The sequence below is a fragment of the Bradyrhizobium sp. USDA 4510 genome, from assembly GCF_054059095.1.
In genome coordinates, this window is record NZ_JBSSBT010000001.1 from 8,717,439 (window position 1) to 9,162,760 (window position 445,322).

Here is a 445,322-nt window from a genome sequence, read left to right on the forward strand (position 1 = left end):
TATGGGTCCCTGCTTTCGCAGGGACGACAAGGATTTGCTTCTGCCCGAAAAAAATTCCCTTTCCCATGTCGATTCACCCCCTCCCGGATCGTCGTTCCCCATAGCGAGCCGGTCTTGCGGCGATCATCGCCGCGTCTCGCCCAACAGGAGTTTTCCGATGCGCTTCATGTATATCGTCACCTCGCCCCAGCCCCCGGGCCCGCCGACGCCGGCTCTGATGGAGGCGATGGGCAGGCTTGCCGAGCGGGAAATCAAGGCGGGCCGCATGATCGACACCGGCGGGCTGTTGCCGGTCGCGATGGGCGCCCAGGTCCGCATCACCGACGGCAAGCTCAACGTCGTCGACGGGCCCTTCGTCGAGACCAAGGAGATGATCGGCGGCTATGCGATCTTCGAGCTCCGCAACAAGGAAGAGGCGGTCGCCGCCGCCGTGGAGTTCATGCAGCTGCACAAGGAGCATATGCCGGGTTGGGAGGGAACCTGTGAGGTTCGCCCATTCGCCACCCCGGGCGCCGACGGCGGTTGTCAGGTCGATGTGTCCGCCTGCGCCTGATGCGCCGCGCGAACAGGGCGTTCGCAAGCGAAGTGGACGCCGGTTCGCGTGAAGAAAACGCGTCAGGACGAGAATCCAGGTCGGCGGCGATGACGGCCGCCGACATCCAGGCCACGATTCTTGCGGTGTGGCGCATCGAGCAGCCGCGGCTGATCACCAGCCTGTCGCGGATGCTGCGTGACGTGCCGCTCGCCGAGGACCTGACCCAGGAAGCGCTGGTCGCCGCGCTTGAGCATTGGCCGGCCGATGGCGTGCCGGAAAAGCCCGGTGCCTGGCTGATGGCGACGGCCAAGCGCCGCGCGCTCGATCATCTGCGCCGCAACCGCATGCTGGCCGAAAAGCACGGCGTGATCGCGCACGACCTGGCGCGGGAGCAGGAGACCATGCCCGACTTCGATGCCGCGCTCGACGACGATATCGGCGACGAATTGCTCCGGCTGATCTTCACCGCCTGCCATCCGCGCCTGTCGCGGGAGGCGCGCGCCGCGCTGGCGCTCAGGATGATCTGCGGCCTCACCACCGAGGAGATCGCGCGCGCCTTCCTGCAGACGGAGGCGACCATCGCCCAGCGCATCGTGCGCGCCAAGCGCACGTTGTCGGAGTCAGGCCTTGCCTACGAGACGCCGCGTGGCGAGGAGCTGTCCGAGCGGCTCGCCTCCGTGCTCGAGGTCGTCTACCTCATCTTCAACGAGGGCTATACCGCGGCAAGCGGCGACGAATGGCTGCGGCCGCAGCTCTGCAACGAGGCGCTGCGCATGGGCCGCGTGCTGACCTCGATCGCACCATCGGAGCCGGAGGCGCACGGCCTGCTGGCGCTGATGGAGTTCAACGCCTCGCGGATGGCGGCGCGCACCGATGCGTCCGGTGAGCCGATCCTGCTGATGGACCAGAACCGTGCGCGGTGGGATCGCCTGCAGATCCGCCGCGGGCAGCTCGCGCTGGCGCGTGCCCGCGAGCTCGGCGGCGCCGGCGGCTTCTATGTGCTGCAGGCCGCGATCGCCGCCTGCCACGCCGAAGCCGGAACACCGGACGCGACCGACTGGCGCCGCATCGCCGCGCTGTACGGCGATCTCGCCGCGCTCTTGGATTCACCCGTGATCGAGCTCAACCGCGCAGTTGCGATCGGCATGGCCGAGGGGCCGCTTGCCGCGCTCGCGATCGTCGACGGCCTCACCGATGAGCCGGCGCTGAAATCCTATCATCTGCTGCCGAGCGTGCGCGGCGATCTGCTGAATAAGCTGAGCCGTTTCGCGGAGGCGCATGCCGCGTTCGAGGCCGCCGCCGCATTAGCCGGCAATTCGCGCGAGCGCGAGTTCCTCAAGCGGCGCGCCGCAATCGCTGCGCGTGCCGCGCAGGATCATGGCTGCCGCTGACGGCTCCGCGATTCCGGCGGAGCGAAACCATGTAGCCCGCATGAGCGAAGCGACATGCGGGTCTTTGCCACGAGCGACCCCGGGTGTCGCTTCGCTCACCCGGGCTTCACAAGGTTGCTGCGGGTCGTCGTGTCCGCGATTTCGACTCAAACCTGCGGCATGCTCGGACGAAATTCTCTCGGACCGGGAACTGCCACCATGACGAAGCCATCCGTGCTGGCGATCGGCCTCGACCCGACCTTCGTCGATCTGTCCGTCATGCCGCAGTTCACGCCCGAGCTGGTGCGCAGCTATCTCGACGCGCAGATCGACGGCCTGCGGACGCTCGGCTACGACGTCGAGAGCTGCCTGATCGACCTCGGCGATACGGCGGAAGCCGTGACGGCGGCGGCCCTCAACGCGCGCCGCTACGACTGCGTCGTGATCGGTGCCGGGCTGCGCGAGCCGCCGGAGCGGCTCTTGCTGTTCGAGACGATCCTGAATCTGGTGCACCGGCTCGCCCCCGATGCCGCCATCTGCTTCAACACCAGGCCGGCCGACACCGCCGCGGCCGTGCAACGCTGGGTCAGGCCGTAGGACGCCAGATGGGCGTCGCCTTGCGCCGGCGATCGGGCTCGGCGCGCTGCCCGCCGCCCAAGGCGGACACTCGGGCCGGCCCGATGCCGGCATTGGCCCGAGGCTCGCCGCGAAGGCCCGGCGGTTGTTGCCGGCGGCAACCTATGACACCATCCAGAGTCCGATTTGCTTTAGACTTTGGAAGCCTATGCCGCGCCGCAAATTTGCCTGGGAAAAGCTGACGGACGAGCAGTTGCTCGCGCAACCGCTCAATCGTCTGAGGGTTGCCGTCGAGGGCACCTGGCTCGCCGATTGTGTGAATACTCTCTATGAGGAGCTCGAGGAGCGCGGCATCCGGTTGCGGCCGCACACGTGGATCTCGAGCGAATGGTTCAGCCCGGCAGATGTGCCCGGCATCGCGATCCCGTTCTACCTCGCCCATCCCCGCCTGATGAAGCTCGAGAAGAAGATGATGCTCGACGTCGAGGGCGCCTCGTGGTCCGAATGCATGGCCATTCTCCGCCACGAGGCGGGGCACGCCGTGCAGCACGGCTACCAGCTGCAGCGCCGCCGGCGCTGGCAGCAGCTGTTCGGCCCGTCGTCGCAGCACTATCCGCGCTACTACCGGCCCAATCCGGCCAGCCGCAATTATGTCCAGCATCTTCGGCTCTGGTACGCGCAGAGCCATCCGGATGAGGACTTCGCCGAGACCTTCGCGGTGTGGCTGCGGCCGCGCTCGAACTGGCGGACGCGCTATGCCGGCTGGCCCGCGCTGAAGAAGCTCGAATATGTCGACGAGCTGATGGGCGAGATCGCCGGCAAGCGGCCGCTGCTCCCGACGCGCGAGCGGGTCGATCCGCTGCATACGCTCAAGCAAACGCTCGCCGAGCACTACAGGAAGAAGCAGGCATTCTACGCCTTCACGCCGCCGAAGACCTACGACCGCGATCTCTCCAAGCTGTTCTCCGCCGATCCGCGGCATTATCGGCGTCCGCCGGCCGCGGCCTTCATCAGGCGGCACCGCGCCCAGATCAGGCAGCTGGTGGCGCGGTGGACCGGCGAGAACCAGTTGACGCTCGATGCCGTGCTCGATGATATGATCTCGCGCTGCCGCGAGCTCAATCTGCGTGCCGTCGGCCCCGAGCAGAAGCTCGTGACAAACTTCACCATTCTGCTGACCGCCAAGACCATGCACGCGCTGTTCGGCCCGTCGCGCCGGAAATGGATCGCGCTATGAAACAGCTTCGCATTCTGGTGCTGATGCACCCGGATTGTGTGCCGCCCGACTCCAGCGATGGATACAGCGCGCGGGAGATCAACGAGTGGAAGACGGAATACGACGTCGTCAGCACCCTGCGCGCGGCCGGCCATGAGGTACGTCCGCTCGGCGTGCAGGAGGAAATCAAGCCGGTGCGCGACGAGATCGAGGGCTTCAAGCCGCACGTCGTGTTCACGCTGCTGGAGGAGTTTCACTACGACGTCGTGTACGACCAGCACATCGCGAGCTATCTCGAGCTGATGAAGATCGCCTATACCGGGTGCAACCCGCGCGGCCTGATCCTGGCGCGCGGCAAGGATCTGTCCAAGACGCTGGTGCACCATCGCCGGATCCCGGTGCCGGCCTTCGCCGTGTTTCCGATGCGCCGCAAGGTCAAGCGGCCGCCGCGTCTCGAGCTGCCGCTGATCGTCAAGAGCCTGAGCAGCGATGGATCGCTGGGTATCTCGCAGGCGTCGATCGTCGATACCGACGAGAAGCTCGCCGAGCGCGTCGCCTTCATCCATGAGCGGATCGGAACGGCCGCGATCGCCGAGCAGTTCATCGAGGGACGCGAGCTCTATGTCGGCGTGCTCGGCAACAACCGGCTGCGGGTGCTGCCGGTGTGGGAACTGAAATTCGGCAGCATGGGCGGCCCTGCCGCGCGCCAGATCGCCACCGAAAAGGTCAAGCACGATACCAGCTATCAGGAGCGCGTCGGGATTGTCGACGGCCCGGCCGAGGATCTCACGCCGGAACTATCCGCCCATATCCAACGGCTGGCGAAGCGCATCTACCGGACCCTGGGGCTCGATGGCTATGCGCGCATCGACTTCCGCCTGTCCACCAATGGCGTTCCGTATTTCATCGAAGCCAATCCCAACCCCGAAATCGCCAAGAGCCAGGAGTTCGCGACGGCCGCCGGGCATGACGGGCTGGACTATCCGGATCTCCTGCAGCGCATCGTGACGCTCGGAATAAGCCGCGCCAAGGCCGGCGCGTCGCTGGGCTGACTCGAGGCCGCTAGATCATGATGCGTTTCCACAGAATCGCATCATGATCTCATCTCCTTGTTTGAGCATGATCTTTTCGGAAAACCGGTTTCCACTTTTCCGGATCATGCTCTAAAGGCTGCGCTGCATCGGATGGCGTCGCGCATCCTTGGGGATGAACATCGCAAACGTTTCCCTAACGCGCGCGGCCGGCGTCACGGTGCCGGCGGTCGCGGAAACAGGGGCTGCCGTCAGATGAAACGCGTCCGGTTCCGGCCAGCGCCGTGCAAGGATTTCGTTTACCGAAACCGGCATGGCGAGCCCATCGCTGCGGCTGCTGTCGTAGACGTACAAACCGGCAAGAAAAATCGATACGACAACAAGGATCGTCCTGAAAATCGGCATTGTGCTTGCGCCTTCTTGATTGAGGCGAACAATGCCCGGTGACGGTGAACCGCGCGTTTAGCGCTGCGGCCGATCAGCCGATACGGTTCCCAACTCATGAATGGGCTTGCGTAAACGGCCCGCTTACCAATGCCTTCAAGGTTGCGGCAACCAGCTTTCCTCACCGGCGGGAAAGAAGTCTCTGGCATTGAAAGACCAACAACAAGACTGAGGAGGCACCATGTTCGTCGCCATTCGAGTCATGATCCTGATCGCCAGTGCATACGCCGGCTCGGCCGTTGCGGAGATGCAGTTTGCGCCGCTGCCGAGCCTTGCGGCGTCGTCCGCGCCGTAGCGCCGGCAAGCGAGGCGGCGCACCTTACGCCGGACTGGGCGCCACCTCGCCGACCCCGATCGCGCGAGCCGCGTTTTCCGTCATCCTCGTCGCCGTCAGGCGCAGGAAATACAGCGACAGTCCCGGGTTGCGCTCGCACAGCTTCCTCAGTGCGCTGTCGCTGATCCAGAGCAGATCTACATCGGTCGCGGCTTGAGCGGTTTGCGTGCGGCGGCGCTCGAGCGAAAACAGCCCGATCTCGCCGAACAGTTCACCCGCCGATACCCCGCGATCGATCTCGGGAAACCTGACCTCGCCGGACACGACCATGTACAGCAGGTCGGCGTCGTCGCCCTTCCGGAAGATCGTTTCTCCCGCCTTGAGATGCTTCGGCTGCATGAACGGCTGCAGCCAGTTCGGAGAAAGGTCCGTCGCTGCAGCACGCTTCGCTTTCCGAAGCAGCCGAACCATCTGGAACAGCAACACCACGTTCAGGGGCAGCAGAATGATATGCAGGATGAGCACCGGGTAGATCCGGTCGCCCAATCCATAGCTGATGAATGCCAGATTGCTGAATATCGCGACAGCGCGCAGGCTCAACATCGTACTCATGCAGAACGTCAGCAACACAAGCGCCGACGCCAGATAACCCAAACCATCGATCAACGTCATGACAACGCCCACTGGGAAACGAAAATTGCAAGCAAACCGATCTGAAAACGACCGGCAACATACACCAGTGCGCTCAGTTTCCTGAGCGGAAATATCGCCGGCCCACGCTTGCGGCGGTGCACGCGTCGTGACGCTGCCTCAGCTCGACGAACGCGCGCGCGAGGCGACGTGAATGGCGCGGGTCTTGCCGGATTTCGTTTTGGCGGCGACGACGGTCGGGCGCGCCTTGCCGAGCCGGGCCGCGCCCGGCGAGCTCCTTCTGAGCAGCAGCGCGAGCCGCTTGCGTGTGCGGCCGGCGACCGACCTTGCCGTCTCTCGCGCGGCCTCGGCCTTGCGGATGATCGTCGTCACCGCGGACGTCGGCGACGCCGCGACGAAGGCGACATCCTTCGCCTTCGAGAGGCCGCCTATGCCTTCGCACGGCGCTTCGCCCGGCAAGTCGATGCGGATGGCGAGCGTCTCGGCACGCTCGATCCAGTCCTCCGCCTTGGTGCCGGTGATGATCCGGACATAGTCGCGGGTCTCGCGCGGCAGCTCGCTCTGCCGGGCGAGCCATTTCTGGACGCGGCCGCTGCCGGCATTGTAGGCGGCCGCCGCCAGGCCGAGATTGCCGAAATCGTCGCGCAGCTTGCGCAGCAGTCTTGCGGATGCCGGCAAGGCCTGCAGCGGATCGAAGGGATCGTCGAGCCCGACTTCGGCCGCCGTCTCCGGCATGAACTGCGCAACGCCCTGCGCACCGGCATGGCTGATTTCGTTCGAGCGAAAGCGGCTCTCCTGCCAGATCAGCCGCGCAAAGAACGCAACGGGGATTTCGCTCGCCTGCGCCGCGTCCTTCAGGCTGTGGCAGAATTTGTCGATCGCGGACAGCTGCGGCTCGGCCGCGGCATCGCTCGGCTGCGCCGCAGGCGCGGGCGTCTTGTCCGCGTCCGTCGCAGCGGGCGCCTCACTGGCATCAGCGCTTTCGATAAAGCGCGCGGCAAACGGAACGGCGTCGGATGTCGCGTCGCGCGAGAATGTCGGGGCTTGGGTTGAGGCGTTGATCGAGCCGGGCGAACGATCGAAATCGAGCATCAAGACAAGAAACGCGGCAAGCGCCGCGATGACAAATCGCATTTGCTTCCAGAGACCTGAATTGTGATGTGAGTTGCGCGCAAATGCACTTCGGATCACGACTTTTTAGCGGGTCGATTGCGGCGAAGCCGCGAAATCAGCTGTTCCGCCGTGGAACTTCGCCGCTGTTCGCATTGGAACTTCGACGCTTTCCGTAGCTTTACGGAAGATGATCACGTTGGGATGCACGATGTTCCGACCGTTTTCCGTTGCACGTTTTGCGATTGCACTTTTGCTTGTGTCGGCCGCGCCGGCGGTGGCCGCGGGTCTTGATGCGGCCGCGATCAACGACGTGGCGGCGCCGCCGGCAAAATTGCCGGACCGTGGTCAGCTCAACGCCTTCGTTGCCAGGCTCGAGATCCTGCTCGACCGCGCGCATTTTTCTCCCGGCGAGATCGACGGCAAGCTGGGCGACAACGCGCAGAAGGCGCTCCGGGCGTTTGCCGACGCGAATGGATTGTCCTTCGACAAGGCGGTGACGCCGGAGCTCTGGAGCGGGCTCACAACCGCCAGCGAGGGGCCTGCGATCGTCAGCTACACGATCGTCGACGCCGACGTGAAGGGGCCGTTCGCGAAGAGGATTCCCGCGAGGATGGAGAGCATGAAGAGCCTGCCGGCGCTGGGCTATACCAGTCCGCGCGAAGCGCTCGCCGAAAAATTCCACATGAGCGAGGCACTGCTTCAGGCGCTCAATCCGGGACAGAAGTTCGACAAGGCCGGCGAGACCATTGCGGTTGCCAACGTCGTCGACGCCGGAAAACCGCCGCAGGTCGCGCGCGTCGAGGTCGACAAGACGCGGCAGGCGCTCAGCACGTTCGATGCAGCAGGTAAGCTGCTCGGCTTCTATCCTGCGACCGTCGGCAGCGCGGAGAAGCCGACGCCGAGCGGAACGCTCAAGGTGACGGCGATCAACAAGAACCCGACCTATCGCTACAATCCGAAATACGCGTTCAAGGGCGTCAGATCGAAGACGCCGTTCACGATCAGGCCCGGTCCGAACAACCCGGTCGGTGTGGTCTGGATCAACCTCTCGGGCGAAGGCTATGGCATTCACGGCACGCCCGATCCCGGCAAGGTCTCCAAGGCGGAGTCCCACGGCTGCGTCCGGCTCACCAACTGGGACGCGCAGCGCGTCGCGGCCGGTGTCGCGAAGGGCACCCCGGTTGCGTTCATCGATAGCGCGACAAGCTCAGCAACGGCGACGCGCTGACCTTGACGCAACATCGTTCACAGATCAGCAACCGACAGAAATGTTGGCGCGCTCGGCCGCGGGCCAGACGCCCGCGCGCTCGGGAGATGATGCGCAGCCGGCGAGCGAAGCGGCTCCGCTTTCCAAGCCTAGCGCAGGATTCGCTGGTATGCCAATGTCGCGTCGTGCCAAACCCGCAGGAGGTCAGCATGCGAACGATCATAACGAACATAGTGGGAGCACTCTGCGCCATCGCGATGGTCGCGAGCGCACACGCAGCGGTCAAGGAAGAGCCGGTCACCTATACCGACGGCGAGACCACGATGAAGGGCTTCGTCGTCTATGACGACGCGACCCAGGCCAAGCGGCCCGGCATCGTCATGGTGCACGAATGGTGGGGCATCACCCCGCATATCCATAACGAGGCGCGGAAGTTCGCGGAGCAGGGCTACGTGGCCTTCATCGCGGATATGTACGGCGACGCCAAGACTGCCGACAACCCGAAGGATGCCGGCGCGCTCTCGGGCTCGGTGATGAAGAACCCGAAGGTGATGGAGCAGCGCTTCAATGCCGCGCGCGAGCAACTCGCCAAGCAGGCCTCGGTCAATCCGCAGCGGATCGGCGCCGTCGGTTACTGCTTCGGCGGCGCGGTGGTGCTGAACATGGCGCGCACTGGCGCCGATCTTGCCGCCGTCGCGGGCTTCCACGCCTCGCTCGGTCTCAATACCCCCGCACCGGCGCCGGGCACCATCAAGGCGAAAATCCTGATCCTGAACGGCGCGGACGACCCGTTCGTGAAGCGCGAGCAGTATGATGCGCTGAAGAAGGATTTCGACGCCGCGAAGGCCGATTACCGCATCGTCGAGTATCCCGGCGCGGTTCACGCGTTCACCAACCCCGAAGCCACCGAGCTCGGCAAGAAGTTCAATTTGCCGCTCAGATACGACGCCAAGGCCGATCAGGAATCCAAGGCCGAAGCCGCAAAGCTGTTTGCCGCCAACCTCAAGAAATAAGCAAAAGGGCCACCTAAACGGTGGCCCTTTTCTTTGGCTGGTTCGGCCGCGGAAGTGGCAGGGCCGTGGTCTCGCTGGCGCGGCTGCGCCTTGAAGCCATGCGGAAGACGCAGCCGGGCGCGCGGATGCTGGCCGTCTCGCACGGTTGCCACGGGGCGCTCCCCGGCCGATGATGCGCAAAACGGATCAGAACAATCGAGAGGGAGCGAATGCGCGGGCGCCGTGTGCTGATGGAATCGTTCGTGTCGCACGGCGTGCGTCATATCTTCGGCAATCCTGGCACGACCGAAACGCCACTGCTCGACAGCCTGCCCGCATTTCCGCAACTCGAATACATCATGGCGCTGCATGAAGGTGTCGCGGTCAGCGCCGCCAGCTTCTACGCGCAGGCGTCGGGGCGTGTCACGGTCGCCAACCTGCACGCCCGGCCTCGGCAACGGCATCGGCTCGCTGTACGGCGCGCTGAAGGCGGGTTCGCCCGTGGTCGTGACGGCCGGCCAGCAGGATACGCGAATGCGGCTGAAGAATCCGCTGCTCGGCCATGACCTCGTCGCGATGGCGGCGCCGGTGACCAAGTGGAGCGTGCAGATCGAGCGCGCCGACGAGATCGCGCCGATCATGCGCCGCGCGTTCAAGGTGGCGACCGATGCGCCGCAGGGGCCGGTGTTCGTGTCGCTGCCGATCGACGTCATGGAACAGGAGACCGCGGTCGATGCTCTGGCGCCGGACAATTTGTGGCGCTCGCCGCGCCCCGATCCGGCCGGCATCGAAGCGTTTGTCGCGCTGCTTCTGAAGTCGAAAAAGCCGGCCATCATCGCTGGCGACGACGTGGCACGATCGGGCGGCGAGCAGGCGCTGGTGGTGCTCACGGAAGCGATCGGCGCCACCGTGTGGTTCGAGGGGCTCCGCCATCACGCGCCGTTCCCGACCAGCCATCCGAGCTATCGTCAGTCGCTTCCGGGCGACGCAAGGCAGGTGCGCAAGGCGCTCGGCGATGCCGATCTCGTGCTGCTGGTCGGCGGCCCGTTCTTTGAGGACATCTGGTTTGCGCCTGGCGGCCACATCCCTGACGGCGCGTCCGTGCTGCAGATCGAAGCCTCGGCCGAGCGTCTCGCGCTCAACAACCGGCTCGATGCCGGCATCGTCGGCGACATCGCCGTCAGCGTCGGTGCCTTGACGGAGGCGGTGCGTGCAAAGGCCAGCGCGGACTTCAGGCAGGCCGCGCAGAACCGCAATGCCGCGCTGGCCGAATTGCAGGCGAAGGAGAAGGAGGCTTATCGCGCGCGGGTCGAGAAAAGCCGGGACCGGCAGCCGACCGCGATGCCGCGTGTCACCGCGGAGCTTCGTCGCGGCCTGCCCGATGATGTCGTCATCGTTGATGAAAGCATCACGGCGAGCCTCGATCTCGCGCGCGCCTTCGACTATCGCGGCTTCGGCGATTATTTCGGCGGCCGCGGCGGCGGCATCGGCCAGGGCCTCGCCGGGGCGATCGGCGTCAAGGTCGCGATGCCGGATCGTCCGGTGGTCGCGATCTCCGGCGACGGCTCGGCGATGTACGCGATCCAGGCGCTGTGGACCGCCGCGCACCACAGGCTTGCGATCGTGTTCGTGGTGCTGGCCAACCGCGAGTACCGCATCCTCAAGCACAATGTGGACGTCTGGCGCCAGAACTTTGAGGCCGGTACCCAGCATCCCTATCAGAACATGGACATCACCGGCCCCGCGCTCGACTTCGTGCATCTCGCGGCCGGCATGGGCGTCGAGGCGGTCAGGGTCGAGAAGGCCGACGACATTGCCGGTGCCGTCGCAAAGGCTGTCGCGGCGCAGCGGCCGTACCTCGTCGAGATCGCAATCGAAGGCAAGCGCTAGAGCATGATCCGGAAAAGTGCGAAGCGGTTTTCCGACAAGAACATGCTCAAACAAAGAGCTCATGCGCATTAATGATTCAGCCCAATTTCATCGTACTCTCATCGCGCTCGAGGAGTTTCTCATGGCAGGCATTCTGGACGGCAAGGCCGCATTGGTGACGGGCGGCGGCTCCGGCATCGGCCGGGCGACGGCAATTGCCATGGCGCGTGAAGGCGCGCGCGTGGCGGTGTCGGACCTCTCGAAGGACGGCATCGAGGAGACGGTCGCGCTGATCAATGCCGCCGGCGGCCAGTCGATCGCGATCCAGGGCGACGTCACCGACGAGGCCGACGTCGCGAACATGGTGGCCCGCACGGTTTCGGCGTTCGGGCGCATCGATTGTGCGTTCAACAATGCCGGCGTTGCCGGGCGCTCCGTCGGCCCGCCCGGCCAGCGCATTCATGAACTCACGCAAGCCTCGGTGGCCAAGATGTTTTCGGTGAACCTGATGGGCGTGTTCCTGTGCCTGAAATACGAGGTCGCGCAAATGCTCAAACAGGGCGGTGGCGGCGCCATCGTCAATACGGCCTCGATCGCAGGCCTGGTCGGCCTCGCGACGTCCGGCCACTATGTCGCGACCAAGCACGGTGTCGTCGGGCTGACCAAGTCCGCCGCGATCGAATATGCCCAGGACGGCATCCGCGTGAATTGCGTCAATCCCGGATACATCAAGACGCCGATGACAAAGGAGACGATGGATGAACGCTACGACGAGATCATCGCCAAGGTGCCGGTCCGTCGCCTGGGCGTGCCCGAGGAAATCGCCGAAGCCGTGGTCTGGATGTGCTCGGACAAGGCGTCGTTCATGACCGGCGCATCGCACGTGGTCGACGGCGGCTACAGCGCCGCCTGATCTTCCGAAGGGCCTTTGTTTACGTTGGTGGCCCGGTTGTACAAGCATTCGATCATCGCGGCATGATGGCGGCGTTGATCTTCGTGGCCTCGGTGCTCTTGCTGCGAGTGATGCATCTCGGGCAATATGGCGCTTGGCAACGAAGAGCTTCGAGATTTGGTGTTCAAACTCAATCGCATTGTCGGTTTCATCATTTTAGCAGCGCTCGTCTACGGCGTGCTCCAGGCTTGCGAGTTACTTCCTGAGGGGGCACCTCGGCTGTTTCCTCAACGCAGCGGCTCGCCCGCGGCTTAAGACTGATGCTCCACATCCGAACGTCCGCTGCTGGACCCATAGCGGGTATCGTTTGACGCCGGTTTTGGTCGCCTCCTTCGGCAAACGGAACCGAAGCCGGTGCAGCCTGTTTGGTACGATTAGCCAAGGGAGGTCGGAATGAGGATCATTCTGATGACGACGATTGGCTGGGCGTTGTCGTGTGGATTCGCGCTAGCCCAGGCCGATCCCAACAAGGACGTGAACACGGCAACGGGGCGCTCGGCACCGGAAGAAAAAGGTCAATTGCAGCCACAAGGTTGGACCGGGCCACTTGAAACAAAATCAGGTGGTGCGCCGCCGGAAAGCCCGCAAGGTCAAAGCCCGCCGGGAATGCAGGGAGCGCCGGACGGATCGACAAAAACCGTGGTTGAACCGCGGAAGTAAGTCCCACGTCTTGTCTGTGAAAGGCCAGCTTCCCTTAGGGTGAACCGGCCCTCGAGCTCGCCCTTTGCAGCAAGCGGACATCGCGGCAGCGCGGAATGACGTCAGAGCTTGATCCAAGCGGACCCTGGCAGGCTTGCGCCAACCAGCCGTGCGTATCGATGGGTTGATCCGCTTCCGGCACTAACGTAGTCGTTCGCGATGAACGAACGTTCGGCCATCGCCAAGGCTGCAGCTCTTCCGGATACGAAAGCCATCCTGCTCGGGGTCGCATGCGGCCTCGGTGCGGCGCTGTGCTGGGCGCTCGGCTTCGTGGCGACCCGACACGGCCTGAAGGTCGGTTTCACACCGGTCGACCTGCTGATGCATCGCTTCCTGTGGTCGGGCATCGTCTTCCTGCCGCTCGTTGTGCGCGCCGGCCTCCGCGATCTCTGCGGCATCGGCTGGGGCCGCGGCATGGCGCTGATGCTGCTGGGCGGGCCGGTGATGTCGCTGATCAGCTATGCCGGCTTCATGTTCGTGCCGCTGGGGCATGGCAGCGTGATCCAGCCGTCCTGCGCGACGCTGGGTGGATTGTTTCTCGCGGTCGTCTTGCTGAAGGAAGCGGTCTCGCTCTCGCGGGCAGCCGGCGCTGTCGTCATCGTCGTCGGCCTTGCCGTGATCGGCAGCGAGTCGATCGGCCATATGGGGCCGAGCGCCGTGATCGGCGATTTGATCTTCGTTGCGACCGGCTTGATGTTCGCGGGCTTCGCCACGCTGGTGCGCTATTGGCGTGTCTCGGCGTTCTCCGTGGCCAGCGTCATCAGCGTGCTGTCGCTCTCGCTGTTTCCACTCTATGCCGTCTCGGGTGGGCTCGCTCGCGATGCGGCCATCGGCCTGCATGAAAACACGCTGCAGGCCATCGCCCAGGGCATCCTGGCCGGGCCCGCGGCGATGTATTTGTTCGCGGTGTCGATCCAGCGCCTGGGCGTTGCCCGCGCAGCCGTATTTCCTGCGACAGTGCCGGTGCTGACCCTGCTGTTGGGATGGCTCCTGATCGGCGAGCCACCAACCACGCTGCAGGCGGCCGGATTGGCCGCCGTGTTGGCCGGATTCTATCTCGCGCAGCGGCAGCGCTAGACGTCTTGCCCGTCCTGATTGGCGCGCGGTCGCGGCGGCGATTGACAAGCAAGCGAGGGATCGCGGATGGTGCGGCTCTCCGCCGTGTCGCAATGAGACGCCGATGCAAGTTCAACGTTTGGCGCTGCCGATGCTTGCAGGGCTCGTGCTTGCAGCTTCGGCTTTGTCGGGCGCAGCCCGGGCGCAAGGCGCCGCCGAGCCGATGCCGCAGACCTCGCAGTGGCAGACCTGGCAGTGGCAGACCTCGACGCCGGAAGAGCAGGGGATGGATTCCGCCGCGCTGGCGCGGCTCGTCAATTTTGGCGCGGACCACAGTCTCGATAACCTTCTGATCGCGCGGCACGGCCGGATCGTGCTCGACGCCTATTATGCGCCCTACACGCCGGAGATCCCGCATCTGTTCAATTCCGTCACCAAGGCGGTGACCGGCACGCTGGTCGCGATGCTGCTCAGGGATGGCGTGCTCGACAGCCTCGACCATCGTATGGTGGATTTCTTCGGCGATCGCAGCATCGCCAATCTCGACGACCGCAAGCGGGCGATCACGGTCCAGACCATGCTGGACATGACCTCGGGAATGGCCTGGACCGAAGGCGTTGAGGGTGGCCGACCGGACTCGCTGATCGAGTGGGGGCGCAGCCCTGATGCGATCCAGTTCATCCTCGACCGCCCGATGGCGAAGGCGCCGGGCGAGGCGTTTGATTATAACACCGGCAATGCGCAGCTGTTGGCTGCGATCATCAACAAGCTCACCGGCATGAGCGCGCGGGACTACGCGGTGACCAAACTGTTTCGCCCGCTCGGGATAGCCGCGCCGTACTGGCACAGCATCGGTCCCGGACTGACGCAGGGCGGCGGCGGGCTTCAGCTCGCGCCGCGCGACGCGGCCAGGATCGGTCTGCTCTATCTGCATGACGGTGAATGGGACGGGCAGCGCTTGCTGCCGACCGGCTGGGTCGACCGCATCAGGCATGCGACGACGGAGATGCACGCCTCGTTCGACTCATCGTTGCGCTACGCCAATTTCTTCTGGGTCATGTCGCAGCGGCAGGTTGTCATGGCGGTCGGCGACCGCTGCCAGCTCCTCATGCTGTTTCCCGCGCTCGACATCGTCACGGTCGTGACCGCGCGCGACTATTGCTCGTTCGGCAGAATGGCCGACGAGATTTCGGGCGCGGTCAAATCCGACACGGCGCTGCCGGTGAACTCCGTCGGCGGCAATCAGCTCGCGGGCGCGTTGCGCGATATCGCAACCGAAAAGCCGTCGACGGTTGGTGCCGTGCCCGAGACGGCCGCCGCCATCTCCGGCAAGACCTGGCGCTTCCCGGCCAATGGCTTCAATTTGCGGGCACTAACGCTGCATCTGACGGATCAGCCCGCGCACTACGAACTCGAAACGTCGACGCCGGATCCGGCGAGGCCGGTGACGACCCTGGCAGGACCGATCGGGCTCGACGGTGCCTACCGTCTCGGTCAGCCAACGGCGCTCGGCGTGATGGCGCTGAAGGGGACGTGGCAGGACAACGAGACATTCGCGATCGACCTGCGTCTGGTCGGCGGCGATACCGACCGCCGATGGCTGCTGTCATTCGATGGCGGCAAGGCCCGGCTCAGCGGCAAGGATCGCTTCGGCCGCGACGTTAAGGCCGACGCTGAAGCGCCGGGCGCGCAATAGCTCGAGCGCGGGCCGCGTCCCTGTCCATTTCGGGCACGTGAAGCTCGGCTTCCTTCGCGTCGTCCCGGCGAAGGCCGGGACCCATACGCCGCGGCGGACGTTGTAGCTGGGACTGGTCGTTGCAATAGTGCAGAAGGCGTCGTGCCCGCGCAGCGACCTTGGCGGCATGATCGCAGGAAATCACGACCGGCGCACGCCAACACGCACACCGCCATGGCAGACGGCCGCGCGAATCGACAATGCTAAGGAAACTATGCGCCCGAGGCTCTCAGCGCGGCGGCGACCTTATTGGTCCACCTTCGGCGTCTTGCCCGCAATGTCGAGGCCGAACCGGAGCGCGCGCTCCTGGCGCTCTTCCGTCAGCAGCTTCAATTCCCGTTCCAGCGACCGCGCCACCTCGTCCTGGGTTTCCTTGGAGCGGCGACGGGAGTCGCCTTGCGGTTTGGCCGGTTCGGCAGTCACGGGAGAAACCCTTGTCATCACAGTGTCACAGGCCCTGATGGCACGGCGGGAGTCGGGGCGACAATCAAAAAGAATTCAGTGGGTGCATCTTTGGAAGGTTTGCTGTGCGTCTGATTCAAATTTGGGCAGAAAATTCTCTTAAGTGTTGTCTCGAATGGAGCCGGACCCCTTCGGCCCGCCGTCTCATCAATTCGGATAAGAGAGCCCGGTTCCGACGAAATCATTTCCGGATTCGCACGAAGGCGTCCTGAAACCGACAAGGTCTAACCTTAGTAGCGTTGTGAAGGACGGCTGCCTGGTGAGACGCTGAGGACTGCGGTGGTGAGATTCACGACCTGGGTCGAGAGGTTGGTCGGTCCTGCTGAGACGTTGGGGATGATCCCGGAAATGAAGAAGTTGAATGCTGTGCCTTATGTCTGGGCGGCCGCGCTGATTGCGGTCGCGATCTGGGGCGTGAGCGGCACCCCGCAGACGGCACACACCTCCGCCAGCACCCATCTGGCCCGGGTGCGCTAGAGCTTCGGCCGCAGCGAGCGCTGCATATCCATCGTGTAGGTGTAGCGCCCCTCGGGGTGCGTGGTGATGGTGACCTCGAACAGTTCCTCGCGCTGGCCGTAGTAGCGACGTACCACGGTGAGCGCCGGCGAGCCGGTCTTGACGCCGAGCGCCCTGGCGATCGGCGCCGGCATGCCCCGCACGAAGATTTCCATCTGCGCGCGCTCGGTGACCTGGCCGTACATCCTGGCAATCTGCTCATGCACCGGGGTGCGGCCGTGGTCGGGCCGGGTCACGACATCGGCGAACCTGCGCAGCACGTAGATCTCGGCCCAGCCGAGCGGGGCTGCGAACTGGTCGGAGCGGCGCACCGCCTCGATCAGGAACCAGCTCTTGCCGGGCTCGCATTTCAAGAGCCCGGCCAGCTTGCGGTCGGCGACGATGTCGCTGCTCGCAACGACCTCGCGGTAGGTTTCGTTGGAATAACGCAGCCACTCGCCGAGCGACTTGACGCTGTGGGTGAACAGCACCGGCGGCTCGGATGCGATCACCACCGAGCCGAGGCCGGCGCGGCGCACGATCAGGCCCTGGTCGATCAGGATGCGCAGCGCCTCGCGCACGGTCTGCCGGCTGGCCTGATAGCTCGCCATCAGCTCGGTCTCGGTCGGCAGCAGATTGCCGACCGCATAGGTGCCGAGCCGGATGTCCTTCTGCAGTCCGGTGGCGATGTCGCGGTAACGGGACGATCGCGCTCGGTCCGGTTGTTCAGACATGGCGGATCACTGGTATGCCGTATGGCAGACGACCGGATGTCCCGATTGCATCGACTGCAGCGCAGCCTCGAACGCGGCGAGCGTCGCCAGCACGTCTGCCTCGAGCACCGGGAACGGCTGCTTGCCTTCGACGGCGTCGGCAAAGGCCGATAGTTCCGCGGTGAGGGTGTCGATTGCCGGATAGCGCGTCGTCGCAGGCGCCTCGCCGGATTTCCGCAGTACCATCGTCTGTTCGTCGAGCACCTCGGCGGATCCCTTCGTTCCGAACACATGCACGCGCCAATAGAACGGTGTTGCGCGAATTGTCGCAAGGGTTGCGCTCACGCCATTCACAAATTCAATCGCCAAGGTTGCAGTGTCGAGCGGCGGCGGTCCGGCCTCGCGCGCACTCAACCGGGCATAGACCTGGCGCGCGGGACCAAGCAGGTTGACGAAGCCGTGGAGCACATGCAGCCCCGCGCCGGTCAGGCCGCCGCCCGGCGATTCCTCGGGCGACAGCCGCCAGCCTTGCGTGATGCTCCGCGAGTTCTCGTTGCTATTGTGACCCTCGACATGCAGGATGGTGCCGAGCTCGCCACTGGCTGTGATCGCGCGCAGCGCCTGCATCGACGGCCAGAACCGGCGGTTATGCCCGACCGCGAGCACCACGCCGGCGCTGCGGCACGCCGCGAACATCTCTGCGGCATCGGCGCGCCGAAGCGCCAGCGGCTTCTCGCAAAACACCTGCTTACCGGCGCCGGCTGCCGCGATCACCTGGCCCTTGTGCAGCGAATGCGGCGTCGCCAGCAGCACGGCATCGATGCGAGGGTCGGCGAGGACATCGTCCAGGCTCGCCGCGATGGAGAGGCCGTGCGCCTCGCAAAAGCCGGCGGCGCCGTTGGCGTCGGGTTCCACCGCTCGGACGATCCTGAGCCGCGGCTCGTTGCGCGCGGCCCGGACCAGTGCGCGGCCCCATCGACCGAGGCCTGCGATCGCACAGTTGATCATGATTGTCCCTCACCGTGGCCGCGGCCGGCCCGGATCGCCTCGATGACCGCGGCGCTGTCGTTGTCAGGGCCTTGAAGTGCGATCGCCGCGCGCAGCAGTTCGGCCTGCACCGAGGTTAGCGGTAAGGGCAGGCCGTGCCGACCGGCCTCCTGCAGGATCAGTTCGGCATCCTTCAAGGTCTGCGCGATATGCGATTGCGGCGAGAAATCCCGCGCCAGCATCTTCGGCCCCTTGCTGTCCATCGCCTTGGAATATGCCGCCGATTGCCGCGCGGTCGCGAGGAACGCCGCGCCGTCGAGGCCGAGGCTTTCGGCAAAGGCGATGCCCTCGGCCAGCGCGGCGCGGTTGTTCTGCAGGATCAGATTGATGGCGAGCTTGGTGCGGCTGGCATTGCCGATCGCGCCGACATTGACCCGCTGCGGGCAGAGAATATCGAGCGTCGTCGCGGCGGCGTCGATGATGTCGGCATCGCCGGCGACCAGCGCGGTGGCCGCGCCCGCCCGGACCTCGGCACTGGTGCCCGAGATCGGCGCTTCGATGAAGGCGAGGCGCGAGCGGGAGGCGAATTCGGCGATTGCCACGATCTCACCCGGCGCGCAGGTGGTGGTGCAGATGACGCGCGGCGGCGGCGTCGCGTTGGCGAGGTCCGGCAGCAGCGTCCTGACCTGGGCCGCGTCATACACCGCGATGACGATGGTCCGGCAGCGCGCCGCGACGTCGGCGGCGAACGCTGCGAACTCGGCGCCGCTGGCTCTCAGGCCATCTGTCTTCGCCGCGTCGATGTCGAAGCCGATCACCCCGATGCCGGCGTCGATCAGCCGCGCGGAAAGCGCCGATCCCATCAGCCCCAGGCCAATCATGCCAACGGGTGTCTCGCAAGCCATGATGCGACGCCGCCTCGCTTTATTGCGGCTGGATGCCGGCCGCCTTGACCTCCGCCGACCAGCGCACGACCTCGCTCCTGACGAAGGCGCCGAACTCGGCCGGCGCGAGCGGCGCCACCATCACGCCGACATCGGCGAGCTTCTTCCGCGTCTCCGGCATCGCGAGGTACTTCGCACACTCGGCGTAGAGCTTGCTGACCACGGGTTCCGGCGTGCCCGCGGGCGCGAACAGGCCGTACCAGATCGTGGCCTCGAAGCCCGGCATCGCTTCGGCGAGCGCGGGCAGGCCGGGCGTCAGCTCGTTGCGGGTCGCCGACGTCACGGCGATGCCGCGCAAGGTGCCGCCCTGCATCTGCGGGATCGCGACCGAGAAGTCGCCGAAGGTGAGATCGATCACCCCCGCCATCACGTCGGTCATCGCCTGCGGGACGCCGCGATACGACGCCGCGACCAGCGACAGGCCGCCGCGCGATTGCAGCTGGGCGATCGAGATCTGCGATGCGCCGGAACCGTAGCCCGCGGTCAGGTTGGGATTGGCCTTGGCGTAGCTGAGGAACTGCGGCAGGTCCCTGGCCGCGAGCTTGGGATTGACCAGCAGCACCATCGCCGTGGTGGTGGTGCGGATGACAGGTGCGAAATCCTTCACCGGGTCGTAGGGCAGGCTCTTCAGCGTCGCGAAGTTGCTGGCATGGGTGGTGTTGGTGCCCATCAACAGCGTGTAGCCGTCGGGCGCGCTGCGGGCGACCTCCTGGGCGCCGATGCTGCCGAGCGCGCCGGCGCGGTTCTCGATCAGCACGGTCTGGCCCAACGCGTCCTGCAGATGCTGGCCGACCAGCCGCGCAACGTTGTCGGGGCCGGCGCCGGCCGGGAACGGCACGATGATCTTGAGCGGCCGTTGCGGGAAATCGTCCGCGGCGAAAGCCGGCAGGATGGAAAGCGTCGCAAGCAGGACTGCGAGCAGCCCCAGCCGTAACTTCATCTCGGTCTCCTCCCGTGTCTGCTTTTGCAGATTTATACGGACAAATACATCAGAAAGGCAAGCGTTATGCCCGCTGGAATGTTGAGGTGTGTCATATTTATCCGTATAAATAGCCCATTCAGGGAGCCCGACGACGATGGTGGACATCAGCGATCTCCATGCGCGCGGACTGCGCCGGCGCCAGAAGATGTTCGGCGAGGTCGATGTCGCCAAGCGGATGGCGGCTGCGGGTGACTTCGGCACGCCGCTGCAGAACATCATCAATGCCTATGTCTACGGCGACGTCTGGGAGCGTAGCGGGCTGTCCGACCAGATCCGCAGCCTCGTGATGCTCGGCATCACCGCGGCGAGCAGCAAGCCCGCCGAGTTCCGCGTCCATGCCAAGGGCGCGCTGGCCAATGGCTGCACCGCCGCGCAGGTGCAGGACGTGCTGCTGCTGGTGGCGATGTATTGCGGCATTCCGGCCGCGATCGAGACCAGCAAGATCGCAGCCGAGGTGTTCGGCGAGGCGCCGCCGGAGGGGTAGGGCACCGGCCTCTGCCGTGATAGGGACGTTGCCGACCGCGACCGGCAACAGGATCTGCCCATGTCCGCCTTCCCGACCTCGACCACCGTGCTTGATTCCGTATTGTTTCGCGATGCCTTCGGCACGCGCGAGATGCGCGAGGTGTTTTCCGACCTGCGGCTGATCGAGCGCTATGCCGAGGTCGAAGTAGCGCTGGCCAAGGCCGAAGCGCGCTGCGGCGTGATTCCCGCTGAAGCCGCCGCGGAGATCGCAAAACGTACCGATGTTGCCGCGCTCGATTTCGATCTGCTGCGGCAGGAGACCGACGTCGTCGGCTACCCGATCCTGCCGCTGGTGCATCAGATGGCCAAGCAGTGCGGCGAGGCCGGCCGCTACGTTCATTGGGGCGCGACCACGCAGGACGTCATGGACACCGCCGTCGTGCTGCAACTGCGCGATGGATTGAAGATCATCGAGGACGACATCGGTGCGCTGCGCGGCATCCTCGCCGATCTCTCGAAAAAATACCGCGACACGCCGATGGCCGGCCGCACCCATCTGCAGCAGGCGCTGCCGGTGACGTTCGGCTACAAGACCGCGATCTGGCTAGCCGCGTTCGATCGCCACGCCGCGCGGCTTGTGGAGCTGAAGCCGCGCGTGCTGGTCGGCCAGTTCGCCGGCGCCGCCGGCACGCTGGCCTCGCTCGGCGACAAGGGATTCGAGGTTCAGCGGGCGCTGTGCGAGGAACTCGGGCTCGGCGTGCCCGTCGCGACCTGGCATGTCGCGCGCGACGGTCTGGCCGAAGCGGTGAATTTCCTCGCGCTGGTCACGGGAACGCTCGGCAAGATCGCGCTCGACATCATGATCATGGCGTCGACCGAGTTCGCCGAGGTCTACGAGCCGTTCGTGAAGGGGCGCGGCGCGTCCTCGACCATGCCGCAGAAGCGCAACCCGATCTCGTCGGAGCTGATGCTCGCCGCCGCCAAGGCGGTGCGCCAGCATGCCGGCCTGATGCTGGATGCGATGGTGCAGGATTTCGAGCGCGCCACCGGTCCGTGGCACGCCGAATGGATGGCGATCCCGGAGAGCTTCGTGCTGACCGCGGGCGCGCTGCACCAGGCGAGGTTCGCGCTTGGCGGTCTGATCGTCGACGAGCAGCGGATGGCCGACAATCTCGACATCAGCCGCGGGCTGATCGTGGCCGAAGCCGTGATGATGGGCCTCGCGCCCGCGATCGGCCGGCAGGAGGCGCATGACGTGGTTTATGACGCCTGCCGCCGCGCCAACGACGAGGGCCTGACGCTGGCCGAGGCGCTGGCGGCGGATGATCGCGTTGCCAGCCGGATCGATCGGGCGACGATCGACCGCCTCACCGCGCCGAAAAACTATCTCGGCCTGGCGCCGCAGATGGTCGACCGGGTGCTGGCCTCGGTGAAGCGGTAAAATTCGAGGCAATTGCTCGCCGTCGCGTGATCGGGCGCGGCGGGCAGGAACCTTGCGGATGCGGATCGAATTGGACTACGAATCCCGAGGGTTCCTCAAACGACACGGCGCTTCATGACCGCACATCAACGCAACCTTTCCGCATCGATCGATCCCGTGAAGCTCGACCGGCTCGCCGAAGTCGCGATCAAGGTCGGCCTGCAGCTGCAGCCGGGGCAGGATCTCCTGCTCACGGCGCCCGCCGGAGCGATGCCGCTGGTGCGGCGGGTGGTGGAGCATGCCTACAAGGCCGGTGCGGGTCTCGTGACGCCATTCTTCTCGGACGAGGAGCTCACGCTGGCGCGCTACCGCTACGCCAACGATGCGAGTTTCGATCGCGCCGCAAGCTGGCTCTATGAGGGCATGGCGAAGGCGTTCGGCGCCAACACCGCGCGGCTTGCGATCGTCGGCGACAATCCGATGCTGCTGTCGGGCGAAGACCCGGTCAAGGTGGCGCGCGCCAGCAAGGCCAATTCGATCGCCTACCAGCCGGCACTGGAGAAGATCGTCAATTTCGACACCAACTGGAACATCATCGCCTATCCGAGCACGTCCTGGGCCAAGCAGGTGTTCCCCGACGATGCCGAGGACGTCGCGGTGGCCAAGCTTGCCGATGCGATCTTCTCCGCCTCCCGCGTCGATCAGGATGGCGCCGTCGCCGCCTGGGCACAGCACAATGCGAAGCTCCGCGAGCGCACCGAATGGCTGAACGGCCAGCGCTTCCACGCGCTGAAATATTCCGGACCCGGCATGGACCTCACGATCGGCCTCGCCGACGGTCATGAATGGGAGGGCGGTGCGTCGACTGCCAAGAACGGCATCGTCTGCAATGCCAACATCCCGACCGAGGAAGTCTTCACCACCCCGCACTGCCGCCGCGTCAGCGGCCACGTCGTCAGCTCCAAGCCGCTGTCCTATCAGGGCACGCTGATCGACAATATCTCGGTCAAGTTCGAGGAAGGCCGCATCGTCGAGGCCAAGGCCTCGCGCGGCGAGGAAGTGCTGAAGAAGGTGCTCGACACCGACGAGGGCGCGCGCCGCCTCGGCGAGGTCGCGCTGGTGCCGCATTCCTCACCGATCTCGAAGAGCGGGCTGCTGTTCTTCAACACGCTGTTCGACGAGAACGCCGCCTCGCACATCGCGCTCGGCCAGTGCTACTCGAAATGCTTCGTTAATGGCGACAAGCTGACGCCGCAGCAGATCGCCGAGCTGGGCGGCAACAAGAGCCTGATCCATATCGACTGGATGATCGGCTCCGCCCACACCGATATCGACGGCATCCATGCCGACGGTCGCAGCGTGCCGGTGTTCCGCAAGGGCGAGTGGGCGTAAGGGGGCCGACGCTCTTCACCTCGCCCCGCGTGCGGGGAGAGGTCGGATCGCATCTTCAGATGCGATCCGGGTGAGGGGGCGCCTCCGCGAATGCAGCTGTCACCGAATATGTGGAGAGGCCCCTCACCCCAACCCTCTCCCCGTAAGAACGGGGCGAGGGAGCGCAATCCCGTCGCCGTCGCTACCGACCCAATCTCATCGCGCTCTACTGAAACCTCCGCCCCCGCGCGGCGAGCAGGTCGCCGCGTGGCGCGCTGAAGCGGCAGGTCTCGTGCTGCGGCCGGAAGCCGAGCCGGCGATAGATCTTCAGCGCGGGAGCGTTGCGGCTCGAGACGTTGAGCCAGCACGGGTGCTCGACCGATACGTCGTGTGCGGCCAGCACGCGATAAACCAGCAGCTGGCCGAGCCCGCGTCCCTGCCGCACCGGGTCGACGGCGACCGACTCGATCCACATCGAGTTCCGCTCCAGTTCAGTCAGGCAGAAGCCCGACATCTGTCCATCCTCCGACGCGATCCAGACTTCGCTCTCGGTCAGGACCTGCGCCATCTCTTCCCGCGAGTACAGGCGGAAGGCGGCGTCCGACGCATAGGCGGCGTTATGGATGCGCGCGACCTCGCCCGCGCAGGCGGTGACGTCGCTGACCTGCTCGATGGTGGCGCGCGCGGCCGCGAGCGTGCGCGCCGGCTGCAACGGCTCGACGCACTTCATCCCGATCTCGGACTCGACATGAACAAAGCCGAAGGCGGCCACGAAGGCCATTCCGGCCGGCCAGTCGCTGCTCACCAGCGTCTGAACGGTGAGATCGGCGTCGGCGTCGATCGCAAGCACCTCGTCGAACAGCGCGAGGCCAATCCGGCGGCGGCGCATCTCGGGCGCCACGACGATCTTGAGGAATCGGGTGTGATGCGCGCCCTGGTCGCGCAACGACGACTCGGCGAGGCCGACGAGCACGCCATCGCGCTCGGCTACGCGAAAGTCGCGCCCGCCGCGGTTCTGCGGCAGCTTCAGGAACTGGTCCCATTGCGGCAGCGTGACAGGGCCTAGCCGCGGTTCCACCGCGGCTGCCTTTGCGTAAAGTTCGACCACCGCTTCCGCATCAGCCTCTCGAAGCGGCCGGATGGTGATGCCGTCATCCATGAGTCGAGAGCTTACCCGATATCGAGCCGATAGACATCCTTTGCCGTCTTCAAGAACAACGCCGTCTTTTCGGCTTCGCTATATTGTGATGCAAGCCGTTTAAAGGTGTTGAAGATGACCTGGTAGCTGCATTGCCCCTTATCAGGTGGGAAGTTGCTCTCGAACATGCAACGGTCCGGACCGAACGCCTCGATGCAGGTCTCGACATAAGGCCGCCAGGCGGCAGCAAGTTCCTCCGACGAGGGCGGCCTGGGGCGGAGGTGGAAGTCGTAGCCGAGCAGGCACATCGCCAGCCCGCCGAGCTTGACCACGACGTTCGGGCATTTGGCGATCTCCTGGATCGACGCCTGCCAGACCGGAAAGGTCTCCGTGCGCTTGCCGGCGAAACGGCCGGTGCCGACCGGCCCGCCGCAATGATCGAGCACGATCCGAGTGTCGGGGAAGGTGCGGGCGAGGTCGGTCAGCTCGCCGATCTGCGGGTGGAACAACCAGGCATCGAAGCTGAGGCCGAGCGGTGCCAGGCAGGCGAACCCCCTACGAAAGGTGGAGTCCAGCAGAATGCCCTTCGGACGGTTCGCGTACATATGCGCGACGTTGGGGTCTTCATCCCAGGCCGAGGAGTGGCGGATGCCGCGGAACCGGCCGTTGCCGGCGGCAATCTCCGCCTCCAGCACCGCCTTGGCCTGATCGCCGATCAGAAGGTTAACGTGGCTGACGATGCCGGCGCAGATCGCCGCCTTGCCGTAGCCGCCGCTCGCCGCCATCGCCGCGACGCCGTTGGCGAACTCGACCTCGCCGACCGGACGGAACGCCTCCGGACCGTCGGCGCGGTACATCGACCGGCAATCGACATAGACGGTGGCCACGATGTTGTGGCCGGACGCGATGTCGTCGCGCATCTCCTCGATCAGATAGCGCAAGCCCCCGCGGTCCCAGAGATGGTGATGCGGATCGACGATCGGACGGGCCGGATCGATGATCTCCTCGGTGTATTGGGCGAGCCAGTCTTCGCGCGGATTGGCATAGAGCCCGCTGGCGGAGGCGGGCAGAGTGCTGGCCATGGATGATGCTCCCTGTTCTTGCTCTTGTCGGCCGCCGATACGATGTCGGCTTTGGGGAGGATAACGAGCCGCGCAGGAGCGCGTCAAACCGGGCCTCTGCCTGAGGAGGCATGCGTACGTCTGCGCGTGCCGGTCACCCCGACCGTATTGCCGGTCGCGACCATGTCATCGACTGAGCTTGCCTCGCCGACGCCGGCGATGCCTGCTCGGTGCGCCAGGTGATGATGACCGAGGCGATGACAAGAAGCGCTCCAAACAACATCGTGACGGAAAACGGCTCGCCCAGAATCAGCGTGCCGAGCAGCACGGCGATGATCGGGTTGACGAAGATGTAGGTCGAGACCATGAACGTCGACACATTGTCGAGCAGCCAGCGAAATGCCGTGAAGCCGATGACGCTGCCGGCGATGGCGAGATAGATCACGGCCGCGAGCGAGGGCGCCGAAACGTCGCGCGGCGAGAAGCCTTCCAGTTCACCCGACGCAAGACTGATTGCAAACAGGACCGCGCCGCCGATCGACAGTTGCATGCCTGACGACAATGTTGGCGAACCATGATCCGAAGTCCGACGCGACAGCACCGTGCCCACCGCCCAGGAGAACGCCGCAGCGAGCAGCAGCAGAATGGGAAGGATACTGAAATGGCCCTGTTCGGCCGATTGCCAGCCCACGATTGCCACACCAGCAAGGCCGGGCAGCAATGCGGCCAGCGTCATGGTCGCGGGACGCCGGGTTTGCGGATACAGGAAATCGATGAGCAACACCCAGAACGGGATCGTAGCCAGCATGATCGCGGCGATGCCGGACGGAACCGATTGCTGGGCATAAGCGAGAACACCATGGCAGCCGACGAAGAACAGCACGCCGCAGAGTGCTGCGGTCAGCCAGTTCCACCGCGAAACGCGCGTGACGTCAGCCCCGTTCAGCGCGATCAGGATCAGGCCGCCGCCAAGCGAGCGAAGGCCCATCAGCAGGAACGGCGGGATCGACTTCAAGCCGAGCGCGATCGCGAAGTAGGTGGAACCCCAAAGCAGATAGATGGCGGCGAACGCGCCGACAATCAAAAGGCGCTTGGGCATACGGGGCTCCCGAGCTAGATTCTAACCCCTTAATGGGTTATCAAATCCAACCCATTAAGGGGTTATGCGTTCCGGAGGAGTTGCTGGACCATGCCGCGCGTTCCTTCGCCTGAGGCGTCGTCCCGGGAAGAGCTCAGCATCAAGTTCGTCAATACGGTCGCATGGCGTCTCCGCGACCTGGTTGAGGATCGGATCGCGACCTCGGATTCCATTCTGAAATGGCTGGTCGATGCCGAACTGGCGGATAGCCGGATCGCCGCGCAGCTCAGGGCGCGATGGAAAGCCTCACCGCACGAGGCCGATGCCTTTCTGAATGCGGCGCATGGTCTGCGCGAGGCGCTCTACAGGATCTTTATCGCCCGCATCGGAGGCGGCCGGATCGATCCGACGGCGCTGGCCGATATCAACCGATACCTTGAAGCCGCGTTGGGCGGTGTTGCGCTCGCACCTGTCGGCGACACCCTGCGGTGGCTGCCGACAGCCGGGAAAGTTGCGCCCGAGACGCTGCTCAAGCCGATCGCATGGTCGGCGGTGAGCCTTCTGACCGGGCCCCGTGCGCTGAGGGTGAAGCAGTGCCAGGATGAGCGGGGTTGCGGTTGGTTGTTCGTTGACGAGAGCCGTACTCAGAACCGGCGGTGGTGCTCGATGGGCGATTGCGGCAATCTTGCCAAATCGCGGCGGCACTACCGGCGCAGCCAGGCGGCGGAGGAATGAGTGCGTTGAGCCTCACACCCCATCGAGGATGATCACCGTCGGCGTCGCCGGCAGGGTGTCGCGCGAAATCCGCAAAGTGCGCTCGCCGCCGCGGCGATCGATCTCGAACTGCTGGCCGATCAGGCGCATGAACTCGTCGAGCGGGGTGGCGAAGCGGTGCATCGGCAGCACGACGGCGGCGCGCAATCGCCTGGTGATCTCGGAGATGCCGTCGAGCGACATCGTATAGGTGCCGTCGATCGGCACCATCACGATGTCGAGCCGGCCGATCGCGGCGAAATGGCTGTCGTCGAGTTTGACGTGGAGGTGGCCGAGATGGCCGATGCAGAGGCCGGCGACCTCGAAGATGAAGATCGAATTGCCGTCCTTGATCATCTCGCCGCCGGGGTCTTCGCCCCAGTAGCGGCGAATGTCGGTGGTGACGTTGCGGATATAGACGTCGCCGATGCGCATCGCGTAATGCGCGGCCTGGCCGTTCTCGCCCCAGCCATGCAGCACGTGGGGAATCTTGGGGTCGGGAAACAGCGTGTAATGGGTCGCGTGGGCCCGGTTCATGGTCGCGACGTCGGGCAGCCGCCCGGTCCGATAGACGCCGTTGTAGTCGGTCGCGATCCGGATGCCGCCGGGCGTGTCGATATAGTAGGTCGAATGGCCGGCATAGGTGATCGCGACTTCGTCGGACTTGGTCGCGTTCTTGTCCGCGACGCGGCGGTAGCTCACGGGAACGGCGCGCGGCGGCGCATTTGCCATCGCCAGGCATTCGCTGCGCCGGGCGTCCTGCGCGAAGGCGTGACCGGTCAATGATCCCAGCAAGACGAGCGCGGCGAGCAATCTCAGCATGACCTGTTCCGTCTGCGGCGGCATCCGCGGACGGAAGAGTAGCGCGCAATTGGCGCGCCGTCATGATGAGGCCCGTGCATCGCTCCATGGCGCGGGCTGCAACACGAGCCGGGCGATTATTGCGTCGGGACACGCTAGGATGCCGCGCAAACGATCGAGATCAGGGAGTTCTGCGTGACTGATACCGTCTCTTCGCAGCGCGCGCCTTCGACCAAACGGCTCGAGCCATTGCGCCATGTCGACGCCGGTGTGCTCAACATCGCCTATTACGAAGCGGGCCCCTCCATTGGGCCGGCCGTGCTGCTGATGCATGGCTTCCCCTACGACATCCATTCCTATGTGGACGTCGCGCCCATGCTGGCGGCGCAAGGCTGTCGGGTCATCGTGCCCTATCTGCGCGGCTACGGACCGACGGCGTTCCGCGACAAGGCGACGCCGCGCTCGGGCGAGCAGGCGGCGGTCGGCGCCGACTTGATCGCGCTGATGGACGCGCTCGGCATCGCGCGCGCGGTGTTCGCCGGCTATGACTGGGGCGGCCGCGCCGCATCGATCGGTGCGGCGCTGTGGCCGGAACGATGCATCGGACTCGTCTGCACCAACGGCTACATGATCCAGGACATCGCGCATGCGATGGTGCCGGCGCCGCCTGATCGCGAGGTGCCGCTTTGGTATCAGTACTACTTCCAGCTCGAGCGGGGGCGGGCGGGGCTCGCCGCCAACCGGCGCGGCATCGCCAAAATCCTGTGGTCGCAATGGTCGCCGAGCTGGGCGTTCGACGACGCCTGCTTCGAGCGGACCGCGGTTGCGTTCGACAATCCTGATTATGTCGACGTCGTGATCCACAGTTATCGGCACCGTTACGGCGTTGTCGACGGGGATCCGCAATATGCGGATTTGCAGCGGCGGCTCGACACATTGCCTGTCATCAGGGTCCCCGCCATCTCGCTCGACGGCGCCGACGACGGCGTGACGTTCGCGACCGACGGCAGTCGCACCGCGGCAAAGTACACCGGCCGCCTTGCCCATCGCCTGATTCCGCATGCCGGCCACAATCTGCCGCAGGAAGCGCCCGAGGCGTTTGCCTCGGCGGTGATCGAGGTGATGAAGGCTAGCGCCGCGGGCTGATCTTCCAGGCGATGGCAAGCGTCAGCAGCGTCAGAATGCCGCTGACCAGCGCGGCCGTCGGGATTGTCAGGGCCAACGCCGCGGTTGCGGCCCAGCCGATCGAGGAAAAGGCTTCCGCGAAGGTGGCGATGCGGGAGGAGGTTTGGCGCCGGCGGAATTGGCTGCGCTTGGCCTGTGCGCGGAACCAGAGCTGGACCGCGGCGGCGGATGCGGTCGCGATGAGGATTGCGATCGCCGTGACCGCGGCCTGCCCTGGCGAGGCAAACGCCAGCGCGGCCACCAGCGGGGCGAAGATTGCGGCGATCGCGATCAGGACCACCTCGACCTTGGCGCGGGTCACGCGTGACGGCGGCAGCGGCGCGGTCGCCACCAGATCGGGCGCGTCCTCGCCGGAGATGGTCAGCCAGGCGAGCCCGCCGGCGAGCTGGCCTGCGGCCATCACGATGACGGGCGTAATCAGCACGATCGCGGTCGACGTACCGGAGAAGCTGCGCCACAGCATCAGCGCCGGCGGCAGCAGATAGAGCATCTGCATCAGGGTCTGCGACAGCAGCCACGGATCGCGGCGCAGCAGCAAGAATTCCTTGCGCCGCAGCGCCTGCTGCCGCGAGCCGGCCCGGAAGGCGCGGGCGCGTCCCCGCGTCACCGCAGCCGGATTGGCCGCGACGCTGGCGACCGTATCGGCAAACCGCGGTGCGAATAGCGCCATCACGCCGCCGAGCATCACCAGCGCCGCGGCGAGCAGCAGCAGCATGATTTCGAGGTCGCCGAGCGATGCCCGCGCCGGCCACCACAGCAGGCTGTCGGGGGCGGGGGCAATTCGCGCCGCGGTTTCCGAGGTCAGAAAGGCAAAGCGCGACAGCGTGCCGTAGGACAGCACGGCCACGACCTGCAGCGCGATGACGAAGCCGGCGCCGATCACGGCGGAGACGACCTGCGCTACCAGCCGCGTCCGGCTCGGCCCGATCAGGCGGAACAGGAACGCGGTGACGGCGATCGCGGCGGCTGCCGCCGACAGCCCGATCGCAAGGACGACGCCGAAGCCGGCGAGCCAGCGCGGGCCGCCGAGATAGATCAGCACGTCGATGAACGGCGTCGACAGCAACAGCGCCATGCTGCTCACCGTCAGCGCGATCGCGGCGATCCGGATCGAGAAGATGTTGGTGAGTTTTGCCGGCGACGACATGATCAGATCGAGATCGGCGCGGGCGTAGAACACGCGCGTCACCGACTCGATCGCCTGCGAGAGCATCAGCGCCCAGGCCAGGAAGATCGTCGCGGTCAGCACGATCAGCGACGACGGGTCGAGCGGAAACCGCAGGTCGGCATAGCGGTTGACCACGGCATAAGCCGGCAGATGCAGGATCGCCGCGAAGATCAGAAGGCCGATCACGGCGCGATTGCGCCGGCGACGGCCGCCGGTCATCATCGCCAGCCATTCGCGCCACGCCAGGCGGAATTCGTGCCGCGCGAACCAGGTGAGGTGGGCGACCGAGCTCACGCGGCCGCCGCTTCGGTATCGACCAGCGCGATGAACATGTCCTCGAGGGTGGTGTCGTTGCGGCCGTTCTGCGCGCGCAGCTCGGCCAGCGTGCCCTCGGCGATCAGCCTGCCGGCCGCGATCACGCCGATCCGGTCGGCCATCCGCTCGGCGACTTCGAGAATGTGGGTCGTCATGATCACGGTGCAGCCGGCGCGGACGCGCTTCTGCAGCAGTCCCTTGACGTGACGCGCCGACAGCGCGTCGAGGCCGGTCAGCGGTTCGTCGAGAATGATCAGGCGGGGATCGTGCACCAGCGCGCCGGCCAGCGCCACCTTCTGGCGCATGCCCTTGGAGAAGCCTTCGCAGCGCTCGTTGAGATGCGGCTCGAGCCCGAGCGACATCAGGAGATCGCGCGCCGAGCTCTCCGACGTGCGCGGATCGATGCCCCACAGGCCGGCGACGAATTCGAGATATTCCAGCGGCGTCAGCTTGTCGTAGATCATCGGCTCGTCGGACACCCAGGCCATGATCTGCTTGGCGGCGACCGGATCGGCCAGCGCGTCGATGCCGAGGATCGACACCGAGCCGGCATCGGGCCGCAATAGCCCCGCCACCATGCGCAGCGTCGTGGTCTTGCCGGCGCCGTTCGGTCCGAGCAGCGCATAGAACTCACCGACACGGATCGTGAGATCGAGCGCGTCGACCGCCGGGCGGTCAAAACGCTTGGTTAACCCTCGCACGGCGAGTGCGGACAGTTCAGGTGTCATGGCGGGGTGGCGATCCGGAATTTCGCTCGTCGGTTGCGCAAAGCTTGGACAAAAACCGTTTCGGTGCAGTGAATCGCACGGGGCAAATCAAAGGTGATATCCGTATTAGTCCGTGCTGCGGCAAATCTCCGCAAATGTGATGATACAGCGACAACAGCGGTTTGTTGACAGGGATCGGGCCTTTTGGCTCAATCGGGGCGGACATAGGCGGCTTTCGGCGCTCCAGACACAAGGGCGTGAAGGCGGGATGCAACGAGCGATCGGATAAGAATCGCCGGGCATCGGGGAGGGAACGATGCTGGACTTTGTTCAGCAGCTCGTCAGCGGCATCGCGCTCGGCTGCGTTTACGGCCTGATCGCGCTCGGCTTCGTGCTGGTCTACAAGGCAACCGAGGTCGTCAATTTCGCGCAAGGCGATTTGATGATGCTGGGCGGTTTTTTCGCCTTCACCTTCATCGGCATGCTCGGGCTGAATTACTGGGTCGGGTTCGCCGGCGCGGTGATCTGCATGGCGCTGTTCGGCATGCTGGCCGAGCGGCTCGTGGTGCGGCCGATCCTCGGTTACCCGCAATTCTCCATCATCATGGCGACGATCGGGCTCGGCTATTTCCTGCGCTCGGTCTCCGGCATGATCTGGGGCACCGACGACTTCAAGATCGAGACGCCGTTCAGCCAGGGCGTGCTTCGGATCGGCAGCCTGGTGCTTGCCTACGACAAGCTGTCGGTGATCGCGGCGACCATCATCCTGTGCGCGCTGCTCTATCTGTTCTTCAACCGGACCACGCTCGGCACCGCGATGCGCGCCAGCTCCGAGAACATGCTGGCTGCCTATTACATGGGCATTCCGGTCAAGCGGGTGGTCTCGATCGTCTGGGCGATCTCGGCCGCGGTCGCGACCTGCGCCGGCGTGCTGCTGGCGCCGATCACCTTCATTCATTCCAATGTCGGCCTGGTTCTGGGGCTGAAGGCGTTTCCGGCTGCGGTGCTCGGCGGCTTCGGCTCGATCCCGGGCGCCGTGGTCGGCGGCGTCCTGATCGGCGTGATCGAGAGCATGGCCGGCTTCTATCTGCCGCAGGGATGGAAGGACGTCGCGCCCTACATCGTGCTGCTCGCGGTGCTGCTGCTCAAGCCCGAGGGCCTGTTCGGCCTTCACGTCCGGAAGAAAGTCTGAGGAGCAACGGATGCGGTTTCTCTTCAAGACCGATTACGAAGACGACATCAAGCTGTTCCCGCATTCGGGCTACATCTATTCCTACGGCCTGTTGCTGGCGGTGCTGCTGATCGCGCCTTACGTGCTCTCAAGCTATCTGATGAGCCAGCTGGTCTTCGTCTGCATCTACGCGACCGTCGGCGTCGGGCTCTTGATCCTGACCGGCTTCACCGGACAGGCCTCGCTCGGCCATGCCGCGTTTCTTGCGATCGGCGCCTACACCGCGGCCTATCTGCAGCAGTTCAATGTGCCGTTTCTGGTCTACTTCCTCGCCGCGGGGTTGTTGACCGGCGTGGTCGGCGCGCTGGTCGGGTTTCCGGCGCTGCGGCTGCAGGGCATCTATCTGGTGATCGCGACGATCTCCTTTGCGTTCATCGTCGAGGAGATCCTGGCGCGCTGGGAAAGCGTCACCAACGGCAATGAGGGCATGCGGGTCAAGACCATGCAGCTGCTCGGCACGACGGTGTCGCGCGACGGCCCGACCTTCTATTACCTCTGCCTTGCGGTGCTGGTGCTGACCATCGTCGGCACGCTCAATCTGCTGCGCTCGCCGACCGGGCGCGCCTTCGTCGCGATCCGCGACAGCGAAACCGCGGCGCGCAGCATGGGCATCAATGTCGCACTCTACAAGGTGAAGTCGTTCGCGATCTCGGCGGCGATCACCGGCTTTGCCGGCGTGCTGTTCGCGCACAAGCTCTCCTTCATCTCGCCCGAGATGTTCACGCTGCAGCTTTCGATCGAGTTCATCATCGTGATCCTGATCGGCGGCACGTTCAGCCTGCACGGCGCGGTACTGGGCGCGATCTTCCTGGTCATGATCGATCCGTTCCTGACCTATCTGAAGGACGATATGCCGGGCGTGATCGGCGGCATTGCTGCGACCCTCGGCGCCGGCACCGAGCGCGCGGGCCATATCCAGGACGCGGTCGCAGCCTTCGCCTCCGCCAACGGACTGAAAGGCGCGATCTACGGCATCATCATCGTGCTGTTCGTGCTGTTTGAACCGCTCGGACTCTACGGCCGCTGGCTCAAGATCAAGCTCTTCTTCCAGCTGTTCCCGCTCTACAAACGCGCAACCTTCAAGCGGCAGAAGATCTACGTGAAATCGGAGCGGAACAGATGAGCTATTTCCGCGCCGAGAACCTGTCGCTGCACTTCGGTGGCCTCAAGGCGGTCGATGCGGTCAGCTTCGCGGTCGAGAAGGGCGAGATCCTCTCGATCATCGGGCCCAACGGCGCCGGCAAGAGCTCGATCTTCAACCTGATCTCGCGGATCTATCCGCCGACCTCCGGCAAGATCTTCTTCGAGGATCAGGACATCACCCAGGAGCCGGCCTACGACATCGCGAAACTCGGCATCGCCCGCACCTTCCAGAACATCGAGCTGTTCGAGAACGCGACCGTGCTGAGCAATCTGCTGGTTGGCCGCCATCGCCATTCCACCACGCGGCTGTGGCGGGAGCTATTGTTCCTGCCGAGCGTTCGCGCCGGCGAGAAGGCGCATCGCCGCCGCGTCGAGCAGGTGATCGAGTTCCTCGATCTCGAGCCCTACCGCGACAAGCTGATCTCGGGACTGCCTTACGGCGTGCGCAAGGTGATCGAGCTGGCGCGGGCGCTGTGCTCGGAGCCGAAGCTGATCCTGCTCGACGAACCGTCCTCCGGCCTCAATGTCGAGGAGACCGACGACATGTCGTTCTGGATCCGCGACATGAAGAGCGAGCTCGGCATCACCGTGCTGATGGTCGAGCACGACATGACGCTGGTCAACCGCGTCTCCGACCGCGTCATCGCGCTGAACTACGGCCGCGTGCTGGCGATGGGCTCGCCGTCCGAGGTGCAGCACCATCCCGACGTCGTCGCAGCGTATCTCGGCGCATGAGGATGATGCCATGAGCACAGCGGACATCATCCTGAAACTCTCCAACATCGAAAGCTATTACGGGCCGATCATGGCGATCCGCGGCATCAGCCTCGAGGTGCCGCGCGGCCGGATCGTGACGCTGCTCGGCGCCAACGGCGCCGGCAAGACCACGGTCCTGAAGACGATCTCCGGCATCCTCGACCCGCAGAAGGGCTCGATCGAATTCCTCGGCAAGCCGATCCAGCGCATGGAGGCCGACCGGATCGTGAGGCTCGGGCTGAGCCACGTGCCGGAGGGGCGCGAGGTGTTTCCGTTCCTGTCGGTGCGCGAAAACCTGATGATGGGCGCCTATCTGCGCAAGGACCGCGACGGTGTGGCGCAGGACCTCGAGCGCGTCTACGGCTATTTTCCGCGGTTAAGGGAGCGGCTCGGCCAGCCGGCCGGGCAGCTTTCGGGCGGCGAGCAGCAGATGCTGGCGATCGGGCGGGCGCTGATGAACCGGCCGACGCTGCTGTTGCTCGATGAGCCGTCGCTCGGGCTGTCGCCGATCCTGGTGAAGGAGATCTTCACCATCATCCGCCGCGTCAATGAGGAGCAGGGCATGTCGATCCTGCTGGTCGAGCAGAATGCCAAGATCGCGCTGGAGACGGCGCATTACGGCTATGTGCTGGAGATCGGCCGCGTCGTCATGAACGACAGCTGCGAGCGGCTGATGAATTCACCCGATATCCAGGAGTTCTACCTCGGCGCCAAGGAAGCCGGTGCGCGCGGCGAGCGGCGCTGGAAAAAGAAGAAGACGTGGCGTTGAGAATGACTGGGCGCTGGCAATGGCGCCGAGGAAGGTTTGGCACTGAACGAGAGTTGGAGCTAGATTTCAGGCCCGCTTCGCCAACAAGACCGGCAACACAAGCCGGCGCGTGAGACGGGCGGCAGAGGAGGGAGCGCGCATGGCCGGACCAGCGGTGCTGACGGTTGCCGACACGATCGCGAGGAGCTTTCTGCTCGCGGTTCAAACGCGTGGCGACAGGCCCGCGATCCGCGAGAAGAAGTTCGGCATCTGGCAACCGACCAGCTGGCGCGAATGGCTGCAGATCTCCAAGGACATCTCCTACGGCCTGCATGCCACAGGCTTCCGTCCCGGCGACGTTGGCTCGATCATCGCCAACGCGGTGCCGGAATGGGTCTACGCCGACATGGGCATCCTGTGCGCCGGCGGCGTCTCGTCCGGCATCTATCCGACCGATTCGGCCGCGCAGGTCGAATACCTCATCAATGATTCCCGCACGCGGGTGATCTTCGTCGAGGATGAGGAGCAGCTCGACAAGGTGCTGACCTGCCGGTCGCGCTGTCCGACGCTGGAGAGGATCGTCGTGTTCGACATGGAGGGCCTCTCCGGCTTCTCCGATCCGATGGTGCTGTCGCTCGCGGAATTCACGTCGCTCGGCCGCAATCATGCCTGGGGCAATCCGGCGCTGTGGGACGAGATGACCGGCAGCCGCACCGCCTCCGATCTCGCGATCCTGGTTTACACCTCCGGCACCACGGGCCCGCCCAAGGGCGCGATGCACTCCAACCGCAGCGTGACGCACCAGATGCGCCACGCCAACGATCTCTACCCCTCGACCGACAGCGAGGAGCGGCTGGTGTTTCTGCCGCTCTGCCACGTCGCCGAGCGGGTCGGCGGCTACTACCTCTCGCTCGCGCTGGGATCGGTGATGAATTTCGCCGAGAGCCCGGAGACGGTACCGGACAATCTTCGCGAGGTGCAGCCGACCGCATTCCTCGCGGTGCCCCGGATCTGGGAGAAGTTCTATTCCGGCATCACCATCGCGCTGAAGGATGCGACCCCGTTCCAGAACTGGATGTATGCCCGCGCGCTCGCGATCGGCAACCGGATGACCGAGTGTCGGCTGCAGGGCGAGACGCCGCCTTTGTCGCTGCGGCTCGCCAACCGCGCGGCCTATTGGCTGGTGTTCCGCAACATCCGCCGCATGCTCGGGCTCGACCGCTGCCGGATTGCGCTGACCGGCGCCGCGCCGATCTCGCCGGATCTGATCCGCTGGTATCTCGCGCTCGGCATCGACATGCGCGAGGTCTACGGCCAGACCGAGAATTGCGGCGTCGCGACCATGATGCCGGCGGATCGCATCAAGCTCGGCTCGGTCGGCAAGGCCGCGCCCTGGGGCGAGGTGATGATCTGCCCGAAGGGTGAGATCCTGATCAAGGGCGATTTCCTGTTCATGGGCTATCTCAACCAGCCGGAGAGGACCGCCGAGACGATCGACGCCAAAGGCTGGCTGCACACCGGCGACGTGGGGACGATCGACAATGAAGGCTATGTCAAGATCACCGACCGGATGAAGGACATCATCATCACCTCCGGCGGCAAGAACATCACGCCGTCCGAGATCGAGAACCAGCTCAAGTTCTCACCCTATGTCTCGGATGCGGTCGTGATCGGTGACAAGCGGCCGTATCTCACCTGCCTGATCATGATCGACCAGGAGAATGTCGAGAAATACGCCCAGGACCACGACATCCCCTTCACCAATTACGCGAGCCTGTGCCGCGCACGCGAAATCCAGGATCTGATCCAGCGCGAGGTCGAGGCGGTCAACGTCAAGTTCGCGCGCGTCGAGACCGTCAAGAAATTCTATCTGATCGAGCGCCAGCTCACGCCCGAGGACGAGGAGCTGACGCCGACCATGAAGCTGAAGCGCAGCTTCGTGAACAAGCGCTACGCGGCCGAGATCGCCGCCATGTATGGCGAACGCGCGGTGGCATAGCCGAGGAGAAAGAAATTGGCGAAGGAGCGAGCAGGCCCGACCCTTCGCTTAACATGGGCCATGTAAGGAGGAGACTGCAATGTCGAAATCGCTGAAGGCGCTGGGCCTTGCGGTGAGTGCGCTGGCGCTGACCTGTCTGCCGGCCGCAGCCCAGACCAAGGTCACCAATGAAGGCATCTCGCCGACCGAGATCGTGATCGGAACGCATCAGGACTTGTCCGGCCCGATCAAGGTCTGGGGCGTTCCGGTGTCCAACGGCATGAAGATGGCGGTTGAGGAGATCAACGCCGGCGGCGGCATCAACGGCCGCAAGATCAAGATGATCCTGGAGGACAACGGCTACGATCCGAAGAAGGCGGTGCTGGCCTCGCAGAAGATGGTCGAGCGCGACAAGGTGTTCGCGATGATCGGCCCGATGGGCTCGCCGACCGTGCTCGCCGCGCAGGACATCCTGTTCGATGCGGGCGTGTTGCAGCTGTTCCCGCTGACGGCCGCCGAATTCACCTTCAAGTTCGATCCCGCCAAGCCGCAGGAGCGGCTGAAGTTCAACAACCTCCTGCCCTATGTCGAGAGCACGCGCGCCGCGCTCAAATACATGATGGAGTGGAAGAACTTCAAGAAGCCCTGCATCATGCATCAGGATGACGAGTACGGCAAAAACGTGCTCGACGGCTTTACCCAGCAGCTTGGCGCGATGAAGGTGCAGCCGGCATCGGTCACGAGCTACAAGCGCGGCGCCTCCGACTTCTCAGCGCAGGTCGCCAAGATGAAGGCCGACGGCTGCGACCTCGTGGTGCTCGGCACCGTGATCCGCGAGACCATCGGCGCGATGAACGAGGCCAAGAAGCTCGGCTGGGACGTGACCTTCCTCGGCGCCACCCCGACCAACGTGCTCGAAGTGCCGGCGCTCGGCAAGGAAGCCGTCGAAGGGCTCTATGCGGCCTCGGGCTTCGAGATTCCCTACGAGGACACGGCCAAGGGCAAGGTGAAGGACTGGCTGGTGAACTACAAGAAGATGTTCAACACCGACGCCAATACCCAGGCGATCATCGGCTACAACGCGGTGATGACCTTTGCCTTCTACGCCCAGAAGGCGGGCAAGGATCTCTCCGGCCAGAAGATGCTGGACTCGCTGGAGTCAGGCGACAAATTCCTCGACATCTTCAGCTCGCCGCCGACCAAGTTCTCCAAGACGGATCATCTCGCCAACACCATCACCCAGGTGCAGCAGGTCAAGGGCGGCCGCTGGGTGCTGGTGAAGGATAATCTGATGTTCTGACGGGCAGTCGCTCATCTGGATTCACTCGTCATTGCGAGGAGCGAGCGACGAAGCAATCCATCTTTCCGCGGAGGGATGGATTGCTTCGCTTCGCTCGCAATCACGGAAAGTATTTCTGGCCGGCTCTTAGTTCGTACGCGCCGCCGGCCGCCAAGCGGCCTCGGCGACGAGCGGGGCATCGACATAGCGGCTGACGCCGTGCTGGTCGATCACGAAGGTCGGCCGAAAACTCCTGATGTCGCTGTCCTCGATCATCGCCATGCGGCGGTTGTCGAGCGTCAGCCAGCGGCCGTCGAGCCGCGCGGCGAGCACCGCATGGTCTTCGCCGCCGACGAGGTCATGCAGGACGACGATCCGCAGATCTTCCGGCGCCACGCCGGCCTTGCGCAGCGCCACGAGTTTCGCGATCGCATAGTCCTCGCAGTCGCCGCTGCCGCGGGCGAAGGTGGCGAGCGGCGTCGCCCAGACGTCGGGCTCGCCATAGGCCGCAAGATCGCTGCCCGGACGGATCGCAAGGTTGATCGCGCGGTTGATCTCGCCGAGCCGGGCGCGACCCTGACGCGCCCGTCCGGCTTCGACGATCGCCAGGAATCGCAGCGCCGCCGGCGACGCGCAGCCGGCGCGGTCGCTCTCGCAGGCTGCCAGTTGCTCCAATTCATCGGCGAGCTGGCGCTGCACGCCGAGCCATTTGTCGTGCAGGCCGCCGTCGGCAAGCAGGCTGGTCGTCAGGCCGAACGGCTCGGTCGATTTTCTGATCAGCGTCGCCGGACCGGGCGAAAGCAGCGAAGCGGCATTGAGCTCGGCAACCGGCGCGGCCAGGGCCAGGCCGAAGCCCAGCATGGCGGCGCGCAGCGCAAGCGGGCGAAGCGAGAATCTCATCCGACACCCCCTGTCCGCTCTTCGGCGGGTGGAAATTGCACCGCGCACGCGATCGGATCGTTTCATGCCGGGCAGCATGGCGAACGATCCCTTCGAATCGACTTAAGATGTGGGGAATCAGGGGAAGAGGCTAAAGGGCGCCTGCTTGGGGTCCCGAAAACTTTACCGGTTTGTGAAAGGAAGCGGCGAACCTTTTTCCACTGCTTTGCAACTCATCCTTGCCCTCTGGTTAACCCGGCCGGTCCGCGCACGGGACTGCTGTGATTTGTAAGCTAAGTCACAGCTTTGGCCGGGAAATTGGGGTCAAATGCCCGCTCTGGGCTAAGGGGAAATAGAGGCAAGTACAGAAATGCCAATCAATACCACGAATACGTGGCTCAGTACGTATCTTGGCTTGAATCCCACCTTATGGTACCGTCAAACGAATCCGAACTACACGGCTCTTCACAGCGTGAGCCAAGTCACATCCAGTCAAACCGCACAACAGGGCCACCTTGCGCAAGCACAGAGTGGTTTCGCCAAGCTTTATCCGATGATATGCAGGCATAATCATTCGGATATTCTAACAATATTAACTCTCGTGCGGTGATCCGCAGTGAACTTTGTCGAGAAATTCGACGGCCTGTTGCCGAACACGGACGCTTATGCCCGTGGATACGTGCACGTCGACAGCGTTTCCACGCATGCTCCGCCCGGCGCGATCATCGTCGACGACGGGCAATTGCTGTTCACCGGCGACCTCAAGCGGGCCGGGCTCGACCTCGTCATCGCGAAGGACGATCGGGAACTCGTCCTGCACGACTATTTCAAGGGCGAGAAGCGCGCGCCGCTGGCGTCGCCTGACGGCGCGCATCTCACCGGCGATCTCGTCAGCGCACTCACCGGCTATACTCAATATGCCCAGGCCGGCGGCGCGGCGGAGCCGGCCAAGGTCATCGGCCATGTCACCAAGCTGACCGGGAACGCGACGGCCATCCGCAACGGCGTCGCGATCGTCCTGAACCAGGGCGATAACGTCAACAAGGGTGACGTGGTGCAATCCGGCGGCGACTCGACGCTCGGCATCACCTTCATCGACGGCACCGTGTTCGGTCTCGGCCCGAACGCCAAGATGGTGCTGAACGAAATGATCTACGACCCGAACGGGTCGAGCAATACGTCGCTGATGAGTCTGGTCTCGGGCACGATCTCCTTCGTGGCCGGCGCGACCGCCAAGCACGGCGACATGAAGGTCGATACGCCGGTCGCGACCATGGGCATCCGCGGCACCGCGGTGCTGGTCGAGATCGATTTCGACGTGCAGGGCACCGGCGGCGTGCCGCCGGCCAAATTCCAGGTGCTGGTCGAGCCCGATGGCAGCACCGGCTCCTACATCCTGTTCGACAAGACGACGCTCAATCCGATCGCGACCGTCGATCAGGCCGGCACCCAGACCATTGTCAACGGCCAGGGCAGCGTCAGCTTCGTCTCGTCGGCGCAACTGTCGACCGATGCGCAGAAGCTGATCTCCGACGTCTTTGCGCTGAAGTTCACGGACAACAACAATCCCAACACCAAGCTCACCACCAACTTCACGGACAGCGTCGTCCCGGTCTCGAGCAGCTTCAAGCTCACCAGCAGCGACAGTGGCGCGCCGATCATCATTCTGCTGACCTTCGTCAACACGACCGGCCCTCAGGCCGGCGGCGTTCCCAACAGCAGGATCGAGCACATCCCGGGGCCGCCGCAGGTCGTGACCCAGGACGCGGCGTTTACCGAGCGGCCGGGGCTGACCCAAAGCGGGCTGTTCGACACCGCGACGGGCCAGATCAAATGGCTGGACCTCAATGTCGGTGACATACCGAGTGCGAAGGTCGACTATTCCGCGTTCAGCTACCGGGACGCCGACGGCAGCGACGTGACCTCATCGCTGACGGCAGCGCAGCTTGCGGCCATCAAGACCGTCGAGATCCCGTTGCTGCTCGAGCCCGATCCGAACAACAAGAATGCCGGTTCGGCGACCTGGACCTACAACCTTGCCGACAGCGCGTTCGACTTCCTGGCTGCCGGAGAAACGCTGACGCTGGCCTATGTCGCGCGCGTCGATAACAATTTCGCACCGAACAACGAGACCACGTTCAAGACCTTCACGATCACGATCACCGGCACCAACGACTCCCCGGTGGTGACGTCCTCGGCGCAGGCCGGTTCGATCACCGAACTCCCAGCAACGACGAATTCCGCCCAGCCTGATACGGCGCACGGCACGCTGACATTTACCGATGCGGATCTGACCGACACGCATACGGTCACCATCACCGGCGTCACCGAGGCCGGCGTCACCACCGGACTTGCCAGCCATGCCACCGTGCTGAGCTGGCTGTCGTTGGGCGCGCTGACGGATTCGACCGATGGCGTGACGGGATTGCGCTCCTGGACGTTCTCGGCCGCCGACAGGAGCTTCGACTATCTCGCCACCGGCGAGACGCTGACGCTGACCTACACGGTCGAGATCGACGACCATCAGGGCGGCGTCGTCACGCTGCCGGTCACCATCACGATCGTCGGCACCGACGACAGGCCGGTGATCACCTCGCCGACCCAGGCGGCCGCCATCACTGAAGCCGAGGAGACGACCGGCTCGGTCGTGCCGGATACCGCATCCGGTACCGTGACCTTCGTCGATGTCGATCTCAGCGACACCCACAGCGTCACCGTTGCCGGCGTCACCGAAACGGGCGTGACCACGGGGCTTCCCGATCAGGCGACGATACTGGGCTGGATGTCGCTCGGCACGCTGACGGATTCGACCGGCGGCGTAACCGGATCGCGCGCCTGGACTTTCTCGGCCGCCGACAGGAATTTCGACTATCTCGCTGTCGGCGAGACGTTGACGCTGACTTACCTGATCCAGGTCGACGACCACCACGGCGGTGTCGTCACCCAGCCCGTCACCATCACCATCACGGGCACCAACGACGTGCCGACGTTCACGTCGGAGCCGCCGACCGCCACGGTCCCCGAGATGATCGGCGAGACCGGATCGATCAAGCTCGACGTGGCCCAGGGCGCGGTGACATTTGCCGACGTCGATCTCGGCGACACCCACATCGTGTCCATCACCGGCGTCGCGGAATCCGGAACGACCACAGGCCTGCCTGAGGACGAGTCCACGATTCTGAACTGGCTCTCGCTGGGGACGCTGACCGATTCGACCGGCGGGGTCGCCGGATCCCAGGCCTGGACCTTCTCGGCCGCCGACCGCAATTTCGATTATCTTGCCGACGGTGAGACACTGACGCTGACCTATACGGTCGAGGTCAATGACCATCATGGCGGCGTGATCAGCCAACCGGTGACGATCACGATTACCGGCAGCAATGACGCGCCGATCGTCACGTCGGCGCCTCAGGCGGCCATCATCCCCGAACAACCCGATACGACCGGTTCATCGACGCTGGACAGCGCATCCGGCACCGTGACCTTCACCGATGTGGATCTCAGCGACACCCACACCATGACCATCACCGGCGTCGCCGAATCCGGGGCGACCACGGGCCTGCCCGACGAGGCCACGATCCTGAACTGGCTGTCGCTGGGGACGTTGACGGACGCGACCGGCGGTTCAACCGGATCGTCGACCTGGACGTTCTCGGCCGCGGACCAGAATTTCGACTATCTCGCCCTCGGCGAGACGCTGACGCTGACCTACACGATCCAGATCGACGACCACCATGGCGGCGTCGTCAACGAGCCCGTGACGATCACGATCAACGGCGCCAACGACGCGCCGACACTCGCCGACGTCAATGCCGGCACGCTCACCGATACCGCCGATAACGACACGTTCGGCACGCTGACCGGCACGCTCCATGGCAACGACGTCGACCATGGCGAAACCGCGACGCTGACTTATGCCGCGCTCAATTCGGACCACACTGCGGTCACGCAGATCGCGGGCCTCTACGGCTCGCTGACCGTCAACCCGGACGGCACCTACAGCTATGTTCCCGATGCTGCCGCGATCAACGCGTTGGGCAGGGGCACCTATGCCGACACGTTCGATGTGGAGACGATCGACGCGCATGGCGCCGTCGGGACCGCGAAGCTGACGATCGACGTGATCGGCGCCAACGACGCGCCCGTGATCCACACCGACAACGTCAGTATCACCGAACATCCCAACGGGACCGAGACGATCTCCGGCCTGACCGTGACGGACGCCGATGCGACGGCCGACGAGACCTTCAACATGGCCGCGGCGACGACGCCCGGTGCGGGCAGCAGCGTTGCGCCTTCGTCGCAGGAGGGGCTTCTCTCCGGCATCAACACCGCGCTTGGATCGTCGGGTCTCGTTTACAACCCCGGCCAGACGGCTCCGGCGACCGACACGATCGCGCTTTCCGTGACCGATGGCCATGGCGCAACCGATACGGTCAACCTGATCTTCAACGTCCAACAGGATCGGCCCGAGCCCGTGATTCTGACCGGGACCAGCGACAAGGACGTGTTTTTCGGGTCGGGTTACCAGGACAAGTTCGTGTTTGCGCCGAACTTCAACCACGACACGATCCTGAACTTCACGCCAGGCGAGGACCAGATCGATCTGTCCACGGTCGTCTCGATAAGCACCTTCAGCACCTGGTTCGATCAGCATGTTGCGATATCGCCGACCAATTCGGCGGATACGCTGATCACGATCGACAGCGCAGACACGATCACATTGCACAATGTCGCGAAGGCGAGCCTGTCCCAGAACGACTTCATTATTCATTTTGCGTGACGGGCGCGCGGCCGCGCCGCCGGGGGGCTGGCCCGGCTGATTGTGCACTGCGCATGCTTGCTCGATTGGAACAATTCTGCGCGCGTGATATCCAGATGGCATGAAACGGCTGAAGGCGATACGCAGGTGGTTCGCACGGCGCTTCGGCTATGCGCGGCTGGTCTGCGTGGCGCTGTTGATCGGCATTGCTGCGCTGCGGATCGTGGATCCGGCTCCGGTCCAGGAGCTTCGCGTCAGGACGTTTGACACATTCCAGGCGCTGCAACCGCGCCAGAAGACCGCGCGGCCGGTCACCATTGTCGACATCGACGAAAAGAGCCTCGCCGATCCCCGGCTCGGACAGTGGCCGTGGCCGCGGACCCGGCTCGCCGACATCGTCACCAATCTCACCCGGCTCGGCGCCGTGGTGATCGCGTTCGACGCGGTGTTCTCCGAGCCGGATCGTCTCAACCCCGATATCGCCGCCGATACGTTCAGCAGCCTCGATGAGGAGATGCGCGCGAGGCTGCGGCAGCTGCCGAGCAACGACAGCATCATGGCCGAGGCCATCAAGAACTCGCGCGTGGTGCTCGGCGAATCCGGCGGGCCCAACGTGCGCGCCGACCTCAACGAAAAGCTTCCGGTCACCGGACTTGCGATGCTCGGTGAGGAGCCGCAGCCTTTCATGTACATGTTCCCGGGGTTGCTGCGCAACGTGCCGGTGCTCGAGGAGGCGGCTGCCGGGCGCGGCCTGTTCACGATCAGGCCGGAGCGCGACGGCATCGTCAGGCGCGTGCCGATGATCATGGTGGCGCAGGGCATCACCATGCCGTCGCTGAGCTTCGAGATGCTGCGGGTGGCGAGCGGCTCCGGCACGATCCTGATCAAGGCCGACAAGGCCGGTATCAAGAGCCTGGGTCTCAAGGGCTTTGCGATCCCGACCGATCTCCACGGCCAACTCTGGATCCACTACGCCCGCCGCGATCCCTCGATCTATGTCTCGGCGGTCGATGTGCTGGACGGGCGCGTCTCACCGGACCGAATTGCCGGCAAGCTGATCGTGATCGGCACCTCAGCAACCGGGCTGAACGACATCAAGACGACGCCGGTGACGCCGGCGATGCCTGGTGTCGAGGTTCACGCCCAGGTGCTGGAGAGCGCGCTGACCGGCGATGTCGTTTCGCAGCCGAACTACGGCATCGGCATCGAGTTCTTCGCCGCGCTGATCATGGGGCTCCTTGTCATCGCCTTCGCGCCGAAGTTCGGTCCGATCACGTTGGTCGCCGTCGGCGGAATGTTTGCCTCGGTGCTGATCGGCACCTCCTGGTATTTCTATTCCCAGCACCGGCTGCTGATCGACTTCACCTATCCGCTGATGTCGACCACGGCGATCTATCTCACGCTGATCTTCTCCGCCTTCGTGCGCGAGCAGCAGCAGCGTCGACAGATCAGGTCGCAATTCGTGCAGTACATGTCGCCCGCGCTGGTCGAGCAGCTGGCACAGTCGCCGGAGCGGCTGGTGCTCGGCGGCGAGGAACGCGAGATGACCATCATGTTCTCGGACATGCGCGGCTTCACCTCGATCTCGGAAACCTACAAGAGCAATCCGCAGGGCCTTACGGCGCTGATGAACCGCTTCCTTACTCCGCTTTCCAACGCGATTCTCGCCCGCAAGGGAACCATCGACAAATATATGGGCGACGCCATCATGGCGTTCTGGAACGCGCCGCTCGATGACAAGCAGCACCAGCTCAACGCCTGCGATGCGGCGCTCGACATGCTGGAGCGCGTCGACGACCTCAACCGTGAGCGCGAGCAGGAGGCGAAGGACGGCGGCCACGTCTATGTGCCGCTCAACATCGGTGTCGGTCTCAACACCGGCTCCTGCGTGGTCGGCAATATGGGCTCCGATGTGCGCTTCGACTATTCGGTGTTCGGCGACAGCGTCAATCTGGCCTCGCGACTTGAGGGACAGTCCAAAGAGTACGGCTTCCCGATCATCGTGGGATCGAAGACTGCGCTTGCGGTGAAGGAGAAGTTTGCGATCCTCGAGCTCGATTTCATCATGGTCAAGGGCAAGAAGGAGCCCGAGGTGATCTATGCGATTGCCGGCCGCGAGGATGTCGCGAGCTCCGGCCGTTTCCAGCGGCTGCGCAACCTGACCATCGAGATGCTCGCCTGCTACCGCGGCCGCGATTGGGACGGCGCGCTCGGCGCGATCGAACGCGGCCGCAAGACCGACGAGGCGCAGACGCTGCAACATCTCTACCGCCTCTACGAGGCGCGCATCCACGCCTTCCAGAAGGAGCCGCCGCCCGACGACTGGAACGGCGCATTCGCGTTGACGACGAAATAGCCGACGCAAGCCCGCTGTCGTCCCGGCGAAGGCCGGGACCCAACCACGAATGGTCGTTGACGGAAGATCGTCTCGCCGCGTGCCCATTGCGGCGGCCGCGGCGTATGGGTGCGCAATTGCGCACCAGGCCGGGACGACGATGGAATGTCTATTCCAGCCCGATTTGGGTCAGATCCTGGAACCAGTGCTGCGCCTGCACGAAGGTCTTCACCTTCGGCGACAGCGCGTGCGGATTGGTGTCGTGCACCACCCACACCAGCGCGGCATCGTCGACGATCAGCGCGTGCGCCTGCGCCAGCAGCGCATCCTGTTTGGCGGAATCGAAGGTCTGCTTGGCCTCGTCGATCAGCGCATCGACCTTCGGGTTCTTGTAGCCGCCCCAGTTGACGCCGACCGGCGCCACCTGGCCGGAGTGGAAGAACCGCACGATGGCGTAGAGCGGATCCGACGTGACATAGGCGATGTTGTTGGCGGTGATGCCGGCATTCATCTCGTCCGCCGCGCCCTTGCGCCAGTGCGTATATAATGTCTCGAGCTCGACCACCTTGAAGTCGATGTCGATGCCGATCTCCTTGAAGCTCTGCTGCAGGAACTCGTTCATCGGCAGCGACAGCATCTGCCCGGTGCCGCCCTGGGCAATGATGAACGTCGTCTTCAGCGGCTTATCCTTCGAATAGCCGGCTTCCTCCACCAGCTTCTTCGCGGCCGCGAGGTCGTATTTCAGTTCGAACGTCGGCTTGCCGAACCACGGGCTCGACGGATCGACCTGGCCCTTGGCGGGCTTGGCGAGGCCGTTCATCAGTCCAACCACCGCGTCGCGGTCGATCGCGAGGTTGAGCGCCTTGCGCAGGCGGATGTCGGTCCATGGGGAGCCCGGCAGCACGCTCAAGTGATAGTTCCAGACATGCGGCGTCACGTTGTCGACGATCCGCATGCCGGCGGCCTTGAGCTGCGGCACGGCGTCGGGCGCCGGCGTTTCGATCAGGTCGACCTGGCCGGCCAGCAGCGCGTTGGTCCGGGTCAGCGCCTCCGGCATCGGAATCAGGATCATCTTGTCGACCTTCGCAAGCCGCTTCTTGTCCCAATAGTCCGGGTTCTTCGTCAGTTCGGCGAGCTCGCGCGGCACCAGCTTGGTCAACTTGAACGGACCGGTGCCGGAGGGCTGACTGGCGAACTTGTCCCAGTCCTTGCCGAGCTTTTCATATTGCGCGGGGCTGGAGACCAGGAACCAGAGCATCTGATAGGGGAAGAAGGAGTCGACCGTCTTGGTGGTGATCTCGATGGTGAAATCGTCGACCTTGGCGTAGCTCGCAACCGAAGGCAGGCGGGTCTTGACCTGCGCGCTCTGCCGCTTGTCGAATTGCGGTGCCTTGTCGTTCAGCACCTTGTCGAGATTCCAGATCACCGCGTCGGCATTGAAGTCGCTGCCGTCGTGGAATTTGACGCCCTTGCGCAGCGTGAAGCGCCATTTGGTCTTGTCGTTGTCGTCGACCTTCCATTCGGTCGCAAGCCCGGGCACCAGCTTGCCCGGCCGGTCGGCAACATCCATCTCCCAGGCAACCAGCGGATCGTAGATCGTGTAGGCGGTGAACTGATAGGCGCCCGCGCCGCGATCGGGCTGGCCGGTGGTCAGCGGAATGTCGGCCATCGAAATGCCGTAGCGCACAATGGACTCGGCTTGCGCCGACATGGCCGGCCAGCCCGCGGTCAAGGCAAGCGCCATTGCCGCCATCAGGATCGAATTGCGCGCACGCATATGAAGGCTCCGTTGGAAAGACGTTGGAGCCAAATCCTGCAAGCATGATGCCAGAATAGGCATCTTCGCTCCGTTCAGGCCCGAGGTGGGAAGAAATGACGCGCCCGGCGGTTATTTGCTGATGAACTATTCCCCTTGGCACAGGCATTGCATACGCTTGCCCAAGAAATAATCACCAAAACGTCACCAGACTCGAAGGGGCTGCTCAGATGCGTAACAGGAAAACCAATGCGACGGCGATCATGCTGGCGCTTGCGATAGCCACAGGCGTGCCGGCGATCGCCAGCGCCGAGACTGTGCTGCGCATTGGCATGACCGCTGCCGATATTCCGCGCACGCTCGGTCAGCCCGACCAGGGCTTTGAGGGCAATCGCTTCACTGGGCTTACGATGTATGACGCGCTGACGATGTGGGACCTGTCGTCGTCGGACAAGGCGAGCGCGATGATCCCCGGCCTTGCGACAGAGTGGAAGGTCGACGATGCCGACAAGACCAAGTGGATTTTCAAGCTGCGCTCCGGCGTCACCTTTCATGACGGCTCGCCGTTCAATGCCGACGCCGTGGTCTGGAACGTCGACAAGGTCTTGAAGCAGGACGCGCCGCAATACGATGCGAGCCAGGTCGGCGTCACCGCCTCGCGCATGCCGACGCTGGTCTCGGCGCGCAAGATCGACGACATGACGGTGGAGCTGACCACCAAGGAGCCGGACAGCTTCCTGCCGATCAACCTCACCAATTTGTTCATGGCGAGCCCGGCCAAGTGGCAGAAATTCTACGACAAGGCCGAAGGCGCCGACGCCAAGGCGAAGTCGCAGGCCGCGTGGGCCGCGTTCGCCAAGGACGCGTCGGGCACCGGCCCCTGGAAGATGTCGAGCTTCACCCCGCGCGAGCGGCTCGAGTTGGTGAAGAACGAGAATTACTGGGACAAGGCACGGGTGCCGAAGGCTGACAAGATGGTGCTGTTGCCGATGCCGGAGGCCAATGCCCGGACGGCGGCGCTGCTGTCGGGACAGGTCAACTGGATCGAGGCGCCGGCCCCGGACGCGCTGCCCGAGATCAAGCAGCGTGGTTTCAACCTCTATTCCAACGAGGAGCCACATGTCTGGCCGTGGCAGTTCTCGCGCGTCGAGGGCTCGCCGTGGAATGACATCCGCGTCCGCAAGGCGGCCAATCTCTGCATCGATCGCGAAGGGCTGCGTGACGGCCTGCTTGCCGGCCTGATGGTGCCGGCGACCGGCACGTTCGAGCCCGGCCATCCCTGGCGCGGCAACCCGACCTTCCAGATCAAGTACGACAAGCCGGCCGCGCAGAAGCTGATGCAGGAGGCGGGCTTCGGTCCGAACAAGAAGCTGACGGTCAAGATCCAGACCTCGGCATCGGGCTCGGGCCAGATGCTGCCGCTGCCGATGAACGAGTATCTGCAACAGGCGTTGGCCGAATGCTACTTCGATGTGCAGCTCGACGTCATCGAGTGGAACACGCTGTTCACCAATTGGCGGCGCGGCACCAAGGATCCGACCGCCAACGGCTCGAACGCCATCAACGTCACTTATGCGGCGATGGATCCGTTCTTCGCGCTGGTGCGCTTCCTGCAGTCGGGCATGGCGCCGCCGGTATCGAACAATTGGGGCTTCAACAACAACCCGAAGTTCGACGAGCTGGTCAAGAAGGCCCGCCAGACCTTCGAGCCGGCGGCGCGCGACGCCGCGCTGGCCGAGCTGCATGCGGCCTCGGTCGACGACGCGGCCTTCCTCTATGTCGCCCACGACGTCGCACCGCGCGCGATGAGCCCGAAGATCAAGGGATTTGTGCAGCCGAAGAGCTGGTTCGTCGACTTCTCGCCGGTCACGGTCGCGCCGTGAGGCGCTAGCCGCGCAATAGGTACACCCTCTCCCCTTGTGGGAGAGGGTGGCTTCGCAAAGCGAAGCCGGGTGAGGGGTTGTCTCCGCGGACGCTCCTTTCTCGATCGGAAATGACTGTATCCGCGGATAGAAACCCCTCATCCGGCGCGCTCGGCGCGCCACCTTCTCCCACAAAGTGAGAAGGAAGAAAGAACGCAACGTGTTCGCCTATACGTCCAGACGGATCGTCTACGTCATTCCGATCGTGCTCAGCGTGGCGCTGGTGTGCTTCCTCTTGGTGCACATCACGCCCGGCGACCCCTTGGTCGCGGTGCTGCCCGCCGATGCCTCGCAGGAGCTCGCCGCGCAATTGCGCACGGCCTACGGCTTCGATCGCCCATTGCCGGTGCAATTCGGCCTGTGGCTGTGGCGCGCGATCCATGGCGATCTCGGCAATTCGATCGCGACCGGGCGGCCCGTCCTGACCGAGGTGATGCGCGCCGTCGGCAACACCGTGATGCTGGCGATCGCGGCCGCGATGATCGGCTTTACGCTCGGCCTGCTGTTCGGCCTGATCGCCGGCTATTTCCGCGACACCTGGGTCGACAAGGTCGCGACCTCGGTTGCGATAGCCGGCGTGTCGCTGCCGCATTACTGGCTCGGCATGGTGCTGGTCATCATCTTCTCGGTGCAGCTCAACTGGCTGCCCGCGGTCGGCGCCGGGCCGGGCGGCTCCGGCGCCTGGGCGTGGGACTGGGAGCATCTGCGTTATCTGGTGCTGCCGGCGATCACCACCTCGGTGATCCCGATGGGCATCGTCACCCGCACGGTGCGCGCGCTGACCGGCGACATCCTGAGCCAGGATTTCGTCGAGGCGCTGCGCGCAAAAGGCCTGCGCGAGACCGAGGTGTTTCGCCACGTCATCAAGAATGCGGCGCCGACCGCGCTCGCGGTGATGGGCCTGCAGCTCGGCTACATGCTGGGCGGCTCGATCCTGATCGAGACCGTGTTCTCCTGGCCGGGTTCGGGCCTGCTGTTGAACTCGGCGATCTTCCAGCGCGATCTGCCGCTGCTGCAGGGCACGATCCTGGTGCTGGCGCTGTTCTTCGTGCTGCTCAACCTCCTGGTCGACATCGCGCAGGCCGCGATCGATCCGCGCATCAAGCGGAGCTAGCCATGAGTGCGATGTTGGATACCGCATTGCAGGCCGTCCCCGCGACCAAGGCGCGTGGCTATTGGGCGACGGTTGGCCGCCGCATCAGGCGCGACAAGGTCAGCATGGCTTGCGCCATCATCCTGGTGCTGATCTTTGCCTCGGCGCTGCTGGCACCATGGCTGCATCTTGCCGATCCCTATCAGGGCTCGATGATCCGCCGTCTCCGCCATATCGGCGCGCCGGGCTATCCGCTCGGCACCGACGAGCTCGGCCGCGACATGCTGGCGCGGCTGATCTATGGCGGACGGCTGTCGCTGGTCATCGGCATTCTGCCGGTGATCTTCGCCTTCGTGATCGGCACCTCGCTCGGCCTCGTCGCCGGCTATGTCGGCGGCAAGCTCAACACCGCGATCATGCGCACGGTCGACGTGTTCTACGCCTTCCCGTCGGTGCTGCTGGCGATCGCGATCTCGGGAGCGCTCGGCGCCGGCATCACCAATTCGATCGTGTCGCTGACCATCGTGTTCGTGCCGCAGATCACGCGCGTCGCCGAAAGCGTCACCACCGGCGTGCGCAACATGGATTTCGTCGAGGCGGCGCGCGCGTCCGGCGCCGGGCCCTTCACCATCATGCGCGTCCACATGCTCGGCAATGTGCTCGGCCCGATCTTCGTCTACGCCACTGGCCTGATCTCGGTGTCGATGATCCTCGCCGCCGGTCTGTCGTTCCTCGGGCTCGGCACCAAGCCGCCGGAGCCGGAGTGGGGCTTGATGCTGAATACGCTGCGCACCGCGATCTACGTCAATCCGTGGGTCGCGGCGCTGCCGGGCGCGATGATCTTCGCGGTCTCGATCTGCTTCAATCTGCTGAGCGACGGCATGCGCAGCGCCATGGACATCAGGAATTAGAGCATGAGCGACGCCAATCTCTCCGTCGATATGCTGGAGCCGGTCGCCGACATCGGCGGCGCCGCGCAGCCGCTGCTGCAGGTCAAGGGACTGACCAAGCACTTCCCGGTGCGCGGCGGCCTGTTCAGTCCGCGCAAGACCGTGCGCGCCGTCGACGACGTCACCTTCGCGGTCATGAAGGGCGAGACCGTCGGCATTGTCGGCGAATCCGGCTGCGGCAAATCGACCACCGCGCGGCTGTTGATGCACCTGATGGCACGCGATGCCGGCGATATCATCTATGACGGAAGGCAGGTCGGCCCGTCGCTCTCGCTGCGCGATTTGCGGCGCGGCGTGCAGATGGTGTTCCAGGACAGCTACGCCTCGCTCAATCCGCGCCTCACCATCGAGGAATCGATCGCCTTCGGGCCAAAGGTCCACGGCATGGCCGACGACACGGCGCGGACGCTGGCGCGCGAATTGCTCGGTAAGGTCGGCTTGCGGCCGGAGATTTTCGCCAACCGCTATCCGCACGAGGTGTCCGGCGGCCAGCGTCAGCGCGTCAATATCGCGCGTGCGCTCGCGCTGTCGCCGCGGCTCGTGATCCTCGATGAAGCGGTGTCCGCACTCGACAAATCGGTCGAGGCGCAGGTGCTCAATCTGCTCGCCGACCTGAAGCGGGAATTCGGCCTGACCTACCTGTTCATCAGCCACGACCTCAACGTCGTCCGCTACATCTCCGACCGCGTGCTGGTGATGTATCTCGGCGAGGTCGTCGAACTCGGCCCGGTCGATGCGGTCTGGGATGCGCCGGCGCATCCCTATACCCGCGCGCTGCTGGCGGCGATGCCGTCATCCGATCCCGACAAGCGCACCGAGGTGCCGCCGATCTCGGGCGATCCGCCCAATCCGATCGATCCGCCATCGGGCTGCCGGTTTCACACCCGTTGTCCGTTTGCGGAGCCGCTCTGCGCAAACGACACGCCAAAACTCAGCGATCTCGATACAATGGGCCATCAAGCGGCGTGCTACATGGCCATTCCTGGCTCGGGGCACAGCCGCGCGCCGGCAAAAGCAAAAGGAGAAAACGCGGCATGACTAGACCCACACCCAAGGATGTCAAGGTGATCGCGCACGTCGCCGACGTGCCCGCCGACGACGAAGTCGCCACCCGGATCGCCAATTCGATCGGGCCGGCATTCGACGGCTTTGCACCGATCTCCGGTACGCTGCCCTTCGATCTCGAACCCGCGAGCTTCCTGCTGGCGCAGATCGCGCAGAAGATCGAGAAGGTGTCTAAATGAGCTCTGATCCGGCCCTGATGACGCTGACCGCGGTCGCCAAGGCGATTGCCGACAAGAAAGTTTCCTCGCATGAGGTGACGCGCGCCGTGCTGCATCGCGTTGCGGAATGGCAGCCGCGCCTCAACGCCTATATGGCGGTCGAATCCGAGCAGGCGCTGGCCGCCGCCACCGAGGCCGATACCGCGCTTGCCAGGGGCAATAGTCGCGGTGCGCTGCACGGCGTGCCGCTGGCGCACAAGGACATGTATTATGATGCCGGCAAGGTCGTGACCTGCGGCTCGCTGATTCGCCGCGACTTCGCGCCGAAGACGACCGCGACCGCCCTGCAGCGGCTGAAGGATGCCGGACAGGTCCGCCTCGGCTCGTTGCAAATGGTCGAGTTCGCCTATGGGCCGACCGGCCACAACGTGCATTACGGCGCGGTGCGCAATCCCTGGAACACCGAGCACATCACCGGCGGCTCGTCGTCGGGCTCGGGCTCGGCGGTCGCCGCGCGGCTCACCTTCGCGGCGCTCGGCTCCGACACCGGCGGCTCGGTGCGCATGCCGGCGCATTTCTGTGGCGTCACCGGCCTGAAGACGACGGTCGGCCGCGTCAGCCGCGCCGGTGCGATGCCGCTGTCGCAGTCGCTCGATACCGTCGGTCCGCTGGCGCAGACCGCGGAGGACTGCGCGCTGCTGCTCGGCCTGATGGCCGGGGCGGACCCGGAGGACCTGACAGCGTCGACACAGCCGGTGCCGGACTATATGGCCGCGACCAAGCAGTCGCTGGAGGGTCTGAAGATCGGCGTCCCGACGGCGTTCTATGTCGACGACCTCGACCCTGAGGTGGCGCGTATCCTCGACGAGACTATCGCCACCTTGAAGAAAGAGGGCGCCGAGATCGTCAAGGTCGAGCTGCCCGATCAGCGCCAGCTCTCTTCGGCATCGCAACTGGTGCTCGCGGTCGAGGCTGCCGCCTTCCACAAGCGCTGGATGATCGAGCGGCCGCAGGATTACGGTGCGCAGGTCCTGATGCGGCTGCAGAACGGCCTGACCATTCCGGCGGTCACCTATCTCGAGGCGATGCGCTGGCGCGGACCCGCGCTCGCCGCGCACAACGCGGCGGTCAACGGGGTCGATGCGGTGATCGCGCCGTCGTCGCCGGTGCCGGCGCCGACGATCGCGGAGAGCGATGTCGGCAATGGTCCGGGCGCCGACGCGGTGCTGCAGCGGCTGACGCGGTTCACCCGCCCGGTCAACTATCTCGGCCTGCCGTCGCTCTCGATTCCCTCCGGCTTCACCAAGACGGGTCTGCCGGTCGGCATGCAACTGATTGGTCGCTCCTTCGAGGAAGCGGTTCTGCTCCGGATCGGCGCCGCGTTCCAGCGCGCCACTGATTTCCACGCCAGGGTGCCCAAGCTCGCATGACCAACCTCGTCGAGATCAACAACCTCAATATCCGCTTCACCGGCGATCGCACGGTCCATGCCGTGAACGATCTCAGCCTGCAGCTCGGCGAGGGCGAGGTGTTGGGGCTGCTCGGCGAGTCCGGCTCGGGCAAGAGCGTGACGCTGCGCGCGTTGATGCGGCTGTTGCCGAAGAAACGCACGCAGATCTCCGGCAGCGTCAAGGTGCTGGGACAAGAGGTGCTGGCGATGGACGATGAGGCGCTGTCCGGATTTCGCGGCCAGACCGTCTCGATGATCTTCCAGGAGCCGGCGCTGGCGCTCGATCCGGTCTACACCATCGGCCGCCAGATCGCGGAGACGGTGATGCGCCACGAGGGTAAGAGCGAGCGCGAGGCCACGGCCCGCGCGCTCGAAATGCTCGAGGTGGTGCGGATCCCCTCCGCGAAGCGGCGGCTGGACTCCTATCCGCACGAAATGTCGGGCGGGATGCGCCAGCGTGCGATGATCGCGCTGGCGCTGGCTTGCAAGCCGAAGATCCTGCTCGCCGACGAGCCGACCACGGCGCTCGATGCCACCGTGCAGATCCAGATCCTGCTGCTGCTGCGCGAATTGCAGCGCGAGTTCGGCATGTCGGTGATCTTCGTCACTCACGACATCGGTGTCGCGATCGAGATCTGCGACCGCGTTGCGGTGATGTATGCCGGCCAGATCGTGGAGCAGGGCGCCTTGCGCGATATCGTGCGCTCACCGGTGCATCCCTATGCCAAGGGCCTGCTGGCCTCGACCATTCACGGCGCGATGCGCGGCCAGCGGCTGGAAACCATTCCGGGCACCCCGCCCTCGCTCGATCATGCGCCGGCCAGTTGCTCCTTTGCACCGCGTTGCAAGTTCGCCGAGCCGCGCTGCAGCGAGCGCTTGCCGCCGGTCGTGCAGGTCGCTCCCGGCCGTTTGGCACGGTGCATCCTGGCCGAGCCGGCGCCCGCCACGGCCTAGCTCGCCCGCGCGACGGCGTCCGTGATCCAGCGCCGCACCGCCGCGATGCGGCGGTCCCGCGCCTGCTCGGTGCGGGAGACCAGGTAAATCGTCTCACTGTGCGCCGCCTCGAACGCAAACGGCGCCACCAGCCGCTTGCCGAAGCCCGGCCGCGCCTTGATCAGCGGCGCGATCGCAATCGCGACGCCGAGCCCGTGTTCGGCGGCCTCCAGCATCGCCGGCACGCTGTCGAGCCACAGATGTCCGCGCGGAGCGAGATTCGGCAGCCCGGCCTCCCTCAGCCAGGCCGGCCACGCCCGCGGCTGCGTCGTGACATGGATCAGCACCTCGCGCGACAGGTCCGCAGGGGTCCGAAGACCAGCCTTGACCAGCGCCGGCGTGCAGACTGGCAATCCTTTGACCTGTACCAGCGGCTCGACCTTCAGCCCGGTGGCATGTTCCCGCCCGTAGCGGATCGCGACATCGACGCGCGATCCGTTGAAGTCGGCATATTGGTGGGTGGCCTCGATCCGCAGCGTCAGTTGCGGATGGCGCCGCTTGAACTCCGGCAGCGCCGGCAGCAGCACGGCACTGGTGAAGAACGGCAATGAGCTGATCCAGAGCTCGCCGCTGGCCTCGCCGCGTCGCCGCAGCATGTCACGGCTCGCCTCCTGCAGCGTCGCCAGCGCGGCCGACACTTTTGCAAGGTAGCGCTCGCCGTCGTCGGTCAACCGCACCTGGCGCGCGCCGCGGACGAACAGTTTGGTGCCGAACTGCTCTTCCAGCCCGCGGATCTGGTGGCTGATCGCCGACGGGCTCAGCGACAGGTCTCGCGCGGCACGCCGGAAGCTGAGTTGAGTGGCCGCGCGCTCGAAGGCGAGCAGCGCCGGCAGCGGCGGGATCACCCGCGGATCGGGGGCATCCAATGGATGAATCTTGCTCACCTGAAGTGATGAATGGCCTTTTGTCATGGCCGCTATTCTTGGATCAGATTGGCCAAACGCTCAATCCTGCTCATCTCAGGGGATCATTCGCCTTGGCCATCTTCGAACCGCTCGCCACGTCCCATCACTGGAAGCCGGCGGCGCTGGCGGCCGGGCCGTTCACAGGCCTTCAGGGCGGCGCGGTCGCAAGCCTGCTGACCGGCGAGGTCGAGGCCATGGCCGGCGCGCGCAATTGGGGCACCGCGATCTCGGCGGCGGCCTGGTTCCTGCGGCCGACGCCAATGGCGGAACTGCGCACGCACGTCACCGTGGTGACCGAAGGCGGCCGGGTCAGTGTCGTCGACAACACGCTCTGGCCGGCCGGCGAGGAGCAACCCTGCGCGACGGTACGCGTGACGCTGTCGCGCGAGCGTGCCGTCGAGGTCCCGGGATTTTACGGGAGCGCAGCCGATCCGGTGGATCCCACGGTGTTTCCGTTGCGCAGCCCACACGCGGTCCATGGCCGCAGCTGGTTCATGGATGCGATGGAAGCCCGTGCCGGCGGCGATACCGCCTGGTTTCGCTTGCATCACGCCGTCATCGCGGACGCCGGCCCGTTGGCGCGGGTGCTCGGCCCGGCTGACTGGACCCACGGCATCGCGCGGCCGGTCCAGAACGTGGTGGCAGACCCCAATCCGAACCTTGCGGTGCAGCTGTTCCGGTCGCCGCGGGGCGCCTGGATCGGCGTTCGCGCCGATGCGCGCTGGCGCCCGGAGGCGGGGCTCGGCGTCGGCAGCGGGGTGTTGCTCGATGTGGATGGCGAGATCGGCCGGGTCTCGATGTCGGTCATTCTCGTGCCGCTTCCGGGAAGCGCGCCCGCGCGAGGCCAGGGTTCCGCCGCCGGTTAACCCTAATTTATTCCGTCAACTGTCGGTGCGATCACAAAATGAGGCCGCGAACCATGCTTTGGTTCACGCGACTTAAAATGGACGGTGGTCGCAAACGTCTATACAACGTGGCGATCACGTAACTCTTTTGTTTTGCAGAGATCAGTTTTTATGGCAGCCGCGCCCGCTGTCCGGCGTTCCGAACTGGCTGAGGCGCTGCGCGCTTGCCGCAGCGCCTTTATCGGCGTCGGCCTCATCAGTTGCATGATCAACCTGCTCTACCTGACAGGTTCGATGTTCATGCTGCAAGTCTACGACCGGGTGCTGCCGAGCCGCAGCGTTCCGACCCTGGTCGGCCTCGTGGTCATCGCCGCGGTCCTCTACATGGCTCAGGGCGTGCTCGACCTGCTGCGCGGACGGATCCTCGGCCGCGTCGGCACCTCGCTCGACGAAGCGCTCAATGCGCGGGTGTTCGACACTGTCGTGCGGCTGCCGCTGATGGCCGGCAATCGCAGCGAAGGCCTGCAGCCGCTGCGCGACCTCGACAATGTGCGCTCTTTCCTCGGCAGCATGGGTCCCGGCGCGTTCTTCGATCTGCCATGGCTGCCGTTCTACATGGTGATCTGCTTTGCCTTCCATTGGCTGCTTGGCGTCACGGCGCTGGTCGGCGCGATCATCCTGGTGACGCTGACGCTGATCACCGAATACTTGTCGCGCACGCCGGCCAAGGAAGCGATGACGCTCGCGGCGCGGCGCAACGATCTTGCCGCCTCCAGCCGCCGCAACGCCGAGGTGCTGGTGGCGATGGGCATGGCCGGCCGCATGAACAGGCGCTGGAACGAGGCCAACGAGGAATATCTGTCCGGCAACCAGCGTGCGAGCGACGTCACCGGCGGGCTCGGCGCGGTCGCCAAGGTGCTGCGCATGATGCTGCAGTCCGCCGTGCTCGCGGTCGGCGCCTATCTCGTGATCCATCAGGAGGCCACCGGCGGCATCATCATCGCCGGCTCGATCCTGAGCGCGCGGGCACTGGCGCCGGTCGATCTCGCGATCGCGCATTGGAAGGGCTTCGTCGCCGCGCGGCAGAGCTGGCAGCGGCTCAACCGCCTGCTGCAGCAAATTCCGGCGCGGCCCGAGCAGACGCTGTTGCAGGCGCCGGAGAAGAAGCTTTCGGTCGAGGCCGTGACCATGGTCGCGCCGGGCGACCAGCGCGCCATCGTGCAGGACATCACCTTCGCCGTCGAAGCCGGCAGCGGCGTCGGCGTGATCGGCCCGAGCGGCTCCGGCAAGTCGTCGCTGATCCGGGCGCTGGTCGGCGTCTGGATGCCGGCGCGGGGCAAGGTACGGCTCGACGGCGCCGCGCTCGACCAATGGTCGTCCGACCAACTGGGGCGCCACGTCGGCTATTTGCCGCAGGACGTCGAACTGTTTGCCGGTACGGTCGCCCAGAACATCTGCCGGTTCGATCCCGACGCCAAGTCCGACGGCATCATCGCGGCGGCCAAGGAGGCCGGCGTGCATGAGATGATCATCAAGATGCGCGAGGGCTACGACACCCAGGTCGGCGAGCAGGGCACCGCGCTCTCCGCGGGCCAGGCGCAGCGCGTGGCGCTGGCGCGGGCGCTGTACGGCAACCCGTTCCTGATCGTGCTGGATGAGCCGAACTCCAATCTCGACAGCGAAGGCGACGAGGCGCTGACCCGCGCGGTGCGCGGCGCCCGCGAGCGCGGCGCGGTCGTCATCGTGGTTGCGCACCGGCCGATCGGCATCGAGGGCGTCGACCATCTGCTGGTGCTGAAGGACGGCCGCATGCAGACCTTCGGGCCGAAGGAGGCTGTGCTCGCGCAGGTGCTGCAGCGTGCCGCGCCGCCGGTGCCGACGCCGATCAAGATCGTCGCGGATGCGGGAGCCGCAAAGTCATGACCGATCAACCGCGCAACGCACATCGCTCGATCCGCAAGCATCTGATCGTCGGCCTCGCCGTGGTTCTGGTTCTCGGCGGGGGCGTCGGCGGCTGGGCCGCAACGGTGCCGATCTCGGGTGCGCTGATCGCGCCGGGCTCGGTGGTGGTCGAATCCAACGTCAAGAAGGTGCAGCATCCGACCGGCGGCGTGGTCGGCGAGGTGCGGGTGCGCGACGGCGACGTGGTCAAGGCGGGCGACATCGTCGTGCGCCTCGACGAGACCGTCGTGAAGGCCAGCCTTGCGATCGTGGTCAAGACGCTGAACGGTCTTTATGCGCGCGCGGCCCGGCTCGAGGCCGAGCAGCAGGGCCGCGACAAGATCACCTTCCCGCCGCAGCTGCTCGAGCAGGCCAAGGATCCGGACGTTCGCGACATCATGGCGAGCGAAACCAAGCTGTTCGAGGTTCGCGTCAACGGCCGCACCGGCCAGAAGGCGCAGCTGCGCGAGCGCGTCACCCAGCTCAACGAGGAGATCTCCGGCCTGCAGGCGCAGGAGAGCGCCAAGGACAAGGAGATCGCGCTGGTGCAGCAGGAGCTGGTCGGCGTCCGCCAGCTCTATGAGCAGCATCTGGTGCAGCTGACGCGCCTGACCACGCTCGAGCGCGACGCGGCGCGGCTCTCCGGCGAGCGCGCGCAGTACATCGCCTCGCGCGCGCAGGCCAAGGGCAAGATCACCGAGACCGAGCTGCAGATCATCCAGGTCGACAAGGACATGCTGGCGGAGGTCTCGAAGGACCTGCGCGAGACCAACGACAAGATCGGCGAGTTCGTCGAGCGCAAGGTCACCGCAGAGGACCAGCTCCGCCGCATCGACATCCGCGCGCCGCAGGACGGCGTCGTGCTGCAATCGACCGTGCACACCGTCGGCGGCGTCATTACCGCGGGCGATGCCATCATGATGATCGTGCCGAAGGCCGACGATCTGTCGGTCGAGGCCAAGGTCAATCCGCAGGACATCGACAAGCTGCAGGTCGGACAGAAGACAGTGCTGCGGCTCTCCGCCTTCAACCAGCGCACCACGCCGGAGCTGAACGGCGTCGTCACCCGCGTCTCCGCCGACGTCACCACCGACCAGCGCACCGGGCAGAGCTATTACACCATCCGCGTCTCGATGCCGCCGGAAGAAGTGGCGCGCCTCGGCAGCGAGGTGAAGATCATCCCGGGCATGCCGGTGGAAGCCTTCGTCCAGACCGGCGACCGCACCATGCTGTCCTATCTGATGAAGCCGATGAGCGACCAGTTCATGCGCTCGTTCCGCGAGAAGTGAGCCGCGCGCTGCTCTTGTAGCCCGGATGAAGCGCAGCGAAATCCGGGAACAGTCGCTCAGCGGATGAAGTCGTCCCGGATTGCGCTTCGCTTCATCCGGTCTACGCAGTCCTCGTTAGATTGCAGGCTCTTTCCCCAAGTCGTCCCTGCGAAACCAGGGACCCATAACCACAGGATCGAGTTGTTGAAGCAGGCTGTGGCTCCAGCGGACCATCGTCAATTGCCATCGGTGATTATGGGTCCCGGGTCGCGCTTCCGCCTCCGCTCTTCGAGCCTCGGTGAGACAAGTAGCTTGCCCGGGACGACAGGGAAAAATTACCGTTCCAGATTCTTCAACAACAGCTCCAGCGCCGCCTTCGCAAATGCCTGCATGTTCGCCTGCCGGTCGCCGCTCGCGGTCTCCAGCGTGATCACCTGCTGGTGGGGGCCTGCGACAGCCATGCAGCTGTGGCCGGCGGCATCGCCGTAGCGGTTGCCGGTCGGGCCGGCGGCACCGGTCTCCGACAATCCCCAGTCGGTCGCGAGGCGCTCGCGGATCTGCCGCGCCAGCAATTGCGCGTAAGGTTCCGACGCCGAGCGGATGCCGCGCATGGCGTCGTCGGGAATGTCCATCAGCGCGCGCCGCGCGTCGCGGGTGTAGATCACGCCGCCGCCGAGGAAATAGGCCGACGCGCCGGGAACCGCGAGCAGCGATGCGGAGATCAGTCCGCCGGTTGAGGATTCCGCGACCGCAATCGTCTGCTTGTTCGCGATCAGTTTTGCGGCGACCTGTTCGGCGATGGATGTGAGCGCGTTCATCGGCCTTCTTTCTCGTTGCTTGCCATGAAAATCCCGTGGGGCGTCCTGCCCTCCTAGCACACCACGCAGCCCTTTGCCGAGTTGCAGGCCGCGGCATGGCCTGATTGAATGCAAGACAAGAACCAGGCGCCGCCCGACAAGCTTGTCGTGAGAGCGTGCGCGGAGGAAACATCATGACGTCGCCGATCGCGGGCGGCGTGGATTGCGATCTGCATCCCGCCGTGCCTCACCTCACCAGCCTGCTGCCGTACATGAACGACTACTGGCGCGACCAGGTGACGACGCGCGGCATGACCGACCTGATCTCGCAATCCTATCCGACCAATTCGCCGATCTCGTCGCGGCCGGACTGGCGTCCAGCGCAAGGCAAGCCGGGCTCGAGCCTTGCGGACATGCAGCGGCAGGCGCTCGACCAGTTCGGCACGGCCTACGGCATCTGCAATCCGCTCTACGGCGTGCAGATGGTGTTCTCCGAGGACATGGCCGATGCGTTCTGCCGCGCGCTGAACGACTGGCTGGTCAAGGAATGGCTCGACAAGGACGATCGCCTGCGCGGCTCGATCGTGATCCCGGTGCAGAGCATCGAGAAGGCGGTCGCCGAGATCGAGCGCTGTGCGCAGGACAAGCGCTTCGTGCAGGTGTTGATGCTGGTGATGGGCGACATGCCGCTTGGCAAGCGGCACTACTGGCCGATCTACGCCGCGGCGGAACGGCTCGGCCTGCCGGTCGGCATCCATGCCGGCAGCGCCTATCACAATCCGCCGACCTCGGTCGGCTGGGGCTCCTATCACATCGAGGATTATGTTGCGCAGGCGCAGGCGTTCCAGACCCAGCTCACCAGCCTGATCGTCGAGGGCGTGTTCGCGCGCCATCCGAACCTGAAAATGGTGATGCTGGAGTCCGGCTTCACCTGGCTGCCGCCATTCCTGTGGCGGCTGCACAAGTTCTGGCGCGGCGTGCGCATGGAGACCCCGTGGGTCGACCGCGCGCCGCTGGAGATTGTGCGCAGCAACATCCGCTTCTCGCTGCAGCCGGTCGATGCGCCGCCGGACGGAGACACGCTGAACCGCCTGTTCGACCATATGCAGTCGGACGAATTGATCCTATTCTCGTCAGATTATCCGCATTGGCAGTTCGACGGTGACGAGGTGCTGCCGCACGGGTTGTCGCAGGATCTGGTACGCAAGATCATGATCGATAATCCGCATGCGACCTATGGCCGGCTCAAGGTGAAGGAGAAGACGCCATGAACATCCAGCTCCGCGAGCGTCCCAAAACCGCATCGCCGACCAGCATCAAGACCGCGATCGCCGACTGCGACATCCATCCGGCCCGCGCCACCAAGGATGAATTGTATCCTTATCTCGAAAAGCGCTGGCATGCGCATCTCGAGACCTTCGGCGTCCATGCCTATCAGGGCATGATGGGAGGCCCGCCCTATCCGAAGGCGCAGCCGAATGCGTCGCGCCGCGATGCCTATCCGCCGGAAGGCGGCCCGCAGGGCTCGTCGCTGTCCTTCATGCAGAGGCAGCATCTCGATCCCAACAATGTCGCGCTCGGCGTGCTCAACCCGCTCAACACCGGGCAAGGTACCCGCAATCAGGATCTCGCCGGCGCGATCTGTTCGGCAATCAACGACTGGCAAATCGAGAAATGGACCAGCAAGGATACCCGGCTGAAAGGCTCGGTCGTCGTCGCCAATGAGGATGGCATGTCGGCCGCCGCCGAAATCCGCAAGCGCGCAGGCGACACAAATTTCGTCCAGGTGCTGCTGCTGAGCCGCAATGTCGAGCCGCTCGGCCAGCGCCGCTACTGGCCGATCTATGAGGCGGCACAGGAAGCCGGCCTTCCGATCGGGGTGCACGCATTCGGCTTCGGCGGCAACCCGATCACCGCGTCGGGCTGGCCGAGCTACTATATCGAGGAGATGGTCGGGCATTCGCAGTGCCAGCAGACCGCGCTGGCGAGCCTCGTGCTCGAGGGCGTGTTCGAGCGCTTCCCGAAACTGAAGATGGTGATGGTCGAGGCCGGCTTCGGTTGGGCGCCGTCGCTGGCCTGGCGGCTCGACAAGGTGTTTTCGCGGCTGCATGCCGAGGTGCCGCATCTGAAGCGCAAGCCGTCGGAATATATCCGCGACCACATCTGGTGGACGACGCAGCCGATGGAGGATCCGGAGAGCCGCGACCATCTGTTCCAGACCATCGAGTGGATCGGCTGGGACAGGCTGCTGTTCGCGACCGATTACCCGCATTGGGATTACGACGAGCCGTCGCGCGTGCTGCCGGCCGGCGTCAGCGATGCCAATCGCCAGGCGTTCTATCTCGACAACGCCAAGCAGTTGTACGGTATCGCATGATCCGAAAAAGTGGGAACCGGTTTTTCGAATCAGATCATGCGTGAGAACGATTGATGACGCGGCATGTGATAGCCCCGGTGGACGAGCTGCCGCCGGGTTCGCGAAAATTTCTCGAGATCGACGGACGGCCGATCGCGGTCTTCAACGTCAAGGGCGAGTTCTTCGGCCTGCTGAACCGCTGCCCGCATCAGGGCGCGGCGCTGTGTGAGGGGCCGCTGATCGGGCTCGCGTCGTCGTCGGACCCCGGCGAAATCGAATACACCAAGCTCGGCGAGATCCTGCGCTGCCCCTGGCACGGCTGGGAGTTCGACATCCGCACCGGCCAGTCCTATTGCGACCCGCGCCGCTTCCGCGTGCGCGCCTATCCGGTCAGCGTCGAGCCGGGCACCAATGTGGTGAAGGGACCGTATGTCGCCGAGACCATCAAGGTCGCGGTGGAGAGTGACTACGTGGTGGTGGATTTGTAGCCGCGACCGTCCCGAAATCCTGTTCACCGGAGATGGCAGTCGGTGAGCGTCATGCAAAGCATCCTCTTGCGTGCGTTTGGCCGTCCTCGGGGCCTCCTGGGGAGGCTCGGCGGCATGATCATGTCGCGCACCAATGCAGATTGCGGCGCGTGGGTCGCAGATCGCCTCGAGATCGGACCTGACGACAGCGTGCTCGAAGTTGGGTTTGGTCCGGGCGCCGTCATTCATCGTCTGTCGACATTGGTATCGGCCGGACGCGTCGCGGGCATTGATCCGTCGCAGGAGATGGTCGGGCAAGCTCGCGCCCGGAACGCGGCCGCGATCGAGGATGGTCGTGTCGAGCTTCGGCTTGGCTCCGTGAGCGCATGCCATTCGATGCGGACAGCTTCGATGCGGCGCTGGCGATCAACTCGATGCAGGTCTGGCCGGATGCCGTCGCCGGGCTACGTGAGGTCCGTCGCGTGATGAAGCCGAGCGGCAGGATCGCACTCGGCTTTACGCGCTACTCCGGACAGCCCAAGGAAGGGGTGACGGAAAAGCTGGCAGCGGCCGGCTTCACGCAGGCTCAGCTGGTCGAGACAAATGAGTGGTTCTGTGCGCTGGCGACAAAGCCCGATGCAAGATGAGTTCGTAAGCCGGGCTACGCTGCGCTAACCCACCACCATTCATTCCGCCATCATCTGCCGTTCGCGCGCATAGCGCACCAGCGCGACAAAGCGGTAGATACCGTGCACGAATTTGCCGTAGGGCATGGTGATGAACAGCGCGAACACCACGCCGAGATGCAGCGCCAGCAGCGGGCCCATCGCGGCGGTCTCGCGCCACAGCAGCAAGGCGAGGCCGGTGATGCTGGTCAGGAACAGCATCAGGATGAACGCGGTGTCCATGCCCATGCGCTGCTCGTCGACCAGCACGCGGTCGCGCTTCCATTTCTCGCCGAGCAGGCCGAGCGGGCCGACCACGAGCCCGATGCCGCCGAGCGTGCCGAGCACGACGGGCAGGTCCCACCACGCATAGGGTGCCTCGCGCGCCAGGAGGTAGTGATACAGCGTGCCGACGCAGGTCGCGGCGAAGCACAGCGCGAAGCCATAGAAGGTGAAGTGGTGATACAGCTTGCGGCGGTCGGTCGGCTGGTCGTCCTCGTTGAAGCAGCCGACACCGCCGCCGTCGAGGTAGCGCAGCTCGCCGGCGTCGCGGACCGCCTGCAACAGCGCCTTCGCATCCGTCGTCATGCCGACCGGCTCGCCGATGTCGCGCCAGAAGGCGCGCACGCCCATTACCAGCGCCAGGATCGCGTAGAGCAGGGCTAAGCCGAACAGCAGCGCCATCGCATTGTGCGGCATCAGTTTGTAGAACGCGCCGGGACCGGTGTGGATGCCGGTGAGCACGCCGCGATCACTGACCGCGGCGAAGCCGAAGATAAAGGCGGCGACGCTGAGCGCTGCGATCAGGCTGATGACGAGGCCGTTGTGCGCGAACGCGCCGGCAAAGGCGCGCGGCCAAGCATAGGCGGCATAGGATTCGGCGCGCGCGACCGCGAGCGTCTTCGGTACATTGACGTTGAATTCGTGCGGCGGCGAGAACTGGCAGTCGGTGTAGCAGGCGCCGCAGCTATGGCAGAGGTTGGCGAGGTAGTTGAGATCGCCGTCGGAGAAGGCGCGGCGCATCTCCATCGCGGGAAACACCGCGCACAGGCCCTCGCAATAGCGGCAGGAATTGCACACCGTCATCAGACGGTCGGCTTCCTGCAAGATACTCGTCCCGTGCATCGCGTCAGTCCCGCCTTCAGTTCCGCGCATTCTTGGCTGCTTCCCGGCCGGCGACGCGGCCGAACACGCTGCCGATGGTCATGCCGATGCCGGCGGCATAGCCCTTGCCGAGCACGTTGCCGGCCATGATCTCGCCGGCGGCGAACATGTTGGCGGACGGCTTGCCGTCCTTCATCAGTATCCGCGCCTCCCTGTTCACGCGGGTGCCGAGATAGGTGAAGGTGATGCCGGGCCGCACCGGATAGGCGAGATAGGGCGGCGTCTCGATCCGGCGCGCCCAATGCGTCTTCGGCGGCGTGATGCCTTGGGTAGCGCAGTCGTCGAGGATGGTGTGGTCGAAGGTGCCGGGCTGCACCGCGGCGTTGAACTCGGTGATGGTCTTTTCCAGCGCGGCCGCGTCGAGCTCGAGCTTGCCGGCGAGCTCGGCAATCGTCGCACCCGCGATCGGCGGAAACAGCGTCGGCATGAAGCTCGTCACCACGGTCGAGTCGAAGATGATGTAGGCGATCTGGTCCGGCTGCGCGGCGACCAGCCGGCCCCAGATCGCATAGCGCTTGGGCCAGATGTCCTCGCCCTCGTCGTAGAAGCGCTCGGCATGCTTGTTGACGACGATGCCGAACACGACCGAATCGTGACGCGTGATGATGCCGCCGTCGAATTTCGGCGCGCGGGCGTCGATCGCCACGGCATGGCATTGCGTCGGATCGCCGATCTCCTGCACGCCCTTGGCGAGCAGCATCTTGAGGATCGCGCCGCGATTATAGGGCGTGCCGCGGATCAGGAAATTGTCGGCCGCATCGCCCCAGGATTCCTTCAGCCATTCGATGTTGGCCTCGAAGCCGCCGGCGGCCGCAACCAGGGTCGAGGCGCGGACCTCGGTCTTGCCGCCGACCGGCTGCTTCAGCTGCGCCGAAAGGAACATGCCGTCCTCGACCGTGAGATCGATGACCTCGGCATCGTAGAGGATGTCGACGCCGAGCTCCTCGGCGGTGCGATAGAGCGCGTTCAGCATCGCGCGGCCGCCGCCGAGGAAGAACGAGTTGGTGCGGCCAAGGCTCAGCGTGCCGCCGAGCGACGGCTGCCAGCGCACGCCCTGCTCGACGATCCAGTTCAGGATGTCCTTGGACTCGTGGATCATGAAGCGGGCCAGTTCCTCGTCGGTCTGGCCGCCGGTCACCAGCAGCAAATCCTTCCAGAACTCCTCCTCGGTGTAGGGACCGGTGAGGATCTCGGTCGCCGCGTCATGGGCGCAGCGCATGTTGCGGGTGTGGCGGGTGTTGCCGCCGCGATAGAATTTCGGGGCGCCTTCCAGCACCAGGACGGAAGCGCCGGCGCGCCGTGCGCTGATCGCAGCGCACAGCGCGGCGTTGCCGCCGCCGATCACCAGCACGTCGAACCTGCGCGTCAGATCAACCATGCGCTCTTGTTATCGTTGTTGGCATGGAAAGCAACACGGCCGGGCGCATGAGCATGATCCGGAAAAGCGTGTCGCGATTTTCCGGAGAAGTCATGCCCAGCGAGCCCACCCGGCCGCGAAGTGGAATATCAGGCCGCAACCGTCTCGCGCTGCTCGATGGTCTGGCCGCCACGATAGACGATCAGCGCGGCGACGATGCCGAGAGCTGCGGCGCACATCAGCCAGTAGCCGGGCGAAGCCTTGTCGCCAGTTTGCTGGATCAGCCAGGTCGAGGCGAACGGCGTGAAGGTGCCGAACAGCCCGGCCGCCAATGCAAAGGCCAGCGAGAAGCAGGTGGTGCGGACATGCGCCGGCACGATCTCGACCAAGCAGCCCAGCATGGTGCCGCTGTAGACGCCGAAATAGAACGAGAACATCATCTCGACCGCCAGCATCTTGCCGAACGAGGGATTGGTCACCAGCCAGTGCAACGCCGGATAGGCCGTGATGAGGGACAGGCCGGCGATCGCCAGCAGCACCGGCTTGCGGCCGATCCGGTCGGACACCGCGCCGCCGACCGGATTCCAGATGAAATTGGTCACCGCAACCAGCAGCGTCACCAGCAGCGCATCCTGGGTCGAGAGCTTCAGCACGGTCTTGCCGAAGGTCGGCGTATAGACGGTGACGAAGTAAAAGGTGGTGGTGGTCAGCACCGCGATCATCATGCCGAGCACGACGATGCGCCAGTTCGCGATCGCCGAGGCGAACACCTCGCTTGCGGTCGGATGCTTCTTCATCGCGAGGAACGCCGGGGTCTCCTCCAGCGTCCGGCGCAGGAAGAAGATCACCGGGATGATCAGGCAGCCGACGAAGAACGGGATGCGCCAGCCCCAGGAGGCCACGGTCGCGGCCGGCATGCTCTCGCTGAGGACGAAGCCGAGGATCGAGGCGACGAAGATCGCGACCTGCTGGCTCGCCGACTGGAACGAGGTGTAGAAGCCGCGATTGCCGGGCGTGGCGATCTCCGCGAGATAGACCGAGACGCCGCCGAGCTCGACGCCGGCGGAGAAGCCCTGCAGCAGGCGCGCGATCAGCACGATGATCGGCGCCGCAATGCCGATGGTCGAATAGCTCGGGCAGAGCGCGATCACCACGGTGCCGATAGCCATGATCGACAGCGTCACGATCAGGCCCTTGCGGCGGCCGATGCGGTCGATATACGCGCCGAGCACGACGGCGCCGACCGGGCGCATCAGGGCGCCGAGCCAGAAAACGCCGAACGCGTTGAGCAGCGCCGCGGTCTCGTTCTCGGAGGGGAAGAAGGCCTTCGCAATCGCCTGGGCGTAGAAGCCGAACAGGAAGAAGTCGAACTGCTCGAGGAAATTGCCGCTGGTCGCGCGAAGGATGGCGCCAAGACGCGATTTGATCTGCGGGACTTGCGATGAACTCGACTGCGACATAACGCCCTTTCCTCCCCGTGACAAAAACGGCCGGCGCAAATTGTCTCGCCGGCCAAAGCAGTTAACTGCCATGTGCGGCAATTTGGCACGGCTGTCCGGCGCGACCAACCCGGAATCACGCGGGGGGCTATGGGAAAAAAGCCGTAGGTGGAAATCGCAGGGAGCCTTTCGAGCGAAGGGGATATTGGTTCGCGCGAAGAAACCTCGTCAAAACAACGATCTGGCGCTTCGGCCCAGGTCCAATCAGAACCGAAGCTCCGGCCGGCGCGTGCGGCGCATCAAGGCGCCGCGTGCGCCGTTGTGCCGAGCCAGCTCCGGAACGCGGAGAGCTTTGGCGTATCGGCGCGTCCCTGCGGCGAAACCAGGTAGAAGCCGGCGTCGGCCGGTAGCGCGATCTTGAAGGGAACCACGAGGCGACCCTTGGCGATGTCGTCCTGCACATAGGAGGTGCGGCCCATCGCGATGCCGATGCCGTCGATCGCGGCCTGGATCGTCACGAACAGCAGGTCGAAGGTGACGCCGGGCTGCTTGGAAATATCGGTCGGCAGCCCCGCCGCGGTCAGCCACAGCCGCCAGTCGTCGCTGTTGGCGTTGCTGGTGTGCAGGAGCGTGTGATCCCTGAGGTCTTCAGGGCATTTCAGCGGCCTGGTTCCCTGCAGCAGCGACGGGCTGCACACCGGAAACAGCTCATCCGCCATCAACCAATCGGCACGCAGGCCCGCCCATTGGCCGCGGCCATAGCGGATCGCCGCGTCGACCTTGTCGCGCTGGAAGTCGACCAGGCTGGTCGAGGTGGTGATGCGAACGTCGATGCCGGAATGCGCCTCTTGGAAGGCCGACAGCCGCGGCAGTAGCCATTTGGCGGCAAGCGATGCCAGCGTCGAGACCGTCAGCACGTGATCGTCGTCCCGGCGCAACAGGCGATCGGTGGCGAGCCTGAGGTCGTTGAAGGCGGCCCGGACGCCGGGAAGGTATTCGGCAGCCTCCGGCGTCAGGCTCAGCGAGCGGTTTTGGCGGACGAACAGGCGGGCGCCGAGCTCCTCCTCAAGCCGCCGGATCTGATGGCTGATCGCGGTCTGCGTCACGTTCAGTTCGGACGCCGCCAGCGTGAAGCTCATATGCCGCGCGGCGGCCTCGAACGCCCTCAGGCCATTCAGCGAAGGCAGGCGGCTGGTCATCTCTGGGGCGTCTCCAAATACATGACTTTGATTCATGCGAAACGGTACAAAGTGTCGTTTGTGAGCGGGCCGAATAGCCCCGATATTACCGCCAACAGGTTACCGACAGGAGCCGCAGATGTCCATTTTCACCCATGAACCGATGACAAATCATCATACCCCCGGATTGCTGAACCAGGTCGGCGAGACGCTGCATGTCTGGTGGGAGCGCTACGAGCGCCGCCGCGAGCTGTCGCAGTGGACCGAGCGCGACCTGCACGACATCGGCATGTCCCGCAGCGACATCGTGTTCGAGACCGAGAAGCCGTTCTGGCGGGCCTGAGAAGGACGCCACCGCTGGCGTCGCCTCGATCGAGGGACGCCGGCTAATTTCTTCACCCGAGGAGCGTGTCATGGTTGCGCTGCATCTCGACGATCTCAAGCAATACTCTGACGTGCTGCGCGCCAAGAACGGCAGCGAGGTCAAGGTGCGCTTCGTCGAGCCGCGCGACCGCGAAGAGCTGCAGAGCTACATCCGCTCGCTCTCCGCGGGGTCCCGTTACAACCGCTTCCTGGGCGCGTTGAGCGAGCTGCCGAAGACGGAGCTCGAACGTTTCATCCATGTCGGCGAGGCTGACCGGTTCACGGTGGTCGCGACGATGCTGGTCGATGGCTTTGAGACCATCGTCGGCGAAGCCCGCTACGCCTTCCATGCCGATACGTCGAGCGTCGAGTTCGGCCTGTCGATCGATGACCGGTGGCAGGGCCACGGCATTGGCAAGGCGCTGCTCAGGAATCTCGAATGCCGTGCGGCGTCCTTCGGAGCCGAACGCATCTTCGGCGACACGCTGCGTTCCAATGCGACGATGATCGGCCTCGCCCGCAAGTCGGGCTACGCCTTCACCCAGAGCCCCGGCGACTGGAAGCTGGTGCGCTTCGTGAAAGAGATCCACGTCGAACCGCAAGACATTCCCTGTGCCAGCTGGCGGCTTGCCGCCACTTCCCGCTTGGCCGCGATGTCCTCGCTTGCGGTTTGACTGACTAGGCCCGGTTCTGGCCCCTCCAGAACCGGGCCCTTTTCTTTTCCCAACCGGTGCCGCGACTGCTACTCGTCATGCGCGGGCTTGACCCGCGCATCCATTGAGCGAAAGCGTTTCTTTCGATGCATTGCCGGGTCAAGCCCGGCAATGACGGACATCGAACTAGGATCAACTCCCCCGAAACACCGGCTTGCGCTTCTCGATGAAGGCCTGCACCGCCTCCTTGTGATCGGCCGTCGTGGTGAGCCGGATCAGCCGCTCGGCCTCGTGGTCGCGCGCGGTGGCGAAGTCGAACTGCAGCGCCTCGTCGAGATTGTCCTTCATGTAGCGCAGCGCGAGGGTCGGGCCTTCGGCCATCGACTTCGCCAGCGCAAAGGCCTCGTCCTGCAGCGTTTCGTCCGGCACCACGCGATTGACGAGACCGATCTGCTCGCATCTCGCGGCGTCGACCTTCTCCGAGGTGAACATCAGCTCGCGGGCGCGCGAGGTGCCGACCAGCCGCGTCAACAGCCATGCCATGCCGTAATCGCCGCTCAGCGCCACGCGCAAGTAACCGGTCGAGATGAAGGCGGATTGCGCCGCGATCCGGATGTCGCAGGCCATCGCGATCGCAAGGCCGGCGCCGACCGCGGGACCGGGAAGGGCAGCAATGGTCGGCTTGCGCACCGAGGCCAGCGAGCCGGTGAGCAGGCGCTGGCGCTCCTGCAAATCCGCGACCTTGTCCTCATAGGACATTTCGAGCTTCTTCTTGTCGCGATGCGCGCCCATGCCCTTGACGTTGCCGCCGGCGCAGAACGCCTTGCCGGCGCCGGTGACGAGCAGCACGCCGACCTCGGGGTTCTCGCCGCAGGTCCTGATCATCGTGCGCAGCGCCGGCGTCAGCGTGTCCGACAGCGAGTTGCGGGCATCCGGGCGGTTCAGCGTGATGACGGCGACGCGATCGCGGATTACGCAGAGCAGTTCGTCGGTGCCGGTCTCGATCTTGATTTCAGCGGTCATGTCGTCGCTCCCCATGTCTGTTTGTTTCGTCATTCCGGGGCGATGCGAAGCATCGAGCCCGGAATCTCGAGATTCCGGGTCTGGTGCTAGCGCACCATCCCGGAATGACGGTGAAAGTTACTTCACGCGGTAAGCAAAAGGCGCCAAGCCTCGTGCGCACCGCCTCACAGCTTGCTCGCGATCTTGATCACGTTGGCGTTTGCGTTCAGCCTACGCCGCTTGCATGATCTCCGTCATCTCAAAACTTCTCAACCCAGGGCCGCAATTCCAGCTCCCAGGTCCAGGCGCTGCGCGGCTGCTGCAGCACGTTCCAGTAGCTCAATGCAATCGCGTCGGGATCGAGCATCGAGTCCGGCCGGTCGGCGGGCTCGGCGCGGGCAGCGCTGCGGATGCCACCGTCGATCACGAAATGCGCGACGTGAATACCCTGCGGCGACAGTTCGCGCGCCATGCTCTGCGCGAGGCCGCGCAAGGCGAACTTGCCCATCGCGAACGGCGCCGATTGCGCATAGCCCTTCACGCTGGCGGAGGCGCCGGTGAACAGGATTGCGCCCTTCTTGTTGGGCAGCATGCGCTTCGCCGCCTCCTGCGCCACCAGGAATCCGCCGAACGCCGAGACCGCGATCGCCTGTTCGACCTCTGAAGGGACCAGTTCGACGAAGGGCCCGCGCGAGCGGCCGGAGGCGTTGTAGACCACGAGATCAGGCGTTCCGATCTCGCGCTCGACCAGACCAAAAAGACGTTCGACATCCTCGGCCTTGGTGGCGTCGCAGGCATAGGCCCGCGCGCCTGTTTCGGTGCAGAGCGCGCCGAGCTTCTCGATGCTGCGGGCGCCGAGTGCCACACGAATTCCCTCCCGCGAAAATAGCCGCGTCAGCGAGGCGCTGAGGCCCTCGCCGGCGCCGACGATCAGGGCGATCTTGTATTTTGGAATATCCATTGGGCTTTCCTTTGCTCGGCCGGAGGAGGATAGTCGTGCCCAAACAAATGAGCACCGAAGCCGGGAATTCAATGCAGCCGCACAAGCAGGATCCGAAAACGTCAGCCGCCAGCCAGCCGGGCCTGCTGGCGCCCGACACGACGGGAATGAATTTCTACCGGGCCGATCCGGCGCTGACCGACCTTCTGAAGCTGCATTTGCCCGATGCATTGTTCCGCCATATCGAGTCGCATCTCGACCGCCTCGGTGGATTGGCCGGAGGCTATCTCGACGAATGCGCGCGGCTTGCCGACCGGCATACGCCGGTGTTGCACCAGCGCGACAAGTTCGGCCGCGACGTGCAGCACATCGAATATCATCCGGCCTATCGCGAGATCGAGAAGGCCGCGTTCGGCGAGTTCGGCATTCACGCGCTGTCGCTCCGCAAGGGCATCATGGGCTGGCCCGACAAGTATCCTGTCGTCGCCAAGCACGCCTTCACCTTCCTGTTCAACCAGACCGAATTCGGCATGGGCTGCCCGATCAACGTCACCGACGGGTGCGCCAAGCTGCTGGCAAATTTCGGCAGCGAGGCATTGAAGGCGAAATATCTCGACGGCCTGACCCAGACCGACATGAGCAAGCTGACGCAGGGCGGCCAGTTCATGACCGAGAAGGAGGGCGGCTCCGATGTCGGCACGCTGACCACGCGCGCCGTGCAGGAGGGCGACCACTGGCGGCTCTATGGCGAGAAGTGGTTCTGCTCCAACGCCGATGCCAAGGTGGTGATGCTGCTGGCGCGGCCGGAAGGCGCCGGGCCGGGCACCCGCGGCGTCGGCCTGTTCCTGATGCCGCGTTTCCTCGACGACGGTTCGCAGAACCATTACCGGATCGTGCGGTTGAAGGACAAGCTCGGCACCCGCTCGATGGCCTCGGGCGAGATCAAGTTCGACGGCGCGATCGCCTACGCCGTCGGCAAGCTCGACCGCGGCTTCGTGCAGATGGCCGAGATGGTGAACTCGTCGCGGCTCTCCAACGGCGTGAAGTCGACCGCGCTGATGCGCCGCGCCTGGCACGACGCGATCACCGTGGCGAAGGGCCGCGTGGTGTTCGGCCAGCGCATCATCGACCTGCCGCTGGCGCGGCGGCAGCTGATGAAGATCATGCTGCCGACCGAGCAGGCGCTGTCGATGAGCTTTTTGACCGCTGACGCGCTCGACCGCGCCGAGGCAGGCAGTCAGGACGCCGCGGCGCTGCTTCGCATCCTGACGCCGACGCTGAAATTCCGCGCCACTCGCGACGCCCGAAAGGTCTGCGGCGATGCGATGGAGATGCGCGGCGGCATCGGCTACATCGAGGAATTCGTCACGCCGCGGCTGCTGCGCGACGCGCATCTCGGCTCGATCTGGGAGGGCACCGGCAATATCGTCGCGATCGATGCGCTGAAGCGTGCGGTCGGCCGCCATGGCGCCGACAATGCGCTCGCCGCCGATCTGCATGCGCGGCTCGATGATAGCGCGAATGTTCCGCAAGCCTGGCGCAACCGGCTGCGCGATCTTAGCGACCGTGCGGTCGCGTTTGCGCGCGAGGTGGCGAGCCGCATCGACAATGAGGGCGATGCGCGCCGCGCCACCAGCCTGCTCTATCATGTCGCAAGCGCGGTCGCGCTGGCGTGGGAGGGCGGGCGCATCCACCAGATGCGCGGCGATGCGCGTCGGCTGTTGCTGTCGCGGATGGTGATCGACCACCGCGTGCTGCCGGGCGATCCGTTCCGGCTAACGGAAAATACCGTTCAGCGCAGGATGACCGAGCACCTGCTCGGCGATCGCGCGGTCGGCATGGCCGAGGTTGGCGAATTGCTTGACGCAGCGTAGGCTGCTGCGCGAGCGAACTTTTCAAACAATCAAAAACGTCAAGGGAGACCCCGATGAAGGCCGCCGTCCTGCATGAAGTCAATCAGCCGCTGGTGATCGAGGACGTCAGCGTGCCCAATCCGGGGCCGCGCGAGGTCCTGATCCGCACCGCGGTCGCGGGCCTCTGCCATTCCGATCTGCACTTCATGGAAGGCCTCTATCCGCATCCGCTGCCGGCGGTGCTCGGCCATGAATCGGCCGGCGTGGTCGAGAAGGTCGGCTCCGACGTCAATTACGTGAAGCCCGGCGATCACGTCGTCACCTGCCTGTCGGTGTTCTGCGGCACCTGCGACAACTGCACCACCGGCCGCACCGTGCTGTGCACCGACACCACGGTGAAGATGCTGCCCGGCGCCTCCAACCGCCTGTCATGGGGCAGGAAGGAGAAGCTCAACCAGTTCCTCAATCTGTCGTCGTTCGCCGAGCAGATGCTGGTGCACGAGAACGCCATCGTGAAGATCAAGAAGGAGATGCCGCTCGATCTCGCCGCGCTGATCGGCTGCGGCGTCATCACCGGTTATGGCGCGGTGGTGAACACCGCGAAGGTGACCGCCGGCGAGACGGTGGCTGTGATCGGTTGCGGCGGCGTCGGCATGGCCGCGATCAACGGTGCGCAGATCGCCGGCGCCGGCCGCATCATCGCGATCGATACCAATCCGGCCAAGTTGCAGCTTGCGACCAAGCTCGGCGCCACCGATATCGTCGATCCGGCCCGCGGCGACGTGGTCCAGCAGGTGCGCGAGCTCACCGGCGGCGGCGTGCAGCACTCCTTCGAGGTGCTCGGCCGCAAGGACACCGCCGAGCAGGCCTTCGCCATGCTGGCGGCGGGCGGCACCGCGACCATCGTCGGCATGATCCCGTTCGGCCAGAAGATCGAGCTGCACGGCTTCGACTTCCTGCGCGAGCGCCGCATCCAGGGCTCGTCGATGGGCTCCAACCACTTCCGCGTCGACATGCCGCGCCTCGTCGACTTCTACATGCGCGGCAAGCTGCATCTGGAAGACTGGATCTCGGCCAAGCTGAAGCTCTCCGAGATCAACGAGGGCTTTGCCAACATGAAAGCCGGCAAGACGCTGCGCAGCGTGATCATGTTTGATAGCTGAGCGTGTGTCGTCCCGGCGTAGGCCAGGGACCCATACGCCGCGGCCTCGCTTTGGGCACGTGGGTGGACGACTTTCTTTACTCACCACAAGCTGCGGTGGTTATGGGTCCCGGCCTGCGCCGGGACGACACCTGAATCGCTCACCGCGCGACATGCGCGGATACCGCGCGCCATTTTCCGTTCTGCCGCGCCCAGCAATCGGTATAGCGGCCGTGCGCCGGCTCACCGTCCGCGTTGGTGTAGCTGGTCTGGGCGTGGATGATGGCGAAATCGCCGAGGATGCGGATTTTGACGTCCTCGGCCTTCAGGCCCTTGATCTTCACCGGGATCGCGGTCTGCTTCAGGAAGGCAGCGCGGTCGACCAGGCTCTTGTCGGGATTGGTGCAGTAGAAGTCCTGCGCCAGAATTTCGTCGAAGCGCTTGACGTCGCAGTTCTGAACGGAGTCAACGTAGTCCTTGTTGAGCTTTGTCAGCTCCTCGAGATCGTTGCTCATTGGCCTTCTCCCTGGTTTTGTTGTCCGTCATTGCGAGCGCAGCGAAGCAATCCATCTCGCCGCTCGTTGAGATATGGATTGCTTCGTCGCTTCGCTCCTCGCAATGACGGTTTTTTCCAGCACCTAATCATCGAACATCTTCGGCGGCACGAAGCCGCCGAATTCGTGCTCGATCAGCTCGGCGAGCTTGAGCGGCGTGCGGTCCTCGAGCCATGGGCCGACGATCTGCACGCCGACCGGCAATCCGTCGGGCGCAAAGCCGGTCGGGATCGCAGTCGAAGGCAGGCCGGGCAGGGTCGCGATGCCGGGCCAGGCGAGCTGGTCGGTGTAGATGTAGGGCTCGCCGTCGATCAATATCCGCCGCTGCTCCTGGTCGGGCTCATGATCGTGCGGATAGGCCGGCGTCGGCATGATCGGGCAGATCACCGCGTCGAACGATTTGAACAGCTCGCGCCATTGCGCGCGCAGCCGCGAGCGGGCGACTGTCGCCTGTACCCAGTCGCGGTGGCTGAGCGCGATGCCGCGCAGCCGTTCGGCCTGCAGGCTGTTGTCGCCGGCGGGCAGCGCGGCCGCTGCCGCGCAGGCGCCGGCATAGACCTCCGGCGGGAAGGTCGCGGCGAGGAACGACAGCAACATCCGCATATAGAGCCGCGAGGACGCCGCGAAATCCGGCAGCAGCGGGCTCGACCGCGATATCTTGGCGCCGGCCTTGTCGAGGTGGCTCGCGAGCTTGTCGATGCTGCCGCGAACCGCCTTGTCGGTCGGCAACACCGAATCGGTGTCGATCACGAGGATCCGGAAATCCTTCAGGCTGGCGTGGCGCGCCGCCGGCAGGTCGAGGCGATAGGCCTTGCCGGCATCGAGCGGATCGGGAGCGGCCATCACGTCGAGCAGCAGCGACAGGTCGGCCGCGCCGCGCGCCATCGGGCCGGTTACCGCAAGGTCGCGCTCATAGATGATGGGCGGTGCCGGCGGCGCGGTGTGGCCGCGCGACGGCAGCAGCGCGAAGGTCGGCTTGTGCGCATAGACGCCGCAATGAAACGCCGGCACGCGCAGCGAGCCGCCGATGTCCGAGCCGAGCGACAGCGCGCCATAGCCCGCGGCGAGCGCCGCCGACGATCCGCCGGAGGAGCCGCCCGGCGTGCGGCCGAGGTCGTAGGGATTGTTGGTGGTGCCGTAGATCTCGTTGTAGCTCTGCCAGTCGGCGAGCCCGACCGGCACGTTGGTCTTGCCGAGGATGACGCCGCCGGCGTCCTTCACGCGCTGAATCGACAGCGCGTCCTCGGTCGGGACAAAATCCTTTTGCGGCAGGAAGCCCCAGGTCGTCGGCAAGCCGGCGACGTTGAAGGATTCCTTCACCGTCATGGGGATGCCGAGCAGCGGCCTGTGCTCGCCGCGCGCGATCGCGGCATCCGCAGCGCGCGCAGCGGCGAGGCCGCGCTCGAAGTCGCGCACGCAGACCGCGTTGACCTTGCCGTCGTGGCGCTCGATGCGGCCGATCGCGTCCTGTGCGAGCTCAACTGCCGAGACCTGCTTGTTGCGCAGCGCCTTCGACAATTCGACGGCGGTCTTGAAGCTGTATTGCGATTTGGCCACGGCGTGCTCCCGGTTTGTTGTTGGCGCGATGATGGGCAGTTTGGCTGCCGCCCGCAAGCGCTGTAGCCGTGACGTTGTCGCCGTGTTTGATCGGAATTGCTCTGCTCTACCTCGCCCCGCTTGCGGGGAGAGGTCGCCGCGCGCTTGCGCGGCGGGTGAGGGGGTACAGGTACGTCGACTTGCGTCACGTGTGGATATGGCCCCTCACCCCAACCCTCCCCGTAAGAACGGGGAGAGGGAGAATCGAACCGTTGCTACGCCGCGCCGATCAGGATGCCGACCGCGAGCACGATCGCGCCGCCGAGCACGATCTGGAATACCGCCTGCAGGAACGGCGTGTCCATGTAGCGCGCGCGGATGAAGGCGATCGCCCACAATTCGAAGAACACCACGATCCCGGCGATCGCGGTCGCGATCCAGAATGCGTTCGGCCAGGCATCGGGCACCAGATAGGGAATGGTGTGGCCGAGCCCGCCGAGCGTCGTCATCAAGCCGCAGGTCAGGCCGCGCAGCCAGGGCGAGCCGCGGCCGGTCAGCGAGCCGTCGTCGGACAGCGCCTCGGCAAAGCCCATGCTGATGCCGGCGCCGATCGAGGCGGCAAGCCCGACCAGGAAGGTTTGCCAGTTGTGATGCGTTGCGAAGGCGGCGGCGAACAGCGGCGCCAGGGTCGAGACCGAGCCGTCCATCAATCCGGCGAGACCCGGCTGCACATATTGCAGCACGAACATCCGCCGCCGCGTGCGGTCTTCCTCGGCGCGCACGTCCGGCTTGAGGATCTCGCCGGTCAGCTTCACCGCGAGCTTCTCGTGGCCCTTCTCCTCCTCGGCGAGATCGCCGAGCAGCCGCCGCACGCCGACATCCTCGGCCTTCTCGGCGGCTTTGGCATAGAAGCGCTCGGCTTCCAACTCCATGGTCTCGACTTCCTTGCGGATGGTGTCGAGCGGCAGGTTCTTGGTGAGCCAGATCGGGCGGCGGCGCAGGAAGCCTTTGACGTCCTCGCGCCGGATCGGCGGCAGATGCGCCCCGAAGCGCTGCTCGTAGGTTTCCAGCAGTCGGTGGCGATGGCCGCGCTCCTCCTCGGCCATCTCCTCGAAAATCTTGGCGGTATCGGGATAGCGCCCGGCGAGATCCTCCGCGAACGTCATGTAGATGCGGCTGTCCTCCTCCTCGGAGGCGATCGCGACCGCCAGCACCTCGCGCTCGGTCAGATCGGCAAAGTTCTTCACGGCAACGCCTTGTTCACAGAGTTTAAAATTAGAATAGTTCTAAACTATAGGGTTGCACCGGTGCCGGGTCAAATCCGGATCGGCCCGGATTCGCTGTTGCAGCACCGGCAAGCCGCGCGGGTTGAGCGAAGAAAACGCCTGAGATCAACGGGATGCGACGCGACGGCCGAACGGGAATCTAGCGCTGTGCGCCGGCGTCTCGCAGGAATGTGAGCAGCAGCCGGCTCACCTCATCGGGCTGCTCCTGCTGCACCCAGTGGCCGGCACCGTCGACCAGATGACAGCCGATCATGTTGGTGCAGGCTTTCGTCTGCATCGCCTCGAACACGCCAGGCCGCTGATAGGTGCCCCAATCCTGTTTGCCCGAAATGAAGGCCGACGGCTGGTCGATCGTGCGGCCGCTCCAGGTCTGTAGCTCCGGGACGAACGCCCCCGAGGTGCCGCAGCGATACCATTGCAGCCCGCCCTGGAATCCGGTCCGCTGATATTCGGCGCTGTAATATGCGAGCTCGCTATCCGGCAGCCACGTGTTGGCGGCGATCGCCTCGCGCGACGGCATCTCCTCGGCGACGGTGGCGGCCATGTCCTTGGCGAAATCCATCACGTAATAGGTCGGCAGTTTTGCCAGTTCGCCTGCCGACCAGGATTGCAGCGGATACGGCTTGTTGTCTTTCCAGTCCGCGCTTTTGTGGTGGTAATAGGCACGCAGGAAGTCGTGCACGCCCTGCGGCGCGCGATGCATGTCGTCACTGGCCGGGCGCGTCGAATAGTACCATTGGTAGTGCTTGCGCGGCCGCGGCAGCGCGGCGAGCTCGCGATGCACGGGGTCGTCGGTCGCTGGCTTTGTCGGCGCGCTCGCGGTGTTGAACGGCAGCGACGGCGGCCCCGAAAACGGCGCGCTCATCATCACCACCGCGCGGAACACGTCGGGCCGGATCAGTGCGCACCACGCCGCAACCGACGAGCCGAAATCGTGCCCGATCACCGCATCGACGTGCTTGTAGCCGAACGCAGCGACCAGCCCGAGCGCATCGCGCACCAGATTGGGCAGGCGGAATGACGCAAGATCGCCGTCATACTCCGCACTCCACCCTGATGTGCGGCCATAGCCGCGCTGGTCCGGCGCGATCACATGATAGCCGGCGGCGGCGAGCTTCGGCATCACCTTGCGCCAGGAGAACGCCAGCTCCGGAAAGCCGTGCAGCAGCAACAGGCAGGGCCGGCCGGATGTTTCGAAGCCCGCTTCCAGCACATGCATGCGCAGGCCGTTGATCCCGTCGACATAACGCGAGCGGATGGTGGAGGGCAGCGGGATGTCGGGGAGGGCTGGCATCGGAGATCACCTGTTTGGCATCGCCGCACAACCAGCGCATTTCGCTGTATGCTGGCGGCCATTGTTTCACGATAGCAACTTTGCCCAGGGGATGCATACCGCATGCGCCACGCCGGGATTGCAGAGCTGACCGGCTCGATGTCGCGCCTCGGTCTGACGGTCGTGGCCGCAAGCTTGATGCTGGCATCGGCCGTGCGTGCCGCCGACATCAAGCAACTGACCGAAAGACTGCCGCACGCCTATATCGGCGAATTCCTGTGGGACGGTGACACGACGGTGCAGCACCTCGTCATCACCTTCGACAAGGTGCAAGCGCTGAACGAGCAGAACGCGGAAGCGCGCGGCTGCGGGTCATACGAGGTCGGCGGTCACGTAACCAAGATCGGCGTGCAGATGTTCATCCGGCTGTCCGATCTCGAGGTCGAGCTGTTTGAGCGGTCGCCCGACGACAGTGGATCGTTCGAGACCGAGGGCAGCCACCGCGGCAAGCTGTCGGAGGATTTTCAGCAGATCGATGCGCAGTGGACCACCACGGCAAATGGCAAGCACGGCCAACTGCATCTGCGCGCCGCGGCGTCTGCCGCGTGCGAACCGGCGGCGGAGTTGTAGGTCGGCGGGGTGCGCGCAAGCGGCGTCCCGCGTGCGCTCTTCATCCTCCCCCGGACCGTTTGCACTATTTCGGAATATTGGAAATCTATCTCTGAGTTGCCCGACGTGTCAAGCTGCCTTGTCGAACGCGGGCAGCCGCCAGCTCCTTTGCATGGGGTTGTTTTCGATATTTTGGCCGCGGCGCGACGACGGCCCCTCCGGGGAGCGGCGAACCGCGGTCACGGCCTGGCAGGCACCTTCGGCCAATAGCGGTCGCGCAGATGGCGCTTCACCAGTTTGCCGGTCGGCGTGCGCGGCAGCTCTTGCTCGAAGTCGATGCTCTTGGGGCATTTGATCGGCGACAAGTGCTGCCGGCAGAACGCGATCAGCTCGGCCTCGAGCTCCTTGCCGGCCCTGGTGATGTCGTGCGGCTGCACCACGGCCTTGACCTCTTCGCCCATCTCCTCGTTCGGCACGCCGAACACCGCGACGTCGGACACCGCCGGATGCGTGATCAGGACGTCCTCGGTCTCCTGCGGATAGATGTTCACGCCGCCGGAGATGATCATGTAGCTCTTGCGGTCGGTCAGATAGAGGAAGCCCTCTTCGTCGAGGTAGCCGACATCGCCGAGCGTCGACCAGCCCTTGGTGTTGTAGGCCTTCTTCGTCTTCTCCGGATCGTTGTGATAGGAGAACGCCGGCGCGTCGGCGAAAAAGACCTGACCGATCTGGCCGGTCGGCGCTTCCTCGTCGTTCTCGTCGAGGATCTTGACCTTGCCGACCACCGCGCGGCCGACCGTGCCGCGGTGGGTCAGCCATTGCTGCGAGGTCGAGACCGTGACGCCATTGCCTTCGGAGCCGGCGTAATACTCGATCAGGATCGGTCCCCACCATTCGATCATCTTGGCCTTGACGTCGACCGGGCAGGGCGCCGCGGCATGGATCGCGCCTTTCAGCGACGAGACCTTGTAGCGTGTGCGCACTTCGTCGGGCAGCTTCAGCATGCGCACGAACATGGTCGGCACCAGCTGCGACTGCGTCACCTTGTGCTTCTCGACCTGCTTCAGAAATTCCTCGGCGTCGAAATGCTCCATGATGACGGAGGTGCCTCCGAGCACGGTGGCCATCATGTTGAAGCGCAGCGGGGCCGCGTGATAGAGCGGCGCCGGCGACAGATAGATGCTGTCGGCATTCATGCCGCACATGTCGGCGGTGAGAATGCGCAGGAACGGGTTCGGCACGTCGATCCGGTTGCCCTCGAACTGCTTCTTGATGCCCTTGGGTCGGCCGGTGGTGCCGGAGGAATACAGCATGTCGTAGCCGGCGACCTCGTCGGCAACCGGCGTGGTCGGCTGCGCGCCGGCTTCCTTGTCGTAGGAGCGGAAGCCCGGCGAGGGCTCGTCCATCATGTAGAACAGCGGCTCGCCCGCTTCGCCCTTGATCAGGCCCTTCACCTTGTCGGCGCACTGCGGGGTGGTGATGAACACCTTCGCGCCGCAGTCCTTGATGATGTAGGCGATCTCTTCTTCCGTCAGATAGCGGCTGATCGCCGTGTAATAGAGACCCGAGCGCTGCGCTGCCCAGCAGATCTCCATGAATGCGAGCCGGTTTTCCATCAGCAGCGCGATGTGGTCACCGGCCTTCAGGCCGAGCGAGCGGAACAGATGCGCGCCCTGGTTCGAAAGCTCGTCGAGCTCGCGATAGGTGATGGCCTTGCCGGACGCCGCCATCTGATAGGCGATCTTGTTCGGATGGGTGCGCGCGTGGATCGACGGATGGGTCATTGTGTTTCCTCGGAGCATCAATAGTGGTCGTCCCCGCGAACGCGGGGACCCATAACCACCAATTTTTCTTGTTGGACTGAGTTGTGGCCCCAGCCGCGCCTAACCACAAACGGCTGTGGTTATGGGTCCCGGCCTACGCCGGGACGACATCATTGTTGTGGCCGCTGATGCGGACTTTTCTTACAGCCGCTCGACAATCGTCACATTGGCCATGCCGCCGCCTTCGCACATGGTCTGCAGGCCGTAGCGCTTGTTGCGCTGCTTGAGGGCATGCAGCAGCGTCGTCATCAGCTTGGTGCCGCTGCCGCCGAGCGGATGGCCGAGCGCGATCGCGCCGCCGTTGACGTTGAGCCGGGCCGGATCGGCGCCGGTGGTCTTCAGCCAAGCGGTCGGCACCGAGGCGAAGGCCTCGTTGACCTCGAAGAGATCAATGTCGTCAATCTTCATGCCGGCCTTCTGCAGCGCGCGCTGGGTTGCCGGCAGCGGCGCTTCCAGCATGATCACGGGGTCGCCGCCCATCATGGTGAGGTGATGGATGCGCGCCATCGGCTTGACGCCGAGCGCCTTCAGGCCCTTCTCGTTGACGACCATGACGCCGGAGGCGCCGTCGCAGATCTGGCTGGCGCTCGCCGCGGTGAGCTTGCCGTTCTCGGCGATCAGCTTGACGCCCTTGATGCCGTCGAGGCTGGCGTCGAAGCGGATGCCTTCGTCGATGTGATGGGTGTCGGTCGAGCCGTCGGCGCGGGTGATCTTGACCGGCACGATCTCGTCCTTGAAGTGGCCGGCTTGCGTGGCCGCGATCGCGCGCTGATGGCTGTTATAGGAGTATTCGTCGAGCTCGTCCTTCGACAGGCCGTACTTCTCGGCCATCATCTCCGCGCCGGTGAACTGGCTGAACACGATGTTGGGATACTTCGCCTCGATGCCCGGGCTCTTGTAGTGGCCGAAGCCGTTCTTGGCGGGCAGCGAGGAGGCGAGGCCCATCGGCACGCGGGTCATCGATTCCACGCCGGCGGCGATCACGCAGTCCATCGTGCCAGACATCACCGCCTGCGCCGCGAAGTGCAGCGCCTGCTGCGAGGAACCGCACTGGCGGTCGATCGAGGTCGCCGGCACGCTCTCCGGCAGCTTCGAGGCCATGACAGCGTTGCGCGCGATGTTGGTGGACTGCTCGCCGGTCTGCATCACGCAGCCCATGATCACGTCCTCGACCTGCGCGGGGTCGGCGCCGGTGCGCTCGACCAGCGCATCGAGCACGGTCGCGGCCAGATCGGCCGGATGCCAGCCGGCGAGGCGTCCTCCCTTGCGGCCGCCCGCGGTGCGAGCGGCGGCGACGATATATGCCTCGGCCATGTCTGATCTCCCTGATGTTTCCGGATTGGGCGGTCTGAAAGTTGGGCCGGATTTAAGGGGTGGCTCAGCATTTAGTCAATCAATCAATTAACTCTTGAGTGCGGCCCCGCCATGGGCTTATGTGCGGCCTCGATTTACCGTCGACCCCTGACACAGAGCGGGACCAGAGCGCAGTTGAATACCAGCGTACCGACGAAACTTCCGGCCGGCAAAAATGCCACCGCCGACAAGCTTTTGGTTGCGGCCAGTGAGCTGATGATCGAGCGCGCCTCGATCGAGGTGTCGTTGTCCGACATCGCGCAGAAGTCGGGCGTCAACGCCGCGCTGGTGAAATATCATTTCGGCAACAAGGACGGGTTGTTGCTGGCGCTGCTGGCGCGCGACGCCGCCACCGAGATATCGCAACTCGAATATCTCATCAGCCAACCGATCACGCCGCCCGCAAAATTGCGGCTGCATATCGGCGGCATCATCCGCGCCTATCACCAGTTCCCCTATATGAACCGGCTGATCCATTATCTCCTGCACGAGAGCTCGCCTGCCGCTGCGAACGAGGTGTCGAAATTCTTCGTCGCGCCGCTTTTGGATTTTCACCGCCGGCTGCTCGCAGAAGGCATCAAGGCCGGTGAATTCCGCAAGATCGATCCGGTGCTGTTCTACACCAGCCTGATCGGCGCCTGCGATCATCTGTTCTTCGGCCGCCACGCGATGTCGCGCGCGGTCGGCGTCGGTCCGGTCACCGACGAGGTCTGCCGCGATTACATCAAGCACATGGAAGCCTTGATCTTCGGCGGCGTGCTCAATCCCGATAAGGAAACGGCAGCAGTCGCCGCCGGATAACAAGGTTCGAGTCTAGAGAAGAAACGCCCAAGGAAAGGTTGTATCCATGCAGTTGAAAGACGTTGCCGTTCTCATCACCGGCGGTGGCTCCGGCCTTGGTGCCGCAACCGCGCGCGCCATGGCCGCCAAGGGCGCCAAGATCGGCGTGATCGACCAGAACAAGGAAAACGCTGAGAAAGTCGCCGCCGAGGTGAAGGGCGTCGCGCTGCATGCCGACGTCACCGACGAGGACGCGATCAAGGCTGCGATCGCCAAGGCCGAGGCCGCGCACGGCATCGCGCGCGTGCTGATGAACTGCGCCGGCATCGGCGGCTCGCAGCGCATCGTCGGCAAGGACGGCGTCTATCCGCTGGCGAAGTTCGTCCGCATCATCAACGTCAATTTGATCGGCACCTTCAACGTGCTGCGCCTGTTCGCCGAGCGGCTGGCGACCGAAGCCCCGATCGGCGAGGAGCGCGGCGTCGCGATCAACACCGCATCGGTCGCGGCCTATGAAGGCCAGATCGGCCAGATCGCCTATTCCGCCTCGAAGGGCGGCGTCGTCGGCCTCACGCTGCCGGCCGCGCGCGACCTCGCCAGCCTGAAGATCCGCGTCAACACCATCGCGCCCGGCCTGTTCCTGACGCCGCTGCTGATGGGTCTCAATGAGGAAGCGCGCAAGAGCCTCGGCGCCCAGGTGCCGCATCCGGCCCGCCTCGGCGATGCCTCGGAATACGGCAATCTCGCGGTCCACATCGTCGAGAACCCGATGCTCAACGGCGAAACCATCCGCCTCGACGGCGCCATCCGCATGGCGCCGCGCTAACGGCGAATTCCGCTGTCGTCCCGGCCTTGCGCGCAATTGCGCGCTGGAGCCGGGACCCATACTCCGCGGCGTCTGTAACAGGCAAGCTGGCAGACACCGCGCAAAACAACAAAAGCCTGTGGTTATGGGTCCCGGCTCGCGCTTCGCTTGGCCGGGACGACGGTCGGGAGGACCATGCGCGTGTCTCAGCCGCTGCTGATCGAACATCACGACGGGGTCGATTGGGTCACGCTCAATCGTCCCGAGAGCCTCAACGCACTCGACCCTTCGCTGATCGACGCGCTCAACGTCTATTTCCAGGGCCTGCAGCGCAATCGCGACACCCGCGTCGTGGTGCTGAAGGGCGCCGGTGCGAATTTCTGCGCCGGGCTCGATCTCAAGCACGCGATGGCGCGCCGTGGTGGACAGACCGAGCCGCCCGGCGTCACGGAGTCGCTGGACTCGCAGCGGCGCATCGCCGACATCGTGATGCTGATGCGGCGCGCTCCGCAGCCGATCATCGCGCTGGTGCAGGGCGCGGCCGCCGGCGGCGGCTTCGCGCTGGCGCTTGCCGCCGACATCCGCATCGCGGCGAAGAACGCGCGGATGAATTGCGCCTTCATCAAGCTCGGTCTCGGCGGCTGCGATATCGGCACCAGCTATTTCCTGCCGCGCCTCGTCGGCGTGTCGGTTGCTTCCGAATTGATCCTCACCGGGCGCTTCATCCATGCCGACCGCGCGCTTGCGGTCGGCCTGGTGTCCGAGGTGGTCGAGGCCACCGATCTTGATGCGGCGGCCAATCCTTATGTCGAGGCAATGATGACGGCCTCGCCGGTCGGTCTCCGCCTCTCGAAGGAATGCATCAACATGAGCGTCGATGCCGGCTCGATCGAGGCCGTGATCGCGATGGAAGATCGCAACCAGGTGCTGTGCAGCCGCTCGGAAGATTTCCAGGAAGGCATCAGGGCCTTTCTCGAGAAACGAAAGCCTGTCTATATCAGGCGCTGAGAACAGATCCTCAAAAGGACAAGAATTCCGGGAGACGCAAAATGGATGGAGACGCGGCGATGCTGACGAAACCTGCCTTTCGCAAGGTGGATTGGCTCGCACGTGACATCGCGGTCGAGCGGCGCGGTGACGGCACCGTCGTCCTGAAGTCGCGGATTCCGCTCCAGGCCTACGAGACGCATATTCCGGCCTATCTCGCCAAATGGGCGGCGCAGGCGCCGGAGCGGATCTGGCTCGCGCAACGCGGTGGTCCCGACCGCCAATGGCGCAAGGTCTCCTATGGCGAAGCCAAGCGCACCGTCGATGCGCTGACGCAAGGCCTGCTCGATCTCGGCGTCGGCGACGGCCGGCCCGTCGCGATCCTGTCAGGCAATTCGATCGAGCACGCGCTGATGACGCAGGCCGCGATGCAGGCGCGGCTGCCGGCCGCGCCGGTGTCGCCGGCCTATTCGCTGATGAGCCAGGATCATCTCAAGCTTAAATACCTGTTCAACCTGATCAAGCCGGCCGTCGTGATGGTGCAGGACGGCCCGACCTTCGAGAAGGCGCTGAAGGCGATCGATCTCACCGGCATCACGGTCGTCCACGTCCTGCGTCCCTGCGAGGGCATCAGGAGCGCGGCCTTTGCCGACCTCGCGGCAACGCCGGTGACGGCTGCGGTCGGCGAGTCCATCGCGAAGATCACGCCCAGGACCGTCGGCAAGCTGCTGTTCACCTCGGGCTCGACCGGCATGCCCAAGGCCGTCATCAACACCCAGGAGATGATGTGTGCCAACGCGGCGATGATGATGCAGGTGCGCCCGCGTGAAACGGAGGGACCGATCGCGACGGTGCTCGACTGGATGCCGTGGAATCACACCATGGGCGGCAACGCCGCGTTCAATCCGGTGCTGGTCGATGGCGGCACGCTCTATATCGACGACGGCCGGCCGATGCCGGGCCAGCTCGAGGAGACCATCAGGAACCTGCGCGAGGTGTCGCCGACCTATTACGCCAACGTGCCGGCCGGCTATGCGGCGCTCGCCGCCGCGATGGAGAAGGACGAGGCGCTGTGCGCGAGCTTCTTCAAGAACCTCTCGATCATGGCCTATGGCGGCGCCCGGCTGCCCGACGATCTCTATGACCGCATGCAGGCGCTGGCGGTGAAGACCACGGGCGAGCGCATCGTGTTCTACACCGGTTGGGGCTCGACCGAGACCGCGCCGACCTCGACCGGCACCTATTGGGACACCGAGCGCGTCGGCCTGATCGGCCTGCCGTTCCCTGGCGTCGAGCTGAAGATGGTGCCGTGCGGCTCGAAATATGAATTGCGGCTGCGCGGCGTCAACGTCACGCCAGGCTATTTCGGCCAGCCGGACCTCACGGCCAAGATGTTCGACGAGGAGGGCTTCTACTGCATCGGCGACGCCGGCGTGTTCGTGAACCCCGAAGACCCGCTGCAGGGCATCATCTTTGCCGGCCGGGTGGTCGAGGATTTCAAGCTGACCACCGGCACGTTCGTGCATGTCGGCTCGTTGCGCACCGATGCGATATCAGCCGCGACGCCGGTCGTGCATGACGCGCTGGTTGCGGGGCAGGACCGTGAGTTCATCGGCCTGCTGTGCTGGCCGAACCTGCACGCCTGCCGCCAGCTCGTCGGCAATGCCGATGCCAGCTACGAGGACGTGATCCGGCATCCCGAAGTGCTTGCCTGCCTGAAGAAGGGTTTGCAGGCGCACAATGCGTCCACCACCGGCAGCAGCATGCGTATCGCGCGTGCGATGCTGATGGTCGAGCCGCCGTCGATCGACGGCAACGAGCTCACCGACAAGGGCTACATCAACCAGCGCGCCGGCCTCGAACGCCGCGCCGCACTGGTCGAGAAGCTGTATGCCGGCAATCCCGGCGACGACGTGATCATCTTGAACTGATCCTACGAAAGCAAACGCGTCATTTCGGGGCGCGCGAAGCGTGAACCCGGAATCCAGAGGTTCCTTACGTCGAGATTCCGGGTTCGATGCTGCGCATCGCCCCGGAATGACAGCAAGAAAAGGTAAGCGCCATGAATTTCGATTTCTCCGACGAACAGAAGCAGATGCGCGACGAGGCGCGGAAATTCCTCAGCGAACAGTGCCCGCCGAAAGCCGTGCGCGAGGTGCTCGACGGCAAGGCGCCTTACGACAAGGCGCTGTGGAAGGGCCTCGCCGAGATGGGCTTCCTTGGCGTTGCGATCCCGGAACAGTTCGGCGGTGCGGGCGCCGGCCATCTCGAGCTCTGCGTGATCGCGGAGGAAATGGGCCGCGCGCTGGCGCCGGTGCCGTTTTCCTCCACCGTCTATCTCGCCGCCGAAGCGATCCTGATCGCAGGCAGCGACGCGCAGAAGCAGAAGTGGCTGCCGAAGATCGCCGCGGGCGAAGCCATCGGCACGCTGGCGCTGTTCGAAGGCAAGGGCAACCCGTCGCCGAAAGCGATCAAGCTCACGGCCAATGGCGGCGTGCTCAACGGCGTCAAGAAGCCGGTGCCGGATGGCGCGATCGCCGATTTCGCCGTTGTCGCCGCGCGCACCGGCTCGAGCGGACGCGAGTCCGATATTTCCCTGTTCATCGTCGATCTCAAGGCCGGCGGCGTCGAGGTCAAGTCGCTCACCAACATCGACCTGACCCGCGGCCAGGCCGAATTCACCTTCAAGGATGCGAAGGCCGAGCCGCTCGGCGCTACCGGCGAGGGCTGGAGCGTCATCTCCCAGGTGCTGGATCGCGCGGCCGTGTTGACGGCATTCGAGCAGGTCGGCGGCGCCGACCGCGCGCTGGAGATGGGCCGCGACTATGCGCTTGATCGTATTGCCTTTGGCCGTCCGATCGGCTCGTTCCAGGCGGTCAAGCACATGCTGGCCGACATGTATGTGTCGGCGACGCTGGCGCGCTCAAATTGCTACTACGGCGCTTGGGCGCTCTCGACCAATGCCGGCGAATTGCCGGAAGCCGCCGCCGCCGCGCGCATCAGCGCGACGCAGGCGTTCCAGCACTGCGCCAAAAACAACATCCAGGTTCATGGCGGCATGGGCTTCACCTGGGAGTTCGACTGCCACATGTACTACCGCCGCGCCAATGCGGTGGCGCTCGGTCTCGGCAGCCTGTCCTATTGGGAAGACGCGCTGATCGACCGCATGCGCAAGAAGAACGCGGCGTAACGATACGATTCGTCATTCCGGGGCGCGCGTAGCGCGAACCCGGAATCCAGAGGTTGGGAATCGAGATTCCGGGTTCGATGCTGCGCATCGCCCCGGAATGACGGAAAGAAAGCCACCATGAATTTCGATGACACCCCGCAGGAGGCCGCATTCCGCGCCGAGGCGAAAGCCTGGATCGCGGCCAATGCACCGAAGCAACATGAGGACGAGCTGCGCAAGGCCTCGCTCGGCCGTGTTGCGCTCAAGGGCGCCAACATTCTCGAGGTCGCGAAGGCCTGGCAGAAGAAGAAGGCCGATGCCGGCTGGGCCTGCCTGCACTGGCCGAAGGAGTATGGCGGCCGCGGCTCGTCGCCGATCGAGCGCGTGATCTGGCAGCAGGAGGAGGGCCCGTTCGGCCGCCTTAGCTCGATGTTCATCATCGGCCACGGCATGTGCGGCCCGACCATGATGGCGTTCGCCGGCGAGGAGCAGAAGCGCAAATATCTGCCGCCGCTTGCCTCCGGCGAGAAGATCTGGTGCCAACTGTTCTCCGAGCCGGCCGGCGGCTCCGACGTCGCCGGCCTGCGCACCCGCGCCGAGAAGCATGGCGACGAGTGGGTGATCAACGGCCAGAAGATCTGGACCTCGGGCGCGCATTATTCCGACTACGGCATCTTGCTCACCCGCACCGACCCGACCGTGCCCAAGCACAAGGGCCTCACCATGTTCTTCCTGGACATGAAGAGCCCGGGCGTCGAGGTCAGGCCGATCAAGCAGGCGAGCGGCGCCTCCGACTTCAACGAGGTCTATTTCACCGACGTGCGCATTCCGGACTCGCAGCGGCTCGGCAATGTCAATGACGGCTGGAACGTGTCGCTGACCACGCTGATGAACGAGCGGATGTCGATCGGCGCCGGTGTCGCCACCGGCTTTCCCGAGCTGTTCGACTTCTGCAACAGCCTGATGCTGGAGGACGGCCCCGCGATCGAGAACCGCGCGGTGCGCTCCAAGCTCGCCAACTGGGCCGTGAAGGCGAGCGGGCTGAAATACACCAGCATGCGCGCGATCTCGGCGCTGTCGAAGGGCGAGCGTCCGGGACCGGAGAATTCGATCGGCAAGCTGGTCGCCGGCTCGATGATTCAGGACGTCGCGACCTATGCGCTCGATCTGCAGGGCGCGGCCGGCGCGCTGAACGGGATTGAGGATGCCGAGGTCGCCGGCAAATTCCAGGCGATGCTGCTGCGCGCGCCGGGCACCCGCGTCGAGGGTGGCACCGACGAGATCATGCGCAACATCATCGCCGAACGCGTGCTGGGCCTGCCCGGCGACATCAGGGTCGACAAGGACGTCCCCTTCAACAAGATCCCGACCAAGGGAAGAGCTTAACCGTCGTTCCGGGGCGGCGCGAAGCGGCGAACCCGGAACTCGAGCGACATAACTTCTAGATTCCCCGATGCGCAACCGCGCATCTGAGGTTCGCGCTGCGCGCGCCCCGGAATGACAAAGAAAAGGAGCCGCCATGAATTTCGATGACACGCCGCAGGAAGCCGAGTTCCGCGCCATCGCCCGCAACTGGATCGCGGCCAATGCGCCGAAGGAGTTCGAAGAGGAGCTCTCGAAGTCGTCGCTCGGCCGTATCAGGCTCGCCAGGCACGACATGGTCGAGGTCGGCAAGGCTTGGCAGAAGAAGAAGGCCGAGGGCGGCTGGGCCTGCTTGCACTGGCCGAAGGAATATGGCGGCCGCGGCGCCACCCCGATCGAGCGCGTGATCTGGCAGCAGGAAGAGGGCGTCTACGGCAAATTGACCCAGCCGTTCCAGATCGGCGAGGGCATGTGCGGCCCGACCGTGATGGCCTGGGGCAGCGAGGATGCCAAGCGCCGCTATCTGCCGAAGCTGGCCTCCGGCGAGGAGATCTGGTGCCAGCTGTTCTCCGAGCCGTCGGCCGGCTCCGACGTCGCGGGGCTGCGCACCCGCGCCGAGAAGAAAGGCGACAATTGGGTCGTCAACGGCCAGAAGATCTGGACGTCAGGCGCGCATTACTCCGACTACGGCCTCCTGATCGCGCGCACCGATCCGAATGTCCCGAAGCACAAGGGCCTCACGATGTTCTTCCTCGACATGAAGAGCCCCGGCGTCGAGGTGCGGCCGATCAAGCAGGCCAACGGCATGCAGGAGTTCAACGAGGTCTATTTCACCGACGTCGTAATCCCGGACAGCCAGCGGTTAGGGGCGGTCGGCGAGGGCTGGAGCGTGTCGCTGACCACGCTGATGAACGAGCGCATGTCGATCGGCGCGCGGCTCGCCACCGGCGTGCCCGAGATGTTCGAGTTCTGCTCCAATTTGATGCTGGAGGACGGTCTTGCGATCGACGATCCGGCGGTGCGCTCCAGACTTGCGAGCTGGGCGGTGAAGGCGAGCGGGCTGAAATACACCAGCTACCGCGCCATCTCGGCGCTGTCGAAGGGCGAGCGACCGGGCCCGGAAAACTCCATCGGCAAGCTCGTCTCCGGCCTGATGCTGCAGGATATCGCGACCTATGCGATGGACCTTGAAGGCGCGGCGGGCAGCCTCACAGGCACCGATGAGGAGCAGGCCAACGGCCAGTTCCAGCAGATGCTGCTGTCGTCGCCCTCGATGCGCATCGCCGGCGGCACCGACGAGATCCTGCGCAACATCATCGCCGAGCGCGTGCTGGGCCTGCCCGGCGACATTCGCGTCGACAAGGATGTGCCCTACAACAAGATCCCGACCAAGGGGCGGGGTGGTTAGTCGTCATTCCGGGGCGATGCGAAGCATCGAACCCGGAATCTCGAGATTCCGGGTTCACGCTTCGCATGCCCCGGAATGACGAAAAAAGAGGATATATATCATGGACGCGAAGACACCGAACCCGCGCTACGCGACCGAGGACCGTATCGGCGCGCTCGAGGAATTGCTCAACGAGCGCTACTCGGTGCGCGCGTTCCAGCCGCGCGAGGTGCCGCGCGAGGTCATCGAGCACATTGTGTCGACCGCGCAGCGCACCGCATCCTGGTGCAACAGCCAGCCTTGGCAGGTGCTGATCGTCTCCGGCGAGGCCAAGGAGCGGTTTCGCAAGGCGATCTATGCCGAGGCGTCGCGCGGCCTCGGCGAGGATTACGACTTCACGCCGCCGCGCGAATATGTCGGGGTCTATTTGGAGCGCCGCCGCGAAAGCGGTTTCCAGCTCTACAACACGCTCGGCATCGCGCGCGGCGACAAGCCGGCCTATGCAAAACAGGCGCTGGAGAACTACAATTTCTTCGGCGCGCCGCACATTGCCGTGATCCACACCAATGAGCCGCTCGGCATCTATGGTGCGATCGACTGCGGCGGCTATGTCTCGAACTTCATGCTAGCGGCGCAGGCGCTCGGGCTCGGCTCCATCCCGCAGGCGGCGATCGCGCGCCATTCCGGGCTGATCCGTCGTCATTTCAACCTGGCCGACGATCGCCGGGTTGTCTGCGGTATCTCGTTCGGCTATGCGGATCACGCGCAAAAGGTGAACAGCTACCGCACGTCGCGCGCGACCGTGGAAGACACCGTCACATTCGTCGATGTATAATTTCCTCAAGGCGGGAAGGTCGGTTCACTCCCCGCCGAGGACAAGAAAAGCTACAAAGAAACGACAAGAACAAAAATGGCGAATAACGCCTCCCTGACGCCGGCTGAGATCAGCTGGCAGCTGCACCGTCTGCCTGCACTCGATCGCGACGCGTTCATCGCCGCGCATTACCTGGGACAGGGCGTTGCCTGGAAGACCCGCTTCTTCGACGCGATCGACTGGGGCGCGGGCTCGGTGCTGCAATTCAGCTTCCTGCAACGCGGCTGGCATCGCCATTCGCGGCTCGACAATCCGATCTATGCCTATATCGACATCGAGCAACATCCGGAAACCCGCGGCCTGCGTCGCGGCCGGCGGATCGATCTTGAGGGCACGATCAAGGGCGTCGACTTCGTGACCGGGATTACGCTGACGCTGGAGCGGTTCGAGATCCTGCCGGTCAATTTTTTCGACCGCTTCGTGATCAGCTCCGACAGCCGCTACTAGCAAGCAGCGAACCGCAGACTCTGCTCCACCTCGCCCCGCGCGCGGGGAGAGGTCGGAACGCATCGTTAGATGCGTTCCGGGTGAGGGGGCTCAGCAAGCGCAGCTATCACCGTATGCGCGGAGACAGCCCCTCACCCCAACCCTCTCCCCGTAAGAACGGGGCGAGGGAGCGCACTGCTCCTGCGGCTCCATTCAACCCAATCTCATTACGCTTCAGCGTCCCGCCACCGCGCGGCGGGCTGGCGCGTCGGCATAGCGCGCGGCCATCGCGTCCGTCAGCTCGGCCATCTTCTCGCGCAACTCTAACGGCGCGACCACTTCGGCCTCGGCGCCGAGCCGCAGCAGCTCGGTCGCCGCATGCCACACCGTCTTGCCGACCGGCATGGTGGCGAGCCGCCAGCCGTCGGCGTCGGTGCCATCAGTGAGCCGCATCCGCGCCTTCACGTAAGGATGCGCAAGCGCATCGAACAGTTTCAGCCCGAGCGGCGACAGCCGCACCGTGGCCTCGTTCGGATGCAGCTCGGCCTCCAGCCGCTCGATCGAGGCGCCCCAATAGGCGGCGAGGTCGAACTCCGCCGGCCGCGCGAACGGCGTCTCCAGCACGGTGCAATCCAGCACGCGCGCGACGCGGTAGGTGCGCACATTGCCGTCGACGAGGCCGGCGAGATACCAGCTGCCGCCCTTTAGCACGAGGCCGAGCGGCGCCACGCGCCGCCGCTTCTCGGCTTTCCAGCTCTGGTAGCGGATCTCGAGCATGGTCTCGCGCAGCACGGCGCCGGCGATGGCGCGCAGATGCTCCGGCTCCTCGGTCTCGCCGAACCAGCCGGGCGCGTCGAGATGGAAGCGCTGCTGCATCCCTCGCGCGTTGGGCCGCAGGTTCTCCGGCAGCGCCGCCATCAGCTTGGTCTGCGCCGCCACCATCGCGGCATCGAGGCCGAGCGCGGCGGCGGGCCCCGGGAGACCGGCCATGAACAGCGCCTCGGCCTCGCCCTGCGACAGGCCGTTGAGCCGGACGCGATAGCCGTCGAGCAGGCGATAGCCGCCCTCGGCACCGCGGTCGGCATAGACGGGAACGCCGGCGGCGGCGAGCGCGTCGATGTCGCGGTAGATCGTGCGCACCGAAACCTCGCAGGCCTCCGCAAGCTCAGGCGCGGTGACCTGCCCCCGCGCCTGCAGGGTGGTGAGGATGGAAAACAGCCGGCTCGCGCGCATGGCTGGATCATACCTGACACAAGATGTCAGGTATAGGCGGACATAAGGAGGCCATGCCCCCGACGGCGCAAGGAGACCCGCCATGACCACCACTACCGACCGCGTCACGCTGTATTATTCGCCGCAAAGCCGCGCCACCGGCACCCGCGTGCTGCTGGAGGAACTCGGCGCGCCGTATAACCTGCACGTCCTGAACATGAAGGCCGGCGAGCAGCGCAAGGACGCCTATCTCGCCATCAATCCGCTCGGCAAGGTGCCGGCGATCCGCCATGGTGACGCGCTGGTCACCGAGCAGGTCGCGATCTTCATCTATCTCGCCGATCTGTTTCCGCAGGCCGGCCTGACGCCGGCGCTGAACGATCCGCGCCGCGGCCCGTATCTGCGCTGGATCGCCTATTACGGCGCATCGTTCGAGCCGGCCGTGATCGACCATTTCATGAAGCGCGAGCCCGCGCCGATCACGCAGTCGCCCTATGCCGATTACGACACCATGCTGGGCGCGCTGGAATCGCAGCTGGCAAAGGGGCCCTATCTGCTCGGCGAAGAGATCACGGCGGCCGACATCCTCTGGGGCATCGCGCTCTCTTGGACCATGATGTTCGGCATCGTGCCGAAAAGGGACGTGTTCGTCCGCCATGCCGAGCGCATCGCCGCGCGCCCGGCCTTCCAGCGGATATCGAAGGCCGACGACAAGATGGCGGCGCAGCATGCCGCGGCCGCCGGGGTGTGATACGGATCGGGCCGATGGCGAAAGTCCTGCACAGCACCAACTGTTTCAACACCCTGATCCGCGTCGCGGAGGACTGCCCGGCGCAGCGCGGCGAGGAGCCGCAGTTGCGCGGCGGCCAGCCGACGGTTGCCGTGCTGCAATACCGGATGATCGCGGGCGCGCCCTACAAGTACACCTCCGACGATGTGGTGTTCGCGACGTCGGCGGCCGGCCGCGTGCTCGATGCGAAAGCAGCGAAGAAGGCGCGCAGCCTCGCCCGCGAGACGTTCTTCTCGCGCGGCCAGGCCTGCATGCGCGCCTCGCCGCTCGGCAAGCGTTTCGGCTGGGGTGTCCATGCCGACGCCGAGGGCCGCATCGCGCTCTACGCCGTCGACAGCAAGCGCTACCAGGCACTCGCCGCGGATCCTGACATCGCGCAGGTCCGCGCGATGCGGTCGAAGCGGGCGTGAAGAGGCACTGCTCTCATCCTCCCCTGGAGGGGGAGCATCGGTTCGCATGCAATGCGAACCGAGGTGGGGTGATCTCTCCACTCGGGCACCGTTCGTGCTGAGAGATCACCCCACCCCGTCTCACATTCCGCTGCGCTCCATGTGACCCGACCCTCCCCCTCCAGGGGAGGGTGAAGGGAGTGTGCCGTGCGACCAATCGCTAAAACCGCGGCGCCCGCTTCTCGGCGAAGGCCTTGATGCCTTCCTTGATCTCGTCGCCGCGCATGCTGTCGCGGTGGCGGGCGTCGGCGGCGGCTTCATCCAGTGCGCCGCGGGCGAATTCGTTGATTGCGCGCTTCATGCCGGCCATCGCCTTGGGCGCGTTGCCCGCCAAAATCGTCGCGAGCTTGTCGACTTCCTCGTCGAGCAGATCGAGCGATACCATCGCGGTGAGATAGCCGATCCGCAGCATCTCCGGCGCCGATATTTTCTGCGCGGTCAGGAACAGCATCCTGGCGTTGTCGACGCCGAGCCGCGTGACGTAGCGCTGGATGCCGCTCTTGTAATAGTGCAGCCCGAGCCGCGCCGCCGGCATGAACATCTCGGCGGTATCGACGCCGATGCGGAAGTCGCAGGCGAGCGCGAGGTCGGTCGAGCCGCCATAGACCCCGCCATTGAGCCGGCAGATCGTCGGCACGCTGAGATCCTCGAGGCGGTTGACCACGACCTCGAACGCCGAACCCGCGCTCTGTTGTTCGCTGGCGCTCACCGCGCGCTCGGCGACGGAGTTGAGGTCGTAGCCGGCGGAGAATGCGCGGCCGGTTCCGGTCAGCACCAGCACGCGGATCGCGGGATCGGCCTCGATCCGGTCGAACAATGTCAGCAGCTCGCCGAGGTCCTCGGCCTGCAGGCGGTTGAGATGCTTCGGCCGGTTGAGGCGGATCGTTGCGCGTGCGCCCGCGATTTCGAGCACGGGTCCGCTGGCGGTGTCGGCCGCGTCAGCCATCTTGGTCTCCATCATTATTGATTCTCACGTTCGCGCCGCTTGGCCTCGGCGTCGATGGTCTCGGCGAGATCGGGATGCCTTGCCATCAACAGGCGGAAATCGACCAGGTCAAGCACCAACAGCCTGGTCACCTTGCTGGTCGAGACGCTGGCGCCGCGCTTGGTGTTGCCTAGCAACGCCATCTCGCCGAAGAACTCGCCTTCGCCAAGCTTCACCTTGCGCCCGGGCAGGTCGACCTCGACCTCGCCGGCGGCGACGAAATACATGCAGTCGCCATTGGTGTCCTTGCGGATGATCATGGTGCGCGGCGGCAGGTCCATGGTCCGCAGCATTTGGGTGACGTCGGCGATCGCGGCCGGGCCGAGATGCGCGAAGAACGGCACCTTGCTGACGGTCTCCCAGGTTCTCAAGAAATTGTCGCGGCGGGTTTCGGCGGCAAAACCGGTCGCCAGGATACCGGTCCACAGCCCGAACACGCCGAGGCCCGAGATCATCACCATGGCGGCGACCACGCGGCCGAGCGGGGTGATCGGCACCACGTCGCCGTAGCCGGTCGTGGTCAGCGTCACCACCGCCCACCACAGCGCCGCCGGCACGCTGCCGAAGGTTTGCGGCTGGACGTCCCGCTCCAGGAAATATTCCGCAACGGAGGCCAGGAACACCACCATCAGGAAGATCACGAGCACGCTGAGCAGCGGCCCGGATTCCACCACCAGCACGCGCCGGAGCTGGCGCAGGCCGGGAATGCCCGGCACCACCTTGAGCACCCAGAGCACGCCGAGCAGCCAGGCGGTTTTCGGCTCGACTCCGGACAGCAAGGCCACCGGCACGGCCAGCGCGCCGATCGCGTCGACCACGCCGGCGCTGGACAGCGCGTAGAACCAGAATTTGCCCTGCCGGCCCATGTGGCGCAGCCGCACCAGCCATTCGAATACGAAATAGGCAAGGCAGGCCCACAGCAGCGCATCCACCCAGCGCGGCGCCGCGTCATGGGCCGGCGCGACCGTCAGCAGCGTCATCATGGCGACACCGGCCGCGACGGCGACATAGGCCGCCGTGGTCATGTTGCGGCCGGCGGTGGCGGAAACGAAGCGCGTCAAGGCCGGAAGGACGAGCCGCTTGGACATCGGAACGGAGCTTGCCTGTCGATGAATTGCTGGAATTGAGGCCCTGCGAACGGCAGAGCCGATGTCACAACGTGCCTCTCCCGGTTGAGGCCGTCAACGCGCAGGCCATGGCGGGATGCTCGCGGCGGAAGACCCATCAGTTGGACGAAAGGCCTAACCATGTTGGCCCGATTTTGCGCCCGCGAATGTGAGAAATCGGACAAAACGTCGCTTTTTCCCCGTATATCAGGGATGCTGGTCGCCGATGCGACCTTGGCCGGAATGAAGCGACTAATAAGGCGATCTTATTCACTTCTTGAGAAATTGGTTGGTTTCCGATGGATACCTCACATCTCGCGGAGCACGCCGGCGCCGCCGGCAGTTTCTTCGCATCGATCTTCGTGGTTGCCACGCTGTCGATGCGGACCATGATCCCGTTGCGCGTCTTCGCCATCCTGACCAACATCATCCTGATCGCGACCGCCGTCCCGACCCACAATTACGCGACGCTGATCCTGCATGCCGTGCTGCTGCCGGTGAACACCTATCGGCTGCACCAGATGCTGCAACTGGTCCGCAACGTGAAGAAATCGGTCAACAGCGATCTGTCGATGGAATGGCTGAAGCCGTTCACGACGGAACGCAAATGCACCGCGGGCGAAGTCCTGTTCTACAAGGACGAGAAGGCCGACAGCATGTTCTACATTGTCAGTGGCCGCTTCCGCCTGGTCGAATCCGGCATCGAGCTGCCGGTCGGCGCCCTCGTCGGCGAGTTCGGCATGCTGTCGCCGTCGAACACGCGAACCCAGACGCTGGAGTGCGTCGAGACCGGCATGGTGCTGTCGGTGACCTATGACCAGGTCGAGCAGCTCTACGTCCAGAACCCGGCGTTCGGCTTCTACTTCCTGCGCCTCGCCAGCGCCCGCCTGTTCCAGAATATCTCGACGCTCGAGCAGCAGCTCGCGCAGCACGCCACCCCACAGGTCGCGGAGCCCAAACCTGCATGAGCCCCGTGACGAGTTCTGGAGGCGCCGCAGTGGCGGATGACGACGGTCTCCTGGCTTCGCTCCGTTACCTCTTTGCCGATATCATCGGCGATGAGGACGAGGGGCCGCCGGTGCTGCCCGACGCCTGCCCGGACCATCTCGGGCCGGCCGTCACCAAGGCCATCGATCTGTTGATCGCCTATCAGAGCACGAGCTACGCCCAGCTCTATATCGACCGGCTCAAGCGCTTCGTCGGCCGCCGCGGCGTTGACGACGCCCTGCTTGCCGAGATCGCCCGCCTGATGGCGGAGCGCATGGCCTATGAGGACGCGATCCGCATCGCGCAGCTCAAGCTTGGCGAAGTCAGTGCGGTGGGCGGCCTTGCGGCGCGCTCGGCCGACGACGTCAAGAAGTTTCGCCTTGACGAGTTGATCGACGCCCTGCCGGCGGTGGTCGCCGATCCGGTGCTCGGCGTGCTGGATCAGTTCGGCTGGCGGCGTCGCCGGGTCTCGATCCGCTTCAGCGCGAACAACCGCTTCAGCGTTCGCCGGCTCAGGATCGAAGCGGGCCTGAAGCGCTGGCGGCTGTTCTCGGGACGCTATGCCAGGGAGCGCGTCTGGGTCGAGCGCTGGCTGCACATGATCGACCGCAGCCTGACCAAGCAGCCGAGCGCCGCCCCGGCGGTCGTGCAGACCGCGACCATGATCCAGGGTTACGGCGATCCCTACCGCCAGGGCATCGCGGACTGGCACGTGATCATCGACGGGCTCGCCAAGCCGACCTTCGACGGCGTGCTCGTGCTCCCCGACCTTGCCGGCGCCATTGCGGAAGCGCGCGCTGCCACCATGCCCGATCCGCGGCAGGCAGCGCTGAAGCGCAAGATCGCGGAGATCCGCGCTCGGGCGCCGGCGGTGTCGTAAGAACCTTCGCCGTCATTGCGAGGAGCGAAGCGACGAAGCAATCCAGTTCCCCGCTTGCGGCGCTGTGGATTGCTTCGCTTCGCTCGCAATGCAGCGGGAATCTGCCGAAGCCATCTACTGCTTGATGTGCGGCGGCTCGTCGTAGCCGCGACGGCTGGAATAAAACAACAGGCCCATCAGGCCGATGCAGACCGCGGCCAGAAGCGCAATGCCGATCGTAAACACCACGATGCCGTAGGTCGGCACCGGAGCATCCACGGTCAGGCCTTCATAGGCGTAGGCGCCGACGGCGGCCAAAAAGGCCAGCAGGCCGATACTGATTGCAATGCGCATGCGTAGCTGCCTCTGCTGAGGGCCGAGGGCAACAGGCACTTACGCCGGTTTTCACGCCGCGGCGGTGGCCTTGGCCAACGCCTGCCGTCCGGCTTCGGTCAGCTCGGAAAGCGTCGTCCTGCCGCTCTTGGCGCATTTGATGATGTATCGGGCAACGCGGCGGCGGGTGTCATGTTCCTCGCCGTGAGGTGCGTCTGCGCAAACGCGATCGAGCGCAACGTTCATGGCGAAGAGCGTGCGTGAGTCAAACCGTTCCTCGATCATCGCAGCTCTCCTTTGAGACTCGCGGCTACTTGCGGAACGTCAGCCATTCGCTGACTTCCATCACAGTCTCGGTCTGTCTGGCCTTCTTCATCAGCATTTCGCGTTCCCGTCCCGGCGGCAGCTTGCGTGCCGCAATGCGCGAATCTTCGGCGAATTTTTGCAAGCGGTTTTCGAACGATCCGGGAGGCCGCGACCTGTTGCGCTTCTTCTTGATCATGCCGTCTCCGAGCTGGAACCAGCAATACTAGGCTTGTTCCCCGGATGCCGTCGTTAACCCATGACATCGGTCGAATTGAAAAAACGCGCGCCGGAAATTGCGACCCAAAATCGGGACCTGAGATCGCGACCCGGGATCGCGAAGATCGCAGGAACGATCTTCGGCGCTCTGCGTAACACCCGTGCGTTCGCTGCTTTGCTCCCCGAAAGGCGGTGGACCACTCCGGTGACGGGCCTCGGCGAATTTGATCGCCGGGGCCCGCATGTCTTCAAGCAAGGCAGCCAAGGCAACAAGAAGGACATAAGCAGTGGCACATTCCAATCAGGGTATCGTCAAAGACGACAAGGGGCAGGAGCAGCCGGCCGACAAGCAGCGCGCGCAGGCCGCGCACAAGACCGACCCGCGAAAGTCGAATGCGCGCGAAGCGACGCGTGATCCGAAATTGAACGATGCCGACAAGACACCGGGATCCGGCATGACATCAGACGACCGCGGCGATCCTCCAACGGGCTGAACGGCGTTCCGCTTTTGCAGCAATCGCGGCAATGCGGCAGGAACGATGACCCGGGTTGACCGTTGGCGTCGAGGGATCAATGGAGAATCGACATGGCGATGGACGAGAAGGAGGTCGGAAACCTGATCGGCAGCGACAAGGTCGAGGGCACCGCGGTCTATGGCTCCGACGAGCGCAAGATCGGCTCGATCGAACGGGTGATGATCGACAAGAAGAGCGGGCGGGTGTCTTACGCCGTGCTCGGTTTCGGCGGCATTCTCGGTCTCGGCAACGACCATTATCCGCTGCCCTGGCAGTCGCTCAAATACGACACGAGGCTGGGCGGCTATATCACCGGCGTCACCGAGAGCCAGCTGCGCGGCGCGCCGAAATACGGCAGCGAGCGCGAGTGGAATTGGTCCGATATCGGCACCACGCGCGCGGTGAACGACTACTACGGCGTGCCGTTCGTCTGAACGTCCCTTAGACGTCCCCCTGAGCCGGGGGACCCGTATTTCACCGGTGGTACCACCGGGCGTCGAGGTGTGCGTGATGCTCGGGGATGTAACCGTCGCATCCTTGGGACGTCTGTACACTAGTGAACATACCTCAATAACTGTGCAAGGTAACATACGTAATTGAAGTCGGTCCTGCAGTTGCCCGATTAAACATGCGGGAGACCAATCGTTGGCGTCGCTAGTCCGGAAATTGGAGCAGTTTGCACGGCTTTCGCCGGTAGACCAGGTTCTTCTCAATCGCGCGTCTACCGAGCGCGTCCGCCATTTTGGTCCGCGGGTCGACATCGTCCGCGAGGGCGAGAAGCCGAAGGACGTCCATCTGATCCTGTCCGGCTGGGCCTATCGCTACAAGCAGCTCGAGGACGGCCGGCGTCAGATCGTGGCCTTCTTCTTGCCCGGCGACATTTGCGATGTGAACGTCTTCATCCTGCGCGAGATGGATCATTCGATCGGTACCGTCACCGCAGTGTCGATCGCCGACCTCTCCCGCGAATTCTTCGACAAGGTCGCAGCCGGACATCCGCGCATCGTGACCGCGTTCTGGTGGGAAACCCTGGTCAACGCGGCGATCCAGCGCGAATGGACCATGAGCCTCGGCCAGCGAACGGCGCTGGAGCGGATGGCCCATCTGCTGTGCGAGATCTGGCTCCGGCTGCGGGCCGCAGGCCTGACCCAGGGCGACAGCTGCGATTTCCCGCTGACCCAGGGCGATCTCGCCGATGCCACCGGGCTCTCCAAGGTTCACGTCAACCGAACGCTGCAGGAATTGCGCGCCGGCGGCCTGATCGTACTCAAGGGAAAGACCCTGGTCGTCCCCAATCTCGAGCGGCTGATGCACGCCGGCCTGTTCAACCCGAACTACCTGCATATGGATCACGAGGGACGGCAGCTCGACGCCGCTGCGACGCCGACGGACGCGGCGGTCGGGTAGTAAGCGCTGCGCTCCGGTGCATGTCGAGAGCGTGCCGATGTATGGTTCACCGGCCGTTCAACATACGCGGTGTCGTCCTGGGGAAAGCCAGGACCCATTACCCCAAGTCTCAATTGTTGCGCGATGCTGGGGCCGCGATCCCGTTCATCAGCGAAAGCGGTGGTAATGGGTCCTGGCTTTCGCCAGGACGACAGTGGTGCATGCGGCGCGATCGCAGGGACGACAGTTGTATCTGTGGCGTGACCAACGGCTTGGTTCACCCATTGGCCGCCTTCACCACCACGAGGTTCTCGTCCGGCGTCGCCGGGTGGCGCTTGAGGTGATCGCGGCGCAGTGCGATCTCGTCGCGGACCAATTCGTAGCCGAGCTTGAACGTGTCCATTCCGTCGCCGGAAACGGTGCCGTCGCGCAGGCCGGTCACCGCGCCGCGCAGGATCGCCTCGAGCTCATCCTGCAATTCGTCGAGATGCTCGGCGCAAGTGGCGTGCTCGACGCGCTCGCCGATGTCGAGGATCCTGCCCGCCAGCTCGCTGGCCTTCTCCGGTGCGACGCGGGTGATCTTGGTGTAGATCGCGGCGAAGATCGAGCCGATGATGCTGAGGGCGGCGGCGCCGAGATACATCACGTCGCTGTAGCGATCCATGAACGACTTGGTATCGTCGTTGATGTATTCGGCGGCGCCCTGATGGGCGACGATGAAGGCGTCCTTGTCGGTCGCCGCCGGCTCGATCTTGGAGGCAAAGCCGTCGTCGAGCGCGAGCTCCGACTTGTTCTCATAGATGATGCGCGCGAGCTCGGCGGCTGTCGTCGTGGACATCGAGGATTGCGCGACCAGCAGCCATTCCAGCCCGATGGTGTCGACCTCGTCATCGGGGATCGCCGGCGAGGACGACAGCATGCCGGTCGAGACCGTCTCCTCCGAAATCGCCGGGTATTTGCGCGCCAGCGCCTTGGCCGCGTCGATCGCATTCAGCGTGAAGCCGCCGGGGCGCTTGGCATATTGCTCGTAGGTCTTGTCCTTCACGATCTTCGAAGCATGCTCGATCGCGATCACGGCGGCAAAGCCGGAGGCGAACAGCTTGTCGAAAGGTGTGTTCGGCGGCGCCTGCTGTACCCGCTGCGCCGCGTCGGGGCTGTCCGCAATCTCAAGCGCGCTGCGGACGAAATTGACGCTGTTCTCGCCGTCGCCGACGACCGCGATCCGCTTCTTCTTGAGCTCGCTCAGCGATTTGATCTTCTTGCCGCCGGGGCTGAGCACCAGCACCACGTCATGCTCGAGGATCGCGATGGCGCGGGCACGCGGCGGCACCCTTGCGTCGGTACGCAGGATGGCAAGCGAGGCGTCGCGGCGATCGAATTGCGCCAGCGCCCTGGCGTTGTCGGGGTTCGGCGCGATCTTCAGCCGCAGCCGCGACGAATTGTTCTTCAGCACGGTGGCGAGCTTGGCGGCGAATTTCGCCTCCGGGCCCTTGGCATCGCCGACCGCGAACACCAGCAATTCGGAATTGCGCAGCCAGAGCCGGCCGCCGATCACGGTGACCGCGCTCAGGAGCAGCGTCAGCAGGGTGAAGACGATGATCTGCGCGCGGTTGGTCTTGACGACCGGTTTGGCGACCGGAGGGCTCGGCGGCGGCAGCGGCGCAGGCGAGGGGGCTTCGGCACTCATGGCTGATTACCTGGCTCATCACCCGTCCGGGACGGCCCGTTGCCGCGACCCGATCGGCGCGGCGCTGCCCGGTGAATCCGTAAATGGCTATAAAAGAAAGAAAATTTCCTATGTTGCCGACGATATACCTCCCCGGGGGGAATGCAAACCGGCCGCCGGCCGTAACCTTAATCTCGGCCGGCCTGCGCCGCGATGCCACATGACCATTGCCACTATCGACGGTCGGAGCGAGATGTGATTTTCGAGGAGGCGCAGGTGCATTCCGGCGCCGGAGATGTCATAAATGAGACACGCTTCGGTTTGCGGAATTGTGCTGACGGCCTGACCCGGATTTCTTGCAATCACATTCATCGAAGTAAAAGGGCGTCAGCTTGTTGTTTCCCTCCATGTCATCGTCGGTGTCGGTTGGTGCCCTGGTGGGATGGATGTCGCTTCTCACCGCAAAGCACATCATCGCCGACTTCATGCTGCAGAACGCCTGGATGGCGATCGGAAAGGACCAGAAGACCGGCTGGGCGCTGCCGCTGCTGGCGCACTGCCTGGTCCATCTCGCGGTCGCGCTGGCGCTGATCCTGGTGGTGGCGCCGCGGTTCTGGTATGTCGCCTTCATCGACTTCGTGATCCACATCATCGTCGATCGGGCCAAGGGCATCTGCGCCTCGCATTTCGGCGTGACGCTGGAATCCGGCCACCCCTGGTTCTGGACCCTGATCGGGGTCGACCAGGCGCTGCACCACCTCACCGGCTTCGCGCTGTCGATCTACATGGCCGCGAACTGAGCGGCTCGCGCGCACCTTTCCTCCCGTCCTGAACCACGAATCCAGCCGGGTTGCGGCGGGCGGATGTGATTCGCGCGCAACGGGCAAGACCCTCCGGAAGCGACCGGAGGCCGTGGTTAACCTTTCGTTAGAGGATTACGCGGCATCTTCCCGATCGAGGGGGATTTGCAAATGTTTTCAAGCCGCGACGCCTTCGAGAACGATGCCTGCCCGGTGGCCGACGATCTGCTCGGCCAGATGTATCGCGCCAATCCGAACGGGCTCTCGTTGCTGGTTGCCAATGTCGCGCCCGATGTCAGGGCGAGGCTCGCGCTGTTCTGCTATCGCCGCAGCCATCTGCACGCGCTCGCGGTCGCGATCGCGTCGAGCTGCAGCGAGTGGGAGCTGGCGAATTCAGGCGGCCGTGTCGGCTCGACGCTCTACGCGCTGTCGCGCGAGCCGGCCCGCGCCGCCACCGTTTCGCATGGTGGCCGCAAGCCGATCACGCTGTCGACCAAGCCGCTGACGACCTTCGCGCCGATCGTCGATGACGAACTCGACGACGAGGACGTCAGCGACAGGGTCACGGCGTAACGTCTGGCTAGATCGGCTGCGCGCTCGCGATGAGCGGCAGCCCGTGCCGGCGCCGCGCCATCGCGCATTCCGCGTCGCCCGGCTGGCAGGTCCGGCATACTTCCGGCCGCACCGGATAGACCTCGCAGCGCGTTGCTTCTCCGACCCGGCCCGCTAGCGCCGAGCAGCGATCGCCCTCGCAGCGCATGCCTGATTGTCGCGCATTGACGAATTGCGGTGGGATCAGATCGAGCTGCGCGTCGTCCTCGATGGTGAAGCGCGGCCAGTTCTCCGAATAGCTGCAGCAGGCGCCGCAGGACTGGCAGGGGCTTGTGTCGGTCGCGTTGTCGGCCATCAGGTGTCCCTCGGCGCTTCCCAGACCAGGCTGCGCCGCCAGCGCGCCCTGAGCAGGTCGCGCCGCTCCGGATACTTCTCGTCGTGATAGACCGCCGTGACCACGCGGTCGGTGCGGAAGCTGCGGAAATCCTTGCGCAGCTCGCACCAGGCGGCGAGCAGCCGCACCGCCTCGTGATAGCCGACCGCGATCGGCCAGATCGTGCGCTCGCTATCGCGGCCATGCTCGTCGCGATAGTTCAGCGTGATCTTCTTGCCCTCATGGATCTGGCTGCGGGTCCTGACCATGTCGATGCGGTCGGGCTCCCGGTTCCAGGCCGAGCGGGCCCGGCTCGCCGGCTCCAGCACGAACGGCCGCAGCCGGTCGGGCACGGTCTCGGCGATCTTGGCCATCAGGTCCTCGGCCGCGCGCGCCAGCGCGGGATCGGCGTGGCCGACCACCCATTGCGCGCCGAGCACGCAGGCCTCGATCTCGTCGGGTGTCAGCATCAAGGGCGGCAGGTCGAATCCCTTCTCCAGGATGTAGCCCATGCCGGCCTCGCCGCGGATCGGCACCCGCTGCTCGATCAGGCTGGCGATGTCGCGATAGATCGTCCGCTTCGATGTCTCGAGCTCGGCGGCGATTGCATCGGCAGTCAAAGGCTTACGGGTGCGTCGGAGCACCTGGATGATCTGAAACAGCCGGTCGGCGCGTCTCATGGCAACTCTCTCGATCGCTCTCTTGGCACGTGTCTTGTCGAGTGTCTCGGTAGCGGTTTTGGCAGCCGTCTTGACGAGTGTCTTGACGGGTCTCGTCGTCTCTCGGTGCGCAGGCTTTTCTGGGTCCCGTCCGGCTGCTGCTGACAGCATGTTGGCAGCAGGTGGGGGCTATATCAGGACAACACCTCAAGTGAAGGGAATTTGTCCATGACGAATCTTGACGAACTCGGTTTCCGGCAGGCGCAAGGCTTTGCGCTGGAACAGCTGGTCACGGTCTACTCCACCTCCGGCGACCTGCGCTGGGCCCTGGTCGCGCTGATCGCACAGTCGATCAGCACGGTCTGGTCCTACGGGCGGGCACGGCTGGTCAAGCGCGTTCGCGGGGCGGTTCGCCGCCTCGCACCCGCCGGCCCGTTCGACAGTGAATGCCACTACTGCTGACACCATGCTGGCAGCAGGGGACGGCTAGCTTCAATTCACGACCACAGGCGATCGGGAGCTTCACATGATTACGCTTTTTGGCTTTGGCACGGGCTTCGGCTTGCCGGAAATCAGCCCCTTCGTGACCAAAACCGAGGTCCAGCTCAAGATGGCCGGGCTCGACTATCGCAAGGAGAAGGCGATGCCGCCGGCCTCTCCCAAGGGCCAGCTGCCGTTCATCGTCGACGACGGCGAGACGATCGCCGATTCGACCTTCATCCGCGCCCATATCGAGGGCAAATACGGCTTCGATTTCGACGCGCCGCTCAGCCTGCAGGCGCGCGCCCAGGCCTGGGCCTTCGAGCGCATGATCGAGCATCACGTCTACTGGGCGCTGGTCGGCGCGCGCTGGGTCGACGACACCAATTTCGCCAAGGGGCCCGCGCATTTCTTCGACGGCGCGCCCGACCATATGCGCGACAAGATGCGCGAGGACGCCCAGTTCCGCGTTGCCGAGAACTATCTGCTGAGCGGGCTTGGCCGTCACGGACCGGACGAAGACGTCGATCTCGCGATCCGCTCGCTGTTCGCGCTGTCTGTGCAACTCGGCGACAAGCCGTATCTGATGGGCGATGCGCCGTGCGGCACCGATGCCACCGCGTTCGGCGCGCTGGCGGGAATCCTCACCCCGTTCTTCGATTCGCCGCTGCGCGAGCGCACCGAGAAGTTCGACAATCTCACCGCCTATGTCGGCCGGATGATGCGGCAATACTATCCGGAATTCGCCTGGGCGCCGCTGCAGCAGCAGGCGGCCTAAAGCGCGATCGCGCTTTAGGTTTAGTTCGGGGCATGATCCTTTCGGAAAACCGCTTCGCACTTTTCCGGATCATGCCTAAGCCGGCGCGGCAGGAGCGGGCTGGCCCTTCAATGCGGCCAGCTCCGCCTCGAGCTCGGCGATGCGCTGGTCGCGCGAGGCCAGCGCTGCCGCCACATCGGCCGCGTCGAACTTTTGCGGAATGTGCTGCGGGCAGTTGGTGTCCCACGCCGTGACCTTGAACAGGATCACCTGCTCGGGCCGCGCCCGGTAGCCCTGCGGCATCAGCGTGCGGGTCAGCGCCGGATCGTCCTCCACCACCTTCGCCTCGCCCCACAGCTTGACGCGGCGGCGGTGCGCGTAATCCATGACGAAGATATAGGCCTTGGCATTCTCCGAGAGATTGCCCTGGGTGATGAACTGGCGATTGCCGCTGTAGTCGGCGAACGCGATGGTGTGCTTGTCGAGCACCTTGATAAAACCCTTCGGTCCGCCGCGATGCTGGATGTAGGGCTGGCCGTCGGCCGAGGCGGTCGCGAGATAGAAGCTGTTCACCTCGCCGAGGAAGCCGGCGAGGTTCTCGTCGATCTCGCTGCGCCAGCCGCCATGTGCCTCGACTTCGGCGTAGGTGGCGCGTGAGCCCTTGCGGGTCTGGATCGCCTTCACCGCCGGACTGAATGCGACGTCGCTCGCATAGCTGTGACCATCTGACATCGGAGCCTCCCGTGACGGGCGCCTGAGTGGTTGTCCTCGCCGCTTAAAGATGGACATTCCAAGATCGTAAGCAATCTTGTGCATTGACACTTCACTGTTGCCGATTATGCAATAGTGCCATGGACCGGATCGACGCCATGCAGGCCTTCGTCGCGGTGGCGGACCTCGAGGGGTTCGCCCCCGCCGCCCGCAAGCTCGGCCTGTCGCCGTCCGCCATCACGCGGCTGATCGCGGCGCTGGAGGAGCGGCTCGGCGCGCGGCTGCTGCAGCGGACCACGCGGCAGGTGACGCTGACGGACGCCGGCTCGCGCTATCTGGAGCGGGCGCGCCGGATCCTCGCCGATGTCGAGGAGGCCGAGGACGCGGTGGAGAACGAGCGCACCCGCCCCGGGGGGCGGCTGGTGATCTCGGCACCGTTCGGCTTCGGGCGGCTCCATGTCAGCCCGGTGGTGAGCACCTATCTGAAGCGCTATCCCGGCGTCGGCGTTGACCTGCGGCTGTCGGACCGCAGGATCAATCTGGTCGAGGACGGCGTCGACCTCGCGGTCAGGCTCGGGCACCTGCCGGATTCGACGCTGGTGGCGCGGCATGTCGGCCGGATGCGCCGCATCGTGGTGGCGTCGGCCGGCTATCTCAAGCTTCGCGGCAGGCCGAACCGGCCGGCGGACCTCACCGCCCACGACACGATCCAGTTCGGCGCCATGACCGCGACGCCGGATTGGCGCTTCATGGAGGATGGCCGCGAAGTCCGCATCACCCCTACGCCGCGCTTCACCAGCAACAGCTCGGACGCCGCCATCCAGTACGCCGAGCAGGACGGCGGACTGACCCGGGTGATGGCCTACCAGGCGGCCGAATCGCTGAAGGCGCGGCGGCTCCAGATCGTGCTCGCCGAGTTCGAGCAGCCGGCTGTGCCGATCCACGTCGTCTATCCGACGACGCGGCTGTTGTCGGCCAAGGTGCGGACCTTCATCGATCTCGTGACCGAGGTCACCGACTGGTATTTCGACTAGCTCACCGGCGGCTTCTTCGGCACCACGCGGAAGGTGCCGTTGGCGCGCGCGATGGTCACCCCGTCGGCCTTGATCAGGCTCTGCGCGAAGCAGATCGTGCTGCCGGTCTTGATCACGTCGCTCTCGATCGCGAGCCATTGCCCGACATTGGCGGAGCCTACGAAATCGACCGCGAGCGAGATCGTCACGAACGAGGTGGTCCAGCCGGTCGCCTGGCCGCAGCTATAGCCCATCGCGTTGTCGGCAAGGGCTGCGATCAGGCCGCCATGGATCAGGCCGCGGCCGTTGGTATGCGGCCTCGCCAGCCGCAGGCCGATGATGACGGCACGCTCGGTCTTCTTCTGGTAAAGCGGCTCCCAGGGCTCGGTGAGCGGGCTCTTGCGGAACAGCGGCTCGAAGCCTTGAGGGACGTCTTGGGGATTGTCGGGCACGACTTGCGTATCGGTGGTCATCTGAAGCTCGCATATGACGTTGGGTTGACGCCATTGAACGCGATGTCGATGACGGTTTCACCGCCTACAAAGTTTTAAACGGGATTTGCACGGCTGTTTGAAGCGGCCCGGCTCGTCATCACCCGCGAAAGCGGGTGATCCAGTATTCCAGAGACCGCACCGCATGAATCGAGAAGCCGCGGCGTACTGGATACCCCGCATGCGCGGGGTATGACGACGGAGATTGCGAAGAGGATGCTGCTCGACAAAAGCATCCGCGACTTATCTAGAACGGCAGCCCCACATAATTCTCCGCCAGCGAGGTCGAGGCCGCCTTCGAGCTGACGAGGTAGTCGAGCTCGGCGATCTGGATGCGCGCGGCGAATTCGCCCTCGTCGGGGAATTTGTGCAGCATCGAGGTCATCCACCAGGAGAAGCGCACCGCCTTCCAGACCCGCGCCAGCGCGCGTCCCGAATAGGCATCGATGCCGGCGGAGGATTTCTCGTCGTAGTATTCGCGCAGCGCCTGCGACAGATAATGCACGTCGCTGGCGGCAAGGTTGAGGCCCTTGGCACCGGTCGGCGGCACGATGTGCGAGGCGTCGCCCGCCAGAAACATGCGGCCGAACCGCATCGGCTCGGCGACGAAGCTGCGCAGCGGCGCGATGCTCTTTTCGATCGAGGGGCCGGTGACGATCTCGTCGGCGGCCTTCTGGTCGAGGCGCCGCTTCAATTCATCCCAGAACCGCTCGTCCGACCATTGGTCGACATGATCGTCGAGCGGGCACTGCACGTAATAGCGGCTGCGGTGGGACGAGCGCATCGTGCACAGCGCAAAGCCGCGCTCGTGGTTGTTGTAGATCAGCTCCGGCGAGACCGGCGGCGTCTCCGAGAGGATGCCGAGCCAGCCGAACGGATACACCCGTTCGTAGCTGGTGATCGCCGACGCCGGCATGCTGGCGCGGCTGATGCCGTGGAAGCCGTCGCAGCCGGCGATGAAGTCGCAGGCGATCTCGTGGGTGACGCCGTCCTTGACGTAGCTGACGCGCGGATGATCGGTATCGAAATCAAGCGGCTTGACGTCGGCCGCCGAGTAGATCGAGGTCAGGCCGGCCGCCTTGCGGGCATTCATCAGGTCGAGCGTGACCTCGGTCTGGCCGTAGATGGTCACGGTCTTGCCGGTCGAACCATGCAGGTCGATGCGGTGCCGTGCGCCGCCGAACGCCAGTTCGAGACCGTGATGGACGAGGCCCTCCTGGTGCAGCCGGGCAGCGGCGCCGACGCTCTCGAGCAGCGACACGGTGCCTTCCTCGAGCAGCCCGGCGCGAATCCGCCCCAGCACATAGTCCGGGGTCTGCCGCTCAAGAATGATGTTGTCTACGCCGAAAGTATGAAGTAGTTGCCCAAGCAACAGTCCGGCCGGACCTGCACCAATGATTGCTACTTTTGTCCGCAATACCTTGTCCTCCCGATCGGATAGGCTTTTAGCCGGTGCCCGCGCCGGCAACTTGCCAAGGCAACTATATCATATAACGATTTTGGCAAGGCGGATTTGCGCGGGACCCGCGCGTTCGCCGCAGCGCAAGATGCGGTGGCGCGGGACCGGGCGGAGGGTGCGACGAGGCGTCCGCCCGCCGGATTTCATCTTGAATATCCGCGCGAATTAGATAACATGTTAAGTAATGAGCCGGGCACGAAGCCCGTCCTGGAGAGGAGGAGACGTGATGAGGAAGACAATGTTGGCGGTGTTGATGGCCGCCGCCATCGTGCCGGCCGCGGGACCTGCCGTCGCGCAGGACAAGACCGTCAATCTCAAGGTGTCGCTATGGGTGCCGCCGGCGCATCCGCTGGTGCCCGCGACCCAGGCCTGGGCCGCCGACATCGAGAAGGCATCGGGCGGCACCATCAAGGTCACCGTGTTTCCGTCCGAGCAACTCGGCAAGGCGTTCGACCATTACGACATGGCGCGCGACGGCATCGCCGACGTCACCTATGTCAATCCTGGCTATCAGCCCGGCCGTTTCCCGATCGCGGCCGCAGGCCAGCTTCCGTTCACCTTCTCCGACGGCAAGAAGGGCACGCTGGCGCTGAACGAGTGGTATCACAAATATGCGCCGACCGAGATGAAGGACACCAAGCTGTGCTTCGCCTTCATCCACGATCCGGGCGCGCTGCACGGCAAGAAGAAGATCGTGCTGCCGAGCGACCTCTCCGGCGTCAAGGTGCGTCCCGCGCAGAGCACCATCGGCGAGATGGTGAAGATGTTCGGCGGCACCAATGTGCAGGCCTCCGCGCCGGAATCGCGCGACGCGATCGAGCGCGGCGTGGCCGACGAGATCACCTTCCCCTGGGGCTCGATCTTCCTGTTCGGCATCGACAAGGTGGTGAAGTACCACATGGACGTGCCGCTCTATTCGACGGTGTTCACCTACAACATGAACCTCGCCAAATATAATTCGATGTCGGCTGCCCAGAAGAAGGTGATCGACGATCACTGCACGCCGGAATGGGCCTCCAAGGTCACCGACCCCTGGACCGATTTCGAAGCCAATGGTCGCACCAAGATGAAGGCGCTGGAAGGCCACGAGGTCTATCCGCTGACTTCGGATCAGCTCGCCGAGTGGAAGAAGGCAGTCAAGCCGCTGCGCGACAGCTGGGCCGAGGCGGTGAAAAAGGCCGGCGGCGATGCGGCAAAGATCGATGCCGATCTGCAGGCCACGCTGAAGAAGTTCGAGGCGGGGATCTGATCCCGCTCCCCTTCACCTCTCCCCGATTGCGGGGAGAGGTCGGATCGCATCGCCAGATGCGATCCGGGTGAGGGGGTACAGGTCTCACCGCATTCACGACTCGTGGAAGCAGCCCCTCACCCCAACCCTCTCCCCGCAAGAGCGGGGGAGAGGGAGCTCATCGAAGCAACGCATGACGCAATCTGCCGAAGTTTCCCAAGACGGCGCGATCACCGGCCCACCCGAGCCGGCGCGCAAGAATTTCATGGATCGCTTCATCGATTCGATCGAATGGGTCGCGGCCTTCTTCGTTGGCGTCGTCGCGCTCAACACCTTCACCGCGGTGTTCATGCGCAAATTCTTCGCGGTGACGATCCCCGACTACTACAATTTCGGCCAGTTCCTGCTCGGCATCCTGATCTTCTGGGGAATTGCGGCGACGAGCTATCGCGGTACCCACATTACCGTGGATCTGGTCTGGGCCAATGCCTCGCCGCGCTACCAGCGCTGGATCGACATCTTCGCGACGCTGGTGCTGCTGTTCGTGGTGAGCGTGCAGACCTACACGCTGGTCGACAAGGTGATCGACACCAGGAACAGCCATATCGTCACCATGGATCTCGGCGTGCCGGTCTGGCCGTTCTTCCTGGTGTCGTGGATCGGCGACGTCTCCGCGGTGCTGCTGATCGCGATCCGCACCTACCGCCTGATCTTCCATCCGGAAGATATCCATGATGCCAAGATCAAGACCGCGGAGTAGACGGCCATGAGTCTCGACCTCAGTCCCGAGACCGTCGCCGTCATCGGCTTTGTCAGCCTGTTCGTGCTGATGCTGCTCCGTGTCCCCGTCGGCATGGCGATGGGCCTCGTCGGCATCACCGGCTTTGGCTATCTCACCGGCTTCGCGCCGGCGCTCAAGCTGGTCGGCCAGACCACGATGCGTACGGTGACGGATTATTCCTTCGGCGTGATCCCGATGTTCCTGTTGATGGGCGCCTTCGTGTCCGTCTCGGGCATCAGCCGCGAGCTGTTCCGCGCCGCCAACACCTTCGTCGGCCATTGGAAGGGCGGGCTCGGCATTGCGACGATCGCCGCCTGCGGCGGCTTTGCCGCGATCTCCGGCTCGTCGGTCGCGACCGCCGCGACCTTCTCGGCCGTCGCCTATCCCGAGATGCGTCGCTTCGGCTATCCGCAATCCTTCGCCGCCGGCGTGATCGCGGTCGGCGGCACGCTCGGAGCGATGCTGCCGCCGTCCACCGTGCTCGCGGTCTACGGCATCATCACCCAGCAGGACATCGGCAAGCTGTTCATCGCGGGCGTGGTGCCGGGCCTGCTCGCGATCCTGATGCATATGATCACGATCGGCATCATCGGCGTGACGCGGCCCGCTTTCCTGCCGGCGGGAAAGAAGGCGTCGTGGCACGAGCGCTTCGTTGCGCTGCGCGACGTCTGGTCGCCGCTGCTGCTGTTCCTGTTCGTGATCGGCGGGCTCTATGGCGGCTTCTTTGTCCCGACCGAAGCCGGCGCGGTCGGCGCGGTGGGCGCCTTCATCATCGGTATCCTCCGCGGCAAGCTGACCAGGGACGGCATCCTGCAATCGCTGCTGCAGGCGACGCGCACCGCGGCCGCCGTGTTCACGGTGCTGATCGGCGCGCTCTGCTTCGGCTATTTCCTCACCATCACCCAGACGCCGCAGCACGTCACCGAATTCCTCACCGGGCTTGGCATCGGCCCCTATGGCGTGCTGGCGCTGATCCTCCTGATGTATCTGGTGCTCGGCTGCCTGATGGACGCGATGGCGATGGTGATCCTCACCGTCCCGATCGTGTTTCCGGTGGTGACCGCGCTCGGCTTCGATCCGATCTGGTTCGGCATCATCATCGTCATGACGGTCGAGCTCGGCCTGATCCATCCGCCGGTCGGTATGAACGTGTTCGTGATCAAGAGCGTCATCAAGGACGTCAACATGTCGACGATCTTTGTCGGGGTGCTGCCGTTCGTCATCACCGACCTGATCCGGCTGGTGATCCTGATCCTGTTCCCGCTGCTTGCGACCTGGCTGCCGCAGCGCATGATTGGTTAGGCCTATGAATCCCGAGCTTGAGACCAGATACGTCTTCACCATCACCGCCCGGATCGCGGAGGTGACGTCCGCCGGCGACATCGGCACCGGCGTCCGCCGCATCATTCCGATCATCGGCGGCGAGGTGAAGGGCGAGAAGGTCAACGGCAAGGTGCTGGCGTTCGGTGCGGACTTCCAGATCATCCGGCCCAATGAGCTGATCGAGCTGGAGGCGAAATATGCGTTCGAGACCGACGACGGCGCCGTCGTCTATGTCGAGAACAAGGGCATCCGCTTCGGGCCGGTCGAGCTGTTGCAGAAGCTGAAGCGCGGCGAGCCGGTCGACCCGAAGCTGATCTATTTCCGCACCGTGCCGAAATTCGAAACCGGCGCCGAAAACTACCGCTGGCTGATGCAGCACATCTTCGTCGGCTCCGCCGCCCGCCACGCCGACCGCGTCGTGATCGACGTGCATCAGGTGCTGTAGCTTCGCACACTTGCCGTCTCACCCGCCGGGATCCGCCACACATTCGGTGTCGTCCCTGCGAAGCAGGACCCATACTCCGCGGTCTGTGCCGTGAACGGGACTCGTCGTTCCGCCGTCGCGCAGCAATAACCGTTTGTGGTTATGGGTCCCCGCTTTTCGCAGGGACGACGGGTGGAGGGAGCCGCGCGTATCAACTCCATCACCGTCACCCTGAGGAGGCCGCGCAGCGGCCGTCTCGAAGGGGCGATGGCCACCAGCCGTCCGCGCCCATATTGACTCTCCCGCTAATTGTTATAAAGCATAACTATTCTGAACGGGAAACAATAACGCCATGGGAAACGCTGCCGGCGAGGGAGACGCTTCGCTGCTCAGGATCGAGACGCGAGGGACGGTGCTGACGGTCGGGCTGAACCGTCCCGCCAAGCGCAATGCGCTGAACGACGGCATCATCCTGGCGCTGCGGGATTGCTTCTCCGCGATACCGGATGCGGTCGGCGCCGTCGTCATCCATGGCATCGGCGATCACTTCTCGTCCGGCCTCGACCTCTCCGAACTGACCGAGCGCGACGCCACCGAGGGCCTGGTGCATTCCCAGATGTGGCACCGCGTGTTCGACCGCATCCAGTATTGCCGCGTGCCTGTCATCGCCGCACTGAAGGGCGCGGTGATCGGCGGCGGACTGGAGCTGGCTTGCGCCGCGCATATCCGCGTCGCCGAGCCGTCGGCCTATTTCGCGCTGCCCGAGGGCCAGCGCGGCATCTTCGTCGGCGGCGGCGGATCGGTGCGGCTGCCGCGCCTGATCGGCGTGCCCAGGATGGCGGACATGATGCTGACCGGGCGGGTCTATTCGGCGACCGAGGGCGCCGCCTACGGCTTCTCGCAATACCTCACCGAGGCCGACGGCGCGCTGCCGAAAGCGCTGGAGCTTGCCGAGCGCGTCGCCGCCAATGCGCCGCTGACCAACTTCGCCGTGTTGCAGGCGCTGCCGATGATCGCCGAGGCCAATCCGCAGACCGGCCTGTTGATGGAATCGCTGATGGCGACGGTGGCGCAGAGCGACAAGGAAGCCAAGAAGCGCATCCGCGCGTTTCTTGATCGCAAGACCGCCAAGGTAAAGCCGACATGAGCGCCGCGCCGTCTGCGAACACTGCGAGCGCGCATCCGCTGCGCCCGATCTCGTTCGGTAATCCCGACGTTACCGTCGAGCGCCGCGACGACGGCACCATCTATCTCCGACCGAAGCTTAGCCTCGCCGATTTTCCGGTTCGCCTCACCGATCGCCTGCACCACTGGGTAAAGGCCGGGCCGAACCGCGTGTTCATGGCCGAGCGCGCCGCCGGTGGCGGCTGGCGGCAAATCACCTACGCGCAACTGCTCGAGGCTATCAGGCGCATCGCCTCCGCATTGATCGCGCGCGGATTGTCGGCCGAGCGGCCGATCGTGATCCTGTCGGGCAATTCGATCGATCATGCCCTGATGGGGCTCGGCGCGCTCTATGCCGGCGTTCCGTTCTGCCCGGTGTCGCCGGCCTATTCGCTGGTGTCGCGCGACTATGGCAAGCTCAGCTTCGTCATCAAGCTCCTGACGCCGGGCCTCATCTTTGTCGACGATGCCGACAAGTTCGCCGACGCACTGCGTGCCAATATCGGACCCGATGTCGAGATCGCCGCGAGCCGCGGCACCGTGCCCGGCCGTGAGGTGACGCGCCTTGCCGGTCTCCTGGCGACGCCGGAAGACCCGCGCCTCGATGCGACCCATGCGGCAATCGGTCCGAACACGATCGCGAAATTTCTGCTGACGTCGGGGTCGACCGGCAATCCCAAGGCCGTCATCAATACCCAGCGCATGATCTGTGCCAACCAGGTGATGCTGCGCGAGACGCTGGCGTTCCTCAAGGATGAGCCGCCTGTGATCGTCGACTGGTTGCCGTGGAATCACACCTTTGGCGGCAACCACAATGTCGGGCTGACGCTCTATAACGGCGGCTCGATGTATCTCGATGAGGGCAAGCCGATGCCCGGCGGCATCGAGGAGACGGTGCGAAACCTGCGCGAGATCTCGCCGACGGTCTATTTCAACGTGCCCAAGGGCTATGAATCGCTGCTGCCCTATCTGCGCGATGACGCCGGTCTGCGGGCAAAATTCTTCGCCCGACTGCATGCGATGTTCTTCTCGGGCGCCGCGCTGTCGCCGTTCATCTGGAACAGCCTCGATGCGCTCGCCGTGCAGGAGAAGGGCTATCGCGTGCCCATGCTGACCGGCCTCGGCGCCACCGAGACTTCGCCGTTCTTCATGTCGGTGCGCCCGGATACCAGCCGCTCCGGCCATGTCGGGCTTCCGGTGTCGGGCAATGACGCGAAGCTCGTTCCGAACAACGGCAAGCTCGAGGTCCGCGCCAAGGGCCCGAACGTGACCCCGGGCTATTGGCGGCAGCCCGAGCTGACCGCCAAGGCGTTCGACGAGGAAGGCTTTTACAAATTTGGCGACGCGCTGAAGCCCGCCGACGCTGGTGATCTCGATGCCGGGTTCGATTTCGACGGCCGCATCGCAGAGGATTTCAAGCTGGCGAGCGGCACCTGGGTCAGCGTCGGCCCGTTGCGGGCGCGCTTCGTCGGCAACTGCGCGCCGCTGGTGCGCGACGTCGTGATCGCGGGGCTCAACCGCGACGAGCTCGCCGCGATCGTGATCCTCGATCTCGATGGCTGCCGCCTGATCAATCCGCAGCTCGCCTCTGGCGATATCGCGGCCGCGGCCAATGATCCGCTGGTGCGGGCGGCCTTCAGCGAGCGCTTCGCGCGCGTGCTGGCCGGCGCCACCGGCTCGTCGAACCGGATCGCGCGCGCGATCCTGCTCGATACGCCGCTGTCGATCGATCGCGGCGAGGTCACCGACAAGGGCTCGATCAACCAGCGCGCGGTGCTGGAGCATCGCACGGACATCATCGAAGCGCTCTATGCGCCGGTGCCGCCGGCATCGGTGATCACGTCAGTCTAGTTCTCGAACAGGAGAAAGCCATGCAGTTGAAGGACCAGGCCGCCATCGTCACCGGCGGCGCATCGGGATTGGGCGCTGCGACCGCGCGCGGTCTCGCCGCGCAGGGCGCCAAGGTCGCGGTCTGCGACCTCAACGCCAAGCTCGCCGAGAGCGTCGCGGCGGAGATCGGCGGCATTCCCGTCGTCTGCGACGTCGCCGATGCTGCGGCGGCCGAGGCCGCGGTGGCCGCCGCCGCCAAGGCGCACGGCCCCGCGCGCGTGCTGGTGAACTGTGCCGGCATTGGGGTGGCAAAACGCGTGATCGGTCGCGAGGGGCCGATGGCGCTCGGCGACTTCGACAAGGTGATCAAGGTCAATCTGATCGGCTCGTTCAACATGCTGCGGCTTGCGACCGCTGACATGGCCAAGCTCGAGCCGCTCGCAACCGGCGAGCGCGGCGTCGTGATCTCAACGGCCTCGGTCGCGGCCTATGACGGCCAGATCGGGCAGGCGGCCTATTCGGCATCGAAGGGCGGCATCGTCGCGATGACGCTGCCGATCGCGCGCGAGCTCGCGCAATTCGGCATCCGCGTTCTGACCATCGCGCCCGGCCTGTTCATGACGCCCCTGCTGGCCGGCCTGCCGCAGGAAGCGCAGGATTCGCTCGCCGCCGCGATCCCGTTCCCGCGCCGGCTCGGCCAGGCCGACGAGTTCGCCTCGCTGGCGCTGCACATGATCGACAACCCCTATCTGAACGGCGAAGTGGTGCGGCTCGATGCCGCGCTCCGGATGGCGCCGCGCTGAAGCATGATCCGGAAGAGCACGAACGCCCTTCCGGATCGCTCATGCTCGATCGAGGATAAACCATGTTCGTCAATCGGCGCGACGTGCAGATCCAGTGGGGCGATTGCGACCCCGCCAACATCGTCTATTACCCGCGCTACTTCGCGATGTTCGACGACTCGACCTCGATCATGTTCGAGGCCGCCGGTTGCTCGAAGCAGGACCTCGTCCACAAATACGGCCTGGTCGGCATTCCCATGGTCGACACGCGGGCGAAATTTCACATCCCGTCGACCCATGGCGACTGGATTACCATCGAGAGCCGGATCGAGAGCATCAAGCGCTCGAGCTTCGAGGTGGTGCACCGCGTGTTCAAGGACGAGGCGTTGGCGATCGAGGCGTTCGAGACCAGGGTGCTGGTCGGCCGCCACCCGGACGATCCCGCCAAGCTGAAATCGGCGCCGTTTCCGCAGGAGATCATTGACCGCTTCATGAAGTGCTGACTCGCACCCCCTCATGACTCGACTTTCGGAGCATGATCCTCTCGGAAAACCGGTTTCCACTTTTCCGGATCATGCTCTAAAGAAGGGGCTGAATTGGCCCGCAAAACCGGTTTAAACCCAAAAAACTTAACTGCAGGGAGGAATGAATGAGGAAGGCCACTCTCGCCGCGGCGCTCGCAGCAGCCATCGCGCTGCCGGGCGCGCCCGCACTGGCGCAGACCAATGAAATCACCATCGGCATCTCGATCTCGACCACGGGGCCCGCCGCGGCGCTCGGCATTCCCGAGCGCAATGCGCTCGATTTCGTGCCGAAGGAGATCGGCGGCGTACCGCTGAAGCTGATCGTGCTCGACGACGGTGGCGATCCGACGGCCGCGACCACCAACGCGCGGCGCTTCGTCACCGAGTCCAAGGCCGACATCATCATGGGCTCCTGCACCACGCCGCCGTCGATCGCGGTGTCGACGGTCGCCAACGAGGCCGGCATCCCGCATTTCGGCCTCGCGCCGTTCCCGATCAACGAGGCGCGCATGAAGTGGTCGGTCGACCTGCCGCAGTCGATTCCGATCATGGGCAAGGTGCTCTACGAGCACATGAAGGCGCACAACATCAAGACCGTCGGCTATATCGGCTATTCGGATTCCTACGGCGATCTCTGGGTCAACGACTTCAAGGCGCAGGCCGTGCCGATGGGCCTGACCATGACCGACGAGGAGCGCTTCGCGCGTCCGGATACCTCGGTCGCCGGCCAGGTGCTGAAGCTCGTCGCCGCCAATCCCGACGCCATCTTGGTCGGTGCTTCCGGCACCGCTGCGGCGCTGCCGCAGACCGCGCTGCGCGAGCGCGGCTACAAGGGTCTGATCTACCAGACCCACGGCGCCGCCAGCATGGACTTCATCCGCATCGCCGGTGCGGCCGCGGAAGGCGTCATCATGTCGGCCGGCCCGATCATGTCGCCGGAAACCCAGCCCGACAGCGCGCTGACCAAGAAGCCCGGCCTCGCGCTGAACACGGCCTATGAAGCCAAGTACGGCGCCAACAGCCGCAGCCAGTTCGCCGGCCACTCGTACGATGCCTTCGAGGTGATGAAGCGCATCATCCCGGTGGCGCTGAAGACCGCCAAGCCCGGCACGCCGGAATTCCGCGAGGCGATCCGCAAGGCCTTCATCTCCGAGAAGGAGATCGTCGCGACCCAGGGCGTCTACAACTGGACCGAAAAGGATCGCTACGGCCTCGACGACCGTTCGCGCATCCTGCTGACGGTCAAGGACGGCAAATACGTCCCGGCGATGTGAGCTGGACGCAATCTCTGAAACGAAGAAGCCGGTCCCGATGGGGCCGGCTTTTTCTTACCCTCCCCTGGAGGGGGAGGGTCGCTTCGCATCGCAAGTAGCGATGTGAAGCGGGGTGGGGTGGTGGTCTATCGCCGTCGGTAGTGCTTCAGCGGCACAGCTTCCGCTTCGCGAGCGCCATAGAGCTCGACATAGATCCGTTCGAGCACGGCATTCAAATCCTCACTGACCTCCGAATTCCAGAACCTGACGACGCGATATCCTTCCCGCTCCAGCCACTCTTGTCGCGCACGATCGCGCTTCGCCACTTCATCGTCGTTGTGGTGTCCACCGTCCGACTCGACGATGAGTCGCTTGGCCGGGCAGAAGAAATCGACGACGTAAGGGCCAATCGGTGCCTGCCTTCGAAAATGCGTTCCGTCCGTTGGCAGCTCTCTCAGCGCGCGCCACAGGATTCGTTCATGCGGCGTCGTGTTGGCGCGCAGCTCTGCGGATTGATGTTGAGACCATTTGTGTGGCTTCACCCCACCCCGATCGCACCCGCGATGCTGCGCTTCGCGCGCGCAATCGACCCTCCCCCTCCAGGGGAGGGTGAAGTGGAGCGCAATCCTTGCGCGAATGCAAGCGCGGTCAGAAATCATTTCCCGGAAGGCGCACCTGCCTTCATCCTTCCCTGGAGGGGGAGGATCGCCGCGCATGTAATGCGCGGCGAGGTGGGGTGACGGTCTCTCCGCGATGGAGTTGCGCGTCCTAAATCGCACTCTCGCCTTCGTGCTGGAAGCCGAGATAGCTCGCGGCGACGCCCTTGTTGGCGGCGATTTCCGTCGCGGGGCCTGACAGCACGAATTCGCCGAGCTCCATGACATAGGCGCGGTCGGCGATCTGCAATGCGGCCTGGGCATTCTGCTCGACCAGGAGCACCGAGACGCCGGCTGCGCGGAGCTCGCCGACGATGCGGAAGATGTCGGCGACGATGATCGGAGCGAGGCCGAGGCTCGGCTCGTCCAGCATCAAGAGCTTCGGCGCGCCCATCAGCGCGCGGCCCATCGCCAGCATCTGCTGCTCGCCGCCGGACAGCGTGCCGGCAAGCTGCTTGCGCCGCTCCTTGAGCCGCGGAAACAGCGTGTAGACCCGCTCCAGCGAGGCGGCCGCGACGGCCTTCGCAATCCGGAAGGCGCCGAGCTCGAGATTGTCCTCGACATTCATGGTGCCGAACAATTCGCGATGCTCGGGCACCAGGCTGAGGCCGGTGGCGACGCGGTCCTCGATATCGAGCGGCGCCATGTCGACGCCGGCGAAGCTGGTGCGCCCCTTCAGCGGCAGCACGCCCATGATGGCGTTGAGCAAGGTGGTCTTGCCGGCGCCGTTGGCACCGATGATGGTGACGATCTCGTTCTGGGCGACGTCGAGCGAAACGCCGCGCACCGCCTCGACCTTGCCGTAGGAGATGTGAACGTCGGTCACCGATAGCAGCGCACTCATGCGGCGGCTCCGAGATAGGCCTTGATCACGGCGGGATTGCGCTTGATCGCGGCCGGCGTGCCCTCGGCGATCTTGGTGCCGAAATCCAGCACCACGATGCGGTCGGCGAGATCCATCACGAACCCCATGTCGTGCTCGACCAGCAGCACCGACATGCCGCCGTCGCGCAATTGCCGGAGCAGCGCGGCCAGCCGCTGCTTCTCCATGTGGCGCAGGCCGGCGGCCGGCTCATCGAGCAGCAGCAGCATCGGATCGACGCACAGCGCGCGGGCGATCTCGACAATGCGCTGCTGTCCGAGCGACAGCGAGCCCGCGAGCTGGTCGATCTGGTCCGACAGGCCGACGCGCGCGATCTGCCGCGCGGCTTCCGCCAGCAGCCTCGCCTCATCAGCGCGGTCGAGCCGCAGCATGCTGGAGATCGCGCCGGAATTGCCGCGCAGATGCGCGCCGATCGCGACATTCTCCAGCACGGTCATGTCGGGCACCAGCTTGACGTGCTGAAAAGTCCTGGAAACGCCGAGCTTGACCACCTCCTGCGGCGGAGCATTCGCGACCTCGTTGCCGAGCACTGAGATCTTGCCGCTGGTTGCGGTCAGGACGCCGGTGATCAAATTGAAGGTCGTGCTCTTGCCGGCGCCGTTCGGGCCGATCAGCGCGACGATCTCGCGGGCGTTGACGTCGAACGAGACGTCGTTGACCGCGAGCACGCCGCCGAACTGCTTGCGCGCCTTGTCGATGTGCAGAAGGATCGGAGACGTTCCTGGCGCTCGTTCGCGGTGCTCCAGTTTCACGGACGTGTCCGGGGTCTTGCGGGCGGGCTTGAACGGCAGCCGCGACATCAGCCAGGGCCAGACGCCCTGAGGCGCGAGCTGCAGCAGCAGCACCAGCATGATGCCGAACACGATGGTCTCGAGCTGGCTCTGGCCGCCGAAGATGTAGGGCAGGTAGCTCTGCAGCACCTCCTTGAGGATCACGACGATGCCGGCGCCGAGCACGCCGCCCCAGACGTAGCCCGCGCCGCCGACCACGGCGATGAACAGATACTCGATGCCGGCCTGCGCGCCGAACGGCGTTGGGTTGGCGGCGCGCTGGAAATGCGCATACAGCCAGCCGGACAGGCCGGCCAGCACCGCGGCATAGATGAACACCAACAGCTTGGCGCGGGGCGTCTGCACGCCGAACGCTTCCGCCGCAACATGGCCGCGCCGCAAGGCGCGGATCGCGCGCCCGGTGCGGGAGTCCAAGAGGTTCATGGTCAGCAGCGCGGACAGCAGCACCGCGACCCAGATCGCGTAGTAGATCGCATCCGGGCTCAGCATCTTGAACGAGCCGATCGACAGCGGCGGAATGCCGGAGATGCCGTCGTTGCGGCCGAGGAATTCGAGCTTGCTGAACAGATAGAACAGCCCGATGCCCCAGGCGATGGTGCCGAGCGGCAGATAATGGCCGGATAGCCGCACCGTGACGATGCCGAGCAGCACGGCGGCGATGCCGCTGACCAAGAGCGAAGCCGGCAGCGTCAGCCAGGGCGAGACGCCGTAGGCAGTGGTCAGCACCGCCGTGGTGTAGGCGCCGAAGCCGCAGAACGCGGCCTGGCCGAACGAGGTCAGGCCGCCGACGCCGGTGAGCAGCACGAGGCCCATCGCGACCAGCGCGGCGAGGCCGATATTGTCGAGCAGCACGATCCAGAACGGCGGGATGCCCGGTGACAAGCGGAATCACCGCCATCACGAGCGCGAAGATGATGAGGGGAAGGCGCTGCGTCATCGCGCTCAATCCTTCTCTTCTTCGACCTCGGGCGCCGCGAGCGAGCGCAACACGAGCACGGGGAGGATCAGCGTGAACACGATGACTTCCTTGAAATTGCTGGCGTAGAACGACGAGAAGGCTTCGACGATGCCGACCACGATGGCGGCGACCGCGGTCAGGGGATAGCTGACCAGGCCGCCGATGATGGCGGCGATGAAGCCCTTCAGGCCGATCAGGAAACCGGTGTCGTAATAGAGCGTCGTGATCGGCACGATCAGGATGCCGGAGATCGCGCCGATGACGGAGGCGAGCAGGAACGCGATCTGGCCGGACAGCGTGGTGCGGATGCCGACCAGGCGGGCGCCGAGGCGGTTGACCGCGGTGGCGCGCAGCGCCTTGCCGGTCTTGGTGTAGCCGAAGAACAGCCACAGGGCGACGATGAAGCCGATCGTCAGGCCGTAGACCGCAAGACTCTGCCCGGTGAAGCGCAGCGGGCCGGCGGTCACTGCGGCATTCGACAGCGCAGGCGCGCGCAGGCCTTCGGCGCCGAAGAACACCAGGCCGAGGCCCTGTAGCGCCAGATGGCAGCCGACCGAGGCGATCAGCAGCACCAGCACAGAAGTGTGCGCGATCGGCTGGAACGCGATGCGGTAGAGGAACAAACCGATCGCCGCCACGATCAGGAGCGCGAGCGCGATGTTGACGGCGATCGGCGTGCCGGGACCGACCAGCGCGTAAATCAGACCGAGCAGCGCGACGGGAAAGGCGATGTTGAGCGCGACCGAGCGGATCACCAGCCGCGCATGCAGCGCGTTACGGGCGAAGAACAGGTCGAGGGCGAAGGCGACGAGGCCCATCGCGACCGCAAGCCGCGCTGTGCCGGGCACCTGGCCGGTCGCCAGCATGGCGTAGCTCAGCGCGCCGTAGGTGACGAATTCGCCCTGCGGGATCAGGATCACCCGCGTGACCGCGAACACCAGCACCAGGGCCAGCCCCAGCAGTGCGTAGATCGCGCCATTGGTGATGCCGTCCTGCAGCAGGAACAGCATGATCGTTGTGTTCAAGGCCGAGCGCTCCCCCTCAAGCGTCGGACCGCCTCAACCGGTCGTGCCGGTCAGGTCGGCCGATATCGGCTGTTGAAAGCTGCCGACATTTGATATAGTCCATAACAATTATTAGATATAATCTCAAGGTCCCCGAGTGTCGTGCGGGATTCTTGTAGCGGGATTGCGAGCCTGGAGCGATGACTGTTTCCAAGACCGCCACCGATGCCCTCCGTTCGTCGCGGGCCCTGCGCAGGGAACCGGCCGATTCTGCCGGGGACGACAGCATGCTGCAACTGGGCGAACTGTCCGGATTGCTCGGCTATTCGTTGAAGCGCGCGCAGCTCAGGGTATTCGAGGACTTCCTGCGCTGCGTCGCGCCGCTGCAGCTGACGCCGGCGCAGTTCTCGGTGCTGCTTCTGCTCGACAAGAATCCGGGCCGCAACCAGACCGAGATCGCCAACACGCTCGGGATCCTCAGGCCGAATTTCGTCGCGATGCTCGACGCGCTGGAGAGCCGCGACCTTTGCGCGCGGATGCGCTCCACCAACGACCGCCGTTCCCACATCCTCGTCCTGACCGACAAGGGCCGCGCCGTGCTGGCGCGCGCCAAGAAGCTGGTCGCCAACAAACACGAGGCGCGGCTGATCGAGGTGCTCGGTCCGGCCAACCACGCCGCGCTGCTGGAGATGCTGGCGAAGCTCGCGCAGGAGTTTTGAGAGAGCGCGACGGCCCGTCCGCTCGCAATGACGCGTTGGGTTGATACATATCCAGCATGCGGGCGCCGCCAGGCGGCGAACCATCGCGGTCTAAAGCTTGTAGCCGATGTTCCGCAGCAAATCCTTCCGCCACGCAATGTCGGCGTCGGTTTCGACACCCAGCGGCGAGGCGCCATCCACCACGCCGAGCACGCCGCGCCCGAGCTCCGTCTGCGCGACGATCACCTGTGTTGGATTGGCCGTCGAGCAATAGATGCGGCAGACCTCCGGCACTGCGCGCACCGCCGGGAGCACATTGACGGGAAAGAACCCGTCGCCGAGGAAAATCAGGAAGGTGTGACCGGCGCCGATCGCCAATGCGTTGTCGCGTGCCAGGGCGAGCGAGGCGTCGTCGTTACCGGAGCAGCGCACCAACCGCTTGCCGGAGGCCTCGCAGAAAGCCAACCCGAAGCGGATGCGCGGAACCGTGCCCACCAGCGCTTCGTGAAGGTCTTCCACGGTCTTGATGAAATGCGACTGGCCGAAGATGAAGTTGGTCTCATCCGGCTTGACGATGGGCACCACGGTGAGTTCCATGGCTTCGCTCCTGCACGCGAACTCCCCAATCCATGGTAGGCCGTCGGAGGGCGTTTGCAAGCGGCCACAGGCGCTCAAATGTGCCGGCTGTTGCTTCGGCTCACGCCGACCAGCGTCCGTACTCACGACGGCTCTCAAGGGGGACCGGAAATCGCCGGGAGGTTGCGCGCCGAAGGGCGGCAATTGTGGTATCCTCCGTCAAGCGCGATGGCCCGTATGTTGCCCGGCCCCTCGCAAATGGCCGCGAAGCGTACCGAGCGTTGCTAACGGATCTGAAGGGAGCGCTTCCGGGGGCTCGAGGAGGATCAACGCCGTGAAGCGGGACTTCGACCTCATCGTCTATGGCGCGACGGGTTACACCGGGGGTCTCATCGCCGAATATCTGGCGACATCCTATCGCGGCGACGATGCTCCGTCCTGGGCAATTGCGGGACGCTCAACCGACAAACTCCAGAAAGTGCGTGCCGACATCGGCGCACCGGACGATTTGCCGTTGGTGAAGGCGGATGCCGCCGAGCCGGCCAGCCTGCGTTCGATGTGCGAGCGCGCGACCGTGGTCGTCACCACGGTCGGGCCCTATCAGCTTCACGGTCCCGAGCTAGTGGCGGCATGCGCGGCCACCGGCACGGCCTATGTTGATCTTTGCGGCGAACCGGGCTGGATGCGGGCTATGATCGACGCCTATCACGAAGAGGCAAAACGGACCGGCGCGCGCATCGTCTTCTCCTGTGGCTTCGATTCCATCCCGTTCGATCTCGGTGTGCTCACGTTGCAGGAGAAGGCGCGCGAGAAATTCGGACGCCCGGCGCGGCGGGTGAAGGCCCGTCTGCGCAAGGTGAGGGGTGGCATGTCTGGCGGCACCGCGGCGAGCGCTCAGGCGACGCTGGCCGCCGCGGCGCGCGACCCGGCCCTGATCCGGCTGCTGACCGATCCCTTCGCGTTGACGCCGGGCTTCACTGGGCCGTCTCAGCCGTCGGGCCTCGTCCCCGAATATGACACAAGCATGCACGCGTGGCTCGTGCCGTTCCCGATGGCGCCGATCAACACCAAGAACGTGCACCGCACGAACTTCCTGTTGGGCCATCCCTACGGCAGGGACTTCGTTTATGACGAGATGATGGTGGCGCCGGGACTTGGGGACATCGCGAGCGTGACGACGGAGACGTTCGCCACGGTGGCGTCCTTGTTCGGGACCGGCGGTCTCAAACGCGGCGCAGGCCCGACCCGGGAAGCGCGCGAGAGGGGCTTCTACGACATCTTCTTTCTGGGCGAGGTGCCGGATGGCGGACGGGTCGAAGCCGTTGTCACCGGCGACCGCGATCCGGGCTATGGCTCGACAAGCAAGATGATCACCGAAAGCGCTCTCTGCGTCGTGCGTGACGTGCAGGGTGAGGGCGGCATCTGGACGCCGGGCGCGCTGATGGGGCCGGCCTTGCGCAAGCGTCTAAAGGAGCGCGCCGGCCTCACTTTCAGTGCGCGTTGAGGTCACGCACGTAGTCGGCAGGTATAGCGGCCCGTTCGGCTAAAAAAGCGACTAGAGGGCGATCATACGATCGTCCGCTACGATACTTGAACTTGGCTCCGACTCTTCTGCTTGCAAGGAAGGCAACCCTAATCCAGGGCCAAGCAATTGACGGCAGCGAAGCAGTGCCGCAAATCCGGACAGTGCGTCGAGACTGGTCCGAAGCAGCATCGGTAACTCGCTCGGCTGTTTCATTGTCGCACGGACCAGCGCGGCGAGATCGATCGTCCCGTTTGCACGCACTGCGGACAGGGCGGCGGCAGGAAGCTGCCGACCGGCCGGATCCATGATCACGCGGACGGCAGTCATAGGGAGGCCGCGCGCTGCAGCGACACTCGCCGCCACATGGGATTCGTTATCGACCGCCAGCGCGCCTGTACTCATATGCAGCGAGCGCTTCGCTTCTGGATGCATGGCGACCGTGGTCACACCAGCAATAGGGCCATAAATCGAACCGGGGATGAGTCGAAGCAAGGCTTGCGACCAGTCCCGATCAGTGAAGAGCTGAATCGTTTCCGAAACGATCGTCGATGCTACGACGCATGCGCCTGCCGGGAGGTCGGCCGAAAGGCCGCCCGCGACGCCAAAGCTGATAAGACCGTAGCAATCCTCAGCAATTGCCGACGCGAGAGACTCCGCGAGCGTGCTGCCATCGCCACTGCAGATCGCCTGCGTATGCAGGTCTGCAGCGATCCGCGCCTCAAATGCAAGTCCCGTGACTCCAATCACCGCTGCCATGAGTCCGCTCCCCGGATGCCGCGCTGGACGGCGAGTGTCCGCGCATGCGGGTCGTATCAGGAGTGTTCTGCTCCAACGCCAAATCGCAAATGACTAACGAGTTAGTTTCTGACGGATATGTTAGCTGCTTTGTTTTGGCGCCGTGATAAATGCTGCCTAGGGCCGGGATCCGTGGCGAGCGTGAGATCGTGCCGGAAGCTGCAACAGCGCACTTGACGAGCCAAATCGGCGACCTCACGAGACGCGTGCCGATGCAATGTCCGCCGCGTCTCCAAGTCATCGTGCGGAACGATTTGGAGCGTTGTCCGCGCTGGCAGTTCGCCTTCGCGAGCGAGCGCAAGGGTCATCGATACTATGAGTTGGTCGAGGATACCCTTCATCCCGAGTTCGATTACCGGTATTTCCTCATCAAGATGCGGTTGATCAGGTTTGTGCTGTACAGCCATTCTTCCTAATGGACCTGGATTTGCTGGCCGGTGCGAGGCCGCGGTTTGGCGTACTCATCGACGCCATTCGCCGGATGTGGCCAGGTTTGATGCGCGCCCGTGCGCTCATGGTCGGGTGCGTCGCAGGGGAAGGTCATCTTGACGGGGACGAGGCCTGCCATCGAGGCTGCGCGGAACTGCTGGCCTCTACGATTGCAATACATGCTCGCAGGCTCGGGGCGCGGCTGATCGTGCTCAAGGAGTTTCCGGCGCGATACCGACCAATCCTCGACTGCTTGATCGCTCACGGCTTCACCCGCATCCCTAGCCTGCCCATGACCAGGCTTTGCATCGATTACGCCAATTTCGATGACTATATGAATCATGCGCTCAACAGCGCAACCCGCAAGAAACTTCGCAAGAAGTTTGAGGCGACAGCGCGGGCCTCTCCATCCGTCGAGATGAACGTCGTCAACGACGCGACGCCGGTGATCGCGCAGATCTATCCATTGTATTTCCAAGTCTATCAGCGTTCGAAACTGCACTTCGAGAAGCTGACGGAACAATACTTCTGCGACTTGGGGCGGCGGATGGGGGACAAGGTCCGCTTCTTCCTCTGGCGTCAGAACGAGCGGATCGTCGCGTTTGCCGCATGCATGGTACATGGTGACGCGATCTATGCGGAGTACATAGATCTTGACTACGATGTCGCCTTAGACCTGCACCTCTATCATTATGTGTTTCGCGACATGGTGAGCTGGGCAATCGCCAACGGGTACAAATGGTTTCGCAGCAGCGGGCTGAACTATGATCCAAAGCTGCACCTGAGGCACTTGCTTGATCCGATCGACTTATACGTTCGGCACACCTCCGCGCCGATCAACTCAGTGTTGAAGCGCATTTTGCCGGTGCTCGAGCCGATGCGATATGACGAGACGCTTGCGAAGTTTCGTAACTATCAGGAGCTTTGGGCGCAGCCCGAGACTGGCCTTGGGTCCGTCGAGGATACGGCCTAATCCACCAAAATCACCCGCACGTCATTGACGTTGGTCAGCGTCGGGCCGGTCAGGAGCAAATCCCCGGTCTGGGCGAAGAACCCCGTCGCATCGTTGTTCTCGAGATAGGCCTTCGGATCGAGGCCGATCGATTTCATCTTCGCGAATGTCGCCTGGTCGATCACGGCGCCGGCCGGGTCGGTCGCGCTGCCAGCGCCGCCGTCGGCGCCGTCGGTATCGGCGGCCAGTGCCGAGACGTCGGGTGTATCCTTCAGCAGGCCGGCCAGCGCCAGCGCGTATTCCTGGTTGGGGCCGCCGCGGCCATCGCCGCGCACCGTCACCGTCAGCTCGCCGCCGGAGATGATCGCAACGCGCTTGCCTTCGCTGCGCGCCTTCAGCGCCAGCCGCGCATGCTCGGCCGCGATCTCGCGGGCCTCGCCTTCGAGATCGGCGCCGAGCGCGATGGTCTCGTAGCCGGCGTCCCGCGCGACCTTCACCGCGGCGTCGATCGAGGCCTTCGGCTTTGCCAGCAGTTCGAATGTCGCCCGCGCGAAGGCGGCATCGCCGGGCTTGCAGCTTTCGTTCGCGGGATCGTCGAGCGCGCGGCGGACCGCGTCGTCGATGGAGAGATTGTATTTGGCGACCAGTGCGCGGGCGTCCGCCAGCGTGGTCGGATCCGGCACCGTCGGCCCGGAGGCGATCGCGGAGGGATCGTCATGCGGCACGTCCGATATCGCCAGCGTGACGATCTCGGCCGCGTGCTGGCCGGCGCGCGCCAGCCGTCCGCCCTTGATGCGCGAGAGATGCTTGCGCACGGTGTTCATCTCGCCGATCGGCGCGCCGGAGCGCAGCAGTGCGCGGTTGACCTGCTGCTTCTGGGTAAAGCTCACGCCGTCGACCGGCGCGATCCAGTTCGCCGAACCGCCGCCGGTCAGCAGCACCAGCAGGAGATCGTCCGGGGTCGCGGTCGCGGCGAGCCGCAGCGTGTCGTCCGCCGCCTTGAGCCCGGCCTCGTCGGGCACCGGGTGGCCGGCCTCGACCACCTTGATGCGGCGGGTCGGCACGCCATGGCCGTGGCGGGTGGTGGCGATGCCGACCAGCCGCGACGGATCGAGCTCGAGCGCGTCGAGATAATGCCGCTCGGCCGCCGCGGCCATCGCCGCGGCGCCCTTGCCTGCGCAGAGACAGATCACCCGTCCCTTCGGCACCGGCCGCAGCCGCGACGCCAGCACGACGTCGGGATGCGCAGCCGCCACAGCGGCATCGAAGATCGAACGCAGGAAAGGACGACGGTCGGTCATGGTTGTGCCTTATGTAACGCGGTCAGTGTCCGCCGACTTCGCCGCTGATGACGTCGCCGAACAATTGCCAGCGCTCGCCCTTGAACTGCATCAGCTGGAGCTGTTCGATCGGCTGGAAGTCGGCAGGCCCGGTCGACAGCGTCACGCCGGGCAGCAGGCCGCCCTGCGCGAATTGCTTCAGGCTCGCCGCCTGCTTCATCACATTGGCGCGGGTGAGGTCGTCACCGCAGCGGCGCAGCACCTCGACCATCGTGGTCGCCATGTTGTAGCCGGTCATCGCCGAGGCATCGACGCGGTTGGTGTCGGGCATGTATTTGGCGAGCAGTTCGTCGAACGCCTTCATGCCGGCGTCGTCCTTCCATTGCGGATCGCTGGCGTCCTTGGCGTAGGCGGCCGAGATCACGCCCTGCGCATTGTCGAGGCCGGCCGGACGCATCACGGTCGCGGTGGAGGCCGAGACGTTGGAGACGATGGTCACCGGCTTCCAGTTCATCTCGCCGAGCTTCTTGATCGCCTGGGCGCCGAATTTCGGCGTGGTGAAGAAGACGATGACGTCGGGATTGGAGGATTTCAGCCGCACCACATGGGAATCGATCGTCGGCTCGGCGACTTCATAGCTCTCCTTGGCGACGACGCGCGCGGGATCGCTGGCGAAGCCGTCTTCCAGGCCCTTGAGGTAGTCCTTGCCCATGTCGTCGTTCTGGTAGAGCACCGCGACCTTGGTGGCGGGCTTTTCCTTGAGCAGATATTTCGCGTAGATCCGCGACTCGCTCTGGTAGCTGGGCAGCCAGCCCATGGTCCAAGGGAAGGCCTTCGGATCGTTCCACTTGGTCGCGCCGGTGGCGACGAACAGCTGCGGTACCTTCTTGGCGTTGAGATATTTCTGGATCGCGGTGTTGGAGGCGGTGCCGAGCGTGCCGAACAGGAACAGCACCTCGTCGCTCTCGACCAGCTTGCGGGCCTGCTCGACGGCCTTCGGCGGCGAGTAGGCGTCGTCATAGGAGACGAAAGTGATCTTGCGCCCGTTGATGCCGCCGTCGTCGTTGACCTTCTTGAACACCGCGGCCATCGCCTTGCCGACCACGCCATAGGCCGACGCCGGGCCGCTATAGGGCACGATGTTGCCGATCTTGATCTCGGTGTCGCTCGCACCGGTGTCGTATTTCTTCTGCGCCCATGCGGCATTGCCGGTCGCGGCGGCGACGGCGAGGCCGAGCAGGGCGGTTGCGACACGGTGTCGGATCGGCATCGGCATTTCCCGAGATCTCCTTGTTGTTGCCGCCGCGCAAGGGCGCCGGTTTCTTGTCGGGGGTCTTGCCGGTTTACCTAGCGTATTGCCGGGTAAAGTGTAAGCAGGCATTGCCCGGGCCGGCCTGCGAGCAGGGCCATGGCCTTAAATTCCGGTTTCCGACGCGTTCTCTTCGCGCGAACCGGTACCCGCTTCGTTCGAAAACGCGCCAACAAAAAGCCCCCTGCGACGGTATCGCAGGGGGCCATTCCCGGTCGGGAGGCGGCGGGAAATCAGCCGCCGACGTCGGCGCTGATGACCTCGCCGAACAGTTCCCATTTCTCGCCCTTGAACTTCATCAGCTGCAGCTGGCTGATCGGCGCGAAATCGTTCGCCGCGGTGTTGATCTTGACGCCAGGCAGCAGCACCTCGGTGCGGAAGTCCTTCAGGCTTGCGGCCTGCTTCATGATGTTCTCGCGGGTGAGGTTGTCGCCGCACTGCTTCAGCACCTGGACCAGCGTCTGCGCCACGCCGAAGCCGACCACGGTGCCGCCGTCGAGCTTGTCGCCTTCGGGGAAGTCCTTGGCCATGAAGGCGTAGAACTCCTTCATGCCCGGGTCATTGTCCCATTGCTTGTCGGAAGCGTCCTTCAGGTAGGCGGCGGAGATGATATCCTGTGCGTTCTCGAAGCCGGCCGGTTTGATCACGCTGCCGACCGATGCCGACACGTTGTTGAGGAAGTGGGTCGGCTTCCAGCCGATCTCGGCGACCTTCTTGATCGCCTGGGCCGCGAATTTCGGCGTCGCGATGTCGATGAAGACGTCGGCGTTGCTCGCCTTCAGCTTGACGATGTTGCTGTCGATGGTCGGCTGGGAGGTCTCGAAGCTTTCTTCCGCGACGATCATGCTGGCGGCCTTCTGGCCGAGCCCGTCCTTCAGGCCCTTCAGATAATCCTTGCCGTAATCGTCATTCTGGTAGAGCACCGCGATCTTGGCGTTCGGCATGTTCTTCAGGATGTATTTTGCGTAGATCTGGGTCTCGCTCTGGTAGTTGGGCTGCCAGCCCATCGTCCAGGGAAAGTCCTTCGGGTCGTTCCACTTGGTGGCGCCGGTGGCGACGAACAGCTGCGGCACCTTCTTGGAGTTCATGTATTTCTGGATCGCCGAGTTCGACGGCGTGCCGAGCGAGTTGAAGATCAGCAGCACCTCGTCGCTCTCGACCAGCTTGCGGGCCTGTTCCACGGCCTTCGGCGGCGAGTAGGCGTCATCGTAGGAGATGAAGTTGATCTTGCGGCCATTGATGCCGCCGGCGTCGTTGACCTTCTTGAAATAGGCGGCCTCGGTGCGGCCGATGACGCCATAGGCGGACGCCGGGCCGCTGTAGGGCATGATGTTGCCGATCTTGATCTCGGTATCGCTGGCGCCGGTGTCGTATTTCTTCTGGGCAAGCGCAGCGCTGCCGGATGTCGCGAGGAGCGCGAGCGCGGCCCCGAGGACCGCAAGTTTTTTGGTAGCGGACATCTATGTCTCTCTCCCTGTTTGTCATGTGTCTCGGCCCTCTTGCTTGGAGAGCTCTTTGTTTGGCTGCAGTGATTATCATTTTAGGCGGTTCGTCTCAATGAGAAGCCCCTGCGGCAAACGCCGCAGGGGCGGTATCTTTGGTCGACCTTCCCGGCCTAACCGCCGACGTCGGCGCTCAAGACTTCGCCAAAGCGCTCCCAGGTCTCGCCCTTGAAGCGGATCAATTGCAGTTGCGAAAGCGGCGCGAAATCGGTCGCCGAGGTGTTGACCTTGACGCCGGGCAGCAGGCCGCCGGGCTCGTAATCGCGAATGCTGGCCGCCTGCTTCATGATGTTCTCGCGGGTCAGATTGTCACCGCAGGCCTTGAGCACGTGGACCAGGCCCTGCGAGACGATATAGGCGTACATCACGGAGGCATCGGCCCGGTTCGCTTCCGGATAGTACTTATCGAGGAATTCGTTCCAGGCAATCATCGCCTTGTCGGTCTTCCACTGCGCGTCGGTCGGATCCTTGAAATATTGCGACGAGACGATGTCCTGGGCGTTCTCGAAGCCCGCGGGCTTGATCACGCTGCCGATCGATCCGGAGACGTTGTTGAGGAAGTGCAGCGGCTTCCAGCCGAGCTCGGCATTCTTCTTGATCGCCTGCGCGGCGAACTTCGGCGTCGTGATGTTGAAGAATACGTCGGCGCCGGAGGCCTTGAGCCTGACGATGTGGGAGTCGATGGTCGGCTCCGTCACCTCATAGCTGTCCTCGGCGACGATCATCGACGCGGCCTTGGCGCCGAGCCCGTCCTTGAATCCCTTCAGATAGTCCTTGCCGTAGTCGTCGTTCTGGTAGAGCACCGCGATTTTGGCGTCCGGCTTGTTCTTCAGGATGTACTTCGCATAGATGATGGACTCGCTCTGGTAGTTGGGCTGCCAGCCCATCGTCCAGGGGAAATTCTGCGGGTCGTTCCACTTGGTGGCGCCGGTGGCGACGAACAGTTGCGGCACCTTCTTCTGGTTCATGTATTTTTGGATCGCCGAGTTCGGTGGCGTGCCGAGCGAATTGAAGATCAGCAGTACCTCGTCGCTCTCGACCAGCTTGCGCGCCTGCTCGACCGTCTTCGGCGGAGTGTAAGCGTCGTCGTAGCTGATGAAGGTGATCTTGCGGCCGTTGATGCCGCCCTCGGCGTTGATCTTGCGGAAATAGGCCTCCTCGGTCTTGCCGATCACGCCATAGGCTGAGGCCGCTCCGCTATAGGGCATGATGTTGCCGATCTTGATCTCGGTGTCGGAGGCGCCGGTGTCGTATTTCTTCTGGGCAAGCGCAGCGCTGCCGGATGCGGCGACGAGCGCAAGCGCAGCAGCAAATGCCGTCAATTGTCGTATTGCAGACATGCCGTTTCTCTCCCTGATTGCCGATGATGTGCCGCGGCCCCCTGTTTCGAGGGCTCATTATTGGTCGTAAAAACCTATCATCTTACCTGGGGTGTCTCAATGAAAAGCCCCTGCGGCGTTGCCGCAGGGGCTGCGTCTTTGGTCGACCACCCTCAAGGCGGGCCGCTGCTCAAAAATCCGCCAACGCGTTCGCGTGTGCGTGGAGTCAACCGCAGAGATTGCGGACGAGTAAAGCCACGCCGTTGAGTTGAGCGAGCGGATCGAACAGACCGACGTGACGATCAGTTGCTCAGATTGCTCGAAATGATGTCCCCGAACAGCTCCCACCTTTCGCCCTTGAACCGCATCAAGCGCAGTTGCTTGATCGGTGCGAAATCGGTGGCCGAGGTGTTGATGCTGATGCCCGGCAGCAGCGTGCCGGGGACGAAATCCTTCAGGCTTGCGGCCTGCTTCATGACATTGGCGCGGGTGAGGTCGTCACCGCACATCTCCAGCACCTTCACCATGGTCTGTGCGGCGGCGTAGCCGAACGAGGTGGCGCCGTCGAGCTTGTTGGCGTCGGGATAATTCTTCTTGAGGAAGGCGAGGAATTTCTCCATGCCGGGATCCTTGTCCCACTGCGGATCGGCGCCGTCCTTGAGATAGGATGCCGATAGGATACCCTGCGAATTCTCGAAGCCCGCCGGCTGCATCACGCCGCCGACCGACGCCGAGACATTGGCGACGATCTGCAACGGCGTCCACGCGATCTCGGCAGCCTTCTTGATCGCCTGTGCCGCGAATTTCGGCGTCGTGATGCTGACGAAGGTGTCGGCACCGGTGGCCTTCAGCTTGACGATGTGGCTGTCGATCGTGGGCTCGGATGTCTCGTAGGCCTCCTCGGCGACGATCATCGATGCCTTGTCGCCGAAGGCGTCCTTCAAGCCCTTGAGGTAGTCCTTGCCGAAATCGTCGTTCTGGTAGAGCACGGCGACCTTGGCGTCGGGCTTGTGCTTCATGATGTATTTTGCGTAGACCCGCGCCTCGTCCTGGTAGGACGGCTGCCAGCCCATGGTCCACGGATAATCTTTCGGGTCGTTCCACTTCGAGGCGCCGGAGGCGATGAACAGCTGCGGCACCTGCTTCTCGTTCATGTATTTCCGGATCGCCGCATTGGTCGCGGTCCCGACCGAGCCGAACAGCAGCAGCACTTCGTCGTTCTCGACCAGCTTGCGCGCCTGCTCCACCGTCTTGGGCGGCGAGTAGCCGTCATCGTAGGAGATGAACTTGATCTTGCGGCCGTGGATGCCGCCGGCATCGTTGATCATCCTGAAGTAGGCGGCCTCGGTCTTGCCGATCGTGCCATAGGCCGAGGCGGGGCCGCTGTAGGGCATGGTGTTGCCGATCTTGATCTCGGTGTCGCTGGCCCCGGTGTCGTATTTCTTCTGCGCCAGCGCGACATTGCAGCTCGTCAGGATCAGAGCGAATGCGGACAACAGCGCCGTCAGGGACGGACGTGCGGCAGTCATGGTTTCCCCACCTCGGGTTCTTTGTTTGGAGTATTCAATACCATCGGCGCGGGGCGTCAACAAAAAGCCCCCGCGACGGATATCGCGGAGGCTGTTGTTTTATTCCCGCAGTGCAACGTCACTCGGAGGGGACGTCGCCGGAAATGATGTCACCGAACAGCTCCCACTTCTGCCCCTTGAAACGCTGCATCTGCAGCTGGGCGATCGGGGCGAAGTCGGTGGCCGAGGTGTTGATCTTGACGCCGGGCAGCAGGGTGTCGGGCGTAAAGTCCTTCAGGCTCGCCGCCTGCTTCATGACGTTGGCGCGGGTGAGATCGTCGCCGCACATTTCGAGCACCTTGGCGAGCGTCTGTGCGGCGCCATAGCCGTACACATAGCCGCCGTCGGTCTTGTCGGCGCCCGGCATGTACTTGTCGAGAAACTCGGCCCACTTCTTCATGCCGGGGTCGTTGTTCCACTGTGTGTCGGCGCCGTCCTTGGCGTAGGCCGCCGACAGCACGCCCTGCGCGTTGTCGAAGCCCGCCGGCTGCATCACGCTGCCGACCGAGGCCGACACGTTGGTGATGATCTGCAGCGGCTTCCAGCCGAGCTCGGCGGTCTTCTTGATGGTCTGCGCGCCGAACTTCGGCGTGGTGTAGATCAGCAGCACGTCGGGATTGGCGGCCTTGATCTTGACGATGTGGCCGTCGATCGACGGCTCCGAAATCTCATAGCTCTCCTCCATGATGATGCTGGAGGCCGCCTTGGCGCCAAAGCCGTCCTTGGTGCCCTTGAGGTAGTCTTTGCCGAAATCGTCGTTCTGATAGAGGATCGCGATCTTGGCGTCGGGCTTCTCCTTCATCAGCCACTTGGCGTAGATCTGCGCTTCGCTCTGGTAGCTCGGCTGCCAGCCCATGGTCCACGGGAAGTTCTTCGGGTCGTTCCACTTGGTGGCGCCTGTCGCGACGAACAGCTGCGGGATCTTCTTGGAATTCAGGTATTTCTGGATCGCGGTGTTGGACGGGGTGCCGAGCGGGTTGAAGACGAGCAATACCTCGTCGCTCTCGACCAGCTTGCGCACCTGCTCGACCGCCTTCGGCGGCGAGTAGGCGTCGTCATAGCTGACGAAATTGACCTTGCGGCCGTTGATGCCGCCGCGATCGTTGATCATCTTGAAGTAGGCTTCTTCGGTCTTGCCGATCACGCCGTAGGCGGAGGCTGGTCCCGAATAGGGGATGATGTTGCCGACCTTGATCTCGGTATCGCTTGCGCCGGTGTCGTATTTCTTTTGGGCGAATGCGGCAGTGGACGTCGCGGCAACAGCGACGATCGCCGCGGAAATCGCGGCGATCCGAACGGTAGAAAGCATAATATCTCCTGGTTTGCTTCTATAGGCTGTCAGTTTTTCTTGAACTTTGCGGCCAGTTGCTGGGCAACGATCGCAACCTGCCTGGCGCCGTGCGGCACGAGGAAGATGACGAGGAACAGCAGCACGCCGAACACCGCGCCCGAAAGGCCCTTCGAAATACCTTCGGCGATGTTGGGCACGAAGATGATGAAGGCGGAGCCGACGATCGAGCCGGGCAACCAGCCGACGCCGCCGACCACCATGCCGAGGAACAGCGAGATCGCGAGCTGGATGGTGTAGCCGTCGGGCGCCACGAACTGCACCGCGATGGCGCCGAGACCGCCGGCAACGCCGGTGATGCCGGCCGAGACGCCGAACGCCAGCGTCTTGTACAGCGCGACGTCGACGCCCATCGCGGAAGCCGCGATCTCGTTGTCGCGGATCGCCATGAAGGCGCGGCCGGAGCGCGAGCGCAGCAGGTTCACCGAAGCGATATAGATCGCGATCGTGACCACCAGCGTGAAGTAATACAGCCACATGTCCTGCCCCATCGGCAGGCCGAACGGCGCATCCGGCTTGGTGACCACGAGACCCTGCACGCCGCCGGTCCAGTGCTCGAAATAGCCCAGCTTCAGAAGCTGAGGCATCGCGGTGGCTAGCGCAAAGGTCGCGAGCGCCAGATAGACGCCGGATAGCCGCAGCGCCGGCTGGCCGAACAGGAAGCCGAAGGCGAAGCAGACGATGCCGGCGATCGGCAGCGTGAGGGCATAGTTCATGCCCACATGCTCCATCAGGATCGCCGAGGTATAGGCGCCGACGGCATAGAACGCGCTCTGGCCGAGCGAGAACTGGCCGCTTCCGCCGGTCAGGATGTTGAGCGCCAGCACCGCGAGGCCGTAGATCAGAAGCATCGTCATCTGGAAGATGATGAAGTTCTTGACGAACAGCGGGATCAGGATCAGCGCGGCGAGCACGACGAGCGAGGTGCCGTAGCCCAGCGTCATGGCGCGCTTGGGAACGGCCTCGACGGCCTGGCCTTCGGTGACGACTTCGACTTCTTCAGCGGCGCTCATGATCAAACTCGCTTCACGATGGCGCGGCCGAACAGGCCTGCCGGTTTCACGACCAGGACGACGATGATCAGCGCAAGCGCGATCGGAAGTTTCAGTTCATTGCCGACGCCGGGGATGTAGGTGCCGACGAGGTTCTCGAAGACGCCGACCAGGAAGCCGCCCATGACGGCGCCGAACGGGCTCGACAGGCCGCCGAGCACGGCTGCGGCAAATCCATAGATCAGCACGCCGAGCATCATGTTCGGCTCGAGGAACACCACAGGTGCGATCATCATGCCGGCGATCGAGCCGATCGAGGCGGCCATGCCCCAGCCCAGCGCGATCATCCACGAGGTGTTGATGCCGACCAGCCGGGCCGATTCTGGCAGCGATGCGGCGGCGCGCATCGCAAGACCGACCCGGGTGAAGCGGAAGAAGAAGAACAGCAGGAGCAGCATCAACAGCGTGATGCCGATCATGCCGGCCTGGTGGGTCGAGATCAGCTGGCTGCCGAGGAACGGTGAGGAACCGAACGGCGTCGGATACTGCTTGATGGTGAAGTCCCAGATCAGGCCGGCGACCGAGTTGATGATCGCGTAGAGCGCGATGAAGCCGGCGACGTTGGTCAGGATCGGCGCCTTCGCCAGCGGCTTGAACAGCAACCGCTCGATGACGATGCCGGCGGCGAACGAAAAGGCGACGGTGAGCACGAAGGCGCCCCAATATGGCACGCCCCATTGCATCAGCTGCCAGGACACGAAGGTCGAGAACATCGCCATTTCGCCCTGGGCGAAATTCAGATGGTCGATGGCCTGGTAGATCATGACCACCGCGAGCGCCATGCAGGCATAGATCGCGCCGGTGGCGATGCCGGCCAGGACCTGGTTGGCAAAAAGCTCCATTGTGCCAGCTCCCTCAGTAGCCGAGATAGGATTTGCGGACGTCTTCGTTGTTCGCGATGTCCTTGGCATTGCCCGACATCACGATCCGTCCGGTTTCGATCACGTAGGCCTGGTCGGCGAGCTCGAGCGCGAGCTGCGCATTCTGCTCGACCACCAGGATGGTCACCTTTTCCTCGCGATTGATCTTTCCGAGGATGCGGAACAGGTCGCGCACGATCAGCGGCGCGAGGCCGAACGACGGCTCGTCGAGCAGCATCAGGCGCGGCCGCAGCATCAGCGCGCGCGCCACCGCGAGCATCTGCTGCTCGCCGCCGGACAGCGTGCCGGCCTGCTGGGTGTAGCGCTGCTTCAGCACCGGGAAATGCTCGTACATCCGTTCGATGTCGGCGCCGATCGCCTTCTTGTCCGGGCGGCTGATGGCGCCGAGCTGCAGGTTTTCCTCCACCGTCATGTTGGTGAAGGTGCCGCGGCCCTGCGGCACGTGGGCGATGCCGAGGCGGACCACGTTTTCGGTCGAGCGCGTGCCGATCGGCTTGCCCTCGAACTCGATCGCGCCGGTGGAGCGCACCATGTTGCAGATCGCCCGCAGTGTGGTGGTCTTGCCGGCGCCGTTGGCGCCGAGCAGCGTGGTCAGCGAACCCTCGTTGAGCGAAAAGGAGAGGCCGTGCAGGGCCTGGACCTGGCCGTAATAGGCGCGCAGGTCCTTGACGTTGAGCATCGTGGTCATTGGTCCTTGCTCCCCAGATAGGCCTTGATGACATCAGGGTCGGCCTGGACCTGGGCCGGCGTGCCTTCGGCAAGCTTGCGGCCGAAATTGAGCGCGACGACGTGGTCGGCGATCGACATCACGAGACCCATGTGATGCTCGACCAGCAGCACGGTGATCTTGCGGTCGTCGCGGATTTTGCGGATCAGGTCGCCGAGCACATAGACTTCTTCGTGATTGAGGCCGCCGGCCGGCTCGTCGAGCAGCAGGATCTTCGGATCCGCGGCCAGGGCGCGCGCCAGTTCGACGCGCTTCTGGGTGCCGAACGGAAGTCCCGAGACCACGGTGTGGGCGACGTCCTCGAGATCGAGATAGCCTAGGATGTCGTGCACCTTCTTGTTCATGTCGGTCTCGCCGCGGCGGACCCAGGCGAGGCGCAGCGAGTCGCTGACGATGTCGCTCGAGGTGCGCGCATGCGCGCCGACGCGCACATTGTCGATCACGGACAGGTTGGGGAACAGCGCGACGTTCTGGAAGGTGCGGCCGATGCCGATCTCGGCGATCCGGTGCGGCGGGCGCGACAGGATGCTCTTGCCTTCCATCAGGATGTCGCCCGACGACGGCTGATAGAGCCGCGACAGGCAATTGAACAGCGTCGTCTTGCCGGCGCCGTTCGGCCCGATCAGCCCGAGGATCTGTCCATGGCGCATGTCGAACGACACGCCGTTCAGTGCGATGATGCCGCCGAACACGACGCTGACGTCGCGAACCGCGAGCAGGGGATCATTCCCCTGCGCGAGCTGTGCCTGCGTCATCTCGTCTCGCCCGCCGTCTTCGAGCGGTGCGAGCGGCCCTGCGATGCGTTTCGCTGGACGTGATGGAGGCTATCTGATCCCCTCGGCCAAACGTGCAACTTTCCCTCCTACTCTGGTCTTTTTGCGTTCTTCTTTTTTGGATTGCGGCGCCATTCCACCGAGCGCCTGCTCGATGTTCCTTACCATCGCGACAAGACGAGGTCCAATGTCGTTGAGCAATCTGTCTTCCGTGAAGCGGAATGCCGGCGCGCCGCAATTGAAGGCGTAAGGACCGGTTCCGTCGTTCAATCTCAATGCAACGCCGACTGCGGCGACGTCGTTCTGCCAGTCGCCTGCGGACATCGTGAAGCCGTGCTTCGCGACCGTCTCGCCGGAGCGCTCGATGCCGTCGCGCATCTTGGCCCAGCGGCTGCCGTAGTGATCCCGCAGCTCACGCAGTAAAGCCGCGCGCTCGTCGGGCGGCAATGCCCAAATATAAGCACGCCCCATCGCGGTGGTTGCGATCGGCACCCGCGAGCCGACGTCGAGTTGTACGCCGAGCGCCAGGCCGTTCCGGCTCTGGCCGAAATAAATCATGCTGTGGCGGTCGCGGCCGCCGACGGCGACCGCTCCGCCGGTCGCGCGCATCACTTCTTCTCGATAGGGCTCGGACAAATGCCGAACGCCGAGATTGGCGAGCGCGGCGTAGCCGAGTGCCATCGCCGACGGCGCGAGTTGGTACTTCTCGAACTTCGGTACAGGTGTAAGGTATCCCAGCTTAGTCAGCGTGTAGGTCAGCCGGGAAATGGTTGGCTTCGGTAACTTGGTGCGGGCCGCAATCTCCTGATTGCCGAGCAGCCCGTCATTGGGTTGGAATGCGCGCAGGACGTCCAGTCCGCGGGAAAGGGCGACGACGAAATTGCGATCGGTCGCGGCTTTCTTGCTAGCGCGCTTCATCCCTATCCTTGCCCTGCCCTTGTCATGCTCGTTGACAAGGCACGTGCTTCAAAATAACCCTCCATGTCAAGATGTGGAATTAAATTTCGCAGTGCGAAATTGGTCTAATCGTAGCGGCTCAACGCAAGTCGTGCAGCTACTCAACACAAGTCCAAGAACAAGCATCCAGGGAGAGTCCCGGTGAGTGAAGTCGTCAAGCTCGAACGTCATGACAATATTGCCGTCGTCACGGTTAACAGTCCGCCTGTGAATGCGCTGAGCGCCGCGGTGCGCGGCGGCATCTTCGAGTGCATCAAGAGCGCGATCGATGATGCGCAGGTCCAGGGCATCGTGCTGACCTGCGCCGGCCGCACCTTCATCGCCGGCGCCGACATCACCGAATTCGGCAAGCCGCCGAAGCCGCCCGGGCTCGCCGAAGTGCTGAGCCTGATGGAGAGTTCGCCGAAGCCGATCGTTGCCGCCATCCACGGCACCGCGCTCGGCGGCGGCCTCGAGGTCGCGCTGGCCTGCCACTACCGTGTCGCCACCAAGGACGCCAAGCTCGGTCTGCCCGAGGTGAAGCTCGGCCTGCTGCCCGGCGCCGGCGGCACCCAGCGCCTGCCGCGCGCGGTCGGTCCCGAGCTCGCGGTCAAGATGATCGTCGGCGGCGATCCGATCGGCGCGGACGCGGCGCTGAAGGCCGGCCTGATCGAGGAGATCGTCGAGGGACCGGCTTCGGGCGGTGAGGCATTTGCGCGCAAGGTGGTCGCCGAGAAGCGTCCGCTGCGCAAGCTGCGCGACGACGACAGCAAGCTCGCCGCGGCCAAGGCCGATCGTTCGATCTTCACCAATGCGGTCGCTGCGCTGACCAAGAAGTCGCGCGGCCTCGAGGCGCCGTTCGCCGCTGCCGACGCCGTCGGCGCCGCGATCGACCTGCCGTTCGACGAGGGCCTGAAGAAGGAGCGCGAGGGCTTCCTCAAGCTGATGAACGGCGACCAGTCCAAGGCACAGCGCTACGCCTTCTTCGCCGAGCGCGAGGCCGCCAAGATCTCCGGTGTCCCCGACGGCACCAAGGGCCGCAACGTGGCGCGCGTCGCCATCCTCGGCGCCGGCACCATGGGCGGCGGCATCGCGATGTCGTTCGCCAATGCCGGCATCCCGGTCACCCTGATCGAGACCGGCGAGGAGCAGCTCAAGCGCGGCATGGGCATCATGCAGAAGAACTACGAGGCAACCGCCGCCCGCGGCGGCATCCCGGCGGACGCGCCCGCCAAGCGGATGGCGCTGATCAACGGCGTCGTCGGCATCGAGAACGTCGGCGACGCCGATCTCGTGATCGAGGCGGTGTTCGAGACCATGGCGGTCAAGAAGGAAGTGTTCGGCAAGCTCGACCAGTACGCCAAGCCGGGCGCGGTGCTGGCCTCCAACACCTCCTATCTCAACATCGACGAGATCGCGAAGTCGACCAAGCGTCCGCAGGACGTGCTCGGCATGCACTTCTTCTCGCCGGCCAACGTCATGAAGCTGTGCGAGATCGTGCGCGCCGACAAGACCGCGCCGGACGCGCTGGTCACGGCCGTCTCGATCGCCCGCAAGATCGCCAAGGTGCCGGCAGTGGTCGGCGTCTGCGACGGCTTCGTCGGCAACCGCATGCTGGCGCAGCGCGGCAAGCAGTCCGAGAAGCTGTTGTTCGAAGGCGCCCTGCCGCAGCAGGTCGACGCCGTGGTGACCAAGTTCGGCATGCCGATGGGCCCGTTCGCGATGGGCGATCTCGCCGGTCTCGATATCGGCTGGCGCTCGCGCAAGGACCGCGGCATCAAGTCGGAGATCGCCGACGCGCTGTGCGAAGCCGGCCGCTTCGGCCAGAAGACCGGCAAGGGCTACTACAAGTACGAGCAGGGCTCGCGCGCGGCGCTGCCCGATCCGGAGGTCGAGAAGCTGATCGACGAGACGCTGGCGCGCCTCGGCCGCAAGAAGCGCGTCGTCAGTGACGACGAGATCCTCGAGCGCATGATGTACCCGATGATCAACGAAGGCGCGAAGATCCTCGCCGAGGGCATCGCGGCGCGTCCGTCGGATATCGACGTGGTCTGGCTCTATGGCTATGGCTGGCCGATCTATCGCGGCGGTCCGATGTTCTGGGCCGACACCGTCGGCCTCAAGCACATCGCCGATCGCCTGGCCTTCTACGCCAAGGAGACCAACGATCCCTCGCTCGAGCCGGCGCCGCTGCTCAAGAAGCTCGCCGACGAGGGCAAGACCTTCGCCTCGCTCGCCGCGCCGTCGAAGGCGGCGTGATTGGCCGACTGTAACCACGTGTCATTCCGGGATGCGCCGTAAGGCGCAGACCCGGAATCTCGAGATTCCCCGATGCGCAAATTGCGCATCTTAGGTTCACGCTGCGCGTGCCACGGAATGACAGTTTCCAGAGTCTGGTTTTCATGACCTATCCCGGCGAACAATATTATCCCAAGGGCGTGCAGTGGAGCGACGAGATCACGCGCGGCACGCTGCCGGACCTGCTGTCGAGCGCCGCCGCCGAGTTCGGCGCGCGCCCGGTGCTCGAATTCCGCGACCGGCCGATCAGCTACGCCGAGCTGGAGGCCCTGGTCGAGACCGCCGCCGCTTCCTTCATGCGGGCCGGCTACGGCAAGGGAACGTCGGTCGCGCTGTTCCTCGGCAATTCGCCTGACCATCCGATCAATTTCTTCGGTGCGCTGAAGGCCGGCGCCCGCGTCGTGCATCTGTCGCCGCTCGACGGCGAGATCGCGCTGTCGCACAAGCTGTCCGATTCAGGCGCGCGGGTGCTGGTCACCAGCAATTTGTCGGCGCTGTTACCGACCGCGCTGAAATTCCTCGCCAAGGGTCTGCTCGACCGTCTGATCGTCTGCGAGGACGACAATTGGGGCAAGGTCGGCACGCCGCAAACCGCGCTGCCCGACAATCCCGCGATCATCACCCACCGCGAGTTCATCGACGGCGCGACCAGGCCGTCGCAATGGCCGGCGGTCGACGTCGAGGACGTCGCGCTGCTGCAATACACCGGCGGCACCACGGGCCTGCCCAAGGGCGCAATGCTCAGCCACGGCAATCTCACCGCGGCGGTGTCGATCTACGACGTCTGGGGCAAGCCCGGGCGGCTCGAACGCAATGCGATCGAGCGCGTGATCTGCGTGCTGCCGCTGTTTCACATCTACGCACTGACCGTCGTGCTGCTGTCGGCGATCCGGCGCGGCCATTTGATCTCGCTGCACCAGCGCTTCGACGTCGAGGCCGTGATGCGCGACATCGAGGTCAAGCGCGCAACGGTGTTTCCCGGCGTGCCGACGATGTGGATCGCGATCGCCTCGCTGCCCGATCTCGACAAGCGCGATCTCTCTTCGCTGGTGGTCGCCGGCTCCGGCGGCGCGCCGCTGCCGGTGGAGGTCGCCAAGATCTTCGAGCGCCGCGTCGGCATGAAGCTGAAGAGCGGCTGGGGCATGACCGAGACCTGCTCGCCCGGCACCGGCCATCCCAAGGAGGGACCGGAGAAACCAGGCTCGATCGGGCTGATGCTGCCCGGCATCGAGATGGACGTCGTGTCGCTGGAGGATTCCACCAGGGTGATGCCGGTCGGCGAGGTCGGCGAGATCCGCATCCGCGGCCCGAACGTCACCAAGGGCTACTGGAACAGGCCGGCGGAGACCGCGGAGGCTTTCGTCGGCGACCGCTTCCTCACCGGCGACATCGGCTACATGGACGCCGACGGCTATTTCTATCTGGTCGACCGCAAGAAGGACATGATCATCTCCGGCGGCTTCAACGTCTATCCGCAGATGATCGAGCAGGCGATCTACACCCATCCTGCCGTGCAGGAGGTGATCGTGATCGGCATTCCCGACGATTACCGCGGTGAGGCGGCAAAGGCCTTCATCAAGCTGCGCGACGGCGAGAAGACCTTCTCGATCGACGAGCTGCGTGCATTCCTCACCGGCAAGGTCGGTAAGCACGAACTGCCGGCGGCCGTCGAGTTCGTCGACGAATTGCCGCGCACCCCGGTCGGCAAGCTGTCGCGTCACGAATTGCGCCAGCAGCAGCCCAAGACTGCTCAAACCGAGACATCTCAATCCACGCAACAACAGACTGCATCAGGATCTCGCTCATGACCGACGCCGTTATCGTCTCCACCGCCCGCACGCCGATCGGCAAGGCCTATCGCGGCGCGCTCAACGTCACCGAGGGCGCGACCTTGCTCGGGCACGCGATCGGCGAAGCGGTGGCGCGCGCCAAGGTCGATCCGAAGGAGATCGAGGACGTGGTGATGGGCGCGGCGATGCAGCAGGGCGCGACCGGCGGCAACATCGCGCGCAAGGCACTGCTCCGCGCCGGGTTGCCGGTGACCGTTGCCGGCACCACGATCGACCGCCAATGCGCCTCCGGCCTGCAGGCGATTGCGCTCGCCGCACGCTCGGTGATCTTCGACGGCGTCGAGATCGCGGTCGGCGGCGGCGGCGAGTCGATCTCGCTGGTGCAGAACGACAAGATGAATTCCTTCCATGCCCAGGATCCGGCGCTGCTCAAGATCAAGGGCGAGGTCTACATGCCCATGATCGACACCGCCGAGATCGTCGCCAAGCGCTACAACATCTCGCGCGAGAAGCAGGACGAGTATGGGCTCGAAAGCCAGCGCCGCACCGCGGCCGCGCAGCAGGGCGGCAAGTTCAAGGAAGAGCTCGCGCCGATCACCACCATGATGGCGGTCACCGACAAGGCGACCGGTGCCGTCACGATGAAAGAGGTGACGCTGTCGCAGGACGAAGGTCCGCGGCCGGAGACCACGGCCGAAGGGCTTGCCAGCCTCAAGCCGGTGCGCGGCGACGGTTTCACCATCACCGCCGGCAATGCCAGCCAGCTCTCGGACGGCGCCAGCGCCTCCGTGATCATGAGCGACAAGGAAGCCGCCAAGCGCGGGCTGAAGCCGCTCGGGATCTTCCGCGGCTTCGTCTCCGCCGGCTGCGAGCCGGACGAGATGGGCATCGGCCCGGTGTTCGCGGTGCCGCGGCTGCTGAAGCGCCACGGCCTCAAGGTCGACGACATCGATCTCTGGGAGCTCAACGAGGCCTTCGCGGTGCAGGTGCTCTATTGCCGCGACAAGCTCGGCATCGATCCGGAGAAGATCAACGTCAATGGCGGCGCGATTTCGGTCGGCCATCCCTACGGCATGTCGGGTGCGCGGCTCACCGGCCACGCGCTGATCGAGGGCCGCCGCCGCAAGGCCAAGTACGCCGTCGTCACCATGTGCGTCGGTGGCGGCATGGGCGCGGCCGGCCTGTTCGAGGTGCTGCAGTAGGATTGTCGTCCCGGCGAAGGCCGGGACCCATACGCCGCGGCTTCTCTTTGGGCACATGCGGCAGCCGGCGTTGTCAAACACGAAAGCCGGTGGTTATGGGTCCCGGCCTTCGCCGGGACGACCAGGAAAGAAGCAGTTGAATTTCAAAAGGAGGATCTGATGGATCTCGCTTTCACCAAGGAAGAGATAGCGTTTCGCGAGGAGGTGCGGGAGTTCTTCAAGAACAACGTGCCGCCGGAGACCCGGCGCAAGCTGCAGGAAGGCCGCCATCTGTCGAAGGACGAGATGGTCACCTGGTGGCGCATCCTCAACAAGAAGGGCTGGGGCGTCACCCACTGGCCGAAGGAATATGGCGGCACCGGCTGGAGCACCGTGCAGCACTACATCTTCAACGAGGAGCTGCAGTCCTATCCGGCGCCGCAGCCGCTCGCCTTCGGCGTCAGCATGGTCGGCCCGGTGATCTACACCTTCGGCAACGAGAAGCAGAAGAAGGAATATCTGCCGCGCATCGCCAATGTCGACGACTGGTGGTGCCAGGGCTTCTCGGAGCCGGGCTCGGGTTCGGACCTCGCGTCGCTGAAGACCAAGGCCGAGCGCCGTGGCGACAAGTGGATCATCAACGGCCAGAAGACCTGGACCACGCTCGCCCAGCACGCCGACATGATCTTCTGCCTCTGCCGCACCGATCCGGCCGCGAAGAAGCAGATGGGCATCTCCTTCATCGTGTTCAGCATGAAGTCGAAGGGCGTCACCGTGCGTCCGATCCAGACCATCGACGGCGGACACGAGGTCAACGAGGTGTTCTTCGACGACGTCGAGGTGCCCTACGAGAACCTGATCGGCGAGGAGAACAAGGGCTGGGATTACGCAAAATTCCTGCTCGGCAATGAGCGCACCGGCATCGCCCGGGTCGGCGTGTCGAAGGAGCGGCTGCGCCGCATCCGCGCGCTGGCCTCCAAGGTCGAGTCCGGCGGCCGTCCGGTGATCGAGGATCCGGCGTTCCGCGAGAAGCTCACGGCCTGCGAGATCGAGCTGAAGGCGCTCGAACTCACCCAGCTCCGCGTCGTCGCCGACGAGGGCAAGCACGGCAAGGGCAAACCCAATCCGGCCTCCTCGGTGCTCAAGATCAAGGGCTCGGAGATCCAGCAGACCACCACCGAGCTGCTGATGGAGATCATCGGTCCGTTCGCCGCGCCCTATGACGAGCACGGCGATGCCGGCTCGAACGAGAGCATGGATTGGACCGCGCAGATCGCGCCGAGCTACTTCAACAACCGCAAGGTTTCGATCTACGGCGGCTCCAACGAGATCCAGCGCAACATCATCAGCAAGGCGGTGCTGGGGCTTTGATCCTCTCCCTCTCCCCGCTCTTCGCGGGGAGAGGGTTGGGGTGAGGGGCATCTCTCCGAGCAACGACTGCCGAGAGACCTGTACCCCCTCACCCGGATCGCTTCGCGATCCGACCTCTCCCCGCAAGCGGGGCGAGGTGAAGAGGCCCCGGCTTGAACAACGATCAGTTAGTTAAGGGAACGAACATGGATTTTGATCTGTCCGAGGAGCAGCGGCTTCTCAAGGAAAGCGTCGACGGGTTGCTGGCGGATGCCTACGACTTCGATGCGCGCAAGAAGTACATGAAGGAGAAGGGCGGCTGGAGCAAAGCGCTCTGGGGCAAGCTCGCCGAGCAGGGCCTGCTCGGTCTGCCCTTTGCGGAGACCGATGGCGGCTTCGGCGCCGGCGCGGTCGAGACCATGATCGTGATGGAAGCGCTCGGCAAGGCGCTGGTGGTCGAGCCTTATCTCGCCACCGTCGTGGTCGCCGGCGGCTTCCTGCGCCATGGCGGCTCGGCCGAGCAGAAGGCCAAGCACATTCCCGGCATCATCGACGGCAGCAAGACCTTCGGCTTTGCCCAGCTCGAGAAGAACTCGCGCTACGACCTGTTTGATGTCGTGACCACGGCGAAGAAGAAAGGCGACGGCTGGGTGATCGACGGCGAGAAGTTCGTCGTGCTCAACGGCGAGAACGCCCAGACCTTGATCGTGACCGCGCGCACCAAGGGCGGCCAGCGCGACAAGACCGGCATCGGCGTGTTCCTGGTTCCGGCGGATGCCAAGGGCGTCACCAGGAAGGGCTATCCGACCCAGGACGGCCTGCACGCCGCCGACATCACCTTCACCAATGTCGAGGTCGGTGCTGACGCTGCGATCGGCGATCCCGAGAACGGCCTGCCCCTGATCGAGCGCGTCGCCGACGAAGCCCGCATTGCGCTGTGCGCGGAAGCGGTCGGCGCGATGGACGAGTCGCTGAAGGAGACGGTCGAGTACATCAAGACCCGCAAGCAGTTCGGCGTTGCGATCGGCTCGTTCCAGAGCCTGCAGCACCGTGCCGCCGATATGTTCGTGGCGCTGGAGCAGGCCCGCAGCATGTCGATGTTCGCCACCATGGCGTCGGACTTCGACGATGCCAAGGAGCGTGCGTCGGCGGTTGCCGCCGCCAAGGTGCAGGTCGGCAAGTCCCTGAAGTTCGTCGGCCAGCAGTCGATCCAGCTTCACGGCGGCATCGGCATGACCATGGAAGCCAAGATCGGTCACTACTTCAAGCGGCTGACCATGATCGAAAACACGCTCGGCGACACCGACTATCACCTCCGTCGCGTCAGCGAGGGCGGCGGGCTGCTGGCGTAACCACACAGGCGTCATTCCGGGGCTCGCGAAGCGAGAACCCGGAATCTCGCGCCGTAACCTCTGGATTCCGGGTTCGCGACTGCGTCGCGCCCCGGAATGACGTGCAACTAACAGGGAAACAACAACAATGAAAAACACCCCGTTCGATCTCACCGGCCAGGTCGCGGTCATCACCGGCTCGAGCCGCGGCATCGGCCGCGCATCGGCGGAGCTTTTGGCAAAACTCGGCGCCAAGGTCGTGATCTCCTCGCGCAAGGCGGATGCTTGCCAGGAAGTCGCCGACGGCATCAAGAAGGCGGGCGGCGATGCGCTCGTCATCCCCTGCAACATCGCGCGCCGCAGCGAGGTCGAGGCGCTGGTCTCGGGGACGATCAAGCATTACGGCAAGATCGACATCCTGGTCTGCAACGCCGCGGTCAATCCCTATTACGGCCCGCTGCTCGACATCACCGACGAGGCCTTCGACAAGATCATGGGCTCCAACGTCAAGAGCAACATCTGGCTGTCCGCGCTGGCGATCCCGCAGATGGCCGAACGCGGCAAGGGTTCGGTCGTGATCATCTCCTCGATCGGCGGACTTCGGGGTTCTACGGTGATCGGCGCCTACGGCATCTCCAAGGCCGCCGACTTCGCGCTGTGCCGCAGCCTTGCCGGCGAGTGGGGCCCGAAGGGCGTGCGCGTCAATTGCGTGGCGCCGGGCCTGGTGAAGACCGATTTCGCCCGCGCGCTATGGGAGGACCCGGACAATCTGAAGCGCCGCACCGCATCGACGCCGCTCCGCCGCATCGGCGAGCCCGACGAGATCGCCGGCGCCGTGGCCTATCTCGCCTCCGATGCCTCGACGTTCATGACCGGCCAGACCATCGTGGTCGACGGCGGCGTCACGACGGCTGCGACTTAATCTTCAAGAGAAGCCGTCATGGCCGGGCAAGCCCGGCCATGACGCGTTGCTTCAAACCTGCTCCAGCGCGCGCTCAAAATCCTCGATCAGGTCGTCGGGATGCTCGAGCCCGGCCGAGAAGCGAATGAAACCTTCGCTGATACCAAGTTCGGCGCGGGCCTCCGGCGCCAGGCGCTGATGCGTCGTGGTCGCGGGATGCGTGACGAGGCTCTTGGCGTCGCCGAGATTGTTGGAGATGCGCGAGATCTTCAGCGCGTTGAGGCAGCGGAAGGCGCCAGCCTTGCCGTCCTTCACCTCGAAGCCGACCAGTGTCGAGCCGGCGCCCATCTGCTTCTTCACCGTCTCGGCCTGCGGATGGTCGGGGCGGCCCGGATAGACCAGCCGCGTGATCTTCGGATGCTTGGCCAGCGCCTCGGCGATCTTCGCCGCGTTCTCGGTCTGGGCGCGGACGCGCACGCCGAGCGTCTCCAGCCCCTTCAGCAGCACCCAGGCGTTGAACGGCGACAGCGACGGCCCGGTCTGGCGCATGAAATTGTGGATGTGCTCGGCGATGAAGGCCTCCGACGACAGGATGACGCCGCCGAGGCAGCGGCCCTGGCCGTCGATATGCTTGGTTGCGGAATAGACCACGACGTCGGCGCCGAGCGACAGCGGGCTCTGCCAGATCGGCGTCGCAAACACGTTGTCGACGATCAGCCGGGCGCCGCCGCTATGCGCGATCTCTGCGATCGCGCCGATGTCGAGCACGTCGAGCGTCGGATTGGTCGGGCTCTCCAGGAAGAAGGTCTTGGTGTGCGGCCGCAACGCGCGCTGCCACTGGTCGAGGTCGAGGCCGTCGACCAGCGTCGTCTCGATGCCGTAGCGCGGCAACAGGTCCTGCACCACGTAGAGGCAGGAGCCGAACAGGGCCTTCGAGGCCACCACATGATCGCCGGCCTTCAGCGGGGCGAGGATCGCGGTGGTCACCGCGGCCATGCCGGTCGCGGTCGAGCGCGCGGCTTCCGCGCCCTCGAGCTCGATCATGCGGCGCTCGAACATCGCAATGGTCGGGTTGGAATAGCGCGAATAGATGAAGCCGGGGTCCTGGCCCTTGAAGCGCGCCTCGCATTGCTCGGCGGTGTCGTAGACGTAGCCCTGGGTGAGAAACAGCCCTTCCGACGTCTCCCCGAATTGCGAGCGCAGCGTACCGCCATGGACGAGACGGGTTTCGGGACGAAAGCGGGCCGTGGTTTCAGATTCAGACATGTGACCTCCGAGGTGGCCATTTCCCCTGGAGAATGGCCACAAAAAAACCGGCCTGGAGCAACCTCCACAAGCCGGGATCACACTGTCCCCGGCCTGTTTAGCGACTTATTTAACGTGGCTGCAAGCCGGCCGGCTCAAATCACCACGGGATAAGTGCAGCTGATATTCCCTCGCGCCCTTTCCGTCAAGACGGTCATCGGATAACCCGTAAAAGCCCATATTTTGGGGCTTGATGGCCGCCTGGAGTATGATTTTTGGGCCATCTCGAGGGATCGCCGAGGGACCGCATCGTGTCGTTCACGCTGGAAGATGAATCCAACGGAATCCTGCCCGACCGCATGATCGCGGAGATGGCGGAGGCCGGCCTCATTCTGCCCGCCTATGACTTCGTCGAGAGCCAGATCCAGCCGGCCAGCCTCGATCTCCGCCTCGGCGACATCGCCTACCGCGTCCGCGCCAGCTTCCTGCCGGGGCCCGATGCCACCGTCGCCGAGCGGATCGACGAGCTGAAGCTGCACGAGATCGATCTGTCCGACGGCGCGGTGCTGGAGACCAACTGCGTCTACATCGTGCCGCTGTTGGAGAGCCTGGCGCTGCCGCCGGAGATCGTGGCCGCGGCCAACCCGAAGAGCTCGACCGGACGGCTCGACGTCTTCACCCGCGTGATCGCCGACGGCACCCGCCGCTTCGACATGATCGGCGCCGGCTATCACGGCCCGCTCTATGCCGAGATCAGCCCGAAGACGTTTCCCGTGCTGCTGCGCGAGGGTTCGCGGCTCAGCCAGGTCCGCTTCCGGATCGGCGAGGCGACGCTGACCGCCGACGAGCTCGATGCGCTGCATGCCGCCGAGCGGCTGGTCGACGCCGCCAATGCCGATCTCACCCATGGCGTCGCGCTCTCGGTCGATCTCTCCGGCGAGAGCTCGGGCGGCTTCGTCGGCTATCGCGCCAAGCGCCATACCGGCGTGGTCGATGTCGATCGCCGCGGCGGCTATGCTGTCGACGACTTCTGGGAGCCGATCAAGGCCCGGCCCGACGGCAGTCTCATCCTCGATCCCGGCGAGTTCTACATCCTGGCGTCGAAAGAGGCGGTGCAGGTGCCGCCGGACTACGCCGCGGAGATGGTGCCGTTCGATCCGCTGGTCGGCGAATTCCGCGTCCATTATGCCGGCTTCTTCGATCCCGGCTTCGGCTATGCCGGCGCCGGCGGAAAGGGGGCGCGCGCCGTGCTGGAGGTGCGCTCGCGCGAGGTGCCGTTCATCCTCGAGCATGGCCAGATCGTCGGCCGCCTCGTCTATGAGCGGATGCTCGAGCGCCCCGACGCGCTGTACGGCCAGCGCATCGGCTCGAACTATCAGGCGCAGGGCCTGAAGCTCTCCAAGCATTTTCGCGTGTAATTCCGTTTCGCGCGCGTGTAATTCCGTAGCCCGGATGAAGCGCTAGCGAAATCCGGGGCGCTGCATACGCGCATTGAGCCGCCCCGGATTGCGCTTCGCTGCATCCGGGCTACGATTGCGCGCGCGAGGCTTTATCTCGCCAACAAGAACAGCGGGAGCAGACATGACCGGAGAGCAGGACGCGCGCGAAACGCAATGGCGGAAGTGGCGCAGCGTCGCCGATCTCTATCACGCCTTCTTCACCGGGCTGATCCTCACCGTCGTCACGCGGCGCGGCACGGCTGATGCCGCCGAGTTCGTCTTCCGCGTGTTTCGTCGCCAGCAGCAGGAGCGCTTCCTGCCCGGCTTGAAGAAGCTCGGCCTCGACAGCCTGCCGCCGGCGGTCGCGGCCGCGCAGTATCATTATCTTTCCAACTGGATCGGCGGCGTGCATGTCGAATACATGTACGAGACCGACCGCAAGGCCTGGATCCGCTATCCGCCGCCGCGCTGGATCTGGAAGGGCACGGCGATCTGCGGCGTGCCCGGTGAGGTCTCGCGCGCGATGCTGCGCGGCTGGCACGCCAACAACGGTGTCGCGCTCGGGGACTTGCGGCTCGGCTTCGTCTGCACCAAGCAGAGTGTCGACGGCCAGGACGGCCTCGAAGGCTATTACTGCGAGTACGATCATCCGCTCGAGCTCGACCAGCGCCTGGTGTTCGCGCGCCATATCGAGGCGCCGCTGTTCGATCCGAACTCCGCGCCGGCGCTGCCGGTCGACAGCTGGCCGAAGCTGCGGCTGGAAAAGGCCTATCGCAACTACGCGATGGAATATGTGAAGACGGCCGCGCCGGTCATCGTGCAGGTGTTCGGCCCGGAGGATGCGAGCTATCTGCTGCATCTCACCGGCAGACTGATCGGCATGCAGTATTACGACGAGGTCGCGCAGGCGCTCGGCGGCCGCCGTGGCCGTGCCACGGAATTTGCCGCATTCCTGCGCACTCTCTTCGAGTCGCAGGACGATATTGCTGACATCACCGAATCCGAGGGCCAGTTCGAAATCCGCCAGCAGGGCTGGAAGCTGATGGCCGACGTGGCCGACTATCATCCGGCCTGCGCCAGCGTATTGACCGGCCTGTTCGAAGGGCTGGCCGCCGGCTGCGGGCGGCATATTCCGGTGCATCTGAAGCCGAACAGCGCCGCCGGCGCGCCGTTCGTCTGGTCGATCGGCTAGCCCCAAGGTTCATCCGGGTTCACCTGCAATCGCGCAGGCCCCCCTTGCGCCCCGCGCACGTGGATTCCGCCGCCGCCATGGTAGGGAAACACCATGGCGCGGCTCCCCAGATCGCGCGTGGGAGTAGAAATGTCCGATCTCGGCCTCGCCGAAATTCCTGTCGACGAACAAGAGCGGCCGCTGCCGCCGCCGGTGACCAAGCCGGCGCGCAATGCGCTGCTCGACGGGCCGATCCTGCGCACGCTGCTATGGCTGGCGTGGCCGAACGTGATCGCGCTCTCCGCCGGCACCTGCGTCGTGATCGCGGAGACTTCGTATATCGGCCGGCTCGGCGTCGAGTCGCTCGCGGCGATGGCGCTGGTGTTTCCCTGCGTGATCCTGACCATGACGATGTCCGGCGGCGCGATGGGCGGCGGCGTCGCATCCGCGATCGCGCGTGCGCTCGGTGCCGGCGAGATCGAGCGCGCCTCGACGCTGGCGATGCATGCGCTGCTGATCGGCCTGACCTTTGGTTTGACGTTCATGCTGGGCATGCTGATCTTCGGCCCGCGCCTGCTCGAACTGCTCGGCGGCCGGGGCAATGTGCTGGCGCAGGCGATCGCCTATTCGCAGGTGTTCTTCGGCGGCGCGATCCTGCCCTGGCTGATGAACACCATGGCCGGCATCCTGCGCGGCACCGGCAACATGAAGCTGCCGTCGACCATGATCCTGTCCTCGGCGGTGTGGCAGATCATTCTCGGCGGCACGCTCGGGCTCGGTCTCGGTCCGGTGCCGCAATTCGGCATGCGCGGCGTCGCCGCGGGGTCGCTGATCGCCTATTCGATCAGCATCAGCGTGATGGGCTGGTATCTGTTCTCGGGCCGTGCCCGCGTGAAGCCGAAACTCAAGGGGCTGCGCGTGCAATGGGCGATGTTCATCGACATCCTCAAGGTCGGCGCGGTGTCCTGCTTCTCGCCGTTGCAGTCGGTTCTGACGATCTCGATCTTCACCCACATGCTGGCGCAGTTCGGCACCGCGGTGCTCGCCGGCTACGGCATCGGCGCGCGGCTCGAATTCATGCTGACCTCCGTCGCCTTCGCGGTCGGCATCGCCTCGGTGCCGATGATCGGCATGGCGGTCGGCGCCGAGCGCGTCGCGCGCGCCCGGCGCATCGCCTGGACCGCGGGCACGGTGTCGTTCCTTGCGGTCGGCGTGGTCGGCAGCTTCATCGCCGTCTTCCCCGACCTCTGGGTCAATCTGTTCACCAATGATCCGCACGTGCGGGCGACCAGCCATCAATATCTCTCGACCGCCGCGCCGATGTACGCGTTCATCGGCCTTGCGATGTCGATGTATTTCTCCTCGCAGGGTGCCGCGAAGGTGCTGGGTCCGGTGCTGGCGCAGACAGCGCGGCTGATCTTCATCGGCACCGGCGGCTGGTGGCTGTCGACGCATGAGGCGAGCGCGCAGAACTTCTTCGCACTCGCCGCCGCCTCGATGGGCGTGCTCGGCGTGCTGTCCTGCCTCAGCGTGATCCTGACGCGCTGGGGCAAGTCGGCACCGGTCGCAGAAGTGCAGCCGGCGCTGTCGTAGATATTAAATCCGTCATCCTGAGGAGCCGCGAAGCGGCGTCTCGAAGGATCGACGGCCCAGGTGTTTCGGCGTGCGCTCGTAGAAACAGCGGGACTGTCGCCCTTCGAGACGGTCGCTTCGCGACCTCCTCAGGGTGACGGTCATAGTTCGAAATGCGCGGCCAGTCGCATGACCTAGCGGATCACGCCGCGCTCTTCTCCCTGGCCGATTTGGCCATCGCGGCTTGCATCGCCGCCGCGCCGAGATCCATCTGCGCGTCCATGTATGGCGCGACCTCGTGCGGCAGCACGTCGGCGATCCACACCACGCGGCAGCGCGTGTCGCCCTCGGCGAACACCTGCACCGAGGCGGAATGCTGCTTCAACCGCTCGCTGCTGATCGCATAGACCAGCCGCTTTCGCTGGTCGTCGCAATCGACCAGCGTCTCGCGCGCCACGGTGCCGTTGGAGAAGCTGACGGTGCGGACGTCGCCGTCCAGTTGCGTGTCAGTCACGAAGCCCGGCACTAGCCGCGTATGCAGTGCGCCGAAATCGCGCAACGCGTCCCAGACATGATCTGCCGGCGCGTCGATCGGGATATCCTTGTGAATGGAAGCCATTGTTCAATCCTCGTTGGTTTCAGATGTGTCGTCATTGCGAGGAGCGAAGCGACGAAGCAATCCACACCGCAGCAGGCGGAAAGATGGATTGCTTCGCTCCGCTCGCAATGACGGCGGAGCTGTGGTGTGCTAGGTCGACACCGCCTCGACATTGTTGCCGTCGGGGTCGAGCAGGAACGCCGCGTAATAGGTCGGGCTGTAATCCTTGCGATGGCCCGCCGCGCCGTTGTCCTTGCCGCCGGCCTTCAGGCCTTCGGTATGGAATGTCTTGATCGCGTCATGGCTCGGGGCACGGAACGCAACGTGCGCGCCGCCTTGGGCCTTGCCCTTGTGCAAATGCAGCCAGAGCGCGGGCTCGCCCTTCGGGCCGAAACCGGCGCCGCTGTCGTCGCGCGAGCAGAGCACGAAGCCGAGTGGCGCCAGCACTGCGGTGTAGAAGCGCACGCTGGCGTCGAGGTCGGCAACGCGCAATCCGATATGGTCGTACATGAGGAATCTCCAGTCGCTAAGCGCATCGAAAGACGCGCGGACGGGAGCAGCCTAGCTATTGCAGCGCGAGACGTTCTTGGAAAATCTTGCGGTCGCCGCGCGAGGCCTGGCGGAACTTGAGCGGCGAGGCACCGGCGGCGCGGTGGAAGCTGCGCACGAAATTGGACAGATCGCCGAAACCGACGTCATAGGCGATGTCGGTGACCGGGCTGTCGTCATCCGCGAGCCGCCGCGCCGCATGGCGCAGCCGCGAGCGCACGAGATATTGATGCGGGGTGACGCCGAGCACGGCGGAAAACAGCCGCAGGAAATGGAAGGTGCTCAAGCCGGCCTGTTCGGCGGCCTCGTCGAGGTCGATCTGATGGTGTGAATTGGCGTCGATCCACAGCGCGGCCTCGACGGCGCGGCGGCGATCGCGCAAGCCTGCGGTGAGCGGCTTTGTCTTGCGGTCGGACACCAGCTCGACAAGGCGGCTGGTGAGGAGGTGGCCGATCTCGTCGAGACCGACGTCGCTGTTGCCAGCTGCCGCCGTTTGCGCGAGCTCGCCGATCACCATCAGTTCCGGCAGCGGCGGCACCGACCCGACCTGCCAGACCGCCGCGCGGTCGCCGATGGTCTCGACCAGCACCGGGTCGAGGAAGAACGACAGGCATTCGTCGCCGACCACGTGGTCGTGCGTGCAGGTGTATTCGTCGCCGGGATGGCCGACCAGGATCGAGCCTGCCACCAGCTCATGGAAACGGCCGCGGCAATGGCAGCCGAAGCTGCCGCTGCGCACATAGGACACCGAGTGGGAGGCGAACTGCTCGGCGAACGGCTTGTCGCCGGGTTCCGCCGTGCAGCGGAACTCGTTCACCGTGATGCGATCGCGCTGCAGGAGCGTGGTTCGGACCATACCCCGGATTTAAGCTTGCGGCCGGAGTCGTGCAACGGGCAGCAGCACATCAAAAAGGGTCTTGCTGGTGGTCGGCTGGGCGCCCTCGATCGAGAGCAGCCGCCGTTTCGAGATGCTGCCGCCGTTCGGCGAGATCCGGTCGGCATAATTGCCCGCCTCGAGCACGCGGTGGCAGGGCACCATGACCATGAAGGGATTGCGGCCGAGCGCCTGTGCCACCGAATAGACCGCGCCGGACGCGCGCAAGGCGCTCGCAGCGCGCGATCCTAACATTGTCGCCGGCGCGCGCATCCGGAATCTTGACGTTTAGCTAACCATGTCGCGGCCCCTTCTGTGTGACCCCGCCAATTTATCAGTCACGCATCTTAAAGGCTTTGCCCGCTATCTGGTCGTCAGCATGCTGCTCCACGGTACGATCGGCGGAACGATGACCAGCACCGGCGCGGATGGGGCGCGCGGCAGCACAGCCGTGGCCGGGACATCGACCGGGCGTCTTCATCCGCTGTTCGCATTGCTGTTGCTGGCATTGGTCCTGCGCCTTGCGGCCGCGCTCTGGCCCAACGTGATGTATCCGGACGAGATCTTTCAGTATCTCGAGCCGGCGTGGCGGATGCTCGGCCATGACGGCATTTTGACGTGGGAGTGGCGCGAACGCATTCGCGGCTGGTTCCTGCCGACATTGCTGGCCGGGCCGGTCGCGGTGGGCGGCTTGATTGCGCCGGGGGGCGAGGGCGCTTTCCTGGTGCCGCGCCTGGTCGCCGCATCTGCGTCACTGTCGATCGTGGTCAGCGCCTGGTTCTTTGGTGCACGGATTTCGCGAACCCATGCCATCGTCGCGGCGTTCGCGGCGGCAGTCTGGTTCGAGTTGATCCTGCTCTCGCCGCACACATTGGGCGAGCCGTTGGCGACGGCGCTGGTCGTGCCGGCGGCGCTGCTGGTGACCGGCCGTCCGTCGCAGCGGCATCTGGCGATCGGCGGCGCGTTGCTCGCTTTTGCCTTTGTCTGCCGCTTTCAGTACGCGCCGGCCATCGCCGTGCTTGCGCTCGGCGCCTGCTGGATGCGTTGGCGAAACCTGATTCCCCTGATCGCGGGCGGTCTCGCCGCGCTGGTGCTCACCGCCGCGATCGACCTTGCGCATGGCGCCGTGCCGTTCGCCTGGCTGATCGGCAACATCAAGGAAAACCTGCTGCACGATCGCGCGACCGAGTTCGGCGTGACGCCCCCTTCGGCCTATCTCGCCAACTTCCTGATCGTGTGGTCGGCGGCGATCGTGTTGCCGCTCGCCGCGATCTGGCGCGGCGCGCGGCATGCGCCGCTGTTGCTGGCCGTGGCGCTGGTCAACCTCGTCTTCCACAGCCTGATCGCGCACAAGGAATACCGCTTCGTCTTCCTGTCGGTGGCGCTGTTCATCATCGTCGCGGCGCTCGGATCGGCCGATTGGGTGCAATGGCTGCGCGCAAAACCCGGGTGGCGCCGCTGGGCATTGCCGATCGTCACCGGCGGCTGGGCCTTGCTCTCGGTGACGCTCGCCGGCGCCAGCGAAGGGATGCGCGACTACTGGACGCGCGGTGTCGGCGCAGCGCGGCTCGCCGCCGAACTGCGCAGCGATCCGCAGCTGTGCGGCCTCGCACTTTACAATGTCCGTTTCCAGCTGTTGCCGGGGCGGGAACGATTGGTCGGCCCAGTACCGCTCTATGCGCTGGAGCCCGCCGATCCGCTCGCCGAGCTGATCCTGCCGCCGCTGTTGCAGGCGACCAAGCCGGCCTTCAATCGCATCCTCGCGCGGCCCGCGGCCGCCGGTGATCTGCCGGCGGATTATTCAAGGCAAAGCTGTGCCCGCGTCGGCATCGCCGATGCCTGCATCTATGCACGAAGCGGCACCTGCGACGCATCCGCCGCCGCGGCTTTTGTCATCAATGACGTGCTCGTGAGGATGGGCCACTAGCGGGGGCGGTGCGGCGATCGGCTCCAATGCGCGCTTGATCCGCTGCCTCCGCCCGGGCTATGGTCCGGCCGGGTCGCACCCGTGAGGTGCGACCTCAAGCATTGAGATCGCGGGCGTAGTTCAATGGTAGAACGGCAGCTTCCCAAGCTGCATACGAGGGTTCGATTCCCTTCGCCCGCTCCAGCCTTCAGGCAAATGTCGCGGGACAGTTTGTCGGCATGGCAATGTATTTGGCGACAGCAGGAGACGTGACGTGAGGTTGCTTGGAGCGCTGCTGCTTGCGCTGGGCGCGCTTTGGATGACGAGGCCGGCATCCGCGCAAATGTATGATCCGCGCTATCCCGTCTGCATGCATGTTTACGGTGAGTTGGTCGGCGAGCGCATGGACTGCATCTTCACGTCGATAGATCAGTGCCAGGCCAGCGCTGTGGGCATGCCGGCGACCTGTCTGGTGAACCCTTATTATGCGCCAAGGTCGGCGCGTCCTCATCGGCCTGAACGATGACTTTTCCGGCGGTATCGCGAGCGTTCATTTGAGATCAGTGCATGGCATGGTGGTACTACGCGTTCTTCGCGATCGTTCTGCTCGGATGTTGTGCATTGGTGGTTCGCGCCCGTCGCGGCAGCAATACGCGAGAAGACGAGGAGCTGAACCGGCGGATCGATGAGCGCGTCGATCGGCTCGACCTCACCCGGCGCAATCGCGACAGGGATTCCTGACCCAGTGGATCCGCAGACGGCCTTTCGTTATTATCCCGGGATATTACGGCGATCTGTTCACGCAACGTGCGCGCCTAACGCACCGTACTCGACCTGTTCTTCTCACAACGCGCAGTTATGTTTCCGTAGTTCTCCGCGTTTGAGAACGAAGTTCCGCCGGAACGATGTCGCGGGTTCCGGCATTGGTCGAGTAGAGCCGACCGACCTCCGGCGAGAACGGTCGGTTCAAGCCCGCGCCTGGCCGTTCCCTCTCAACAGCCCCCTAGAAGACGGCCGGCGCGGGTCCTTATCCCGGTCCTGCTCGATGTGACGAGGCTGCGCGCCGGGCGAGTATCGCTGACGTTCGCGATGGATTCAGCGCCAGCCCAAAGCGGGCGCGATCTGGGTCAAGATCGTCTCGATCACATGCGCGTTGTAATCGACGCCGAGCTGATTGGGGACGGTCAGAAGCAAGGTATCGGCCTCTGCGATCGCCTCATCCGTCTTGAGCTGCTCGATCAGCCTGTCCGGCTCGGCGGCGTAGCCGCGGCCGAAGATTGCGCGCGTCCTCTCGTCGATGAAGCCGATCTGGTCTTCCTCCTGGCCGTTGCCGAAATAGGCGCGGTCGCGATCGTCGACCAGCGCGAAGATGCTGCGGCTCACCGAGACCCGCGGCTCGCGCGTGTGCCCGGCTTCCTTCCAGGCGGCACGATAGGCCCGGATCTGGGCGGCCTGCTGGACGTGGAAAGCCTCTCCGGTCTCGTCGTTCTTCAGCGTCGAGCTTTGCAGGTTCATCCCGAGCTTCGCCGCCCACACCGCGGTGGCGTTCGAGCCGGCGCCCCACCAGATGCGCTCGCGCAGGCCTTCCGAGAGTGGTTCGAGCCGCAGCAGGCCGGGAGGATTGGGAAACATCGGCCGTGGATTGGGCTGCGCAAATCCCTGGCCGCGCAGCATGTCGAGGAAGATCTCGGCATGACGCCGGCCCATGTCGGCATCGGTTTCGCCCTCGCCCGGCTGATAGCCGAAATAGCGCCAGCCATCGATCACCTGCTCGGGTGAGCCGCGGCTGATGCCGAGTTGCAGGCGTCCCCTCGCGATCAGGTCGGCCGCGCCGGCGTCCTCGATCATGTAGAGCGGATTTTCGTAGCGCATGTCGATCACGGCGGTGCCGATTTCGATCCGGCTGGTCCTGGCGCCGACGGCCGCCAGCAGCGGGAACGGCGAGGCCAGTTGGCGGGCGAAGTGATGGACGCGAAAATACGCACCGTCCGCGCCGAGCTCTTCGGCCGCGACCGCAAGGTCGATGGATTGCAGCAGCACATCCGCGGCCGAGCGGGCCTGCGACTGCGGCGAGGGCGTCCAGTGCCCGAACGAAAGGAATCCGATTTTCTTCATGCCGACAATGTAGGGATGTCCGCGACGAATTGCGATCCGTGACGTGACCCGGGGATGACCGAAAGTGTCTACCCGCCGGGAAATTTTCTGCGGCAGATGTTGCCGGTTTTGCAGATCGCGCCGCTCCGCAAGTGCTGCATGCGTGCAGGTCTTGCCGCCTGCGCCGCGGCATGACTTGCGATCCCGGGGCGCGCCGCCTAGCTTTCCGCCACGATTTCTCCCGCCAACACCGTCCCGCAGGTCCCGATGTCGCAGCCGCTTCTGTTTCAGCCGATCACGCTTCGCGGCGTGACCTCCCGAAACCGCATCCTGATCTCGCCGATGTGCCAGTATTCGGCAACCGACGGCTTGGCCAATGACTGGCACCTTGTCCATCTTGGTAAATTTGCCCAGGGCGGCGCCGGGCTCGTGACGGTCGAGGCTGCGGCGGTGACCGCGGAGGGCCGCATCACCCATGGCGACGTCGGCATCTGGAACGACGAGCAGATCGCGCCGCTCGAACGGATCGCCGCCTTCCTCAAGGACAATGGCGCAGTGCCCTCGATCCAGCTCGCGCATGCCGGCCGCAAGGCCAGCATGCAGCGTCCCTGGTACGGCAATGCCGCCCTCGATGAGGCCGACCGCGGCCGCGGCGATCTGCCGTGGCGGACGGTGGCGCCGAGCGCGATCCCGATGGAAGACGGCTGGCTGATGCCGCACGCGCTCGACGCGGCCGAACTCGCCGCGCTGCGTGAGCAATGGCGGCGCGCCACCTTGCGCGCGGTGGAGGCCGGCTTCGAATTCGTCGAGGTGCATTGCGCGCATGGCTATCTGCTGCATGAATTCCTCTCGCCATTGTCGAACCGCCGCACCGATGCCTATGGCGGCGATCGCGCCGGGCGGATGCGCTATCCGCTCGAGATCATCGAGACCGTGCGCGCGGCCTGGCCGGCGGAGCGGCCGCTGTCGGTGCGGATTTCCTCGGTCGACGGTATCGACGGCGGCCTGACGCTCGAGGACCAGGTCGCGTTCGCCCGCGAAGCCAGGGCGCGCGGTGTCGATTTGATCGATTGCTCGTCGGGCGGCCTGCTCGGCTCGGCGACCGCGGCGCGGATTCCGCGCGGCTACGGCTTTCAGGTGCCCTATGCCGATGAGATCCGCCGCGCCGCCGACATTGCGACCATCGCGGTCGGCCTCATCCTGCATCCGCAGCAGGCAGAAGATGTCCTGGCCAACGGCCAGGCCGACCTGGTCGCGATCGGCCGCGAGGCGCTGTTCGATCCGAACTGGCCGCTGCACGCCGAGCTCGCGCTCGGCGGTGCAGGCGGCGAGGTGTTTGCGTCCTGGCCGAAGCAGTATGGTTGGTGGCTGGAGCGCCGCGAGCCGGGCCTGCGCCGGCTCGATGGCCCGCCGCTGCCGTTCCGCCAGAGCTGACAAGAAAATCCGACAACAACCTGGGAGGTCGTTATCATGACATCAGTCGCAAAGCGCCCCTATCGCGGCGTCTTCCCCGTGGCGCCGACCATCTTCGACGCCAACGGCAATCTCGACCTCGATGGCCAGCGGCGCTGCGTCGACTTCATGATCGACGCCGGCTCCCACGGCATCTGCATCCTCGCCAATTTCTCCGAGCAGTTCGTGCTGACCGACGCCGAGCGCGAGACCGTGATGCATACGGTGCTCGAGCATGTCGCCGGCCGCATTCCCGTCATCGTCACCACCACGCATTTCTCCTCGGCGGTCTGCGCCGCGCGCAGCCGCGAGGCGGAAGCCGCCGGGGCTGCGATGGTGATGATCATGCCGCCCTATCACGGCGCGACCTTCCGCGTCGGCGAGCCAGCCATCTATGAGTTTTATCGGATCGTGTCGGATGCCATCAACATCCCGATCATGATCCAGGACGCGCCGGTCGCGGGCACGCCGCTCTCGGTCGATTTCCTGGCGCGGATGGCGAAGGAGCTCGCCAATATCAGGTACTTCAAGATCGAGGTGCCGATGGCGGCGAACAAGCTGCGCGGCCTGATCGAGAAGGGCGGCGCCGAGATCGAGGGGCCGTGGGACGGCGAGGAGGCGATCACGCTGATGGCCGATCTCGATGCCGGCGCCGCCGGCGCGATGACCGGCGGCGGCTATCCCGACGGCATCCGCCAGATCATGGATCCGTTCTTCGCCGGCCGGCGCGACGAGGCGGTGCAGGCCTATGCGCGCTGGCTGCCGCTGATCAATTACGAGAACCGGCAATGCGGGCTGCAGGCCTGCAAGGTGCTGATGCGCGAGGGCGGCGTCATCAAGTCCGATGCAGTGCGCCACCCGCTGCAACCGCTGCATCCGGCGACGCGCGCGGGGCTGATCGAGATCGCGCGGACACTCGATCCGGTCGTGCTGCGCTGGGGACGGTAACGGGGGCTATGCGTCCCACGTCACCGGCAAATCCAGCAGGCCGCGGAACGCCCAGCCGCCGATCCGCGCCGGCTGGTGCTCGATCAGGCGCAGATTCTTCAGCCGCTTGAAGATCGCGGGCAGCGCGACGTCGGCGACCATGGCGCGCGAGGCCCAGGCGCCGGCGCAGAAATGTGGACCGGCACCGAACGCGATGCTCTTGCTGGCGTCGCGGCGCACGTCGAACGCGTCGGGCTTGTCGAAGTGTTTCTCGTCGCGGTTCGCCGAGCCGAACATCAGGAACACGCGCTCATTGGTCTCGAAGGCGACGTCCCTGATCGTCCAGGGCTTTGCGATCCGCCGCGGCGACATCCCGATCGGCGAGATCCAGCGCGCATATTCCTCGAACACCTGCAGCCACGGGATCGTGCCGCTGGTCGCCAGCGCAAGCTGGTCGGGATGGGTCAGCAGCGCCCATACCGTGCCGGCGATCGCATCGCGCGGCTCGTTCTGGCCGCCCGAGATCGCAAGCTTGATATTGGCGCGCACGCTCTCCATCGGCATGTCGGTCTGCAGCATCACGCCGAGCAGGCTGAGGTCGGGCGTCTTGCGCAGCCTGGGGACCATGTCGTCGATCGCGGCATCGATCCCGGAGGTCGCCGCATGGCAGCGCGCCTCGATCGCGGGATCGCCGACATAATTGGCGATGCCGTCGATCATACCCTGCGACCACGCGTTCATGTCCTGGAAGCGCATGTTGGTGAGGCCGGTGATCGACTTCAGGCATTCGGCCGAGAACGGCAGCGCGAACGCCTGCACGAAATCGACCACGCCATCCGGCTTCAGTTCGTCGAGGATGCGCGTCGCGTGGGCTTCGAACTGCGCCGTCCAGTGCGATCTGACCGTTTTGGGCGAGATCGCCGGAAAGATCGCCTTGCGCTCGTTCATGTGCGCATCGCCGTCCTTGCGCATCATGTTGTGGCCCATCAGCTTGTTCATCAGCCCCTCGGGCTGGTGCGACGAGAACACGTCGATCTGCTTCTCGGAGATGAAGATGTCGTCGCGGCTGCACAGCAGCGTGCTGCCGAGTTGCGGCACGAAGGCGATCGGCGCCTCCTTGCGCATACGCGCCAGCGCCGGGTAGGGATCCTGCCAGAAGGCGGGGACGTCGATATTGAAATGGGGCGCGGTGCTCACGACGTGATCTCGGTTTGGCCTCGGGTTTTCGGACCGAGCATAGGCCGGGCGGCGCGGCCCGTCTGTCCCCACCGCTGGGGACAGCGGGAGACCATCGCCTGGAGCACGCTCAGTTCAACTGGCGCGCCGAGGCCATCAGGCGCAGCGCGATCGCGAACAGCTCGTTCTGCGAGGAGATGCCGAGCTTGTCATAGGCGCGCTTGCGATAGGTGAGGGCGGAGTGCAGCCCGATGCCGAGCTCGGCGGCGATCGCTTCCGAGCTGAGGCCGGAGAGGATGCGCAGGCAGACCTCCTGCTCACGCCCGGTCAGCCTGGCGAGCGGTTCGGCGGTCGCAAACAGGGTCTTCAACCGCTCGATCGGATCAACATCCGCTGCCGGGTCGCGCTGGAAATGCCGCGCCACGGCCGCCGTCAACGCCGGCGCGACCGCGGCCAGGCGCGCGATCTGCTCGCGGCTGAAGCGGCCTTGCGCGGTGATCTGGTAGAAGTTGACATAGAAGCAGGTGTCGCCGGTCCAGATCGCGGACGCGAACTTGTCGACGATGTCGGAGTCGTCGAAGAAGATCTTGCGGTAGCCGTCGCTGTACATGCGGCGGGCGAAGGTCGGCAGCACGATCGGTGCGGGCTGCGCCCGTCCCTCGAACACCGCATCGCGGTTCGGGTCGGCCTGATGGAAATGCTCGGAATAGGCGATCCCGAGGTCGCGCCCGGTCGGGATGTTGCCGACATCGAGCAGGCACGCGGCGGTCCGCGGACCGGTGAACGAGAACACCATGCAATGGCCGACCCCGGCGACGCGGCGCAGCGCGCCGATCAGGGCCTGCGGAAAGATGTCGCGGCCGATCGCCAGCAGCGCCGGCGTGATGTCGCTGACGACAGAAGTCTCGAAGGCGTAATCTGCCTTCATGGCGTCCTCCCTGTGTTTCGGGAAGACTAGAGCCTTTTCCGTTCCGATGGAATCGGAACGGGGCTCTCTATTCTTTGTTTTGACGCGTTTTTCTTGACGCGAACCGGGATCCACTTCGCTCGAAAACGCTCTGGCAGCGACGTCGCCGGCGTGGAAGCGGCGCCTCAGGCGCCCGGCACCTGGTCGAGGAAGCCGGTGATGCTCCTGATCCGGCCGTCCTTCAACATGGCGAAGTCGGTGCCCTTGATCGGGCTGTCGACGCCGTCAGGGCCAAGGCCCCAGGAGAACCGGACATGGTCGCCGAAGCCGTTCGGCTCCCCGATCAGCTTGAAGCGGAAGTCCGGAAACTTCTGCTGCACGCCGGCGATCAGCGCGTCGACGCCCTCATGGCCGTCGCCGTTCATCAGCGGATCGATATAGCGCGCATCGGCGGTCCAGTTCTCGCTCAGCATCTCGCGACGCCGGCTCGGCGTCCGCTCGTTCCAGAGATCGATATAGCGGCGGGCGATGGTGGCATGGTCGGTCATGGTGCTCTCCTTCGATAGTGCCGGACTGTGCGGCGGTCCGGACTATCGAAGGTTCGCGTGCGCCGATCGATTACCTCTGAGGTCATCGCGCGGGCTATGGTGCGATGGTCAGCACCGCCTTCATGTTGGGATGGTAGCGGCAGTAATAGTCGACCGTGCCGGCCTTGGTCAGGACCGACTTGACCGTCTTCTTCGGCGCGATCGTCACGTCGAAGTCGCCGTTCTTTGCGGTGGCGGTGTGCGCCAGCACGTCCTTGTTGACCCATTCGATGGTGTCGCCGACCCTGGCCGACACCTCGGCCGGGGAGATCACCAGATTCTCCATCACGATCTGGATGGTGGCCGCATGCGCCGGGACGGCCATCGCGCCGAGCGCGAGCAAAGCCAGCGTTGCGAGACAGCGTCCTGGCAACATCGCGCGCCTCCTTACTTCAGGCCGGCCGCGACGTGTTCGGCATGCTGCTGGTGGCCCTGGAAGATCTTCAGGCCGGTCTGCAGCAGGCCCTTCAGCTCGGGATTGCTGGCCGAGGGGATCAGCTGCGTCTCCAGCGCGGTGTTGACGGCCTTGTGGTAGGCGACCTCGTTGTCGATATAGGCCTTGTCATAGGCGGCGCCCTTCAGCTTGCCGAGTTCGGCGAGCTTGTCGGCCGCCTGTTTCGACAGCGCCTTGCTGGTGTCGTTGTCCTCCGGCGTCACCTTCAATTTCTTGACGAGGTCGAGCGCCTGCTTGTTCACCGCCTCGTGGTCGCGCGCCATGTCCTTGGCGAACGCCTTGACCTCCTTGTTGGAGGCCTTCTCTTCCGCCTGCTTGGCGGCATTGATGTCGATCACGCCGGCCGTATAGGCGATGTGCGCGATCTGCGGATCGGTCGGCTTTGCGCCCTGCGCCAGCGCAGCGCAGTTGAGGAGGCTGAGCGCGGCGACCGCGATACCCAATCGAACGAACATGGTTTGACACTCCTGTTGAGCCGGGCGTAGCGCGCGGCGCGTCGTTGCTTGCACAGGAGTTGGATGGTGCGGACGAGCAGAGGTTCCCGAAAAATTCAGGCCGTGGCGCGCAGCCGTTTCAGAACCGCCTCGGTCAATCGCTCGCAGCGCTTGCCCGCGAAGGGAAAGGCCTCCATGACGACGGGGCCGATCTTCCGCTCGACATTGTCGCGCAGCATGGTGCGGGCGCGGTGCAGGCGGGTCTTCACGGTTTCCGGCTTGAGGCCGAGGATCTCAGCGGTCTCCTCGACATTCATGCCCTCGATCACGCGGGTGATGAAGACGAGGCGGAACGCCTCGGGCAGCTCGTCGATCGCGTGCTCGACGACGCGCTGGATCTCACGCTGGGCCATGGATTTTTCCGGATCGTCCGTTGACGACAGGGGGAACTGGATGATCTGGGCTTCAGGAGCACCTTTCGGCAGATCGGACCATTCGACGCTGCTGTGCCTGCGGCGCAGGCGGCCGAGCGCCTCGTTCATCGCGATCCGCGACAGCCAGGTCGAGAGGCTGGAGTCGCCGCGGAACTGGTCGAGATGGGTAAAGGCGCGCACATAGGCGTCCTGAACCACGTCCTCGGCCTCGTGGTCGTTGCGCAGGATGCCGCGCGCCAGCCGGAACAGCCGGCGATTATTCGCCTGCATGATGGCGCGGATTGCGGCCTCGTCGCGGGCGAGCGCGCGTTGCACCAGCTCGGCATCGCCCGAGCTGGTCGGCGGCAGGGACGTTACATGGGCCTGGCGCATGGCGGGTCGCCCTCACTGTTGGCGGAATAATATCATTGGATGCCGACCGGCCGTGCAGGTTCCCGGGAAAATGGTAATCGGCCAAAAAAGACCGCTACGGCCTGATATAGGCCTCCGGATCCCCGCGCGCATGCGCCTCCATCGCATCGAGGAAGCAGCGCACCTTCGCCGGGACAAATTGCCGCGCCGGCAACAGCGCATGTACGTTGAGCGGCTCGCAAACATGATCGGGCAGCAGCCGCCGCAACTGGCCGGCCGCGACGGCGGCGCGGGTGTAGCTGGCGGTGACCCGCAGCACGCCATGGCCCGCGAGCGCCGCCTGCAGCCGGACATGGGCATTCGAGCTGGTCAGGCGTGCGCGATCGACCGCGAGATGCTCGACCGCGCCGCCGGGAGCGGTGATCGCCCATGGCGGATCGCTGGGGCCGGTCAGCAGCGGCAGCTTTCGTAGATCATCCAGCGTGCGCGGCTCGCCGAATTTCTCCAGCAGCGCGGGTGCCGCGAACAGGCCGCGCTCGAGCGTGAAGACGCGGCGGATCACGATGCCGGCCGACGGCAGCGGTGCCTCCAGCATCGCAAATACGATGTCGTAGTTCTCGGCGATCGGACTAACGATGTCATGCTCGACATCGATCCTGATCGCGAGTTCCGGATAGCGGCCCATCACCGCGCAGGCGACCGGTCCCGCATGATGCGCGCCGAATTCATAAGGCGCCTTGATGCGCAGCGTGCCCGCAACCGCGCTCGACATCGCCAACGCCTCGCTGTGGGTGTCGTGCAGCGCGGTGAACAGCGGGCGCACCTTGCGATAGATGGTCTCGCCGGAATCGGTCAGCCGCAGGTGCCGGGTGGTGCGCTCGATCAGCCGCAGCCCGAGATTGGCTTCGAGACGCTGCACCGCAGCACTGAGACTCGATTTGGGATGGCCGAGCACGCGCGCGGCCGCGGTGAAGCCGCCATGCTCAACAACCTCGCAAAACAGCTCCCAGTCGCGCCACTCCATGGCCGATTGTCCATCCACCGGTACAGTGTGTCCAGCCAAATCGGATTATCCCGGTGACCGCAATCACCTAGCCTCGTCGCAACCAAATCTTGCATCGGGAGGGTGAGATGGCTGACGACGGAATTTTCCTGCGCAACACCTGGTACGTGGCGGCGTGGAATCACGAACTGATCGACGGCAAGATGGTCGCGCGCACCATCCTGGAACGGCCGATCGTGCTCTATCGCGGGTCGAGCGGCAAAGTCGTCGCGCTGGACGACCGCTGCTGTCATCGCGCCGCGCCGCTTTCGATGGGACGCATCGAGGGCGACGACATCAGGTGCATGTACCACGGCATGAAGTTCGCTGCCGACGGCAAATGCATCCAGATTCCCGGCCAGGACACGATCCCCGCCAAGCTCGGCGTGCGCAGCTATCCCGTGGTCGAGCGCTACAATCTGATCTTCATCTGGACCGGCGATCCCGAGAAGGCCGATCCGAAACTGATCCTCGACTATCCGCCGCTCGAGGATCCCAGATGGCGCGGCCTGCCGGGTTACATGCACTACAAGGCCAATTGGCTCCTGATTGTCGACAACCTCAGCGACTTCGCGCATCTCGCCTTCGTGCACACCAACACGCTCGGCGGCTCCGAGGAATACGCCTACAAGACCAAGCCGGTCGCGATCGAGAAGCTGGACGACGGTTTCCGTGTCGAGCGCTGGCACATGGGCGCCGAGCCGCCGCCCTACCACAAGAAGGTGATCCCGAACAAAACCGACAAGATCGACCGCCGCAATATCGGCCGCATGATCGTGCCCGGCATCTTCACGCTCGACACGACGTTTGCGCCGGCGGGGCAGGGCGTCGAGAAGGGCGTCCAGGTTCCGGGCACGCGGTCGTACCGCAACGCGCAGTTCATGACGCCGGAGACGCGCTCGACCACGCACTTCTTCTGGAACTATCTGCACGATTTCGACATCGACAATCCGAACATCGCGCTGTCGCTGCGGCACAGCCTCGAGGAAGGGTTCAACGAGGACAAGGATATCATCGAGGCGCAGCAGCGCGTGTTCGACGCCGATCCGGACTATCAGCTGCTCGCGATCGGCGCTGATGCGCCGCTGACCTATTTCCGCTGGCTGTTCGCGCGCAAGCTCGAGGCGGAGAAGGGCACGGCGCGCGCCGCCTAGAGCATGATCCGGAAAAGTGTGGAGCGGTTTTCCGAAAAGATCATGCTCAAACAAGGAGCTAAAGCGCGATGATGATTCAACCCAATCTCATCGCGCTTTGGTCCGCTGAAACGACGGACTTTTGCTGCTTGGCAGCAAGCGGCGCCGGGGTCGCGAGATCGTGACATCCCGGCGTGGCTGCCGCGCCAGCCGGTTTGGCGTAAACTGATCCGACCTGAATTTGTCGGCGTGAAGGTGACCCGCGTTGGCCAGACCATCCCGGTAGCGATCAATCGGTGAATGAGCTTGCCCGAAAAGACGGATCGATCGGATCGAAGTGCGAGCACCAGCTGGGCGCAGGACGCCTGGCTATGGCCGTTTGAAGCCGCGCGATTGGCGCTGGACATATACTCGCAGTGGTACCCTAACCGTCCGCCCGAGCCCACGGATTCGCCGGGCGAAGCGGCGGCGCTGCCCTGGACGACAGCCCATTCGGTCGCGCTTCAGCTGCCGTCGATGTGCCTGCTGGATTTCTCGAGAGCGGCCGAAGGCCGGCCGCTGCTGGTCTGCGCGCCCTATGCGCTGCATCGCGCGCAGATTGCGGATCTTGCCCCCGGCCACAGCCTGATGGAGGCGTTGCAGAAGGCCGGCGTTGCGCGTCTCTATCTCACGGATTGGCGCTCGGCGGCACCGGAGATGCGATATTTCTCGATCGACACCTTTCTGTCCGATCTCAACGTGGCCGTCGACACGATCGGGCCGCCGGTCGACCTTGCAGGTCTCTGTCAGGGCGGCTGGCTGTCGTTGCTCTATGCGGCGCGCTTTCCCGGCAAGGTACGGCGGCTTGTGCTTGCCGGCAGCCCGGTCGACGTCTCGGTACCGTCGGAGCTTTCCCGGATGGTCGCCTCGCTTCCATCGCAAGGCTTCGAGGCGCTGGTCCGTCAGGGGGATGGGATCATCAGCGGCAAGCACATGCTGCAGGCCTGGAGCATCCCGTTCACCATGCGTGACGCGGAAGCGGCGCTGCAGAGGCGGCTCGACCGCAATTCGGAGGATGCGCGGGCGTTGCTCGATCGCTTCACGCGCTGGAATGACGAGACGCTCGATCTGCCGGGCACCTACTACCTCGAAGTGACCGACTGGATCTTTCGCCAGAACCGGATCGCGGCTGGAGACTTCGTTGCGCTTGGCTGCAAGGTCGATCTCGCTGCCGTGAAGCAGCCCGTCTTCCTGCTCGCCGCAGAGAACGACATCGTTGTTCCGCCCGACCAGGCATTTGCGACAGCGCGGCTCTTGGCCACGCCGCCCGCGTGGCTGCAATGCCATACCGAGCCGTGTGGTCACCTCGGACTGTTCATGGGCTGCAAGGCTCTCGCCGGTTCATGGCGCCGGATTGCCCGCTGGCTTCAGTCCGATCTCGGTGAGGCTGCGGGCGAGCGAGCGCGGATCAGCGCGTGAGTGCTAGATGAAAATGCCCCGAATTGCGCTTTGCAATCCGGGGCATCCGGTATCCTTTGGATGACGTGCGTCGCGTCTATTTCGCCGCGACAACCATGATCTCGACATTGTACTGCGGCGCCGCCAGCTTGGCCTCGACGGTGGCGCGGGCCGGGGTGTTGCCCTGCGAGACCCAGCCGTCCCACACCGCGTTCATTTCCGGGAACGTCTTCATGTCGGTGATGTAGATCGTCGCGCTGAGCAGCTTCGACTTGTCGGTGCCGGCCTTGGCGAGGTGGCCGTCGATGATCGCCAGGATGTCCTTGGTCTGGTCGGTGACGCTGCCGCCCGCGGCCTTGCCGGCGACGACGCCGGCGAGATAGACGGTGTTGCCGTGCACGACGGCCTGGCTCATGCGCGGGCCGGTTTCGAAACGCTGAATGCTCATTTGGGTCTCCACTGAATGGCGGGCACTGTCTAACCTGCCGGAGCGAGCGCCGCCACTGCACAATTTGCAGCGCCGTTCACAGAAATCGCTCGAAATTGCTCCGAGATCGGCTCGGCGCAATCAGGTCGGCGGATTCTGCCCATTCGCCCAGCGCGCGAACAGTGCCACTCGCTCGGCCGGCCAGGCGCCATCGCAGGGCATGGTCCCGGCCTTGAGCCGTGCCAGGATTTGTTGGCAGTGCCTGGCGACATCCGCCTCGTTCCAGAGATCGAAGGCGAACAGCATCGAACTGCGGTCCATCGGCCGGAACAACGGCCGGATGTGCTGCTCGAACTGCACGGCCTCGTCGGGACCGGGGAGTGCCACGCTGATCTCGTTCGCGGCCTGCGCATCGCTCGCCGTTGCGGACGGCCGCGCAGCGGGCGTTGCGTTGCAGACCCACCACCATCGCGGCACCGGCATGTTCGGCGGCGGTGTCGCGCCGGCGCCGGAATTCTCCACCGCGATGCGCGAGCCCCATTCGATATAGGCGACGAAGGCGGCGCGGAATTCCGGATCGCTCGGCAGGCCGGCATCGTCGGCACTCTGCACCATGTAGGTCGCCCACAATGCGCGCTGCTCCGGCCGGATCTCCTTGCCGATGTGCTGCGACACCATCCGCCGATAGCCGCCATAGCGCTCGGTGTAGAAGAGCGGACCGCCGAACACCTCGCTGAGCCACGCCGCCACCCGCTCCGGATGGTCCGGCGACATCTCGGCGAACAGCGGCCCGAGCAGCGGATCTTCCGGCACGTAACGACTGTAGAAGATGCGCGTCATGTCGAGCAGCGCCGGATAGCCGCCGGCCCATTCGAACAGCGTCGGCTCGCGCATCGGATCGGGAACGGGATCGCGAAATGCGACGCTCCAGTGCATGCCGCTGCAAAACGGCTTGTTCAGCGACGCGCCGCAGCGGCACAGGCTGGCATGCTCTTGCGACGCGCCCGCGTTCTGTGTGATCGGCGCGCCATCCTCATCGACCAGTTCGACATCGCCGGTGACGCGATAAGGGCCGTCCTTCGACACTTCGATCTGCGGCGGCCGGCTGACGTCGGACAGGCTGGCGTCACGCTTGGGGCCGATACCGATGCCAAGCGCGCCCGAGGGGCATCTGCGCACCGCGTTGAGGAGGTCGTCGAGGCGCGCCCCGCTGGGTGCGATGAAAGGCTGCTCGCCGAGACGAAACACGGAGGTGAGACGGTCGGTGCAGAAGCCGGAATGCGCACAGGTGCCGCGATTGTCGAACACGAACGCCTGCTGCCCGGCATAGACCTCGAGCCTGTCCGGCGCGCGCCGCGGATCCCTCGCGTCGGTGAAGCCGCGCGCGACGTGGCTGTCGTCGCAGAACGGCCTGGTCTGCGATTGTCCGCAGCGGCACAGCCGCATTGGCGCCTCGGCTGCGATGGGCACGCCGAGATGATCGACGATCGGAATGCCGGGCTCCGGTTCGTAGGGCCCGTTGCGTCTGACGACGATGCGTTTGCGCGGCTGTTGCTTGTCGCTTGGACCTTGGGCGGAATTGTCGTCCGTCATGCCTTGCAATGATCCCTGAACTCGCCCAACCCGTGCAATGCGTGCTTAGATGGATCGATGGCGGCTCTCAACGAACCAGATGGAAAGTGCCGCGGGAGAGTTGCAATGATCCGCAAGACCAAGCGCAAATATGGTTGCCCGGTCGAGTTCTCGATCGATCAGCTCAGCGGCAAATGGAAGACCGTGATCCTGAGCCGGCTCAAGGTCCGGCCGATGCGCTACGGCGAATTGCGCCACGACATCCCGCAGCTCAGCGACAAGGTGTTGACCGAGCGCCTGCGCGATCTCTGCAATTCAGGCTTCGTCAGGCAGGAGCGCGGCGGCGGCTCCTCGCGCTATTGCCTGACCAAGCGCGGCGAGATGCTGAAGCCGATGCTGCAGGCACTCTACGATTGGGGCGAAGCCAACGCCGATACGTTCGGCGTCCGCTTCCTCAGCGCGGAGGCGGACTAGAGCAGGAATGCGCAATTTCGGAATATTAGAATAATACCCCTGAGTTGCCCGACGTGTCAAGTTGTCTGGTCGAACGCCGGCCACCGCCGGCTACTTTGCATGGGGTTGTTTTCGATATTTTGGCAGCGCCCCTGCGACGAACGGATTTCCGGCCGGAACCTTAAGCGAGGAGAGTGCGTTCTCGCGGGATGTTGGGGGCAATCAACACAAGGAATGCTCATGCACATCCGTATCTCTACGGCATCCGTCATCGTTGCGGCGCTCTCGCTTGGAACACCTGCCTGGGCGCAGGTGCAGGGAACGCAACCGAAGGCGATGCCGCAGGCTCAATCTGACCAGCCCAATGCCATCCGGAGCATACAGGTCGTGGACATCAAGGAACTCAAGCCCGACGCCCGGTCGAAGGTCGAGGCTGTCGTGGCAAAGGCAAGCGAAGACGACCTGCGGAACCTTCGCGGTTCCATCGACGCGTCTGAAGAAGCGGTATCCGCGCTGAAGGCGAAGGGCCTCAGCTCGGCACAAGTTGTCGCGGTCAATCTCACCAACGGCATCCTGACGCTTTTCACCAAGACGGCCTGATCGCAACACGGCTCGGGGAACTTCCGCTGAAAAGCCCGCCGGTTCACGCCGGCGGGCCAACGACTGGATCTCGGAGTAGCACGCCTCAGTTCACCGCCTTCGCCGCCGCATGTCCCGCGTTGCGGCCCGAGAACAGGCAACCGCCGAGGAACGTGCCTTCCAGCGAGCGATAGCCGTGCACGCCGCCGCCGCCGAAGCCGGCGGCTTCGCCGGCCGCGTAGAGCCCGCGGATGATCTGGTGATCGTTGCCGAATACGCGCGAATCGAGATCGGTCTCGAACCCGCCGAGCGTCTTGCGGGTGAGGATGTTGAGCTTCACCGCGATCAGCGGGCCGTGCTCGGGATCGAGGATCCGGTGCGGCTTCGCGGTGCGGATCAATTTGTCGCCGATATAGCGCCGCGCATTGTGCAGGTTCATGACCTGCGCATCCTTGACGTAGGGGTTGGTGATCTCGCGATCGCGCGCCTCGATCTGGGTTTTGATGGCGTCGAGCTGCAACAGGTCGTTGCCGGCGAGCTTGTTCATGGCGCCGACGAGCTCGGCGAGATTGTCGCGCACGATGAAGTCGGCGCCGTGCTGCTTGAACGCCTCCACCGGCCCCGGCGCGCCCTTGTTGGTGGCGCGCTTGATCGTCATGCGCCAGCTCTTGCCGGTAAGGTCCGGGTTCTGCTCCGAGCCCGACAGCGCGAACTCCTTCTTGATGATGCTCTGGGTCAGGATGAACCACGAATAATCGTAGCCGGTGCCCATGATGTAGTGCAGTTGCCCGAGCGTGTCGGAGCCCGGGAACAGCGGTGCCGGCAGCCGCTTGCCCGTCGCGTCGAACCACAGCGACGACGGACCCGGCAGGATCCGGATGCCGTGACGCGGCCAGATCGGGTTCCAGTTCCGGATGCCCTCGACATAGTGCCACATGCGGTCGCGGTTGATCAGCCGGCCGCCCGCCGCCTCGGTGATGCCGATCATGCGGCCGTCGACATGTTCGGGCACGCCGGAGATCATGAATTTGGGCGGCTCGCCGAGCCGCTTCGGCCAGTTCTGCCGCACCAGATCATGATTGCCGCCGATGCCGCCGGACGCGACGATTACCGCAGGCGCGCGGAAGGAAAAATCGCCGACGGCGTTGCGCGAGGAACTCTTGCCGCGCTGGACTGAGGTCGGTTCCAGGATCGCGCCGCTGACGCCGTTGACCACACCGTTGGTGACGCTGAGCGCATCGACGCGGTGGCGGAACTTGAACACCAGCCGTCCGCTTTTCGCGGCCTCGCGCGCGCGGCGCTCGAACGGCTCGACGATGCCGGGGCCGGTGCCCCAGGTGACGTGGAAGCGCGGCACCGAATTGCCATGGCCCATCGCGTCGTAACCGCCGCGCTCGGCCCAGCCGACCACAGGGAAGATGCGATGGCCCATCGCGCGCAGCCAGTCGCGTTTCTCGCCGGCCGCGAATGCGACATAGGCCTCGGCCCATTTGCGCGGCCAGTAATCCTCTTCGCGATCGAAACCGGCGGTGCCCATCCAGTCCTGTAATGCGAGCTCGACCGAATCCTTGATGCCGAGCCGGCGCTGCTCCGGCGAATCGACCAGGAACAGGCCGCCAAACGACCAGAAGGCCTGGCCGCCGATGCTCTGTTCCCCTTCCTGGTCGAGCACAATGACGCGCTTGCCTGCGTCGGCGATCTCGGTTGCGGCCACGAGACCGGCAAGCCCCGCGCCAATCACGATCACATCTGCATCGTCAGCCATGTTCAGGTCCCCCGTCCCGCCGAGATTCAAGACCGCCTCATTGCGTGCGGTCAACGCCGAATGGACCTTGCCTGTGGCGGCGGAGCACCAACCGCGTGCGCCGCGTTGTTCCAGTTTGGGACCTTTCCCCAGTCCCACTGCAGCGTGCGCGCAACACCCAATTTGAATTTGTTTTGACCGGCTTCGCTCGCTGGACAAAAATCCGCGCGCGCAACACGCTCACGATTGTCTTGCATCACAGACCAAACAGATTCGGTTTCGACTGGGGCTGGCCAAAATGAAGTTGATGACGGGGTTGCTCGCTGCGGTTCTCCTGCTGGCGGGAATGGGGGTGTCTCAAGCTGTAGTCAGGATCGCCGACGATCGCGGCGGCAAGATCGGCGTCTATGTCGACAGGTATCAGGACCTGCGGACTTCGGGCGAGACGGTCATCATCGACGGGCTGTGTGCCTCGGCCTGCACCATCGTGCTCGGCAAGGTTCCTCACGACCGGATCTGTGTGACCTCGCACGCCAGCCTCGGCTTCCACGCAGCCTGGGATTACGGCGATAACGGCCGTCCGGTCCCCAATCCCGAAGCCACCCATATGCTGTACCTGATGTATCCGCCGGCGGTACGCAGATGGATTTCGGGGCGTGGTGGCCTGACCCGGCGCATGATCTTCCTGCGCGGCAAGCAACTGCAGGCGCTGTACAAGCCGTGCTATCTCAACGCCCAGGCCTCGGCGCCGAAGCCCGCGCACTAAGCTCCGGCTGCTTCTCTGTTTGACCCTCGTCGGCCATTGGCCTCGGCAGACGCCGGGGCATGAACGCGCCGGCACCGGATTAGCTCGCCATCATTTGACGGCCTGCGACCGCCATTGCGCTTGCTGCCTGCCGGAACCCGGCTTATCTCAGCCTCATGGTTCAGCCGATCTCCACCCGATCCGAGCTCGTAACGGCTCCACAGACCCGGGTGGCGTCTGCGATCCTGTGGGGTGCGGCCGGCATCGGCGGATTGGCCCTGCTTGCCGCTGCCGCGCTCTGGTTCCACTACGGGACCGCGGTGTTTTTCGAAATGATCACGGCCGGCATCTCCGCCTGCTTCTGACAAGGACGCCCTCGCATCATGCCCCGGACCACGCGCCCATTGGTGATCTTCGCTGCCTTCGCGGGCAGTCTGGCGGTCGGCCTGTTCCTCATGCTGTGGGCGATCGGCGGCTTGCGCACCGTTGCCGCGCCGGCCGCGATCGGCGGGGCGTTCCAGCTCACCGACCAGTCCGGCCAGACCGTTACCGACAAGAACCTCCAGGGCAAGCCGACCCTGATTTTCTTCGGATTCACCCATTGCCCGGATATCTGCCCGACCTCGCTGTTCGAGATCTCGGAGGTCCTGAAGGCGATGGGCAAGGACGCCGATCGCGTGAATGCCTATTTCGTCTCGGTCGATCCGGAACGCGACACCGCCACCGCAATGAAGGATTACCTGTCGAGCTTCGATCCGCACCTCAAGGGCCTGACCGGCGATCCCGCCGCGATCGCCAAGGTCCTGTCGAGCTATCGTGTCTACGCCAAGAAAGTGCCGCTGAAGGATGGCGACTACACGATGGACCACACCGCGCTGATCTATCTGATGGACCGCGACGGTCATTTCGTCGCGCCGTTCAATCTGAAACGGACGCCGGAAGAAGCGGCGGCCGATCTCAAACGGTACCTCTGATCGCCATTTCCGGTTCAGAATTAACCCAATCGGCGCTCGCTTCAGGCGCCGATTCGGCTATAAGCCGTTCAATTTCCTGAAATTGCCGGTTATGCCAAATCCGCCTGTCCAGCCCTTTGCCGTCCGTTCGCACCAGCTTCGCCTGGCCGCGGGCATGATCGCGGCTGCCTTGCTGGCCTTGGCGTACCCTGCAATTGCACAGACACCCCCCGCACAGGCGCCGGCAGCCAAGACGGCTCCTGCTCCGGCTCCGCCCACCAAGGCGGCCCCCGCACAAGCGACACCTTCGGCGCCGGCTGCACCGCAGGCAGCGCCTGCGGCCCCCGCGGCAACCCAGGCGGCCCCGACCCTGCCGCCCAAGGCCGCCGCCGAGGCCGCGCCGCAGGCGGTGCCGGGTTTCTGGGACCCGCGGCGCCGGCCGGACCGCCCGGACCTGTCGCGCCTCACCGTGATCCGCTTTCTGACCGAGACCGACTATCCGCCGTTCAATTTCACCGGTCCCGACGGCAATCCGGCCGGTTTCAACGTCGACCTGGCGCGCGCGCTCTGCGACGAGATCAAGGTCACCTGCACCATCCAGATGCGCCGCTTCGAGACCCTGATCGATGCCCTGGCGACCAACCGGGGCGACGCCATCATCGCGTCGATGGCCGTGACGCCGCAGCTGCGCGCCAAGGTCGATTTCACCGATCCCTATTACCGCGCGCCGGCCCGCTTCGTGTCGCGCCGTGACAACGCGATGCCGGAAATCCGCCCGGAATATCTCGAGAGCAAGAAGGTCGGCGTCATCGCCGGGACCTCGCACGAGGCCTACCTCAAGGCGATGTTCACCGACGCCGAGATCCATTCCTATCCGGATAACGACGCGCTGCGCGCGGCGCTGCGCCGCGGCGAGGTCGACTTCATCTTCGGCGATGCGATCTCGCTCGCGTTCTGGATCAACGGCACCGATTCCGCCGAATGCTGCGCCTTTGCCGGCGGCCCCTTTGTCGAGAGCCGCTATTTCGGCGAGGGCGTCGGCATCGCCGTCCGCAAGGGCAACGACCTGCTCCGGCAGTCGCTGAACTGGGCACTGTTCCGGATCTGGGAAAAAGGCCGCTTCACCGATCTGTGGCTGCGCTATTTCTCGGTCAGCCCGTTCTGAGTTCGTCATTCCGGGATGGTCCGTAGGACCAGACCTCAGGGGTGCAATTGCACCCCGGGGAATCTCGAGATTCCGGGTCCGATGCTGCGCATCGCCCCGGAATGACGACAAACGTCCCGTCGTTTTGCATTTTGCCGCGAAAGCGTTAGTTTTCGCGGCCTTTTTGGAGAGAACCTGAGGAATGTCCGTGATTGATCCTTCTGCCAGCCCGAGCGACCTGCGGGCGCTCGCCGAACAATCCAACGCCTGGCCGTTCGAGCAGGCGAAAGCGATTGTGGCGCGGCTGAAGAAAAATCCCAAGGACGAGGTGCTGTTCGAGACCGGCTACGGCCCGTCGGGCCTGCCGCATATCGGCACGTTCGGCGAGGTCGCGCGCACCACGATGGTGCGCCACGCCTTCCGCGTGCTCACCGAGGACAAGATCAAGACGCGCCTGCTCGCCTTCTCCGACGACATGGACGGCCTGCGCAAGGTGCCGGACAACGTGCCGAACAAGGAGCTGCTGGAGCAGCATCTAGGCAAGCCGCTGACCAAGGTGCCCGATCCGTTCGGCACCCATCCGAGCTTTGGCCAGCACAACAATGCGCGGCTGCGCGCCTTTCTCGACCAGTTCGGCTTCGACTACGAGTTCGCGAGTTCGACCGAGTACTACACCTCCGGCCGCTTCGACGCCGCGCTGCTACGCATGCTGGAGCGGATCGAGAAGGTGATGGCGATCATGCTGCCGTCGCTGCGCGAGGAGCGCGCGGCGAGCTACTCGCCGTTCCTGCCGATCTGCCCGCGCACCGGCCTCGTGCTCTACGTGCCGGTGACGGCGCACGACGCCAAAGCCGGCACGATCTCCTACGAGGATCCCGATACCAAGGAGAGCGTCACGGTTCCTGTCACCGGCGGCCGCTGCAAGCTGCAATGGAAGCCGGACTGGGCGATGCGCTGGTACGCGCTCGGTGTCGACTATGAAATGGCCGGCAAGGACCTGATCGACTCGGTGAAGCTGTCGGGCAAGATCTGCTCGGCGCTCGGCGGCACGCCGCCGGAAGGTTTCAACTACGAACTGTTCCTCGACGAGAAGGGCCAGAAGATCTCGAAGTCGAAGGGCAACGGCCTGACGATCGACGAGTGGCTGCGCTATGCCTCGCCGGAATCGCTGTCGCTGTTCATGTATCGCGAGCCCAAGGCGGCGAAGCGGCTCTATTTCGACGTCATCCCGCGCAATGTCGACGATTACCAGCAATTCCTCGACGGCTTCACGCGGCAGGAAGCGCGGCAGCAGCTGCAGAATCCGGTCTGGCACATCCATTCCGGCAAGCCGCCGCAGGCCGACATGCCGGTCACCTTCCAGCTGCTGCTGACGCTGGTGTCGTCGTCGAACGCGGAGAATGCCGAGACGCTGTGGGGTTTCATCGGCCGTTATCGTCCGGGCGTGACGCCGCAGACCCATCCGAAGTTAGATGCGATGGTCGGCTACGCCATCAACTACTATCGCGACTTCGTGGCGCCGACCAAGCAGTTCCGCGAGCCGACCGACGGAGAGCGCGCCGCGCTGCAGGATCTGCGCGATGCGCTCGCCAACATGCCGGCGAACGCGAGCGCGGAAGACATCCAGAACGTGGTCTATGAGATCGGCCGCCGCGAGCCGTTCCTCGACATGGTCAAGAAGGGCAAGGACGGCCGTCCCGGCGTCTCGCTCGACTGGTTCAACATGCTCTACCAGGTGCTGCTCGGCCAGGAGAAGGGCCCGCGCTTCGGCTCCTTCGTCGCGGTCTACGGCGTGCAGAACGCGGTCAACATGATCGACGGCGCGCTGGCGCGGTCGTCGTAGGGATCGCGCCGCTCATCGCCGCTCGGCCTGCGCCGCGTCGCGCAGGCCGTCGCTGGTGGCGCGCAACAGCGTCAGCAGCAGGCCGTTGAGCGGCGTCGGCACGCCGTGCCGTTCGCCGGCCGCGACGATCGCGCCGGTGAGAGCGTCGGCTTCGAACGGGCGTCCCGCGACACGATCGAAATACATCGAGGTGCCGGCGTCCGGCGGATAGGTCAACAACGTCGCCAGCATCAGCTCGGCCTCGTCGGGCGCGAGCTGGGCGCCGTCGGCGCGGCCGACATTCGCGGCCTCCTCGAGGATGGCGCGGCACAGCGCCTTGACGTCCGCGCGGCGGAACACCGCCTGCCGCTGCAAGGTGAGCGCGGTGATCGGATTGGCGACCGCATTGAGCAGAAGCTTGCGCCACGCCAGCGTGGTGAAATCGGCGGAGCGCCGCACGCGCATCGCCGTGCCATCCAGCAGCGCTTCGAACGCGCGTCCGTCTGTGTCATCGGCAACCGCGAATTCATGCTCGCCGGCGCGGCGGAAACGGACGCGATCCGGCGCCAGCCGCTCGCCGTTGTAATAGACGATGGTCGGAACGACCGTGGCGGCGCCGACCAATGACGCCAGCCGCTCCGCGTGGCCGATGCCATTCTGCAGCACCGCGACGCGCGTCCGCGGCCCGCACAGCCTTTGCAGCCAGGGCGCGCTCGATTCCGTGTCCTGCGCCTTGGTCGACAACAACACCCAGTCGACCGGCGTAGCCGCTGCCGGATCGGTGAGGGCGCGCAGCGGCACTTCCACCGTGCCTTCCGCCCGCTCGACCGTGAGCCGATCGAGCGGCCGCCGGACACAGGCGATCACGTCATGCTTGTCGACCGCGCGCAGCAGGCCGGCGATGATGCCGCCGATGCTGCCGAGACCGACGATGGCGATGGTCTTGCGGTCGGATGGTCCTGTCATTGCGTAACTCCGGGCTTTGCGGAGTGGGTTGCGTTGGGTTGGAAAGTCAGGCCGCTCATGTGGCTTTCCGCCGCAGCCAACGAAGCCGCCGATCCGCCGTCTTCGCAGCGCATCATCACATAATGACGCCAAGCCCGCAAAATTCGGATAGCAGGCCATCGGCAATTTCACCGGAGCCTGGCGCCGGATTGCGCTACACTCGCATCCATAAAATCAGCAGGGCCTCCGCCGAGAGGCCGGCACAGACGGGAGCATGCGCATGCAGTTCAGGGTTTCGCCGACATCGCTGCAGGACAGTTCGAGCGCCGAGGAATGGCAAGCGCGGGTCGATCTCGCGGCGGCGCATCGGCTCGCCTACATCCACGGCTTTTCGGAAGGTATTTTCAACCATCTCACCTTGGTGGTGCCCGGCCGCACCGACCGCTACTACCAGATCCCGTTCGGCATGCACTGGTCGGAAGTGACAGCATCCTCCTTCATGGAGGTCGGCATCGACGATGCCGAGGTGAAGCGCGGCGAGGGTGAGGTCGAGCGCTCCTGCTTTTGCATCCATGCGCCGATCCACAAGGCGCTGCCGCAGGCCAAGGCCGTGTTCCACACCCACATGCCCTATGCGAGCGCGCTGACGCGGCTCGAGGATCCGCGGATCAAGGAGATCGGCCAGACCGAGGTCGGGCTGTCGGAGGCGATTGCCTATGACGACCTCTACACCGCTACACCGGCCCCGCGCTCGATCCCGAGGAAGGCGCGCGGCTCGCCAAGGTGATCGGCAACAAGACCATCCTGTTCATGGCCAATCACGGCATCTCGACCGTCGGCGAGACGGTCGCCGATGCCTATGACCGGCTCTATTACATCGAGCGCGCCGCACAGGTGCAGATCTACGCGATGTGGACCCAGCAGCCGCTCAAGCAATTGCCGCAGCATGTGGTGGAGAAGACCAAACGCGATTTCCGCGACGACCATCTCTACAACGGCCCGTCCCCGGCGCAGCGGCATTTCGATGCGCTGAAGCGGATGCTGGATCGCAAGGAGCCGGACTACGCGGCGTAAGGCTGGCAGGGAGCGCGCCGCAACCTCCGCCGTCGTCCCGGCGAAAGCCGGGACCCATAACCACAGGGTCATGTTGTCGAAGCCAGCTGTGGCCCCAGATCGCTCAAGCACAATGAGTGGTGGTTATGGGTCCCGGCTCGCGCTTCGCTTGCCCGGGACGACGCCGGCGTTTACCTGCCCAATCACTGGCTCGCCCACACCACGCGTGCGATCCACGCGACTTCCTCGACGTCGAGCATGCGGTCGGGGTGCTCCGGATTGAGCGATGCGAGTTCCAGCATCTTGGCGGTGCGGCGTCTCAATTCCTTCACCATCACCTCGCCGCCGGTCGTGCGCACCACCACGCGGTCGCCGCGGCGGATCGCGGTCGCGGGTGACACCACGATGATGTCACCTTCGCGATAGGCCGGTTTCATCGAGTCGCCCTCGATCTCCAGCGCATAGGCGTGTTCGTCTGATGTCGCCGGTAGCGCCACTTCGTCCCAGCCCTTGCCGGCGGGAAAGCCGCTGTCGTCGAAATAGCCGCCGGCGCCGGCCTGCGCGAAGCCGATCAGCGGCACCGACTGTCCGCCGCGCGCGCCATCGCCGAGCAACTGCACGAAGGTCTCCATGCTGGCATTGCTCGCGGCCAGCGCCTTGGAGAGCGATTCGGTCGAGGGCCAGCGCTCGCGCCCGTCGCCGGTCACGCGCTTGGATTTGTTGAAGGTGGTGGGGTCGAGTCCGGACTGCTTGGCAAGGCCGGACGGCGACAGCCCGGCGCGTTCGGCGAGCCGGTCGAGCGCGGCCCAGACCTGCGCGTGGGTCAGCGGTCGGGTGGCTTTGGGCTGTTTGGCCATCGAGGGTATCCCGGATGGTAGGAATTATTGCCTGAAACTTGGCGTTTTCGCAAATCTGTCGGCCGATGTGTCCCGGCACCGCTTGAGTTGCGCCGCCGCCGCCGATACGGTCCCTCGCTCGCCAGATGGCGTCTGGGGCATTTCCCCTCAAATCCGGATAAAACCCCAAGGGACTCAAGGACAAAAGGGAAGGCCGGCCCGTGCCGATGATCTACAAAATCACCCCCGCTTCGGCCTGGCGCGAGGCCGAACGGCAGGGCGTGTACCGGGGCAGTGCCGACGACAAACGCGACGGCTTCATCCATTTTTCCACCGCCTCCCAGGTGGCCGAGACCGCGCGCAAGCACTACCACGGGCAAACCGGCCTGTTCCTGGTCGCCGTCGATGCCGATGCGCTGGGCGATGCCCTGCGCTGGGAGCGGTCGCGCAATGACGAGCTGTTCCCGCATCTCTATGGCGAGCTCGACCTAGGCGCCGTCACCGAGATCCTCGACCTGCGCGCGCGCTCCGACGGTGGCCACGACGTTCCGGAGCTCAAGCCGTGATCCGTGCCTTCGACGCCTTCTCGCTGCCGCTGCTGCGTTGGTTCGATCCCGAGGATGCCCATCGCATGGCGATCCAGGGCCTGAAGCTGCTGCCGCCGATCCGGCAGCGGCCGGATGACCCCAAGCTCGCGGTGCGCGCCTTCGGACTCAACTTTCCAAACCCGATCGGCATGGCGGCGGGTTTCGACAAGAGTGCGGAGGCGCCCGACGCGCTGCTGCGGCTCGGCTTCGGCTTTGTCGAGATCGGCTCGGTGACGCCGAAGCCGCAAGGCGGCAACCCGCGGCCGCGGCTGTTTCGCCTGGAGCGCGACGAGGCCGTCATCAACCGCATGGGCTTCAACAATGACGGTGCGGAGGCCGTGCTGCGGCGGCTCGCCGCGCGCGCCAGCGCCGGCGGCATTGTCGGGGTCAATGTCGGGGCCAACAAGGATTCGCCCGACCGCGCAGCCGATTATGTGAAGCTGATCGAGACGTTTGCGCCGGTCGCGAGCTATTTCACCGTCAATGTCTCCTCGCCGAACACGCCCGGCCTGCGCAATCTGCAGCAATCGGCGGCGCTCGACGATCTGCTGGCGCGGGTCATCGATACCCGCGAGCGCGTGCGCAAGAACGCCGGCGATTCGCCGGTCCTGCTCAAGATCGCGCCCGACCTCAGCCTCGCCGAGCTCGACGACGTCGTGCACATCGCCCGCTCGCGCCGCGTCGACGGCATGATCGTCGCCAACACCACGCTGGCGCGGCCCTCGACCTTGCGCGAGGAGAATCGCGCCAAGGAGCAGGGCGGCCTGTCGGGCCGTCCGCTGTTCCGGCTGTCGACGCGGATGGTGGCCGAGACCTATGTCCGTGTCGAAGGCGCGTTTCCGCTGATCGGCGTCGGCGGCATCGATAGCGGCGGCGCCGCACTGACCAAGATCCGTGCCGGGGCCAGCCTGATCCAGCTCTATTCCTCGCTGGTCTACAAGGGCCTTGGCCTCGTCGACGACATCAAGCGCGATCTGTCCTCGACCCTGCTGCGCACCGGCCGCGACTCGCTGTCGGAAATCGTCGGCGCCGATGCGGCGACGATTACAGCCGAGGAGTGGCCGGTGAGGTAGGTGCGGGTAGCCCGGATGAAGCGAAATCCGGCCGCGCCCTAACCTCCCCTTGAAAAGGGGAGGTCGCTTTGCTCGCCAGAGCAAAGCGGGTGGGGATCAGCTCTCTCCATGAGCTGCGTCGCCTGTGGCTGACCCCCATCCCGACCTTCCCCCTTTCAGGGGGAAGGGGAAGAGAACTTCGTAGCCCGGATTGCGCTTCGCTCCATCCGGGCTACGGACTTACGCCGTCTTGAACGTCTTCCGCAGCAGCGCCGGATAGCGCAGGCCCTGCAGGCCGCCGCGCGCGACGTAGAAGCCGAGCAGCGCGATCCACAGGCCGGTGTTGCCGAACGAGCTGAGCGCCCACCAGGTGGCGAGGAAGATCGCGAGCGAGGCCAGCATCAGATTACGCATCTCGCGCGCCCAGGTCGCGCCGACATAGATGCCGTCGAAGCCGAACGCGAACACGCCAGGCAGGGGTGCCAGGATCACGAACGGCAGGAACGCGCGCGCATAGCGGCGCACGTCGTCGCTGGTCGTCATCAAATTGATCAGCGCCGGTCCGAACAGCGCGAACAGCACCGATACGACCAGCGCAAAGCCGATGCCCCACAGCAGCACCAGCCGGGTCGAATCGGAAAAGCCGCGTACATCGCGTGCGCCGAAGGCGCGGCCGCACAGCTGCTGGGCGGCATTGGCGAGGCCGTCGAGGAAGAAGGCGCTGACCAGCAGGAAATTGTTCAGCACCGAATTCGCCGCCAGCGTCACGTCGCCTTCGCGCGCGCCCTTGGCGGTGAAGAACAGGAACACGACGATCAGCGCCGCGGTGCGGACCATGATGTCGCGATTGACCGTCAGCATGCGCATCAGCTTGGCGCGGTCGAACAGCGTCGCCGCGGGAACGGCGAAGCCGCCTTGCGAGATCTGCCACGCCACCACGATGCCGGCGGCGAAACCGGCGGTCTCGGCGAGCACGGCGGCGATCGCGGCACCGGCAATGCCGGCGCCGTAGACCTGCACCAGCAGCACGGTCGCGGCCATGTTGATCAAATTGATCACGATCTGCAGCGCCAGCGCCAGATTGGCGCGGGCCTGGCCGACCAGCCAGCCGAGGATGACGTAATTGGCGAGCGCCAGCGGCGCCGACCAGATCCGGATCATGAAATAGGCTTTGGCCGCGCGCGTGACGCCTTCGCTGCCGCCCATCAGCTGGAACGTGACCGCGGCGAGCGGCACCTGCAGCGCGATCAGCGCCGCGCCGATCAGGCCGGCGACGATGAAGCCGCGCACCAGGATGGCGGCATATTCCTTGATCTCGCCGGCGCCCTGCGCCTGTGCGGTGAAGGCCAGCGTGCTCATGCGCAGGAAGGCGAACAGCCAGAACAGGCAGTCGAAGATCACCGAGGCCATCGCCACGCCGCCGAGCAGCGCGGCGTCGTCGAGGCGGCCGATCGCGGTGGTCGAGACGATGCCGATCAGCGGCGTGGTCAGGTTGGCGACCATCGCGGGGCCGGCGATGGCGAACACCTGACGCGTCGTGATCTTCGGGTGGATGGGTGCGTGCATGGCTACAATTGCAAGGAATATCCGTTTCTATCGCGACATCCGTCGCGCGACCATGCCGGAATTGTTCTCAGAGCAATGCGATGGCGGAAGATCGGCGGGCAAGGCATTGCTTGGTCAGAGCGCCACGACCATGCCGTCGCTCGCCGCCGTGTAGGGCAGGTGGTCGATGCGGCCGAGCATGTCGTCGCTCATATGGGTCAGCACCACGCGCCTGGCGTTGATGGCGGGCAAATGCGCTTCCAGCGTCTTCAGGCTGAGATGGTTCTTGACCATTTTGTCGTACATGTAGGCTTCGGCGATGAAGAGGTCGGCGTCCTGCGCCGCCGGGATCAGTGCGTCGGTCCATTCGGTGTCGGCGCTGTAGCTGATGATGCGGCCTTCCGCCTCGACGCGGTACGCGAGGAACGGCCCGCCGGACTCGCCATGCACGACAGGGTAGGGCGTCACGGTCACCTCGCCGAAGCTGCGCGTTTCGCGCGGCGCCAGCGTAACGACGGACAGATCGAAGCGTTGTTTGGTTTTGGAGGAATGCTCGAACATCACCTCCATCACCGCAGGCAGTTTCGTTTCGATGCCTTCGGGCCCTGCGATCACCAGCGGCCGGGTGCGGCGGGAGAACTGCGCGTCGAGCAGGAAGAACGGGAGGCCGGCAAAATGGTCGCCATGGAAATGCGTGATCAGGATCAGGTCGATCGCGTCGCGGTCGATCTCGAGCCGCTTCATCGCCGGCAGCGATGAGGCACCGCAATCGATCAGGAAATTGCTGCGCGCACCGCTGACGTGGAAACAGGTGTTGAAGCGGCCGCCGGAGCCGAATGCATCGCCGCAGCCGACAAATCGCAATTGCATCGGCTGCGAACTCCCTGAGATCAGCGGCCGCGCGGCGCGCCGAACAGCCGCGACAACAGCCAGATCGGAATCACGATGACGGCGCCGAGCAGGAAGTAGCGCCAGGCCCAGTTGATCGCATCGAAGCCGAAATCCCAGATGCTCTGGAACAGCCTGCGGATGCTGTTGAGGATGTTCCATGGATCGAGGCCGATCGCGGCGAGCACGACACCGACCAGAATCGACAGCAAAATCAACCGGAACGCCACAGAGAGCGGCGATCCGCCGAGAAAGCGGTACAGGCCGTCACTCCGGCCGGCCGGCAAGTCCCGGATGTCGTTTGGCATTGCTGTCTCCAATAGCGTTTTCGCGCGAAGTGGGCACCGGTTCGCGTGAAGAAAACGCGTCAAAACAAAACCTAGACCTCGATTCTGATCCCATCAGAACCGAGGTCTAACGGAATCGCCCGCATTATAGGTCACGGCGGTGCACATGGGAAACCCGCGCACCGCGATCAATGGCTGTCATGCGCGCTTGGGATTTAACTTCCTGTCATGGAGATTAACATCCGTTCAAGCGTCTCCAGCCGGTCGGCTTCGCGCGGCGGCTTGTCCCAGCGGAGGCGGCTGATCCGGGGGAAGCGCATTGCGACGCCGGACTTGTGACGCGGCGAGCGCTGCAAGCCCTCGAAGGCGACCTCCAGCACCAGCCCCTGATCCGGCTCGTGCACGACATGCCGCACCGGGCCGAACTTCTCGGTGGTGTTGCGGCGGACGAAGCGGTCGATCTGCAACAGCTCCTCGTCGGTGAAGCCGAAATAGGCCTTGCCGACCGGCACCAGCTCGTCGCCGGCCTCGCCATGGGTCCAGACCCCGAACGTATAGTCGGAGTAATAGGAGGAGCGCTTGCCGTGGCCGCGCTGGGCATACATCAGCACGGCGTCGATGATGTGCGGATCGCGCTTCCACTTCCACCACGGACCTTTCGGCCGTCCGGGCAGATAGGGCGCGTCGCGCCGCTTCAGCATCACGCCTTCGACCGCGCCGGCATCGTCGCCGGCGCCCGCACTCTTGGGATCGGCGCGCGCCGCGGCCAGCTCTTCCCAGCTCGCGAACGGGACGGTTGGCGACAGATCGATGCGCGGATCGTTCAGCTTGGCCACGAAGGCTTCGAGATGCGCGCGGCGTTCGGTGAAGGGCAGCTCGCGCAGATCGTTCTCGTCGTCGCCGAGCAGGTCGTAGGCGCGCAGGTGGATCGGAAATTCCTTGATCAGCTTCGGCGAAACGACCTTCCGGTTCAGCCGCTGCTGCAGGACGTTGAAGGTCTGCACGCGGCGGTCGCGCAGCACAAGCAACTCGCCGTCGATCGCGCCGGGCAGATGCAGCGACGGCACCAGATCCGGAAAGCTGCCGGTGATATCCTCGCCGGTGCGCGAATAGAGCCGCGCCTGGACGTGGCCGCGCGCATCGCGGCCGGACACCGCCTGCACCCGGATGCCGTCCCATTTCCATTCCGCGCTGAAATCGGCGGCGTCGAGATTGGCGAAATCGCTATTCTCGATCGCGTGCGCCAGCATCACCGGGCGGAACGGCGCAGGGTCGCGGTTGACCGGTTTGTCTCCGCGGCCCTCGAGCCAGGCGAACAGGTCGAGATAGGGCGGCGACAGGCCCGGCCACAGCAGCTCGATCTCGTGCGGGTCTTTGTCGCCGAGCGCCGCCGCCGCGGTCTTCGCCAGCCGCGCCGAGATCCCGATCCGCATCGCGCCGGTGACGAGTTTCAAGAGCGCCCAGCGCCCGGTCTCGTCGAGCTCGTCCAGCCAGCGCGCCAGCTGCGCCGGCAGCTCGGCCTTGCCGAGCGTGCGCAGCGTGATGACGACATCAGTCAGCGTCGGGGGAGGCGGGTTGTTGTGGCCCGGCAGCTCCGCCTTCGGCCACATTAGCGCGACCGTCTCCGAGAGGTCGCCGACGTAATCATAGGAGTAGCCGAACAGCACCGGATCGGCGCGTTCGGTGATCAGGTCGCGGATCAGGCCCGGCTTGGCGTGCTTGAACGACAGCGCGCCGGTCAGCGCCGCCAGCGCGTAGCCGCGGTCGGGGTCCTCGGTCTCGCGGAAATAGGCGACCAGCAGCTTGATCTTGTTGTTGCGGCCGGGCTCGTAGGCGAGGCGGTCGAGCAGCTCGGCAAAACGGTTCATGTTTCCGCCTCGCCGGCGGGCTGGGCCTCGCCGGTCAGTGCGGCCGTCTCGCCTTCATCCTCGTCGCCATAGCCGACCAGATCGAGCGGCCGCGCGGCAAGGCCCCTGGTCTTGCACCAATGCACCAGCGCATCTTCCTGGCCGTGGGTGACCCAGATCTCGCCTGCACCAGTGGCGGCGATCGTCGCCGTCAGCCCGTCCCAATCGGCATGATCCGAGATCACCAGCGGCAGCTCGACGCCGCCTTGCCTGGCCCGGGCGCGCACGCGCATCCAGCCCGAGGCGAATGCGGTGACTGGATCGGGAAAGCGGCGCGTCCAGACATCGGATGTCGCGCTTGGCGGTGCCAGCGTGATGGTGCCAGCAAGCTCAGCCTTCTTCATGCCGCGCGCGGGCCGGAGCTCGCCGAGCGCAATGCCGCGCTCCTGATAGTAATAGGTGATCTTCTCCATCGCGCCGTGCAGATAGATCGGCGCGTCGTAACCGGCCTCGCGCAGCAGCGCGATCACGCGCTGTGCCTTGCCGAGCGAATAGGCGCCGACCAGATGCGCGCGCTCCGGGAACAGTTTGACCGAGGCCAGCAGCTTGTTTACTTCGCCGGCGGCATCGCCATGGCGGAACACCGGCAATCCAAACGTCGCCTCCGATATGAAGACGTCGCAGGGCACCAGCTCGAACGGCGCGCAGGTCGGATCGCGCGCATCCTTGTAGTCGCCGGAGGCGACGATTCGGGTGTCCTTGCAGGTCACCGATATCTGGGCGGAGCCCAGCACGTGGCCAGCGGGATGAAACGTCACCGTGACGTCGCCGAGCCTGATCTCCTCGCCATAGGCGATCGCCTGCACAGAGCCGGCGAAGTTCTCGCCGTAGCGCAGCCGCATCATGTCGAGCGTTTCCCGGGTCGCGAGCACAGCGCCGTGGCCCGCCCGCGCATGGTCGGAATGGCCATGGGTGATCAGTGCCCGCTCGACCGGCCTGACAGGATCGATGTGGAAGCCGCCGGGCTTGCAGCAAAGCCCGGCCGGGACGGGCATCAGGATGTCTTGCGGGCGCATCGCCCCTATATAGGCGCTCGATCCGCGATGTTTAGCCGGATCCGCGGGCTTGACCCGTGCATCCATCTCCGGAAAAAGTCCGTGCTTTGATGGATGGCCGGACCCGGCCGAGATTGGTTCCTTAAAGCGAATGGCCCCCCGCCTGTTTCTGTCCTCCGGCGATCTCGTCGCCGACCGCCGCTACGAGTTCGCGCGCGACCTGCAATTGAAGGGCGATCTGCCGGCTGCCGCCGAGCTGCTCGAACAGGCAATCGAGCTTGTGCCGAAATTCCCGTCGGCCTGGTACACGCTGGGCAAGATCCGCCTGGAGCTCGGTCAGCGCGAGGCCGCGATCGCAGCGTTCCGCGGCGCGCGCGACGCCGATCCCGAAGACCGGCATGGCGCCGGCCTTCGCCTGATGCAGCTCGGCGTCGAGGCCGTCAGCGCGATGCCGCCGGGCTATGTCCAGACGCTGTTCGATCAATATGCGCCGCGCTTCGAGGCCGCGCTGGTCGGCGATCTCGGCTATCGCGGCCCGGCACTGCTGTTCAAGGCGGTGCTGTCGGTGCGTGCGGGCGCAAAGAAGCCGGCCTTCTTCAAGCGCGCGATCGATCTCGGCTGCGGCACCGGGCTGGCGGCCGGTGCATTCGCCCGGCATGTCGATCGCTTCATCGGCATCGACCTGTCGCCACGCATGATCGACAAGGCGCGCGCCACCGGCCTTTATGCCGAGCTCGAGGTCGACGACATGTTGAAGGCCATTTCGGCCAGGCGCGAGGCCAGCGCCGAATTGATCCTGGCCGCGGATGCAATGGTCTATGTCGCCGATCTCGCGCCGGTGCTCGCCGAGGCCAGCCGTGTGCTGGTGGCAGGCGGCGTGCTCGCCTTCACGGCCGAGACCCATGACGGCGAAGGCGTCATCATCGGCGAGGGACTGCGCTACGCCCACAGTGCAGCTTACGTGCGCGACTCCGTCGCTGCCGCGGGGCTGACGCTGGCCCAGCTCGACGATCTCTCGGCGCGCAATGAAGACAATATCCCGGCACCCGGACTCGTCGCCGTGGCCGTGAAGCCGTGACGCTTTTCACCCTCTCCCCCTGTGGGAGAGGGTCGCTTCGCGCAGCGAAGCGGGGTGAGGGGTCTCTCTCCGGGGATAGAGATCCCTCATCCGGCTCGCATCTTCGATGCGAGCCACCTTCTCCCACAAGGGGAGAAGGGAAGAGAGCACCGCCTCACACTCAAACTTGAGTCTACACGCTACGCATTTGCCGTGACGCGGCATTGCGCTGCAAAGTCATGACTTCGCGCTTGCCCGGCGCAGGGCGGAATGCGAGAGCTTTTCGCCTCAGGGAGAGAAATAATGAAAAAGCATACACGGCGCGAGTTCGGCGCCACCGCATTGTCTGTGATCGCCGCGTCCGTGCTGCCCGCGCCTTTCGTCCGGGCCGCCGACAAGAAGTACGATCCGGGTGCGAGCGACACCGAGATCAAGCTCGGCCAGACCGTGCCGCATTCCGGCCCCGGCTCGCTCTATGGTGTGCTCGGCCGCGTCGGCGAAGCCTATTTCCAGATGCTGAACGACAAGGGCGGCATCAACGGCCGCAAGGTGAAATTCCTCACCATGGACGACGCCTACAGCGCGCCGAAATGCGTCGAGGCGACGCGCCGCCTGGTCGAGCAGGAGGAGGTGCTGGCGCTGTATGGCTCGCTCGGCACCGCGCCGCAGACCTCCGTGCATAAATACCTCAATTCCAAGGGCGTTCCCCAACTGCTGTTGAACACCGGCGCCTCGAAGTGGAACGACCCGAAGAATTTCAAATGGACCATGGCGGGCCTGCCGCTCTATCCGACCGAGGCACGCGTTCTCGCCAAGCACGTCGTCAGCGTGAAGCCGAACGCCAAGGTCGGCATCCTCTACCAGAACGATGATTTCGGCCGCGACTTCCTCGGGCCGTTCAAGAAGGTGCTGGCCGATGCCGGCGGCAAGGCACAGGTGATCATGGAGCAGACCTATGATCTCACCGATCCGACGGTCGATTCGCAGCTCATCAATCTCTCGAAGTCGGGCGCCGACGTCTTCTACAACATCACCACCGGCAAGGCGACGTCGCAGTCGATCCGCAAGGTGACCGAACTCGGCTGGAAGCCGCTGCAATTGCTGTCGGCGGGCTCGACCGGTCGCTCGATCCTGAGCGCTGCGGGCCTCGAGAACGCCAAGGACATCGTCGCGATTCGCTACAACAAGGAAGTCGGCGTACCTCGCTACGAGAAGGATCCGGACGTGATCGCGTTCGAGGAGCTGCGCAAGAAGTACCTGCCGAACATCGACCCCGACAACACCATCGCCTTCGCCGGCTACGGCCAGGCGGCAACGATGGGCGAAATCCTGCGCCGCTGCGGCGACGATCTGACCCGCGCCAACGTGCTGAAGCACGCCACCACCCTCGCCGGTTTCCACTCGCCCTATTTCCTCGACGGCATCAATTACAGCTACACGCCCGACGACTACACGCCGATGAAGACGCTCTATGTCTCGATCTTCAACGGCAAGGATTGGGACCTCTCCGGCCAGCCGATGACGGAGTAGTTGGGTAAGCCTCGCTCTCTCGTCCCCCTCGCCCCGCTCTTGCGGGGAGAGGGCGGGGTGAGGGGCTTCCCTCCGCGAGGCGGTGCGAGTTGTAAGACCTGTACCCCCTCACCCGGATCGCATCTGGCGATGCGACATAGCCGAAGCTTCGCTTCGGCGTTTCTTTGAACGGCCGCCAAGGGCGGCCTATGCCTCTCCCCGCATGCGGGGCGAGGTGACATCCAAGCGCTTCGCAGCGCACGGAGCGCGCTGGTAGTCCTGCCACCTGCCGCCATTTCCGCTCCGCCCTCGACGAAGCCGCCTGAACAACCTACCTCTTGGGCGTGTCGACGCTCGATCTCTTCTCCGTTCCGCCGTCGGAAACGGCCGATCTCCTGCCGCGCCGGTTTCGCGACTGGTTTGCCTCACGCGGCTGGTCGCCGCGCGAGCATCAGCTCGCGCTGCTGGCGAAAGCGCGCGAGCAGCGCTCGGCGCTGCTGATCGCGCCCACGGGAGCGGGCAAGACGCTGGCGGGGTTCTTGCCGACACTGGTGGAGTTGAGTGGAGAGGGGCAGGGCAAGAACTCTTACCTCCCCCTGAAAGGGGGAGGTCGGCACGCTCGGGGGCGCACTAGCGCAACCGAGCGGGACGGGTGGGGGTCAGCCGCGGGCACGGAGCAAGCGGCTGACCCCCACCCCAACCCTCCCCTTTTCAGGGGGAGGGAGTCCGACGAGCGCGCAAGCGACGATGACGCTGGATCGGAGAACGTTCGCCCAGCCTTCGTCTCCACCGGCCGCAGCGTTCGCCGCAGCGGCGGGCTGCACACGCTTTACATCTCGCCGCTGAAAGCGCTCGCGGTCGATATCGCGCGCAATCTGGAGACGCCGGTCGCCGAGATGGGGCTGCCGATCAGGATCGAGACCCGCACCGGCGACACGCCGGTGTCGCGGCGGCAGCGGCAGCGGCGCTATCCGCCGGACATCCTGCTCACCACGCCGGAGCAGCTGGCGCTGCTGCTGGCGTCCGACGACGCGCCGTTCCTGTTCTCTTCGCTGAAGCGCATCGTGCTCGACGAACTGCATGCGCTCGTCACCTCCAAGCGCGGCGATCTGCTGTCGCTCGGACTTGCGCGGCTCTGGACCATCGCGCCGCAGACACGCGCTATTGGCCTCTCGGCGACGGTCGCCGAGCCGGAGCAGCTCGCGCGCTTCCTGGTGCCGCAGCCCGGTGGCCAGAATGCATCCGCCGACGTCGTCACCGCCAGCGGCGCCGCACCGCCGGTGGTCGAGATGCTCGACACCAGAGAACGGTTGCCGTGGTCCGGCCACAGCGCGCGCCACGCGCTGCCCGAGGTCTACGAGCTGATCAAGCGCAACAAGACCACGCTGGTGTTCGTCAACACCCGCAGCCAGGCCGAGATGCTGTTCCAGGATCTCTGGCGCATGAATGACGATGGGCTGGCGATCGCGCTGCATCACGGCTCGCTCGACGTCGCGCAGCGCCGCAAGGTCGAGGACGCGATGGCCGCCGGAAAGCTGCGCGGCGTGGTCTGCACCTCCTCGCTCGATCTCGGCGTCGATTGGGGCGATGTCGACCTCGTGATCAATATCGGCGCGCCGAAAGGTTCGTCGCGGTTGATGCAGCGGATCGGCCGCGCCAACCATCGCTTCGACGAGGCCTCGCGTGCCGTGCTGGTGCCGGCCAACCGCTTCGAGGTGCTGGAATGCCGTGTCGCGATCGACGCGATCGCCGAGAATGCGCAGGACACGCCGCCGCTGCGCTCGGGCGCACTCGACGTGCTGGCCCAGCACGTGCTCGGCTGCGCCTGCGGCAAGCCGTTTCTGTCCGATGAACTCTATGATGAGGTCCGGACCGCAGCGCCCTATGCATCGCTCGCACGCACCGATTTCGACGATGTCGTCGATTTCGTCGCCACCGGCGGCTACGCACTGAAGACCTATGAGCGTTTCGCGCGCATCAAGCAGGACAAGCAGGGCCGCTGGCGCGTCACCAATCCCAAGGTGCGGCAGAGCTATCGCCTCAACGTCGGCACCATCGTCGAGGAGACCATGCTGAAGGTGCGGCTGGTGCGCTCGCGCGCCGGCGGTAGCGGATCGACCGGCGCGATCGCGCGCGGCGGCCGGATGCTCGGCGAGATCGAGGAGGTCTTCATCGAGGGCCTGGTGCCCGGCGACACTTTTGTCTTTGGCGGCGAGGTGGTGCGCTACGAGGCCTTGGTTGAAGACCAGGTCTATGTCTCCCGCACCAATGATAAAGATGCAAAAGTGCCGTCCTATATGGGCGGCAAGTTTCCGCTGTCGACCTATCTTGCCGAACGCGTCCGCAAGCTGTTGGACAACAGCCGCGCCTGGAACGCGTTGCCGGACCAGGTGCACGACTGGCTGTCGCTGCAGCGGAAATTCTCGCGTGTGCCGGCGGTGCGCGAGCTATTGGTCGAGACCTTTCCGCGCGGCGGCAGCCATTATCTGGTCTGCTATCCCTTCGAGGGCCGGCTCGCGCATCAGACGCTCGGCATGCTGCTGACCCGCCGGCTGGAGCGCGCCCGCGCCCGTCCGCTCGGCTTCGTCGCCAATGAATACGCGCTCGCGGTCTGGGGCGTCGGCGATCTCTCCTTCATGATCCGGCACGGCAAGCTCGATCTCAACGCGCTGTTCGATCCCGACATGCTCGGCGATGACCTCGAGGCGTGGCTTGCGGAATCGGCGCTGATGAAGCGCACCTTTCGCAACTGCGCCATCATCTCCGGCCTGATTGCGCGACGCTTCACCGACGAGGAGAAGTCGCGCCGCCAGGTGCTGTTCTCGACCGACCTGATCTACGACGTGCTGCGCAAGCACCAGGCCGATCATGTGCTGCTGCGCGCCGCGCGCGGCGATGCCGCCACGGGATTGCTCGATCTTCGCCGTCTCAGCGACATGCTTTCGCGCATCCACGGCCGAATCACCCACAAGGACCTCGACCACGTTTCTCCGCTTGCCGTCCCCGCGCTGCTGGAAATCGGCCGCGAGTCAGTTTATGGCGAAGCATCCGACGAGCTCCTGGCCGAGGCGGCCGAGGAACTCGTGCGGGAGGCGACGACGTAACGCTGCTACTCTGGGGAACAGGACGTGACGGCAAGCGCGCTAGCTTTGCGAGACGGTGACGACATGCGCGTTTCGAGGGTCACGGTGGCGGATGTCGGCTTCGTGGCGGATTTCTCCGGCGCGCTGTTCTGGGAAGCGCAGCGCCTGCTCGTGGTCTCCGACCTGCATCTGGAAAAAGGCTCGAGCTTCGCCAGCCGCGGCGTGCTGCTGCCGCCCTACGACACGGTCGCGACACTGAGCCGGCTCGCTGCTGTCATCGCGCGGCACGATCCGCGGCAGGTGATCGCGCTCGGCGACAGCTTTCACGATCGCGATGCGCATGAACGCCTGTCGAATCCGGACCGCGAGGCGCTCGCGGCGTTGCAGCTGCGGCGCAACTGGATCTGGATCTCGGGCAATCACGATCCGGCGCTGCCGTCCGATCTCGGCGGCGTGGTCGCGACCGAAGTCGCGATCGGTCCGATCGTGTTCCGCCATGAGCCGACCGGCGCCGCCGGCGAGATCGCCGGACACCTGCACCCCAAGGCGCGGGTGCCGACCCGCGGCCGCTCGATCGAGCGCCGCTGCTTCGCCTGTGACGGCGAGCGCGCGGTGATGCCGGCGTTCGGCGCCTACACCGGCGGCTTGAGCATCCGCGACGCCGCGTTCACACGGATTTTCGGATCGCCCGGCTTCATGGCCCATGTGCTCGGCGACAACCGCGTCCACGCGTTCGTGGCGTCGCGGTGTTATTAGCGATCGCCGACCAGCTTATTCCAAGCTGCCATCATTCTCGGTGTCGTCCCGGGCAAGCGAAGCGCGACCCGGGACCCATAACCACCGATCGTCGTTGTTGTGCGACGATTGGGCCACAGCTTGCTTCAGCAACACAGCCCTGTGGTTATGGGTCCCTGATTTCGCAGGGACGACAGCAGAGATTGTTGCGCGACCTCGCCTAAGCCGCCTTCGCCTGCACGCTCTCGCAATACTCCGCGAGCCGATCCGCCAGCCGCAATGTCGCCGGGCTGGCCTCGGGGGCGGCGACGAGGGCGACCTCGGTGCGGTCGATCGGCGCAAAGCCGTCCTTTGCGGTCAGCACGCGATGCTCGGGCTGGATCGACATCTCAGACAAAATGCTGAGCCCGAGGCCCGCGGCGACCGCGGCCTGGATGCCGGCGAGGCTGGAGGAGGTGTAGGCCATGTGCCAGTTGCGGCCGGCGCTCTCCAGCGCATGGATGGCGCGGGCGCGGTAGAGACAGCCCGAGGCGAAACCGATCAGCGGAACCGAGCCGGCCGTCGTATCGCGCGGGTGGCCCTTGCTGGTGACCCAGTGCACCCGTTCAGGCCAGACCGCGATGCCGCCCTTCTCATTGGCGGCGCGCTTGATCAGCGCCAGATCGAGATCGCCGCGTTCGAGATCGCGGTACAGGAACAGGCTCTGCCCGGAGCGCACATCGAGCCGCAGATTCGGATGGCTGCGCGCGAAGGTGGCGAGCAGCTTTGTCAGCCGGTAGGCGGCAAAATCCTCGGTGATGCCGATCCGGATCGCGCCTTCGCTGCCGGGGCGCGAGAGCACGTCACGGGCCTCTTCGGCGAGCGACAATAGCCGCCGCGCATAGGTCAACAGCCGCTCGCCGGCTTCCGTCGGGGTGACGTCCTTGCCGCTGCGGATCAACAGCGGCTGGCCGACATCCTCCTCCAGGCGCTTGATCTGCTGGCTCACCGTCGACTGCGTGCGGTGGACGCGCTCTCCGGCGCGGGTGAAGCCGCCGGCATCGACCACCGAGACGAAACTGCGCAACAGCTCCAGGTCGAGCATCGCAGCCTCCATTTATAAATCCACTGCATGCCAGTTTATCATTTAATTTCCAAATATCAAGGCGCGGGCCTAGATCATGGCCGAAGGAGAATTCGCCCATGTCCGCCGCAACCTCGATGGCCGCCCCGCGCGCCCGCTTCAACACCCTGCCGCTGCTGATCGCCCTGTTCTGCCTGCTCTGGAGCTACGCGTTCGTGGCCGGCAAGATCGGCGTCACCGACTGCCCGCCGCTGATCCTGCTCGCCGCGCGGTTTTCGCTCGCCGGGGTCTTGATCCTCGCCATCTCCTGGCTGCGCCGCGACCAATGGGATCTCGCCTGGCGCGATGCGGCGGTGTTCGCCGTGCTCGGCGTCGCCAACAACGCGCTCTATCTCGGCCTCGGCTATACCGGCCTGAAGACGGTCTCCGCCGGACTTGGCGCGCTGATCGTCTCGGCCAATCCGGTGTTCACCGCCATGCTGGCAGCGCTGTTCCTCGGCGAGAGCATGACCTTGCGCAAGGTGATTGGTCTCGTGCTCGGCATCGTCGGCGTCGCCTTCATCGTCTGGCATCGCATGTCGGTCGGATCGGACAGCCCGCATGGCATCCTGTTCACGCTGGCCTCGCTCGCCTCGATCGTCGCCGGCACCGTGCTGTTCAAGCTGCTGGCGCCGAAGGGCAGCCTGTGGATCGGCAACGGCATCCAGAACATCGCCGGCGGCCTTGCGGTGATGCCGTTTGCCTTCACGCTCTCCAGCGTCAGCGACATCGTGCCCAGCATGCGGCTTGCCGGCGCCTTCGCCTTCCTCGTACTCGGCGGCTCGATCCTTGCCTATCTGCTCTGGTTTCATCTCCTGAAAGTGTGTGGTGCGACCGCCGCAAGCGCCTATCACTTCCTGATGCCGCCGCTCGGCATGCTGTTCGCCTATTTCGTGCTCGGCGAGCATGTCGAATTTCGCGACCTGCTCGGGATCGTTCCGGTGGCGCTCGGCATTTACCTGGTGACCCGCCCCGCAGCCGCCGCGGCCAACAGGAGTATGACGTGAGCATCACCATCACGCTGATCGGAGGTCCCACCGCCCTGATCGAGATCGACGGGTTCCGCCTGCTCACCGATCCGACCTTTGATGCGCCCGGCGAGTATCAATTGCCGCATGTGAAACTGGAGAAGCTGACGGGTCCCGCGCTCGGCGCGCGCGATGTCGGCGCGATCGATGCGGTGCTGCTGAGCCACGACCAGCATTCCGACAATCTCGATCATTCCGGCCGGGATTTTCTTAAAGGCGCGAAGCGTGTGCTGACGACGGAGGCCGGCGCCGGGCGGCTCGGCGGCAACGCCGAGGGCTTTGCGCCCTGGGCAAGGACCACACTGACGAAAGGCGGTAGGACGCTCACCATCACTGCGACGCCGGCGCGGCACGGGCCGGCGGGGATCGAGCCATTGTCCGGCGACGTCATCGGTTTCGTGGTCGAGCCGGCGAAGCCCGGCCGTCCGGTCTATGTCAGCGGCGACACCACCTGGTTCGACGGCGTCGCCGAGGTCGCGCGGCGCTTCGACTGCGGCGTGGTGCTGCCGTTCGCAGGCGCGGCGCAAACCCGCGGCCCCTTCCATCTCACCATGGACACCAATGACGCGATCGAAACCGCGCACGCCTTTGCGGACGCGGTGATCGTGCCGGTTCATACCGACGGCTGGGCGCATTTCCGGCAAAGCGCGAACGACCTGCGCGCGAGCTTCGATACGCTCGGCTTCGGCCGCCGTCTACGCATCCTCGAGCCCGGCGTCGCCACGGTCATCGAGCCGTAGGTTCGCCTCAGGAACCTTGCCGGTATCCGGCTCGTTGTCAGACGGCTGGAACCGGACATGACGCGGCAAGGGACGATCCCACCACACGACAAACATGACGATGCGCCGGCGGCGAAGCCTCGGCGCCAGCCGTTCAGTTTCAGCCGTGTCCTGAAGACGCTCGGACCCGGGCTGATCACCGGCGCTTCCGACGACGACCCTTCGGGGATCGGCACCTACAGCCAGGCCGGCGCGCAACTCGGCTACGGCATTGGCTGGACCATGCTGCTGACGTTTCCGCTGATGAGCGCGATCCAGGAGATCTCGGCGCGGGTCGGCCGCGTCACCGGGCATGGCATCGCGGGCAATGTATGCCGGCATTATCCAGGCTGGCTGCTCGCCGTCGTGGTGACGCTGCTGTCGATGGCCAACACCATCAATATCGCGGCCGACCTCTCGGCCATGGCCGATGCCACAAAGCTTCTGATCGGCGGTCCGGCCATTCTCTATGTGGTGCTGTTCGGCGTGACCTCGGTGGCCGCGCAGATCTTCATGAACTACCGGCGCTACGTCACGATCCTGAAATGGCTGACGCTCAGCCTGTTCGCCTATGTCGCGGCGCTCGCCTTTGCCAAGGTGTCGTGGATGGAGGCCCTGGCCGGCGTGCTGCTGCCGCGCATCAGCTGGAGCGCCGACTATTTCACGACCATCGTTGCGATCCTCGGCACCACGATCTCGCCCTATCTGTTCTTCTGGCAGGCCTCGCAGGAGGCGGAGGAGCAGCGGGTCGACGCCACCAAGCATCCGCTGATCGAACGGCATTACGGCGCCCAGCACGAATTCTCGCGCATCCGCGCCGATACCATCACCGGCATGGCGTTTTCGAACCTGATCGCATTGTCGATCATCGTCACCGCCGCCGCATCGCTGCACGCCACCGGCAAGACCGACATCCAGACCTCGGCGCAGGCCGCCGAGGCGCTGCGCCCGATCGCCGGGCCGTTTGCCGAGGTGATCTTCGCGCTCGGCATCGTCGGCACCGGCCTTCTGGCGATTCCGGTGCTCGCGGGTGCGACGGCTTATGCGGTCGGCGAGGGCCGGCGATGGCGGGTCGGGCTGACGCGCAGGCCGAAGGAGGCGATCGCGTTCTATTCGGTGCTGGCGCTGTCGGGCGGCATCGGCATCGCGCTCAACTTCACGCCGATCGATCCGATCGCGGCGTTGTACTGGAGTGCGGTCGTCAACGGCGTGCTCGCGGTGCCCGTGATGGTGCTGCTGATGTTCATGGCCCGCCGCCGGGACGTCATGGACCGCTTTGTGGTCCGCGGATGGCTGTACTGGCTCGGCTGGCTCTCGACCGGCGCGATGGCGCTCAGCGTGATCGCGATGGGGATCGGCTTCCTGCTGTAGCTTGTTCGAACTCCTCAACCCTCGCCGAACAGCGAGCTATCGATCTTGGTCGTCGATTTGACCTTTCGCAGGATGATCGTCGTGCGGTAGCTCGCGACGTCGCTATCCGGATGCATAAGGCGGTCGAGGATGAAGGATTGATAGCGCGCGAGGTCCGAGGACACGATCCGTAGCGAGTAATCCCAATCGCCGGCAATCATGCAACATTCGACGACCTCCGGAAGGTCGATTACCTTCCGCTCGAAGCGCGTGAAGGATTCCCTGTTCTGTTGCTTGAGACGGACCTCGACGATCACGTCGAATCCGAGTCTAACCCGCGTCGGGTCCACCAGCGCCACATAGGAATTGATGACGCCGGCCTCTTCGAGCGTGCGGACGCGTCGCAGGCAGGGGGCGGACGAGAGGCCGATCCGCTCGGCCAGCTCGAGATTCGTGATGCGCCCCTCGACCTGCAGCACGTCGAGGATTTTTCGGTCGATCTCGTCAATCACGATCGCGGTTCCCATTTCTTTCGCATTCTCCATCTTTTGCGCAATTGTTTGCAGAAGAAGGGCTGAAATGCATCTCAAATCGCAATGTCATTGCCCTCGCGCGCGCATAAGATGTGGTGCGAGGGTTCTTTGATCGCTGCAACCGAGCAGCAAGGAGCGGGCATGGCCGGAAATGACGACAAATCCTTTTGGGATCGCGCGCGGCGGCACCTCATTCGCTATGGCGGGACGTTCGCTCCCGTCATCATCGAGCGCGCCTCCGGGTCCTTCGTCTATGACGCCGACGGCCGGGCCATCCTGGATTTCACGTCCGGGCAGATGAGCGCCGTGCTCGGTCACGGTCACCCGGAGATCGTCCAGACCATCAGCGAGCATGCCGAACGGCTCGACCATCTCTTCAGCGGCATGCTGACGCGCCCGGTCGTCGCGCTGGCCGAGCAGCTCGCGGGCCTGCTGCCGCCGGGGCTTGATCGCGTCATGCTGCTGAGCACCGGCGGCGAGTCGAATGAAGCTGCGATCAAGATGGCCAAGCTCGCCACCGGCGGCTTCGAGACCGTCGCGTTCGCACAGTCCTGGCACGGAATGACGTCTGGCGCGGCCGGAACGACCTATTCGGCCGGCCGCAAAGGCTATGGTCCGGCGCCGGTCGGCTCGCTCGCGATCCCGACGCCGAACCCCTATCGCCCGCGCTTCGGCAACGCGGCCGACTGGCGGGCCGAGCTGGCCTACGCCTTCGATCTGATCGATCGCCAATCGACCGGCTCGCTTGCCTGCATGATCGCCGAGCCGATCCTCAGCTCCGGCGGGCTGATCGATCTGCCTGAAGGCTACCTTGCTGAGTTGAAGGAGCTGTGCCGGGCACGCGGCATGCTGCTGATCATCGACGAGGCGCAGACCGGCCTCGGCAGAACCGGCGCCATGTTCGCTTTCGAGCGCGACGGCGTCGTGCCTGATATCCTGACCTTGTCGAAGACGCTCGGTGCCGGGCTGCCTCTGGCTGCGGTCATCACCACCGGCGAGATCGAAGAGCGGTGTCACGAACGCGGTTTCCTGTTCTACACGACGCATGTGTCGGACCCGATGCCGGCCGCGGTCGGGCTGAAGGTCATCGAGATCATCCTTCGCGACAGATTGGTCGAGCGCGCCAGGATAGCGGGCGCGCGGCTGAGGGACGGGCTCCTCGCACTTCAGAACCGGTTCGAATGCATCGGTGACGTGCGCGGCAGGGGGCTGATGCAGGGCATCGAGATCGTGCGCGACCGTTACAGCAAGGAGCCTGACGAAGCGCTCGGAACGCGTGTCTCTCAGCGCTGCATGCAGCTTGGACTGAGCACCAACATCGTTCAGTTGCCCGGCATGGGCAGCGTATTCCGCATTGCACCGCCGCTGACGATCAGCGACGACGAGATCGATCTTGGCCTCTCGATCCTCAGCGACGCGTTCGAAAGCGCATTGCAAAGCAGGGCTGGCTAGATCAATCCTTGCGGAACATGATCGAGGCCATCCAGCCGGTCATCAGCGCCATGAACGCGGTGATCAGGCCGTAGACAAGGCCGTTATGCCGCGCGGTGGTGGCGACGAATTGCTCGAAGCCGACCTTGACGATCTCGAACGCGGTCTCGGCCTTGGTCACCAGCGCGCCGTCGGAAAACAGCTTGATCTCGACATTATAGGTGCCGATCGGCACCTCCGCCGGCAGCGGAATGCCGGTGCGGAACAGGGTCGGGGTCAGGAAGGTCACCGCCGAGGTCGCCTCACGGTACAGCCCGTGCTCGGAGCGCAGCCGCACGAAGGCGCTGCGGAACGGGTCGTTTGGCACCACGTCGGCATAGTCGGGCCCGACCCGCTGCATCAGCAGCACGTTGTTGAGCCCGAGCTGCTGCCGCCGCTGCACCTCGGGCGAGGCGATCTGGTCGAACGGGCGATTCGAGAACAGCGCGAGATAGCCCGGCACCTGCAGGAATTGGCGCGAGTCGGTGTTGATCCAGATGCCGAATTTGCGCTCCTTGCGCCGCGTCACCATGTCGGCGCGCGGGCCGGACACCGTGACGACGAGATCGTAATTGTTGCGATTGGCCGGCGTCTTGTCGTCCTTCTCGACCGAGCCGAACAGCACGAGCTCGCCGCCGGAATAGTTCGGCGTCACTGTGACGCGGTGGTTGGAGACCGACACGATCAGCCGCTCGGCATGAGCGGGCGCGGCCGCCAGGCTGGCGGCGGCGAGACCGATGATCGCGAGCGCCGCGCGCAGCCTCATGGCGGGGCTCCGCCGGTTTCGCGGATGCTGTAGAGGTCCTGCGGCCGGATCACCAGCTCCACCGCAAAGCGGATGCCGACCGCGAGCACCAGCAGGCCGAGCAGCAGGCGCAGATGCTCGCCGCGGATCTTCTGGCCGGCGCGGGCGCCGAACTGCGCGCCGGTGACGCCGCCGACCATCAGGATCAGCGCCAGCACGGCGTCGACCAGATGGTTGGTCACCGCGTGCAGCATGGTTGCGAACACCATGGTGACGAGGGTGAGCACCATCGAGGTGCCGATCACGGTCGAGGTCGGCACCCGCAGCACATAGATCATCAGCGGCACCAGGATGAAGCCGCCGCCGATTCCCATCACCGCGCCGATGAAGCCGATCGCGAGTCCGACCACGACGACCGGGATGACGGAGAGATAGATCTTGGAGCGCTTGAAGCGCAGCTTCAGGGGCAGGCCGTGGATCCAGCCATGGCTGCCGGGCTTGCGCAGCGCGATCGGACCGCCGCGGCGGACGCGCAGCATCGCGCGCAAACCTTCCCAGAACATCAGCCCGCCGACCGTCGTCAGCAGGATGACGTAGGACAGCGCAATCATCAGGTCGAGCTGGCCGAGCGAGCGCAGGAAGGTGAAGGTCCACACCCCGAACGTGGTGCCGAGAGTGCCTCCGACCAGGAGCACCGCCGCCAGCAGCGGATCGATCGCGCGTCTGCGCCAATAGGAAATGGCACCGGAGAACGAGGAGGCCGCGATGTGGCTGGCGACGGAGGCAACCGCGACCGCGGGCGCGATGCCGACGAAGATCAGCAGCGGCGTCATCAGGAAGCCGCCGCCTATGCCGAACATGCCGGAGACGAATCCAACCGCCGCACCCATCGCCAGGATGAGGAAGACATTGACCGGAATGTCGGCGATCGGGAGATAGAGCTGCACGCGCGTCGCTTCTTGTCGGTTCGCCGCGAACTCGGCACAAGGCCGCATCACGGCGTGATGTCGTTCTGGTCGGGCATTCTCCGGCTGAACGAATCCGGTCGGCGCGCAGGACGCAGGCGAACGCGGGTCGATTGCCGCGTTCTTGCATAACTGAAATCGGCGGGGGGAGGGACTAAAGAATCCGCTCCCGGGGGCATTTTTCGCCGCACCTGGCCGCCGTCTGCGGACGTGGTTGATAATTCAGATTAATGACGCCGGTGTCGCCTCACGGTCGATCGACCGGCTTGGTGATCAGGTTCAGCGCGAGCGCTTCTTTCGGGTTCAGCCAGCGGATATCGGAGGTTTGCGACATCGCCTCGACGATCCCGGAAGAGACGCCCATCTTGGTCACGTAGCCCAGCACCATGCCCTGGATGCGTTGGGCCTCGGCGAGGGGATCGCTGACGGGCGTGCTCGTCGTGAAGCGATGCACGCCGAGCCGCGAGCCCGCGATGCCATAGCGGGTCTGGCCGCCGGCATAGACCAGGACGCAAGCGCTGGCGCAGGACGCGGGGCGTAGCTTGCCCGAGGCATCTGATGTGGCGACCGCGGTGACGAGCCCGCGCGTGCGGATGACCTCGCCCATGATCGCGGCCTGGTTCAGCGCGCCGCCCGGCGACGACAGCAGCACGACGTCGCCCGGTGCGAGACGCGCCTCGCTGAGCCGGTCGCGGAACCAGCTCGCGCTGGCCGAGCCGATCTTGCCGCTGATCGCAAGCGCCCGCCGGCCGCGGCCCGATCCGTCGATGTCGACGTCGGGAATCACCGCGGACGTCATGCTGGCCGCGATGTAGGTCTCGCGCCAGAAATCCCAGGCGCCCGGCGTCGACAGGTCCCGGTAAGCCTGGATGGCGACGCTCGACAGCAGCAGCACGAAGATGATGATGGACCAGAGCGAGAACCGGAACGCGCGGGGCGGCGATGCCACGTTCCCTTGCGGCGTCGGCGGAGGCGAGGCCGAAGGGCGCGGAGCGAATGGAGACGGCGCCTGCCGCGGCGGCGCAACGCGGGGACCGGTCGGCGACGAACGGTGGCCCGTTCCATCATCCTGGCGATCGTCGACAGACAAGCCTGACCCTCCGGAACGCGCGCCCCGACGGCGCGGAACTGCGCGCCTGTCTACACGGCCGAAGGCCTGAGGTATAGGACAGCGGCGCCGTCAGGGCGCCGCAGCCGTCTCGAACCTAGTGAGCTGGAGCGGCGAGCGCCGCGGTCCGCTTCGAGGGCTGCTTGACCGGCTTCGCCGCGGCGGGCTGCGCGGCCGCGCCGTCCCAGCCGCCGGCGGGCGCCGGCACGTTGACCGCATCGCTCGGCTGCGGCTCGGCGGTGAAGGTCTGGATCGCCAGCTTCGCTGCGGCCAGCGACTGCGGGTCGAGCCGCTTGGCAATATCGTCGCGCTTGTGGCCGGCGTCGGCGTCGCCCTGCGCGGCCGCGAGGCTGAACCACTTGAAGGACTCGGCGAGGTTCTGTTCGACACCGATGCCGCGGGCATAGAGGATGCCGAGATTGACCTGGCTGTCGGCAACGCCGCGATCGGCCGCCTTGCGGAACCATTGCGCGGCGCTCTTGTAGTCGGCGCCCTTGCCGCCGCCATCGGCGTCGAGCACGGCGAGATTGTGCATCGCCTTGGCGTTGCCGCGCTCGGCGGCCTGCACGTAGTAGCGTCGTGCCACATCGAAGTCGCGCTTCACGCTGAGGCCCTTCTCGTAGAAGGTGCCGAGCCGGAACATCGCGGGCACCACGCCGGCCTGCGCTGCGCGGGCATACCATTTGGCGGCTTCGTCGACATTGGTGGTCACGCCCTTGCCCTCGGCAAAGCGGACGCCGACTTCATAGGCCGCGGCCGCATCGCCCTTGATCGCGGCGCTGCGCAGCGCCGGACCACCGATCGCATCGGGCAGCTTCTCGCCCGCCGGGATCTGGACCATGGCGAGCTTGCCGCCGAGCGGCGGCGCGGTCGGAATCGTGCCGGTGACGTCGTTGGCGGCGGCTGTTGGCGCCGCGGTCGGCTCAGGCGCGACGGCGGGTGCGGGCGCGATTGCCGGTGGGATCGTCACCTGCGCGCTGTCGAGCGTGTTCGGCGCCGGAGTATTGTTGGACTGGCGGCCGAGCGGGGTCGGCGAGGTCATCGACGGCCCGGGCACTGACGGTCCGGGTCCGCCGGACGGCGCAGCCGGGGCGGGCGCGAAGGAATTCTCGGCAGGCGGCTGCATGGGCGGCGTGGCCGGCTCGCTGTGCTCGATCGTCGGCACCTGCGGCGCGGAGCTGGTGTCGAGCAGGTTCATCGCCATCTTGGCGGTCGAGAGCAGGATCACGACCACGCTCGCGCCGACCAGCAGCGAACGGATCTTGGAGGTGATGGTCGAAGGCTGCGCCTCCGGCGCGCCAGTCGCCGTCGCGCCGGCCGCGGCCGTGCCGGCCTTGGCGGCAGCCGCCTTCGCGGCCTTGTCGGCCTTCTCCTTGGCCTTGGCTGCAGCCTTGCTCGCGGCGCGCGCCGCCTTCTCGTTGACGGGTTGCGCGGCAGCGGCCTGCGCGGCGCGGCGTGCGGCGGCGATGAAGCTCGATGTCGAGACCGGCTCCTTCTTGCCGGCGGGAAGATCAGAGATCGCGCGCTCGGAATCCGCGATCCGCTCCGACGGCGAAGCGCCGCGGCCGGAGGGGCGTGTACCCGGTTCGAGCGGATGATCCGGTGGCAGGTCCGGCGCGATCGCGGCGCGTGCGGACGCCGCATGCGGCTCGAGGATCTCGCTGATCGCACGCGGCGGCAGCGGCGGCGGCGGCGCGCTCTCGACCGGCTGCGCGGCATGGAATTCGCGCGGCGCGGACATGAAGTGCTCCTGCGCCAGCGCAGGATTGGGCAATTCGGGCCTGTACGATTCAGGCTTGTACGCTTCAGCTTTGGGCTGCGCGACCGGCTGCGACATCGCCGCGCGCGGCATTTCCATCCGCGGAGCTTCCATCCGCGGTTCGGCCGGCGCGGGAGCAGGCGGCGCGGTGCGCACCGTACGCAGATCGTTCTCGATCATCGCGAGACGATCGACGACATGGCCGAGCGTGTTGTGAACGGTCTCCAGCGAATCCTGGGTGCGGCGGTCGGTCTCCGACTGGCTGAAGCGGATGTCGGACAGCTCGCGCTTCACCATGTCGACGATGCCGCTGTCCATCATCGGCTGCGGCGAGGAGGTGTTGACGTTGCGGGCGGCGTCGGCGAGCGAGGCGATGTGGGGCGTGCTGCGCCTCGAGGTGCCGCATGATGTCATGCAGCGCTTCCTCGACCCGGCCGAGATTGCCGGAGCGCTGGTCGGCGGACTCCAGGCGCTCGAGCAGATACGAGACGCGCTGCTCGAGATGGGTGAATGCCGACGAACTGTCGTTGCCGACCTGCAGACGGTCGATCCGCTCCGACAGCGAGCGCAGGGCGCCTTCGATGGCATCGGTGTTGTCGTAGCCGGCCGGCCGCTCGCGGGTCTCCAGCGTCGAGGCCAATGCGGCAATGCGCTGCTCGATCCCGGCGAAGGCATCGCCATGGGTCTCGGCGCGCGACATCTGCGACAGCTGGTCGACCTTCGCGGCCAGCGCATGCACGTCCCCGGAGAGCTGCAGCAGCGCGTCGTTGGAGGCGACGTTGGAGACGATGGCGCGCAGCGCGGCGATCGCGCTCTCGAGCTGATGCACCGTCGACGGATCGTCGTTGGCGCGCAGGATCATGTCGAGCTTGGCGCCGAGATTGCGGATTGCCTCGTCGTAGCCGGTGAGCTGCTCGGCGGGCGTGAGCGTGCGCAGCGACTCGCGGATCTCCGACAGCGCGCGTTCGATGCCGGCGATCGCCTGGCCCTGGCCGTTGCGGCCCTCCTGGCGGAGCTCGTCGATCCGGTGATGCAGCGAGCGGATCTCGTTCTCGATCGACTCGATCGCCCGGCGCGGCATCGCCTCGGTGATCGCCTGGCGGATTTCCGCAAGCTCGCCGCGGAAGGCCGCGATCGACTGTTCAATATGGTCGGGCCGCTGCAGCGCCTCGATCTGGCTCGTGATCTTGAGCAGCTGACGCTCGAGCGAGGAGAAGTCGGGCCCGGCAGGCGGCGGTGGCGCATAGGCGGCCATCGGCGGCGCCGATTGCGGCATCGGCGGCGCGCCGCGCGGCGGCATCTGGCGTTGCGCTGATACGTCGAGCTCGTTCTGGCGCGCGGCGATCTCCGCGATCGCGAAATCGAACGAGGCCGGGCTCAGTGGCGGCGAGGGGCGATAGACCTGGGCTGCGGCGCGCTCGACCGCCTCCGCCTGGCGCAGCCTCTCCTCCAGTTGCCGGTCATGCATCTGCGGCTCGCGCTGCATCTGCGACTCACGCATCGGCTGTGGCTGCGGCTCGCGCGCCGGCTGCGGCCGCGAAATTTGCGACAGCCGGGCATCGAGGCGCGAAATCGCGTCGTTCAGCTGTCGCGCGACGGCGGGCTGGCCGCGCGGCACTTCGGCGCGCACCGCTTCGGCGCGCGTCAGAGGCTTTGCAATCTGTTCGATCTGCCGGGTGATGGCGTCGAGCCGCTGGTGGATATCGGCGACCTCGCGGCTTTCCCGGCTCGGCATCGGCTGCCGTTGCTCCATGCGCCAATCCGGCGGGCTCGGTTCACCGACGGTGGAGTTGAGCCAGTCGTTCAGCGACATGCCGGCGCGGCGCGCAGCCGCCTCGGCCCTGTCGCGGACGGAGGGATCGATGCCGTCAACACTCCACGATACGCGCGAATTCATGATTCCGTCCGGTCCCGACTCCGGCGCTACACCCTGCGCCCGCAGCCTCCCCGCGCATTCCCGTTAAGAGACAATCGAATTCTGCGCCGGGCGTCTGCCTCAGCTGCTGACTTTTTCCCGTCACGGTAAATAACGGGTTAAGGAATGCGCCCGACGGGCGCTAAAGTTAGGGAATCCGGGAACCTGTTGCGCCGGATCAGGACAGCGACTTGCGTCGCCGCCAAGCTTCTCCTTCCCCCTAAAAGGGGGAAGGTCGGGATGGGGGTTTGCCGCAGGCGACGCTGTATGTGGAGAGCGATGATCCCCACCCGCTTTGCTCTGCGAGAAAAGCGACCTCCCCTTTTCAAGGGGAGGTTGGAGATTTGTTTCTAGCCGTTGCTTTCGCGCTTGCCGTCGTCGAGCGGCAGCACGTTGCTGCGGCCGGACATCGCCGAGAGCGCGTCGAGCGCCTCCTCGCACCATTCCACCACCATGCGCTCATGGCGCATGCCGAGGCGCAGGCTGAGCATCTTGCCGACATCGGCCGGCGGCGCGGTGCCGTCGGGAAAGCGCTTGTTGAGCAGGCGCTCGTAGCGCTCATAGCGATCGCGATGATGCTCCAGCCGCGCCATCAGGTCGTTGCGCAGCGGCTCGATGTCGACGCAGTCGAGCGCATAGAGCCGGACCAGAAGGTCGTCCTTGATCGAGGGCGGCACGCTCGGGCGCGCTGCCCAGTGCTTCAGTGCCGCGCGGCCTTCGGCGGTCAGGGTATAGACCAGCTTGTTGGGCTTGCCGGACTGCACCACCTCGCGGCCCTGGACGTGCCCCTTGTCGCGCAGCCGCGAGAGCTCCCGGTAGATCTGCTGATGGTCGGCCTTCCAGAAGAAGCCGATCGACGCATCGAACGTCTTGGCGAGCTCATAGCCCGTCATCGGACGTTCCGTGAGGCAGGCAAGGATTGCGTCACCGAGTGCCAACGCCCACCTCCATCTCAGTTCCCCAAAAGGTCATGCTGAAGTTCGCTTGACTTTATGCGTTAGTGTGCATATGCGTCAATATGCATATGGTGATCGGCGTGCCGCTGTCGCGTGCGCCGATGTCCAGGCTTCTTAACCCCGCCGCAGGAGACGTCCGAATGAGCAAGCCGGGCCTCGACAAGTGGTACGCCTACATGAAGTCCCACGACACCGCCGCCCTGTGGGACCTGCTGCATCCCGACGCGGTGTTCGAAAGCCCGGTCGTGCACACGCCGCAGCGCGGCCGCGACATCACCTTCAAATATCTCACCAGCGCCGCCAAGGTGCTCGGCGGCCCGACCTTCAAGTATCTCGGCGAGTGGCGCAATGACGCCGGCGCGGTGCTCGAATTCGAGAACGAGATCGACGGCATCAAGCTCAACGGCGTCGACATCATCACATTCGATGGTGACGGCCGGATCACGCATTTCAAGGTGATGGTGCGTCCGCTCAAGGCGATCAACCTGCTGCATCGGATGATGGGCGAGGAGTTGATGAAGCAAAGCGGCGCAACTTCGCAATCACAGTCGCGATAGCATCTGCCGCGGACCTCCGGAACCGGATAAGGTCCGCTCCAACAACCCAAGGACACGCTGCGCAGCGTCCGTCGCATATGCGGCCACGTGCCAGCCGGGAGACCAGCATGCCAACCTACAAAGCCCCCGTCGAAGACGTCAGCTTCCTGCTCAACGACGTTTTCCAGATCGACCGCTACGGCAATCTTCCCGGCTTCACCGATGCCTCGGCCGATGTACGCGAGGCGATCCTCGGCGAGGCCGCCAAGCTCAGCGAAGAGGTGCTGCAGCCGCTCAATCGCACAGGCGATCTCGAAGGCTGCAAGCGCAATGACGACGGCAGCGTCGCCACGCCGAAGGGCTTCAAGGACGCCTTCAAGCAGGTCGCCGAAGGCGGCTGGCTCGGCCTCTCGGCGCCGACGGAATTCGGCGGCCAGGGCCTGCCGGTGACGCTCTCGCAGGCGGTCAACGAATTCCAGATCTCCGCCAACATGGCGTTCTCGATGTATGGCGGGCTGACCATGGGCGCGACCGCGGCGCTCCTGGTGCACGGCACCCCCGAGCAGAAGCAGACCTATGTGCCGAAGATGGTCGCCGGCCAGTGGACCGGCACCATGAACCTGACCGAGCCGCAGTGCGGCACCGATCTCGGCCTGCTCCGCACCAAGGCGGTGCGCCAGGCCGACGGCAGCTTCAAGATCACGGGCACCAAGATATTCATCTCCGCCGGCGAGCACGACCTCACTGAGAACATCATCCATCTGGTGCTGGCGCGCATCGAAGGCGCGCCGGCCGGCATCAAGGGCGTCTCGCTGTTCGTGGTGCCGAAGGTGCTGGTCAATGCCGACGGCTCGCTCGGGGCTCGCAACGGCGTCAGCTGCGGTTCGATCGAGCACAAGATGGGCATCCACGGCAATTCCACCTGTGTGATGAACTACGACAACGCCACCGGCTGGCTGATCGGCGAAGAGAACAAGGGCATGCAGGGCATGTTCGTGATGATGAACGAGGCTCGCCTCGGCGTCGCCGTGCAGGGCCTCGCGCAGTCCGAGGTCGCCTATCAGAACGCGGTCGCCTATGCCCGCGAGCGCCTGCAGGGCCGCTCGCTGACCGGCGTGAAGGAACCCGAGAAGCCGGCCGATCCGATCATCGTGCATCCCGACGTGCGCCGCACGCTGCTCACCATCCGCGCCTTCAACGAGGCAGCGCGCGCCATGGTGGTGTGGACCGCGCTGAAGAGCGACGTCGCGCACCGCTCCAACGACGCTGGGGATCGCCAGGCTGCCGACGATCACATGGGCCTGATGACGCCGGTGCTGAAGGGCGTCCTGACCGACACCGGGTTCGCCAACACGGTCTCGGCGCAGCAGATGTTCGGCGGCCACGGCTACATCGCCGAGCACGGCATGGAGCAGTTCGTGCGCGATGCGCGCATCGCGATGATCTATGAAGGCGCCAACGGCATCCAGGCGCTCGACCTGGTCGGCCGCAAGCTGCCGCGCGACGGCGGCCGTGCCGCGATGGCGTTCTTCGGCGAGGTCGGCGCTTTCGCCAAGGAGCATGGTGCCGACGAGGCTATGAAGCCGTTCATCACCCCGCTCTCCACCGCGCTCGGCCATCTGCAGCAGGCCACCGGCTGGCTGATGCAGAACGCGCTGGCCAAGCCCGACAATGCCGGCGCCGCGGCGACCGACTACATGAAATTGTTCGGCCTCGTCGCGCTCGGCTACATGTGGGCGAAGATGGCCAAGGTGGCGCAGGACAAGGCCGCCGCCGGCACCACGCCGTACCTCAACACCAAGCTCGTGACCGGCCGCTTCTTCATGGAGAAGTTGCTGCCGGAGACCGCCGTGCATCTGGCCCGGATCCAGAGCGGCAGCGCCACCACGATGGAATTGGCCGCGGAAGCGTTCTGAAGCGTTTTCCAGCGAAGTGGAGACCGGTTCGCGTGAAGAAAACGCGTCAAACAAGAAAGCCTTGAAAAATTGCCGCCGCACGGCTGCGGCGGCGTGTCCTTCCGTATATATTATGATCCTCATATCAAGGAGGGCGTCATGCCTGAGGCATACATCTACGATCACGTTCGTACCCCGCGCGGCCGCGGCAAGGCCGACGGCGCACTGCACGAGGTCACCGCGCTGGCGCTCGCCACGGTGCCGCTGAAGTCGCTCAAGGAGCGCAACAGTCTTCCCGAGGACTCCGTCGACGACGTCGTGCTCGGCGTGGTCGACCCGGTCGGCGAGGCCGGCTCGGACATCGCCCGTTTCGCGGCGCTGAACGCCGGCCTCGGCGAGAAGGTGCCGGGCGTGCAGATCAGCCGCTTCTGCGCCTCCGGCCTCGATGCCGTGAACTTCGCCGCAGCCCAGATCATGAGCGGCCAGCATGAGCTCGTGATCGGTGGCGGCGCGGAATCGATGAGCCGCGTCGGCATCGGCGCCTCCGGCGGCGCCTGGCCGATGGATCCCTCGATGGCGGTGCCGGCCTATTTCATGCCGCAGGGCATCTCGGCCGATCTGATCGCGACCAAATACGGTTTCTCGCGTGACGACGTCGACGCTTACGCGGTGCAGAGCCAGCAGCGCGCGGCCAAGGCCTGGGACGAGGGCCGCTTCGGCAAGTCGGTGGTGCCGGTCAAGGACGTCAACGGCCTGACCATCCTCGCCAAGGACGAGCACATGCGCCCGACCACGACGATGCAGTCGCTGGCGCAGCTGCAGCCGTCCTTCGCGGCGATGGCGGCGATGGCCGGCTTCGACGCGGTGGCGATGCAGTCGCATCCCGAGGTCGAGAAGGTCAATTACGTGCATCACGCCGGTAATTCCTCCGGCATCGTCGACGGCGCCGGCGCCGTGCTGCTCGGCAGCAAGGAGGCGGGCGCCAAGCACGGGTTGAAGCCGCGGGCGAAGATCCGCGCATTCGCCAATATCGGCTCGGAGCCCGCGATGATGCTGACCGGCCCGGTCGACGTCACCGAAAAGCTGTTCGAGCGCTCCGGCATGAAGAAGTCGGACATCGACCTGTTCGAACTCAACGAGGCCTTCGCCTCGGTGGTGCTGCGATACATCCAGGCGTTCGACATCGACAACGCCAAGATCAACGTCAATGGCGGCGCGATCGCGCTCGGCCATCCGTTAGGGGCGACCGGCGCGATGATCCTCGGCACCGTGCTCGACGAGCTCGAGCGCACCAACAAGGAAACCGCGCTGGTGACGCTGTGCATCGGCGGCGGCATGGGCACCGCCACCATTATCGAGCGCGTCTGAGGCGAGGGGAGCGAGCAACATGGCTTACAAGAATTTCAAGTTCGATGTCGACGCCGACGGCATTGCGCTCGTCACCTGGGACATCCCTGATCGTTCGATGAACGTGTTCGACGAGATCTCGACCCAGGAGATCGGCGAGATCATCAAGCAGACGACCAGCGATCCTGCGATCAAGGGTGTCGTAATCACCTCGGCGAAGGAGGCGTTCTGCGCCGGCGCCGACCTCTCGATGCTCGAGGGCATGAACCGCTCTTACGCGCAGCTCTTCAAGGAGAAGGGCGAGGAAGCCGCGAACCAGATGCTGTTCGAGCAGAGCCGCCAGATGTCGCAGTCGTTCCGCGCGATCGAGACCTCGGGCAAGCCGTGGGTCGCCGCGATCAACGGCCTTGCGCTCGGCGGCGGCTTCGAGATCACGCTGGCCTGCCACTACCGCGTCGCGGCCGAGAACCGGAAGACCCGGCTCGGCCTGCCCGAGATCAAGGTTGGCCTGTTCCCCGGCGCCGGCGGCACCCAGCGCGTGCCGCGTCTTGTGCAGCCGGCGGACGCGATGCAATTGCTGCTCAAGGGTGAGGCGGTCAATCTCACCCGCGCCAAGGCACTCAACCTGATTCACGCGGTGGTGCCGGCAGCCGACCTGATCAAGGCCGCGAAGGACTGGATCAAGGGCGGCGGCAAGGCGGTCGCGCCGTGGGACGAGAAGGGCTTCAAGCTGCCCGGCGGCCCCGTCTTCTCCAAGATGGGCATGCAGATGTTCCCGGCCGGCAACGCGATCTATCGCCGCGAGACCTACGACAATTATCCGGCCGCGCGCGCCATCATGAGCTGCGTCTATGAGGGCCTGCAGCTTCCGATCGACGCCGCGCTGCGGGTCGAGTCGCGCTACTTCACCAAGGTGCTGCGCTCGAAGGAAGCGGCGGCGATGATCCGGTCGCTGTTCCTGTCGATGCAGGAACTGAACAAGGGCGCCCGCCGCCCGGCGGGCGTGCCGCCGACCAAGGTCAAGAAGCTCGCCGTGATCGGCGCCGGCTTCATGGGCGCCAGTGTCGGCTATGTCTCGGCGCAGGCCGGCATCGACGTCGTGCTGGTCGATCGCGACCAGGAAAGCGCCGACAAGGGCAAGGGCCACGCCAAGACCGTGGTCGACGGCCTGATCGCCAAGGGACGGATGAAGCAGGACGCGGCCGATGCCATCTTGGCGCGGATCTCGGCCACATCAGACTACAACGTGATCTCGGACTGCGACCTCGTCATCGAGGCGGTGTTCGAGGATCGCAAGGTCAAGGCGGATACCTATGCCAAGGCCCAGCCGCTGCTGAAGCCGGGCGCGATCTTCGCCTCCAACACCTCGACCCTGCCGATCAATTCGCTGGCCGAGGAGTTCAAGGATCAGGGCAAGTTCATCGGCATCCACTTCTTCTCGCCGGTCGAGAAGATGATGCTGGTCGAGATCATCCTCGGCAAGAACACCGGCGACGTCGCGCTGGCGACCGCACTCGACTATGTCCGCGCGATCGGCAAGACGCCCATCGTGGTGAACGACTCCCGTGGCTTCTTCGCCAACCGCTGCGTGATGCGTTACATCTCCGAGGGCAACGAGATGCTGCTCGAGGGCGTGCCGCCGGCGATGATCGAGAACACCGCCAAGATGGCCGGCATGCCGGTCGGGCCGCTGTCGCTGCAGGACGAGGTCGCGCTCGATCTCGGCCTGAAGATCACCAAGGCGACCGAGGCCGATCTCGGCCCCAACGCGATCGACCAGGCGCAGAAGAAGCTGATGGTCGAGATGGTCGAGAAGCAGGGCCGCTTCGGCCGCAAGAACGGCAAGGGCTTCTACGACTATCCCGAGAAGGGCAAGGGCCAGAAGAGCCTGTGGCCGGGGCTCGCCAATCTGCAGCCCAAGCAGCTCGATCCCGACACGCTCAGCGTCGAGGAGTTGAAGCAGCGCTTCCTGGTGGTGCAGGCGGTGGAGGCCGCGCGCACCGTCGAGGATCACGTCATCACCGACGTGCGCGAGGCCGATGTCGGCTCGATCCTCGGCTTCGGCTTCGCGCCGTTCACCGGCGGCGCGCTGTCCTACATCGACTTCATGGGCACCAAGAACTTCGTCGCACTCTGCCACAGCTTCGAGAAGAAGTACGGCTCGCGCTTCACGCCGCCGAAGCTGCTCGAGGAGATGGCCGCCAAGGGCGAAACCTTCTACGGCCGCTTCCCGCCGAAGAAGCAGGCGGCGTAAACTTCTGGGGCGAACTCGCGCAGGATCAAGCCGGTCATCGATCCGACTTGATCCTGTTGCGCGACGGTCATGCGCGTCAAAGTCCCGCCACGCTCGTTCCCCACTGGCACCACGCTGCTGGCATCACTCTTGCTCGTCGATCGCCGGGGCGACGATCAGCGTGAGGGTGTCGTGCGATGAGTTCTGCGTTCAAGGAAGGTGCCGCGGAGATCGCGCCGAAGGATTCCTTGTTTTCCTTGCGGTCATCGCGGTGGCGGAAGCCGCTGCGTCTGCGGGGCAAAGGCCCGTCATGGGCCGGCCTCGCGCTACTCGTTCTGGCCGCGGATATTGTGCTCGCCGCGACGGTCTGGCAGGCCGTCAATTTCTTCCGCCATTGAGCCGTCAGTCTCCGGAGAGAGCAAGGCGCCAGCGAGATAGGCGAACTGGTTGAACGCGAGACAGGCGACGACGATCGGAGCGCCAGTGGCAAAGGAGAAGCCGTCGGATTGGAGCACGATCGCCGCGAGCACCGCGACCAGCGGCGACTCCAGCATCAATGTCCAAACCCGAAAGTACAAACTGGTTGCCAGCCCAACCAGGGTGCTGGTCAATAAAAGGGTAAAGGCGATCGTCACATTTTTAGACCAGTTGGAGCGGAGGGCGCGCCGCAGGTCATAGTCGGTCAGTTGGATCGCGCGAACAAGGACGGCCACGCCCTCAGCCGGAACTACACCGACTTAGTATTAATCGCTTTAATGCAGGTTAAATTGAGACGTTCCGCCTCCGGTGTCGAGAGAGAGGATCGGCGAACCCACAACAAAAAAGAGCCGGATCGGCCGACCCGGCTCTATCGCGGTCGCTGTGAGCGAGCTCAGGCCGCCTTGAGCAGGCCTTCCTTCTTCAGCGCCTCCTGCACCTTCGGGCGCGCCGCGACGCGGGCCTTGTAGGCGGTCACGTTCGGCAGGCCGGAGAAGTCGAAGCCGAGCCGATCCTGCGCCCACATGATCATGGTGAAGAGGTAGCCGTCGGCGACCGTGAACTGGTTGCCCATCAAATAGTCGCGTCCGGCGAGCTGGCTCTCGACATATTTGAACTTGCCCATGGCGCGGTCCTTGAAGAAGGCCTTGGCGTCGTCGGCGAGCACGGGCGAAAACATCGGGCCGAGATTCTTGTGCAGCTCGGTCGTGGTGTAGTTCAGCCATTCGAGCAGCTTGTAGCGCTCGTTGGAGTCCCGCGCCGGCGCCAGCTTCTTGTCGGCGGCCTTGTCGGCGATCGTCTGGATGATGATCGGCCCCTCGGTGACCATCTCGCCGGTATCCAGCGCCAGCGCCGGCACCTGGCCCTTGGGGTTCACCTGGAGGAAATCGTCGCCGTTTTCGAGCTTCTTGGCGCGGAGATCGACCTTGACCAGGTCGTAGGGCAGCCCGGCCTCGAGCAGGGCGATATGGGGGGAGAGGGAGCAGGCACCGGGGGTGTAATAAAGCTTCATAGGGGTATTCCTTCCCTTGTTCTTGGCGTCCGGAGAGGGATTGCCTACATGCGCCTGCATGAAATAGTCAAGATTGATGCAGATGCATTCAGTGCGGTACAGTCGGTGCCGGGACCCTATGAGCTAGACCATGAAACGCAAGCTATCGAGCGAGGCGACGGCCGCCTGGATCCGCCTGATGCGGGTGCCGAGCCGGGTGCTGGACTGCGTCGAGCAGGATTTGAAGAAGGCCGGTTTTCCGCCGCTCGCCTGGTATGACGCTTTGCTCGAGCTGTCCCGCGCGCCGTCGGGCGAGCTGCGCCCGGTCGAGCTCGAGCGCCAGATGCTGATCCCGCAATATTCGACCTCGCGGCTCATAGACAAGCTGGTCGACGAGGGGCTCGCCGCCCGCCGCGAATGCAAGATCGACAAGCGCGGCCAGTTCGTCGAGATCACCGAGGCTGGACGCGAGCTGCAGAAGCGGATGTGGAACGCCTATTCCGCCGCGATCGACAAGCATGTCGGCTCGAAATTATCCGACGCCGACGCAACCAGGCTGTGCGGCCTGCTCGACCGGCTCGGCTGCGCCTGCGGCGACGCCAAAGGCGACGTCAAGAACGAGACCAAGGCTGACAGCAAGGCTGCGCCTGCGCGAGACGGCGTGCCTGCCCGATGATATTGCTGATTCCATCATCCGCAGCCGTTGTGGCTCGCGGATGTCCCTGCCACCGCGCGCCTTCGATCGAAGCGCCCTTGAGTTGGATTATCTATGGCGCGTGACCAGATCGACATGACGCCGCTGCAGTCGCGCGACGAACTCGTGGCGTGGCTTGAAGCCGGCGTGAAGCCTGAGTCCGAATTCCGGATCGGCACCGAGCACGAGAAGACTCCGTTCACGCTGGAGGGCCATCAGCCCGTGCCCTATGAAGGCGCCAAGGGCATCGGCGCGCTGCTCGAGGGCATGAAGCTCTTGCTCGGCTGGGAGCCGATCATGGAGCGCGGCAACATCATCGGCCTCTATGATGTCACCGGCGGCGGCGCGATTTCGCTCGAGCCCGGCGGGCAGTTCGAACTGTCGGGCGCGCCGGTCGAAACCGTGCATCAGACGCAGTCGGAATTGATGGCGCATCTGGCGCAGGTGCGGGAGATCGCAACCCCGCTCGGCATCGGCTTCCTCGGCCTCGGCATGACGCCGTCCTGGTCGCGCGCGCAGATCCCCATGATGCCCAAGGGGCGTTACAAGATCATGCGAAACTACATGCCGAAGGTCGGCAAATACGGCCTCGACATGATGTTCCGGACCTGCACGGTGCAGACCAATCTCGACTTCTCCTCCGAAGCCGACATGGTGAAGAAGCTGCGGGTGTCGCTGGCGCTGCAGCCGATCGCGACCGCCTTGTTCGCCAACTCGCCGTTCACCGAAGGCAAGCCCAACGGCTTCCTGTCGTTCCGTTCCGAGATCTGGCGTGACACCGACAATGCGCGCAGCGGCATGGTGCCGTTCGCATTCGAGGACGGCATGGGCTTCGAGCGCTATGTCGATTACGCGCTCGACGTTCCGATGTATTTCGTCAAGCGCGGCGAGGAATATATCGACGTCTCCGGCTCCTCGTTCCGGGATTTCTTCGCCGGCAAGAATGCCGCCTTCCCGGGCGAGCGCCCGACCTTGTCGGACTGGGCCAATCACCTCTCGACGATCTTCCCCGAGGTGCGGTTGAAGCGTTACCTCGAAATGCGCGGCGCCGACGGCGTGCCGTGGGGCCGGCTGCCGGCGCTGCCGGCGTTCTGGGTCGGGCTGCTCTACGACAATGACAGCCTCGACGCCGCCTGGGACATCGTCCGCCACTGGACCGCGCCGGAGCGGCAGGCGCTGCGTGACGACGTGCCGCGTTTCGGCTTCAAGTCGCGGATCAAGGATCGCTATCTGTTCGAGATCGCCAAGGAGTGCCTGATCCTGTCGCATGCCGGATTGCGGCGGCGCGGCCGGATCGATCATCTCGGACGCGACGAGAGCCGCTTCCTCGAACCGCTCGAGCGCATCATCGAGGCCGGCCGCTCGCCGGCCGAGGAGATGCTGGAGAAGTTCAACGGTCCCTGGAAGGGCTCGGTGGAACCGGCCTATCAGGAATACGCCTTTTAGTCCCCGCTTGGATCCGATCCGGGCGTGAGGCGCGCGCGAACGGCGGTGGTGTCGCACCCGCCGTTCATCCGCCGTACAGGTTCATGGCGTTCAAATGACGCCCCGCTAAACGCGCGGGGCTGCGCGAATTTGAAAGCAATCTCATGGGGATAGGCCGCCACTTTAGGGCGTGTGTGGTGATGTTTGCGGTCCTTGCGGCCGCGGTCGTCGCGCGCCCGGCATTGGCGCAGACCAATTTCGACCGCCCCGGCGGCGACTATCTCAACGCGCCGGTGACGACGGGCGATCCGGCCGATTGCGCGCTGACCTGCGAGCGTGACCGCCGTTGCCGCGCCTGGAGCTTCAACTATCCGACCGACGCCAATAATGGGGCGGTGTGCTGGCTGAAGAGCACCGTGCCGCCACGGGTGCAGAACGTCTGCTGCGTCTCCGGGGTGCGCGGCGCGGGTGTGGTCGAGCCGCGCAACGGCGCCATCGAAACCTCGATCGACCGGCTCGGCGGCGACTACAAGAATTTCGAGCTGAAGAGCAGCGACGGCGACGAGGCCTGCCAGGCCGCCTGCACCGCCGACAACAAGTGCCGCGCCTGGACCTACGCCCGGCCCGGCTATGCCGGCCGCGACGCGCATTGCTTCCTGAAGAAAGAGATCAAGCCGCCGCGCCGCAAGGCGGGGTTCACGTCGGGCGTGGTGCGTTGATTCTGTAGCCCGGATGGAGCGAAGCGCAATCCGGGACCGCGCTCTGAACTGCACCCCTGATGTGAGACACGATAATCAGGGACAGGTGCCGAGCGCTTGAGGCGGCTGGGCGGGTTGATGGGTTACGGGCGCGATGCGGGGCTGCTGCGCAGCAGCCCTGCATCGCGGTAAACTTGCTTCGAACTCGGCTGGCGGCCGATAAGCCAGGGCCGAGTGTAGCCGTTGGCGATTGTACACCTCCTCGATGAAGGCGCCGATTGCATTTCTGGCATGCTGCGCATCGCGGTAAGTCTGGCCGTTGACCTCCTCCTGTTTGAGGGTCTTCATGAAGCTCTCCGCCTTGGCATTGTCGTAGGGATTGCCGACCCGGCTCATGCTCGGGGCAATGTCGTGCCGCTGAAGTAGGTCCGTGTAGTCGCCGCAGGCATACTGGATGCCGCGATCGGAGTGGTGGATCAGGCTACCGGGCGTCGGCTGGCGCGCCGCCAACGCCATGGAGAGCGCTGTAACCGCCAGACGCGCCTCCAGGTGCGTTTCCAGAGCCCAGCCGATCACGCGCCGGCTGAAGGCATCGAGCATGATGGCGAGATAGGCGAACTCCTCCTGCAGACGGATGTAGGTGATGTCCGCCACCCAGAGCTGGTCGAGGCCATCAGGCACCATGCCGCGGGCGAGGTTCGGTACCACGCGCCAGGGGTGGCGCGAGTCTGTCGTCACAGGCACGAACGGCCGCTGCCGCAAGCACAACAGATTGTCCTCTCGCATCAGGCGCAGCACGCGTTTGCCGTTCACCGCCAAGCCCTCACGGCGCAACTGGGCGGCGATGCGGCGATAGCCGTAATGCCGATAGGCAAGCGCCAGCCGCTGGATCGCGTCCCGCACGCCGGTTTCTTCGGCACGTGGGGCGGAAGCCGCCCAGTGCCGGTAATAGCCGGCCCGACTGACGCCAGCCAGCACGCACATCCGCTCGATCGTCAGCTCGCCTTGCCGCGGGGGCATCGTCATCGCCTGGATGACCGCGTAGACCCCGTCACGCCAGGCCCGGTGCTCGGCCGGCGTGCTTCCTTGACCCGCCGCAAGGCTTGCCGAAAAAAATCCAGTTCAATCTGCTGCTGGCCGATCTTGCGCTCAAGCTCGGCAATGCGCTCCGGCGCACCAGGGTCGGCAGTCGCAACATCGCGTGCCCGCTCCTTCACGCTCGGCGCAACCGCATCACTTTTGCGCGGCCGGCCGATCGGCCGCAGCGCCTCCGCCCCGCCGGCACGAAATAGATCGCGCCATGCATAGAGGTCCTTACGCAACACATTCAGCTCCTGGGAAAGAGCCTTTATGCGCTCACCCGCCAGAATGCGACGGACCGCCTCGAGCTTAAACTCTCGGCTGAAAACACGGGGTGATTTGTTGGACATACATTCTCCGTTAGAGAACTGTCCCTAATTTCCCGTGTCTCACTTTTGGGGTGCACTCCACTCACCGCGGACGGGCCTGCCCCGGATTTCGCTGCGCTTCATCCGGGCTACGAAGCGACGACAGGCTACTCCGCCGCCAGCACCGTGATCTCGGGCCAGAGCGCCTTCCAGCGCGCCGCCTTCGTCGCATAGTTCGCCGGCGAAAAGTTCGCGGTTCGGTTCGGCCGCACGATCATGCCGGCGACATCATCGAAACCGTTCGGCGCATAGACGTCGTAGCCGCGCGTGGTGCGGCGGATGCCGATCTGCGTGTTTTCGGTGAGGAAGCGATCGATGCCGTCGATCGAACGCGACAGCGCCGGGTAGGACAGGCCGTGCTTGTCGGGATACCAGAGATGGACGCGGGCCTGGTTGCGCACCTCGATCGCGACACCGAGATGGCCAAGCCGTGCCTTGAGTTCGCGAATCACGGCGTCCTCGCCTCCCATGAGGTATCCGGATCGAAATAGAAGATGTCGTGGTCGCTGATGCCATGATCGAGCGGCCGGCTGGTCAGCACGTTCCACACGGTCTGCACTAGGCAGCCGGCGACCAGCCACGCATCGGGCAAGCCGAGGCGGTACAACTCGTCGGTGATGGCTTGATTGGCCGGGTTGCGCAGCGCGGCTGCGAGGAATTCGTCCTGCGTCACGACGAGGCGGTCGCGTCGTAGTCCCGGACCGCCTTCTTCGACGCCAGCGTGCGCCAGTGCCGGCGCCGCAAGGGCTCGACGGTGTGACGTTTGGCCTTCGACAGGCGGATCAGGACCGTCGGGTAATCGCGGTAGTGATCGGTGAAGTAGAACACTTGGGGCTGATGCTCGACCAGCACGTCGCGTTCCTCCGGCGGCACGCCCGGCATCACCAGGCTGTCGCCGTCCTCCTTGAGCCGCACCAGCATCTTGTTGCGCACCCTCAGCGCCGGCGTGCCATAGGACGAGCCGTCCTCGACCTCCGGCCATGCCAGCGCGATGTGCCTGATGTCGTCGAAGGTCACGACTATCATCCCGCAAGGAATGTAGCCCGGATGGAGCGAAGCGAAATCCGGGACATCTTGCCGAGTGGGAGATCCCGGATTGCGCAGCGCTCCATCCGGGCTACGCGTCTACTGCACCGAGGTGAAGAAGCGCGCGAGGCGGAAGCCTGAGAGCCAGGTCCAGACCGGCTGGCTGCGGATGCCGAGGTCCCAGGAGCCGACCACGGCGTCGGCGCGGCCGATCAGATTGTCGATCGGCAAGAGGCCGACGCCGCCGTCGCGCACCGGCACGCGGCTATCGGCGGAATTGTCCCGATTGTCGCCGAGCACGAACAGTTTGCCCGGCGGCACCGTCACCTCTTGGGTGTTGTCGAGCCGGCCGTTGTCGCGAATCTTGAAGATCGCGTGGTTGACGCCGTTCGGCAGCGTCTCGATGTAGCGATACGCCTCCTCGCCGCCGCCGCGATCGTCTTCGGCGAAGCCGGTGCCGTCGGGCTTCAGCGTCGCCGCATGATCGTTGATGAAGAGCTGACCCTGCCGCATCTGGATGCGGTCGCCGGGCAGCCCGACCACGCGCTTGACCCAGGCCTGCGAGCGGTCGCCCGGCCAGCGGAACACGACAACGTCGCCGCGCTTCGGCGTCTCGCCGAACACGCGGCCGGTTTCCGGCAGCGTGATCTGGATCGGCAGCGAAGCCGCGCCGTAGCCATAGGGATATTTCGAGGCGACCAGCGCGTCGCCGATCAGCAGCGTCGGCTCCATCGATCCCGACGGCACGTAGAACGGCTCGGCGATCGCGCCCTTGGCGAGGAACACGACGGCCACGATCGCGGCCAGTTGCACGGCCTGCCCGCGCCAGCTGGTCGGCTTGGCCGTCACGACTTCGTTTCCGCTGCTCACTAGCCCGTTCCTCCGACCGTAATCCGTTCCATCCTGAGCGTCGGTTGGCCGACGCCGACCGGCACGCCCTGGCCGTTCTTGCCGCAGGTGCCGATTCCCGTATCCAGCGCAAGATCGTTGCCGATCATGGTGATCCTGTGGAGATCGGTCGGTCCGTTGCCGATCAGCATGGCGCCCTTCAGCGGCGCGCCGAGCTTGCCGTTCTCGATCTTGTAGGCTTCGGTGCACTGGAACACGTATTTGCCCGAGGTGATGTCGACCTGGCCGCCGCCGAAATTGGCGGCGTACATGCCGTTCTTCACCGAGGCGATGATCTCGGCCGGGTCGCGGTCGCCCGACAGCATGTAGGTGTTGGTCATGCGCGGCATCGGCACATGGGCATAGCTCTGCCGACGACCGTTGCCGGTCGGCTTCATGCCCATCAGCCGGGCGTTCTGGCGGTCCTGCATGTAGCCGACCAGAATGCCATCCTCGATCAGCACGGTGCGGTTGGTCGGCGTGCCCTCGTCGTCGATCGAGAGCGAGCCGCGGCGCGAGGCCATGGTGCCATCGTCGACCACGGTGACGCCCTTGGCGGCGACCTGCTGGCCCATCAGGCCGGCAAAGGCGGAGGTCTGCTTGCGGTTGAAGTCGCCCTCGAGCCCGTGGCCGACGGCCTCATGCAGCATCACGCCGGGCCAGCCGGCGCCGAGCACCACGTCCATCTCGCCGGCGGGCGCCGGCACCGATTCGAGATTGACCAGCGCCTCGCGCAGCGCGCCGTCGGCGGCGTCGCGCCAGGCCTTGGTCTCGATGAAGCGGGCATAGCCCTCGCGGCCGCCATAGCCCTTGCTGCCGCTCTCCTGGCGGTCGCCCTGGCCGGCGACGACGGAGATGTTGACGCGCACCAGCGGGCGGATGTCGCGATAGCTCTCGCCGTCGGGCCGCAGGATCTCGACCACCTGCCAGGTCGCGGTGAGGCTGGCCGAGACCTGACGCACCCGCGGGTCCTTTTCCCTGACATAGGCGTCGATCTCGCCGAGCAGCTTGACCTTGGCCTCGAACGCCGGGCCGTCCAGCGGGTTCTCGTCGCCATAGAGCTTGATGTTGGTGTGGGCGGGCGCCGCGGCGAAAGTGCCGGCATAGCCGCCGCGCACGGCCGCGACCGCATCCGCGGCGCGGATCAGCGCCGGGATCGAGACGTCGGAGGAATGCGCATAGCCGACCGCGTCGTCCTTGACCGCGCGCAGGCCGAAGCCCTGCGAGGTGTCATAGGTCGCCTGCTTCAGCCTTCCGTTGTCGAACACCAGCGCCTCGGTCTGCCCGAACTCCAGGAACAGCTCGCCGTCGTCGGCGCCTTCAAGGCCGCGGGACACCTCGCGGCGGACAGCATCGCGGTCTAGATTGGCGCGGTCGAGCAGGGAGGTCGTGGCGGGATTGGTCATGGTCACTCCGACGCAATGCGATTGCTTGGCGATTCCTCGTCATCCTTGCCTGAAGCGCAACTGATTGCCAGTGGGGAACCCGGAAGCCAAGGATTTCGGGGGATTGAAGCAGAGACGAGCGGAAAACTCATCTTACAACCCGGAAACCTGTACCGGTCCCGGTTCAGGCCCGGACGGCGATCATCAAAGATAGTGGTTGGGGTGGCAAACCGGGAGTGCCTGCGGCTATGCGGTCGATCACAGTGCCCCGTCGGGCTCGTCACCTTGTCGTCATCACCTTGAGCGCCGATCCGCCTTCCGCGGCTGGCTTTCGCGCTCGGCTGCATCGGCCGATTGCGGCTTCGGCTGCGCGGTGCCTTGTGCCGAGGTCGGAAAGCCATGCTCCTGCGCCCACCGGTACAGCTCGTCGAACACCGGCTTGAGCGCCTTGGCGGACGGCGTCATCTCGTACTCAACCCGAGGCGGCACCTCGGGATAGACCGTGCGCTTGACGAGACCGTTGGCCTCGAGATCGCGCAGCTGCGTGGTCAGCATGTGCTGGGTTACGCCGGGGATCGACTGGCGCAGCTCGCCGAATCGCCGCTTGCGCTCGACCAATTGCCAGAGGATGTCGCCCTTCCATTTCCCGGCCAGCACCGACAGCGCGCGATGAAATTGCGCGGACAGGTCGCCGTTGCACGGCTCGGACGCCACCGGAGGCTCGGCGGGCTCAATAGTCAGTTTTTTCATACTACCTCACAAAAAGCATCCTACTTGTTCTTTTCATCTTACTCCCGAATTTAGACCACCGAAAGCCGCGGGCCAGCCGCCGATCGGTCGGGTGGCCGCGGTCCGGCCTTACGAACAACTCGGGAGTCATCAATGTCAGTTGCAGTTGCCGCGGCGCCGTCGCGCTGGAAATCCGTCAGCCTCTGGGTCGTCAGGGGACTGCTCGCTTTGGCCTTTGCCGCCGCTGGCGCCGCCAAGCTCTACGGTGTGCCTATGCTGGTCGAGGAATTCGAGCATATTGGGCTCGGTCAGTGGTTCCGCTATTTCACCGGATCGCTGGAGCTGCTCGGCGCGGTCCTGATCCTGCTGCCCCCGGTCGCGGCGTTCGGCGGCGTGCTGCTGAGCTGCATCATGGTCGGCGCCACCATCACGCATCTGTTCGTGATCGGCGGCTCGCCGGTGCCCCCCCTCGTGCTGCTGACATTGAGTGTGATCGTCGCCTACGCCAAGCGTAGCCAGTTCGCCCTGCTCGCGAGCGCGCCGTGAGGCGAGCGCGATGCGCATCTCTCGCCGCACGCTGACGGTCGTGACCGGGCTGGTGCTGGCCTTCGCGGTGCCGTTCGCCGCGACAATGCTGCTCACCGGTTCGGTCGCGGCGGTCTCGAAGCCCGAGCCGAAGAAGCCCGAGCCGCGCGTGCACCAAGTTGTGCTGCCGATCAACAGCGACGACCCGACCTCGATGCGGGCGCTGATCTCGACCGCGCTCAACCTCCCGAAATATTATCGGGAGCGCAACGAGCCGTTCGAGATCGAGGTCGTCGCCTACAATGCTGGCGTCCACATGCTGCGCGCCGATACCTCGCCGGTGAAGGATCTGCTGCGGGTGGTGCGGGGGCTCACGCCCGACATCCGCTTGGTTGTCTGCGAAGCCACCAAGCTCGGCATGGAGCGCGCCGAGGGACATCCGCTGGTGCTGCTCGATCATGTCGACCTGGTGCCGAACGGGCCCGGGCGCATCATCGAATTGCAGGAAGCTGGCTGGTCCTACATCCGGTCCTGAGCGATGTGGCCATCAAGCCAAGCGGAGAACTTGTCATGACGTCAGCTCACGCACCGACGCGCCGCGCGGTCGTTGCCGGCATGATTGGCGCCGGCGCCTCGCTCGCAATGCCCACCGGAGCTGCGCGCGCAGCGTCGGGACCGCCGCAATTCGGCACCATCCGGCATCAGTTCACGCAGGTCGAAGGCGCCCGCCCGGTGCCGCCGGTCGCGATCCCGGCGCTCGCCGGCGGCGCGCTCGATCTCACGGCGTTCAAAGGCAAGATGGTGCTGGTGAACTTCTGGGCCACCTGGTGCGCGGCGTGCCGGACCGAGCTGCCGATGCTGGACCGCCTTGCCGCCAGCGGCCGTCGCGATCTCGTGGTCGTCGCTATCAGCACCGATCGCAACCGCGCGCCGGTCGCGCCCTACGTCAAGCAGCTCAAGCTGCGCCACCTCGCGATCGGCTTCGATCCCGGTGGTCTCGTCTCGCGCGTCGACGCCGCCGAGGTCGATACGCCGTTCGCGCTCTACGGCATGCCGATCTCATTTTTGATCGGCATCACCGGGCAGGTCGAAGGCTACATGACGGGTGAGGCGGACTGGCTGTCCACGGAGGCGATCGCGTTGTTCGACTATTACGCCGGCGTCCGTTGAGATGGCGTAGCCCGGATGAAGCGCAGCGCAATCCGGGACTGGTCAATCCGCGATGATGGCGGCCCCGGATTGCGCTGCGCTCCATCCGGGCTACGCTTTCCTGTGCCGCTCGGCGCCGCTAGGGCAATTTGTCATACCCCTCCGCCAGGCCATTCAGGCTGAGCGGAAAGCCAATCCCTTCCTCGGGCGTCTCGAAGATGATGAAGGTCGCGGTCTTGGCGTTCTTGAGCTGGCCGAGCAGCTTGTCGTCCATCACGACCTCGGCGACGCAGCCATTGGGCAGGCATCTCACGAAACCGGCGCGGCCGACGTCCTGATTGTCGAGCTTGAGGCCGAGGCCGGAGGGCAGCAGCACGCCGAGCGGCGCGACCACGCGCATCAGGCGGCTCTTCTGGTCGGCGGTCTTCAGCACGATCACGGTCAGGCCGGCATTGGAGCGGTCTTCCGCTACCACGCTCTGGATCAGCGCGCATTGCTCGGCCTGGGCGCCGGGCGGAGTGTCGCAGCGGATCTGCCAGTCGCCGTGGACCGAGCGCACCGCGCCTTGCGCGTTCGCCGGCTGGGTCAGGCCAAGAGAAAGGCCAAGAGAAAGGCCGAGGCAGAGGGCCAGAATCGCGAGGCCGCCGAGCCGGCTGGCCATCGTCAAACGAATGTTCGAAGCGCCCATCCGGGTCGATCCTTATAGATGTTCGGTCGGTCCGGCCGTCCGCCGGTAGCACGCGCGCCACGATGCGCTTCCCGGAAGCGAATCATGATCTCATCTTCTTGTTTGAGCATGATCTTTCGGAAAACCGGTTTCCACTCTTCCGGATCATGCTCAGGCGTCGACTGATACCGCAATGACGGCGCCTTGAAGGCGATCGTGAAGCCATTCTCGCGCCGGATTGGGGCAGCCCGCAGCGAATCAGGTTCCTGTGCGCTGCCCTGTCTGTGGGTACATCCGGTAATCCCCCTGTCAAGCGGCATGGACAATTGGTCCAAGTGCTTTCGCTTGATTTTGCGGGAAAAATCGCAAGCGGCAGCTTCATCGCAGGCGCATGGCTTTCGGCCCCACTACTGCATTGCGAGCGCCGGAGAATTATGGTTTGAGAGGCTGGATTTCGACGCGTTCTAGCGATCTGGCTCCCGTACCCACCTTGACTCAGAGACGGGTATGTCCGGAAGGCCATTTGTCAGGGCGGATCGTGCTGCATTTTCGGCCACATGCCGGGGGTGCTTTGGGGAATAATGCAAGGGAGCGCGAGCGGCATGAAGATGTCGATTGGCCGGTTGGGCAGGCAATTGCTGGGGTTGGCGGTGGCGGGTGTGGCGTCTGTCGCCGCGGGATCGGCCTTCGCCGAAATGGGGCAGCCGGCGCCGTGGGAGCACACGCTGCAGGAAGGCGTGACCCCGGTGATGGAAAACATCATCTGGTTTCACAATTTCCTGCTGGTACTGATCACCCTGATCACGCTGTTCGTGCTCGCGTTGCTCATCATCGTGGTGGTGAAGTTCAACGCCAGGGCCAACCCGGTCCCCTCCAGGACCACCCACAACACGCTGATCGAGGTGGCCTGGACGCTGATCCCGGTGCTGATCCTGGTCGGCATCGCGGTGCCGTCGTTCCGCCTGCTGTTCCTGGAGCTCGACGTGCCGAAGCCGGATCTCACGGTGAAGGTCACCGGCAAGCAGTGGTACTGGTCCTACGCCTATCCGGATAACGGCAAGTTCGAGTTCGACTCGCTGCTCGACAAGGACAAGCAGCCGCGCCTGCTCGGCGTCGACAACGAGATGGTGGTCCCGGTCAACAAGGTGGTGCGGATCCAGACCACCGGCGCCGACGTGATCCACTCCTTCGCGGTGCCGGCCTTCGGCGTGAAGATCGACTCGATCCCCGGCCGCCTCAACGAGAGCTGGTTCAAGGCCACCAAGACCGGCGTGTTCTACGGCCAGTGCTCGGAACTGTGCGGCAAGGACCATGCCTTCATGCCGATCGCGGTCAGGGTCGTGAGCGACCAGGAATTCGCGACCTGGGTCGAAGGCGCGAAGAAAAAGTTTGCGACCAACCCGGCGAATTCCTACGCCTCGGCTGGTCAGGCGGCGCAGTAAGCCTCACGGCTTACGGCGCGGATGGAATAAGGGCGACGGGACCGCAAGGTCCAAGAGGGACTGCAAGGCAGGATTTTGAACATGGCGACAGGCGCAGCGACACACGACGATCACGCCCATGACGATCACGCCCACCATCCGACCGGATGGCGGCGTTATCTCTACTCCACGAACCACAAGGACATCGGTACGATGTACCTGATCTTTGCGGTGATCGCGGGCATCATCGGCGCGGCGATGTCGATCGCGATCCGTGCCGAGTTGATGTATCCGGGCGTCCAGATATTCCACGAGACGCACACCTATAACGTGTTCGTGACCTCGCACGGCCTGATCATGATCTTCTTCATGGTCATGCCGGCGATGATCGGCGGCTTCGGCAACTGGATGGTGCCGCTGATGATCGGCGCGCCGGACATGGCGTTCCCGCGCATGAACAACATCTCGTTCTGGCTGCTGCCGGCCTCGTTCGCGCTGCTGGTGATGTCCACCTTCGTCGAGGGTGAGCCGGGCGCCAACGGCGTCGGCGCGGGCTGGACCATGTATGCGCCACTGTCGACCTCGGGCCATCCGGGACCGGCGGTCGATTTCGCGATTCTCTCGCTCCATCTCGCGGGTGCCTCGTCGATCCTCGGCGCCATCAACTTCATCACCACGATCTTCAACATGCGCGCGCCGGGCATGACCCTGCACAAGATGCCGCTGTTCGTGTGGTCGATCCTGGTCACCGTGTTCCTGCTGCTGCTGTCGCTGCCGGTGCTCGCCGGTGCGATCACCATGCTGCTGACCGACCGCAATTTCGGCACCACCTTCTTTGCGGCTGACGGCGGCGGCGACCCGGTGCTGTTCCAGCATCTGTTCTGGTTCTTCGGTCACCCCGAAGTGTACATCCTGATCCTGCCCGCCTTCGGCATGATCAGCCAGATCGTCTCCACCTTCTCGCGCAAGCCCGTGTTCGGCTATCTCGGCATGGCCTACGCCATGGTGGCGATCGGCGGCATCGGCTTCGTGGTGTGGGCGCACCACATGTACACCGTCGGCATGTCCTCGGCGACGCAGGCCTATTTCGTCGCCGCCACGATGGTGATCGCGGTGCCGACCGGCGTGAAGATCTTCTCGTGGATCGCCACGATGTGGGGCGGCTCGATCGAGTTCAAGGCGCCGATGATCTGGGCGATCGGCTTCATCTTCCTGTTCACCGTCGGCGGCGTCACCGGCGTCGTGCTGGCCAATGCCGGCGTCGACCGCGTGCTGCAGGACACCTACTACGTGGTGGCGCACTTCCACTACGTGCTGTCGCTCGGCGCCGTGTTCGGCATCTTCGCCGGCTGGTACTACTGGTTCCCGAAGATGTTCGGCTACATGTACTCGGAGCGGATCGCCAAGGCGCACTTCTGGTTTACCTTCGTCGGCGTCAACCTGGTGTTCTTCCCGCAGCACTTCCTCGGCCTGTCGGGCATGCCGCGCCGTTATGTCGACTATCCGGATGCGTTCGCCGGCTGGAACCTGATCTCCTCCTGGGGCTCGTACATCTCCGGCATCGGCGTCCTGATCTTCATCTACGGCGTGATCGATGCCTTCGTCCGCAAGGAGCAGGCCGCGAACAATCCGTGGGGCGCCGGTGCGACCACGCTGGAGTGGACGCTGACCTCGCCGCCGCCATTCCACCAGTTCGAAGTGCTGCCCCGCGTGCAGTAAGTCCACGACAACGCGGCGCACTTTAAGGGTGCGCCGCGCCTTTTGAGAGAAGCGAGACCTGATCTTGTCGGTTGTCGATCACAACGCCATCGAGCTGCCCCGGATCTCCGAGGCCGAAGTGGGCGACTACATCGCGCTGTTGAAGCCGCGCGTGATGTCGCTGGTGATCTTCACCGCGCTGGTCGGGCTGATGATCGCGCCGGTGCACGTGCATCCGGTGCTGGCATTCACCTCGATCCTGTGCATCGCGGTTGGCGCCGGCGCCTCCGGCGCGCTCAACATGGCCTATGAGGGCGACGTCGACGCGCTGATGACGCGCACCGCCAACCGGCCGATTCCGCGCGGCCGCATCACGCAGACCGAGGCGGCCGCGTTCGGCATCACGCTCGCCTTCTTCTCGGTGATGACACTCGGCATTCTGGTCAACTGGGTGGCGGGTGCGCTGCTTGCCTTCACCATCTTCTTCTATGCCGTGGTCTACACGATGTGGCTGAAGCGCTGGACCGCGCAGAACATCGTGATCGGCGGCGCCGCCGGTGCCTTGCCACCGGTGGTGGCTTGGGCCGCCGCGACCGGATCGCTCTCGGTCGAGCCGATCCTCCTGTTCCTGATCATCTTCTTCTGGACTCCGCCGCACTTCTGGGCGCTGGCGCTGTTCCGCAGCGACGACTATGCCCGCGCCGGCATCCCGATGCTGCCGGTCGTCGCCGGTCCCGACGCGACCCGGCTGCAGATTCTGCTCTACACCATCGTGCTGGTCGCGATCGCGCTGGCGCCGTGGCCGCTCGGCTATTTCGACGCGATCTACGGCGTCACCTCGCTGGTGCTCGGCGCCGGCATGCTGTGGCTGGCCATCGAAGTCTATCGCCGCCGCGAGGGTACGGCTGCCAACCGCGCCACGCGCCGGCTGTTTGCCTTCTCGATCCTCTATCTGTTCGCGCTGTTTGCCGTCCTCCTCGCCGAGGTCGTGGTCCGCGCGATTGCGCCTGTCTTCATCGGATAGGGAGCCGGGGGGCGAGATGGGGGCGCATGGGATATCAATGGACGAGAAACGCGAACCAGAAGGCATCGTCCTCACCGAGGCGCAGCTCAAGAGCCGCCGCCAGCGCTCGATCGCCATCGCGCTCGCGCTCGGCATCCTGGTCGTGCTGTTCTTCGCCGTCACCCTCGTCAAGGGGCCGGCCGTGCTGGTGCGGCCGCTGTGAGTGAGATGGCCAACCAGGGACCGCAGCAGGGTGAGGGCGCCAAGGTCACGCGCCGCACGCTGACGCGCGACGCCGTGGTTGCCTCGATCTGCGGCTTCGTCGTGGTGCTGATGGTCGGCGCGTCCTACGCAGCCGTGCCGTTCTACAACTGGTTCTGCCGCACCACCGGCTTCAACGGCACCACCCAGGTCGCGACCTCGGTGCCTTCGGATGCGCCGCTCGAGCGCACTATTTCGGTCAGCTTCGATTCCAACGTCGCGCCGGGCCTGCCCTGGAAGTTCGAGCCGGAGCAGAACACGATCGACGTCAAGATCGGCCAGGTGGTCACGGTCTACTACACTGTCACCAACCAGTCGGCGCGCACCACCACCGGCCAGGCGTCCTACAATGTCGCGCCGTTGACGGTCGGCGCCTATTTCCAGAAGATCAACTGCTTCTGCTTCACCGAACAGACCATGGCGCCGGGCGAAAAGCGCGAGATGGCCGTGGTGTTCTATGTCGATCCGGCGCTGGCCAAGGACAGCGAGAACGACACGCTGAAGACGATCACCCTGTCCTACACCTTCTTCCCCGTGCGCGACGCCGCGCCGAAGCCCGTGGCGGCGGGCGAGGCGGAACAGCGCAAGGGCGGCTAGTTTCGGAATTTAAGATTTAAGACGTGCCTTGCGGCACGCGAATGGAGAGACGGCAATGGCTGAGGCGCAAGTCAAGCATCACGACTATCATCTCGTCGACCCGAGCCCATGGCCGGTGGTCGGCTCGATCTCGGCCTTCATCATGGCGTTCGGCGCGATCGGCTGGATGCACCACATGTTCTCCGCCGCCCCGATCGTGTTCGGCGTCGGCACCATCGGCGTGCTCTACACGATGGCGAGCTGGTGGGGCGACGTGATCAAGGAAGCCCAGTACAAGGGCGACCACACCCGCGTGGTGCAGATCAGCCACCGCTACGGCATGATCCTGTTCATCGCCTCCGAGGTGATGTTCTTCGTCGCCTGGTTCTGGGCCTTCTTCAATGCGGCGCTGTTCCCGGCTGACGCGGTGCATGCCACCCGCGATGCGGTGTTCGGCTGCGGCGCCGGCACGGCGATGGGCGCCTGCTCCGTTCCCGGTACCTGGCCGCCGCACGGCATCGAGACCTTCGATCCCTGGCATCTGCCGCTGCTCAACACGCTGCTGCTCCTGACCTCCGGCACCACCGTCACCTGGGCGCACCATGCGCTGCTCGAGAACGACCGCCAGGGCCTCAAGCAGGGCCTGATCCTTACCGTTATCCTCGGCGCTCTCTTCACCTGCGTGCAGGCCTATGAGTACGCCCATGCGACGTTCTCGTTCGGCGGCAACGTCTATGGCGCGACCTTCTTCATGGCGACCGGGTTCCACGGCTTCCACGTGCTGGTCGGCACCATCTTCCTGCTGGTCTGCCTGATCCGCGCCTACGCCGGCCACTTCACGCCGAAGCAGCACCTCGGCTTCGAGTTTGCCGCCTGGTACTGGCACTTCGTCGACGTGGTCTGGCTGTTCCTGTTCATCTGCATCTACGTCTGGGGCCATGGCGCCGAGACGATGGCCCACGGCGCACACTAATTGCCGGCCGACGTGCTAAAAAGGGGCGGCCGAATGGCCGCCCCTTTTTGTTTCCCTTCTGCCCTTGTGGGAGAAGGTGGCGCGGATGTAATCCGCGCCGGATGAGGGGTCTCCATCCGCGGAGACAGACCCCTCACCCGGCTACATCTCGCTCCGCTCGATTTCGCCACCCTCTCCCACAAGGGGAGAGGGGAAGGAGCCAAATGACCGATACCCCGCCGACCGTCACTGAGAGCGCACTGCGCGGCATCGCCTGCCGCTGCCCGCGCTGCGGCAAGGGCAAGCTCTATTCCGGCTTCCTGACGCTGGCGCCGCGCTGCCAGGCCTGCGGCCTCGACTTCGCCTTCATCGATTCCGGCGACGGGCCGGCGATTTTCGTCATCATGCTGGCCGGCGCGATCGTGGTCGCGGCGGCGCTGATCGTCGAGGTGAAGTACCAGCCGCCGTTCTGGGTGCATGCCGCGCTGTGGCTGCCGTTGATCCTGGTCACCACGATCCTGCCGCTACGATCGATGAAGGCACTTCTGATCGCGCTGCAATTCCACCACAAGGCCGCCGAAGGCCAATTGATCGAGCGCGACCCGAAATGAATGATGTGACGACGCGCCGGCCGAGCGCGGCCGGCTTCGGCATTTTCACGTTGATCCTGATCGCGGTATTTATCGCCCTCGGTTTCTGGCAATTGCAGCGCCGGGTCGAGAAGCACGCGCTGATCGCAGCGCTCGAGGCGCGGCTGGCCGCGCCGACCGAGGCGCTGCCGCCGCCGTCGGCATGGCCGACGCTGACCTCCGCCAAGGATGAATTCCGCCGCGTGACCCTGACCGCGACCTATGCGAAGCAGCCTGACGCGATGGTGTTCAGCTCCGGCTCCGCCGTGCGCGACGACATTTCGGGTCCCGGCACGTGGGCGTTGCTGCCGGCGACGCTCGCCAGCGGCGAGACAGTCGTGATCAACACCGGCTTTGTCCAGAACACGATGCAGGATCGCGCCTTCGAGGATCGCGTGGTCGGCCGCCTCGTCACCGGCGCGCCGGTTGAGCTCACGGGCTATATCCGCTTTCCCGAGCCACCGGGCCGGCTGACGCCGAAGGAAGATATCTCGAAGCGGCTGTGGTTCGTGCGCGACCATCGCGCGATGGCGCAAGCGCTCGGCTGGGGACAGGTCGCGCCGTTCTATATCGACCTCGAGGCGCCGGTGCCCGACAGCGGCACGCCGAAGCCCGGACCGCTCAAGGTGCGGCTCAAGGACGACCACATGCAGTACGCCATCACCTGGTTCTCGCTGGCCGCTGCGGTCACGATCGCCTTCGGCCTGTGGTGGCGCGGCCACCGGCGCCGCGCCTCTGGTCGAACCTAGTCGCATCATGGTTTGATTGACCCGCGAAGGGGACTTCGCGGCAAGCAATCAGGGTGTGCCATGGAGAAATACGGCGCCGGGCCAATCGTTGTCCTGGACTATGACCCCAACTGGCCAGCCATGTTCGAGACGGAGCGCGCGAGGATCGAGCACGCGCTCGGCTCGCTGGCCCTGGCCATCGAGCATGTCGGCAGCACCGCGGTTGAGGGCTTGCCGTCGAAGCCGATCATCGACCTGATGGTCGGTGTCCCCGGCCTCGCGGAGGCGCGGGAATGCTGCATCGAGCCGATCGAGGCGCTCGGCTACCACTACATACCGGAATACGCGGCGTGGCTGCCCGGCGAGTTGTTCTTCCGCAAGGGCCCTCCGGGGCCGTGGACCCATCATCTGCATCTGATGGAGCCATCCAATCCGCGCTGGGAAACGCTGCTGGTGTTTCGCGACTATCTTCGCGCGCACGCCGAGGTGTCCCATGCCTACGCCGAGATCAAGCAGGCCCTTGCTGCCTCCTCAAGAGAGGACATCGCGGCCTATCGCAACGGCAAAACGCGCTTCGTCGAGGAGACGACGGCGAAGGCCCGCGCGTGGCGCGCGAACCTGTCCGGTCGATAGCGCGGCCGCGCCACGCTTGCATTCTGCCGTAACGCATCCATGCCCGAGCCGGGATCAATGACCCATGGGGGCGGGGCCGCCGAGCTTGACCTTGCGCAAGGTCAGCGCCAGCGGGATCGCCGACAGCGAGATAAGCATCAGGACCCAGAACGCATCCATGTAGGACAGGAACGAGGCCTGGGTCTGCACCTGCTGTCCGATCCACTGGATCGCCTGACTGTGCGCCTGCGCCAGCGAACTGCCCTGGGCGACGAAGAAGTCGGTGACCTGGTGCAGCGTGTCCTGGTATTGCGGGCTCGACGGCGTCACCTGCTCGACCAGCCGGCTCTGGTGGAATTGCTGGCGATGCGTCAGCACGTTGGACACGATCGAGACGCCGATCGAGCCGCCGGTGTTGCGCGCCGCGTTGATCAGCGCGGAGGCCTGGTCGGTCTTCCCAGCGGGAATGCCGTCATAGGACGCCGCCATGATCGGCACGAAGATCAGTGGCAGGCCGACGCCGATCAGCATGCGTGAGCGCGCCATGAACCAGAAGCCGAGATCGCCGTAGACGTTGGTCATGCTGTACATCGAGGCGGCGATCACCAGCGCGCCGGCAACGATCAGGTATTTCGGCTGCACCCTGGTGGCGAGCCGGCCGACCGCGAACATCATCATCATGGTGACGACGCCGCCGGGCGAGAGCACGAGGCCGGCCCAGGTCGCGGTGTAGCCGAAATCCTGCTGCACCAGCTGCGGCAAGAATTGCGTGGTCGCGAGCAGGATGGCGCCGGTCGCCAGCATCACCAGGAAGCAGGCGCCGAACTGCCGGGTTGCGACCATGCGCAGGTCGATCACCGGATTGCGCCGGGTCATCTCCCACGGGATCATCAGTACGAACGCCGCAGCGCAGAACACTGCAAAGGTGATGATGAAGGGCGAGGCGAACCAGTCGTCCTCGAGGCCGCGATCGAGCACCACCTCGAGCGCGCCGAGGAAGGTCGCGACCAGCGCGAAGCCGATGAAGTCGAACCTGTTGTCCTGGGGCCGCGCTCCCTTGGCTTTCGCGGTCGCGGGCTCCTGCAGCACGGCCGCGATCAGCGCGATCGCGAACACACCGACCGGCGCGTTGATCAGGAAGCACCAGTGCCAGGAGAGGTTGTCGGACAGCCAGCCGCCGAGCGTCGGCCCGACCACCGGCGCCACCACGACGGCAATGCCGAACACCGCGAACGCCTGCCCGCGCTTGGCCGGCGGGAAGGTGTCGGCGAGAATCGATTGCGCAACCGGCACCATGCCGCCGCCGCCGAGACCCTGCAGGATACGGAACAGCAGCAGCGCGTTCAGATTGGGTGCAAAACCGCACAGGATCGAGCTGACCGTGAAGATGCCGAGGCAGATCAGGAAGAAGGTCTTGCGCCCGAGCGTGCGGGCGAGAAAGCCGGAGGCGGTCAGGATGATGGCGTTGGACACCAGATAGGTGGTGACCACCCAGGAGGCCTCGTCCTCGCTCACGCCCATGCCGCCGGCGATATAGGGCAGCGCGACGTTGGCGATGGTGGTGTCGAGCACCTCCATGAAGCTCGCGAGCGCGACCACGATGGCGATCAGCCAGGGATTGACGGTGACGCTCGGAGCCGGAATGCCTTTGGCATCGACGGCGGCGACACTCATCACAGCCTCCCGAGGCTCGACTTCTCAAGGCGCTCGAACAGGGACGGCGCGGGATTGATCCGCACCGTCGGCACCACGGACATGCCCGGGCCGAGCGCGACGTCGGCCGGCGGGTTGTCCATCACGATCTTCACCGGCACACGCTGCACGATCTTGACGTAGTTGCCGGTGGCGTTCTGCGCCGGCAGCAGCGAGAATGCGGTGCCGGAGCCCGGCTGCACGCTCTCGACATGGCCCTGGATGGTGCGTCCGGGATAGGCGTCGATCTTCATCGTCACCTTCTCGCCCGGCCGCATCTTGTCGAGCTGGATCTCCTTGAAGTTCGCGGTGACCCAGGTCTGGTCGGGCACGAACATCGTGAGGTTGGTGCCGGCCTGCGCGAACTGGCCGACCGCGGCCGACAGGCTGACGACGCGGCCCGGCTGGGCGGCGGTGACCGTCGTATAGGACAGATTGAGCTTGGCCTGGTCGCGTTGCGCCTCGGCCTGGGCGAGGTTGGCGACCGCGCTCTTGCGCTGCGCCTTCAGCGACTCGACCTGGCGCTGCGCGAGGTTGAGCGTCGCCTGCGCGCTCAACAGCGCAGCCTGCTGCTGATGCAGCTGCGAGGTGAACTGCTCGGAATTCTGCACGGTGCCGTAGCCGGATTGCTCCAGATGCTGGTAGCGCGTCGCCTGCTGCTGGGCGAACACCAGCGCCGCCTGCGCCTGGTCGACCTGCGCCTGGTTGGCAGCAATCTGCGCCTGCTGCACGTCGAGCTGCGCATCGACATTCTCGATGCTGGCGCGCGCGGCAGCGACCTGCGCCTCGGCCTGCGCCAGCGCGACGCGATAGTCGCGGTCGTCGAGCCGGGCGATCACGTCGCCGGCCGCGACATGCTGGTTGTCGGTGACCGGGACGGCGGTGATGTAGCCGGAGACCTTCGGCGCCAGCGCCGACTGCCGCGCGGCGATGAAGGCGTCGTCGGTGGATTCGAAATGCGCGCTGTAGTCCATGTAGAGATAGCCGCCGCCGATCGCTGCGGCGAGCAGCACGGCGCCGATCGCGGAGACGACCGGACGGCGGCGGAGAAAGCTGCGCCGTGTTGTCTTGCCGATGACCTCGGGCGGGATTGTTGCCGGCGGGGCGGGCTGCTTGCCCGCGGGATGCTCCTGCGCCGGAGCCCGCGCGGTGACCGCGGGCAGGTCAGGCTCATGGGAGGCCGGAGCCGAGGACGCCCCCTCGATACCCTCATGCCCCGGTTGGTCGCGCTCCAAAACAGTGTCTTCAAACATGATGGCGGCTCCTGCTGTCAGGCGAGGTCTGCAAGGCCTTCGCAAAAGGAACGGAACCGTTCCGTTCTATGCGGCAAATAGTCCCGCCGCGGTGCGCCGTCAATAGAAACGGAACTGTATCGTTCTATTTACAACCAGATGTGATAAGGCTATATTGCCTAATATTGCCGGCCTGACCGGCCCATCGAACCCGGGTCGATGCGATGACCACCAGCACCCTGAAGAAGCCGCGCGTACCGAAAACCAGGCCGGTCGAGGTGCGCGCCGGCCGGCCGCCGAAGGAACTCGCCGGCGAGGTTGATGCGCGGATTCTCGATGCCGCGCGCCAGGTCTTCCTGCAGCGCGGGTTCGAGGGCGCGAGCATCGACGAGATCGCGGAAGTCGCGCGCTCCGGCAAGCGGACGATTTATGCGCGCTTCCGCGACAAGCGGGCGCTGTTCACGGAAGTGGTGACGCGGGACATCCTAGCACGCATCGCCGAGTTCAAGGCCGATCCGCCGGTCGGCGCGACCATCGAGGAGCGCCTCACCAGCGTTGCCTCGACCCTGTTGCATTGGGGCTTCGATGCCGACCGGATCGGCCTGATGCGGCTCGCCATCGCGGAAGCGCACCGCTTCCCGGATCTCGCCGCCAACGTCAACCGCAGGGCGCGCGCGCTCAGCACCGAGCTCGGCATTCACCTGCTGCGCGACCTGACGCAATCCGACCAGCTCGGCAAGCTGCCGGCCTTCGCGCCCGAACACCTGCCGACCACGGCGCGGATGTTCCTCGACATCATCGCGGTGCCGATGCTGCTCCGGGCGCTGTTTGAGGTCGACCTGAAGGCGCTCGATCCCGAGATCGACGCCCATGTCGCGCGCGGCGTCGCGTTTTTCGTTGCTGCATGCCGGACCGGCTGGGTGGAGAATCCCAAGCCATAGGCGCGCTTAATCCGGCGCGCGCTCCACCGCGTGACGCAGCCAGACCATGCCGCCTTCCAGTGTCTCGCAATGAGTGAGCCGGAGCGATTGTCCGGCGCCGGGGCGGTCGCCGTCGGGGCCGTGATAGTCGACGATGCTTTGCGAGCCGGCGACGCCGTCGACCGCCGGAAAGATCAATGTGCTGAATTCGTCGATCAGCCCATGCTTGAGGAAGGCGCCGTTGATCCCGCCGCCGCCTTCGAGCAGCAGCGTCCTGGCGCCGAACAGCGACGCCAGCTGCGCCATCGCGCCCGGCAGATCGTCGCCCTTGGTGCCTGCAAAGATGTAGGACGCACCGTCCTCGCGCAGTTCGGCGAGATGCGCATCGGATACCTGTTCGCCGAGCACCGCGACGGCGTGATCGCCGCCGACATTGTCCTTGCCGAAATGCACGCGGCCCGACGGATCGATGCCGACAGCAAGCTTGCGGCCGTTGCGGTTGCCGAGATGCGCCTCGCGCGGCAGCCTCAGTGGGTTGGCGATATGCCGCTCGGCTCCCTTGGCCATCTCGTTCATGGTGACGCGGCCGATGATCCATCCATCGGCATCGAAGCCGTCATGGATCCGTTCGTAGTGGCCGCGCAGCACGTCGGCCGGGATGCCGGCGGCGGCCTTGGTGAAGCGGCTGGGATGAAGCCGGCCGTCGATCGACGTGCCCATGTGGCAGATGATGTGGGGGCGCATAGGCTGAACTCTTCGGTGGGGGATGACCGCGCCACAGGGGCGGGTGGGGCAGCTTCAGATTTATAGACGCGCAGGCAGGTTCTCAACGCGGATAACGCGGCGGCGTTTCAACTTCGCTTGTTTTAATCGAACCAGCCGTGCCGCTTGAACCAGAGCACCGGCAGGATGCCGCTGGCGATGATCGCGGCCCAGGCCAAGGGATAGCCGAAGGTCCAGCTCAGCTCCGGCATTTCCTTGAAATTCATACCCCAGACCCCGACCAGGATGGTCGGGGGAACGCCGACCACCGACACGATGGTCAGGATCTTGAACAGGTCGTTCTGCTGGATGTTGATGAAGCCGAGCACGGCGTCCAGCAGCAGCTGGATCTTGTCCGACAGCCGGGTCTCGTAGTCGCCGAGCGAGGCGACGTCCTTGGTGACGGCCTCGAGCCGGCGCTTCGATGCCGACGTGATCCATTCATTGCCGACGTCATCGGCGAAGCCCGCGACCCGGCCGACGCCGAGCAGCACGTCGCGCGCCTTCGCCAGGCGATCGGCGAGCTCGCCGATGTTCTCCAGCGCCTCGCGCAACCTGCGGCTGGAGCGCACCGGACGCTTGCTCCGCACCAGGCCGCCCTTGAAGACGCCCCGCGACAGCCTGTCGGTCTTGGCGCCGAGATGCTCCAGCACGTCGGCGCCGCGATCGATCATGGCCTCGAGCAGCGCGGTGAACACGCACATGCCGTTTTGCAGGCTCTTGTCGGTGCCGATCCGCTTCATGACGTCGTCGAAGGTGGTCAGCTGCGCGAACCGCACCGTGACCAGCACCTTTGGGCCGATCACGAAGCCGATATTGGTGATCTCGGCTTCATTGTTGTCGTCGAGCCGCACCGCCGGCGAGCTCAGATAGAGCCGGTCATGATCGGTGATCAGTCGGCTCGACGCCTCGATCTCGCCCAACGATCGCTCGGACGGGACGCGGATGTCGAGCGCGTGCTCGACGAACTGCTTTTCGTCCTCCGTGGGATCGAGCAGATCGATCCAGATGACCTCGGGTGGCACTTCGGCGCCGATGCTCCGCCAATCGGAGGTCGCCGACCTGTACAGCTGCAGCAATGATCGGGCTCCATGCATGGTGGGTGGTGCGTCCCACGACAATCGCGAGGGCCGCAGGACCGTTCCCTGTATTTGGAAGCCTGCCGGCCCTCACTTCAATCGATGAGAGGTTCCGCCGAGCTTTCTAAGCCGGCGCAGGTCGCTTGCGGCCTCCGAGAGCAACCAATCGCGAAACGTCACGATCTTCGGCAGGCTTGCGGTCGCCTTCGGGCAGAGGATCCAGTAGGTCTTCGACAATGGCAGCGACTGCGGAAACGGCCGCGCCAGATGGCCGTTGATGAGGTCCCACGCCGCCAGCGTGGTGCGCGCGAGCGCAATGCCTTGCCCATTGATGGCGGCATCAATCACCATGCTGGCGCGATTGAGGACCGGGCCATGCGTGGCGGCAGCATCGTCAAGTCCCGCATCCTGAAGCCAGTTCTTCCAGTCGGCGCGACTGTCCATATGGATCAGCGGAAATTTCAGGATGTCAGCGGGGTTGTTGAGGCGTCGCTTGCCGGACAACAGCTTTGGGCTGCACACCGCAAATAGCCGCTCCGGGCTCAGCCGCACCGCGTCAAGCCCCGGCCAGTTGCCGTCGCCATGGCGCACCGCGAGATCCACTTCCTCGCGCGCGAAGTCGACGTGGTGCAGCGTGGCGGAGACGCGCAGGTCGATGCCGCTATGCGCCTCAACAAAGTGGCCGAGCCGGTGCACGAGCCATTTCGCGGCAAAGTCCGGTGACGTTGATACGGTCAGCACACCGGTATTCTGCCGCTGCAACAGCCGCTCGGTGCCGATGGCGATGCGGTCGAGCGCGTCGCGCACGACAGCGAGATAGTCGCGCCCGGCCTCGGTGATGATCAGGCGCTGGCGCTCGCGGTTAAACAGCTTTATCGCGAGCTCCGCTTCCAGCGCTTTCACTTGATGGCTGACCGCGCCCTGCGTGACGCAAAGCTCTTCGGCCGCGCGCGTAAAACTCTCATGGCGCGCGGCCGCCTCGAAGGCCTTCAGGGCATTGAGCGGCGGCAGGCGTGGGCGCATCGCACAACTTCATGAGAAAAATTAGGGCAGGCACGAGAAACGATGCTTTGCGGGAAACCGCCCCGCACTATTATTGAACAGCTCCAGTGAAGCATTTCAAGCGATTTGGAGCCTGTCGTGTCCGTCCTTTTAACCGATACATCTCGGTCGATCCCGCCGGTGCCCGCCGCCGACCCGGCCACACCACTTCATCAATTCAGCTCAGGAAGGTCGCCTGGCGCTCCGCGCCCCGTATGGTGGAGCTTGCTTGACCGGCCGTTTCAGCGCATCGCGCTTCGCGCGATTGCCGATGACCCGCATCTGCTTTGCGATCTCGGCTTGACGCGCGAGCAGGCGCTGCGCGAGGCCTCCAAGCCGTTCTGGCGCTGAGACCAAATCAGAAAGGAGAAAACGGATGTCCGATCCGATCGTCTACGGTTTCCCACGCAGCAGTTTTGTCAACATCGTCCGCTTGATCCTGACGCACAAGGACGTAGCTTACCAATTCCACGACCTTGAACCGGTCATGGGCAAGCCCGATCACCTGGCGCTGCACCCGTTCAACCGTGTCCCAATTCTGAAACACGGCGATCTCACCGTCTACGAGACGAGTGCGATTGTCGCTTATGTCGACGAAGCCTTTGGCGGCGTGTCGCTGACGCCGAAAGACATCAAGGCGCGGGCGCACATGAACCAGTGGATCAGCGCTGTTAACAACTATTACTACCCCTACATGATCTATCACGTGACGCATGAGCGTCTGGTTTTCCCGGAGCTCGGCATTGCCCCCGACGAGAAGGTCGTGGCACACGCGCTACCCAAGGTCGAGACCGGGCTTGCGGTGGCCGAGCGCCAGCTTGCGCACGGCAAGGATTTTTTGCTTGGGGGCGAGCTCTCGATTGCGGATTTCTATCTGCTGCCGAGCACGTTCGCCTTCAGCCTCACCGCCGAAGGGCAGTCGATGTATCCGAAATTCCCGGCATTCTGCCGCTGGCGGGAACGCATGGACAATCTGCCCGCAACGCAGAAAGTTCGCGCGGCCGTTGAGCGCGTTCCGATCGAACACGCGCGCAAATGGGCCACTTCGCACCGGCCGAAATATTGACCGTCACGGTTCGCGTGCAGAGCATCCGGTTCCGACCGCCACGTGCAGCCAAAAGCCCGGTTGTTTCCGAACAAAGGCGATGACGGAGCGTTAGTGCAGAGCAAGAGGAAGGGACAACACCATGAAAAATTCTACATCGGTTGCGTTCATCTCCGTAGTGGCAATGACCTTCGCATTCGCCGGAAGCGATGCAAGAGCGCAGTCCACGCCTGTCCAACAGGCCCAGCCGCCTCAGCAGTCGGAGCAAACCCGCGAGCAGGATCGCAGTCGCGCCGAGGACGTCAAGATCGGGCGCGACTGGAAGGCTCAAGGCGGCGAGAAGGACCACACCGGCCAGGCATCCACCCCCGACGAACATCAAACGGTCGGCCGCGACTGGCGCGCCCATCCAGAGAGCCGGGATCGCCAGTAGCTATCGAGGCGGAATTGGCTGCGCCTGGCGCATGGCGTGACCTTCGAAGAAGGAAAGCGGAAAGCCGAAGGTCAAACCCGCACGTATCTCGTTCACCGGATGGCCACCTGTGAGCGCATGCCGAACCGCGATGTCGAAGCTGAGGTCGTCGCGCACACGATAGATCAGCCCGACCAGCCCCGAGAACGTCTCCTCTTTGCCGAACTCGTTCTCGTAGAATATCTCGGCGACGGGGCGCACCGTCCACGTCATCGGCCCCTCGACGATGGCACCCACGAACACGTCGCCATGATGGTCGCGGGTGATGGCGGTCTCGGCATTCAAGTGAATGGTGCCCCAATCCCAGCGCTGCGAGACAATGCCGGCCAAGCTTACGCCAACGCCCGAATTGCCGGTACTGTCAGGAAGAAGAACGCCAAATTCGGTCGCAATGCTCGGACCGGTCTTGTCCTGCAGGCTACCGGGTACGACCACGTGTTTGAGGAACGCCCCGGCTGCGGTCAGGCTGGTTGGGCCGGACGGAGAAAGCGACGTTTGTCCCTGGCCTTCGAAGACAGCTTCCCAATCCTCGCTCAGACCGTAGTTGAGAACCCAGGCCGGCGCGATCAGGCTTGTTCCGCTCTCGTCGCGCAAACGTCCCGCCGGCTGCAGCTCGACCTCCATCTCCCCCTTCTTGGCAACGGCGGCATCGGTGCCATCGAAGGGGCGATAGGCCGAGGCGGGGGCAGACCACGCAGTCAGTCCCAAGGCGACCATGAAGCTCGGCGCAAGGCCCATCGAGCAGCTGCGAAAGCCCCGGCTACGTTTGCACATGCGCCGTCTCCCCACAAAGTCGATCTCAAGGCATTGGCTTGAACACCCAGATTGCCGCCGGTCCCGCGGGTCCCGCGCGGACCGCAACAAACAAACGATCCATCTCCGGCACAAAGAGCGACGTTCGCGCGCCCGTCGCTGTCGGCAAGCGTGCGATCAGTCGATAGGCCGCTCCATCAATCTCAAAAACGTCGACATATCCACCGCCGCAGCTCACATAGATGCGTCCGCGCTTTGCATCTACAAAGAGGTCGTCGGCATCGCCGCAAGTGCCGGTGGCCGCAATCGCCTTGCCGTCGGTCGAAAAGGCTGCAAGCTCGGCTGGGTTGCGATACGCCAGGAGAACGCGACTTCGTTCGTGATCGATGGCCATCGCGAAATTACCGCCCTTGTCCAACGGCCAGCTGGTGAGTTGTTTCCCGGAAGCAACGTCCACCACCGCGACGGCTCGCGCGTCAGGCAGATTGACAAAGATGCGCCCACTATCGGGCTGAAGCTGGAAGCTTTCCGGATGTGCCCAAAGAGGTAGGCTCCGAACCTTGGTCCGGGTGGATGGGTCGACGACTGCCAGGCCACCATCGCCATAGCCGACGATGACGCGCTTGGCCGCCGCGTCGACCCGGATATTGTCGGCATCGCTGCCGAGTTCGATTCGCCCGGCCGCCTTGTACTCGTTGGCTTCGTACAGCTGCACCGATCCGTCGCGGGCGTTGGCGACGTAGAGGGTGTCGGTCGACGGCTCATAGCCGACGCCTTGGGGTTCGCTCAATCCGGTAATGGTTCGAAGCAAACTGCGCGCAGCCAGATCGACGACGCCGACGCTGTCATTGCCGAACTCGGCCACGAACAGTCGCTGCCGCTTCAGGTCGACCGCCAGGTGATCAATCCGACCGCGGACATCGCCGAGCAGGATCTTCGTTTCGAGCTGAAGGGGCGTCTTGTCTCCTGCCGGTTCAGTTGCCGCTGCCAGCGTCGGAATAAGGGCGTCGATGCGCCGGACGATCTGATCCCGGGCCGACTCATAATCATCGATACCCAAGGGAATGCCGGACCAGTAGGTCACGTCGGCCCGTCCGTGCCGCTCGGCGGGGATCTGATCGAACGCCACCACCTGGTCTGCCGCGGCCATGTCGTCGATGGTCAGCTGTTGCGGCGTGTTGGCCGCCTCCAGACCATCGAGTGCAAGGCCGTCCTGCACCTTGACCGGCACCGACCGATAAAGGTCGATGCCGCGTGAGACCGCCCTTATCCGCGATCCGCGCTCCTGGGCAGCCTTGTTGAAATAGGCCGCCGCCATCTGGCTGTTCACCACGCCGTGCAGGCAGACAAAGACAACGATCTTGCCATCGTCCGCCGGCGCCGGCCGAGCCGATGTCAGCGCGATCGCAAGCACCGTGGCGGCAATGCGCAGCATCACGTGGGCACTCTGAGCAGCGTGCGCCACATGGACATGACCGTGAGGCTTCGCATCGTTGATCCCTCCGAGACCAGGGTCAACTTTTTGTCGTGGCCGTCTTATCGAGCGCGGCACGCAGGCCCTTGGCGAGCTTGACGGCGTCGTCATTGGCCCAGAAATGCATGAAGAACAGGCGCGGCTGTTCGTCCAGCATGTGGCTGTGCAGCGCGGTGATGTCGATGCCGTGCGTCCGCAACGCCATGATGACGGGGTTGACCTCGTCATTTGTCAGCACGAAATCGCCGGTGATCGCCGCCTTGCCGCCGCCGGTCGGTTGGAAGTTGATGCCGATGGCGACGCCCATCGGGCCAACCGGGCTTAACGCCATGCCCTGTTCGGTGATCGGATCGCGACGGGGCACGTTGAACTGATAGACGCCGCCATTGGCCTGGCCCTTGACGCCGATGATCTGATCGAGCTGTGCAGTATCGAGATCGATGGCCGGCGGCGGCGCGGCCGGCGCCGCGGCTTTGAGCGGCGTCTTGCTTTCGGCGAGGCCATCCCGGATCGCGGCGGCGATCTTGACCGGGTCGCCGTGACCGGCGACGTGCATGTAGAAGGTGGCCGGGCTAGCGCCGAGCAAATGGTTGTGCACGGCCGTGATCTGCAGGCCGTTGCCGATCATCTTCAGCATGACGGGGTTGATTTCGGATTCGAGCAGCACCAGGTCGCCCATCGCCATGACGTCGTCGTGCATGGGTTTGAAGGCGACCCAACCGCCGAGCGCCAGCGCCGGCTTGATGGTGATGCCGTCGAGCGTCACCGTCAGATCGCTCCGCGGAAAGCCGTAGCGATGCACGTCACCGGTGACCGCGGGCTTTCTGCCCAGCATGTCGTCGACCTTCTGCCAATCGATCGCCTGCGCATGTGCCGACGAGACGAACGGCTCGGTGAACACCTGCCAGTCGATCTTTTGCGCGCTCCCGCCGGTGGCGAAGAGGCAGGCACCGACGCCGATCAGCGCCGAAATCGTATGTCGCATTGGATTGCTCCCTTGAACCTCTTTCGATGCTTCGGATCGTGGCTCTATTGCTTCGAGAGCCCGACAATGGTGCGGAACCCGGCGATGTTCTGCACCGCGATTTCGACGGGATCGCCGAAGCGGACGGCATTGAAGATCAGGCCGTCCTGGACCTTGAACGGTTCGGTCCGGTCCGGAGATAACCGGATCAGCAGCGTGTCGTTGCGTTCATCGACGCGATCGACGACGCCGCGCAGCGTCTCGCTCGCTTGCGGGTGGACCATCGCCGCTTGCATTGTAACGGCCGCGTCCTGCCGCTCATCGAGGGCGGCCGGCGCTGCCAGGGTTGCGCCCGGCCCCAGCACCGCCATGCACAGGGTCACAATTGCTCTCATCATGATTATCACTCCATCGATTAGTTGACGGCTTTCGCGCGCGCGGGCACTCAGTCCCGCTCCTTGACCTGGCCGCTGCTGTCGATCACGAGCCGCACCGGCTTGCCGTTCTTCATCGCCTTCGCCGTCGTGCCTTCGGCCGTCGACTTGACCTCGCTGATCTCGGCGTAGCCGGCGGCGCGAAGTTTTGCGACGAGTTCGTCCTGCGTCAGGGCATGGGCCGGCATGACCGCGCCCGCGATCGTCAGGACGAGAATCAAACGGGAGAGTCGTCGTGTCTGCATGGTTGTTCTCCTGGTTGTGTTGTGCTGCCCCAGGTTCTCAAGCTGCGCGCCGTTCCGCTCAGATGATGCCGACAAGGCGCAGCAGTACGCCCGTGATGCAGGAGGCGGCGAGGACGCTGAGCATCCCCGCATTGAAGCGGAAGATCGCGATCGCGGCGGCGATCGACAGCGCCATCGCTGGCCAGTCGAGGCTGGCAGGCACCGGCGCGTCGAACGACAGGCCTAGCCCGTGCACAGGGAATGTTTGCCGGAACAGCGTGTGCAGCGCGAACCAGATCGACAGATTGAGGATCACGCCGACCACGGCGGCGGTGATCGCCGAAAGCGCGCCCGCCAGCGCCTTGTTGCCGCGCAGCGCCTCGATGTAGGGCGCCCCGACGAAGATCCACAGGAAGCACGGCGTGAACGTCACCCAGGTCGCGAGCAACCCGCCGAGGGTGGCGGCCAACATCGGCGACAGCCCGCTTGCCTCGCGGAACGCGGCCATGAAGCCCACGAACTGTACCACCATGATCAGCGGTCCGGGCGTGGTCTCGGCCATGCCGAGCCCGTCCAGCATCTCGCGCGGGCTGACCCAGTGATAATAGTCGGCGGCCTGTTGCGCGACATAGGCAAGCACGGCGTAGGCGCCGCCGAACGTCACCATCGCCATCTTGCTGAAGAAGATCGCGATCTGGGTGAACACGTCGCCGGGCCCGAGCGCAATCAGCAGGGCGAACACCGGCACCAGCCAGAGCGCGAGCCAGATGGCGCCGACCCGCAAAGTGCGCGATGCGTTGGGACGGACATGGTCCGGCACCGCTTCACCGAGCATGCTGTCGATCACGGCGGAATTCTTGCCGCCATGCTCGATCGCCGCAAATTCGCTCCGGCCGAGGCGTGCGCCGACCAGCCCTATGATCGCGGCGGCGCCGACGATCAGCGGAAACGGCACGGCGAAGAAGAAGATCGCGACGAAGGCGATCGCCGCGAGCGCGATCATCACCCGGTTGCGCAGCGCGCGCTTGCCGACCCGCACCACGGCCTGGATCACGATGGCGAGCACCGCCGCCTTCAGGCCGAAGAACAGCGCCTCGACAAACCCGACATTGCCATACGCCGCGTAGATATAGCTGAGGCCCATGATGGCGAAGATGCCGGGCAGGATGAACAGCCCGCCCGCCACGATGCCGCCGAGCGTCCGATGCAGCAGCCAGCCGATATAGGTCGCCAGCTGCTGCGCCTCCGGCCCCGGCAGCAGCATGCAGTAATTGAGGGCGTGCAGGAAACGCCCCTCGGATATCCAGTTCTTCTCCTCGACCAGGATGCGATGCATTACCGCGATCTGGCCGGCCGGTCCGCCAAAGCTCAGGATGGCGACGCGTATCCAGACCAGCAGCGCCTCGTTGAAGGAGATGCCGTGCGCGGGTTCATGCCCGCGCGCTTTCGCTGTCGTTGCGACGTCGGTCATGGCTTCACCTTGCTGGTCGGCCAGTTGTGCGTCTCCTTGGTCGCGTCGCGGCACCATCGGTAGAAGGCGTCGTAGAGCAGCAGCCCGGCGCTCAACTGCTCGAGGTCGTCGTCGAACATGCGCGACAGGCCGAGCGAGGCGGCGAGCAGCCCGGGCGCCTCCGGCGAAAGCTCGAGCCGCGCGGTATCGGCCGCCCGCACCATCGTCGCGAGCCGCTCCAGCGCCGGCGTCGCGAGGCCGAATTCCTTGACCATCACGTCGAAGGTGCAGAGCTCACCGCGATGGCTCCAGAACACGTTCTCGATGTCGAACGGCGTGGCGTCGAACCGTTCGGCGACCGCCTCGACCTCCGCCGATGTGACGAACAGGAACATGGCCGCGGGATCGACGAAGCGGCGGATCAGCCATGGACAGGCGATGCGGTCGATCTTCGGCCGCGATCGCGTCACCCAGACGGTGCGGCCCCGCCCGTCGCGTTTCGGAATCTTGTCGGCGGGAACGGTCGGTAGCTCCGCTTCCCGCCAGCCGAGGTGGCCGCCCTCGAGAATCTCGGCCGCGATGTTGCTGCAGCGGAGCCAGGCGGCGGTGCCTTCCGAAAGCTTTTGTCCCTTCTGGCAGATCACGACCACGGACTGCCCGGTGAAACGGGAAGCCCAGTCCTGGACGTCGAGATGGGAGTAGCGGACCGCGCCCGGAATCAAGCGCGGATCGGCGGCGAAGTCTTCATCGAGACGAACGTCGACAAGCGTCGGCGCCTTCGCCGTGCCGATGAGACGGGACAATTTTTCTGATGAGATCGATGTGTATGACGACATGGTGCGCCCTTGGTGACAGGACGCGATTCTTGGGCATGTCGCCTCGCGGGGAGATCGCACATCCCCGTAGCCACATCAAAAACCCTGATCTCCGGGCTGTCAACCTGACTTTGCCAAATCCCGCAGCTACCGCCGATCGACAGTCACGAAAACTTCATCGCGCAGCTTGGAACAAGCATTCGTGGATCAGGCCGATGGGGTCACCTCTCCATCTCCGGCGAGTTGCGAATAGGAACATACAATTCGCTGCCGAGTTGCGCGGTGGCAGGGACCAACTCAGGTAGATGCCGACACCGCGAACGTGTCGCGCTCCCGCCTGCATTCATTGGAGCAATGCCGATTGATGGACAGTCATTGTTGGCATGCGACGCCTGTTGCCCTCGTTATGCTGCTCATCACAACAACCGGCGGCGCTCTCGCCCACGATCACCAGCACCCCGAATTGAACGGTTGGTATGAGGGCTTGCATAGCAGCAAGGGTCCCTGCTGCGATGGCACGGATGCGCAGCACATCGACGACGTCGACTGGGAAACCAGGAACGGCCATTATCGGGTGCGCATCGATGGCGAGTGGGTTGACGTACCCAACGAAGCCGTCGTGCCAGGGCCGAACCTGTCCGGCCGACCCATCGTGTGGCCCTATTACATAGACGGTCATCCGAAGGCGCGCTGCTTCATGCCTGGCAGCATGGGCTGACGCCCGCCGCTGACATCCCGCCGCCATGTCTCGATGCGCGCCCGGTTGGCCGACAGCATGGTTGACCAATATAGGATACCCCCCTATATTACTTTCATGTCGCATACCATCAAGCACAAGTCCAAGCTCGTCGGCCGGGTTCGTCGCATCAAGGGCCAGCTGGAGGCCGTCGAGCGCGCACTGGAGTCCGAGATTGGTTGTGCCGACGTGCTGATGCTGGTGGCCTCGGTCCGCGGCGCCATCAACGGGCTAACCGCGGAATTGCTCGAGGATCACATCCGCCACCACGTCGTGGATCCTGCCCGGGAAAAGGATCCGGAGAAGGCGCAGGGCGCCGCGGACCTGATCGACGTCGTTCGTACCTATTTGAAGTGAGCGCCATGACCGACCTGTCTCAGCTGCTCCAGCAGAGCAGTGCCCATGCATGGCTGTTCGTGCCCAGTGCGATCCTGCTCGGCGCGTTGCACGGGCTCGAGCCCGGCCACTCCAAGACGATGATGGCGGCCTTCATCATCGCGATCCGCGGCACGGTGGTGCAGGCGGCGCTGCTCGGCGTGGCGGCGACGATCTCGCACACCGCCATCGTCTGGCTGGTCGCGCTCGCCGGGCTTCACTTCGGCCAGCAATGGTCCGGAGAACGCAGCGAAGCCTGGCTGCAACTGGCCTCGGCGGTGATCATCATCGCGATCGCGGCCTGGATGGCCTGGCGCACCTGGCGCGAGCAGGCTGCCGAACACGATCATCACGACGAAACGCGCCAGCTGGTCCTGGCCGGACAATCGCTGTCGCTCGAGGTCTTCGAGGACGGCGTGCCGCCGCGCTGGCGGTTGCGAAGCGAGGCCGGAGCGCTGCCGGCGGCCGGCGACGTTGACGTCGTGACGATCCGCCCCGACGGCAGCGAGCAACGCTTTCGCTTCGCCGACAGGGACGGCTATCTGGAAAGCATCGACGAAATTCCGGAGCCGCATGCCTTCAAGGCGCGCGTCTCGGTGCGCGCGGACATGGTGGAAGTCCTGTTCGAGGAGCATGACCATGCGCACATGAATCTCGGCGACGAGGACGACGCGCATGCGCGCGCGCACGCCGCCGACATCCGCAAGCGCTTTGCCGGACGCACCGTCACGACATGGCAGATTATCCTGTTCGGCCTGACCGGCGGGCTGATTCCGTGTCCGGCGGCGATCACCGTGCTGCTGCTCTGTCTCCAGCTCAAGCAGTTCAGCCTCGGCTTCGTGCTGGTGCTTTGCTTCGGCATCGGGCTTGCGCTCACCATGGTCTCTGCCGGTGTTGCGGCCGCGCTCAGCCTGCGTCATGTCGAACGTCATTGGGCCGGTTTCAGCCGCTTTGCCCATCGCGCCCCCTACGTGTCGGCCGCGCTGATCGTGCTCGTCGGCCTCTACACGGGCTGGCTCGGGTTGCACGGGATCACGGCCTGATCCGGGATCACGGCGTGATCCGGGATCGTGGCCTGATCCGCTTCGCCCCACTTCCATCTTGAAACCTGCGCGCGGTGGTCTAGATTTGCCCCAAGGGGACAAGGCAGACTCCCCGTGAGACCTCGGTCCAAGCTCTGCGCGACATTCACCGTCGTGGAGCTTTCACATGGACACCCAACCACACACACGTCTTCGTTCCGAAAATCGTCGTTGCAAAATCGCCATCCTGTCGCGTGGCGACGCCGCGTCGCGCCGGGAGGCGACCCCACAAAACAGCCGTTTCGTCCGCGTCTTCGAAGCGCTCGCCGCTTCGGGCATCGCGGCCGTTCCCGTCGTCTATGACGAGACATTCGCCGATGCCGTTCGCGACCAATTGCTGACGATGGACGGCGTTCTGGTCTGGGTCGATCCGATCCATCAGGGCAAGACGCGCGCCGCCCTCGATCCGCTGCTGCGCGAGGTCGCGGCGAAGGGACCATGGGTCAGCGCGCATCCCGACGTCATCCTCAAGATGGGCGTCAAGGACGTGCTGTACCGGACGCGTCACCTCGGCTGGGGCGCCGACACCCATCGATACGCGACGGTCGATGCGTTCCGCGCCGAATTTCCCTCGCGCTTGCGCGCGGGTGGTCCGCGCGTGCTCAAACAGAACCGCGGTAATGGCGGGCAGGGCGTCTGGAAGGTGGAAACCGTGCCAAAGACCGACGCGACGATTCGCGTGCTGCATGCGCTGCGCGGCAGCCAGCCGGAGGAGATGCCGCTGGCAGACTTCATGGCGCGCTGCGAGCAATATTTCGGCTGGGGCGGCTGCATCATCGATCAGGCTTTCCAGCCGCGCCTGCCCGAGGGCATGATCCGTTGCTATGTCAGCGCAGCGAAGGTCGCAGGCTTCGGGCACCAATTGATCAAGGCCCTGATCCCGCCGCCCCCGCAAGGCCCGGATTCTCCGGAAGCCCAACCCGGACCGCGCATCATGCACGGCCCCGATGCGCCGCAATTCCAGGCACTGCGAAGGTTGATGGAGGACGAATGGATCCCGCAAATGATGGCCGCGCTGACGATCGATGAGACGTCGCTGCCGGTGATCTGGGATGCCGATTTCCTCTACGGTCCACGCGATGCTGATGGCGCCGACACCTACGTGCTCTGCGAGATCAACGCGAGCTCGTGCTTCGCGATCCCCGACGAAGCGCCGGCGGCGATCGCGCAGACGGTCAGGGATCGCATCGGTCGGAACATGGCGAGCGTGAGGTGAGCACGCCCTGCAGGCTTCCTCTTTCTACCCATTGCTCGGGGCCCATGGGTGCGATCGGCACCCGGCTTTCCCTGCGCCGTCTGTTCAAGAGAGGGCGGAAAAGAAAGACAAAACTCGGACAAATCATGTCGCGAGAATGCGGAAGTGTGTCACAGACGACGCCACACATTCGGTGTGTCGTCCCTGCGAAAGCAGGGACCCATAACCACCGATGGTCATCGTTGAGCAGTGCTGCAACGACGAGTCGCCTCCACAACAACTGCCGCGGAGTATGGGTCCCGGCCTTCGCCGGCACGACGATCGAGAGAACCGCGCACACGTTTGCGTCTCTGCCTGTCCTTTGCAGCGCGTCCGCAAACTACTTCGGCCGCATCGCTTCCGGTGTATCCGGCTGCGCGGACGGATGCGCCTTGGCGAATTCCGGCAGCGCCATGGCGGTCTCGTGGATGCGCTTCACGGTCGGCCAGGGCGACAGGCTGATCTGCTGGTTGATCGCCGCCGTGACGTGGCCGACCAGGCAGATGTCGGCAAGGGTGGGCGCATCGCCGTGACAGAACCGGCCGGTCGCCTTGTGGCCGGCGAGGTGGCCCTCGAGCGCCGCCAGCGTCTCGACCGTCCAGTGCCGCCGCCACGCGTTCTGCTGGCTGTCGCGCAGATCGAGCTCGCGGTCGAGATAGCGCCGCACCCGCGGCGTCAGCAGCGGATGGCCCTCGCAGGCGACGATCAGCGCCAGCCCGCGCACCCGGGCGCGGCCGAGCGCATCCGCCGGCAGCAGCGGTGGCGTCGGAAAAGTCTCGTCGAGCCAGTCGATGATCGCGAGCGACTGGAACAGCACCGTGCCGTCGTCGGTCACCAGCGCCGGCAGCGCCATCTGCGGATTGATCTTGCGGTAGGCATCGGTGCGATGCGCGTCCGCATCGAGATCGACGAAGACGACGTCGGCGGCGACGCCCTTGAGGTTGAGCGCGACCCGCACCCGAAAGCTCGCCAGCGAGCGCCAGAACGAGAAGAACTGCATGGAGTGCACCCCGCATTTCTTCCCCTCTCCCCTTGTGGGAGAGGGTGGACGCGATGCAAGGCATCGCGGACGGGTGAGGGGTCTGTCTCCGCGGATAGAGACCCCTCATCCGTCGCGGACTTTGTCCGCGACACCTTCTCCCACAAGGGGAGAAGGGAAGAAAGGTCTGTCTATCCAGACCCGTAGATGGGGTAACGGGCCGGCCGCCCGCTCGCTACGGCGCAATTTGGAAGCGCGCTCGCGAGCGGCCTGTTGGTTGGAAGGCGGTCGTCCCTCAAACTGATGGTGTTCAACGGAGTCGGGCAAGCCCGCTCCAAGCATCATTAAGGGACGACCATGTACCACTATGCAGGAATTGACGTGTCTTTGGAATGCTCGAGCGTTTGCCTTGTCGATGGGACAGGCAAGATTTTGCGCGAGACGAAGGTTGCGAGCGAGCCGGCGGCGCTGATCGCCTGGTTCCGGTCGCTGGGTCTGGTACTGGAACGGATCGGGCTGGAGGCAGGCCCCTTGTCGCAATGGCTGTATGCGGGTCTGCGAGACGCAGGGCTTGCGGTCGAGCTGCTGGAAACGCGGCACGTTCGCGAAGCCTTCAAGTCGATGCCGGTGAAGACGGACCGCAACGATGCCCGCCGGATCGCGCAGTTGATGCGGCTCGGCTGGTTCCGGCCGGTGCACTGCAAGTCGGTCGCGGCGCAGGAGACCCGCGCCATCCTGACGGCGCGCAAGCTGCTGCAATCCAAGCTTCGCGATGTCGAGAACAGCCTGCGCGGCATACTTCGCGGTTTTGGCCTGAAGGTCGGTGCGACCACCGAGCGCACGTTCGCCGGACGCATCCGCGAGCTCGTGACCGGCCATCCCGGACTGGAGTTGGTCGCGGCGGCGCTGCTCCAAGCCCATGCGGTGCTGCTGCGGGAGTTCAAGAGCCTGGACAAGCACACCCAGAAGCTCGCCAGGACGCATCCATCCGCCAAGCTCCTGATGACAACGCCGTCCGTTGGTCCGATCGTGGCGCTCACCTATGCCGCGGCGATCGACGACCCGAAGCGCTTCCGCTCCTCGAAGGCCACGGGAGCCCACTTTGGGCTCACCCCGAAGAAGTACCAGTCCGGTGAGACCGACTACACCGGCCGCATCAGCAAGATCGGGGATGCCTCCGTGCGCGAGGCACTCTACCAGGCAGCTCACGTCATGCTGACCAAGCCGGTCAAGAATTGCTCGGCATTGAAGAGCTGGGCGATGCGGATCGCCCGGCGCGCAGGCATGCGCAAGGCCAAGGTAGCGCTGGCTCGCAAGCTCGCCGTGATCCTGCATCGCATGCTCGCCGACACCAAACCGTTCAACCCGATGACCAAGGCCATCTAGCCAGGAGCAGCAATCGGTTCCGGGCGGGCCACGACACCAGGCTCTCCCCGAGCGAAGTCCCTCCGCTGGGACGATGGATCCGGTCAGGCCGCCATCCGGGAAGTGGCTCACGACCACGCAATCCGTAGATTGGCCGGCCGGCTCCTCAATGCACCCCATCAGGCGACGGCCTTCGCGCCGATCCCGTACAGAAGCAAGTGCCCGGCGAGTGGATGACGCGAAAAGGGATTGACTAACCAAGGCCCGTTACAGAAGCCCGGATGAAGCGCAAGCGAAATCCGGGGCCGGTCCGTCGTTCCGTCGCAGTCTATCCCGGATTACGCTTCGCTGCATCCGGGCTACGGCACTCCAATACGTCATGCCCGGGCTTGACCCGGGCATCCATCAATCTTCAGAAGTGTTTTTGAAGATGGATCGCCGGGTCAACCCCGGCGATGACACGTGTCGAGGAGGCCTACCCAGCCCCCACCTTCTTCTTGCGCCAGGCGAGATGCACGGCGCAGGTGCAGCCCTGCGGATGCGAGGCCAGCTCCGCGTCGTTGGCGGGCGTTGCGGCGGGCGCGATTGCCGATCCCTTGGCGCCGTCCTGCGAGGGGATGTAGTTCAAGACCGGCGCCAGCCAGCGCTCGATCTCGGCGACCGTCATGGCCTTGCGCGTGGCGTAGTCCTCGACCTGGTCGCGCTCGATCTTGCCGACGCCGAAGTAGAAGCTTTCGGGATGCGAGAAGTACAGGCCCGAGACCGACGAGCCCGGCCACATCGCAAAGCTCTCGGTCAGCTTCACGCCGGCGGTGTTCTCGGCATCGAGCAGCGCGAACAGCGTCCGCTTCTCGGTGTGGTCGGGCTGCGCCGGATAGCCCGGCGCCGGGCGGATGCCGTCATATTTCTCGAGGATCAGTTCGTCCGCCGACCAGGTCTCATCGGGCGCATAGGCCCAGAACTCCTTGCGCACGCGCTGGTGCATGCGTTCGGCGAAGGCTTCGGCCAGGCGATCGGCCAGCGCCTTGCACAGGATCGAGGAGTAGTCGTCATTGGCGTTCTTGAAGCGGTCGGCGACCGCATCCTCGCCGATCCCCGCGGTGACGACGAAGCCGCCGATATAGTCGGCGATGCCGGTTTCTTTCGGCGCGATGAAGTCGGACAGCGCGGCGTTGAAGCGGCCCTCGCGCTTCTCGAGCTGCTGGCGCAGCGTATGGAAGGTCGCGATCTTCTGCTTCCGCGTCTCGTCGGCATAGACCTCGATGTCGTCGCCGACGGCGTTCGCCGGCCAGAAGCCGACGGTGGCGCGGGCGGTGAACCACTTCTCCTTGATGATGGTGTTCAGCATCTTGCGCGCGTCGGCATAGAGCGAGCGGGCGACTTCGCCGACCTTGGGGTCGTCGAGGATCGCCGGGAAGCGGCCGGTCAGCTCCCAGGTCTGGAAGAACGGCGTCCAGTCGATGTAGTCGGCGAGCTCGGCGAGATCGTAGGCGTCGAAGCTCTTCAGCCCGAAGAAGGCCGGCTTTTTCGGCGGCGCCGCCGCAAAATCGATCGCGACCTTGTTGGCACGGGCCTCGCCAAGCTTCAGCCGCTTCTTGTCGGCCTGGGCGCGGAAATGCGCCGTCGAGATTTTTGCGTATTCGGCGCGTACCTCGGCGGCGTAGGCCTGCCTCCTCTCGGCCGACAGCAGCGAGGAGGCAACGCCGACGGCACGGCTCGCGTCATTGACGTGCACGACCGGGCCGCCCGGATAGTTCGGGTCGATCTTCACGGCGGTGTGCACGCGGCTCGTGGTGGCGCCGCCGATCAAAAGCGGCAGGTTCATGCCCTGCCGTTGCAGCTCGCCGGCGAGGAAGCTCATCTCGTCGAGCGAGGGCGTGATCAGGCCGGACAGGCCGATGATGTCGGCGCCTTCGGCCTTCGCGGTCTCGATGATCTTGTTGGCAGGCACCATGACGCCGAGGTCGATGACCTCGAAATTGTTGCACTGGAGCACGATGCCGACGATGTTCTTGCCGATGTCGTGGACGTCGCCCTTCACCGTCGCGAGCACGATCTTTCCCGCGGCGTTGCGGCCGCCGGTGATGCCGTTGGCGAGGTTGCGCGCCTTCTCCTCCTCCATGAACGGCATCAGATAGGCGACCGCCTGCTTCATCACGCGGGCCGACTTCACGACCTGCGGCAGGAACATCTTGCCGTCGCCGAACAGGTCGCCGACCACGTTCATGCCGGCCATCAGCGGCCCCTCGATGACGTCGAGCGGACGGGACGCGTTCTGGCGGGCGGCCTCGGTGTCCTGCTCGATGAACTCGGTGATGCCGTGCACCAACGCGTGGGACAGCCGCTTCTCGACCGGCCATTCGCGCCAGGCGAGATCTTGCTCCTTGGTCTGCTTCTCCTTGCCGCGGAATTTCTCGGCCAGCGCCAAGAGCCGCTCGGAGGCGCCGGGATCGCGGTTGAGGATGACGTCCTCGCAGGTCTGGCGCAGCTCGGGATCGATGTCGTCGTAGACGATCATCTGCCCGGCATTGACGATGCCCATGTCCATGCCGGCATGGATCGCGTGATACAGGAACACCGAGTGCATCGCCTCGCGCACCGGTTCGTTGCCGCGGAACGAGAACGACAAATTGGAGACGCCGCCGGAGATGTGGGCGCCCGGCAGGTTCGCCCGGATCCAGCGCGCCGCCTCGATGAAGTCGACGCCGTAATTGTTGTGCTCCTCGAGGCCGGTCGCGATCGCAAAAATGTTCGGATCGAAGATGATGTCCTCGGGCGGGAAGTCGAGCCGGTCGACCAGGATGTCGTAGGCGCGCTTGCTGATCTCGGTCTTGCGCTTGAACGTGTCGGCCTGGCCGGTCTCGTCGAACGCCATCACCACCACGGCGGCGCCGTGGCGCCTGGCGACGGTCGCCTCATGGATGAACTTCTCCTCGCCTTCCTTGAGCGAGATCGAGTTCACGATCGGCTTGCCCTGGATGCATTTCAGGCCGGCCTCGATGACGTGGAATTTCGAGGAATCGACCATCACGGGCACGCGCGCGATGTCGGGCTCGGCGGCGACGAGGTTGAGGAACGTCACCATCGCCGCTTCGGAATCGAGCAGGCCCTCGTCCATGTTGACGTCGATGACCTGGGCGCCGTTCTCGACCTGGTCGCGCGCGACCTGCAGCGCGGCGGTGTAGTCGCCGGCGGTGATCAGCTTGCGGAAGCGCGCCGAGCCGGTGACGTTGGTGCGCTCGCCGACATTCACGAACGGGATCGCGTCGGTCAGCGTGAACGGCTCGAGGCCGGAGAGCCTGAGCCGCGGTGCGATCTCGGGCACCACGCGCGGCTTGTGCGGGGCGACCGCCTTGGCGATCGCCGCGATATGGTCGGGCGTGGTGCCGCAGCAGCCGCCGACGATGTTGACGAGGCCGGCGGCCGCGAATTCGCCGATCAGCCGCGCCATGTAGTCCGGCGTCTCGTCATACTGGCCGAATTCGTTGGGCAGGCCGGCGTTCGGGTATGCACACACGAGCGTGTCGGCGACGCGGCCGATATCGGCGATATGCGCGCGCAGATCCTCGGCGCCGAGCGCGCAGTTGAAGCCGATCGTGATCGGCCTTGCGTGCCGCACCGAATGCCAGAACGCCTCCGGCAACTGGCCGGAGAGCAGGCGGCCGGACTTGTCAGTGATGGTGCCGGAAATCATCACGGGCACGTCGATGCCGCGCTCCTCGATGATCTCGGAAATCGCGTACAGCGCCGCCTTGGCGTTCAGCGTGTCGAAGATGGTCTCGACCAGCAGCAGATCGGCGCCGCCGTCGAGCAGGCCCTTGGCCTGTTCGCCATAGGCCTTGCGCAGATCGTCGAAGGTCACCGCGCGATAGCCGGGATTGGAAACGTCGGGCGAGATCGAGGCGGTGCGGTTGGTCGGGCCGAGTGCGCCGGCGACAAAGCGCGGCTTGCCGTCCTCGGCGCTCACCCGCTCGGCGGCGGTGCGCGCCAGGCGGGCGCCCTGCAGGTTCAGCTCATAGGCGAGGTCCGACATGTCGTAGTCGGCCTGCGCGATCGAGGTCGAGGAGAAGGTGTTGGTCGCGACGATGTCGGCACCGGCGCGCAGATATGCGGCGTGGATGTCCGTGATCGCATCGGGCTGGGTCAGGATCAGTAGATCGTTGTTGCCCTTGATGTCGCGGTGGAAGTCCGCAAACCGCGCGCCGCGGAAGGCGGCTTCGTCGAACTGCAGGCCCTGGATCATCGTGCCCATGGCGCCGTCGAGCACCAGGATGCGCTCGCGGGCAGCCGCGAGCAAAGCGTTACGCTTGGGGGAAACGGGAACGGACATGTGTCAGGCAGCTTTCTGGGCACCGTTCGGCCGGATGCCGAGCAGGTGGCTGATCGCGAACACGAGGTCCGCGCGGTTCATGGTGTAGAAGTGGAAGGTGTCGACGCCGTGCTTGAACAGCTTCTGCACCTGGCCGGCGGCGACGGTGGCGGCAACCAGCTTGCGAGTCTCGGCGTCGTTGTCGAGGCCCTCGAACTTCTCGGCGAGCCAGTCCGGCACGCTGGTGCCGGCGCGCGTCACGAAATTGCGCGCCTGCTTGAAATTGTGCATCGGCATGATGCCCGGCACGATCGGAATCTCGATGCCGCGCGCGCGCACCCGGTCGACATAGCGGTGGTAGAGGTCGTTGTCGAAGAACACCTGGGTGATCGCGCGCGTCGCGCCGGCGTCGACCTTGGCCTTCAGCGTGTCGATGTCGGCGTCGAAATCCTTCGCTTCCGGATGCTTCTCGGGATAGGCGGACACCGAAATCTCGATGTCGGCGTGGCGCCTCTTGATCCCGGTGACGAGTTCGGCCGAACTCTGGTAGCCGTCCGGATGGGTGAAGTAGGGCGTGCCGATGCCGCCGGGCGGATCGCCGCGCAGCGCGACGATGTGACGGACGCCGACCTCATGATAGCGGTCGACGATGTCGTCGATCTCGCCGCGCGAGGCGCTGACGCAGGTCAGATGCGCGGCCGGCAGCAGATCGGTCTCGCGCAGGATGCGGGTGATGGTCGAATGGGTGCGCTCGCGGGTCGAGCCGCCGGCGCCGTAGGTGACCGAGACGAAGTTCGGCGTCAGCGGCGCCAGGCGATTGATGGTCTCCCAGAGATTGCGCTCCATCTCCTCGGTCTTCGGCGGGAAGAACTCGAAGGAGATTTTCGGCGCTTTGGGCGCACGTGGTGCGTTCGGCACGGAGGAAATGGTCTCGGTCATGATACGCAAAGGCTCCGCAACTGGAGGGCAGACATCCGGCCTGGATATGAAGGCCCCAAGATAAGCCAAACGCGTCGGATCAAACAGCCCATCGGATATGGGAAATTGCCCATTCGTGGCGCAGATTCGGCAAAAATTGACTATCTGGAACGTTCGGTGGGCAGTCGCCGACTTCGCCGAAAATGAAATTAACGTATTGAAAAATATAAATAAAGGAAATGGCTTGCAATTGATTGGAGAGCGAAATCGATTGTGGGTAGCGTGGTACAATGATGAATCATTGCGTATCGTCCCAAAGCCGACGGCTGCCGGCGCCGGCGTTCCGCCGCGGGACTGGTCTGCGCGGCCGGGGCCTTTGTCGCCTCGTGGCGCCACACTAGGTTGACGGCCATGATTCCGCTCTCCGTCCTCGACCTGTCCGTCGTCACCACCGGCACCAGGCCGGCCGCTGCGCTCCGCAACAGCATCGATCTGGCGCGCCATGTCGATGGCCTTGGCTACGTCCGCTACTGGCTCGCCGAGCACCACAACCTCGCTTCAGTCGCGAGCCCGGCGCCTGATCTGATGATCGGGCAGATCGCGGCGGTGACGGAGCATATCCGTGTCGGTTCCGGCGGCGTGATGCTGCCCAACCACGCGCCGCTGGTCGTCGCCGAGCGCTTCAAGATGCTGGAGGCGCTGTTTCCCGGCCGCATCGATCTCGGCCTCGGCCGCGCGCCCGGCACCGACGGCGCCACCGCCTACGCACTGCGCAGCCGGCTCGATCGCCGCGAAGGCGATGATTTCCTCGAGCGGCTGCACGAGCTGACCTTGTGGGAGACGCGCGATTTCCCGCCCGGCCATCCCTACAACAATGTGGTGGCGATGCCGGATGATTCGCCGCTGCCGCCGATCTGGTTGCTCGGCTCGAGCGACTATTCCGCCGAACTCGCGGCCCAGGTCGGGATGGGCTTTGCATTCGCGCATCATTTTGCCACTCACGATGCAATTGCGGCGATGACGAACTACCGCGCGCATTTCAAGCCGTCGGGCTGGCGTGCGACGCCGCAGGCGATTCTGGCGGTTGCGGTTGTTGCGGCGGAGACCGACGCTGGAGCCGAGCGGCTTGCGCTGTCGATGGATCTCAACCGGCTGCGCCGCGACCGCGGCCAGTATCTGCCGCTGCCGAGCGTCGAGGAGGCAGAGGCCTATCCCTATACCGACGCCGAGCGCGCCTCGATCAAGCGCAACCGCGCCCGCCTCTTCGTCGGCAGCCCCGCAACCGTGATGACGAAGCTGGAGCCGCTGATCGCGGCGACCCAGGCCGACGAGCTGATGGTGATATCAGCGGTCTACGACCATGCCGCGCGGAAGAAGTCGTACAGCCTGCTCGCCGAGGCGTTCGGGCTTGCGAAGACGGCGGCGGCTTGACCCCGTCATTCCGGGGCGATGCGCAGCATCGAACCCGGAATCTCGAGATTCCGGGTTCACGCTTCGCGTGCCCCGGAATGACTGCGTCAATCCTGCGTCTCGCTGAAAGTCGCGCGGAACGGATGGCCGGGATAGACGCCGACGATGCGGAATTCGCGCGAGAAGAATTTCAATTCCTCGATCGCGAACGCGAGGCCGCGCTCATCGGGGTGACCGTCGACATCGGCATAGAATTGCGTGGCGAAGAAATTGCCGTCGACCATGTAGCTTTCGAGCTTGGTCATGTTGACGCCGTTGGTGGCAAAGCCGCCCAGCGCCTTGTACAGCGCGGCGGGCAAATTGCGCACCCGGAAAACGAAAGTCGTGACCAGCGGCCCCGAACCCTGCGTGGCCCACTTGGCCTCGCGCGCCAGCACCACGAAGCGGGTGGTGTTGTGGGCCTCGTCCTCGATGTCCTCGGCGAGAATGTCGAGACCGTAGATGTCGGCGGCGAGGCGGGAGGCGATCGCCGCCACGCTCTTGTCGCCGCGCTCGGAGATGTCGCGGGCGCTGCCGGCGGTGTCGGCGGCGACGATCGGCTTGATGCCGAGCTTGCGGATGACGCGGCGGCACTGGCCGAGCGCGTGGACATGGCTCTCCACGCTCTTGATGTCGGCGAGCTTGGTGCCCTTGATCGCCATCAGCTGATGGCGGATCGGCAAGAACCATTCGCCGACGATGAACAGGCCCGAAGCGGGCAACAGATGGTGGATGTCGGCGACGCGGCCGGCGACCGAATTCTCGATCGGGATCATGCCGAGATCGGCCTCGCCCGAGGAAATCGCGGCCAGCGCGTCCTCGAAGGTCGGGCAGGGCATCGGCTCGGCGTCGGGATAGGCCTCGACGATCGCGATATGGGAATTGGCGCCAGGCTCGCCCTGGAACGCGATTTTCAGCTTCTTGGTCATGGGTGGCCTTTTACCAGCCGGTCAGGCGTTGGAAAGTATTCTGCGGGCGGTTTCGAGATCGGCCGGGGTGTCGACGCCGCGCGGGACGGTATCGACGATGGTGACGTCGATCCGCATCCCGGCCTCCAGCGCGCGGAGTTGCTCGAGCTTTTCCTGCTGCTCCAGCGGCGAGGGCGGCAGCGCCACGAACCGCTCCAGCGCGGCGCGGCGGTAGGCGTAGAGGCCGATATGATGGTAGCGCGGCCCGTCGCCATAAGGCGCGGTGGCGCGGGTGAAATACAGCGCGCGCAACCGGTTCGGCCCGATCGGCGAGCCGACTGCCTTGACGACGCTGGGGGCCTGATCCTCCTCCTCGGTATGGATGCGCGAGGCCAGGGTCGAGATGTCGACTGCGGGATCGTCGAGCGCCGGCATCACGCTGCGGATGGTCTCGGGGCTGATGGTCGGGAAATCGCCCTGCAGATTGACCACGATCTCGGCATGGCCGTCGGGGTCGAGGGTCGTCATCGCTTCATAAATCCGGTCCGAGCCGGACGGATGGTCGGGACGGGTCATTACGACCTCGCCGCCCGCAGCCTTCACCGCTGCAGCGATCTCGGCCGTGTCGGTCGCAACCGCAACCCGGCCGATGCCCGCCGCCTCGGCCCGCCGCAGCACATGGACGATCATCGGCACGCCGGCGATCTCGAGCAGCGGCTTTCCCGGAAGGCGAGTGGCGGCCATGCGGGCCGGAATCAGCACCAGGGTACGGGGTTGGGTCATTCGTGTCGGAGCCCGTCCGGCCTGCGGAAATTGCCGGGGAGGAGGTTGAATTCGGCGCGTTTATACGGGTTGCCAGAGCGCGGGCAAACCGATATCTCAACCCTGCTTGGGGCGGTGCGATAAGGCCGATTCCCAGGTCTTTCCCCGCGGCCGTATTCCCGGCCTGAAGTCGACATTCAAGGCCCGGAGCCTGACCCAAAATGGACTCCTTCGAACTCAACAAAATCCTCGGTGCGGTTCTCGGCACCTGCATCGTCGTCCTGGTGATGAGCTTTGCCGCCAGCGCGAAATTCGCGCCGAAGCTGCCGGAGAAGCCGGGTTTTGAGATCGCTGTGAAGGAAGAGTCCCATGGCGGTGGCGGCGAGGCCGCTGCGGCCGCATCCGAGCCGATCGAGAAGCTGCTGCAGACCGCTTCCGTCGAGAAGGGCGCGGCGGCCGCCAAGAAGTGCCAGGCCTGCCACACCTTCGAGAAGGGCGGTCCCAACCGCGTCGGTCCGAACCTGTTCGGCGTCGTCGGCGAGAAGAAGGGCGAGGGCCGTGGCTTCAATTTCTCGGCCGCGATGAAGGGCAAGGGCGGCGAATGGTCGTTCGACGACCTCAACAAGTTCCTGACCAACCCTAAAGGCTTCATCCCGGGCACCGCGATGGGCTTTGCCGGCGTGCCGAAGGACAGCGAGCGCGCCGACATCATCGCCTATCTGAATTCGAACTCGGAGCACCCGGCTCCGCTCCCGACCGCCTCGAAGTAACGATTTGCTTCGCGCAAGCATGTGGATGAAACGGCCAGGCAATGCCTGGCCGTTTTCGCATGGGGAATCCGCTGTCGCGGGGTTGTTATCGGGACGTTTCGCCGCACCGATATTGTTCCCGGGCCAATATCATGAGGAAAAAGCAACGTAATTTGTCGAACCGTTGCCTTATATTGGGTCCCATGTAAGCGGGGCCGCAAGCAGGAAGACCGAATTTGGCGATCACCCGACGACACCTCCTTCAAGGCAGCGCACTGGCGGCAATGGCTCCGGCGCTCGGACTCACCCCCGGCCTGTCGGCGATCACGCCGGCCTTCGCCGACGAAGCCCCCAACGGGCTGAAATGGCGGCACGGCCTCTCGACCTACGGCGAAATCAAATATCCCGCCGACTTCAAGCGCTACGACTATGTCAAGCCGGACGCGCCGAAGGGCGGCGTGGTGCGGCTGTTCCAGCCCGGCACCTATGACAGCTTCAACCTGGTCGTTGCGGGGTTGAAGGGCACGGTCGCCTCTTCCGTCACCCGCATCTACGATTCGCTGATGGAGGCCTCGCTCGACGAGCCCGATACGTATTACGGCGAACTCGCCGAGGCGGCAGCCTTCCCCGACGATTTCTCCTACGTGATCTACCGCCTGCGGCCCGGCTCACGCTGGCACGACGGCAAGCCGGTCACGCCGGAGGACGTGATCTTCTCGTTCGAGGCGTGGAAGGCGAACAGCCCGATGTTCAGCGCCTACTACCGGCACATCGAAAAGGCCGAGAAGGTCGGCGATCGCGACATCAAGTTCACCTTCGACAGCCCGGGCAACCGCGAGCTGCCGATGATCACCGGTCAGCTCGTCATCCTGCCCAAGCATTGGTGGGAAGGCACCGACGCGCAGGGCAAGAAGCGTGACATCACCGCGAGCACGCTGGAGCCGCCGCTTGGCTCGGGTCCCTACCGGATCAAGGAGTTCGTTGCCGGACGATCGGTGGTGCTCGAGCGCGTCAAGGACTACTGGGGCAAGGATATTCCGATCGCGATCGGACAGAACAATTTCGACGAGCTGCGCTACGAATATTTCCGCGACGACACCGTCGCGCGCGAGGCGCTGAAGGCCGACCAGTTCGATTGGTACGGCGAGCGCAGCGCGAAGGAGTGGGCGTCGGCCTACGACGTTCCGCCGGTGCGTGAGAAACGGCTGCTCAAGGAGCTCTTCACCGTCCGCAATCAAGGCCGGATGCAGGGCTGGGTGTTCAACCTGAGGCGCCCGAAATTCGCCGACCCCAGACTGCGCCGCGCCTTCAACTGTGCGTTCGATTTCGAAGAGATGAACCGCGTGCTTTCGACCGGCGACTATCATCGCGATTCAAGCTATTTCGACGGCATCCCCGATTTGATGGCGACCGGCCTGCCGGAGGGCAAGGAGCTCGAGATCCTGGAGACGCTACGCGACAAGGTGCCGCCGGAAGTCTTCACGACGCCCTACAAGGATCCGGTCGGAGGCACGCCGGAAAACGTGCGCGCCAATCTGCGCGAGGCGACGCGGCTGTTGAAGGAAGCCGGCTTCGAGATCCGCGACCGCAAACTGGTGGATTCCTCAGGCCAGCCGTTCACGGTCGAGATCCTCGGCAACAGTGGCGATTCCGGCATGGAGCGGATCGCACTGTTCTACAAGCCGAGCCTGGAGCGCCTCGGCATCACCGTTAATCTGCGCGCGGTCGACACGGTGCAGTATCAGAACCGGGTGCGCGATTTCGATTTCGAGATGGTGACCCAGGTCTGGGGACAATCGATCTCGCCCGGCAACGAGCAGCGCGACAATTTCGGTTCGCAGGCGGCCGACCGGCCCGGCTCGAACAATCTTCCCGGCATCAAGAATCCGGCGGTCGATGCCATCATCGAACGCATCATCTTCGCCACCAGCCGCGCCGATCAGGTCGCCGCCGCGAAGGCGCTGGATCGGGTTTTGCTCTGGAACTTCTATCTTGTTCCACACTTCAATTACGACAAGCAGCGCTATGTCTATTGGGATCGCTTCAGCCATCCCGACCCGCTGCCGAAATACGCTGTTTCGGGATTCCCAAATCTTTGGTGGTACGACGCCGACAAGGCGGCCAAGCTCAAGCGTTCATAAAACTCAAGGATTCGCGCATGGCGCTATTCTCCCGTCGGCACGCACTCGGCCTCGGCATCGGTGCGTTGAGTGCTGCAGGCTTGCGTGCTGCGCCGGCGGTGGCCGACAACGGAACCGAGATGCACGGCATGTCGGTGTTCGGCGACCTGAAATATCCGGCGGATTTCAAGATCTTCGACTACGTCAATCCGAAGGCGCCGAAGGGCGGGGCGTTCTCAATGATCCCTTCGACCCGTGCCTACAACCAGTCCTTCTTTACGTTCAGTTCGTTCAACGCGTTCATCCTCAAGGGTGAAGGCGCGAAGGGCATGGAGATGACCTTCGATTCGTTGATGGCACGCGCGGGTGATGAGCCTGACGCGATGTACGGCCTGGCCGCAAGATCGGTCTCGATTTCTCCCGACAAGCTCACCTACCGCTTCACGATGCGGCCCGAGGCTCGCTTTCACGACGGCTCGAAGCTGACTGCGCAGGATGTCGCGTTCTCGCTCAATACGCTGAAGGAGAAGGGGCATCCGTTGATCGTGGTGCAACTGCGCGATTTCGTGAAGGCCGAGGCGCCCGACGACGGCACCGTGATCGTGACCTTCGCGCCTAATCGCGCGCGCGACGTGCCGCTTTATGTTGCGGGTCTGCCGATCTTCTCGAAGGCCTATTACGCGAAGCGGCAGTTTGATGAGTCCACGCTCGAAGTTCCGCTCGGCTCCGGGCCGTACATGGTCGGCAAGTTCGAGGTCAATCGTTACGTCGAGTATAACCGCCTCAAGGATTGGTGGGCAGCCGACTTGCCGGTCAATCGCGGCAGTTACAATTTCGACACCGTGCGCTACGAGTTCTACCGTGATCGCGATGTCGCGTTCGAAGGCTTCACAGGCAAAAATTATCTGTTTCGCGAGGAATTCACGTCCCGTGTCTGGGCGACGCGGTACGATTTCCCGGCTATCAAGGACGGGCGGGTCAAGCGCGAGACATTGCCGGACGAAACACCGTCCGGTGGGCAGGGTTGGTTCATTAACACCCGTCTCGACAAGTTCAAAGACCCGCGCGTTCGCGAAGCGCTAATCTATGCCTTCGATTTCGAATGGACCAACAAGACCATCATGTACGACGCTTACGCGCGCAGCGTCTCGCCTTTCCAGAATTCGGACATGGTGGCTAGTGGACTACCTTCGCCCGAGGAATTGAAACTGCTCGAACCATTCCGCGGCCAAGTGCCGGATGAGGTGTTCGGCGAGCCCTTTGTGCCGCCGGTGTCGGATGGATCGGGACAGGACCGCGCACTGCTGCGAAAGGCGACGCAGTTGCTCAACGATGCAGGATGCGTCGTCAAGGATGGCAAGCGGCGATTGCCTAACGGCGACCCGCTTACGATCGAGTTCCTGCTAGATGAGCCGACTTTCCAGCCGCATCACGCCAGCTTCATCAAGAATCTCAAGCCGCTTGGCATCGATGCCAACATCAGGCAGATCGACGCAGTGCAGTATCGTGCGCGTGTTGAGGCTTTCGATTTTGAGGTGACGACCCAGCGTATATCCATGTCGGCGACGCCGGGTGACAGCCTGAGGCCTTACTTCTCGTCCCAGGCTGCGACCACCAAGGGCTCCTACAATCTGGCGGGCGTTGCCAACCCGGCGATCGACGCATTGATCGAAAAAGCTATCGCTGCCGAGACGCGGGCGGACTTAACCTTTGCCTGCCGCGCGCTCGATCGCGTCTTCCGTGCCGGCCGCTATTGGGTGCCACAATGGTATTCTAACAAGCACCGTGTCGCCTATTGGGACCAGTTCGGGCATCCGGAGAAGCCGGCGAAATATGCGGGCGTCGGCGCCCCGGAGAACTGGTGGTATGATGCGGCCAAGGCCGCGAAGCTCGAGCAGGCGAAGTAGCCGATGAGCGCCTATATCGCCCGACGTATCTTCCTGATGCTGCCGACGCTGCTTGGCATCCTGTTCGTCTCCTTCGTGGTCGTGCAGTTTGCTCCCGGCGGTCCGGTCGAGCGCGTCATCGCGCAGATCAACGGCGCCGACACCGGCGGCACATCGCGCGTGTCGGGAGGCGGCGGCGATTTCGGCGCGCAGCGCGGCCAGGGCGCGGGCGCAGGCGCGGCCATCAATTCGAAATACCGCGGCGCGCAGGGGCTCGACCCGGATTTCATCAAGAAGCTCGAGGTGCAGTTCGGCTTCGACAAGCCGGCGCCCGAGCGGTTCGCGTTGATGGTCTGGAATTTCGCGCGGTTCGATTTCGGCAACAGCTATTTCCGCAGTGTCAGCGTGCTGCAGTTGATCAAGGAGAAGCTGCCGGTCTCGATGTCGCTCGGCATCTGGATGACGCTGCTGACCTATCTTATCTCGATCCCGCTCGGCATCCGCAAGGCGGTGCAGGACGGCTCGCGGTTCGATACCTGGACCTCGGCGGTGATCATCATCGGCTTTGCGATCCCGGGCTTCCTGTTCGCGATCCTCCTGATCGTGCTGTTTGCCGGCGGCTCGTTCCTCAACATCTTCCCGCTGCGCGGCCTGACCTCGGACGGCTGGTCGCAATTCCCCTGGTACTGGAAGATTATCGACTATTTCTGGCACCTGACGCTGCCGCTGGTGTCGATGGCGCTCGGCGCCTTCGCCACCATGACCCTGCTGACCAAGAATTCGTTTCTCGACGAGATACGCAAGCAATATGTGATGACCGCGCGCGCCAAGGGTTGCAGCGAGCGCCAGGTGCTGTACGGCCACATCTTCCGCAACGCCATGCTGATCGTGATCGCAGGCTTCCCGGGCGCGTTCATTCACGCGTTCTTCTCCGGCTCGCTCTTGATCGAAACCATCTTCTCGCTCGACGGGCTCGGCCTGCTTGGCTTCGAGAGCGTGTTGAACCGCGACTATCCGGTGGTGTTCGGGACGTTGTTCATCTTCTCGCTGGTCGGACTGGTGGTCAATCTGCTCTCCGATCTCGCCTATATGTGGATCGATCCCAGGATCGACTTCGAAGCGCGGGAGGTCTGATGACGATGCTCGCGCCCCAGCCGGTCGAGACCACGACGCAATCGCCGCTCGGCGAAACGGTGCCCGCCACGCACCACGCCTTTTCGCCGTCGCCGCTGAACAAGCGACGCTGGCAGAACTTCAAGGCCAATCGCCGCGGCTACTGGTCGTTCTGGATCTTCCTCGTGCTGTTCGTGGCGTCGCTGTTTGCCAATTTCATCGCCAACGACAAGCCGCTGGTCGTCAAATATGACGGCCGTCTCTACTGGCCGGTGGTGTTCACCTATGCCGAGACCACCTTCGGAGGCGACTTCGAGACCGCGGCCGATTATCGCGATCCCTACCTGCAGAAGCAGATCGCCGCCAAGGGCGGCAGCATGATCTGGCCGCCGATCCGCTACTCCTACGACAGCCGCAACCTCGACCCGCCGACGGCGGTGCCGTCGAAGCCGACCTGGCTCTTGACCGAAGAGCAGTGCAAGGACGTGGTCAAGCGCAAGGGCCTGACCGGCTGCCGCGACCTCGAATACAACTGGCTCGGCACCGACGATCAGGGCCGCGACGTGGTCGCGCGGCTGATCTACGGCTTCCGCATCTCGGTGCTGTTCGGCCTGACGCTGACCATCCTGTCCTCGATCATCGGCATCGCCGCGGGCGGCGTGCAGGGCTATTTCGGCGGCTGGACCGATCTCATCTTCCAGCGGCTGATCGAGATCTGGACCGCGATCCCCTCGCTCTATCTGCTGCTGATCATCTCGGCGGTGCTGCCGCCGGGCTTCTTCATCCTGCTCGGCATCCTCCTGCTATTCTCCTGGGTCTCGCTGGTCGGGCTGGTGCGCGCCGAGTTCCTGCGCGGCCGCAATTTCGAATACATCCAGGCGGCGCGCGCGCTTGGCGTCTCCAACGGCGTGATCATGTTCCGCCATCTGCTGCCGAACGCGATGGTCGCGACCATGACCTTCCTGCCCTTCATCGTCTCGTCCTCGGTGATGACGCTGACGGCGCTGGATTTCCTCGGCTTCGGCCTGCCGCCCGGCTCGCCCTCGCTCGGCGAGTTGCTGTCGCAGGGCAAGGCCAACGTGCAGGCGCCGTGGCTCGGCCTCACCGGCTTCTTCTCGGTCGCGATCATGCTGTCGCTGCTGATCTTCATCGGCGAAGCCGCGCGCGACGCCTTCGATCCACGCAAGACGTTCTCGAAGGGCTGAGGCATGGACGCGATCAACCAGCCTTTGCTCGATGTCCGCGACCTCTCGGTCGCCTTCGGCCGCTCGCTTGCGGTCGACGGCATCTCGTTCTCGATCAAGCGCGGCGAGTGCGTCGCGCTGGTCGGCGAATCCGGCTCGGGAAAATCCGTCAGCGCGCTGTCGGTGCTGAAGCTGCTGCCCTATCCGACGGCCTCGCATCCCTCAGGCGCGATCCGCTTCCGCGGCCGCGACCTCCTGACCGCGTCCGATCAGCAGATGCGCGAGGTTCGCGGCAACGACATCTCGATCATCTTCCAGGAGCCGATGACCTCGCTCAATCCGCTCCAGACCATCGAGACCCAGATCGGCGAGATCCTGTCCCTGCACAGGGGCGTCAGTGGCGCGGCGGCGCGGGCGCGGACGCTGGAGCTATTGGGCCAGGTCGGCATCCCCGAGCCGGAGACCCGGCTCAAGAGCTATCCGCATCAATTGTCCGGCGGCCAGCGCCAGCGCGTGATGATCGCGATGGCGCTCGCCAACGAGCCCGATCTTTTGATCGCGGACGAGCCGACCACCGCGCTCGACGTCACCGTGCAGGCGCAGATCCTGGCGCTGCTGGCCGAGATCCGCGCGCGGCTCGGCATGAGCCTGTTGTTCATCACCCACGACCTCGGCATCGTCCGCCGCATCGCCGACACGGTCTGCGTGATGAACAACGGCAAGATCGTCGAGCAGGGGCCGGTCGAGCAGGTCTTCACCGCGCCGAAGCACGCCTATACCCAGGCGCTGCTCGCGGCCGAGCCGAAGCCCGATCCGGCGCCGCCGCAGCCGGGCGCAGCGGTCGTGATGTCGGCGGACAATCTCAAGGTCTGGTTTCCGATCAAGCGCGGGCTGTTGCGCTCGACCGTCGGCCACATCAAGGCGGTCGATGGCGTCAGCCTCGCGGTGCGCAAGGGCGAGACGCTCGGCGTGGTCGGCGAATCCGGCTCCGGCAAGACCACACTCGGGCTCGCGCTGCTCCGGCTGATTTCGTCCGATGGTCCGATCGTTTTCCTCGGCAACGACATCCAGGGCCTGCGCTTCAAGCAGATGCGGCCGTTCCGCCGCGACATGCAGATCGTGTTCCAGGACCCGTTCGGCTCGCTCAGCCCGCGCATGTCGGTGGCCGACATCATTGCCGAGGGCCTTGAGGTGCACCAGAAGCAGCTGTCGCGCGAGGAGCGCGAGGCGCGGGTGATCAAGGCATTGAAGGATGTCGGGCTCGATCCGGACTGGCGCTTCCGCTATCCGCACGAATTCTCCGGCGGCCAGCGCCAGCGCATCTCGATCGCGCGCGCGGTCGTGCTGGAGCCGAACTTCGTCGTGCTGGACGAGCCGACCAGCGCGCTCGACATGCTGCTGCAGGCTCAGATGGTCGACCTGTTGCGCGACCTGCAGCGCAAGCGCGATCTCACCTACATGTTCATCTCGCACGATCTGCGCGTGGTCGCCTCGCTGGCGAGCCATCTGATCGTGATGAAATCGGGCATGGTGGAGGAGGAGGGACCGGCCTCTGAGCTGTTCAAGAATCCGAAGAGCGACTACACCCGCGCGCTGTTCGCCGCCGCGTTCCGCATCGAAGCGGCCGGCGACGGGGCGGTGGCGACGTAACGAGCTTCGTAGGATGGGTAGAGCGCAGCGAAACCCATCATTTTTTTCCGCGCGGTAGCAGCTTGATGGGTTTCGCTTCGCTCTACCCATCCTACAAGATGGGCTAAAGCCGCTTGATCGCCAGGACTTCGCTGCCGGCCGCTCTGATCCTCGCGATCGCGGCCTGCGTGTTCTCCACCACCGTTGCCATGTGATGCGCGTTGGCGTGCACGATCGTGGTCGCGTCGCGCACGATGGCGACATGGCCCTTCCAGAAGATCAGGTCGCCGCGCTGCAGCTGCTTGGATTCCGCCGCCGTCAATTCGCGGCCGAGGCCTTCCTGCTGCATGTCGCTGTCGCGCGGGCAGCCGGTGCCGGCGGCGGTCAGCGCGATCTGCACCAGGCCTGAGCAATCGATCCCGAGACTCGACTTGCCGCCCCATAGATACGGTGTGCCGACGAATTGCTCGGCGATCGCGACGAAATCGCCTGCCATCGTGTCGAGCGGCGCGAGATGCCGGCGTGGCAGGTGCCAGCCCTCGCGAGTCACCGCGAACGCACCGTCCTCGCGGACGATGGCGAGCTTTGTCCCCATCGCCAGTGCCTCGACCGGCGGCAGCTTGATCGACGGGCCCGGATACGCCAGCGTGCGCAGCGCCGTGACCTTGTGCGTCGGGGCGGCGCCGGGCTTGGCCAGCGCGGCCTTGGGAATCCAGCCGACATAGCCGTCATCGGCGAGCTGGCCCCAGGCCCAGCCTTCGCCGTTGCGATCGTACACCGTGACGCGCTCGCCCCGGAGCGCCTGCGTCATCTGTTCGGCATCGCTCGCCGGCGCCTGGCGTAGCGGCGCGATGGCGTCGCCGACCTCGAGCACTTCGCCTTCGACGAAGCGCAACGCCTGGACCTTGCCCTCGAGATATTTCGCCGCGAGGTCGTCGCGGGCCGGTGTCACACGGGGGTCATGCATAGCGCTGGCTCAGCAATTTGTAGATCGCGCGCGCCGCCTGGCACTCGCCGCCTTCGGGACGGCCGGGCTTTGCCGACGGCGTCCAGCCGTAGATGTCGACGTGCAGCCAGCTCCTCGCGTGCTCGACGAAGCGCTGCAGGAACAGCGCGCAGGTGATCGAGCCCGCGAAACCGCCTGACGGTGCGTTGGTGATGTCGGCGGTCTTGGAGTCGAGCCAGGCGTCGTAGGCCGGCCACAGCGGCATCCGCCAGAGCGGGTCGTTCTCGCTCTTCGCACAAGATGCGACGTCGCCGGCGAGCGCCTCGTCATTGGTGTAGAACGGCGGCAGATCCGGGCCCAGCGCCACCCGCGCGGCGCCGGTCAGCGTGCCCAGATCGACCAAAAGATCGGGCGTCTCCTCGTCGGCGAGCGCTAGCGCGTCGGCGAGCACCAGCCGCCCTTCGGCGTCGGTGTTGCCGATCTCGACGGTGATGCCCTTGCGCGACTTGAAGATGTCGAGCGGGCGGAACGAGTTGCCGGCAACTGCGTTCTCGACCGCCGGGATCAGCACGCGCAGCCGCAGCTTGAGCTTCGCGTCCATCACCATCTGGGCCAGCGCCAGCACGTTGGCGGCGCCGCCCATGTCCTTCTTCATGATGAGCATGCCGCTCGAAGGCTTGAGATCGAGCCCGCCGGTGTCGAAGCAGACACCCTTGCCGACCAGCGTCACCTTCGGATGGGCGGGGTCGCCCCAGCTCAGCTCGATCAATCGCGGCGACCGCGTCGACGCCATGCCGACGGCGTGGATCAGCGGGAAGTTCTGGGCGAGCTCGTCGCCGTCGATGCAATTGAAGGCAGCGCCGAACCGCGTCGCGAGGTCGCGCGCCACCTCAGCGAGCTCGGCCGGTCCCATGTCGTTGGACGGCGTGTTGATGAGATCGCGCGCCAGCGCCGCGGCATCCGCCATCCGGGTGATCTCCGCCGTGTCGACGCCGTCGGGCGGCACCAGCCGGACTTCGGGAGCCTTGTTGGTGCGATACCGGCCGAAGCGATAGCAGCCGAGCGCGAAGGCGAGCGCGGCAAGTCTGGTGTCGTGCGGCGCATTGGCGAAGCGGTAGACGCCGGGCGGCAGCAGGCCGGGCAGGGCGCCGGGCCGGAACGGATCGCGCGCCTTGTGGTCGTCGTCCTCGAGACCGAACAGCACCTGCGCGATGCCGCCGTCTGCCGCCGGCAGGACGAGCAATTTTCCCGCCTTGGCCACGAAGCCATTGGCCGCCGCGAACTGGCGCGCCGGCGCCGGCAGCTCGCCCTGAATCGCATCCCATGTCGCCTTGGTGACGAAGGTGATCGGCGTGGCGGCGGTCGTGGCGGTCTCGAACACGGATGGCATGCGGCTCTCGGTTCTGGCGTCGTTGGTGGGCTACTACACGCCTTTCGCCATGGATGGTAGCGCGCCAACGGTTCACGCGCCGTGCAGGCCGGAACCGGAGCGTCGGCTGCCGGCGCCGCCAGTTAACCAGACGTTAGGGTTAACAGTCTATTGCTGGCACGCTCGGCTGGAACCGTTCGCCCGATTTCGTGAGTCACAGTGCCATGTGTCGACAGTCCAATCTGACCCGGCATCTTGCTTTCGCAGCCCTTCTGGCGGTCCTGGCCGCAGGGCTTGGCGGTTGCCAGACCATGTCCGACGTGGCGGGATCGATCACGTCGCGGTCCGATCCCACGCCCGATGATCCGCGCCGGGCCGTCGAGGCCTATGGCGAGCGCTATCGCAAGAATCCCAAGGATGTCGCTGCCGCGGTCGCCTACGGCCAGGCCCTGCGCATGACCGGCCAGCGCTCGCAGGCCTGCGCCGTGCTCGAGCAGGCCACGATCGCCAACCCCGGCAACAAGGCGCTGCTCGCCGCCTATGGCCGCGCGCTGGCCGACAACGGCAATTCGCAGGCTGCATTCGACGTGCTGAGCCGCGCGCACAGCCCGGACAATCCGGACTGGCGGATCCTGTCCGTGCAGGGCACCACGCTCGACAAGATGAACCGGCACGAGGAGGCGCGGCGCTATTACGCCAGTGCGCTCAGGCTGGCTCCGGACGAGCCGTCGGTGCTGTCCAATCTCGGCTTGTCCTACATGCTGACCAAGGATTTGCCGAAAGCGGAAGAGACGCTGCGCCAGGCCTACGCCAGCGCTCGCGCCGACACCCGGATCCGGCAGAACCTTGCGCTGGTCGTCGGCCTGCAGGGCCGCTTCGCGGAGGCGGAAACGATCGTCAAGGCCGACCTGCCGTCGGATGAGGCCGCGGCCAACGTCGCTTATCTCCGCGACATGCTGAACCGCAAGGACGGCCCGCGGACCGCGTCGCGTGCGGCGCCGGTCGTCGCCAAGGACGACTAAACCAAACGCGGCAGCTCCACCGCCCCTTGAAAAGGGGAGGTCGCTTTGCTCGTGAGAGCAAAGCGGGTGGGGATCATCTCTCCACGAGGAGCGGTGTCTGCGGCTGACTCCCATCCCGGCCTTCCCCCTTTCAGAGGGAAGGAGAGAGGCAGCCGGCGCAGGCGAGGCAACTCAATGCATCGTGGCGATCTTGATGTAGGACGGGCCGAGGATCACGATGAACAGGCAGGGCAGGAAGAACAGGATCATCGGTACCGTCAGCTTGGGCGGCAGTGCCGCGGCCTTCTTCTCGGCCTCGTTCATCCGCATGTCGCGGTTTTCCTGCGCCATCACGCGGAGGCTCTGGCCGAGCGGCGTGCCGTAGCGTTCGGACTGCTGCAAGGCCATGCACACCGACTTCACGCCTTCGAGGCCGGTGCGGCGCGCCAGGTTCTCGTAGGCGGTCTTGCGATCCTGCAAATAGGACAGTTCCGCGGTCGTCAGCGCAAACTCCTCCGACAGCGCGACCGATTGCCCGGCGATCTCGTTGGCCACTTTCCGGAACGCGACCTCGACCGACATGCCCGACTCGATGCAGATCAGCAGCAGGTCGAGCGAATCCGGGAACGCGCGCTTGATCTGGAGCTGGCGCTTGGAGATCGCGTTCTTCAGGAACAGCATCGGCGCCTGCAGGCCGGCATAGGCCGCGCCGACGCAAATGCCGATCTTGAGCGTGAGCGACCAGTTCGCGCCGGCAATGAAGAACGTATAGATGATCGCGCCGATCAGCATCAGGATCGGCGTGACCGCCCGCGCTGCCAGGAAATAGACATACGGAGCGTGGCCGCGATAGCCCGCCATCACCAGCTTCTCGATCGCCGCTTCCTGGGCCAGCCATTTGGTGAGGTTCAGGTCATCCACCATCTTGGAGACGGCCTGCTTCGGCGTCTGGCGCAGCGTCACCTTTTCCGACTTGGAGAGACGGTCGCGCTCGCGCTGCCGCAGGCGCTCGCGCTCGCTGGCGACCGCCTTCATGCGCTTGTTGAGATCGCCGCCGGCGAGCAGCGGCATCACCAGCGTGTAGACCGTCGCGCTTGCCGCGAAGAAGGCAAGCAGCATGGTCATGAACCTGACGTCGTGGAGCTTGGCGACCAGAATATCAATCATGCTGCACCGTCAGAAATCGAAGTTGATCATCTTCTTCATCACCAGCACGCCCATCGACATCCAGATCGCGCAGGCCACCAGCATGAGCTGGCCCATCGAATTGGTCCACAGCAGGGCGATGTAGTCCGGCGTCGTCAGGAACACGAGGATCATCACGATCGGCGGCAGCGAGCCGATGATGGCGGCGGAGGCCTTCGCTTCCATCGACATCGCCTGGATCTTCTCGGCCATCTTCTTGCGGTCGCGCAGCACCCGCGACAGGTTGCCGAGCGCTTCCGACAAATTGCCGCCGGACTTCTGCTGGATCGCGATCACGATGCCGAAGAAGTTGGCCTCCGGCAGCGGCATCCGCTCGTAGAGCCGGGCACAGGCTTCGCCGAGCGGCATGCCGATCGCCTGGGTCTCGATGATGGCGAGAAATTCGCTGCGCAGCGGCTCCGGCGCGTCGTTGACGACCGCCTTGAGCGATTCGAACAGCGGCAGGCCGGCCTTGATGCCGCGCACGATGACGTCGACGGCGTCAGGCAGCGACTTCAGGAACGCCTTTTCCCGCCGCTTCTTCAGGAAGCCGAGCACCCAGCGCGGCAGGCCGAGACCCATGGCAAAGCCGATGCCGGCCGCGCCGAGCAGGCCTCCGCCAACCATGAAGGCCACGCCGAACCCGAACAGGCCAAGGGCGCCGGAGATCATCCAGAATTTCTGCTCCGACCACTCCAGTCCGGCCTGCGAGATGCGCACGCCGAGCGGGACTTTCTTGTCCTTCTGCCGACGCGCCTCGAGCTCCTTCAGCGATCCCTCTACCTGCTCGCGGCGGGAGCGTTGCGTGCGGTCGGCGTTTCGTGTCGTCGTGGGTTCGCTGCGCGCCACCGACGCGCGCCGCGACTCGGCCTTCTTCTCCCCCGAAAGGTAGGGGTACAGGAAGACCCAAGCGATGCCGCCGACCGTCGTGGCGGCGAGGAAGGCGAGAGCCAGAGTTTGCGCCTGCATCCTGCGTTCCCCTAGACCGGCGCCGGGGCGTCGGAAGCGTCCAGCGCCGCCGCAAGCCGCTTCTCTTCATTGTAGTAGCGCGCACGCTCCCAGAAGCGCGGCCGGCCGATGCCGGTCGAGCGGTGCTTGCCGATGATCTTGCCGTTGGCGTCTTCCCCGACCACGTCGTAGAGGAAGATATCCTGGGTGATGATGGTGTCGCCTTCCATGCCCATCACCTCGGTGATGTGCGTGATGCGGCGCGAACCGTCGCGCAGGCGCGCCGCTTGCACGATGATGTCGACCGAGGCGCAGATCATCTCGCGAATGGTGCGTGACGGAAGCGAGAAGCCGCCCATGGTGATCATGGATTCGCAGCGCGACAGTGCTTCGCGCGGATTGTTGGCGTGCAGCGTGCCCATCGAGCCGTCGTGGCCGGTGTTCATGGCCTGCAACAGATCGAACGCTTCGGGTCCGCGGACTTCGCCGACGATGATGCGCTCCGGGCGCATACGCAGGCAGTTGCGGACCAGTTCGCGCATCGTCACCTGGCCCTCGCCCTCGATGTTCGGCGGCCGGGTTTCCAGCCGCACCACATGCGGCTGCTGCAGCTGAAGCTCGGCGGCGTCTTCGCAGGTGATGATGCGTTCGTCGTGCTCGATATAGTTGGTCAGGCAGTTCAGCAGCGTGGTCTTGCCCGAGCCGGTGCCGCCGGAAATGATCACGTTGCAGCGGACGCGGCCGATGATCTGCAGGATGGTCGCCCCTTCGGGGGTGATCGCGCCGAACTTGACGAGCTGCTCCAGCGTCAGCTTGTCCTTCTTGAATTTGCGGATGGTGAGCGCGGGCCCGTCGATCGCCAGCGGCGGCACGATGGCGTTGACGCGCGAACCGTCGGCGAGGCGGGCGTCGCAGATCGGCGAGGATTCGTCGACGCGCCGGCCGACCTGGCTGACGATGCGCTGGCAGATGTTGAGCAGCTGCTGGTTGTCGCGAAAGCGGATGCCGGTGCGCTGGATCTTGCCGGCGACTTCGATGAACACGGTGCCTGCGCCGTTGACCATGATGTCGGCGATGTCGTCGCGCGACAGCAGCGGCTCCAGCGGGCCGTAGCCGAGCACGTCGTTGCAGATGTCGTCGAGCAACTCCTCCTGCTCGGCGATCGACATCACGATGTTCTTGATCGCGATGATCTCGTTGACGATGTCGCGGATTTCCTCGCGCGCCGATTCGCTGTCCAGCTTGGCGAGCTGGGCAAGGTCGATCGCCTCGATCAGGGCGCCGAAGATCGTCGCCTTGACCTGGTAGTAGTTGTCGGAGCGGCGGGCTTCGACGGCGGGGGCAGGCGGTGGCTTGCTGGGTGCCAGCGGCGGCGACGAGATCGCCGGTGCGACGGACTCGCGCGACATCGCCGGCGCGCCGGCTGGCTCCGGCGCCTGAAACGCGGGCTTGGGTGCCCGCACGTCCCCATCGTTTCCGCTACGCTTACCAAACACGACGTCTTGACTCCACGCGGACCACTATTTGGACCGCAGCTTTTCGAGCAGGGGCGACAGGAAGGACCCCCTCGGCTTCTTGGTCTCGCCGCGGCCTGTCAGCCGCTGCGCCATCTGCAGAAACATCTCGACCGCGCGGTGGTTGGCGGAAATCTCGGCGATCATCTGGCCGTTGTTGGCCGCCGAACCGAAGATCTGCGGATCGAACGGGATGGCGGCGATCGGCTGGCTTTCGATCGCCTTGGCGAACTCGCCGGCCGCGATCTCGGGACGCTTCGGCACGCCGACCTGGTTCAGGCAGTACAGCGGCGCGCGGTCGTTGGGCCGCGAGGCCTTCAGCAGGTCGAACATGTTCTTGGCATTGCGCAGATTGGCGAGGTCGGGCGCCGCCACGATCAGGATGTCGTCGGCCGCGATCAATGCGCGCTTGGTCCAGCCGGACCATTGATGCGGCACGTCGAGCACGATGCAGGGCATCGTGGTCCGCAGCGTATCGAAGATCGCATCGAATGCCTCGGCGCCGAAATCGTAGACCTTGTCCAGTGTCGCCGGCGCCGCCAGCAGGCTCAGATGGTCGGTGCATTTCGACAGCAGGCGGTCGACGAAGGCGGTATCGACGCGGTCCGGCGAGAACACGGCGTCGGCGATGCCCTGCGCGGGATCCTGGTTGTAGTTGAGGCCGGCGGTGCCGAAAGCGAGGTCGAGGTCGGCGACCACGGAGTCGAGCGCCAGGTCGCGGGCAATCGCCCAGGCGACATTGTGGGCGATGGTCGAGGCGCCGACACCGCCCTTGGCACCGACAACGGCGACGATGCGGCCGACCGCCTTGGCTTCCGGTGCCGAGAACAGGTTACAGACCGCGCGCACCACGTCGATCGCATGGGCCGGCGCGATCACGTAATCGCTGACGCCGCGGCGCACCAGCTCGCGATACAGCGTCACGTCGTTGACGCGGCCGATCACGACCACGCGGGTGCCGGCGTCGCACACCGTTGCGAGCTGATCGAGGCCGGCCAGGATGTCGCCGCGGCCCTCGGTCTCGAGGATGATGACATTGGGCGTCGGCGCCGAGCGATAGGCCTCGATGGCGGCCGCCATGCCGCCCATCTGGATCTTGAGGTGAGCCTTGGCCAGCCGGCGATCCTCGCCCGCCGACTGCACGGCGGCAGCGGTCTCGACCGTTTCGCAGAACGCCTGGACCGAAACCCGTGGCGCCGGAGCAATATGGTCGTCCACGGCCTGCGGCGGGGCGTCCGTCTGCTCTTCGGAGTTTTGCTGCGCGTAGGTGATCATTTTCCTGTGTCGCTTAGCTTGGCCCTGTCGGACTCGGGATAACTCGTGGCGGTGGTGGTGCCCTTGCGATACTTGTCGAAGGCGATGTTGCGACGCGACGTATAGGCAGGGGTCTCCGCGCGCGGCTGCACGAGGTCGGTCGGGTCTTCGACCATGGCTGCGAGGTTGCGCTGATTGGCGCAGCCGAAATTGTAGTACTGCTTGTTCTCGATGTAGGACCCGTTGTGGATCGACGGGCCGAGATCTTCCGGCCAGAGACCGCACGGCCCGGCGACCGCTTTCATCTTTGGATAGTTCACGCGGATCGCGGGCATCTGGCGCGGATCCTCGGGATGGTATTTGCGAACGAGGATCCCGCGCGGCGGCACGCCGGCGGCGGTGAACGTGGCCTGGATCTCGCGCAGCGATTCCTGGGCGGTCCGTGCGTTCGGCGTGTCGGCGGGAACGTCGATGGTGACGGCGCCGGTCCCCTCGCGCATCCAGTCCTGCGCCATCCCCGTCACCTCGGCGCGCTGCTCCGCAGTCAGGCCGCCGCGGCTGCGGCCGACGAAGACCACGATCGAGCGATCAGCCTCGGTGACCGCGATCGGATGGCGCTGGCGATAGTCGGCCGGTGCGTTCACCATCGCGAAACTGTTGTCGGCGGCGTGCTGGCAGGCGCCGAGCGTCATCGCGAGGCTGACGAGCGCTCCGGCGAGAACGATGCCGCGCTGGTAACCGGCGGATGTCCTGGATGTGGTCTGTGTCATCGTCCGCCTCAGTCCGTAATGAAGCCGTAAGTGCCGCGGTAATTCCGCGCCGGCTCGGTGCGGCCGGGCACGCCGTAGACGCGATTGATGCTGCCGAGCAGGTCGGCCTGCGGGTCGGACGCGTTGGCGAAGCCGTCATCCGGACGCGACAGGTCCTTCTGCGCCACCGCGCGAACGACATAGGGCGTCACCAGCACCATCATTTCGGTCTGGTTGTTGACGAAGTCCCGGCTGCGGAACAGCGTTCCGAGCACCGGCAGCGACGCCAGCCCGGGAAGGCCGTTGATCGCCTGCTTGGTCTGGTCCTGGATCAGGCCGGCCATCGCCATCGAGCCGCCCGAAGGAATTTCCAGCGTGGTCTCGGCGCGCCGGGTCTTGATCGAGGGGATCGTCGTTCCGCCGGCGCCGCCGGTCAGCGAATTCTCGGTCGAGACTTCCGACACTTCCGTCATCACGCGCAGGCTGATCCGTCCCTCAGTCAGCACCACGGGCGTGAAGTTGAGCGAAATGCCGAACTTCTTGAAGCTGACGGTCTGAACGCAATTCCCGATCGCGCCTCCCGTCGTCGTCTGACAGGTCACGCCGGTCGGAATTGGAAACTCGCCGCCCGAGATGAAGGTCGCCGATTCGCCGGAGATCGCGGTCAGGTTCGGCTCGGCGAGTGTCCGCACCACGCCTGCGCTTTCCATGGCGCGGAGCGTCGCCGACACCGATGGGGCCGCGCCGAACGAAGTGGTGAGGGCGTTGCCGGGCACCAGCGGTGCGTTGTTCGCCGTGAACGGGTTGTTGTTGGTGAACTTCACCACGGTGGTGCCGTAGTTGAGGTTCGCGGTGAGGTCGATGCCGAGCTGCTTGATCAGGCTGCGCGAGACTTCGGCGACCGTCACCTTCAGCATCACCTGGTCGCGGCCGCGAACCGTGATGGAGTTCACAACCTTGTCGGCGCTGCCGACCAGCCGCGTGGCGATCTCGCCGGCCTGCTGCGCTTCGATCGGGCTCGCCGCGCTTCCGGTCAGCATGACGCCCTCGCCGACACCCTCGATCTGGATATCGGCGTTCGGCAGCGCTGCGCGCAGGGCCGCGCGCACGCCGTTGAGGTCGCGCTTGACCGCGATGTCATAGGCCGCGATCTGCTGGCCGGCGGCGTCGAAGAACACGATGTTGGTCTGGCCGACCGTCGCGCCGATGATGTAGGCGCGTTGCGCCGAGCGGACCACGGCATTGGCGATCTTGGGATCGGCGACCAGCACGTCCTTGATGTCCCTCGGCAGATCGATCACCACCGATTTGCCGACGCCGAGTGAGAGGAAGCGGGCATTCATCTGGCCGTCGGCCGCGGCGGGAGCGGCGCGGTAGTCGCCCGCCACCACCGGCGTCAGTGCCGGGTTGAGCGTGAGCGCCGCGACGGCCGAGAACGACAATGCGCGGACCATGAAGGCCCGCATCGTCCGTTGAGTTGCCCCGCCCTTCATCACCTGTGTCCTCATGGTCACTTCTGCATCGTTGCCTGGTTGGCAACGCCAAAGCGGATGACGTTGATCGTCTCACCGCGTCTCTGGTGGTTGTCCTCGATCCTGACGTCGGTCCCGTTGTTATCGGCGATGCTGCGCAGCGCCAGCGACAGGACGCCGCTCTGGCGCGCCCGCGCCAGCGTCTCGGTCTGGTCAGGCTTCAGCTCCAGCGTCACTGTCTTGCCGATCAGTGCGTTGGTGCCGTCCTTCTCCTTCGGCGCCTGGTCGATCGCAAGGACGCGGATATTGGTCAGGATGACCTCGGAATTGACGATGTCGGCGCCGTTGCGGTCGGGATTCTTGTCCCGCTTCGACAGCAGGACGTCGACCCGGTCATTCGGCAGGATGAAGCCGCCGGCACCGGTCTCGGGAGAGATTTCGGTCGATACCGCCCGCATGCCCGTCGGCAGGATCGCGGCCATGAAGCCGCTTCCGTCGGCCTTGACGAGCTTCTGCTCGCGGATCGGCTCGCCCTGGATGAACGGGGCGCGCGCGATCGAGCCGGTGACGTCCTTGATGGCGTCGGCGTGGCTGTCCTTGCGCATGAAGCTGGCGCTGGCGGTCGCCGCCGGCCAGGTCTGCCACTGCAGGTCTTCGGCCTTCACTGCCTGGCCGAGGCCGATGTCGGAGCGCGCGACCAGGATGTCGACGGTCGGCAGCTGCGCAACTGGCGGAGGAGCCGCCGGCTTGTCGTCGCTTCCGCTCGCCAAATAAAGCGCCGCAAGGCCGGCGCAGCCTGCAATTGCCAGGACCAGAATGCGGGCCTTATCCATTACGCTTCACTTTCCACATGACGCCGCGACGCTGCCGCCGCCGTGATGGGAGTTGACCAGCTATTCGTCAAAGCATGGTTAATGAGGCGTATCTAAATCGCCTTAACGGGCGGTTACCGCTGCTTTCTCAGCGCATGGCGAAGTGCGCGAGATCGATCGTCTTGATCCAGTCCGTCTCGGGATAAATCAGGAGGGCGCCGAGAGCGAGTGCGATGCCGTAGGGAATTCCGGTCTGCTTGTCGTGCAGGCGGCTGAGCCAGGCCTGGGACGCGAGCGGGTAGGGCAATGGCCATTGCCGCAGCTGCAGCAAGAGCACGGTCAGCGCACCGCCGAACAGCGAGGCAAAGACCAGATAGGGCAGCAGGTGCTCGAACCCGAACCACAGGCTGGCCGCGGCCGCGACCTTGGCGTCTCCGCCGCCGACCCAGCCCATCGCGAACATGCCGAACGCCACCACCAGAACCAGCGCGCCTGCGCCGGCATGGGTGAGGATCTCGTGGACGCCCATCCCGGTCAGCGGCGCCAGGACAAAGAAGCCCGCCACCAGCGCCAGCGAAATCCGGTTCGGGATCGTCATGGTCAGGAGATCGCTCGCCGCCGCAAAGGCCATCAGGGCCGGAAACAGCATCAAGCGTGCGATGTCGAGGATCATGAATTCATGCCGTCAAGCTGGAGCTGCGGTCGAGACCCGACGCTAGCGGCCAATGGTGAACAATCGGAAAAGGATTACCGGCACCTTCAACAGAGGCTGCCGATCGGCCCCCGACAAATAGCAAAGGTCCCGGGATTGCCGGGACCTTTGATGCGAATTCGTCGAAGCCGGCTTACTTCAGCGAGCCCGAGATCGAGTTGAAGGTACCCGAGAGCTTCGTGCCGACGCCGTTGACTGCAGCGATGATCGCGATGGCGATACCGGTGGCGATCAGGCCGTACTCGATGGCGGTCGCGCCCGATTCGTCCTTCACGAAGCGCGAAACGAGGTTCTTCATAAAATCACTCCTGTGTACACGTGGCTGGTCGAACTAGATTTGGTCTCGCCGGCGTTCTCAGCACCGTGACCATTGCGGCACCCTAGTGTTGGACGATTTCGGCGCAGTTAATTTGATCGCATAAACTCTGCGGGAACCCGCTGATGTTGCGCACAGTAAATTTGGCATTAAACGGTCCGCTAAAATTGCGGATTGTTGCTGCGACCAGACATCCGGCGCCTATTCACGGCTCCTTAAGCGCACATCTATACCCATGGGGCTTCCGTAGTATGAGGCTGCCATGTCCACCCTTCCGATCGAAGTCATCGAGATGCTCGGCCAGACGATGATGAGGGTGGTGCCGATCACGATCGGCCTCGCGCTGTTCTTCACGGTGCTGACCCACTTCTGGGCCTGCAATCCCGGCAAGCCGTGGTGGCAGAAGCGCGAGCTGGTCACGGACATCTGCTACTGGTTCTTCGTGCCGGTATTCGCCCGCGTGCTGCGGATCGGGCTGCTGGTGGTGGGCGCGGCCGCGGTGTTCGATGTGCACGGTGCCGACGAGCTGATCTCGTTCTACGAAAACGGACACGGCCCGCTGGCGCAGCTGCCGCTCTGGCTGCAATCGATCATCTTCCTGGTCGCTTCCGACTTCATGCTGTACTGGCTGCACCGGATGTTTCACGGCGGCGGATTCTGGAAGTACCACGCCATTCATCATTCCTCCGAGGATCTCGAATGGATCTCGGCGGCGCGCTTCCATCCCGTCAATCTGCTGATCGGCACGATCTCGGTCGACGTGATCCTGCTGATGGCCGGCATCTCGCCGAACATCATGCTGTGGGTCGGTCCCTTCACCACATTCCATTCCGCCTTCGTGCACGCCAACCTGAACTGGACGCTCGGCCCGTTCAAATATGTGATCGCCACGCCGGTGTTCCATCGCTGGCATCACACCGCGCTCGAGGAGGGTGGCGACACCAATTTCGCCGGCACGTTTCCGCTCTGGGACATTCTGTTCGGGACATTCCGCATGCCCGAAGGCAAGCTTCCGGATGATTACGGCGTCGACGCCGAGCAGGGCGTGCCGGCCGAAATCGGCGGACAGCTGGCCTATCCGTTCCGTCATTGACCGGACTGCGCGCGCATGAGTGCTGAGACCGCAACCATCCCACAGGCGCGGGCCTCGGTGTTCGCCGAAGTCCCGGCCTGGTTCTGGATGGCGTGCGGCGTCTATGCGTTGCTGCTGGTCGTCGGCGACAGGCTGCTCGCCGATTCCGACACCTACTGGCAGATTGCCGTCGGCCGGTGGATCCTCGACCACCGCGCATTGCCGTCGGTCGATATCTATTCCTTCACCAAAGCGGGTGAGCCTTGGGTGTCGTCGTCGTGGCTGGCGCAGGTCCTGTTCGCGAAGGCCTACGACCTTGCCGGGTGGACCGGGCCTGCGGTGCTGGCCGCGGCCTGCGGTGCCGCCACCTTCGCGCTGCTCACCGCCATCCTCGGCCGTGCGCTGCCGGCAATCCATGCGAGCCTGATCGCGCTGGCGGCGCTGGTGTTGACCTGCGGGCATCTGCTGGCCCGTCCGCATGTGCTTGCGCTGCCGATCATGATGGTCTGGGCGAACGGCCTGATGGTCGCCAGCGAACGCCGCGAGGCCCCCTCGTTCTGGCTGCTGCCGCTGATCGCGCTCTGGGCCAATCTGCATGGCGGCTTTCTGTTTGGCCTGGTGCTGGCCGGCGCCTTCGCGCTCGATGCGCTGTGGAACGCCGCGCCGGCGCAAAGATTGCCGCTGGCGCTGCGCTGGGCCGCATTCGGCCTCGGCGCGCTGGCCGCGTGCAGCGTGACGCCCTATGGCTGGGGGACGATCCTCGCCTCGCTCAGGATTCTCAGCCTCGGTGAACTGCTGCATCTCATCACGGAGTGGATGCCGGCGAGTTTCAGCCACGTCGATGCGTTCGAGCTGGCCATTCTCGGCCTGATCGGCGGGGCGCTCTATTGCGGGGTGAAGCTGCCGCTGCCGCGGATCGCCCTGGCGCTGGGCCTGCTGCACATGGCGCTATCCCATGTCAGGAATCTCGAGCTCTTCGCCCTGCTGTTGCCGCTGGCTGTGCTGACGCCGGTGGCAACCCAGTTCGGCCTGCGTGCCGCAAGCGTGGTCCGGCTGAAGGCCACGCCGGCCGTGATGCTGATCGCCGTGCTCTGCGCCGCGACCTGGTTCATCGCGGCGCGTCGGGACATGTCGCCGCCGACGATCCATTCGCCCGCTGCCGCCGTCGACGCGCTGAAGGCGCACAACGTGCAGCGCGTGCTCAATGATCTGCAGTTCGGCGGCTATCTGATCTGGCGCCAGGTGCCGGTGTTCGTCGACGGCCGTGCCGAGCTTTACGGCGAGAAATTCGAGATGGCCTATTATCGTGCGCTCCAGCTCAAGGACGTCAACGGCTTCCTCGACCTGCTCAAGACCTACAGGATCGATGCGGTGATGCTCGATCCGGCAACGCCCGCCTCCAAGTTTCTCGATCACATCGATGGATGGCAGCGCCTCTACGCCGACGATCGCGTGGTGGTGCATGTGCGTGGTGCTGGCTAGGCGGCGGTCCCCACGGGGGCATTTTTCCGCGGGATCACCGGGCCGTTGGTCGATCCGTTCCAGAAGTCGTGACATCCGCGCAATTCAGCGGTCGATTTTTGCTCTTCTTAAATGAATTGCCGTCAGATTTGCCTGCGTCGGGCGCCGGTCCGCTGCGTATCGCTTTTGCCGGCTTGTTAACGTCCCGGGGTAAGGTATGTCGTTTCAATTCCAGCGTATTGGCGCCGTCGCGCGCATTGGATTCATCTCGCTGGCCGCAGCCGTTCTGCTGTGGCCCGCATTCGCAACGGCCGCGCCGGATCCGGACCGGATTGCGGTCAATGTCGATCAGGCCAAGCTCGTCAAGCTGCCCGGCGGCATTTCCACCATCGTGGTCGGCAACCCGCTGATCGCCGACGTCACCCTGCAGAATGGCGGCGTTGTCGTCGTGACCGGCAAGGGCTACGGCGCGACCAACTTCATCGCACTCGACCGCACCGGCCAGGTGCTGGTGGATCGCCAGATCCAGGTCGAAGGTCCGACCGACCAGCTTGTCACCGTCTATCGCGGCGTCGATCGCGAGACCTACAGCTGCATGCCGGTCTGCCAGCGTCGCATCACCCTCGGCGACGGCGAGACCTACTTCAAGTCGACCATGGACCAGGCAGGCTCGCTCAACAGCCAGGCCTCCGGCTCGGGCGCGGCCGCGAAGCCGCAGAACTAGCGCGTGTCCGCGCCGGCGCTTCGCACGCCGGGGCAGCCGCCTGCCGCAGGCGGTTCATCCGACATGGTTAAGAAAGGCCTGACGGATCGGGTGGCCCTGTCTCGATCCGGCGAAATACTTCGACAATGAGTCTTGGGTAGTTGTTGCCGCTATGTTGATCCGGGGTCGTTGATGCCGCTACCCGCTCATTCTTTCACGCGCCTCCTCCATCGCTTTCGCAGAAACCGCCGTGGCGCGACCGCGGTCGAATTCGCGATGGTCGCGCCGCTGTTTTTCGGACTGCTGTTTGCGATCATCGAAGTGGCGATGATCTTCTTTGCGAGCCAGGTGCTGGAGACGGTGACGCAGGATTCTGCGCGCATGATCATGACCGGTCAGGCGCAGGGCGCAAGCTATACCCAGCAGCAGTTCAAGGACTACGTCTGCGGCCAGGTCAACCCGCTGTTCGATTGCGCCAACGGCATATCGGTCGACGTGCGCAGCTATCCCGCTGCGACGGGCTTCAGCAGCGTCAACATCGCGCCTCCAATCGATTCCAACAACGCATTCATTCCGGCCATGAAATGGTGTCCCGGCAAGGACGGCGACGTCGTGGTGGTCCGGCTGTTCTATCAGTGGCCGTTGTTCGTCACCAAGCTTGGCTTCAATGTCGCCAACCTCGCCAACGGCAAGCGGCTGCTGACCGCGACCGCGACATTCAAGAACGAGCCATCCGGGACCGCCGGGGCGACATGCTCATGAGCAACGTCATGAAAACCCAGGCAGCGGCCTTGCTGCGCTCCGTCGCGGCCCTCTGCAATGACCGCCGGGGCCTTGCTGCGGTCGAGTTCGCTTTCGTCCTGCCGCTGATGCTGGTGCTGTTCTTCGGCACCGTCGAGTTTTCATCCGGTGTCGCGGTCGACCGCAAGGTCACCTTGATGGCGCGCGCCGCGTCGGACCTGACCTCGCAGTCGACGCAGGTGGTGGATGCCGACCTGCAGAACTTCTTCAGTGCAAGCGTCGGCATCATGACGCCGTACGACCCGACGCCGACCAAGGTCACCTTGTCGGAGATCTACGTCGATGCCTCGAAGGTCGCGCGGATCCAGTGGAGCAAGGCGGGAGTGATGGCCACGGGCGCCACGCAGGCCACATTGACGGCCTCGAGCCGCAGCCAGGGTGATGTCGTGACCAGCGTCGTTCCGGCGGCGCTGCTGGTTGCGGGCACCTATCTGATCTTCAGCGAAGTCAGCTACAAATACGTTCCGACGGTCGGTTATGTGATGGCCAAGAGCGGCATCAATCTCACCGATGTCGCCTTCACAAGGCCGCGGCAGTCGGTTTGGCGTGTTCTACGCCCCGACGTCCGCCACCATGCCGACGACCTGCTCGACCTATTAGAGCTTTCGAACGACGCGGACGCCGGTTGGCAATCCAGACAAAAAGGGCCGCACCCGAAGGTGCGGCCCTTGATGCTTTAGCGACAATTTCCTGGAGCTTCGCGCTCCCGGGAGATCGGCTTATCCGGCGGCGCGCAGATTGTCGGCCGAGGATTTGCCGGAACGGCGGTCAGCCACGATCTCGTAGGAGATCTTCTGGCCTTCACGCAGAGTGCCAAGGCCGGCGCGCTCGACTGCACTGATGTGCACGAACACGTCGTTCCCGCCTTCATCCGGCTGGATGAAGCCGTAGCCCTTGGTCGCGTTAAACCACTTCACGGTTCCCATGCTCACGTGGGTAGTCCCTTCTCAGATATACAAGTTCAAGACCCGCTGATCGGCGGGGTGGTGAGATCGAATTTTTGGAAGGGTCGTCAGCGTCTGAACCGGCTGTACCGGTATTGGCTAATGTCGTCCGGCCGAAAATCGATGGGTAGGATATTATTCGATAGAAGGCTTCAAAACAATCCTGAAAACAATCCTGACGTGCGCGATTTTTTGGCCGGCGCAGCCGCCGGCCAATTGTGCGCAGGACATCAGGACGTCATGCCCGCAGCGGTTGCAATACCCCGCTTATCGGCGGCGGAACTGGCCGCCGCGCTGGGCTCCGCCCCGCGGCGGGCCGCCGGGCGCGCCGCTCGGACGTTCGTCCTTGTGCCGGAAGATCAGGCGCCCCTTTTCGAGATCGTAGGGCGACATTTCGATCGTAACGCGGTCGCCGGCCAGCGTCTTGATACGGTTTTTCTTCATCTTGCCGGCGGTGTAGGCGACGATCTCGTGCCCGGCATCGAGTTGCACCCGGTAACGAGCGTCGGGGAGGATTTCGGTCACCAGTCCTTCGAACTGGATCAGCTCTTCCTTAGCCATATGTTTCTCCAGATCGAGCGACGGCTAGTGCTTCGGTCGGTTGTTGCGGTTGGATTGCGGATTCGGCCGGCTCTCGCGATGCAAGAAGGCGACGCCCTGAATGCCTTCGCTGTTGCCGGCCTGCGACGGACGCGGCGACTCGCCCCGGCTCGTCTGCGGCGCGCCATTATTACCACCTCGACGGCGGCGGCGGCGAGGGCCTTTTGCGCCCGGAGCGGCCTCATTCCCACGGACATTATGCGCACGGGGCGCAGAGCGGCCGCCCCGGTGCGGGTGGGTGGCCTGCGCCGGCCCGGCGGCCTCGCGGCCGCCAGAGGAGCTGCCTTGTGTGCGGCGGTCTTCCCGCGGCACGGTAATCCGGATCAGCCGCTCGATATCGCGCAGATAGCCCATCTCCTCGGCACCGGCGATCAGCGAGATCGCGACGCCGTCGGCGCCGGCGCGCGCCGTGCGGCCGATGCGGTGGACGTAGGTCTCCGGGATATTGGGCAGGTCGAAATTCACCACGTGGCTGACGCCGTCGACGTCGATGCCGCGGGCGGCGATATCGGTCGCCACCAGCGTGCGGATCTCGCCGGAACGGAACGCCGCCAGCGTGCGCTCGCGGTGGTTCTGCGACTTGTTGCCGTGGATCGCATTGGCCTCGATGCCGGCCTTGGCAAGGCTTTTCACCACCTTGTCGGCGCCGTGCTTGGTGCGGGTGAAGACCAGGGCGCGGTTGACCGGCTCCTGCTTCAGCAACTGGGCGAGAACCGTCGGCTTGGCCGCGAAATCGACCTGGATCGCGCGCTGGGCGATGCGATCCACCGTCGAGGCCACCGGCGTCACCGCCACGCGGGCCGGGTCGCGCAGCATCGCCTCGGCGAGCTCGGCGATGTCCTTGGGCATGGTGGCCGAGAAGAACAGCGTCTGGCGCCGGATCGGCAGCTTGGCGACGATTTTCCGGATGTCGTTGATGAACCCCATGTCGAGCATGCGGTCGGCTTCATCGAGCACCAGGAACTCGACCTGGTTGAGCTTCAGCCCGTTGCTCTGCACGAGATCGAGCAGGCGTCCGGGGGTGGCGACCAGCACCTCGACGCCCTGCATCAGGGAGCGGACCTGGCGGCCCATCGGCACGCCGCCGATGGCGAGCGTCGAGGACAGCCGGATGTGGCGGCCATAGGTGTTGAAACTGTCGAGGATCTGCCCGGACAGTTCACGGGTCGGCGAGAGCACCAGCACGCGGCAGCTCTTGGGCTGCGGGCGGACGCGGTTCTCCAGCAGCCGGTGCAGGATTGGCAGCGCGAAGGAGGCGGTCTTGCCGGTGCCGGTCTGGGCGATGCCGACGACGTCGCGGCCGGCAAGGGCTAGCGGGATGGTCTGGGCCTGGATGGGGGTCGGCGTGAGATAATTTTCTTCTCGGAGCGCGCGGGCGATGGGATCGGCGAGGCCGAAATCCTGAAAGGAGGTCAAAAGGTGGTTCTTTCCATAAAAGCCGTCGTCGTCCCGGCCCATATCGGCCGGAAGCGTGTGAAGGCATTCGGGGACACCCGCGTGTCTGGGGCGTCAAGCTGGGTTAGCTGAAAGGCGAGCCAGAAGCCGCTTGGGGCAGCTTGAACACGCAGCTCGCGAAGGCACCGCGACTCTCGCGGGCATGGCGAGGATATGGACCAGGAACTGGGCGGTTTCAAGATGAGATTGCCGTCTTTGGTGCCCGGAGTTCGCTGAACCATCGCGCAAACTGTCACAAATCGATGCCGGAAATTTAGCCAAGGCGGCGATTTTGCCTACAGAATAATCTGATTGCTCTTTCGGCAGTCAAGTTGGCGGCTCAATGATTGAGCAGTCGGCTTCCGTATTTGCCCGGAACCGATGAAATTATCTAACCGGTTCATCGGCTTACAGGGGCTGCGCACCGTGGCACAGTTCTTGCGATTCCCTTAACCGCAGGCGGCCAAGCGGCCGTTCGCAGCGTTCCACGCCTGCGTCAGGGAGACGACATTTCATGCTTACTCAGCTTTCTCACAAAATAACGACGATGACCCGCCGCCGCGCGCTCGCGGCGACGGCCGGCCTGGTTTTGGGTCTGGCTGCGTCCTCGTCCCTCGCGCCCGCGCAAGCGGCCGACGACACCATCAAGGTTGGCATCCTTCACTCGCTGTCGGGCACCATGGCCATCAGCGAAACCACGCTGAAGGACACGATCCTTTTCCTGATCGACGAGCAGAACAAGAAGGGCGGCGTGCTCGGCAAGAAGCTCGAGCCCGTCGTGGTCGACCCCGCTTCGAACTGGCCGCTGTTCGCCGAAAAGGCCCGCGAGCTGATCACCAAGGACAAGGTCGCGGTCGTGTTCGGCTGCTGGACCTCGGTGTCGCGCAAATCCGTGCTCCCGGTGTTCAAGGAGCTGAACAACATCCTGTTCTACCCGGTACAGTATGAGGGCGAGGAGTCCGAGCGCAACGTGTTCTACACCGGCGCGGCGCCGAACCAGCAGGCGATCCCGGCGGTCGACTATCTGATGAAGGAAGAGAAGGTGAAGCGCTGGGTGCTGGCCGGCACCGACTACGTCTATCCGCGCACCACCAACAAGATCCTGGAAGCCTATCTGAAGTCGAAGGGCGTCGCCCAGGACGACATCATGATCAACTACACGCCGTTCGGTCACTCCGACTGGCAGACGATCGTGGCCGACATCAAGAAGTTCGGCTCGGCCGGCAAGAAGACCGCGGTGGTCTCCACCATCAACGGCGACGCCAACGTTCCGTTCTACAAGGAACTCGGCAACCAGGGTATCAAGGCGACCGAGATCCCGGTGGTCGCGTTCTCGGTCGGCGAGGAAGAGCTCGCCGGCATCGACACCAAGCCGCTGCTCGGCCATCTCGCCGCCTGGAACTACTTCGAGTCGATCAAGACCCCGGCGAACGAGAAGTTCATCAAGGAGTGGCAGGCCTACACCAAGAACCCGAAGCGCGTGACCAACGATCCGATGGAAGCGCACTACATCGGCTTCAACATGTGGGTGAAGGCGGTCGAGAAGGTGAAGTCGACCGATCCGGACAAGGTGATCGATGCGCTTCCCGGCATCGAGGCGCCGAACCTGACCGGCGGCGTGTCGCAGATGCTGCCGAACCACCACATCACCAAGCCGGTGTTCATCGGCGAGATCAAGGGCAACGGCCAGTTCGACGTGGTCTGGAAGACCCCGGGCCTGGTGGCCGGCGACGCCTGGTCGAAGGAGCTCGAGGGCTCCAAGGACCTGATCGGCGATTGGGTCGGCAAGAAGTGCGGCAACTTCAACACCAAGACCAACAAGTGCGGTGGCCAGGGTTCCTGACAATAGGGCTCCTGACAACAGGGCTCCTGAGCTCCTGACCTGATCGACGACACAACGCAACCATCCAAGAACCTGGAGAAGGCGGCACAGCTCGCCGCCTTCTCCTCACACTCCTGCCGGGGTACTGACGTGTTCGCCAATTGTATTGATCGTTTTCGTGCGCTGTTTCTCTCGATCCTGCTGCTGAGCTGCCTCACAGTGCCGGCGCTGGCTGGTCCGTTCGAGGATTCGGTCGCCAAATTCGCCAATGACGAGTTCTCCGACACCGAGGCGGCGATCGGCGAGGTCGCCGCGTCGGGCAATGTGCTGGCCTCGCCCATCATCAGCGCGCTGCAGGACGGCCGGCTCTCGGCCGATCCCGACAGCAAGAAGGTCTTCATCACGCGGACCGACGGCAAGATTGTCGACGCCACCACCGGTGCTGCGGTCGACAAGCTGCCCGACAACGCCGCCGCCGTCCGCCTCAACAACCGCCTGCGCCGCACCGTGGAGGCTGCGCTCGGCGGCCTGACGCTGCTGTCGCCGGATCCGGCCAAACGCCTCGCCGCCGCGCAGTCGGTGTTCAAGAGCCACGAGGAGAATTTGCTGCCGACGGTGGAGGCTGCGCTCGCCAAGGAGAACGTCAAGTCGGTCAAGCAGGCCTTCGCCGAGGCGCGCGCCGCCATCATCCTGTTCAAGTCGGACGCATCCGACAGCGACAAGCTCGACGCCGTCGCCGTGGTCAAGGCGCGCGGCGATCAGGAGGCGCTGGCGCTGCTCACCGGCCTCGGCGCCGACCAGCCGCCGCTGGTCGCCAACGCGGCCGCAAGCGCGGTGTCCTCGATCCAGAGCAATCTGGCGATGTGGTCGATGGTGCAGAATGCCTGGTACGGCCTGTCGCTCGGCTCCGTGCTGCTGCTCGCCGCGATCGGGCTTGCCATCACCTTCGGCGTGATGGGCGTCATCAACATGGCGCATGGCGAGATGGTGATGCTCGGGGCCTACACCACCTTCGTGGTGCAGGAGGTGATCCGCAGCCGCTATCCTGCGCTGTTCGACTATTCGCTGCTGATCGCGGTGCCGCTCGCCTTCCTGGTCGCCGGCTTGATCGGTGTCGTGATCGAGCGCACCATCATCCGCTTCCTCTACGGCCGTCCGCTGGAGACGCTGCTCGCGACCTGGGGCCTGTCGCTGGTGTTGCAGCAGGCGGTGCGCACCGCGTTCGGCCCGACCAACCGCGAGGTCGGCAACCCCTCCTGGATGAGCGGTGCCTTTGAGCTCGGCCAGATCACCATCACCTATAACCGGCTGTGGATCCTCTGCTTCACGCTCGCGGTGTTTGCCATCCTGCTGGCGATGCTGCGCTACACCGCGCTTGGCCTCGAGATGCGCGCGGTGACCCAGAACCGCCGCATGGCGGCCTCGATGGGGATCGCCACCTCGCGCGTCGACGCGCTGACCTTCGGCCTCGGCTCGGGGATCGCCGGCATTGCCGGCGTGGCGCTGTCGCAGATCGACAATGTCAGCCCGAATCTCGGCCAGAGCTACATCATCGACAGCTTCATGGTCGTGGTGTTCGGTGGCGTCGGCAATCTCTGGGGCACCCTGGTCGGCGCCTTCACGCTCGGCATCGCCAACAAGTTCCTCGAGCCTGTCGCGGGCGCGGTGCTCGGCAAGATCGCGATCCTGGTGCTGATCATCCTGTTCATCCAGAAGCGGCCGCGCGGCCTGTTCGCGCTCAAGGGTCGGGCGGTGGAAGCATGACGCCGCACATCCTCACCCGTTCGCTCGACCGCGCGGCGACCGCGTTCGTCCTGATCGTCGCCGCGATCGGCGTGCTGATCCCGCTGTCGAACCTGCTGCTGCCGCAGGGCTCGATGTTCCAGGTGCCGACCTATCTGGTCGCGCTGTGGGGCAAATATGTCTGCTACGCCATCCTCGCGCTCTCGATCGATCTGATCTGGGGCTATTGCGGCATCCTCTCGCTCGGCCACGGTGCGTTCTTCGCGCTGGGCGGCTACGCGATGGGGATGTACCTGATGCGCCAGATCGGCAGCCGCGGCGTCTACGGCAACCCGATCCTGCCCGACTTCATGGTGTTCCTGAACTGGAGCAAGCTGCCCTGGTATTGGTACGGCTTCGACAAGTTCTGGTTCGCCGCGCTGATGGTGCTGCTGGTGCCGGGTCTGCTCGCCTTCTGCTTCGGCTGGCTCGCCTTCCGCTCGCGCGTCACCGGCGTGTATCTGTCGATCATCACGCAGGCGATGACCTATGCGCTGCTGCTGGCGTTCTTCCGCAACGATTTCGGCTTCGGCGGCAATAACGGGCTGACCGACTTCAAGGACATCATCGGCTTCAACGTGCAGGCCGAAGGCACCCGCGCGGCGCTGTTCCTGCTGAGCTGCCTTGCGCTGATCATCGCGTTCCTGATCTGCCGCGCGATCGTGACCTCGAAGCTCGGCAAGGTCCTGATCGCAGTACGTGACGCCGAAAGCCGGACCCGTTTCCTTGGCTATCGTGTCGAATCCTACAAGCTGTTCGTGTTCACGCTGTCGGCCTGCATGGCCGGCGTCGCCGGTGCGCTGTACGTGCCGCAGGTCGGCATCATCAATCCCAGCGAGTTCGCGCCCGCCAACTCGATCGAGGCGGTGATCTGGGTCGCGGTCGGCGGCCGCGGCACGCTGATCGGCGCGGCGCTCGGCGCCGTCGTCGTCAACTATGCCAAGACGTTCTTCACCTCGGGGCCGCTTGCACCGTACTGGCTGTTCATGCTGGGCGCGCTGTTCATCCTGGTCACGCTGCTGTTGCCCAAGGGCATCGTCGGTACCTTCAACGCCTGGTGGGAGCCGCTGAAAGCGCGGCGCGGCTCACCCGACGCCGAGAGTGCCGCGCGCGAAGACGGCATCGGCGCACCGAACCCGGCGGAGTAGGCAGATGAACGTCATGGATACCCGCGCCACTTCGGCCATGCTCTACCTCGACGGCGTGCACGTCTCGTTCGACGGTTTTCACGCCATCAACAATCTGTCGCTGGCGCTCGAGCCCGGCGAGATGCGCGCCATCATCGGCCCGAACGGCGCCGGCAAGACCACGATGATGGACATCATCACGGGCAAGACCAAACCCGACGAGGGCACGGTGCTGTTCGACGGCACCGTCGACCTGACCCGGCTCGACGAGACCCGTATCGCCGAGCTCGGCATCGGTCGCAAATTCCAGAAGCCGACGGTGTTCGAGAGCCAGACCGTGCAGGACAACATCCTGCTCGCGCTCAATGTCGATCATTCCGTGCGCGGCACGCTGTTCTGGCGCGGCAGCAAGGCTGAGTCCGAGCGCATCGACAAGGTGCTCGAGACCATCCGCCTGACCGATGCGCGCAACCGCCTCGCCGGCAGCCTGTCGCACGGCCAGAAGCAGTGGCTCGAGATCGGCATGCTGCTGGCGCAGGACCCGAAGGTGCTGCTGGTCGACGAGCCGGTCGCCGGCATGACCGATGTCGAGACCCATCTCACGGCCGAGCTCCTCAAGGGGATCAACAGGAACCACACCATCATGGTGGTCGAGCACGACATGACCTTCGTGCGCGAGCTTGGCGTCAAGGTGACCTGCCTGCATGAGGGCTCGGTGCTCGCCGAAGGTTCGATTGACCAGGTGTCGTCGAACGAGCGGGTGGTCGAAGTGTATCTGGGGCGCTAGGGCGATGCTGAAGATCGACAACATCAATCTCTATTACGGTGCGGCGCAGGCGCTGCGCGGCGTGTCGCTGACCGCCGAACCGGGCAAGGTCACCTGTGTGCTCGGCCGCAACGGCGTCGGCAAGACTTCGCTGCTCCGCGCCATGGTCGGCCAGTATCCGATCGCTTCCGGCACGATCAATTTCGACGGCAAGGACATCACCGCGCTAAAGCCCTATGAGCGGGCGCGGCGCGGCATCGGCTTCGTGCCGCAGGGCCGCGAGATCTTTCCGCTGCTGACGGTGGAAGAGAACCTCAAGACTGGCTTCGGTCCGCTCAAGCGCGAAGACCGCAACATTCCCAACGACGTGTTCTCGCTGTTTCCGGTGTTGGAGACCATGCTGGGCCGCCGTGGCGGCGACCTTTCCGGCGGCCAGCAGCAGCAGCTTGCGATCGGCCGCGCGCTGGTGATGCGGCCAAAGCTCCTGCTGCTCGACGAGCCGACCGAGGGCATCCAGCCCTCGATCATCAAGGATATCGGCCGCGCCATCTCCTATCTGCGCAACCTCGGCAACATCGCGATCGTGCTGGTCGAACAATATCTCGACTTTGCCTGCGAACTCGGCGACAGTTTTGCCGTGATGGACCGGGGTGCGGTGAAATATGCCTGCGACCGCGCAAGCCTCGATCCCGCCGAGATCAGCCGCCAGATGGCGCTGTGAACAGGATGTGACGCCGCCTCTTGTGGCGCGCGAAGGGAGCGTCGGGGGAATGCGGACCGGGATCGCAGGCGCGGCAGCGGCAACGTTTGCGGCAAACCGCGCCCAGGGTGCGGTCAGGTTCGGCGTGCATCTGAAAGACGGCGCCACCCGCCGCGGCGACCTGCATGAGTCGGGCTCGCTGCGCGTCCGCTTCCCATCGCCGGAGGACGACGGTCTCTCGGCCATGTTCGTCAACACCGCCGGCGGCATTGCCGGCGGGGACCGCTTCGAGATCGCGGTCGCGGCCGGCGAGGGAGCGCGTTTGACACTGACCACGGCGGCGGCTGAGAAAGTCTACCGTGCGCCGGCCGCGGCGGCACGGCTCGACATCGCGCTGACCGTTGCCGCAGGCGCGCATCTCGCCTGGTTGCCGCAGGAAACCATCCTGTTCGACCGTGCCCGCATTCACCGCGGCTTCGACATCGACCTTGCCGAGGGTGCCTCGTTCCTGCTTTGCGAGATCGTGGTGTTCGGCCGCGCCGCGATGGGCGAGACCATGCGCCACGGCGAGTTCGTCGACCGTTGGCGGATGCGACGCGGCGGCCGGCTGGTGTTTGCCGAGACCATCCGCCTCCACGGCGAGATCGGCGAGAAGCTTGCGCGACCCGCGATCGCGGGCGGCGGCTGCGCGATCGGCACGACGCTGATCGTGCCGGGTGACGAGGCCCTGGTCGAGCGTATCCGCGAGGCGTCGGACAGCTTCGGCGGCGAGGTGGGCATCTCCGCCTGGAATGGCTTTGCAATGGCCCGCTTCTGTGCCCAAGATGCGGCCCGGCTGCGCGCCGACATGATGATGGTGCTCGGCCGCGCCTCCACTGTCCCGCTGCCGCGGCTGTGGCTCAACTAAACCTTTCAAGAACGATCAGAGTGTTCGCATGAATTTGTCTCCCCGCGAAAAGGACAAGCTCCTGGTATCGATGGCGGCCATGGTGGCGCGCCGCCGGCTCGAGCGCGGCGTCAAGCTGAACCATCCCGAAGCCGTCGCGTTGATCGCCGACTTCATTGTCGAGGGCGCGCGTGATGGCCGCACCGTCGCCGATCTGATGCAGGCCGGCGCCAAGGTCCTGACCCGCGCGCAGGTGATGGATGGCATCCCGGAGATGATCCACGACATCCAGGTCGAGGCGACATTCCCCGACGGCACCAAGCTCGTCACCGTGCACGAGCCGATCCGATAGCCACGAGCGTCATTCCGGGGCGGCCGAAGGCAGAACCCGGAATCCAGAGATTGTTGATCGAGATTCCGGATTCACGCTTCGCGTGCCCCGGAATGACAGGAGAGACGAATGATCCCCGGCGAACTCTTCATCAAGGACGGCGAGATCGAGCTCAATGCCGGCCGCAAGACCGTGACGCTCTCGGTCGCCAACACCGGCGATCGTCCGATCCAGGTCGGCTCGCATTACCACTTCTTCGAGACCAACCCGGCGCTGAAATTCGACCGCAAGAAAGCCCGCGGCATGCGCCTCGACATCGCCGCCGGCACCGCCGTCCGCTTCGAACCCGGCCAGACCCGCGACGTCCAGCTCGTCGCACTCGCCGGCAAGCGCGTGATCTACGGCTTTCGCGCCGAGGTGAAGGGGAAGCTGTAGCGCCATGCTTCCCGCTGTCCGCATGGTCTCCGAAGCTGCCGAGCTTGCCGCGCACCGTCATAACGGGATGGCGCGCAAGGGGCGGGGGAGTGAGCCTTACATCAACCATCTCGCCGAGGTCGCGAATCTGCTCGCGCAGGTCACTAACGGCACCGATGCCGAACTGGTGGCTGCCGGCTGGCTTCACGACACCATCGAGGACTCCGAGACCACGCGCGAGGAGCTCGCGCAGAAGTTCACCGCGCGCGTTGCCGATCTCGTTGTCGAGTGCACCGATGACATGAGCCTGCCAAAGCCTGCCCGCCGGCAAAAGCAGATCGAGGATGCTCCGCACAAATCTCCCGGTGCAAAGCTGATCAAGATCGCCGACAAGATCAGCAATATCGGCGCGCGGATCGTGCCGCATCCGAGCAAGGACGAGCGCGATGATCTCGCCGACTATGCGGCCTGGGCCGACAAGGTCGTTGCCGGTTGCCGGGGCATCAATCCGCGGCTCGACCGCATTTTCGACGACACGATTGCGCGTGCCAAGGCCGCGCTGACTGAAACTGGGGGCTGACATGTCCGTGAAGATCAAGCGTTCCGTCTATGCCGACATGTTCGGTCCAACCACCGGTGACAGGGTTCGGCTTGCCGACACCGATCTGATCATCGAGGTCGAGAAGGATCTCACCACCTATGGCGAGGAGGTGAAGTTCGGCGGCGGCAAGGTGATCCGCGACGGCATGGGGCAGTCGCAGGTGACCAGCGCGCAAGGCGCGGCGGATACCGTCATCACCAACGCGCTGATCGTCGATCACTGGGGCATCGTGAAGGCCGACGTCGCGATCAAGGAGGGCATGATCGCGGCGATCGGCAAGGCCGGCAATCCGGACATCCAGCCCAATGTGACCATCATCATCGGCCCCGGCACCGACGTGATCGCCGGCGAAGGCAAGATCCTCACCGCCGGCGGTTTCGACAGCCACATCCATTTCATCTGCCCGCAGCAGATCGAGCACGCGCTGATGTCTGGCGTCACCTCGATGCTAGGGGGCGGCACCGGTCCGTCGCACGGCACCTTCGCCACCACCTGCACGCCTGGCCCTTGGCACATGGGGCGGATGATCCAGTCGTTCGACGCCTTCCCGGTCAACCTCGGCATCTCCGGCAAGGGCAACGCCTCGCGTCCGGCGGCGCTGGTCGAGATGATCAAGGGCGGCGCCTGCGCGCTGAAGCTGCATGAGGACTGGGGTACCACGCCGTCGGCGATCGACACCTGTCTCTCGGTTGCCGACGACTACGACGTCCAGGTGATGCTGCATTCGGACACGCTGAACGAATCCGGCTTCGTCGAGGATACGGTGAAGGCGTTCAAGGGTCGCACCATCCATGCCTTCCACACCGAAGGCGCCGGCGGCGGCCACGCGCCTGACATCATCAAGATTGCCGGGCTGAAGAACGTGCTGCCGTCCTCGACCAATCCGACCCGGCCGTTCACCCGCAACACCATCGACGAGCATCTCGACATGCTGATGGTGTGCCATCACCTCGATCCGTCGATCGCCGAAGACCTCGCCTTCGCCGAGAGCCGGATCCGCAAGGAGACCATCGCCGCCGAGGACATCCTGCACGATCTCGGCGCGCTCTCGATGATGTCGTCGGACTCGCAGGCGATGGGCCGGCTCGGCGAGGTCATCATCCGCACCTGGCAGACCGCCGACAAGATGAAGAAGCAGCGCGGGTCGCTGCCGCAGGACAAGGGCAACGACAACGACAATTTCCGCGTCAAGCGCTACATCGCCAAATACACCATCAACCCCGCGATTGCGCACGGCGTGTCGAAGCTGATCGGCTCCGTCGAGAAGGGCAAGATGGCCGACCTCGTGCTGTGGTCGCCGGCGTTCTTCGGCGTCAAGCCGGATTGCATCATCAAGGGCGGCTCGATCGTGGCGGCGCCGATGGGCGATCCCAACGCCTCGATCCCGACGCCGCAGCCGGTGCATTACCAGCCGATGTTCGCCGCCTTCGGCAAATCGCTCACCGCATCCTCGGTGGTGTTCACCTCGAAGGCCGCGGCGAGCGGCGGTCTCGCCCGCAAGCTCGGCACAGCCAAGAAGCTCTATGCGGTGCAGAACACCCGCGGCAAGATCTCCAAGAAGAGCATGATCCACAACGACGCGACGCCCGAGATCGAGGTCGATCCCGAGACCTATGAGGTACGCGCAGACGGCGAGCTGCTGACCTGCGCGCCGGCCGAGGTGCTGCCCATGGCACAGCGCTATTTTATGTTCTAAAACCCGTCCCGGTAACCAGAGCGTTTTCGAGCGAAGTGGATTTCCGGTTCGCGGAAAGAAAACGCGTCAAAACAAGACTCAAGCCAAAACAGAAAACCGGGAGGAACTTCCGTGATTTACGTCGTTGCTACGCTGACCATCAAGCCCGAGACCCGCGCCGAATTCATTGCTGCGGCGACGGCCTGCATCAAGGAAACCCGCAAGGAGCCCGGCAACATCGCTTACGATTTGCATGAGAGCGTCACCGACCACAGCAAGATGGTGTTCGTCGAGCAGTGGGAGAACGCGGAGGCGCTGGTGCCGCATCGCACCGCCGAGCACATGAAGACGTTCGGCCGGGTCGCGGTGAAATGCATGGCCGCGCCGCCGAAGATCGAGGTGATCACGCCCGAGAAGGTCGACGTCCGCTAACGAGAAAAAGAAGGGAGATAATCCATGATCTATGTCATCGCCACCACGCCGATGAAGCCGGAGAACAAGGACGACTTCATCAAGGGGCACAAGGCCTGCACGGTCGAGACCCGCAAGGAGAAGGGTTGCATCTCCTATGACGGCAATGTCAGCGTCAACGATCCCAACCTCTATGTGGTGGTCGAGCGCTGGGAGAGCCGCGAGGATCTCAACGGCCATGCCAGGGCGCCGCACATGAAGGTATGGCGCGAATATTCCGCTAACATGAAGACCGGGCCGACGGTGATCGAGATCATCAGCGACGCCAAGGTCGAGAAGCTCTGAGGCATCGATGATCCGCGCCACCAAAGTCCTGGGACAGCACCGCTGGAAGGAAGCGCCAGCCGATACCGTCGTGCTAGATTTCGACGACCGGCACCGGCGGCGGATGGTGATGTCAGGGACGCGCGGGCTCGAATTTCTGCTTGATCTCGAAAACGCCGTCGCGCTGCGCGGCGGCGATGCGCTGGTGCTGGAGGACGGCCGCCTCGTCGAGGTGGTCGCAGCTCCCGAGCCGCTGGCGGAAATCCGGGGCAGCGATCCGCATCATCTGATCCGGGTCGCCTGGCATCTCGGCAACCGTCATCTGCCGACGCAGATCATGCCGAAGGGATTGCGCATCCGCAGGGATCACGTGATCGAGGCGATGGTGAAGGGGTTAGGGGCCCGTGTGATCGAGATTGAGGCGCCGTTCGATCCCGAGGGCGGCGCCTATGCCGAGCATGCGCATGCCGACGAGCACGCGCATGGTCACACCGGGCACGATCATGCCCACAGCCATGCCCATGATCACGGCCACCACCATGGCCATGATCATGGGCCTGACCATGACCACGACCATCATCATGATGAGCATTGCGAGCATGCTCATCATCACCACGATCACTCCCATGCTCATGACCACAAATGAGCCTGATCCCGCCGCGCTGCGCGGCGGGATGGCGGAGGATGAGGCGGCCGCGCTGTACCGGCTGATGACATGGCTGTCGCCGTCCTTTCCGGTGGGGGCGTTCGCCTATTCCAGCGGCATCGAATGGGCGGTCGAGGCCGGCGACATCACGGATGCCGCGTCGCTGCGCGGCTGGCTCGCCGCGATGCTTTCCGACGGCAGCGGATTTTGCGACGCTGTGTTTCTCGCGCAGAGTTTTCGTGCGGCGTTGCAGCCCAATCATGCCGGGCTGGAGCAGGTCGCCGAGCTTGCCGCGGCCTTCGTGCCGTCGCGCGAGCGGCAGCTCGAGACCACGACGCAGGGGCGCGCCTTCATCGAGATCGCCCGTGCCGCGTGGAATTCGCCCGGCCTCGACGCGATGATTGCGGCTTGCAACGGCCCTGTCGTCTACCCCGTCGCGGTCGGCATCGTCAGCGCTGCACACGGCATTCGGCTTGCGCCGGCGCTGCACGCCTTCCTGCATGCAGTGACCTCGAACTGGATTTCCGCGGGCAGCCGGCTGATCCCGCTCGGGCAGACCGACAGTCAGCGCGTGTTGGCCGGTCTCGAGCTGGTCGTTGCTGCGACCGCGGCGCGGGCCAATGCGGCCTCGCTCGAAGATCTCGGCGGCGCGACCTTTCGCGCCGATCTCGCAAGCCTGCGTCACGAGACGCAATACACGAGGCTGTTCCGGTCATGATGCATCTTCCGCTGTCGTCCCTGCGAAAGCACTAGCGTGTCTACACGGTTTTGGGGCGCGACAGATTGACTCGGTGCAGCAAGAAGTGGCGTCTCTGGAGCATGTTGTATGATTCTCTCACTGGCGCTTTGATTCGAAGGAGCGCCAGCGATGCAGCCGGATTTGTCTTTGGGTGAGTTCGGGGACGTTCGTCTCGACAAAAGGGGGCGACGCTTCTCCGGGCTATGCTTTGCACGCGCAGCGTCTGCTTGCGCCAGATGGCCCGGGGCGATTGGGCTGCCAATATGGCGTTCTGGCGGTTTGTGAACAACCCCCAAGTCACGATCGATAAATTGATTGAGGGCTGGAGCGCGCAGACGCGGACTGCGGTCAGCGGGCGTCATGTGCTGGCGATCCAGGATACGAGCGAGGTCAAGTTCCAGACCCAGGCGGGACGGCGGCGCGGGCTGGGCAAAGTCGGCAAGGGCAATGCTCGCGGCGTGCTGTTGCATGCGATGATGGCGGTGGATGCCGACAGCGGGGTCTGTCTTGGCCTTACTGGCGGCAACGTTTGGACGCGCAAAGGCAAGGTAAAAATCCCGCATGAGCGGCGCGCCTTGGCCGACAAGGAGTCGGCGCGCTGGGTGACGGCCGCCGAGCAAGGCCGCGACGTCCTGGCAGATGCCCGCATGATCACCGTCGTCAACGACCGCGAGGGGGATTTCTTTGCTCACTGGGCGCTGACGCCAGCCGAGAATGTCCATCTTCTGTCGCGTGCCATGCACGACCATGCGCTGGTCGATGGCGACACACTTTATCAGGCGGTCGAGCGGAGCCGCTTCTGCGACAACGCGGTGATCGATCTGCCGCAGCGAATGGATCGGCGCGGCCGGCAGGCCCATCTCTCGATGCGCTTCGGAACCGTCGTGCTCAAGCGGCCGCAGAGGCCCGGCGTCACCGACTTGGCGGAGGGCATCAAACTCAGCTTCGTAGAAGTGGTCGAGTTGCATCCGCCGAGAGGTGCGGAGCCCATTCGCTGGCTGCTCCTGACCACTCATCCGGTCGCCACCGTTAAAGACGCCTGGCAGATCGTCTCCTGGTACCGCCAGCGCTGGATCATTGAGCAACTCTTTCGCTCGCTGAAGAGCCAGGGTTTGCGCATCGAGGATAGTCAGATCGAGAGCGCCGAAGGCCTGATCAAGCTCGTGGCGGTCGCCACCAGAGCGGCATGTATCGTCATTCAACTCGTTCAGGCCCGCAACAGTGGCGAAGAATTGCCGGCTGAATTTGTCTTCACCGCAGAAGAGATCGAGACGCTCAGGGCCATCAACAAAACCATGAAAGGTCGCACCGAGCTTCAGAAAAACCACCATCGCCCCAACACTCTTGCTTGGGCGGCATGGATCATCGCAAAACTCGGCGGATGGACCGGCTACGCCTCCCACCGTCCACCTGGACCAATCACCTTCCACACCGGAATGGCCCGCTTCCAAATCCTCGCAAATGGCCCGACAAACGTGTAGATGCACTAGTGCGAAAGCAGGGACCCATAACCACAGGGGGTGGTTGTTGCGGATGGTGTCGGCCACTGGACCCGGTTGAGGGATCACGCGGTATGGGTCCCGGCTTTCGCCGGGACGACAATAGAGGGACTTGTTGATATGCCCACTTCCCACGGCCCACTTCGTGTCGGCGTCGGCGGCCCGGTCGGCTCCGGCAAGACCGCGCTGATGGACCTGCTCTGCAAGTCGATGCGCGAGCGCTACGACATCGCCGCGATCACCAACGACATCTACACCAAATGGGATGCCGAGTTTCTGGTGCGCTCCGGTTCGCTGACGCCGGACCGCATCGCCGGTGTCGAGACCGGCGGCTGTCCGCATACTGCGATCCGCGAGGACGCTTCGATGAATCTCGCCGCGGTTGCCGACATGCGGGCAAAATTCCCCGACCTCGATCTGGTGCTGATCGAATCCGGCGGCGACAATCTGGCGGCGACCTTCTCGCCGGAATTGGCCGATCTGACGATCTACGTCATCGACGTTGCCGCCGGCGACAAGATCCCCTCCAAGGGCGGCCCCGGCATCACGCGATCCGACCTCCTGGTGATCAACAAGATCGATCTCGCACCCCATGTCGGTGCGTCACTCGAGAAGATGGACACCGACGCCAGGCGGATGCGCGGCGAGCGGCCCTTCGTGATGACCAACCTGAAGAAGAGCGACGGCCTCGATCGCATCATCAGCTTCATCGAGACCAAGGGCGGCCTTCGGTCGCAGGGCAAGGTCAAGGCGGGTTAGGCGTTAATCATTGTGGCGGTGCGAACCCTTATCCCGTCATCCCCGCGCAAAGGCTTCGCCTTTATCGCTGGAGGCGCGAGCAGAGCGAGCCTCGAAGGATAAACGGCCACCGGTGGGCCGTTCATCCTTCGAGACGCGCTGCAGGATGACGGTGAGGCACTTGGCTGGATGTCGCTGGCCGCCGCAAAAAAGCTGCGCAATCGCCGGAACAATTTCCAACTTTGCCGATTAGCAACCTTTGGCGCCGCCAAAGACCGCCGGGTGGCGTCGTCGTTAATGCTGCCGACCGGCTCCTGTTGCGGACCGATGATCGCTATTCCATATTCCTTTGCGGCGGGCCTTCATCGCATCCCGATTTGTCGCCGCCCTTGCAGAAGCCAGATGACTTCCGTCCCCTTTCGCCACCCCCTGATTGCCGAGTAAGCGTGTGGTTCGACTGGGCTTCATCGTTGCCTTGATTGCGCTGATCGGAGTTCTGCTCTCCGGTCTTGCCGCCTATCGGGTGCACGATCAGGAGCTCGCGATCGACGGCATCGCGCTGGCGCGGGCGATCGACGTCCATGCCAGCCTGGTGCAGGACCGCCTGACCGAGCGCGAGCTGCTGGCGCGGGTCGCCTCCGGGCTGTTCCGGGCGCCGTCGATGGTGAAGGCCAACATGCTGCAGCCGCTGCGCTCGGCGATCTACGCCTTCAAGACCGATTTCGTCGTCGCCGCCTGGATCGCGCGGCTCAAGCCGGACGAGCTCGCCGCGGCGGAGGCCGAGCTGAAGGCCAACGGCTTCACCAATCCGACCATCCGGGATTTCGACGACCAGGCGCTCGACCTCAAGGCGCTCGACAAGCCGATCAACGTGCTGATGGACGTCGAGCCGCGCAATCCGGAGACCTTGAGCATTCCGGGCCGCGCCTTCGACCGCCACTCGGTGGTGGGCCCGATGCTGGCGCGGGCGATGGCCAACGCCAAGCCGGTAGCCTCCGACCCGGTGCCGCTGTTGCGGCAGAACGGCCCGGTCGGCGTCGTGCTCGCCGCGCCGGTGTTCCAGGAGGGCGCATCCGAGCCGGCCGGCTTCATCACCTTCTCCTATGAGCTGTCGTCGCTGATGCTGACCAACGACGATAGCTCGCTGTTCGCGGTGGCGTTGAAGGATCCGCGCGACTCCAACGACGAGTTCACCGCCAACGAGCAGGGCATCGTCACCTCGCGCGCGGTGCGCCAGGACGGCCCGCTGCCGTCGATGGTGCGCACGGTGACGTTCGGCGGCCGTGACTGGTCGCTCGACTATTACGCCAAGAGCAACGCCACGGTGCGTGCGCAGCAGACCGCGACCATCGTCGCGGCGATCGGCCTCGCGCTGACCGGCATCGTCTGCGGCCTGTTCGGCTATGTCGCCTATAACAATTTGCGCCTCAGCCGCGAGATCGAGGTCCGCATCGGATTCGAGCGCCGGTTGACCGCCGTGATCGACGAGCTCAACCATCGCGTCAAGAACATCCTCGCGGTGATCCAGTCGATCGTGACCCGCACGCTGCGGCACGGCGCCGATATCGATGTCGCGCGCGAGCTCTTGATCGGGCGCATCCACGCGATGTCGAACGTCGTCACGCTGCTCAGCGAGAGCCAGTGGCAGGGCGTCAAGCTGAAGGGCCTGTTCGAATCGCGCGCGATCCCGCATGCCGACCGGATCGCGGTGAACGGTCCCGACATCACGGTCAGCGCCCGCGCCGCCCAATCGCTGTCGCTGCTGTTCTTCGAGCTCGCCTCGCATTCCGACGAAGGGCTGTCGCTGGTCGGCAAGCACCCGCACATCGTCGCCAATTGGGAGGTCGTCGGCGAGGATGCGGACTCGGTCTTTCATTTCCGCTGGGAAGAGTTCAACACCAGCCAGGCGACGCGGCGAGCCGACAGTGATTTCGGCCTGATCCTGCTCGACCGCGTCGCGCCCGAGGCGCTCGGCGGCACCGCGAAGCGCTATTTCACCGACGTCTCCTATGTCTATGAACTGACCGCGCCGATGGACACCGTCGTCGACATGACCGAGCGCGACCGCACCGAGCAGTTCTCCGCGCCGCTGCGCCCGGTGAAGAAGTAGCGACTGCCTCAGGTTGTGTGATCGGATCGACGCGCGGATTGATCGAAATCACGCGCGCAAGCATGCGCCGGCGTCATCGTGACCAATGCCCACTATCAGTAATAGACCGCAACCGATTGTTAAAACTTCGTTGAACATGCTTGGGCATATACCGAGCAGGATACCGTCTGAGGACCCCGATGAGGCTTTGGGTCAGCCTGACCTTGCTCGCGGCAGTTTTGCCGGTAGGGCTGTCGCTTGCCTTGACTCCGGCAGCGCCGCCCGGCGACCCTGCGACAATCCGTGCCAGCTATCGGAGGCCGGACGTCGTTCCGTTCCCGAGCAGCAATCCCTATTCGGAGGCGAAAGCCGCGCTTGGGCAACTGCTGTTCTTCGATCCGCTGCTGTCGAGGTCAAAGACACACTCCTGCGCGAGTTGCCACAGGCCATCCCTTTCATGGGCCGATGGCCTTCCGCGCGCCATCGGTGAGGATCCCAAGGGCCTGCCGATCCGCTCGCCGACATTGATCGATGTGGCCTTCTTCGAGCCGCTGGGATGGGACGGCAAGTTCAGGGATCTGGAATCCGTTGCGTTCGGGCCGATCCTCAGTCCGGCGAACCTGAACATGACCGAGCCGGAATTGATTGCGCGACTTTCGGCGATCCCCGGCTATGTCGATGCCTTCGCCCACGCATTCGGAGACGGCGCGATCACGCGGCCGAGGATCGAGGCGTCATTGGCGACCTTCGAGCGCTCCATCGTCGCAGGCGAGGCTCCGTTCGACCGTTGGATCAAGGGCGACGACACCGCCATCAGCAAATCAGCCCAGCACGGCTTTGAGCTTTTCAACGGCAAAGCACGTTGCTCGGCTTGCCACAGCGGCCCGTCGTTTTCCGACGGATCCTTCCAGGATATCGGCACCGCCAAGGGCCATGACATCGGGCGCGGCCGTTTCTTTCCGACCTCGGCGAAGCTGAAATATGCGTTCAAGACGCCGACATTGCGCGACGTCGCGCGCCGCGCGCCCTATATGCACGACGGATCGGTGGCAACGCTGGAAGATGTCATCGAGCTTTACAACAAGGGTGGGATCGATCGGCCGAGCCGATCGCCCGACATCAAGCCGCTGTCCCTGACGGCAGACGAGAAGAACGACCTTATCGCCTTCCTGCAAACCCTGACCGCGACGGCCCCGCCGGTGGCAGGCGTCCCCAAACTGCCGCGCTGACCTCGGCTCAACGCGGTTCAGAACGAGGTTCGTTTCAGGACAGGTGCGGCAGCGCCGCGCCCAGGAGGCCGAGCCCCACGATCACGAATGCGCCCGCGCAGGTCTCGAGGGTCGCTGTGCGCGCAGCGGACGATCTTGTCACATAGGCGAGGGCCGACCCCACCCCGATACTTACGACGCTCAACGCTCCGAACACTGTACCGGCCTCCCGATCCGATTTGTCCGGATTTCACTACGACAGTTGAATTGAGCTCCCGTGCCGGAATTAGCTAAAATTTGAGGCAACCGGCTGTAAAGACTGCACTAAGGGACAGGCCGGGGGCCCGCCCGCCACGATTAACCACAATGCAACCACGGGATGTCCCGGCAGGCGCAAAGCTTAAAATTTGATATAAGTTAAACAAGTCCTTAAAGTGTGTGGGCGGTTGGTTCAATGTTTAGTGGATGGGCGCGAGATACCGTCTCGGCGGTGCGCTCCTTTTTCGCCACGTGCCTTGCAGCGGTTCTGTTTTGTGTCGTCGCCGCGCGCAGTGCCGAGGCACATGTCAAATGGTTTTGTGCCTACGATGTCGCCGGCCAGCCCCGCGGACTCGAGAATGTCCTTTGCCTGGATTTCGAACTGCTGCTCGGTGTCGCCATCTTCTGGCTGTTTGCGGGTTGCCTGATCGAGCCCACCTCGCTGGGTGACGCCACGATCCGGGTGATGGACCGCGTCACCGAGGGGCTGCGGCTGCGCACCGAATTGATGATGCGCGCCGTGTGCGGGTTCTTCTTCATCTCGATCTGGGCCGTGGGCGGCATCCTGCTGACGCCCGAGTTGAAGACGACGTCGCCGTATGTCGGCGCGCTGCAGCTTGCGATCGCTGCCGGGATGCTGTCACGACGCACGCTGCCGCTGTCGGCGGCGGGGATGGTGGTTCTGTTCGGGATCGGCGTGCGCGACTACGGTCTCTTTCACCTCGCCGATTACCCGATCTTTCTTGGTGTTGCCGCCTATTTTGCACTGGTTGGGCTGAACAAGGATTTGTTCGGAATCCGGCCGATCGACGTGATGCGCTACGCCGCCGCGGTGACGTTGATGTGGGCCTCGGTCGAAAAATGGGCCTATCCGGAATGGAGCTTCCCGCTGCTGATCGAGCATTCCGCGATGACGCTGGGCTTCGACAACGAGTTCTACATGCGCGCCGCCGGCATGGTGGAATTCACGCTTGCCTTTGCCTTGATCTGGACGCCGCTGATCCGGCGCTGCGCCGCAACCGTGCTGACGGGGATGTTCATCAGCGCGTGCTTCGAATTCGGCAAGATCGACACGATCGGACACTCGGCAATCATCGCTGTCCTGCTAGCGATTGTCGCCGACAACAAGGTGTTGTCGCGCGACCGTCGTGCGCCGTGGCTCGCCCCCGTCGCGCTCTGTGCCGCGCTGTCGGTGACCTTGTTTGTCTATTATTTCGGCCACGCTGCGATCTTCAAGACGTCGGTCCTGTAGATCGCCGCCGCCTGGGGCGGCTATTTGGCGACGTGGACGGCAAGCTTCATCTTCGGGTGAATGCCGCACAGCACGGTGTAGTCGCCGGGCACCGAGAAAGTGACGTCGAACTTGCTGCCCGGCTGCTGGTCACCCGAGTCGAAACTGAACGTATCAGTGCTCAAATAAGCGTGATGCAGCAGTTCGCCGTCATCGTTAACGAACCGTAAAACCTCACCCCGCTTGATCGAGATCTGCGCGGGTTTGAATTCACGATCCTTCTGCGAAATGACATAAGGGGCTGCGCCCAAAGCTGCTCCAATAAGCGCTCCAGTGACGATCGCCGCCGCAAACGGCAGGCGGCCGAACTGGCCCAGGCGCAAGGCGCGCAACAAGCCTGACTGCATGAGACCCCCGCTGAACCTCGAACACCAAATATCGGCTATCCCGGGCTGCAAATGTGGCTCCCGGATCACCTGTAAGGGTGATTATCGCCAGCTGATCTTAACGATTTCAGCATGAGTTCCAGTCACTACTAAAGCAATTTTGAGCAGACAGTTATTTTCCGCAGTGCTGCGCGTTTCTGCGTAGCTTGAGTATCGAGCACTACGGCGAAACGCGGGCATGGACAGCCTATTTGGCAACCTCAAGGTAAAGAGCGGTGCGGCCTTTCGGTTCGCAACCGTCCGCCTTTCGCGTCTTGCCCTGACCAAGGGTTCGATCCGCAGCCAGATTCTGATTTTTTGCCTTGCGATGAGCGCCGTTGCGGTCGCCCTCGGCGGGTACTCCATCCTCGGCATCCGCCATGCCGGCGATCTGGTGGCCAAGACGTTCGACGAATCCCTTATGTCGATCAACTATGCACGCGCGGCCGGTGCGGATTTCGCCGCGATGCGGGTCGCCTCGTCGCAACGCCTGCTGACCACGGATCCGGAGATTCGCGCCAATCTCGATGGCCAGATTGAAAAGCTCGCGAAGACGCTCTCGGAAGACCTGGCGATTGCTGCCGATCGGTCGCAATCCTCGCGCGCTGCGCAAGCCGCCGCTAAGGTTCAGGAAGCCGCCGACGCCTGGATGGCGCTGCACCGGCGCGCGATCGGATCGTCCACGGAGGGCAGCGCGGCGGCCGATCCGCGCGCACCGGGTGCGACGGTCGGCGATGTCGATCGCTACTCCAAGATTGTCAGTCAGCAGGTCGAGCTGCTGGTCAATTATACGGCCGGCGATGGCTTCCTGTTCAGGCAAAAGGCGCTCTCGACGATCAAGCGGGACCTGCAGCTCAACGTGGCCGGGCTGACCGTCGCGCTGTTTCTGTCGGCGCTGTTTTCGTGGCTGCTGGCGCGCCGCATTATCGGGCCGGTCGCGATCGCATCGCGGGCCGCGCGAAGCATCGCCGGCGGCGACCTCGACGCGACCATCCCCAAGGGCGGGACCGACGAGCTTGGCACGCTTCTGACCGCAATGGAAACGATGCGCGACAACATCCGGCGGATGGTCAATCAAGAAGTATCGCAACGCCGCTCGGCGCAGGCACGGCTTTCCGATGCGCTCGAAACGTCGCGTGAGGGCGTCGTGCTGCTCGACGCGGATGGCCAGGTCGCGCTGGCCAACTCGCGCGCGAGTGAATTCATCCGTCTCTCGCCGCAGCTCCTGCAGTCGAATCCGCTCGATGCCGCCAGGCTGGCGCCTGCCGACGGTGACATCGATGGCTTTGCGAGCGAGGCGCAGCTTGCGGATGGACGCTGGCTGCGCGTCAGCCGCAGCGAGACGCAGGAGGGCGGCGTCGTCCTCGTCTACAGCGACATCTCCGCGCTGAAGCAGCAGAAGGCCGAGCTGCATGAAACCAATCTGCGGCTCGACGCGGCGCTCACGCACATGTCGCAAGGATTGTGCCTCTATAACAGCGAGGCGCGGCTGCAAGTCGCCAACCGCCGGTTCTGCGAGATCTTCGATATATCGCCGGAGCTTGTCGTTCCCGGAATGACCATGGAGGAGGTGCTCGACCTGAGCATCGCCGCGGGCAATCACGGCGAGCGGACCGTCACCGACCTGCTGGCGGAGCGCGAGCGCTCGATGGCCCTGCACGACGGCAATTATCTGCAGCATCTCAGCGATGGACGGATCATTGCGATCGCGCAACGGCCGACATCCGATGGCGGCTGGCTCGTCACCTGCGAGGACGTCACCGAACAGCAACGGGCGGAATCGCAGATCGCGTTCATGGCCCGGCACGATGCCCTGACCAAGCTGCCGAACCGGACGTTGCTGGCCGAGCGGATCGAGCTGGCGGTTGCGCAGGTCGGCCGCGGACTCGGCTTCGCGGTGTTCTGCCTCGATCTCGATAACTTCAAGCAGGTCAACGACACGCTCGGGCATCCGGTCGGCGACGAACTGCTGTGCGCGGTCGCGGACCGGCTCAACGCCTGCGTCCGTGAGGTCGACACCGTCGCGCGTTTGGGCGGCGACGAGTTCGCGGTCATCCAGTGCGGTGTTCAGGGCGGCGACGAGGCCGAACGCCTCGCGCGCCGCATCGTGGAATGCGTGGGTGCGCCGTACGAGCTGAACGGGCATCGCGTCGTCGTCGGATGCAGCGTCGGCATCTCGATGTCGCCGGGCGACGGCACCACCGGCGAGAAGCTGCTGAAGAACGCCGACGTCGCCTTGTACCGCGCCAAGATGGAAGGCCGCGGCACCTGGCGCTTCTTCGAGCCTGCGATGGACGCCAGCCTGCAGCGGCGTCGGGCGATCGAGCTCGACCTTCGCGAGGCGATGGTCAAGGACGAGTTCTCGTTGTTCTACCAGCCGCTCTACGATCTCCATCTCGACCGCATCTGCGGCTTCGAGGCGCTGCTGCGCTGGCATCACCCCAAGCGCGGGCTGGTGCCGCCGGACCAGTTCATCCCGATCGCGGAAGAGATCGGCCTGATCGGCCCGCTGGGAGAATGGGTGCTCAATCGCGCCTGCGAACAGGCGACGACCTGGCCCAGCGAGATGAAGCTCGCGGTCAACGTATCCGCGGTCCAGTTTCGCGATGCCGACTTCACCGACGTCGTCGTCGGCGCGCTCGCGACGTCAAAATTGTCGCCGCGCCGGCTGGAGCTCGAAATCACCGAGTCCGTGTTCCTAGCGAACAGCAACGAGACGCTCGCAACGCTGCACAAGCTGAAGGCGCAGGGAGTGCGCATCGCGCTGGATGATTTCGGCACCGGCTATTCGTCGCTGAGCTATCTGCGCAGCTTCCCGTTCGACAAGCTCAAGATCGACAAATCCTTCGTGCGCGATGCGACCGCGACGCATGGATCGAAGTCGATCGTCCGCGCCGTCATCAGCCTCGGCAGAAGCCTCGGCATGACCACGATCGCGGAGGGCATCGAGACCGTCGAGCAGCTGGATCATATGCGGGCCGAAGGCTGCAACGAGGCGCAGGGCTTCCTATTCAGTCACCCGGTCCCGGTGACCGAAATCGCAGCCAAGATCCTCGAATTGAGAAACGGCTTCAAGCCGGCGTCCGTCAAGGCGATGGCCAGCTGACGGCGCGCTGAGCGTGGCCTTGCAGGCCAACATGAAAAAAGGCGGCCCGCGGGCCGCCTTTTCTCATTTATCGCCGTGGTCGCGCTTAGCCGCCATTGCCGCCGATCACGGCACGCACGGTGTTGTCGGGGCCGAAATCCTCGGCGCTGTCGACATAGAGCAGCGCGGAGAGCTTCGATCGCGCGCGGTTGACGCGGCTCTTGATGGTGCCGACCGCGCAGCCGCAGATTGCCGCGGCATCCTCGTAGGAGAAGCCGGACGCGCCGACCAAAATCAGCGCCTCGCGCTGGTCCTGCGGCAGCTTTTCAAGCGCGGCGCGGAATTCCTCGAATTCCAGATGCGCCGCCTGCGAAGGCTGGCTCTTCAGCGTCTTGGCATAATTGCCCTCGGCATCCTCGACCTCGCGCCGCCGCTTCCGGTAGTCGGAGCGAAACAGGTTGCGCAGGATGGTGAACAGCCACGCGGGGAGGTTCGAGCCGGGCTGGAACGAGTCGATGTTGGCGATCGCGCGCAGCAGGGTCTCCTGCACCAGATCGTCGGCGCGGTCACCATTACCGGACAGCGAGATCGCGAACGCGCGCAGGCTCGGGACCGACGCAAGGATATCGTCGCGAAGTTCATTCGTGAGAGGCATTAGTCCCCTCCATTGTTCTTGTCGGTATCGCCCCCGGCGACGGCCGCCGCCGCAGCCTCCGGCCCGTCGAGTTTGCGGATCAGCTCCGCAAAGCGGTCGGGTACGCCCTGTCGCACCACGTCATCGTACATGGCGCGAAGCTGGTGGCCGATTCTCGATTGAATCTCGGCGTTGAGACCGCCCTGCTTCTTTACTTCCTTCATGATGTGATCCACGCTTCCCCGGGAGTTAAGTCTCTGATTTCCAAGTCGTTTCCTCGAAAAAAGAGGCTGGCCGCGTTGCCTCGTCGGTCTGGAGCTAATGCAAAGTTGCGCAGAAAGTTCCGGAATGCTGGAACTATTTCGTGGAACTTTTTCGGCTTTCGCGCGTAGTCGGCGATGCAGGGGAACCGGGGTCGTCCCAGAACTGGATTCTGCCGCCCCCAGACAATGGGTTTCAGGCCGCCAGGCCTCACGAACAAGGATGGAGTGGGAATGTCCCGATCGCAGATCGTTGCCGAACACCTTCCGCTGTTGCGCCGTTACGCTCGCGCACTGACCGGAAATCAGGCGTCGGGGGACGCCTATGTCGGGGCCATGCTCGAGGCCCTGTTGCAGGATGGATCGTTGCTGGATCAGACCCACGGGCCGCGCGCCGGCCTGTTTCGGCTGTTCACCCAGATCTGGAATTCGGTGTCGGTGAACAACAACGAAAATGCCGACGTGGCGACGCTGTCGCTGCCGCCGGAGCGTCGGCTGTCCAACATCACGCCGCTGCCTCGCCAGGCCTTCCTGCTGCTGTCGCTCGAGGGCTTCTCGGAGGAGGAGGTCGGCTACATTCTCGGCACCGATATCGCCGAGACGCGCAAGCTCACCGATGCCGCCGGCCGCGAGATGGCCGCCGAGATCGCCACCGACGTCCTGATCATTGAGGACGAGACCTTCATCGCCATGGACCTCGAGAGCCTGGTGAAGAATCTCGGTCACAACGTCATCGGCGTTGCCCGCACGCATTCCGACGCCGTGGCGCTCGCCAAGAACAAGAAGCCCGGCCTGATCCTCGCCGATATCCAGCTCGCCGATGGCTCGTCGGGCCTCGATGCCGTGAACGAGTTGCTGCGGACCTTCGAGGTGCCGGTGGTGTTCATCACCGCCTATCCCGAGCGCTTCCTGACCGGCGAGCGGCCGGAGCCGGCATTCCTGATCTCAAAGCCGTTCCAGCCGGCGATGGTGTCGGCGGTGGCGAGCCAGGCGCTGTTCTTCCAGCGCAACTCGCGCAACCGCACGCCGCGCGCGGCATCGGCATGATCTGAATTTACGCAAGGGAGCAAAATCCAGACCGGCGTGCCGAAAGGTACGCCGGCTTTTTTTGAGCCTTCGATAGCGACGTTACTTCGGCGTCACGCGGACCGGCATTGTGCTGAGCGCCCGCAGGCCCGAGCTGTCGCGGAAGGCTGTGGGGCCTGCGACCTCGAGCCGTTTGACGCGGCTGGCGAGCGCTGTGATCACGGCCTCGGCTTCCAGCCGCGCCACCATCTGCCCGACGCAGCCGTGGATGCCGACGCCGAAGCCCATGTGTCCGGAGAGCCGCCGTCTGACGTCGAATTGGTCGGCATGCTCCCAGCGCGTCTCGTCGCGGTTGGCGGAGGCGAGCAGCAGCAGCACCTTCTCGTGCTTGCCGATCCTGACGCCGGCGATCTCGGTGTCATGCGGCGTGGTGCGGAACACGAATGGCGCCGGTGAATCGAAGCGCAGCGTCTCGTCGAATGCCGCGCGCGACAACGACGGATCGGCTGCAAGCAGCGACCATTGCTCGGGATGGCGCGCAAGCGTGTACAGCGCCATGCCGATCGCGCTGATCGTGGTGTCGAGCCCGGCCGAGAGCAGCGAACGCACCAGCAGCGGAGCTTCCTCCGCGCTGATCTCGCCGGCGTCGGCCGCCTCATAGACCTGCGCGCCAAAGCTGCCCGGGCGCAGCGCCTCGCGCTGGCAGCGCGCCGCGACCCAGGGCAGCACGCGCGGCGCCTCTTTCATCAACGCGCGAAAATAATCGTTCTCGGGCCCGAAGCCGGCGAACACCATCGCGCCATAGGTCAGGAAGTTCTCGCGCCCCTCCTGGTCGATGCCGAGCGCGTCGGGAAACACGCTGACCGGAAACACCTCCGCGATGTCCTTGATGGCGTCAAACGATCCGCGCTCGACCAGCCCGTCGATCAGCCGCGTCGCCGTTGACTTGAAATCATCTGCAAGCCGCCGCATCGCACCGGGCGAGAGGATCCGCGCCAGCACCGCGCGGGTTCGGGTGTGCAGCGGCGGATCGGCTTCCAGCACGATGCTCGGCGGCCGCCACGGCTTCTCCTTGAAGTGGTTCGCAAGTCCCGCGCCGCCGGCGTTGCTGAAATTGACATGGTCCCCAAAGATCGTCTTGACCTCGGCAAAGCGCGGCACCGCCCAGATGTCATAACTGGTCAGGCGGATGACCGGCGCCGCGGCACGCAGCTCCGCATAGGTGCCGTAGGGATCGGCCCGCGTCGCCGCGCTGAACGGATCGAAATCGCTGCGGGCCATTTCGCCTGCAAGGGAGCTCGCTTGGCTGCTCATCGGATCCTCCCGTCTTGTCATGAGTTAATTGACCATAGTCAATTAACTTGCATATTGCAAGGGCGGGGTTGCCATCGGGGCGGGTGCGCGGCATGGAGGCGCGAGGCAGATGGGGATGTCGATCGTGGAGCGAGCCAAAGACGCACGGCGCTTTCAGCGCAGGGCGCGCCAGGAGGCCGACAAGGAGGCGCTGAAGGCGCTGATCCTTAAGACCGCGCGCAGGGAGTTCGCCGCCGGCACGCTCGAGACCGTATCGATCCAGAAGATCGCCGACGCGATCGGCTACTCGAAGGGCACCGTTCTCAAATATTACCCGACCAAGCTGCTGCTGCTGCTCGCGGTGAAGCAGCAGAATCTCGAGGCGGTCGCCGAACGCCTCGAGCGGGTCCGCGCGGAGACGGCCGACAGCGATCTGCGGCTGCGGCGCGTGATGGAAACCTATCTCGATTACTGGGCCGACAATCCCGATCACTTCCGCTCACTGTTCTCGATGTCCGGTACGACCGAGGACCGCCGTTTTCCCGACGGCGTCTATTTCGGCGAGACCGAGATCGCGCGCCGCAGCTACGAATTGTTCGTGATCTCGGTGCGGGAATTTCTGGCGGCACATGGCGCCGAGCCGGCGCCTGGCCTGCCGCAGCGGCTCGCGACCGCGCTGCTGGCGGCGACCCACGGCGTGGTCGCGCTCACGCTCGGCACGCCGACCATGAAACTGCCCGACATGCGCGGCACCGGCCGCCTGCTCATCGCAAGCCTGATCGATGCCTGGACGGCCAGGCTTGCCGCCGCTCGGAAAAACGACGGCTGGCCGCGGATCACGATCGGCACCTTCGCCTGACGGAGCGTGCCGCGCGTCCCCGCATACGCTACACGCCCCTCATACGCGAAGCGATGTGGAATCCCGTGCGTTCGCCTGCTAAGCGCCGCCCATGGATACGACGCAGCGCGATCGAACGGTGGGCTTTCTCTGCCTAGTGGTGTGACGGCGTTCGGCTGAGACGCTGCGCCGCCTGCCGCCGACATCGGCGTCAACGGGCATGCTGCTGGTGCCGGTCATCGGCGTGGTGTCGGCCGCGATCATTCTCGGTGAGCCGCTGGGCCTGCGCGAGATCGGCGCCATGGCGCTGACGCTCGGCGGCGTGACGCTGGCGCTGCAGCGAGCCTGATGCAGGCGAGGGAACGGACATCGGTGCATCGCGTTCTCCCGAAAAGGGAGCTTGGCCATGCGCAAGGCGATCGCGCGGCTTGATGCGGAGCAGAGGGCGCAACTGCTTTATCTCGCAGATCTCGGCACGGCGATGTTCACGTCGGCCCTCGTGGTGTGCATCCTGAAGGCGATTGTCGACCTGTTCGCCGCAGGCTGAACCGCCACGTCTGCGCCAACGCGCCGTCAATCCTCTTCCGCCTCTAGCGGGGCATCGCTCTGGATATGTCCATCCGGCCCCCGGTTGAATACCCCGTAATCGCTCGATTTCACTCCTGCCGCCCCATCGGTGCCACCGCCGGCCAGACCGAGCTTGAGCAACTCGCGGACCGCCGCGGCGCGGGTCGGCATGCGGTGCTTGAAGCGGAAATCGTCGAGGGCTGCCAACTCCTCTGGCGACAGCATGACCTGAAGCCGTTCGGCGCGAAGCTCATTCATCGCAAAACACCCAAACTTAGCTTGTTGAGTGATTTGCTAAACCGCCAAACTCGCGTGGGGTTCCATCGGTTGAGTTAAAAACGTTGATTGAGTAAATTTTTCAAATGAAATCAATAGTTTAGATAAAAATAAAGGAACGGTCCGACCACCCATCTCGTTATGCTGCTGGAGAGATGCCATGACCAACCACGTCAAGCTTCCCCGCAAGCTATCCGAGGAGCCGGAAGCCCCGAAACCGCGGCGTCCGAGCCACGCGAAAGTCATCGAGCAACTGGACCGCTGGGCCAACAGCCCCGGTCTTCAACCGCCAAAGGTCGATAATGCAGAGGACGATTCAAAAGCGGAAGCGATCTGAACCCCACACATTCGAGCAGCGCCTCGAGGAACACCGCGTGCGACTTGAAAGCCGGCTCGCGCAATTGCCGCGCGGTGCCGAACGCGAGCAGATCGTCGCGCGCATCGAGCAACTGCGGACAGCCGTCGAATTGAACGCGATGCTGTCGACGGCCGGCTGAGCCGAGAAGCGAAACGGCGGAACGGCCCACTTGCTCCCGCCGCTCCGCCCGCCTACCATTCCCATGTTGATGGGGATGGAGTTCCCCGATAACCGCCGCAAGGCTGATGACTCCTACCGGGCGCGACAGCGTCGGTAGGAGCATGCGCCACCGCCGACCCGCCGTGTCCCGCGAATGAGAAGGGACAGCGCATGGCGGGTCTTCCTGGTTCACTCTCAATCGCATTGTCGCTGGTCGGGTCGATCTGGCTCGTCGGTGTCGTCGCCCTGCTGGTCGGCGCGCCGGGCGAGCTGGTCGCGGCGACCTTCGTGCTTGGGTTGGTGGCGGGCTTCGTCGAATGGCGAGCCGGAAAGGTGGAGCATTGAACGTTCAGTTGTTGGCGGCGGTCGCGATCGGCGGTTCGCTGGGATCGGTCGCGCGCTATCTGGTGGCGATCGGCGCGGGGCGCCTTGTCGGTACGGACTTTCCCTGGGGCACGCTGGTGATCAACATCGTGGGTTCATTCCTGATCGGCGCCTTCGCGGAGGCGTTCGCGCTGAGCTGGAATGCCAGCCAGGCGATGCGGGTGTTTCTCACCGTCGGCATTTGCGGCGGCTTCACCACCTTCTCGACCTTCTCGCTCGATGCGATCGTGCTGATGCAGCGCGGCGAGCTATGGTCGGCCGGCACCTACATCGCGGCCTCCGTCGCGCTCTCGATTTTCGCGCTGTTCGGCGGCCTGCTGCTGGTGCGGGCGTTCACAGCCTAGTCAGTCGCGCGGCGGCCGGTGCGTGGATTGAGCGGTGCGGTCGGCGGCCGTCGCAGCGCTTCGGGCAGGAACGGTTCGCCCCGCCGAGGCGAGGCGTCGGCACGCACATCGGCGGCCCATTGCGCACGTTCGTGCGGCGTCTGGTTGTCGTTGAAGCTTCGCTTCACATCGACGCCGTCGACGGGATCGTTGACGCCGTTCCGGCTGGCGGGATGGTCGACGCCGCTGTGGATGTCACTGGAGTTGCCCATCGCGGCCTCCGTGCTCGGCTGATCCGGATCAGGATTTGATCCTGGATCCAGGACTTCTGCACCAACGTGGCCGGCGCAAGCGCCGTTCCAAACATGAAAGTGAAGGGCGGGAGGTACCGTCCGCCGCCCGGAATCCTTGGCGCGTCCGGGACCAGCCGGTAGGATGGAACCCGGATGGCAGCCAGGAACCAAGGGAAAGACCGGGGAATGAAGCATATCGACGTCGCGGTGATTGCTGCCACGCTGTGGCTGCTGGCGTCGATGGTGCTCGACATCCTGACGCCGAAGTCGCTCACCGCGCTGATGATCGCCGCCGCGCTTGCGCCGCCGTTCCTGATCGGGATCGGCATCCATTTCGCACGTGAATATTTCAAGGCGAGGCGACGCAGCTACCCGCCGCCGCAGTTGGACGAACACTTCAAGAACTAAAGCATGATCCGGAAAAGTGCGAAGCGGTTTTCCGAGAAGATCATGCTCAAACAAGGAGCTAAAACGCGATGATGATTCAACCTAACACTACTTTGGCAGATTGTTGATTTTGCCGCGTTTTATAGGATTCCCGAATCAATTTTTCAATGATTCATGGGTGGTCGGCTCTTGGAGGGCTGACCATGCCCGGATGGGAAGACGAACTCGAACGCTGGCTGATGCCGTTCTTGGACCGGCTGGGTCATAAGACCCGGCAGCGGATGTGTCCTCTGTATGTTGCGGGATTGATCGGTCCGGGCGATCGCAAGAGCGTTCAGCCGATGGCGGAACGCCTTGCCGCGAGCAACTACGACCAGTTGCACCATTTCATTGCGGACGGTGTCTGGGACGCGACGCCGCTGGAGACAGAGCTGCTCAACCAGGCGGACCGACTTGTCGGCGGCAGGGATGCGGTGCTGGTTATTGATGACACCTCACTTCCCAAGAAGGGTGAGCGCTCGGTCGGTGTTGCGGCTCAATACGCGTCGGCTCTCGGTAAAACGGCAAATTGCCAAACGCTGGTGTCTTTGACGCTTGCTCGCGGCGAAGTGCCCGTGATGGTCGCGTTACGTCTCTTTCTGCCTGACAGTTGGACAAGCGACATATCTCGTTTGAAGCGCGCTCGCGTGCCAGTCGAACATCGAACGGCACGGTCCAAGCCCGAGATTGCTCTAGCCGAGATTGACCGCGCGATGGCAGCCAACGTGCGCTTTGGATGTGTGCTGGCGGATGCAGGATACGGCCTCAGCGCACCGTTTCGACAAGGGCTAACAGAGCGCGGGCTGACCTGGGCTGTCGGCATCCCTCGGCACCAGAAAGTGTATCCGGTCGATGTGAAGCTCATTTGGCCGATTACCAAGGTCCGCGGAAAACCACGAAAGCACCACGTGCCCGATATCTTATCGATTGCCGCAGAACAAATGCTCGCCAGCGCCAAATGGAAAACCGTGAGTTGGCGTAGCGGGACGAAAGGTCGGCTGAAAGCCCAATTTGCTGCTCTCCGTGTCCGGACCGCCGACGGCCCTCCGCAGCGGATATGGGATAAAGGTCAGCAGCATCTCCCAGGCGACGAAGCCTGGCTCATTGGCGAGCAACGTGCGTCCGGGGAGAAGAAATACTATCTGGCCAATCTTCCGGCGGCGACGGATCTGCGCACGCTGGCCGCCACCATCAAGGCACGGTGGATTTGTGAGCAGGCGCATCAGCAGTTGAAGGAGGAACTTGGACTTGATCACTTCGAAGGGCGATCATGGCAAGGTCTTCATCGCCACGCCTTGATGACAATGATTGCCTACGCCTTCCTGCAACATCGTCGCCTCGCATACGCGGGGCGGAAAAAAAAGAATCAACGGGCCTCCGCCTCAGCCAACCATGCCAGCCGTACGTCACGCCATCGTCGATCTCATCCTTCGGCCGCCGTCTCAGCAGTGCCCATATTGCCGAAAGCAAATCCGTGAAAAACAGCGGCGAAAACACAATCTGCCAAAGTAGTGCTAATCTCATCGCGCTTTAGCGTGTTTTCGAGCGAAGCGGACACCGGTTCGCGTGAAGAAAACGCGTCAAAACTAGAATCCAGAGCCCCGTTTCGATTCAATCGGAGCGGGGCTCCGGCCGGGCAGCGCTGCGGGACGGGCTGCACGTGCTGCATTGAACTGCCCACATGGCTTGCTAAGCTTGCGCCATGACCGAGCATCTCCCGGAAACGATCAGCCGCCTCTACACCGACCCTGGCGAATATGTCGACAGCGACCATCCCGCCGTCGAGGCGTTCGCCCGCGCCGCCGTTCCGTCTGACGCCAGCGCGCGCGACAAGGCGCGCCGGCTCTACACCGCGGTGCGTGACGGCATCCGCTACAACCCCTATGTCAGCATGCGCTCGCCCGAGAGCTACCGGGCCTCCAGCGTGCTCGCCGCCGGCAACGGCTATTGCGTCGGCAAGGCGGCGCTCTATGCCGCGGCCTGCCGGGTCCACGGCATCCCGGCGCGTGTCGGCTTCGCCGATGTGCGCAACCATCTCACCACCGAGAAGCTGCGCCAGAGCATGGGCTCGGACCTGTTCACCTGGCACGGCTTCACCGACGTGTTCGTCGACGGCGCCTGGCGCAAGGCGACGCCGACCTTCAACGACACGCTGTGCGCCAAGCTCGGCGTCAAGCCGCTCGATTTCGACGGCCACGCCGACGCACTGCTGCATCCCTTCGACGGTGAAGGGCGCGCCTACATGCAGTATGTCAACGACCACGGCAGCTATCACGACGTCCCCGCCAAATTCCTGATGCGCGAGATGGCGCGCGAATACGCCAACATGCAGGGCGAGGATCTCGCCGGCCGCGACATGGAGCGCGAGGCGGCCGAGCAGTAGCGGACGTCTGAGCCGATCGCGCGCCGGCTGAGGGGGCGGTGTCATGGATGCGGAGCCGCCGAAGGCGCAGGTCAGCCGCCCCGCCAAGGGCTGGGAGGACGCGGTCGCGCTGACGGGCTTCATCCTGGTCGCGGTCGGGCAGGCCTCCAACCAGGTTCTGGCGCGCGGGCTTGCCGGCTCGGTGCCGCCGTTTTCGCTCGCCTTCTTCCGCTGGAGCATCATCGCCATCGGCCTCGCCCCGTTTGCGATCGCAGCGATCCGCGACGGCAAGATCCCGCTGGCGCAGAACCTCTGGCCGATCTTCGCCGCCGGCTTCCTCGGCATGTTCCTGTGCGGCGGCCCGGTCTACATCGCCGGCATCACGACCACGGCGATCCACATCGCGCTGATCTTCGCGCTGTCGCCGATCATGGTGCTGCTGATCTCGGCGGCGCTCGGCATCGAGCATATTGGTCCGCTGCAATGGCTCGGCACGGCGCTGGCGCTCGGCGGCGCGCTCCTGATCGTCTCGGGCGGTCATCTGGAAACGCTGACGCAATCGAGCGCGGCCTGGGGCGATCTCCTGGTGGTGTGCGCGATGCTCGGCTGGTCCGGCTACACGCTGCTGCAGTCGCGCGTCGCGCCGCGCGCCTCGCTGCTGGCTCGGGTCAGCCTGTTCTCGGCGGCCGGCGCGCTGTGCTCGCTGCCGCAGGCGCTCCGGGAGATGTGGGCCATGCCGGCGGAGGTGTTCAACACCCGGGCGTTCGAGGCCTATGTCTTCGCCGGCCTCGTGCCCGGCCTGATCGCCTATGCCGGCTTCGCCTGGCTCGGCGCGAGATTCGGCTCTGTGCGGAGCTCGCTGGTGCTCTACGTCGCACCGATCGCGAGCGCGTTGCTGTCCTGGATCATCCTCGGCGAGCCGCCGAAGCTGATCCATCTGGTTGGCGGCCTTTTGATCCTCGGCGGCGTCTGGGCGAGCCTGCGCAAATAGATCCAGTTGCTTGCCAAGGTGCAACCTTTTCCGGCCTCGTGCGTTGAATCCAGCGTTGATTCAAGAGCTTAGTCGGAGGTCGCATGAATCTTACTCCCCAGCAGCGCAAGGACCGTGATGCGCAGCGTCAGCAAGATGCATCGCAGGCGATGAAGGAGCATCGCGCCAACGAGAAGGCGTTCTACGACAACTTCCAGCGCCTCAAGGCCGAACGGCAGGCGCGCGAAGCTGCGGAGTTACGGAAGACGAAATCCGCTTCGAAATAAGCGCTTGGAGTCACACCCACCAATCCGGATGGCCCGGATCTGATCGACCGAGAAGGAGCGGAAGCGAGGGGGCGAGCACGGCGCAAACAAGCTCGCCCCGAAGACGAGAAATCTCCAGGCTTATGGAGGACGTCAGATGTACTTTGCCGATCAGAAAACGGTCACCTGCAAATGCGGTGAGCCCTTGAGCGAATTGATGCTCGTCGACGACCAGACAACCGGAATCAAGTTTCACGTCGGTCGTTGCCCGTCCTGCCGTGAAGTGACGGTTGTTCGATCCCAGGACATGCCATCGAACGACAATGCCTGACGCGGACGGTCCTCTCGCGAGTGGGAGGACCGGGCCATTGGTTTCAGATTTTTCGATTGCGACCGGTGAGCGACAGGCCGGCTGACGCATCGTTTGCGGCACACCAGAAAAGAGCAGGGCGCGACCGGCATCACCACGGTCGCGCCCTACGTCGCCGGTCAATGGGGCAGGGGGAATAACCGGCTCTTCCAAAGACTCGCAGACCCCCTGAGTCGTTCCGCACAAGCGAAAATATTTTCGTACACGGTTAAGTGATGGCCGGACGCGAGAACCCCGCGGGTTTCGTTCGCGTTGTGTCCGGGATCGCCAAGGGATCGTCGAGCGAATTTCCATGGGGCGAGGGACATCACCATGTCAAAGATTCAGATGGGAATTTTCGCTGCGCTGGCGGCTGGGCTGACGCTTGGCGCCGTCCAGCTGGCATCTGGCCACGATCTCATCGGCCGCCAGCAGGTCACCACCGCACTGGCGCCGGAGAGCGCCGTCAATCGCGCCGCCAAGACCGACCGTTCCACGGTTCCGGTCATCGGCCTGCCGAGCCGGACCGTTGCGCTGAAGGTCGAGCGGCTTCCCGATACGTCGGTGCTGGTCCGCGTCCCCGTGGCCAAGGAAGAGGCGCGCCATCGCCCCGCGGTGCCGGCTCGGGCACGGCCCGGCGACACCCGCAAAGTGGCCTGCGAGCCCGTGGTCAGCGTGCTGACCGAAGTGGCCAAGCTGCTGCAGCCCGGCCGCTGCGTGACCTGAAAAGGGCGCACAGTCGTCTAATGTCGACGGCGTCATCGCCCGGCTTGATGTTCAGTTGCGGTTTGCACCTTACCGGGCAACGCAGGCTATTCCTCCTCGTCCGCCTCGCCGCCGCTGGCAGCGCTGCGGCCTGCCATCAGGCCAAGTGCGAGGCCGCCGATCGCCAGGATCGGGATGAGCCGCTTCGCCCCGATGGCCCGCACGATCTGCAGGCCGGTGGCGACCACCACGGGATCGGCAAACACATTGGCCGCGGCGGCTTTTGCCGCCTTCTCGGCGCGGCGGCGCATCTCGCGCTTGCGCACGATGTAGACGCTGGCGGTGATCAGCGTGACGACAAGGAACAGCGCAGCGCCGGCGAGGCACGCTTCCACCGGCCCGTAGTGCTGCAGCACGTAGACGAAGGCGGCGGCGCACAGAAAGCCGATGGTGATGAACAGCGCGATCGCGGCGGCCGCGGCCAGCGACGTCAGCCGCAGCGCGTTGCCGGTGGTATCCTTGACGTCATTGATCAGCCGCTGAAGCATCGACCAGCCCTGCCCTGAATCTTGTCCTGAATCTTGCCTCGAACCTTGCCCTGAAGAGCGCGTCGACAAACGCGGCGGCGGCGCGCCAGCGCCGCCATCGCATCCAGAGGGGTGGTTTCCGCGTGACCGCCACCATGGGGCTCATCCCCCGGAGACCGCAGATTGCCTAGCGGCGCCAGGTGACGCCGATCAGGAAGCCGAGACCCAGCGCAAGGCCGACCGTCGCCAGCGGCCGCTGCGTGATCATATCTTCCAGCGATTCCTCGATCGAGGATGCGGCATCCTGCGCCGCGCCCATCATCGCGCTGCCGCGCTCCGACATGTCGTCGAGTGTATCTTCCGCACTGGCGCGCGCATCCTTGTAGCGGCGGCGAGCCTGCCTGCCCGCGTTGTTGGCAAACGAGTTCAGCGCGTCGGTGATCTGTTCGGTGAGGGCGGCGATATCGTTCTTCACGGCGGTGACATCCTTTTCAAGGCGTTCGTAGGTCGCTTTGTCCGTCATGTTCTTGATCCCAAATGCGCTGTCCGTGCTCGACATCGAAAAGCTCCCGGAGAACTTGCGTGCTGGAGCAAAAACGCGCCGCGCGGTGCATGGTTCCAGCCGTGAAACCGGGCTTTCAAACGGTGCCGGCTTCGCTCGAGAACGCCTTGCTAGTGTGCTGAATGCGAAGTTCGTGCGATTTCGCGCCAGCCACTTTCACGAACTTCGCATTCATAAAGCACACTAGAATCATAAGTTTGCTAGTGTCCTTATCGAATCCGAAGTTCGCTCCGAAGGTACGGCAAATGATGCGAACTTCGGATTCGGGACACTAGTCCTCCGGCAGCTGCGGCGAATTGACCGGCATCAAATGCTCCTTGACGATCAGTGCCACGATCAGGAGCGGCGACGACAGGAAGGCGCCCATCGGGCCCCATAGCCAGGTCCAGAACGCCAGCGCCAGGAAGACTGCGAGCGCGTTCAGCGACAGTCTGCGGCCGACGATCGTCGGCGTGACGAAATGTCCTTCCATGAAGGTCACGACGGTAAAGCAGGCCGGCGCGATCAGCCCGGCGCCGATGGTCGGCGAGGCGATGATGCCGACCGCGACCAGCACGACAAACATCGCGATCGGCCCGATGATCGGAACGAAGTTCAGCGTGGCGGCGAGCGCACCGAGCCCAGCCGGATTTGGCATGCCCGTTGCTGCGCAGATCGCGCCGGTGACGATGCCGACGCCGACATTGATCATGGTCACCATCAGAAGATAATTGCCGAGATGGGTCTCGACCTCGTTGAGGATGCGCAGCGTACGCAGCCGCGCCGTGCGTTCGCTGAATGCCATCACCAGTGCGCGGCGCAGATCCTTCCAGCTTGCGATGAACAGGATCAGGGTCGCGATGAACAGCAGGAATTCGGCGAAGGTCGGCGACAGGAATTCCAGCGTCGGCTGCACCCATTCGAATTTCGGCAGCTGGAGCGTGGCCAGCGTATCGGAGCCGCCGACCATGGTCTGCAATTCCTGCCACAGCGCGAGCGGCCGGTCGAACACGCGCAGCTTCTCCTTCAGGATCGCGCCGAGCTCGGGCAGCCGCGAGCTCCACTCCATCACCGGCGAGGCAATCAGCCCGACCATGAAGCTGACGGCGGCGCCGACCGCGATCACGATGACGACCGCGCCGAGCGCGCGCGGAATCCGATAGCGCTCGAGCATGCTCGCCGCCGGCGACAGCATGGTGCCGACGATGAAGGCCATGGTGATCGGGAGGAAGAAGGCGCGTGCGAAATAGAGCACCGCGACAATGACAATAACCAGCAGGGCCATCAATGCGAAAGCGACGGCCTCGGCGCGGCTGACAACCGGCGGCAGTTCGATCTTGCTGTCGGGGACTGGCGTGCCTTCGGGCGCTTTGCCAAGCAGGTCTTCACTTGGAAAGGCGCGCACCGAACTCCTCCCGCGTGAGGACGAACAAACCCGCCGCGTGGTCGCCCCGCGCGTCGAATGGCGCGATGACAACGGGCCGCTCCTCGGAAAGTTCCGTCGCGCGTTCGTGAGACGTGACGGGTTGACAATCGCGGCTTCGCGACGACTCGCGGCGGAACCGACTCGCGGCCATGCGCGTTGGCCCGGCATCGCATCACCACGATGCGCATCCCGTCCAGGGGCAGCACATGACACAGCAGTCTGTTTCCAGCCGCCGGCTTGCGTCGCGCGCCGCGCGCACCTTTGCCTTCGCCAGCGTCCTGTTTGCGACGCCGTTTGTTGTCGCCACGTCGGCCAGCGCCCAGGTCCGTTCTTCCGCGCTCGGCTATGCGTCGACGCAGTCGGGCGCATTTCCCGCCGACGAGGTGATGAACGACCCCTCGATTGCCGGCGAGGACGGCGCGCTGCCGGAGCGGCTGCGCCGGACCACCGTCGCGCTCAACACGACTGAGGCGCCCGGCACCATCATCATCGATACCGGCAACACCGCACTCTATTACGTGCTCGGCGGCGGCCGGGCGATCCGCTACGGCGTCGGCGTCGGCCGCGAGGGCTTCACCTGGGCCGGCACACAGACCATCAGCCGCAAGGCCGAATGGCCGGACTGGCATCCGCCCGCCGAGATGATCAGGCGCCAGCCCTATCTGCCGCGCTTCATGGCCGGCGGCCCGGGCAACCCGCTCGGTGCGCGCGCGATGTATCTCGGCTCCAGCGAATACCGCATCCACGGCACCAACGATCCCTCGACGATCGGCAAGTTCGTCTCGTCCGGCTGTATCCGCCTGACCAATGAAGACGTTTCCGACCTGTTCAGCCGGGTCGATGTCGGCACCAGGGTCGTGGTGCTGCCGAAGAACGCGCCGCACCTCGCCGCGCGCGAGATCGGCCCGACCACGACGCAGATCTCGGTCCGGCCGGCCGCGGCGCGGCCGCGCCCCGCGGCGGCGACGCTGCCGTCCGGGCGTCAGGCGATGAACATCCCGACGGCTTCCTCGTTGTACTGACGATCGATGTTGTACTGAGGGCCGGTGATGGTGACGCGATACTCCAGGCGGTGGGCGTTCGGGACCGCGGCAGTGCTTGGCCTGTCCCTTGCGCCTGCGGCGCAAGCCCAGGATTTCTTCTCGCAACTGTTCGGCGGCTTCATGCATGGCCGCCCGCCGATGATTCGGATGCCGTTCGACGATGGGCCGCCTATGATGCCGCGGGTCGAGCGCCGTCCACGCTATGACGTCGGCCAGGCCTATTGCGTGCGGACCTGCGACGGCCGCTATTTCCCGCTTGCGTCGACCGGCAACCAGAGCAAGGCGGAAAGCTGCAACAGCTTCTGTCCGGCGAGCGCGACCGAAGTGGTCTATGGCGGCAATATCGACAACGCCGCGACGGAAGACGGCAAGCCGTATTCCGAGCTGCCGAACGCGTTCCGCTATCGCGACGAGCTGGTCTCGGGCTGCACCTGCAACGGCAAGGACTCTGTCGGCCTCGCCGCGGTGAAAATCGAGGACGATCCGACCTTGCGCAAGGGCGACATCGTCGCCGGCAAGGACGGGCTGATGTCGGTGAGCCGTCCGGACCGGCGCGGCGCGCAGCTCAACTTCACGCCGGCGCCGGATCGCATCCGCGCCAAATATGGCCGGCCGGCGGTGGTGGCGCGCGAGTAGCGTCGATCACATGCGGGCGGCCGCCTTCGGTTCCTGGCGCGGAACCGGCCTGCCTCCTGCACGTTAGCAAAGGGCGAACAGCACATTCACCGATGCCATCAGGGGGCTCCGCATGCTCGTCGGCGTACTCGTCACCTTCCTTGTCGTTATTCTCGTTCTTTATCTCATCAACATGCTGCCGCTCGACGGCCGCGCCAAGCAGATCGCGCGCGCCGTCGTCATCATCATCGGCATCATCTCGCTGCTGAAGTATCTGGCGGTGTTCTAGATCCGTCATTGCGAGGAGCGAAGCGCAACCATCCTCATCGTCGTCCCTGCCTGGTGCGCAATTGCGCACCAGGCAAGGACGACAATGGCGGCGGTCGTGATTCAAGTTGTCAAACAGCTTCTCGGTGTCGTCACCCGCATGCATGAGCGGGGGGTGACACGGCGAGGGCGTCTGCACGATTTCGGGATAATGGAAATGTAGAGCTGATTTGCCCGACGAGTCAAGTCGCCGTATCCGCCGGCACCTTTGCATGGGGTTGTTTTCGATAATTTGGCAGTGCGCCCTTGCGACGGCAGGTGATCGCGTCCGGCTCTTCCCGGCGTCACTTGCGGCGCCAACAAAAAAGCCCCGGCTTATCGCCGGGGCTTTTGCTTGTCGTTGCGATCGCTTGCAGATCAGCCCGCGGCCTTGGCCTCGCGGCGGCGCGCGGTGAGGATGTATTCGGTATAGCCGTTCGGCTGCGTGCGGCCCTCGAAGATCAGGTCGCAGGCGGCCTTGAAGGCGGTGCCATCGAACGCGGGCGCCATCGGCTTGTAGAGCGAATCGCCGGCGTTCTGCTTGTCGACGACGACGGCCATGCGCTTCAGCGACTCCATCACCTGGTCCCTGGTGATGACGCCCTGATGCAGCCAGTTCGCGAGGTGCTGGCTCGAGATGCGCAGCGTGGCGCGGTCTTCCATCAGGCCGACATCGTGGATGTCGGGCACCTTGGAGCAGCCGACGCCCTGGTCGATCCAGCGCACGACGTAGCCCAGGATGCCCTGGCAGTTGTTGTCGATCTCCTGCTTCACATCGTCGGGCGCCCAGTTCGACTGCGACACCGGAATGGTGAGGATGTCGGAGAGCTTGGCACGCGGCCCACCCTTGGCGAGCTCCTGCTGGCGGGCGATCACATTGACCTGGTGATAGTGCAGCGCGTGCAGCGTGGCCGCGGTCGGCGACGGCACCCAGGCGGTGGTGGCACCGGCCTGCGGATGGCCGATCTTCTGCACCAGCATGTCGGCCATCTTGTCGGGGGCGGCCCACATGCCCTTGCCGATCTGGGCATGGCCGGGCAGGCCGTCGATCAGGCCGTTGTCGACGTTCCAGTCCTCATAGGCCTTGATCCACGGCTGCGCCTTCATGTCGTTCTTGCGGATCATCGGACCCGCTTCCATCGAGGTGTGGATCTCGTCGCCGGTACGGTCGAGGAAGCCGGTGTTGATGAACATGATGCGCTTGGAGGCGCGCTGGATGCAGGCCTTGAGGTTGACCGTGGTGCGGCGCTCCTCGTCCATGATGCCGACCTTCAGCGTGTTCTCCGGCAGGCCGAGCATCTTCTCGACCTCGGCGAACAGGTCGCAGGTCAGCGTCACCTCGTCGGGGCCGTGCATCTTCGGCTTGACGATATAGGCCGAGCCGGTGCGGCTGTTCTTGACCTTGGAATTGCCCTTGAGGTCGTGGATCGCGAGCAGGCCGGCGACCGCGGCATCCAGGATGCCTTCCGGGATTTCCTCACCCTTGGCGTCGAGCACGGCGTCGGTGAACATGTGGTGGCCGACATTGCGCATCAACAGCAGGCTGCGGCCGTGCAGCTTCAGCTCGCTGCCGTCGGGCTTCTTGTAGACGCGGTCGGCATTGAGCGAGCGGGTCAGCGTCTTGCCGCCCTTCTCGAAATCGGCCGACAGCGTGCCATTCATCAGGCCGAGCGTGTTGCGATAGACCAGCACCTTGTCCTCGGCGTCGACGGCAGCGACCGAGTCCTCCATGTCGAGAATGGTGGAGACCGCCGATTCCAGGATCATGTCGGCGACGCCGGCCGGGTCATCCTTGCCGATCGCGTTGTTGCGGTCGATCTTGACCTCGACATGCATGCCGTTGTTGACGAGCAGGATCGCGGAAGGCTGGGCGGCGTCGCCCTGATAGCCGGCGAACTGGGCGGCGTTCTTCAGCGCGGTCGAGTTGCCGCTCTTCAGCTTGACCGAGAGCTTGCCCGCGATCACGGCGTAGGAGGTGACGTCGGTGTGGCTTCCGGTCGCAAGCGGCACGGCGGCGTCGAGGAACGCCTTCGCCTTCGCGATCACCTTGTCGCCGCGGGCCTTGTTGTAGCCACGGCCAGCCTCGCTCGGATCGTGCGGGATCGCGTCGGTGCCGTAGAACGCGTCGTACAGCGAACCCCAGCGCGCGTTGGCGGCGTTCAGCGCGTAGCGGGCGTTGGTGAGCGGCACCACCAGCTGCGGGCCGCAGATCTTGCCGATTTCCTCATCGACATTTGATGTCTCGACCTTGTGGGTCGCGGGCTCGGGCAGCAGGTAGCCGATGTCCTTGAGGAACGCGGTGTAGGCGTTGATGTCGAACGCCTTGCCCCTGTTGGCGCGATGCCAGTCGTCGATCTTGGCCTGCAGCGTGTCGCGGACCGCGAGCAACTCGCGGTTCTTCGGTCCGAGCTTCTGGATGATGGCGGCAAGTCCGGCCCAGAACGCATCCGGGGCGATCCCGGTTTTCGGCGTCGCCTCCTTGGCGATGAAATCGAACAGGACAGGGGCAATCTTCAATCCATGGGCATCGACACGAGTCATGATGGGCTTTCTCAAAGAAATGGGGCGTTTAGGAGCTGTTTTCCAGAGAAATCAGCAAAAAACGCGCCAAAGGGCCGCGTTCACGGCCCTTTTAGCCCTAAAGTCCCGGTTCTGAGAAGGCCCCCTTTCCGGCCCCACGCTGCATCGTCACGCGGGCGGCCACCCTGAATCTTCCAAACGCCGGGGTCCGCTCCCGGAAAGACCCGTCAGGGCGCCCCGGTGCGTACCTTGCTGGCGATCAGCAATGCAGCGAGCACCAGGGGAATTGCGCCCGCTACGAACACAGCGGCTGCGCCCATCAGATCAAGCACCAGCCCGCCGCCGGCCGCGCCCATGGTGATGCCGAGGAAGATCGAGGCCACGGTCAGTCCGGTCCCGCTCTCGGTCTCGTCGGGCACCATGCGGGTGATCCAGGTCGTGGTCGCGACCGGTACGCCGCTGAAGGCAAATCCCCAGAGTGCGACCAGCACCAGAGCTGGAATGACGTCCTTGCCAAAGACCGAGAGCAACAGACCGATCACGCTGATCGCCAGCGGCATCGCGATCAGCGTGAGCTTGAGTTTGCGCTCGGCCATCAGCCCGCTCGCGAACGAGCCGAGGTAGTTGGCGACGCCGAAGGCAAGCAAGGTCGCCGCAACTCCGGCGGCGCCCAGCCCCGTCACGCTCTCAAGGAATGGACGGATATAGCCGAAATAGCCGAAGTGTCCGGTGAAGACCAACGTTGCCGCCAAGATGCCGGCGCCGATCCCCGGCCGTGTCAGGATGTCGATCAGGGTGTCGAGCCCGGCTTCTCCCCTTGGGGCCAAACGCGGCAGAGCGAGTGCCTGGATGACGAATACCGCTGCGCCCAATGCAGTCGCGAGCAGGAACACGGAGCGCCAGCTCGCCACCTCGCCGAGATAGCTGCCGAGCGGAACGGCAATGATCATCGCGGCGGGAATGCCGCTCATCACGATCGACAAGGCCCGGGCAACCAGCGATGGCGGCACCAGCCTGATCGTCGTCGCTGCCGCCATCGCCCAAAACCCGCCGATGGCAAGGCCGAGCACGATCCGCGCGGCCAGGAGGAACGTGATGCTCGGCGCCAGCGCCACCAGCAGATTGGAGATCACCAGGAGAATCGAAAAGCTGAGCAGCACCGGCTTTCGATTGAACCTGCGCGTCAGTGTCGGCGTGAACAATGCTCCGACCAGCCCGGCCAGCGAGGTCGCGGTCACGGCCTGACCGGCGAGGCCCGGACTCACACCGAGATCGCGCGCCATCGGCGTCAACAGACCGGACGGCAGGAACTCGGCCGTCAGAAGTGCGGTGACGCCCAGCATCATGGCCGCGACGGCGCCCCAGGCGGGCCTTTCCGGTGAGGCCGGCTTGTCACCAACCTTGAGCGCGGCGTCGCCCGGCATCAGCGCAACGGCATCGGCGTGCGCCAGAGCGGGGTCCACTTCTTGATCCATTGGCCGAACCTTCCATCTATGTTGCACCGCCGCAGACATAGGCTGGAGGTTTTGGACGATCTATGCCATAAACGCTCCAATGTTTGATCATTCGTCCAGATCGTCCGCCGCCGATACGACCGACGCCGCCGTCGATCTGGTGAGCGAGTTGCTGCTCGGCATGCGGCTTGAGGGCGTTCACTACCGTCGGATCGAGACGCGGGCGCCCTTCGGGTTTCGGTTCGAAACGCCGTACGGACGCGCGCAATTCCACTTCGTTGCACATGGCACGGCACTTCTGCGCTACGCTGATGCGACGCTGCTTCCCCTTGGATGCGGTGACGCGATTTTCCTGCCGCGCGGCGGCGCGCATGATCTTGTCTCGGCCCCGGATGAGCCGAGTTGCGACGTCGAGCGTTTCGAGACCGAGACGCTGTGCGGCAATGTCGATGTGACATCGGCCTGCCCTGAAGGATGCCCGCAGGACGAGTCGGTCCTGGTCTTCAGCGCCTGCATGAATTTCGATCTTGGCGGCATGCGCCCGCTGATCGCGCTGATGCCGGAGGTGATGCGGGCCGACACGTTGCTTGCGCGCCAGCCGGAAATCGAACCGATGCTGAAGGCCATGGAGCGGGAGACCTGCACGCCGCGGGCGGGCTCCGTCGGCGTGATGGCGCGGCTCGCCGATGTGCTCGCCGCGTCGATCGTGCGTGGCTGGGTCGAATGCGGCGGCGACAACGCCATGGGCTGGTTCGAGGCCTTGCGTGATCCGCGTCTCGGCCGCGCGATCGGCGCGCTGCACCGCAAGCCCGGCCGCAACTGGACTGTTGCTGAATTGGCGGCGGAGGCGGGCTGCTCGCGTTCGCTGTTCGCCGAGCGCTTCCAGGCCATGACCGGGCAATCGCCGCTGCGCTATCTTGCCGAGCTGCGCATGCGTCTCGCGACACAGTGGATCAAGCATGAACGCCAGCCGATCGATGTGATCGCGCAGCGGCTTGGCTATGCGTCACAGGCGGCGTTCAGCCGCGCGTTCAAGCGTGTTACCGGGCAATCGCCTGGGATGGTACGGCACGGGGCCGCAAGCCGCGCGGCCGAATAGGCCTCAACACCGCCGTCTGCCCCGCTGCAAGCGGGGCATCCGGTACGCCGCGGCCTATCGGCTCAATAATTGCTGTCTCTGGAATACTGGATCGCCTGGACAACAAGCCGCGCGATGACAGCAAGAGAAGCTAAATATTCGCCGCGAGGTCGGTCAGTTCGTCGAACAGGATGCCAGTCGTGGCCAGCATCCGCTCGATCTCGTCGGTGGCATCGCTGACCGAGCGGATCGAGGTGTCGATGGTCAGTTCGTTGCCGGTCGGCGGCTGGTAGTCATTGGTGATGCCGGTGAAAGACGGCAATCCGCCGGAGCGCGCCTTGGCGTAATGGCCCTTCGGATCGCGGGTCTCGCAGACCTCGGCAGGCGTTGCGACATAGATCTCGCGGAATGCGCTGTCGGCGATGCGGCGAGCTGCCGCACGGTCGGCGGTCGATGGCGACACCGCGGCGACGATGGCGATATGGCCGTTGCGCGCCAGATGGGTCGCGACTTCGGCGAGGCGGCGGATGTTTTCGGCGCGGTCCTGCGGCGAGAAGCCGAGATCGCCGTTCAGCCCGGCACGCAGCGTGTCGCCATCGAGCAGGATCGGCGAGCCGCCATTGCCGAACAGGCGCCGTTCCAGCGCCCGCGCCAGGGTCGACTTGCCCGAGCCGGGCAGGCCGGTCAGCCAGACCACTGCGCCGTTGTGGTGGTAGCGCGCCGAGCGCTCGTCCGGCCGCAGCGCGGACTCCACCGGCACGATATCGACCGGCACCGCCGGCCGGCCGGCGTCGACCGACAGCACGAGACCGCCGCCGGCGATACGGCCGTTGACCTCGATCACGAGGCGGCCGGTGCGCGGATTGTCGGTGTAGGGATCGGTTGCAACCGGCTGCGCCAGCGAGATGTCGATCTCGCCGACATGGTTGCGCGCGATCGCGGTGTTCTCTTCGTTGGACAGCGCGCCGGGATCGACCGCCTTCTCGATCGCGACCACGGTGGCGCGGCTTTCCTTGGTGCCGAGCCGGATCAGGATCTGCTCGCCCTTGGTCAGCGGCTTGTCATGCAGCCAGAAGATCCGGGCGCGGATGCGGCGGGTGTCGCGCGGGCTCTGCCCGGAATGTCCGATGATGTCGCCGCGCTCGAGGAACAGCTCGCGGTCGAGCGTGATGCCGACCGAGCGTCCGGCGCCCTGTGGGGCGTTCACCGGCGTCACCGGCCAGCTCTCGACGGTCTTGATCCGCGCGATCTTGCCGGTCGGCATGATCACGATCTCGTCGCCGGCCTTCAGGCTGCCGGACTCGATGCGGCCCGCCACGATGCGGCGGTCGTCGAACTTGTAGATCGCCTGCACCGGCAGCCGCAGCGGCAGCTCGGCCAGCGGGCGTGCCGGCTCGAGCGCATCGAGCGCCTCGACCACGGTCGCGCCCTTGTACCAGTCGATCCGCGGCGTGCGTTCGGCAACGCCGTCGCCGTCGCGCGCCGAGATCGGGATCACGGCTGTGGGGGTCACGCCGAGGCCGATCAGATGCGCGGAAATCTCGTCGCTGATCTCCTTGAAGCGGTCGGCGCTGAACTCGACGCGGTCCATCTTGTTGACCACGACCGCGACCTGCTTCACGCCGAGCAGATGCAGGAGATAGCCGTGCCGCCTGGTCTGGTCGCGCACGCCTTCCAGCGCATCGATGATCAGCACCGCGCCGTCGGCCTGCGAGGCGCCGGTGATCATGTTGCGCAAGAACTCTGCGTGGCCGGGCGCGTCGATCAGCACGACGTCGCGCGAGCGGGTGCGGAAGCGGATCTGGGTGGTGTCGATGGTGATGCCCTGGTCGCGCTCGGTCTGCAGCGCATCGAGCAGGAACGACCACTCGAACGGCATGCCGCGCCGCGCGCTCACCGCCTTCAGCATTTCCAGCTTGCCGTCGGGCAGGCTGCCGGTCTCGTGCAGCAGGCGCCCGACCAGCGTCGACTTGCCGTGATCGACGTGGCCGACGATGACGATGCGCACCTGCGGCCGCGTCGTGCCGTTGGGCGTTGCCGAGATCGAGGCAGTGGGAAGGATCATGTTCATCGGAACGCTCGCACGAAGCTTGGTGTTGCTTGAAGTGTTGATCAGAGATAGCCGGCGACGCGCAGCCGCTCGAACGCATCCTCGGTCTCGTGGTCGAGCGCGCGGCCGGCGCGCTCCGGGACCTTGGTGCCGTCGAGCTCGGTGAGGATCTCGTCTATGTTGGAGGCGGTGGAGGCGACCGGGAAGGTGATGTCGGAATCGCCCAGCGAGCGGTAGCGCTTGCCGTCCTTGGCGAGATAGAGCGGGATGATCGGAATGCCTTCGCGCTTGGTGTAGGCCCAGATGTCGGCCTCGGTCCAATGCAGGATCGGATGGATGCGCAAGTGCGCGCCTTGCGGCGGCGAGGCGTTGAACTGGTCCCAGAACTCCGGCGGCTGGTCGCGGACGTCCCATTCGCCCTCGAGGCCGCGCGGCGAGAACACGCGCTCCTTGGCGCGGGTCGCCTCTTCGTCGCGGCGGATGCCGGCAATCAATCCGTCAAAGCCGAACTTGTTGAGCGCGAGCTTCAGGCCCTCGGTCTTGCGCGCGGCGGAACGTGCGGCCGGCGGCAGGGTCGGGTCGACGCTGTCGATCGGCGGGCAGGGCTCGACGCGCAGGTCGAGATCCCACTCCTTTCCGAAGCGGTCGCGGAACGCATACATCTCCGGAAATTTCTTGCCGGTGTCGACGTGCAATGCCGGGAACGGGACGCGGCCGAAGAACGCCTTGCGCGCCAGCCAGATCATCACGTTGGAATCCTTGCCGAGCGACCACAGCAACGCGAGCTTCTTCAGCCGGGCGAACGCTTCGCGCAGAATGTAGATGCTCTGCGCCTCCAGCTCGTCGAGATGATCCATCGACGGAGGCGCCTGATTGGCGGGAATCCCCGGCACGGAAGATGCATTGCTAAGCGCTGCGGACCGCGTCCTGGCGGCGACGGATTCGTTGTCGAGAAGATGCATCTCTTGGCCTTGGCCTGTGGAGTTGAAAATTCTAAAGTTGCGCTGCAATAGAGAAGAAATAATTTTCTCTTTGCTGGCCTTGATCGAGAGATAAATAGAAAATAATTTCAGTCAACCCCCAAGTTGGGGAAGCGAGTGTCTGATGCGATATCTGCCGGTGTTTCTGGATCTGCAAAGCGGCAAGGTGCTGCTCGTTGGAGCGGGCGACCTCGCGCGCGCCAAGTTGCGGCTGCTCGCAGCCGCCGGCGCCGCGGTGCGCTGGTACGCGACCGACAGCGATCATGACATTGCCGGTCTCGCGGCGGAGGACGCCGCGCGGATCGAGTGCGCCGAAGGCGATCCGCTCACCGCCGACCTCTCCGATGTCATCGCCGTCCTCTGTGCCGGCGCAGGCGAGATCGGTGTTGCGATGTCGGTGCGCGCCAAGGCGATCGGCCTGCCGGTCAACGTGATGGACGACCTCGTGCATTCCACCTTCATCATGCCGGCGATCGTCGATCGCGGCGATGTCGTGGTCGCGGTCGGCACCGGCGGCACGTCGCCGGTGGTCGCGCGCCGCATCCGCGAGAAGATCGAGGCGGTGCTGCCGGCGCGGATCGGCGATCTCGCCGGCTTCATCGGCGGCGTCCGCAAATCGATCCACGCCCGCATCGAGGAGTTTCCGCTGCGTCGCCGCTTCTGGGAGCGCATTGTCGACGGCCCGATTGGCGCGCTGGTGCTGGCCGGCCGCAAGGACGAGGCCGAGCAGGCGCTGAACGCGATCGCCGATCCCGCCGCATTCGCCGGCGCGAGCGCGGAAGGCAAGGCCATCGGTCACGTGACGCTGGTCGGCGCCGGTCCCGGCGATCCGGATCTGCTCACGGTGAAGGCGTTGCGCGCGCTGCAGGATGCCGACGTCGTGTTCTATGACGAATTGGTGTCATCCGAAGTTCTCGACCGCATCCGGCGCGATGCCACGCGGATCCCGGTCGGCCGCCGTGTCGGCAAGCCCGGCATCGGCCAGGACGCCATCAATGCGCTGATGATCGAGGCCGCGCAGTCGGGCCAGCGCGCGGTGCGGCTGAAGGGCGGCGATCCCTTTATCTTTGGCCGCGGCGGCGAGGAAATCGAGGCGCTGCGCGACGCCGGCGTCGCTTACTCCATCATTCCGGGCGTCTCCGCCGGTCTGGGCGCGGCCGCGCAATTCGAAGTGCCGCTGACCTTCAGGCACGAGGCGCTGCGCATCACTTTCCTCACTGCGCACAAGGCGCGCGATGCCGAGGTTGTCGACTGGTCGGTGCTGACAGACAAGAAGATGACCGTCGTCGTCTATATGGGCATGACCGCGGCGCCTTCGATCCGCGAAGGCATGCTTGCCGCGGGCCGCTCGCCGGAGACGCCGGTCGGCGTGTTCGCGCGCGTGACGCGGCCGGATGCCAAGGCCGCGGTCGGCACGCTGGCGCGGCTGCCCGAACTGGTCAAACAGGTCGACGGCGGTCCGGCCATTCTCATCATCGGCGACGTGGTCGCGCATTCCGCGCCGTGGAGCCGGTCCAACGTCACCCAACTCTTCTCCAACCAGATGTTCTCCGAACTGCTGAAAGCTGCCGAATGACCTCTCCGCTTGAACAGAAGAAAATCAGGATCACGGGCCCCTCGGTGGTGACCGCCAACCGCACCTGGGATGGTGCCGTGGTGTACCGGACCGCCAAGCAAGGCTGGTCCACCGAACTGTCCGATTCCGCCGTCGTCAGCACCTCCGACGACGCGCGCGCTCTCTTGGCCGAAGCCACCGCTGACGATGTCGGCGCGGTCGGCCCCTACATCGCGCCGGTCGAGCTCAAGGACGGCGGCAAGCTCAAGCCGGGCAATCTTCGCGAACACATCCGCGCCAAGGGCGTCACGATCGATCTTCAGGTGCCGGCGTAAGGCTCATCCATCATGTATGCATATGACGAACTCGACCGCACGCTGATCAACGAGCGTGTTTCGGAATTCCGCGACCAGGTGAAGCGCCGCCTTTCCGGCGAACTCACCGAGGACGAATTCAAGATCCTGCGCTTGCAGAACGGCGTGTACCTGCAGCTGCACGCCTACATGTTCCGCGTCGCGATCCCCTACGGCACGCTGTCGTCGAAGCAGTTGCGCCGGCTCGCCCATGTCGCGCGCCGCTACGATCGCGGCTACGGCCACTTCACCACGCGGCAGAACATCCAGTTCAACTGGATCAAGCTCGCCGAGCTGCCCGATGCGCTCGCCGATCTCGCCGAAGTCGGCATCCACGCGATGCAGACCTCCGGCAACAACATGCGCAACGTCACCTCGGACCAGTGGGCAGGGGTGGCGCCCGGCGAGATCGAGGATCCGCGGATCTGGTCGGAGATCCTGCGCCAGCACACCACGCTGCATCCGGAATTCTCGTTCCTGCCGCGCAAGTTCAAGATCGCGATCACCGCCTCCGAGCACGACCGCGCCGCGATCAAGATCCACGACATCGGCTTGCGGCTGCACAAGAACGCCGACGGCGAGACCGGTTTCGAGGTGCTGGTCGGCGGCGGCCTCGGCCGCACGCCGTTCATCGCCAAGACCATCAAGCCGTTCGTGCACGGCCGCGACATCCTGAGCTATGTCGAGGCGATCCTGCGCGTCTACAACCAGTACGGCCGCCGCGACAACATCTACAAGGCGCGCATCAAGATCCTGGTGCACGAGCTCGGCATCGAGAAGTTCGCCAAGGAAGTCGAGGAGGAGTGGAAGGCGATGGGCGATGTCGGGCTGACGCTCGATCACGCCGCCATCGAGGAGGTCCGCTCGCGCTTCTCCTATCCGCCTTACGAGAAGCTGCCGCACATGCCGGACGAGCTGAAGCAGGCCGCGCATGATCCGCTGTTCGAGCGCTGGCGCAAGAACTCGGTGGCGCCGCACAAGGTGCAGGGCTATTCGATCGTGACGCTGTCGCTGAAGCCGGTCGGTGGCCCTCCGGGCGACGCCACCGCGGAGCAGATGGACGCAGTCGCCGACCTCGCCGACAAATATTCGTTCGGCGAGATCCGTGTCGGCCACGAGCAGAATCTGGCGCTGCCGCACGTCGCCAAGCGCGACCTGCCGCAGCTGTTCAAGGCGCTCGACCGCCTCGGCCTCGCGACGCCGAACGTCAACCTCGTCACCGACATCATCGCTTGCCCCGGGCTGGATTACTGCTCGCTGGCCAACGCGCGCTCGATCCCGATCGCGCAGGAGCTGACGCGCCGTTTCGCCAACCACGACACCGCCGACCTGATCGGCCGGCTGCACATCAACATCTCCGGCTGCATCAATGCCTGCGGCCATCACCATGTCGGCCACATCGGCATTCTCGGCGTCGAGAAGAACGGCGAGGAATTCTACCAGATCACGATCGGCGGCCGCGCGGACGAGAACGCGCAGTTGGGCACGCTGATCGGCCCGGCCGTTCCCTATGCGGAAGTCGCCGACGTGATCGAAGACATTGTCGAAGCCTATCTCGCGCTGCGCGACCGTCCCGAGGAATTGTTCGTCGATACGGTGAAGCGTTTGGGCGTCGAGCCTATCAGGGAGCGGGTCTATGCCACTCGTTAAGCAGGGAAGAATCACCACCGATCTGTTCGTGCATCTCGCCGACGGCGCCGAGCTGCCGGGCGACGGCGCGGTGCTGGTGAGCGCCGAGCGTTTTCTCGCCGATCCGGAGGCGCTGCTGCGCCGTCCCGGCAAGCTAGGGGTGATCTGGCCGAACAACCGTAACCTCGACGATCTCGTGCCGCATCTCGATCGGCTGGCCTCGGTCGCGCTGGTGTTTCCGACCTTCCGCGACGGCCGCGCCTACAGCCAGGCGCGCCTGCTGCGCGAGCGTTACGGCTATGACGGCGAACTGCGCGCCACCGGCCAGATCCTGCGCGACCAGTTCGTGTTCATGACGCGCGCCGGCTTCGACGCCTTCGAGGTGAAGAAGGACGCCGACGCCGACGCGTTCGCCGCGACTATGAAGCGCTATTCGGTGTTCTACCAGCCGACCGGCGACGGCCGCGTCACCGCACTCAACCGCCGCATGCAGCTGCGTCACTCGGAGAGCGCCGGCCAGTGAGCACGCTCGCACCAGAGCTCGCAGTGGCGCCGGCCGCATTGCCAGCGGCCGATGCGCTCGATCGCGCGCTGCGCACGGCATCACCCGCCGAGGTGATCGCAGCCGCGGTCAAGACGCTCGGCCGCGAGAAGGTGGCGCTGGTGTCGTCGTTCGGCACCGAGTCCGCCGCGCTGCTCAAGGTGATGGCGGACGTCGATCCGGCGATCCCGGTGGTGTTTCTCGATACCGGCTGGCTGTTCGAGGAGACGCTGGCTTATCGTGACACGCTGGTCGAAACGCTCGGCCTCACCGACGTGCGTTCGATCAAGCCCGATGAGGAGGCGCTGTCGCGCCAGGATCCGGACCGCGAATTGTGGTTCACCGATCCCGACGCATGCTGCCGCATCCGCAAGGTCGAGCCGCTGGCGCGTGCGCTGAAGCCGTTCGCCGGCTGGATCAACGGCCGCAAGCGTTTCCAGGGCGGTGCCCGCGCCGACATCCCGGTTGTCGAGGATGACGGCGTCAGGCTGAAATTCAATCCGTTCGCCAACGTCTCGCGCGAGGAGATCGAGGCGATCTACACGCTCGGCAAGCTGCCGCCGCATCCACTTGTCGCATCGGGATATCAGTCGGTCGGGTGTATGCCTTGCAGCAGCCGGTCCGCTGCCGGCGAGGATGCGCGCGACGGCCGCTGGCGCGGCCGGGCCAAGACGGAATGCGGCATCCATACGATGAAGATGTCATAGGGTATGGAGCAGGGCGCTCGATCGCGATGAGCCTTCGTCGCGATTTGGCGACGCGACAAAGCCTTCGCAGTGCGGCAACTTCGTAGCACAAGCGCGCTGCGCCGCCGAAAACAAAGAAAACCGGTTTCGTTGACTTAAGACCACTTCGCCGTGAGTTATGTCTTGCGTGTTCCCTGACATTTCTCAGGTTGAATGGAGAGCGAAATGATCCGTCGTATCCTGCCGCTGGTCGCGGGACTGTTGTGGGCGAGCTCGGCCTTTGCGGCCGACTATTCGCTGCTGAACGTGTCGTATGATCCGACCCGCGAGCTCTATGTCGATTTCAACAAGGCGTTCGCCGCGGCCTATCAGAAGGAAACCAGCAAGAGCGTCGAGATCAAGCAGTCGCATGGCGGCTCCGGCTCGCAGGCGCGCTCGGTGATCGACGGATTGCAGGCCGATGTCGTCACGCTGGCGCTCGCCTATGACATCGATGCGATCGCGGGCAAGGGCCTGATCGCGGCCGACTGGCAGAAGCGGCTGCCGCTCAACGCCTCGCCCTACACCTCGACCATCGTGTTCCTGGTGCGCAAGGGCAATCCCAAAGGCATCAAGGATTGGGACGATTTGATTAAACCCGGCGTCAGCGTCATCACGCCGAACCCGAAGACCTCGGGCGGCGCGCGCTGGAACTATCTCGCCGCCTGGGGCTATGCGCAGAAGAAGTTCGGCTCCGCGGACAAGGCGAAGAAGTTCGTCGCCGATCTCTATCAGAACGTGCCGGTGCTCGACACCGGCGCGCGCGGCTCGACCGTGACTTTCGTCGAGCGCGGCGTCGGCGACGTGCTGCTGGCGTGGGAGAACGAAGCCTTTCTGGCGCTTCGCGAATTCGGCGCGGACAAGTTCGAGATCGTGGCCCCGGCGCAGTCGATCCTGGCCGAGCCGCCGGTCGCCGTGGTCGACAAGGTCGCCGACAAGAAGGGCACCCGCGCCGTCGCCGAGGCCTATCTGAAGTACTGGTACACCAAGGAAGGCCAGGAGATCGCCGCGCGCAACTCGTACCGACCGCGCGATCCCGAGATCGCCAAGGAGTACGAAAAATCCTTCGCCAAGGTTGAACTTTTCACCATCGACGACGTTTTTGGTGGTTGGACCAAGGCCCAGAAGGAGCACTTCGCCGAGGGCGGCATCTTCGATCAGATCTACAAGAACTGATCGGATTATCAGGGGGATATGTGAGCACAGCGGTTGCACGGCGCAGTACCCTGCCGGGGTTCGGTCTCACCATGGGACTGACCCTGACATGGCTGTCCGTTATCATCCTGATTCCGCTGGCCGCGCTGTTCCTCAAGACGTTCGAGCTGAGCCTCGACCAGTTCTGGGGCATCCTCACCAGCCGCCGCACCCTGAACGCCCTGAAGATTTCGTTTGGGCTTTCGTTTGCGGCCGCATGCGTCAACCTGGTGATGGGCACCGTCATCGTCTGGGCGCTGGTGCGTTATCGCTTTCCGGGCCGGCGGCTGTTCGACGCCATCGTCGATGTTCCGTTTGCCTTGCCGACGGCGGTCGCCGGCGTCGCGCTGACGCAGCTGTTCGCCCAGAAGGGCTGGCTCGGCGCGCCGCTCGCCGAGCTCGGCATCAAGGTCGCGTTCACGCCGATCGGCATCTTCATCGCGATGATCTTCATCGGCATTCCGTTCGTGGTGCGCACGGTGCAGCCGGTGCTGATCGATCTCGATCCCGAGATCGAGGAGGCGGCGGCGAGCCTGGGCGCCAATCGCTGGCACACGGTGTTTCGCGTCATCCTGCCGAGTTTGATCCCGGCGCTGCTCACCGGCTTTGCGCTGGCCTTTGCCCGCGCCATCGGTGAATACGGCTCGGTGATCTTCATCGCCGGCAATCTGCCCAATGTCTCCGAGATCGCGCCGCTGTTGATCGTGATCCGGCTGTCCGAATTCCGCTACGCCGATGCCACCGCGATCGCGGTCGTGATGCTGGTGGCCTCGTTCCTGATCATCTTCCTGATCAACCGGCTGCAGCGCTGGGCGCAAGCCCGCATCCCCGTGCATTGAGGTCTTGCGATGTCGATGCAGACGGGATTGGTGACCTCGACCACGCAACTGCGGACCTACGCACCCGCGACCGATGTCAGCGTCGCGGCGCCGGCGCCGCGGCTCGAGATCGCGCGCGCGGAGCCGGGGACGGCGCAGCGCAATCTGCGCACCGAGCCCGGGCCGATCCGCTTCATCATCATCGCGCTCGCGATCGCCTTCCTCAGCGTCTTCGTCGTGCTGCCGCTGGTCGTGGTGTTTGCGTCGGCGTTCTCGAAAGGTGTCGGCGCGTATCTCGCGGCGCTGGCGGAGCCTGAGGCACTCGCCGCCATCAAGCTGACGCTCTTGATCGCCGCGATCTCGGTCACGCTCAACCTCGTGTTCGGGGTGATCGCGGCCTGGGCGATCTCGAAGTTCGAGTTCACCGGCAAGACCTTCCTGATCACGCTGATCGACCTGCCGTTCTCGGTCTCGCCAGTGATTTCGGGCCTGGTCTACGTGCTGCTGTTCGGCGCGCAGGGCTATTTCGGGCCGTGGCTGCAGGCGCATAACGTCCACATCCTGTTCGCGGTGCCCGGCATCGCGCTGGCGACGATCTTCGTCACTTTCCCCTTCGTGGCGCGCGCGCTGATCCCGCTGATGCAGGAGCAGGGCACCCAGGAAGAGGAGGCGGCGATCTCGCTCGGCGCCTCCGGCCTGCAGACCTTCTTCCGCGTCACGCTGCCCAACATCAAATGGGGCCTGCTGTACGGCGTCCTGCTCTGCAACGCGCGCGCGATGGGCGAGTTCGGCGCGGTGTCGGTCGTGTCCGGCCACATCCGCGGCGAGACCAACACGATGCCGCTGCTGGTCGAAATTCTTTACAACGAATACCAGTTCGTCGCCTCGTTCGCGATCGCATCGCTGCTCGCGATGCTGGCGCTGATCACCCTGGTGGCGAAAACCGTTCTCGAACGGCGGCTCGACGAGGCAGAGGTGCCCGATGGCGATTGAAGTCAAGAATATCGTAAAGACGTTCGGCAGCTTTGCCGCGCTCGACAATGTCGACCTCAAGGTCGCCGACGGCGAGTTGCTGGCGCTGCTCGGTCCGTCCGGTTCCGGCAAGACGACGCTGCTGCGCATCATCGCAGGCCTGGACTGGCCTGACTCGGGCGAGGTCGCGATCGACGGCGAGAATGCGCTCTCGCGCGGCGCCAGCGAGCGCCAGGTCGGCTTCGTGTTCCAGCACTACGCGCTATTCCGCCACATGACGGTGTTCGAGAACGTCGCCTTCGGCCTGCGCGTGCAGCCGCGCGCGATCCGCAAGGACGAGGCGACGATCCGCGCCCGCGTCAAGGAGTTGCTCGACCTGGTGCAGCTCGATTGGCTGGCCAACCGCTATCCCAGCCAATTGTCCGGCGGCCAGCGCCAGCGCATCGCGCTGGCGCGCGCGCTTGCGATCGAGCCGCGGATCCTGTTGCTCGACGAGCCGTTCGGCGCGCTCGATGCCAAGGTGCGCAAGGAGCTCAGGCAATGGCTGCGCTCGCTGCACAACGAGATCCACGTCACCTCGATCTTCGTCACCCATGACCAGGAAGAAGCGCTCGAAGTCGCCAACCGCGTCGTGGTGATGGACAAGGGCAAGATCGAGCAGATCGGCTCGCCCGGCGAGGTCTATGACAATCCGGCGACCGCCTTCGTGCATGGCTTCATCGGCGAATCCATCGTGCTGCCGGTCGACGTCGCCGGCGATGCGGTGCGGCTGGACGGCCGTCCCCTGAACATTCCGGCTTTGGGCGCGGCGTCGGGCGCGGCAAAACTGTTCGTCCGCCGCCACGACATGGCGGTCGGCCCGGCCGGAACCGGCGCCCTGGAAGGCGCCATCCGGCACGTCCGCTCGTTCGGTCCGATCCAGCGCGCCGAGGTGGCCCTGTCGGGGAGCGAGGGCAAGACCGTGATCGAGATCGACGCCCCCCGCGACCGCGAGCTCCAGGCCGGCGAAATCGTCTCCCTGCAACCCCGCCGCTACCGGATCTTTGCCGCCCAGGAGTAGGCATCCGGGCGACGGTTCCTGACCACATCCACCGTCATTCCGGGGCGGTCCGTAGGACCGAGCCCGGAATCTCGAGATTCCGGGCTCGCTTCGCGCCCCGGAATGACGGCATTTCGCAGCCAAAAGTTAGCCCCTGTTCACCATTCAGCCACGGTTGGTATGCAACAACGGCGGGCCAATCTTTGGGGGTTTTCTTACAGTGAAACGGACGACGGTCGCCCTGTTCGGGCTTCTGCTGCTTGCCGGCTGCGGCACGGACACCAAAATCCCGGAAGAACCGACCATGTATCTCAACATGGCCCAACCCGGCGCTGTCCTGGATAGCCAGGCGGCCGCGATCATGTTTTCGCAGTATCGCCAGAACAATGGTCTTGGCACCGTGGTGGTCGATCCGGACCTGACCAAGCTCGCCGAGCAGCAATCGCAGGCGATGGCCGCCCGCAACAAGATGGACCACGACGTGAAGGCCCCGCTCGGCAAGCGGCTGCAGGCCGGAGGCTATCCCGCCACCGTCGCGGTCGAGAACATCTCGGCCGGCTATCACACGCTGGCAGAAGCCTTTTCGGGCTGGCGTGATTCACCGCCGCACAAGGCCAATATGCTGAAGAGCGGTGTCACAAAAATGGGCATCGCGGCGGTCTATGCTCCCAACACCAAGTACAAAGTGTTCTGGACGCTCATTTTGGCGGCAACCTGATCTCGATAAATTCCGCGTGATCTAACCCCATAATCTCGCTGATTGACGCCGCGGCGAACTGTCGCCACGGTTGCGGCTCAAGTCGTTTTTGAGCGAACGGTTACGAATGGATACTTCCGACACCGCGCCTGCCTCGACGCCGGCGCAAGCGCAGCGCGTGCTGGTTCTTCAGGGCGGCGGCGCGCTCGGCTCCTATCAGGCCGGCGCCTTTCAGGCCCTCTGTCACGCAGGCTTCGAGCCGGAATGGATCGCCGGCATCTCGATCGGCGCCATCAACGCCGCGATCATCGCCGGCAACGAGCCGGCCGAGCGCGTGCCGCGGCTGAAGGAATTCTGGGAGATGGTATCGGCGCCGGTGCCGTGGAATCCGGTCTCGAAGCATGAACGCGCCCGCTCGCTGTTCAACGAGACCAGCGCCGCCATCATCGCGACCTTCGGCGTGCCCGGCTTCTTCACGCCGCGGATTCCGCCGGCGCCGCTGTGGCCGCCCGGCAGCTCGCAATCGCTGAGCTATTACGACACCGCGCCGCTGAAGAAGACGCTGGAGCGCCTCGTTGATTTCGACCGGATCAACGATCTGAAGACGCGCCTGTCGGTTGGCGCGGTGAGCGTCACCTCGGGCAATTTCCGCTATTTCGACAATTACGAGTTCAGGAAGCTCGGCAAGAAGATAGGCCCCGAGCACATCATGGCCTCGGGCGCGCTGCCGCCGGGCTTTCCGTCCGTCGTCATCGAGGGCGAGCATTATTGGGACGGCGGCATCGCTTCCAACACCCCGCTCGACTTCGTGCTCGACGAGGAGACCAGCCGCGATCTCCTGATCTTCCAGGTCGATCTGTTCAGCGCGCGCGGGCCGTTGCCGGAGACGCTGCTGGAGGCCGCCGAGCGCGAGAAGGACATCCGCTATTCCAGCCGGACGCGGATGAACACCGACAAGAACCGGCAGATCCACAACGCCCGCATGGCGGTACGCGACCTGATCGGCAAGCTGCCCGATTACCTGAAGAACGATCCGTCGGTCGAGCTGCTGCGCAAGGCGTCCAAGGAGAACACCGTCACGGTGGTTCACCTGATCTACAAGAGCAAGAACTACGAGAGCTCCTCGAAGGACTACGACTTCTCCCATGTTGCGATGGTCGAGCACTGGGGCGCGGGCGTCCGCGACGTGCATTTGTCGATGCGTCACAAAGAATGGCTAGAACGGCCGCAGTCCGGGGAGACCATGGTGACTTACGACCTCACGGGGGATGAACCCACACCCCCCGCAAGCAAATAGGAGCGACCGACAATGGGTACGTTGACAGGCAAGACCGCCGTTGTGACCGGCTCGACCAGCGGCATCGGATTGGCGATCGCGCGCGCCTTCGCCGGTGCCGGCGCCAATATCGTTCTCAACGGCATGGGCGTTCCGGCCGATATCGAGAAGGAGCGTTCCGGCATCGAGACCGACTTCAAGGTCAAGGCCGTGCATTCGCCGGCCGACATGACCAAGCCGGCCGAGATCGCCGAGATGGTTGCGCTCGGCGAGAAGACCTTCGGTTCGGTCGATATCCTGGTCAACAATGCCGGCATTCAGTTCGTTGCGCCGATCGAGGAATTCCCGCCGGAGAAGTGGGAAGCGATCATCGCGATCAATCTGTCGTCCGCGTTCTACGGCATCCGCGCCGCGGTGCCCGGCATGAAGAAGCGCGGCTGGGGCCGCATCATCAACACCGCCTCGGCGCACTCGCTGGTCGCTTCGCCGTTCAAGTCGGCCTATGTCTCGGCCAAGCACGGCATCGCCGGCCTCACCAAGACGGTGGCGCTGGAGCTCGCGCAGCACAAGATTACCTGCAACTGCATCAGCCCGGGCTATGTCTGGACCCCGCTGGTCGAGCACCAGATCCCGGAGACCATGAAGGCGCGCAACATGACCAAGGAGCAGGTCATCAAGGACGTGCTGCTCGCCGCGCAGCCGACCAAGGAGTTCGTGACCTCCGATCAGGTTGCGGCGCTTGCGCTGTTCCTGTGCAGCGACGATGCCGCGCAGATCACCGGCTCCAACTACTCGATCGACGGCGGCTGGACCGCGGAGTAATTTTTCCGGCGGGATTTGGCGGCCTCAGAACAAGCCGGCCCTGATTGGATCAGGGCCGGCTTTTGTTTTGGGGCTGCAAGCGTCGCCATCGCCTGGAGCCATCGCTTTTGGCGAAATTTTGCAACTTTTTCCGATCGGATTCAGGACGATTTGGCACGCCGTGGGATGATGGCATGGGCATTCCTGACGAGGAGCAAATCGGATGGAGCAGCGGCAGGCAAATAACGAGGTGATGGGCGAGCCGCATTCCGAGCTTCGGCCCAGCTCCCAGCTACGGCTCAAGGGCCAAGTGGTCCTCGACGGGAGCGCCGGTTACGACGAGGCGCGCAAGGTCTGGAACGGCGCCGTCGACAGGCGGCCGGCCATGATCGCCTACTGCGCGGATACCCGGGATGTGGTCGAGGCTGTGACATTCGCGAGGTCCCGCACGTTCCCGGTGGCCGTTCGCAGCGGAGGCCACAATGTCGCTGGCCTCTCGGTCTGTGACGGCGGCATGGTCATCGACCTGTCCCGGATGAAGCGCATCGATGTCGATCCGGTCCGGCGCACCGCGCGCGCGGAAGCCGGCCTCGATCTCGGCGAATTCGATCGTGCCACGCAGGCGCACGGCCTGGCGACCACCATGGGGGTCAATAGCGATACCGGCATCGCCGGGCTCACGCTTGGCGGCGGCTTCGGCAAGCTCGGGCGAAAATACGGGTTGACCTGCGACAACCTGATTGCCGCCGAAGTGGTGACAGCCGAGGGACGGGTTTTAAGGGCCAGCGCGACCGAACACCCCGACCTGCTCTGGGGCTTGAGAGGAGGCGGCGGCAATTTCGGCATCGTGACTGCGTTCGAATACCAGTTGCATGCGATCGGCACGTCGTTGCCCGTCGCGTCAACGCTTTATCCTTACGATCAGGCGCGCGAGGCCATGCAGTTCTACGATGAATTCGCCCGCAACGCTGCCGATGAGGTCAACGTCGATGCGGCCCTTGTGACGCTGCCGTCGGGCGACCGGTTCTTCAACATCTCCGGTTGTTATGTCGGCTCGCATCATGACGGTGAGCGCGCCCTTTCGCCGATCGTCAAGTTCGGCTCGCCCGTCGAGACGCGCCTCGCAACCGTTCCCTATCTCGAGATTCAGTCAGGCGGCGATGCCCTGTTTCCGCGGGGACGTCGCTATTACTGGAAGGCGCAATTCCTGCGCGAGATCGGTGCCGGCGCGATCGACGCGCTGCTCGACGCCTATGCGAGAGCCCCCAACACCTCGTCCTTGCTGGTTCTCCAGCATGTCGGCGGCGCAATTGCACGGGTTCCGGTATCGAGCTCGCCTTACGCAAACCGCGATGCGGCGTTCGACTGCTTTCCGGTCGCGATCTGGGACGATCCGGCCGGTGACGAAGCGAACATGCGTTGGGCGCGCGAGCTGTGGAGTGCCGTCAGGCCCTATTCGACCGGCGGCGTCTATGCCAACAACCTGGGGGATGAGGGCGAAGACCGCGTGCGCGATGCCTATGGTGAAAATTACGCACGTCTTGTCGCGCTCAAGAACAAATACGATCCGACGAATTTCTTCCGCCTGAACCAGAACATCAAGCCGACGACATAGTTCTGGGCATCGGAGAAAATCCAAATGCGAAGCCGCTGGACCATTCTTGCTGCTCTGTTCGTCGCTCGTGCCACCATCGCCTTTCAGTTTCAGAGCGTCGCGGCCATCGCGCCACAGCTCAGCCAGGGTCTGGGCGCGAGCCTGGCCGATATCGGCGTTCTGATCGGGCTCTACTTTGCGCCGGGCGCCTTGCTTGCCTTGCCTGGCGGCGCGATCGGCCGCCGCTATGGCGACAAGGTGGTGGTCCTTGCCGGTCTCCTGATGATGCTGGCAGGCGAACTGCTGATGACCACGTCGACGTCGTGGAGCGTGCAGATCGCAGGCCGGCTGACTGCCGGCATCGGCGGCGTCCTCCTGAACGTCCTGATGACCAAGATGGTCGCGGACTGGTTTGCCGGCCGGGAAATCGCCACCGCGATGGCCATTTTCATCAACTCATGGCCGGCCGGCATCGCAGTCGCTCTCATGCTGTTGCCGGCAATCGGAGCCACGCTCGGACTCCATGCCGTCAATCTTGCCGTCGCCGGGGTGATCCTGATCGGTCTCGGCCTCATAGCTCTGGTTTATCGCGCGCCGGATGCGGCCGTCGCGGTTGAAGGCGAGCCTAGCAGCCTGACCGCCGACACGATCTGCGCCGTGATTGCCGCTGGGCTGATCTGGTGTCTCTACAACATCGGTTTTGCGATGATCTTCAGTTTCGGTCCATCGATGCTGGTCGAGCAAGGCTGGTCCGGCGCCGCCGCCGGATCAACCATCAGTATCGTGCTCTGGCTCGCCGCCCTTTCGGTGCCGTTGGGCGGCTTCCTCGCCGATCGGACCAGGCGCGGCGAGGTCATCCTGATCACGGGCTGCATCGCCTTCGCGCTTCTGACACTGCTCTTGTCGCGCAGCGGCACGGTGCTTCCCGTCGTCATTGCTCTTGGAATCCTCTGCGGCCTGCCTGCCGGTCCGATCATGAGCCTGCCTGCGCGCGTGCTCGAGCAGAGGACGCGGCCGATCGGAATGGGAATATTCTACACCGTCTTTTACGCCGGCATGCTGGCTGGACCTGCGATCGGAGGAAAGCTCTCCACCGCGGTCGGCTCCGCGAGCGCGGCGCTCGACTTCGGCGCCGCCGTGCTGCTGGCTTGCCCGGCCGTTCTGTGGTTCTTCCGACGCATGGTTGCCGGCCACTCTTGGAAGCAGGCGGACATCAGGCGCGCCTGACCGGCGCAAGGCTGAACGCCGTTAGGCGGGTTTTCCAGTCCGGCGGCGCTCATGCATCGCATGATGCCGCGCCGGCCGAATGCTACGGCGCCGTCCGCCGCTTGCCGAACGCCAGCACGTGCAGCCCGAGGCGCGAGCGCACGACATAGAACAAGAGGATCGTCTCGAAGGTCAGCGACAGCGAGGTCGAGGCGGCGGCGCCCATCCCGCCGTAGCGGGGGACGAGGGCGATGCAGAGCCCGACATTCATCAGGAACGACACCGCATAGGCGGTCGCGCAGATGCTCTGGTGGCCGAGCATGTTCAACAGCCGCTCCACCGGCCCGATCGCCGAGCGGACCACGAGGCCGATCGCGGCGACGAACATGATGCTGTAGCCGTCGACGAATTTCGGGCCGAACAGCCACAGCAGCGGCTTGCCGAACACCAGCAGGGCGACGGTCGCGAGCAGCGAGGGCCAGAACGTCCAGCTGATGGCGTGCGCGACATAGGCCGACAGCCGCTCCTTGTCGCCGAGCGCGTTGTATTCGGCGAAGCGGTGCGCCGTGGTCGCCGCCATCGCGTAGTGCACGAACGACACCAGCGCCAGCGTCTTCACCACGGCGAAATAGATGCCGACCTCCTCGGACGAGCGGAACTGCTGCAGCATCAGCACGTCGGTGTAGCCGAGCAGCAGATAGAAGCTCTCGACCAGCATGATCGGCAGCGAGATCGCGAACCAGCCCTTGACGTCGTAGCTCTTCTCGCCCACCCCGAGATGGGCGGTGAGGCGGCGGTTGAGCACGACCATCTGGCCGATCGCCGCGATGTATACCGCGGCGGCGCTCGCGATCATCGCCGCGGTGGCGCCGAGATTGAGGGCCGAGCGCCAGCGCGCCGGCGGTCAGCGCGATGATCAGCCCCTGCCGCACGATGAACTGCGGCATCAGGCCGAGCTGCATCCAGTCATGCGCGCGGGAGATGCCGTCCTGGGTGTTGGCGACGACGAAGGGCGGCAAGGTCAGGCAGCCGATATAGAGCGGCAGCACCGCGTTGGGATCGATCCAGGGCGAGGCGAGGTGGATCACGCCGGCGAGCAGTAGCGCGACGATGCTGGACGTCGCAAGCACCACCCAGCGGCCGCCGGAGAGGAAGCCGCGCAGCGCCGCAAGGTCGCCGCGCGCGCGGTATTCCGGAATGATCTTCTGCGCGGAGGGCGCGATGCCGAAATCCATGGTGCTGCCGAGCAGCAGCACCCAGGTCCAGACATAGACGTAGATGCCGTAATCCGAGCCGCTCATCCAGCGCGCCAGCAGGATCTGCGCGAGATAGGCGATGCCGGCGCTGATGACGCGGATGCCGAAGATCATGCCGGCGAGGCGCTTGGTGACTGACGCCTCGTTGGTGCCGCCGAGCGCGCGCGCTGCGAGGCCGCGCAGGCGTGCGGCCCGGCCCAATGGCGCGGAGGTTGCCGATTGTGTCTCCATCACAGCCAAGGCGGAAAATTCCTAAAGCGCCGCGTGGCGGCAATGGCCTCCGATCTATCAACGAAACGTTAAGATTGGGTTCGGTGACGCACCTCTTCGGGGGCGTCCCGGGGCAGTGCGAAGCACTGAAACCGGGAGCTCGAGATTCCGGGTTCGATGCGCTGCTTCACCCCGGAATGACCCTACGGCTCAATTCAAATTGATATTGAATTCGTAGCTTTTGTCGCCGCCGACCAGCGTCAGCTTCAGCGCGGCGCCGTCGGCCTTGGCGCCGGGCGGCAGGCCGTCGAGCTCGAAAGAGAAACGCTTCACGCCCGGCGGCGCCTGCGCAACGAGCTTGGGCACCGGCAGCGCCCAGTCGGGCGTCGGCCCCTCGACGAACAGGCTGAGGTCGCGGCTCTCGGGCGCGGTGACATCGACCAGCACGTTGTTCTTGCCGTCGCGCTTGACGTCGCGGATCGAGAACGGGATGGGGTCGCCGATATTGGCGGGCTTCGGCACCGCGTTGAGCGCTTCCGAAAGCGCGGCGTCCTCGGTCGAGGCGACGCTCGCGAACGCCAGCTCGGCCTTCGCCTCCACCGGTACGCACAGCTTCTCGCACACCGCGTAGTTGATGTCGGCGCGCAGCACCAGCGGCTTGTCGGGATTCTTCGCCACGATGCGCAGCGGCAGCACCACCTGGTGCTTGTAGCCGAGCGAGGTGCCGCCGGCGCCGTCGTCGAATTGCCGCGGCGCCGGCCACATCACGGTGACCGCCTCGACGTTATCCGACCTGGAGAAATCGAACCGCGGCGGCACGCCGGAATCGCCGGGCGTCCGCCAATAGGTCTTCCAGCCGTCCTGCAATTGGAACGCAATGCCGCCAAGCAGCACCGCGCCGCTGCGCGATCCGGCGAGCAGCCGCACCGCCGAATGCGTGTCCTGTTGCCACGGCGAGGCGTCGTCGGCGCGGACCTCCGTTGCCGTACATGCGACGGAAAACAGGGCGGCAACGCCAAATGCGGCACGCAAGGGAACTATGACGATCATGAGACGTCTTTACCCGCAACTTTCGGTGCAAACCATTGAATTGCTTGTGATGCATCGCCGCACGGCGGTCGATGGTTGATTGACAGAACCGCCACCCGATATCAGGATGCCAAATCAGCAGGAAAGGCCTTTGCGGATGCGCCCTGAAGGCAAAACAGGCAAGACTCGCAAAACCGCCGCCGGCAGAAGCCCGGCCGTCGGTGCCCATGCCGCCGAAGGTGGCTATCTCGACGGCCAGATGCTGATCGCGATGCCTGTCATGAACGACCCCCGCTTCGAACGCTCCGTGATCTACATGTGCGCGCATTCCTCCGAGGGCGCGATGGGCATCATCGTCAACCGTCCCGCCGGCAGCATCGATTTCCCCGGGCTACTGGTGCAGCTCGACATCATCGAGAAGTCGGACCAGATCCAGCTGCCCGAGAATGCCGAGATGATGAAGGTGATGAAGGGCGGCCCGGTCGATACCGGCCGCGGCTTCGTGCTGCATTCCAGCGACTTCTACATTCAGGATGCGACGCTGAACATCGACGACGGCATCTCGCTCACCGCGACCGTCGATATCCTGAAGGCGATCGCCAAGGGCGCAGGGCCGAAGCACGCGATCCTCGCGCTCGGCTATGCCGGCTGGGCGCCGGGCCAGCTCGAGAACGAGATCCAGCACAATGGCTGGCTGCATTGCGACGCCGATCCGGAATTGATCTTCGGTACCGACGTCGACGAGAAATACGCGCGCGCCTTGCGCAAGATCGGCATCGAGGCCGGCATGCTGTCGAACGACGCGGGCCACGCGTAGGCCGCGCTGACGTCGTCGACGATCCCAACGCATTCTCAGTGTCGTCCCGGCGAAAGCCCATAGGCGCTAAGATAGTTTGATCATAGTCTGATAGTGGCGCTTATGTCTGGGTGGCTCGCGTAGATGTCGCCAGAGAGCGTGACTGGCTCTGCAGAGTAGAGCGATTGCGGGCTGTGGAATGATCGCTTGCCGTAGCGAAGCGACGAGCTGGCGCAGCAGACGCCACGTCACTGGGTGGGTCAGGCGGCGTCGGCCAAGCGGGGAGAGTCTTCGAGTTCGTCGACGAGCGGCTCGAGCAATAGAATGATCAGCAGATGAGCGAGGATATGGGGTCTGGCGGACCGCTCGTCGGTTCCGGGAGGTCCCTTCAGGCCAATCAGGCTTTTCAGCCGCTTGAAGCCGAGCTCAATGCGCCATCGCAGCCGATAGAGGGCGAGGATATCTGCAGTCGTGAAGTCCTCTGGCCTGAGTGAGGTCACCAGGATCACCCAATCTGCGGCGTCAAGTGTTTGCCTGGAGAGCTGATGACCTCCCTTTTGTGCAGTCCGGCGCGCCTTGCGTCGCGCAGCCGCAGCAGCTTGCGCCGGCTTCTTCGCGGCAACCAGACGCACTGCGAGCGGCGGCGCACCTGACTTGCGCTTTATCCAAATCGGCCGATCGATCAGGCCACGCGCCGAGGCGTTGCGCAGTTCGGCAGTGAGGTCAACAAGATTACCTTCGGCATCGAGCCAGCGCGCGCTCTTCCAGCCGGCCCGGATCACGAAGTCCGCATCGGCATCGACGAGATGCGCCATGCGCTCCGGTTGCAGATAGGCGCGATCGGCAAGACGGATCTCACCGGCAACCGCCGGTATCCGATCCAGCGTCTCGCCCGCTCGCTGATCGGTCAGTTCGAAGTGACCAAAGCGCTCCTGCGGAAGATCGAACGCGCTATGGATACGCCACACTGCGTTCTTGTTCCTGCCGCTCGTCCCAGCCTTTGGGGACCGTCGTGGCGTCAACAATACGGATCAGACGACCGCGGCTCGCCTTCGGCGCCGCGGCGGCAAGCGCCTGCTCGACCAAGATTGCCAGCCAATCTCCGCACTGACGTAAGCGATACAACAGAGCCACGTTGGAGATATCGACAAGCCCAACCGACGTGGCCCATGCCGCCGTCAACCGCAGCCCTTTCTCACCAAGGCAATAAGCCAAGATCAGGCGCAGCAAGTCGACCGCATTGCTGATCTCCCGCGGACGGACAAACGCCTTCGTCTTGCGCGCGCCAATGTTCAGAGCCTCGGCTCCGCCAAGTCGGGCGACAACGCGCGCCCAATCTTTGTTCACAAGCGATTCGTGTGCCATTCCATCTTGGAATCACAAGCGAATCCAAGGCGCAAATCCTATTTTAGCGCCTATGGGCTTTCGCCGGGACGACACCAGTAGTTCCGCCTACTCCGCCGCCTCCTGCGCGACCGTCGGCTGGGTGCCCGCGACCGTGGCGCGGCGCATGTCGCGGGGCTGCGACTGGTCGTAGCGGCGGACGCGGTGCACGGTCTGGCGGTTGTCCCACATCACGAGGTCATGCACCGTCCATTTGTGCACATAGACGAATTCGGGCTGCGTCGCGTGCTCGGTCAGATCGCGCAGCAGCAGCCGCGCCTCCGGCATGCTCATGCCCCTGATGGCGCCGGCGTGAGAGGACAGATACAGCGACTTGCGGCCGTGCACCGGATGCGTGCGCACCAGGCGCTGCAGCACCGGCTTGAACATCTGCTTCTCCTCGTCGGTGTAGTCGAGGAAGCCGAGCGAGCCGCGCGAATACATCAGCGAGTGCTCGCAGATCATGTCCTCGATCTCGGCCTTGGTCTCGGCGTCGAGCGCGTCATAGGCGGCGCGCATGTCGGCGAATTCGGTGTTGCCGCCCTTCGGGTTCACCACGCGCGCCGACAGCAGCGAGAATTTCGCCGGGATCGGCCGGAACGAGCTGTCGGAATGCCACAGGCAGTTGCCGAGGTTGAACAGATGGGTGCGGTGGTCCTTCGGCAGCGGCTTGCCGTCCTTGCCGAGATTGCTGACGTCGTTCAGCCCGGAGGCGAGGCGGTAGTCCTGCTTCTTCGTCACCGTGCCGCCGCGCGCATCTTCGCGCTCGCCGAAATTCAGCGCGAATGCCATCTGCTGCTCGTCGGAGATGTCCTGGCCGTGGAACACAAGCACGGCGTATTTGTCCATGCCGGCCTCGATGTCGATCGCTTCCTGCTTCGTCAGCGGCTTGCGCAGATCGACGCCGGAAACCTCGCCGACGAAATGCTTGTGAAGCTGCCGGATCAGGACCGTCATTGGCGTTTCTCCCCGTCTATCGCGGGCGGTTTTCCCGCTTCATTTGACGGGAAGGCTACTCGACGCGCGCGCGCTGTCAACGCTCGCGGGCCGTGCGCGGGTCAGGCATTCCGCGCCATCAACCCGCCGTCGACCGGAATCACGGCGCCGGTCAGGAACGATGCGGCGGGCAGGCACAGGCTCAGCGTCATGTGCGCGACCTCTTCCGGATCGCCGTAACGGGCGAGCGCGGTGCGGCGCTTGGCGTAGAGCGTCTTGTGCTCCTCGGAGATGCGGTCGGTGATGGCGGTGCGGATCGGGCCCGGGCAGATGCAGTTCACGGTGATGCCCTCGCGTCCCAGTTCCACCGCGAGCGAGCGGGTCAGGCTGGTGACGCCGCCCTTGGCCGCGGAGTAGGGGCTGTGCAGCGCGGTCGCGCCGAGCGCCTCGGTCGAGGCGATGTTGACGATGCGCGGCGAGCGCGACTTGCGCAGGTATGGCAGTGCCGCGCGGATGATGCGCGGATGCGCCGTCAGCATCACCGCGATGCCCTTGGCCCAAGCGTCCTCGTACGCGGGATCGTCGATCGGCACCCGCACCGAGATGCCGGCATTGTTGACGATGATGTCGAGCCCGCCGAAATGCGCGGCGACGTCGTTGACGACTTTGGTGATGGCGTCGCGATCGCCGACGTCGAGCGTCCAGGCCTTCGCCGAGCCGCCGCTTGCCGAAATCTCCTTCGTCACCGCCTGCGTGCCTTCTTCGGTCAGGTCGGTGACCGCGACATTGGCGCCTTCATCGGCAAACACCCGCGCGGTGGCGCGGCCCATGCCGCTGGCGGCGCCGGTGACGAGAACGGTGAGGCCCTTCACCGAACGGCTGAGCTGCTTGTATTCGGACATGACGGACCCCCGTTGATTTTCTGCGTTGTGAGAGACGGCAACGCTGGCACCGATCGCAAGATACGTCAAACCACTGATCCCATATCGGCATGCGCGCAGCGCGTTAACGCAAGTTTCCCGGTTGGCTTTCCGAGAAGGATCATGCTCAACAAGACAACAGCACGAGAGAGGAACGCGCGATGAACGAGCTCGATTTCGGCGGCAAGCAAGTATTGGTGGTCGGCGGCTCCAGCGGCATCGGCAACGGCATCGCGCAGGCGTTCCGCGCCAAGGGCGCGCGCGTCGCGATCTGCGGCACCCGCGCGCAGGCGAGCGACTATTCCGCCGAGGAAGGCTCGCATCTCGAGGGCCTCGCCTACGCGCAGCTCGATGTCAGCAACCCGCAGGCGATCGAGGCCTTCAAGCCGTCGTTCGACCGGCTCGACGTGCTGGTGCTGGCGCAGGGCGCGGTGATTTACCGCCGCGGGGAATTCGAGATGGAGGGTTTTCGCAAGGTGCTCGAGGTCAACCTGATGAGCCTGATGGCCTGCGCGACCAAATTCCAGGCGATGCTGAGCGCAGCTAAGGGCTCGCTGATCATCGTGAGCTCGACCGCGGCCTATCATTCGACCATGGGCAATCCGGCCTACAACGCCTCGAAGACCGGTGCCGTCGGGCTAACGCGCACGCTCGGCGAGGCCTGGGCGGAGAACGGCATCCGGGTCAACGGCATCGCGCCCGGCCTCGTCGACACCAAGATGACCAAGGCGACGACGGCCAATCCGAAGCGTCTCGAAGGCGCGCTCGAGCGCATTCCGCTGAAGCGTCTCGGCACGCCCGCCGACATGGCCGGCGCCGCGCTGTTCCTGGCCTCGCCGCTTGCCTCCTACATCGTCGGCCAGACCATCGTCGTCGACGGCGGGTTGATCCTGTAACCGCAGGAACCTGCGCGCCGTTTCCCGGTTAGCTCCCGGACAGATCAGGGAGCGTGACGATGGACAAGGATCGGATTTTCGGAACGGCGAAGGAGTTCGCGGGCAAGGCCGAAGGCGCGGTGGGCGACGCGACCGGCGATGCGCAGACCCAGGCCTCGGGCCGCGCGCGCGAAGCCGCGGGCTCGGTGCAGGATCTCTACGGCCAGGCCAAGGACGCCGCGCGCGACGCCGCCGACACCGCGGTCAACTACGCCAAGGACGCCTATGAGCATCGCGGCGAGACCGTTCGCAGCGGACAAAAGGCGATGGCGCATGCGGTGCAGGAGAACCCGCTGGGATCGCTGCTGATCGCCGGCGGCATCGGCTTTGCGCTCGCGCTCCTGATGACGCGCCAGCCGCGCCGCCCGCCGCCGTCGCGCTGGCGCTACTACGGTTGATACCATCTCGCCCACCGTCATTGCGAGGAGCTCGCGACAAAATTGCAAAGCAATTTTGCGCTGAAGCGACGAAGCAATCCAGCCGTCCGCGCGTGCGGATCGATGGATTGCTTTGCGGAGCCTGTCATCGGGCGCGTGTTCGCGCGACCCGTTGGCTCGCAATGACGTGGATGTAGCGTCAATTCTATCGGAAGACGCGCGGCCTACTGCCACGGACTCCCCGGCACTGCGGCCCGCTGTCCGACACCGCGCGGCGGGCGCGGCGGCGGAGCGACCAACGGGCGCTGCTGCGGCGCGCCGAACCCGAACAGATCGCGCAGCCAAGGCTGTGTCTGCGGCTGCTGTTGCGGCTGGGCCTGGGTCTGGGCCGGACGGAACACGCGCCTTGGCGGCTTCGGTGCGGTGATGATCGAGCCGTCGGGCGCGATCGCCGTGGTCGAGGGCGGCGGATTGGCCGGTCCGCCCGCCGGCGCGGCGGGCGTGGTCGCGGCAACCGGCACATCGCCCTTGGCTTGCTCGCGGCCCATCTCGCGGCGCGGCCAGACGAAATCATCGGCGCGGCCGGCGGGCGGCGCCAGCGCCTCCCCCTTCACCAGCGTGCGCGCGGCGAGCGCATCGACGGCGGCGGGCCGCGAGCCCGGTCCGCCGAGCAATTGATCGGTGCCGACGGTGGAGGCGACCAGCGGCAGCACCGGGCCCGCCAGCGGCCGCGGCGCGGGCTTGCCGGGCTCCGCGCTGGTATCCGGCGTCGCGGGTTCGCTCGGCAGCGCGATCGGCCCGGAGCGCACCGCGAGCAGGCGCGTCACCTCGCGCTCGACATAATGCGCGAGCTTGCGCGCGCCGGCCTTGGTGAAGAACACGCCGTCATCGGTACGCAGCTTGCGGGGCTGGCCTTCGAAGTCCGGGCCCTTCTGCATGAAGCGGCCGGCCTCGTCGACAAAGCCGTCCCAGACGTCGACATAGGTGATGCCGGCCTTGCCGGCGCCGTCGCGATAGAGCGCGTCGAGGAACAGCATGTCCGACGTGCCCTTCTGGCCGCGGATCGCGGGCAGGCCGACCCACAGCACCGGCACGCCCTTGCTCTTCAGCACGTTGATCAGCTCCTCGATCTTCTTGCCGTAGAGCTCGACCCAGCGGTCGTCGCGGAATTCATAGAGGCCGTTGGGCGAGCGCGCTGTCTTTTCCGGCGCGGCCTGCGAGTCATTGTCGGCGTCGTCGGCCGGCGGCTCGGCCTCGACCGGCTTGCCATCAGTTTTGGCGGCGGCATCGGGCTTGTCGCCCGGCTTGGCTTCGGGCTTGCCGCGCGCGTCCTTTTTCTCGTCCTTCTTGTCGACCTTCTTCTCCACGACAGATTCGCGGATCGCGGTGCGGTCGTTGAGGCCGAGCATCACGACGATGGCGTCGGGGTTCTCGGTGGCGAGAATGCCCTTCGCGGCCGCGGCCCAATCCGCCGGATCGCCCTTGGGCTGATAGCGGATCAGGCCGGAGACCGTCTTGTGCTTGCGGATCACGCCCATGTCGGGCTGGTCGGAATAGGCATCTTCCAGGCCATAGCCGAGCCAGTCGGCCATGGCGTCGCCGATGACGAGCACGTTGCGCTCGGCGGCCGCCTCGCGCTTGGCCGGTGCCGGAGCGCGCGAGAAATCCTCGCGCGGCCGCTGCGGCTGCGATGATTGCGGTTGCTGCTGCTGGAACGGCGCGAAGAAATCGCCGCCGAACCAGCCGCCGCCGCCGTGCTGCGGCGGAGCGCGGCGCTGTGGTTGCGGCGGTCCGCCACCAAAGCCGGGGAAGCCGAAGAATTGCGCCGAGGCGGGCTGGGCGATGCCGATCAACAGCGCAAGCGCCACCGTAAGCGCGACCAGCGGACCGGCTTCGGTGAATATGCGCAAAAAGGACTTTGGCTCTCGCATCGCGTTCGGTCGCAAATGATCTGGAAGTACGTGAGCATACTAGCGGAATCGGGCCGCAAGCGGGCAGCTTTTCCACCATAAATCGGGTGCCTCCGGCCGCCGTCAAGGCAGGCGGCAAATATCGGATTTCACGGTTACTTTAGGGGTGGAGGGCCCAGCCGTCGCGGCGACGGAACCGTGCCTCCTCTCCCGCTTGCGGGAGGGGCAAGAGCCGTAGCCCGGATGGAGCGAAGCGCAATCCGGGACCAGACCAGTCGCACGGCGAGAACCCCGGATTTCGCTGCGCTGCATCCGGGCTACGGGGCAGCCTCCGGTTTCAGCCCTACCGCCCCCTGAGCCGCTCCAGCACCTCGGCGGTGGCAAAACCGTCGGCCGGTGCCCCGATCGACACCTGGAAGCCGCGCAGCGCCTCGCGGGTCTGGCCGCCGAACTGGCCGTCGGGCGTACCCTTGTAGAAGCCGCGCTGGGCCAGCAGCTGCTGTAGTTCCAGCCGCTCGGCGCGCGACAGCACCCGCTCCTGGCGCGGCCAGGGCTGCGCGAAGGGCTGGCCGCCGCGCAGGCGGTCGGCGAAATGGCCGATGGCGAGCGCATAGGCCTCGGCCGGGTTGTACTTCATGATCACCCGGAAATTCTGCAGCATCAGGAAGCCCGGCCCCTCGGCGCCGGCCGGCGCCAGCAGATAGGCCTTGTCGGACGGCCGCGGGAACGGCTGGCCGTTCGGCCGCTTGAGGCCGAGATGCTCCCATTGCGACAGCGGCATGGCCTTGGCGCGGTCGGCCAGCATGTAATTGAGGCCTTGCGGCAGCACGACCTCGTAGCCCCAGCTCGCGCCGGTCTGCCAGCCGTCCTTCTTCAGATTGTTGGCGGTCGAGGCGATCAGGTCGCTCGGATTGTCGACGACGTCGCGGCGGCCGTCGCCGTCGCCATCGACGGCATAGCGCTTGAACGCGGTCGGCATGAACTGGGTCGGGCCGAAGGCGCCGGCCCAGGAGCCGCGCATCTGCTCGGGCCTGAGGTCGCCGCGGTTGAGGATTTCCAGCGCCGACAGGAACTCGTCCTTGAAATAGGCCTGACGGCGGCCGATGCAGGCGAGCGTCGCGGTCGACTGCACCACGTTGCGATCGCCCATCTGGGTCGAGTAGTTCGACTCGATGCCCCAGATCGCCGCAATGATGTAGCGGTCGACGCCATAGGCCTTCTCGGTGGCATCGAACTGCGGCTTGTATTTCGCAAGGATCTCGCGGCCCTTGGCTAGCCTGGTGTCGCTGACCAGGATGTCGAGATAATCCCAGATCGCCTTGGTGAACTCCGGCTGCGAATCCATCAGATCCATGATGCGCAGATCGGGCGTCAGGCCGGCGGTGAAGCGCTCGAAATTCTCTTGGGTGATGTTGCGCCGTGCGGCATCTGGCCACATCGCTGCGACGCAGTTCGGGAAGTCCGACGCGGCTTGGCGGATCGCCGCTGCGGTCATCAGCGGATGGCCGGAGGCGCCGTCTTCACCGCTCCACGGCGGTGCCGCGCCGTCCTGTCCGGTTGCGGCCTGTGGCGGCGTCGCGTTCGGTCCGGAAAAGATGCTGTCGATCAGGTTGGTCAGGCCGTTGCCCGCCGACTGGGCTTGCGTGCTGCCGGGCAGCAGCAGGGCCAGCGCGATCAGGCTCGCGCCGAAAAGCTTGGTCCTTGATGTTCCCATCGCGCGCATTTGTCGTGTGCCTATCAAAATCGTGCTGTTCCAGAAGGCCCCGGCACGGTTTCCAATAACTTAACAAGGGCGAGATTTTGTTGCGGCCCGCATTTGGCTGACGGGAACGGCGGAATTAAGCCGCACCACACATCCGCCTTTGTTGGCGGCTGCAAAACGGGGTACCAAAGGCATGATTCATTTCGTGCCGCCGTCCCACCCATTTCAAGGCTTCCGATAATCCCATGAAGATCCGCAAAGCCGTATTCCCCGTCGCCGGTCTCGGTACCCGCGTGCTGCCCGCCACCAAGGCGATGCCGAAGGAGATGCTGACGATCGTCGACAAGCCCCTGATCCAGTACGTGGTCGACGAGGCCCGGGAAGCCGGCATCGAGCATTTCGTGTTCGTCACCGGCCGCAACAAGGGTGTCATCGAGGATCACTTCGACCGCATGTTCGAGCTCGACACCACGCTGGCGCAGCGCGGCAAGAAGACCGAGCAGGATATCCTGGCGCAGAACCAGCCGGAGGCCGGCGCGATGAGCTTCACCCGGCAGCAGGCGCCGCTCGGGCTCGGCCACGCGGTGTGGTGCGCGCGCGATATCATCGGCAACGAGCCGTTCGCGGTGGTGCTGCCGGACGAGCTGGTGCTGAACACGCCGGGCTGCCTCAAGCAGATGATCGATGCCGCGAGCAGGCTTGGTGACAAGTCGAACCTGATCGCGGTCGAGGCGGTGCCCGACGAACTCACCCATCAATACGGCATCTGCAGCGTCGGCAAACGCACCGGCAACATCTTCGAGGTCGACCGCATGGTCGAGAAGCCGCCGCAGGGCACCGCGCCGTCCAACCTGTCGATCACCGGCCGCTACATCCTGCAGCCCGAGATCTTCAACATCCTGGCCACGCAGGAGCGCGGCGCCGGCGGCGAGATCCAGCTCACCGATGCGATGATCGGTCTTGCGAAGACGCAGAAGTTCTACGGCGTGGAGTTCGAGGGTGAGCGCCACGATTGCGGCTCCAAGCCCGGCTTCCTCCGCGCCAACATCGCCTTCGGCCTCAAGCGCCCCGAACTGCGCGACGGCCTGATCGCCGAGATGAAGAAGTATCTGGAGAAGTAGGGGCGCCGCCTCATCTCGTCAGTCGCCGCGAGAATGCGGACGGATGATTCCCGGACCGCGCAACATATTCGATGTCGTCCTGGCGAAAGCCAGGACCCATTACCCCGACCATCAGTTGTTGAGCGAAGCTGGAGCCACGATCCCGTTCACAATCAAACGCGGTGGTTATGGGTCCTGGCTTTCGCCAGGACGACGGTTGTGGGGGTGGCGAGACGTGTGCGTCAAACGAGAACTACATCTTCGCCGCAGCGTCTCGGCAGTCACGCCACCTTCCTTCGCCCCGCGCGCTTCGCCGGCTCCTTGGCGCCGTCCTGTTTCGGCGCACGCAGGGCGCGGGCAGCGAGGCTGACGACCTCGGAGATCTGCTGGAGCTGCGCGGCAAGCGGAGAGGTCTTGCGCCAGACCATGCCGATGGTGCGCGAGGGCTGCGGGTGCTTGAAGCGCGAGACCGTGACCGGCGCCGAGCGCGTCTCCACCGTCACCGCCATCTCGGGGATCAAGGTGACGCCGATGCCGGCGCCGACCATCTGCACCAGCGTCGACAGCGAACTCGCGTCCAGCACCTCGCGCGGCGGCGAGGACTGCATGTTGCAGAACGACAATGCCTGGTCGCGGAAGCAGTGGCCCTCCTCGAGCAGCAACAGCCGCATCTCGCGCAGCATCTCGGCGCTCGGCACCGGCGTCTTGGCGTCCTCGCCCGGCCGCACCAGCAGGAAGTTTTCCGAGAACAGCGCGACCTCGGTCAGCGACGGTTCCGATACCGGCAGCGCCACGATCGCGGTGTCGAGCCGGCCCTCGGCGACTTCCTTGATCAGCTTCGGCGTCAGCGTCTCGCGGACATGGATGTCGAGCTCGGGATGCAGCCGCGCCAGGTTCTCGATCACCTTCGGCAGCAGATACGGCGCGACGGTCGGGATCATGCCGACCCGCAGCCGCCCGGCAAGCTTGTCGCGCGAGGCGCGCGCGAAGTCGCCGAGCTCATCGACCGAGCGCAGGATGTCGCGCACGCGGCGCAGCAGGTCCTCGCCGAAGGTCGTCAGCGTCACCTGCCGCGCATTGCGTTCGATCAGCACGCCGCCGACCGCCTGTTCCATTTCGCGGATCTGCATCGACAGCGCCGGCTGCGACACCGCGCAGGCATCCGCGGCGCGCCCGAAATGGCGGTGGTGGGCCAGAGCATCAAAATACCTGAGTTGCCGGAGTGTGACATTTATCATCAGATAATCTTATCGACGCGATCACTAAAGTCAATTTCCTCTGATGGATTGGGTTGCGTAGAATCGTTCTTGGAAGAGCTCCAGCGCATTCCAGAATCCATCACCTCGGAGAAGAAACATGGACGCAAAAACCGACGAAGGCGCGGGCAAATGCCCATTCACAGGCGGGCCTCGCGGGCACTCGAATCGTGACTGGTGGCCGGAGACGCTCGACGTTCAGGTGCTGCATCGCAACTCCAGCCTGTCCGATCCGATGGGCAAGGGCTTCGACTACGCCAAGGAATTCAAGAGCCTCGATCTCAACGCCGTGATCAAGGACCTCACGGCCCTGATGACGACGTCGCAAGAATGGTGGCCGGCCGACTTCGGCCATTACGGCGGCCTGATGATCCGCATGGCCTGGCACTCGGCGGGCACCTATCGCATCACCGACGGCCGCGGCGGCGCCGGTGCCGGTCAGCAGCGTTTCGCCCCGCTCAACAGCTGGCCTGACAACGCCAACCTCGACAAGGCGCGCCGGCTGCTGTGGCCGATCAAGCAGAAGTACGGCCGCAAGATCTCGTGGGCCGACCTGATGGTCCTCGCCGGCAACGTCGCGCTGGAATCGATGGGCTTCAAGACGTTTGGTTTTGCGGGTGGCCGCGCCGACGTGTGGGAGCCGGAAGAGCTGTACTGGGGTCCGGAAGGCACCTGGCTCGGCGACGAGCGCTACAGCGGCGAGCGCCAGCTCTCCGAGCCGCTCGGCGCGGTGCAGATGGGCCTGATCTACGTCAACCCGGAAGGTCCGAACGGCAATCCGGACCCGGTCGCCGCCGCGAAGGACATCCGCGAGACGTTCTTCCGCATGGCGATGAACGACGAGGAGACCGTCGCGCTGATTGCCGGTGGCCACACCTTCGGCAAGACCCACGGTGCGGGCGATCCATCGTTGATCGGTCCGGAGCCGGAAGGTGGCGCGATCGAGGATCAGGGTCTCGGCTGGAAGAGCAAGTTCGGCACCGGCGTCGGCGCTGACGCGATCACCGGCGGTCCCGAGGTCACCTGGACCCAGACCCCGACCAAGTGGAGCAACCACTTCTTCGAGAACCTGTTCAAGTACGAATGGGAGCTGACGAAGAGCCCGGCGGGTGCGAAGCAGTGGAAGGCAAAGGGCGCGGACGCCGTCATTCCGGACGCGTTCGATCCGTCGAAGAAGCATGTCCCGACGATGCTGACCACCGACCTGTCGCTGCGCTTCGATCCGGCCTATGAGAAGATCTCGCGCCGGTTCTATGAGCATCCGGATCAGTTCGCGGACGCCTTCGCCCGCGCCTGGTTCAAGCTCACGCACCGCGACATGGGTCCGATCCAGCGCTACCTCGGCCCGCTGGTGCCGAAGGAAACGCTGATCTGGCAGGACCCGGTGCCGGCGCTCGATCACGCCGTGATCGACGACAAGGATATCGAGGTGCTCAAGGCGAAGATCCTCGCCTCGGGTCTGTCGGTGTCCGAACTGGTGTCGACCGCCTGGGCCTCGGCCTCGACGTTCCGCGGCTCCGACAAGCGCGGCGGTGCCAATGGTGCACGCATCCGCCTTGCGCCGCAGAAGGACTGGGATGTCAACGAGCCGGCGCAGCTCAAGGGTGTTCTGAGCAAGCTCGAAGCCATCCAGAAGGAGTTCGGCAAGAAGGTCTCGCTGGCCGATTTGATCGTGCTCGGCGGCGCCGCTGCGATCGAGAAGGCGGCCAAGGACGGCGGCACCAATGTGAAGGTGCCCTTCACGCCGGGCCGCACCGATGCGACGCAGGACCAGACCGACGTCGAGTCCTTCGCTCCGCTCGAGCCGCGGGCTGACGGCTTCCGCAACTATATCGGCGGCAAGCATCAGTTCCTGCAGCCCGAGGAGGCGTTGGTCGACCGTGCGCAACTCCTGCGGCTGACCGGACCGGAACTGACGGTCCTCGTCGGCGGCCTGCGCGTGCTCGGCGCCAATGCCAAGAAGTCGAAGCACGGCGTCTTCACCGGCAAGCCGGGGACGCTCACCAACGACTTCTTCCTCAACTTGCTCGACATGGGCACGGTGTGGAGCGATGCCGGCCAGGGCGTCTATGAGGGCCGCGACCGCAAGACCAAGGCGGTGAAGTGGACCGGCACCCGCGTCGATCTGATCTTCGGCTCGCACTCGCAGCTGCGGGCGTTCGCCGAGGTCTACGGCCAGTCCGACTCCAAGGAGCAGTTCGTGAAGGACTTCGTCGCGGCCTGGACCAAGGTGATGAACGCCGACCGCTTCGACCTCGTGAAGTAAGCGGCAAGCAAACGGCAATCAGGGCAGGGCGGCGCTTCGGCGCCGCCCTGTTTCATGTGTGCCGAGTATGAACGACAGCTTGGAGGTGGAAGTCCTCTATCCAGCCTGATGACGGCGAAGGATTAGCGAAGCGCAAGGGCGTCATCGCGAGGTGGGGTCTGAAGACAGCGTGGAGCAAAGCCGCGGCTCGATGGACAATTACCGGATAACGAGGCCTACCCGGCCGGACGAGCGAGCATGTGATCGCGAAGTCCATAGTCATCAAGGGTCGGGGTGGTAAATCCGGCGAGCGTGCGGTGAAGGCGGTCGGTCTTACCTCGGGAGGTCTGTGCTGTGTCCCGGTAACGGGACTGAGGTCGTCGTAAGGCGACTTGACCGCAGCGCAGAAGTCAGCAGCGGGCATAGTAGGCGGTGGCGTGCCGTCGAAGGCCCAAACGGTGGAAGTGGCCAGTAGAACGGTGATCTCGCGCGAGCCATGCGGCAGAAGAATCAGGTCGAGCTGAACTTGGGCACCGGAGCGAAGGGTGAAGCCCCGAACGCCGCCGCCCAAGAGTCCGAAGCGCGCGCGGCGGCCACCGCCCTCGAACGCCCGGCGGCCGCAGGGCCGTCGATGGAAGCGGTAATCGAGCGTGAGAACCTGAAGACGGCGTTGGCGCAAGTGACGCGCAACAAGGGCGCGGCGGGCGTCGATGGGATGACCGTCGATGAGTTGCCGGCCCACCTGAAGGAGCACTGGCTAGCGATCCGAGCCCAGTTGCTTGAGGGCACCTACAAGCCGCAGCCGGTGCGGCGGGTGGAGATACCGAAGACGTCGGGCGGCCTGCGGCCGCTCGGCATCCCGACGGTGCTCGACCGCTTGATCCAGCAGGCGGTGATGCAGGTGCTGCAGGCGGATTGGGACGGGACGTTCTCCGAGACCAGCTTCGGCTTCCGGCCGGGGCGCTCGGCGCATCAGGCGGTGGAACGGGCGCAGACGTACATTGCGGCCGGCCGCAGCTTCGTGGTGGACATCGACCTGGAGAAGTTCTTCGACCGGGTCAACCACGACATCCTGATGAGGCTCGTTGCCAAGCGGGTGACTGACAAGCGCCTCCTGAAGCTGATCCGCGGATTCCTGAATGCGGGTGTGCTGGAGAGAGGGCTGGTCAGTCCGACGGAAGAGGGTACGCCGCAGGGCGGTCCGCTCTCGCCGCTATTGTCGAACCTGATGCTGGATGTGCTGGACAGGGAACTGGAAAGACGCGGCCATCGCTTCGTGCGCTACGCCGATGACTGCAACATCTATGTGCGCAGTCGGAAGGCGGGCGAGCGGGTGCTGGCGGGCATCGAACGGTTCCTCGAAAAGCGCCTCAAGCTCAAGGTCAACAAAGCCAAGAGCGCGGTCGCCAAACCGAGCGTTCGCAAGTTCTTGGGCTTCAGCTTTATCGGTGGGAAAGAACCGCGTCGGCGCATCGCGCCGCAGGCACTTGCCCGCTTCAAGGCGAAGGTCCGAGGACTGACACGACGCACCTGCGGCCGAAGCCTCGCGCAGATTGCCAAGGAACTATCGCGCTATCTGATCGGATGGCGCGGCTACTTCGGCATCTGCCAAACCCCGTCGGTGTTGCGCACACTTGACGAATGGCTCAGGCGGCGGTTGCGCGCCATCGCCTGGAAACAATGGAAGCGCGGTGACACTCGCTTTGCCGAGCTGCGACGCTGCGGCGTCGGCCGGGATCTGGCGGCACAAACCGCCGGCAGCCCGCATGGCCCTTGGCGGCTCGCGAACAGCCCCGCGCTCACCATCGCCATGCCAATCGCGTTCTTCAGGGCACTCGGCTTGGCTTCCGTCGCGGCACAGCAGCCCGCATAATCCACCGAACCGCCGGATACGGACCCGTATGTCCGGTGGTGTGGGAGTTGCGCCTTGCAAGCGCGTTGAAGTCTGCCGTCTGAGATGACGGCCGCGGCAAAGCCTAGCGAGCAGCCGCGAACCGAGTCTTGCGTGGCGTCCGGTAACGGCCGTTGCGAAGCGTAGACAGGGAGGTTGTAGGCCGGAATGAAGTGAACGGGAAAATAGCCCCGAAATCGAACGTGATCGGAGTAGCCGACCCTGTCTCTCAAAGGGGAAGGCGGAACCGCAGGCCGCGACAACGCGAGCGGTCAGAGGTGCTCCCGGGGTTCGTACCGCCAGCATGCAATCAAAGGAAGCAGCGTGAACAAGGGAGATCCATCCGGTTCAAGCGCAAGCTTGTAAGACCTGCCAAGCCGCTGAGGTGAGAAGGGTCTGACGACCGGGTGGAAGTCAGACTGACCGATAGTACTCCGAGGACGGGAGAGCCGGCCACATGGGGAAGCGGTCAGCGGTAGTTGAATTGTTCTTGGGCGACATGGGCTCCATTCAACGGGAGTTACGGCCTTCTATGCAAAGAGAAGATCAGCTGACCATGGAAACGAAACTTGAACAAATAGCAGTGAAAGCTCGGCGCGAGACAAATCTTCGCTTCACCTCGTTGGCCCATCACATCACGCGCGACCGAGTGCAAAAGAATCTATTACAGATTCCGAAGCGCTCCGCCGCCGGGGTGGACGGACAGACGGTGGAGGCGGCGAAGGAGAGCTTCGAGGACTGGATAGGGCCAATGCTCCAATCCATCCATCGCCAGGGATATCGGGCGCCGAACATTCGGCGGGTCTATATCCCCAAGCCCGGTAAGACGGAGAAGCGCCCCCTCGGGGTTCCAACTGTCGCCGACCGGGCGCTCCAGCGCAGCACGGCTGAGGTGCTGGCCGCTATTTACGAGCAGGACTTCTTACCCTGCTCGTTCGGCGGCAGGCCGAAGCTCAGCGCCCATCATGCCTTGGCGACCCTCAATGAGGTGATCGCCGGCGGCATGATCAGCTGGGTGTTGGAGGCGGATTTGAAGAACTTCTTCGGGAGTCTCGATCATGATCGGGTCCTCCGGTTTGTCGAACATCGAGTCGGTGATCCGCGCCTGATCAGCTTGATCCGGCGCTGGTTGAAAGCGGGCATCCTGGAAGACGGAGCGGTGCACCCGAGCGAACAAGGAACGCCACAAGGCGGATCGATCAGTGTGCTTTTGAGCAACCTCTACCTTCATTACGTTCTCGACCTCTGGTTCGAACGCGTGGTGAAGGGTCGGTTGCGGGGCGAAGCCCGACTGGTGCGCTATATCGACGACTTTGTGATCTGCTTCCAATATCGATCGGACGCCACCCGCGTACAGGAGGCCTTGCGTCTTCGGTTGGGGAAGTTCGGCCTCACTCTAGAGCCGACCAAGACCAAGTTGGTCGAGTTTGGTCGGTTCGCGCAAAGACATGCGGGCAAACGCGGCAGAAACCGCCCGGAAACAATCTACTTTCTGGGGCTGACGCTCTATTGCACGCGAAACCAAAAAGGCAACTTCAAGGTTGGGATGCGCACCGAGAAATCTCGGCTAAAGCGCAGCCTTATGTCTCTGCAGGAGCTGATGCGGCAAATACGGCATTACAAGATCAGTGACCAGGCCGATGAAATCAACCTCGTCCTGCGCGGCCACTATGGCTATTACGGCGTCGCCGGAAATCTCCGGAGCCTCGTAAAAGTCTATCGGGCCGTGGAGCGTTACTGGCGCGGAATGCTGCGCAGCCGCAGCTGGGCAGGCCGACGCCTCACTTGGGACGCCTTCAACCAAATCAAAGAACGGACACCGTTGCTGAAGCCTAAGCTGCGCCTCCCTTATCGGGAGCTGCAAGCGCTTGCAGTGCTGTGAACCAACTGTCGAAGAGCGTCGGTGCGGGAAATCCGCACGCCACGTTCTGTGGGAACCGGGGGCGGGCGACCGCCTCCGGTGACCCGGTGGGAGAAGCCGCGAGGCTTCCCCCTATCCCGATTTGGGGGACGATGCGGAAGGATTTTCGCGGTTTGCCGATCCCGTTCAATCATGCAGCTTCATGTCGCGGATCATCTCCTCGAACTCCGCCTGCGTCGGGGTCGCCAGCGAGGCCTGCGGCGCGCTGCTCGTCGCGGTGGATACGTCGCACTGCGAGGCACCGCGCGAAGGTTCAAAGATTGCGGTCAGGCTCGCCCAGCAGACGAGGAGGGCCACGATCCAGTCCAGTACATTGGATGCCGTCATTGCAGCACCAGCATCAGCATTTCCATGCCCTGATGCTGCAGCCGACTCGGGCTTCGCGCAATTCGGAAGCTACGAAACGTAACTTCGGCGTTGCCGAGCGGGTTATCCGTACCGAGCGAGTGCAACACACCGTCATTGCGAGGAGCGTCAGCGACGACGCAATCCATTTCTCCGCTTGCGGCACGATGGATTGCTTCGCTCCGCTCGCAATGACGGCGGGCGGAGCGCAAAACTAAAATTGTGACGCTGCCGCTACAGCGACGATCCGCTCCGCGCGCGGCGCCCCTCGATCGGATAGGCGGGGTCGTTGAAGCCCGGCGTCGAGGGATGGCCGGTGACGACGAGGCGGTCGATCAGAGCTTCGTCCTCGGCGGTGAAGCGATAGTCGAGCGCGCGGATGTAGTCGTCCCATTGCGCTTCGGTGCGCGGCCCCGCGATCACGGCGCTGACGAACGACGAGTTCAGTACCCAGGACACCGCGAACTGCCCGGCGGTGATGCCTTTGCTCTCGGCGTGGCGCTTGATTTCCTGCGCGAGCTCGAGCGATTCCGGCCGCCACTCGGTCTGCATCATGCGCTTGTCGTTGCGCCCCGCACGCGTGTCCGCGGGTGGCGCCGCGTCGGGCGCGTATTTGCCGGTAAGCACGCCGCGCGCCAGCGGGCTATAGGGCACGATGCCGAGCCCGTAATAGGCGCAGGCCGGGAAATGCTCGACCTCCGGCATCCGGTTCATCGCATTGTAATAGGGCTGGCTCGCGACCGGACGGTCGATGCCGAGCCGGTCGCAGATGTTGCAGATCTCGGCGACGCGCCAGGCGCGGTAGTTGGAGACGCCGAAATAGCGCACCTTGCCGGCGCGGATCAGGTCGCCCATCGCGCGCACCGTCTCGTCGAGCGGCGTCGCGTGGTCTTCCTTGTGCAGATAGTAGACGTCGATGTAGTCGGTGCCGAGCCGCTTCAGGCTCTCGTCGGCGGCCTGGAACACCCAGCGACGCGACAGCCCGCCGTGGTTAGGATCGTCGCCGATTGGATTGGCGAGTTTTGTCGCGAGCACCCAGTTCGACCGGCTGTTCGAGATCGCGCGTCCGACGACCTCCTCGGACTTGCCGCCATTATAGGCGTCGGCGCTGTCGATGAAGTTGATGCCGGCCTCGCGCGCCTTCGCCACGATCCGCGCCGAGGTCGCCTCGTCGGTCGGTCCGCCGAACATCATGGTGCCGAGGCAAATCGGCGAGACCTTCAGGCCGCTGCGGCCGAGCTGGCGATATTGCATCGGACTTTCCTTTCCTGCGGTCATTCCGGGGCGATGCGCAAGCATCGAGCCCGGAATCTCGAGATTCCGGGTCTGGTCCTTCGGACCATCCCGGAATGACAAAGGATCAACTCTCGTTCTTCAAAATCTTGAACACGCCGTTGGCCATCGCGATACAGCGCTTGTCGACGGTTACCTCGGCCGTGATGAAGATCAGGCTGCGGGTCGAGCGTACCACGCGCGGCCGCGTCGTCAGGATCTCGCCGATCTTGCCGGCCTCGACGAAATGGGTGTCGAGCTGCACGGTTGCAAGCGTCGGCTTGCCCGAGACGTAGCGTGCGGCCATGCCGCAGGCGCGGTCGGCGAAGGTCATGATCACGCCGCCCTGCACGAGGCCGCGGCGATTGTGGTGCTTGTCTTCGGTGATCAGCGCGAGTTCAAGCGCGCCGTCCTTCAACCGTTCCCACAACGGGCCGATCAGGTTCAGGAATCCCGTGGTTTCGGCGATCTTCCAGCCGTCGGATTTGAGTTTGTCCGCGGCCTTGGCCGTCATGAGGTGGGGTCCGTTGCTTGCTGATGATTGATCGCAGGAGGCATGTGGTAGCAGTCATTTCATCAAACGCTGTTGTGTTGTAGTCAAGGTCAATGGCCCGCACATTTGACGATGCCACCCGGCGGAATATCGCAGAGCTCTGTGCCGCATTCGCACGCCTGGCGCCGGCGGACGCCGCGCCGACGTTGAAGCGCGCGGCGGTCGCGATCGCGCTGACCGAAGGCGGCGACGGCAGCGGCACGGCCTTCCTGCTGACCCGCCGCAGCGCGCGCCTGCGCGCCCATAGCGCGCAATGGGCGCTGCCGGGCGGGCGCTGCGATGCCGGCGAGACGCAGGTCGAGGCCGCGCTGCGCGAACTGCATGAGGAGCTCGGGCTCGCACTGTCGGAGCGCGACGTGCTCGGCATGCTCGACGATTATCCGACGCGGTCCGGCTATCTGATCACGCCGGTCGTGGTCTGGGCCGGTGCGCATGCAGCGATCCTCCCGAACCCGGACGAGGTCGCCTCCGTCCATCGCATCGGCCTCGATGCGATCGAGCTGGAGGACGCGTTCAGCTTCGCCACGATCCCTGAAAGCTCGCGCCGCGTGATCCGCTTCCGCCTCGGTGGCCAGCAGATCCATGCGCCGACCGCCGCGCTGATCTATCAATTTCGCGAGGTGCTGGCCGGCCGCAACACCCGCGTCGCCGAACTGGAGCAGCCTGTGTTCGCGTGGAAGTAGCGACGATGATGCTATTTGTGACGCCGCTTGCGGGCGTTCATCTTTATTGATTTCCCCTGCGCACCAGACGAATGCGCCGCGGCCTCGGGTTCCTGAGGCGCCCGCGACACATTCTCGTAACAGGTGAAGCGTGAACGCGTATCCGGAAACGTTCCGCAGTCCGGACGCTCGGCGCGCGCCGATGCGGCGAGCGTCAACGCGCAGGCGGCGACGAGCCAGAGTGCCATTCTCATCGCAATCTCCAGGGCTTTCTCCAAGGCTTTCGTTCGGAGAACACCGCATTGTGGCGAATATTCTGCATCGATCGCGGCATCCGGCCGCTGCGATCCGGACAATTCCGGGCTGACTTCGCGGCCGTGCTTGCTACAACGAGGCCATGCGCCCGCAATTGATTCGCCTGTGCCCTGGATTTGTCGCGCTCGCGCTCGCCGCCGGCGCGCCGTCCGTTTTTGCCGGCGAGGCCGACGCGCTGCCGCCTTCCGTCGCCAATGCGATGGCGCAGGCATCGCCGCAGGCGATCATGGAGTATCGCCGCAAGCTGCAGGAATATCAGGAGGCGCGCGCCGCCTTCGAGCAGGACGCGAGCGCCTATTGGAACGCGATCGCCGAGAAGAGGCGCGGCCGCAATGCCAAGCGGCGCGACCGCGTGCAGATCTCGCTGGACGATTACGTGCTGCAGCAGCCGCCGGTCTATGAGGGTCCGAAGCGGCCGGTCAATCCGGCTCCGGAAGAGGAGGAAGGCAAGCCGCCGCGTCCGCCCAAGACGCTTCCGGTGGCCTCCGATCTGGTCAGGGCGGCGGCCGAGCAATTCCAGTTCACGCCGCAGCGGCCGGCCAGCGAGGTCGAGTTCAAGCGCGCCTATGCGCGCTACGCGCGCGCCGCGGGGCTGACGCCGGAACAGGCGGTGCGGGTCTATTCGTTCGAGACCGGCGGCACCGGCACTTACGACGTACAGGCGGGCATCGAGCACGGCGGCAAGCGCGCCATCTCCACCGCGATGGGCTACAACCAGCTGCTCACCACCAACACCGTCGAGCTATTGGCCGAGCAGGGCCATGAATTCGTGCGGGATCTGACCGAGCGGGTTGCGAGGACGCAGGGGCCCGCGCGCAAGGCGATGGAGCACAAGCTCGCGGTGCTGAAGAAGATGGTCGCGTTCACCCGCACCGTGCCCGACGACTGGTCGGCGCATGCGCGCCTCGCCGATACGCCGCAGGGCTGGGCGTGCCATGCCATGGTGCTCGACATCGATGTCGGCCCGATGCTGCAGACCCACAAGCTGCTGACCTCGGTGATCTTCGCCCGCAACAAGGGCTACAGCCGGCCGCTGACCGCGGCCGAGCTCGAGATGATGAACCTGACCGGCGACGGCACCGGGCTCGACATGGTGACCATGCCGCAGGCGATGCGCGAGCAGGTGCCGACCGCGAACTTCTTCCAGCGCTCCGGCTACGAGCGCAACCCGGTCGCCATCCGCCACAACACGGTGGCCAGGCTGCTTGCCGTCACCAATGAGCGGATGGACTTCAACAGCAACAAGCCGGGCGCGAAGGAATTGGCCGCGGCGTTCTGATACCTGCCGAAAACCGCTAGGGCATTTTCGGTTCTGATTGAATCAGAACCGAAGCCCTAGACTCTTCTTGACGCGTTTTCTTGACGCGAACCGGCGTCCACTTCGCTCGAAAACGCTCTAATTCGAGCCGAACTTGAACTTGCCGTCGCCCTCGAGATAGGGCCCGGAGCGCATGTAGAGCTGGCCGTTCTGGCCGATGAAGAACAGCGTCCCCTTCGGCACCTTCTTGGCGCCCTTCAGCAGCGTGCCGGCGTTGTTGGTGCCCATCTTGTAGGACCAGGTCTTGCCGTCCTTGTCATAGGCGTAGCCCATGTCGGGCTTCAGTTCCCAGGGCGCAGCCTCCTGCGCGAATGCGCAGGTCGTCAGCGCGGCAAACGCCGCAGTCGCAATAAAAGTCTTGGTCAAAAAATGCGTCATGATCCACCTCCGGCCGAGAAAACGGCGTCGTCCCCACGTTTTTGAACAAATCACGAACGATGTTCGCGCGTCAATACGACAATCGGCGCGACCGCTCGCCGGATCGGCGACTTTGTGAATTCCCGCATCAAGCTTGGCGACTATTTTCGCGTTACCGTTTACAAACGCTTTGATTGCCGGAAACACGACCTTGGGATGATCAGGATGAACCACGTCATGAAGATCGGAATCGGTGTCGCTCTGTCGTTCATGACGCTGGCGTCAGTCGCGCAGGCGGACGAGTTCAGGCTCTCCAACAACCAGCGGATCTCCTGCAGCCGCGGCCTGTCCGCCGGCAAGCTCAATACCGCGACCTGCAAGTCCTACGCCTATCTGTTCAATGCCAAGACCTCGGAATATTTCCGCTGCCAGGTCTCGCTGGCGCTGACGCGGGACAACAAGGAGGTCATCAACGTGCAGGCCGACGGCGGCTGCACCAAGAAGCCGCGCATTTTCGAGACCGACGGCAATTACACGTTCGATGCCACCGAGACCGAGCCGCCGAACACCAACTCGTTCTTCGGTCCCGGCGGCTATGCGATCTGGGCGAACGACGTCAACACCCAGAAGATCCGCGGCTGCATCACCATCTCGTCCGGCCTCGGCTCCGACATCTCGAAATGCCTCGACATGACGTTCCAGTGACGTCGGCGCGGGCCGCGTGATGCGCAAGCTGCGCCCGGCCCCGCTGTGCCGCTCCTGGCTGTTTCTCGAAGGCGCCAACGAGGACGTGCTGCAGCACGCGGCCGCCAGCGGCGCCGACGTGCTGATCCACGAGCTCGAGGATTTTACCCCGCCGCCGCTGCGCCCGAAGGCGCGGGCCTTGGCGGCCGAGCTCTACGCCGCCTGGCGCGACCAGGGCGTGATGGTCGCGGTCCGCGTCAATCCGCTGGACCAGGACGGCATGGACGATCTCGCCGCCGTGATGCGCGGACGTCCGGATATCGTCGCGCTGCCGAAGGTCGCCGAGCCGCACCATGTCGTCAGGCTTGACGAGGCGGTGACGCGGTTCGAGCGCGACTGCGGTATCGCCGAGGGATCGACATCGCTGCTGCCGAATATCGAGTTCGCGCGCGGTCTGGTGCAGACCGGTGCGATCGCCATGGCGAGCCGGCGCGTCATCGGTTGCCTGATGGCCTCCGAAGACCTCGCCGCCGATCTTGGTGCCGAGCGCGGCAGCGATGGCCTGGAGCTCGCTTACGCGCGGCAGCGCTTCATCGTCGAATGTCGTGCCGCTGATGTCGTCGCGGTCGATTGTCCCTACACCTGGAGCGACGCTGAAGGCGTCGAACGCGACACGATCTGGGCGCGGCGGCTGGGTTACGCCGCAAAGAGCCTGGTCGATCCCGCGCATGCCTCGATCGTCAACGGGGTCCTGACGCCGGGCGAGGAGGAGATGCGCCGGGCGGGCAGGATCGTCGCGGCGTTCGAAGCGGCGCGGACAAAGGGCTTTGGGCGCGTCGAACTTGACGGCTCGCTGCTCGAGGTGCCGACCTATTCCAATGCAAAACGCCTGATCGCGCGCGGCGAAGCGCTGCGCGCGATCGATCGCGACACATGAGCCTGACCAGAGGCGATGCCTCAGGAGGCTGGCTCTTTCTCAGAGAAATGCATGCGTGAGCGGGCGAACTTCTTGACGCCCATCGGCTTGCCGAACAGGTAGCCCTGGACCTGATCGAAATCCATTTCGTGCGCGGCGAGAAAGTCCGCACGCGTCTCGACTCCCTGGGCCACGACCTGCGCGTCGTTGTCGTGGGCCAGCTCCACGACACGCCGGCACACCGTCTGCTTCAGGCGCTGATCCGCGCAGCCGGTGACGAATTGATGGTCGACCTTGAGCTGGACGAACGGAAAGTTCGGCAGTCCCAGCAAAGACGGCCAGTTCGCGCCGACATTGTCGATCGAGATGCCGATATTGTGCAGTCGAACGCGCCGGGCGACATCGATCGCCAGATCCAGATTGTCGACCACCTCGGTGCTGTCGATCTCGATCAAGAGGCCCGCGAAGGCCGCATGATCCGGCATCCGGTAACAGAGCTCGCGCACGGCATGATCGTCGGCGAGGAAGGAGATCGGCAGATTGATCGAGAGATTGACCGGCCCGATCTGCTCGATGAGATAGCGCCAGTCCTCGATTGCGCGCTCGATCACGAACTCGGACAGCGCATGAAAATGCGGATCGCTTTCGTCCGGGATGAAGTAGGCCGGCGGCACGACGCCCCAGGCAGGGTGGCGCATCCGGATCAGCGCCTCGGCGCCGCTCGGGACCAGCGTCCGGAGATGAATTTTCTGCTGATACCACAGCTCGAGCCAGCCGGCCTTCAGCGCTTCGGGCACGTCCACCGCCGGGCTCGGCGCGGGTTCAAGCGGCATCAACGACGCAAGACTGTCGCGAAGGGTCCCGGCGCTGAACGGCGTCGACAGCGCCGGCAGCATGGCGATGCCGTACTCGTCGCCGATTTGCCGGACCGCCTTGACGATGATCGAGTCCGGCTGCCCGATGACGAGGACCTTGCCGCCATAGTCCTTTCTCACCAAAGTCTCGAGAATTTTACTGACTTCGATGCCGTCCACGGACACGCCGAGCACCAGGAGATCGGGCCGTTCCGCGTCCAGAACGGTGTCGAGTTCCAAAGCCTGGCTGCATTCACTGGTGATGAAGCCGAGGTCTTCCAGCGCCTCGGCGAGGAAGGTCCGAAGGTGTTTTTTGCTGTCCGCAATGCATGCGCGTGGGGTCAGCTTGCGATGTCCGAACCAGCCGGCTCGCGTGCGTTCGATGTGACTGATGTGATTCATGCCCCGCCTTGTCCGTAGTTACCCCGGCTTGACTCGTACATCCTAGAGCGGCGGCAATCATGGAAATTTCTGGATCATACATTGATTGCCCCGCTAACCTTAAAGGATTCAATTCGATTCAAATGGCGCTGGAATCGCGGCGTCTCACCGCTGTTACACCTGCAACAAATGCGTCATCTGACATTCATGAGCGCGATCGCGTCCCGACTTTGCACATCGGCAGAAACACTGTGCGCGTGTGTCATCGAGAGACGGCGTTAATGACTGTGTTGTCGCGTCGACGCCGACGCGGAACTGCGTCATTGTCGGACATCAGATCGCATCATGCAGAGTGCTGCGCGGAGCGCCGACGGCGAATCAGATCACCCGTTTTGTGATGCCAATGCAGATGTGCGTGACGTCGTCGCTGCTGTTCGCAACGTCTCCCGCATCAACGCGCAGTAGCCGATCAGCGCGGCACAAGCGACGGCTGCAAGCAACAGGAATGCAGCGCTGCAACCGGCATGGACGACAATGAATCCGGCGATAGCGGTGCTCAAGCCGACATCCGGGGCCGCAAGCCGATCTTCGCTGCTTCGTTGCGGCCGGTCCGCGCCGCGAACGCCCTGGGTCCGACAATGCCAAGTGTCCCGCGGCGATCGCCGGCGCGAACACCGGGCCGCTAGCGGCCGCCAGCGGCTGGGTCGCGGCGACCAACTCGAAGCGGTCGCCCGGTCGCGCGGAGAGTTCCCGCGCAGGTAAGGTGGTGTTGCTATCGGGGATTTCCGCCGCGCATGCGTCATTTGGATGGGTTGACCCGGCGGGGGTGTCCGGCCAATTTCCGGCCGGCTTAAGGGGAGAATAATACTCATGAATTCCAAGTTGATGGCTGCCGCGATCGTGGCAGCCAGCGTTTTGTCCGCGCCTGTCGCACAGGCCGAGCAGTTCATTAACGTGCTCACCGGCGGCACCTCCGGCGTCTACTATCCGCTCGGTGTCGCGATGGGGAAGATCTACGGCGACAAGATCCCCGGCGTGAAAACCCAGGTGCAGGCGACCAAGGCCTCGGTCGAGAACCTGGTGCTGCTGCAGCAGGGCCGCGGCGAGATCGCCTTCACGCTCGGCGATTCGCTCAAAGCCGCCTGGGAAGGCGACGCCGAGGCCGGCTTCAAGAACAAGCTCGACAAGCTGCGCACCATCGGCGCGATCTATCCGAACTACATCCAGATCGTCGCGACCGCCGAGAGCGGCATCAAGACGCTCGCCGATCTCAAGGGCAAGAGCCTGTCGGTCGGCGCGCCGAAGTCGGGCACCGAGCTCAACTCGCGCGCGATCCTCGCGGCCGCCGGCATGAGCTACAAGGATCTCGGCAAGGTCGAGTACCTGCCGTTCGCCGAATCGGTGGATCTGATGAAGAACCGCCAGCTCAACGCCACGCTGCAGTCCGCCGGCCTCGGCGTCGCCTCGCTGAAGGACCTCTCGACCTCGAGCGAGATCACCGTGGTCGCCGTGCCGAAGGAGACCGTCGACAAGATCGGCCCGCCGTTTGTCTCCGTGATCATCCCGGCTAATACCTATACCGGCCAGGACAAGGACGTGCCGACCGCCGCGGTCGTGAACTACCTCGTGACCTCGAGCGCGGTGTCGGACGATCTCGCCTATCAGATGACCAAGCTGGTCTACGAATCGCTGCCGGAACTCGCCAATGCCCACGCCGCGGGTAAGGAGATCAAGCTCGAGGCCGCCGCGACCGGCAACCCGGTTCCGCTGCATCCCGGCGCGATCCGCTATTACAAGGAGAAGGGCCTGATCAAGTAGGGCCGGAACGTCTGCTCCTTGCCGTCATTGCGAGGAGCGAAGCGACGAAGCAATCCATCTCTCCCCTGTGGCGCGATGGATTGCTTCGCTTCGCTCGCAATGACGTGGCGCGTTTTTCCTGTCCCGGCTTTCGGTGGGCGGACTCAGTGGATATAAGCGCTGTTGGCACGGCGGGGGACTGATCATATGCAGCAGCAGGTTGAGGGCGAGCAGCCCATCAAGGTTGAATTCGACAATTTCGAGCATGGCTTTCCGGAAGGCTTCGGCCCGGGTGCCTGGGGGCATCTGGCCTATGCCATCGGTCTCGCCTTTGCGGTGTTCCAGCTCTATGTCGCGGCTTTCAACTACCTGCCGAGCCAGGTGGTGCGCGGCGTCCATGTCGGCTTCCTGATCCTCCTGACCTTCGGCCTGATCGGCAATTTCACCGCCAAGACCGATTTCGGCCGCGCGGTGAGTTGGATCGTCGGCGTCGCCGGGTTCCTCTGCGGGCTCTACCAGTGGATCTTCTATGCCGACCTGATCGCCCGCGACGGCGATCCGACCAACATGGACCTCGCGGTCGGCACGCTGCTCGCGGTCCTGATCTTCGAGGGCACGCGGCGGCTGATGGGGGCGGCGCTGCCGCTGATGTGCGGCGCCTGTCTGCTCTACTGGTTCTTCGGCCAATATCTGCCGTCGCCGTTCAATCACCGCGGCTATGACTTCGACCAGATCGTCACCCATCTCTCGTTCGGCACTGAAGGCTTCTACGGCGTGCCGATCTACGTCTCGGCAACCTACATCTTCCTGTTCATCCTGTTCGGCTCGTTCCTGGAACGCGCCGGCATGATCCAGCTGTTCACCGACGTCTCGCTCGGCCTGTTCGGCCGCACCCGCGGCGGCCCCGCCAAGGTCGCGGTGTTCGCTTCGGGCATGATGGGTACGATCTCGGGTTCGGGCGTCGCCAATGTCGTTACCGTCGGCCAGTTCACGATCCCCCTGATGATCAAGTTCGGCTATCGCCGCGCCTTCGCCGCCGGCGTCGAGGCCACCGCCTCGATGGGCGGCCAGATCATGCCGCCGGTGATGGGCGCGGTCGCCTTCATCATGGCCGAGACGCTCGGCGTGCCCTATTCGGAGATCGTCAAGGCCGCGGTGATCCCGGCGATCCTCTATTTCGCCTCGGCGTTCTGGATGGTGCATCTGGAGGCCGGCAAGCACGGCCTCGTCGGCATGAAGCGCTCGGAGATCCCGAGCGCCTGGAAGGCGCTGGTGGCGCGCTGGTACCTGGTGTTGCCGCTCGCGGCGCTGGTCTACATGCTGTTCGAGGGCTTCACGCCGCTCTATGCCGGCAGCATGGGCCTTGCGCTCACGGTCGCGCTGATCCTCGGCGCCAGCATCACGCTCGGCTTCTCCAACACCATCGTGCGCTCCATCTTCTGGATCGGCCTCGCGCTGGTGGTTGCCGCGGTGTCGCGCCACGGCATCGAGATCGTTCCGGTCGCGAGCGTCGTCGCCGGTTTGATCGTCATCGCGGCGATCACCCGCGGCGGCCGCGCCACGCTGAAAGCCTGCCGCGACTCGCTCGCCGACAGCGCCAAATCGGCGCTGACGGTCGGCATGGCCTGCGCCATCGTCGGCACCATCATCGGCATGATGACGCAGACCGGCGTCGGCACCATCTTCGGCAGCTGGATCATCGGGCTCGGCGCCAAGAGCCTGTTCCTGGCGCTGATCATGACCATGCTGCTGTCGATCCTGCTCGGCACCGGCATCCCGACGATCCCGACCTACATCATCACCGCGGCGCTGGCTGCACCGGCGCTCGCCAAGCTCGGCGTGCCGCTGATCGCAAGCCACATGTTTGCGTTCTACTACGGCATCATGGCCGACCTCTCGCCGCCGGTTGCGCTCGCGGCCCTGGCGGCGGCGCCGATCGCCAAGGAGAACCCGGACAAGATCGGCTGGGAGGCGATGCGGATCGCGCTGGCCGGCTACGTCATTCCGTTCATCTTCGTCTATTCGCCGGCGCTGATGCTGCAGACCGGGGATCCGATGCAGGCGCAACTCGGCTTCTACGGCGCGGTGGCGCTGGCGACCTTCAAGGCGCTGGTGGCGATCGGATTGTTCGGCATCGTCGCGATCGGCTTCCTGTTCACGCGGCTGACTTTCATCGAGATCCTGGTCGCGTTCGGCGCCGCGCTCTGCCTGCTCGGCGATTTCCCGTTCTCGGATACAGCGGGCTTCACGCTCGCTGCTGCTGTCGTGCTATGGCAATGGCGGCAGCGTCCGCGCAATGCGGTGGCGGCGGCTTGAGCCTCTGCCTCGCTTCCGCGGGAGTCGTGAAGGCGCTGTCGATCGCGGCCTTCACGCTCGCCTGGACGCATTCGATCGAGAAGAGCGCCTGGCAGGAGGACTGGCTGGTCACGCCGGCCGGGCTCACGCTGCAACAGGCGCGCGTCAAGGGCACGGGCGCCGGCATGGAGCCGCGGCCGGAGGCGCGCCTCGTCGATGGCTGGTTTCAATGGTCGCCCCCGCCGGCGCCAAGGGCGGAGGTCGTGCTCGGCAATTCCGGCGCCGCGGGTGAATGGCACCTGTGCCAGGAGGGACACTGCCAGACGCTATCGGAGATTATCGGGCATCCGATCGGTGCTAATGTCACGACGATGAGTGTTTGCGAGAATCCGTAGTAAGTATCCGTAGCCCGCATGAGCGGAGCGATATGCGGGGGATAGCGCTCCCGGATATCGCTTCGCTCATCCGGGCTACAGTCACGACAAGAACAACAAGGGAGAAAGACCGATGGATCGGCTCAAGGGCAAGGTTGCGATGGTGGTCGGCGCGGGTTCGATCGGGCCCGGCTGGGGCAATGGCAAGGCGACCGCCGTCACCTTTGCGCGCGAGGGCGCCAGCGTCTTCTGCGTCGATCGCAACGGCGCCGCGGCGGAGGAGACCGTCGGCATCATCACCGGCGAGGGCGGCAAGGCTGTCGCATTCACCGCCGATGTCTCGCGTGCCGGCGAGGTGGAGGCGATGGTCGCGGCCTGCCTCAAGGCCTATGGCCGCATCGACGTGCTCGACAACAATGTCGGCATCGCCGAGGTCGGCAGCGTGGTGGAAGTTGGGGAAGCCGAGTGGGACCGCGTCTTCGCGGTCAACCTCAAGAGCGCCTATCTGTCGATGAAGCACGTCATTCCCGTCATGATCAAGCAGGGCGGCGGCTCGATCATCAACATCTCCTCGATCGCCTCGATCCGCCATGTCGGCATTTCCTATGTCAGCTACAACGCGAGCAAGGCCGCGATGAACCAGATGACGCGCTCGACCGCGGTCGAGTTCGCCTCGAAGCATGTGCGCGTCAACGCGATCCTGCCCGGACTGATGAAGACACCGATGGTCGCGCATTCGGCCAGGCTGGCGCAGAGCTACGCCAAGGGCGATGTCGAGGCGATGTGGCGCGCCCGCGACGCGCAGGTGCCGATGGGGCATATGGGCGACGCCTGGGACGTCGCCAATGCCGCGCTGTTCCTGGCGTCGGACGAATCGAAGTATGTCACCGGCATCGAGCTCGTGGTCGACGGCGGCATCACCTCCAAGTCGGGTGCTTGAAGTCGGGCGCCTGAGCAGCGAACTTCGCTTTACCTCGCCCCGCGTGCGGGGAGAGGTCGGAATGCATCGCTAGATGCATTCCGGGTGAGGGGGATTCTCCGCAAATGCAGCTATCGCCGGTTACGCGGAGACAGCCCCTCACCCCAACCCTCTCCCCGTAAAGAACGGGGAGAGGGAGCGCAGTGCTGTCGCGGCGGCTATTCATCCGAACCTCATGGCGTTTTAGGCCTCCACGCTGAGCTCGGCGCGGTCGAGCTCTTCCTCGACCAGATGGAATGCGTCGTCGCCGATCGCCTCGATGCGGCGCAGATTGAGCAATGCCTGACGCGCCGCGGCGATGGCGCGGCGGCGCAGCGGATCCGACGGCAGCTCGCGTGAGGTCAGGCCGCCGTCGGGATCATTCTCCGCGCGCAGCAGCACGGCGCGATATTCGAGCCGCAGGATCTCGGCCTCTTCCGACGGGTCGGCGTCGATCTCGTCGAGCGCGGCGCGAAACACCACGCCGCGGGCATGGGCCGCCTCGCGTCCGACCGGATCGTCGTCCGCGAAATTCAACGCCAGGATCAACGGCCGCAGCGTCAGTCCCTGGATCACGAGCGAACCGAGCACTACGGCAAACGCCGTCAGCAGGATCAGATCGCGATACGGAAACCATTCAGGGAGCGCAAACGCCGCCGCCAGCGTGACGATGCCGCGCATTCCGCACCAGGACACGATGAAGCCGCGCTTCAAGGTCGGCACGGCGTCCACCACGTGGGCCGGCAGCAGGTTGCGCGCCTTCAGTGTGCGCAGCAGCGCGCCGTAGGGCATCACCCAGAGGATGCGAGCGAGGATCACGACGGCGAGGATCGCGGCGGCAAAGCTGCAATATTTCCACCGCACCTCGTCGTCGAGTCCGGACCAGATCGGGCGCAACTGCAGGCCGATCAGCATGAAGGCGAGCACGTTGAGCACGAACACGACGGTTTCCCACACCGCGTAGGACGACACGCGCAGCCGCGCCGATGTGCGGGCCGGCGCGGTGCGCGAGATGGTGATCGCATAGGCGATGATGGTGAGGATGCCGGACAGCCCGAGATGCTCGGCAATGATCCACACCATGAAAGTGCCGCCGAACTGCGTGATGATCGCGCTCGGTGCCTCGGTGATGCGACGCGTGATCATCATCCAGACTTGCGCGAACAGGAAGCCGGCGGCGAGGCTGCCGACCAGCGCAATCGTGATGGACGGCACGAACTCGCGGATCTTCATGTGCTCGGCGGCGACGAGGCCGACCGCGACGCGATAGATGAGCAGCGCGCTGGCATCGTTGAGCAGGCTTTCTCCTTCGAGGATCTTCTGGATCCGGTAGGGCAGGTTGACCTGGCGCAGGATCGCGGTGGCTGCGGCCGCGTCCGGCGGTGCCACGATGGCGCCGAGTGCGATCGCAACCGCCCATGGCATGTCCGGGCGCAGCCAATGCGCGACCACCGCGACCGCCGCTGTGGTGACGCCGACCGCGACCACCACCAGCGTCGAGACCGGCAGCCAGTTGTTACGGAGATCGCGCAGCGAAGTGTCGAACGCGGCGTCGAGCAGCACCGGCGCGACGAACAGCGCCAGCGCCAGTTTCGGTTCCAGCGCCCAGGTCGGGGCCCACGGCAGCAGCGTCAGCAGCACGCCGCCGAGCGCCAGGAAGGTCGGGTAGGGCACCTTGATCCGCCGCGCCAGCGCCGATAGCGCCACCGCCGCGAGCAACAGCCCGATGATCCATTCGAATGTGAGCAAGCCGAACCCCCGATGCAGCCGATCGTCGCAATTGACGTATAATCCAGCGTGTGGTTTTGCGGCAAATGGCGCGCCGCCGGGCATCGGAGGCCGGCGGTTCGGGCGCGGAAGAGGGACGATTTGTCGGCGATCAGGATGCGACGCAAACCTGCAAATCTGGCCGCGATGCTGGTCTGTGTCGGCCTGTCGGGCGCGCTGATGACGGGCGTTGCGCGCGCCACCGGCAGCGAACCGGGCGAGGATGTGCAGGCCAACGCCGGCCCCTGCATCGCGGCGGCAGCGGCCGCCGATGACGACAAGATCATCGATGTCTGCGGCGCGCTGATCGACAATGAGAAGGCGACGAGGCCCGATCGCGTTAAGGCGCTGATGGCGCGGGCGGGCGCCTATGACCGCAAGCAGATGATCGATCGCGCGATCGCAGACTATGACACCGCGCTCAAGCTCGATCCATCGCTTGCCGATGCGCATAATGCGCGCGGCGAGCTGTGGCGCCGCAAGGGCGACCGGCCGAAGGCGATCCTGGATTTTGGTGCTGCCGTCAAGCTCGACCCCAATCACGCCGCCGCCAGGGCCAACTACAAATCGCTGTCGCTGGAGCTGGAGCGGATCGGCGCCATGATGGCGGTCGCCGGCAAGCCGAGCTTCGATTGCCGCAAGGCGCGCCGGCCGGTGGAGAAGGCAATCTGCGCCAATCCCACGCTTGCCGATCTCGATCGCGAGATCGTCGCATCCACCTTCCGCACGGTGCGCGAGGCGCAGACCCCGCGCGAGGCGCGCGAGCTGCAGCGCGCGCAGGATCAGTTCATCGCCCGCCGCAATGCCGACTTCGGCAAGCCGGGCTACGATCTGGAAAAGGCGATGCGCGAGCGGCTGCAGCGGATCAACGGCGTCGACGGCTACTAGTGCTCCGTTCCGATCGAAGCGGAATGAGCTCTAGATTCTTGTTTTGACGCGTTTTCTTCACGCGAACCGGGACCCACCTCGCTCGAAAACGCTTTGCTCCGACCCGGCCGAAGGTCGCGGTCATTTCGGCTTGAAACGGCGCCACTTCCCGTGACAATGGTCGGCAAATGACGCGCGACCGCGCGAGGGAGAAACGCGATGAATATCCAGCAGAGCCGGTATCATGAGGTGTATGCACGCTCGCTCCGGGACCCCGAGGGCTTTTGGGCGGAAGCGGCGCGCGAGATCGACTGGATCGAGCCGGCCAAGAAGATCTTCGATCCCTCCATGGGCGCCTATGGGCGCTGGTTCGCGGGCGCCGTGGTCAACACCTGCTACAACGCGCTGGATCGCCATGTCGCCGGCGGCCGCGCCGGCCAGGTCGCGCTGATCCACGATTCGCCGCTCACCAACACGATCACCAAGTTCACCTATTCCGAATTGTTGGAGGAAGTGCAGACGCTGGCTGCGGTGATGCAGGATTTCGGCGTGGCGAAGGGCGATCGCGTCATCCTCTATATGCCGATGGTGCCGGAGGCCGTCGTCGCGATGCTCGCCTGCGCGCGGATCGGCGCGGTGCACAGCGTGGTGTTCGGCGGCTTCGCGGCCAAGGAGCTTGCGACCCGCATCGATGACGCCAAGCCGAAGCTGATCTTCTCGGCGAGCTGCGGCATCGAGCCCGGGCGCATCGTGCAATACAAGCCGCTGCTCGACGAGGCGATCCGCCTCGCCGGCAGCAAGCCCGAGACCTGCATCATCCTGCAGCGGCCGCAGCAGGCTTGCGAGCTCACCGCGGGCCGCGATCATGACTGGGCGACGCTGCGCCGCGCCGCATTCGACGCCGGCAAGGCCGCGCCGTGCGTGCCGGTAGCCGCCACCGATCCGCTCTACATCCTCTACACGTCGGGCACGACCGGAATCCCGAAGGGCGTGGTGCGCGACAATGGTGGTCATCTCGTCGCGCTGAAATGGTCGATGCACAATCTCTACGGCGTGAAGCCCGGCGAGATCTGGTGGTGCGGCTCCGACATCGGCTGGGTGGTCGGCCATTCCTACATCGTCTATGGCCCGCTGATCCACGGCGCGACCACCATCATGTACGAGGGCAAGCCGATCGGCACGCCGGATGCCGGCGCGTTCTGGCGCGTGATCAGCGAGCACAAGGCGGTCGCCTTCTTCACCGCGCCGACCGCGTTCCGCGCGATCAAGAAGGAAGACCCCGAAGGCAAGTTCATCCGGAATTACGATCTCTCGAGCTTCCGCACCCTGTTCCTCGCCGGCGAGCGCGCCGATCCGCCGACCGTGGAGTGGGCCGAGCAGCAGCTGAAGGTGCCGGTCATCGACCACTGGTGGCAGACCGAGACCGGCTGGTGCATCGCCGGCAATCCGGTCGGGCTCGGCCAGCTGCCGGTCAAGCACGGCTCGCCCACGGTGCCGATGCCGGGCTATCAGGTCGACATCGTCGACGAGGCGGCAAAGCCGGTGGCGGCTGGCACGATGGGCTCGATCGTCATCAAGCTGCCGATGCCGCCGGGCTGCCTGCCGACGCTGTGGCAGCAGGACGATCGCTTCAGGGACGCCTATCTCTCGGAATTCCCCGGCTACTACAAGACCTCGGATGCCGGCTACAAGGATGCGGACGGCTATGTCTGGGTGATGGGCCGCACCGACGACATCATCAATGTCGCCGGCCACCGGCTCTCCACCGGCGGCATGGAGGAGATCCTCGCCTCGCATCCCGATGTCGCCGAATGCGCCGTGCTCGGCGTCAAGGACGCGATCAAGGGCGAGGTGCCGTGCGGCTTCCTGGTACTGAAGGCCGGCGTGACCAAGCAGCCCGCCGAGGTCGAGAAGGACGTCGTGGCGCTGGTGCGCGACAAGCTCGGGCCGGTCGCCGCGTTCAAGCTCGCGATCACGGTGGCGCGGCTGCCGAAGACCCGTTCCGGCAAGATCCTGCGCGGTACCATCAAGAAGATCGCCGACGGCGAGCCCTGGACCATGCCGGCGACGATCGAGGACCCGAAGGTGCTCGACGAAATCGGCGAGGCGCTGAAGGGGAAGGCGTAGCTCTTGTTGCCTTGCCCCGCTTGCGGGGAGAGGCCGGGTCGCATGGCAATGCGATCCGGGTGAGGGGGGCTCCGCGCGCTCGCTGCATTCATTCTGCGGAGGCGGCCCCTCACCCCAACCCTCTAAGAGCGAGCAGCGCTCGTCTCGACCCCGCAAGAGCGGGGCGAGGGAGTGCTGGCACCTCCCGCGCCTGAGGTCGGCACCTGTGGAACAAGACTTCCGCATTCGGAAGCAAAACGGCCTTGATTTTGATGGATTGCCGGGTCATCCCGGCCTCCCTGTCATATGCCATGAGATACGGACCCACGGATGCGATCCATTTCCGCTCGCGCGCCTCTCGCCTTGCTGCTCGCGCTGCCGCTGCTTGCAGGCTGCCTCGAACGCGGCCGATCGCCGATCGCGGAGAGCATGGGCGACGACGATCAGTACTGCCAGGCCGGCGGCAAGGTGGCGGTCGGCTCGCCTGATTACGTCGCCTGCCGCAAGAACCGCGACGTGCAGCGCCAGAACGCCGAAGCCCGCACCGATCGGCGGCAGCGCGATCTCGGCGAATACATGATGAACAATCCCGACCGGCATTGAGCCGCGCCGACGGTCGCCGTCACGCCCATCGCATGCGCTTCCAAGCAAAAACGCGGCAGGTTGCCCTGCCGCGTTTCGTATTCTGCGCTTCGAGTTGCGCGATCCGCGCTTACTCTTCCTCGTCGGCGGGCTTCTTGCCGCCGATCGTCTTCAGCTTGGCGAACACGGCATCGACGTTGAGATCGTCGTGGCGCTCGATCGGCTGATCGTCCAGCTCGTCCTTGCGCGTGGTCTCGGAGGCCGGCAGCAGCGTGGCGCCGCCGTAGACCGTGGTGGTCGGCTTCTCCTTGGCGGCGCGCTGCACCTCGAAATCGAGCTCGATCTGCGAGCACAGGCCGAGCGTCACCGGGTCCATCGGGGTCAGGGTCGAGGCGTTCCAGTGGGTGCGGTCGCGCACGCTAGCGATCGTGGTCTTGGTGGTGCCGACCAGACGCATGATCTGGGCGTCCTTCAGCTCGGGATGGTTGCGGACCAGCCAGAGGATCGCGCTCGGACGCTCATGGCGGCGCGACACCGGGGTGTAGCGCGGGCCCTTCTTCTTGGCGGCGGAGGGCAGCACCACCTTGCTCTCCTGGAGCCTGAGGCGGTAGTTCTGGTCGCGCTCGCCGCGCTCGATCTCCTCGCGGGTCAGCTGGCCGTTGGAAATCGGGTCCATGCCCTTGATGCCCTGCGCGGCGTCGCCGTCGGCGATGGCGCGGACCTCGAGGGGGTGCATTTTGGTAAAATCGGCCACCTGATCGAAGGTCAGGGCGGTATTGTCGACCAACCACACGGCAGTCGCCTTCGGCATCAGCGGTGCGTTGCTCATGGCAAATCTCCTTTGTGCTTCGCCCACCTCTGTCGAGGCGAAGCTGGTAGTCATCGGCGATGACGGGAATTATAGGGCCTATATAAGCCCTCCGGGGGGAATGGCGCAATGGGCCAGCAAAATCGCCTTGACAGCGCCCGAAAGCAGTCCCAAGTCCTTACTCAAATTGGCCGTTCCCCGCCCGCCGGCGAGGGGTGATTCGGTCCCGAGATTGCCCCGAGACAGCCCGATGTCAGCCAAAAAACCCGACCTTAGAATCGTGCTTTGTTCCCCCCGCGGCTTTTGTGCCGGGGTGGTCCGTGCCATCGACACGGTCGAACGTGCCCTCACCATTTATGGTGCGCCGGTCTATGTCCGGCACGAAATCGTCCATAACAAGTATGTGGTCGACAGCCTGAAGACCAAAGGCGCCATTTTCGTCGAGGAATTGGCCGAAATTCCCGACGATACCAACGCGCCGGTGGTGTTTTCGGCCCACGGCGTTCCGAAATCGGTTCCCGCCGAGGCCAAATCCCGCAATTTCTTCTCGTTGGACGCGACCTGCCCGCTGGTGACCAAGGTGCACCGCGAGGCGGCGATCCATTTCAAGCGCGGCCGCGAGATCCTGCTGATCGGCCATTCCCACCACCCCGAGGTGGTCGGCACGCTGGGGCAGCTGCCGGCGGGCGCCGTGACCCTGATCGAGACCGCCGAGGACGCCAAGACCTTTGTTCCGAAGGACCCCAACAACCTCGCCTTCGTGACCCAGACCACGCTGTCGATCGACGACACCGCGGAGATCGTGACGCTGCTCAAGCAGCGCTTCCCGAACGTCAATGGTCCGCACAAGGAAGACATCTGCTACGCGACCACCAACCGTCAGCTCGCGGTCAAGAAGGTGGCGCCGGTGGTCGACGCCCTGATCGTGGTCGGCGCGCCGAACTCGTCGAACTCGCAGCGCCTGCGCGAGGTCGCCGAGCGCGAGGGCTGTCCGATCGCCGTGCTCGCCCAGCGCGCCAGCGACATCGACTGGAGCAGGTTCGAAGGCATCACGAGCCTCGGCATCACCGCGGGCGCCTCTGCGCCGGAAGTGATCGTCGAGGAGATCATGGGCGCCTTCGCCGAGCGCTATGAACTGCACGTGGAGACGGTCTCGGCCGCGGAGGAGAACGAGTTCTTCCCGCTGCCGCGTTCGCTGCGGCCTGACGCTGCCGCGGCGGAATAGACCATATGGCGGTCTACACCGACGTTGCCGCCGAAGACCTCGCGGAATTCCTCAAAAGCTACGACATCGGCGAACTGCTCTCCTACAAGGGCATCGCCGAGGGCGTCGAGAATTCGAACTTCCTGCTGCACACCAGCCAGGGCGCCTACATCCTCACGCTCTATGAGAAGCGCGTGGCGGAGGACGACCTGCCGTATTTCCTGTCGCTGATGGCCCATCTCGCCGAGCGCGGCGTGTCGTGCCCGCAGCCGGCGCGCAACCGCAAGGGCGAGGTCACTAGCCGGCTCGCCGGCCGGCCCGCCGCGATCATCAACTTCCTCGAGGGCGTGTGGCCGCGGCGGCCGAACGTGGCGCATTGCTCCGGCGTCGGCGAGGCGCTGGCCAAAATGCACGTTGCCGGCCGGGATTTTCCGCTGGTCCGCAACAATCCGCTGTCGGTCTCCGGCTGGCGGCCGCTGTTCGATCTCGCCGCCGCGCGGGCCGACAGCGTGCAGCCGGGCTTGCACGACTTCATCGCGCGCGAGCTCGATCATCTCGAAGCCGCCTGGCCGACCGATCTGCCGGTCGGCGTGATCCATGCCGACCTGTTTCCCGACAACGTGTTTTTTCTGGGCGACAGGCTCTCGGGCCTGATCGACTTCCCGTTCGCCTGCAACGACATCCTGGCCTACGACGTCGCGATCTGCCTCAACGCCTGGTGCTTCGAGCCGGATCATTCCTTCAACGTCACCAAGGCGCGCGCATTGCTCAACGCCTACGGCCGCGAGCGCCCGCTGTCGGCGGCGGAAGAGGCCGCGCTGCCGCTGCTCGCGCGCGGTGCCGCGATGCGCTTCCTGCTGACGCGCCTGGTCGATTTCCTCAACGTGCCCGAAGGCGCGCTGGTGCAGCCGAAGGACCCGCTGGAATATGTCCGCAAGCTGCGCTTCCAGCAGAGCGTCGCTGCTATCAACGACTATGGCGTCACGCCGGCCGGGTGCGCGGCGTGAGCGAAAAGCCGCATGTGACTGTTTTCACCGATGGTGCCTGCTCCGGAAATCCGGGGCCGGGCGGCTGGGGCGCGATCCTCAGATTCGGCGAGGTCGAGAAGGAATTGAAGGGCGGCGAGGCGCACACGACCAATAATCGCATGGAGCTGATGGCGGCGATCTCGGCGCTCGAAGCCTTGAAGAAGCCCTGTGTGGTCGATCTCACCACCGACAGCCAGTATGTCCGCCAGGGCATCACCGGCTGGATCCATGGCTGGAAGCGCAACGGCTGGCGCACCGCCGACAAGAAGCCGGTCAAGAATGTCGAGCTGTGGCAGCGTCTGGACGCCGCGCTGAAGCCGCATGAGGTGCGCTGGCACTGGATCAAGGGCCACGCCGGCCACGCCGAGAACGAACGCGCCGACGAGCTGGCGCGCGAAGGCGTGGCGATGGCGCGGCTGAAGGGGTAGGGCGCGCCGTCGCGTCCGCGATCGCGGCCACCGCCAGTCCTCAAAACCGTCATCGCCCGCGAAGGCGGTCGATCCAGTATTCCAGAGGTGCTCGATCGTAGGTTGGGCACGCTTGCGCTTTGCCAACCCTACGACGCTACGATCGTCACCTCGTCATTCCGGGGCGATGCGTCAGCATCGAACCCGGAATCTCGAGGTTCCGGGTTCGGCGCTTCGCACCGCCCCGGAACGACAGAAAACTACAACTGACCGAGCAGCGTGTCGCCGCCGGAAACCTCGACCTTGCCCGGGGCGGGCTCGAGGTTGAGCTTCTTCACCACGCCGTCCTCGACCAGCATCGAGTAGCGCTTGGAGCGGATGCCGAGGCCGTTGCCGGAGGCGTCGAGCTCCATGCCGATCGCCTTGGCGAAGTCGGCGTTGCCGTCGGCGAGGAAGACGGCTTCGTCGCGCTGGTCGGTGTCGCGCTTCCAGGCGTTCATCACGAAGGCGTCGTTGACCGAAACGATCGCGATGGTGTCGACGCCCTTGTTCTTCATGGCATAGGCGTTGAGGAAGATGCTCGGCAGATGCATCTTGTGGCAGGTGCCGGTATAGGCGCCGGGCACCGCGAACAGGGCGACCTTCTTGCCCTTGAAAATGTCGTCGGTGGTTTTGACCTGCGGACCCTCGGCGGTCATCACGCGAAACTTGGCTTCCGGCAGCTTGTCGCCAACATTGATCGTCATCGTTGTTCTCCCTCGGTGAAGCGGAACTGTCTTAAACTGGGCTACAGCACGGCACAATACGGGCTCGCCGAAGAACGGCAATGCCGGACGTCAAAGCGTTTTCGAGCGAAGTGGATCCCGGTTCGCGTGAAGAAAACGCGTCAAAACAAGAATCTAGAGCCCCGTTCCGATGCAATCGGAACGGAAAAGGCTCTGGTCACCGTTCCGTCATCAGCCGGAAAACCCGCCGGCGTCGAGAAATGCCTGCTCCTCGGCCGTGGTCTGCCGGCCCAGCACGCGATTGCGGTGCGGGAAGCGGCCGAACCGGCGGATGATGTCGGCGTGGTCCTCGGCGTATTTCAGGTTGTCGGGATGGCAGTCATATTGCCCGAACAGCGTCACGCAGCGCTGCTGGTCGTCGAGGTCCTCCGAATGCTCGAACGGCAGATAGAGGAATTCGCGCAGCACGGGGGCGGTCCGCGCATCGACGCCGCGGTCGATGGCGCGCCTTGCCACTTCACGCGCCAGCGCATCGCTTGAAAAGGTCCTGGCGTCGCCTCGAAACAGGTTTCGCGGAAACTGGTCGAGCACGATGGTCAGCGCCAGCGCGCCCTCATCGCTCGCCTCCCATGACGACAATTCGCCGGCAGCCGCCTTCTGCCAGGTGGCAAGGAAGCGGCTGCGGATCTCGGCATCGAAGGCGTCGTCGTGCTTGTACCAGCGGTCGCGGCCGGCATTCCGCCAGAAGCCAAGCACGTCAGCCGGCGTCGCGAGGCTTGCGTCAGACATCGAACGTCAGTCCACTCACGCCTTAGGCCGCGGCCTTCTTCTCGTCGCGCAGCTCGCGGCGCAGGATCTTGCCGACATTGGTCTTCGGCAGGTCGGTCCTGAACTCGATCTGCTTCGGCACCTTGTAGGCGGTGAGCTGGGTGGCGCTGAACTTGATGATGTCCTCGGCGGTGATGTTCGGGTCCTTCTTGACCACGAAGGCCTTCACCGCTTCGCCGGACTTCGCGTCGGGCACCCCGATCACGGCGCATTCGAGCACGCCAGGATGGCTTGCGATCACTTCCTCGATCTCGTTCGGATAGACGTTGAAGCCGGAGACCAGGATCATGTCCTTCTTGCGATCGACGATCTTGGTGTAGCCCTTCTCGTCCATCACGCCGATGTCGCCGGTGCGGAAATAGCCGTCCGCGGTCATCACGCGCGCGGTCTCGTCGGGCCTGTTCCAGTAGCCCGCCATCACCTGCGGGCCCTTGGCGCAGATTTCGCCGGCCTCGCCGATCGGCAACTCATTACCGTCATCGTCGCGGATCGAGAGCCAGGTCGAGGGGACGGGAAGGCCGATCGTCCCGGAGAACTCCTCGATCGTGGCAGGATTGCATGTCAGGGTCGGCGACGTCTCCGACAGGCCATAGCCTTCCGACAACGAGATGCCCGTAACCTTCAACCATTTCTCGGCGACCGGCCTTTGCGTCGCCATGCCGCCGCCGTTGGCGATCTTCAGCTTGGAGAAGTCGAGCTTGTCGAATCCGGGCGTGTTCAGCAGGCCATTGTAGAGGGTGTTGACCGCCGGGAAGAAGCTGACTTGGTACTTCGACAGCTCCTTGACGAAGCCCGCCATGTCGCGCGGATTCGGAATCAGCAGATTGGTGCCGCCGGCCCGCATGCCCAGCAGATAGCAGGCGGTGAGCGCGAAGACGTGATAGAGCGGCAGCGCGCAGACGATGACCATCTGTTCGACGATCGGCGGCTTCGCCAGCGCCGGCTGCAGCCAGGCGTCGTTCTGCAGCACGTTGGCCAGGATGTTGCGGTGGAGCAGGGTCGCGCCCTTGGAGACGCCGGTGGTGCCGCCGGTATATTGCAGGAAGGCGACGTCATCGAGCGTCAGCGTCGGTTTGTTGAGCTTGGCGGCGCGGCCGGCTGACAGCGCCTCGTTGAAGCCGACGGCGCCGGGAATCGACCAGGCCGGCACCATCTTCTTCACCCGGCGCACCACCAGATTGACGATCACGCCCTTGAGGCCGAGCAGGTCGCCCATGCTGCCGACGATCACGTGCTTGACCGCGGTGTTGGGAAGCACCTTCTGCACGGTGGTGGCAAAGTTCTCCAGAACGATGATCGCCTCGGCGCCGGAATCCTTGAGCTGGTGCTCGAGCTCGCGCGGGGTGTAGAGCGGGTTGACGTTGACCACGGCATAGCCGGCGCGCAGCACGGCGGCGGTCGCGATCGGATATTGCAGCACGTTCGGCATCATCAGCGCGACCCGTGCGCCCTTCTGCAGGCCCTTGCTCTGCAGGTAGGCACCGAGCGCCGTCGACATCCCGTCGAGCTCGCGATAGGTGATCGCCTTGTCCATGCAGATGAACGCCTTGCGATCGGCGAATTTCTTGAAGCTTTCTTCCAGCAATTCGACCAGCGACGAATATTGCGTGACGTCGATATCCGCGGGCACGCCGGCCGGATAGTGCTTGAGCCAGATGCGCTCCATGATGGTCAATCCCCTCTCTCAAACTTGGCTGATGTCCCGGATTGCTTCCGGGTTTTCCGACCTTGGCCGCGTTATTTCAGGCAGTATTGAGCGATGCCGCGGCCAATGGCAAGCCGCTGCGCGTTATCGACGCATTGGAGAAAATGACGGTCGGAAATGACGGGCGGGCGCTGCGCTAGCCGGCCGGCTTGGCGTCGGCTTTCGGCTTGTCGGCAGCCTTGGGTTTGTCGGCCGCAGTCTTGGGCTTGGCAGCCGGCTTTGCCGCCGCCGGCTTGCCGGCAGGCTTTGCGGCGGCGGGCTTGTCGGCCGCGGCCGTCTTCGCAGCTGCGGCATCCGGCTTGGCGTTGGCGTGACGCGCGGGCTTGGCCGCCGGCTTGTTGTCCGACTTGGAGGCACCCTTGGTGTCGGCCTTCGCGTCATCGGCCGCATCGGGCTTCTTGCCCGCGACGCGGCTGTGCTTGCCCTTGGCGCGCTTGACCGGCTGCATCTTCTCGGTGTCGGCCTCGACCGCGGCGATCAACGCAGCACCGGTCTTGGTCGGCCCCGTATAAACCACGACCGGCTCGGAGGCCGCGGCCGGCTGCGCCAGCATGTCGGCTGGCTTGGTCGGCATCGCAGCCTGCAGGCCCGAGGCGAAGAAGCTGACGCCGCCGTCGCCATTGGTGCTGGAGCTTCCGGCGCTGGCGACGGTGTCTTCTGCGTCCTCGTCGCTGGCGGGCCGCTTGTGCTTGGGACCGCACATCTCCTCGCGCAGGTTCGGCGGCGTGGAATCGATCGGCACCAGATTGTCGACGGTGCCGAGCGAGGGCCGCAGCCACGCCATCCCATTGTTGGCAAAGCCGCGGTCCAGGAGCTGCGCGGCGCGGATCGCGCGCATGCGGCCCGAGGAGGCGCCGAGCACCACGGCGATCAGCCGCTTGCCGTCACGCGTCGCCGACGCCACGAGATTATAGCCGGAGGCGCAGATGAAGCCGGTCTTGAAGCCGTCGGCGCCGGGATAGCGGCCGATCAGCTTGTTGAAGTTCTGGGTGATGCGGCGGCCGAAGCGGATCGACGGGATGTGGACGAAATACTCGTATTCCGGCAGGTCGCGGATGATGGCGCGGGCGAGGATCGCCATGTCGCGCGCCGAGGTGATCTGGCCGTCGGCGGGCAGGCCGTTCGGATTGACGTAGCTCGTTTGCGTCATGCCGAGCCTTTGCGCGGTCTGGTTCATCATCCCGGCAAAGCCGTCGATCGAACCGCCGATGCCCTCGGCCAGCACCACGGCCATGTCGTTGGCCGACTTCACCAGCATCATCTTCAGCGCGTTGTCGACGGTGACCTGGGTGCCGGGCCGGAAGCCCATCTTCGAGGGCGACTGCGACGACGCGGTCGGCGACACCGTGAGCAGCGTGTCGAGCGAGACGCGGCCGTCCTTGACCGCCTTCAGCGTCACATAGGCCGTCATCATCTTGCTGAGCGAAGCCGGGTACCACGGCATCGTCGCATTGTCGGCCTGCAGCACCTTGCCGGAATCGGCCTCGACAACCAGCAGTGCCTCGGCTTGCGCCATTTGCGGCGAGGCGATGGCGAGCATCGCGACGGCCAGAATCCATTTCAATGACGGGCGAGGAAGGTGCACGAATCCGGTTCCGGTCCTTTGAGACCCGCCTTGAAAAAAGGAGGTCTTGCGATTGTGACGTACGGGTTTCAAGCGTGTCCGGCGCCGCATTGCGGCGATGCAAACCCTATACCGGCTTGCCAGCAGAGAACAGAGGCTGGGGAATTATATCGTGGACGAAATCGGCTGAATTTCGGCAGCCGCCTCAATTGGAAAGGCGGGAATTATGGTGTCTCGATGCCGGCGCGCGCCTGTTCCTGGACCATGAACTGGGCCCGCGCCAGCTCGGCAAAACGCCCGCCTTTCGCCACCAGTTCATCGAAAGTTCCGCTTTCGATCACCCCGCCCCTGGTCGAACAGCAGGATGCGGGTGGCGTGGCGGATGGTGGACAGGCGGTGCGCGATCACGAAGGTGGTACGGCCCTTCATCACTTCGTCGAGAGCGGCATTCACCTTGGCCTCGGTGACGGCGTCGAGGGCGCTGGTGGCCTCGTCGAGGATCAGGACCGGCGGATCCTTCAGCAGCGCACGCGCGATCGACAGCCGCTGGCGTTCGCCGCCGGACAGCATGCGGCCGCGTTCGCCGGCATGGGTATCGAACTTCTTTTCGCTGCGCTCGATGAAATCCAGCGCCTGCGCGCGCGCCGCGGCGGTGCGCAGCTCCTCGTCGGTGGCGTCGGGCTTGCCGACGCGCAGATTGTCGGCGAGCGAGCGGTTGAACAGCAGCGCCTCCTGGAACACCACGCCGATGTTTCGCCGCAGCGCCGTCAGCTTCAGTGCGCGTATGTCCATACCGTCGATCCTGATGATGCCCGATTGCGGATCGAACGCGCGATGCAGCAGCGCGATCGCGGTGGACTTGCCAGCGCCGGTCGAGCCGACCAGCGCGATGGTCTGGCCCGGCAGGGCGGTGAAGCTGAGATCCTCGATCGCCGGCCGCTTGCCGTCATAGGAGAACGAGACGTCATCGAACTCGACGAGGCCGGACAGCCGTCCGGGATCGACCGCGCCGGGCCGGTCGCGCACCGCAGGCACCGCATCGAGCACGTCGAAGAACTCCTGCAGGCGCGGCGCTTCCATGAACACGTTGTTGATGAAGCTGACCACCTGCTCGAGCTTCTGGATCAGCATGGTGGCGAACGAGACGAACATCACGATCTCGCCGACCGTGGTGAGGTCCTGGTTATGCAGCGCGATGCCGACGGTGAAGATCGCGAGCACCGTGATCGTGGTCGAGGCGCGTGTGATCACGGTGACCAGCGCCCACCATGACAGCACCGGCATCTGCACCGCGAGCAGCTTGTCGGCGACGTAGCGCAGGCCCTGCACCTCGGAATCGATCCGCACGAAGCTCTGCACCAGCGCGACATTGCCGAGCGCGTCCGAGGCGCGTGCCGAGAGGTCGCTGTAATAGGCCTCGACCTCGCTCTGCATGCCGTAGGTCTTGCGCACCACCAGCGTGGTCAGCACGGTGAACACGACGCAGAGCCCGAACAGCAGGACCGCCAGCCGCCAGTTGATGTAGAGCGAAAGCGGCAACAGCACGATCAGCGACATGATCGCGGCGAAATGCTCGCGGAAGAAGCCGAGCCAGAGCCGCCACAGCGCGTCGGTGCCGTTCAGCATCACCTTCATCAGCCGCCCGGAATGGGTGCCGGAATGGAAGGTCAGCGGCAGCTGCAGGATGTGCTCGAAATAATCGGTCAGCACCGCCTGGCGCTGGCGGTGCGCCAGCCGGTCGGCCTGCAGCGCCACGATCGCGCTGCAGCCGATCGTGAACAGGCCGAACACCGCCCAGGCGACGAGCAGCGGCCATGCCGAGGAGGTCGCGAACAGCCCGGTGACCGGCCGGCCCGACAGCACGTCGACGATCTTGCCGAACAGCACCGGCTCGGCGAATTGCGCGCCGGCGAGTAGCACGTTGGCGATGGCCAGGATCCAGCCGAGCCGCGCCTCCTTGCCGAGCAGTTCGAGGACGCGGGTATAGAGGCGAAGCATGGACATGCCGGCGGCACTCGTCAGCGGTGGGCGCCCGATCAGGCGAGAATGCAATTTAATCAGTGTTCGCGATGCAGGGCCAGCGGCCGGCGGTGCATCGCACTCCGTCATGGCCGGGCTTGACCCGGCCATCCACGCCTTTCTTGCAGGCGGTCATCGAAGACGTGGATGCCCGGGTCAAGCCCGGGCATGACGAGCAGAGCGGAGCCGTCAATTCACCAGCCGGCCGTCGATCGGCGGCAGGAAAGCCTCGTCGAAGATGTCGGCGGCGTGCGGCCGCTTCTGGAATTTGAAGTCCTCCGCGAGCTGGTCGACCGAGCGCTCGAAGCGCTCCGCTTCGATGCCGCCGATGCCGTCGCGCTTTACCTCGCTGGTCAGGATGTTGTCGCGGATGATGGCGTTCAGCCGCTCCAGCTCCAGATCGCGCGAGCCGCCATCCATGCGGCTCGCGACCTCGCCGGCGGCGCGGGCCGGATCCTTGATCGCGAGGTTGGTGCCGCGGATTGCCGCGCGCACGAATCCTTTCACCGCATCCGGCTTCGCGGCGGCAAGGCGCGGGCTGACGATCACGGCAAAGCCGTAGGCCTCGCAGCCATAGTCGGCGAAGCGCAGCACCGCGAGATCGTCGGCGGGCACGCCGCGATCGCGCAAATTGATCGCCGAGAGATAGGAGAAGCCGGTGACGGCATCGACCTGGCCGGCGGAGAGCATCGGCTCGCGCACCGCGGCGCTGATCGTGCTCTGCTTCACGCTCGACAGCTTGATGCCGTTCTGCTTCGCGACCGCGGGCCATAGCCGGATCGAGAGGTCGCCCTCGGCGACGCCGAGGCTCTTGCCCTGCATGTCGGTCAGCGTCCTGATGCCGCGGCTCTTGCGCGCGATGATCGCATAAGGCGCCTGGTTGAACAGCACGAACACCGCCTTGACGGGCGCAGCACCGGGCTCGTCGCGAAAGCGGATCAGCGAGTTGATGTCGACGAGGGCGAAATCGCTCGAGCCGTCGGCGACGCGCGCGATGGCATCCGCCGAGCTGGTCGCGACGTTGGTGCCGACGCTGAGGCCCTCGGCGCTGAACAGGCCGCCGGATAACGCCATCACGAAGGGCGCGGCCGCGGCATCAAGCGGACGGTCGAGCGTGAACTGGATGGTGAGCGGCGGCGGCGGATCGCTGGCGCGCAGCGGCGTCAACACCGGCCACACGCCCCCCGTGAGGCCGATCATGCCGGCCAGTATCCAGCGGAGAACGGTGGTCCGACTTACCTGCATCATGACATCCGGGAGGCGAGACAAAGTGCCGCGCCGGCGCGCCTGCTTCATGACATCGAATGCGCCAGAGCAAGCGTCAGTTTCAAGCGTTATTTGCAGGCATTTTGCCCCAGGCAAGGTGAACGGTCGATGACTGCCAGGCTTCGGCTTGCCATGTTTTCACCTCAGGTCGTTCAGCTTGCATTCGGTTTGGGGAACCTAATCTGGAGGCAGTGGGTTAGCTAACCAAGGCCCGTCGGGCCAGCTTCCACAAAGGATGACTGCAATGCTTGCGCGAAAAGGTGTTTTTTCGTCCATTGGCCGCGCAGCCACATTGGCAACGGTTGCCGCGGTGGCGTTGACGGCCGTCGAGCCGACGATGGCGTTCGCAGGCTCTGCTCCGGCAGGCACGGCGACTGCTGTGACGACGTCACAAGGCACGAGCGGCGCGACCGACATCAGTGCCCGCCGCCGCTACTATGGCGGTGGCGGCGCAGCGGCAGCGGCTGCGTTCGCCGGTATCGTCGGCACGGGCCTCGCGATCGCCGCAGCCCAGAGCCGCCGCGACTATTACGACTCCTACGGCTACTATGGTGGCCCGGGCTACTACGGTGGTCCCGTCTACTATGGTGGCGGCCCGGTCTATTACGGCGGCGGACCGTACTATGGTTACCGCGGCTATTACGGGCGGCGGTCGCAACTGCCGTATCAGCCGTACTGACGGCCGTCGGCGGTTCTCAGAACTGTCACAAAGCATCCAATCCACCGGCCGCGGCCCGGTGGATTTTTTCGTCGTCGCCGTTAACACGCTGGCGACGCGTTTCGACTAGGCTCGAAGCATGAGTGATTCGATCGAGCGGCTTTACCAGGCGGTGATTGCGGCCAAGGATCTTGATCCGGCTACGTCGCGCACGGCACGGCTGTTCCAGCGCGGCCCGGCCAAGATGGCCAAGAAGCTCGCCGAGGAAGCGATCGAAGTGGTGATCGACGCCGTCAGCGGCAAGTCGGATGCCGTCATTCGCGAAAGCGCCGACCTGTTCTACAACCTCGCCGTTCTCTGGGCGTCGGCCGGCGTGAAGCCGGAGGATGTCTGGCGCGAGATGGAGCGGCGTGAACGGCTGCTCGGGATCGCCGAGAAGCTGCCGAAGTCGCCGATCAAGCTGCCCAAACCCGCGCCGGTCCCGGTGGTTCGGCGCCGAATTGTCGCGCTGGAGAACCGGCTGCGCAAACGGTAGCCGTAAATCAACCAGATTCAGCTCAATCCCGGCATGGACAAATCCGCTCCATGATGGTTCATCGCGCCCATGTTGAAACGGATTTACGACTGGTGCGTCGACGCGGCCGACAAGCCCTATGCGCTGTGGATTCTCGCGGCCGTCGCCTTCGCCGAGAGCTCCTTCTTCCCAATCCCTCCCGACATCATGCTGCTGCCGATGTCGCTGGCGCGGCCGAAGCGGGCGTGGTGGTTCGCCGCGGTCTGCACGGTGGCGTCGGTTGCCGGCGGCGTGCTCGGTTATGCGATCGGCGCACTGCTCTACGACTCGCTCGGGCAGTGGCTGATCCATCTCTACGGCCTCTCCGACAAGGTCGACGCGTTCCGCGCCTCCTACGCCGAATGGGGGGCCGTGATCATCCTGCTGAAGGGACTGACGCCGATCCCCTACAAGCTCGTGACGATCACCTCGGGTTTTGCCGGCTACAACATCTGGCTGTTCGTCCTGTGCTCGATCGTCGCCCGCGGCGGCCGCTTCTTCTTCGTCGCGGTGCTGCTCAACCGCTATGGCGATTTCATCCGCGCCGAGCTCGAGAAGCGGCTCGGCCTGTGGGTCGCGATCGGCGCCATCGTGCTGGTGCTGGGCTTTGTTGTCGCATTCAAGCTGATCTAGCGACCGACCGCTTGCGGCTTTGCCTGCGCGTGGCTTCGGGTTACGCTCAGCACGATGGCTGATGGAATCGCGGACCTGCTCGATCCTGCCGGGCTCACGCTCGTCAGGCTTACGCGCGCAAAGGCACGCATTGTGCTGAGCGCGGCCCGAACGACTGCAGGACGGAAAATTTCGTGACACGGGCCGTCTGCCAATAGCGGCGGCAGGCTTTGCGTCTGGGATGCCAGGCGCCCGCGAAAACACGGTTTCAGGATGAGGATTTGTCATCTTTTTTGCAGCGCCAAAACGCAATACTTGACACTGGAAAGATTGCCTTGTTGGTAGGACGGTCAGCATTCGAGATCAACCAACGACCAACGCTTGAGGATCCGCTTCAAATGTCCATGCCTGCTCTGTTCAAGGGCCGCCTGTCTCTTCCCGTGATCGGGGCGCCGCTGTTCATCATCTCCGTGCCCGACCTCGTTATCGCCCAGTGCAAGGCCGGTGTGGTCGGCTCGTTTCCGGCGTTGAACGCGCGGCCGCCGGAGTTGCTCGACGAATGGCTGTACCGGATCAAGGAAGAGCTCGCCGCCTATGACAAGGCGCATCCGGAACGGCCGTCGGCGCCGTTCGCGGTGAACCAGATCGTGCACAAGTCGAACAACCGGCTCGATCACGACATGGCGCTTTGCGAGAAGCACAAGGTGCCGATGATCATCTCCTCGCTCGGCGCGCGCGAGGAGCTCAACCAGGCCGTCCACGGCTGGGGCGGCATCGTCTTCCACGACGTGATCAACCAGAAGTTCGCGCACAAGGCGATCGAGAAGGGCGCCGACGGCCTGATCCTGGTTGCGGCCGGCGCCGGCGGTCATGCCGGCACGCTGTCGCCGTTCCCGTTCGTAGCGGAGACGCGGCAATGGTTCGACGGGCCGATCGCGCTGTCGGGCACCATTTCCAACGGCCGCGCCATCCGCGCCGCGCGCATCATCGGCGCCGACTTCGCCTATATCGGCTCCGCCTTCATCGCGACCAAGGAGGCAAACGCGGTCGAGGGCTACAAGGACATGATCACCAATTCGTCCGCCGAGGACATCGTCTACTCCAACCTGTTCACCGGCGTGCACGGCAATTATTTGAAGCCGTCGATCGTCGCGGCCGGCATGGATCCGGAAAACCTGCCGATCTCCGATCCCTCCAAGATGAGCTTCGGCACCGATGCATCCGGCGAGCGCGCCAAGCCGAAGGCGTGGAAAGAGATCTGGGGCTCCGGCCAGGGCGTCGGCAGCATCTCCAAGGTGGTGCCCGCGGCCGAGCTGATTGGCCGGTTCAAGAAGGAGTACGACGAAGCCGTCGATCCGGCGCTTGCCTGAAGCGCGATGAGATCATGATGAATCGTCATCGCGCTTCAGCTCTTCATTTCAGCATGATCCACGCGCAAACGCTTCGCGTTTGTCGCGGGGAAAACTGCGTCCCACTTTTCCGGATCATGCTGTGATGGAACCGATCTTTCGCGTCGACGGCGACCGCGTCGTCACCAGTCCCGACGCCGCGGGTCCGTGGGATCCGCGGATGCAGCATGGCTCCGCACCGGCAGCGCTGGTGGTGTGGGCGGCCGAAGCCCTTCCGACGCCGGTGCCGATGCGGATCGCGCGCGTCACCATCGACCTGATGCGCCCGGTGCCGGTGGCGCCGCTGACCGTTTCGAGCGAGATCCTGCGCGACGGCCGCAAGATCCAGCTCTGTGGCGTCAGGCTGCTTGCCGACGGCGTTCTCGTGGTTTCGGCCACCGTGCTCAAGATCAAGCAACAGACGGCCGAATTGCCGCCTGACATCACAGCGCTTGCCGTCGATCTGCCGGGCCCCGACGAAAGTATGATCGAGCCGGGCAATCTTGCGAACAGTCCGTTCGTGAAATGCATCTCGATGCGGGCCGCGCGCGGCCGCTTCGGCGTGACGGGACCTGGCGCGATATGGTTCCGCGTCGACCGCCCGCTGATTGCGGGCGCCGCCGTCTCGCAGGCGATGCGGGCAGTGGTTGCCTCGGACTTCTCCAACGGCACCTCGCCGGCGCTCGATTTCAGCCAATGGACCTTCATCAACGCTGATCTCTCGGTGAGCCTGGCGCGCGAGCCGGTCGGCGACTGGATCCTGCTCGACGGCCAGTCCTGGATCGGGCCCGACGGCGCCGGGCTTGCAATGTCGCGGCTCGCCGATCAGCGCGGCTATTTCGGCCAGGCGGTCCAGAGCCTGGTCATCGAGCGGCGCTAGGACGCGCTGCGCTTCTTCCATCTCCCCTCGAAAAAGGGGAGGTGGCTTTGCTCGCCAGAGCAAAGCGGGTGGGGATCAGCTGACCCCAATCCCGACCTTCCCCCGTTTCAGGGGCTGGCGAAGACCGATCACGTACTGTGCATGGGGTTGTTTCACCGATTCGCGGTGCGGGAGCCGCGCCAACCGGCTGCCCCTGCGGCAAAAATAACTCGGCTTCCCGGGAACGGTTGGGCGCACGTGCGAGTTTCGCTCCCGTTAGGGGGTCCCATGATGCGTATTGATCCCGCCGCCGGCATCGTGGCCATGGCCGTCCGGCGGTTGTGTGATGTGCCGGACGGTGTCGACGCCCGGCCGCCGCGGGGACAGACGCGATGAAGCCTGGTCCGTCCTCGGAACGCGCGGTCATCCTCGCCGCGAGCGAGCGGGACGCCGTCAAGACTGCTCACCTGATCAAGGAAGCCGGCTATTACGCCAACATCTGCGGTGATCTCGCCGAGCTCGAACGCCAGATCGCAAGCGGGGCGGGCCTTGCCATCATTGCCGACGAGGTGATCAGGGCCGCCGATCTCGCCGGCCTGACGCACTGGCTGAACGAGCAGCCGTCATGGTCGGACTTTCCTATCGTGCTGATCAGCGAGAAGGGGGGACCCGAGCGCAATCCCGAAGCAGCGCGGCTCGGCCGGGCGCTCGGCAATGTCACCTTCATCGAGCGGCCGTTTCATCCGACCACGCTGGTAAGCCTGGTCGCCGCGACGGTGCGCGGCCGCCGCCGCCAATACCAGACCCGTCAGATCCTCGAGGATCTGACCGAGAGCGAAGGTCTGCTGCAGACCGCGCTCAATGCCGGTCATCTCGGCGCGCTCGAGCTTCATCTGCCGGATTTCGAGCTCGAGGCGTCGCCGACCTGCAAGACCTATTTCGGGCGCAGGCCGGGCGATCCCTTCACCTATCAGGATCTCCTGGACGCGGTGCATCCCGACGACCGCGCGCGCCGGAGCGAGATCGTCGAACAAACGTTGCGCACCGGCTCGGATTATCAGATCGAATACCGCAACATCTGGCCCGACGGCACCGAGCACTGGGTTGACGTGCGCGCGCGTGCGGTGCGTCGGCCCGACGGCGGCATCCGCTCGCTGGTCGGCGTTTGCTCCGACATCAGCGCACGCAAGACCGCGGAGATCGAGCGCGAGGCATTGCTGGCGCAGCTTGCCGCCGAGCGCACCGCACTCGCCGAACTCACCGCGACGCTCGAGCAGCGGGTCGAGCAGCGCACCGCCGACCTGATGAAGGAGGTCGCGGCGCGCGAGCGGGCGCAGGAACAGCTCCGCCATGCCCAGAAGATGGAGGCGATCGGCCAGCTCACCGGCGGCGTCGCGCACGACTTCAACAATCTGCTGATGGCGGTGATGGGCAATCTCGATCTGCTGCGCAAGCGCTTGCCGGAGGACCCACGCCTGCGTCGGCTGGTCGACGGCGCATTGCAGGGCGCCGAGCGCGGCGCGTCGTTGACGCAGCGGCTGCTGGCATTCGCGCGGCAGCAGGATCTGCGCGCGGTGCCGGTCGATCTCGGCGCGCTGGTGCGCGATATGAGCAATCTGCTCGAGCGCTCGCTCGGACCGCGCATCATGTTGCGGCTCGACATTCCCGAGGGGCTGCCGCTCGCCTGCGTCGACAGCAACCAGCTTGAGCTTGCGGTCCTCAACCTTGCGATCAATGCGCGCGACGCGATGCCGGATGGCGGCGTGATCGAGATCCGCCTCGCGACCTGGCAGGCGAAGAATGATCCGGCGCTGCAGCCTGGCGACTATTTGAAGCTCTCGGTGATCGACAGCGGCACCGGCATGTCGCCGGACGTGCTGAAGCGCGCGATCGAGCCGTTCTTCTCGTCGAAGCCGGTGGGCAAGGGCACCGGGCTCGGCCTGTCGATGGTGCATGGACTCGCCGTGCAGCTCGGCGGCGAGCTGGAGTTGTCGAGCGCGGTCGGCAAGGGCACCACGGCTGCGCTGGTGCTGCCGGTCGCAACGGCGGTGCCGGAGGTCGACAGCCCCGCGCCTGCGGCGCAGACGGTCAAGCGCTCGGCGGTGATCCTGCTGGTTGACGATGATCCGTTGATCGCGATGTCCACCATGGAAATGCTGGAAGACCTCGGTCACCGCGTGATCGGCGTCAATTCCGGACCGCAGGCGCTCGAAATCCTCAGGAGCGACCAGGAGATCGACCTGATGATGACCGATCACGTGATGCCCGGCATGACCGGCATCGAACTCGCCGCGGTTGCGCGCAAGGTGCGGCCGCAGCTTCTGGTGCTGCTCGCCACCGGCTATGCCGAACTGCCCGACGGCACCCAGGTCGACCTGCCGCGGCTGGCCAAGCCCTACCACCAGGATCAGCTGCGCGACCGACTCGACCAGTTGCTCGGGCAGGGCACCGGTCAGCAAGCTGCTGCCGCCAGCGCCGACAGTCTCGCCACGCCTTCCACTCTGTCCCCGTCACCCTGAGGAGCCGCGAAGCGGCGTCTCGAAGGGCGCCGGCCCGGCTGCTGCCGCAAGCGGAGATAGCGCAAGCTGAAACATCGGGGCCGTGCATCCTTCGAGGCTCGCTCCGCTCGCGCCTCAGGGTGACGGTGCGCACAGCTCCATCCGCGTCATTGCGAGCGAAGCGAAGCAATCCATAGCCCGGCAGGTCGGATAGATGGATTGCTTCTTCGCTTCGCTCCTCGCAATGACGGCGGAGCAAAAGCGTCACAACCTCTCAGGATGACGGGACCAGCAATCGTCGCGCGAGCATCCTACCCCACCATGCGGTCGCGGCCGGTCCAGAAGCGTGCCTTCAGCACCTTCTTGTCGACCTTGCCGACGCCGGTCATCGGCAGTTCCTTGACGAACTGGATCTGCTTCGGCGCGTGCGCCGAGCCCTTCTTCGCCTTCACCAGTCCGATCAGCTCGTCGGCGTCGGGCACAGCGCCCTCGCGCGCGACCACGACGGCGGTGACGGCCTCGCCCCATTTGTCGTCGGGCACGCCGACCACGGCGACCATCGCGACGTCGGCGTGTTGCGACAAGACATCCTCGACTTCGCGCGGGAAGATATTGAAGCCGCCGGAGACGATCATGTCCTTCTTGCGGTCGAGGATGAACATGTAGCCGCGCTCGTCCATGCGCGCGATGTCGCCGGTGTGCAGCCAGCCGCTCTTCAGCGTCTCCGCCGTGATGTCGGGCCGTTTCCAGTATTCGGCCATCACATGCGTGGCGCGCACGCAGATCTCGCCGGCCTCGCCGGTCGCGACCTCCTCGTCGTCCTGATCGAGGATCTTGACCTGGCAGGCGGCGATCGGGAAGCCGCAGGACAGGAACAGGTCCGGCGTTTTCGGGTCATGATCCGCCTTGCGCAGCACCGAGACCGGATAGCATTCGGTCTGGCCGTAAAGCTGGGAGAACACCGGTCCGATCCGCTCGATACCCTCGACCAGCCGGCTCGGCGACATCGCGGACGCGCCGTAGAGCAGGAGCTCGAGCGAGGAGAGATCGGACCTGTCGAGCGCGGGATGATCCAGCATCACATAGATCATGGTCGGCACGAACAGCGTGAAGTTGATCTTCTCGCGCGCGATGGTCGTGAACACGGCCTCCGGATCGAACCCTTTCAGCATGTGCACGGTGCCGCCGCGCATCAGCGTCGGCAGCACTTTGGTGCCCGCGACATGGCTGATGGGGGCCACGGTGAGGTAGCGCGGCGTCTCCGGAATCTCGAAATCGGCGAGGATCGCCGCGGCGAAGCCGCCATATTCGCGGTGATAGCGCAGCGCGCCCTTGGATTTGCCGGTCGTGCCGCCGGTGTAGTTCAAGGTCGAGATGTCGTCGGCGCGGGCGAAATTCTTCGCGCTTGCGCTGCCGGCGTCCCCGGCCACCTGCAACAGGTCGGCGCCGTAATCCGCCGGGCCGAGCGTGAACACGGTCTTCAGGCCCTGCGCCTTCGCCGTGAGCTCGCCGCCGCGATCGCGAAACGTGATGCCGTCGACGATCAGCATCTGCGCTTCGGAATCCTCGATCTGGAACAGCTGGTCGTCGAGCGAGCCCAGCGGATGCAGCCAGGTAATCGCGAGCCGCGACAATTGCGCGGCGACGCCGGCGCACCAGCTGTCGGCGCGGTTGGCGGTAAGCAGCGCGACGCGGGTGCCGGGCGCAAAGCCGAGCCGCATGAACACGCTTTGCATTCGTCCGATCAGATCGGTCGCGCCCTGATAGGTGAGCGAGCCGCCCGGCCATGCGAAGGCGGTGCGCGATGGATAGCGCGCCAGCGCCCGCAGGGTCTGTTCGCACACCGCCGGAAATGCATAGAGCGGATTGCTCATCTGGTTGTCCCTCCCGGCTTTGTCTTTGGCTTTTGTCGTGCCAATGTTGGCGGCAACGCTAACACAATGATGATGGGAAGGAACAACTTGTCCGCCGATCTTCTCGCGCGTTTTCGCGATCGCCTCCGGCTGCCGCTGATTGCAGCACCGATGTTCCTGGTCTCCGGTGTCGAGCTGGTGGTAGCCGCCTGCCGCACCGGCGTGATCGGTTCGTTTCCGACGGTGAATTGCCGTGAGACGGAACAGCTCGATGCCTGGCTCGACGACATCGCGCGCCGCCTGCAGGCACATGCCGATGCAAGCGGCGAAGCAGCCGCGCCGATTTGCCCGAACCTGATCGTGCATCGCTCCAATACGCGGCTGGCCCAGGATCTCGCCGTGCTGCTGCGGCACAAGCCCGAGCTTGTGATCACCTCGGTCGGCTCGCCCGCGCCGGTGCTTGGCCCTCTGCACGATGCGGGCGCGCTGGTGTTCGCCGATGTCGCCTCGATCCGCCATGCCGAGCGCGCGGCAGCAGCCGGCGCCGACGGGCTCGTGCTGCTCACTGCGGGTGCAGGCGGCCAGACCGGCTGGCTCAATCCGTTCGTGTTCGTCCGCGCTGTGCGCGGCTTCTTCGATGGACCGATCGTGCTTGCCGGCGGCATCAGCGACGGCCACGCGCTCCGCGCCGCAGAGGCGCTCGGCTGCGACCTCGCCTATATGGGCACCAAGTTCATCGCGACGCGCGAGAGCATGGCGGACGGCAGGTACAAGCAGATGCTGGTCTCTTCCACCGCCGACGACATCCTGCTCACAACGGCGTTCACCGGCTTGCAGACCAACATGCTGCGGCCCTCGATCGAGGCCGCCGGTCTCGATCCCGACGACCTGCCGGCACGCGGCGCGATCGACATCGGCAAGGACATCGACATCGGCGCCCGCGAAAGCCGCCCCAAACGCTGGCGCGATATCTGGAGCGGCGGTCATTCCACCTCCGGGGTGACCGGGGTGCTCGGCGTCGACGAACTCGTGGCGCAGACGATCGCGGAGTATGAGGCGGCGAGCGCGCGGGTGCGGCTCTAGAGTCGCTGCTTTGACGCGTTCCCTTCGCGCCAACCGGTGCACGAAAGCGCGCTGGTTCGCGAAATAGCAGCACTCAAATCCCGCCCATCCGCTTAACGCGACATTAACCATGCCAGTCCCAACAATAGCGTCACGGGTCGCCACGGCTGGTCGCCCGGCAGTTTGTGGGAATGCGACATGGCCTTTGAGGCGCTCTCCAAGACCCCGGCATCGCTCGACGAGCTCCGGACCCGGGTGTTTTACGCCCTGCAGCGGCATCCGCTGTGCCGTCAGGTCGAATTCGACATTGTCAGCACGCCGCGCACCCGCCGGACCAACTGGACGGTCAGCATGCACACGGTCCAGCCCGGCGCGCTCTGGACGGCGCATGAGATCGTCGCCGACATCCAGGAAGCCTATGAGCTTGACGTCGCGGCCTGATTTTCCGGCCGTTTCGGGACAATTTCACCTATTTGGCGCCGTCACGGCACGCTACCGCCGCATTTCGCGCGCAGTTTGCGGTGACACCGGCCGGCAATGGAGTAGTTTTTGACCAGAGCCATCACCCTCGCCGCGCTGACATGCTTCCTCCTCGCAGGCGCCGCGGTAACAGCCATTTTGGGCCGTGACAGCCTGCCGGCGGCGCAGGCCGACATTGGACCGGTCGCCAATCGTGCCAGCAAGCAGGACAAGCTCGCCGTCTCGACGCTTGCCGCAGCCGCGTTTGAGGCGCCCCAGCCGATTGAGCCTCCCGCCAATCCGTCTCCGCTCCTGTTACGGGCCCAAGCCGCGATTCCGGGCGCGACTGACACGGTGCGCCAGGCCTATGCCTCCGTCGAGCCGACCGATGTCGGCCTGCCGAAGATCACCGACCCCGTCGATGCGGCTCAGCCGAAGATCGCCGAACCCGCGCCGGTCGCCCCGGCGCCGCCGAAGCCCAAGGCTGCGGCCAAGCCGGCGCCGCAGAAGAGCTACGCGCTGCTGAGCGACGCCCAGATCGCCGGCATCAAGGACCGGCTGAAGCTGTCGTCGTCGCAGGAATATTACTGGCCGGCGGTCGAGACCGCATTGCGCGCCGTCGCCCGCAAGATCCACGCCAAGCGCCAGGGCGATCCCGCATCCGGCAGCATGCCGATCGATCCGGACTCCGAGGAGGTCCAGCAGCTGAAGTCGGCGGCGATGCCGCTGCTGTTCCAGCTCCGCGAGGATCAGAAGAACGAGGTCCGTTCGCTGGCGCGCCTGATTGGCCTCGAACGTGTCGCTGCGATGATCTGAGCGGCAGGGTCCGGCCGAAGCGGATCTGCGCTCCTTGTGCTCTAGCGGGCCTCCAGCGGCCGCAGCTTCTCCACCTTACCCTGGGTTTCGACGAGCAGCTGTTTCATGAAGTCCTTGTTGCGCTTCAGCCAGGGCTCGAGCGTCTGCCTGACGTCGCTTGGCGACTTCTTCTCGATGGCTTGCGCCAGCCGGATCTGAAACGTCCCCCAATCCTTGAACATCTCCTTCAGCAGCGCATCGTCGGAAATGTTGATCGCCGACTTGGCCGCCATTGGATCGGCTGCGTTCGCTGGTGCACGCCTTCATCCGCTCCGAATGCGAGGAAGCCGCGGTACGCGTCGCGCTGAGCGATGCCGCGCCGCTCTATCGCGATGCCCCCGAGGCGCGCGAGGCGCGGGCATCCGGCGAGCGCATCGTCGAAGCGTTCATGCGCGAGGCGTTGCCGAAAGCGTCCGGCGCGGTGCGCGACGGCGGGCGATCTGATCACGACGACGCTAAGTACGGTGGGCAAGGATTTTTCCGAGAGCCCGCGAACGCCCGCCGAGATCGCGACCTATGCCGACGCCATGGTCGACATGTTCTGCGCGATCTGAGGAGTCTCGGAAAGCGCTGAAGTTCACAGATAGTGCTTGGCGACCAGCAGAAACCCGAGCACGCCGCCGGTCACAGCGAAAACCGTCACGCCATTGCAGAGACTGACGTAAGCGGCCGACCAGTAAGAAACAGTCTGAGCGGCCGTCGCAACTTTTTTCGACTTCTGGGGCAAGCCAATTGGCTCCTGAAAAAGGCGCCGCCATCTGGTCAACACAGATGACGGCGCCCGTCTGAGGGCTTCAGGGCGAAACCCTGCTGCAGCGTAAGGTGCGATCATGAACGGTTCGTATACCGCCCGGCTGTCGCAAGCTCGCATGTCAGCTGAAGCGTCGAGGTTCCCTAGAGCATCATCCGGAAAAGTGCGCAGCGGTCTTCCGAAAAAGATCATGCTCAAACAAGAGGCCAAAGCGCGATGACGATTCGACCCAATCTCATCGCGCTTTAGAACGAAGCGTAGGCATTTCGAAATGCGATGGCGCCAGCCAGCGAGCGCGGCCGCGTGCGCACGGCATGCCCGTCGTTGCCGCTCTGCACGATCCACTGGCCGTTCTCCTGACCCACGATCTTGCCGACGTGGTGACGCCAAACCACGATGGTGCCGACCGAGGGGCCGCCGGCATTGGTGCCGTAGCTTGCCCAGGATCGGGCCAGATTGAATTGCGGACCGGGATCGCTGCCGACCTGGGTGCGCATGAACCAGCCGCACCACGCAGCTGGGCGACCGGAATGTGCAGAGTGCCGATGGTGATGGTGACGGCCGCGGGCTTCGGCAGTTGAAGCGAACGCCAAAAGAACCGCCACAGCGGCGAGAAGTTTACGCATTACAAAGTCCTTCTTGCTGTTGGCAGACCATCCATGTTGTGGGGGGAAGCGCAGCGATGATCTGCGATTGGCTTGCGAAGCGACCGCATCGGTCAGGCGACGCATAACGAAGGCGGGGCATGGCCCGCGCAGGCGTTTAAGAAACGGGCTATGGCCAAAATATGGCCGGTACGTCCCGTCAGGCGGCCGCGACACTACCGAAGACGTCAGGCTTGGTCCGCGCAATGGCTGCTAATTTGATCACCGCGGTTGTGCTCTCGGACAGCGACGCGTTGTCGAGCCGGCCAGCCTAGGATCGGCTGCCGATCGTGAGTCAGTGCGGTGTGGTGATTGTAAACAGTCCGTCTTCGCTTTCGCGTTGCTCGAGCTTCGCCGGACACGCTTCGCCCTTGCAGGCTTCGCGGCCGCGCCACGCGAAGCCTGCAAAGGCGAAGCGTGGTGCACCATTCAGAATACAATTGCGCACCACTGCCTAATTTAAACACCAATATAATTCTGCTGCGGACGAGGTCGAAACGTTTCCGACCTATCGCTTCGTCTTGTGAAGGACCAATTTGCCCTGCGAAGCGACATCACCCCACCTGGCGGACCAATTGAGTTCCGAGGCGGAGGGTCGCTCAGTGCCTTTCTGATCCCAGGCTCCCTGTAGCGCAAATAGAGCCCCTTGGGGATCGGCACATCGCAAGATCCAGCAACCGTCGGGCAACTCGATTGGACCTTGGAGGACCCGGCCCCCGCCAGCATCAACGCGCTTGGCAGCCGCACCGATGTCGTCGACATTGAAGTAATAGAGCCAGCAGGGTTGCGATACGCTCGGAAGTTTGGTGAGCATTCCGCCGATCGTCTGGCCGGCCGCCGAAAACAATTCGTACAGGTCGGCCGGCCCGGTTTCAGCGTGAGCCTTCTGCCAGCCAAGAAGCTCGCCGTAAAACGGGAAGATCTTGTTCCGGTCTTCAGCCAGCAACTCGTGCCAGCCCACGCGTCCAGGCTCGTCCAATCCGCAGGACTGCCGTTGGCCATATGTCAGCCCGGAAACCAGTGCAAACGTCGCTCCTTGCGGATCGGCGACCACCGAAATTCGGCCAATATTGCTGGCGGTCGGCGTTATCAGAATGGCGCCCCCACGACGGCGGACCTGCACGGCTTTCGCATCCACGTCGTCGACGGCGATGTAGCCGACCCATCTCGGCCTCGCTCCCAATCGCAGCCCTTCTTCCGGGAGATGCATGAGTCCAACTGCCGGGGCGTCGCCTGCAGTAAGCAGCGTGTAGGCGAATTCCGGAGTCGACGCATCCTCCACCGCCCAGCCGATGACCTTGCCATAAAATGCGGCTGCTGCCGACATGTTCGTCGTCAGCAACTCATACCAGGCGAAGCGTCCGAGTTGATCGACCAAGCTAATTTCCCCTTCAAGCGGACCGACGATTGCGCACTGCATCAAATTGCACCCGTTGCAATCCGCTCCACGGGCCCGGATTCTCGATTTAATCGACCAAATTGCGCGATATCGTTCATGAAGATGAATGCAATCAGAACGAGCTCTATTACATTTTGTGTATATCGTAATTCTTGTCTGCCTCGTTCGCTCGGCGTAAGATCGTGCTTCGGAAGTCCTTTCTTCCAAACTGGGAGGATGCGGCCATGCAGCGGGCGAAGCAAGCTTCGAGAAAGAAGCGAACGACCAACGCCGCGGTACCGGCGCTGGGATTAGCCGGTCTGACTTTTTCGCTCGCGGGCAGCGCATATGCCTCCGCCGTGCCCTCCGGCGACGTTCAACGCAAGCCGAACTTCGCGCCGGGCCATATGACGACGCTCAGTGAGGAAGAACTCGCCGACGTCAGTCTCGCCACCTTCCACCTCGATCTCATCGACGATGAAAGCGTCGGAGGCCGCGTGCTGCTCGCGCGGGGATGCGGTGGTTGCCGTGGCTGCGGAGGCGCCAGAGGTTGCGGAGGCTGCAGGGGGTGCGGAGGATGCAGGGCCTGCAGAGGCTGCCGCTGCGGTGTCGGTTGCGGTGGATGTGGCGGCTGCGGCGTTGGTTGGATCGGCGTAGGCGTGCCATTGGTCACATGCGCAGGCTGCTGTGCATCCTGGGGCCGCTGCCGCTGGTGCTAGCGCTGGGCGTCGACACGTCGCGATTTTATTGGCCGGGCGCCCGAACGACCCGGCCAAATTTTTGCTTCGTTATGCATTCGCCGCGCCTGGCTGATCAGCTTGCCGACGGTGGGCGAGTGTGATCCAAATTGCTCGCAGAACGCCGGTGGCCGAACGCGGCGCACAAGTCGCGCAATGCCAATGGTTCGCCGCGCGCCGGCGATCGGAAGTGACAGCAACAGGATCAGCGTGCCGCCCCGATGACAGTCAATGGCAAGAGCCGCACCGCGAGGCAGAGCCGCAAGGGCATTTTGCGATTCGCGCCGAACTTTACCGCTTATGTGATTCCTCCCGATGTGGTCTGCCTCTACTCCGAGAACCGCAAATTCTTCCTGCATGGTGATCTCTATTGTGCGGTGGCCGCGGCGATCGGCAAAAATGGTAAGGCTGCACCAGAGATCGTTCGGCAGCTCTCAAAGAATTTTCCCGCCGACAAGATCGAGGAAGCGATCAGGCGGCTGCTGGAGCGCCGATATGTCGTAAGCGGAGCGCCGCACGCGTTCGCAGGCGCCGTCGATGGATATTGGGCGAGTCTCGGCCTCCCCCCCGAGGTCGCAGAACAGAATCTCCGCGATTGCCCAGTGCGGGTCGAAGCGATCGATGTCAAAGGCGCCAACGAACTTGCCGCGGCCTTGAGCAAGCTCGGTGTTCGGATCACCAAGCGGTCGCCCAAGCTCACGATCACACTGGCGAACGACTATCTTGACCGGCGGCTCGTCGAATTGAACGGAAAGCGCTTTGGCGATGGGACGCCCTGGCTGCTGGCGCAGCCGTCCGGCGTGTTTCCGCTGGTGGGACCCGTGTTCAAGCCGGGCGAGAGCGCCTGCTGGACTTGCCTGTTCGATCGCATGATACGCAATCGGGAGATCAAGGGATTTCTCGATCGCAGAGCGGCGCAGGTGGTCGCCGTATCGCCCCTGGTCGGCGACGCCGTCGGACAAATCGGCATCCACTTCGCTGCTGTTGAAATCGCAAAAGCGATTGCCTCGGGATTTCGTACCGATCTGCGCGATCACATCGCAAGCTTCGACCTGACCGGTGCCGTCATTGCCAAGCATTACGTCGCGCGACGCCCGCAGTGTCCTACCTGCGGCAGCAGGAAGCTGCAGAGTCCGCGCCGGGCGGCAGCGCCGATCGAGATCGCGGAGGGCGGAAAGCTCGTCATGACCAGCGGCGGTTACCGCGCCGTGACGTCGCGAGCCACCGTAGCACGGTTCCGCAAGCACGTCAGTCCGCTGACCGGCGTCGTCTCACGGCTCGAGCGGATCGAGGCCGATCTGCCGATGAACACGAATTTTTTCGCCTACCACAATTTCTCGGCGCCGGCCTGGAACGTCGACCAGCTCAGATCCGGATTGAGCGGCGGCAGCTTCGGCAAGGGCTCCACAGCCGAGCAGGGCGAGGCAAGCGCGTTGATGGAGGCGATCGAGCGCTATTCGGGTATTTTCCAGGGGGACGAGATCAGGACGAAGCGCCGCTTTGTCGATTTCGCTCCCGGCGACGCTCTTCTTCCCAACGAAGTACAGCTTTTCAGCGACGCGCAGTTTCAAAACAGACATACCTCGCAGCCGGACGATTCACATCTGGTGCCTGAGCCGCTCGATCCCTCGACCAAGACGGAGTGGTCGCCGGTCTGGTCGTTACGCGACAAGCGTTTCAAACATCTTCCAACGGGCCTCTTGTACTTCTTCTATGGCGGCTTCCACACGGATTCCAACGGATGCGCGGCCGGCAACACCCGGGAGGAAGCCATCGTTCAAGGCTTCCTCGAACTGGTCGAACGCGACGCCTACGCGATCTGGTGGTACAACCGGCTGCAACGTGCAGAAGTCGACCTCGCGCAATTCGAAGATCCCTATGTGCGGGATCTGCAAGCCCAGCTTGCCGATGCGGGGCGCAGGCTTTGGGTGCTCGACATCACCAGCGATCTCGGCATTCCCTCTTACGTGGCGATCATTCATTGGATGCAGAACGGACACGAAAATATCGAATTCGGTTCCGGCTCGCATTTCGATCGCCGCATAGCCCTGCTGCGTTCCCTCACCGAACTGACCCAGTTCATGTCGATTGGCATGATGGGCGGCGGAAGTGGCGAGAAGCCGACGCTGGACGGTGTCACGCCGCTGCGACTGGACGATTATCCGTTCCTGATCCCCAGCGACAATCCGATCGTGCCGTTGGCGCCGAGCCTCAAGGTTCACGACAACGCGCGCGACCAGGTCAATGCCTGCATCGAGATTGCCACCGGCGCGGGATTTGATTTCCTCGTGCTCGACCAGACGCGGCCCGATGTCCAGGTGCCCGTCGTCAGAGTGCTCGTTCCGGGGTTGCGACATTTCTATCGCCGCTTCGCACCCGGCCGACTTTACGATGTTCCGATGAAGCTCGGATTGCTGAATCGTCCGCGACTGGAAAGCGAGCTCACGCCATTCCTTCCACACACCTGAAGGCTGGCTCGTTGCGCAACTTCCGGAAAACGAAGCTCAGGAAGATCGCACCCGTCATCGTCGCCCGATTGAACGGTCGTTGCTCCCTTCACATGCAGGCGGACGGAAGCATCGCTGCAGGTTTGGGCGGCTACTCGATCAATCTGGGACAATTCAGCGCGGCAGCGGTCGACCGTGCGGGACATCTCACCAGCGGCCTGCCGCTCGCCTCCTTTGCGGGCAAAGGCGTCCTCGCGAGGCAGGTTCATGCCCTCGTGCGGCGACTGGCAGGGCATGGACTTCTCGAATACCGCTTATGCTCTCCGCGTGACGAGCAAGACCTCGTGGTCATCGAGCCGCAGGTCGCCGAATACTGGCCACAACGCGCAAAGCTGGGGAGCGGTGATACCATTGTGTTGTCGCGCTTCGCCTATCTGCGCCGGCGCGACAGCGAGATGGTGCTGGAATCACCGCGCGCCGGCGCGCTGTTTCGGATTTTCGATCCCGCCATCGCTGCCACCCTCGCTGCCCTGTCGCGGCCTCAGAAGATCAGCGAGCTTCGCCGCCATGCGGCCTCCGCGAACCTCGATCTGCTCGGATTGCTGCTCGACAGCAAGATGCTGATTAGGCTCAATGCGAAAGACGGCGACGGCCTTCGGGTGAATGAAGGCGACGGCAATCTCGTTCTCTGGGACTTCCACGATCTCGTGTTTCATACGAGGAGCACGGAGGGCCGGCACACCAATCCAGTTGGCGGCGCGTTCACCCATGCGGGCGTCGTTCCACCGCTACCCGCGGTGCGCCCGCCTTGGCCCGGCAAGAAGATCGACCTCGGCAAATTCTCCACGTCGGGGTCGGTCTCGCACTTCGCGAAGCTGTTGCGCGAACGCCATTCAATACGAGATTTCGACGACCAGCATCCGGTCACGCTCGCCGAGCTCGCGCAGTTTCTCGACACGACAGCCCGCGTGCTGTCGGAATGGAAGATCGGCGCAGATTTTGACGGCGGTCCCGAGGTCACCTACAGCGCAAGACCCTATCCGTCGGCAGGCGGCGCGTATGAGCTGGAACTATACTTGGCGGTCTTGAACTGCGGGGAGCTTGCACGTGGACTTTACCACTATGACGCGGGCAGCCACGCGCTTGTCGCGATCGACACCTCCGCCCAACAACTCCAAGCGCTTTCTACGGCGGCCGAGTTTGCCATGGACGCATCCGGTCCACCGCAGGTCTTGATCACGATCGCCGCGCGCTTTGGGCGGATCTCCTGGAAATACAGCTCAATCGCATATTCGTTGATCCTGAAGGACGTCGGCAACCTGATCCAGACGTTCTATCTGACGGCGACCGACATGGGCCTTGGTGGCTGCGCAATCGGCACCTGCAACATCGATCTGTTTGCAAAAATGACGGGGCTTGAATTCCACGTGGAGGGCCCGGTCGGTCAATTCGCGCTCGGGCGCGGCAGGAAACCGGCCCCCTCTAGCTAAAGGGGAGGTCTTTGTTTACGGCCTGGATCGCACGCGAATAGTGCCCAGGGCGGGATCGAACCATCCGGCTTCGCCCTTCGGGCTACGCCGGGACGAGACTTCGTGCGGATGGCTTGTCGGCTACGGCTGCGCTGAATGGTGCCCTGGCCGGCAATCGCCTAATGGCATAACGAATTGAATTTGCAATAGTTTTAGCTGCCGATTGCTGCGGATACCAACAGCAATACCAACAAGATGATAGCTTTCAGTCTTCGAAGTGCCTATCTGCCGAGGGTCTGTGTGCCGGTTCTTTGGCGGCCGGCAAGGTCGCTCGGCGCACGAAAGTCTTTCATTCTGTCCAGGAGACGCGTCAGTCCGCGACCTTATCGAAGTCACACACCATGAGTGCGGTTTCGGCCAGGCTGATAATGTCCACCCGCAGATTTGTGGTCGTCCCCTGACCGATAATGCCTTGCAGCGTCAGTTCTCTGCTGAGCGCTTCGATCATCCGTTTCATACGTCGCCGGTACTTGATGCTCGAGCTTTCGTCGTCGTGACTGAACATGTCGCAGGCTGCAATTTGGTCTTTGCCGATGAATCGTCGGGTCAAAGAGGCATGCCAAACATGGGTATCGAGCCCCGAAAAGGTGCCGTCGGACCAGGTTGGGAGTGATTTTAGGACATGAGCTGATCGGGATTTCCAGCGCGCGCCATCGGCCGGTCGGGCAGCTTTGCGTCAGTCCTTGAGCAGCCGCCGCAACAGCTTGCCGGCCGGTGAGCGCGGCAACTCGGTCACGAAGCTGACATCGCGCGGCACCTTGTAAGGCGCCATGTTCTGGCGCGCCCATGCCGCGAGCTGGGCGGTGTCCAGCTCGGCGCGCGGCGCCAGGACGATGAAGGCCTTGACCACTTCGCCCTTGGTTGCGTCGGGCACGCCGATCACGGCCGACGCCGCCACGTCGGGGTGCTTGTTCAGGATCGACTCGACCTCTTCCGGGAAGACGCTGTAGCCGGAGACCTTAATCATCTCCTTGAAGCGCCCCATGAAGGTCAGATAGCCGTCGGCATCGAGGCGGCCCATGTCGCCGGTGTGTAGCCAGCCATTGCGCAGCGCTTCCGCGGTCGCGTCGGGACGATTGCGGTAACCCTTGAATACGCCCGGGCCGTGGATCACGATTTCGCCGGGGACGCCGGCCGGCATGTCCGTGCCGGAGTCGGGATCGACGATCCGGATCTCGTTGCCGGGCACCGGCCTGCCATGCGTGCCCCAGCGGATTGCGTTGCGCGGCATGAAAGTGTCGACCGTGTGGGTCTCGGTCAGCCCGTACGCCGCCTCGAAGCTCTCGCAGTTCGACGCGACGGCCTGCCATTGCCCCGCAAGCGCTTCGGTCCAGTCGATGCCGAAACTGGTCACGGGATTGACGCGGAGGCTTTTCAGCCTGAAGTCGGAAATGTTCGGGAGCTGCGTGACCGCGACGTTCATCGGCGCGACGCTGTACCACCAGCTCACCTGATAGCGGTCGATCGCCTGGGCCGTTACGAGCGGATCGAACCGGTACAGCAGCACGGACGTCGCGCCGGCATAGACCGGTGCATTGACGCCCATCACCATGCCGGCGATGTGATAAAGCGGCGCGATCGAGAGCAGCACGTCCTCGGCGCCGATCCCGTTGCACGTCACGGTCGCGGCCGTCTTGAAGATGACGTTGCGATAGGACAGCATCGCCCCCTTGGGCCGACCCGTGCTGCCCGACGTGTAGATCATCAGCGCCGTATCGTTCATGTCGATCGCGACATCGCGGGGCGACGCGCCGCTTGCGGTGACGGCGAGGAAGTCCTCGATCTCGCCGGCCGTACCGGCCGGCCTGGAGCCGGATGCGAACAGCTCGTCGGGAACGCCGATCGGCGGCCGCTCGGGCAGCAGGTCCGGGTAGCGGACCACGAAGACATGCTCGAGCCTGGTCTTGTCACGGACCTGAGCCACGATCGGCAAGAGCGGTTCGGCCGCGACGATCACGCGCGCGCCGAGATCGTCGAGCTGGTAGGCGAGCTCGTGCTCCTTGTTCAGCGCCCCGCAGGGCGAGGCAATGGCGCCGATCTTCTGGATGCCGTATTGCGCCATCAGGTATTGCGGACAGTTGTTCATGAACAGCGCGACCGGCTCGCCCTTGGCGACGCCGAGCTGCTGCAGGCGCGCCGCGAATGCATCACTCGCGCGATCGAGCTCGAGGAACGTGATGGCACGGCCATACCAGATGCAGGCCGGCTCTTCCGGCCGCTCGCGGGCATGGCTGCGGAGCATCTCGTGAAGCGGACGTTCGTCGATGTCCCTGGAAGGGTTTGTATTGGTCATTGGCAACAAGCTCTTGTGCTCATCGTCGTTCGGAAAGGTGCAAACAGGCCGTCTCAGGGGTTATATTCGGACATCGGTGCGCTCGGCTTGCTTGATCTGGCTCTCGCGTGCAGGACTGCAGGAAGAAACGCCGCAGAGCCCGCAAATTGGTTGCGGCGAAGTCTGGATTTCGATTGAGCGAGTGATCTGCATGAGGACCATCAAGATGCGATCCTATCCGCGTCGCGTCAACTTCGAGAGTGGGGACGTCGAGTTTCGGTTGATGGGGCCTGCCGACGAAGCTGCCGTCGGGAAATTTGCCAACGCGCTTGCCGTGCACGACATGCTTTTCCTGCCGCGGAATATCCGTGAGCCGAAGGTGCTATCGGCTTGGATCAAGGAGATCGGGCGCGGCTCGATCGTCAGCCTGCTGGTGGTGAAGGACGACATCGTGGTGGGGTGCGGCACAATCGTGCGGGACCCCGTGTCGTGGTCGGCCCATGTCGGCGAGATCAGGACCGTGATCTCCTCGCATGTACGCGGCACCGGCATCGGACGGGCGCTTTCCAATGAGGCCTTTGACCTCGCGTTGTCGATGGGCCTGGAACGCCTGACCGTGCAGATGACGTCGGACCAGACCCGCGCGATCGCGATCTTCGAGGCACTCGGCTTCCGAGCCGAGGCGCTGTTGCGCGATCAGGTGAAAGACCTTCAGGGCAAGACGCACGACATCGTCGTGCTTGGCGTCAATGTGGCGGACGTGCAGAAGCTCGAACCGGGCGGTGCGCCCGGTGCGATCGAGTAGCACGAGGACTGGCCGAGGAATCGCTTCGCCGTCCTCGTACCGTTTGCATCCATGACGGCAACGGTCGCGGTCATGCCGGCTTTCGCCGGTCGGATCTGCGTTCTGCCAACGTTGCAAAAAATGCAACGGAAATAGGATGACACGATCATTGATGCAAGCTGCTTTCTCCCTGATGCTGCGCGGGCAGGTTGGTTCACCGTTCACCGCATTGCCTCGCAATCATTTTCCGGAGGTGTCCAGCATCATGACGTCGACCTCTTCGCCTTCCGCAGACCTGGCCGCCCCGGCGGTCAATCCCGCAAGCACCGGCAAGCTCACGCTGTTCGTTGCCGTTCTGATCATCGTTGCCGTCGCTGAGACGGTCGGGATCGTCCAGTTCCAGATCGGACCGGGCAAGGTGCTGCTCCAACCGATGGTGTGGGCGCTGCTGATTGCGGCCGCATGGAGCCTCTCAGCGCGTTATCTACCTACCGCCGCGCGGATCGGGCCGAGCCTGCAGACCTATGCGGGACAACTGCTCAACGCGGGCCTGTTGCTGTTCGTGATCAAGATGGCATTCACGGTCGGCGGCGCGCTGCCGGAGGTGCAGAAGGCAGGCTGGGCGTTGATCTTCCAGGAGCTCGGGCACACCTTCGGCACGCTCGTCCTCGGCCTGCCGATTGCGCTCCTGCTCGGCGTCAAGCGCGAAGCGGTCGGCGCGACGTTTTCGATCGGCCGTGAAGGCAACATGGTGATCATCGGCGAGAAATACGGCATGAACTCCGCCGAGGGGCGCGGCGTGCTGGCCGAGTACATCACGGGCACCGTGCTCGGTGCGTTGTTCATCGCGCTGTTGGCCGGCTTTGTCGCCAGCCTGCACATCTTCGATCCGCGGTCGCTCGCGATGGGCGCTGGCGTCGGCTCGGGCAGCATGATGGCGGCCGCGATCGGCACCATCAACGGCCACAATCCTCCCGAGATAGCGAAAGAACTGATCGCGATCGCCTCGGCGGCGAACCTGATGACCGCCGTCCTCGGCTTCTATTTCGCCCTGTTCTTCTCGCTGCCGGTTTGCTCGTGGCTGTATGACAGGCTGGAACCAGTGCTCGGCCGGTTCTCGAACTTCACGTCGGGAGATCTCGGGCCCTCGATCGCCAGCGCCAGCGAGACAAAGCACGGCACGTTCGGCTTCTCCGACTCGCTGCTCGCGTGGATTACTGTTGCGGGCGGCGTCCTGATCGGCAACTCGCTCACCTACAAGGTTCCCCTGCTGGAATCGTGCGCAGGTCTCCTGGTGGTGCTCGCGGTCGTCCTGCTGGTCGACGTCGTTGCCCGTCTGTTGCCGAAAGTGCCGCACATCCTTGTCCTGGTCGTGGTCACGACTGTGCTCGGCATTCCCGGCCTGCTGCCGTTTTCCAACGCGATGATCGGCTCGGTCGACAAGCTGAACTTCCTGGCTTTCACGACCCCTGTGCTGACGCTCGCCGGCTTCTCGGTCGCTAAGGATCTTCCGATCTTCAGGAAGCTGAGCTGGCGTATCGTGGTGGTCTCGCTGACGGCTGCGGCGGGCACGTTTTTCGGTGCGACATTGATCGCCGAATTCTTCCATCGCTAACCCGCGAACAGATGGACCAACGCATGTCAGAGAAGTTTGGAATCGCCGACGATGTCTGTGCCCGCATGCTGGATTGGCGCCATGACATCCATGCCAACCCGGAAACCGCGTTCCAAGAGCACCGCACCGCCCAGCTCGTGGCCGATGCGCTGATGGAGATGCAGATTCCGGTCCATCGCGGCCTCGGCGGCACCGGCGTGGTCGGAACGCTGAAGAATGGCGAAGGCCCGACGATCGCGCTGCGCGCCGACATGGACGCGCTTGATCTACAGGAACTGGGGGACCGCGCCCACAAATCAACCCGGGCCGGCAAAATGCACGGCTGTGGCCACGACGGCCACACCACAATGCTGCTTGGCGCCGCCGTACAGCTCGCCCGCCGCCGGCCGTTCCGCGGCACTGTTCACTTCGTGTTCCAGCCCGCCGAGGAGAATGAAGGCGGCGGCAAGAGGATGGTTGAGGAGGGGTTGTTCAAGATGTTTCCCGCCGACGCGGTCTACGGGATGCACAACATTCCGAATATCCCGCGAGGAAAATTCGCGATCCGGACCGGCATTGCGACAGCCTTCCTCGATACGTTCGAGATCGTCGTGACCGGGAGCGGTTGTCATGCCGCGACGCCGGAGAAGGGCATCGACCCGATCCTGGTGTCGGCCGATCTCGTCTCCGCGCTACAAGGCATCGTGAGCCGCCGCATCGGTGCCATGGACGCCGCCGTCGTGAGCGTCACACAGATCCATGGCGGCGACACCTGGAACGTGGTGCCCGAAACCGTCACATTGCGCGGTACGGTCAGAACGCTGGACGCCGAGATACAGGATCAGGTCGAGGCTGCCATGAAGCAGGTCTGCGCCGGCGTGGCGCAAACCCATGGCGGAAAGATCGATCTGAGCTACATGCGAGGTTATCCGGGAGTGATCAACACGCCCGCCGAAGCGAATGCCGCGGCGTCGGCCGCCGCAAACCTCGTCGGCGTCGAACAGGTGCAAACCGACATCAAGCCGGCGATGGGATCGGAGGACTTTGCGTTCATGCTGCAGGAGTGCCCAGGCGCTTACATCTGTATCGGCGCGGGCGAGACCGCCAATGATCCGCCGTTGCACAACCCGTACTATGATTTCAATGACGCCATCCTGCCGATGGGCGCCGCGTATTGGGTCGAGCTCGTCAAGCAACAACTGCCTGCTGCCTGATGCTTTCGGTCTTCGACATATTCAAGATCGGCATCGGCCCCTCAAGTTCGCACACGGTGGGGCCGATGCGCGCGGCCGGCCAATTCGTCCGCGCGCTCGAGCGCGATGGCCTGCTTTCCAGAACGGTACGGGTCCGCGCCGATTTCTATGGCTCGCTGGGCGCGACCGGGCGAGGGCATGCGACCGATCTCGGCGTGATCCTCGGCCTGCTCGGCGAAAAGCCCGATACGGTTGATCCGGCCGAGGTGGCTCCGCAGCTTGCGGACATTCGGCGCTCCGGCGAGCTGCGGCTGCTCAACGTTCATCCGGTCCCGTTTCGGCGCGGGCACGATATCGTGTTCAAGCCCGACAGCGCACTCCCGGAACATCCCAATGGAATCCGCCTCGTGGCGTTCGCGGCCGACGGCAGTCTGCTGGCGGAACGCCACTACTTCTCGATCGGCGGCGGATTCGTGATCGAGCGTGGCCTTGGCGACGCGGCTGGCGGCGCAGGCGCCGAGCTCCCGGTCTGGCCGTATCCGTTCGGCACTGGCGCCGAGCTGGTTGCACGTGCGCAGTCGAGTGGTCGCTCGATCGCCGACATGGTGCTCGCCAACGAGTGCGTACATCGCACCGACGCGGACGTCCGCGCCGGCCTCCTGAAGATCTGGGAGACGATGAAGCAATGCGTCGACCGCGGCTTCGGAATCGACAATGCCGGCGCGGCCGAACCGTTGCCCGGGCCGCTCGGCATTCGCCGTCGCGCACCGGCGCTCTAACGCGAACTGTCGGCCCGCAATAGCGACACCGAGAGCGTCGATCCGCTGGCGGCGATGGACTGGGTCAACGCCTTCGCGATGGCGGTGAATGAGGAGAATGCAGCACGCGGACGGATCGTGACTGCGCCGACCAACGGCGCCGCCGGCGTGATCCCGGCCGTGCTGCACTACTACGTCAAGTTCTGTCCGGGCGCGACCGACGACGGCGTCGTGACGTTCCTGCTCACCGCGGCCGCGATCGGCATGCTGTACAAGGCGAATGCCTCGATTTCCGGCGCGGAAGTTGGCTGTCAGGGCGAGGTCGGCGTCGCCTGTTCGATGGCCGCAGGCGGCCTGACGGCCGTGCTCGGCGGTGCGCCGGCCCAGGTCGAGAACGCCGCCGAGATCGGGATGGAGCACAATCTCGGACTCACTTGCGATCCCGTCGGGGGCCTGGTGCAGATCCCTTGCATCGAGCGCAACGCGATGGGCGCCGTCAAGGCCATCAACGCCGCCCGAATGGCGCTGCGTGGTGACGGCAAGCACTATGTATCGCTTGATGCCGTCATCAAGACGATGCTGCAGACCGGCGAGGATATGAAGTCCAAATACAAGGAGACATCGCTGGGCGGGCTCGCGGTGAACGTCGTGGAATGCTGAAGCACGGCGGTGCCGGCGAATTACCTCGATAGCGAACTCGGCATGATTGGATACGATCCGCGCGCTGTCCCAAGGTTGGGGATAGGGGAAGCCGGCCAGTTGCTGCCGGCATTGCGAATGATTTCGATTTGAGCAAGACTTTAGGTCCAAGGAGGTAGACGACCATGAGCGCTGGAAGGCGCCTGCGAGACGCTGTGCCGGAATGCCAATTGCCGCCGGATTTCGACCAGCATGTATATTCGGCGCAGTTGATTGCTGCCATCATCGCCGAGCTCGGCAGGCAACAGGTTCGATCGTCCGTGGCGCTGGCGGGCACCGGCTTGACCGAGGATCAGCTCGAAGCTCATACGACGCGTATCTCGTACCGGCAGATCGACATCGTGATTCGCAATGCACTGCGGCTGTCGAACGAACCGACGGTTGCGCTCCGCGCCGGACAGCGCATGCGCGTGACCGCGCACGGAATGTACGGATATGCTTTGCTGAGCAGCGCGACCTATGACGATGCGCGCGCCTTCGCCAATCGATACCTTCGGGTCGTCGGCCCGCTGTGCGATGCGAAATACTCGTATGACGGCGCGGCGGTCGTCTGTGCGTTCGAGCCGTTGCATTGGCCGAATCCGACGCAAGACGTGCATCGCTTCGCGGCCGAGTTCGCCCTGTCGTCGCATTTGACGACGATGAAGGACCTGGCGGGCGAGTCGTTCTGCTTCTCGCGGATTTCCCTTGCCTATGGTGAACCGGCGCATGCCGACGCCTACCAGATGTTCTTCGACTGCCCGGTCCAGTTTCGCCAGCGCGGCAACGAGTACAGATATCAGCTGTCTCAGGCCGACGGTCCGGTGGCGCTGGCGGATTCCCGCACCCACGGAATGGCGCGCGAGATGTGCGAGCAGGTGCTGTCCGAGGTCAATCATGCAGGCGGCATCGCCGCCGATGTCCGGCGGGTCCTGATCGAGCAGCCCGGCAGGTATCCGAACATCGAAGCGATCGCCGAGCGGCTGTCGATGCATCCGCGTGCCCTGCGGCGGAGGCTCGAAGCGGAAGATACATCGTATCGTGAGCTGCTCGCCGAGGTGCGGACGCGGCTAGCGATGGAATATCTGCGCAAGACCGCGATGACCAACGAGGAGATCGCGAGCCGGCTGGGCTATAGCGACGCCGCCAACTTCCGGCATGCCTTCATCCGCTGGACCGGCAAGAGCCCGTCCGATTTCCGGGTCTCTTCGCCGGTGTGAAGGCCGTGCGGGCGGCGCAGCGCTGTATGTGACCGCTCGTTACTCCACGCTGTCCATAAGTCACCTCCGAACCGGCCTCGTCGAACCTCCTCGTGGTCGAACTCGATGCATAGATTGGCCATCGACGGCAAATGCGATGGCTCGTCAGGGAGTTGGAAGCGTGTCGGGCGCTGATCGCTTCTGCTCGGGGGCGTCCTCCGAACCTCAGCTGCGCCACACCGCCGCTGTGGTGCCCCCCGGTTCGGGCGCCTCGAGACTGGCCGCGCCTCTCATTCGAGGGCGCGGCCTTTTCTCGTGCGTGCGGTGAGGGCGGCAGGCGCCGCCTTGCGGTCAGCGCATCACGCCAGGACCTTGCTTTCGCGCATCCCGGCGATGGCCGCGTCATCGTAGCCGGCCTCGCGCAGGATCTGCGTGCTGTGCTCACCGACCGCGGGCGCCTTGCGCGGCTTCACCTTGGTTGCACCGTCGACAAAGAACGGGCTGTCGATGGTCAGCATCTCGTCGTTCTCGAACGGCACCAGCACGCCGGCCGACAGCATTTGCCGGTCGGCGGACAGGTCGCCCATCTCGGCAACGCATTCGAAGACGATGCCTGCTTCATCGAGGCGGGCTCGCCATTCGTCCCGGTCACGCGTCGCGAATGCCGCGTCGAACAGGGCGATCAATTCGGAGGAACGGGCGAAGCGATCGGCCTGCTTGGCAAAGCGCGGATCAGTGAGCAGGTCGTTGAGGCCGAGGCATTTCGCCACGGTCGGAAAGTCGCGCTGCTCGTTGACGATCGCGAGCAGCAGCCAGCGGCCGTCGCGGCAGCGGTAGTAGCAGCCGAGCGCATTGAACAGATTCTCGCGCGGCGGCCGCGGCGTGAACGTCGCCCCGCACAACGCCGCCTGCGCCATGATGCCGTTCGACCAGACGCCGTTGGCGAGCAGCGAGGAGCCGACCTGGGTGCCGCGTCCCGTGCGCTCGCGCTGATACAGCGCCACCGCGACGGCCGCGAACAGCGAAACGCCCGACGGGTGATCGCCCATGCCGGCCAGCGCCCGCGCCGGCGGCGTGCTGGCGTCGCTCCGCACCATGTCCATCAGGCCTGAGCGCGCCCAGTAGGCCGTGACATCGAAGCCGGGCTTGCCCGCCTCGTCGCCGGTCTCGCCATAGCCGGTGAAGGAGGCGTAGATCAGCCGGTCGTTCGCCGCGGCAAGCCGCTCGTAGCTGATCGCGAGCTTCCTGCGGACCGCGAGCGGATAGTTGGTGATGAAGGCGTCGGCGGTGGAGGCGAGGCGATGCAGCACCGCCTGGCCCTCGGGCTTCGACAGGTCGAGCGCAAGGCCGCGCTTGTTGCGATTGTCGAGCAGCCAGCCATAGGGCTGGTCGGATCTCGGCATGCCCGGCAGCTTCGGCACCTGACGGAACGCGTCGCCTGCACCGGGCGGTTCGATCTTGATCACGTCGGCGCCGAAGTCGCCGAGCAGCGTCGCGGCGGTTGGCGCGGCGATGAAGCTGCCGCAGTCGATGACCTTCAAACCTTCGAAGATGCTCATGTGAGTTCGTCTCCGCTTGATGCCCGGGATCAGCTGTTGTCCGTCGGCCAGGTTGGCCTATTCCGAAACGTGGCGGCCGCCTCTGTCTGCGAATGCGCGCAGGCCTGCGGGTGAGCCGGTCATGTCCCGTTCCTGCCGTTGCGTGCCGCCAGCACGTGCAGCAGCGCCACCTGCGTGTCGTCGCGTTCGCGCTCCATCCGCGGGATCGGCGTCTTGCCGAAAGATGCCGCGGCCTGGTCGATGATCTTGCGCTGCAGCGCCTCGTCGAGATCGACCTGCAGAATCACCTTGAACGACGCGGCCATGTTCTTGCCGAGGTGCTGGAAGAACGATTCCAGCCCGTTCGGTCCACCACCCATGTGGAACGAGCTGAACGGCCCGTTCACCGCCCAGCGCAACCCGATCGAGCTGGTGACGACGTCGTCCAGCTCGTCGACCGTGACGACGCCTTCCTGCACGAGATAGCAGGCCTCGCGCATGATCGCGCGCTGCAGCCGGTTGGCGACGAAGCCCTGGATTTCCTTCTTGAGCACGCGCGGCACCTTGCCGAGCGCCTCGTAGAACGCCACGGCGTCGGCGGTGGCCTCTGGATCGGTGCGCTCGCCGGGAACGATTTCGACGAGCGGGATCAGATGCGGCGGGTTGAAAGGATGGCCGACCAGCAGCCGGCTTGCATCCTTCATCTCTTTCGCCTGTTCGGTGGCTGGCCGCGCCGAGCTCGACGACAGCAGCAATGCATGTTTCGGCACCGTTGCCTCGATTCGTGCCCAGAGCTGCTGCTTCCACTCGGGCTTCTCCGGCCCGTTCTCCTGCACCAGGTCGGCGCCGGCGACGGCGCGCGCGAGGTCCGGCTCGAAGCGCAGGTTGCGCTCCAATCCCTCATGCGGCAGGCCGAGCTTCAGCAATGTCGGCCCGATCTTGATCAGGGCGTCCTTGACCGTGGCCTCGATGCCGGGCTGCGGATCGTTGATCACGACATTGAGCCCGTGTGCGAGAAACAGCGCCGCCCAGGAGGAGCCGATGACACCGGCCCCGATGACGCACACATTGCGATAGCGGTTGAGCGCCGCGGCGCGATCTGCGGATGATGGCATGGCTTCCTCCGACGTGCCCGCTTATCGCGGCTGATCGAGATAGTTGTGGCAGCGCTTGGCGCGGGACAGCGTCAAGTCGGTCATGATGTGGCTACACGCGACGATCTCGCGCACCGGAAAATCGGCCATCGGGGCCAATGCGTGGGCGAACAGCTCCAGCCGGGCCGGGCCGGTCCAGGCGCCCTTGACGGTGATGTCGGTGATCTCGGAGCGCAGCAGTTCGCAGATGCGCGGCTCGCCCGCCGGCTTCGGACTGTCATAGGTCCACAGGATCTTCAGCATGAAGGTCGGTACGCAGATCTCGGCCTTTGCCTTTTCGAGGTCCAGCGCGCGGTGCTTGTAACCCATCGTCGCGGTGGCCACGCGCAAGCTGCCGTAGTCCATGGTGCCGACCAGGGTGTCGGAATCGACATAGAGCTTCGGCTTGCCGATCACCTTGGGATAACCGCTGATCTCGCGCCCCGATGCCAGCGCCGGCAGGTTGTCGAGGTACATCGCGTGAAGGTACTCGCCCTTCTCGTCGCCATAGCGCACCTGGACGGCCTGGCCGCATTCGGTGTAGTCGCCGAGACCGGAGGTGTCGGGCATCCGCATGATCTCCCAGCGAACCAGTGGATCGTCAATCTCCAGCGGCTCGGGAACGACTGCGCGCAACGCCTCGATGTCGGTGCGATACAGGATGTTGAGGTATTCGCGGTTGTTGAAGCGGAACGGTCCGCGGGGAAATGCCGGGGCACCGATCGGTGTCGTCAGCTGCTTGAGAACGTCTTCCCGTCGCATCCGCTCCTCCCTTGTTGGCGCTTGCCGTGGTCCGTACCGCCTCCGGGTGCGTGCCGGTTGTCGAGCAAGGCGTCGCGAGCCTAGCGATCTCGGCAAACGGAGAAAGGTGCGATTGGACCGCCGACCGGGTGACTTCCGGACGCGGGTTGCGGCGCGCGCGCGTGGATACGCGATTATTGCGTCGCGTACGGGATCGGGCTTACGTTCGACCGATCGTCAATCGTGGAGCAGGAATGCGCGGAATGCCAGGGACATGCGGTTGCAATGACTAGGCAAGAGTCGCACCTACGCCAATCGCCGGGTCGAATGCTCCCCGGCTTCGCGCAGCGAATATTCCCGCCGCATTCGATCGCAGCCATCGCGGCCGAGCTTCGTGAGCAGGGCATTGATCCATCTGAGGTTCTGGAGGGCACCGGGCTCGCGATCGGCCAGCTCGAATCCCATACGACGCGCATATCGTATCGGCAGCTCGACACGGTGATCCGCAACGCGCTGCGGCTGGCAGGCGACCCGGCTATCGCGCTGCGCTCGGGAGCGCGAATGCATGTCACCGCCTATGGCATGTACGGGTACGCGCTGCTGAGCAGTGCAACGCACGCGGAGGCGCGCGACTTCGCTGCGCGATACATCCGTGTGGTGGGGCCGTTCTGCGATTTCGACCTCTCATACGATCGAGAGACGGTGGTGGCGACGTTCCAGCCCATGCACTGGCCGAATCCGACCGAGAGTGTGCATCGCTTCGCGGTCGAGTTCGCACTGGCCGCGCATCTGACGACGATTCGCGACCGCTCGGGCCAGGGCTTCGGCTTCTCGCGCGTGCTGCTCGACTATACGCCGCCGCCGTCCGCCGCGGCGTATCGTGATCTCTTCGGGTGCCCGGTTTTGTTCAATCAGCATCATTGTGGATACGAATACATACGCAATGACGGCCCACGGGCGCTGGCGAATCCGCGAACCCACGCCATGGCGCGGGAGATGTGCGAGGAGATCCTCGGCGAGGTGAATCGCGCCGGTGGCGTTGCTGCCGATATCCGCCGGATACTGATCGAGCAGCCGGGTCGTTACCCAAGCATCGAGGCGATCGCCGAACAGCTCGATATCTATCCCCGCGCGCTGCGGCGCAGGCTCGAGGCGGAGGGAACCTCATATCGCAGCCTGCTTTCCGAGGTGCGCATGCGGCTCGCGATCGAGTATCTGCGCAAGACGCGCATGACCAATGAGGAGATCGCAAGCCGCCTCGGCTACAGCGACGCGGCTAACTTCCGCCACGCCTTCTCGCGCTGGACCGGCAGGAATCCATCCGAATTCCGCGGCGAGGAGGGTCTTTGACCCCGAGATATCTGGGGGGCTTCGCCAGCTGTGTCCGGAGTTCACCGCCAAATTGGTTCAATCGAACCTTTTGTGCGACCGAAGCGCGCGTAAGCTCGGCACCGTGGTTGCGCTCACGATCGCGTTCTCCCAACCTGGACCGCCCTCCCTCGGCGGTCTTTCTTTTGGCCGGTCTTGTCCGGAACTCACCTGCAAACGCGACCAATCGAACCTTCTGCTGCCCGGTCCGGCTGACTAGCCTCACTTCAGCTTGCGGGCACCGGATTGCGGGACCCGAAGCAGGCGCGGAAGGCGGACGAGGACGCTCGTGTATCACCCGTCACCAAATCTCCTGCAGTGTCTCTATTCGCCGCAACGGATCGCGGCGGTGGTGCACGTCCTGGCCGAGGAGGGGATCTCAGCGTCGCGCGCGCTCGGCGCGACCAATTTGAGGCGTGCTGACCTCAGGGATTCGTCGGTACGTGTCTCCTACCGGCAGGTCGAGACGGTATTTCGCAATGCGATGCGGCTGTCACGGAATCCGGCGATCGCGTTTCGCGCCGGAGAACGAATGCATGTCATGGCTTACGGCATGTACGGCTATGCCATGCTGAGCAGCCCGACGCGGGCCGGAGTCATTGACTTTGCGGCCAAGTATGGTCGGATCCTCGGAACGGTCGCCGACATCGACTTCACCCGCAAGGGCGATACGGTGAGCTGTCTGCTCGAGCCGTTGCTTTCGCGCGATCCGGCCGATGACGTCTATCGGTTCGCGCTTGAGTTCGCCTTTGCGACCTATCAGACGCTGAGCCGCGACGTCTATGGCAACTCGTTCCGCTTCTCGAAGCTGAGCGCCGCCTATGCGTCGCCGCCGCACGCCGGGACCTACGACCGCATCTTCCAGTGTCCGGTCGAGTTCGGCCAGCGCAGGAACGCGCTGGAATTCGACACTGCCTGGATCGACCGTCCGGCGGTCTGCCCCGACGAGATGACCAGGGCGATGGCCGGCCGAATCTATGATCAGCTTCTCGATCCTGTCGCGCGGGACGACGGTCTTGCTGCCGACATCCGGCGACGGCTCGTCGAGCATCCCGGCCGCTTCCCGAGTATCGAGGCGATGGCGGCGGAGCTTGCAATCCATCCACGGACGTTCCGCCGCAGGCTGCAGCTGCAGCGGAAAACCTACCGGCAGATCGTCTCCGAGGTCCGCATGCAGCTCGCGGTCGGTTATCTGCGCAACACGCAAATGACCAATGACGAGATCGCCGCGCGGCTTGACTACAGCGACGCGGCGAACTTTCGCCACGCCTTTGTCCGCTGGACCGGCAAAAGCCCGTCGGACTTCCGCGACGGCCGGGCGCCAGGCATCGCAGCAGGCGCGCAAGATTCATTGGCGGATGTCCCAAACTAACCGGTCAAGCGGGCCAATTGCACCTTTTACGGGTCTGACCTGCTCGATAGCGTTTTGAGACCAAGAAGATGCGCGGTTGCGCGATCGGGGTCTGCATGGCGCCGCTCGCGGCGCCGGGCAGTAATCATAAAATGTCGGGTCGTGCGGGACACACCGCGTGATCCGGGAGGGGACATTCTGACATGAATATGGTCGTCGACCGCTCTGCGCCGCCGTCGCAATTGCTGCTCGCGCTCGAGGTGCGCGGGATCTGGGAGCTGCAGGCGTTCTTCGCAAGCTATCCGCTGCTTCGCCGCGCGCCGCGCGGGGACGGACATCCGGTCCTCGTCTTGCCGGGGCTCTCCGCCAGCGATATCTCGACGCGACCGTTGCGCGCCTACCTGAAGGCGCAAGGCTATGCGGTCCACGGCTGGAAGCTCGGACCCAATCGCGGACCGCGTCCCGGCGTCGAGGCTGCCATGGACGCAAGGCTGGCCGAGCTCGCCGAGCGATACGGTCGCAAGGTCAGCCTGATCGGCTGGAGCCTCGGCGGTGTGTTTGCGCGCGAGATTGCACGGCGCGCGCCCGATCTGGTCCGCCAGGTGATCACGCTCGGCAGCCCGTTCGCCAATGAGCCGAAGGCAAGCAATGCCTGGCGTCTCTACGAGATCCTGAGCGAGCGCCAGGTCGACGACTGGCCCGACAGGGACATCATGAAGTTGCCGCCGCCGGTACCGAGCACGGCGATCTACTCACGCACCGACGGCATCGTCTCGTGGTGGGGGTGCCGCGAGCAGCATGCCGAGCGGACACAGAACATCGAGGTCGAAGGCAGTCATTGCGGGCTCGGGCACAATCCGGCCGTGCTCTATGCGATCGCGGACCGCCTCGCGCTCGGGGAGGATGAATGGTCGCCATTCGACCGCAGCGGTCTTCGCGGCATGGTGTACCCGGATCCGGATCGAGCCGATGACAGCGCCGCCCTGTTCCGGCCGCGCTGGGCGGCCGCCTGACGCGCAGTCCACGGGACGGCGTTTCGCCGCCGCCAGCCAAGTACCGCAAGGAGGACGTCGATGGGGACCGATGACAGGCAATCCGACACAGCCGGCACGGGAGCGATGCCGTGGCTCGGGGACCTGAAGAAAATGGCCGAAAAGTTCACGCTGCCCGGGTTCGATATTGCTGCCCTGGTCGAGTGGCAGCGCAAGGACATGGAGGCGTTGGTTGAGGCCAACAGACAGGCCTACGAAGGCGTCCAGGCGCTGGTCAGCCGGCGCAACGAGATCCTGCAAGAGACGCTCGCGCAGTGGCAGGCGGCGATGCAGGGCTTCGCAAGCGGTGAAGCTATGACGAAGCAGACGGAGACTGCCAAGCAGCAGGTCGAGAAGGCGGTCGCGGATTTCCGCGAGCTGTCGCAGCTGGAAGCGCAGGCGCGCAACAACGCCTGGAAGGTCATGCAGGACCGCATGCAGGAGAACTTCGCGAACCTTCAGACGCTGTTGCAGCCGAAATAGCGCTGCGCGTGTGAGGCGTAAACCATCGGGGGAAAGCCATGAGTCTGGCCAAGTTGCAGGACTTGACGGGGCGCGTTGCGCTCGTTACGGGCGGATCGCGGGGTCTCGGTCTTCAGATCGCCGAGGTGCTGGGCGAACTCGGCGCCAAGGTCGCGATCACCGCGCGAAAGCGGGATGAGCTTGATGCCGCGGCTGCTCACCTCAAGGGGCTTGGCATCGAGGCGCTTCCGGTGGTGTGCGATATGGGCAGGCTGGAGACAATCCCGCCGATGATCGAGCAGGTCGTGGCTGCGCTGGGCCCGATCGACATCCTCGTCAACAATGCCGGTACGTCCTGGGGCGCCGCCACGATCGAGCATACGCTCGACGGCTGGAACAAGGTGATCAACCTGAATGTGACCGCGATCTTCGTCGCCACCCAGGAGGTCGGCCGGCGCTGCATGGTACCGCGGCGGAGCGGAAAAGTGATCAACATCGCCTCGATCCAGGGCCTCACCGGCTGCTATCCGGAAGGCACCCCGACGCTGGCCTACAACGCGAGCAAGGGCGCGGTCGTCAACCTGACCCGCACGCTTGCCAATGAATGGGCGCCGCTCGGCATCAACGTCAACGCGATCGCGCCAGGTTATTTCCCGACCAAGATGACCGCACAGCTCGACCAGAGCGCGACCGCGCATATGGCGCCGATGAATCGCGAGGGTGGCCCGGAGGACCTCAAGGGCGTCGCCGCGCTGCTCGCCTCCGATGCCTGTGCATTCATCACCGGCCAGACCATTGCGGTCGATGGCGGCGTGACCGCCGTCTGATCCGCAAGACCATAGAAGGGAGAGATCTCATGAACGATATGCCCTGGATCCGATCCTATCCCGACGGCGTGCGTTGGGACGTCGAGATAGCTCCCGGACCAGTGCAGAAGATATTGGGCGACGCCGTTGCCAAATGGCCGGATCGTCCCGCGATCGATTTCATGGGCAAGCGGATCACCTATGCCGAGCTCGGGCGGCTCACCGATCGTGTGGCCAAGGGCCTGCAGCTCCTCGGCGTCAAGCCGGGCGTCCATGTCGGCCTCTATCTGCCCAACACGCCGCACTACATCATCTCGTTTTTCGGCATCCTCAAGGCAGGCGGCACGGCGGTGAACTATTCGCCGCTGGACGCTGCCAAGGTGCTCGAACACAAGATCGAGGACAGCAAGACCGATATCCTGATCACGCTCGACATGGTTTCGCTCTATCCGCAGATGGCGGCGATGCTGGGCAAGACAAGATTGAAGAAGCTGGTGGTCGGGTCGCTCGGCGAGATCACGGCTGACCCCGACACCGTCGTCAACCAGATGAAGGCGGCCAAGCAGCTGAGCGACGTCGCCTGGGACGATCATCACATCAGCTTCGGCCAGCTGACGCACAATGATGGTGTCTACCAGGCCTATCCGATCGATAATCCGCGCGAGACCATCGCCGTGCTGCAATACACCGGCGGGACGACGGGGCTGCCGAAGGGGGCGATGCTCACCCACGCCAATCTGACCAGCGCGTGCCAGCAGTACCGGGCGACGACGGCCGGCTCGCCACCGGTGCTGGTCGACGGGCAGGAGCGCTTCCTGGCAGTGTTGCCGCCGTTCCACATCTATGCGCTTTCTGTGAATGTGCTGTTCGGCGTCCTGATGGGCGCGGAAATCATCCAGCATGTCCGCTTCGATCCAAAGGCCGCGCTGGAGGAAATCTCGACCAAGTCGGTCAGTGTCTTCTGCGGGGTGCCAACCATGTTCACCGCGCTGATCAACCATCCGGAGACGCCGAAGCATAGCTTGCGCGCGCTGAAATATTGCGGATCCGGCGGCGCGCCGTTGCCGCTCGAGGTGGCGCAGCAATTCGCCTCGATCACCGGCTGCAATTTGAGCGAAGGCTGGGGCATGACCGAGACCTCGCCGAGCGGCACCTACACGCCGGCGCAGCACGGCGCCATGCGCAAGGCCGGCTCCTGCGGCATGCCGATGCCCGGAATCGTCATCAAGTTCCTCAATGTCGACGACAGCAGCAGCTATGTGCCGCTCGGCGAACGCGGCGAGATCTGCATCAAGGGCCCGAACGTGATGAAGGGCTACTGGAACAAGCCGGACGCGACGGCCGAGGTGACTACTGCAGACGGCTACATGCGCACGGGCGACGTCGGCTACATGGACGAGGACGGCTTCATCTTCATCGTGGACCGCACCAAGGACATGCTGCTGTGCAGCGGCTACAACGTGTATCCGCGCGTGCTCGAAGAGGCGATCTACAAATATCCGGCGGTCGAGGAGGTCGCCGTGATCGGCATCCGCGACGAGTATCGCGGCCAGTCGCCGAAGGCCTTCATCAAGCTGAAGGCGGATGCCAAGCCGTTCAAGCTGGAAGAGCTGCAGGCGTTCCTGAAGGACAAGCTCGGCAAGCACGAGATGGTGCAGGCGCTCGAAATCCGCGCCGAACTGCCGAAGACCGCGGTCGGAAAGCTATCGAAGAAGGAGCTGTACGACGAGGAGGAGCGCGCCGCCCGGGCGCAGGCCTGAGATCGCCTGCGCGAACCGGATCGGCAGCGGCGGACAGGTGTCGCGCCTGGGCAATGACCGCGACGCGCCAGATATCGGCACGCCGTCATCAAGACGGCGATCGCCGTCACAACGTCAAGGGAGGGAAGAATGGATCAACTCAGCAGCATGGATGCATCGTTCCTGCATCTCGAAACGCCGGAGACGCCGATGCATGTCGGCAGCCTGATGATCTTCGATCTCCCCGAGGGTTATCAGGGCGACTACTACGAGGATGTCAAGGAGATGCTCGGCAAGCGTCTCCATCTCTCGGCATTGCTGAACCGCAAACTGGCGCAGATGCCGTTCCAGCTCGCCGAGCCGGTCTGGACCGAGGACGATGATATCGAGCTCGATTACCACGTGCGGACCGTCACCTTGCGGCGTCCAGGCACCATGGCGCAGCTCGAGCAACTGGTCGCGCGGCTGCATGCCTCGCTGCTCGATCGCAGCCGTCCGCTGTGG

The 445,322-nt window shown here is 64.8% G+C and carries 422 protein-coding genes, 1 tRNA gene, 12 pseudogenes and 2 riboswitches (1 of these 437 only partly in view); of the genes and pseudogenes, 256 read left to right on the forward strand and 179 right to left on the reverse strand.

Going from position 1 to position 445,322, the window contains the following annotated elements; translation table 11 throughout:
- The first annotated feature begins 157 nt into the window (after positions 1–157).
- From ACVMDN_RS40415 to ACVMDN_RS40435, 5 genes are all read left to right on the forward strand, one after another.
- Complete coding sequence (locus ACVMDN_RS40415; protein ID WP_076832680.1) at positions 158–553, forward strand: YciI family protein; 396 nt, start codon at positions 158–160, stop codon at positions 551–553.
- An 89-nt stretch (positions 554–642) separates the two neighbouring features.
- Positions 643–1,926 (forward strand): RNA polymerase sigma factor, encoded by a 1,284-nt coding sequence (locus tag ACVMDN_RS40420; RefSeq protein WP_076832677.1) that lies wholly within the window; start codon positions 643–645, stop codon positions 1,924–1,926.
- Positions 1,927–2,124: 198 nt separating this feature from the next.
- Complete coding sequence (locus ACVMDN_RS40425; RefSeq protein ID WP_076832674.1) at positions 2,125–2,502, forward strand: type 1 glutamine amidotransferase family protein; 378 nt, start codon at positions 2,125–2,127, stop codon at positions 2,500–2,502.
- Between the two features lie 187 nt (positions 2,503–2,689).
- On the forward strand, positions 2,690–3,718 hold the full coding sequence (locus ACVMDN_RS40430; RefSeq protein WP_057020110.1) for a putative zinc-binding metallopeptidase: 1,029 nt from the start codon (positions 2,690–2,692) through the stop codon (positions 3,716–3,718).
- Entirely contained in the window at positions 3,715–4,749 is a 1,035-nt protein-coding gene (locus tag ACVMDN_RS40435; RefSeq protein WP_050382451.1) for a D-alanine--D-alanine ligase family protein, read from the forward strand. The genes ACVMDN_RS40430 and ACVMDN_RS40435 overlap by 4 nt, the downstream gene beginning before the upstream one ends.
- 111 nt (positions 4,750–4,860) lie before the next feature.
- Here ACVMDN_RS40435 and ACVMDN_RS40440 read toward each other — a convergent pair whose 3' ends face one another.
- The 3 genes from ACVMDN_RS40440 to ACVMDN_RS40450 form a co-directional block, all read right to left on the reverse strand.
- The gene (locus ACVMDN_RS40440; RefSeq protein WP_076832671.1) at positions 4,861–5,133 is read right to left on the reverse strand and encodes a hypothetical protein; all 273 of its coding nucleotides are present in this window, start codon (positions 5,131–5,133) and stop codon (positions 4,861–4,863) included.
- A 358-nt stretch (positions 5,134–5,491) separates the two neighbouring features.
- Positions 5,492–6,118 carry a Crp/Fnr family transcriptional regulator gene (locus ACVMDN_RS40445; RefSeq protein WP_076832668.1) on the reverse strand — a complete coding sequence of 209 codons (627 nt, stop codon included), beginning with the start codon at positions 6,116–6,118 and terminating at the stop codon, positions 5,492–5,494.
- A 138-nt stretch (positions 6,119–6,256) separates the two neighbouring features.
- Positions 6,257–7,231 carry a lytic transglycosylase domain-containing protein gene (locus ACVMDN_RS40450; protein WP_076832665.1) on the reverse strand — a complete coding sequence of 325 codons (975 nt, stop codon included), beginning with the start codon at positions 7,229–7,231 and terminating at the stop codon, positions 6,257–6,259.
- Positions 7,232–7,418: 187 nt separating this feature from the next.
- On the opposite strand from ACVMDN_RS40450, the gene ACVMDN_RS40455 reads away from it, so the two are divergent.
- From ACVMDN_RS40455 to ACVMDN_RS40490, 8 genes and pseudogenes are all read left to right on the forward strand, one after another.
- A complete protein-coding gene (locus ACVMDN_RS40455) occupies positions 7,419–8,438 on the forward strand; it encodes a L,D-transpeptidase family protein (protein WP_076832888.1) in 1,020 nt (339 codons plus the stop codon).
- Between the two features lie 188 nt (positions 8,439–8,626).
- The gene (locus ACVMDN_RS40460; protein WP_244558952.1) at positions 8,627–9,430 is read left to right on the forward strand and encodes a dienelactone hydrolase family protein; all 804 of its coding nucleotides are present in this window, start codon (positions 8,627–8,629) and stop codon (positions 9,428–9,430) included.
- A gap of 230 nt (positions 9,431–9,660) precedes the next feature.
- A pseudogene (locus tag ACVMDN_RS40465) lies at positions 9,661–9,801 on the forward strand (thiamine pyrophosphate-binding protein); the annotation flags it as partial.
- A 28-nt stretch (positions 9,802–9,829) separates the two neighbouring features.
- The gene (locus ACVMDN_RS40470; protein WP_210254759.1) at positions 9,830–11,299 is read left to right on the forward strand and encodes a thiamine pyrophosphate-binding protein; all 1,470 of its coding nucleotides are present in this window, start codon (positions 9,830–9,832) and stop codon (positions 11,297–11,299) included.
- A gap of 121 nt (positions 11,300–11,420) precedes the next feature.
- The gene (locus ACVMDN_RS40475; protein WP_076832663.1) at positions 11,421–12,191 is read left to right on the forward strand and encodes an SDR family NAD(P)-dependent oxidoreductase; all 771 of its coding nucleotides are present in this window, start codon (positions 11,421–11,423) and stop codon (positions 12,189–12,191) included.
- 432 nt (positions 12,192–12,623) lie between these two features.
- On the forward strand, positions 12,624–12,890 hold the full coding sequence (locus tag ACVMDN_RS40480; RefSeq protein WP_141340539.1) for a hypothetical protein: 267 nt from the start codon (positions 12,624–12,626) through the stop codon (positions 12,888–12,890).
- Positions 12,891–13,088: 198 nt separating this feature from the next.
- Positions 13,089–14,006 (forward strand): DMT family transporter, encoded by a 918-nt coding sequence (locus ACVMDN_RS40485; protein WP_076832660.1) that lies wholly within the window; start codon positions 13,089–13,091, stop codon positions 14,004–14,006.
- A gap of 103 nt (positions 14,007–14,109) precedes the next feature.
- Positions 14,110–15,681, forward strand: coding sequence for a serine hydrolase domain-containing protein (locus tag ACVMDN_RS40490; protein ID WP_076832657.1), 1,572 nt, complete (start codon positions 14,110–14,112; stop codon positions 15,679–15,681).
- 285 nt (positions 15,682–15,966) lie between these two features.
- Here ACVMDN_RS40490 and ACVMDN_RS40495 read toward each other — a convergent pair whose 3' ends face one another.
- Positions 15,967–16,143: a hypothetical protein gene (locus ACVMDN_RS40495; RefSeq protein ID WP_162832420.1), complete on the reverse strand. Its 177-nt coding sequence runs from the start codon at positions 16,141–16,143 to the stop codon at positions 15,967–15,969.
- A gap of 321 nt (positions 16,144–16,464) precedes the next feature.
- On the opposite strand from ACVMDN_RS40495, the gene ACVMDN_RS40500 reads away from it, so the two are divergent.
- A complete protein-coding gene (locus ACVMDN_RS40500) occupies positions 16,465–16,659 on the forward strand; it encodes a hypothetical protein (RefSeq protein WP_141340538.1) in 195 nt (64 codons plus the stop codon).
- Here ACVMDN_RS40500 and ACVMDN_RS40505 read toward each other — a convergent pair.
- The 4 genes from ACVMDN_RS40505 to ACVMDN_RS40520 are packed head-to-tail and all read right to left on the reverse strand — an operon-like array spanning position 16,656 to position 20,261.
- Entirely contained in the window at positions 16,656–17,411 is a 756-nt protein-coding gene (locus ACVMDN_RS40505) for a GntR family transcriptional regulator (RefSeq protein WP_028337580.1), read from the reverse strand. The two genes, ACVMDN_RS40500 and ACVMDN_RS40505, sit on opposite strands and share 4 nt — an antisense overlap.
- A gap of 6 nt (positions 17,412–17,417) precedes the next feature.
- Entirely contained in the window at positions 17,418–18,398 is a 981-nt protein-coding gene (locus ACVMDN_RS40510; protein ID WP_076832654.1) for a Gfo/Idh/MocA family protein, read from the reverse strand.
- Entirely contained in the window at positions 18,395–19,258 is an 864-nt protein-coding gene (locus tag ACVMDN_RS40515; RefSeq protein ID WP_158074231.1) for an NAD(P)-dependent oxidoreductase, read from the reverse strand. The genes ACVMDN_RS40510 and ACVMDN_RS40515 overlap by 4 nt, the downstream gene beginning before the upstream one ends.
- Before the next feature lie 43 nt (positions 19,259–19,301).
- Positions 19,302–20,261: a Bug family tripartite tricarboxylate transporter substrate binding protein gene (locus ACVMDN_RS40520; RefSeq protein ID WP_456835798.1), complete on the reverse strand. Its 960-nt coding sequence runs from the start codon at positions 20,259–20,261 to the stop codon at positions 19,302–19,304.
- 136 nt (positions 20,262–20,397) lie between these two features.
- On the opposite strand from ACVMDN_RS40520, the gene ACVMDN_RS40525 reads away from it, so the two are divergent.
- The 3 genes from ACVMDN_RS40525 (at position 20,398) to ACVMDN_RS40535 (ending at position 23,580) form a co-directional block, all read left to right on the forward strand.
- On the forward strand, positions 20,398–20,787 hold the full coding sequence (locus ACVMDN_RS40525) for a carboxymuconolactone decarboxylase family protein (RefSeq protein ID WP_083715163.1): 390 nt from the start codon (positions 20,398–20,400) through the stop codon (positions 20,785–20,787).
- Between the two features lie 60 nt (positions 20,788–20,847).
- Positions 20,848–22,209 (forward strand): class-II fumarase/aspartase family protein, encoded by a 1,362-nt coding sequence (locus ACVMDN_RS40530; RefSeq protein WP_076832646.1) that lies wholly within the window; start codon positions 20,848–20,850, stop codon positions 22,207–22,209.
- Positions 22,210–22,323: 114 nt separating this feature from the next.
- A complete protein-coding gene (locus tag ACVMDN_RS40535) occupies positions 22,324–23,580 on the forward strand; it encodes an aminopeptidase (RefSeq protein ID WP_076832644.1) in 1,257 nt (418 codons plus the stop codon).
- A 205-nt stretch (positions 23,581–23,785) separates the two neighbouring features.
- On the opposite strand, the gene ACVMDN_RS40540 is transcribed toward ACVMDN_RS40535, so the two are convergent.
- From ACVMDN_RS40540 to ACVMDN_RS40550, 3 genes are all read right to left on the reverse strand, one after another.
- On the reverse strand, positions 23,786–24,718 hold the full coding sequence (locus ACVMDN_RS40540; protein WP_076832641.1) for a GNAT family N-acetyltransferase: 933 nt from the start codon (positions 24,716–24,718) through the stop codon (positions 23,786–23,788).
- An 11-nt stretch (positions 24,719–24,729) separates the two neighbouring features.
- Positions 24,730–25,779, reverse strand: coding sequence for an amidohydrolase family protein (locus ACVMDN_RS40545; RefSeq protein ID WP_076832638.1), 1,050 nt, complete (start codon positions 25,777–25,779; stop codon positions 24,730–24,732).
- A 133-nt stretch (positions 25,780–25,912) separates the two neighbouring features.
- Positions 25,913–26,857 (reverse strand): EamA family transporter, encoded by a 945-nt coding sequence (locus ACVMDN_RS40550; protein ID WP_141340537.1) that lies wholly within the window; start codon positions 26,855–26,857, stop codon positions 25,913–25,915.
- Between the two features lie 90 nt (positions 26,858–26,947).
- Here ACVMDN_RS40550 and ACVMDN_RS40555 point away from each other — a divergent pair, with 90 nt between their 5' ends.
- On the forward strand, positions 26,948–27,571 hold the full coding sequence (locus tag ACVMDN_RS40555) for a CGNR zinc finger domain-containing protein (RefSeq protein WP_076832632.1): 624 nt from the start codon (positions 26,948–26,950) through the stop codon (positions 27,569–27,571).
- Between the two features lie 12 nt (positions 27,572–27,583).
- On the opposite strand, the gene ACVMDN_RS40560 is transcribed toward ACVMDN_RS40555, so the two are convergent.
- The gene (locus ACVMDN_RS40560) at positions 27,584–28,411 is read right to left on the reverse strand and encodes an MBL fold metallo-hydrolase (protein ID WP_076832882.1); all 828 of its coding nucleotides are present in this window, start codon (positions 28,409–28,411) and stop codon (positions 27,584–27,586) included.
- A 174-nt stretch (positions 28,412–28,585) separates the two neighbouring features.
- Here ACVMDN_RS40560 and ACVMDN_RS40565 point away from each other — a divergent pair, with 174 nt between their 5' ends.
- Complete coding sequence (locus ACVMDN_RS40565) at positions 28,586–29,536, forward strand: alpha/beta fold hydrolase (protein ID WP_076832629.1); 951 nt, start codon at positions 28,586–28,588, stop codon at positions 29,534–29,536.
- On the opposite strand, the gene ACVMDN_RS40570 is transcribed toward ACVMDN_RS40565, so the two are convergent.
- Positions 29,520–31,037 (reverse strand): permease, encoded by a 1,518-nt coding sequence (locus ACVMDN_RS40570; RefSeq protein ID WP_076832626.1) that lies wholly within the window; start codon positions 31,035–31,037, stop codon positions 29,520–29,522. The genes ACVMDN_RS40565 and ACVMDN_RS40570 overlap by 17 nt on opposite strands.
- Positions 31,034–31,786, reverse strand: coding sequence for an ABC transporter ATP-binding protein (locus tag ACVMDN_RS40575; RefSeq protein ID WP_076832624.1), 753 nt, complete (start codon positions 31,784–31,786; stop codon positions 31,034–31,036). The genes ACVMDN_RS40570 and ACVMDN_RS40575 overlap by 4 nt, the downstream gene beginning before the upstream one ends.
- Positions 31,787–32,081: 295 nt before the next feature.
- Between ACVMDN_RS40575 and ACVMDN_RS40580 the strand changes: the two genes are divergently transcribed.
- The 6 genes from ACVMDN_RS40580 (at position 32,082) to ACVMDN_RS40605 (ending at position 38,921) form a co-directional block, all read left to right on the forward strand.
- Positions 32,082–32,957: a branched-chain amino acid ABC transporter permease gene (locus tag ACVMDN_RS40580; protein ID WP_028336612.1), complete on the forward strand. Its 876-nt coding sequence runs from the start codon at positions 32,082–32,084 to the stop codon at positions 32,955–32,957.
- A gap of 10 nt (positions 32,958–32,967) precedes the next feature.
- The gene (locus ACVMDN_RS40585) at positions 32,968–34,119 is read left to right on the forward strand and encodes a branched-chain amino acid ABC transporter permease (RefSeq protein WP_076832621.1); all 1,152 of its coding nucleotides are present in this window, start codon (positions 32,968–32,970) and stop codon (positions 34,117–34,119) included.
- On the forward strand, positions 34,116–34,874 hold the full coding sequence (locus ACVMDN_RS40590) for an ABC transporter ATP-binding protein (protein WP_076832618.1): 759 nt from the start codon (positions 34,116–34,118) through the stop codon (positions 34,872–34,874). Before ACVMDN_RS40585 ends, ACVMDN_RS40590 begins: the two co-directional genes overlap by 4 nt.
- A 10-nt stretch (positions 34,875–34,884) precedes the next feature.
- The gene (locus tag ACVMDN_RS40595) at positions 34,885–35,664 is read left to right on the forward strand and encodes an ABC transporter ATP-binding protein (protein ID WP_076832616.1); all 780 of its coding nucleotides are present in this window, start codon (positions 34,885–34,887) and stop codon (positions 35,662–35,664) included.
- Between the two features lie 139 nt (positions 35,665–35,803).
- Positions 35,804–37,642, forward strand: a complete 1,839-nt coding sequence (locus tag ACVMDN_RS40600) for an AMP-dependent synthetase/ligase (protein WP_057020092.1) — start codon at positions 35,804–35,806, stop codon at positions 37,640–37,642.
- Between the two features lie 79 nt (positions 37,643–37,721).
- Positions 37,722–38,921 carry an ABC transporter substrate-binding protein gene (locus ACVMDN_RS40605; RefSeq protein ID WP_050382511.1) on the forward strand — a complete coding sequence of 400 codons (1,200 nt, stop codon included), beginning with the start codon at positions 37,722–37,724 and terminating at the stop codon, positions 38,919–38,921.
- Between the two features lie 126 nt (positions 38,922–39,047).
- On the opposite strand, the gene ACVMDN_RS40610 is transcribed toward ACVMDN_RS40605, so the two are convergent.
- The gene (locus ACVMDN_RS40610) at positions 39,048–39,800 is read right to left on the reverse strand and encodes a transglutaminase-like cysteine peptidase (RefSeq protein ID WP_076832612.1); all 753 of its coding nucleotides are present in this window, start codon (positions 39,798–39,800) and stop codon (positions 39,048–39,050) included.
- 595 nt (positions 39,801–40,395) lie between these two features.
- Between ACVMDN_RS40610 and ACVMDN_RS40615 the strand changes: the two genes are divergently transcribed.
- Positions 40,396–44,562, forward strand: coding sequence for a VCBS domain-containing protein (locus ACVMDN_RS40615; protein WP_076832609.1), 4,167 nt, complete (start codon positions 40,396–40,398; stop codon positions 44,560–44,562).
- A 100-nt stretch (positions 44,563–44,662) separates the two neighbouring features.
- Positions 44,663–46,897, forward strand: a complete 2,235-nt coding sequence (locus tag ACVMDN_RS40620) for a CHASE2 domain-containing protein (protein WP_057020089.1) — start codon at positions 44,663–44,665, stop codon at positions 46,895–46,897.
- Between the two features lie 148 nt (positions 46,898–47,045).
- On the opposite strand, the gene ACVMDN_RS40625 is transcribed toward ACVMDN_RS40620, so the two are convergent.
- Complete coding sequence (locus ACVMDN_RS40625; RefSeq protein ID WP_057020088.1) at positions 47,046–48,653, reverse strand: ABC transporter substrate-binding protein; 1,608 nt, start codon at positions 48,651–48,653, stop codon at positions 47,046–47,048.
- A gap of 209 nt (positions 48,654–48,862) precedes the next feature.
- Between ACVMDN_RS40625 and ACVMDN_RS40630 the strand changes: the two genes are divergently transcribed.
- From ACVMDN_RS40630 to ACVMDN_RS40660, 7 genes are all read left to right on the forward strand, one after another.
- Complete coding sequence (locus tag ACVMDN_RS40630) at positions 48,863–50,515, forward strand: ABC transporter substrate-binding protein (RefSeq protein ID WP_057020087.1); 1,653 nt, start codon at positions 48,863–48,865, stop codon at positions 50,513–50,515.
- Between the two features lie 199 nt (positions 50,516–50,714).
- A complete protein-coding gene (locus ACVMDN_RS40635; RefSeq protein ID WP_050382524.1) occupies positions 50,715–51,668 on the forward strand; it encodes an ABC transporter permease in 954 nt (317 codons plus the stop codon).
- A 2-nt stretch (positions 51,669–51,670) separates the two neighbouring features.
- Complete coding sequence (locus ACVMDN_RS40640; RefSeq protein ID WP_141340536.1) at positions 51,671–52,558, forward strand: ABC transporter permease; 888 nt, start codon at positions 51,671–51,673, stop codon at positions 52,556–52,558.
- Between the two features lie 3 nt (positions 52,559–52,561).
- Entirely contained in the window at positions 52,562–53,635 is a 1,074-nt protein-coding gene (locus ACVMDN_RS40645; RefSeq protein WP_076832607.1) for an ABC transporter ATP-binding protein, read from the forward strand.
- The gene (locus ACVMDN_RS40650; protein ID WP_076832604.1) at positions 53,632–53,841 is read left to right on the forward strand and encodes a hypothetical protein; all 210 of its coding nucleotides are present in this window, start codon (positions 53,632–53,634) and stop codon (positions 53,839–53,841) included. The genes ACVMDN_RS40645 and ACVMDN_RS40650 overlap by 4 nt, the downstream gene beginning before the upstream one ends.
- Positions 53,838–55,250 carry an Asp-tRNA(Asn)/Glu-tRNA(Gln) amidotransferase GatCAB subunit A gene (locus ACVMDN_RS40655; protein ID WP_076832601.1) on the forward strand — a complete coding sequence of 471 codons (1,413 nt, stop codon included), beginning with the start codon at positions 53,838–53,840 and terminating at the stop codon, positions 55,248–55,250. The genes ACVMDN_RS40650 and ACVMDN_RS40655 overlap by 4 nt, the downstream gene beginning before the upstream one ends.
- A complete protein-coding gene (locus ACVMDN_RS40660) occupies positions 55,247–56,224 on the forward strand; it encodes an ABC transporter ATP-binding protein (protein WP_076832598.1) in 978 nt (325 codons plus the stop codon). The genes ACVMDN_RS40655 and ACVMDN_RS40660 overlap by 4 nt, the downstream gene beginning before the upstream one ends.
- Here ACVMDN_RS40660 and ACVMDN_RS40665 read toward each other — a convergent pair.
- Entirely contained in the window at positions 56,221–57,129 is a 909-nt protein-coding gene (locus ACVMDN_RS40665; protein WP_076832596.1) for a LysR substrate-binding domain-containing protein, read from the reverse strand. The genes ACVMDN_RS40660 and ACVMDN_RS40665 overlap by 4 nt on opposite strands.
- A 110-nt stretch (positions 57,130–57,239) precedes the next feature.
- Here ACVMDN_RS40665 and ACVMDN_RS40670 point away from each other — a divergent pair, with 110 nt between their 5' ends.
- From ACVMDN_RS40670 to ACVMDN_RS40680, 3 genes are all read left to right on the forward strand, one after another.
- On the forward strand, positions 57,240–58,034 hold the full coding sequence (locus ACVMDN_RS40670) for an acyl-CoA thioesterase domain-containing protein (RefSeq protein WP_076832593.1): 795 nt from the start codon (positions 57,240–57,242) through the stop codon (positions 58,032–58,034).
- A gap of 150 nt (positions 58,035–58,184) precedes the next feature.
- A complete protein-coding gene (locus ACVMDN_RS40675) occupies positions 58,185–59,936 on the forward strand; it encodes a type I secretion system permease/ATPase (RefSeq protein ID WP_076832591.1) in 1,752 nt (583 codons plus the stop codon).
- Positions 59,933–61,243: an HlyD family type I secretion periplasmic adaptor subunit gene (locus tag ACVMDN_RS40680; RefSeq protein ID WP_076832588.1), complete on the forward strand. Its 1,311-nt coding sequence runs from the start codon at positions 59,933–59,935 to the stop codon at positions 61,241–61,243. The genes ACVMDN_RS40675 and ACVMDN_RS40680 overlap by 4 nt, the downstream gene beginning before the upstream one ends.
- 314 nt (positions 61,244–61,557) lie before the next feature.
- Here the strand turns inward: ACVMDN_RS40680 and ACVMDN_RS40685 are convergent, their stop codons facing one another.
- Positions 61,558–62,040 (reverse strand): CinA family protein, encoded by a 483-nt coding sequence (locus tag ACVMDN_RS40685; protein WP_076832586.1) that lies wholly within the window; start codon positions 62,038–62,040, stop codon positions 61,558–61,560.
- Between the two features lie 173 nt (positions 62,041–62,213).
- Between ACVMDN_RS40685 and ACVMDN_RS40690 the strand changes: the two genes are divergently transcribed.
- The 4 genes and pseudogenes from ACVMDN_RS40690 to ACVMDN_RS40705 all read left to right on the forward strand — a co-directional run bounded on the left by ACVMDN_RS40690 (position 62,214) and on the right by ACVMDN_RS40705 (position 65,489).
- The gene (locus ACVMDN_RS40690) at positions 62,214–63,290 is read left to right on the forward strand and encodes an amidohydrolase family protein (RefSeq protein WP_076832583.1); all 1,077 of its coding nucleotides are present in this window, start codon (positions 62,214–62,216) and stop codon (positions 63,288–63,290) included.
- Positions 63,287–64,396, forward strand: coding sequence for an amidohydrolase family protein (locus tag ACVMDN_RS40695; protein ID WP_076832580.1), 1,110 nt, complete (start codon positions 63,287–63,289; stop codon positions 64,394–64,396). The genes ACVMDN_RS40690 and ACVMDN_RS40695 overlap by 4 nt, the downstream gene beginning before the upstream one ends.
- A 53-nt stretch (positions 64,397–64,449) precedes the next feature.
- Positions 64,450–64,863 carry a Rieske (2Fe-2S) protein gene (locus tag ACVMDN_RS40700; protein ID WP_076832577.1) on the forward strand — a complete coding sequence of 138 codons (414 nt, stop codon included), beginning with the start codon at positions 64,450–64,452 and terminating at the stop codon, positions 64,861–64,863.
- A 120-nt stretch (positions 64,864–64,983) separates the two neighbouring features.
- Positions 64,984–65,489 (forward strand): annotated as a pseudogene (locus ACVMDN_RS40705) (class I SAM-dependent methyltransferase).
- A 39-nt stretch (positions 65,490–65,528) separates the two neighbouring features.
- Here the strand turns inward: ACVMDN_RS40705 and tcuB are convergent.
- The 4 genes from tcuB to ACVMDN_RS40725 all read right to left on the reverse strand — a co-directional run bounded on the left by tcuB (position 65,529) and on the right by ACVMDN_RS40725 (position 70,666).
- Positions 65,529–66,632, reverse strand: coding sequence for a tricarballylate utilization 4Fe-4S protein TcuB (gene tcuB / locus ACVMDN_RS40710; RefSeq protein ID WP_076832575.1), 1,104 nt, complete (start codon positions 66,630–66,632; stop codon positions 65,529–65,531).
- Between the two features lie 16 nt (positions 66,633–66,648).
- Positions 66,649–68,049: an FAD-dependent tricarballylate dehydrogenase TcuA gene (gene tcuA / locus ACVMDN_RS40715; protein ID WP_200844559.1), complete on the reverse strand. Its 1,401-nt coding sequence runs from the start codon at positions 68,047–68,049 to the stop codon at positions 66,649–66,651.
- 128 nt (positions 68,050–68,177) lie between these two features.
- On the reverse strand, positions 68,178–69,488 hold the full coding sequence (gene tcuC, locus ACVMDN_RS40720; RefSeq protein ID WP_076832572.1) for an MFS transporter: 1,311 nt from the start codon (positions 69,486–69,488) through the stop codon (positions 68,178–68,180).
- A gap of 278 nt (positions 69,489–69,766) precedes the next feature.
- Complete coding sequence (locus ACVMDN_RS40725; RefSeq protein WP_076832569.1) at positions 69,767–70,666, reverse strand: transcriptional regulator GcvA; 900 nt, start codon at positions 70,664–70,666, stop codon at positions 69,767–69,769.
- Between the two features lie 118 nt (positions 70,667–70,784).
- Here ACVMDN_RS40725 and ACVMDN_RS40730 point away from each other — a divergent pair, with 118 nt between their 5' ends.
- Both ACVMDN_RS40730 and ACVMDN_RS40735 read left to right on the forward strand, forming a co-directional pair.
- The gene (locus ACVMDN_RS40730; RefSeq protein WP_076832566.1) at positions 70,785–70,988 is read left to right on the forward strand and encodes a DUF1127 domain-containing protein; all 204 of its coding nucleotides are present in this window, start codon (positions 70,785–70,787) and stop codon (positions 70,986–70,988) included.
- Positions 70,989–71,058: 70 nt separating this feature from the next.
- A complete protein-coding gene (locus ACVMDN_RS40735; protein ID WP_076832564.1) occupies positions 71,059–71,682 on the forward strand; it encodes a GNAT family N-acetyltransferase in 624 nt (207 codons plus the stop codon).
- A gap of 171 nt (positions 71,683–71,853) precedes the next feature.
- Here the strand turns inward: ACVMDN_RS40735 and ACVMDN_RS40740 are convergent, their stop codons facing one another.
- Both ACVMDN_RS40740 and ACVMDN_RS40745 read right to left on the reverse strand, forming a co-directional pair.
- A complete protein-coding gene (locus ACVMDN_RS40740) occupies positions 71,854–72,684 on the reverse strand; it encodes an enoyl-CoA hydratase (RefSeq protein WP_076832874.1) in 831 nt (276 codons plus the stop codon).
- A 238-nt stretch (positions 72,685–72,922) separates the two neighbouring features.
- A complete protein-coding gene (locus tag ACVMDN_RS40745) occupies positions 72,923–73,624 on the reverse strand; it encodes an SDR family NAD(P)-dependent oxidoreductase (protein WP_076832562.1) in 702 nt (233 codons plus the stop codon).
- Positions 73,625–73,695: 71 nt separating this feature from the next.
- Here ACVMDN_RS40745 and ACVMDN_RS40750 point away from each other — a divergent pair, with 71 nt between their 5' ends.
- Entirely contained in the window at positions 73,696–75,477 is a 1,782-nt protein-coding gene (locus ACVMDN_RS40750; protein WP_076832560.1) for an acyl-CoA dehydrogenase family protein, read from the forward strand.
- Positions 75,478–75,530: 53 nt separating this feature from the next.
- A complete protein-coding gene (locus tag ACVMDN_RS40755; protein ID WP_018269116.1) occupies positions 75,531–76,619 on the forward strand; it encodes a Zn-dependent alcohol dehydrogenase in 1,089 nt (362 codons plus the stop codon).
- A gap of 139 nt (positions 76,620–76,758) precedes the next feature.
- Here ACVMDN_RS40755 and ACVMDN_RS40760 read toward each other — a convergent pair whose 3' ends face one another.
- The 4 genes from ACVMDN_RS40760 to ACVMDN_RS40775 form a co-directional block, all read right to left on the reverse strand.
- Positions 76,759–77,112: a nuclear transport factor 2 family protein gene (locus ACVMDN_RS40760; RefSeq protein WP_057020071.1), complete on the reverse strand. Its 354-nt coding sequence runs from the start codon at positions 77,110–77,112 to the stop codon at positions 76,759–76,761.
- A gap of 123 nt (positions 77,113–77,235) precedes the next feature.
- A complete protein-coding gene (locus ACVMDN_RS40765; RefSeq protein WP_076832557.1) occupies positions 77,236–78,708 on the reverse strand; it encodes an amidase in 1,473 nt (490 codons plus the stop codon).
- A gap of 254 nt (positions 78,709–78,962) precedes the next feature.
- Entirely contained in the window at positions 78,963–79,934 is a 972-nt protein-coding gene (gene mbfA, locus ACVMDN_RS40770; protein WP_057016287.1) for an iron exporter MbfA, read from the reverse strand.
- A 178-nt stretch (positions 79,935–80,112) separates the two neighbouring features.
- Complete coding sequence (locus tag ACVMDN_RS40775; protein ID WP_076832554.1) at positions 80,113–81,267, reverse strand: alpha/beta hydrolase; 1,155 nt, start codon at positions 81,265–81,267, stop codon at positions 80,113–80,115.
- A 102-nt stretch (positions 81,268–81,369) separates the two neighbouring features.
- Here ACVMDN_RS40775 and ACVMDN_RS40780 point away from each other — a divergent pair, with 102 nt between their 5' ends.
- On the forward strand, positions 81,370–81,876 hold the full coding sequence (locus ACVMDN_RS40780; protein WP_076832552.1) for a hypothetical protein: 507 nt from the start codon (positions 81,370–81,372) through the stop codon (positions 81,874–81,876).
- Between the two features lie 218 nt (positions 81,877–82,094).
- On the opposite strand, the gene ACVMDN_RS40785 is transcribed toward ACVMDN_RS40780, so the two are convergent.
- Together ACVMDN_RS40785 and ACVMDN_RS40790 are read right to left on the reverse strand one after the other, a co-directional pair.
- Complete coding sequence (locus ACVMDN_RS40785) at positions 82,095–83,639, reverse strand: acyl-CoA synthetase (protein ID WP_057016284.1); 1,545 nt, start codon at positions 83,637–83,639, stop codon at positions 82,095–82,097.
- Positions 83,640–83,819: 180 nt separating this feature from the next.
- Positions 83,820–84,992, reverse strand: a complete 1,173-nt coding sequence (locus tag ACVMDN_RS40790; protein ID WP_057016283.1) for an acetyl-CoA C-acetyltransferase — start codon at positions 84,990–84,992, stop codon at positions 83,820–83,822.
- 111 nt (positions 84,993–85,103) lie between these two features.
- On the opposite strand from ACVMDN_RS40790, the gene ACVMDN_RS40795 reads away from it, so the two are divergent.
- The 9 genes from ACVMDN_RS40795 (at position 85,104) to ACVMDN_RS40835 (ending at position 94,842) form a co-directional block, all read left to right on the forward strand.
- On the forward strand, positions 85,104–85,832 hold the full coding sequence (locus ACVMDN_RS40795; protein WP_456835797.1) for a TetR family transcriptional regulator: 729 nt from the start codon (positions 85,104–85,106) through the stop codon (positions 85,830–85,832).
- A 46-nt stretch (positions 85,833–85,878) separates the two neighbouring features.
- Positions 85,879–86,637: an SDR family NAD(P)-dependent oxidoreductase gene (locus tag ACVMDN_RS40800; RefSeq protein WP_016847447.1), complete on the forward strand. Its 759-nt coding sequence runs from the start codon at positions 85,879–85,881 to the stop codon at positions 86,635–86,637.
- A 180-nt stretch (positions 86,638–86,817) separates the two neighbouring features.
- Positions 86,818–87,624, forward strand: a complete 807-nt coding sequence (locus tag ACVMDN_RS40805) for an enoyl-CoA hydratase/isomerase family protein (RefSeq protein ID WP_076832872.1) — start codon at positions 86,818–86,820, stop codon at positions 87,622–87,624.
- A gap of 41 nt (positions 87,625–87,665) precedes the next feature.
- Positions 87,666–89,534, forward strand: a complete 1,869-nt coding sequence (locus ACVMDN_RS40810) for an AMP-binding protein (RefSeq protein ID WP_141342522.1) — start codon at positions 87,666–87,668, stop codon at positions 89,532–89,534.
- Positions 89,535–89,665: 131 nt separating this feature from the next.
- Complete coding sequence (locus ACVMDN_RS40815) at positions 89,666–90,793, forward strand: acyl-CoA dehydrogenase family protein (protein ID WP_076832544.1); 1,128 nt, start codon at positions 89,666–89,668, stop codon at positions 90,791–90,793.
- Positions 90,794–90,910: 117 nt separating this feature from the next.
- Positions 90,911–92,158, forward strand: coding sequence for an acyl-CoA dehydrogenase (locus ACVMDN_RS40820; RefSeq protein WP_076832542.1), 1,248 nt, complete (start codon positions 90,911–90,913; stop codon positions 92,156–92,158).
- Between the two features lie 133 nt (positions 92,159–92,291).
- Positions 92,292–93,542 (forward strand): acyl-CoA dehydrogenase, encoded by a 1,251-nt coding sequence (locus ACVMDN_RS40825; protein WP_057016278.1) that lies wholly within the window; start codon positions 92,292–92,294, stop codon positions 93,540–93,542.
- Between the two features lie 100 nt (positions 93,543–93,642).
- Complete coding sequence (locus ACVMDN_RS40830; protein WP_076832539.1) at positions 93,643–94,356, forward strand: nitroreductase; 714 nt, start codon at positions 93,643–93,645, stop codon at positions 94,354–94,356.
- Positions 94,357–94,431: 75 nt separating this feature from the next.
- Positions 94,432–94,842 carry a hypothetical protein gene (locus tag ACVMDN_RS40835; protein WP_076832536.1) on the forward strand — a complete coding sequence of 137 codons (411 nt, stop codon included), beginning with the start codon at positions 94,432–94,434 and terminating at the stop codon, positions 94,840–94,842.
- 213 nt (positions 94,843–95,055) lie between these two features.
- On the opposite strand, the gene ACVMDN_RS40840 is transcribed toward ACVMDN_RS40835, so the two are convergent.
- The gene (locus ACVMDN_RS40840) at positions 95,056–96,054 is read right to left on the reverse strand and encodes a helix-turn-helix transcriptional regulator (protein ID WP_076832533.1); all 999 of its coding nucleotides are present in this window, start codon (positions 96,052–96,054) and stop codon (positions 95,056–95,058) included.
- Positions 96,055–96,136: 82 nt separating this feature from the next.
- Between ACVMDN_RS40840 and ACVMDN_RS40845 the strand changes: the two genes are divergently transcribed.
- Together ACVMDN_RS40845 and ACVMDN_RS40850 are read left to right on the forward strand one after the other, a co-directional pair.
- Entirely contained in the window at positions 96,137–96,784 is a 648-nt protein-coding gene (locus tag ACVMDN_RS40845; protein WP_253588185.1) for a glutathione S-transferase family protein, read from the forward strand.
- A gap of 14 nt (positions 96,785–96,798) precedes the next feature.
- Positions 96,799–97,233 carry a DUF6157 family protein gene (locus ACVMDN_RS40850; RefSeq protein ID WP_057016273.1) on the forward strand — a complete coding sequence of 145 codons (435 nt, stop codon included), beginning with the start codon at positions 96,799–96,801 and terminating at the stop codon, positions 97,231–97,233.
- A gap of 199 nt (positions 97,234–97,432) precedes the next feature.
- Here the strand turns inward: ACVMDN_RS40850 and ACVMDN_RS40855 are convergent, their stop codons facing one another.
- Entirely contained in the window at positions 97,433–98,218 is a 786-nt protein-coding gene (locus tag ACVMDN_RS40855) for an enoyl-CoA hydratase/isomerase family protein (protein ID WP_076832869.1), read from the reverse strand.
- A gap of 14 nt (positions 98,219–98,232) precedes the next feature.
- On the reverse strand, positions 98,233–99,345 hold the full coding sequence (locus ACVMDN_RS40860) for a cyclic nucleotide-gated ion channel (RefSeq protein ID WP_057016272.1): 1,113 nt from the start codon (positions 99,343–99,345) through the stop codon (positions 98,233–98,235).
- 317 nt (positions 99,346–99,662) lie between these two features.
- On the opposite strand from ACVMDN_RS40860, the gene ACVMDN_RS40865 reads away from it, so the two are divergent.
- Together ACVMDN_RS40865 and ACVMDN_RS40870 are read left to right on the forward strand one after the other, a co-directional pair.
- Positions 99,663–100,331 (forward strand): Crp/Fnr family transcriptional regulator, encoded by a 669-nt coding sequence (locus ACVMDN_RS40865; protein WP_016847460.1) that lies wholly within the window; start codon positions 99,663–99,665, stop codon positions 100,329–100,331.
- A 29-nt stretch (positions 100,332–100,360) separates the two neighbouring features.
- Positions 100,361–101,230, forward strand: coding sequence for a DUF6537 domain-containing protein (locus tag ACVMDN_RS40870; RefSeq protein WP_082653713.1), 870 nt, complete (start codon positions 100,361–100,363; stop codon positions 101,228–101,230).
- A gap of 114 nt (positions 101,231–101,344) precedes the next feature.
- Here the strand turns inward: ACVMDN_RS40870 and ACVMDN_RS40875 are convergent, their stop codons facing one another.
- The 3 genes from ACVMDN_RS40875 to ACVMDN_RS40885 are packed head-to-tail and all read right to left on the reverse strand — an operon-like array spanning position 101,345 to position 102,044.
- Positions 101,345–101,563 (reverse strand): hypothetical protein, encoded by a 219-nt coding sequence (locus ACVMDN_RS40875; protein WP_057016270.1) that lies wholly within the window; start codon positions 101,561–101,563, stop codon positions 101,345–101,347.
- Positions 101,564–101,614: 51 nt separating this feature from the next.
- Positions 101,615–101,827 (reverse strand): hypothetical protein, encoded by a 213-nt coding sequence (locus ACVMDN_RS40880; protein WP_016847463.1) that lies wholly within the window; start codon positions 101,825–101,827, stop codon positions 101,615–101,617.
- Positions 101,828–101,852: 25 nt separating this feature from the next.
- Positions 101,853–102,044, reverse strand: coding sequence for a hypothetical protein (locus ACVMDN_RS40885; RefSeq protein WP_016847464.1), 192 nt, complete (start codon positions 102,042–102,044; stop codon positions 101,853–101,855).
- 307 nt (positions 102,045–102,351) lie between these two features.
- Between ACVMDN_RS40885 and ACVMDN_RS40890 the strand changes: the two genes are divergently transcribed.
- The 3 genes from ACVMDN_RS40890 (at position 102,352) to ACVMDN_RS40900 (ending at position 103,986) form a co-directional block, all read left to right on the forward strand.
- Positions 102,352–102,558: a hypothetical protein gene (locus tag ACVMDN_RS40890; RefSeq protein ID WP_057016269.1), complete on the forward strand. Its 207-nt coding sequence runs from the start codon at positions 102,352–102,354 to the stop codon at positions 102,556–102,558.
- Positions 102,559–102,650: 92 nt separating this feature from the next.
- Positions 102,651–103,013: a PRC-barrel domain-containing protein gene (locus ACVMDN_RS40895; protein ID WP_076832528.1), complete on the forward strand. Its 363-nt coding sequence runs from the start codon at positions 102,651–102,653 to the stop codon at positions 103,011–103,013.
- Positions 103,014–103,224: 211 nt separating this feature from the next.
- On the forward strand, positions 103,225–103,986 hold the full coding sequence (locus tag ACVMDN_RS40900; RefSeq protein WP_076832525.1) for a Crp/Fnr family transcriptional regulator: 762 nt from the start codon (positions 103,225–103,227) through the stop codon (positions 103,984–103,986).
- Between the two features lie 256 nt (positions 103,987–104,242).
- Here the strand turns inward: ACVMDN_RS40900 and ACVMDN_RS40905 are convergent, their stop codons facing one another.
- Complete coding sequence (locus tag ACVMDN_RS40905) at positions 104,243–105,652, reverse strand: TAXI family TRAP transporter solute-binding subunit (RefSeq protein ID WP_076832523.1); 1,410 nt, start codon at positions 105,650–105,652, stop codon at positions 104,243–104,245.
- On the opposite strand from ACVMDN_RS40905, the gene ACVMDN_RS40910 reads away from it, so the two are divergent.
- The 3 genes from ACVMDN_RS40910 to ACVMDN_RS40920 all read left to right on the forward strand — a co-directional run bounded on the left by ACVMDN_RS40910 (position 105,651) and on the right by ACVMDN_RS40920 (position 107,004).
- Entirely contained in the window at positions 105,651–105,890 is a 240-nt protein-coding gene (locus tag ACVMDN_RS40910; protein ID WP_141342405.1) for a hypothetical protein, read from the forward strand. The two genes, ACVMDN_RS40905 and ACVMDN_RS40910, sit on opposite strands and share 2 nt — an antisense overlap.
- Positions 105,891–106,077: 187 nt before the next feature.
- Positions 106,078–106,431: a DUF3307 domain-containing protein gene (locus tag ACVMDN_RS40915; RefSeq protein WP_082653700.1), complete on the forward strand. Its 354-nt coding sequence runs from the start codon at positions 106,078–106,080 to the stop codon at positions 106,429–106,431.
- A 171-nt stretch (positions 106,432–106,602) separates the two neighbouring features.
- A complete protein-coding gene (locus ACVMDN_RS40920; protein ID WP_016847470.1) occupies positions 106,603–107,004 on the forward strand; it encodes a hypothetical protein in 402 nt (133 codons plus the stop codon).
- Between the two features lie 7 nt (positions 107,005–107,011).
- Here ACVMDN_RS40920 and ACVMDN_RS40925 read toward each other — a convergent pair whose 3' ends face one another.
- Together ACVMDN_RS40925 and ACVMDN_RS40930 are read right to left on the reverse strand one after the other, a co-directional pair.
- The gene (locus ACVMDN_RS40925) at positions 107,012–107,338 is read right to left on the reverse strand and encodes a YkgJ family cysteine cluster protein (protein ID WP_076832520.1); all 327 of its coding nucleotides are present in this window, start codon (positions 107,336–107,338) and stop codon (positions 107,012–107,014) included.
- Complete coding sequence (locus tag ACVMDN_RS40930) at positions 107,338–108,036, reverse strand: helix-turn-helix transcriptional regulator (protein ID WP_028336549.1); 699 nt, start codon at positions 108,034–108,036, stop codon at positions 107,338–107,340. Before ACVMDN_RS40930 ends, ACVMDN_RS40925 begins: the two co-directional genes overlap by 1 nt.
- Positions 108,037–108,243: 207 nt before the next feature.
- Here ACVMDN_RS40930 and ACVMDN_RS40935 point away from each other — a divergent pair, with 207 nt between their 5' ends.
- Positions 108,244–108,477, forward strand: a complete 234-nt coding sequence (locus ACVMDN_RS40935; protein ID WP_057015989.1) for a hypothetical protein — start codon at positions 108,244–108,246, stop codon at positions 108,475–108,477.
- Between the two features lie 64 nt (positions 108,478–108,541).
- Positions 108,542–109,273, forward strand: coding sequence for a glutathione S-transferase family protein (locus ACVMDN_RS40940; protein WP_057015990.1), 732 nt, complete (start codon positions 108,542–108,544; stop codon positions 109,271–109,273).
- Positions 109,274–109,348: 75 nt separating this feature from the next.
- Here the strand turns inward: ACVMDN_RS40940 and ACVMDN_RS40945 are convergent, their stop codons facing one another.
- Complete coding sequence (locus tag ACVMDN_RS40945; RefSeq protein ID WP_057015991.1) at positions 109,349–109,984, reverse strand: pyridoxamine 5'-phosphate oxidase family protein; 636 nt, start codon at positions 109,982–109,984, stop codon at positions 109,349–109,351.
- 119 nt (positions 109,985–110,103) lie between these two features.
- On the opposite strand from ACVMDN_RS40945, the gene ACVMDN_RS40950 reads away from it, so the two are divergent.
- Entirely contained in the window at positions 110,104–110,997 is an 894-nt protein-coding gene (locus tag ACVMDN_RS40950; protein WP_076832514.1) for a LysR family transcriptional regulator, read from the forward strand.
- Here the strand turns inward: ACVMDN_RS40950 and ACVMDN_RS40955 are convergent.
- Positions 110,994–111,449: a PaaI family thioesterase gene (locus ACVMDN_RS40955; protein WP_076832511.1), complete on the reverse strand. Its 456-nt coding sequence runs from the start codon at positions 111,447–111,449 to the stop codon at positions 110,994–110,996. The two genes, ACVMDN_RS40950 and ACVMDN_RS40955, sit on opposite strands and share 4 nt — an antisense overlap.
- A 265-nt stretch (positions 111,450–111,714) precedes the next feature.
- Positions 111,715–112,884: a 4-hydroxybenzoate 3-monooxygenase gene (gene pobA, locus ACVMDN_RS40960; protein WP_057015994.1), complete on the reverse strand. Its 1,170-nt coding sequence runs from the start codon at positions 112,882–112,884 to the stop codon at positions 111,715–111,717.
- Positions 112,885–113,152: 268 nt separating this feature from the next.
- On the opposite strand from pobA, the gene ACVMDN_RS40965 reads away from it, so the two are divergent.
- From ACVMDN_RS40965 to ACVMDN_RS41005, 9 genes are all read left to right on the forward strand, one after another.
- Positions 113,153–114,175 (forward strand): TRAP transporter substrate-binding protein, encoded by a 1,023-nt coding sequence (locus ACVMDN_RS40965; protein ID WP_076832508.1) that lies wholly within the window; start codon positions 113,153–113,155, stop codon positions 114,173–114,175.
- 172 nt (positions 114,176–114,347) lie between these two features.
- A complete protein-coding gene (locus ACVMDN_RS40970; RefSeq protein ID WP_057015996.1) occupies positions 114,348–114,914 on the forward strand; it encodes a TRAP transporter small permease in 567 nt (188 codons plus the stop codon).
- Positions 114,915–114,920: 6 nt separating this feature from the next.
- Complete coding sequence (locus ACVMDN_RS40975) at positions 114,921–116,237, forward strand: TRAP transporter large permease (protein WP_057015997.1); 1,317 nt, start codon at positions 114,921–114,923, stop codon at positions 116,235–116,237.
- Positions 116,238–116,241: 4 nt separating this feature from the next.
- On the forward strand, positions 116,242–116,703 hold the full coding sequence (locus tag ACVMDN_RS40980) for a DUF3237 domain-containing protein (RefSeq protein WP_076832505.1): 462 nt from the start codon (positions 116,242–116,244) through the stop codon (positions 116,701–116,703).
- Positions 116,704–117,034: 331 nt separating this feature from the next.
- Positions 117,035–117,829, forward strand: a complete 795-nt coding sequence (locus ACVMDN_RS40985) for a crotonase/enoyl-CoA hydratase family protein (RefSeq protein WP_076832502.1) — start codon at positions 117,035–117,037, stop codon at positions 117,827–117,829.
- The gene (locus ACVMDN_RS40990) at positions 117,826–119,697 is read left to right on the forward strand and encodes a feruloyl-CoA synthase (RefSeq protein WP_076832499.1); all 1,872 of its coding nucleotides are present in this window, start codon (positions 117,826–117,828) and stop codon (positions 119,695–119,697) included. Before ACVMDN_RS40985 ends, ACVMDN_RS40990 begins: the two co-directional genes overlap by 4 nt.
- A 20-nt stretch (positions 119,698–119,717) precedes the next feature.
- Positions 119,718–120,479, forward strand: a complete 762-nt coding sequence (locus tag ACVMDN_RS40995) for an SDR family NAD(P)-dependent oxidoreductase (RefSeq protein ID WP_057016001.1) — start codon at positions 119,718–119,720, stop codon at positions 120,477–120,479.
- A 62-nt stretch (positions 120,480–120,541) separates the two neighbouring features.
- A complete protein-coding gene (locus ACVMDN_RS41000; protein WP_057016002.1) occupies positions 120,542–120,961 on the forward strand; it encodes an acyl-CoA thioesterase in 420 nt (139 codons plus the stop codon).
- A 146-nt stretch (positions 120,962–121,107) separates the two neighbouring features.
- On the forward strand, positions 121,108–122,256 hold the full coding sequence (locus ACVMDN_RS41005; protein WP_076832497.1) for an ABC transporter substrate-binding protein: 1,149 nt from the start codon (positions 121,108–121,110) through the stop codon (positions 122,254–122,256).
- A 125-nt stretch (positions 122,257–122,381) separates the two neighbouring features.
- On the opposite strand, the gene ACVMDN_RS41010 is transcribed toward ACVMDN_RS41005, so the two are convergent.
- The 4 genes and pseudogenes from ACVMDN_RS41010 to ACVMDN_RS41025 form a co-directional block, all read right to left on the reverse strand.
- Positions 122,382–122,777, reverse strand: a complete 396-nt coding sequence (locus ACVMDN_RS41010) for an endonuclease domain-containing protein (RefSeq protein ID WP_141342403.1) — start codon at positions 122,775–122,777, stop codon at positions 122,382–122,384.
- A gap of 226 nt (positions 122,778–123,003) precedes the next feature.
- On the reverse strand, positions 123,004–123,735 hold the full coding sequence (locus ACVMDN_RS41015) for an ABC transporter ATP-binding protein (protein WP_057016004.1): 732 nt from the start codon (positions 123,733–123,735) through the stop codon (positions 123,004–123,006).
- Positions 123,732–125,502 (reverse strand): annotated as a pseudogene (locus ACVMDN_RS41020) (branched-chain amino acid ABC transporter ATP-binding protein/permease). The gene ACVMDN_RS41015 and the pseudogene ACVMDN_RS41020 overlap by 4 nt, the downstream one beginning before the upstream one ends.
- 5 nt (positions 125,503–125,507) lie before the next feature.
- A complete protein-coding gene (locus ACVMDN_RS41025; RefSeq protein WP_028336532.1) occupies positions 125,508–126,548 on the reverse strand; it encodes a branched-chain amino acid ABC transporter permease in 1,041 nt (346 codons plus the stop codon).
- 179 nt (positions 126,549–126,727) lie between these two features.
- Here ACVMDN_RS41025 and ACVMDN_RS41030 point away from each other — a divergent pair, with 179 nt between their 5' ends.
- Positions 126,728–127,246 (forward strand): MarR family winged helix-turn-helix transcriptional regulator, encoded by a 519-nt coding sequence (locus ACVMDN_RS41030; RefSeq protein WP_028336531.1) that lies wholly within the window; start codon positions 126,728–126,730, stop codon positions 127,244–127,246.
- 90 nt (positions 127,247–127,336) lie between these two features.
- Here the strand turns inward: ACVMDN_RS41030 and ACVMDN_RS41035 are convergent, their stop codons facing one another.
- Entirely contained in the window at positions 127,337–127,822 is a 486-nt protein-coding gene (locus ACVMDN_RS41035) for an adenosine-specific kinase (RefSeq protein WP_076832491.1), read from the reverse strand.
- Between the two features lie 313 nt (positions 127,823–128,135).
- On the opposite strand from ACVMDN_RS41035, the gene ACVMDN_RS41040 reads away from it, so the two are divergent.
- A complete protein-coding gene (locus tag ACVMDN_RS41040) occupies positions 128,136–129,305 on the forward strand; it encodes a saccharopine dehydrogenase family protein (protein ID WP_076832488.1) in 1,170 nt (389 codons plus the stop codon).
- 51 nt (positions 129,306–129,356) lie between these two features.
- On the opposite strand, the gene ACVMDN_RS41045 is transcribed toward ACVMDN_RS41040, so the two are convergent.
- The gene (locus ACVMDN_RS41045) at positions 129,357–130,082 is read right to left on the reverse strand and encodes a phosphorylase family protein (RefSeq protein WP_076832486.1); all 726 of its coding nucleotides are present in this window, start codon (positions 130,080–130,082) and stop codon (positions 129,357–129,359) included.
- A gap of 454 nt (positions 130,083–130,536) precedes the next feature.
- Between ACVMDN_RS41045 and ACVMDN_RS41050 the strand changes: the two genes are divergently transcribed.
- A complete protein-coding gene (locus ACVMDN_RS41050; protein ID WP_244558950.1) occupies positions 130,537–131,523 on the forward strand; it encodes a GNAT family N-acetyltransferase in 987 nt (328 codons plus the stop codon).
- Here ACVMDN_RS41050 and ACVMDN_RS41055 read toward each other — a convergent pair.
- The 11 genes from ACVMDN_RS41055 to ACVMDN_RS41105 form a co-directional block, all read right to left on the reverse strand.
- Positions 131,520–132,803 (reverse strand): glycerate kinase type-2 family protein, encoded by a 1,284-nt coding sequence (locus ACVMDN_RS41055; protein ID WP_076832483.1) that lies wholly within the window; start codon positions 132,801–132,803, stop codon positions 131,520–131,522. The genes ACVMDN_RS41050 and ACVMDN_RS41055 overlap by 4 nt on opposite strands.
- A gap of 22 nt (positions 132,804–132,825) precedes the next feature.
- On the reverse strand, positions 132,826–134,058 hold the full coding sequence (locus tag ACVMDN_RS41060; protein WP_028338255.1) for an ABC transporter substrate-binding protein: 1,233 nt from the start codon (positions 134,056–134,058) through the stop codon (positions 132,826–132,828).
- Positions 134,059–134,324: 266 nt separating this feature from the next.
- Positions 134,325–135,551 (reverse strand): ABC transporter substrate-binding protein, encoded by a 1,227-nt coding sequence (locus tag ACVMDN_RS41065; RefSeq protein WP_076832480.1) that lies wholly within the window; start codon positions 135,549–135,551, stop codon positions 134,325–134,327.
- A gap of 155 nt (positions 135,552–135,706) precedes the next feature.
- Positions 135,707–136,933: an ABC transporter substrate-binding protein gene (locus ACVMDN_RS41070; RefSeq protein WP_076832477.1), complete on the reverse strand. Its 1,227-nt coding sequence runs from the start codon at positions 136,931–136,933 to the stop codon at positions 135,707–135,709.
- A 281-nt stretch (positions 136,934–137,214) separates the two neighbouring features.
- Positions 137,215–138,441, reverse strand: coding sequence for an ABC transporter substrate-binding protein (locus ACVMDN_RS41075; protein WP_057016012.1), 1,227 nt, complete (start codon positions 138,439–138,441; stop codon positions 137,215–137,217).
- Positions 138,442–138,559: 118 nt separating this feature from the next.
- Positions 138,560–139,789: an ABC transporter substrate-binding protein gene (locus tag ACVMDN_RS41080; RefSeq protein WP_028338101.1), complete on the reverse strand. Its 1,230-nt coding sequence runs from the start codon at positions 139,787–139,789 to the stop codon at positions 138,560–138,562.
- A 29-nt stretch (positions 139,790–139,818) separates the two neighbouring features.
- Positions 139,819–140,841, reverse strand: coding sequence for a branched-chain amino acid ABC transporter permease (locus ACVMDN_RS41085; RefSeq protein WP_076832475.1), 1,023 nt, complete (start codon positions 140,839–140,841; stop codon positions 139,819–139,821).
- 2 nt (positions 140,842–140,843) lie between these two features.
- On the reverse strand, positions 140,844–141,722 hold the full coding sequence (locus ACVMDN_RS41090; RefSeq protein ID WP_028339071.1) for a branched-chain amino acid ABC transporter permease: 879 nt from the start codon (positions 141,720–141,722) through the stop codon (positions 140,844–140,846).
- 13 nt (positions 141,723–141,735) lie between these two features.
- Positions 141,736–142,449, reverse strand: a complete 714-nt coding sequence (locus ACVMDN_RS41095) for an ABC transporter ATP-binding protein (RefSeq protein ID WP_038384532.1) — start codon at positions 142,447–142,449, stop codon at positions 141,736–141,738.
- Positions 142,446–143,243, reverse strand: a complete 798-nt coding sequence (locus ACVMDN_RS41100) for an ABC transporter ATP-binding protein (RefSeq protein WP_016847575.1) — start codon at positions 143,241–143,243, stop codon at positions 142,446–142,448. Before ACVMDN_RS41100 ends, ACVMDN_RS41095 begins: the two co-directional genes overlap by 4 nt.
- 69 nt (positions 143,244–143,312) lie before the next feature.
- Complete coding sequence (locus ACVMDN_RS41105) at positions 143,313–144,179, reverse strand: IclR family transcriptional regulator (RefSeq protein WP_018269093.1); 867 nt, start codon at positions 144,177–144,179, stop codon at positions 143,313–143,315.
- 180 nt (positions 144,180–144,359) lie between these two features.
- On the opposite strand from ACVMDN_RS41105, the gene ACVMDN_RS41110 reads away from it, so the two are divergent.
- The 6 genes from ACVMDN_RS41110 (at position 144,360) to ACVMDN_RS41135 (ending at position 153,069) form a co-directional block, all read left to right on the forward strand.
- Positions 144,360–146,456 (forward strand): 3-hydroxyacyl-CoA dehydrogenase NAD-binding domain-containing protein, encoded by a 2,097-nt coding sequence (locus ACVMDN_RS41110; protein WP_076832472.1) that lies wholly within the window; start codon positions 144,360–144,362, stop codon positions 146,454–146,456.
- A gap of 143 nt (positions 146,457–146,599) precedes the next feature.
- A complete protein-coding gene (pimA, locus tag ACVMDN_RS41115) occupies positions 146,600–148,303 on the forward strand; it encodes a dicarboxylate--CoA ligase PimA (RefSeq protein WP_076832469.1) in 1,704 nt (567 codons plus the stop codon).
- On the forward strand, positions 148,300–149,487 hold the full coding sequence (locus ACVMDN_RS41120) for an acetyl-CoA C-acyltransferase (RefSeq protein ID WP_076832466.1): 1,188 nt from the start codon (positions 148,300–148,302) through the stop codon (positions 149,485–149,487). Before pimA ends, ACVMDN_RS41120 begins: the two co-directional genes overlap by 4 nt.
- 159 nt (positions 149,488–149,646) lie before the next feature.
- A complete protein-coding gene (pimC, locus tag ACVMDN_RS41125; RefSeq protein ID WP_018269091.1) occupies positions 149,647–150,837 on the forward strand; it encodes a pimeloyl-CoA dehydrogenase large subunit in 1,191 nt (396 codons plus the stop codon).
- A 185-nt stretch (positions 150,838–151,022) separates the two neighbouring features.
- A complete protein-coding gene (gene pimD / locus ACVMDN_RS41130; protein WP_076832464.1) occupies positions 151,023–152,168 on the forward strand; it encodes a pimeloyl-CoA dehydrogenase small subunit in 1,146 nt (381 codons plus the stop codon).
- Positions 152,169–152,295: 127 nt separating this feature from the next.
- Positions 152,296–153,069: an SDR family NAD(P)-dependent oxidoreductase gene (locus ACVMDN_RS41135; RefSeq protein WP_076832461.1), complete on the forward strand. Its 774-nt coding sequence runs from the start codon at positions 152,296–152,298 to the stop codon at positions 153,067–153,069.
- 51 nt (positions 153,070–153,120) lie between these two features.
- On the opposite strand, the gene ACVMDN_RS41140 is transcribed toward ACVMDN_RS41135, so the two are convergent.
- Positions 153,121–154,314: an O-succinylhomoserine sulfhydrylase gene (locus ACVMDN_RS41140; protein WP_076832458.1), complete on the reverse strand. Its 1,194-nt coding sequence runs from the start codon at positions 154,312–154,314 to the stop codon at positions 153,121–153,123.
- A 76-nt stretch (positions 154,315–154,390) separates the two neighbouring features.
- A riboswitch (SAM riboswitch) is annotated at positions 154,391–154,470 on the reverse strand.
- A gap of 134 nt (positions 154,471–154,604) precedes the next feature.
- Between ACVMDN_RS41140 and ACVMDN_RS41145 the strand changes: the two genes are divergently transcribed.
- The 3 genes from ACVMDN_RS41145 (at position 154,605) to ACVMDN_RS41155 (ending at position 158,496) form a co-directional block, all read left to right on the forward strand.
- Positions 154,605–155,711 (forward strand): 2'-deoxycytidine 5'-triphosphate deaminase, encoded by a 1,107-nt coding sequence (locus ACVMDN_RS41145; protein WP_057016021.1) that lies wholly within the window; start codon positions 154,605–154,607, stop codon positions 155,709–155,711.
- Positions 155,712–155,874: 163 nt separating this feature from the next.
- Positions 155,875–156,924 (forward strand): hypothetical protein, encoded by a 1,050-nt coding sequence (locus ACVMDN_RS41150; RefSeq protein ID WP_076832455.1) that lies wholly within the window; start codon positions 155,875–155,877, stop codon positions 156,922–156,924.
- Between the two features lie 129 nt (positions 156,925–157,053).
- Complete coding sequence (locus tag ACVMDN_RS41155; RefSeq protein WP_057016023.1) at positions 157,054–158,496, forward strand: MATE family efflux transporter; 1,443 nt, start codon at positions 157,054–157,056, stop codon at positions 158,494–158,496.
- Positions 158,497–158,677: 181 nt separating this feature from the next.
- Here the strand turns inward: ACVMDN_RS41155 and ACVMDN_RS41160 are convergent, their stop codons facing one another.
- From ACVMDN_RS41160 to ACVMDN_RS41175, 4 genes and pseudogenes are all read right to left on the reverse strand, one after another.
- Positions 158,678–159,094, reverse strand: a complete 417-nt coding sequence (locus tag ACVMDN_RS41160) for an SRPBCC family protein (RefSeq protein WP_076832454.1) — start codon at positions 159,092–159,094, stop codon at positions 158,678–158,680.
- Positions 159,095–159,223: 129 nt separating this feature from the next.
- Complete coding sequence (locus tag ACVMDN_RS41165; protein ID WP_016843721.1) at positions 159,224–159,583, reverse strand: VOC family protein; 360 nt, start codon at positions 159,581–159,583, stop codon at positions 159,224–159,226.
- A gap of 55 nt (positions 159,584–159,638) precedes the next feature.
- Positions 159,639–160,478 carry a helix-turn-helix domain-containing protein gene (locus tag ACVMDN_RS41170; RefSeq protein ID WP_076832452.1) on the reverse strand — a complete coding sequence of 280 codons (840 nt, stop codon included), beginning with the start codon at positions 160,476–160,478 and terminating at the stop codon, positions 159,639–159,641.
- Between the two features lie 9 nt (positions 160,479–160,487).
- Positions 160,488–160,733, reverse strand: a pseudogene (locus ACVMDN_RS41175) (MGMT family protein); the annotation flags it as partial.
- Between the two features lie 61 nt (positions 160,734–160,794).
- Here ACVMDN_RS41175 and ACVMDN_RS41180 point away from each other — a divergent pair.
- The 4 genes from ACVMDN_RS41180 to ACVMDN_RS41195 all read left to right on the forward strand — a co-directional run bounded on the left by ACVMDN_RS41180 (position 160,795) and on the right by ACVMDN_RS41195 (position 163,143).
- Entirely contained in the window at positions 160,795–162,423 is a 1,629-nt protein-coding gene (locus tag ACVMDN_RS41180; RefSeq protein ID WP_246786731.1) for a glycosyltransferase family protein, read from the forward strand.
- A 109-nt stretch (positions 162,424–162,532) separates the two neighbouring features.
- Positions 162,533–162,606, forward strand: a tRNA-Gly gene (locus ACVMDN_RS41185).
- Positions 162,607–162,676: 70 nt separating this feature from the next.
- Positions 162,677–162,928, forward strand: a complete 252-nt coding sequence (locus ACVMDN_RS41190) for a DUF3551 domain-containing protein (protein ID WP_076832446.1) — start codon at positions 162,677–162,679, stop codon at positions 162,926–162,928.
- 41 nt (positions 162,929–162,969) lie between these two features.
- Positions 162,970–163,143, forward strand: a complete 174-nt coding sequence (locus ACVMDN_RS41195; protein ID WP_194295406.1) for a hypothetical protein — start codon at positions 162,970–162,972, stop codon at positions 163,141–163,143.
- 354 nt (positions 163,144–163,497) lie between these two features.
- Here the strand turns inward: ACVMDN_RS41195 and ACVMDN_RS41200 are convergent, their stop codons facing one another.
- The gene (locus ACVMDN_RS41200) at positions 163,498–164,517 is read right to left on the reverse strand and encodes an LLM class flavin-dependent oxidoreductase (protein WP_057016030.1); all 1,020 of its coding nucleotides are present in this window, start codon (positions 164,515–164,517) and stop codon (positions 163,498–163,500) included.
- A gap of 246 nt (positions 164,518–164,763) precedes the next feature.
- Between ACVMDN_RS41200 and ACVMDN_RS41205 the strand changes: the two genes are divergently transcribed.
- Complete coding sequence (locus ACVMDN_RS41205; RefSeq protein ID WP_076832443.1) at positions 164,764–165,930, forward strand: NADH:flavin oxidoreductase/NADH oxidase; 1,167 nt, start codon at positions 164,764–164,766, stop codon at positions 165,928–165,930.
- Positions 165,931–165,966: 36 nt separating this feature from the next.
- Positions 165,967–166,896, forward strand: coding sequence for a dihydrodipicolinate synthase family protein (locus tag ACVMDN_RS41210; protein ID WP_076832441.1), 930 nt, complete (start codon positions 165,967–165,969; stop codon positions 166,894–166,896).
- Between the two features lie 6 nt (positions 166,897–166,902).
- On the opposite strand, the gene ACVMDN_RS41215 is transcribed toward ACVMDN_RS41210, so the two are convergent.
- The 7 genes from ACVMDN_RS41215 to ACVMDN_RS41245 all read right to left on the reverse strand — a co-directional run bounded on the left by ACVMDN_RS41215 (position 166,903) and on the right by ACVMDN_RS41245 (position 172,281).
- Positions 166,903–168,072, reverse strand: a complete 1,170-nt coding sequence (locus ACVMDN_RS41215; protein ID WP_076832438.1) for a cytochrome P450 — start codon at positions 168,070–168,072, stop codon at positions 166,903–166,905.
- A 109-nt stretch (positions 168,073–168,181) separates the two neighbouring features.
- The gene (locus ACVMDN_RS41220) at positions 168,182–168,979 is read right to left on the reverse strand and encodes a helix-turn-helix transcriptional regulator (protein ID WP_076832436.1); all 798 of its coding nucleotides are present in this window, start codon (positions 168,977–168,979) and stop codon (positions 168,182–168,184) included.
- 164 nt (positions 168,980–169,143) lie between these two features.
- Entirely contained in the window at positions 169,144–169,506 is a 363-nt protein-coding gene (locus ACVMDN_RS41225) for a nuclear transport factor 2 family protein (RefSeq protein ID WP_076832433.1), read from the reverse strand.
- Between the two features lie 94 nt (positions 169,507–169,600).
- Positions 169,601–169,921, reverse strand: coding sequence for a cupredoxin domain-containing protein (locus ACVMDN_RS41230; RefSeq protein ID WP_194295405.1), 321 nt, complete (start codon positions 169,919–169,921; stop codon positions 169,601–169,603).
- An 11-nt stretch (positions 169,922–169,932) separates the two neighbouring features.
- The gene (locus tag ACVMDN_RS41235) at positions 169,933–170,454 is read right to left on the reverse strand and encodes a DUF4142 domain-containing protein (protein WP_057016034.1); all 522 of its coding nucleotides are present in this window, start codon (positions 170,452–170,454) and stop codon (positions 169,933–169,935) included.
- A gap of 95 nt (positions 170,455–170,549) precedes the next feature.
- Positions 170,550–171,239, reverse strand: a complete 690-nt coding sequence (locus tag ACVMDN_RS41240; RefSeq protein WP_076832431.1) for an RNA polymerase sigma factor — start codon at positions 171,237–171,239, stop codon at positions 170,550–170,552.
- A 94-nt stretch (positions 171,240–171,333) separates the two neighbouring features.
- Positions 171,334–172,281 carry a LysR family transcriptional regulator gene (locus ACVMDN_RS41245; protein WP_244558949.1) on the reverse strand — a complete coding sequence of 316 codons (948 nt, stop codon included), beginning with the start codon at positions 172,279–172,281 and terminating at the stop codon, positions 171,334–171,336.
- Positions 172,282–172,349: 68 nt separating this feature from the next.
- On the opposite strand from ACVMDN_RS41245, the gene ACVMDN_RS41250 reads away from it, so the two are divergent.
- Together ACVMDN_RS41250 and ACVMDN_RS41255 are read left to right on the forward strand one after the other, a co-directional pair.
- Positions 172,350–173,414 (forward strand): aromatic ring-hydroxylating dioxygenase subunit alpha, encoded by a 1,065-nt coding sequence (locus tag ACVMDN_RS41250; protein WP_076832425.1) that lies wholly within the window; start codon positions 172,350–172,352, stop codon positions 173,412–173,414.
- Between the two features lie 279 nt (positions 173,415–173,693).
- Positions 173,694–174,851 carry an alpha/beta fold hydrolase gene (locus ACVMDN_RS41255; protein ID WP_083715161.1) on the forward strand — a complete coding sequence of 386 codons (1,158 nt, stop codon included), beginning with the start codon at positions 173,694–173,696 and terminating at the stop codon, positions 174,849–174,851.
- A gap of 76 nt (positions 174,852–174,927) precedes the next feature.
- Here ACVMDN_RS41255 and ACVMDN_RS41260 read toward each other — a convergent pair whose 3' ends face one another.
- The gene (locus ACVMDN_RS41260; RefSeq protein ID WP_076832423.1) at positions 174,928–175,278 is read right to left on the reverse strand and encodes a RidA family protein; all 351 of its coding nucleotides are present in this window, start codon (positions 175,276–175,278) and stop codon (positions 174,928–174,930) included.
- 120 nt (positions 175,279–175,398) lie between these two features.
- Positions 175,399–176,850 (reverse strand): CDGSH iron-sulfur domain-containing protein, encoded by a 1,452-nt coding sequence (locus ACVMDN_RS41265; protein ID WP_076832420.1) that lies wholly within the window; start codon positions 176,848–176,850, stop codon positions 175,399–175,401.
- A gap of 105 nt (positions 176,851–176,955) precedes the next feature.
- On the opposite strand from ACVMDN_RS41265, the gene ACVMDN_RS41270 reads away from it, so the two are divergent.
- Positions 176,956–177,303 carry a winged helix-turn-helix transcriptional regulator gene (locus ACVMDN_RS41270; RefSeq protein ID WP_057016039.1) on the forward strand — a complete coding sequence of 116 codons (348 nt, stop codon included), beginning with the start codon at positions 176,956–176,958 and terminating at the stop codon, positions 177,301–177,303.
- Positions 177,304–177,522: 219 nt separating this feature from the next.
- Positions 177,523–177,882 (forward strand): hypothetical protein, encoded by a 360-nt coding sequence (locus ACVMDN_RS41275; protein WP_076832857.1) that lies wholly within the window; start codon positions 177,523–177,525, stop codon positions 177,880–177,882.
- 85 nt (positions 177,883–177,967) lie between these two features.
- Here ACVMDN_RS41275 and ACVMDN_RS41280 read toward each other — a convergent pair whose 3' ends face one another.
- The gene (locus ACVMDN_RS41280; protein WP_076832852.1) at positions 177,968–179,626 is read right to left on the reverse strand and encodes an FAD-binding dehydrogenase; all 1,659 of its coding nucleotides are present in this window, start codon (positions 179,624–179,626) and stop codon (positions 177,968–177,970) included.
- A gap of 277 nt (positions 179,627–179,903) precedes the next feature.
- Between ACVMDN_RS41280 and ACVMDN_RS41285 the strand changes: the two genes are divergently transcribed.
- The 5 genes from ACVMDN_RS41285 (at position 179,904) to ACVMDN_RS41305 (ending at position 184,290) form a co-directional block, all read left to right on the forward strand.
- Positions 179,904–180,371, forward strand: coding sequence for a hypothetical protein (locus ACVMDN_RS41285; protein ID WP_057016040.1), 468 nt, complete (start codon positions 179,904–179,906; stop codon positions 180,369–180,371).
- 209 nt (positions 180,372–180,580) lie between these two features.
- The gene (locus ACVMDN_RS41290; RefSeq protein ID WP_276486903.1) at positions 180,581–180,715 is read left to right on the forward strand and encodes a hypothetical protein; all 135 of its coding nucleotides are present in this window, start codon (positions 180,581–180,583) and stop codon (positions 180,713–180,715) included.
- Positions 180,716–180,733: 18 nt separating this feature from the next.
- Positions 180,734–181,324, forward strand: coding sequence for an SCO family protein (locus tag ACVMDN_RS41295; RefSeq protein WP_057016042.1), 591 nt, complete (start codon positions 180,734–180,736; stop codon positions 181,322–181,324).
- A 154-nt stretch (positions 181,325–181,478) separates the two neighbouring features.
- Positions 181,479–182,468, forward strand: a complete 990-nt coding sequence (locus tag ACVMDN_RS41300; RefSeq protein WP_076832849.1) for a transporter substrate-binding domain-containing protein — start codon at positions 181,479–181,481, stop codon at positions 182,466–182,468.
- Positions 182,469–182,649: 181 nt separating this feature from the next.
- Complete coding sequence (locus ACVMDN_RS41305; RefSeq protein WP_076832417.1) at positions 182,650–184,290, forward strand: lysine--tRNA ligase; 1,641 nt, start codon at positions 182,650–182,652, stop codon at positions 184,288–184,290.
- A 12-nt stretch (positions 184,291–184,302) separates the two neighbouring features.
- Here the strand turns inward: ACVMDN_RS41305 and ACVMDN_RS41310 are convergent, their stop codons facing one another.
- Entirely contained in the window at positions 184,303–185,235 is a 933-nt protein-coding gene (locus ACVMDN_RS41310) for a 2-dehydropantoate 2-reductase (protein WP_076832414.1), read from the reverse strand.
- A 259-nt stretch (positions 185,236–185,494) separates the two neighbouring features.
- On the opposite strand from ACVMDN_RS41310, the gene ACVMDN_RS41315 reads away from it, so the two are divergent.
- Together ACVMDN_RS41315 and ACVMDN_RS41320 are read left to right on the forward strand one after the other, a co-directional pair.
- Positions 185,495–186,001: a class II aldolase/adducin family protein gene (locus ACVMDN_RS41315; RefSeq protein ID WP_456843675.1), complete on the forward strand. Its 507-nt coding sequence runs from the start codon at positions 185,495–185,497 to the stop codon at positions 185,999–186,001.
- A complete protein-coding gene (locus tag ACVMDN_RS41320) occupies positions 185,998–186,288 on the forward strand; it encodes a class II aldolase/adducin family protein (protein ID WP_456843676.1) in 291 nt (96 codons plus the stop codon). The genes ACVMDN_RS41315 and ACVMDN_RS41320 overlap by 4 nt, the downstream gene beginning before the upstream one ends.
- 182 nt (positions 186,289–186,470) lie before the next feature.
- Here ACVMDN_RS41320 and ACVMDN_RS41325 read toward each other — a convergent pair whose 3' ends face one another.
- On the reverse strand, positions 186,471–187,124 hold the full coding sequence (locus ACVMDN_RS41325) for a S24 family peptidase (RefSeq protein ID WP_076832408.1): 654 nt from the start codon (positions 187,122–187,124) through the stop codon (positions 186,471–186,473).
- A 200-nt stretch (positions 187,125–187,324) separates the two neighbouring features.
- Here ACVMDN_RS41325 and ACVMDN_RS41330 point away from each other — a divergent pair, with 200 nt between their 5' ends.
- Positions 187,325–187,669, forward strand: a complete 345-nt coding sequence (locus tag ACVMDN_RS41330) for a DUF952 domain-containing protein (RefSeq protein WP_028334591.1) — start codon at positions 187,325–187,327, stop codon at positions 187,667–187,669.
- Complete coding sequence (locus ACVMDN_RS41335) at positions 187,666–188,763, forward strand: quinone-dependent dihydroorotate dehydrogenase (RefSeq protein ID WP_076832406.1); 1,098 nt, start codon at positions 187,666–187,668, stop codon at positions 188,761–188,763. Before ACVMDN_RS41330 ends, ACVMDN_RS41335 begins: the two co-directional genes overlap by 4 nt.
- A gap of 219 nt (positions 188,764–188,982) precedes the next feature.
- On the opposite strand, the gene ACVMDN_RS41340 is transcribed toward ACVMDN_RS41335, so the two are convergent.
- From ACVMDN_RS41340 to ACVMDN_RS41360, 5 genes are all read right to left on the reverse strand, one after another.
- Positions 188,983–190,308: an MATE family efflux transporter gene (locus ACVMDN_RS41340; protein ID WP_141340825.1), complete on the reverse strand. Its 1,326-nt coding sequence runs from the start codon at positions 190,306–190,308 to the stop codon at positions 188,983–188,985.
- A 114-nt stretch (positions 190,309–190,422) separates the two neighbouring features.
- Positions 190,423–191,157: an MBL fold metallo-hydrolase gene (locus ACVMDN_RS41345; protein ID WP_076832403.1), complete on the reverse strand. Its 735-nt coding sequence runs from the start codon at positions 191,155–191,157 to the stop codon at positions 190,423–190,425.
- Positions 191,158–191,177: 20 nt separating this feature from the next.
- Positions 191,178–191,483: a DUF6460 domain-containing protein gene (locus tag ACVMDN_RS41350; RefSeq protein WP_028334595.1), complete on the reverse strand. Its 306-nt coding sequence runs from the start codon at positions 191,481–191,483 to the stop codon at positions 191,178–191,180.
- Positions 191,484–191,677: 194 nt separating this feature from the next.
- Complete coding sequence (locus ACVMDN_RS41355; protein ID WP_076832400.1) at positions 191,678–193,330, reverse strand: cisplatin damage response ATP-dependent DNA ligase; 1,653 nt, start codon at positions 193,328–193,330, stop codon at positions 191,678–191,680.
- Positions 193,327–194,385 carry a ligase-associated DNA damage response exonuclease gene (locus ACVMDN_RS41360; protein ID WP_076832397.1) on the reverse strand — a complete coding sequence of 353 codons (1,059 nt, stop codon included), beginning with the start codon at positions 194,383–194,385 and terminating at the stop codon, positions 193,327–193,329. Before ACVMDN_RS41360 ends, ACVMDN_RS41355 begins: the two co-directional genes overlap by 4 nt.
- Before the next feature lie 130 nt (positions 194,386–194,515).
- On the opposite strand from ACVMDN_RS41360, the gene ACVMDN_RS41365 reads away from it, so the two are divergent.
- The 4 genes from ACVMDN_RS41365 to pdeM all read left to right on the forward strand — a co-directional run bounded on the left by ACVMDN_RS41365 (position 194,516) and on the right by pdeM (position 200,769).
- Positions 194,516–195,442, forward strand: coding sequence for a class I SAM-dependent DNA methyltransferase (locus ACVMDN_RS41365; RefSeq protein WP_076832394.1), 927 nt, complete (start codon positions 194,516–194,518; stop codon positions 195,440–195,442).
- Positions 195,443–195,724: 282 nt separating this feature from the next.
- Positions 195,725–196,951 carry an ABC transporter substrate-binding protein gene (locus ACVMDN_RS41370; protein ID WP_076832391.1) on the forward strand — a complete coding sequence of 409 codons (1,227 nt, stop codon included), beginning with the start codon at positions 195,725–195,727 and terminating at the stop codon, positions 196,949–196,951.
- 323 nt (positions 196,952–197,274) lie between these two features.
- Positions 197,275–200,034, forward strand: a complete 2,760-nt coding sequence (locus ACVMDN_RS41375) for a ligase-associated DNA damage response DEXH box helicase (protein WP_141340828.1) — start codon at positions 197,275–197,277, stop codon at positions 200,032–200,034.
- A 63-nt stretch (positions 200,035–200,097) separates the two neighbouring features.
- Positions 200,098–200,769, forward strand: a complete 672-nt coding sequence (pdeM, locus tag ACVMDN_RS41380; protein ID WP_076832388.1) for a ligase-associated DNA damage response endonuclease PdeM — start codon at positions 200,098–200,100, stop codon at positions 200,767–200,769.
- A gap of 199 nt (positions 200,770–200,968) precedes the next feature.
- Here pdeM and ACVMDN_RS41385 read toward each other — a convergent pair whose 3' ends face one another.
- Positions 200,969–201,832, reverse strand: a complete 864-nt coding sequence (locus ACVMDN_RS41385) for a LysR family transcriptional regulator (protein ID WP_076832845.1) — start codon at positions 201,830–201,832, stop codon at positions 200,969–200,971.
- Between the two features lie 98 nt (positions 201,833–201,930).
- Here ACVMDN_RS41385 and ACVMDN_RS41390 point away from each other — a divergent pair, with 98 nt between their 5' ends.
- From ACVMDN_RS41390 to ACVMDN_RS41400, 3 genes are read left to right on the forward strand one after another with little or no spacing between them, the layout of a single operon-like run.
- On the forward strand, positions 201,931–202,857 hold the full coding sequence (locus ACVMDN_RS41390) for a DMT family transporter (RefSeq protein WP_076832385.1): 927 nt from the start codon (positions 201,931–201,933) through the stop codon (positions 202,855–202,857).
- A complete protein-coding gene (locus ACVMDN_RS41395) occupies positions 202,854–203,618 on the forward strand; it encodes an MBL fold metallo-hydrolase (RefSeq protein WP_076832382.1) in 765 nt (254 codons plus the stop codon). Before ACVMDN_RS41390 ends, ACVMDN_RS41395 begins: the two co-directional genes overlap by 4 nt.
- Before the next feature lie 57 nt (positions 203,619–203,675).
- Positions 203,676–205,007 (forward strand): NRAMP family divalent metal transporter, encoded by a 1,332-nt coding sequence (locus tag ACVMDN_RS41400; RefSeq protein WP_076832379.1) that lies wholly within the window; start codon positions 203,676–203,678, stop codon positions 205,005–205,007.
- 14 nt (positions 205,008–205,021) lie between these two features.
- On the opposite strand, the gene ACVMDN_RS41405 is transcribed toward ACVMDN_RS41400, so the two are convergent.
- Entirely contained in the window at positions 205,022–205,513 is a 492-nt protein-coding gene (locus ACVMDN_RS41405) for an Lrp/AsnC family transcriptional regulator (RefSeq protein WP_076832842.1), read from the reverse strand.
- Between the two features lie 147 nt (positions 205,514–205,660).
- On the opposite strand from ACVMDN_RS41405, the gene ACVMDN_RS41410 reads away from it, so the two are divergent.
- Positions 205,661–206,971, forward strand: a complete 1,311-nt coding sequence (locus tag ACVMDN_RS41410; RefSeq protein WP_076832840.1) for an aspartate aminotransferase family protein — start codon at positions 205,661–205,663, stop codon at positions 206,969–206,971.
- A gap of 1 nt (position 206,972) precedes the next feature.
- Here ACVMDN_RS41410 and ACVMDN_RS41415 read toward each other — a convergent pair whose 3' ends face one another.
- From ACVMDN_RS41415 to ACVMDN_RS41435, 5 genes and pseudogenes are all read right to left on the reverse strand, one after another.
- Positions 206,973–207,755: a TIGR02186 family protein gene (locus ACVMDN_RS41415; protein ID WP_076832376.1), complete on the reverse strand. Its 783-nt coding sequence runs from the start codon at positions 207,753–207,755 to the stop codon at positions 206,973–206,975.
- Positions 207,752–208,681 carry a sulfite exporter TauE/SafE family protein gene (locus ACVMDN_RS41420; RefSeq protein WP_076832838.1) on the reverse strand — a complete coding sequence of 310 codons (930 nt, stop codon included), beginning with the start codon at positions 208,679–208,681 and terminating at the stop codon, positions 207,752–207,754. The genes ACVMDN_RS41415 and ACVMDN_RS41420 overlap by 4 nt, the downstream gene beginning before the upstream one ends.
- Before the next feature lie 265 nt (positions 208,682–208,946).
- A complete protein-coding gene (locus ACVMDN_RS41425) occupies positions 208,947–209,789 on the reverse strand; it encodes a COG3904 family protein (RefSeq protein WP_076832373.1) in 843 nt (280 codons plus the stop codon).
- A 115-nt stretch (positions 209,790–209,904) separates the two neighbouring features.
- Positions 209,905–213,463 (reverse strand): annotated as a pseudogene (locus ACVMDN_RS41430) (SEL1-like repeat protein).
- A gap of 368 nt (positions 213,464–213,831) precedes the next feature.
- Complete coding sequence (locus tag ACVMDN_RS41435; RefSeq protein WP_057016062.1) at positions 213,832–214,419, reverse strand: PadR family transcriptional regulator; 588 nt, start codon at positions 214,417–214,419, stop codon at positions 213,832–213,834.
- A gap of 158 nt (positions 214,420–214,577) precedes the next feature.
- Between ACVMDN_RS41435 and ACVMDN_RS41440 the strand changes: the two genes are divergently transcribed.
- The 4 genes from ACVMDN_RS41440 to ACVMDN_RS41455 all read left to right on the forward strand — a co-directional run bounded on the left by ACVMDN_RS41440 (position 214,578) and on the right by ACVMDN_RS41455 (position 220,469).
- Entirely contained in the window at positions 214,578–214,994 is a 417-nt protein-coding gene (locus tag ACVMDN_RS41440; protein ID WP_076832836.1) for a nuclear transport factor 2 family protein, read from the forward strand.
- Positions 214,995–215,101: 107 nt separating this feature from the next.
- Positions 215,102–216,889, forward strand: coding sequence for an acyl-CoA dehydrogenase C-terminal domain-containing protein (locus tag ACVMDN_RS41445; RefSeq protein ID WP_057016064.1), 1,788 nt, complete (start codon positions 215,102–215,104; stop codon positions 216,887–216,889).
- Positions 216,890–217,027: 138 nt separating this feature from the next.
- Complete coding sequence (locus ACVMDN_RS41450) at positions 217,028–218,236, forward strand: acetyl-CoA C-acetyltransferase (RefSeq protein ID WP_076832834.1); 1,209 nt, start codon at positions 217,028–217,030, stop codon at positions 218,234–218,236.
- A 19-nt stretch (positions 218,237–218,255) separates the two neighbouring features.
- On the forward strand, positions 218,256–220,469 hold the full coding sequence (locus tag ACVMDN_RS41455) for a 3-hydroxyacyl-CoA dehydrogenase NAD-binding domain-containing protein (protein ID WP_076832368.1): 2,214 nt from the start codon (positions 218,256–218,258) through the stop codon (positions 220,467–220,469).
- Between the two features lie 305 nt (positions 220,470–220,774).
- Here the strand turns inward: ACVMDN_RS41455 and ACVMDN_RS41460 are convergent, their stop codons facing one another.
- A complete protein-coding gene (locus ACVMDN_RS41460) occupies positions 220,775–221,161 on the reverse strand; it encodes a hypothetical protein (protein WP_229191373.1) in 387 nt (128 codons plus the stop codon).
- A gap of 158 nt (positions 221,162–221,319) precedes the next feature.
- Positions 221,320–221,937, reverse strand: a complete 618-nt coding sequence (gstA, locus tag ACVMDN_RS41465; protein WP_310885489.1) for a glutathione transferase GstA — start codon at positions 221,935–221,937, stop codon at positions 221,320–221,322.
- Between the two features lie 130 nt (positions 221,938–222,067).
- Here gstA and ACVMDN_RS41470 point away from each other — a divergent pair, with 130 nt between their 5' ends.
- From ACVMDN_RS41470 to ACVMDN_RS41480, 3 genes are all read left to right on the forward strand, one after another.
- Complete coding sequence (locus tag ACVMDN_RS41470; RefSeq protein WP_016847103.1) at positions 222,068–222,592, forward strand: MarR family winged helix-turn-helix transcriptional regulator; 525 nt, start codon at positions 222,068–222,070, stop codon at positions 222,590–222,592.
- 93 nt (positions 222,593–222,685) lie between these two features.
- Positions 222,686–224,056, forward strand: a complete 1,371-nt coding sequence (locus ACVMDN_RS41475; RefSeq protein WP_076832366.1) for a glutamate--cysteine ligase — start codon at positions 222,686–222,688, stop codon at positions 224,054–224,056.
- 143 nt (positions 224,057–224,199) lie between these two features.
- A complete protein-coding gene (locus ACVMDN_RS41480; protein WP_076832364.1) occupies positions 224,200–224,754 on the forward strand; it encodes a PAN domain-containing protein in 555 nt (184 codons plus the stop codon).
- Between the two features lie 75 nt (positions 224,755–224,829).
- Here ACVMDN_RS41480 and ACVMDN_RS41485 read toward each other — a convergent pair whose 3' ends face one another.
- The 7 genes and pseudogenes from ACVMDN_RS41485 to ACVMDN_RS41515 all read right to left on the reverse strand — a co-directional run bounded on the left by ACVMDN_RS41485 (position 224,830) and on the right by ACVMDN_RS41515 (position 230,230).
- Positions 224,830–225,753, reverse strand: coding sequence for an IS3 family transposase (locus tag ACVMDN_RS41485; protein WP_253587443.1), 924 nt, complete (start codon positions 225,751–225,753; stop codon positions 224,830–224,832).
- 2 nt (positions 225,754–225,755) lie between these two features.
- Positions 225,756–226,163 (reverse strand): helix-turn-helix domain-containing protein, encoded by a 408-nt coding sequence (locus tag ACVMDN_RS41490; RefSeq protein WP_168857970.1) that lies wholly within the window; start codon positions 226,161–226,163, stop codon positions 225,756–225,758.
- A 125-nt stretch (positions 226,164–226,288) separates the two neighbouring features.
- Positions 226,289–226,854 (reverse strand): annotated as a pseudogene (locus ACVMDN_RS41495) (nucleotidyltransferase family protein).
- A complete protein-coding gene (locus ACVMDN_RS41500) occupies positions 226,851–227,198 on the reverse strand; it encodes an MmcQ/YjbR family DNA-binding protein (protein ID WP_076832832.1) in 348 nt (115 codons plus the stop codon). Before ACVMDN_RS41500 ends, ACVMDN_RS41495 begins: the two are co-directional and overlap by 4 nt.
- 108 nt (positions 227,199–227,306) lie before the next feature.
- Positions 227,307–228,077, reverse strand: coding sequence for a signal peptidase I (lepB, locus tag ACVMDN_RS41505; protein ID WP_016847099.1), 771 nt, complete (start codon positions 228,075–228,077; stop codon positions 227,307–227,309).
- Positions 228,077–229,501 carry a metalloprotease TldD gene (gene tldD / locus ACVMDN_RS41510; RefSeq protein ID WP_076832361.1) on the reverse strand — a complete coding sequence of 475 codons (1,425 nt, stop codon included), beginning with the start codon at positions 229,499–229,501 and terminating at the stop codon, positions 228,077–228,079. Before tldD ends, lepB begins: the two co-directional genes overlap by 1 nt.
- Before the next feature lie 273 nt (positions 229,502–229,774).
- On the reverse strand, positions 229,775–230,230 hold the full coding sequence (locus ACVMDN_RS41515; RefSeq protein WP_083715159.1) for a winged helix-turn-helix transcriptional regulator: 456 nt from the start codon (positions 230,228–230,230) through the stop codon (positions 229,775–229,777).
- Positions 230,231–230,362: 132 nt separating this feature from the next.
- Between ACVMDN_RS41515 and ACVMDN_RS41520 the strand changes: the two genes are divergently transcribed.
- The 3 genes from ACVMDN_RS41520 to ACVMDN_RS41530 are packed head-to-tail and all read left to right on the forward strand — an operon-like array spanning position 230,363 to position 231,904.
- On the forward strand, positions 230,363–230,755 hold the full coding sequence (locus ACVMDN_RS41520; protein ID WP_076832358.1) for a DoxX family protein: 393 nt from the start codon (positions 230,363–230,365) through the stop codon (positions 230,753–230,755).
- 10 nt (positions 230,756–230,765) lie between these two features.
- Positions 230,766–231,269: a DsrE family protein gene (locus ACVMDN_RS41525; RefSeq protein ID WP_076832355.1), complete on the forward strand. Its 504-nt coding sequence runs from the start codon at positions 230,766–230,768 to the stop codon at positions 231,267–231,269.
- Positions 231,270–231,304: 35 nt separating this feature from the next.
- Positions 231,305–231,904, forward strand: a complete 600-nt coding sequence (locus tag ACVMDN_RS41530; RefSeq protein ID WP_210262973.1) for a TlpA family protein disulfide reductase — start codon at positions 231,305–231,307, stop codon at positions 231,902–231,904.
- Positions 231,905–232,022: 118 nt separating this feature from the next.
- On the opposite strand, the gene ACVMDN_RS41535 is transcribed toward ACVMDN_RS41530, so the two are convergent.
- On the reverse strand, positions 232,023–232,571 hold the full coding sequence (locus ACVMDN_RS41535) for an invasion associated locus B family protein (protein WP_076832351.1): 549 nt from the start codon (positions 232,569–232,571) through the stop codon (positions 232,023–232,025).
- Positions 232,547–232,870 carry a hypothetical protein gene (locus tag ACVMDN_RS41540; RefSeq protein WP_141341606.1) on the reverse strand — a complete coding sequence of 108 codons (324 nt, stop codon included), beginning with the start codon at positions 232,868–232,870 and terminating at the stop codon, positions 232,547–232,549. Before ACVMDN_RS41540 ends, ACVMDN_RS41535 begins: the two co-directional genes overlap by 25 nt.
- 282 nt (positions 232,871–233,152) lie before the next feature.
- On the opposite strand from ACVMDN_RS41540, the gene coxB reads away from it, so the two are divergent.
- The 9 genes from coxB (at position 233,153) to ACVMDN_RS41585 (ending at position 240,451) form a co-directional block, all read left to right on the forward strand.
- On the forward strand, positions 233,153–233,992 hold the full coding sequence (gene coxB, locus ACVMDN_RS41545) for a cytochrome c oxidase subunit II (RefSeq protein ID WP_026191935.1): 840 nt from the start codon (positions 233,153–233,155) through the stop codon (positions 233,990–233,992).
- Positions 233,993–234,073: 81 nt separating this feature from the next.
- Positions 234,074–235,690 carry a cytochrome c oxidase subunit I gene (gene ctaD, locus ACVMDN_RS41550; RefSeq protein ID WP_057016079.1) on the forward strand — a complete coding sequence of 539 codons (1,617 nt, stop codon included), beginning with the start codon at positions 234,074–234,076 and terminating at the stop codon, positions 235,688–235,690.
- 64 nt (positions 235,691–235,754) lie between these two features.
- Positions 235,755–236,693 (forward strand): heme o synthase, encoded by a 939-nt coding sequence (locus ACVMDN_RS41555; protein WP_028334631.1) that lies wholly within the window; start codon positions 235,755–235,757, stop codon positions 236,691–236,693.
- Between the two features lie 37 nt (positions 236,694–236,730).
- On the forward strand, positions 236,731–236,895 hold the full coding sequence (locus ACVMDN_RS41560) for a hypothetical protein (RefSeq protein ID WP_028334632.1): 165 nt from the start codon (positions 236,731–236,733) through the stop codon (positions 236,893–236,895).
- A 5-nt stretch (positions 236,896–236,900) separates the two neighbouring features.
- Positions 236,901–237,530 carry a cytochrome c oxidase assembly protein gene (locus ACVMDN_RS41565; protein ID WP_076832349.1) on the forward strand — a complete coding sequence of 210 codons (630 nt, stop codon included), beginning with the start codon at positions 236,901–236,903 and terminating at the stop codon, positions 237,528–237,530.
- 55 nt (positions 237,531–237,585) lie between these two features.
- A complete protein-coding gene (locus ACVMDN_RS41570) occupies positions 237,586–238,482 on the forward strand; it encodes a cytochrome c oxidase subunit 3 (RefSeq protein ID WP_057016083.1) in 897 nt (298 codons plus the stop codon).
- Between the two features lie 203 nt (positions 238,483–238,685).
- Entirely contained in the window at positions 238,686–239,072 is a 387-nt protein-coding gene (locus ACVMDN_RS41575) for a DUF983 domain-containing protein (RefSeq protein ID WP_026191934.1), read from the forward strand.
- The gene (locus tag ACVMDN_RS41580; protein WP_076832346.1) at positions 239,069–239,839 is read left to right on the forward strand and encodes an SURF1 family protein; all 771 of its coding nucleotides are present in this window, start codon (positions 239,069–239,071) and stop codon (positions 239,837–239,839) included. The genes ACVMDN_RS41575 and ACVMDN_RS41580 overlap by 4 nt, the downstream gene beginning before the upstream one ends.
- 60 nt (positions 239,840–239,899) lie before the next feature.
- Positions 239,900–240,451 carry a GrpB family protein gene (locus tag ACVMDN_RS41585; protein ID WP_076832343.1) on the forward strand — a complete coding sequence of 184 codons (552 nt, stop codon included), beginning with the start codon at positions 239,900–239,902 and terminating at the stop codon, positions 240,449–240,451.
- Between the two features lie 54 nt (positions 240,452–240,505).
- On the opposite strand, the gene ACVMDN_RS41590 is transcribed toward ACVMDN_RS41585, so the two are convergent.
- Together ACVMDN_RS41590 and ACVMDN_RS41595 are read right to left on the reverse strand one after the other, a co-directional pair.
- Complete coding sequence (locus ACVMDN_RS41590) at positions 240,506–242,104, reverse strand: DHA2 family efflux MFS transporter permease subunit (RefSeq protein ID WP_076832341.1); 1,599 nt, start codon at positions 242,102–242,104, stop codon at positions 240,506–240,508.
- Positions 242,104–243,375 (reverse strand): HlyD family secretion protein, encoded by a 1,272-nt coding sequence (locus ACVMDN_RS41595; RefSeq protein WP_371852174.1) that lies wholly within the window; start codon positions 243,373–243,375, stop codon positions 242,104–242,106. The genes ACVMDN_RS41590 and ACVMDN_RS41595 overlap by 1 nt, the downstream gene beginning before the upstream one ends.
- Before the next feature lie 203 nt (positions 243,376–243,578).
- Here ACVMDN_RS41595 and ACVMDN_RS41600 point away from each other — a divergent pair, with 203 nt between their 5' ends.
- Entirely contained in the window at positions 243,579–244,295 is a 717-nt protein-coding gene (locus ACVMDN_RS41600) for a TetR/AcrR family transcriptional regulator (protein ID WP_076832338.1), read from the forward strand.
- Between the two features lie 6 nt (positions 244,296–244,301).
- Here the strand turns inward: ACVMDN_RS41600 and ACVMDN_RS41605 are convergent, their stop codons facing one another.
- From ACVMDN_RS41605 to ACVMDN_RS41615, 3 genes are all read right to left on the reverse strand, one after another.
- On the reverse strand, positions 244,302–245,018 hold the full coding sequence (locus ACVMDN_RS41605; protein WP_063790063.1) for a dihydrofolate reductase family protein: 717 nt from the start codon (positions 245,016–245,018) through the stop codon (positions 244,302–244,304).
- Positions 245,019–245,140: 122 nt separating this feature from the next.
- Positions 245,141–246,115 (reverse strand): magnesium transporter CorA family protein, encoded by a 975-nt coding sequence (locus ACVMDN_RS41610; RefSeq protein WP_076832335.1) that lies wholly within the window; start codon positions 246,113–246,115, stop codon positions 245,141–245,143.
- Positions 246,116–246,205: 90 nt separating this feature from the next.
- The gene (locus tag ACVMDN_RS41615) at positions 246,206–247,138 is read right to left on the reverse strand and encodes a transcriptional regulator GcvA (RefSeq protein WP_076832333.1); all 933 of its coding nucleotides are present in this window, start codon (positions 247,136–247,138) and stop codon (positions 246,206–246,208) included.
- A gap of 243 nt (positions 247,139–247,381) precedes the next feature.
- Here ACVMDN_RS41615 and ACVMDN_RS41620 point away from each other — a divergent pair, with 243 nt between their 5' ends.
- From ACVMDN_RS41620 to ACVMDN_RS41630, 3 genes are all read left to right on the forward strand, one after another.
- The gene (locus ACVMDN_RS41620) at positions 247,382–247,507 is read left to right on the forward strand and encodes a DUF1127 domain-containing protein (protein WP_256521239.1); all 126 of its coding nucleotides are present in this window, start codon (positions 247,382–247,384) and stop codon (positions 247,505–247,507) included.
- Between the two features lie 25 nt (positions 247,508–247,532).
- Positions 247,533–248,222 (forward strand): glutathione S-transferase family protein, encoded by a 690-nt coding sequence (locus ACVMDN_RS41625; RefSeq protein WP_076832330.1) that lies wholly within the window; start codon positions 247,533–247,535, stop codon positions 248,220–248,222.
- Between the two features lie 163 nt (positions 248,223–248,385).
- On the forward strand, positions 248,386–248,634 hold the full coding sequence (locus tag ACVMDN_RS41630) for a hypothetical protein (protein ID WP_244558947.1): 249 nt from the start codon (positions 248,386–248,388) through the stop codon (positions 248,632–248,634).
- Here the strand turns inward: ACVMDN_RS41630 and ACVMDN_RS41635 are convergent, their stop codons facing one another.
- From ACVMDN_RS41635 to ACVMDN_RS41665, 7 genes are all read right to left on the reverse strand, one after another.
- Entirely contained in the window at positions 248,635–249,447 is an 813-nt protein-coding gene (locus tag ACVMDN_RS41635) for a hypothetical protein (protein WP_244558946.1), read from the reverse strand. It abuts the gene before it with no gap.
- Between the two features lie 25 nt (positions 249,448–249,472).
- A complete protein-coding gene (locus ACVMDN_RS41640) occupies positions 249,473–250,861 on the reverse strand; it encodes an arsenate reductase/protein-tyrosine-phosphatase family protein (RefSeq protein ID WP_076832324.1) in 1,389 nt (462 codons plus the stop codon).
- Between the two features lie 79 nt (positions 250,862–250,940).
- Entirely contained in the window at positions 250,941–251,885 is a 945-nt protein-coding gene (locus tag ACVMDN_RS41645; protein ID WP_076832321.1) for a DUF1259 domain-containing protein, read from the reverse strand.
- Between the two features lie 44 nt (positions 251,886–251,929).
- Complete coding sequence (locus ACVMDN_RS41650; protein WP_057016094.1) at positions 251,930–252,235, reverse strand: hypothetical protein; 306 nt, start codon at positions 252,233–252,235, stop codon at positions 251,930–251,932.
- A gap of 74 nt (positions 252,236–252,309) precedes the next feature.
- Positions 252,310–252,543, reverse strand: a complete 234-nt coding sequence (locus tag ACVMDN_RS41655) for a hypothetical protein (protein ID WP_057016095.1) — start codon at positions 252,541–252,543, stop codon at positions 252,310–252,312.
- A 58-nt stretch (positions 252,544–252,601) separates the two neighbouring features.
- Positions 252,602–253,993 (reverse strand): chromate efflux transporter, encoded by a 1,392-nt coding sequence (chrA, locus tag ACVMDN_RS41660; RefSeq protein WP_076832318.1) that lies wholly within the window; start codon positions 253,991–253,993, stop codon positions 252,602–252,604.
- Complete coding sequence (locus ACVMDN_RS41665; RefSeq protein ID WP_076832316.1) at positions 253,990–254,808, reverse strand: chromate resistance protein ChrB domain-containing protein; 819 nt, start codon at positions 254,806–254,808, stop codon at positions 253,990–253,992. Before ACVMDN_RS41665 ends, chrA begins: the two co-directional genes overlap by 4 nt.
- 385 nt (positions 254,809–255,193) lie before the next feature.
- Between ACVMDN_RS41665 and ACVMDN_RS41670 the strand changes: the two genes are divergently transcribed.
- The 4 genes from ACVMDN_RS41670 (at position 255,194) to ACVMDN_RS41685 (ending at position 258,196) form a co-directional block, all read left to right on the forward strand.
- Positions 255,194–255,505, forward strand: a complete 312-nt coding sequence (locus ACVMDN_RS41670) for a hypothetical protein (RefSeq protein WP_028334652.1) — start codon at positions 255,194–255,196, stop codon at positions 255,503–255,505.
- A gap of 96 nt (positions 255,506–255,601) precedes the next feature.
- Positions 255,602–255,880: a metal/formaldehyde-sensitive transcriptional repressor gene (locus tag ACVMDN_RS41675; protein WP_016847064.1), complete on the forward strand. Its 279-nt coding sequence runs from the start codon at positions 255,602–255,604 to the stop codon at positions 255,878–255,880.
- Between the two features lie 5 nt (positions 255,881–255,885).
- Positions 255,886–256,941 carry a nickel/cobalt efflux transporter gene (locus ACVMDN_RS41680; RefSeq protein ID WP_057016098.1) on the forward strand — a complete coding sequence of 352 codons (1,056 nt, stop codon included), beginning with the start codon at positions 255,886–255,888 and terminating at the stop codon, positions 256,939–256,941.
- A gap of 166 nt (positions 256,942–257,107) precedes the next feature.
- The gene (locus tag ACVMDN_RS41685; RefSeq protein WP_076832313.1) at positions 257,108–258,196 is read left to right on the forward strand and encodes a Cj0069 family protein; all 1,089 of its coding nucleotides are present in this window, start codon (positions 257,108–257,110) and stop codon (positions 258,194–258,196) included.
- Between the two features lie 358 nt (positions 258,197–258,554).
- On the opposite strand, the gene maiA is transcribed toward ACVMDN_RS41685, so the two are convergent.
- Complete coding sequence (maiA, locus tag ACVMDN_RS41690) at positions 258,555–259,214, reverse strand: maleylacetoacetate isomerase (RefSeq protein ID WP_076832309.1); 660 nt, start codon at positions 259,212–259,214, stop codon at positions 258,555–258,557.
- A 336-nt stretch (positions 259,215–259,550) separates the two neighbouring features.
- Between maiA and ACVMDN_RS41695 the strand changes: the two genes are divergently transcribed.
- Positions 259,551–260,579: an IS110 family RNA-guided transposase gene (locus ACVMDN_RS41695; RefSeq protein WP_057016162.1), complete on the forward strand. Its 1,029-nt coding sequence runs from the start codon at positions 259,551–259,553 to the stop codon at positions 260,577–260,579.
- Positions 260,580–261,033: 454 nt separating this feature from the next.
- On the opposite strand, the gene metH is transcribed toward ACVMDN_RS41695, so the two are convergent.
- A complete protein-coding gene (gene metH, locus ACVMDN_RS41700) occupies positions 261,034–264,888 on the reverse strand; it encodes a methionine synthase (protein WP_076824861.1) in 3,855 nt (1,284 codons plus the stop codon).
- A 3-nt stretch (positions 264,889–264,891) separates the two neighbouring features.
- Positions 264,892–265,806, reverse strand: coding sequence for a methylenetetrahydrofolate reductase [NAD(P)H] (gene metF, locus ACVMDN_RS41705; protein WP_057016102.1), 915 nt, complete (start codon positions 265,804–265,806; stop codon positions 264,892–264,894).
- A gap of 390 nt (positions 265,807–266,196) precedes the next feature.
- Between metF and ACVMDN_RS41710 the strand changes: the two genes are divergently transcribed.
- Positions 266,197–267,216 (forward strand): LLM class flavin-dependent oxidoreductase, encoded by a 1,020-nt coding sequence (locus tag ACVMDN_RS41710; protein WP_076824863.1) that lies wholly within the window; start codon positions 266,197–266,199, stop codon positions 267,214–267,216.
- 86 nt (positions 267,217–267,302) lie between these two features.
- On the opposite strand, the gene ACVMDN_RS41715 is transcribed toward ACVMDN_RS41710, so the two are convergent.
- The gene (locus ACVMDN_RS41715) at positions 267,303–268,163 is read right to left on the reverse strand and encodes a prephenate dehydratase (RefSeq protein ID WP_076824865.1); all 861 of its coding nucleotides are present in this window, start codon (positions 268,161–268,163) and stop codon (positions 267,303–267,305) included.
- 21 nt (positions 268,164–268,184) lie between these two features.
- On the reverse strand, positions 268,185–268,925 hold the full coding sequence (locus tag ACVMDN_RS41720; RefSeq protein WP_076824867.1) for a 3-deoxy-manno-octulosonate cytidylyltransferase: 741 nt from the start codon (positions 268,923–268,925) through the stop codon (positions 268,185–268,187).
- Positions 268,926–269,125: 200 nt separating this feature from the next.
- Here ACVMDN_RS41720 and ACVMDN_RS41725 point away from each other — a divergent pair, with 200 nt between their 5' ends.
- The 6 genes from ACVMDN_RS41725 to ACVMDN_RS41750 all read left to right on the forward strand — a co-directional run bounded on the left by ACVMDN_RS41725 (position 269,126) and on the right by ACVMDN_RS41750 (position 277,606).
- Entirely contained in the window at positions 269,126–269,674 is a 549-nt protein-coding gene (locus tag ACVMDN_RS41725) for a c-type cytochrome (protein WP_028342300.1), read from the forward strand.
- A gap of 263 nt (positions 269,675–269,937) precedes the next feature.
- On the forward strand, positions 269,938–271,794 hold the full coding sequence (locus tag ACVMDN_RS41730) for an extracellular solute-binding protein (RefSeq protein ID WP_076824869.1): 1,857 nt from the start codon (positions 269,938–269,940) through the stop codon (positions 271,792–271,794).
- Positions 271,795–271,811: 17 nt separating this feature from the next.
- Positions 271,812–273,680, forward strand: a complete 1,869-nt coding sequence (locus tag ACVMDN_RS41735; RefSeq protein ID WP_076824871.1) for an extracellular solute-binding protein — start codon at positions 271,812–271,814, stop codon at positions 273,678–273,680.
- Positions 273,681–273,683: 3 nt separating this feature from the next.
- Positions 273,684–274,793, forward strand: a complete 1,110-nt coding sequence (locus ACVMDN_RS41740; protein ID WP_057016107.1) for a microcin C ABC transporter permease YejB — start codon at positions 273,684–273,686, stop codon at positions 274,791–274,793.
- Positions 274,793–275,977, forward strand: a complete 1,185-nt coding sequence (locus tag ACVMDN_RS41745; RefSeq protein WP_057016108.1) for an ABC transporter permease — start codon at positions 274,793–274,795, stop codon at positions 275,975–275,977. The genes ACVMDN_RS41740 and ACVMDN_RS41745 overlap by 1 nt, the downstream gene beginning before the upstream one ends.
- A gap of 3 nt (positions 275,978–275,980) precedes the next feature.
- On the forward strand, positions 275,981–277,606 hold the full coding sequence (locus ACVMDN_RS41750; RefSeq protein WP_456835796.1) for an ABC transporter ATP-binding protein: 1,626 nt from the start codon (positions 275,981–275,983) through the stop codon (positions 277,604–277,606).
- A gap of 103 nt (positions 277,607–277,709) precedes the next feature.
- Here ACVMDN_RS41750 and ACVMDN_RS41755 read toward each other — a convergent pair whose 3' ends face one another.
- Positions 277,710–278,552, reverse strand: a complete 843-nt coding sequence (locus tag ACVMDN_RS41755) for a C40 family peptidase (RefSeq protein WP_076824875.1) — start codon at positions 278,550–278,552, stop codon at positions 277,710–277,712.
- Positions 278,545–279,921, reverse strand: a complete 1,377-nt coding sequence (locus ACVMDN_RS41760) for a leucyl aminopeptidase family protein (protein ID WP_076824877.1) — start codon at positions 279,919–279,921, stop codon at positions 278,545–278,547. Before ACVMDN_RS41760 ends, ACVMDN_RS41755 begins: the two co-directional genes overlap by 8 nt.
- Before the next feature lie 203 nt (positions 279,922–280,124).
- On the opposite strand from ACVMDN_RS41760, the gene ACVMDN_RS41765 reads away from it, so the two are divergent.
- Positions 280,125–280,922, forward strand: coding sequence for a tetratricopeptide repeat protein (locus tag ACVMDN_RS41765; RefSeq protein WP_076824879.1), 798 nt, complete (start codon positions 280,125–280,127; stop codon positions 280,920–280,922).
- 171 nt (positions 280,923–281,093) lie between these two features.
- Here the strand turns inward: ACVMDN_RS41765 and ACVMDN_RS41770 are convergent, their stop codons facing one another.
- The 9 genes from ACVMDN_RS41770 to ACVMDN_RS41810 all read right to left on the reverse strand — a co-directional run bounded on the left by ACVMDN_RS41770 (position 281,094) and on the right by ACVMDN_RS41810 (position 289,845).
- Positions 281,094–282,068: a type II secretion system F family protein gene (locus ACVMDN_RS41770; protein ID WP_038387579.1), complete on the reverse strand. Its 975-nt coding sequence runs from the start codon at positions 282,066–282,068 to the stop codon at positions 281,094–281,096.
- 9 nt (positions 282,069–282,077) lie between these two features.
- Positions 282,078–283,055 (reverse strand): type II secretion system F family protein, encoded by a 978-nt coding sequence (locus ACVMDN_RS41775; RefSeq protein WP_057016113.1) that lies wholly within the window; start codon positions 283,053–283,055, stop codon positions 282,078–282,080.
- 11 nt (positions 283,056–283,066) lie between these two features.
- The gene (locus tag ACVMDN_RS41780) at positions 283,067–284,530 is read right to left on the reverse strand and encodes a CpaF family protein (RefSeq protein ID WP_057016114.1); all 1,464 of its coding nucleotides are present in this window, start codon (positions 284,528–284,530) and stop codon (positions 283,067–283,069) included.
- A 24-nt stretch (positions 284,531–284,554) separates the two neighbouring features.
- Entirely contained in the window at positions 284,555–285,823 is a 1,269-nt protein-coding gene (locus ACVMDN_RS41785) for an AAA family ATPase (RefSeq protein ID WP_018269598.1), read from the reverse strand.
- Positions 285,820–286,572, reverse strand: a complete 753-nt coding sequence (locus ACVMDN_RS41790; RefSeq protein ID WP_076824881.1) for a CpaD family pilus assembly protein — start codon at positions 286,570–286,572, stop codon at positions 285,820–285,822. The genes ACVMDN_RS41785 and ACVMDN_RS41790 overlap by 4 nt, the downstream gene beginning before the upstream one ends.
- Positions 286,573–286,580: 8 nt before the next feature.
- Positions 286,581–288,059, reverse strand: coding sequence for a type II and III secretion system protein family protein (locus ACVMDN_RS41795; protein WP_141341582.1), 1,479 nt, complete (start codon positions 288,057–288,059; stop codon positions 286,581–286,583).
- A gap of 2 nt (positions 288,060–288,061) precedes the next feature.
- Positions 288,062–288,856 (reverse strand): Flp pilus assembly protein CpaB, encoded by a 795-nt coding sequence (gene cpaB / locus ACVMDN_RS41800; RefSeq protein WP_076824885.1) that lies wholly within the window; start codon positions 288,854–288,856, stop codon positions 288,062–288,064.
- 127 nt (positions 288,857–288,983) lie between these two features.
- Positions 288,984–289,508 (reverse strand): A24 family peptidase, encoded by a 525-nt coding sequence (locus tag ACVMDN_RS41805; protein WP_028334676.1) that lies wholly within the window; start codon positions 289,506–289,508, stop codon positions 288,984–288,986.
- A gap of 172 nt (positions 289,509–289,680) precedes the next feature.
- Positions 289,681–289,845, reverse strand: coding sequence for a Flp family type IVb pilin (locus tag ACVMDN_RS41810; protein ID WP_016842642.1), 165 nt, complete (start codon positions 289,843–289,845; stop codon positions 289,681–289,683).
- 280 nt (positions 289,846–290,125) lie between these two features.
- Between ACVMDN_RS41810 and ACVMDN_RS41815 the strand changes: the two genes are divergently transcribed.
- The 5 genes and pseudogenes from ACVMDN_RS41815 (at position 290,126) to ACVMDN_RS41835 (ending at position 294,500) form a co-directional block, all read left to right on the forward strand.
- Entirely contained in the window at positions 290,126–290,956 is an 831-nt protein-coding gene (locus ACVMDN_RS41815) for a sterol desaturase family protein (protein WP_026192176.1), read from the forward strand.
- A 15-nt stretch (positions 290,957–290,971) separates the two neighbouring features.
- Entirely contained in the window at positions 290,972–292,417 is a 1,446-nt protein-coding gene (locus ACVMDN_RS41820; RefSeq protein ID WP_076824887.1) for a hypothetical protein, read from the forward strand.
- Between the two features lie 196 nt (positions 292,418–292,613).
- The gene (locus tag ACVMDN_RS41825; protein ID WP_057016118.1) at positions 292,614–293,120 is read left to right on the forward strand and encodes a pilus assembly protein N-terminal domain-containing protein; all 507 of its coding nucleotides are present in this window, start codon (positions 292,614–292,616) and stop codon (positions 293,118–293,120) included.
- 171 nt (positions 293,121–293,291) lie between these two features.
- Positions 293,292–293,861, forward strand: coding sequence for a TadE/TadG family type IV pilus assembly protein (locus tag ACVMDN_RS41830; RefSeq protein WP_076824889.1), 570 nt, complete (start codon positions 293,292–293,294; stop codon positions 293,859–293,861).
- Positions 293,852–294,500: pseudogene (locus ACVMDN_RS41835) on the forward strand (TadE/TadG family type IV pilus assembly protein). Before ACVMDN_RS41830 ends, ACVMDN_RS41835 begins: the two are co-directional and overlap by 10 nt.
- A 119-nt stretch (positions 294,501–294,619) precedes the next feature.
- Here ACVMDN_RS41835 and ACVMDN_RS41840 read toward each other — a convergent pair.
- From ACVMDN_RS41840 to ACVMDN_RS41850, 3 genes are all read right to left on the reverse strand, one after another.
- Positions 294,620–294,832 (reverse strand): cold-shock protein, encoded by a 213-nt coding sequence (locus ACVMDN_RS41840; protein WP_016842648.1) that lies wholly within the window; start codon positions 294,830–294,832, stop codon positions 294,620–294,622.
- 279 nt (positions 294,833–295,111) lie between these two features.
- On the reverse strand, positions 295,112–295,405 hold the full coding sequence (gene infA, locus ACVMDN_RS41845; RefSeq protein ID WP_016842649.1) for a translation initiation factor IF-1: 294 nt from the start codon (positions 295,403–295,405) through the stop codon (positions 295,112–295,114).
- A 24-nt stretch (positions 295,406–295,429) separates the two neighbouring features.
- A complete protein-coding gene (locus ACVMDN_RS41850; RefSeq protein ID WP_430641161.1) occupies positions 295,430–296,902 on the reverse strand; it encodes a DEAD/DEAH box helicase in 1,473 nt (490 codons plus the stop codon).
- 523 nt (positions 296,903–297,425) lie between these two features.
- On the opposite strand from ACVMDN_RS41850, the gene urtA reads away from it, so the two are divergent.
- The 19 genes from urtA (at position 297,426) to ACVMDN_RS41945 (ending at position 316,146) form a co-directional block, all read left to right on the forward strand.
- Positions 297,426–298,721 (forward strand): urea ABC transporter substrate-binding protein, encoded by a 1,296-nt coding sequence (gene urtA, locus ACVMDN_RS41855; protein WP_371852088.1) that lies wholly within the window; start codon positions 297,426–297,428, stop codon positions 298,719–298,721.
- Between the two features lie 144 nt (positions 298,722–298,865).
- Entirely contained in the window at positions 298,866–300,464 is a 1,599-nt protein-coding gene (gene urtB, locus ACVMDN_RS41860; RefSeq protein WP_371852090.1) for an urea ABC transporter permease subunit UrtB, read from the forward strand.
- The gene (gene urtC, locus ACVMDN_RS41865) at positions 300,461–301,630 is read left to right on the forward strand and encodes an urea ABC transporter permease subunit UrtC (protein ID WP_076824891.1); all 1,170 of its coding nucleotides are present in this window, start codon (positions 300,461–300,463) and stop codon (positions 301,628–301,630) included. Before urtB ends, urtC begins: the two co-directional genes overlap by 4 nt.
- Before the next feature lie 4 nt (positions 301,631–301,634).
- Positions 301,635–302,396, forward strand: coding sequence for an urea ABC transporter ATP-binding protein UrtD (gene urtD / locus ACVMDN_RS41870; protein WP_456835795.1), 762 nt, complete (start codon positions 301,635–301,637; stop codon positions 302,394–302,396).
- Between the two features lie 4 nt (positions 302,397–302,400).
- Positions 302,401–303,096 (forward strand): urea ABC transporter ATP-binding subunit UrtE, encoded by a 696-nt coding sequence (gene urtE, locus ACVMDN_RS41875; protein ID WP_057016124.1) that lies wholly within the window; start codon positions 302,401–302,403, stop codon positions 303,094–303,096.
- Positions 303,097–303,145: 49 nt separating this feature from the next.
- A complete protein-coding gene (locus ACVMDN_RS41880) occupies positions 303,146–303,982 on the forward strand; it encodes an urease accessory protein UreD (RefSeq protein WP_076824893.1) in 837 nt (278 codons plus the stop codon).
- Between the two features lie 28 nt (positions 303,983–304,010).
- On the forward strand, positions 304,011–304,313 hold the full coding sequence (locus ACVMDN_RS41885; protein ID WP_076824895.1) for an urease subunit gamma: 303 nt from the start codon (positions 304,011–304,013) through the stop codon (positions 304,311–304,313).
- Positions 304,314–304,421: 108 nt separating this feature from the next.
- Complete coding sequence (locus tag ACVMDN_RS41890) at positions 304,422–304,727, forward strand: urease subunit beta (RefSeq protein WP_028334688.1); 306 nt, start codon at positions 304,422–304,424, stop codon at positions 304,725–304,727.
- Between the two features lie 4 nt (positions 304,728–304,731).
- Positions 304,732–305,286 carry an HD domain-containing protein gene (locus ACVMDN_RS41895; RefSeq protein ID WP_076824896.1) on the forward strand — a complete coding sequence of 185 codons (555 nt, stop codon included), beginning with the start codon at positions 304,732–304,734 and terminating at the stop codon, positions 305,284–305,286.
- A 1-nt stretch (position 305,287) separates the two neighbouring features.
- Complete coding sequence (ureC, locus tag ACVMDN_RS41900; protein ID WP_076824898.1) at positions 305,288–307,003, forward strand: urease subunit alpha; 1,716 nt, start codon at positions 305,288–305,290, stop codon at positions 307,001–307,003.
- 111 nt (positions 307,004–307,114) lie between these two features.
- The gene (locus ACVMDN_RS41905; protein WP_024581875.1) at positions 307,115–307,414 is read left to right on the forward strand and encodes a putative quinol monooxygenase; all 300 of its coding nucleotides are present in this window, start codon (positions 307,115–307,117) and stop codon (positions 307,412–307,414) included.
- A 24-nt stretch (positions 307,415–307,438) separates the two neighbouring features.
- Positions 307,439–307,738 carry a putative quinol monooxygenase gene (locus ACVMDN_RS41910; RefSeq protein ID WP_028342270.1) on the forward strand — a complete coding sequence of 100 codons (300 nt, stop codon included), beginning with the start codon at positions 307,439–307,441 and terminating at the stop codon, positions 307,736–307,738.
- Positions 307,739–307,745: 7 nt separating this feature from the next.
- A complete protein-coding gene (ureE, locus tag ACVMDN_RS41915; RefSeq protein WP_076824900.1) occupies positions 307,746–308,363 on the forward strand; it encodes an urease accessory protein UreE in 618 nt (205 codons plus the stop codon).
- Positions 308,344–309,081, forward strand: a complete 738-nt coding sequence (locus ACVMDN_RS41920) for an urease accessory protein UreF (RefSeq protein WP_076824902.1) — start codon at positions 308,344–308,346, stop codon at positions 309,079–309,081. The genes ureE and ACVMDN_RS41920 overlap by 20 nt, the downstream gene beginning before the upstream one ends.
- Before the next feature lie 257 nt (positions 309,082–309,338).
- A complete protein-coding gene (locus tag ACVMDN_RS41925; RefSeq protein WP_229193590.1) occupies positions 309,339–310,583 on the forward strand; it encodes an IS4 family transposase in 1,245 nt (414 codons plus the stop codon).
- Between the two features lie 138 nt (positions 310,584–310,721).
- A complete protein-coding gene (gene ureG / locus ACVMDN_RS41930) occupies positions 310,722–311,360 on the forward strand; it encodes an urease accessory protein UreG (RefSeq protein WP_028334695.1) in 639 nt (212 codons plus the stop codon).
- A gap of 427 nt (positions 311,361–311,787) precedes the next feature.
- The gene (locus tag ACVMDN_RS41935) at positions 311,788–313,449 is read left to right on the forward strand and encodes a CHASE domain-containing protein (RefSeq protein WP_050387210.1); all 1,662 of its coding nucleotides are present in this window, start codon (positions 311,788–311,790) and stop codon (positions 313,447–313,449) included.
- A 179-nt stretch (positions 313,450–313,628) separates the two neighbouring features.
- On the forward strand, positions 313,629–314,657 hold the full coding sequence (locus ACVMDN_RS41940; RefSeq protein WP_076824906.1) for a cytochrome-c peroxidase: 1,029 nt from the start codon (positions 313,629–313,631) through the stop codon (positions 314,655–314,657).
- 505 nt (positions 314,658–315,162) lie between these two features.
- A complete protein-coding gene (locus ACVMDN_RS41945) occupies positions 315,163–316,146 on the forward strand; it encodes a hypothetical protein (protein ID WP_076824949.1) in 984 nt (327 codons plus the stop codon).
- 20 nt (positions 316,147–316,166) lie between these two features.
- Here the strand turns inward: ACVMDN_RS41945 and ACVMDN_RS41950 are convergent, their stop codons facing one another.
- On the reverse strand, positions 316,167–316,532 hold the full coding sequence (locus ACVMDN_RS41950; RefSeq protein ID WP_076824951.1) for a methylamine utilization protein: 366 nt from the start codon (positions 316,530–316,532) through the stop codon (positions 316,167–316,169).
- 217 nt (positions 316,533–316,749) lie between these two features.
- Between ACVMDN_RS41950 and ACVMDN_RS41955 the strand changes: the two genes are divergently transcribed.
- Positions 316,750–319,656, forward strand: a complete 2,907-nt coding sequence (locus ACVMDN_RS41955) for an EAL domain-containing protein (RefSeq protein ID WP_141342493.1) — start codon at positions 316,750–316,752, stop codon at positions 319,654–319,656.
- 85 nt (positions 319,657–319,741) lie between these two features.
- Here the strand turns inward: ACVMDN_RS41955 and ACVMDN_RS41960 are convergent, their stop codons facing one another.
- Together ACVMDN_RS41960 and ACVMDN_RS41965 are read right to left on the reverse strand one after the other, a co-directional pair.
- Positions 319,742–320,290, reverse strand: coding sequence for a sigma-70 family RNA polymerase sigma factor (locus tag ACVMDN_RS41960; protein WP_016847265.1), 549 nt, complete (start codon positions 320,288–320,290; stop codon positions 319,742–319,744).
- Positions 320,290–320,493, reverse strand: coding sequence for a NepR family anti-sigma factor (locus tag ACVMDN_RS41965; RefSeq protein ID WP_018269610.1), 204 nt, complete (start codon positions 320,491–320,493; stop codon positions 320,290–320,292). Before ACVMDN_RS41965 ends, ACVMDN_RS41960 begins: the two co-directional genes overlap by 1 nt.
- Positions 320,494–320,763: 270 nt before the next feature.
- Here ACVMDN_RS41965 and ACVMDN_RS41970 point away from each other — a divergent pair, with 270 nt between their 5' ends.
- Entirely contained in the window at positions 320,764–321,576 is an 813-nt protein-coding gene (locus tag ACVMDN_RS41970) for a response regulator (RefSeq protein ID WP_057016134.1), read from the forward strand.
- Between the two features lie 81 nt (positions 321,577–321,657).
- Here the strand turns inward: ACVMDN_RS41970 and ACVMDN_RS41975 are convergent, their stop codons facing one another.
- The gene (locus tag ACVMDN_RS41975) at positions 321,658–322,869 is read right to left on the reverse strand and encodes a cytochrome P450 (RefSeq protein WP_456835794.1); all 1,212 of its coding nucleotides are present in this window, start codon (positions 322,867–322,869) and stop codon (positions 321,658–321,660) included.
- 115 nt (positions 322,870–322,984) lie between these two features.
- On the opposite strand from ACVMDN_RS41975, the gene ACVMDN_RS41980 reads away from it, so the two are divergent.
- The 3 genes and pseudogenes from ACVMDN_RS41980 to ACVMDN_RS41990 all read left to right on the forward strand — a co-directional run bounded on the left by ACVMDN_RS41980 (position 322,985) and on the right by ACVMDN_RS41990 (position 324,233).
- Positions 322,985–323,707, forward strand: coding sequence for a TetR/AcrR family transcriptional regulator (locus ACVMDN_RS41980; protein ID WP_244558665.1), 723 nt, complete (start codon positions 322,985–322,987; stop codon positions 323,705–323,707).
- Between the two features lie 157 nt (positions 323,708–323,864).
- A pseudogene (locus tag ACVMDN_RS41985) lies at positions 323,865–324,035 on the forward strand (EamA family transporter); the annotation flags it as partial.
- Positions 324,036–324,092: 57 nt separating this feature from the next.
- Positions 324,093–324,233: a hypothetical protein gene (locus ACVMDN_RS41990; protein WP_155258615.1), complete on the forward strand. Its 141-nt coding sequence runs from the start codon at positions 324,093–324,095 to the stop codon at positions 324,231–324,233.
- A gap of 26 nt (positions 324,234–324,259) precedes the next feature.
- On the opposite strand, the gene ACVMDN_RS41995 is transcribed toward ACVMDN_RS41990, so the two are convergent.
- The gene (locus ACVMDN_RS41995) at positions 324,260–324,511 is read right to left on the reverse strand and encodes a hypothetical protein (RefSeq protein ID WP_057016136.1); all 252 of its coding nucleotides are present in this window, start codon (positions 324,509–324,511) and stop codon (positions 324,260–324,262) included.
- Between the two features lie 178 nt (positions 324,512–324,689).
- On the opposite strand from ACVMDN_RS41995, the gene ACVMDN_RS42000 reads away from it, so the two are divergent.
- From ACVMDN_RS42000 to crcB, 4 genes are all read left to right on the forward strand, one after another.
- Positions 324,690–324,866: a hypothetical protein gene (locus tag ACVMDN_RS42000; RefSeq protein ID WP_194295308.1), complete on the forward strand. Its 177-nt coding sequence runs from the start codon at positions 324,690–324,692 to the stop codon at positions 324,864–324,866.
- A gap of 37 nt (positions 324,867–324,903) precedes the next feature.
- Entirely contained in the window at positions 324,904–325,026 is a 123-nt protein-coding gene (locus ACVMDN_RS42005) for a hypothetical protein (protein ID WP_256521238.1), read from the forward strand.
- 62 nt (positions 325,027–325,088) lie between these two features.
- A riboswitch (Fluoride riboswitch) is annotated at positions 325,089–325,149 on the forward strand.
- 68 nt (positions 325,150–325,217) lie between these two features.
- Positions 325,218–325,391: a hypothetical protein gene (locus ACVMDN_RS42010; protein ID WP_156436118.1), complete on the forward strand. Its 174-nt coding sequence runs from the start codon at positions 325,218–325,220 to the stop codon at positions 325,389–325,391.
- Complete coding sequence (gene crcB, locus ACVMDN_RS42015; protein WP_076824913.1) at positions 325,388–325,774, forward strand: fluoride efflux transporter CrcB; 387 nt, start codon at positions 325,388–325,390, stop codon at positions 325,772–325,774. The genes ACVMDN_RS42010 and crcB overlap by 4 nt, the downstream gene beginning before the upstream one ends.
- On the opposite strand, the gene ACVMDN_RS42020 is transcribed toward crcB, so the two are convergent.
- The gene (locus tag ACVMDN_RS42020; RefSeq protein WP_076824915.1) at positions 325,771–326,025 is read right to left on the reverse strand and encodes a hypothetical protein; all 255 of its coding nucleotides are present in this window, start codon (positions 326,023–326,025) and stop codon (positions 325,771–325,773) included. The genes crcB and ACVMDN_RS42020 overlap by 4 nt on opposite strands.
- Before the next feature lie 207 nt (positions 326,026–326,232).
- On the opposite strand from ACVMDN_RS42020, the gene ACVMDN_RS42025 reads away from it, so the two are divergent.
- From ACVMDN_RS42025 to ACVMDN_RS42055, 7 genes are all read left to right on the forward strand, one after another.
- Positions 326,233–326,454, forward strand: coding sequence for a hypothetical protein (locus ACVMDN_RS42025; protein WP_057016139.1), 222 nt, complete (start codon positions 326,233–326,235; stop codon positions 326,452–326,454).
- Between the two features lie 146 nt (positions 326,455–326,600).
- Entirely contained in the window at positions 326,601–327,950 is a 1,350-nt protein-coding gene (locus ACVMDN_RS42030) for an IS701 family transposase (RefSeq protein WP_076828966.1), read from the forward strand.
- Between the two features lie 224 nt (positions 327,951–328,174).
- Positions 328,175–328,855, forward strand: a complete 681-nt coding sequence (locus ACVMDN_RS42035) for a transglutaminase-like domain-containing protein (RefSeq protein WP_076824917.1) — start codon at positions 328,175–328,177, stop codon at positions 328,853–328,855.
- Between the two features lie 43 nt (positions 328,856–328,898).
- Entirely contained in the window at positions 328,899–329,825 is a 927-nt protein-coding gene (locus ACVMDN_RS42040) for a DMT family transporter (RefSeq protein ID WP_076824919.1), read from the forward strand.
- A gap of 83 nt (positions 329,826–329,908) precedes the next feature.
- Positions 329,909–330,091 carry a hypothetical protein gene (locus ACVMDN_RS42045; protein WP_057016142.1) on the forward strand — a complete coding sequence of 61 codons (183 nt, stop codon included), beginning with the start codon at positions 329,909–329,911 and terminating at the stop codon, positions 330,089–330,091.
- 136 nt (positions 330,092–330,227) lie between these two features.
- Positions 330,228–330,401 (forward strand): hypothetical protein, encoded by a 174-nt coding sequence (locus ACVMDN_RS42050; RefSeq protein WP_168857994.1) that lies wholly within the window; start codon positions 330,228–330,230, stop codon positions 330,399–330,401.
- A gap of 351 nt (positions 330,402–330,752) precedes the next feature.
- On the forward strand, positions 330,753–331,145 hold the full coding sequence (locus tag ACVMDN_RS42055) for a hypothetical protein (protein WP_076824921.1): 393 nt from the start codon (positions 330,753–330,755) through the stop codon (positions 331,143–331,145).
- Between the two features lie 86 nt (positions 331,146–331,231).
- Here ACVMDN_RS42055 and ACVMDN_RS42060 read toward each other — a convergent pair whose 3' ends face one another.
- Both ACVMDN_RS42060 and ACVMDN_RS42065 read right to left on the reverse strand, forming a co-directional pair.
- Complete coding sequence (locus ACVMDN_RS42060; RefSeq protein WP_076824923.1) at positions 331,232–331,672, reverse strand: hypothetical protein; 441 nt, start codon at positions 331,670–331,672, stop codon at positions 331,232–331,234.
- A 166-nt stretch (positions 331,673–331,838) separates the two neighbouring features.
- Positions 331,839–332,210, reverse strand: coding sequence for a DUF883 family protein (locus ACVMDN_RS42065; RefSeq protein WP_076824925.1), 372 nt, complete (start codon positions 332,208–332,210; stop codon positions 331,839–331,841).
- Here ACVMDN_RS42065 and ACVMDN_RS42070 point away from each other — a divergent pair.
- A complete protein-coding gene (locus ACVMDN_RS42070) occupies positions 332,200–332,400 on the forward strand; it encodes a hypothetical protein (RefSeq protein WP_141342503.1) in 201 nt (66 codons plus the stop codon). The genes ACVMDN_RS42065 and ACVMDN_RS42070 overlap by 11 nt on opposite strands.
- 84 nt (positions 332,401–332,484) lie before the next feature.
- Here ACVMDN_RS42070 and ACVMDN_RS42075 read toward each other — a convergent pair whose 3' ends face one another.
- Complete coding sequence (locus ACVMDN_RS42075; protein ID WP_076824927.1) at positions 332,485–333,597, reverse strand: AI-2E family transporter; 1,113 nt, start codon at positions 333,595–333,597, stop codon at positions 332,485–332,487.
- Between the two features lie 227 nt (positions 333,598–333,824).
- Here ACVMDN_RS42075 and ACVMDN_RS42080 point away from each other — a divergent pair, with 227 nt between their 5' ends.
- The 3 genes from ACVMDN_RS42080 to ACVMDN_RS42090 all read left to right on the forward strand — a co-directional run bounded on the left by ACVMDN_RS42080 (position 333,825) and on the right by ACVMDN_RS42090 (position 335,565).
- The gene (locus tag ACVMDN_RS42080; RefSeq protein WP_076824961.1) at positions 333,825–334,640 is read left to right on the forward strand and encodes a L,D-transpeptidase; all 816 of its coding nucleotides are present in this window, start codon (positions 333,825–333,827) and stop codon (positions 334,638–334,640) included.
- Between the two features lie 27 nt (positions 334,641–334,667).
- Positions 334,668–335,297, forward strand: a complete 630-nt coding sequence (locus ACVMDN_RS42085; protein ID WP_057016146.1) for a DUF2865 domain-containing protein — start codon at positions 334,668–334,670, stop codon at positions 335,295–335,297.
- Between the two features lie 112 nt (positions 335,298–335,409).
- Positions 335,410–335,565, forward strand: a complete 156-nt coding sequence (locus tag ACVMDN_RS42090; RefSeq protein WP_085970696.1) for a Thivi_2564 family membrane protein — start codon at positions 335,410–335,412, stop codon at positions 335,563–335,565.
- Positions 335,566–335,960: 395 nt separating this feature from the next.
- On the opposite strand, the gene ACVMDN_RS42095 is transcribed toward ACVMDN_RS42090, so the two are convergent.
- Positions 335,961–338,123, reverse strand: coding sequence for a malate synthase G (locus ACVMDN_RS42095; RefSeq protein ID WP_076824930.1), 2,163 nt, complete (start codon positions 338,121–338,123; stop codon positions 335,961–335,963).
- A 206-nt stretch (positions 338,124–338,329) separates the two neighbouring features.
- Positions 338,330–339,577 (reverse strand): MFS transporter, encoded by a 1,248-nt coding sequence (locus tag ACVMDN_RS42100; RefSeq protein ID WP_200844478.1) that lies wholly within the window; start codon positions 339,575–339,577, stop codon positions 338,330–338,332.
- A 160-nt stretch (positions 339,578–339,737) separates the two neighbouring features.
- Here ACVMDN_RS42100 and ACVMDN_RS42105 point away from each other — a divergent pair, with 160 nt between their 5' ends.
- Positions 339,738–340,655, forward strand: a complete 918-nt coding sequence (locus ACVMDN_RS42105) for an AraC family transcriptional regulator (protein WP_246786651.1) — start codon at positions 339,738–339,740, stop codon at positions 340,653–340,655.
- A 130-nt stretch (positions 340,656–340,785) separates the two neighbouring features.
- On the opposite strand, the gene cysC is transcribed toward ACVMDN_RS42105, so the two are convergent.
- On the reverse strand, positions 340,786–342,705 hold the full coding sequence (gene cysC, locus ACVMDN_RS42110) for an adenylyl-sulfate kinase (RefSeq protein ID WP_076824933.1): 1,920 nt from the start codon (positions 342,703–342,705) through the stop codon (positions 340,786–340,788).
- A gap of 41 nt (positions 342,706–342,746) precedes the next feature.
- A complete protein-coding gene (cysD, locus tag ACVMDN_RS42115) occupies positions 342,747–343,541 on the reverse strand; it encodes a sulfate adenylyltransferase subunit CysD (RefSeq protein ID WP_076824965.1) in 795 nt (264 codons plus the stop codon).
- 247 nt (positions 343,542–343,788) lie between these two features.
- On the opposite strand from cysD, the gene cysG reads away from it, so the two are divergent.
- From cysG to ACVMDN_RS42185, 14 genes are all read left to right on the forward strand, one after another.
- Positions 343,789–345,240, forward strand: a complete 1,452-nt coding sequence (gene cysG, locus ACVMDN_RS42120) for a siroheme synthase CysG (protein ID WP_076824936.1) — start codon at positions 343,789–343,791, stop codon at positions 345,238–345,240.
- Positions 345,237–345,554 carry a DUF2849 domain-containing protein gene (locus tag ACVMDN_RS42125; protein ID WP_028334721.1) on the forward strand — a complete coding sequence of 106 codons (318 nt, stop codon included), beginning with the start codon at positions 345,237–345,239 and terminating at the stop codon, positions 345,552–345,554. Before cysG ends, ACVMDN_RS42125 begins: the two co-directional genes overlap by 4 nt.
- 12 nt (positions 345,555–345,566) lie before the next feature.
- Positions 345,567–347,222: a nitrite/sulfite reductase gene (locus tag ACVMDN_RS42130; RefSeq protein ID WP_057016151.1), complete on the forward strand. Its 1,656-nt coding sequence runs from the start codon at positions 345,567–345,569 to the stop codon at positions 347,220–347,222.
- Positions 347,209–347,724 (forward strand): DUF934 domain-containing protein, encoded by a 516-nt coding sequence (locus ACVMDN_RS42135; RefSeq protein ID WP_076824938.1) that lies wholly within the window; start codon positions 347,209–347,211, stop codon positions 347,722–347,724. Before ACVMDN_RS42130 ends, ACVMDN_RS42135 begins: the two co-directional genes overlap by 14 nt.
- On the forward strand, positions 347,721–348,449 hold the full coding sequence (locus ACVMDN_RS42140) for a phosphoadenylyl-sulfate reductase (protein ID WP_057016152.1): 729 nt from the start codon (positions 347,721–347,723) through the stop codon (positions 348,447–348,449). Before ACVMDN_RS42135 ends, ACVMDN_RS42140 begins: the two co-directional genes overlap by 4 nt.
- A 204-nt stretch (positions 348,450–348,653) precedes the next feature.
- Positions 348,654–349,643 carry a sulfate ABC transporter substrate-binding protein gene (locus ACVMDN_RS42145; RefSeq protein ID WP_057016182.1) on the forward strand — a complete coding sequence of 330 codons (990 nt, stop codon included), beginning with the start codon at positions 348,654–348,656 and terminating at the stop codon, positions 349,641–349,643.
- Positions 349,644–349,693: 50 nt separating this feature from the next.
- Positions 349,694–350,500: a sulfate ABC transporter permease subunit CysT gene (gene cysT / locus ACVMDN_RS42150; RefSeq protein ID WP_076824967.1), complete on the forward strand. Its 807-nt coding sequence runs from the start codon at positions 349,694–349,696 to the stop codon at positions 350,498–350,500.
- Positions 350,501–350,509: 9 nt separating this feature from the next.
- Entirely contained in the window at positions 350,510–351,472 is a 963-nt protein-coding gene (gene cysW, locus ACVMDN_RS42155; RefSeq protein ID WP_371852089.1) for a sulfate ABC transporter permease subunit CysW, read from the forward strand.
- Positions 351,462–352,511, forward strand: a complete 1,050-nt coding sequence (locus ACVMDN_RS42160; RefSeq protein WP_028342240.1) for a sulfate/molybdate ABC transporter ATP-binding protein — start codon at positions 351,462–351,464, stop codon at positions 352,509–352,511. Before cysW ends, ACVMDN_RS42160 begins: the two co-directional genes overlap by 11 nt.
- Positions 352,512–352,710: 199 nt before the next feature.
- Complete coding sequence (locus tag ACVMDN_RS42165; protein ID WP_028334729.1) at positions 352,711–353,208, forward strand: CAP domain-containing protein; 498 nt, start codon at positions 352,711–352,713, stop codon at positions 353,206–353,208.
- Between the two features lie 106 nt (positions 353,209–353,314).
- On the forward strand, positions 353,315–354,484 hold the full coding sequence (locus tag ACVMDN_RS42170; protein ID WP_057016154.1) for a DUF3734 domain-containing protein: 1,170 nt from the start codon (positions 353,315–353,317) through the stop codon (positions 354,482–354,484).
- A 12-nt stretch (positions 354,485–354,496) separates the two neighbouring features.
- Positions 354,497–355,285: a 3-hydroxybutyrate dehydrogenase gene (locus tag ACVMDN_RS42175; RefSeq protein WP_057016155.1), complete on the forward strand. Its 789-nt coding sequence runs from the start codon at positions 354,497–354,499 to the stop codon at positions 355,283–355,285.
- Positions 355,286–355,487: 202 nt separating this feature from the next.
- Positions 355,488–356,879, forward strand: a complete 1,392-nt coding sequence (locus ACVMDN_RS42180) for an FAD-binding oxidoreductase (RefSeq protein WP_083714879.1) — start codon at positions 355,488–355,490, stop codon at positions 356,877–356,879.
- Between the two features lie 24 nt (positions 356,880–356,903).
- Complete coding sequence (locus ACVMDN_RS42185; protein WP_076824940.1) at positions 356,904–358,085, forward strand: MFS transporter; 1,182 nt, start codon at positions 356,904–356,906, stop codon at positions 358,083–358,085.
- Positions 358,086–358,167: 82 nt separating this feature from the next.
- On the opposite strand, the pseudogene ACVMDN_RS42190 reads toward ACVMDN_RS42185, so the two are convergent.
- Together ACVMDN_RS42190 and ACVMDN_RS42195 are read right to left on the reverse strand one after the other, a co-directional pair.
- Positions 358,168–359,551: pseudogene (locus ACVMDN_RS42190) on the reverse strand (oligosaccharide flippase family protein).
- Positions 359,552–359,740: 189 nt separating this feature from the next.
- On the reverse strand, positions 359,741–360,580 hold the full coding sequence (locus tag ACVMDN_RS42195) for a protein-disulfide reductase DsbD domain-containing protein (protein WP_076824943.1): 840 nt from the start codon (positions 360,578–360,580) through the stop codon (positions 359,741–359,743).
- A gap of 136 nt (positions 360,581–360,716) precedes the next feature.
- Here ACVMDN_RS42195 and ACVMDN_RS42200 point away from each other — a divergent pair, with 136 nt between their 5' ends.
- Complete coding sequence (locus tag ACVMDN_RS42200) at positions 360,717–361,376, forward strand: YqgE/AlgH family protein (RefSeq protein WP_076824945.1); 660 nt, start codon at positions 360,717–360,719, stop codon at positions 361,374–361,376.
- Positions 361,377–361,615: 239 nt separating this feature from the next.
- Here the strand turns inward: ACVMDN_RS42200 and ACVMDN_RS42205 are convergent, their stop codons facing one another.
- From ACVMDN_RS42205 to ACVMDN_RS42220, 4 genes are all read right to left on the reverse strand, one after another.
- Positions 361,616–362,323 carry a transposase gene (locus tag ACVMDN_RS42205; protein ID WP_253588175.1) on the reverse strand — a complete coding sequence of 236 codons (708 nt, stop codon included), beginning with the start codon at positions 362,321–362,323 and terminating at the stop codon, positions 361,616–361,618.
- Complete coding sequence (locus ACVMDN_RS42210; RefSeq protein WP_253637911.1) at positions 362,307–362,720, reverse strand: hypothetical protein; 414 nt, start codon at positions 362,718–362,720, stop codon at positions 362,307–362,309. Before ACVMDN_RS42210 ends, ACVMDN_RS42205 begins: the two co-directional genes overlap by 17 nt.
- Positions 362,721–362,807: 87 nt before the next feature.
- Positions 362,808–363,695: a TauD/TfdA dioxygenase family protein gene (locus ACVMDN_RS42215; protein ID WP_057016160.1), complete on the reverse strand. Its 888-nt coding sequence runs from the start codon at positions 363,693–363,695 to the stop codon at positions 362,808–362,810.
- Positions 363,696–363,796: 101 nt separating this feature from the next.
- Positions 363,797–364,576 (reverse strand): SDR family NAD(P)-dependent oxidoreductase, encoded by a 780-nt coding sequence (locus ACVMDN_RS42220; RefSeq protein ID WP_076825229.1) that lies wholly within the window; start codon positions 364,574–364,576, stop codon positions 363,797–363,799.
- 179 nt (positions 364,577–364,755) lie between these two features.
- Here ACVMDN_RS42220 and ACVMDN_RS42225 point away from each other — a divergent pair, with 179 nt between their 5' ends.
- Together ACVMDN_RS42225 and ACVMDN_RS42230 are read left to right on the forward strand one after the other, a co-directional pair.
- Positions 364,756–365,490 carry an SDR family NAD(P)-dependent oxidoreductase gene (locus ACVMDN_RS42225; protein WP_076825228.1) on the forward strand — a complete coding sequence of 245 codons (735 nt, stop codon included), beginning with the start codon at positions 364,756–364,758 and terminating at the stop codon, positions 365,488–365,490.
- A 59-nt stretch (positions 365,491–365,549) separates the two neighbouring features.
- Positions 365,550–365,927, forward strand: a complete 378-nt coding sequence (locus ACVMDN_RS42230) for a CsbD family protein (RefSeq protein ID WP_050387227.1) — start codon at positions 365,550–365,552, stop codon at positions 365,925–365,927.
- Positions 365,928–366,130: 203 nt separating this feature from the next.
- Here ACVMDN_RS42230 and ACVMDN_RS42235 read toward each other — a convergent pair whose 3' ends face one another.
- Entirely contained in the window at positions 366,131–367,837 is a 1,707-nt protein-coding gene (locus tag ACVMDN_RS42235; RefSeq protein ID WP_076825226.1) for an SGNH/GDSL hydrolase family protein, read from the reverse strand.
- 322 nt (positions 367,838–368,159) lie between these two features.
- A complete protein-coding gene (locus ACVMDN_RS42240; RefSeq protein ID WP_057016421.1) occupies positions 368,160–369,539 on the reverse strand; it encodes a lytic murein transglycosylase in 1,380 nt (459 codons plus the stop codon).
- 224 nt (positions 369,540–369,763) lie between these two features.
- Between ACVMDN_RS42240 and galU the strand changes: the two genes are divergently transcribed.
- Entirely contained in the window at positions 369,764–370,639 is an 876-nt protein-coding gene (gene galU, locus ACVMDN_RS42245; RefSeq protein WP_028334743.1) for a UTP--glucose-1-phosphate uridylyltransferase GalU, read from the forward strand.
- Positions 370,640–370,899: 260 nt separating this feature from the next.
- Here galU and ACVMDN_RS42250 read toward each other — a convergent pair whose 3' ends face one another.
- Positions 370,900–371,856, reverse strand: coding sequence for a hydrogen peroxide-inducible genes activator (locus ACVMDN_RS42250; RefSeq protein WP_076825224.1), 957 nt, complete (start codon positions 371,854–371,856; stop codon positions 370,900–370,902).
- Positions 371,857–371,974: 118 nt separating this feature from the next.
- Between ACVMDN_RS42250 and katG the strand changes: the two genes are divergently transcribed.
- The 3 genes from katG (at position 371,975) to ltrA (ACVMDN_RS42265) (ending at position 377,892) form a co-directional block, all read left to right on the forward strand.
- Complete coding sequence (katG, locus tag ACVMDN_RS42255) at positions 371,975–374,140, forward strand: catalase/peroxidase HPI (RefSeq protein WP_057016418.1); 2,166 nt, start codon at positions 371,975–371,977, stop codon at positions 374,138–374,140.
- Between the two features lie 475 nt (positions 374,141–374,615).
- Positions 374,616–375,992, forward strand: coding sequence for a group II intron reverse transcriptase/maturase (gene ltrA / locus ACVMDN_RS42260; protein ID WP_456835305.1), 1,377 nt, complete (start codon positions 374,616–374,618; stop codon positions 375,990–375,992).
- Positions 375,993–376,509: 517 nt separating this feature from the next.
- Positions 376,510–377,892 (forward strand): group II intron reverse transcriptase/maturase, encoded by a 1,383-nt coding sequence (gene ltrA, locus ACVMDN_RS42265; protein WP_456835857.1) that lies wholly within the window; start codon positions 376,510–376,512, stop codon positions 377,890–377,892.
- A gap of 165 nt (positions 377,893–378,057) precedes the next feature.
- On the opposite strand, the gene ACVMDN_RS42270 is transcribed toward ltrA (ACVMDN_RS42265), so the two are convergent.
- From ACVMDN_RS42270 to ACVMDN_RS42280, 3 genes are all read right to left on the reverse strand, one after another.
- On the reverse strand, positions 378,058–378,258 hold the full coding sequence (locus ACVMDN_RS42270) for a hypothetical protein (RefSeq protein ID WP_057016417.1): 201 nt from the start codon (positions 378,256–378,258) through the stop codon (positions 378,058–378,060).
- Positions 378,259–378,510: 252 nt separating this feature from the next.
- Positions 378,511–379,530 carry an aldo/keto reductase gene (locus tag ACVMDN_RS42275; protein ID WP_076825265.1) on the reverse strand — a complete coding sequence of 340 codons (1,020 nt, stop codon included), beginning with the start codon at positions 379,528–379,530 and terminating at the stop codon, positions 378,511–378,513.
- 106 nt (positions 379,531–379,636) lie between these two features.
- Entirely contained in the window at positions 379,637–380,062 is a 426-nt protein-coding gene (locus ACVMDN_RS42280) for a PaaI family thioesterase (protein ID WP_076825222.1), read from the reverse strand.
- 92 nt (positions 380,063–380,154) lie between these two features.
- Here ACVMDN_RS42280 and ACVMDN_RS42285 point away from each other — a divergent pair, with 92 nt between their 5' ends.
- The gene (locus ACVMDN_RS42285; RefSeq protein ID WP_076825220.1) at positions 380,155–380,784 is read left to right on the forward strand and encodes an NUDIX hydrolase; all 630 of its coding nucleotides are present in this window, start codon (positions 380,155–380,157) and stop codon (positions 380,782–380,784) included.
- Positions 380,785–380,795: 11 nt separating this feature from the next.
- Here ACVMDN_RS42285 and ACVMDN_RS42290 read toward each other — a convergent pair whose 3' ends face one another.
- On the reverse strand, positions 380,796–381,041 hold the full coding sequence (locus tag ACVMDN_RS42290; protein WP_229190255.1) for a hypothetical protein: 246 nt from the start codon (positions 381,039–381,041) through the stop codon (positions 380,796–380,798).
- 119 nt (positions 381,042–381,160) lie between these two features.
- Between ACVMDN_RS42290 and ACVMDN_RS42295 the strand changes: the two genes are divergently transcribed.
- Positions 381,161–382,357 carry a hypothetical protein gene (locus ACVMDN_RS42295; protein WP_076825219.1) on the forward strand — a complete coding sequence of 399 codons (1,197 nt, stop codon included), beginning with the start codon at positions 381,161–381,163 and terminating at the stop codon, positions 382,355–382,357.
- 117 nt (positions 382,358–382,474) lie between these two features.
- On the opposite strand, the gene ACVMDN_RS42300 is transcribed toward ACVMDN_RS42295, so the two are convergent.
- A complete protein-coding gene (locus ACVMDN_RS42300) occupies positions 382,475–382,774 on the reverse strand; it encodes a hypothetical protein (protein WP_016845604.1) in 300 nt (99 codons plus the stop codon).
- A 204-nt stretch (positions 382,775–382,978) separates the two neighbouring features.
- Here ACVMDN_RS42300 and ACVMDN_RS42305 point away from each other — a divergent pair, with 204 nt between their 5' ends.
- The gene (locus ACVMDN_RS42305) at positions 382,979–383,458 is read left to right on the forward strand and encodes a hypothetical protein (protein ID WP_028334752.1); all 480 of its coding nucleotides are present in this window, start codon (positions 382,979–382,981) and stop codon (positions 383,456–383,458) included.
- A 19-nt stretch (positions 383,459–383,477) separates the two neighbouring features.
- Complete coding sequence (locus tag ACVMDN_RS42310) at positions 383,478–384,374, forward strand: HpcH/HpaI aldolase/citrate lyase family protein (protein WP_076825217.1); 897 nt, start codon at positions 383,478–383,480, stop codon at positions 384,372–384,374.
- Between the two features lie 20 nt (positions 384,375–384,394).
- On the opposite strand, the gene ACVMDN_RS42315 is transcribed toward ACVMDN_RS42310, so the two are convergent.
- Both ACVMDN_RS42315 and ACVMDN_RS42320 read right to left on the reverse strand, forming a co-directional pair.
- On the reverse strand, positions 384,395–385,609 hold the full coding sequence (locus tag ACVMDN_RS42315) for an EAL domain-containing response regulator (protein WP_057016410.1): 1,215 nt from the start codon (positions 385,607–385,609) through the stop codon (positions 384,395–384,397).
- A gap of 362 nt (positions 385,610–385,971) precedes the next feature.
- Positions 385,972–386,148, reverse strand: coding sequence for a hypothetical protein (locus tag ACVMDN_RS42320; RefSeq protein ID WP_156436140.1), 177 nt, complete (start codon positions 386,146–386,148; stop codon positions 385,972–385,974).
- Between the two features lie 310 nt (positions 386,149–386,458).
- On the opposite strand from ACVMDN_RS42320, the gene ACVMDN_RS42325 reads away from it, so the two are divergent.
- From ACVMDN_RS42325 to ACVMDN_RS42340, 4 genes are all read left to right on the forward strand, one after another.
- Complete coding sequence (locus ACVMDN_RS42325; RefSeq protein WP_076825215.1) at positions 386,459–387,406, forward strand: TAXI family TRAP transporter solute-binding subunit; 948 nt, start codon at positions 386,459–386,461, stop codon at positions 387,404–387,406.
- 186 nt (positions 387,407–387,592) lie between these two features.
- Positions 387,593–389,701, forward strand: coding sequence for a TRAP transporter permease (locus ACVMDN_RS42330; RefSeq protein WP_076825213.1), 2,109 nt, complete (start codon positions 387,593–387,595; stop codon positions 389,699–389,701).
- Positions 389,662–390,075 carry a DUF1850 domain-containing protein gene (locus ACVMDN_RS42335; protein ID WP_076825211.1) on the forward strand — a complete coding sequence of 138 codons (414 nt, stop codon included), beginning with the start codon at positions 389,662–389,664 and terminating at the stop codon, positions 390,073–390,075. The genes ACVMDN_RS42330 and ACVMDN_RS42335 overlap by 40 nt, the downstream gene beginning before the upstream one ends.
- Before the next feature lie 112 nt (positions 390,076–390,187).
- Complete coding sequence (locus ACVMDN_RS42340; RefSeq protein ID WP_076825209.1) at positions 390,188–390,994, forward strand: SDR family NAD(P)-dependent oxidoreductase; 807 nt, start codon at positions 390,188–390,190, stop codon at positions 390,992–390,994.
- 222 nt (positions 390,995–391,216) lie between these two features.
- On the opposite strand, the gene ACVMDN_RS42345 is transcribed toward ACVMDN_RS42340, so the two are convergent.
- On the reverse strand, positions 391,217–392,761 hold the full coding sequence (locus ACVMDN_RS42345) for a cation:proton antiporter (RefSeq protein WP_076825207.1): 1,545 nt from the start codon (positions 392,759–392,761) through the stop codon (positions 391,217–391,219).
- Positions 392,762–392,896: 135 nt separating this feature from the next.
- On the opposite strand from ACVMDN_RS42345, the gene ACVMDN_RS42350 reads away from it, so the two are divergent.
- From ACVMDN_RS42350 to ACVMDN_RS42360, 3 genes are all read left to right on the forward strand, one after another.
- Positions 392,897–393,667, forward strand: a complete 771-nt coding sequence (locus ACVMDN_RS42350) for a tetratricopeptide repeat protein (RefSeq protein WP_083714897.1) — start codon at positions 392,897–392,899, stop codon at positions 393,665–393,667.
- Between the two features lie 198 nt (positions 393,668–393,865).
- Positions 393,866–395,773 (forward strand): propionyl-CoA synthetase, encoded by a 1,908-nt coding sequence (locus tag ACVMDN_RS42355; protein WP_076825205.1) that lies wholly within the window; start codon positions 393,866–393,868, stop codon positions 395,771–395,773.
- A gap of 309 nt (positions 395,774–396,082) precedes the next feature.
- Positions 396,083–396,355, forward strand: a complete 273-nt coding sequence (locus ACVMDN_RS42360; RefSeq protein ID WP_075969207.1) for a hypothetical protein — start codon at positions 396,083–396,085, stop codon at positions 396,353–396,355.
- 109 nt (positions 396,356–396,464) lie between these two features.
- On the opposite strand, the gene ACVMDN_RS42365 is transcribed toward ACVMDN_RS42360, so the two are convergent.
- Positions 396,465–397,163, reverse strand: a complete 699-nt coding sequence (locus ACVMDN_RS42365) for a DUF1013 domain-containing protein (protein WP_076825203.1) — start codon at positions 397,161–397,163, stop codon at positions 396,465–396,467.
- Between the two features lie 229 nt (positions 397,164–397,392).
- Here ACVMDN_RS42365 and ispH point away from each other — a divergent pair, with 229 nt between their 5' ends.
- Genes ispH through rnhA form a run of 3 tightly spaced genes read left to right on the forward strand, consistent with a single transcriptional unit; the run spans position 397,393 to position 399,802 of the window.
- Positions 397,393–398,367, forward strand: coding sequence for a 4-hydroxy-3-methylbut-2-enyl diphosphate reductase (gene ispH / locus ACVMDN_RS42370; protein WP_057016404.1), 975 nt, complete (start codon positions 397,393–397,395; stop codon positions 398,365–398,367).
- A gap of 5 nt (positions 398,368–398,372) precedes the next feature.
- Entirely contained in the window at positions 398,373–399,353 is a 981-nt protein-coding gene (locus ACVMDN_RS42375) for a homoserine kinase (protein ID WP_057016403.1), read from the forward strand.
- Complete coding sequence (gene rnhA / locus ACVMDN_RS42380; protein ID WP_076825261.1) at positions 399,350–399,802, forward strand: ribonuclease HI; 453 nt, start codon at positions 399,350–399,352, stop codon at positions 399,800–399,802. The genes ACVMDN_RS42375 and rnhA overlap by 4 nt, the downstream gene beginning before the upstream one ends.
- Before the next feature lie 239 nt (positions 399,803–400,041).
- Here the strand turns inward: rnhA and ACVMDN_RS42385 are convergent, their stop codons facing one another.
- From ACVMDN_RS42385 to ACVMDN_RS42410, 6 genes and pseudogenes are all read right to left on the reverse strand, one after another.
- Complete coding sequence (locus ACVMDN_RS42385; protein WP_018269652.1) at positions 400,042–400,527, reverse strand: peroxiredoxin; 486 nt, start codon at positions 400,525–400,527, stop codon at positions 400,042–400,044.
- Positions 400,528–400,737: 210 nt separating this feature from the next.
- Positions 400,738–401,295 (reverse strand): DUF924 family protein, encoded by a 558-nt coding sequence (locus ACVMDN_RS42390; protein ID WP_057016402.1) that lies wholly within the window; start codon positions 401,293–401,295, stop codon positions 400,738–400,740.
- Between the two features lie 22 nt (positions 401,296–401,317).
- Positions 401,318–403,000 (reverse strand): long-chain fatty acid--CoA ligase, encoded by a 1,683-nt coding sequence (locus tag ACVMDN_RS42395; protein ID WP_076825259.1) that lies wholly within the window; start codon positions 402,998–403,000, stop codon positions 401,318–401,320.
- Positions 403,001–403,175: 175 nt separating this feature from the next.
- Positions 403,176–404,624, reverse strand: a complete 1,449-nt coding sequence (locus tag ACVMDN_RS42400) for a D-alanyl-D-alanine carboxypeptidase family protein (RefSeq protein ID WP_371852097.1) — start codon at positions 404,622–404,624, stop codon at positions 403,176–403,178.
- A 203-nt stretch (positions 404,625–404,827) separates the two neighbouring features.
- Positions 404,828–406,607: pseudogene (locus ACVMDN_RS42405) on the reverse strand (glucan ABC transporter ATP-binding protein/ permease).
- Between the two features lie 204 nt (positions 406,608–406,811).
- A complete protein-coding gene (locus ACVMDN_RS42410) occupies positions 406,812–407,867 on the reverse strand; it encodes an ABC transporter substrate-binding protein (protein WP_076825257.1) in 1,056 nt (351 codons plus the stop codon).
- 265 nt (positions 407,868–408,132) lie between these two features.
- Here ACVMDN_RS42410 and ACVMDN_RS42415 point away from each other — a divergent pair, with 265 nt between their 5' ends.
- From ACVMDN_RS42415 to ACVMDN_RS42440, 6 genes are all read left to right on the forward strand, one after another.
- Positions 408,133–408,567 carry a hypothetical protein gene (locus ACVMDN_RS42415; RefSeq protein WP_076825196.1) on the forward strand — a complete coding sequence of 145 codons (435 nt, stop codon included), beginning with the start codon at positions 408,133–408,135 and terminating at the stop codon, positions 408,565–408,567.
- Between the two features lie 118 nt (positions 408,568–408,685).
- Positions 408,686–409,081 (forward strand): phosphoribosyl-ATP diphosphatase, encoded by a 396-nt coding sequence (hisE, locus tag ACVMDN_RS42420; RefSeq protein WP_456835793.1) that lies wholly within the window; start codon positions 408,686–408,688, stop codon positions 409,079–409,081.
- Positions 409,082–409,150: 69 nt separating this feature from the next.
- Positions 409,151–409,732 (forward strand): YqaA family protein, encoded by a 582-nt coding sequence (locus tag ACVMDN_RS42425; protein WP_057016397.1) that lies wholly within the window; start codon positions 409,151–409,153, stop codon positions 409,730–409,732.
- Between the two features lie 377 nt (positions 409,733–410,109).
- Complete coding sequence (locus ACVMDN_RS42430; RefSeq protein WP_057016396.1) at positions 410,110–411,081, forward strand: NAD(P)H-dependent flavin oxidoreductase; 972 nt, start codon at positions 410,110–410,112, stop codon at positions 411,079–411,081.
- A 124-nt stretch (positions 411,082–411,205) separates the two neighbouring features.
- Entirely contained in the window at positions 411,206–411,979 is a 774-nt protein-coding gene (locus tag ACVMDN_RS42435) for a thioesterase family protein (RefSeq protein WP_076825194.1), read from the forward strand.
- A gap of 371 nt (positions 411,980–412,350) precedes the next feature.
- Positions 412,351–414,477, forward strand: a complete 2,127-nt coding sequence (locus ACVMDN_RS42440) for an ATP-binding protein (RefSeq protein ID WP_076825192.1) — start codon at positions 412,351–412,353, stop codon at positions 414,475–414,477.
- A 290-nt stretch (positions 414,478–414,767) separates the two neighbouring features.
- Here ACVMDN_RS42440 and ACVMDN_RS42445 read toward each other — a convergent pair whose 3' ends face one another.
- On the reverse strand, positions 414,768–416,330 hold the full coding sequence (locus tag ACVMDN_RS42445) for an AMP-binding protein (RefSeq protein WP_057016394.1): 1,563 nt from the start codon (positions 416,328–416,330) through the stop codon (positions 414,768–414,770).
- 66 nt (positions 416,331–416,396) lie between these two features.
- On the opposite strand from ACVMDN_RS42445, the gene ACVMDN_RS42450 reads away from it, so the two are divergent.
- From ACVMDN_RS42450 to ACVMDN_RS42460, 3 genes are all read left to right on the forward strand, one after another.
- Positions 416,397–417,392, forward strand: a complete 996-nt coding sequence (locus ACVMDN_RS42450) for an NAD(P)H-dependent flavin oxidoreductase (RefSeq protein WP_371852096.1) — start codon at positions 416,397–416,399, stop codon at positions 417,390–417,392.
- A gap of 177 nt (positions 417,393–417,569) precedes the next feature.
- Positions 417,570–417,812, forward strand: coding sequence for a hypothetical protein (locus tag ACVMDN_RS42455; RefSeq protein WP_076825188.1), 243 nt, complete (start codon positions 417,570–417,572; stop codon positions 417,810–417,812).
- 108 nt (positions 417,813–417,920) lie between these two features.
- Positions 417,921–418,646 carry a hypothetical protein gene (locus tag ACVMDN_RS42460; protein WP_057016392.1) on the forward strand — a complete coding sequence of 242 codons (726 nt, stop codon included), beginning with the start codon at positions 417,921–417,923 and terminating at the stop codon, positions 418,644–418,646.
- A 41-nt stretch (positions 418,647–418,687) separates the two neighbouring features.
- On the opposite strand, the gene ACVMDN_RS42465 is transcribed toward ACVMDN_RS42460, so the two are convergent.
- Positions 418,688–418,918: a hypothetical protein gene (locus ACVMDN_RS42465; RefSeq protein WP_244558679.1), complete on the reverse strand. Its 231-nt coding sequence runs from the start codon at positions 418,916–418,918 to the stop codon at positions 418,688–418,690.
- On the opposite strand from ACVMDN_RS42465, the pseudogene ACVMDN_RS42470 reads away from it, so the two are divergent.
- A pseudogene (locus ACVMDN_RS42470) lies at positions 418,912–419,259 on the forward strand (TetR/AcrR family transcriptional regulator); the annotation flags it as partial. The gene ACVMDN_RS42465 and the pseudogene ACVMDN_RS42470 overlap by 7 nt on opposite strands.
- A gap of 3 nt (positions 419,260–419,262) precedes the next feature.
- Here the strand turns inward: ACVMDN_RS42470 and ACVMDN_RS42475 are convergent.
- The 4 genes from ACVMDN_RS42475 to ACVMDN_RS42490 form a co-directional block, all read right to left on the reverse strand.
- Positions 419,263–419,517, reverse strand: a complete 255-nt coding sequence (locus ACVMDN_RS42475) for a hypothetical protein (RefSeq protein WP_141340215.1) — start codon at positions 419,515–419,517, stop codon at positions 419,263–419,265.
- Positions 419,518–419,681: 164 nt separating this feature from the next.
- Complete coding sequence (locus ACVMDN_RS42480; RefSeq protein WP_057016389.1) at positions 419,682–419,933, reverse strand: C40 family peptidase; 252 nt, start codon at positions 419,931–419,933, stop codon at positions 419,682–419,684.
- Between the two features lie 655 nt (positions 419,934–420,588).
- Positions 420,589–421,458 (reverse strand): VOC family protein, encoded by an 870-nt coding sequence (locus ACVMDN_RS42485; RefSeq protein ID WP_244558678.1) that lies wholly within the window; start codon positions 421,456–421,458, stop codon positions 420,589–420,591.
- A gap of 715 nt (positions 421,459–422,173) precedes the next feature.
- The gene (locus tag ACVMDN_RS42490; protein ID WP_244558677.1) at positions 422,174–422,554 is read right to left on the reverse strand and encodes a hypothetical protein; all 381 of its coding nucleotides are present in this window, start codon (positions 422,552–422,554) and stop codon (positions 422,174–422,176) included.
- Here ACVMDN_RS42490 and ACVMDN_RS42495 point away from each other — a divergent pair.
- Together ACVMDN_RS42495 and ACVMDN_RS42500 are read left to right on the forward strand one after the other, a co-directional pair.
- Complete coding sequence (locus ACVMDN_RS42495; protein WP_253590515.1) at positions 422,468–424,663, forward strand: TOMM precursor leader peptide-binding protein; 2,196 nt, start codon at positions 422,468–422,470, stop codon at positions 424,661–424,663. The genes ACVMDN_RS42490 and ACVMDN_RS42495 overlap by 87 nt on opposite strands.
- Positions 424,664–424,755: 92 nt before the next feature.
- Positions 424,756–426,132, forward strand: a complete 1,377-nt coding sequence (locus ACVMDN_RS42500) for a SagB/ThcOx family dehydrogenase (protein WP_076825178.1) — start codon at positions 424,756–424,758, stop codon at positions 426,130–426,132.
- 349 nt (positions 426,133–426,481) lie between these two features.
- Here ACVMDN_RS42500 and ACVMDN_RS42505 read toward each other — a convergent pair whose 3' ends face one another.
- Together ACVMDN_RS42505 and ACVMDN_RS42510 are read right to left on the reverse strand one after the other, a co-directional pair.
- Positions 426,482–426,721: a hypothetical protein gene (locus tag ACVMDN_RS42505; protein ID WP_456843677.1), complete on the reverse strand. Its 240-nt coding sequence runs from the start codon at positions 426,719–426,721 to the stop codon at positions 426,482–426,484.
- Positions 426,722–426,847: 126 nt separating this feature from the next.
- Positions 426,848–428,464, reverse strand: a complete 1,617-nt coding sequence (locus ACVMDN_RS42510) for an AMP-binding protein (RefSeq protein WP_141340219.1) — start codon at positions 428,462–428,464, stop codon at positions 426,848–426,850.
- 190 nt (positions 428,465–428,654) lie between these two features.
- Here ACVMDN_RS42510 and ACVMDN_RS42515 point away from each other — a divergent pair, with 190 nt between their 5' ends.
- From ACVMDN_RS42515 to ACVMDN_RS42535, 5 genes and pseudogenes are all read left to right on the forward strand, one after another.
- On the forward strand, positions 428,655–429,248 hold the full coding sequence (locus ACVMDN_RS42515; RefSeq protein WP_076825252.1) for a GNAT family N-acetyltransferase: 594 nt from the start codon (positions 428,655–428,657) through the stop codon (positions 429,246–429,248).
- 244 nt (positions 429,249–429,492) lie between these two features.
- Positions 429,493–430,842, forward strand: a complete 1,350-nt coding sequence (locus tag ACVMDN_RS42520; protein ID WP_057016432.1) for a DUF3100 domain-containing protein — start codon at positions 429,493–429,495, stop codon at positions 430,840–430,842.
- 23 nt (positions 430,843–430,865) lie between these two features.
- Positions 430,866–432,035 (forward strand): M20 aminoacylase family protein, encoded by a 1,170-nt coding sequence (locus tag ACVMDN_RS42525; RefSeq protein WP_076825248.1) that lies wholly within the window; start codon positions 430,866–430,868, stop codon positions 432,033–432,035.
- Positions 432,032–433,432 (forward strand): annotated as a pseudogene (locus ACVMDN_RS42530) (L-serine ammonia-lyase). The gene ACVMDN_RS42525 and the pseudogene ACVMDN_RS42530 overlap by 4 nt, the downstream one beginning before the upstream one ends.
- 164 nt (positions 433,433–433,596) lie before the next feature.
- Positions 433,597–434,670, forward strand: a complete 1,074-nt coding sequence (locus ACVMDN_RS42535) for an AraC family transcriptional regulator (RefSeq protein ID WP_083714893.1) — start codon at positions 433,597–433,599, stop codon at positions 434,668–434,670.
- Positions 434,671–435,008: 338 nt separating this feature from the next.
- Here ACVMDN_RS42535 and ACVMDN_RS42540 read toward each other — a convergent pair whose 3' ends face one another.
- From ACVMDN_RS42540 to ACVMDN_RS42550, 3 genes are all read right to left on the reverse strand, one after another.
- Positions 435,009–436,208 (reverse strand): CaiB/BaiF CoA transferase family protein, encoded by a 1,200-nt coding sequence (locus ACVMDN_RS42540; RefSeq protein ID WP_076825172.1) that lies wholly within the window; start codon positions 436,206–436,208, stop codon positions 435,009–435,011.
- Between the two features lie 119 nt (positions 436,209–436,327).
- Positions 436,328–437,302, reverse strand: a complete 975-nt coding sequence (locus ACVMDN_RS42545) for a 3-hydroxyacyl-CoA dehydrogenase NAD-binding domain-containing protein (RefSeq protein WP_076825170.1) — start codon at positions 437,300–437,302, stop codon at positions 436,328–436,330.
- 21 nt (positions 437,303–437,323) lie between these two features.
- A complete protein-coding gene (locus ACVMDN_RS42550) occupies positions 437,324–438,082 on the reverse strand; it encodes an acetoacetate decarboxylase (protein WP_050400709.1) in 759 nt (252 codons plus the stop codon).
- A 306-nt stretch (positions 438,083–438,388) separates the two neighbouring features.
- Here ACVMDN_RS42550 and ACVMDN_RS42555 point away from each other — a divergent pair, with 306 nt between their 5' ends.
- The 7 genes from ACVMDN_RS42555 to ACVMDN_RS42585 form a co-directional block, all read left to right on the forward strand.
- Positions 438,389–439,411 (forward strand): AraC family transcriptional regulator, encoded by a 1,023-nt coding sequence (locus ACVMDN_RS42555; RefSeq protein WP_083714892.1) that lies wholly within the window; start codon positions 438,389–438,391, stop codon positions 439,409–439,411.
- A gap of 307 nt (positions 439,412–439,718) precedes the next feature.
- Complete coding sequence (locus tag ACVMDN_RS42560; RefSeq protein ID WP_229189855.1) at positions 439,719–440,801, forward strand: AraC family transcriptional regulator; 1,083 nt, start codon at positions 439,719–439,721, stop codon at positions 440,799–440,801.
- Between the two features lie 182 nt (positions 440,802–440,983).
- Positions 440,984–441,793, forward strand: a complete 810-nt coding sequence (locus ACVMDN_RS42565) for an esterase/lipase family protein (RefSeq protein ID WP_057016379.1) — start codon at positions 440,984–440,986, stop codon at positions 441,791–441,793.
- A 132-nt stretch (positions 441,794–441,925) separates the two neighbouring features.
- Positions 441,926–442,294, forward strand: a complete 369-nt coding sequence (gene phaP, locus ACVMDN_RS42570; RefSeq protein WP_456843678.1) for a TIGR01841 family phasin — start codon at positions 441,926–441,928, stop codon at positions 442,292–442,294.
- Positions 442,295–442,332: 38 nt separating this feature from the next.
- Positions 442,333–443,100, forward strand: a complete 768-nt coding sequence (locus tag ACVMDN_RS42575) for an SDR family oxidoreductase (RefSeq protein ID WP_057016377.1) — start codon at positions 442,333–442,335, stop codon at positions 443,098–443,100.
- Positions 443,101–443,129: 29 nt separating this feature from the next.
- Complete coding sequence (locus ACVMDN_RS42580) at positions 443,130–444,839, forward strand: long-chain-fatty-acid--CoA ligase (protein ID WP_076825167.1); 1,710 nt, start codon at positions 443,130–443,132, stop codon at positions 444,837–444,839.
- 129 nt (positions 444,840–444,968) lie between these two features.
- Positions 444,969–445,322: the 5' portion of a WS/DGAT/MGAT family O-acyltransferase gene (locus ACVMDN_RS42585; RefSeq protein ID WP_083714891.1), read on the forward strand. 1,194 nt of this gene lie beyond the right edge of the window; 354 of the gene's 1,548 nt are visible here — the first part of the coding sequence; its start codon is at positions 444,969–444,971; its stop codon lies off the right edge, out of view.

What these genes read in the sequence shown, in the direction of transcription:
- ACVMDN_RS40415 (WP_076832680.1), top strand. Translation starts at nt 158, where the DNA reads ATGCGCTTCATGTATATCGTCACCTCGCCCCAGCCCCCGGGCCCGCCG.
- ACVMDN_RS40420 (WP_076832677.1), top strand. Translation starts at nt 643, where the DNA reads ATGACGGCCGCCGACATCCAGGCCACGATTCTTGCGGTGTGGCGCATC.
- ACVMDN_RS40425 (WP_076832674.1), top strand. Translation starts at nt 2,125, where the DNA reads ATGACGAAGCCATCCGTGCTGGCGATCGGCCTCGACCCGACCTTCGTC.
- ACVMDN_RS40430 (WP_057020110.1), top strand. Translation starts at nt 2,690, where the DNA reads ATGCCGCGCCGCAAATTTGCCTGGGAAAAGCTGACGGACGAGCAGTTG.
- ACVMDN_RS40435 (WP_050382451.1), top strand. Translation starts at nt 3,715, where the DNA reads ATGAAACAGCTTCGCATTCTGGTGCTGATGCACCCGGATTGTGTGCCG.
- ACVMDN_RS40440 (WP_076832671.1), bottom strand. Translation starts at nt 5,133, where the DNA reads ATGCCGATTTTCAGGACGATCCTTGTTGTCGTATCGATTTTTCTTGCC.
- ACVMDN_RS40445 (WP_076832668.1), bottom strand. Translation starts at nt 6,118, where the DNA reads ATGACGTTGATCGATGGTTTGGGTTATCTGGCGTCGGCGCTTGTGTTG.
- ACVMDN_RS40450 (WP_076832665.1), bottom strand. Translation starts at nt 7,231, where the DNA reads ATGCGATTTGTCATCGCGGCGCTTGCCGCGTTTCTTGTCTTGATGCTC.
- ACVMDN_RS40455 (WP_076832888.1), top strand. Translation starts at nt 7,419, where the DNA reads ATGTTCCGACCGTTTTCCGTTGCACGTTTTGCGATTGCACTTTTGCTT.
- ACVMDN_RS40460 (WP_244558952.1), top strand. Translation starts at nt 8,627, where the DNA reads ATGCGAACGATCATAACGAACATAGTGGGAGCACTCTGCGCCATCGCG.
- ACVMDN_RS40475 (WP_076832663.1), top strand. Translation starts at nt 11,421, where the DNA reads ATGGCAGGCATTCTGGACGGCAAGGCCGCATTGGTGACGGGCGGCGGC.
- ACVMDN_RS40480 (WP_141340539.1), top strand. Translation starts at nt 12,624, where the DNA reads ATGAGGATCATTCTGATGACGACGATTGGCTGGGCGTTGTCGTGTGGA.
- ACVMDN_RS40485 (WP_076832660.1), top strand. Translation starts at nt 13,089, where the DNA reads ATGAACGAACGTTCGGCCATCGCCAAGGCTGCAGCTCTTCCGGATACG.
- ACVMDN_RS40490 (WP_076832657.1), top strand. Translation starts at nt 14,110, where the DNA reads ATGCAAGTTCAACGTTTGGCGCTGCCGATGCTTGCAGGGCTCGTGCTT.
- ACVMDN_RS40505 (WP_028337580.1), bottom strand. Translation starts at nt 17,411, where the DNA reads ATGTCTGAACAACCGGACCGAGCGCGATCGTCCCGTTACCGCGACATC.
- ACVMDN_RS40510 (WP_076832654.1), bottom strand. Translation starts at nt 18,398, where the DNA reads ATGATCAACTGTGCGATCGCAGGCCTCGGTCGATGGGGCCGCGCACTG.
- ACVMDN_RS40515 (WP_158074231.1), bottom strand. Translation starts at nt 19,258, where the DNA reads ATGATTGGCCTGGGGCTGATGGGATCGGCGCTTTCCGCGCGGCTGATC.
- ACVMDN_RS40520 (WP_456835798.1), bottom strand. Translation starts at nt 20,261, where the DNA reads ATGAAGTTACGGCTGGGGCTGCTCGCAGTCCTGCTTGCGACGCTTTCC.
- ACVMDN_RS40525 (WP_083715163.1), top strand. Translation starts at nt 20,398, where the DNA reads ATGGTGGACATCAGCGATCTCCATGCGCGCGGACTGCGCCGGCGCCAG.
- ACVMDN_RS40530 (WP_076832646.1), top strand. Translation starts at nt 20,848, where the DNA reads ATGTCCGCCTTCCCGACCTCGACCACCGTGCTTGATTCCGTATTGTTT.
- ACVMDN_RS40535 (WP_076832644.1), top strand. Translation starts at nt 22,324, where the DNA reads ATGACCGCACATCAACGCAACCTTTCCGCATCGATCGATCCCGTGAAG.
- ACVMDN_RS40540 (WP_076832641.1), bottom strand. Translation starts at nt 24,718, where the DNA reads ATGGATGACGGCATCACCATCCGGCCGCTTCGAGAGGCTGATGCGGAA.
- ACVMDN_RS40545 (WP_076832638.1), bottom strand. Translation starts at nt 25,779, where the DNA reads ATGGCCAGCACTCTGCCCGCCTCCGCCAGCGGGCTCTATGCCAATCCG.
- ACVMDN_RS40550 (WP_141340537.1), bottom strand. Translation starts at nt 26,857, where the DNA reads ATGCCCAAGCGCCTTTTGATTGTCGGCGCGTTCGCCGCCATCTATCTG.
- ACVMDN_RS40555 (WP_076832632.1), top strand. Translation starts at nt 26,948, where the DNA reads ATGCCGCGCGTTCCTTCGCCTGAGGCGTCGTCCCGGGAAGAGCTCAGC.
- ACVMDN_RS40560 (WP_076832882.1), bottom strand. Translation starts at nt 28,411, where the DNA reads ATGCTGAGATTGCTCGCCGCGCTCGTCTTGCTGGGATCATTGACCGGT.
- ACVMDN_RS40575 (WP_076832624.1), bottom strand. Translation starts at nt 31,786, where the DNA reads ATGACACCTGAACTGTCCGCACTCGCCGTGCGAGGGTTAACCAAGCGT.
- ACVMDN_RS40580 (WP_028336612.1), top strand. Translation starts at nt 32,082, where the DNA reads ATGCTGGACTTTGTTCAGCAGCTCGTCAGCGGCATCGCGCTCGGCTGC.
- ACVMDN_RS40585 (WP_076832621.1), top strand. Translation starts at nt 32,968, where the DNA reads ATGCGGTTTCTCTTCAAGACCGATTACGAAGACGACATCAAGCTGTTC.
- ACVMDN_RS40590 (WP_076832618.1), top strand. Translation starts at nt 34,116, where the DNA reads ATGAGCTATTTCCGCGCCGAGAACCTGTCGCTGCACTTCGGTGGCCTC.
- ACVMDN_RS40595 (WP_076832616.1), top strand. Translation starts at nt 34,885, where the DNA reads ATGAGCACAGCGGACATCATCCTGAAACTCTCCAACATCGAAAGCTAT.
- ACVMDN_RS40600 (WP_057020092.1), top strand. Translation starts at nt 35,804, where the DNA reads ATGGCCGGACCAGCGGTGCTGACGGTTGCCGACACGATCGCGAGGAGC.
- ACVMDN_RS40605 (WP_050382511.1), top strand. Translation starts at nt 37,722, where the DNA reads ATGTCGAAATCGCTGAAGGCGCTGGGCCTTGCGGTGAGTGCGCTGGCG.
- ACVMDN_RS40610 (WP_076832612.1), bottom strand. Translation starts at nt 39,800, where the DNA reads ATGAGATTCTCGCTTCGCCCGCTTGCGCTGCGCGCCGCCATGCTGGGC.
- ACVMDN_RS40620 (WP_057020089.1), top strand. Translation starts at nt 44,663, where the DNA reads ATGAAACGGCTGAAGGCGATACGCAGGTGGTTCGCACGGCGCTTCGGC.
- ACVMDN_RS40625 (WP_057020088.1), bottom strand. Translation starts at nt 48,653, where the DNA reads ATGCGTGCGCGCAATTCGATCCTGATGGCGGCAATGGCGCTTGCCTTG.
- ACVMDN_RS40630 (WP_057020087.1), top strand. Translation starts at nt 48,863, where the DNA reads ATGCGTAACAGGAAAACCAATGCGACGGCGATCATGCTGGCGCTTGCG.
- ACVMDN_RS40640 (WP_141340536.1), top strand. Translation starts at nt 51,671, where the DNA reads ATGAGTGCGATGTTGGATACCGCATTGCAGGCCGTCCCCGCGACCAAG.
- ACVMDN_RS40645 (WP_076832607.1), top strand. Translation starts at nt 52,562, where the DNA reads ATGAGCGACGCCAATCTCTCCGTCGATATGCTGGAGCCGGTCGCCGAC.
- ACVMDN_RS40650 (WP_076832604.1), top strand. Translation starts at nt 53,632, where the DNA reads ATGACTAGACCCACACCCAAGGATGTCAAGGTGATCGCGCACGTCGCC.
- ACVMDN_RS40655 (WP_076832601.1), top strand. Translation starts at nt 53,838, where the DNA reads ATGAGCTCTGATCCGGCCCTGATGACGCTGACCGCGGTCGCCAAGGCG.
- ACVMDN_RS40660 (WP_076832598.1), top strand. Translation starts at nt 55,247, where the DNA reads ATGACCAACCTCGTCGAGATCAACAACCTCAATATCCGCTTCACCGGC.
- ACVMDN_RS40675 (WP_076832591.1), top strand. Translation starts at nt 58,185, where the DNA reads ATGGCAGCCGCGCCCGCTGTCCGGCGTTCCGAACTGGCTGAGGCGCTG.
- ACVMDN_RS40680 (WP_076832588.1), top strand. Translation starts at nt 59,933, where the DNA reads ATGACCGATCAACCGCGCAACGCACATCGCTCGATCCGCAAGCATCTG.
- ACVMDN_RS40685 (WP_076832586.1), bottom strand. Translation starts at nt 62,040, where the DNA reads ATGAACGCGCTCACATCCATCGCCGAACAGGTCGCCGCAAAACTGATC.
- ACVMDN_RS40690 (WP_076832583.1), top strand. Translation starts at nt 62,214, where the DNA reads ATGACGTCGCCGATCGCGGGCGGCGTGGATTGCGATCTGCATCCCGCC.
- ACVMDN_RS40695 (WP_076832580.1), top strand. Translation starts at nt 63,287, where the DNA reads ATGAACATCCAGCTCCGCGAGCGTCCCAAAACCGCATCGCCGACCAGC.
- ACVMDN_RS40700 (WP_076832577.1), top strand. Translation starts at nt 64,450, where the DNA reads ATGACGCGGCATGTGATAGCCCCGGTGGACGAGCTGCCGCCGGGTTCG.
- tcuB (WP_076832575.1), bottom strand. Translation starts at nt 66,632, where the DNA reads ATGCACGGGACGAGTATCTTGCAGGAAGCCGACCGTCTGATGACGGTG.
- tcuA (WP_200844559.1), bottom strand. Translation starts at nt 68,049, where the DNA reads ATGGTTGATCTGACGCGCAGGTTCGACGTGCTGGTGATCGGCGGCGGC.
- tcuC (WP_076832572.1), bottom strand. Translation starts at nt 69,488, where the DNA reads ATGTCGCAGTCGAGTTCATCGCAAGTCCCGCAGATCAAATCGCGTCTT.
- ACVMDN_RS40725 (WP_076832569.1), bottom strand. Translation starts at nt 70,666, where the DNA reads ATGACCAGCCGCCTGCCTTCGCTGAATGGCCTGAGGGCGTTCGAGGCC.
- ACVMDN_RS40730 (WP_076832566.1), top strand. Translation starts at nt 70,785, where the DNA reads ATGTCCATTTTCACCCATGAACCGATGACAAATCATCATACCCCCGGA.
- ACVMDN_RS40735 (WP_076832564.1), top strand. Translation starts at nt 71,059, where the DNA reads ATGGTTGCGCTGCATCTCGACGATCTCAAGCAATACTCTGACGTGCTG.
- ACVMDN_RS40740 (WP_076832874.1), bottom strand. Translation starts at nt 72,684, where the DNA reads ATGACCGCTGAAATCAAGATCGAGACCGGCACCGACGAACTGCTCTGC.
- ACVMDN_RS40745 (WP_076832562.1), bottom strand. Translation starts at nt 73,624, where the DNA reads ATGGATATTCCAAAATACAAGATCGCCCTGATCGTCGGCGCCGGCGAG.
- ACVMDN_RS40750 (WP_076832560.1), top strand. Translation starts at nt 73,696, where the DNA reads ATGCAGCCGCACAAGCAGGATCCGAAAACGTCAGCCGCCAGCCAGCCG.
- ACVMDN_RS40755 (WP_018269116.1), top strand. Translation starts at nt 75,531, where the DNA reads ATGAAGGCCGCCGTCCTGCATGAAGTCAATCAGCCGCTGGTGATCGAG.
- ACVMDN_RS40760 (WP_057020071.1), bottom strand. Translation starts at nt 77,112, where the DNA reads ATGAGCAACGATCTCGAGGAGCTGACAAAGCTCAACAAGGACTACGTT.
- ACVMDN_RS40775 (WP_076832554.1), bottom strand. Translation starts at nt 81,267, where the DNA reads ATGCCAGCCCTCCCCGACATCCCGCTGCCCTCCACCATCCGCTCGCGT.
- ACVMDN_RS40780 (WP_076832552.1), top strand. Translation starts at nt 81,370, where the DNA reads ATGCGCCACGCCGGGATTGCAGAGCTGACCGGCTCGATGTCGCGCCTC.
- ACVMDN_RS40785 (WP_057016284.1), bottom strand. Translation starts at nt 83,639, where the DNA reads ATGACCCATCCGTCGATCCACGCGCGCACCCATCCGAACAAGATCGCC.
- ACVMDN_RS40790 (WP_057016283.1), bottom strand. Translation starts at nt 84,992, where the DNA reads ATGGCCGAGGCATATATCGTCGCCGCCGCTCGCACCGCGGGCGGCCGC.
- ACVMDN_RS40795 (WP_456835797.1), top strand. Translation starts at nt 85,104, where the DNA reads ATGGGCTTATGTGCGGCCTCGATTTACCGTCGACCCCTGACACAGAGC.
- ACVMDN_RS40800 (WP_016847447.1), top strand. Translation starts at nt 85,879, where the DNA reads ATGCAGTTGAAAGACGTTGCCGTTCTCATCACCGGCGGTGGCTCCGGC.
- ACVMDN_RS40810 (WP_141342522.1), top strand. Translation starts at nt 87,666, where the DNA reads ATGGATGGAGACGCGGCGATGCTGACGAAACCTGCCTTTCGCAAGGTG.
- ACVMDN_RS40815 (WP_076832544.1), top strand. Translation starts at nt 89,666, where the DNA reads ATGAATTTCGATTTCTCCGACGAACAGAAGCAGATGCGCGACGAGGCG.
- ACVMDN_RS40820 (WP_076832542.1), top strand. Translation starts at nt 90,911, where the DNA reads ATGAATTTCGATGACACCCCGCAGGAGGCCGCATTCCGCGCCGAGGCG.
- ACVMDN_RS40825 (WP_057016278.1), top strand. Translation starts at nt 92,292, where the DNA reads ATGAATTTCGATGACACGCCGCAGGAAGCCGAGTTCCGCGCCATCGCC.
- ACVMDN_RS40830 (WP_076832539.1), top strand. Translation starts at nt 93,643, where the DNA reads ATGGACGCGAAGACACCGAACCCGCGCTACGCGACCGAGGACCGTATC.
- ACVMDN_RS40835 (WP_076832536.1), top strand. Translation starts at nt 94,432, where the DNA reads ATGGCGAATAACGCCTCCCTGACGCCGGCTGAGATCAGCTGGCAGCTG.
- ACVMDN_RS40840 (WP_076832533.1), bottom strand. Translation starts at nt 96,054, where the DNA reads ATGCGCGCGAGCCGGCTGTTTTCCATCCTCACCACCCTGCAGGCGCGG.
- ACVMDN_RS40845 (WP_253588185.1), top strand. Translation starts at nt 96,137, where the DNA reads ATGACCACCACTACCGACCGCGTCACGCTGTATTATTCGCCGCAAAGC.
- ACVMDN_RS40850 (WP_057016273.1), top strand. Translation starts at nt 96,799, where the DNA reads ATGGCGAAAGTCCTGCACAGCACCAACTGTTTCAACACCCTGATCCGC.
- ACVMDN_RS40855 (WP_076832869.1), bottom strand. Translation starts at nt 98,218, where the DNA reads ATGGCTGACGCGGCCGACACCGCCAGCGGACCCGTGCTCGAAATCGCG.
- ACVMDN_RS40860 (WP_057016272.1), bottom strand. Translation starts at nt 99,345, where the DNA reads ATGTCCAAGCGGCTCGTCCTTCCGGCCTTGACGCGCTTCGTTTCCGCC.
- ACVMDN_RS40865 (WP_016847460.1), top strand. Translation starts at nt 99,663, where the DNA reads ATGGATACCTCACATCTCGCGGAGCACGCCGGCGCCGCCGGCAGTTTC.
- ACVMDN_RS40875 (WP_057016270.1), bottom strand. Translation starts at nt 101,563, where the DNA reads ATGCGCATTGCAATCAGTATCGGCCTGCTGGCCTTTTTGGCCGCCGTC.
- ACVMDN_RS40880 (WP_016847463.1), bottom strand. Translation starts at nt 101,827, where the DNA reads ATGATCGAGGAACGGTTTGACTCACGCACGCTCTTCGCCATGAACGTT.
- ACVMDN_RS40885 (WP_016847464.1), bottom strand. Translation starts at nt 102,044, where the DNA reads ATGATCAAGAAGAAGCGCAACAGGTCGCGGCCTCCCGGATCGTTCGAA.
- ACVMDN_RS40895 (WP_076832528.1), top strand. Translation starts at nt 102,651, where the DNA reads ATGGCGATGGACGAGAAGGAGGTCGGAAACCTGATCGGCAGCGACAAG.
- ACVMDN_RS40910 (WP_141342405.1), top strand. Translation starts at nt 105,651, where the DNA reads ATGGCTGATTACCTGGCTCATCACCCGTCCGGGACGGCCCGTTGCCGC.
- ACVMDN_RS40905 (WP_076832523.1), bottom strand. Translation starts at nt 105,652, where the DNA reads ATGAGTGCCGAAGCCCCCTCGCCTGCGCCGCTGCCGCCGCCGAGCCCT.
- ACVMDN_RS40915 (WP_082653700.1), top strand. Translation starts at nt 106,078, where the DNA reads ATGTCGCTTCTCACCGCAAAGCACATCATCGCCGACTTCATGCTGCAG.
- ACVMDN_RS40920 (WP_016847470.1), top strand. Translation starts at nt 106,603, where the DNA reads ATGTTTTCAAGCCGCGACGCCTTCGAGAACGATGCCTGCCCGGTGGCC.
- ACVMDN_RS40925 (WP_076832520.1), bottom strand. Translation starts at nt 107,338, where the DNA reads ATGGCCGACAACGCGACCGACACAAGCCCCTGCCAGTCCTGCGGCGCC.
- ACVMDN_RS40930 (WP_028336549.1), bottom strand. Translation starts at nt 108,036, where the DNA reads ATGAGACGCGCCGACCGGCTGTTTCAGATCATCCAGGTGCTCCGACGC.
- ACVMDN_RS40935 (WP_057015989.1), top strand. Translation starts at nt 108,244, where the DNA reads ATGACGAATCTTGACGAACTCGGTTTCCGGCAGGCGCAAGGCTTTGCG.
- ACVMDN_RS40940 (WP_057015990.1), top strand. Translation starts at nt 108,542, where the DNA reads ATGATTACGCTTTTTGGCTTTGGCACGGGCTTCGGCTTGCCGGAAATC.
- ACVMDN_RS40945 (WP_057015991.1), bottom strand. Translation starts at nt 109,984, where the DNA reads ATGTCAGATGGTCACAGCTATGCGAGCGACGTCGCATTCAGTCCGGCG.
- ACVMDN_RS40950 (WP_076832514.1), top strand. Translation starts at nt 110,104, where the DNA reads ATGGACCGGATCGACGCCATGCAGGCCTTCGTCGCGGTGGCGGACCTC.
- ACVMDN_RS40955 (WP_076832511.1), bottom strand. Translation starts at nt 111,449, where the DNA reads ATGACCACCGATACGCAAGTCGTGCCCGACAATCCCCAAGACGTCCCT.
- ACVMDN_RS40965 (WP_076832508.1), top strand. Translation starts at nt 113,153, where the DNA reads ATGAGGAAGACAATGTTGGCGGTGTTGATGGCCGCCGCCATCGTGCCG.
- ACVMDN_RS40970 (WP_057015996.1), top strand. Translation starts at nt 114,348, where the DNA reads ATGACGCAATCTGCCGAAGTTTCCCAAGACGGCGCGATCACCGGCCCA.
- ACVMDN_RS40975 (WP_057015997.1), top strand. Translation starts at nt 114,921, where the DNA reads ATGAGTCTCGACCTCAGTCCCGAGACCGTCGCCGTCATCGGCTTTGTC.
- ACVMDN_RS40980 (WP_076832505.1), top strand. Translation starts at nt 116,242, where the DNA reads ATGAATCCCGAGCTTGAGACCAGATACGTCTTCACCATCACCGCCCGG.
- ACVMDN_RS40985 (WP_076832502.1), top strand. Translation starts at nt 117,035, where the DNA reads ATGGGAAACGCTGCCGGCGAGGGAGACGCTTCGCTGCTCAGGATCGAG.
- ACVMDN_RS40990 (WP_076832499.1), top strand. Translation starts at nt 117,826, where the DNA reads ATGAGCGCCGCGCCGTCTGCGAACACTGCGAGCGCGCATCCGCTGCGC.
- ACVMDN_RS40995 (WP_057016001.1), top strand. Translation starts at nt 119,718, where the DNA reads ATGCAGTTGAAGGACCAGGCCGCCATCGTCACCGGCGGCGCATCGGGA.
- ACVMDN_RS41000 (WP_057016002.1), top strand. Translation starts at nt 120,542, where the DNA reads ATGTTCGTCAATCGGCGCGACGTGCAGATCCAGTGGGGCGATTGCGAC.
- ACVMDN_RS41005 (WP_076832497.1), top strand. Translation starts at nt 121,108, where the DNA reads ATGAGGAAGGCCACTCTCGCCGCGGCGCTCGCAGCAGCCATCGCGCTG.
- ACVMDN_RS41015 (WP_057016004.1), bottom strand. Translation starts at nt 123,735, where the DNA reads ATGAGTGCGCTGCTATCGGTGACCGACGTTCACATCTCCTACGGCAAG.
- ACVMDN_RS41030 (WP_028336531.1), top strand. Translation starts at nt 126,728, where the DNA reads ATGACTGTTTCCAAGACCGCCACCGATGCCCTCCGTTCGTCGCGGGCC.
- ACVMDN_RS41035 (WP_076832491.1), bottom strand. Translation starts at nt 127,822, where the DNA reads ATGGAACTCACCGTGGTGCCCATCGTCAAGCCGGATGAGACCAACTTC.
- ACVMDN_RS41045 (WP_076832486.1), bottom strand. Translation starts at nt 130,082, where the DNA reads ATGGCAGCGGTGATTGGAGTCACGGGACTTGCATTTGAGGCGCGGATC.
- ACVMDN_RS41050 (WP_244558950.1), top strand. Translation starts at nt 130,537, where the DNA reads ATGGACCTGGATTTGCTGGCCGGTGCGAGGCCGCGGTTTGGCGTACTC.
- ACVMDN_RS41055 (WP_076832483.1), bottom strand. Translation starts at nt 132,803, where the DNA reads ATGACCGACCGTCGTCCTTTCCTGCGTTCGATCTTCGATGCCGCTGTG.
- ACVMDN_RS41060 (WP_028338255.1), bottom strand. Translation starts at nt 134,058, where the DNA reads ATGCCGATGCCGATCCGACACCGTGTCGCAACCGCCCTGCTCGGCCTC.
- ACVMDN_RS41065 (WP_076832480.1), bottom strand. Translation starts at nt 135,551, where the DNA reads ATGTCCGCTACCAAAAAACTTGCGGTCCTCGGGGCCGCGCTCGCGCTC.
- ACVMDN_RS41070 (WP_076832477.1), bottom strand. Translation starts at nt 136,933, where the DNA reads ATGTCTGCAATACGACAATTGACGGCATTTGCTGCTGCGCTTGCGCTC.
- ACVMDN_RS41075 (WP_057016012.1), bottom strand. Translation starts at nt 138,441, where the DNA reads ATGACTGCCGCACGTCCGTCCCTGACGGCGCTGTTGTCCGCATTCGCT.
- ACVMDN_RS41080 (WP_028338101.1), bottom strand. Translation starts at nt 139,789, where the DNA reads ATGCTTTCTACCGTTCGGATCGCCGCGATTTCCGCGGCGATCGTCGCT.
- ACVMDN_RS41085 (WP_076832475.1), bottom strand. Translation starts at nt 140,841, where the DNA reads ATGAGCGCCGCTGAAGAAGTCGAAGTCGTCACCGAAGGCCAGGCCGTC.
- ACVMDN_RS41090 (WP_028339071.1), bottom strand. Translation starts at nt 141,722, where the DNA reads ATGGAGCTTTTTGCCAACCAGGTCCTGGCCGGCATCGCCACCGGCGCG.
- ACVMDN_RS41095 (WP_038384532.1), bottom strand. Translation starts at nt 142,449, where the DNA reads ATGACCACGATGCTCAACGTCAAGGACCTGCGCGCCTATTACGGCCAG.
- ACVMDN_RS41100 (WP_016847575.1), bottom strand. Translation starts at nt 143,243, where the DNA reads ATGACGCAGGCACAGCTCGCGCAGGGGAATGATCCCCTGCTCGCGGTT.
- ACVMDN_RS41105 (WP_018269093.1), bottom strand. Translation starts at nt 144,179, where the DNA reads ATGAAGCGCGCTAGCAAGAAAGCCGCGACCGATCGCAATTTCGTCGTC.
- pimA (WP_076832469.1), top strand. Translation starts at nt 146,600, where the DNA reads ATGACCTATCCCGGCGAACAATATTATCCCAAGGGCGTGCAGTGGAGC.
- ACVMDN_RS41120 (WP_076832466.1), top strand. Translation starts at nt 148,300, where the DNA reads ATGACCGACGCCGTTATCGTCTCCACCGCCCGCACGCCGATCGGCAAG.
- pimC (WP_018269091.1), top strand. Translation starts at nt 149,647, where the DNA reads ATGGATCTCGCTTTCACCAAGGAAGAGATAGCGTTTCGCGAGGAGGTG.
- pimD (WP_076832464.1), top strand. Translation starts at nt 151,023, where the DNA reads ATGGATTTTGATCTGTCCGAGGAGCAGCGGCTTCTCAAGGAAAGCGTC.
- ACVMDN_RS41135 (WP_076832461.1), top strand. Translation starts at nt 152,296, where the DNA reads ATGAAAAACACCCCGTTCGATCTCACCGGCCAGGTCGCGGTCATCACC.
- ACVMDN_RS41140 (WP_076832458.1), bottom strand. Translation starts at nt 154,314, where the DNA reads ATGTCTGAATCTGAAACCACGGCCCGCTTTCGTCCCGAAACCCGTCTC.
- ACVMDN_RS41150 (WP_076832455.1), top strand. Translation starts at nt 155,875, where the DNA reads ATGACCGGAGAGCAGGACGCGCGCGAAACGCAATGGCGGAAGTGGCGC.
- ACVMDN_RS41155 (WP_057016023.1), top strand. Translation starts at nt 157,054, where the DNA reads ATGTCCGATCTCGGCCTCGCCGAAATTCCTGTCGACGAACAAGAGCGG.
- ACVMDN_RS41160 (WP_076832454.1), bottom strand. Translation starts at nt 159,094, where the DNA reads ATGGCTTCCATTCACAAGGATATCCCGATCGACGCGCCGGCAGATCAT.
- ACVMDN_RS41165 (WP_016843721.1), bottom strand. Translation starts at nt 159,583, where the DNA reads ATGTACGACCATATCGGATTGCGCGTTGCCGACCTCGACGCCAGCGTG.
- ACVMDN_RS41170 (WP_076832452.1), bottom strand. Translation starts at nt 160,478, where the DNA reads ATGGTCCGAACCACGCTCCTGCAGCGCGATCGCATCACGGTGAACGAG.
- ACVMDN_RS41180 (WP_246786731.1), top strand. Translation starts at nt 160,795, where the DNA reads ATGTCGCGGCCCCTTCTGTGTGACCCCGCCAATTTATCAGTCACGCAT.
- ACVMDN_RS41195 (WP_194295406.1), top strand. Translation starts at nt 162,970, where the DNA reads ATGGCATGGTGGTACTACGCGTTCTTCGCGATCGTTCTGCTCGGATGT.
- ACVMDN_RS41200 (WP_057016030.1), bottom strand. Translation starts at nt 164,517, where the DNA reads ATGAAGAAAATCGGATTCCTTTCGTTCGGGCACTGGACGCCCTCGCCG.
- ACVMDN_RS41205 (WP_076832443.1), top strand. Translation starts at nt 164,764, where the DNA reads ATGTCGCAGCCGCTTCTGTTTCAGCCGATCACGCTTCGCGGCGTGACC.
- ACVMDN_RS41210 (WP_076832441.1), top strand. Translation starts at nt 165,967, where the DNA reads ATGACATCAGTCGCAAAGCGCCCCTATCGCGGCGTCTTCCCCGTGGCG.
- ACVMDN_RS41220 (WP_076832436.1), bottom strand. Translation starts at nt 168,979, where the DNA reads ATGAAGGCAGATTACGCCTTCGAGACTTCTGTCGTCAGCGACATCACG.
- ACVMDN_RS41225 (WP_076832433.1), bottom strand. Translation starts at nt 169,506, where the DNA reads ATGACCGACCATGCCACCATCGCCCGCCGCTATATCGATCTCTGGAAC.
- ACVMDN_RS41230 (WP_194295405.1), bottom strand. Translation starts at nt 169,921, where the DNA reads ATGTTGCCAGGACGCTGTCTCGCAACGCTGGCTTTGCTCGCGCTCGGC.
- ACVMDN_RS41235 (WP_057016034.1), bottom strand. Translation starts at nt 170,454, where the DNA reads ATGTTCGTTCGATTGGGTATCGCGGTCGCCGCGCTCAGCCTCCTCAAC.
- ACVMDN_RS41240 (WP_076832431.1), bottom strand. Translation starts at nt 171,239, where the DNA reads ATGCGCCAGGCCCATGTAACGTCCCTGCCGCCGACCAGCTCGGGCGAT.
- ACVMDN_RS41250 (WP_076832425.1), top strand. Translation starts at nt 172,350, where the DNA reads ATGGCTGACGACGGAATTTTCCTGCGCAACACCTGGTACGTGGCGGCG.
- ACVMDN_RS41255 (WP_083715161.1), top strand. Translation starts at nt 173,694, where the DNA reads ATGAGCTTGCCCGAAAAGACGGATCGATCGGATCGAAGTGCGAGCACC.
- ACVMDN_RS41260 (WP_076832423.1), bottom strand. Translation starts at nt 175,278, where the DNA reads ATGAGCATTCAGCGTTTCGAAACCGGCCCGCGCATGAGCCAGGCCGTC.
- ACVMDN_RS41265 (WP_076832420.1), bottom strand. Translation starts at nt 176,850, where the DNA reads ATGACGGACGACAATTCCGCCCAAGGTCCAAGCGACAAGCAACAGCCG.
- ACVMDN_RS41270 (WP_057016039.1), top strand. Translation starts at nt 176,956, where the DNA reads ATGATCCGCAAGACCAAGCGCAAATATGGTTGCCCGGTCGAGTTCTCG.
- ACVMDN_RS41275 (WP_076832857.1), top strand. Translation starts at nt 177,523, where the DNA reads ATGCACATCCGTATCTCTACGGCATCCGTCATCGTTGCGGCGCTCTCG.
- ACVMDN_RS41280 (WP_076832852.1), bottom strand. Translation starts at nt 179,626, where the DNA reads ATGGCTGACGATGCAGATGTGATCGTGATTGGCGCGGGGCTTGCCGGT.
- ACVMDN_RS41285 (WP_057016040.1), top strand. Translation starts at nt 179,904, where the DNA reads ATGAAGTTGATGACGGGGTTGCTCGCTGCGGTTCTCCTGCTGGCGGGA.
- ACVMDN_RS41295 (WP_057016042.1), top strand. Translation starts at nt 180,734, where the DNA reads ATGCCCCGGACCACGCGCCCATTGGTGATCTTCGCTGCCTTCGCGGGC.
- ACVMDN_RS41300 (WP_076832849.1), top strand. Translation starts at nt 181,479, where the DNA reads ATGATCGCGGCTGCCTTGCTGGCCTTGGCGTACCCTGCAATTGCACAG.
- ACVMDN_RS41305 (WP_076832417.1), top strand. Translation starts at nt 182,650, where the DNA reads ATGTCCGTGATTGATCCTTCTGCCAGCCCGAGCGACCTGCGGGCGCTC.
- ACVMDN_RS41310 (WP_076832414.1), bottom strand. Translation starts at nt 185,235, where the DNA reads ATGACAGGACCATCCGACCGCAAGACCATCGCCATCGTCGGTCTCGGC.
- ACVMDN_RS41315 (WP_456843675.1), top strand. Translation starts at nt 185,495, where the DNA reads ATGCAGTTCAGGGTTTCGCCGACATCGCTGCAGGACAGTTCGAGCGCC.
- ACVMDN_RS41325 (WP_076832408.1), bottom strand. Translation starts at nt 187,124, where the DNA reads ATGGCCAAACAGCCCAAAGCCACCCGACCGCTGACCCACGCGCAGGTC.
- ACVMDN_RS41340 (WP_141340825.1), bottom strand. Translation starts at nt 190,308, where the DNA reads ATGCACGCACCCATCCACCCGAAGATCACGACGCGTCAGGTGTTCGCC.
- ACVMDN_RS41345 (WP_076832403.1), bottom strand. Translation starts at nt 191,157, where the DNA reads ATGCAATTGCGATTTGTCGGCTGCGGCGATGCATTCGGCTCCGGCGGC.
- ACVMDN_RS41350 (WP_028334595.1), bottom strand. Translation starts at nt 191,483, where the DNA reads ATGCCAAACGACATCCGGGACTTGCCGGCCGGCCGGAGTGACGGCCTG.
- ACVMDN_RS41355 (WP_076832400.1), bottom strand. Translation starts at nt 193,330, where the DNA reads ATGAACCGTTTTGCCGAGCTGCTCGACCGCCTCGCCTACGAGCCCGGC.
- ACVMDN_RS41360 (WP_076832397.1), bottom strand. Translation starts at nt 194,385, where the DNA reads ATGCGCCCGCAAGACATCCTGATGCCCGTCCCGGCCGGGCTTTGCTGC.
- ACVMDN_RS41365 (WP_076832394.1), top strand. Translation starts at nt 194,516, where the DNA reads ATGGCCCCCCGCCTGTTTCTGTCCTCCGGCGATCTCGTCGCCGACCGC.
- ACVMDN_RS41370 (WP_076832391.1), top strand. Translation starts at nt 195,725, where the DNA reads ATGAAAAAGCATACACGGCGCGAGTTCGGCGCCACCGCATTGTCTGTG.
- pdeM (WP_076832388.1), top strand. Translation starts at nt 200,098, where the DNA reads ATGCGCGTTTCGAGGGTCACGGTGGCGGATGTCGGCTTCGTGGCGGAT.
- ACVMDN_RS41385 (WP_076832845.1), bottom strand. Translation starts at nt 201,832, where the DNA reads ATGCTCGACCTGGAGCTGTTGCGCAGTTTCGTCTCGGTGGTCGATGCC.
- ACVMDN_RS41390 (WP_076832385.1), top strand. Translation starts at nt 201,931, where the DNA reads ATGTCCGCCGCAACCTCGATGGCCGCCCCGCGCGCCCGCTTCAACACC.
- ACVMDN_RS41400 (WP_076832379.1), top strand. Translation starts at nt 203,676, where the DNA reads ATGACGCGGCAAGGGACGATCCCACCACACGACAAACATGACGATGCG.
- ACVMDN_RS41405 (WP_076832842.1), bottom strand. Translation starts at nt 205,513, where the DNA reads ATGGGAACCGCGATCGTGATTGACGAGATCGACCGAAAAATCCTCGAC.
- ACVMDN_RS41410 (WP_076832840.1), top strand. Translation starts at nt 205,661, where the DNA reads ATGGCCGGAAATGACGACAAATCCTTTTGGGATCGCGCGCGGCGGCAC.
- ACVMDN_RS41415 (WP_076832376.1), bottom strand. Translation starts at nt 207,755, where the DNA reads ATGAGGCTGCGCGCGGCGCTCGCGATCATCGGTCTCGCCGCCGCCAGC.
- ACVMDN_RS41440 (WP_076832836.1), top strand. Translation starts at nt 214,578, where the DNA reads ATGAGCAAGCCGGGCCTCGACAAGTGGTACGCCTACATGAAGTCCCAC.
- ACVMDN_RS41445 (WP_057016064.1), top strand. Translation starts at nt 215,102, where the DNA reads ATGCCAACCTACAAAGCCCCCGTCGAAGACGTCAGCTTCCTGCTCAAC.
- ACVMDN_RS41450 (WP_076832834.1), top strand. Translation starts at nt 217,028, where the DNA reads ATGCCTGAGGCATACATCTACGATCACGTTCGTACCCCGCGCGGCCGC.
- ACVMDN_RS41455 (WP_076832368.1), top strand. Translation starts at nt 218,256, where the DNA reads ATGGCTTACAAGAATTTCAAGTTCGATGTCGACGCCGACGGCATTGCG.
- gstA (WP_310885489.1), bottom strand. Translation starts at nt 221,937, where the DNA reads ATGAAGCTTTATTACACCCCCGGTGCCTGCTCCCTCTCCCCCCATATC.
- ACVMDN_RS41470 (WP_016847103.1), top strand. Translation starts at nt 222,068, where the DNA reads ATGAAACGCAAGCTATCGAGCGAGGCGACGGCCGCCTGGATCCGCCTG.
- ACVMDN_RS41475 (WP_076832366.1), top strand. Translation starts at nt 222,686, where the DNA reads ATGGCGCGTGACCAGATCGACATGACGCCGCTGCAGTCGCGCGACGAA.
- ACVMDN_RS41480 (WP_076832364.1), top strand. Translation starts at nt 224,200, where the DNA reads ATGGGGATAGGCCGCCACTTTAGGGCGTGTGTGGTGATGTTTGCGGTC.
- ACVMDN_RS41485 (WP_253587443.1), bottom strand. Translation starts at nt 225,753, where the DNA reads ATGCCCCCGCGGCAAGGCGAGCTGACGATCGAGCGGATGTGCGTGCTG.
- ACVMDN_RS41490 (WP_168857970.1), bottom strand. Translation starts at nt 226,163, where the DNA reads ATGTCCAACAAATCACCCCGTGTTTTCAGCCGAGAGTTTAAGCTCGAG.
- tldD (WP_076832361.1), bottom strand. Translation starts at nt 229,501, where the DNA reads ATGACCAATCCCGCCACGACCTCCCTGCTCGACCGCGCCAATCTAGAC.
- ACVMDN_RS41515 (WP_083715159.1), bottom strand. Translation starts at nt 230,230, where the DNA reads ATGAAAAAACTGACTATTGAGCCCGCCGAGCCTCCGGTGGCGTCCGAG.
- ACVMDN_RS41520 (WP_076832358.1), top strand. Translation starts at nt 230,363, where the DNA reads ATGTCAGTTGCAGTTGCCGCGGCGCCGTCGCGCTGGAAATCCGTCAGC.
- ACVMDN_RS41525 (WP_076832355.1), top strand. Translation starts at nt 230,766, where the DNA reads ATGCGCATCTCTCGCCGCACGCTGACGGTCGTGACCGGGCTGGTGCTG.
- ACVMDN_RS41530 (WP_210262973.1), top strand. Translation starts at nt 231,305, where the DNA reads ATGACGTCAGCTCACGCACCGACGCGCCGCGCGGTCGTTGCCGGCATG.
- ACVMDN_RS41535 (WP_076832351.1), bottom strand. Translation starts at nt 232,571, where the DNA reads ATGGGCGCTTCGAACATTCGTTTGACGATGGCCAGCCGGCTCGGCGGC.
- ACVMDN_RS41540 (WP_141341606.1), bottom strand. Translation starts at nt 232,870, where the DNA reads ATGCCGCTTGACAGGGGGATTACCGGATGTACCCACAGACAGGGCAGC.
- coxB (WP_026191935.1), top strand. Translation starts at nt 233,153, where the DNA reads ATGAAGATGTCGATTGGCCGGTTGGGCAGGCAATTGCTGGGGTTGGCG.
- ctaD (WP_057016079.1), top strand. Translation starts at nt 234,074, where the DNA reads ATGGCGACAGGCGCAGCGACACACGACGATCACGCCCATGACGATCAC.
- ACVMDN_RS41560 (WP_028334632.1), top strand. Translation starts at nt 236,731, where the DNA reads ATGGACGAGAAACGCGAACCAGAAGGCATCGTCCTCACCGAGGCGCAG.
- ACVMDN_RS41565 (WP_076832349.1), top strand. Translation starts at nt 236,901, where the DNA reads ATGGCCAACCAGGGACCGCAGCAGGGTGAGGGCGCCAAGGTCACGCGC.
- ACVMDN_RS41570 (WP_057016083.1), top strand. Translation starts at nt 237,586, where the DNA reads ATGGCTGAGGCGCAAGTCAAGCATCACGACTATCATCTCGTCGACCCG.
- ACVMDN_RS41575 (WP_026191934.1), top strand. Translation starts at nt 238,686, where the DNA reads ATGACCGATACCCCGCCGACCGTCACTGAGAGCGCACTGCGCGGCATC.
- ACVMDN_RS41580 (WP_076832346.1), top strand. Translation starts at nt 239,069, where the DNA reads ATGAATGATGTGACGACGCGCCGGCCGAGCGCGGCCGGCTTCGGCATT.
- ACVMDN_RS41585 (WP_076832343.1), top strand. Translation starts at nt 239,900, where the DNA reads ATGGAGAAATACGGCGCCGGGCCAATCGTTGTCCTGGACTATGACCCC.
- ACVMDN_RS41590 (WP_076832341.1), bottom strand. Translation starts at nt 242,104, where the DNA reads ATGAGTGTCGCCGCCGTCGATGCCAAAGGCATTCCGGCTCCGAGCGTC.
- ACVMDN_RS41595 (WP_371852174.1), bottom strand. Translation starts at nt 243,375, where the DNA reads ATGTTTGAAGACACTGTTTTGGAGCGCGACCAACCGGGGCATGAGGGT.
- ACVMDN_RS41600 (WP_076832338.1), top strand. Translation starts at nt 243,579, where the DNA reads ATGACCACCAGCACCCTGAAGAAGCCGCGCGTACCGAAAACCAGGCCG.
- ACVMDN_RS41605 (WP_063790063.1), bottom strand. Translation starts at nt 245,018, where the DNA reads ATGCGCCCCCACATCATCTGCCACATGGGCACGTCGATCGACGGCCGG.
- ACVMDN_RS41615 (WP_076832333.1), bottom strand. Translation starts at nt 247,138, where the DNA reads ATGCGCCCACGCCTGCCGCCGCTCAATGCCCTGAAGGCCTTCGAGGCG.
- ACVMDN_RS41625 (WP_076832330.1), top strand. Translation starts at nt 247,533, where the DNA reads ATGTCCGATCCGATCGTCTACGGTTTCCCACGCAGCAGTTTTGTCAAC.
- ACVMDN_RS41630 (WP_244558947.1), top strand. Translation starts at nt 248,386, where the DNA reads ATGACCTTCGCATTCGCCGGAAGCGATGCAAGAGCGCAGTCCACGCCT.
- ACVMDN_RS41635 (WP_244558946.1), bottom strand. Translation starts at nt 249,447, where the DNA reads ATGTGCAAACGTAGCCGGGGCTTTCGCAGCTGCTCGATGGGCCTTGCG.
- ACVMDN_RS41640 (WP_076832324.1), bottom strand. Translation starts at nt 250,861, where the DNA reads ATGCTGCGCATTGCCGCCACGGTGCTTGCGATCGCGCTGACATCGGCT.
- ACVMDN_RS41645 (WP_076832321.1), bottom strand. Translation starts at nt 251,885, where the DNA reads ATGCGACATACGATTTCGGCGCTGATCGGCGTCGGTGCCTGCCTCTTC.
- ACVMDN_RS41650 (WP_057016094.1), bottom strand. Translation starts at nt 252,235, where the DNA reads ATGGCGGTGCTGGGGCCGGGCGCAACCCTGGCAGCGCCGGCCGCCCTC.
- ACVMDN_RS41655 (WP_057016095.1), bottom strand. Translation starts at nt 252,543, where the DNA reads ATGCAGACACGACGACTCTCCCGTTTGATTCTCGTCCTGACGATCGCG.
- chrA (WP_076832318.1), bottom strand. Translation starts at nt 253,993, where the DNA reads ATGACCGACGTCGCAACGACAGCGAAAGCGCGCGGGCATGAACCCGCG.
- ACVMDN_RS41665 (WP_076832316.1), bottom strand. Translation starts at nt 254,808, where the DNA reads ATGTCGTCATACACATCGATCTCATCAGAAAAATTGTCCCGTCTCATC.
- ACVMDN_RS41670 (WP_028334652.1), top strand. Translation starts at nt 255,194, where the DNA reads ATGCTGCTCATCACAACAACCGGCGGCGCTCTCGCCCACGATCACCAG.
- ACVMDN_RS41675 (WP_016847064.1), top strand. Translation starts at nt 255,602, where the DNA reads ATGTCGCATACCATCAAGCACAAGTCCAAGCTCGTCGGCCGGGTTCGT.
- ACVMDN_RS41680 (WP_057016098.1), top strand. Translation starts at nt 255,886, where the DNA reads ATGACCGACCTGTCTCAGCTGCTCCAGCAGAGCAGTGCCCATGCATGG.
- ACVMDN_RS41685 (WP_076832313.1), top strand. Translation starts at nt 257,108, where the DNA reads ATGGACACCCAACCACACACACGTCTTCGTTCCGAAAATCGTCGTTGC.
- maiA (WP_076832309.1), bottom strand. Translation starts at nt 259,214, where the DNA reads ATGCAGTTCTTCTCGTTCTGGCGCTCGCTGGCGAGCTTTCGGGTGCGG.
- ACVMDN_RS41695 (WP_057016162.1), top strand. Translation starts at nt 259,551, where the DNA reads ATGTACCACTATGCAGGAATTGACGTGTCTTTGGAATGCTCGAGCGTT.
- metH (WP_076824861.1), bottom strand. Translation starts at nt 264,888, where the DNA reads ATGTCCGTTCCCGTTTCCCCCAAGCGTAACGCTTTGCTCGCGGCTGCC.
- metF (WP_057016102.1), bottom strand. Translation starts at nt 265,806, where the DNA reads ATGACCGAGACCATTTCCTCCGTGCCGAACGCACCACGTGCGCCCAAA.
- ACVMDN_RS41710 (WP_076824863.1), top strand. Translation starts at nt 266,197, where the DNA reads ATGATTCCGCTCTCCGTCCTCGACCTGTCCGTCGTCACCACCGGCACC.
- ACVMDN_RS41715 (WP_076824865.1), bottom strand. Translation starts at nt 268,163, where the DNA reads ATGACCAAGAAGCTGAAAATCGCGTTCCAGGGCGAGCCTGGCGCCAAT.
- ACVMDN_RS41720 (WP_076824867.1), bottom strand. Translation starts at nt 268,925, where the DNA reads ATGACCCAACCCCGTACCCTGGTGCTGATTCCGGCCCGCATGGCCGCC.
- ACVMDN_RS41725 (WP_028342300.1), top strand. Translation starts at nt 269,126, where the DNA reads ATGGACTCCTTCGAACTCAACAAAATCCTCGGTGCGGTTCTCGGCACC.
- ACVMDN_RS41730 (WP_076824869.1), top strand. Translation starts at nt 269,938, where the DNA reads ATGGCTCCGGCGCTCGGACTCACCCCCGGCCTGTCGGCGATCACGCCG.
- ACVMDN_RS41735 (WP_076824871.1), top strand. Translation starts at nt 271,812, where the DNA reads ATGGCGCTATTCTCCCGTCGGCACGCACTCGGCCTCGGCATCGGTGCG.
- ACVMDN_RS41740 (WP_057016107.1), top strand. Translation starts at nt 273,684, where the DNA reads ATGAGCGCCTATATCGCCCGACGTATCTTCCTGATGCTGCCGACGCTG.
- ACVMDN_RS41745 (WP_057016108.1), top strand. Translation starts at nt 274,793, where the DNA reads ATGACGATGCTCGCGCCCCAGCCGGTCGAGACCACGACGCAATCGCCG.
- ACVMDN_RS41750 (WP_456835796.1), top strand. Translation starts at nt 275,981, where the DNA reads ATGGACGCGATCAACCAGCCTTTGCTCGATGTCCGCGACCTCTCGGTC.
- ACVMDN_RS41755 (WP_076824875.1), bottom strand. Translation starts at nt 278,552, where the DNA reads ATGCATGACCCCCGTGTGACACCGGCCCGCGACGACCTCGCGGCGAAA.
- ACVMDN_RS41760 (WP_076824877.1), bottom strand. Translation starts at nt 279,921, where the DNA reads ATGCCATCCGTGTTCGAGACCGCCACGACCGCCGCCACGCCGATCACC.
- ACVMDN_RS41765 (WP_076824879.1), top strand. Translation starts at nt 280,125, where the DNA reads ATGTGTCGACAGTCCAATCTGACCCGGCATCTTGCTTTCGCAGCCCTT.
- ACVMDN_RS41770 (WP_038387579.1), bottom strand. Translation starts at nt 282,068, where the DNA reads ATGATTGATATTCTGGTCGCCAAGCTCCACGACGTCAGGTTCATGACC.
- ACVMDN_RS41775 (WP_057016113.1), bottom strand. Translation starts at nt 283,055, where the DNA reads ATGCAGGCGCAAACTCTGGCTCTCGCCTTCCTCGCCGCCACGACGGTC.
- ACVMDN_RS41785 (WP_018269598.1), bottom strand. Translation starts at nt 285,823, where the DNA reads ATGATCACCTACGCGCAGCAAAACTCCGAAGAGCAGACGGACGCCCCG.
- ACVMDN_RS41790 (WP_076824881.1), bottom strand. Translation starts at nt 286,572, where the DNA reads ATGACACAGACCACATCCAGGACATCCGCCGGTTACCAGCGCGGCATC.
- ACVMDN_RS41795 (WP_141341582.1), bottom strand. Translation starts at nt 288,059, where the DNA reads ATGAGGACACAGGTGATGAAGGGCGGGGCAACTCAACGGACGATGCGG.
- cpaB (WP_076824885.1), bottom strand. Translation starts at nt 288,856, where the DNA reads ATGGATAAGGCCCGCATTCTGGTCCTGGCAATTGCAGGCTGCGCCGGC.
- ACVMDN_RS41805 (WP_028334676.1), bottom strand. Translation starts at nt 289,508, where the DNA reads ATGATCCTCGACATCGCACGCTTGATGCTGTTTCCGGCCCTGATGGCC.
- ACVMDN_RS41810 (WP_016842642.1), bottom strand. Translation starts at nt 289,845, where the DNA reads ATGAAGAACCTCGTTTCGCGCTTCGTGAAGGACGAATCGGGCGCGACC.
- ACVMDN_RS41815 (WP_026192176.1), top strand. Translation starts at nt 290,126, where the DNA reads ATGTCCACCCTTCCGATCGAAGTCATCGAGATGCTCGGCCAGACGATG.
- ACVMDN_RS41820 (WP_076824887.1), top strand. Translation starts at nt 290,972, where the DNA reads ATGAGTGCTGAGACCGCAACCATCCCACAGGCGCGGGCCTCGGTGTTC.
- ACVMDN_RS41825 (WP_057016118.1), top strand. Translation starts at nt 292,614, where the DNA reads ATGTCGTTTCAATTCCAGCGTATTGGCGCCGTCGCGCGCATTGGATTC.
- ACVMDN_RS41830 (WP_076824889.1), top strand. Translation starts at nt 293,292, where the DNA reads ATGCCGCTACCCGCTCATTCTTTCACGCGCCTCCTCCATCGCTTTCGC.
- infA (WP_016842649.1), bottom strand. Translation starts at nt 295,405, where the DNA reads ATGGCTAAGGAAGAGCTGATCCAGTTCGAAGGACTGGTGACCGAAATC.
- ACVMDN_RS41850 (WP_430641161.1), bottom strand. Translation starts at nt 296,902, where the DNA reads ATGGGCCGGGACGACGACGGCTTTTATGGAAAGAACCACCTTTTGACC.
- urtA (WP_371852088.1), top strand. Translation starts at nt 297,426, where the DNA reads ATGACCCGCCGCCGCGCGCTCGCGGCGACGGCCGGCCTGGTTTTGGGT.
- urtC (WP_076824891.1), top strand. Translation starts at nt 300,461, where the DNA reads ATGACGCCGCACATCCTCACCCGTTCGCTCGACCGCGCGGCGACCGCG.
- urtD (WP_456835795.1), top strand. Translation starts at nt 301,635, where the DNA reads ATGAACGTCATGGATACCCGCGCCACTTCGGCCATGCTCTACCTCGAC.
- urtE (WP_057016124.1), top strand. Translation starts at nt 302,401, where the DNA reads ATGCTGAAGATCGACAACATCAATCTCTATTACGGTGCGGCGCAGGCG.
- ACVMDN_RS41880 (WP_076824893.1), top strand. Translation starts at nt 303,146, where the DNA reads ATGCGGACCGGGATCGCAGGCGCGGCAGCGGCAACGTTTGCGGCAAAC.
- ACVMDN_RS41885 (WP_076824895.1), top strand. Translation starts at nt 304,011, where the DNA reads ATGAATTTGTCTCCCCGCGAAAAGGACAAGCTCCTGGTATCGATGGCG.
- ACVMDN_RS41890 (WP_028334688.1), top strand. Translation starts at nt 304,422, where the DNA reads ATGATCCCCGGCGAACTCTTCATCAAGGACGGCGAGATCGAGCTCAAT.
- ACVMDN_RS41895 (WP_076824896.1), top strand. Translation starts at nt 304,732, where the DNA reads ATGCTTCCCGCTGTCCGCATGGTCTCCGAAGCTGCCGAGCTTGCCGCG.
- ureC (WP_076824898.1), top strand. Translation starts at nt 305,288, where the DNA reads ATGTCCGTGAAGATCAAGCGTTCCGTCTATGCCGACATGTTCGGTCCA.
- ACVMDN_RS41910 (WP_028342270.1), top strand. Translation starts at nt 307,439, where the DNA reads ATGATCTATGTCATCGCCACCACGCCGATGAAGCCGGAGAACAAGGAC.
- ureE (WP_076824900.1), top strand. Translation starts at nt 307,746, where the DNA reads ATGATCCGCGCCACCAAAGTCCTGGGACAGCACCGCTGGAAGGAAGCG.
- ACVMDN_RS41920 (WP_076824902.1), top strand. Translation starts at nt 308,344, where the DNA reads ATGCTCATGACCACAAATGAGCCTGATCCCGCCGCGCTGCGCGGCGGG.
- ACVMDN_RS41925 (WP_229193590.1), top strand. Translation starts at nt 309,339, where the DNA reads ATGGCCCGGGGCGATTGGGCTGCCAATATGGCGTTCTGGCGGTTTGTG.
- ureG (WP_028334695.1), top strand. Translation starts at nt 310,722, where the DNA reads ATGCCCACTTCCCACGGCCCACTTCGTGTCGGCGTCGGCGGCCCGGTC.
- ACVMDN_RS41940 (WP_076824906.1), top strand. Translation starts at nt 313,629, where the DNA reads ATGAGGCTTTGGGTCAGCCTGACCTTGCTCGCGGCAGTTTTGCCGGTA.
- ACVMDN_RS41950 (WP_076824951.1), bottom strand. Translation starts at nt 316,532, where the DNA reads ATGCAGTCAGGCTTGTTGCGCGCCTTGCGCCTGGGCCAGTTCGGCCGC.
- ACVMDN_RS41955 (WP_141342493.1), top strand. Translation starts at nt 316,750, where the DNA reads ATGGACAGCCTATTTGGCAACCTCAAGGTAAAGAGCGGTGCGGCCTTT.
- ACVMDN_RS41960 (WP_016847265.1), bottom strand. Translation starts at nt 320,290, where the DNA reads ATGCCTCTCACGAATGAACTTCGCGACGATATCCTTGCGTCGGTCCCG.
- ACVMDN_RS41965 (WP_018269610.1), bottom strand. Translation starts at nt 320,493, where the DNA reads ATGAAGGAAGTAAAGAAGCAGGGCGGTCTCAACGCCGAGATTCAATCG.
- ACVMDN_RS41970 (WP_057016134.1), top strand. Translation starts at nt 320,764, where the DNA reads ATGTCCCGATCGCAGATCGTTGCCGAACACCTTCCGCTGTTGCGCCGT.
- ACVMDN_RS41975 (WP_456835794.1), bottom strand. Translation starts at nt 322,869, where the DNA reads ATGAGCAGCCAAGCGAGCTCCCTTGCAGGCGAAATGGCCCGCAGCGAT.
- ACVMDN_RS41980 (WP_244558665.1), top strand. Translation starts at nt 322,985, where the DNA reads ATGTCGATCGTGGAGCGAGCCAAAGACGCACGGCGCTTTCAGCGCAGG.
- ACVMDN_RS41990 (WP_155258615.1), top strand. Translation starts at nt 324,093, where the DNA reads ATGCGCAAGGCGATCGCGCGGCTTGATGCGGAGCAGAGGGCGCAACTG.
- ACVMDN_RS41995 (WP_057016136.1), bottom strand. Translation starts at nt 324,511, where the DNA reads ATGAATGAGCTTCGCGCCGAACGGCTTCAGGTCATGCTGTCGCCAGAG.
- ACVMDN_RS42000 (WP_194295308.1), top strand. Translation starts at nt 324,690, where the DNA reads ATGACCAACCACGTCAAGCTTCCCCGCAAGCTATCCGAGGAGCCGGAA.
- ACVMDN_RS42010 (WP_156436118.1), top strand. Translation starts at nt 325,218, where the DNA reads ATGGCGGGTCTTCCTGGTTCACTCTCAATCGCATTGTCGCTGGTCGGG.
- ACVMDN_RS42020 (WP_076824915.1), bottom strand. Translation starts at nt 326,025, where the DNA reads ATGGGCAACTCCAGTGACATCCACAGCGGCGTCGACCATCCCGCCAGC.
- ACVMDN_RS42025 (WP_057016139.1), top strand. Translation starts at nt 326,233, where the DNA reads ATGAAGCATATCGACGTCGCGGTGATTGCTGCCACGCTGTGGCTGCTG.
- ACVMDN_RS42030 (WP_076828966.1), top strand. Translation starts at nt 326,601, where the DNA reads ATGATTCATGGGTGGTCGGCTCTTGGAGGGCTGACCATGCCCGGATGG.
- ACVMDN_RS42035 (WP_076824917.1), top strand. Translation starts at nt 328,175, where the DNA reads ATGACCGAGCATCTCCCGGAAACGATCAGCCGCCTCTACACCGACCCT.
- ACVMDN_RS42040 (WP_076824919.1), top strand. Translation starts at nt 328,899, where the DNA reads ATGGATGCGGAGCCGCCGAAGGCGCAGGTCAGCCGCCCCGCCAAGGGC.
- ACVMDN_RS42045 (WP_057016142.1), top strand. Translation starts at nt 329,909, where the DNA reads ATGAATCTTACTCCCCAGCAGCGCAAGGACCGTGATGCGCAGCGTCAG.
- ACVMDN_RS42050 (WP_168857994.1), top strand. Translation starts at nt 330,228, where the DNA reads ATGTACTTTGCCGATCAGAAAACGGTCACCTGCAAATGCGGTGAGCCC.
- ACVMDN_RS42055 (WP_076824921.1), top strand. Translation starts at nt 330,753, where the DNA reads ATGTCAAAGATTCAGATGGGAATTTTCGCTGCGCTGGCGGCTGGGCTG.
- ACVMDN_RS42060 (WP_076824923.1), bottom strand. Translation starts at nt 331,672, where the DNA reads ATGCTTCAGCGGCTGATCAATGACGTCAAGGATACCACCGGCAACGCG.
- ACVMDN_RS42065 (WP_076824925.1), bottom strand. Translation starts at nt 332,210, where the DNA reads ATGTCGAGCACGGACAGCGCATTTGGGATCAAGAACATGACGGACAAA.
- ACVMDN_RS42080 (WP_076824961.1), top strand. Translation starts at nt 333,825, where the DNA reads ATGACACAGCAGTCTGTTTCCAGCCGCCGGCTTGCGTCGCGCGCCGCG.
- ACVMDN_RS42085 (WP_057016146.1), top strand. Translation starts at nt 334,668, where the DNA reads ATGGTGACGCGATACTCCAGGCGGTGGGCGTTCGGGACCGCGGCAGTG.
- ACVMDN_RS42090 (WP_085970696.1), top strand. Translation starts at nt 335,410, where the DNA reads ATGCTCGTCGGCGTACTCGTCACCTTCCTTGTCGTTATTCTCGTTCTT.
- ACVMDN_RS42095 (WP_076824930.1), bottom strand. Translation starts at nt 338,123, where the DNA reads ATGACTCGTGTCGATGCCCATGGATTGAAGATTGCCCCTGTCCTGTTC.
- ACVMDN_RS42100 (WP_200844478.1), bottom strand. Translation starts at nt 339,577, where the DNA reads ATGGATCAAGAAGTGGACCCCGCTCTGGCGCACGCCGATGCCGTTGCG.
- ACVMDN_RS42105 (WP_246786651.1), top strand. Translation starts at nt 339,738, where the DNA reads ATGCGGCTTGAGGGCGTTCACTACCGTCGGATCGAGACGCGGGCGCCC.
- cysC (WP_076824933.1), bottom strand. Translation starts at nt 342,705, where the DNA reads ATGAACATGATCCTTCCCACTGCCTCGATCTCGGCAACGCCCAACGGC.
- cysD (WP_076824965.1), bottom strand. Translation starts at nt 343,541, where the DNA reads ATGGATCATCTCGACGAGCTGGAGGCGCAGAGCATCTACATTCTGCGC.
- cysG (WP_076824936.1), top strand. Translation starts at nt 343,789, where the DNA reads ATGCGATATCTGCCGGTGTTTCTGGATCTGCAAAGCGGCAAGGTGCTG.
- ACVMDN_RS42125 (WP_028334721.1), top strand. Translation starts at nt 345,237, where the DNA reads ATGACCTCTCCGCTTGAACAGAAGAAAATCAGGATCACGGGCCCCTCG.
- ACVMDN_RS42130 (WP_057016151.1), top strand. Translation starts at nt 345,567, where the DNA reads ATGTATGCATATGACGAACTCGACCGCACGCTGATCAACGAGCGTGTT.
- ACVMDN_RS42135 (WP_076824938.1), top strand. Translation starts at nt 347,209, where the DNA reads ATGCCACTCGTTAAGCAGGGAAGAATCACCACCGATCTGTTCGTGCAT.
- ACVMDN_RS42145 (WP_057016182.1), top strand. Translation starts at nt 348,654, where the DNA reads ATGATCCGTCGTATCCTGCCGCTGGTCGCGGGACTGTTGTGGGCGAGC.
- cysW (WP_371852089.1), top strand. Translation starts at nt 350,510, where the DNA reads ATGTCGATGCAGACGGGATTGGTGACCTCGACCACGCAACTGCGGACC.
- ACVMDN_RS42160 (WP_028342240.1), top strand. Translation starts at nt 351,462, where the DNA reads ATGGCGATTGAAGTCAAGAATATCGTAAAGACGTTCGGCAGCTTTGCC.
- ACVMDN_RS42170 (WP_057016154.1), top strand. Translation starts at nt 353,315, where the DNA reads ATGGATACTTCCGACACCGCGCCTGCCTCGACGCCGGCGCAAGCGCAG.
- ACVMDN_RS42175 (WP_057016155.1), top strand. Translation starts at nt 354,497, where the DNA reads ATGGGTACGTTGACAGGCAAGACCGCCGTTGTGACCGGCTCGACCAGC.
- ACVMDN_RS42180 (WP_083714879.1), top strand. Translation starts at nt 355,488, where the DNA reads ATGGAGCAGCGGCAGGCAAATAACGAGGTGATGGGCGAGCCGCATTCC.
- ACVMDN_RS42185 (WP_076824940.1), top strand. Translation starts at nt 356,904, where the DNA reads ATGCGAAGCCGCTGGACCATTCTTGCTGCTCTGTTCGTCGCTCGTGCC.
- ACVMDN_RS42195 (WP_076824943.1), bottom strand. Translation starts at nt 360,580, where the DNA reads ATGATCGTCATAGTTCCCTTGCGTGCCGCATTTGGCGTTGCCGCCCTG.
- ACVMDN_RS42200 (WP_076824945.1), top strand. Translation starts at nt 360,717, where the DNA reads ATGCGCCCTGAAGGCAAAACAGGCAAGACTCGCAAAACCGCCGCCGGC.
- ACVMDN_RS42210 (WP_253637911.1), bottom strand. Translation starts at nt 362,720, where the DNA reads ATGGCACACGAATCGCTTGTGAACAAAGATTGGGCGCGCGTTGTCGCC.
- ACVMDN_RS42215 (WP_057016160.1), bottom strand. Translation starts at nt 363,695, where the DNA reads ATGACGGTCCTGATCCGGCAGCTTCACAAGCATTTCGTCGGCGAGGTT.
- ACVMDN_RS42220 (WP_076825229.1), bottom strand. Translation starts at nt 364,576, where the DNA reads ATGTCCGAATACAAGCAGCTCAGCCGTTCGGTGAAGGGCCTCACCGTT.
- ACVMDN_RS42225 (WP_076825228.1), top strand. Translation starts at nt 364,756, where the DNA reads ATGAACGAGCTCGATTTCGGCGGCAAGCAAGTATTGGTGGTCGGCGGC.
- ACVMDN_RS42230 (WP_050387227.1), top strand. Translation starts at nt 365,550, where the DNA reads ATGGACAAGGATCGGATTTTCGGAACGGCGAAGGAGTTCGCGGGCAAG.
- ACVMDN_RS42235 (WP_076825226.1), bottom strand. Translation starts at nt 367,837, where the DNA reads ATGCGAGAGCCAAAGTCCTTTTTGCGCATATTCACCGAAGCCGGTCCG.
- ACVMDN_RS42240 (WP_057016421.1), bottom strand. Translation starts at nt 369,539, where the DNA reads ATGCGCGCGATGGGAACATCAAGGACCAAGCTTTTCGGCGCGAGCCTG.
- galU (WP_028334743.1), top strand. Translation starts at nt 369,764, where the DNA reads ATGAAGATCCGCAAAGCCGTATTCCCCGTCGCCGGTCTCGGTACCCGC.
- ACVMDN_RS42250 (WP_076825224.1), bottom strand. Translation starts at nt 371,856, where the DNA reads ATGATAAATGTCACACTCCGGCAACTCAGGTATTTTGATGCTCTGGCC.
- katG (WP_057016418.1), top strand. Translation starts at nt 371,975, where the DNA reads ATGGACGCAAAAACCGACGAAGGCGCGGGCAAATGCCCATTCACAGGC.
- ltrA (WP_456835305.1), top strand. Translation starts at nt 374,616, where the DNA reads ATGCGGCAGAAGAATCAGGTCGAGCTGAACTTGGGCACCGGAGCGAAG.
- ltrA (WP_456835857.1), top strand. Translation starts at nt 376,510, where the DNA reads ATGGGCTCCATTCAACGGGAGTTACGGCCTTCTATGCAAAGAGAAGAT.
- ACVMDN_RS42270 (WP_057016417.1), bottom strand. Translation starts at nt 378,258, where the DNA reads ATGACGGCATCCAATGTACTGGACTGGATCGTGGCCCTCCTCGTCTGC.
- ACVMDN_RS42275 (WP_076825265.1), bottom strand. Translation starts at nt 379,530, where the DNA reads ATGCAATATCGCCAGCTCGGCCGCAGCGGCCTGAAGGTCTCGCCGATT.
- ACVMDN_RS42280 (WP_076825222.1), bottom strand. Translation starts at nt 380,062, where the DNA reads ATGACGGCCAAGGCCGCGGACAAACTCAAATCCGACGGCTGGAAGATC.
- ACVMDN_RS42285 (WP_076825220.1), top strand. Translation starts at nt 380,155, where the DNA reads ATGGCCCGCACATTTGACGATGCCACCCGGCGGAATATCGCAGAGCTC.
- ACVMDN_RS42295 (WP_076825219.1), top strand. Translation starts at nt 381,161, where the DNA reads ATGCGCCCGCAATTGATTCGCCTGTGCCCTGGATTTGTCGCGCTCGCG.
- ACVMDN_RS42300 (WP_016845604.1), bottom strand. Translation starts at nt 382,774, where the DNA reads ATGACGCATTTTTTGACCAAGACTTTTATTGCGACTGCGGCGTTTGCC.
- ACVMDN_RS42305 (WP_028334752.1), top strand. Translation starts at nt 382,979, where the DNA reads ATGAACCACGTCATGAAGATCGGAATCGGTGTCGCTCTGTCGTTCATG.
- ACVMDN_RS42310 (WP_076825217.1), top strand. Translation starts at nt 383,478, where the DNA reads ATGCGCAAGCTGCGCCCGGCCCCGCTGTGCCGCTCCTGGCTGTTTCTC.
- ACVMDN_RS42315 (WP_057016410.1), bottom strand. Translation starts at nt 385,609, where the DNA reads ATGAATCACATCAGTCACATCGAACGCACGCGAGCCGGCTGGTTCGGA.
- ACVMDN_RS42325 (WP_076825215.1), top strand. Translation starts at nt 386,459, where the DNA reads ATGAATTCCAAGTTGATGGCTGCCGCGATCGTGGCAGCCAGCGTTTTG.
- ACVMDN_RS42330 (WP_076825213.1), top strand. Translation starts at nt 387,593, where the DNA reads ATGCAGCAGCAGGTTGAGGGCGAGCAGCCCATCAAGGTTGAATTCGAC.
- ACVMDN_RS42335 (WP_076825211.1), top strand. Translation starts at nt 389,662, where the DNA reads ATGGCGGCAGCGTCCGCGCAATGCGGTGGCGGCGGCTTGAGCCTCTGC.
- ACVMDN_RS42340 (WP_076825209.1), top strand. Translation starts at nt 390,188, where the DNA reads ATGGATCGGCTCAAGGGCAAGGTTGCGATGGTGGTCGGCGCGGGTTCG.
- ACVMDN_RS42350 (WP_083714897.1), top strand. Translation starts at nt 392,897, where the DNA reads ATGCGACGCAAACCTGCAAATCTGGCCGCGATGCTGGTCTGTGTCGGC.
- ACVMDN_RS42355 (WP_076825205.1), top strand. Translation starts at nt 393,866, where the DNA reads ATGAATATCCAGCAGAGCCGGTATCATGAGGTGTATGCACGCTCGCTC.
- ACVMDN_RS42360 (WP_075969207.1), top strand. Translation starts at nt 396,083, where the DNA reads ATGCGATCCATTTCCGCTCGCGCGCCTCTCGCCTTGCTGCTCGCGCTG.
- ACVMDN_RS42365 (WP_076825203.1), bottom strand. Translation starts at nt 397,163, where the DNA reads ATGAGCAACGCACCGCTGATGCCGAAGGCGACTGCCGTGTGGTTGGTC.
- ispH (WP_057016404.1), top strand. Translation starts at nt 397,393, where the DNA reads ATGTCAGCCAAAAAACCCGACCTTAGAATCGTGCTTTGTTCCCCCCGC.
- ACVMDN_RS42375 (WP_057016403.1), top strand. Translation starts at nt 398,373, where the DNA reads ATGGCGGTCTACACCGACGTTGCCGCCGAAGACCTCGCGGAATTCCTC.
- ACVMDN_RS42385 (WP_018269652.1), bottom strand. Translation starts at nt 400,527, where the DNA reads ATGACGATCAATGTTGGCGACAAGCTGCCGGAAGCCAAGTTTCGCGTG.
- ACVMDN_RS42390 (WP_057016402.1), bottom strand. Translation starts at nt 401,295, where the DNA reads ATGTCTGACGCAAGCCTCGCGACGCCGGCTGACGTGCTTGGCTTCTGG.
- ACVMDN_RS42395 (WP_076825259.1), bottom strand. Translation starts at nt 403,000, where the DNA reads ATGGAGCGCATCTGGCTCAAGCACTATCCGGCCGGCGTGCCCGCGGAT.
- ACVMDN_RS42410 (WP_076825257.1), bottom strand. Translation starts at nt 407,867, where the DNA reads ATGCAGGTAAGTCGGACCACCGTTCTCCGCTGGATACTGGCCGGCATG.
- ACVMDN_RS42415 (WP_076825196.1), top strand. Translation starts at nt 408,133, where the DNA reads ATGCTTGCGCGAAAAGGTGTTTTTTCGTCCATTGGCCGCGCAGCCACA.
- hisE (WP_456835793.1), top strand. Translation starts at nt 408,686, where the DNA reads ATGAGTGATTCGATCGAGCGGCTTTACCAGGCGGTGATTGCGGCCAAG.
- ACVMDN_RS42425 (WP_057016397.1), top strand. Translation starts at nt 409,151, where the DNA reads ATGTTGAAACGGATTTACGACTGGTGCGTCGACGCGGCCGACAAGCCC.
- ACVMDN_RS42430 (WP_057016396.1), top strand. Translation starts at nt 410,110, where the DNA reads ATGTCCATGCCTGCTCTGTTCAAGGGCCGCCTGTCTCTTCCCGTGATC.
- ACVMDN_RS42435 (WP_076825194.1), top strand. Translation starts at nt 411,206, where the DNA reads ATGGAACCGATCTTTCGCGTCGACGGCGACCGCGTCGTCACCAGTCCC.
- ACVMDN_RS42440 (WP_076825192.1), top strand. Translation starts at nt 412,351, where the DNA reads ATGAAGCCTGGTCCGTCCTCGGAACGCGCGGTCATCCTCGCCGCGAGC.
- ACVMDN_RS42445 (WP_057016394.1), bottom strand. Translation starts at nt 416,330, where the DNA reads ATGAGCAATCCGCTCTATGCATTTCCGGCGGTGTGCGAACAGACCCTG.
- ACVMDN_RS42450 (WP_371852096.1), top strand. Translation starts at nt 416,397, where the DNA reads ATGATGATGGGAAGGAACAACTTGTCCGCCGATCTTCTCGCGCGTTTT.
- ACVMDN_RS42455 (WP_076825188.1), top strand. Translation starts at nt 417,570, where the DNA reads ATGGCCTTTGAGGCGCTCTCCAAGACCCCGGCATCGCTCGACGAGCTC.
- ACVMDN_RS42465 (WP_244558679.1), bottom strand. Translation starts at nt 418,918, where the DNA reads ATGGCGGCCAAGTCGGCGATCAACATTTCCGACGATGCGCTGCTGAAG.
- ACVMDN_RS42475 (WP_141340215.1), bottom strand. Translation starts at nt 419,517, where the DNA reads ATGATCGCACCTTACGCTGCAGCAGGGTTTCGCCCTGAAGCCCTCAGA.
- ACVMDN_RS42480 (WP_057016389.1), bottom strand. Translation starts at nt 419,933, where the DNA reads ATGCGCACCCAGGTCGGCAGCGATCCCGGTCCGCAATTCAATCTGGCC.
- ACVMDN_RS42490 (WP_244558677.1), bottom strand. Translation starts at nt 422,554, where the DNA reads ATGCAGGAAGAATTTGCGGTTCTCGGAGTAGAGGCAGACCACATCGGG.
- ACVMDN_RS42500 (WP_076825178.1), top strand. Translation starts at nt 424,756, where the DNA reads ATGCAGGCGGACGGAAGCATCGCTGCAGGTTTGGGCGGCTACTCGATC.
- ACVMDN_RS42510 (WP_141340219.1), bottom strand. Translation starts at nt 428,464, where the DNA reads ATGACCAATACAAACCCTTCCAGGGACATCGACGAACGTCCGCTTCAC.
- ACVMDN_RS42515 (WP_076825252.1), top strand. Translation starts at nt 428,655, where the DNA reads ATGAGGACCATCAAGATGCGATCCTATCCGCGTCGCGTCAACTTCGAG.
- ACVMDN_RS42520 (WP_057016432.1), top strand. Translation starts at nt 429,493, where the DNA reads ATGACGTCGACCTCTTCGCCTTCCGCAGACCTGGCCGCCCCGGCGGTC.
- ACVMDN_RS42525 (WP_076825248.1), top strand. Translation starts at nt 430,866, where the DNA reads ATGTCAGAGAAGTTTGGAATCGCCGACGATGTCTGTGCCCGCATGCTG.
- ACVMDN_RS42535 (WP_083714893.1), top strand. Translation starts at nt 433,597, where the DNA reads ATGAGCGCTGGAAGGCGCCTGCGAGACGCTGTGCCGGAATGCCAATTG.
- ACVMDN_RS42540 (WP_076825172.1), bottom strand. Translation starts at nt 436,208, where the DNA reads ATGAGCATCTTCGAAGGTTTGAAGGTCATCGACTGCGGCAGCTTCATC.
- ACVMDN_RS42545 (WP_076825170.1), bottom strand. Translation starts at nt 437,302, where the DNA reads ATGCCATCATCCGCAGATCGCGCCGCGGCGCTCAACCGCTATCGCAAT.
- ACVMDN_RS42550 (WP_050400709.1), bottom strand. Translation starts at nt 438,082, where the DNA reads ATGCGACGGGAAGACGTTCTCAAGCAGCTGACGACACCGATCGGTGCC.
- ACVMDN_RS42555 (WP_083714892.1), top strand. Translation starts at nt 438,389, where the DNA reads ATGCTCCCCGGCTTCGCGCAGCGAATATTCCCGCCGCATTCGATCGCA.
- ACVMDN_RS42565 (WP_057016379.1), top strand. Translation starts at nt 440,984, where the DNA reads ATGAATATGGTCGTCGACCGCTCTGCGCCGCCGTCGCAATTGCTGCTC.
- phaP (WP_456843678.1), top strand. Translation starts at nt 441,926, where the DNA reads ATGGCCGAAAAGTTCACGCTGCCCGGGTTCGATATTGCTGCCCTGGTC.
- ACVMDN_RS42575 (WP_057016377.1), top strand. Translation starts at nt 442,333, where the DNA reads ATGAGTCTGGCCAAGTTGCAGGACTTGACGGGGCGCGTTGCGCTCGTT.
- ACVMDN_RS42580 (WP_076825167.1), top strand. Translation starts at nt 443,130, where the DNA reads ATGAACGATATGCCCTGGATCCGATCCTATCCCGACGGCGTGCGTTGG.